We start from the raw sequence: 456,840 nt of genomic DNA on the forward strand, positions 1-456,840 counted from the left end.
GCAGGCCGTTCAGCCGCTCGATACCAGCTTCCTGATCGGCGATCCGCGCCTTCAACTCATTGAGACTTTCACTCGTCGTCCGATCGGCAAACGTCTGCAAACCACTGCGCAACGCCTGGAAATCAGAGAGATTGTTGATGGTCTCGCGCGTGACCGTCATGTGGCCGTTCAGCGTGCTGGCCGTGAAATAGCCGACGAGACCTATACCCGCGATCAGGGCGACGAGGGGCACGACAAACAGCAGGACCTTTGTAACGATGCGCAGACGCTGCAGCGAACGATCGATCAGGGACATTCCAAACTCCATCTTTGGCAAACCGGACATTCCCGCCGGCCGCGTCAAGGACGGGCCTTGCGACCGATGCACGGGCGGGTGCGCGGTCTTTCTCGTGAGCAACGTCGGGGAAGTCGACTAACCCTACGTCAACCAGAATCGCATCATGCGACACCAAAGCGGAGTACCGCGACGATAGGTGTTGATACTTAATATTGTCTCAATAAAACCGGGACCTTAACCGCGAAAGTACAGGGCTTTCAAAGCAATGGTTCTTGGTTCTGTAGTCAAATCAGCAGCCTAAACTTTCACCTGTCTGCCTCGAAATGAAACAGGGTAGAATTCGCGGTTGCACAAAACGGATGCCGGTGCTTTACAGATATGCAACGTCGCCGCGTGCAAGCATCGGCCATGTAGTCCACAAGCAGCTCAGCGGATGCCGGCAGTGCCGGCCAGGAATTGGAAATGCAATCTTCGGCGAATTTGCGCGGCGCAATTTTCATGTGCCTCGCCATGGCTGGCTTTACCGTCAACGATGCCCTGGTGAAATCGGTTACCGGCGTCATGAATGCGGGCCAGATCATGCTCGTGCGGGGCGCGATGACCTCCGTTCTGGTCCTCTTGCTGGCGCGCCATTTCGGCGCCTTCCGTTCCCTTCGCCTTCTGCTCAGCCCGATCATTGCGCTTCGCATCGTCGCGGAGGTGATTGCGTCCATCACCTATATTTCGGCGCTCGGCGAAATGCCGCTCGCCAATGCCTCGTCGATCCTGCAGGCGCTGCCCCTGGCCGTCACCTTGGGCGCCGCTCTTTTCCTGTCGGAGCCTGTCGGCTGGCGGCGCTGGCTCGCCATTCTCGCGGGCTTCGTCGGCGTCCTCATCATTCTGCGCCCAGGTCCTGAAGGTTTTACATCCGCAGCAGTCGCCGTCATCGCCTCGGTGGTCGCAGCTGCCACCCGTGACCTCTCCACTCGCCGCATCGCCGCCGACATCCCATCGCTCTTCATCTCCGCGACAACCGCGGTCATCATCACGCTCACCGGTGCAGTGCTTGTCCTGCCGCTTGGTGGCTGGCAGCCGATGACCGGGACCTCGGTGCTTCACCTTGCCGCCGCAAGCCTGCTGCTGCTCGTCGGATACCAGTGCATCGTGCTTGCCATGCGCCATGGCGAAATCGCCATCATCGCCCCGTTCCGCTATACCAGCCTGATCTGGTCGATCGGTATCGGCGTCCTGTTCTTTTCCGAATCCCCTGACATCTGGACGATGATCGGCGTCGGTATCATCATCGCCTCCGGCCTTTACGCCTTTGCCCGCGAAAACAGCCGCAGGCTTGCTGCGCGGCGCCTTTCGGGCGAATAAGCACGGGATCGCCGTAAGGATACCAATGCAGGAAGAAACCAGCCTCATCAAACCACCAGGCTTCATTCTCGCAGGCGGCCTCTCCTCCCGTATGGGAAGCCCCAAGGCGCTGGCCATCCTCGGCGGCGAAACGCTGCTCGCCCGCGCCGCCAACCGTCTGGCGCCACAGGTGAGCGCTCTGCACCTGAACTGGAACGGCCCGATCCCGGCGGAAGGCCTTTGCGGGTTCTCTCCAGTCCCCGACGAGATCGGCGGCCATGCCGGCCCGCTCGCCGGCATCCTCACGGCGATGAGGCACATAGCGCGCATCGATCCGGCCACGTCCCACGTCGTCACCGTTCCGATCGACGCGCCGTTCTTCCCGCTGGACCTCGTGGCAAGGCTAAAGGCGGCTATACGCTCAGAGGAGGACATTGCCATCGCCTTTTCGGAAGGTAACATGCATCCTGTCTTCGGGCTCTGGCCCGTCGTGATCGCGGATGACCTTGAGAATTTCCTTGGTAACGACGACAAGCGGCGCGTACGGGCTTTCATTGCTCGACACCCCATGATCGCCGTAAACTTCGATCCGCCAGAAGAGACCGATAGCCCGCTCAGGCCGTTCCTCAATCTGAATACGCCGGAGGAACTGGCATGGGCAGGGCAGATGCTGCCAAACCAGGGATAGCGCCACGATGACGACACCAAAGATTTTCGGAATCGCCGGCTGGAAGAATTCCGGCAAGACCGGCCTTGCCGTCCGCCTCGTTACGGAACTCACCCGCCGTGGTTACCGCGTTTCGACCATCAAGCACGCCCATCACGATTTCGATATCGACAAGGTCGGCGCCGACAGCTACCGCCACCGTCAGGCCGGCGCCCATGAGGTAACTATCGTCTCCGGCACCCGCTATGCCATCATGCACGAACTGCGCGGCGCGCCCGAGCCGAGCTTTGCAGAAATCCTCGCCCGCCTCGCTCCTTGCGATCTCGTCTTGATCGAGGGCTACAAACGCGAGCCGATCCCCAAGATCGAAGCCCGCCGCCTGGAAGCCGCCAACCGCGAACCGCTGGCTCCCACCGACCCCCATATCCTCGCCATCGCTGCCGATCATAAGATCAGCGACACCAATCTCGAGATCTTCGATCTCGACGACACAGTGACCATCGCCGATTTCGTGGAGCGCGTGACCGGGCTTAAGTCGGCATAACCTGCCGAAGCGGTAAAAGGACGCGCAAACTCTTGGTCTATAGAGGAGACGCCCGCCGTCGCGATGAAATCCAACCAGCAACGCAATCAAATGCATCCCGTGGACTCTCACCCTTAACAGGATGCGGAAAAAGGCGCTTGCTGCGAGCGGACTGCCGTGATTCCATGCCCGAGTGATTGGCCGGCAGGAGCAGGACATGCGGGGCAGTGATATCCAGACGGCGGGTCTGTTTTCTTATGTGAGCTGCGAAGCACGCGTTCCGACAAGCCATCCGCTGCGGGCAATCCGCGCGATTGTCGACGAGGCACTGGAAGTTCTGTCGCCTGATTTCGAGGCGATGTATTCAGCGATCGGCCGCCCGTCGATCCCGCCGGAGAAGCTTCTGCGCGCCCTGTTGTTGCAGGCTTTCTACACGATCCGCTCGGAGCGCCAGCTCATGGAGCAGATGGACTACAATCTGTTGTTCCGATAGTTCGTCGGCTTGTCGATGGACGCGCCGATCTGGGACGTCACCGTGTTCACCAAGAACCGTGAGCGGCTCCTGGCTGGCGACATCGCCGCCAAGTTCCTGGCCGCATTGCTGAGCCAGCCGCGAGTTAAGGCTCTCTTGTCAGACGAGCACTTCTCGGTGGACGGCACCTTGATCGAAGCCTGGGCCAGCATGAAGAGCTTCAAGCCCAAGGACGAGACTGATGGTGACGGTGATGACAACAACGGCTCCGGCGCTGACGCGAACAAGCCCGCAAAGGCTACGGCACGCAACCCTGAGCGGGATTTCCACGGCGAGAAGCGCAGCAACGCAACTCACGCGTCGACCACCGACCCGGATGCCAGGCTTTACAAGAAGGCCCGTGGGCAGGCGGCCAAGCTTTGCCACATGGGCCACGTCACCCTGGAAAACCGCAACGGGCTGGTTGTCGACGCCACGCTGACCCATGCGACAGGAACCGCAGAGCGCGAGGCTGCACTGGATATGGTGGGCCGCATGGATGGTCGTCATCGCATCACATTGGCTGCAGACAAAGCCTACGATACGGCAGACTTCGTTGCCGCCTTGCGGGATATCAAGGTGACGCCACACGTTGCTCAGAACACGGCGAACCGACGCTCAACCATCGATGGTCGTACCACCCATCACCCCGGCTACGCTGTCAGTCAGCGCATCCGAAAACGCATCGAAGAGGTATTCGGCTGGGCCAAGACCAGCGGCGGAATGCGCAAGACCCGCCATCGCGGAAAGGATCGCGTCGGTTGGATGTTCACCCTGACAGCGACGGCTTATAATCTGGTGAGGCTGCCAAAGCTGCTGACGACGGCATAATCGCGCCCGCAATCCGCCGAGACAGGGCGGATGACGACAAAAGGACCGAAAAGGCCGCTGAAAAAGCCTCATCCCCGCTCGTCTTCGAACCGTCTAGCGAGGATCGGTAGAAAAATTAGCGCTATTTCCGCAACCTGTTAAGGCCGGTTAGGCTCCGCGAGATCGTATCCAGCGATGGTGGGAAAAATGGAACTCCTTGTTCGTCGCCTGAGCAGCCAGGACGTAGAGGTCTTTAAGGACCTCCGGCGAGAAGGTTTGATATTGGAGCCCGCAAATTTCGAATCTTCAGCGGAGGAAGAGGCCACTATTGATGACGAGGAATGGAGCGCCCGATTGTCACGCGGGGGTACTTTTGGTGTGTTCGATGCCGACGAGCTTGTTGGCATCGCCGGTTTCCGTGCCGAATCTGGTGCCAAGACTGCTCACCGCGGACACCTTTCCAGTGTCTACGTGCGGCCGAAGGCTCGCGGCAGCGGTGCCGCAGGGCTGCTGATGAAATCGGTGATCGAGGCAGCAAAGCGCGATGTCGCCTTCCTCTACCTGGTTGTCACTCAGAGCAATGCACGGGCAATTCGCTTCTACGAGAAGCATGGCTTCGCCGCATATGGTCGTGATCCCGGCGGCTTGCTTGTCGATGGAACGTTGTACGAAGACTGCCTGATGGTTTTGCAACTGCGCAACCCGATTTGCTGACGCAACAATCTCTCAATTCACCGTGCCGTCACTGCCGTCCTCGGTCGCATCATCGAGCTTGGCGAAGCTGTATCCCTTCGCCTTTAGTGCGAGAATGCCCCGCGCCACGCCCTGCCCTGCAGCATGGGTCGGCTGGTTGATATGGGCGATGATCACGTCGCCGTCGCGCGCTGATCGAAACCGCTTCTCTGCCCCGGCTGCGCCCAGCAGCGAACCATCGTCGCCATTGACGGAATAGCCGGCGATCCGAAAGCCGAGCATGCGGATTTCGGCGATGGAACTCAGCGTATATTTCGCCGTCGCGCCGCGGTACCAGTGCGGCTCCAGGCCGCGCTCGCGCATGGCCGCGGCCCCGCCCTCGACTTCGGCCGCAACAGCCTTCGGGCTGCCGCCAGCAGCGATACCATAGATCAACGCCGGCCGGTCCACCGGCGGAACATGCATGGCGCCGTGGTTCTCGATTTCGAACAGGTCCGGATGCGCCTTCATAACCGCCAGCGCCGCATCGTTTCGCCTCAGCCAGCGCGCCGTAACGAAGATCGTTGCCGGAATGGCATTGTCGACCAGCGTCTGCAGGATGCGCATGTCCGTCTGGCCGCTACAGGCATCGAAGGTGAGCGCAACCCGCGGCGCATGCCCTTTGCCTGAAGGCTGGATCTTCAGCGCAGGCTCCGACAGGCGGCTCGGTGCCGCAGCGGCGGGAAAAGCAGCCGCGAGGGCAACAAGCAGGACAAGCTGTTTCATAGCGGCGACACGGGCTCAGCGATGGAAGAAAAACAAAAACAGCCCGGCGAAAAAGCCGGGCTGCATCTGCCTATACCGTTCGGCCGTTTACGACCAGATCAATTCTGTGCAACCGGCCTGACAAGCGGGGTTACGCGACGAATTGTCACCCGGCGGTTCTGCTGCTCGGCACCGTCGGTGCGGATTTTCAGATACCGTTCGCCATACCCCTGGGTCACGAGGTTCTCCGGCGGAATGTCGTAAACCTCAGACAGCAGCGAGGCGACCGATTCGGCCCGCTCGTCCGAAAGCACGAGGTTGGAATCGTCCGAGCCGACCGCATCCGTATGCCCTTCGATGAAGAAGGTTTCGCCCGGATCCTTGTCGATGACTTCGAGCATGGCGTCGGCCACCTTGCGCAGGGTCTTGGCCTGCGACAACGGCACTTCGGCACTGCCCGTGGCAAAGGTGATCGTATCGAGATCAATACGGCGCACCTTGTCGCGGATACGGGCCGAGTTCTTCACCTCGTCGATCGTGTAGGTCCGCTCCACCTGTTCCACCGGCGGCTCGGCCAGGAAGTCGTAATAGTCACGATCCGGCTGGCTCGACGTGTCGATGATGTAGTCGCGAACCGGCACGCGCAGACGCATCGGCGGCAGATCGTCGCCCACGTCCACCATCGGCGGGCGCGGGCCTTCGTCGGCTTCCGGCGCGTAGATCATCAGGTACTCGCGCCCGTCCTGATCGATACGCGAACGCTGAACGATATCACCATAGCGGTTGTAGATCGTCACGACACGAACACCATCGCCACGCTCGATGACCTCGCGGGTGCGACCGCGCGGCAGCTCCTCGTAGTAGGTATCACGGGCATCACGGCGCAGGCGCGGGCGGTCATCGCTGCGCACGATCACCTGGTCACCGAAGTCGATGACCGTCCGGTTGTTGCGGCCTTCCTCGATACGCGGACGTTCGCGGTTGTTGCCCGTAAAGGCATCGATCAGGTCGGGCAGACCGAATTCCGGTACAGTGTCGATCCGGCGCCCCTTCTCGTTGATCGCTTCGCCAAGCTCCTCACGGGTCGGCCTGCGATCACGACGCTTGGACTGCGCTTCGGCGTCCGACTTCGGAACCTCGACCTTGTCCTCTTCCACACGGGTCTGTTCGCGCTGCTTTCTGCGGTGCTCACGGGCATCGTTGCCGCCCCGGTTATCGGCGTCCTTGTCGCTGTCGAGAACGGCTGCACCATTATCCGTCGGAAGCACGACCGTCTCGCTGGTCTTGGAGGGATCTTCGGCGATCTTTTCCTTTTCAGCTTCCGTGCGGGTGTCCTTCACCTCCGGCCGTGGCTTGCGCCGATCGCCGGGCTTGCGGCCCTCTGCATTCTCACCGTCGATCGCAGGGCGCAATTCGCCGTCGGTCGCGGGCTTTGCCTGGTCGCCCGTGGCCGGCTGCTCCTGATTCTGCTCGGCATCCTGAAGCTTGCGGCGCTCCTCGCGGGCACGCTTGCGTTCCTCGGCAGCCTTGGTCGCGTCGTCGATAGCGGGCTTGGCTTCGTCGGCCGGGGCCTGCTCCGTCGGCTTGGCGGTCGGAGCCTCCTGCTGCTGCTCTTCGGCTTTTTGACGCTTGAGCTTTTCCTCGCGCGCCTTTTTGCGCCGCTCCTGCGTGGCCTTGTCCGCACCATCGTTCTGCGCCGGCTCGGCCTGTGCGGGTTTTTCCTCGGCCGCAGGCTGCTGTTCCTGCTGCTCGGCATCGCGCTGCTTGCGACGCTTGTTTTCCTGCGGCTTTGCAGGCTGCTCTTCGGTGGGTTGGGCTTCCTTTGGCTGTTCGGCTGCCGGTTGTTCCGCGTCCTGTCGTTTCTTGTGCTTCTTTTCGCTCGGCGCCGGCTGCTCTTCGGCCGGCTGAGCTTCCTGCTGCTGTTCTGGCTGCGCTTCCGGCTGCGGCTCGGCATCGCGCTGCTTGCGACGGCGCGGCTTTTCCTGCGGTTCTTCGGCAGGCTGCTGCTCAGGCGCCGCCTGCTGCTGCTCCGGCTGGGCCTCCTGCGGCTGTTCTTCAACCTGCTCGCGCTTCTTGTGCTTCTTGCGCAAGAGCTCTTCAGGCGCCTGTTCGCCGTCCGGCGCCTGGATGCTTTCTTCCTGTGCGATTTCGAAAGGCTTTTTCAGGCTTTCGGCAAGCGCCGGTTCAAAAACAAGGGAGACAGACAGAACGGGAAAGGCCACCGTTGCAAAAAGTCTGGATCGCTTGATCATCGTGTTTCCTCCTGTGCGGCCGGCATCGATGGCAGAGGTCTGCCGATCCGACTCGTATTTCTGACGTCTTACTGCGGACGCCCGGTGGCTGATCCATGGCGCCAATCCCAGGCACTCGCATCGAACCGTCATCCGTTCTAGGGAAAACCGGATTAACTCGCGATGAATGCGCCGTTCATCGAGCCGTGAGATAGGCGCACCAACGCTTTCGGCCAGCACGCGCACGCCGTCTTTTAACGAAAATCGCTGGAATACCCCTGTTTTTCTGTTGATTTTTGTCTTTGAAGCGTAGGAATATCCAATGAGACCGGCCCAAGAGAGGCCGGGCTTATCGACATCCGAACAAGAGAAATAATCGGATGCTCGCCAACAGAGAGGATCAAAATGCGTATCTCCAAACGTTTCGCTGGCGCCGTTTCGGCAGCCGTTTTCGCGCTGATGGCCACCTCGGCCATGGCCGACGGCGAAAAGATCGTCATTGGTACGGAAGGCGCCTATCCGCCCTTCAACAACCTGGAAGCCGATGGAACGCTCACCGGTTTCGACATCGACATCGCCAAGGCGCTCTGCGAGCAGATGAAGGCTGATTGCACCTTCGTGACCCAGGATTGGGACGGCATCATCCCGGCTCTCATTTCCAAGAAGTTCGACGCGATCATCGCCTCCATGTCGATCACGCCGGAGCGCAAGGAAAAGGTCGACTTCACCAACAAGTACTACAACACCGGCCCGGCCATCGTGGTGCCGAAGGACTCGACGATCACCGAAGCCACCGAAGACGCGCTCGCCGGCAAGACGCTCGGCGCACAGGGGTCGACGACCCACGCCAACTATGCAGAGGCGCATATGTCGAAGTCCGAGCTGAAGCTCTACCCGACCTCGGAAGAGTATAAGCTCGACATCGCCAACGGCCGCATCGACGGCGTGATCGACGATATCGTCGTCCTCTCGGAATGGCTGAAGACCGAAGACGGCGCCTGCTGCAAGCTGCTCGGCGCGCTGCCGATCGATCCGGTGATCAACGGCGAAGGCGCCGGCATTGCCGTTCGCAAGGGCGACGACGCGCTGCGCGAAAAGTTCAATGCGGCCATCGACGCCATCCGCGCCAACGGCAAGTACAAGGAAATCAACGACAAGTACTTCGGCTTCGACGTTTACGGCGGCTGATTATACGCACAGCCACGGCGAACCTTCGACAAAGCCGTGCAAGGCGCAGAAAATGCAACGGCGGGAGGCTTGTCCTCCCGCCGTTTTTGTTTGACAACAGCTAGATAAGAAGAAGCTCAAAGACTTCTCAAGCATGCGCGCAAAAGTGTGAAGCGGTTTTGCGAAAACAGCATGCGAAAAACAAAAAACCAAAGCGCGCACGCGCTTAGGGGGCTTCGAAGGGGAATAATCTGGTATGAGCGGAATTTTTACCGCCATTTTTTCAGCCGTATCCTGGCTCGGATCGCTGATAAATCCGCTGTGTGGTCCAATCGGTATATTCCGCCTGTTTGGTTCGGATAGTCTTCTCGCCTGCAGCGATGTTGGCTGGGGCGACGAGATCGCCTATGGCTTTGGAATAACCGCGTCGCTTGCAATATGCACGCTGCCGGTCGGCCTGTTCTTCGGTTTCTTCATCGCGCTTGCGAAGCAATCCGGGGAGAAGTCGCTGCGGCTGGCGGCCAATATCTACACCACCATCTTCCGGGGTCTTCCGGAGCTCCTGACACTGTTCATCGTCTATTACGGCCTGCAGATCCTCGTGCAACGGTTGCTTGCCTCGGTCGGCTATGAAGGACCGGTGGAGATCAATGCCTTCTTCGCAGGAATGATCGCGCTCGGCGTCGTCTTTTCAGCCTATTGCTCGGAAGTGCTGATGTCGGCCTTCAAGGCGATCCCCCACGGCCAATATGAAGCCGGCGACGCGCTTGGCTTTCACCGCGGCAAGACGATGCGCCTCATCGTCCTGCCGCAACTTATCCGCATTGCGCTGCCGGGCCTTGGCAATCTGTGGATGGCCCTGCTCAAGGATACAGCACTCGTCTCCGTTATCGGCCTGCCGGATATCCTGCGCCAGACGGGGGTCGCGGCCCGTGTCAGCAAGCAGGCCTTTGAATTCTTCGGTGTCGCCTGCCTGCTGTTCCTCATTCTGGCCATGGCGTCGTCCTTCGTCTTTTCGGCGCTGGAACGCTGGGCCAAGCGGTCGGAGGTTGCCCGATGAGCGTGATCGAAACCATGATCCCCCCGCAGCCCGCCCCGCCGGAGGCCATGAAGGCCTATACCGTCCAACGCTTCTTCGGGCGTGCACTCCTCGGCGTCTGGCTTGCCGCCTCGGTCGGCGTTTTCATGATCGTCGTTGATGGCTGGGACCCGGCAAAATTCACGAAATACGGACCGAGCTTCGTCTCCGGTCTCGGCGTCACCCTTCTTCTCGTGTTCTGCTCCGTGTCGCTCGGTGCACTGATCTCGCTGCCGCTCGCGTTTGCGCGCATGTCGAAGAACAGGGTTCTGTCGTGGTTCGCCTACGGCTACGTTTACTTTTTCCGTGGCACGCCACTGATCACTCAGCTGTTCCTCGTCTATTACGGGCTTGGCAGCTTCCGCCCGGAGCTTCAGTCGATCGGCATGTGGTGGTTCTTCCGCGAGGCGTGGAACTGCGCTCTGCTCACTTTCACGCTCAACACCGCAGCCTATCAGGCAGAGATCCTGCGGGGCGCAATCGAAAGCGTACCGCGCGGCCAGCGTGAGGGTGCCGCAGCGCTCGGATTGCCCGGCAGCATTGCCTTCTTTAAGGTCATTCTGCCGCAGGCGATGATCGTGGCGCTTCGCCCCTATGGCAACGAGATCATCCTGATGATCAAGGGCTCGGCGATCGTCGCCATCGTCACGGTCTTCGACCTGATGGGTGAAACCCGGCGCGCCTTTTCCCGGACGTTCGACTACCAGATGTATATCTGGGCAGCGATCCTCTACCTCATCATGGTCGAGCTTCTGCGAAACCTCTGGGCATGGCTGGAAGCGCGCCTGACACGGCATTTGAAGCGATGAAGCCACACAAAGACTTGGCAGCACTCCACAGTGATGACTGCCAAGTCTTTGGGATAAAAGAATTTTTTCATCCCACTCCATAACATTAGCAATAGATTAACCGCTTCAGTCGTTCTCTTATAGGGACCATCACTCCGCAGGATGAGAGGTCACATGGCAAACGACTTGGAAATGCAGATGAAGGGATACGGCCTCACCACGGCCGAAATCCTCTACCGCATGCCGGATCATCAGAAACTGCTGCAGAGCTTCGTCTGGCAGCACTATGACCTGGCCCCGGACTTTCCGGAGATGAAAAGCTTCCTGAAATTCTGGCGCGAAACCCTGGACGGTCCGCTGCACTCGGTGCGCTTCGTTCACCGCCAGCTGATTTCAGCGTCGGACTGGCGCGCACTTCAGGGCGAGTTCATCATCAACTGACAGACCGCGCGCCCCCGCATGGCGATCAGACATGCACCTCGCCATGGGCAAGCTCGCCCTCTCCCGGCTCGCGATGAAACGCGCCATAGGTGAGAACGGCGTAGAAGCAGAAGACCAGCCCAAGGACCGGCCATCCCGGGATGGGTCCGAGGCTGGCATTGGCGGCGACGTCGCTTAAGCCCTCGATGAAGCGGGTCGGGCTTCCATCCGGTTGCAGCGTCGGCGAGGTAATCTTCAATCCCCAGGCCAGGGCGAGGATGATGTACATCCAGTAGTAATTGCGCCGCAGACGCCGACAGATCGCTTCGCGGTAGCTCATGAGAAACGCCGGCCGGCGCAGGCTGGCAGCAATCGGGGCCGCCCAGTTGATGGAACCGGTGCCTTGCGGCGACAATATCTGCGCGAAATACCCCCGCTCCAGCTGCCGCACCCGGGCGCGATAGACGTCGAAGAACCGGTAGCGTCGCGCTTCGATATAGAGAAGCAGCGAAACGAGAAGCATCGCGAACAAGAGCACGCCATGATGGGACGAGGGTGTCGAGAGCGAGACCGAAAGAAGCGCGGCAACCACGGTGATCGCCCAGTTCGAGGTCCGGTCGATCCGGTCGCGCCAGCCTGCCATGCGCGCCATCTCGCCGCGATAGTAGTGCACGACCGCCGTCAGCGTCTCGGAGGAATTCGCCGGCAGGGACGGACTTTTCGGCTCCGCACCATCCTTGATCAGCCCAAGCGGGCTCAGCTCCATGGCCATGGCATCTCCTCCCGATACTATTGTTTTCCGCATCATGCGCTCGTTTGGGGCATCAATAAACGCCTTTCTGCGGTGGTTTTCGCCGCAAATCCGGCTTTTGGATTGCCAAATGCGACCGGGAGCCGTAAACACCGGCCATGCAGAAGATTGACGAAGAAGCCCTCGCCGAAGCCTACAACCGCGCGCTCGCCCTGGAGAAATCCGGCGACGTCGAAGCGGCAGTCAAGGCTTACGCGGAAGTCCTGGCCATCGACCCCGAGGACCATGGCGGCGCTGCCGTGCGCATCGCCTCGATGGGACGTGGCGAAACGCCCGACAAGGCCCCGGACGCCTACGTTGCGACCCTGTTCGATCAGCATGCCGAAGTGTTCGAGGATGTGCTCGTCGAACAGCTGCAATATCATGTGCCGATGATGGTGCGCCAAAGGCTGCAGGCCATGAGCCTCGGCCCCTTCGAAAAGGCGCTCGACCTCGGCTGCGGCACAGGCCTCACCGGCGGCGTCCTGCGCGACATGGCTGACGATATCACCGGCGTCGATCTCTCCGAAAACATGGTCGAGATCGCCCATGACAAGGATGTCTACGACACGCTCTATGTCGCCGAAGTCGTCGATTACCTCGAAGACAATGAAGACGGCCCCTTCGACCTGATCACCGCCACCGACGTTCTGCCCTATCTCGGCGGCCTTGAAGGCCTGTTCTTCGGCATTGCCGAAAACCTCAATGCCGGCGGTCTCGTCATCTTCTCGAGCGAAACCTTGCCCGAAGAAGCGCTCGCAGGCCGCAATTTCATGGTCGGTCCGCATCAGCGTTTTGCCCATTCCCGTGCCTACGTCGAAAAACGGCTTGGCGAAATCGGTTTCAATATCCTCGAAGTTGCCGATATCACCGTGCGTCTCGAAGAAGGCGAACCGATCGGCGGCCACCTTGTGATCGCGCGCTTCCTCGGCGAAAAGGCCTGATCGACCTTAGAGGGTCGATCTGCCCCCTGAGCGACGGCGTGCTCTTTCTTCTCCCCGGCGGGGAGAAGTTGGCCCAAAGGGCCGGATGAGGGGGCGGCTGGCTCGGAATATCAGGCGAATACCCCTGCTCCACTGCTTTCGAAGTTCCGCTGCGGCAAGACTTTCGCGCCGACCTGCCCCCGTCTTTTACCCTCGCATCTTCCTTGCTCTGCCCGCATCGGCTAAAGCGATAGCCAGCAAGCATGCAGTCTCGGGAGAATTGGAATGGCGAAAGTTGCGTTTATTGGTCTTGGCGTGATGGGTTATCCCATGGCCGGTCACTTGAAAGTCAAGGGCGGCCATGATGTCACGGTCTATAACCGCACATCAGCCAAGGCGGAAAAATGGGTCGCTCAATTCGGTGGAAAATCTGCGCAAACGCCTGCCGCGGCTGCCGATGGTGCCGATTTCGTCTTCTGCTGCGTCGGCAATGACGACGACCTGCGCTCCGTCACGATAGCCAGGGATGGTGCCTTCGAGACTCTGAAGGCAGGCGCTGTCTTCATCGACAACACCACCGCTTCGGCCGAGGTAGCCCGTGAACTCGACACCGCCGCAACCGCCCGCGGTGCCCATTTCATCGACGCCCCGGTCTCCGGCGGCCAGGCCGGCGCAGAAAACGGTCTTTTGACGGTAATGTGCGGCGCTACCCCCGAAACCTTCGATCGAGCACGCCCGATCATCGATGCCTACGCCCGCATGGTCGGCCTGATGGGTCCCGCCGGTTCCGGCCAGCTCTCCAAGATGGTCAACCAGATCTGCATCGCCGGCCTCGTCCAGGGCCTTGCCGAAGGCATCCACTTCGCCAGGAAGGCAGGCCTTGACGTCGAAGGTCTCGTTGACGTCATCTCCAAGGGTGCCGCAGGCTCCTGGCAGATGGAAAACCGCCACAAGACCATGAACGCCGGAAAATACGATTTCGGCTTCGCCGTCGACTGGATGCGCAAGGATCTGGATATCGTGCTGACCGAGGCCCGCCGCAACGGCGCCAAGCTGCCGGTAACCGCACTGGTCGATCAGTTCTACGGCGACGTCCAGGCCCTCGGAGGAAACCGCTGGGACACGTCCTCACTGCTGGCACGGTTGGAGAAATAAAGAGACAGGAAGCCTGTTTAACAGCTTCGGTTAATCCAGGCATCGCCGGGATCAATATCCAGCGCCGATGAGACACAAGCGTGAAATTGGTGGTCGAGCGGATGGGTGGGATCAAGCCCGGTAAAGACTATATCGCGATCGACCAGTTCGAGCTTCTTTGCCGGCTCTTCTCCACTGTTGTCGTAAGGCAATACGGCATCGCAAAGAGGGATTGCTCGTCCAAGATTGTGGAAACATCGGCTGTAACGGCGGCGAATGACATCTTCAGGGATGTCATGACCACCGAGTTGAACACGTTGACGAACGCGGAGAACATGCAGATCGATGGTAGCCAGTGCGATAAAGACGAGAAGGATACGGTATCCTCTCTCCTTTGCGCCCATAATTATCTTCAACGAGCTTTCACTGCTAAAGGTCTCACGATCGTGGAAAAGAGAAGTGATCCGACGCAAGACTTCCCTACCAGCCGGTAGCGAAACACGTTCAGGCTGATCGGGATCGATCTTGCGAGCGTTCAGATCAGCATTGATGAAAACACCAGGAAAGAGAAAGATATCCTGAAAGCTGGATTTCCCGCCGCCATTAGGCCCCGCCAGCACGACGAGTTCAGGCGTGTCGCTCGCCATTCTTGCCGCCGTCAACTGGTGATTTCATATGGCGCAATTTCTGTCCATCCGGCCGAAGCTCAACCACACCCGCATTGCATCGAGCATCATTGATGTAAAACACCGACACATCTCCCTCCCGTGCGGCACGACGCGCCTCGGCTGAAATAATCAACAAGCTTTCGCGGTGGTGAAGTCTTTCGATGGCGTTCATGGTGGTCATGTTCTTGGAGACTTTCGCGGGACTACGAGCTTATATCTTCATATGCCCGCGAAAGGTCAAAGTTAAGAGCTCATATGAACCTGTACGGCGATCCGGCTATCGTCTCAATCCTCCGCAGACTTCGCCTGTTCGAGGATCATGTAGTCCAGCGGCAGCTGTGTCGTGTACTTGATCTGCTCCATCGCAAAGGCGGAGGAGACGTCGCGGATTTCGATCTTGGCGATCAGCCGCTTGTAGAAGGCGTCATAGGCGGCGATATCCGGCACGACGACGCGCAACAGGTAATCGACGTCGCCGCTCATGCGGTAGAACTCGACCACTTCCGGAAATTCCCCGATAACCTCGGAAAAGCGCTTCAGCCACTCGATCGAATGGGCGTTGGTGCGGATCGAAACGAAGACGGTGACCTTGGTGTTGATCTTGACCGGATCGAGCAGCGCGACGCGCCCGCGGATCACGCCTTCCTCTTCCATCTTCTGGATACGGCGCCAGCAGGGCGTAGTGGAAAGACCGACCTTCTTGGCAAGATCGGCTACGGCGAGTGTGGAATCCTCCTGCAGAAGACGCAGGATTTTGCGATCGAGACGATCCATCGGTGAAGCCCCCTTCGAATATTATTCCTTTCATAACGGGAATTTTCCCAAATGGAAGAATTTTTTTTCAAGCCGGCGATGATTTCACGCGCTTACGGAGTTCAGGCAGGAGATCCCTCTCGAACCAGGGATGCTTCTTCAACCACGCCGTGTTGCGCCAGCTCGGATGCGGCATCGGCAGCACGACAGGGCCTTGATTGACGCCAAGGAATGCCCGCCAGTTCTCCACCGTCTCCGTCATGGACTTGCGGCGACGATCGCCCAGATGCCACCTCTGGGCATATTGCCCGATTGCCAGGATCAGCTCGATCTGCGGCATCGCCTCCATGACGTGGCTCCGCCATGTCGGTGCACATTCGCGCCGCGGCGGCAGGTCGCTGCCGTGGGCGTCGTATCCGGGGAAACAAAAGCCCATCGGCACTATGGCAAACCGGTCTGGATCGTAGAACTCCTCGCGCGCCACATCCAGCCATTGCCGCAGACGATCGCCCGAAGCATCATTGAACGGCAGGCCGGTATTGTTGACGCGCAGCCCGGGCGCCTGCCCTGCAATCAGGACCCTTGCCTTGTCAGAGATCACCGCCACCGGCCTTGGCTCATGCGGCAGCTGGTTCTGCGGACCGCCCCACGGGGCGTCGCGACAGAGCCGGCAGGCGGCGATGGACTGGCGAAGCTCGGAAATGGACCCGCTCTCGGTCATTCTGTTTTCCTCTTGCGGGCTCAATGTCCGTCAGATGCCGCCGACCAGCGCAAACATGCGCTCGATCAGCCGCGACAGGATATTGCTCACCATATGGGGTGCCTCCTCCATTCCGCCATGCTGCCTGCGCCAATTCTGCGGTGGGTCGAATGTGCCGGCCCAAAGGCCCGGCGCTCGGCCTGCGCAATGCGCTCTTCATCCTTGTAGCCACCGTAGCCAATTGCTTGGCCGGCACGCACCATCGCTGCATTAAGTTCCCGCCCACCGGCAACGCAAACCGCCAGCAACCGGTTATATTTGTCTTTCGCATGGCCGGAGCATTCAACCGGTCCCTGAGCCACCATTTCGACAAGTTGCGCTCTGGATTCCTGCCCGCAATGGCGGGGCGTCTCACCGTCGAGGCAGATCTGCTGCAGTTCCGGCGCATCAATGCCGAGGAGCCGGATGCGTTCCTCACCCATCACCAATGTATCGCCATCGACCACGCGGGTGCTGCCGGAAAGGAAGATCCGGTTGGCTTCATCAATACGCGCCACAACAAGAGCCATCAGGCCGAGCAGCACCGCAGTCAGCAGCACATCCCGCAAAAGGCCACCGCGTCGTTCCCTCAGCCGTATCATTTTCATCTCGTTATTTGCTCAAGGAATCGCCGATTCCACGAGCGGCAGCAACTTCTTAAGAATTTGCTCTTATCGTTGATAGGATTTCATTAATGCCGTTTGAGACCATGAATCAGGGCGTCAGCACCTCGACCGACAAGATCATTGTCGACAAGTCGCGCAGTCACCGCAACAAAGCGGTGTCCAAAGCCGTGCGCGCAAGTCGCGAACGCCTGCAGATCGGTCCGTCCAACATGTCGGGCTTCGACAAGGACATGATAGCCCTGCACATCGATTCGATGCTGCATGGCGCGATTGCCATGCCGGTCTTCATCGCCTTCATCACCGGCATTGGCGTCTACCTGTCCCAGAGCCTGCACCTGATTACCTGGGGCGTGTTGACGCTGTGCGTCCATGCCCTCGGCATCATGCTTGCCCGCAAGGCCAAATCCAGGGAAATGCCGGCGGAGAAGGTCGCCACATGGCGGCGGCGCCTGTTTGTGTTCCAGGCGCTGTTCGGCGCGTGCTGGGCCGTCTTCCTGCTGCAGGAATGCGATGAATGCGGCGCCGTTACGTTCGGGTTCTACAAGGGCGCAGCCCTGCTGATCGCGCTTGCTGCAACGGCGATGGGCACCTTCCTGCTGCGCAATGCGCTGGTCATCACCTTCGCTCCCGTGGTGATCACCTTGGCCGCCCTGTCGCTGCTCAGCGGTTCGCCTTCGACCATGGCACTGACGGCGGTGATCTGCACCTCGCTCGTCTTCCTGGTGTTCATGACCAACCGCATGCATCGGGCGAACCTTCACATCCTTTCCGTCCAGTCGGAAAAGGACGATCTGATCGCCGAACTCGAGGTCGCAAAATCCATGTCGGACGAAGCGCGCCGTCGGGCTGAAGAGGCAAATCTTGCGAAGTCGCGCTTCCTCGCCTCGATGTCGCACGAGCTGCGCACCCCCCTCAACGCCATCCTCGGCTTTTCCGAAGTCATGGCAACCGAGGTGCTGGGGCCGCTCAACAACCCGATCTACAAGGAATATACCGGCGACATCCACCGCTCCGGAAAACACCTGCTCGATCTCATCAACGAAATCCTCGACCTGTCGCGCATCGAGGCCGGCAAATACGACCTCAGCGAGGAAGCGATCCATCTCGTCGAGATCACCGAGGATTGCATCGGCATGGTGCAACTGAAGGCCCGCGCCAAGAACATCACCATCTCCGACCAGTTCGAACGCGCCATGCCGGCCGTCTGGGTGGATGAGAAGGCCATGCGCCAGGTCGTTCTCAACCTGCTCTCCAACGCTGTGAAGTTCACGCCGTCCGGGGGAGAAATCAGCGTCAAGGTCGGCTGGACGGCGGGTGGAGGGCAATATCTGTCTATCAAGGACAACGGCCCCGGCATTCCGGAAGACGAAATCCCCATCGTACTCTCCGCCTTCGGACAGGGTTCGATCGCGATCAAGAGCGCCGAACAGGGTACCGGCCTCGGGCTGCCGATCGTTCAGGCCATCCTTGCCAAGCACAATGGCGAATTCATCCTGCGCTCTCGCCTGCGTGAAGGCACGGAAGCCATCGCCATCCTGCCTTCAAAGCGCGTGCTGCAGAGTGTCCCTGCAGTCGAGAATGCGCCGGAAATCGAACGCCGCCGCAAGAGCTTCGCCTGATTGGTTCAGCCGGCCAGCACCTTCGCGAGAAACACGACATAGAACGCGTAACCCGCATTGGCGACGATCACGCAGAGGCAGGCAAGCGACCCCAGGTCCTTGGCATGTTTGCCCATGTCGGAAATTTCCGGCGAGACACGATCGACGATTTCCTCGATCGCCGTGTTGATCGCTTCGAACGCGACCATCATCAGGAACAGCAGGAACATCGCCAGATACTGGAAGAAGGTCGCGCCAACGATCACGAACGCGATCATGGCCACGACAAAAGCCCCAAGCTCGTGACGGAAGGCCGCCTCCCCCAGCAGCCGCTTGGCCCCGCCGAACGAATAGGTGGCAGCCGCGATGAAATGCGAGATGCCCGTCAATTTTTCAAACGGCTTCGTCATTCAGCCTTCGTCTCCAACATCAGGCGCAACGGGCGGGTATCGGCACGATGCCGAACACTCCGGCATCCAGGGGGCGCCGAATTCTTTATCGCATCCGAATAGGTGAGAAGGCGTGCCCGTTCAACCCCGGTTTGACCGCAACTTATGCCAATGTCGGTCACGAGTTGCGGTGAAACGGCTATTCGCGGTTGCTGACGCCAGCCTGAACAAAGGTCGCCATGCCCGAATGGCATGCAGCCGCCGCCTTGACGATGCCGGCCGCAAGGGCTGCCCCCGTGCCTTCGCCAAGCCGCATGCCGAGCGCCAGAAGCGGCGTCTTGCCCAGCTTCTCGATCGCCCTGATATGGCCGGGTTCACCCGAAACATGACCAATCAGGCAATGGTCGAGCGCCGCCGGATTGGCCGCGCGCAGGATCGCGCCTGCCGCAGTCGCCACATAGCCGTCGAGGATGACCGGGATCTTCTGCATGCGCGCCGCAAGGATCGCGCCCGCCATTGCGGCAATCTCGCGACCGCCAAGCCGGCGCATCAGCTCCAGCGGGTCATTGAGATGGTCCTGATGCAGCGCCACGGCCTTTTCGACAGCAGCGATCTTGCGCGCCAGAACCTCGCCCTGCGAGCCCGTACCCGGCCCAACCCAGTCTTCGGCTTTTCCGCCGTAGAGCGCGAGGTTGATCGCAGCGGCAATCGTCGTGTTGCCGATGCCCATCTCGCCAATGCACAGAAGGTCGGTGCCACCGGCGATCGCTTCCATGCCAAACGCCATGGTCGCCGCGCAGTCGCGCTCGGAAAGGGCGGCTTCCTCGGTGATATCGCCGGTCGGATAATCCAGCGCCAGGTCGAAAACCTTGAGCCCGAGATCATGCGTCACGCAGATCTGGTTGATCGCAGCGCCGCCGGCCGCGAAGTTCTCGACCATCTGCGCCGTGACCGAAGGCGGAAACGGCGTCACGCCTTGCTTTGTCACGCCATGATTGCCGGCAAAAATCGCCACAAGCGGACGATTGACCGCGGGCGCACGACCGGTCCAAGCGGCGAGCCAGAAGGCGATCTCTTCCAGACGACCCAGCGCACCGGCCGGCTTCGTCAGCTGTGCATCCCGTTCACGTGCGGTAACGAGAGCTGCCCCGTCCGGCCCCGGCAGGTCGCGCAGCAGAGTACGGAAATCGTCGAAAGGCAGGCCGCTGGCACTCATTGGGTATGTCCTCGCATCGTCGTTAAAGCGGAACCGGCCCGCCTGGATGCTCTCTCATAATGTGCGCGGCACGTTGGAGCAACGGCATTTGCGCCACCGGCTGTCGCCGTCGCATGATCGTGCAGAAGAACCGATTCGCGGGGCGCGAAACGGCGGGGAGGAAAGCATGTTCAACGTCAGCGATTTCATCGACGACACCGCCCGGTCCGTGGCCTTCTTGAGCCGCATCCACATGCCGCAGCGGCATTTCATCGGCTTCGACGGACGCTTGAGCCGTGCCGTGCGCGCATTTCCCCTCGCTGGCCTGTTGATCGTCCTGCCGGCCGCCGCCGTGGCCTCCATCTTTTCAGCCGTGCATGCCGACCCGCTGTTTACCGCTTTCACAGTCGTCGCCATCCAGTCCCTGATCACCGGCGCGCTGCATGAGGATGGGCTGGCCGATACCGCCGATGGGCTTGGCGGCGGGCGTGACCGGGAAAGCGCTCTCGTGATCATGAAGGACAGCCGCATCGGCTCTTTTGGAGCGATCGCGCTGGTGCTCTCGCTCGGCCTGCGGGTTTCTGCCCTGGCTGCCATCCTGCCGCAGCTGAGCCCGACCGGCGGTGGCCTTGCCATCCTCGCCGTCGCAGCCCTCAGCCGCACCGCAATGGTCTGGCACTGGTCGCGTCTTCCCCCCGCCCGCACGGATGGCGTCGCCGTCTCCGCAGGTGAACCAGCACCCGGCGCCGTACAGTTTGCCATCGCCTTCGGCATCATCTCGGCAGCAGTGCTGATGCTCTTCGCGGGCGTGCCGATGCTCGCCGCCATCCTGGCGCTTGCGGCCTTTGGAGCAGCCGTCCCCGCCTTCGGTCAAATCATCGTGCGCAAGATCGGAGGCCATACAGGTGACACAATCGGAGCCACACAACAGCTGGTCGAGATCGCCGTGCTCGCGGCCCTTGCACTGGCGGTATGAAACGCTGATATATCTCCGGAATACATCGCCGAACCTGCCCGGCGAAGAGAAATGAAGCCCAGTGGGTCACCTGCGCATTTGGCCATGGTGGTTCGATTTTATGCCTCTCTTGGACGTTTAATGGAATCGCCCTGCATCCTCGTTTGTTCGATCGACATGAACACCGGCTACTGCTTCGGCTGCGGCCGAACACGCGACGAGATCGGCGCGTGGACGCTATACACGTCTGAGGAACGCCGACAGATCATGGAGACGCTTCCCGCACGACTGGAAGCCGTCGAGCGCAAGCCGCGCCGGGAAACGCGTCGCGCCCGCATGGCGCGGGAGCGCCTCGCCGAATGAAACCTCTCTATCTGCTGCTCGGCATCCTGGCCGCAGGCCTCATCCTTCTCATCGTCAACCACGATAGCGGCCGCACGCTCGGCATCGAGAACAACGATTTCGGACGCCTCGTTTCCCTTTCCGCCATTGCTGCCATGCTGGCTGCCGGCTTTCTGCACAGCCGGGTCAATTTCGGCGAGACGTTGCGCCAGATCGCCATCTGGCTGGTCATCATTCTCGCCCTCGTCTCGGCCTACCTCTATCGCAACGATCTCGTGAGTTTCGGCGACAGGCTGGCCGGTGGCCTGATCCCCGGCCGCATCAGTGTCTTCACGGACAGCGAGGGCCAGCAGGAAGTCGTGCTCCACAAGGTCCTGAATGGACATTTCGAGACACCGGTGACGATCAACGGCGAAACCGTACGCATGCTCGTCGATACCGGCGCCAGCACCGTCGCAATCTCCTGGTCCGATGCCGAAAAGCTTGGTCTGAAACCGGAAACGCTCGATTTCACCCAAATGGTGACGACCGCCAACGGTCAGGCCCGCGCAGCACCGGTCAACCTTGCCGAAGTCGCCATCGGCCCGATCGTTCGAAACGACATCCGCGCCAGCGTCGCCGAGAAAGGCAAGCTCGACCAGAGCCTGCTCGGCATGAGCTTTCTCTCGACCCTCGACTTCCTGCAGATGCAGACGGACGAGCTGAGGTTGCGGGACTAACGAACAGCGAATACGTTGCGAAGCGACGTCGGCGGCGCAACAACTATTCGCTACCCCTATTCGTTATTCGCCCATTTCAGTTGCGCAGCCGGTAGCCCGTCCTGAAGATCCAGGTCAGCAAGCCCATCAGCACCGCCAGGAAGCCGATGATGATCGTCAGGCTGATCCACGGATTGACGTCGGCGATCTCGAAGAAGCTCCAGCGGAAACCGCTGATCAGGTAGAGCACCGGATTGGCATGGCTCACCGCCTGCCAGAACGGCGGCAGCATGTTGACCGAATAGAAGCTGCCGCCGAGAAACACCAGCGGCGGGATCACCAGCATGGGGATCAGGTTCAGCTGCTCGAAATCCTTGGCCCAGATACCGATGATGAAACCGAACAGGCTGAACGTCACGGCGGTCAGCACGAAGAACAAGAGCATCACCAGTGGATGCGCGATCGTCACATGAACGAACAGCGAGGCCGTCGCCAGAATGATCAGCCCGATCATCATGCCCTTGGTCGCCGCCGCCCCGACATAACCGAGCACGATCTCCGTCATCGAGACGGGTGACGATAGAAGCTCGTAGATCGTGCCGGTAAACTTCGGAAAATAGATCCCGAACGACCCGTTGCCGATACACTGCGTCAGAAGCGTCAGCATGATCAGGCCCGGCGTGATGAAGGCGCCATAGGATACGCCCTCGATCTCCTGGATGCGCGAACCGACGGCCGCCCCGAAGACGATGAAATAGAGCGATGTGGAAATCACCGGCGAGACGACGCTCTGCAGCAGCGTGCGGCGTGTCCGCGCCATCTCGAAGAAATAGATGGATTTGACGGCTTCGAAGTTCATGCGCGTGCTCCCACGAGTTCGACAAAGATGTCTTCCAGCGAACTCTGCCGTGTCGAAAGGTCTTTGAGCCGGATGCCGGCCTCTGCGAGTGCGGTCAGCAGCGTCGTGATCCCCGTGCGCTCCCCACTGACATCGTATTCGTAAATCAGGCTGTGGCCATCGTCCTCGATGCTGAGCTGATAGCCGGAAAGCGCTTCCGGCAGGGTGGAAAGCGGCTCGACAAGCTCGATGCGCAACTGCTTGCGGCCGAGCTTCTTCATAAGTTCCTTCTTCTCCTCGATCAGCAGGATCTTGCCGCCATTGATCACACCCACGCGGTCGGCGATCTCCTCCGCCTCTTCGATGTAGTGTGTGGTCAGGATAATGGTCACGCCCTTTTCCCGCAGCCGCTTCACCACTTCCCACATGTCCTTGCGCAGGTTGACGTCAACGCCCGCCGTCGGCTCGTCGAGAAACAGAACACGCGGCTCGTGCGACAGCGCCTTGGCGATCAGCACCCGCCGCTTCATGCCGCCGGAAAGCTCGCGCAGCATGTTGTCCTTCTTGTCATAGAGCGACAGGTCCTTCAGCACCTTCTCGATATGCGTCGGGTTCGGCTTCTTGCCATGCAGCCCGCGGGAAAAGGACACCGTGTTCCAGACGGTCTCGAACTGGTCCGTCGTCAGCTCCTGCGGCACCAACCCGATCATCGAGCGGGTCTGGCGAAAATCGCGCACCACATCATGGCCGCCAACCGTCACCTTGCCGCCGCTCGGATTGACGATGCCGCAGATGATCGAGATCAACGTCGTCTTGCCGGCCCCGTTCGGCCCCAGCAGCGCCAGGATCTCGCCTTCCTCGATCTCGAGGCTGACATCCTTGAGCGCCTGAAAACCGGACGCATAGGTCTTGACGAGATTGGAAACGGAAACGATGGAAGGCATGAAAGGTCCCGGAATCGGAGGGCGCGGAGAACGCTGTCCTATATGGGGTGGATCGCACAAAATTTCAGCCCAAAAATCACCGGTGATGCGAAAACACCCGCATTATTCCGGCGATGGCCGCAAGCACGCTCCCACGCCCCCCCATCAGGTTGAAAGCGCGGCAGAAATTCCTTGCATCCCCCGCCAAGTCTCATGGTAGCAATATTCGAAACCAGACAAGCGTAAACCTGCTCAACGGAAGGAAACGGCATGAGATACGGACTTCTGCTCATCGCATTGCTCGCCCTAAGCCCCGCGACATCCGCTTTCGCCGACGACTGCGACAATGCCCTGGATCAGGCCAGCATGAATGAATGCGCCGGCGCGGCCTACAAGAAATCGGATACCGAACTCAATTCCCTCTACAAGCAGATTCAAGGGCGTCTGAAGAACGATCCCGACACGCTGAAACTGCTCGTTGCCGCCCAACGCAGCTGGATCGCCTTTCGCGACGCCGAATGCACCTTTTCCGATTCGAGTGCGGCCGAGGGCAGCGTCTATCCGATGATCTACGCCCAGTGCCTGGACGGGATGACGCAGACACGGACGGAAAGCCTGAAGGGTTACCTGAACTGCGAAGAGGGTGACATGAGCTGCCCGGTCCCCGCCGCCGATTGAACGCGAAAGTTTTCCCCTTCCGCTGTCATCAAACCGTGATGATTTTCAATCATTTTCCGGCCGTGCAACGCACACCATTCGACTGATTTGCAGAACCGCCGGCAGTCCCCTCTACGGCACGGTTCATTTTCAAGGCCGGTCTTTTTGCCGGCCTTCTTTTTTCCCCGGTTACCCGCACCTTCGCACAACGATACTCCGTCTTGCCGGATCGCCGTCTTGGCTGTAAATAAGTCAACATTCGATGCGTGAAAAATCCGCACACAACAGAAAGGAGGGTCACGTGCACAATTTCTATTTCCGGTTCTACCGGCAGCGTGGCCCCGTCAACGCCCTGCAAATGCGTTTGCAGGGCTGACCAGAGACCGTTTCTCAAGCGATCCCTTCTTCCTGGTCTGCCCTTCGTGGCCTGCAGTCCTCCAAGCCTTGCGGTTTGGTGCGCCTGCATTTCCTATCCCCCGTTGACGATATGTCGATCATGACCGGCTGATTGCCCCTGATCGCCCGTCGCGCGGAAAGACCAGAGACGAACATGACCTCAATCAATATCCGCAATCTCGGCATCACCCTGTCGCAACAGCTGTTTTCGAAGCTCAACCTCGTTGTCAACGCCGGAGACCGCATCGGCCTCGTCGCCGCCAACGGCCGTGGGAAATCCACGCTCTTCCGCGCAATCGCCGGCACGCTGGAAGCGACCGAAGGCGAGATCACCCGCGCCCGCGGCCTGACCGTCGGCTATGTCGAGCAGAACGTACCCCCGGCTCTCTTCGATCGCACCTTCTACGAAGCCGTCCTCGATGCCCTCCCGGCCGAACAGGCAGAAACAGAAAGCTGGCGCGTCGATGTCACCATGGAGTCGCTGGAGGTCCCCGAGGAGTTCCGCACACGGCAGATGAAGGCGCTCTCCGGCGGCTGGCAGCGGCTGGCGCTGCTTGCTCGTGTCTGGGTCACAGAACCGGACGTGTTGATGCTCGACGAGCCCACCAACCATCTCGATCTCGGCAAGATCGCCGCCCTTGAGGAATGGCTGAACGCACTCCCCCGCGACGTGCCGGTCATCCTCGCCAGCCACGACCGCGCCTTCCTCGACGCCGTCACCAACCGCACCCTCTTCCTGCGCCCGGAGCAATCGCAGGTCTTCGCCCTGCCCTATTCCCGTGCACGTGTGGCGCTGGACGAGGTCGATGCCGCCGATAGCCGCCGCTACGAGCGTGACATGAAGACGGCAGACCAGCTGCGCAAGCAGGCCGCCAAGCTCAAGAACATCGGCATCAACTCCGGCAGTGACCTGCTGGTGGTCAAGACCAGGCAGTTGAAAGAGCGCGCCGAAAAGTTGGAGGATGCCGCCAAGCCGGCCCATCTCGAACGCTCCGCCGGCGCCATCCGCCTTGCAAACCGCGGCACCCACGCCAAGGTGCTGGTGACGCTCGATGACGCCGAAGTCCGCACGCCGGATGGCACGCTGCTGTTCAAGACCGGCAAGCAGTTCATCTGCCAGGGCGATCGCATCGTGCTTCTCGGCCTCAACGGCACGGGCAAGACGCGGCTGATCCATCGGCTGCGCAATGCCATCGCCAATCCGGAAACGGCCCACGACGGCATAAAGGCGACGCCCTCACTGGTGCTCGGTTACGGCGATCAGGCGCTTGCGGATCTGAAGGGCGCTGACACGCCGATGCAGACGGTCACCCGCCGCTTCGATGTCGGCGACCAGCGCGCCCGCTCGTTGCTTGCCGGCGCCGGCATGAGCATCGACATGCAGGGCAAGCCCATCGACCGCCTCTCCGGCGGCCAGAAGGCGCGCCTCGGCATGCTGATGCTCCGGCTCGCGAACCCGAACTTTTACCTGCTGGACGAACCGACCAACCATCTCGACATCGAGGGTCAGGAAACGCTGGAAACCGAGCTGATGGCCCATCAGGCAAGCTGCCTGCTCGTCTCCCACGACCGCAGCTTCGTCCGCGCCATCGGCAACCGCTTCTGGCTGATCGAACGCAAGAAGCTGGTGGAAGTGGAAAGCCCGGAAGCCTTCTTTGCGGATGCGGCGCTTGTCAGGTGACGGATGTGTCCCTCCCTCAAGGGTCCACACGTCAGCGGCTTGCCGTAACGCGTTGCGGCTCCCTGCCTCTTCTCCCCCGCGGGGAGAAGGTGGCCCGAAGGGCCGGATGAGGGGGCCGCCGGCTCGGAATTCGCGGCGCTGTCGTCCGCCCGAAATGTCGCACATGATGTCATGTGGTCCCTTCGCACCTTGAAGACGAAACCGTCCTTGCCGGTGGCGCCGTCAAGATCGCCAGCGCCACTGGAGAGAGCGAGGCCTCAGCTGCAGTGCCGATACCCTGATTTTCGCTCGCGCAAATCGAAGTGGAAATGATCCTTGTGGTGCGGATCGCTGCCGGGGCCAAGCACCGTGCTGAAATACTTGCAGCTGTCGCTGCGCACCGCCTTCAGCAGTCCCTTCTCGCGGAAGGAGAAGAAGCCGGGCTTGCGCACGTCGATCTCCTTGCCGCTCTTCAGCACGAACTTGCCGACGTCGATGGCATTGCCGTGGGCATGTTCGGACATCGGGTTGCCGCGTTGCGAATTCATCGTCCGGCAGGAATAACCGCCCAGCGGCCTGATCGTCTTGACGCCCGAGAGATAACGAGCGCGCGATGAAGGTACCAGCTCGTTCTTCACCCATTTGGCGAAAGCTTCCGTCACCTGGCAGTTGAGCTTCACCGAGGGCTTGACGTCGATGCCGCCGGCAAGGCCGGTGAGCTCGATCGGATAGTCGATGCCGCAGGAGCGCCCCTTGGCGATCCGCTCCACGTCGCGAAACTCGACGCCGAGCTTGGCCAGTCGTTGGCGGCAGGCAATTTCCGATGACGGCATCTGCCCGGTGAAATCCGGTTCCTCCATCGGATTGTTCGCTCGCGGAATGAAGGCGACCTGCCGCTCGAGCCCCGTTGCCTGGGGCTGCATCGTCACCCGCTGCTGTTGTTCGAGAAACTGTGCCTTGCGACGCTCCTCAGCCGCGATCTTTTCCGGGCTGAGCGGTGGCAGGTCCGGGTCGTAGCCGGTATCGACCGGGGCCGCCATAGCCACCTGCTGTCCCTGCCCCTGCCCGATGGCATGAACCTCGCCGCCAATCCCGGCAACCACGGGCTGCGCCGTGTTCCCCTCGGCGATCTCGCGGCTCTGCTCCTCGGCAAGTCCCACCACCTGGGGCTGGCCGGAGACACCGAGCATCGCATCCATGTTGACGCCCTCGGGCGGAACCATCGCTGCCGGCGCCGCATCCATCGCGCTGCCGCCGTTCGCCGCTTCGCTGTCGATCATCGGAAGTCCCGTGCCGGCGCTCTGCTGCATCCCGCCGCCTGCGGGTTGTCGGTTGTGGGCAGACGTCATCGGCATGTCGGCTGAAGGATAGGCGGCAGAAACGGGCTCGCCACGAAGTGGCTGTATGGCGCCGACGCGTGTTCCCGTATCGATCCGGGCGGAGGGTTCCAGTGCATCGTCCGTGGTACAGGTCGCAAGGCTTGCCGAGATAAGCAGCAGCGCAACCGACCTGCGAAATAGGCAACCATACGCCATACATCCACCCCTCATCCGCAACGGTACGCAAAACCAGATCCGTTCGGACGGTAGAGGCTGCCGATCACCTGTGTCGGAACGCAGGCAAGCGCGTTTCCTCGCCGGAAAACGAGGTCACTTTAGGCAATCATGGTAAACGAAAGCTTTCGAACCGGGGGCGGGTTTTAGGGGTTGAAGAAGTAAAAACCCGCGCCTGACGGTGGCCAAAGCGCCGACGCTGTGCAGGTCGACAGACCCGCTGAACAAGTCGATAGATGGAAACCGACCCGCCTCAACGGCAGGCGTTGTTGTCGATCACCCGGAAGCCTTCGGCATCCGCCATGCAGCTGTTGGGGAAGGTCTGCGTGCGGTTGCCACGCCGGCCGCAGACGGGCGCATATTCGCGGGTGCAGACGCCGGGGCGACTTTCCGGACGCTCGCCCGGCATGCCGATGTCACCGCCGGGACGCTCGTTGCTGCGGCATTCGCCGCGTCCGATCACCCGGAAACCATCTGATTCCGCCATGCAGGAGTTGGAGAATGTCTGGGTGCGATTGCCACGGCGCGCGCAAACCGGGTTATATTCCCGTGTGCAGATCTGTGGGCGATCGTCGGGTCGCTCCGGCCGCCCTTCATCCCGGCATTCACCCCGGCCGATGACGTCGAAACCCCGCGCCCGCGCCTGGCAGGAGTTGGAGAAGGTCTCCCGCTGACGCCCGCGCACACCGCAGACCGGCGCATATTCCATGGTGCACATCTGTGGCGGACGCGGCATGGGCTCCGGTCGTGGACCCGGATATTCCTCTACGGTGCAGCCGGCAAGAACGGACAGCGCAAGCGCTGCGATGATCCTGGCAGTCCGCAGGGTGAAGTGGGCCACGGGCAGTTCCTCCATTTCGACGCCGCTTGTCTGCGACGCATAAGGCTTTGATTTGCGTCCCATTCTCACGGCAAAGGCGACGAGGTCAACCCAAACGCAGAAAGGCCCGCGTCTTTCGATCCGGGCCCTTCGCTTCCTTCAGAGATGATTAGGCTGCCCGCTCGTAGCGCTCGCGCCCGGACGAGGAACCAAGCCGGAAGCGCTGCAACAGCGTCTTCAGCTCGCTGCTCTCCTGCGCCAGCGTCTGGCTGGCCGCCGTGGTCTCCTCGACCATCGCCGCGTTCTGCTGCGTCATCTGGTCCATGCTGTTGACGGCGGTGTTGACCTCCTGCAGGCCGGTCGCCTGCTCGCGCGCAGCCGTGGCGATTGATGCCACATGATCGTTGACGCGGTTGACCAGCGCCTCGATCTCGACAAGCGCTTCGCCAGTCGCCTTGACCAGCGACACGCCCGTCTGCACTTCCCCGGCAGATGCGCTGATCAGCGTCTTGATCTCCTTGGCCGCATTGGCCGAGCGCTGGGCAAGCTCGCGCACTTCCTGCGCCACGACCGCAAAACCGCGACCCGCTTCTCCCGCACGTGCCGCCTCGACACCGGCGTTCAGCGCCAGAAGGTTGGTCTGGAAGGCAATCTCGTCGATGACGCCGATGATCTGGCCGATCTGGCTGGAAGACCCCTCGATGCGCCCCATGGCGGTGATCGCATTGCGAACGATACCACCGGACTTGGCAGCACTCGCCTTGGTCTCGGTGACCATCTCGCGCGCCTCTGCGGCCCGCTCCGAAGCGCTCTTGACGGTCGAGGTGATCTCGTCGAGCGCTGCTGCCGTTTCCTCAAGAGCCGCCGCCTGCTGTTCGGTGCGGCGCGACAGGTTGTTGGCCGCCTGCGAAATATCGCCGGCGCTGCCGTTGACCACATCCGTCGAGTGGGAGATCGAACCGATGACGTCGCGAAGGGCAGCCACCGCCGTGTTGAAGTCGTCCCGCAGCTTGCCGTATTCCGGCGAGATCTTGCCGATCTCCGCCGTCAGGTCGCCGGTGGCCAGCTTCTCCAGCGCCCCGCCGACCGTCGCCATGGCGTCCGCCTGGCTTTCGGCACTGGCGCGGTTGCGCTGTTCGTTGCCGCAACGCTCGCCGTCAAGCTGCGACTGCCGCTCGATCTCGCGCCCACGCAGGTCGATGCGCTCCTTCACGGAGTTGCGCAGTTCAACAAGCACCAGGGCCATCTGGCCGATTTCGTCACCGCGGTCGGTTTCGGGAACCTCATGCTCGACCTTCTCGTCGGCGATATCGCGCATCGCGATCTTCAGCCGCTCGACAGGCTTGACGACGCTGCGCACGATACCGAAGGCAGCCAGGAGAATGACGATCGCCGCAAGCCCACAGATCATGGCGACCTGGATCAGCCGTTCACGGAACATGGCGGCAAGGTCGTCCGCATAGACGCCGGTTCCAACGATCCAGCCCCAGGGCGCAAAGCCGGCCACATGCGAATATTTCAGCACTGGCTCGTCGGCGCCCGGCTTCGGCCAATAGTAATCGACGAAGCCCTGACCGTTGGCCTGCACCGTCTTGACGAATTCAACGAACAGATGCTTGCCGTTCGGGTCCTTGTTTTCCGTCAGGTCCTTGCCGTTCATTTCCGGCTTCACCGGATGCATGATCATCGTCGGATGCATGTCATTGATCCAGAGATAGCCGCTGCCCTGATAGCGCATCGCGCTGATCGCCTCGATCGAGCGCTTCTGGGCCTCTTCCTTGGTCAGCGTCCCGGCCTCTTCAAGCTTGTGGTAGGCAGCAAACACCGAAACGGCATTTTCGTTCATTGCCGAGAGCATCGCCTTGCGTTCCGCAACGAGCTTGTCCTGTGCCTGGAACAGGCCATAGGTCATGGCCGCAGCCATGGTCAAAATCGCTAGTCCGACAAGTGCGTAAAGTCGCACCGAAATGCGGAAATGTTTCATGCGTAAAATCCCCTACCTCTGCAGGGGTGCAGGATAGCGTCCGCCATTTTCAAACTTCCTAACAAAGCATCGTTAGAAATGAGGCTATAATTTTCATCCCCCGTTAACCCGACCAAGCCGCCTTCCCGCCCCCCTCGTCATCGGCTAGGGTCCACCAATCGAAGACACGCGGGGAGTTACCCATGACCAAGCCGACCGGCGAGCTGACGCTACGAACCCTGGCCATGCCGGCCGATGCCAATGCGGCCGGCGATATCTTCGGCGGCTGGGTCATGGCGCAGATGGACTTGTCCTGCGGCATTCGCGCTGCAGAGCGTGCCCGTGGCCGCGTCGTCACCGCCGCCGTCAAGGAAATGGCCTTCGCGCTGCCGGTCAAGATCGGCGATACGCTCTGCATCTATACCGATATCGTCACCGTCGGCCGCACCTCGATCACGCTCAATGTCGAGGCCTGGGCCCAGCGCTACCTGTCGGACCGCATGGAGCGCGTCACCGACGCCCGCTTCGTCATGGTCGCGCTGGATAAGGACGGCAAGCCGACCCCGGTCCCGCCGGAGACCTGAGACGATGGAGCACGCGGCCACCCCTGAGCTCTTCTCCCATATCCGCGTCGTCATGGGCATGGTCGTCAGCCTCAGCATGGCGCGGCTGCTCACCGGGCTCGCCGTCTTCGTCCAGCATCCACACCGAAACCGCCTGTCCTTCCTCCATCTCGGCTGGACGCTGTTCCTGTTCCTCTTCCTCATCCATTTCTGGTGGTGGGAATTCAGGCTGCATGATCTGGCGACGATCGATTTCGGCGTCTATGTCTTCGTCATCGCCTTTTGCTGCGTCTTCTTCTTCCTCTGCGTGCTGCTGTTTCCGGCCTCCATCGAGGAATATGCCGGCTATGAGGCCTACTTCCTCTCCCGCCGCGCCTGGTTCTTCGGTTTCCTCGCGCTTGCCTATGGCCTCGATCTCGTCGACACCGCCCTCAAGGGACGCCAGTATTTCGGCTCCTTCGGTCTGGAATACCCGCTACGCAATGCATTCTATATGGCCGGCTGCCTGATCGCCGCATTCACCATCAACCGCCGCTTCCACGTCGCCTTCCTCGTCACCGCCATTCTCTACCAGGCCATATGGATCTACCGCGTGTTCGACATGCTGGGCTGAAGGCGCATGCTCTTCCGAAAGAACGTCCGGGAAGGAAAAGCTTTTCAGCCAAGAATTCGTCCTACCTGTATTTCAGTTTAACCACCCTGAATGCGGACGAACACACGACTTCAATAAAAAGCCGCACCTACCTGGATTACAAATGAAACGCGATTTCACTTTGTTCTATGTGGCTTGCCAAACTATATTTCCATCAGTGTCGGCTTCTTTACGAACGTCTCCGGCGAATACCGGTTGCGACTGTACAAACGGACGTGCCGCAGCGACTGGGAAACGGCTTCGCTGGCATCGCCCGGCGTGAATTGAGCGAGCTTTGTGTAGCAAAGGACGTGAGACTGATGGCTGATCATCCGGAAGACGAGAACCACCAGGAGGAGCGGTCGATCGAGAAAAATCGCCCCACCCTCGACAATCTGCCGCCTGAGGTTCGCGCATACATCATGGAGCAGGCCATGAACGTGGAACCAAACCGTTATGCTCAAGCGGACGCCGTCCATACAGTGCACGCCTTGAGTCAAACCACCCGAAATTATCGGGCGGCTCTGGTGGACAACCCGTCAACGCTTGGGGCAAAGTTTGTGCAGTTTGCCCACAATACCGCTGCGATACGGTCGGGTGGTGCAATCGACGCTGTTGGTGGCCCAGGGAAAGAGCGAGAGGCCGATAACGTCATTGCTCGATACGGTCCGTTGCCCCACGCATCTGCCGAACACGTGCGAAAAACGGGAGCTACACGTGACGTGTTTGAACATGGAGCCAGTGCTCCAGATGGTCTCACACGTCACGGGGTTACGAATCCGGAAGACGCTGCCGCTCTGCGACGGTCAGCAGCCACACGCGACGTGCAAGACCATGATGCCAGTGCTCCAGATGCCATCAGGCGTCACGAAGTTGTGAATCCGGAAGATGCTGACCACGTGCGAAACGTAGGAATGATACGCGATGTACTTACACGCGGAGGTAGTGCGTCAGACGCCATTGCGCTTCACGAAGTTGAGAGCCCGGAAGCTCAAGCGAGGGCTCGCGCCATTGAAGTCCGTCGCTCGCCAAAAGCCAGGGAGGATAGAGGGTTCGATGAACATCCCCGTGGAGGGCTTGAGCGGTAACGGTTTCCAGAGATCGGCCAAGGTGTCCCGGCCCTTCGGACATGCCTGAACCTTTGGCCAGGCCGGCTCCCCGCCCGACGTGAATTGAACAAGTTTCGTTTAGCAAAGGACGTGAGACTGATGGCTGATCATCCGGAGAACCAGAATCGACAGAAGCCGTCGATCGAGAAAAATCCCACCACCCTTGACAATCTGCCGCCTGAAGTTCGCATGAACATCATGCAGCAGGCCATGAACGTGGGACCAACCCGTTACGCTCAAGCGGAGGCCGTCCATACAGTGAACGCCTTGAGTCAAACCACCCGGAATTATCGGTCTACTCTGGTGGACAACCCGTCAACGCTCGGGGCGGATGCGGGCGGGGCGAGCACGGCAGGCGGTTGGTGGCCAAGGGGAAGAGCGAAAGGCCGATAACGTCATTGGGCGATACGGTCCGTTCCCCCATGAAACGGCTCAAGACTTGCGAAGAACAGGAGCCTCACGCGACGTGTTTAACGATGGAGAAAGTGCTTCAGATGCCATTGCGCATCACGGGGTTACGGATCCAGGATATCAAGAGAGGGTTCACCGCATGGAAGCCCTTCGCGAGGGAAAAGCCACTACGAGCAGAGGGCTCGATGACCATCCCCGTGGAGGGCGTGAGCGGTAACGGTTTCCAAAGATCGCCCAAGGTGTCCCGGCCCTTCGGACATGCCTGAACCTTTGGCCAGACCGGCTCCCGCCTCGCCTGCCCCAACCTCACCCCTTGAACACGAAAGCCGCGCCACCGGCGATCAGGCAGAAGCCGATTGCATGGTTCCAGGTCAGCGATTCCTTCAGCCAGAACACCGAGAAGGCGGCGAAGACGACAAGCGTGATGACTTCCTGCATGGTCTTCAGCTGTGCTGCCGAATAGACCGTGTGGCCAATGCGGTTGGCCGGCACCGCCAGGCAATATTCGAAGAAGGCAATGCCCCAGCTGGCCACGATCGCCATATAAAGCGGCGAGGACGTGTATTTCAGATGGCCGTACCACGCGAATGTCATGAAGACGTTGGAAAGCAGCAGCAGCACGATCGGCCAGACGGCGGCAGGATTGATGGAAAACGGCATGGCGAATCCTTTTAAGGCGATGGATTACCAGCCGGGTTAAATCGACCCTCCGATATGTCAAGCGGAAGCCTCCTTCGGCAACGCATAACACGTCCATGAGGCCGCCCAGCAGCGCAGCCGCCGGAGGGCGACAAGCGCGCGGCCACCTCCGGCATGATCTCTGCCTCGACCAACGCCTTCGTCCCCATCAGCCGATGCCAACACGGCGGGAGGGTGAACTGTTGCCTTTTTGTACTCATTCCCCCTTTTCTTCCGGCCGGACTCTCTCCATATTCCCCGGATGTCAAAAGCGCCGAAAAAACCCGTCCGTCCCGCCACCGGTTTCGAAGAAGCCCCACAGGCCGAATTCAAGGGGGCGCCGCTCTCCTCCAACGTCGCCGATTGGGCCGAAGAGCTGCAGCGCATGGCGGAAGCCGAGGGCATCGAGACCCGCCATGACGTCGCCTCGCGCGCCGGCAAGCACCGCAAGAAGGTCGAGAACGAAGCGCGGAAACACGCCGAGAAAACCTCGACCCAGAAGACATCACGCGGCGTCTCCATCGGCGCCTCCTCCGATCCGAAGACCCGCGCCGCCGCAGGCCTCAATCCGGTCTCCGGCCTCGATATTTCGCTGGAAGATGCCGACAAGCTGGACGCCGGTTCCGGTGTGACCGCCACCGTCGAGGCGCTGTCGGCGCTGATCGAGAGCGGCAATCCCCTCTTCAAGGACGGCCAGCTCTGGACGCCGCACCGCCCTGCCCGGCCGGCCAAATCCGAAGGCGGTCTCTCGATCGTCATGAAATCCGACTTCGAGCCCGCCGGCGACCAGCCCACCGCCATCAAGGATCTCGTCGAAGGCCTCTCCAACGGTGACCGCTCCCAGGTCCTGCTCGGCGTCACCGGTTCCGGCAAGACCTTTACGATGGCCAAGGTGATCGAGGCCACCCAGCGCCCCGCCGTCATCCTCGCGCCCAACAAGACGCTGGCCGCGCAGCTCTATTCCGAGTTCAAGAACTTCTTCCCCAACAACGCGGTGGAATATTTCGTCTCCTACTACGACTATTACCAGCCGGAAGCCTACGTGCCGCGCTCGGATACCTTCATCGAAAAGGAATCGTCGATCAACGAGCAGATCGACCGCATGCGCCACTCCGCCACCCGCTCGCTGCTGGAGCGTGACGACGTCATCATCGTCGCCTCCGTCTCCTGCATCTACGGTATCGGCTCGGTCGAGACCTACACGGCCATGACCTTCCAGATGGAAGTCGGTGACCGGCTCGACCAGCGGCAATTGCTCGCCGATCTCGTGGCCCAGCAATACAAGCGCCGCGACATGGACTTTCAACGCGGCTCTTTTCGCGTCCGCGGCGACACCATCGAAATCTTCCCCGCCCACCTTGAAGATGCCGCCTGGCGCATCAGCATGTTCGGCGACGAAATCGACAGCATCACCGAGTTCGACCCGCTGACGGGCCAGAAGACCGGCGACCTCAAATCGGTCAAGATCTACGCCAACTCCCACTACGTCACCCCCCGCCCAACCCTGAACGGCGCCATCAAGTCGATCAAGGAAGAGCTGAAACTGCGCCTCGCCGAGCTCGAAAAGGGCGGCCGCCTCTTGGAAGCCCAGCGGCTGGAGCAGCGCACCCGCTACGATATCGAGATGCTGGAGGCCACCGGCTCCTGCGCCGGCATCGAGAACTATTCGCGCTACCTCACTGGACGCCGCCCCGGCGAGCCGCCGCCGACCCTGTTCGAATATATCCCCGATAACGCCCTCTTGTTCATCGACGAAAGCCACGTCTCCGTCAGCCAGATCGGCGGCATGTACCGGGGCGACTTCAGGCGAAAAGCGACGCTGGCGGAATACGGCTTCCGCCTGCCCTCCTGCATGGACAACCGCCCGCTGCGTTTCGAGGAATGGGACGCCATGCGCCCGGACACCATCGCCGTCTCGGCGACCCCGGCGGCGTGGGAAATGGAACAGGCCGGCGGCGTCTTTGCCGAACAGGTCATCCGCCCCACAGGCCTCATCGATCCCCCGGTCGAGGTCCGCCCGGCAAAATCCCAGGTCGACGACGTGCTCGGCGAAATCCGCGAGACCGCGCAGGCCGGCTACCGCACCCTCGTCACCGTGCTCACCAAGCGCATGGCCGAGGACCTGACGGAATACCTGCACGAACAGGGCGTCCGCGTCCGCTACATGCACTCCGACATCGACACGCTGGAGCGCATCGAGATCATCCGCGATTTGCGCCTCGGCGCCTTCGACGTCCTCGTCGGCATCAACCTTTTGCGCGAAGGCCTCGACATCCCCGAATGTGGCTTCGTCGCCATCCTCGATGCCGACAAGGAAGGCTTTTTGCGCTCGGAAACGTCGCTCGTACAGACCATCGGCCGTGCGGCGCGAAACGTCGATGGCAAGGTCATCCTCTATGCCGACCAGATCACCGGCTCGATGCAGCGCGCCATGGAGGAAACCTCCCGCCGCCGCGAAAAGCAGGTGGCCTACAACGAAGCCAACGGCATCACCCCGGAATCGGTAAAGGCAAAGATTTCCGACATCCTGGATTCGGTCTACGAGCGGGATCATGTCCGCGCCGATATCGGCATCAAGGGCGTCAAGGGCGGGGTCAACGAGTTGGTGGGCGGCAACATGCAGGCCCATCTCGATGCGCTGGAAAAGCAGATGCGCAACGCCGCCGCCGACCTCGACTTCGAAACCGCCGCCCGCATCCGCGACGAAATCAAGCGCCTCAAGGCCGCCGAACTCGCCGTCATGGACGATCCGATGGCCCGCGAAGAAGCTCGCGCCATGGAAGGCTCGTCCAAAAAGAAAAAAGGCACGGCATCCTCGGCCCCAATCTCCCCCCCTGCGGGGGAGATGTCGGCAGAGCCGACAGAGGGGGGTGGTTCCCCACGCTCCGAATCAACCTCCTACTTCGCCAAACCCTCACTCGACGACATGGGCCCAGGCACCGACACCGCCCGCCCGCTGTTCCGCAAACCCCACCTCGACGAAATGGGCCGCGACGTTGCCGAACCCGTGAAGAAGGGCCTGTTCCGCAAGAACGACCTCGACGAAATGACCGTCGGCCGCACCGAAAAGCCGGTCAAGGGCCATCTGCCCGAAAAGCCGGCCTCCGCCAAAGCCACCAAACGCGTCTCGCCTTTGCTGGAAGGCCAGCCCGAACCCGCCGACCCCTCCTCCTCTCCGTCATCCCCGTCCTCGGGCCTGCCCCGAGGATCTGCCGAAGACGCCCGCCCGCTCGTGCGCGGCAAGGTCGGTGCGGGAAGTTATGAGGATGCCGGGGATGCCAAGCGGCAGAAGAGGACAAAGGGGAAAACGGGGCGGCCGGGGCGGTAAGAAAATAGCCAGCCTGCGACCGACTAAGAATCGGCGCCGGAATTAGGCGACGGCAAACAAATATTCCTTCGGAGGATTGTTACTGAGCCCCTCACCGACACCCCACCCAATTGTCCTCCTCGATAAACGGCCCTTCGTTACAAATATCGCGGCTCTCCAGAATATCCTGATATACATCCCGTGCCGCGCAACCGGCGAGTGTTCGAGCATCGGAGGGGTAACCGCGGCACTCGTCCCCGGCCTCCATTGCCAGCCTCTTCAATTCCTCCGTTGGAGTGGTGACACCGGCCATTTCGTCTGCGGAAAGGGTGGCGGCGAGAAAGATGAGGGCAGCGAGCATGGATATTCCCTGTTGAGCATGGCGCACGACCTTGCGAACGAAGACTGACGCATGGCTCCTGCAACGGCAAGCGCTCGGCCGTCGATACGCCCTAAAATGAGCGATCGAGATCGCCACCCGCCACATAGTCATGCCAGCCCCGCTCGGTTAGAGTTTGTCAGAGAAAAGTGGGAACCGGTTTTCCCGAAAAGACAAACGGAAACAAAAGAATCTGGAGGATGTCTGGTTCAATCTGAACCAGACATCCTCTAGGCTCGCCCCACCCGAAACCCGCCGAGTTCAGCCATGCGCCTCACCCTCCTCGTCCTCCTCACCTCGCTCATCGCCACCCCAAGCCTCGCCGCCGGCCCCTACAAGACACCGCAGGCCCTGCTGCAGGCGCTCTACAGCGGCGAAGATCTGGATGAGGACCCCAATGCCGCCACGACCTACACGAACTTTTTCTCCGATGCCCTGAACCAGCGATTCGAGAACGACTGGAACAACACGCCGGACGGCGAGGTCGGCGCCATCGATTTCGATCCGGTCATCGCCGGACAGGATGGCGAGGCGACAGATGTCGAAGTCGGCCAGCCTGTTATAATCGACAGGACGGCTGAGGTCGAAGTGACCTTCACCAATTTCGAGCCGGTGACGCTTTATTACACGCTGGTTTACGAGCATGGCGGCTGGAAGGTCGATGATATCGCCAACCAGCAGGGCGAATATCCGTGGAGCCTTGTCGCGCTGTTTGAAGCGGCACGCTAAGGGCGGCAACGGGCCTCGGTTGTCATGCTAGCTTGAAGTACACGGCCGGCAGCGAATGTCGCCGCAGCTTCCCTCTTCTCCCCAACGGGGAGAAGATGCCCGAAGGGCAGATGAGGGGGCTTCGCCTCAAATTCTGCTGAGCCAGCCGCCCCCCATCCGGCGCTGCGCGCTACCTTCTCCCCGTTGGGGAGAAGAGGGAGAATGCCATTCTCCCTGGTCCTTGACGGAAGCCCCCCAAAGCCCCATCAAAAAGTCATCCCCCAAAATCCCCGCCCAGATCCCCTGCCCCATACTGGCCTCGTTCCGCCAGAGGATAGGCCACCAGGCGTGGGGGCGAGGCGGGACCGGCGCCGGGTGGTTGGGATGGACGCAAACCCTTCCCTTCGGGGTCCGCAGAAAATGTTCCCCTTCCGGAGACGGCGGGGCCGGTGTCGAGCCGGTTCCGGTTCTCGCTCCGGGCGTGCCTGTGCGGCACACAACGCCCTTCTTCAGGGAAGGGAAGCAGAGGGAACCAGGTTGCAGGCATAAACCGCTGAACGGGGCGCTGGCGAGAGCCACACTACCAAACACATCAGAGGCTCTTTCCAGTGCCCCGTCCGAATTACAAGCCACCCCCCGCACCCGGCGGGATCGGAAACGCATGTCAGGAACACCGTCATGGCCGAGGATTTCAGCCGCATTCCACATCAACTCGATAGCGTCATTCAACGGCGCACGGCCGAGATGCTGGCTCTGCCCCTTCTCGTCTGCGCCCGCCGCGAATGCCGGCAAAGGCGAAAATGCCTCTATATCTCTCGCAAAGGATGCCCCCTGGTGCCTGCATCTGCTCGACAAGGAACAGTTGGCGCTCTACGCCACCCTGCGCGATCTTGTCCGTCAATGGGCGCTTTGGCTCTGCCCGGGCTGCTTCCCGCGCCATGGAGCGGAAACGGCGGGTTTGAGCCCGCTCGCCCAGGCAGCCGTAGAAATCATCGCGGCAAGCCTGCCGCGTACACATGGGCTTTATCGCGAGGCCCGCCTGTGGCGACGGGCCCTGTATAGTTGCGGGACGTCCAAAACCGGTACGAAGACCCATATGAAACAGCAAGCCCCTGAAAACTAAAGGGTTATGACAGATGCAACGTCTATTTTCTGGATTTGGTCTCTTGCCTTTTGAAAAGAAAACTGCCAACTATTTGACCGTTCGGGCGTTTTCAATCCCGGAGACTGGACTGGCTGTATGGTCCCGGCGCAATCCGGGCGTGTCGTTTGAAGACGGCGCTGTAGACGTTCTTTCCCCGTTATCGTGACTTCTCGACTGGCTTTCCTTTCGCTCCGGCAATCGGAAAGAAAAAATGTCTCCACCCTCCGAGGGGTGAGGACAATCGTTTTAGGGAAAAAAGGACTTCTCCCATGGCCACCAAGGGCATCGTAAAATTCTTCAACCAGGACAAGGGTTTTGGTTTCATCACGCCGGACGGCGGCGCCAAGGACGTTTTCGTCCACATCTCCGCTGTTCAGGCCGCTGGCCTGCAGACCCTGAAGGACGGCCAGCAGGTCACCTTCGACACCGAGCCGGATCGCATGGGCAAGGGCCCGAAGGCCGTCAACATCCAGGCCTAAAGCATGTCGCGCAAAAGTGCGCAGCGGTTTTGCGACAACGACATGCGTAGAAACAGACACTTAAAGCACCAGGAGCGAATATGAAAGATCGCGACGCGCTTTAAGCCTGATTTGACATCGGATACGAAAACGGCGCCTTCGGGCGCCGTTTTTGCGTTAAACTGTTGGTCGGCTTTTCACTCAGCCGCCTGCGCGTGTCCCGCCGCTGACAGCAGCGTGTCGAATGCAGCCTCGATGACCTCAGGTCCGGCCCCGGCCCGCGTCGCCTCGGTCGACAGGATCTGCCGGTAGCGCCGCGCGCCCGGCCAACCCTGGAACAGCCCCACCATGTGCCGGGTGACATGATTGAGCCGCCCGCCCCCGGCGATATGTTCCGCCGCATGCGCCATCATCGCATCCCGCACGCCGAGCCAGAACTCCGGCGAAACCCGCTGCCCTTGCGCATTGAAGTCTTCGGGCGAATGCAGAGCCGGCAAAGCCCCCGTCACCGGATGCGGAAAATATCCATCCACGGCCGTCAGCATGGCACTATCATGATAAGCGCCACGTCCAAGCATGACACCATCGAGGGGTATATCGTGATTCATTTCCTCAACGGCCTGATTCAAACTTTGAAGACCGCCATTGATGCCAATGAAAAGATTCTCGTTTTCCCCCTTCAACCGATGCACGATCGCGTAGTCGAGCGGCGGGATGTCACGGTTCTCTTTCGGCGACAGCCCTTGCAGCCAGGCCTTTCGCGCATGAACCCAGACGGCATCCGTTCCCGCGTCGACAACCCGCGCCACAAGATCGCGCAAGGCAATCTCCGGATCCTGGTCATCGACGCCGATCCGGCATTTGACCGTAACGGGGATCGACACCGCCGCCTTCATCGCCGCCACGCATTCGGCAACCAGCGCCGGTTCGCGCATCAGGCAGGCGCCAAACGTGCCGGACTGAACCCGGTCGGACGGACAGCCGACATTCATATTGATCTCGGCATAGCCAAAGGCTTCGCCAATCCGCGCCGCCTCCGCCATCTTGGCCGGGTCATTGCCCCCCAGCTGCAACGCCACTGGCTGCTCGGCCGCATCATGTCCCAGCAACCGTTGGCGATCACCGCGAAGAATCGCATCGGCAACAATCATCTCGGTATAGAGCAGCGCATGCCCCGACAGCAGCCGCGCAAGCCGTCTGTAGTGCGTATCGGTCCAGTCGATCATCGGCGCCACGGCAAAGACCGGGCGCTGAAAATAGCGGCGCGATATGGATGTCGGAGATTGCTCTTTCTGGGGCTGCATAGGCTCGGTCTTCGGTTTCGTGCCTGCCCTATACAGCCGAATGCCCGAAAAAGCGAGACAACGGTCGAAAGACGCCATTCCACGGCGGGCTTCGCACTCGCCGCGTCAAATAATTCAAGACCGGCATCGCCAATGCAATGCAAAGGCAATGATCCAGGCGCGTCGGTCGCCATACCAGGCCTTCAGTGCGCCGCCAGGTTTGCTTCCTGCGCAGCGGAGATGAAGACTTCGCGCGCCTCTTCCGCAGAACGCCGCCCATCAATGGCTGCGCGGCAAAGGCTACGGGCTGCGACATACTGGGGACCACGCAGGTCGGGCCACGTATCCATCAGGCATATCAACGCGTCGAATGGGCCTTGCACGGTCATAAGACCGATTTTTTCCGAGCCCACCTCTACAGGATTTTCCCATTTCGTATGCGGCATCAATACCTCCTCCGAATATTCCGCCAGCACGCAAACGCATGATAGCCGATTTCGTTCCCGATGGGCAGAGGGTGACATACAAATGAAAAAGCCTGCCGCGGGAGGAGGTGCGGCAGGCTTTCAAGAAGGACCGACGGCTGGGAGGAGGATAGCCATCGATAACATCGCGAGCATCTGGGAGGAGGAGTGATACTCACGACGATTCATATTATAATGTTGCAGCGCAAAATTTACAAGACCCGACTGGGTGCGTCGCAATATTACCAGAAACGGGTACGCGGCGGCGGCGCAGATGAAGAGCCCATCAGATAGCCCGCCAGAAAAGCAGCCGCCCCGACCAGCAGCACCGCGGTGCCCGTTGCGGAGGGATGGCCCTGCACGCCGCGTGCCACGGCATTCGCTTCGTTTCGGACGTAGCTTGCAGCTTCCTTTGCCCTGTGAGCCACGCTGTCCTTGTCGGCAAGTTCCCCGGTAAACCCGGTACGGATGTTTCGTACATTCGCCATAACCGTCTCCTTTCTGAGTTGAAGAAACAGACAGCGGACGCAAATGTTCCACGCGATTCGCGTAGAAACCCTGATCTATCGGCTATTTACCTCATGAAATGCGTCGCCGGGAGGCGATCTCGGTTGGTTCAAAAATCAGATTCACGCAGCTGTCGCAATTGACTGATATTGTTACAGCGAAGCGATTTGAAAGGACTGTTTCAATCGCAGCAACTGTGGCATCCTCTCAAACCAGACGCCTCATAAAAAACAATTTCGCAGGCGCTACTGCGAGCATAAGAAGACAACAGGGAGAGAAACAATGCACGCGGACAATATGAACCGCATTGTCGAGGTAAGCCTGAAGCGTGGCAGTGTGCGGCGCGACGTTGGTATCATGACTGTGCGGCAGGCTCTCGAGCTGCCAGACGTACCGAGCCTCGAATATACGCACCCTGACCAAAATTCACGTCCGGGCAGCAGGCTCCTGACACGCGATCAACTGCAAGCCTATATCTGCAGCTGAAGTTTTTTTACCCGACCGACCGCGCGGTGCTAATCTGAAGCGTCGCCACAGTCTGTCAGGATTCGCATGTCTACGATTTTCGCCCTTCCCCGCCCTACCCTCCTGCCCGTCGCTGAAACGGCAGACCTCTTTCCGGTTCGCCGTGTCTATTGTGTCGGTCGCAACTATGCCGCCCATGCGGTCGAGATGGGACACGACCCTGCCCGCGAGCCGCCCTTCTTCTTCCAGAAGAACCCTGAAAACCTCCTGTTCAATAGCGATATTTTCCCCTATCCCCCGCTCTCCTCCGACGTGCACTACGAGGTGGAACTGGCCGTTGCCCTGAAGGCCGGTGGAAGCGACATCGCGATCGAGGATGCCGTTGAGTGCGTCTATGGCTACGGTGTGGCGATCGACTTTACCCGGCGCGACCTGCAGGCGGAGGCCAAGGCGGCCGGGCGTCCCTGGGCTGCGGCCAAGGCCTTCGAACATTCCGCTCCTATTTCCCCGCTCTTCCCCGTCGAACGCATCGGACATCCCGAAAACGGCCGCATCTGGCTGAACGTCAACGGCGTGATCAAGCAGGAGGGCGACCTCAACCAGATGATCTGGAAGGTTCCGGAGGTGATTGCCGAACTCTCACGGCTGTTCGAACTCGCCGCGGGCGACGTGATCCTGACGGGAACGCCCGCCGGCGTCGGCGCCATTCACCGCGGCGACCGGATAAATTGCGGCGTGGATGGCGTCTCGACGCTCTCTCTCACCGTCGCGTAAAATTCGACAGCGTCCCGGCAAGGACCAGACAGAAACGGAATTTTCCATGCCTCTTTATGCCCTCGGCCCGAAACGCCCCGAAACTCCGCAAAAGGGCGGCTATTGGCTGGCACCGGATGCACATGTCATTGGAGACGTAATCCTGGGTGAGGACGTCGGCATCTGGTTCGGTGCCGTGCTGCGGGGCGATAACGAGCCGATCACGGTTGGTGCGCGCAGCAATATTCAGGAAGGTGCGGTGGTGCACGTTGACCCCGGTTTTCCGGTAACGATCGGGGAAGGCTGTACTATCGGTCATCGCGCCATCGTGCACGGTTGCACCATCGGCAGCAACACGCTGGTTGGCATGGGCGCCACCGTGCTGAACGGCGCTGTCATCGGCAACAACTGCCTCATAGGCGCCAATGCGCTGGTAACGGAAGGTAAGGTGTTCCCGGACAACTCCCTCATCGTCGGTGCGCCGGCAAAAGCCATCCGCCTGCTCGACGATGCAGCAGTAGAAGGCCTGAAGAAGTCTGCCGAAAACTATGTTCGCAACTGGCAGCGTTTTTCGGTCAGTCTCGAAATCCTTGACCGTGAATAAACCTGCCAAAAACCAGCATAACGATGGATAACCAGCGAGAGGTTCGAGATGGCTGAACTCCTGACGGCAGCCGGCGTATTCGTTCTTCTCGCGGCAGCATCGCTCCTGTCGCTGAAATATTCGCCGCGCCTCGCCAGCCGCCATCGCAGCGATGAAACCAACAATGTCGTGCGGCTCGTTGCGAATATCTTCGTCGTCATGACTTCGCTCGTTTTCGGCCTGCTGATCAATTCGTCGAAAAACACCTATGAGAGTATCGACAGCAATGTGCACGCCTATGCGACCAGCCTTATTCTTCTGGACCGTACATTGCGCGATGTCGGATATGTGGGACGCGATGCGCGTAGCCATCTGAGCGATTATGTCACTGCTGCGATTATTCGCCCTGCCCGCTCAGAAGACACCGCGCGTAACGACAAGACTGCGGAAAATGCGCTGCGCAGCCTCGGGGCCGCTATTGAGGCCATCACACCATTGACCGCGCCTCAAACCGGTATTCTTGCCGAAATTCGCCAGCAGTATTTCCAGATTGTGGAGCAACGGTGGAAGATCATCGAGCAATCGGAGGGCGTGATACCCAGGCCGCTGATTACAATGCTCGTCGCATGGCTGACCGTGATCTTTGCCAGCTTCGGCTATCGTGCACCGCACAACATGGTGGTGGTCAGCACGCTCATCATCTCCGCACTGCTGATCTCGGCATCGCTCTATCTGGTTTTGGATATGGATATACCGTTCACGGGGATCATCCAGATTTCCGACGCCCCGTTGCAGCGGGTCATGCAAGAACTGCAAGGTTCCTGATGAGTTCAGGCCGCACAGCATGTCTGGCAATGACCACGAATCTCGATCGTCGTCTTTTCGGTCTTGAACTGCTGGCGCGCCGTCAGGAAGGACAGGCGCTCTTCGATCCCGTCATCGCAGATTTCGGTAACGTTACCGCAATCCTCGCAGATCGTGAAAGCCGTCACACCGTGATTGTGGTCGTGATCATGGGGATGAGCGCAGGCAACAAAGGCGTTGATACTTTCCAGCCGGTGCACCAGGCCGAATTCCAGCAGCTTCTCCAGGGCGCGGTAGACCTGCAGCGGCGCACGAAAACCGTCGTCACGAAGCTTGTCGAGGATGGTATAGGCGCTGAGCGGGGCCTCGGCATGGGTCAACGCATCGAAAACGAGCGACTGGTTGCGTGTCAGTTGGTGGTCGGCCATCAGTGATGTCCTCCATGCGTGGAATGAATGGCGGTTTCCGTCGTGCGGCCCCGCCGGAAGGGGATGAGGCTCAGGACGAAGAGCCCGAGCGCTGCGACCACGATCGACGGCCCGGACGGCGTATCGAAATGCAGCGAGCCGAAAAGCCCGCCGGTGACAGCAAGAGCGCCGATCACAGAGGCGAGAACCGCCATGATCTCGGGCGACGTGGCAAAACGCCGGGCGGTGGCCGCCGGAATGATGAGCAGCGAGGTGATGAGCAGGATGCCGACGATCTTCATGGCGATGGCGATCACCAGTGCCATCAGCAGCATGAAGTAGAGTTTCGCCCGCTCCGGTTGCAACCCTTCAGCCTCCGCAAGCTCGGCATTGACGGTGGACGCCAGCAGCGGCCGCCACAGATAGACGATGGCAAACAGCACGAGGATACCGCCACCCCAGACGAGATCGATATCGGCTTCGGAGACAGCAAGAATATCGCCGAACAGAAAGCCAACGAGATCGATGCGCACCCAGGTCATGAACGCGACCATGACAAGGCCGATCGACAGGGCGGAATGAGAAAGGATACCCAGAAGCGCATCTGTCGAAAGCGCTCCACGTCGCTGCAAGAGCAGAAGCAGCAGCGACACGGCAGCCGCAACGATAAAGACCGAGAGCATCAGGTTGAGATCGAAGAGCAGCGACAGCGCGACACCGAGAAGTGCCGAATGGGCCATCGTATCCCCGAAATAGGCCATGCGCCGCCAGATGACGAAGCAGCCAAGCGGCCCGACGGTAATCGCCAGGCCGATACCGGCAATCAGCGCGCGGGTGAAGAAATCGTCAAACACGACCGCTTTCCTTATGCTCGTAGCCGCTCAGGCGGCTATGATGGCCGCAACCGCAATCCGGCTCATGGGAGTGCGCATCAACCTCCTCGCCTTCGGTGTGGTGGTGGTGTCCGTCATCCGGGTGGCAATGCTCCGTCACAGTGCCATCGGCGTGCTGGACGCGGCCGTCGGGCAAATGCGTATGATCGTGATGATGGCTGTAGACCGCGAGTGTCTGGGCGGCACGGTCGCCGAAGAGCTTTCTGTATTCCGGGCTGCGGCTGACATCCTGCGGCGTGCCCCGGCAGCAGACATGACCATTGAGGCAGACGACGATATCGGTTTCCGCCATGACCACATGCAGGTCATGGGAGATCAGAAGAATGCCGCAGCCGGTGCGATTGCGGATTTGCTTGATCAGATCATAGAGCGCAATTTCGCCAGAGAAATCGACCCCCTGAACAGGCTCATCGAGAACAAGGAGATCAGGTTTGCGGGCAATCGCACGGGCAAGCAAAGCTCTTTGGAACTCCCCGCCCGATAGATGCTGCACTTCCGCGCGGGCGAGATGGGCAATGCCGGTTGAATGGAGAGCGGTATCGATTTCGGTACGCGACAGGGAGCCTGTCAACGTCATCAGGCGCTCGACGGTAAGCGGCAGGGTCCAGTCGATCGAAAGCTTCTGCGGAACATACCCCACCTTGAGGCCGGCAAGGCGCGACACCTGGCCTTCATCGGGTTTCAACACGCCGATCGCGGTCTTGGCTGTAGTCGATTTTCCCGAGCCGTTCGGGCCGATCAGCGTAACGATCTCACCCCTGTTGATCGAAAACTCGACGCCACGCACCAGCCATCGGCCATTGCGGCGTACGCCGGCATTGGTCAGCGTCACCAATGGCGCGGTCTCGGAAGGATGAATATTCAACATGGAAAAATTCCGGCGTTGGTGTTGCCAGTCGCTATGCCACACGTTATAGCATAACGCAATTGATGTAATAACATTACGTTGATTTACAAGACAGGAACCGCCTATGTCCCAGAACTCCCCCTCGTCCCGTATTCTCCCCGTTTTTTCCCGTCCGGCATCCCCAAGACTGCTTATCGCACCTGCACTTTTCGCATCGGCTATGCTGCTTTCCGCCACGACGGCCCTTGCGGAACCACCCAAGGTAGTCGTCTCGATCAAGCCGGTCCATTCGCTGGTTGCCTCGATCATGCAGGGCGTCGACGAACCATCGCTGATCGTCGAAGGTGCGGCCTCGCCCCACACCTACAGCATGAAGCCGTCCAACGCTGCCGCACTCGAATCCGCTGATATCGTCTTCTGGGTTGGTCATGGCCTGGAAGCCTTTCTGGAAAAACCACTCGAATCGCTGGGCGGCGACGCCAAGATCGTCGAACTGGATGAAGCGCCTGGCCTGGAAAAGCTGAAGTTCCGGGAGGGCGGCGCCTTCGAAGCCCATGATGATGGCGACGAGGAAGCCGAAGGTGATCATCACCATCACGAGGAAGGCGAGTTCGACATGCATCTTTGGCTCGATCCGGCCAATGCAAAAGCGATGGCGGCCGAAATCGAAACGACGCTGGCCACCGCAGATCCCCACAACGCTGCCCGCTACAAGGTCAATCTCGATACGCTGAATATGCGTCTCGATGCGCTCAACAAGAGCCTCGGCGCGCAGATCGCCCCGATCAAGGACAAGCCCTTCATCGTCTTTCACGACGCCTACCAATATTTCGAACACCGCTATGGCGTAAAGGTTGCCGGCTCGATTACCGTCAGTCCCGAAACCCTACCCGGTGCCGAACGCCTGTCTGATATCCACGACAAGATCGCCACGCTCGGCGCGACATGCGTTTTCGCCGAACCACAGTTCGAGCCGAAATTGATCAACGTGGTGATCGAAGGCACACAGGCGAAATCCGGCACGCTCGACCCTGAGGCCGGAACGCTGGAAGCGGGACCCGATCTCTATTTCCAGATGATGGAAAACATCGGCTCCTCTCTGGCGTCATGCCTCGGTGACCGCAAATGATCCCAACCAGACTGGACTGACGATCGGCTGCCCTGCTTCGCGCAAGCAAGGCGGGGCAGATTGCATGTGGGCGACCTGAACCGGAGGGGCGCCGGCAGGAGCACGAGACATGACCATTCAAGGCTTTGCGGCGGCAACGGCAGCCTTCGAGCGCGCCGACTATATGGAGGCCCTGACAATCCTGAGCGGAGCGCTCGACGGCGAACGATCGTCCGCGTTGCTCGCCCTTTTAGGCTCGACACTCCAGAAGCTCGGACTTCCGGCGGAAGCGGCCGACGCCTTCGAGCAGGCGGCGCACCTCTGCGAGGGCGATCCGGGCTCTCTTCTGAAGCTGGCTGCGGAAGCCCATTTCCAGGCCGGCAACGATGAGGCCGCCCAGCTGATCGGCATAAGGCTTCAGGACGCCACGCCCGAGGATGCCGACCTTGCCTTCATCCTGACGCGCTCCTTCCTGCGCACCGGAGATACCGCCCTCGCCTCGACACAGGCCCCCCGCCTTGCCGGAAGTGACCGACGGGAACATGTCGAACTGGCCGCGAAGCTCGTAACCGACGACGAGCGCAGCCCAATCCAGCTGACCCTGTTTTCAAAACTCGCGGCGCTCGACCCGGACGACCCCTACGCCCAGTTCAAATATCTTTCGGTCGCTCGCAATTTCTGCGACTTCGAGGCAATCGAGGCGATCGAACGGACATTCCTGCCGCGCGCCATAGAGGCAGGCGCGGCATTGCTGCAGGGGGAGACCGGCTATTCCAATCTCCTGCACTGCGCCGACGAACGCCTGAACCGGCTCGCGACCAACAACCCCGCGACATCGGGCACGGATATTGCCAGCCTCGCCCGGCAGCGACGCATGCGGCCCCATCGATGGACTGACAAGATCCGCATCGGCTATCTCTCGAATGATCTCTGGGACGACCACGCCACGATGCGCCTCTTCCAGAGCGTGTTGACCGCCCACGATCCCGACCGCTTCGACATCACGCTTTATTGCTACACGCCGGAACGCTTCGTCGATTTCGACGGCGGCAACCGCAAGAACTGGGGCCGTATTGTAGCGATCAGGAAAATGAGTGACGCCGAAGCAGCGGACGCCATCCGCCGCGATGGCATCGACATCCTGGTCGATCTCAAGGGCCACACCGGGGGCTCGCGCTCGGCGATCCTCAATCGCATGGTGGCGCCAATTCAGGTTGCCTGGCTCGGCTTTCCCGGTAGCGGCGCCGAGATCGATTGCGATTATGCCATCGGCGACCATATCGTGCTGCCCGATACATCAAAGCCCCACTATCACGAGAAATTCTGCCGACTACCGGAGAGCTACCAGCCGAACGACCCCGTCCACCGCACGTTGCCTGCGGCCAAATCACGGGCGGAACTCGGCTTGCCGGAAGACAAGGTGGTGCTGGCGGCCTTCAACACGGCCCGCAAGATCACCCTGCCCGTTCTCGACTGCTGGGCCACAATCCTTGTTTCCGCACCGCAAACGGTGTTGTGGGCGATGATCGATGGCGAGCTTGCCCGAAGCAATTTCCTGAAGGCGATGGAAAAACGCGGCGTTTCTGCCGAGCAGATCATCTTTACGCCGAAAACCGACTATGCGAGCCATATCGCCCGGCTGCAGGCAGCCGATCTTGGGCTCGACACCTTTCCCTATAACGGCCACACCACGACGTCGGACCAACTCTGGGCCGGGCTGCCGGTCGTGACCAAACGCGGTAGCAATTTTGCCTCACGTGTATCGGAAAGTCTTCTGATGGCACTTGGCGTGCCGGAACTGGTTGCCGATGGTCGGGATGGGTTTGTGGAACTCGCCGTGCGGCTCTCGGGTTCAGCAGAGGAACGCGCCCTTCTGAAGCAGACGATAGCCAACAACCGCTTCTTGGCACCGCTCTTCGATGCTGAGCGCTTCTGCCGGCATCTGGAAACTGCCTATGAGGCGATGGCCGCGCGAGGGCGAAATCGCTTGCCGCCCGAGCATTTCGATGTGCCCGCTTTGCCGGCGCGCACATCGTCTTTTCGTTGATTGAGCTTAGTTGGTGACAACGATTCCGGCAATGACGCCGGTGGCGACGCTGATCAGCAGGAAGTCGTTATCCACCCGCACCCACTGTTGGCCGCGCGGCGGCTGGTGCAGCCTGTAGCGACGATAGTCATTGACCTCTTGGATGCGGCGGCGTTCGGCCGGCGAGAGGCGATGGCCGCGCGCCCAGCGGTTTTTTTTCACCACGACCTTCTTTTCGATGATCCTGGTGTTCCCGTGCTTGTAGACGTTGCGCTCGACATGCCGCTCCTTGGCCTGAGTAACCTCGAACGAGGCCGACGCAGGCTGTGCGAAAGCCGTAGGCGCAACGAGGAAAGAGCTTGCGACCAGAGCAATGAACAGACGTTTCATCGGGGGTGTCCTTTCGTGTTTGACACCCCGAAACTAGTGGTCGAAAGATGAATAGAAACTGAAGGATACCATTAAATATCTGTAATTATATCCAATACTTATAAGATTTAACTCATAAATCAGTAAAGGATATTGCAGTCTTTACAAGACCTCGTAGGAGAAGCGATCAAAATCTGCCTCTTTCCCCCGGCCGGATGTATCGAAGGCAAACATACCGGCAAAGGCGCCGGTAAACGACCCATGCTCGCCGCGCCCGCCTTCGTCGGAGACGACGCCCGCATCCAGCACAGGACCAAGCGGCCGCCAGACGCGGTAACCATCTGCATGCCAGAAGAACTGCAAGTCGTTTTCGCGGATTTCCATGGCGAGATGAACACGGCCAACGGGGACAGACTCACCGCTCTGCACCGGAAAGCTAAGGCGACCGTGGGGGAAATCTCCATTGCAGGAAAAGATTGTTACAACCCGACCGAGTTTTTCATGCAACGTGACGCAAACGGCATGAAACTTGTGGCGATTGTAATAGTGGGTCAATCCGGCGACCTGCTGGTAGGTGTCGGGTTCGAAATCGACGACGGTTTCTGCCCGAAAAGCATGGTGTTCCTGTCGGCGCGCAACCAGCGACTGCTCGAACCAGCTGCCGATGCTTTCACGGCCAAAAAGCCTGAGATAACCGGGGCGCGTCGCAAGGGAGAACAGGCGCTCAGGAACAGGCGTGCGCAGCCATTGGAATTCGAAAGGCAGCTCAACGCTGTCGAAATCGGTTTCCACCTTCGAGGGCTTTTTGATCTCAGCGACATCGGCGGGTGCAGGCACCTCCACAGCCGGCACGACACCTCCATGCTCAAGATACAGCCAGCCATCGTCCTGCCAGACGCATTTCTGAAGGGCCGTTTCGCGGCCGAGCGTGCACCGGCGATGCGGCGCTAGCGGACGACCGGTCAGGTGGGTGTGGTAGAATTGCCCGTCCGGCGTTTCGATGTACTGGCCATGTCCGGCGCGCTGAAGCGGGACATCCGGGTGATCTTTCGAGGTGATGAGGTGGACCTGCGGGTGCATCTCGTAAGGCCCCTCGATCGAGCGCGACCTCGCCATGGTGACAACATGATCATAGCCAGTGCCGCCCTCGGCGGTTGTCAGGTAGTACCAGCCGTTTCGCTTGAAGAGATGCGGCCCCTCGACCAGTCCCTGCTCGCTGCCGGCGAAGATATTGCGGACGGGGCCGATGAGCGACTTCGAGACCGGATTCCATTCCTGCATGAGAATTCCGTCGAAGGCGGGTGTCTTCGGAGCGCCGCCATAGCTTTCGGTTCGGTGGTTCCACTGCATGTTGAGGAACCAATTTTTCCCGTCATCGTCATGAAACAGCGAGGGATCGAAGCCGGAGGAATTGATGTAGATCGGCTCGGACCATTCGCCGTCGATCGTCGGCGAGGTCACGATGTAATTATGGGCATCCTTGAAGTTGCCATCGAAGCGCTTGACGTCGGTATAGACAAGCCAAAACAAGCCATCCGCATAGGACAGGCACGGGGCCCAGACACCGCAGCTATCCGGGTTTCCCCGCATATCGAGCTGGCTCGCCCTCTCTAGCGGCCGGCGCACCAGCGTCCAGTTCACGAGATCGCGCGAGTGATGGATCTGTACACCGGGATACCACTCGAAGGTGGAGGTGGCGATGTAATAATCATCGCCGACCCTGCAGATGGATGGGTCCGGATTGAAGCCGGGCAGGATGGGATTATGGATCGTGGCGCGCATGATGTTCGTACCTCAGAAATGGTGTGGGCATCCAGCCTCAAACTCGGCGCAGTTTCAACCCCGACCTTGCGATGACGTCAGAACTGCCAGCGAATCCTTGCCCCGTTTGTGAAAAAACGCAGTATCCAAAGGCGAGGTACCGCTTGCGTATTCAAGGTTTCCCACAGCTTCTGCCTAACATTTGCGCAATATCAGCATGTGCGTATGCGACTTTGGTATGACGCGGACGGATCTTACCCGAAAATCCCCCGACAGACTTGAAACAAGGCTTGAAATCGGCACTGTTGGCGTGCTTGGCAAAAAAAGAAAACAGCTTGGCGGGGAGGAAAACACATGACCGCACTGCTCGGGATCAGCAGACTCATCGATCGAATTACTGAAATCATCGGCAAATCAGTCTCCTGGCTGATCCTCGTGGCCGTACTGGTCAGCGCCGGCAATGCTATCATCCGGAAAACCTTCAATATGTCGTCGAACGCCTGGCTCGAGGCACAATGGTATCTGTTCGGCGCTGCCTTCATGGGCGCTGCCGCCTATACGCTCAGCCAGAACGAGCATATCCGCATCGACGTCGTCTACGCGAAGTTCTCTCGCCGCACGCAGCATTGGATCGACCTTCTCGGTCATATCCTCTTCCTGATGCCCTTCGTGCTTTTGATGATCTATTACTTCATTCCCTATACCAGGATGGCCTACGTTTCGGGCGAAATGTCGTCGAGCGCCGGCGGTCTTATCATCTGGCCAGCCCGTGCCATCCTGCTCGCAGGCTTCATCCTGCTGGGGCTCCAAGGCGTATCAGAGATCATCAAGAAGATCGCGATCATGAGCGGCAATATGGACGATCCGGCCCCCTATATACCGACCCATGCACCTCTCGACGATGTCGTGACGCCGGAGGCACGCCCATGATCGAATTCATCGCTGAAAATCTGGCGCCGATCATGTTCCTGTCGCTGATCGTGTTCCTGCTTCTAGGCTACCCGGTTGCGTTCTCGCTCGCGGCCAACGGCCTGCTGTTCTTCATCATCGGCGTGGAACTAGCGCCGCTCTCCGATTCGATCAATCTTTCCTGGCCGTTGCTCAACGCGCTGCCGGACCGGATATGGGGGGTGATGTCGAACGACACTCTGCTTGCCATCCCCTTCTTTACTTTCATGGGGATCGTGCTGGAAAAATCCGGCATGGCGGAAGATCTGCTCGATACGATCGGCCAGCTTTTCGGACCGATCCGCGGCGGCCTCGCCTATGCGGTGATTTTCGTCGGCGCCCTGCTTGCAGCAACCACCGGTGTCGTCGCCGCGTCGGTCATTGCAATGGGCCTGATCTCGCTGCCGATCATGCTGCGCTATGGCTATGACAGAAGGGTCGCTTCAGGCGTCATCGCCGCCTCCGGCACCCTTGCCCAGATCATCCCGCCGTCGCTGGTGCTGATCGTGCTTGCCGACCAGCTCGGCCGCTCCGTCGGCGACATGTATGCCGGCGCGCTTATTCCAGGCCTGGTTCTGACCGGGCTCTACATGCTCTACATCCTGATCATGACCTTCGTCCGGCGCGATTCGATGCCGGCCCTGCCGCTTGAGGCCAGAACACTCGGCTCAGGCGTAACGTCTCTTTTCATCGCGCTCGTCGTTGCAGCGGTCATCGCTTACGCCGCCCATGTCTATCTGTCGCCGACTCATGGCGAAAACGCCGACATTCTCGGTGCCACCGTCGGCGTTGCCTTCATCTACGTCGTGGCACTTGCTGACCGTGGCCTGAAGATCAACGCCATGTCGCGGCTCGCCCAGCAGGTCATAATCGTGCTGATCCCGCCGCTGGCACTGATCTTCCTCGTGCTCGGCACCATCTTCCTCGGCATTGCCACGCCGACGGAAGGCGGCGCGATGGGCGCAGTCGGCGCGCTGGTGATGGCGGCCGCCAAAGGCCGGCTTTCGATGGAAGTCATGCGCTCGGCGCTGGCAGCAACAACCCGGCTGTCAGCTTTCGTGCTGTTCATCCTGATCGGTGCCCGCGTGTTTTCGCTGACCTTCTACGGCGTCAACGGTCATATCTGGGTCGAGCACCTGCTGGTTGCCATGCCCGGCGGCGAGACGGGCTTCCTCATCACCGTCAACCTGCTCGTCTTCTTCCTGGCTTTCTTCCTCGATTTCTTCGAGCTGGCCTTCATCATCGTGCCGCTTTTGGCGCCGGCGGCCGACAAGCTGGGGATCGACCTTATCTGGTTCGGTGTCCTGCTTGGCATCAACATGCAGACGAGCTTCATGCATCCGCCCTTCGGATTCGCGCTCTTCTATCTGCGCTCCGTTGCCGCCAAGGTTCCCTATCTCGACAGGGTAACAGGCAAGATGACCCAGCCGGTAACGACGGGGCAGATTTACTGGGGCGCCGTGCCTTTCGTCTGCATCCAGGTCGTCATGGTCGGTCTGACCATCATGTTTCCGCAGATGGTCATGCACTACAAGGGCGACGCGGCGGTCGTCGATCCCGCCACAATCAAGATCGAGGTTCCGGGCTTCGGCGGTGGCGGCGCTCTGGGACTACCAGGGGGGCTCCAACTCCCCGGCGGCAGCCCACTCGATGCCCCCGGCCAGCAGCCCGCGGATCCAAATGGCGGAGCAGCTAAGCCCGAGCAGCAGAAGCCAGCAAACGACCTCAGCGCGCCACCGTCGTTCAACTAATAGCAAAAGGGCCGGTTTGGCGCCGGCCCTGCTTTTCAGACATCACCAATAGAAAAACCCCGGAGCGGCGCTCCGGGGTTTCTCGTTTGAAAGATCGTTCTTGCTTAGAGCTTTCCGCCCCGCTGCTGGATCATCATGAAGGTATCGTAGTTGTATTCGGCGATCTGGGCGTTGAGGTAGTATTCGCCGCGGAAGGCCTTGATCGATTCCCAGATCTTCTTGAAGGTCGGGTTCGTGGCTTCCATCTCCGCATAGACCTCGTTGGCCTTGTCGAAGCAGGCGGACAGGATTTCCGGGCTGAACGGGCTGAGCTTGGCACCGGCGCCGACGAGACGCTTGATTGCCGAAGGGTTCAGGTAGTCGTACTTCTGCAGCATGTTGGCGTCGGTTGCCTGGCAGGCTGTGCGCAGCAGCGACTGGTAATTCTTCGGCAGGCCGTCGAAAGCCGCCTTGTTGAACATCGCATGCACCGTCGGGCCACCTTCCCACCAGCCGGGATAGTAGTAGTACGGCGCGACCTTGTAGAAGCCGAGCTTCTCGTCGTCGTAGGGACCAACCCATTCGGCAGCGTCGATCGTGCCCTTTTCAAGAGCCGGATAGATGTCACCGCCGGCAATCTGCTGCGGCACGACGCCGAGCTTTTCCACGACCTTGCCGGCAAAACCGCCGATCCGCATCTTCAGACCCTGCATGTCGGCAACGGTCTTGATTTCCTTGCGGAACCAGCCGCCCATCTGAACGCCGGTGTTGCCGCCAGGATAGCCGACGAGGCCCTGCGTTGCCAGAAACTCATTGAACATCTCAATGCCGCCGCCATGGTACTGCCATGCATTGTGGCCGCGGGCATTGAGTGCGAAAGGAACGGCGGCGCCAAGCGCCCAGACCGGATCCTTACCCCAGTAATAATAGGAAACCGTGTGGCAGGCTTCGACTGTACCCGCAGCTGCGGCATCGGCAGCCTGAAGACCGGGTACGATTTCGCCGGCGGCAAAGACCTGAATCTGGAAATTGCCATCGGTCGCTTCAGATACGTATTTCGACAGCACCTCCGCACCGCCGTAGATAGTATCCAGCGATTTCGGAAACGACGACGCAAGCCGCCAGTTGATCTTCGGGGCGGTCTGCGCGATGGCAGGCGCTGCAAGCGTCGTCGCGGCTGCGGCACCGATGCCACCGAGACCTGCACGCTTGATGAATAAACGACGATCCATGTGTTCTCCTCTCCGTTTTTTTGCGGACAGCCTCGCCATTCGAGACTGCTCCTCCCCGCGGGTACCCTTTGCGGAGCCCTTGGCTCCCTTCGCCGGGATGCAGATTAAACGTCTTCGCAACCCTGTGACGCACCCCGTTCATCGTGGCTCCGCGCGCCAGATTACACGCTCGACCCCGCCTGTCTAGTCACGGGGAAATCCACTATCTTCGACTTTTGTCTAAGATGCGAATTCAATGTTTGCAGGGGCTTACGAAGATGGTCTTCCAGGACGACCTCAAGCCATTGCGCAAGCTCTACCTCTAGGATTGCTACTTTAGATAGATGTAATGGAAAGACTTGCGCGTCAGGCGTTTCTCAGCATCGTTGAAATGAGGCAATTTTTTCCTCAGTCACGGCCGGCGACAGACGCGAGATTTCTCGGATTGAATGGCCGGCTCGCGTGATCTACGCATCGAAAGCACCTCGGAGAATTGCTTCATGAAACGCCTGCTGCTCATTGGTGTCGCACTCGCGGCATTGACGGTTCCTGCCGCCGCCGCCAAGCTACTCAATACCTCTTCGATATTTCGCGCGAGCTGTTCGAACACGTCAAATACAACGTGATACTTGTAGTCCCAGGTCGCGTGCGAAAGCGATTGTTCATCGCTCCTCGAGCGAAGTCTTGACCACGCCAATGCTTCAAGTGGGAGGTCTCGCAGCTACTTTGTAGAAATCCGGTTTTCCACCGTGGTGGAGGTTTACTTGTGACACAACAAAAACGCCCGGAGCTCTGCCCCGGGCGTTTGTTTCTGCAGAAGTAGAATTCCTATTCGAGTTCGGCCGACTTGGTCCAGAGATTGATATCGGCTTCCCTGGCATAAACGTCGATTTCCGCCAGTTCAGCATCGGTAAACGCGTCGTTTTCCAATGCCTTGACGCAGTCGATGATCTGCGATGAGCGGCTGGCACCGATCAGTGCCGAGGTGATGCGACCGCCGCGCAGCGTCCAGGCGATCGCCATTTGCGCCAGCGTCTGACCGCGCTTTTCGGCAATGCCGTTCAGCTTGACGATGTTTTCGATGATCGACGGGCGGATGAAGTCCTTCTTGAGGAAGTGGTTCTGCGCCGCACGGCTGTCTTCCGGGATACCCTTGAGGTACTTGGTCGTCAGCATGCCCTGGGCTAGTGGCGAAAACACGATCGAGCCGACACCGAGATCTTCCAGCGTATCCTTCAGGCCATCGTCTTCAACCCAGCGATTGAGCATGGAATAGCTTGGCTGATGGATGAGGAGTGGCGTGCCGAGCGACTTCAGGATCGCGGCCGCCTCGCGGGTGCGCTGCGAATTGTAGGACGAGATGCCGACGTAAAGCGCCCGGCCCGAGCGGACGATATGATCGAGCGCAGCGCAGGTTTCTTCGAGCGGCGTATCCGGATCGAAGCGGTGTGAATAGAAGATGTCGACATAATCGAGACCCATGCGCTTCAGGCTCTGGTCGCAGGAGGCGATCATGTACTTGCGGCTGCCCCATTCGCCATAAGGACCCGGCCACATGTCGTAGCCGGCCTTGGAGGAGATGATCAGCTCATCGCGCAGACCGGAAAATTCCGTGCGCAAGATTTCGCCGAAAGCGGTTTCGGCAGACCCCGGAGGCGGGCCGTAATTGTTGGCTAGGTCGAAATGGGTGATGCCGAGATCGAAAGCGGTGCGGCACATGTCGAGCTTGCGGTCATGCGGTGTGTCGTGGCCGAAATTGTGCCACAGGCCGAGCGAAACGGCCGGAAGCTTCAGGCCGGACTTGCGGACACGATTATATTTCATCTTTTCATAGCGGTTTTCAGCCGGTTGCCAGCTCATGTCGGATACCTCTTCCCACTGTGTTCAATCGTTTGAACTCGCAGACGGTATGGCATGCCCCGCTTGGTCGAAACAAGGGGCAGCCTGCGATTACCCAGCGCAATAGACGCTGATTGTTAAGGAGATTTTGCGACCTTCTGGACTGAAGAGATCAATGAAAGATGACCACCCGGATTCACCGCGGCTATTTCTTCAGAAAGGTGAATATGGCTCTGACCGGCCTGACAAAAATCGACAAGGAGGATTTCTTTTCGAAGACCGCGGCATTTCTCAAACAATGGGAAAATGCCGGTCTCATCGGCAAGACGGCCCCCTCCATTGCGGGTGGTATTCACGACGACAGCAGGCAGATCCCGACGGTCGGTTACGGGCTGAACCTCAAGGCCACGAGCCTGACCGAAATCGACAAGGCATTCCGGTTGGCGCTCACCGGGAAGGTGGACGGCAAGCTCTCCAAGCTGCAGGAAAGCGGTCTCGATATCATGCAGGCGTGGAAGGCGGACAAGACACCGACGACAGCGGAAGACGTCGCGCTGATCAACAAATCACAGGGCAAGGCAGGCACGACCGCGGGGAAGAAGGCGCTGCAATCCCTGTGGCTGACGGATGCCCAGGCGAACCGGCTGCTCGAAGCCAAGCTCAAGGGGTATTCGGGGCTGTTTCCCTCCGTGGAAAAGGGGATGATCATGGCACTGGCGAAATACAATGTTTCACCACCTGCACAATCCGAGGAGCGGCTTGTTCTTCTATCCCTCTACTACAACGCACCCTCGCTGATCGGACCCGGCATCGCCAAGGCGATCGCGACCGATAATCACGCGCATTTCTGGTATGAAGTACGCTTCAATCACGCCAACTATGCCTCACGCGGCCTGCAGAACCGGCGCGAGTCGGAATCCAACAAGATCGGCATCCTGGCACAGGAGGACCGGAAGGATGCGGCAATCGTGCTCAAGGCCATGGACTTCCTGTTCGACCGCACCGGCGGGGCAACGAGCGTCTACGAGAAGATCGCCGCGCGCGATAAAATCATCCTGGCAAGCGAACTCGACAACAAGAACAAGACCACGGACAGCATCACCGAGGCGCGCAAGCAGACGCTCGAAGCGCAGATTTCCAGCTATATGAAGGTTCTTTCCGACAAGTATGCTGGAGGCGAAAAACTCCATTTCGTGCAGGTCGGTGGCTCGGGCAACGATACGTTCACGGCCGGTATCGCAGACTATGCGGCGCTCGATTCCAAGACCTGGCGCAACGAGACAAACACCAACGATCTTGTGATCGCGGGCGATGGCAACAACACGGTCAAAACCGGCGGCGGCAATGACTGGGTCACGTCCGGCAAGGGAAAGGACACGATCGATCTTGGCGATGGCAACGATCATGTTTCGGCCGGATCGGGCAATGACGTCATAGATGGTGGCAAGGGTGCCGATGTCATGGACGGCGGCAAGGGTTACGACACCTATATGGTCGACAACAGCGGCGACCGCGTTCTGGACAGCGACGGCGGCAGGATCAAAACCGGGATTTCGTTGAAAAACCTGACGAAGAATATCGACACCTATACAAACCTGAAATCGGGCTTGACGCACACGCTGAAAATCGATGATGCGAAACTGCCAGCAAACACCGATGGCGTTACCTTCGAGGGCAGCGGCGGCAATGATGCCTACCGCCTCTCGCTCAGCGACGATGATCTGACGCTGCGTTTCACGACGGGTTCGGGATCCGACGGGATCGTGCTGACGGCACGCGAAAATCCGGATATCGGACTGACGGTTATCATCGCAAACGATGCCACAAGCACGGATCGGTTTGATCTATCGGCCTTCGGTGCTATGTCCTTTGAAGCATTCAGCGGCAAGGCGGATGACGCCGGCCACTTCTACTACAAGCTCACGAGCCAGAGCGGAGCCAGTATGATGGCGCTTTTCCATGGCGACAGCAATGCGGATGGAATTGTCACGCTCCATCAGAGCGTATCGATTTCATCCAGTCTCGGCCTGACGGACGGAATGTTTGTCGTCTGAGATTTGTACATAACCACCTCATAAATCCGCCTACGGATAGGTTCGTAGACTCTCTTCCGTCATGGTCGGGCTCGACCCGACCATCCATCAGCCTCTCCATTCGACGAGAGGCTGATGGATCCTCGGCTCGAGGCCGAGGATGACGCAGGGGCATGCTGTTCAGTTCTATCGATCATCCGAACCTTACCGCAGAAGCGCTTTGGCTTCCTCGATGCCAAGCGCCGCCGGCTGGGTGCAGGTCGTCGTCAGCTCGACGAACTGGCCGGTTTCACCCGACTGCAGGATCGAGACCATGACGTCGACGCCGTGCAGCGCGCGTTCCAGCGAGCAACGGGCATCGCGGCCTTCAAGGATGGCGATCGCCATGTCGGCGAGGCCAGCCGTGCGGTAGTTCGCCATGGGCCCCTGCGAATGCTCCTGGTTCGGAACAGCGAAGGGATGGTCCCACATTTCGAGCGGCTGGATATCCTTGTCGCGACCACTGGCCGAAACCGTACCGCCAAAGAAGTTCGGATCGGGTACGAACAACGAGCCCTCGGTGCCGTAGAGTTCCATGTTGGCGTGGCGGTGCGACCAGACATCCCAGCTTGCGGACAGCGTGATCGTCGCCCCGTTCTGGAATTCGAGCAGCGCGTGAATGTTGGTCGGGGTCTTTACCGGAATGACCTCACCTTTGCGCGGCTCGCTGGTGATAGTGCGGGTGGGGCTGGCCATGGAGGTGAGCGCCGCAACACGCTTCACCGGGCCGATCAGGTTGATCAGGTTGGCGATGTAATAGGGGCCGAGATCCAGGATCGGACCACCACCGGGCAGGAAGAAGAAGTCCGGGTTCGGATGCCACATCTCCATACCGGGGCTCATGACGTGGCAGGTGCCGGACGTGACGCGGCCGATCTTGCCCTGGTCGACGTAGTCACGCGCCAGTTGGTGGGCGCCGCCGAGGAAGGTATCCGGCGCGCAGCCGACCTTCAGGTTGCTGGCCGTGGCAATGCCGCGCAGTTGCTCACCCTGCTCGAGCGACAGCACCAGCGGCTTTTCCGAATAGACGTGCTTGCCAGCCTCGAGGATCATCTTCGAAACCGGAAAATGCGCATCTGGAATGGTGAGGTTGACGACAATGTCGACTTCAGGATTGGCAAGCAGCTGTTCGATGCTCTGGGCCGTAACGCCGTATTCGGAGGCGCGAACCTCGGCGGCGGCAGGATTGATATCCGCGCAGGCAACGACCTTGATGCCCTTGAACAGCGGCGAAAGCTTGAAATAGGTGGTTGAGATATTGCCGCATCCGATGATGCCGACGCCAAGTTCTCGTGTCATGGACATATCTTTCTATCAATAGGTCTTGATCGAAGCGATCGAGCGCTCGGCCGTCGCCTTGTAATCCTTCGGATTGTCGTGCTCGACGACATAGTATTTCGCTGAAGTCTTGGAGAGCGCCTCGAAAAGCTTCTTCCAGTCGACGGTGCCATGGCCGACGTCGGCCCAGCCGTCCTGATCCTTGTTTTCGCCGGCAGCGGCGATGTCCTTGACGTGAACGGCGGTGATGCGCTTGCCGTATTTCTCGATCCAGGCGAAGGGATCAGCACCGCCGCGGATGATCCAGGCGATATCGGCCTCCCACGAGAGATCGGGACCACCGGCAAAGATGTGATCCTGCGGAACCGAGCCGTCGGCCAAGGCGATGAACTCGAAGTCATGGTTGTGCCAGCCAAAATCGAGGCCCGCCTTGCGGAAGGGCTCGCCGGCCTTCTGCAAGCGTTCGCCGAAGGCACGCCAACCGGCGGCATCGGTTGGACGCTGATCGGGCATCAGGTAGGGGCAATAGATCGCGCGGATACCGAGCGTCTTGGCGATGGCAATTGCGCGCTCCGGATCACTTTCCAGCAGATCGAGACCGAAATGGGCGGATGGCATGGTGACGCCGGCTGCATCCATGTCAGATTTCAGCGCGGCGAGCGCGGTGTCGTCGAGAGCCGCGTAAAGGGCGCCGTAGCCTTCTACCTGGGTGTAGCCGAGCGAACCGGCCGTCTTCAGCACATCGCCCAGTGGTGGGAAATTGCGGGCGCTGTAAAGCTGGAAGCTGACATCTTTCATGGGTATTCCTCCTCGTGTTCTATCTAACCCAGGTGTCGTAATCCGACACCAGAAGGTGGTTGGGAGCGGTATCTTCCTGAATGGTCGAAAAGCGGCCGACGGGCTCGCGGAAGTAATTGTCTGTGAGATCGTCGTTGACGGTAGAAACCTCGCCGATCAGCACGTCTGCCCCCTCGGCCCAGAAGGCATGCCAGTTGCCAGGCAGCAGCGTCACGCTTTCGCCGGGCGCGAGCTTTAGGAGCCCGCCGGGAGAGAACCTGCGCAGGCGTGCGTCAGTTGCGACGACGACCTCGCTTTCCTCGTCGACGGTGCCATCGGCGAGCGAATTGTACATCTGCAGCACCAGCATTCCGCCGCCGCGATTGATGATGTCCTCGGTTTTAACTGCGTGACGATGCAGAGGGTTCGTCTGATCCTTTGCAGTGATCATCAGCTTTTCGGCATAGATCATGCCATGGCCGCTGGAAAGCGCACCAGAGGTGCCGTTGCGCAGCGTGAACAGAACCAGGCCATAGCTGCCAAAACGGCCCTTACCGAAATCGGTGATGTCCCAGCCGAGGCGGGCATCGCGGATCGACGGGCTATCGGTTGCGGCGCGCTGCTTCAGTTCCTCCGGCCCCCAATAGGCAAAGGGTGGCAGCACGAAGCCGAAGCTGCGCATGAAGGCATCGCTCTTGTCGATGATCGCATTGACTTCACTGCGCAGCATGGGGTTCTCCTCAACCGTTGCCCTGACAGGATTGCAGATCGTAGCTGGTGAAGATCGGTGCGCCGCCGGCAGGTGCCTTTTTCGGCGTGAAGCGGATAGTGCGGGTCTCACCGGCCGTCAGATCGAATGCATTGTCGGAATAGCGACCCTCGATTTCAGCTTCGATCATGACATGGAGTGCGAGGCCGGTTGCAGAAACGGCGATCTCGACGCTGCCGTCGCCGAACGGACGGGAGGCAAGCGACAGGCCGGAGGGCTGAAGATCGAGCGCCTTGTAAGTGCCGGTCACGTGATGGCCCTCGCCACGCATGCCGTTGGATGCCTCGAAGGACCAGAACAGCAGGTGGTTGGCGGGCACGTCCGCCGTCGGGATCGTAAGCAAGGTCGCGGCGCGATCCGGGCTGCAGGTTCCGCCGGCGGCGGTGAGCGGCGTCTTCGTGCCATCTAGGGAGACGAGGAAGGTCTGCAACTCTACGATCACCGGTTCGGCGGTGTCGTTGACCATGGAGAAGGCGATCTCCCTGCCATCCGCAGACGGAATTGCGGCCACAGCAACCGGCTGGAAGAAGCGGCGGACCATATAGTGCATGGCCTTCCAGTTGCCGCCGTAGTCGAGGCTTGCCCAGGAAGCGACCGGCCAGGTGTCGTTGAGCTGCCAGTAAAGCGTGCCCATGCAATGGGGCTTCAGCGAGCGCCAGTAATCGACGGCGGTCTTGATCGCGAGGCCCTGCTGCACCTGGCTCAGATAGACGAAGTTGGCGAAATCCTTCGGGAAGCGGAAATAGCGGAACATGGTGCCGGCGATACGCTCGTTGCCGCCGGCATTCTTCTGGTGCGCCTCCATGACGGGCGATGCAACGTTGAGGTCTTTCGCTTCGGCGAACTGCCGCACGACCGGCATGGAGGTGTAGGACTGGAAGCCGAATTCCGAGCAGAAGCGGGGCTTGACCGTGCGGTAGTTGTCGAAGCTCTTGTTCTCGTGCCAGACGGACCAGTAGTGCATGTCGCCGGAGCCGTCAGCATGCCAGGCATCGCCGAAATTCAGCACGCCGACAGACGGGCTCGACGGCCACCAGAGGAGATGCGGCGCAGCTTTCTTCAACGCCGTTTCGACCGTTCGGTTGAGGCGATCATAGGAGACGAGATAGCGGTCGCGATCCTTGCGGCTTTCCTCGAACCAGGTGAGCGCACCGACCAGCTCGTTATCGCCGCACCAAAGCGCGATCGACGGATGGGATGCGAGACGCTTGACCTGATAATCGACCTCGGCCGCGACGTTTTCGAGGAAATCCGGGGTCGATGGATAGAGGTTGCAGGCGAACATGAAATCCTGCCAGACCAGCAGGCCAAGGCGGTCGCAGAGGTCGTAGAACCAATCCGGCTCATAGAAGCCGCCGCCCCAGACGCGGATCATGTTCATGTTGGCATCGACCGCCGATCGCAGAAGGTCTCCAACGCCCTCGGGGCTGACGCGCGATATCAGGGCATCGGCAGGAATCCAGTTCGCCCCGCGGCAGAAGATCTCGCGGCCGTTGATACGGAAGGCAAAGCGATTGCCGGCCTCGTCCTTGTCGGTGATGAGTTCGACTGTGCGAAAGCCGATCTGTCGGACAACACTGTTGCTGGGAACAGAGAGGACCAGTTGGCTCAGCGCCTGCTCACCGCTGCCAGCCGGCCACCAGAGGCGAGGCTTTTCCACGGAGAAGACATGGGTGACGACCGTCTCGCCCTCGTTGACGGCGCAATCGAGGTGGTCTTTCTGGTCGTCCAACGACAGATCTAGGGAGACGATGCCGGGCTCGGCTGCGTGCAGCGTGACGGTGACCTGCAGATGGATCGCGCCATTCGCCTGCGGAACCTGTTTGGTCACCACATGCTCGATGCGAGCCGCCGCCATCTTGCGCAGGGCGATGACGCCGTAGATGCCGAGCGGCGCAATGGCGATGTTCCAGTCCCAGCCGAAATGGCATTGCGGCTTGCGCAGCATGTTGCCATTGGGAATCGGGGAATTGCCTGTTGAATAGGGGATGTAGAACGGCTGTTTTTCCTGAAGCTCGGCGCCGGCCGCGATGGATGAGCGGAGAGTGACGCGAAGATGGTTTTCTCCAGCCTTCAACGCCGAGGAGACGTCTGGTCGATAACGGCGGAAGCAATTGTCGGATTGCAGGACGAGCATGTCGTTGACATGGACTTCAGCGACCGTATCGAGGCTTTCGATATCGAGATACCAGCTGCCGCCGAGATCGGTACTGTCGAGGGTGAAGGATCGCTCCAGAACCCAATCCTTGTTGGCCACCCATTGCACATCGTCCTCATTGCGGCCTGCATAGGGGTCAGCGATGACGCCAGCTGCCTGCAGTGCGCTATGGACATCGCCGGGGATGGCAATAGCAAGCGTGTGGGACTGGTCGGCGCTTGCGAGCTGCCAGTTGCCGGAAAGATCGAGGTTGATGGTGGATACGGTCATGGCCAGAGAATTCCAGAATCGAGGCATAAGGGACGGTTGAGTGGGCGCAGATTTACCCCCCTCTGTCACTCCGCAACACCTCCCCCTCAAGGGGAGAGATCACCGTGAAACCTGTGCTTTCACGGGAAAATGACAATCTCCCCCCTTGAGGGGGAGGTGTCGGCAAAGCCGACAGAGGGGGGTGAAGCCGCGACATGCTCAGACCCGGTTTTCCGTTGTCGCATCGAACACAGACGCCATCGACATATCGAAACTGAGCTTGACCGCCGTGCCCGGCGCATAACGGCGGCTTCCGGCGATGCGGACCGACATCGTCTGTCCGGCAAGCTTCAGCCAGAGCAGGTTGTCAGCGCCCATCGGCTCCTCGATATCGACGACCGCATCGTGAAACTCGCCACCCGGAATGGCTTCGTCGACTTTCACATGCTCGGGGCGGACACCGAGTACAATCTTGCGCCCTGCATCAAGCGGCGTGCGGGCCGGATAAGCGTCCAGGCCAAAATCGACGCCATTGATACGCGCGAACTTATGGCCTTCGCGATCGACGATCTCACCGCGGAAGAAGTTCATCGACGGAGAACCGATGAAGCCCGCTACGAAAAGGTTTTCCGGAATGTTGTAGATCGTCATCGGATCGGCAAGCTGCTGGATGACACCGCTCTTCATGACGGCGATACGGTCAGCGAGCGTCAGGGCCTCGATCTGGTCGTGGGTGACGTAGATCATCGTATTCTCCAGCGACTGGTGCAGCCGCTTGATTTCCACGCGCAGTTCCGAGCGCAGCTTGGCATCGAGGTTCGACAGCGGCTCGTCGAAGAGGAACACATCGACATCACGCACCAGAGCACGGCCGATCGCGACCCGCTGCCGCTGGCCGCCGGAAAGTTCCGCCGGCTTGCGCTTCAAGAGCGGCTGAATCTGCAGAATCTCGGCAGCGCGAGCCACTCGCTTGTCGATTTCCGTCTGCGGCAGCTTGGCGACCTTGAGGCCGAAAGAGAGGTTCTTCTCCACCGTCATCTGTGGATAGAGCGCGTAGGACTGGAACACCATGCCGATGCCGCGGTCCTTGGGCTCCTCCCAGGTGACGTTCTTGCCTTTGATGAAAATCTGGCCTTCCGAGATATCGAGCAGGCCGGCGATACAATTGAGCAGGGTCGACTTGCCGCAGCCGGATGAACCGAGAAGGACAAGGAACTCGCCGTCGCGGATTTCCAGATTGAGGTTCTCGAGCACGTTGACCGAGCCGAAGCTCAAAGACAGGTCCTTGATGGATACACTTGAATTCATTGGGGATCAGCCTTTCACAGCACCGGCGGCGATGCCGCGGACGAAGAGACGTCCAGAGACGAAGTAGACGATAAGCGGAACGGCACCCGTCAGGATCGTTGCCGCCATGTTGACGTTGTATTCCTTCACGCCCTGCACCGAGTTGACGATGTTGTTGAGCTGCACCGTCATCGGGTAATATTCCGGGCGGGTGAAGACGACGCCGAAGAGGAAGTCGTTCCAGATGCCGGTGACCTGCAGGATCATCGCCACGACGAAGATCGGCAGCGACATCGGCGCCATGATCCGGAAATAGATCGCCCAGAACCCCGCCCCGTCGATGCGGGCAGCCTTGAACAGTTCCTCCGGTAGCGAGGCGAAGTAGTTGCGGAACAGCAGCGTCAGGATCGGCATACCAAAGATGCTGTGCACGAGGATCAGGCCCGTCAGCGTGCCATAGATACCCATTTCACGCAGCACGATGACGATCGGATAGATCATCACCTGATAGGGAATGAAAGCGCCGACGACGAGGATCGAGAAGAACAATTCCGCGCCTTTGAACCGCCAGTTGGCAAGCGCATAGCCGTTGACGGAAGCAATGGCGATTGAGACAATCACCGACGGAACGGTGATCCGCACTGAATTCCAGAACCCGCGTGACAGCCCATCACAGTTGAGGCCTGTGCAGGCGCTGGACCATGCCTTGACCCAGGGCTCGAAGGTGATCTCCACCGGCGGCGAGAAGATGTTGCCGAGGCGAATTTCCGGCATGCCTTTCAAGGAGGTCACGACCATCACATAAAGCGGCAGCAGGTAATAGGCGGCTGCGACGAACAGCGTGCCGTAGATGATGATGTTGCGCGGTGACAGCAGCGGGCGCGGTTTACGGCCGGCGGGGCCGGAAAGCGTCGCCTTGGTCCCGGTCGGTGCAGTTTGAATGGCGATATCAGGCACGCTTGCGCCCTCCCCCGAATTCCAGATAGGCCCAAGGCACAATGATGATGGCGACGGTGATCAGCATCATGGTCGAGGCGGCGAAACCCTGCCCCAGGTTCTGCGCCTGGAACATGTAGTCGTAGACGTATTTCGCCGGCACTTCCGAGGCGATGCCGGGACCGCCTGATGTCTGGGCGACGACGAGGTCATAGACCTTAACGATACCTGACGCGATGATGACCAGGGTGGTGATGAAGACAGGCCGCATCATCGGGATGATGATCAGCAGATAGGTCTTCCACATCGGAATGCCATCGACGCGCGATGCCTTCCAGATGTCCTCGTCGATACCGCGAAGACCTGCCAGCATCAGGCACATGACGAGACCCGTGCCCTGCCAGAGGGCGGCGATGAGAATGCCGTAGATGACGATGCTCGGCGTATAGAGCGGATCGAAGACGAAGGTCGTCCAGCCCAGTGACCGCACGACGGACTGAACGCCGAATTCCGGGTTCAAAATCCATTGCCAGACGAGGCCGGTTACGATGAAGGACAGCGCGAATGGGTAGAGGAAGATCGTCCGAAACGTATTTTCAAAACGGATCTTCTGGTCCATCAGCGCCGCCAGAAGAAAGCCGATGACGAGACTGAAAATCAGCGAGAAAAAACCATAGATGGCGAGATTCTCGATCGAGACGACCCATCTTGGAGCGGCCCACAGGCGCTCATATTGATCAAGGCCGACGAACTTCAGCCGTGGCAGAAGCTTCGAGTTGGTAAAGGAATAGAGGACCGTCCAGAGTGTGCCGCCAAGGAAGATGACGACGGCCGTCAGGATCATCGGGATAGAGGCAATCTTTGCATTCAGATTGCGGAAAAGTTGGTTTGGTCGGCCGGTTTTAGCGTGTCCCGCCATTATGATTTTCCTCCGGTATCGCAAGCGCTTCCACAATCAGGAGCCGGAACGCGGAACGCGCGCGGCATCCTTCCGGTTATCCCGTCGCGCATGGCCATCTTCAGGCGACCTTGTTTGCGGACAGAGAGATGCCATCACATCCTCGACACACCGCTCAAGCGAGCCGGCCAGGTCTTAGAGGGGAACACCGGCCCCGCTTTCGCGGAGCCGGATAAGTGACGACGAGCCTTGCGATCAATCGGCAGATGCGATGATCTCGGCGAAGCGCTTCTGCGCGTCTTCCGGCGTGATCGACGGATTGGCGAAGAATTCGGAGAACAGGTCTTCCTTCTGCTTCTGGCTGTCGGCTGAAAGCAGCTGGTCGGTGCCCTGGATCACGTTGCCCTTGGCGAGGATTTCCAGACCCTTCTTCATGCAGTCGTTGGCAGCGGTAAGATCGACGTCACCGCGAACCGGCAGCGAGCCTTTCTTCAGGTTGAAGGCAACCTGCGTTGCCGGAGCAAGCAGCGTTTCCGCCAGCACGTCCTGCGCCTTCGACTTTTCCTCATCCTTCAGGACCGGGAAGTAGAAAGCGTCACCGCCGGTGGAGATGACCTCGTTGACACCAAGGCCTGGAAGGCAGGTGTAATCCGTGCCGGCCTTCTGGCCAGCAAGCTGGAATTCACCCTGCGCCCAGTCACCCATGATCTGGCCGCCGGCCTTGCCGGTGATGACCAGGTTGGTCGCCTGGTTCCAATCCTGGACATTGCTACCCTTGGACATGCGGCGAGCATCATCGGCTGCCTTGAAGACCTTGGCGATTTCCGGACCTGCGGCAACGTCCGCATCCTTGTCGCCGAAGACCTTCTGGTAGGTGTCCTTGCCGGCGATAGCGACCATCAGCACGTCAAAGGCGCCAGCGGCTTGCCATGGCTGACCACCGACGGCGAGCGGAACAATGCCGGCCTTTTCGAGAGCCGGACCAGCTGCGACGAATTCATCCCAGTTCTTCGGAACTTCGACACCAGCCTGCTTGAAGGCGGCATTCGAAAGCCACAGCCACTGCCATGAGTGGATATTGACAGGCGCGCAATATATCTTGCCTTCGATCGTGCAGCTGTCGAGCAGGCTCGACGGCTTGATGACGTCTTTCCAATGACCCTTGGTCGCGACATCAGTCAGATCGCGCATCAGACCGGCCTGAACCAGTTCCTCGGCCTGACGGCCATGGTTGAACTGGGTGGCGCCCATCGGGTCGCCGCCGGTGATACGGCTGATCATGATCGGGCGGGCGGTACCGCCGGAACCGGCGATGGCGCCGTCGACCCAATGATTACCGGTCGCATCGAATGCCTTGGCGAGCTCGGCCACGGCCGCAGCCTCACCGCCGGACGTCCACCAATGGGTGACTTCGAGATCGGTCGCGTTAGCCGCACCGAATGGAAGCACCACAGTTGCCGCCAATGCAGCAGCCAACAAACGCAATTTCATGAGTTTTCCTCCCTCACTGTAACGTTACCGTAAAAACTTAGAACAACTGTTTTTCAGACGCAACAGCCAAACGAAAAAAACCAGAGAAGAATATTTTATACAATTTAAAGTTTATTTTTTAATCAAAAAAAACGAAAGATCCCTGCCTTATCGCGATGCATTATGCCCACATATTCGGCATTTTATCCCGATATTTCGGCCGGATATCCGCTCATTCAAGTGGCGAGCATGCTTCTGTTTCGTCGCAGCGCACAATTCATCCAGCCGCAGCGCAACATTCTACTTCGCGTTTAACGAGAGAAATTTATGAAGAAAAATCTCTCGACAGCACGACTGTATCGTTACAGATTTTATCAAAGTTGATAGGCGGGGTCATGACAGTACCCCACTGTCACAAATCGTATATAAGCGTGCTGAAAGGCTTTCAGACTCGATCGCGCGGCCAGGAATGGCCCTGCTGATCCCGTCAATCGGATAAGCCTCTGATCTGGAAGGCAATGACGGGGCATGGACGAAAAGAGCAAACCGAGACACACGCCCGCGCCCCCCGGTACCGGTGACCGGCCTACCCTGAAAACCATCGCTTTCATGACGGGGCTTGGTATTACGACGGTCTCACGTGCCTTGAAGGATGCTCCGGATATCGGTGCCGAGACGAAGGAGCGAGTGCGGCTTGTGGCGCGCCAGGTCGGCTATCAGCCCAACCGCGCCGGGGTAAGGCTCAGAACCGGAAAAACCAACGTTATCAGCCTCGTCCTCTCCCTCGAAGAAGAGGTCATGGGTCTGTCGAGCCCTATTGTGATCGGCATTTCCGAAGTTCTGGCCGACACGCCTTACCACCTCGTCGTCACGCCCTACAGCTCATCCAAGGATGCGCTGGCGCCGGTGCGATACGTGCTCGACACGGGCGCAGCCGACGGCGTGATCATCTCGCGCACGGAGCCGAAGGACCCCCGCGTGGCGCTGATGATGGAGCGGAACTTCCCCTTTGCGACCCATGGGCGCACGGACATGGGGCTCGTCCACCCGTATCACGATTTCGACAATGAGGGCTTTGCCTACGAGGCGGTGCGACGCCTCGCAGAACTTGGCCGCAAACGGATCGTTTTGCTGCAACCGCCCCCTCACCTCGCCTTCCACCGCCATATGCGGCGTGGTTTCGAGCGCGGTATCCATGACTTCGGCGGCGAGGCCGTCCCGTTCAATACCGTCGATATCGACAACAGCCTCGTCGAGATCCGCGCCGCCTTCGAAACCCTTATGCGGGGAGGCGATGCGCCCGACGGGATCGTTTCGGGGAGCGGATCGAGTTCGATTGCGCTGATTGCAGCCCTTGAGACCGTGGGCAAGCGGCTGAAGCACGACGTCGATATGGTGTCGAAGGTGCCGAGCGCGGTCTTGAGCTGGCTGCGGCCGGAGGTCATCACCATGCGCGAGGACATCCGCCTTGCCGGCCGAGAGCTCGCCAAAGCAGTCCTCGGTCGTATTGCGGGCCGGCCGGCTGAAGAATTGCAAAGCCTCAGCGAGCCTCTCTGAGAGAGCGCCTAACCCCAAAGCTTGTCGCAATCTTTCAAATTCGCTTCCCACGCTTTGTTCCTTTGTTCTTGAGCATGTCGTTATCGCAAAACCGCTGCACACTTTTTGCGCGACATGCTTTAAATGCGAAAGCCGCGCGGATCGCTCCGCGCGGCTTTCCTGTTCAAACAGGCTTGTCTCAGGCGTTGAGGCCGCTGCCCCACGGGCCGTGATGCGCGGCCTTGCCATCAACGCGATCAAAGCCATGGGCGCCGAAGAAGTCGCGCTGAGCCTGGATGACATTGGCTGTGCCGCGGCCGCGACGGTAGCTGTCGAAATAGCCGAGGGCCGATGCCAGCGCTGGAACCGGCAGGCCAGCGAGCACGGCGGCAGAAACCACGCGGCGCAGCGCGCCATCGGTTTCCTTGACCATGGTAGCGAAGGCCGGGGTGACGATCAGGTTGGCGACATCCGGGTCCTTGGTGAAAGCCGTGGTGATCTCGTCGAGGAACTGCGAGCGGATGATGCAGCCAGCGCGCCAGATGCGGGCGATAGTCGGCATCGGTAGATTCCAGCCGAATTCCTTCGATGCCGCAGACATGACGGCGAAGCCCTGCGCATAAGCGCCGATCTTCGAAGCGAGAAGCGCACTTTCCAGATCCTTGAGGAAGGCAGCCTTGTCGGCAATTTTCAGTTCGCCGTCAGGTAGGCCAAGCACTTTCTCGGCCGCTTCGCGCTCTTCCTTCATCGACGAGATGCTACGGGCAGCAACGGCGGCTTCGATGCCGGTTGCCGGCACGCCCATGTTCTGCGCCTCGATTGCCGACCATTTGCCGGTGCCCTTCTGGCCCGCCTTGTCGAGGATCAGATCGACAATCGGTCCGCCGGTGATCGGATCGGCGGCCTTCAGGACCTTCTCGGTGATTTCGATCAGGTAGGAGTTGAGGCGACCCTTGTTCCAGGTACCGAAGACTTCACTGATCTCGGTGGCGCTCATCTTCAGGCCATCGCGCAGGATGCCGTAGATCTCGGCGATCATCTGCATGTCGGCATATTCGATGCCGTTGTGGATAGTCTTGACGAAGTGACCTGCGCCATTTTCGCCGAGCCATGCAACGCACGGATCATCGTTGTACTTGGCGGCAATCGACGTCAGGACCTTTTCGACGCGCTTCCACGAATCTTCCGTGCCGCCGACCATGATCGAAGGACCGTGGCGGGCACCTTCTTCACCGCCGGAAACACCCATGCCGATAAACGTCAGGCCGCTGTCCTTGAGGTTGTCGAAACGGCGCATCGTGTCGCGGAAGTTCGCATTGCCGGCATCGATCATGATATCGTTCTTTTCGAGATAGGGCTTCAACAGCTCCATCTGCTGATCGACGGGATCACCCGCCTTGATCATGATGATGATGGGGCGCGGCGGACGAATGGCGGCCACGAACTCTTCGATGGTCTCGCAGGGAACGATCTGCCCCTGCAGATCGCCAGCCTCGGCATAGAACTTGCGCGTCGCCTCGACCGTACGGTTGAAAACCGCGATCTTGTTACCTTTTTCAGCGATGTTGAGCGCCAGGTTCGATCCCATGACGCCAAGACCGATAAGGCCGATTTCCGCTTGTGCCACTGTGTGTCTCCGTTGGACGGGGAGCTTGCTTGCCCGAACGAGCATCGCGGACAGCTCCGCTTTTTCGAAACGCGCGCACGATGATGACGACAGGGAACAAGCCCCGGTCCACCGTGCGTCTGCTGACGGAGTTTTGGCACTCAAATCGATTAACGACAAGCGATTGTTGTCGATCCCGAGACTTTTCCGGGCTGGCAAGTCCCGCCACTATTTGCCCGATACGCCGGAATTGTTGCGAAGCCTGATTATCAAGTCGATTCAATCGCGTTGCGCTGGCTTTACGGAGGATTTCAAGGGCTATTGAATTCCTGCCCACAGCGCGCATATCCGGCCTATCACCGCGCGTACACAGGCCAGAGCCAACTCCAGCCGCCACTACCGAACCGGAGGAATTCAAATGAGCGTGATGACCGCCAGAATTGTCCACACCAGCATCTCGAAGCCGTGGAAAGAGGTCTATGATTTCGCTTCCAATCCCGAAAACATTCCTCGCTGGGCCTCCGGCCTCAGCGAGGGACTTGAACGGGATGGGGAGGATTGGCTGACCGGTGGGCCGCTCGGCACAGCGCATGTCCGCTTTTCACCGCCAAACGATTTCGGCGTCATTGACCATCTCGTGACAATGGCGGATGGCACACAGGTTCACAATGCACTGCGCGTGGTGCCCAACGGCGATGGTGCGGAAGTGATGTTTACGCTGCTGAAACTGGCGGCAATGAGCAATGAAGATTTTGAACGTGACGCAAGATGGGTCACAAAGGACCTGCAGACGTTGAAGAACCTGATCGAGGGAGAAGAACATGGGCCAAAAGGGTAACGACCGCCAGATCGACAACATCGAATTCGTGGTCTCGGATATTCCGCGGTCAAGGGCGTTTTACGGCGCAGCATTCGGCTGGTCGTTCACGGACTACGGCCCCGAATATTGCGAGTTCACGGATGGCCGACTGACGGGTGGTCTGACCACCATGGGCGAGATCCGGACGGGAGGCCCGCTCGTCATCCTGTACGCCGATGACCTCTCCGAAACCCAGGCGAGGCTTGAAGCGGCCGGCGCCGCCATCGTGAAACCGGTTTTCGCCTTCCCGGGAGGTCGTCGCTTCCAGTTTCTCGACCCCGATGGATATGAACTGGCTGTCTGGTCGGACAAATAACTCTCTCAGGCCGCGATCGAACGCCGCCTGTCGGCAATTTCCTGAAGAATGAGAATTGCGCCGATAATCTTGCCCGTGCTGGAGCGGCATGGCGTCATGCGGCAGCGCACGACAACAGTGCGCCCATCGGCATCCTTGGCGAAGGTGTAGTCCACGGGCTCGCCTGAAAAACACCGGTCGAGATTGGGCTTCACCCGCTTTTCGAAGCGCTGCAGCCCAACGAACTCCACGACATGCCGTCCGACAAGGTCCATCGGACGTTCATCAAGGCGGGCAGCATTGATGGGGTTGGTGTAGAGATAACGGTAGTCCCTGGTGATCACAGCAATTCTGTCGGGCATGCAATCGAGAATGGCTTCGTTCAGGAAGCCCTCATCCATGCGCGCCTTGCGAATCGATGGAATGCCGATCGGATCAGCCTTTGTCGATGAATAACCAGCTTCACCGAAATAACGATCGGCGAGCGTCTCCAGCGCGCCGCGCTGACGAAGAACACTGGAAAGGTCGTCTGCTTCCTTCTGTAGAAGATCGAGCACGAACTGGAATTGAAGTCTCGCCTCGGCAACGTTGGAAGCAACTTCCTCATAGATTGCTAATAGGACCGGATCAATTTCTTGTCCCAGAATTTCCATCAGCAGGTCATCACCTGCCCGTGCAGCCTGCTGCAGCTGCGCATATTTGAACCAAAAAAGCTCTATCAGTGCCTTCAATTGCCCACCCCACTGCCGCCCCGATCGAAATCATCGTCCCCGGCGGTATTTCAATACTATTATTCTTGCCCCAACCTGTCGCGGAGCTTTTTGTAACTGTGTTCTTAATTACTGCAGTTTACACGCACAGAAGGTGCGTTCAACTGTGACGCCCTAACCTGAAACGTTGCCGTAGAAATATTTTAGACGAAAACAATGTATCGAAACTGAAAAACCCAAAACCGCTGCGCCGTGCGCATCAGGAAGAATCAAAACTAATCGCGGGGAAATTGAACGTCTGCCCTCTACAAGGCAAGCCCATTTACAAGGCAAAACGACGCGTCTGCGTGCGGATCAGCCCCGCAGCTTTTTCTTGATGCGCCAGCGGTCATGATACCAGAGCCATTGCCCCGGATATTCACGAACCCAGCGCTCTACCGTATCGTTCAACAGCTGCGCCGTGCCGCCGACATCCACGGCGCCATCTTCGCGTCGAGGGATTTCGATCGCAGGTTCCAGCTCAAGGCGATAGCGGTTGCCGGGAAGCCGTATGCAGCGGGCGGGATAGACATCGCAATTGAACTGCCGAACCAGCTTGGCGACAAGCGGATTAGTCTTGACGTCCCGTCCGAAGAACTGGGTGCTCAGGCCCTTCTTGAATTTCTGGTCGACCAGAACACCCACCGCCTTGCCCCGCTCCAGCTGGCGCGCAAGCGTAAAGGATGAGCCTGCATGTGATGGCACCAGATTACCCATGCGCGCGCGCCGGAACTCGAACACCTTGTCGGCGACGTAAGGATTGTTCGGCGGTCGGAAGAGGACGGTGACCTCCAGACCGAAGGCGGCGCCCGCGACCGGCAGCATCTCAAAATTACCGCTGTGGGCGGTGAATACGATGAAAGGCCGGGGATTGTCACGCAATTCGACGAACAGTGGAATGCCCGAGACTTCGACACGCCCGGGCTCGGAACTTTCCGGATCGAAATCGAACAGCTGGTCGAGGAACACGTATTCGGCGGCCATTCGGCCCATGCCCCCCCAGCTTTCCATGGCGATACCGAGGATTTCCGCCTCGCCTTTCTCCGGAAAGGCATTACGCAGATTGGTCAGCATCAACCGGTGGCGGAAGGTCTTTGGACCGACAAAACGAGCGAAGCGGTCCGCAAAGTTTATCGCCCCATCCACCGGAAAAAGCTTCAGAATCTGAAGCGGTACGAAAGCAAGCTGCGCCAGCAGCCACTGCTGCGTGCGGCGTGCGGCAAGCACCAGCCGGGTGATCAGCATCTTCAAGGGATCAATCCACCCGCAGAATAATCTTGCCGAAGACCTGGCGCGATTCCATGCGCTCCAGCGCCCGGTCGATGTCGGAAAAGCCGACTTCGGTATCAATTACCGGATGCACGAGACCGCGCGCCATCTTCTGCAAGGCATCAGCCATGTTTTCCATGCGGCAGCCGAACGAGCCGAGCAGCTTCAACTGCTGCTGAAACAGCATCATCAGGTTCAGGTCGGTCGAAACACCGGAGGTCGAGCCGCAGGTGACGAGGCGTCCGCCGCGTTTCATGCACAGCATGGAACCTGCCCAGGTATCCTTGCCGACATGTTCGAAGACGACATCGACACCCTTCTTCTTGGTGAGCTTGCGCACCACGCCCTCGAAACGGTCGGTGCGGTAGTTGATGACGTGATCGGCACCAAGCGCCTTGGCGCGCTCGATCTTGTCGTCGGACCCGACCGTGGTGATGACAGTGCAGCCGATCTTCTTGGCAAGCTGGATCGCCGCCGTGCCAATGCCGGAGCCGCCCGCATGGACGAGGATGGTTTCGCCGGGCTCGAGTTTGGCATTGTCGAACAGCATGTGCTCGACGGTACCGAAGGTGACTGGGGCAAGGGCCGCTGCGACCGCATCGATGCCCGGAGGGGCCGGAACGAGCAGGCGGGCCGGCAGATTGACCTTCTCCTGGGCAAAGCCATCGAGATGGAAGCCATGCACGCCACCAACGTGTTCGCAGAGATTGTCGCGACCTTCGCGGCACGGACGGCAGAGGCCGCAGGTGCGCGCGCCGTAGATCGAGACGAGCTGACCCGGCAGGACGTTGGCAACGCCGGGGCCGATTTGGTCGACCACGCCAGAAGCTTCCGCGCCAATGACGAGCGGCATCTTGCGCTTGGCAAAGGCCATGCCGCGCCAGCCCCAGACGTCAATATGATTAAGGGCGACGGCCTTGACCCGGAGCGTCACCTCGCCCGGACCGGGGGCTTCGGGCTCCGGCAGATCGGTGATTTCAAGCTTGCGGTCATCGAGCAGTTGCAGCGCGCGCATGGGATATCCTTTGCCGTGACGGCATGAATTTCAAAGATTTCGGGCCGACTTATGCCGGTTCCGCGGTCATGACAAGGCTGGCGTTCTGGCCGCCAAAGCCGAAAGAGTTCGACAGAACGGCCGAAACCTGTGCATCGCGCTTCACGTTCGGCACGACATCGAGAACGATGGCCGGGTCGGGGTTCTGGTAGTTGATGGTCGGCGGCAGTGTGCCGGTCAGCATGGTCTGCAGCGAGAACACCGCCTCGACAGCGCCCGCCGCCGTCAGCGTATGGCCGATCATCGACTTGTTGGACGAAACCGGGATCGACGGCAACTTTTCGCCGAAGACGGCCGACATGGAGAGATACTCCATCTTGTCGTTTTCCGGGGTCGAGGTGCCGTGGGCATTGATATAGCCGATACCCGCTTCATCGATGCCAGCATCAGCAAGGGCTGCGCGGATCGTCGCGATCGCCGGGCCACCGTCCGGCGACGAGCGGGTGCGGTGGAAGAGATCGGCCTTTTCGCCGCAGCCCTTCAGGATGCCATAGACGCGGGCGCCGCGGGCGACGGCCGCTTCCAGCGACTCAAGGACGAGCGTTGCAGCGCCTTCGGCGATAACAAAGCCGTCACGATCCTTGGTGAAAGGCTTCGAGGCCTTTTCCGGCGGATCGTTCTGGGTCGAAAGGGCCGAGAGCAGCGCAAAACGGATCAGCGCCTCGGCACTGACGGAGCCATCGGTGGCGACTGTCAGCGCCCGGTCGGTGCGGCCCTGACGGATCGCCTCGACGCCGAGCTGGATGGCGGTTGCGCCGGAAGCGCAGGCCGTCGAGAGCGTCACCGGCAGGCCGCGCGTGCCAAAACGATCCGACAAACGCTCGGAGATGGAACCGAACATTACCGCTTCGTGGAAGACCGGATCGGGGCGAACGCGCATGGCCGCAAGGAAGCGGTTATAGGCATCGCCGGGCCTTTCGGAGGGGGCGGAGCGATCGGCGAGTTCGAAGCGGGCGCTCCATTCGGGCTCGATCGGGGGTGCGGCGAGAAACAGCGGGCCGTTGAAATCGCCGGAGATACCAGCCTGAGCCAGGGCTTCCAGCGTCGTTTCGCGGGCCATGGCATAGGAACGCTCGACAGCGTTTTCTGCCGGGATATCGATGAAGTCCACGGTGCCGGAAATCCGTGTGGAGAGACCTTCCGTCGGGAAGCGGGTAATCTTGTGGATGCCAGACTTACCCGATGTCAGGGCGGACCAGTTGTCCGTGACCCCCTGCCCCAGCGAGGTCATGACACCCATACCGGTAACGGCGATGATCGGGCGACCGAGATGATCCTTGTAGGCGTCGCTCATGGCAATCGCTCCTTATTCCGCAGAAAGCACGGCGACACCTTCGCCGCGTGCATGGCCGATGGTGGTGACGACAGCCGTCTTCGGCTGGGTCGCGAGCGGCTTTTCGGCCGGATCGAAAGGCGGAACGTGGGCACCGGAACCCAGCGTCAACGCCGCAAAGGCAAGGCCGAGCGGAAACTGGGCTTCAAGACCATGACCGACAAGCCCGCTATAGCCACGCAACGCCGCTTTCGGCAGCGTCTTTTCGACGAAAGCCTTTTCACGCGCGGCAAGATCGGGGAAACCGGTGGTGCCGGAGAAGACGATGGTATCCGTCTCGTTGGCTCCCTTGGCGGCGAGCGTTTCCAGGCGCGCTTCGAGCTTGCCCTCATCCCGCTTGCCACGATCGCCGCCAATGTCATCGATCGTCGCATAGATGCGTGCGCCCCGGGCCTCGGCGTGTTCACGTGATTCCAGTACCAGGAAAGCGCCGACTGAACCGAGAATCATGCCACCGCTCTCGGGGCGCGACCAGATCGGGCTCCAGCCGCCGAGTGCATGCCCCTGGATCGCTTCGATCAGGAGAATCATGTCCAGCCGTTCGGCCGCGAACGCACCGCCGACCAGCGTGTGTGTCGACTGTCCGGCCTTGATGCGGGCAAAGGCGGTTTCGATTGCCGAGATGCCGGCTGCTTCCTCGCCCATGAAGGTCCGCGACGAGCCGGTGACCTTGTGAACAATCGAGATGTTGCCGGCCAACAGGTTGGAAAGCTGGGCGAGAAACAGCGTCGGGCGCAGCTCCGTCGTCAGCTTTTCGTTCAGGAGCTGTTCGCGGTCGTTGCGCTTCAGGGCTTCGTCAACGATGAGCGAATCGACATTGATGTCGCGCTCGCCGCCACCGGCGGCCACGATCATGTCCATGCTGCCGCAGGCGTCGAGATCATCCTTGAGGCCAGCATCATCGAGCGCGAGGCCGGCCGAGAAGACGCCGAGGCGCTGCCAGTTTTCCATCTGGCGCTGGTCGCCGCGCTTGGCGATCTGCTCCGACCAGTCGATGACCGGCAGCGGATGAATCGGATAAGGCGCGAAACGCTCGGTTTCAACGATGGCGGCCGGAGCCTTGTCAGCACTCAAAAGCGCGAGATGCGGCTCGATGCCGACACCCTGGCTGGTGACGATGCCGACACCCGTGATCACTACGTCATTGGCAGATTTCTGCTTACCCGAGGACATGGCTACTCCTGTGGCCGTGCGGACAGGGCTTCAAACAGCCCTACCTCGCCCGCGCGCTTCTTGACGATCGGCCCGAGCGGCACCTGATCGAAAGGTATGGTGCGCAGTTTCAGCTGCGCATCGCAAATTTTCTTGCCGGCAGAGGTGATCTTCGCCTTCACGACTGCAAAGCCCGAACCGTCATGTTCAAGGAACGCCTCGATATCGAGCACGGCTTCCGGCTCGACGAAGGTGCGCATCTTGGCGCCATCGACGGACATCAGAAGCGGCATCGCGGCAAAATCGGTAACAGCGAGCACGAGGAAGCCGCAAGCCTGCGCCATGGTCTCGATCAGAAGTACGCCGGGAACAATGGGATAACCGGGGAAATGGCCATCGAAAACAGGGCTCTTGGCCGGCACGACCGAGCGGGCGGTCAGGGTTCGGGATGAAAGATCGACCGTTTCGACGCGGTCGATCATCTGGAAATATTCAAGAAGCATCTAGGTCCAACTTGATAGGGCCAACCGCTGCAACGGCCTGACCGACGGTAGCTTTTTCAAAAGCATAGTTTGCGCCGATGGCGCGCGATCACTGCCGTCAAGTAAAAACGCAAATGCCGCCTGTCAAGCGTAAGACGCGACAGACGGCACAGGTGCTGCCAAAACAGACCTTGAGCGAAATCAGCCCTTGGCGGCCTTCAGGTCGTCGATCTTGGCACAGAGGTTCTTCAGGACGAAGTATTCCTCGGTGGAGGCCTTGCCTTCGTTGACTTCCTGCGTCCACTGCTCAAGCGGGATCTTGATGCCGAATTCCTTGTCGATCGCAAAGACGATGTCGAGGAAATCGAGGCTGTCGATGCCGAGGTCATCAATCGTGTGGCTTTCCGGCGTGATCGTCTCGCGATCGATCTCGCTGGTCTCTGCGATGATGTCGGCAACCTTGTCGAATGTAGCTGTCACGCCCATAACCTCTTTCGAATTCGTGTTTGGGCGAACCTATAGGTAAATGACGGACAAAAGCCAATGGGCTGAAGCCCAAGAGTTTCCGTTTTGACAACGGTGTTGCCAAAACGACCAACTCCCAGACGTCTTAGCGGGCGATGACGATGCGGGTATTCTGAAGTCCGGCTTCGCGGGTGAGCGCAAAGAACTCGGCGGCGTTTTCCGGATGCAGGCGTACGCAACCATGAGAAGCCGGACGGCCGAGACGCTTCAGATCAAAGGTGGCATGAACCGCATAACCGCCGTTGAAGAACACGGCATAGGGCATCGGCGCATTGTCATACTTGCGCGAGTGGTGATTCTTGGAAAGCCATTTGGCACTCCAGCTGCCCTCCGGCGTAACGTAACCCTTGCGCGCCGTTGAAACCTTCCAGCGGTAGCGGACAACACCGTTCTCGCTGACGGTCATCTCCTGCTGCGTCAGGCTGATCTTGGCGACAAGGTTGGCCGCGGAGGCAGTGGCGGAATAAAACGGAAGAAATAAAACGACCAGAGCGGCCAATACAACGCTGCGCATTCCAGGTCCCTCTCCTATGCTGCGCTCCGAAAACGGAACAGTATAGTCGAGACCTATACAGTAGTCAGAATGACAGAGACTTAAGCCGAATGGAAAACGACCTATTAATTCGCACGGAATGCCGATCGTTAAAATACGGCTATCAACGAAGCCGTGACAAGCACGATCGCCAACATCGCGCTGCAGGCACCACCGAAGACCTGCACCCCATCCTCTATGTCTAATGCAGTTGCGGTCGACCGTCCGGAACCATTGATCATCGGCTCGTCAACCCGAGATCCGCTGTAGATACGCGGGCCTGCCAGCTGGATATCGAGGGCCGCGGCCATGGCTGCCTCCGGCCAGCCGGAATTGGGCGAACGATGAAGCCCGTGATCACGTAGCGTCGTCGCCACGGCATCGCGCGCCCTAATCCTGCCAAAACGCATCCAGGCACCGATCGCAACCAAAAAAGCAGAAAGGCGCGCTGCCGGCAGATTGGCAACATCATCCAGCCTTGCGGATGCCCATCCGAAAGCGAGATATTTCGGGCTTTTATGGCCAATCATCGAATCGGCAGTATTGAGCATTTTGTAGGCGAGCAATCCCGGCAGGCCGAGAAGCGCGTACCAAAAAACGGGCGCCACGACACCATCGGAGAAATTCTCCGCGAGACTTTCGATTGCCGCGCGGCAGACGGCTGGCTCGTCCAGCGTCTCCGGATCACGGCCAACGATCATTGAAACCGCACGCCTGCCGCCGGCAAGGCCGTCATTTCGCAAGCCCTGGGCGACTCGAAGAACATGATCGGAAAGGCTCTTTTGCGCCAGGAAAACAGCGACCAGCAGCGCCTCCAGCAACCAGCCAAAGACACCGAGGCAGAGAAACAGCCGGTGAAGGGCTGCACCGATCAGAAGACTGGCGCCGAGCAGCAACAGGATCGTCGCGACCCCAGCCGCGCGGCGGGCATTGTCGCTATAGCGCTTGCGATTCAAGGTGGCATCGAACCAGCCGATGGCATGGCCGAACAAGACGACAGGATGCGGAAACCGGCGCCACAGCCAGTCGGGATCGCCGATCCTTCGGTCGATGATGATTCCGGCCGCAAGAACAAGGAGCAACATCATCGTCAATGTCCGCTCGCTCCCACATGGGGCGCCCAAGCGAACTCGTGCAGCGCATGGGCCAGACGCACATCACCTTTGACATCCGGGGAAAGCCCGATTCTCAGCCATGTCGGCGCGTAGTCAAAGCGACGGGTCAGTATCCGGGATTGGCAAAGCGCTGTGTGCAGCGAACCGGCGCGAGGATGATCGACAAGAGTGAAAAGCGGCGTGCCGCCCACAATCGGTAGTCCCGCGGCCAACAGGATGTCATCCAGCCTCTGCTTGCGCTCGGCTATGGCAGCGGCAATGGTCGTCGTCTCGCGGCCCATCAGGTCAGCCGCGATCACCAGCGCCGGACCGGAAACGGCCCAAGGACCCAGCCATTCGCGAAACGATACAGTGACCGCATCCGGGGCGATGACGAAGCCGAGCCGCAGGCCGGCAAGGCCGAAGAATTTCCCGAACGACCGAAGGACGACAAGCCTCCCCGCAGGGTCAACCATGGATGCGACACTTGCTTCGGGCTGGGTGTCGCCAAAGGCCTCGTCAACCAGAAGCATGCCATCATGACCCTCCACACGCAGAAGGATCGACAACAGGACATCAGCATCGAACATCCGCCCCGTTGGATTGTTCGGATTGACGACGATGACCAGCGCATGCTCCGGCGATATCCCAGCACAATCCACAATTTCGTCGACGGGATATCCGGCAGCGCGCAGGACCCGGCCGTACTCCCCGTAGGTCGGTCCGAAAATCGCCGCTCGCCGCCCCGCTGAAAGCAACCGCGGCAGCAGCTGGATGACGGATTGCGTTCCGGGCACGGCAAGCGGCGTGACGACGCTACGGTAATAATGGCGGGCAGCACCCGTCGCTGCCTCGGTCAGATGACGGTCCGGCAATCCATGCCAAGCATTCATTGGGATATCCGGCAAACCGACCGGATTGGGATTGATGCCCGTCGAAAGGTCGAGCCAGTCTTCAACGCGCCCGCCGAACCTCGCAGCAGCCTCAGCTATGCCACCGCCGTGGACGATCGGCGCGGTACTCATGGTTCGGGCCGATCGATCAGGTGCAGGAACGAGCCCGCGACTGCGCCACGGCAAAGGCCAACCTCTCCTAGCGCGTTACCGGCAGCATCGGTGGCGGCAAACAGGCGATCAGCGGCACCTTCGGAAACAATCGTTGCATAGTGAAATTCATGCGTCATCAGGGGGCTCTGAAAAAATCGGTTGTCGAGCGGCTGCGCGCGCCGGTAGCCGAGGTGGCGCCGTGGCGTGAGAAAGCTGGTTTCCAACGGCAGAAAACCGAGCATTTCGTAACGTTCACCATCGGCGGCGACAAGCCCCTCGCCGAGAGCCATATATCCACCGCATTCGCCAAAGATCAGAGCGCCGCCTCCGCGCGCCGCCTCCATGCCTGCGCGAAAGCCGGAAGCGGTTGACAGTTGCCCCGCATGAAGCTCCGGATAACCGCCCGGAAGATAAATTGCATCGGCATCGTTCGCAGGCGTCTCATCGGAGAGCGGGGAAAAGAAGGTGAGCTCAGCGCCCTGCCGCCGCCACCCGTCCAGCAGATGCGGATAAAGGAAAGAAAATGCGACATCGCGGGCAATGGCGATCCTTTGACCAAGCGGCGCAAGTCCCGTCGTCTCGACGCCGGTGCCTCGGTGGGCTGTTCCGGCTATTTCCAGGATAACATCAACATCAACCCCGGCGCGGACCAGTGCCGCCGCACCATCGATGAAAGTGTCCAAGCTTGCATGCTCTTGCGCCTGCACCAGGCCCAGATGCCGCTCGGGCATGGTCAGCCTGTCATCGCGAGGCAGAACACCAAGGACCGGCATGCCGATCGCCTTAAGAGCGCCACGCAACATCGCCTCATGACGCTCGCTTCCGACCTTGTTCAAGATGACGCCTGCGACATCGATATCGGTTCGATGCAGCGCATATCCCCGAACCATGGCCGCAACAGAGTGGGCCATCTTCGAGCAATCAATCACCATGATCACCGGCAGGCCAAGGGTGGCCGCAAGATCGGCCGGTGCGCCGCGGCCGTCCATCGCTGCGTCGTGGAGCCCCATCATCGCCTCGACGAGAAGAAGCTTTCCATCTGCCATTCCAGCCTCAGCCTGCGAAAGAAGCAGGTTCGGACGCATCGCCCAGGGATCATAATTGGTGCATGCCTCTCCGGAAGCGGCCGCGTGAAAAGCAGGATCAATGTAGTCAGGCCCTGCCTTCGCCGGGGAAAGCGAAATGCCAAGATCGCGCAAGACCCTCAGAAGGCCAAGCGTCACTGTCGTCTTGCCGGAACCTGAAGATGGCGCAGCGATAAGGACGCCGCTCATGCGGGATCCTTGAGCAAACGGTTCGGCAAATCGCGATTGCTGAGTATCCGCCCTTCCAATGCGCCCAGCCAATCCATGGCAGAGCGAAGCCGGACAACCTCGCCGACGACCACGATTGCAGGCGGCTCGATGCCCGCCGCGAGAGCATCGGCGTGAGCGCTGCCGAGCGTCGTCTCCAGAACCGTCTGCTGCGCCGTGGCGGCATTGCAGACGAAGGCCACGGGTTCATCCGCACGGCGGCCAGCGCCCATCAGGTTGCGCGCGATCTGGTCGATGTGCTTCATCGCCATGTACATGACGATCACGGGAGAGCCCCTGGCCACGCCTTCCCAATCGATCCGATCCGGCACCAGACCGGAAGAATCATGGCCCGTCAGGAACGTGACGGCATGATTGACCTCCCGATGGGTCACCGGAATGCCCGCATAGGCGAGCCCGCCGATACCCGCGGTGATACCGGGCACGATACGGAACGGAATACCGTGCTCGACCAGTGTCAGCGCTTCCTCGCCGCCGCGTCCGAAGACGAATGGATCACCGCCCTTCAGCCGCAGCACGCGCTTGCCCTGACGCGCCAGATCCACCAGACGCAGCGAGATATCGCGCTGCTTCGGCGACGGCTTGCCGCCGCGCTTGCCGGCAAATTCCAGCGTGGTACCACGGCGAGCAAACTTCAGGCAGTCCTCGTTGACGAGTGCATCATGGACGATGACATCAGCATGGGAGAGCGCATGGGCGGCATGCAGCGTCAGCAGCCCCGGATCTCCCGGGCCGGCGCCGACCAGCCAGACGCTGCCCTTTTCGATGATCGGCAGGGATTTGAACAGACTCTCCATCAGCATGCTCCTTCGAGGAGCATCGCGGATAAGCCAGCCGCTTGTTCCCTTGACCGCATGTCGTTTGGAAGGGATGGCGCACCTGAATCACTTTGTGAGATAGTCGATTCGATCTCTGAGCCGGCGGCAACAACACTCTGGGAAGATTCGGCAATCGCGATTGTCGCCTGATGCGATTTCAGCTTGGGAACGACAAGCCTCGCCACCTCGCCGCCGCCAGCGAGCGCCGCCGCCTCGGCAACGCCATGGCAAGCCGTATAGGCAAAGACGAGAGCCGAGGGATTGGCCAGACGCGGGGTCAGAGCCTCGAGCACCGCTGCGGAAAAGAACCGTAACGGTACGCCAAAATGTCGAGCAGCCGCGATGATCGCCGGCTCGGATGCGCGGGTGTCAATCGAGGCGACGAGCATGACGTCCCGCGCCGGGCGTCCGCACCGATCGAGCGCCGACTTTGCAAGGGAAATAATCTCAGCAGGGTCGGCGCCCCGTTCGCAGCCGATCCCGAGCACAAGCTCCGGCGACGGTACCATTCGGGCATCACTATGCTCAGCCATTTGCGCGCTCCCAAGAAAACCCGCATGCGAAGCGTCCGCTTTATGCTGATGACCGCCTCGACAGCCCTGATAGCGAGCCCCTCCTACAAGGTCGGCCACATCAGGCATCTTTCCGGTCCGCCAAGCGGACGCTATCGCATGTGTTCCGGTTCTACCGTCTCGACCATGACGGGTCAAACTTGATTGCGTCATATGCCACAGTATCAACGGCATGGCTGACGATTTACCGCGAGCGGCCTTATCCCAGCAGAAGCGGAACTGGGCCACCCGATTTTCTTGCCGGACAAAGAAAACCGGGTGTGAGCGCTTTGCATCTTTGCTATTTATCTGCCAAAGCACGAGTACAGATCATTCCTCGCACTGCCGGCAGACCCGCTCTTGTTCGAACTGACCTATCACGTCATTCTTTTTCTTTTCATCGCCGCCTTTCTTGCCGGCTTCATCGATTCCATTGCGGGCGGCGGGGGAATGATCACCATTCCGGCCATGCTTCTCGCCGGCATCCCGCCGCTGGAGACGCTCGGCACCAACAAGCTGCAGTCGCTTTTCGGATCGGGCTCGGCAAGCATCGCCTATGCGCGCGGTGGCCATGTCAATCTGCGTGGCCAATTGCCGATGGTGTTCATGTCCGCACTGGGCTCGGCCTTCGGCGCGCTGCTTGCGACGGTGGTTCCGGGCGATGTGCTGAAGGCGGTCCTGCCCTTCCTGCTTGCGGCCATCGCCCTGTATTTCGCCTTCAAGCCAAGCATCAGCGACATTGACCGGCACAGCCGGATGACACCCTTCCTGTTTTCGATGACGCTTGCGCCGGCAATCGGCTTCTACGACGGCGTCTTTGGTCCGGGCACGGGCTCGTTTTTCATGCTCGCCTTCGTGTCACTTGCCGGATACGGCGTGCTGAAGGCCACCGCGCATACCAAGTTCCTGAATTTCGGTTCGAATTTTGGCGCCTTCTGCGTCTTCCTCGCCTATGGCGTCGTGCTTTGGAAAGTGGGCATCATCATGGGGATCGGCCAGTTCCTGGGCGCCCAGGTCGGCTCGCGCTTCGCAATGAGGATCGGGGCGCGCATCATCAAGCCGCTACTGGTGATTACGTCGCTGGCGCTTGCCGTTCGCCTGCTGGCTGACCCGAGCCATCCCGTACGGATCTGGCTCGGGGTTTAAAAGGTACGCGCGTCAGAATTCGACGCCCTTCTGCCCCTTAATGCCCGAGCGGAAGGGATGCTTGATCAGCTCCATCTCGGTCACGAGATCTGCAACCTCGATCAGCTCTTCCTTGGCATTGCGCCCGGTCAGCACGACATGGGTCATGTACGGCTTTTCCTCCTTCAGGAAGCGCACCACCTCGGTAACGTCGATGTAATCGTAGCGCAGCGCGATGTTGATCTCGTCGAGCAGGACCATGGAGTTCCGTTCGTCGAGGATCAGCTCCTTGGCCTTGTCCCAGGCCTTGTGCGCCATCGTGACATCGCGGGCTCGGTCCTGGGTTTCCCAGGTGAAGCCCTCGCCCAACGTGTAGAACTGGCAGACATCGCTGAAATGCTTTTCGATCAAATCGCGCTCGCCAGTTTCCCAGGCGCCCTTGATGAATTGCACGACTGCACAAGGCATGCCATGGGCGATATGGCGGAAGATCATGCCGAAGCCGGCCGTCGACTTGCCCTTGCCCTTGCCGGTGTTGACGATGATCAGGCCCTTCCCGTCAGTCTTGGTCGCCATGATCTTGTCGCGGGCAGATTTCTTCTTCGCCATCTTCATCGCGTGACGCGCGTCGTCATGCACGACTTCGGTTTCCTGGCTCTGTTCGTCGCTCATCGTCGTCTCCCTCAATTCTTCAATTGCTTATCAATTCCGGAGTGGCGCCGGACAAGCTTGCCAGATCGAAACGCGCCGAATTGGAGCGTGGCGACCAGAAGCCCCTGTCGATGGCCCCGAGAAGCCGTGCGCTCATTTCGCGCAACGCCGCGGGGTTCTTGTCTTCCATGAAGCCGCGAACGCGCTCATCCGCCACGAATGCTTGATAGACGGCCTCGAAATGCTGGCTGCGCACCGCGCCGGTGGTGGCCGCGAAGGCGAAGAGATAATCCACCGTCGCGGCGATTTCGAATGCCCCCTTATAGCCGTGGCGCATGACGCCCTCGATCCATTTCGGGTTGACGACCCTACCGCGCAGCACGCGGCCAATCTCTTCTTCCAGCGAGCGAATGACCGGCTTTTCCGGCCGCGAATGATCGTTGTGATAGATCGTCGGACGGCTGCCACCAAGTTTCTCGACGGCGGCGCTCATCCCGCCCTCGAACTGATAATAATCGTCGCTGTCGAGAAGATCGTGCTCGCGATTGTCCTGGTTCTGGACGACGGCCTCAATTGAGCCGAGCCGCGTCTCGAAGAGACCGCGCTCCGCACGCCCGTCCTCGCCCGCGCCGTAAGCGTAACTGCCCCAGGTGAGATAGGCCTCGGCAAAATCGGATCGATCCTTCCAACCATCCTCGTCCATCAGGGCTTGAAGGCCTGCGCCATAGGAACCGGGCTTGGTGCCGAAGACGCGGTAGGAGGCGCTGCGGGCCGCCTCCTTCTCTGCCATGCCGCCTGCCACAAAGCTCGCCGCATCCGCGCGCATGCGCGCGGCGATCATGTTGTCGGCATCATCCTCTTCTAGGGCGCCGATGGCGCGTACGGCGCTGTCGAACAGGGCGATCTGCTCCGGGAAGGCATCGCGGAAAAAACCGGAGATGCGCAAGGTTACGTCAACGCGCGGGCGGCCGAGCAACGCCAGCGGAATGATCTCGTAGCCGGTGACGCGGCGCGACATCATATCCCAAAGCGGCTTTGCGCCGATCAGCGCCAGCGCCTGGGCAATATCGTCGCCGCCGGTGCGCATATTCGAGGTGCCCCAGGCCGAGAGGCCGAGGGACGTCGGCCATTCGCCATGATCCTGCAGATAACGTCGTATCAGGAGTTCGGCAGACTTCTTGCCGAGTTCGTAAGCCGCAGGTGTTGGCACGGCGCGGCTGTCGACGGAATAGAAGTTGCGACCAGTCGGCAAAACATCCGGCCGACCACGCGTTGGCGCACCTGATGGCCCCGGTGCGACGAAGCGACCGTCAAGACCTTGTAACAGCGCTTCCATCTCGGCAGCGCCACAACGAGCAATGGAGGGCATGATGCGTTCATGCACCTCGCCCAGAACGGTGTTGGTGTCCTGCCATTCCACGGGGCAAGCAACCGTGCCGCCCACCAACTCTATCGCCAGCAGTTCGATGCGCTCTACCGTATCGCCGACGGTACGCCAGGGCGCGTCAGAAACCGCCTGAAGCAGCGGATGGCGATCACCGGTCCATAGTGAAGCCATTGCGCAATCGAGCGGATCGAAGGCGGTGTCGCCGTTTCGTGGGCAAGCATTGGTGGCTATTGCCCGTTGCAGGCTCTGCTCCCGCCCCTCGCCTTGACCCCGCGGCACGCGTGCCAAAGCAACGGCGAGATCGGCAAGAAGCCGCCCCTCTGGCGCGATGCCGAAGATATGCAGGCCATCGCGGATCTGCATTTCCTTCAGGTCGCAAAGATAGGCATCGAGCTTTTCCAGCGCCTTGTCCTCCGTGTCACCGGCGGAAATACCAGCATCGGCGTCGAGGCCTATATCGCGGACGAGATCGAGGATCTGGCGGCTGAGCAAGCGCAGCCGGCGCGGGTCGCTGCCGGAGGCGTCGTAATATTCATCGACCAGCACTTCGAGGTCCTTGAGCGGGCCGTAGGTTTCGGCGCGGGTCAACGGCGGCGTTAGGTGGTCGATGATGACGGCGGCGGTGCGGCGCTTGGCCTGCGTGCCCTCGCCCGGATCGTTGACGATGAATGGGTAGAGATGCGGCGTCGGCCCGAAAATCGCCTCGGGATAGCAAGTTTCCGACAGGGCCAGCGCCTTGCCCGGCAGCCATTCGAGGTTGCCATGCTTGCCCATATGGATGATCGCATCGGCGCCGAAGCTCTGGCGCAGGAAGGCATAGAAGGCGATATAGCCATGCGGCGGCACGAGGTCCGGCGCATGATAGGTTTCCTTCGGGTCGATATTGTAGCCGCGCGCCGGCTGGATGCCGACCAGCGTTTCGCCAAAGCGTGAGAGCGGCAGGGCGAAGATATCACCGAGGACGAAGGGATCGTCTTCCGGCCTGCCCCAGCGGGCGGTCACTTCTGCTTGAATCTGCTCCGGAAGCGACCCGAAGAACGCTTTGTAATCGCTTAAAGAATAAGTCTCGCGAATCTCGCGGGTCTTGTCTGCTGAATTGGTCGGCCCGGCCATCAGGTGGCGCATCAGCGCATCACCGTCTTCGGGAACATCAACAACGGAATACCCGGCCGAGGACATGGCCCGCAACGTTTCGATGGTGCCGGCCGGCGTATCGAGGCCCACGCCGTTGCCAAGACGCCCGTCACGATTGGGATAGTTCGCCATGACGATGGCGATGCGCCGCTCTGCCGGCGTACAGCGACGAAGCCTCGCCCAGTTGGCTGCAAGTCGTGCGGAAAAGCGGACACGATCATCGAGCGGCTCGTGGCCGACAATATTGGCTTCGACCGCTTCATCATAGATGGCGGCGGCCTTGAAAGAGACAGCACGAGAGAGAATGCGGCCATCGACCTCCGGCAGCGCGACATTCATCGCCAGATCGCGCGCCATCAGTCCCTGCGGGGATGCCTCCCAGGCGGCGCGCGACGAGCCGGAAAAGACAACCTGCAGGACGGGCGCGCCAGAAGCCTCCAACACTGTTGGCTTGCGATCGGCGCCGGGCGCGGAGACGGCAAAGCCGGTGGCGTTCATCACCACATCCGGCGGCGCATCCGCAAAGATCGATTCGAGCGTGCCGACCGAGACAGAATCCTTCAGGCTCGCGACGAAGACCGGTAGCACTCGCATGCCCTCGGCTTCGAGAGCCGCGATCAGGGCTTCGACCGGGCGGGTTTCACCGCCCTGGACGAGGGCGCGGTAGAAGCAGATGGCGACGAGCGGACGGTCTGAGTTCGCGGAAGGTTTACCCCCCTCTGCCCTGCCGGGCATCTCCCCCTCAAGGGGGGAGAACGGCAGGACGCGACCACTCGGCCCATTCTCCCCCCTTGAGGGGGAGATGCCCGGCAGGGCAGAGGGGGGCGGACGCCGCATACGCATAAGCCACTTCCAGACCTCCACGCCGATCACGCCCTCACCGGGCCACCAGATGCCGGCCTTCAGCAGTGGCGCCGCGGGCTCAGGCTTCTCGCCTCGGGATACCAGTGCCTCGGCATAGGCGAGGAAGCGGGCCATGTTGTCGGTGCCACCTTCGGTGAAATAGGCCCAGAGCGCATCGCGATCCGTCAATGCAATCATCGAGAATTGCTCGATCCCAGGATCTGGCTTGTCGTAACCCGGCAGCACCACGATCTGAAAACGATAGGTGACGGCAGCGGCGTGCAATGCTTCCAGCATATATTGAAAGTAGCTCGCCCCACCGAGCGCCCGCACCACGATCAGTTTGGCATGCCGGGCGGTGCGTTGCACGTAGGTGTCGACAGACATCGGGTGCTTTAGGCTGAGAAGGCTCGCGACGCGAAGGCTCGATCCGCCATGACGTCCCCGGAAGGCCGCAGCGACGGCGGCAAGCTCGGTATCGGCAGCAGACAGGAAAAGGATATCGCCCGGCGACTGGCCGAGATCGATCGCCTCCTCGCCATCGGCTATGGTGCCTTTCTGGGCTAGGAGGAGATGCATTGCATTCTCCGGGGATGCTGCGCCATTGCCCATGAAGCAAGGACGGCGACCGCAATTTCCCTCTTCTCGCCTGCGGGGAGAAGGGCTGAGCCCATGCGAGGCGATGAGGGGGTGGTGTGGCACATTCCGAGCCCGAGGCTCTCCCTCATCCAGTGCAGTGCGCCACCTTCTCCCCTCTCGGGAGAAGGGGGAGCAAGCCCCACGTCCTGCGATAACCCTGCCCGGGGAGGGAGAGATGGGCGCGAGGATAAAGGGAGGGACGCGCTGCGCATCAGATCAAACCGCAGCAGCGATCGCCCCACGCACGGCTTGCTCGTCCATGTCGTGCAGTCCGATGACGACCAGGCGTGTGCCGCGGGTTTCGCTCGATCCCCAGGCGCGATCGAAATACTGGTCGATGCGGCTGCCGACACCCTGGATCAGCAGGCGCATCGGCTTGCCGGGAACATCGGCAAAGCCCTTGAGGCGCAGGATGTCGTACGTGGTGATGATGTCCTTCAGGCGACCGATAAACGCGGCCGGATCAGTGATCGCGCCAAGCTCGACGACGAAGCTGTCGAACTCGTCGTGATCGTGTTCCTCACCGTTTTCATGTTCCATCTCGTGATGGGACTTGCGGTTGGCTATGTCGTTTTCAGTACCGACGCCGAGGCCGAGCAGGATGGCGGCGGAAACCTCACCGTTTTTCGCCTCGATCATTGTCGGCTTGCGGCTGGTGCGCGATTCCACTTCCCTGCGGACGAAGGCAAGACCGGTGGAATCGAGAAGGTCGGTCTTGTTGAGGACAATCAGGTCGGCAGCTGTGAGCTGGTCCTCGAACAGTTCCTCGATGGGGCTTTCGTGGTCGAGCTTGTCGTCTTCAACGCGCAGCGCATCGACCTTGTCATGATCATCGGCAAAACGACCGGCGGCAACGGCAGCGCTATCGACCACGGTGATCACCCCATCGACAGTGACCTGCGTGCGGATATCCGGCCAGTTGAAGGCGGCGATCAGCGGCTGTGGCAGCGCCAGGCCGGAGGTCTCGATGACGATATGGTCCGGGCGACCCTCGCGCTCAAGCAGCTTCGTCATGGTCGGGATGAAATCGTCCGCGACGGTGCAGCAGATGCAGCCGTTGGTGAGCTCGATGATGTCGTCTTCACTGCAGGCTTCAGCACCGCAGCCTTTCAGCACGTCGCCATCGACGCCGAGGTCGCCGAACTCGTTGATGATGAGAGCGATGCGGCGTCCCTGCGCGTTTTCGAGGATGTTGCGGATTATCGTCGTCTTGCCGGCGCCGAGGAAGCCGGTGATGACCGTTGCGGGGATCTTGCCGTGGGCGGCAGATGGCGTGGATTTGGAAGTCATGATCAACCCTTCATCTTCAGCGGCAATCCGGCCGCGATAAAATACACCTCGACGCAACGCGCCGCGACAGATTGGTGAAGCCGTCCGGCATGGTCGCGAAAGTCGCGCGCCATGCGATTTTCCGGCACGATGCCGAGACCGACTTCATTGGAAACGAAAACAACGCGCGCCTCGAGACACGACAGCAGATCGACCAGACGCGCAAATTCCACTGGGATATCGCGCTCATCGAGCATCAGGTTGGTAACCCACAGCGTCAGGCAATCAACGAGAACGACACAGCCCGGCGCGTCAATTTCCGCAAGCCGACCGACGAGATCCAGCGGCTCCTCATGCGTTGTCCAGCCCTCGCCGCGCTGGGTGCGATGGGCGGCGATACGCTCGCGCATCTCGTCATCCCAAGCGCGTCCGGTCGCGATGTAATGGCGTTCAAGCCCGCTTTCCGCGACCAGATCCTCAGCGAAGGCGGATTTGCCGGAACGCGCACCGCCGAGCACCAGGACGGCGCCGGTTGCCTTGGAGGTCATGAGCGATCCTCAGCCCCGCGCCGTCGGCGAACGGCGTGACGCATTCCTGCTCACAACGCGAAAAAACACAGAGCGCGGGTGCGCAAAAATCTCAAGAGCCATGACAACCTCCGTGCTGGCGTCGGGAGCGGCGCTCCCTATCGTCGGGCCAAAGCCCTTTAGGACGGCAGGTCTCCTGGCTCACGGCTCGATGCGCCAAAAGACGCAAACGGGTCCACCTCACCTTCCCGGAGAAATCTGCTTGCGAAAAGGCGGACGATTCGTAGAAAAAGAGGCGTCCCACCCCGGCTGATCGCGACAGTCTCCAGTGGCTTTTCCGGAAAGGATTGAAAAAACGACGACCGCACCATGCGGCCTCATCGTTAGTGCCGTCCTTGCCGGATGGCGGACCCTGACCGTTCTACAGTCGCGGGGTCGGCTGCGATGAGGATGCCCGGCTTGGGTCCATCCCTTCACATTCCCATTTACTCCCGAAACACCAAGGCGTTTCGGGAACCATCCATGGCTGATGATTAGGCTTTCGGCAAAAGCGAGTCAATGACGAGAGCGCTGGTGTGACTGGTCCTACCCCATCAGGCCATCGAGCCAACGGGGATCGAGAACGGCTTCGAGTTCCGCTGCCACATCATCCAATGCCGCATCCACGGATTGGCGATAGTTCGAGCCACCGCCCTCGATGCCGAAGCTGCGCAGCAACGCGGCCCGATAGGCATCGCTTGAAAACAGGCCATGCAGATACGTGCCGGAAATGCGCCCGTCAGCAGAGACGGCCCCATCCGGCCGGCCGTCGATCAGCACGGCGGGGCGTTCGGTATCGATGCCGGTGGTCAGGCCGAGGTGGATTTCATAGCCGCTCAGCGCTACGTCATGGACTGTCGACCACGCATGGGAATTGCGAACGGTCTTTTCCGGCGCCATCTCGGTCTCGACGGACAGCAGGCCAAGGCCCGCGACCTCGCGCACCTGCCCCTCAATGCCATGGGGATCGGTGACACGATCGCCCAGCATCTGATAGCCACCGCAAATGCCGATAACGTGACCGCCGTGACGGACATGGGCGTTGAGGTCGAGGTCCCAACCTTGGGTGCGAAAATCCGCGAGATCGGCGATCGTCGCCTTGGAACCGGGGATGACGACCAACCCGGCATCGGCAGGCAATCGTTTGCCCGGGCGCACGAAGACAAGATCGACATCTGGCTCCGCGGCCAACGGATCAAGATCGTCGAAGTTGGCGATGCGGGCGAGAACCGGCACGGCAATTTTCAAGGCCGCTCCCTTCCCTCTTGCCAGCCTTTCCAGAACGACAGAATCCTCGGCCGGTAGTCGCGCAGCCGCCTTCAGCCACGGAACGACGCCGAAGGATGGCCAGCCGGTGAAGCGTTCGATTGCGATAAGCCCGCTGTCGAAAAGCGACACGTCGCCACGGAACTTGTTGATCAGATAGCCGCTGATCATGCGCCGGTCTTCCTCCGGCAGAATGGCATGGGTGCCGACCAGCGAGGCGATCACCCCGCCCCTGTCGATGTCGCCCACAAGCACCACCGGCACATTGGCTTTGACGGCAAAACCCATATTGGCAATATCGCCGGCGCGCAAATTGATCTCTGCCGGCGAACCCGCCCCTTCGACGATGACGAGATCGGCGCCGGCACTCACTGTCTCGAAGCTCTCCATGACCGCGCCCATCAGCTGCGGCTTCAATGCCTGATAGTCGCGTCCCTTGGCGGCACCTGCCACCTTCCCCTGGACGACGATCTGGCTGCCGGTCTCCGATTGCGGCTTCAACAATACCGGATTCATGTGCACCGAGGACGGGATGCGCGCGGCCATGGACTGCAGCCACTGCGCCCGTCCGATTTCGCCGCCGTCGTCGGACACGGCCGCGTTGTTCGACATGTTTTGCGGCTTGAACGGAGCGACCTTCAGGCCGCGATTGGAAGCGAGCCGGCAGAGCCCGGCGACGAGTACCGTTTTTCCGACATCGGAGCCGGTCCCCTGGAGCATGATCGATCTGGTCATGACTATTTTCCTAGCACCCATGCATATCCGTGAAAAGTCATATTCTGCCGCAATTTAGCCACCATATCTAACATCCGATGCCGCAAAATCAGGCACCTCAATCACCGCGCCATGCAATGTTTGCATAGTATTCAAAAAACGACATTTTGCGGCGAATTTGATCTTTGTTTTCGGTATAGGCGAGCGTATATGCACGCCATCGAAATCACGAGGCGCAATCGCCCTCACCCAAGGTCAAACTGCCATGCTGTTCATTTTCTCCAAGCCGAACTTCGTCCAGATCGCCTGGAACTCCTGCGTACCGACAAGCCAGTCGCGCGTTCGCAACACCGAGATGTCTGCGCCGCTCGGCCCGCTCGGCTTCGTGCGTACACGCAGTGTTGGCTAAGCATTTTTCGTAAGAGCAATTCGTGCCGCGTCCAGGCCCCAGCGTGGCCTTTTTGCGCCTGTCGACGAACAACGCTCGTTGATGAATATGACGGCGCTAAAATGCGAAAACCGCACGTCCGGACTGGGAAGCGTGCGGTCTGCCAAAAAACGCATGGCGTGACGACACTGTCGTCAACACACCGCCCGGGACGCAATACCTGATCCGGTCGGGCAGCGAGTGTCCCCCGCCGCAGAACGACAATTAGCCCCACAGGGTTACCGGATCGTTATTAAGAGCACCCCCGGTCAAGAATTTTTCGATTTTTTCAGATTTTTTTCTGCCACGTAAAAAATCATGCCGGGGCGCATACGGGACACTATCTGCCTGCATTGAAACAGGCCTTCCCGCAACATTATGAGCCAGCCCTAAAATTGCGCCCGAAAGCCGGGCTTTTGCCCAAAAAAATTGCTATAGCGTTATAATTCAACAACTTGCACGCGCTGTTTTACCGATGCCTTCGATCCATCATGCGGAAGGCGGAACTGCGCGGTGGTTGATTTCTGCTGTGGAATACTTACGCTGCCGTCAACGGCAAGAAGAGAAAAGGTCTGCGGCTGAGTGCAGCGACCAGAAAACAATATCTCCAGTGTCGTCGCAGGCGATGAACAGCCGCGCATCCGCCGGTTTTTATCCATCTGCAACAGCCTTTGCGACTGGATGACCGGGACGTGCAGTATCCCGGATGATCCTTTGATCGATGACTGCATTAAGACTGGGAGGTCTTAAACATGAAGAAGCTTCTTGCTTCCACTTTCCTCGCCGCTGGTCTCTATGCCCTTGCCGGATCGGCACAGGCCGCGGAATGTGGTGACGTCAGCATTGCGGAAATGAACTGGGCGTCGGCAGGCGTGGCAGCGCAGGTCGACAAGTTCGTTCTCGAAAACGGCTACGGCTGCACGGTCACGTTGGTGACCGGCGACACCATGCCAACCTTCACCTCCATGAACGAAAAGGCCGAGCCGGACGTTGCTCCGGAATTCTGGGTCAACTCCGTTCGCACCGCGCTCGACGCGGCAATTGCCGAAGGCCGGTTGATCCAGGCTGCTCCGCTGCTTTCCGAAGGCGGCGTTGAAGGCTGGTGGATTCCGAAATTCCTCGCCGACGCGCATCCTGACATCAAGACTGTTCAGGACGCCCTGAAGCATCCGGAACTCTTCCCCGCACCGGAAGACGCGTCAAAGGGCGCCGTCCACAACTGCCCATCGGGCTGGAATTGCCAGGTTTCGACCGCCAATCTCTACAAGGCGACCGAAGCGGAAAAGGCCGGCTTCACGCTGGTCGATACCGGTTCGGCAGCAGGTCTCGACGGCTCGATTGCTAACGCCTTCGAAAAGAAGCAGGGCTGGCTTGGCTACTACTGGGCGCCAACCGCCATCCTCGGCAAGTACGAGATGACGAAGCTCTCCTTCGGCGTCGAGCACAACAAGGCCGAGTGGGACGCCTGCACCGCTGTTCCGGATTGCCCGGCACCAAAGGTCAACTCCTATCCGGTATCTGACGTTTACACCGTCGTCACCAAGGCGTTCTCCGAAAAGGCCGGCGTCGCCATGGACTACATGAAGACCCGTCAGTGGGATAACGGCACGGTCGGCAAGGTTCTCGCCTGGATGGGCGACAACCAGGGCACCAACGAAGATGCCGCCAAATATTTCCTCCAGACCTATCCGGACATGTGGACCAAGTGGGTCGCTCCTGATGTCGCCGAGAAGATCAAGGCTGCTCTCTAATACAACCGAACCCGGTCGGGCCAACCCGACCGGGACTTTCCGCGGCATCAGGAAAAGCGCTGCAGGGCATTTTTACCCTGTCAAAAACGCAAACGTCGCAAACCGAGCATGATCAGGCTGCTCATCATGCCAGAAAGTAATTGCACGAAGGGAAACCAGAGAAGCTTCCCAGTGCTGTCGGATGCAGGAGAGGTCAAACGGCCGGGAGCCGCACGGATCGATGCAACCGGCCAATAAACTTCCGGTGTAATTAAAGGGGACAGGAATGGCACTGTGCGACGTACTGCCAGGCTTCATATGTAAATTTCCGGCCATCAGCGACACATCGATCCGTATGGCTCGTAAGAGCATTGATGACGGCTTCAAGGCACTCGTCCGAAGCTATATCGATATAATCGACGCAATGGTGCAGCCGTTGCAGTGGTTTTTGAACTACCTTGAGCGGCTTTTCGTCAGCTCACCCTGGCCGATCATCCTTCTGGTCATGGTGGCAATCGTCTATTTCGGCAGTCGCAATATCAGGATCACCATCGGGACTGCTGTCTCCATGTTCGTCATCGGGCTGCTTGGCCTGTGGAACGATACGATGGTGACGCTCGCAATGGTCACCGTCTGTACGTTGATTGCCATTCTCATCGGTATTCCCATCGGCATCCTTATGGCGCGCTCCGATAGAGTGCAATCCATCATCAACCCGATCCTCGATGTGATGCAGACGATGCCGAGCTTCGTCTACCTCATTCCCGTCGTCATGATCTTCGGCATCGGCAAGGTGCCGGGCCTGATCGCAGTCGTCATCTACGCAGTGCCACCGATGATCCGCCTCACCAATCTGGGTATCCGGCTGGTCGACAAGGAAGTGCTGGAAGCGGCGGACGCCTTCGGCTCCTCCGGCTGGCAGAAGCTGAAGAACGTACAGATGCCGCTTGCGCTTCCCACCATCATGGCCGGCATCAACCAGACCATCATGATGTCGCTGGCGATGGTCGTCGTCGCCTCGATGGTCGGCGTCGGCGGGCTTGGCAAGAACGTGCTGCAGGCGATCAACAACCAGTTCTTCACTGTCGGCTTCCTGAACGGCTTCGCACTCGTCGCGATCGCCATCATTTTCGACCGTACCAGCCAGGCCTATGGCCGCCGGCTGCAGAAGCATTCGGAGATCATTCATGGCTAGTCACGCGATCGAGGTAAAGAAGCTCTACAAGATCTTCGGCCCGAACGGCAAAGCCTATGTCGATGCCGTGAAGAACGGCTTGGGCAAGGCGGAACTCAATGAAAAGCATGGGCACGTGCTTGGCCTCCAGGACATCAACATCTCGATGCCGGCAGGCGGTGTCATGGTCGTCATGGGCCTTTCCGGCTCAGGCAAGTCGACGCTGATCCGCCATATCAACCGGTTGATCGACCCGACGGCCGGCGAGGTCCTCTATGATGGCGTCGACGTCTGCAAGATGAACGAGAACGACCTGCGTGAATTCCGTCGCCACAAGACGGCGATGGTGTTCCAGAAGTTCGCGCTCCTGCCCCATCGGACAGTCATCGAAAACACCATATACGGCTTGGAAATTCAGGGCGTTTCAGATGGAGAAAGCCGTAAGCGGGCACAAGGCTGGATCGAGCGTGTTGGCTTGCAGGGCTTCGAGAACCATTACCCGAACCAGCTTTCCGGTGGTATGCAACAGCGCGTCGGCCTTGCCCGGGCTCTGACCAATGATGCCGACATCCTGCTCATGGACGAAGCCTATTCGGCACTTGACCCGCTGATCCGCGTCGATATGCAGACCGTGCTTCTCGACCTGCAGAAGGAACTGAAGAAGACGGTCGTGTTCATTACACACGATCTCGACGAGGCGCTGCGCCTTGGCGACAAGATCGCCATCCTGCGCGACGGCAAGGTGGTGCAGCAGGGGACCGGCCAGGAGATCGTGCTCAACCCGGCGGATGAATACATCACAGCCTTCGTTAAGGAAGTGAACCGCGGGCGCGTGATCAATGTCGAAACCATCATGATGCCCCTGACTTCGGCCCCTCAAGGCGTTGCGCTCCAGCTTGGAACACCGCTCGAGAGCGCGGCCCGCGCCATGACCTTTGCCAAAACGTCCTCGGCTCATGTCGTGGATGCCGACGGCAAGCCGCTTGGCTTTCTCGATCTTGCCACCATCATCGCTTCGATGGTGACCCCGGTCAGCCACGAGCAGAAGGCGGCCTGAGGGCTGCCGTCAACGCTTTGAACGTCAACAAGCCCGCCCTGGCAATCACCCCGAGGGCGGGTTTTCTTTTGACCGGCATTCTCGCTTCCAGGAGTGCCAGGAACAACCTTCAGCATTGATTAACCAAGTTCTTTCATTGTCTGAGCATCAATCGTCCTGTGATTCCTGCACCATGGCGGAGACGGACGCGAACAGCACCGGAAGCCCTCCGGCACCTATCGGCGATCCAATGGCGCAAATTCTCGCAACAACATCGACCGGCTACATCGCCCATTCCGTTCCCTCCGACACGGGTGACACTGCACGCGAACGCCTGATCAATGCCGCAACCGCCTGCCTGTCCGCCTTCGGCCTTTTCGTTATTCTGCTGACGCTTACCCCGTTCCAGGGCGCGAGCTTTGCAGAGACAACGCCAAGCGCAGACGGCAATATCGTCAATCAGGTCGGGTATCTCTCCCTGGGGGCGATCTATCTCTTTTCCATGCTCGCTTTTGTCGACAGGCGGGTGCTGATCAGCGCCATCTCACCGAGCTGGTTCATCATCATCGCCATCGCCTTCTGGGCCGCGCAGCGCGCCTACTTGCCGGATGCGGCCACTCGCGGCGTTCTCCTGACCCTGATTGCGACCATTCCGGTTGCCGGCGTCGTGCTGCTGCCGCGCCGCGAGCGGGATTTCGTCAATGCCGCGGCCAATGCCGTGCTGCTGCTGATCCTCATCGACTATGCGGCACTCGTCATCATACCCGACGCAGCTATCCATACCGCAGCCGGCGGCGAACCCTGGCACGCAGGTTCCTGGCGTGGACACCTGATGCACAAGAACTACGCCGCACCGATTTTTTCGGTGCTGGCGATGTTCGGCATCTATTGCTGGCGTAGCGGCCTTCGCTGGCGCGGCCCCGCGATCACGCTGCTTGCTATCATTTTCGTGCTCCACACCCAATCAAAGACAACGATCGGCTTTCTTCCGCTTGCCATCATGACGGTGTTTCTGACCCGTGCGACAGGGCGACCATTGTTCACCGTTGCGGTGCATATGCTGCTCTTCATGGCAATCGGAATGCTCACCATCGGCACCGTCATCTTTCCGAGGATGGTGCCGATTACCAAAGCGATTATCGAAGATTCCACCTTCACCGGTCGTGACGAAATCTGGATCTTCGGCATCCAGAACCTGATGAAGCAACCATGGACCGGCTTTGGCACTTTCAGCTTCTGGCTGACACCGGTCGTGGCGCGGCAGGAGCCGAACTATGAAGCCAGCTGGGACGTGCGCGGTATCGTCTCGGGCCACAACTCATATCTCGATGCGTTTCTCTATTTCGGAATCCCGGCTGGACTCGTGGTCATCCTGATCCTGACCCTCAAGCCAATGCGCGACTACTGCCGCGCCTACAAGCACCCTGAGAATCGGCACCTTGCCGACTTCTTCATGATGGTCGTGGTCCTGATGACCTATGTCGGCATGCTGGAGGCCTTCATTCTCGCGCGCGCCGACCCGCTCTGGATGATGTTTGTCCTGGGGGTCTTCGGTCTCAGCATGCTTTCCCGCAGAACAGTGCGCAACTGAGCAAGCCTGGTCGCGGCTCCTCGATCCCGAGTCTTGCAATCACATAAAGATATCTTTATATGATCTGCATCTTCTTTGTATCGGGAAAACATCGTCATGCCTCAGTCCAATCCGCTTTCCGACCTCCTCGCGGCCAGAGGCGTCCTGCTGGCTGATGGCGCCACCGGCACGTCGCTCTTCGCCATGGGTCTCGAGGCCGGCGAGGCACCGGAATTGTGGAACGAGGCCAAGCCCGAGAACATCACCAAGCTGCATCAGGACTTCGTGGACGCCGGCGCGGACATTATCCTGACGAACTCCTTTGGTGGAACGCGCCAGCGCCTCAAGCTGCACAAGGCCGAGGACCGTGTTCATGAGCTCAATCGTCGGGCAGCGGAAATCGCCCGTGCCGTTGCCGACAACGCGCCCCGCAAGGTCATCACCGCGGGTTCCGTCGGCCCGACCGGCGAGCTGCTCATTCCGCTCGGTGCCATGAGTTATGAGGATGCGGTTGCAGCCTTCGTCGAACAGATCGAAGGTTTGAAGGCCGGTGGAGCCGAAGTCGCCTGGATTGAAACCATGTCGTCGCCGGATGAAATTCGCGCTGCCGCCGAGGCCGCCACCAAGGTCGGCCTGCCCTACGTCTATACCGGCTCCTTCGATACCGCCGGCAAGACGATGATGGGCCTGCACCCCAAGGATATTCATGGTGTTGCCAAGGATATCGGCGAAGGCCCTGTTGCCGTCGGTGCCAATTGCGGCGTCGGCGCTTCCGACATCCTGTCGTCGTTGCTCGACATGACTGGCGCCGATCCGGACGCCATCGTCGTGGTTAAAGGCAATTGCGGCATTCCGGAATTCCGCGGCTCGGAGATCCATTATTCCGGTACGCCGCCGCTGATGGCTGACTATGCCCGCCTCGCCCGCGACGCGGGAGCGAGCATCATCGGGGGGTGCTGCGGCACGTCCTGCGAACATCTGGCCGCGATGCGCGGTGCGCTGGACAACTACGAGGCGGGAACTCGGCCGACGCTGGACGTGATCATCGAGCGGATCGGTCCGCTGCGCAACAAGTCCGCCAATGAGGCTCCCCCGGCACCTGCGCGCGAGCGTGGCAGCCGTCGCCGCAGCTAAGCTGGCTCGATAGCTTATTTGAGCCCGATCTTCTTTCAGGCGGAAATTGCCGCCTGAAAGAATCGAACATAGCCATCTTTCAGGCCTGGTCTGATACAGTCGGTCAGATAGCCTGCAAGCTGGGAGGTGGTGTCGAGCTGCTGCTCCTGCGCGATCATATCAACGTGCCGGCGCTGCCGCGCACCGCTCCCTTCCGCACCGACGAGACTGCAGGCGAACTGACGAGGAAACGTGCATGAACGCCCTGCCCGATCGCGATACCGTTGCCGGAAAGCTGGCAGCACTTGCCGAACCGGACCGGTCCTATATCGAGCTGTTGATGCAGAATCCACTGCAGGACGATCCTCTGCTGGAAGGACTTTATCGCCATCTCGACATTGCTTCCGCCGGTCGCTTCCTCAATTCGCTGAAGCTCGAAAAGCTGGGCGAGTGGCTGGGCACAACCGCCCCTGCCCGCCTGCAGATTCGGCTTATGGAAGTCGCCCACTCCGGCCAACATGCAGCCTACCAGGCCTTCCGCAATGGCCACGTGCGCTCTGGTGGGCTGCAGCGGGCTTATCCGGAAGCGTGAGACCATAAGTTAGTGCGGTGCGCCAGGCATTCTGCGGGTGACGGCGATGATCGGCCCCATGGGGTGCGCATTGTCGTAGCGATTCAAAGCCGGCGCATAGAGGCTTGAAATCGAGCCATCTAGAAAGAGCGCGTTCGGGCAGCTGAGCGTGTCTCGAAACAATGTCGCGAAATCGTGGAAGCGTACTGGCTCCAGCGAGATGGAAAGCAGCACATCGCCCTTGGCATCGACGCCGACGCCGTTGCGAATCTGCAGGCTGTCGCTTTGCGGCAGGAAGGCGGGATGCAGCTTGTCGTCGATCACCAGCATAGGCCCGGACTGGGTGGCGAAATCCGGCCTGAGGCCTGCTGACAGGTATGTTTCCGTTTCCTGCACCCCGGCCTTCTTGCCTTCGATGAAAAAGACGCCGTTCGGCTTCAGGTAAAAATTCCCCCAGCCATTGCCCCGCGCCGCCGATTTGCGCTCGACGCCATTGGTGACCAGCAGGCCAACCGAACTCAGATCGGCTTCGTACATGCCGCCGTTCATCGCAAAGACCGGATAATCATGCTCGCGGCGCAAATCCTCGACCAAGGGAACGAAGCCGCCATAGGGCTTGCCGTCCCGCCCCCGAAGGAAGATGCGGAGATTGTCTTTCGCCGGATCGAAACGGCAGACGGCGTAGGGCTGGCCGAGGTGAACGACCGTCTCGCAGGCCGCGTGAGCAATGTCGGTGGCGGCGAGAACGGCCATGGCAAATCCGAGACTCAGGAGGCGAATCATGTCGATGCCCTGTTGCTGGAGTATCGACCATGGGAAAGGAAGACAGCAAAAGCTAGGCGTATCAACGATCGAGTGCAGCCATGTGAAATCTGAGTTGTTCCGGCGGATAACGATAGGCGGCACCGACAGGACAGGCCTCGCGCGCAAGGCAGCCGGACTGCATGCAGCCGGCCTCCCCGGCCGGGCTTCTAAGATGCGTGCGGCACGGCCGAAGCTGGAAGCCCACCGTGGTTATCGCATGGGCGGGACAGTGCGACAGGCAGGGCTTTTCAAAGCAGCTGTCGCAAGGGTGACCCGTCGTCTCAGCGATGTCCCCGATCGAACGATCGAAACCGAAGGCACCGCGATAGCCATGCCAAAGGCCGTAGACGGGATGGATGAGGATACCGAGCGGCGAAGGCTTCAATCCCTCGGCTTGCATCCCCCAGCGCTGGAATGGTTGCCAGGGCGGATCGGAGGGAAAATAGGCGGTTGCTCCGAAGCGAAGAGACACCGGGGTCAGCACCGCCTTGGACCAGGTGTCCAGCGGATGCTCTCCGCCGTTGCCCGTCTGTTTTCCCAACCATGCCTCGAACGGCGGCCAAAGCGAGCCGCCGATATTGCCGATCAAAACGACACTCGTTGCCCGCTTGCCGCTTTCGAGCAACGGCACAGGATCGCCATCCTCCACATCAAGCACACCGCGCAAAAAAAGACCGTGCGGTTTGAGCGCCGCACGGAGATTTTCGAGGTCGTCATGAAGGGTGTCCGGGCCGGTCATTTCGGCTTCGGTCCCTGTGTGTGATAATGCGGTCGCCAGACTTCTTTCTGAATGAAATCAGCTACCTGCGCCGCTCCGCCTTGCTCCCTGGCTTGTTCGGGCTCTCTTCAAGTGAAAGCGTCGGGCATCGAGTTCTTCCGCTGGGCGATGTAGTCGAGCAGCGCCTGATCAATCGCCACATCGAGCGGCGGTGCCTCATAGTGGTCAAGCCAACTGCGGGCGAGCGCATTAGCCCGCTGCTCGACCCGCTTTTCGCCTTCGATTTCCCACTGCTCGAACGAATTGTTGTCGGCGAGGGCCGAACGGTAGAAGGCGGTCTGGAAGTTGGCCTGGGTGTGGGCGCAGCCGAGATAATGGCTGCCGGGGCCGACTTCGCGGATAGCATCAAGCGCCTGCGCATCTTCGGAAAGATCGACGCCCTCCGCCATCTTCTGCATCATGCCGAGCTGGTCCTGGTCGATCATGAACTTCTCATAGGAAGAAACGAGACCGCCTTCGAGCCAGCCCGCGGCATGCAGCACGAAGTTCGTGCCGGCCAGCAGCGTCATGTTGAGCGTATTGGCCGATTCATGGGCCGCTTGCGCATCCGGAACCTTCGAGCCACAGAGGGAGCCGCCGGTACGGAAGGGAAGGCCAAGACGGCGAGCGAGCTGGGCTGCGCCATAGGACACCAGCGACGGCTCCGGTGTACCGAAGGTCGGCGCACCCGACTGCATCGAGATCGAGGCGGCGAAGGTGCCGAACAACACCGGCGAACCCTTGCGGATCAGCTGGGTGAAGGAAGCGCCGGCCAGCACCTCCGCCAGAATCTGTGTCAGCGTGCCGGTCACCGTCACCGGGCTCATCGCCCCGGAGAGGATGAAGGGTGAGACGACGCTGGCCTGATTGTGGCGAGCGTAGACCTTGAGTGCGCCCACCATGGTCTCGTCGAAGACCATCGGCGAGTTGGCGTTGATCAGGTTCAGCGTCACACAATTGTTTTCCACGAAATCATCGCCGAACACGAGCTTTGCCATGGCAATCGTGTCTTCCGCACGCTCCGGTGCTGTAACCGAGCCCATGAACGGCTTGTCGGAATATTTGATATGGCTGTAGATCATATCAAGGTGGCGCTTGTTGACGGGCACATCCACCGGCTCGCAGACGGTACCGCCGGATGAATGCATCGACGGCGCCATATAGGCAAGCTTCACGAAATTGCGAAAATCCTCGATCGTCGCGTAGCGACGCACTCCTTCGAGGTCACGCACGAAGGGAGGGCCGTAGACAGGTGCAAAGACGGTCGCCTTGCCGCCAATATGGACGTTGCGCTCGGGATTGCGCGCATGCCACGTGAATTCCTTTGGCGCGCTCTTGAGCAATTCGCGGCAGAGACCCCTGGGGAAATGCACGCGCTGGCCGCGCACATCGGCGCCGGCCTGCTTCCAGAGTTCCAGCGCTTCGGCATCATCGCGGAACTCGATGCCGATCTCTTCCAGAATGAGGTCGGCATTGCGCTCGATCAGTGCCAGACCTTCCTCATCCAGCACTTCGTATTCGCGAATCTTGCGTGTGATATAGGGAAGAGAAGGCCCCGGACCGCCGCCGGTGCGCGAGGCGCGCCTTGCCGCTGCTCCACGTCCCTCACCGCGCGAGCGGCGACCGCCCGCATCCGCTGTCTGTTCCGTCACGTCGCTCATTCTCAAATCCTCTCCCACGCATTGGATGCGCTTGAATGAAGTCTTATGCTACCAAGGCGCCCGGGCTGGGCGGTTCTCAATGCGCCGCCGGATGGCGCAAGCCCGACAGACCACGAAACGCAATTGCGACATGCCGTCTGGCAATGTCGTTTTCGGGCGCGCCTGATTAAAATATTGTTTTCCCATGCACAAAGCCCATGACATTCGACACATTGAGAAAGCTTCGTCGCTTTTCATCGCATGCGACGTCGCAATCGAAAAGAGCTTTTGCGGCGCAGAAAGCTAAGTATAGTGCCTGTGTCGGGTGATATCCCGCCGGGAACCGAGGAAACCTATCATGGCAGATGACGATATCATTCTCGAGGAGCTTTCCGACGAGGAACTCGTGCAGCAGATGCACGACGATCTCTATGACGGATTGAAGGAGGAGATCGAGGAAGGCACGCACATCCTGCTGAAACGGGGCTGGGTGCCTTACGACGTATTGACCCAGGCGCTTGTCGAAGGCATGCGCATCGTCGGCATCGACTTCCGCGACGGCATCCTCTTCGTTCCCGAAGTTCTGCTCTCTGCCAATGCCATGAAGGCCGGCATGACCATCCTTCGTCCGCTGCTCGCCGCCACCGGCGCGCCGAAGCAGGGCAAGATGGTGATCGGCACCGTCAAGGGCGACATCCACGATATCGGCAAGAACCTTGTCGGCATGATGATGGAAGGCGCAGGCTTCGACGTCATCGACCTCGGCATCAACAATCCAGTCGAAAACTATCTGGAAGCGATGGAACGAGAAAAGCCTGACATCGTCGGCATGTCGGCCCTTTTGACCACCACCATGCCCTACATGAAGGTCGTGATCGACACGATGAAAGAGAAAGGCCTGCGCGACGATTACGTCGTTCTGGTCGGCGGTGCGCCGCTTAACGAGGAATTCGGCAAGGCCGTCGGTGCCGACGCCTATTGCCGCGATGCGGCCGTTGCCGTCGAAACCGCCAAGGAATTCATGAAGCGCAAGCACAACCAGCTTTCGGGCGCCTGATCGGCACGCATACAGCAAGAAAGCCGGCCACACCGATGAAAGGCGTGGCCGGCTTTCCTATATTCGCCGGTGACGGGAAAGGGCGAACTGCCGCATCAAACGGTCAATTAATTGTCGTAACCGCAAAACCACTACGCACTTTTGCGCGACATGCTCTACTTGGCGGCCTTCTCGACGCTCCGGCCCGCATCCTGGGTGGCATCGACGGCGTTTGCGGTATCCCGGCCCACGCCACGGATCGTATTGCCGCAAGCGCTGAGCGTCGTGATCGAGAAAAGAACGAGGCCAATGGTGGCGATGGTTTTTGCAGTCATGGTAGGGTTCCTTACGGCTTAAGACAGGACACGGGAGAGACAAATTGGTGTCGATCGCAGAACGCACGAAACGCGAAAAAGTTCACGTCATAGGTTGTGGCGCGATCGCGCGCGAAATTCTGACCGTCTGCGAGATGAACGGTCTCGACCATATCGACCTTACCTGTCTTCCGGCCATCTGGCACAATACACCCGACAAGATCACCCCCGGCCTCAAGGAAGCAATCGACAAGGCCCGGGCCAGAGGCTTCGAACGCATCTTCGTCGCCTATGCCGATTGCGGCACCGGCGGCGATCTCGACCGGCTGTGCGAGGCCGAAGGCGTGGAGCGCATTTCAGGCCCGCACTGTTTCTCCTTCTTCGCCGGCAATGCCGATTTCGATGCGCGCTGGGACGACGATTTCACCTCTTTCTTCCTGACCGATTTCCTCGCCCGCCAGTTCGAAGCTTTTGTCATCGAGCCGCTCGGCCTCGACCGGCATCCCGAGCTGCGCGACATGTATTTCGGTCATTACAGGAAGCTCATCTATCTCTCGCAGGTGGAAGACGAAGCCTTGAAGAGAAAGGCCGAGCAGGCCGCCGAACGGCTGGGCTTGGCCTACGAATATCGTTTCACCGGCTATGGCGATCTCACCGGCGCGTTGAAGACCGCCTGAAACCCTTCGTTAGGCCTATGGCGAACTAGCCTGCGCCCCGGTTCGTACCTTAATTCCCTTGTAATCGCCCTCCCCCATTCTGTGTTCACAACAACAAAAGGGGCGATGGGGATGACAGATATTTTTCTCGGTGCACAAGCCGGTGCGCAAAAGGCCAGCAAGAAGATTTCTCCGGCGAAAGCAGGACACGCGGCCGAACACAAGCAGCTTTCCGACATCCTGAACGACCTCGCCGCCACCGCCGGCCCGAAAATCACACTGCGCGATCTCTCCATCGCCATGCAGGACCGTTCCTTCGGCGCATTCCTCGTCGTCTTCGCTCTTCCGAACCTCATTCCACTGCCGCCGGGCGCAACCCTCATCCTCGGTTTGCCGCTGATCTTCATCGCCTGGCAGATGGTCACCGCGCGCGACAATCGTATCCACCTGCCAAAGCGCATGGGCGATTACGCCTTCGACAGAAGCTCGTTCCAGACGCTGGTCGAAAGGATCACGCCCTGGCTGAAACGTGCCGAAACACTGGTAAAGCCCCGTGCCTGGTTTATCGGCGGCCGATTTGCCGAGCGGCTGATCGGCGTCCTCGCTCTGATCCTCGCCACCGTCATCTTCCTGCCGATCCCCTTCGGCAACTGGCTGCCGGCCTTTGCCCTGGCCATCATGGGCTTTGCCCTGACGGAACGCGACGGTCTTGGACTTGCAACGGGCCTCGCGATCGGTGCTGCCTCCCTCCTTCTCGCCGGCACGGTAATCCTTGCCGCCGGTGCACTGCTCAGCCTGATCTTCTGAGAGGTCGCTTTTGAACACGCCGCGCGTCGTGCCAAGATGCGCCCGGATGCGTGGAGTTGCGCATTGTCGGGCAAGAGGAGATTTTGGGCGCATGGCTGATCGCATTATCGTTTATTGGCGCGATATTCCCGCGCAGGTCATCATCAAGCAGGGCCGCAAGAACGCCAAGCGCGAGCTGTCGCTGCGTTTCACCGAGGCGATCGACATGGCGGCGATGCGCACGGGCGCTGCCGAAAGTGGCGAGTACCTCGCCGAATGGCGCAAGGCTGATCCCACGCCTGTTTCCGACGATCTCGAAGCCGAGGCCGACAAGGCCGTGACGGAGATTGAGGCTGCCTACGACCGGGAGCGTCTCGTCGCGCTCGTCAAGGCGGGCGGAAAAGACGATGTCTGACCTGAAGCCTGCCGAAAACCCTGTCAAAGGCAATGCCGCACCGGCAAAGAAGGCCGCGACTGGCGCCTACACCCCCTCCGGCGTATCCCCCAATCGGCGCGCCCGGCGCAGCTACACGATCCGTCTCTGGGCGGTTCGGCATTCGCGATTTCTCGAATGGTTCTACCACCGCTTCGCCGATCTCTTCCTGCTGCTCCATCCGCTGTGGAAGGCGATCGGCTACAACAGGGTCGAAACCCCGATCACCTTCGTCGAGCGCAACGTCAAGGGCCTGCTCTTCGACTGTCGCATGTGCGGCCAATGTGTGCTGTCGGCCACCGGCATGTCTTGCCCGATGAACTGCCCCAAGCAGCTTCGCAACGGTCCCTGCGGCGGCGTGCGCGCCAACGGCAATTGCGAGGTCGAGCCGGACATGCCCTGCGTCTGGGTCAAAGCCTGGGAAGGTTCAAGGAACATGGTCAAGGGCGATGCGATCCTGAACGTGCAAAAGCCGGTCAATCAGTCGCTGCGGGAGACATCCTCCTGGCTGCGTGTCACGGCGCAGGCTGCCGAGGCAAAAGAAGCGGCAAAGGAAGCCTGATGGCGCATATCGACGAAAACCCGCTTGGCCGCCATCTGCCGCTTGATCCGTTGCCCGGCCATTCTTCGCGCGGCCGTCTCGAACGTGTGCTCCGGCGCGGCGAATTTGCCGTCACCGCCGAACTCAATCCGCCGGACAGCGCCAATCCGGAAGACGTCTACGAGCGCGCTGCGATCTTCGAAGGCTGGGTGGATGGCATCAACGCCGTCGATGCCTCCGGCGCCAACTGCCATATGTCGTCCGTCGGCATCTGCGCGCTGCTGACCCGCATGGGCTACGCCCCGATCATGCAGATCGCCTGCCGCGACAAGAACCGCATCGCCATTCAGGGCGACGTGCTGGGTGCTGCCGCCATGGGCGTGGCCAACATCATGTGCCTGACTGGCGACGGCGTGCAGGCCGGCGACCAGCCAGGCGCCAAGCCGGTGTTCGATCTCGACTGCATGTCGCTGCTCGAAACCGTGCGCATCATGCGCGACAATTCGAAATTCCTCTCGGGCCGCAAGCTCACCTCGCCGCCGCAGGTTTTTCTGGGTGCTGCCATCAATCCCTTCGCCCCGCCTTACGACTTCCGCCCCTATCGCCTTGCCAAGAAGATCGAAGCCGGCGCGCAGTTCGTGCAGAGCCAGTATTGCTTCGATATCCCGATGTTCCGGGACTACATGAACAAGGTCCGCGATCTCGGCCTTGACGAAAAATGCTACATCCTCGTCGGCGTTGGCCCGATGGCGTCTGCCAAGACCGCCAACTGGATCCGCAACAATGTGCCGGGCATCCACATTCCCGACGCTGTCATCAAGCGGCTGGAGGGCGCACAGGACCAGAAGAAGGAAGGCAAGCAGCTCTGCATCGACATCATCAACGAGGTGAAGGAGATCAAGGGCGTTTCCGGCGTGCATGTCATGGCCTACCGGCAGGAGGAATATGTCGCGGAGATCGTGCATGACTCCGGTGTCCTGAAGGGCCGCACCCCCTGGACCCGCGAGCGCAACCTTGGCGACAACGCGGTCGAGCAGCGGATCGAAGCGCTGAAGGACGGCAAGACGGAAAACCAGGAGCAGATGGCCGAAACCGCCGCCCATCATCCGCACTGATCGAACAAGCAGACATTTGAACAATCGGGCGCACTCCGGGAGAGAAGCGCCCCCGACAGAGGATCAGACATGACGCGTACCATCGTTGCCTCCGCCACCCGCGAGATCATCATCGGTTTCGACCAGCCCTTCTGCGTCATCGGTGAGCGTATCAACCCGACGGGCCGCAAGAAGCTCGCCGCCGAGATGATCGAGGGCAATTTCGACACCGTCATCAAGGATGCGCTAGAGCAGGTCGCAGCGGGCGCGACGATGCTCGACGTCAATGCCGGCGTCACCTCTGTCAATCCAAACGAGACCGAGCCTGGCCTTCTGGTGAAGACCATGGAAATCGTCCAGGGTCTCGTTGATGTGCCGCTGTCGATCGACAGTTCCGTCACGGCCGCCATCGAGGCAGCCCTGAAGGTCGCCAAGGGTCGCCCGCTGGTCAACTCGGTCACCGGCGAGGAAGAGAAACTCGAAGCCATCCTGCCGCTCTGCAAGAAATACGACGTCCCGGTTGTCGCGATCTCCAACGACGAAACCGGCATTTCCATGGACCCGGACGTTCGTTTCGCGGTTGCGAAGAAAATTGTCGAGCGCGCCATGGATTATGGTATCAAGCCGCACGATATCGTCGTCGATCCGCTGGTCATGCCCATCGGTGCACTGGGCGATGCCGGCCGTCAGGTCTTCCAGCTGCTCTACCGGCTGCGCAACGAACTGAAGGTCAATACCACCTGCGGCCTGTCGAACATCTCCTTTGGCCTGCCGCATCGCCACGGCATCAACGCCGGCTTCATTCCGATGGTCATCGGCGCCGGCATGACGTCCGCCATCATGAACCCCTGCCGCCCGCAGGAAATGGAAGCCGTTCGCGCCGCCAATGTCCTGAACGGCACCGATCCGAACTGCGGCAACTGGATCATGACCTATCGTGATCATAAACCGGCTGAAGGTGGCGCTGTTGCCACCGCAGCCTCCCCGGCAGGCGCCGGCGGCGGTCGCCGTGGCGGCCGCGCAGGCCGCGCGGGTGCCGGTGCAAGGGCGGAATAATCCGCCCGGAAAGAGTACCAATGTTTTTCAGTGCAGATCTGCTCGACGAATTCGCAAGCCTCTGGTTCCAGGCGCCGCTGGTCATCTCGTCGCGCATGCAGGACTTCGCAGCCGCCGGCATGGCTGGCACACCCGGCAGCGTCGCGGAAGCGAGCCGCATGTTCACCGAAAAGCTCTCGGCAGCTGCCGAGAGCCTGATGGCGCTCAATACAGCCATGGTCAATGAGGGGATGATCGCCGCAACGGCCGCGGCGACGGGCACCTGTTCCAACTTTACCGACGCCTCCGATCGCCTTGCGGTGGCAGCCTTAAAGCCCTACGGCAAACGAATCCGCGCCAACGCCCTGCGGCTTGCAAAATAAGCGGTCTGGCGAAATAGAAGGAACCCATCGTGTCGCCCAAGGAAAATCGCAGCGATCCCCTCGTGCTCTTCATGCCGTCCGGCAAGCGCGGCCGTTTTCCGGTTGGCACGCCTGTCCTGGATGCTGCGCGATCGCTCGGGGTCTATGTCGAAAGCGTCTGTGGCGGACGAGCGACATGCGGGCGCTGTCAGATCACGGTACAGGAAGGCAGTTTTGCCAAGCACCAGATCGTTTCAAAAAACGAAAACCTGTCTCCGAAGGGACCGAAAGAAGAGCGCTACGAGCAGATTCGCGGGCTTCCAGAAGGCCGCCGCCTCTCCTGTTCCTCGCAGATCCTCGGTGATCTCGTCGTCGATGTGCCCCAGGATACGGTCATCAATGCGCAGGTGGTGCGCAAGGCCGCAACCGATCGCATCATCGAACGTAATGCCGCAGTCCAGCTCTGCTATGTCGAGGTTGAAGAACCCGATATGCACAAGCCACTCGGCGATCTCGACCGGCTGAAGGCCGTGCTGCAGAAGGACTGGGGCTGGAAAGACCTGCTGATCGCCCCTCACCTCATCCCGCAGCTTCAGGGCATCCTGCGCAAGGGTAATTGGGCGGTGACGGCCGCGATCCATCGCGACATGGACAGTTCGCGTCCCTTCATCGTCGGCCTCTGGCCGGGCCTGAAGAACGAGGCTTACGGCATCGCCTGCGACATCGGCTCGACGACCATCGCAATGCACCTCGTTTCGCTGCTGTCCGGCCGTATCGCCGCCTCCTCGGGCACGTCTAACCCGCAGATCCGCTTTGGTGAAGACCTGATGAGCCGCGTCTCCTATGTGATGATGAACCCGGACGGGCGCGAGGCGATGACCAAGGCCGTGCGTGAAGCCATCAACGGTCTGATCGGCAAGGTCTGCGAGGAAGGCAATGTCGATCGCCACGACATTCTCGACGCCGTTTTCGTCGCCAACCCGATCATGCACCACCTGTTTCTCGGCATCGATCCGACCGAACTCGGCCAGGCCCCCTTCGCACTCGCCGTTTCCGGCGCGCTGCAATATTGGGCGCATGAGATCGAGATCGACGTCAACCGCGGTGCGCGCGTCTATCTGCTGCCCTGCATCGCCGGCCATGTCGGCGCGGATGCTGCCGGCGCCACGCTTGCTGAAGGACCCTACCGGCAGGACCGGATGATGCTGCTCGTCGATGTCGGCACCAATGCCGAAATCGTGCTCGGCAACCGCCAGCGTGTTGTCGCCGCGTCCTCACCCACCGGCCCCGCTTTCGAGGGCGCGGAAATCTCGTCCGGCCAGCGTGCGGCGCCCGGCGCAATCGAGCGCGTGCGTATCGATCCGGTGACACTGGAGCCGAAGTTCCGAGTGATCGGCGTCGATGCATGGTCTGATGAAGCCGGTTTCAGCGAGGCGGCAGCCGCCGTCGGCGTTACCGGTATCTGCGGCTCGGCGATCATTGAGGTCGTCGCCGAAATGTACCTCTCGGGCATCATCTCGGAAGATGGCGTCGTCGATGGCGGCATGGCGGAGCGCAGCCCACGCATTATCCCCAACGGCCGCACCTTCTCCTACCTGCTGCATGACGGCGAACAACGGATCACGGTCACCCAGAACGACGTACGCGCCATCCAGCTCGCCAAGGCCGCACTTTACGCCGGCATCAAGCTCTTGATGGAAAAGCAGGGTGTCGAGCATGTCGATACCATCCGCTTCGCCGGCGCCTTCGGCTCGTTCATCGATCCTAAATACGCGATGGTGCTGGGCCTGATCCCGGATTGCGATCTGGACGAGGTGAAGGCCGTCGGCAACGCCGCCGGCACCGGCGCGCTGATGGCGCTCCTCAATCGCGGCCACCGCCGCGAGATCGAGGAAACAGTCAAGAAAATCGAGAAGATAGAGACCGCGCTTGAATCAAAATTTCAAGAGCATTTCGTCTACGCGATGGCGCTGCCGAACAAGGTCGATCGATTCCCGAAGCTTTCAGCCGTCGTGACGCTGCCGGAGCGCAAGGTGCTGTCCGACGATGGTGGCGAAGGTGGCGGACGACGACGCAGGCGCAGCCGCGAATAGGCGGACAACGTCAGACCAGATTCTTGCGTTTCTGCCGGAACTTCGGAAGGCCTCTGCGAGTTTTGGCGACACTGTGGATCAAGTTGTCAAACTCACGGCCAAGCCTCCATCAACGTCAGCAATCGCGGACGCAGCCGCAGCCGTTTCCGAACTCGTCTATCTGGAGCGTCTTGAGCACGGCATCAGCCGCAAACCGGGCAAGCGCGGCTTCCTCTACCACGACGCCGATGGCAAACGCATCATCGACCCCGTAGAGCTCGATCGCATCGCCGCCCTGGCCATCCCGCCCGCCTATACCGACGTGCTGATCTCACCCGATCCGCTCAGCCATCTTCAGGCAACAGGCTACGATCAACGGGGACGCAAACAGTACCGCTATCATCCGCAATGGTCGCAGGAACGCGGGCGCGACAAGTTTGCCATGCTCCCCGCCTTTGCCGCAACGCTTCCGCGCATCCGTGAGAAGGTCGATGCCGACCTGCGCCGCCGCAAGCCGGACATGGAAAAGGCACTCGCAACCGTCGTCTTCCTGCTCGACCGCCTGTTCATTCGCATCGGCAACCAGACCTATGCGGAGGAAAACGGTTCGTTCGGACTGACGACGCTGCGCAACAGACACGTCAAGGTGAACGGCTCCAGCGTCCTATTCAACTTCAAGGGAAAATCTGGAAAGGAATGGCGGCTGAAGCACAGCGACCGGCGCATCACCCGCGCCATCCGCTCGCTGCAGGAGCTGCCCGGCCAGCAGCTCTTCCAATACCTCGACCAAGACGGGAATCGGCATCAGATCCGCTCCCAGGACGTCAACGCCTACATCCGGGAAGCTGCAGGTGCCGATTTCAGCTCACGCCAGTTTCGCACCTGGGGCGCCACGCATATGGCGGCAACCGCCCTCGCCGCTCTTGAGCCACCGCAGACACAGAGAGCTTTGAAACTGCAGCTAAACGCCGTCATCGACCAGGTGGCCGGACGACTGGTCAATACCCGTGCCGTTTGCCGCTCGTCGTATATTCACCCGCAGGTGTTTGCGGATTTCGAGAGTGGTGCCCTCACTGAACTCGCCCGCATGAGGGCGAGCCGCAGCACGTCGCTTTCACGTTGGATGGAAGACGACGAAATCCGCGTGATGCGCTGGCTCAAGCAGGCGTCGAAAGACGCCGGCTGACAGGTTCCGCTCACCCCAGGGCGATAAAGGCTGCGCGCACATGCTCTGCGACAGCAAGCACGGGAGCCGTCGCATTGTCGATCACCTTGAGGCCGATATTGTAGCGACCAAGTTCCGGCAGCCCTTCAGCCTCGCCCAGTTCCACAAGCTCGCCCTGCACCAGATAACGCGGCAGGGGCGCGATCGCCAGATCGGCCTGGATCGCAGCCCGCTGGCCTGTCGTATGGGCGCTGAGGAAGGCAACGCGGAAACGACGGCCGGATCGCGTCAGCCGCTCGACCGCGTCGGCTCGCCAGACGCAGCCGTCTTCCCACATTGAGACCGGCAGCGGATCGCGCGTGTGGGCCGTGCCGCAACGAATGCCGGCCCAGACCAGCTTCTCCTGCACCAGAAGCTCCTCGGCGCTGCTCTCGTCGTCATAGAAGCTGTTGTAGATGACAATATCCATGCGGTGTTCGTCGACGCGCTTGCGCATGACATTGCTCGTGCCGATCGTCACATCCACCGTCACGTTCGGATAGGATTCGGCAAAGCGCTTCAACACCTCCGGCAGGATGCGCTCTCCGATGTCCTCCGGTGCGCCGACCCGCACGATGCCGTTCATGTCTGGGAGCAGGAAGCGTGAGACGGCTTCGTTGTTGAGCGCCAGCATGCGCCGGGCGAACCCCAGAAGCACTTCGCCCTTGGGTGTCAATGAGACAGAGCGCGCGTCGCGCAGGAACAGGACACAGCCCAGCGTTTCCTCAAGCTTCTTGATCTGCATCGAGACCGCCGACGGCGTCCGATAGACGGTTTCGGCGGCCGTCGTGAAGTTGCCGGTCTCTGCAATCGCCACGAAGGTCTTCAAAACGTCGAGTTCGAGAAGCGGCAGCACGTGCCGGAGCATCATATTCATGGCGACCTCATCAATCAGTTTTTCTGAAAGATAACATGATTTCATTTCGTTTGATTGAACCTCAGATGAGGACGATAGTCAAGGCATACCGATGAGCCTTGAAGGAGCTGATCATGCAAAACACCGCCCTGAAAGTTCCGGCAGCCACGTTGCCGCTGGAAGACAGGCTGCATTTGCTCATCTCATGGGCGAGCCGAAAGATGTCTGAACGGCGCATCGAGACAACGCGCAGATTGACCCAGCAGGAGATCGCAAACCTGCCGGAAAACCTGCGAATCGACATCGGAACAAGACATCAAGAGATGTGATGCATCGCATCAAATATATTCGCTTGAATGATGAATGAGGTTGCGGCATTACCATCCCATGGTCGCGACCTTTTGACGTAAAACCCTCTCAAAAGGAACCAGTACAATGGCATTCCACAGTCTTGAAACACCCACCAGCTCGTCCAGCCGGATCGAAACCGTCCTTCATGGCGTAAGCGGTCTTGGCCATCGCGCACTTGCCTCCTGGCGCCGCCATCAAGCCGAGCGTGCGTTGGAAGGTCTCTCCTTCGACACATTGAAGGACATCGGCTTCCCCTCCGCTGACGACCTCGGCAAGAATGATGCGACTGCGATGGACACGCCGGCACGATGACATCGACGACCGAGGCATCCGACAAAAATCCTCCCGCCGAAATTGATTGTTGAAAAGGGCATTCCACTCAAAACGGGATGCCCTTTTTGCATGGCCCAGACAGTCGCGATGACGTCACAGAACCGGCATGCGGTACTTGCCTGTTTCCGACAGCCCGTCTTTTCTCTCCTGTACCTGCTTCCCCACAACCAATATTGCCCTCTCCGCCACATCCATGAGAGACAAGAACCAAAGGCGACATTTTTGTCGCTACAGCGCAATAATCAGGCATGGCAGCGACAGGATGGCGTCATTTTAGGCAACCCAGTCGCTTGCGCCCACATTAAATTCTTTGCAGTCGCAGCCATCCATGCCAATGTCGCAATCAGGAAAGCCAGATATCTGCCTTTCCCTTGAACTAGCGTATCCGTAGCGCATGGAACTCGCCGATGAACAAGCCACTGACCAAGAAGCGTTCCCTAGTTTTTTTCCTCGTGCCGAATTTTTCCATGCTGCCCTTTTCCGCAGCCATAGAAACGCTTCGGATTGCCAACCGCATGCTTGGCTATGAGGCCTATACATGGCGTCTCTCCTCCACCGACGGCATGCAGGTTCTGTCATCCAGCGGCATCGGCCTGGAGGTCAACACCTCGCTTGCCGACGAGCGCAAGTTGCTCGGCAACGAAAACCGTCCATCGATGGTTCTGGTCTGTTCCGGCATCTATGTGGAAGATTTCCAGAACAAGTCCGTCAATGCGTGGCTGCGCGAAGTCTACAATCGGGGCGTTTCCGTCGGCAGCCTCTGTACGGGCGCGCATGTGCTGGCGTCGGCAGGATTGCTGACCGGCAAGCGCTGCGCGATCCACTGGGAAAATCTGCCGGGTTTCGCGGAAACATTCCCGCAGGTGGATGTGTATGCCGACCTCTACGAGATCGACAGCAATATCTACACCTGCGCCGGGGGCACCGCCTCGCTCGACATGATGCTGAACCTGATCGACCAGGACTTTGGCGAAAATCTCGTCAATCGTGTTTGCGAGCAGGCCCTGACGGACCGTGTCCGTGGACCGCATGACCGCCAGCGCCTGCCGTTGCGCGCCCGCCTCGGCGTCCAGAATTCCAAGGTGCTTTCGATCATCGAGTTGATGGAAGGCAATCTGTCCGAGCCTCTGTCGCTTCTGGAGATCGCTGACAGCGCGGATCTTTCGCGCCGGCAAATCGAACGGCTGTTCCGTCAGGAAATGGGCCGCTCTCCTGCTCGCTACTACCTTGAAATCCGTCTGGACCGCGCGCGCCACCTGCTCGTGCAGTCGGCTATGCCGGTGGTAGAGGTTGCCGTCGCCTGCGGCTTCGTATCCGCCTCACACTTCTCCAAGTGTTATCGCGAACTCTACAACCGCTCGCCCCAACAGGAGCGCGCTGAGCGCAAACTGACCCTTCAGGCTGCGCGATAGCGCAGCCTGAAGGCCATCCCTAAAAATGACACCCAATTTGCGCGCGAAGAGGGCTTAAGCCGTCATCGATTGGAGCAGCGTGAGCTCCGATACGATGCGGTTACGGCCATTGTACTTGGCCATGTAGAGGAACTGGTCGGCGGCGTTGAGGTAGTTGTCGAAGGATTCGAGCGTTTCGATGGTTGCAAGACCGATCGAGACCGTCACGGACAGTTCTTCGTCATCGGCCACCACCTTCGTTTTCGCCAGCTCTTCACGCAGCATCTCGCAGAAGGAATTGGCTTCCCCGACGGGCAGGCTGTTGAAGAGAACGCCAAACTCCTCGCCACCGAGACGAGCAAGCAGGTGGTTTTCACCGACAAGCGTCCGCAATCGCCCGGCAACCGCCTTGAGCACAAGATCGCCGACCTCGTGCCCGTATGTGTCATTGAGCCGTTTGAAATGATCGATATCGAGAATGGCGATCGACGTCGTTTGCCCGCGTCGCAGACATTGATCGACCAGCCGCGGACCATGCTGGAAAAAGTACCGACGATTGTAGATGTCGGTGAGGTAATCCCGCGCGGCAATGTTGTGCAGCATCTGGATGCGACGCCGGATATTGGCGACGTGAAAAATGCGACTGTTGAATTCGTCGACCAGGAACGGCTTCGGAATGAATTCCGTACCGCCATTCTGCAGGAAGCGCGCAGCCTGCCGGCGATCTTCACTTGCGGCAAGAGCGATGACGCCCACGCCGTCGTCGCCGTGCCGCTGACGGATCTCGGCCAGGAGCACATGGGCGCTCATATCCGACAGGGAAAGATCCGTTACGACGAGCTCGATCATCTCCGAGCCATCCAGTGCCGCCAAAGCCCCGGCGCCATCAACCGCTTGCGAAACCTGAAACTGCTGCTGACGCAGCAAGGTAAGCAGCTCGGCGCGCGATTCCTTCTTCGAATCCACCAGCAACACATGCGTCGAGGCATTGGTCAGAACCCGGTCGACGACCGAAATGACGTGGCTGATCGAATCCGGCTGGTTCTTGATCACGCAATCGACGACGCCACGCGCCAGGACGTGACCTCTCGTCTCGTCATTGAAGCTGCCGGTAAAGACGACCGCAGCGATCCCGTTGGCGATCACGTAGTCAAGCGCTTCGCAGTTTGGGCCGTCTGGAAGATTGAGATCGAGCACCGCAAGCGCAAACTCGCCGGGATTGCCCTTCACCGCATCCTGTGCAGCAGCAAAGGTCGCGCAATGGGTCACGGACAGACCGTGTATGGTCTCCAGACCGTGCTTCAGCACGGTTGAAAACATGCGGGAATCCTCGATGAGAAGCATGCGCTTGTTGGCATGCTTCTGCACGTTGGTATCCCGCCCCGTCCCTCTGCGAAAGCTCACGTTCCCGCCAATCTGAAGTGAGCCAATGCGTTACCCCAGAGGAACGTCAGCTCTCGATTATCTCTTTTTTGCAAAAGACTGCGCTGGTTTCCCCTCGTACAGCCGTTCGATTCTCCTTGCAGCAATCAAAGCGGTCCCGGATTGCCAATTGGTTAAAGACCCCCGGAAAATTAGGGATTTCCCGGGAAGATTCTCAAATTTGTTACAATGCCCTCGCAGAAGCGGTCAGGCCCTCTTTGCAACCTTCGCTCCAAGCGTCTGAATCTTGGTCAGAGTATCGAGGTTCTGGTTCACCCGGCAGTAAAATTCCTCATTGATGAACGGCCGCATCATGAAGTCGTTGCCGCCTGCCTTGAGGAATCGAGCCGACAGAAGCCGGTTGGCCGAAGAAGACACGCCAATGATACGCAACTGATGCGGCCCATAGCTGCTGCGAATGCGGCGCGTCAGTTCGAATCCGTCGATATCCGGCATGTTGTAGTCGGTGATGACGAGGGCGATGTCCGGGCTTTTCTTGAGAACCTCAAGCGCTGCGGCGCCGTTTTCGGCGGAACTCGTACGGAAATTATAGCGCTTGAGCTGGCTTGTCAGTAGCGCGCGCGCCGTTGGGCTGTCATCGACGATCAGCACATGATGGCGATGGTTCGTCAGGAAGCGGCAGACGGATTCTGCCAGCATATCGACAGCAAAGATGTTGTCCTTGATGACGTAGTCGACAATCTCCTTTGCCAGCAGCGCCTCGCGGGTGGTCTCCTGGTAGGTGCCGGTAAAGACGATCGTCGGCACGCTCATATCGATCAGATACGAGAGCGCCTCGCCATTCTCGGCTCCCGGCAAATTGATGTTGGAAATGGCGAGCGTTGCGGGAAACGTCGCATTCTCGACTGCAAACTGCAGGTCGTCATAGTCCTTGCAAACGATGACATCGATATCGAAAAGCTCTTTGAGCCGCTTCGACACCATGGCCGAGAAGAGATTGGAGTCTTCAGCAAGCACGATACGGTGCTGCTGCAAGGATTCACCGGAATAATACATCCCGGACACGCCGAAAAATGACATCGATTGCCCATCTGAAAGGATTGTCCCCTCAGTGAGGCTACGCGGAAAGGTTTTCTCAGTCGTTAATCAGTCCCTGAAATAAGCCGGCAAGTTTTTACCCCTGATTTTGCCGTCAACGCACATCAGCAACCTGGAAAATCGGCGGCATTTTTGCGCCACACCACAGCAAGACCTGCGGCCAGCAAGAGCCGCGCACACAGTGGAAATAACGGAAGAAGGGTCGAAAAAAGCTTCAGTGCACGACTGCCGAGCCATTAACGATATCCACATTCTCGCTGCCGTCGAGACCGATGCGATCTCCACTGGGCGTGGTGATGAAACAGCCGTTCGGGCAAAGCGCCTCCGTGCTGCCGGCAGCAATCGCAACTTCCACGCGGCTGTCACCCTCGACGATCACCAGGACGGCCGCTTCGGCATCCTTGTTGGTGATATTCGCCGAAAGGGCGGGCTGCACCATTGCAGCGACGAGCAAGCATGCACTGAAAAATCGCTTCATTGCCTATCGACGCCTCTGGCGCCGCCCCTTGAATGCGTCCTGTCCTTTTCTAAGGACGAGAACGCCAGCCACCCCGTAGGCACAGCATAAGCGCTGCCCCTTGAGAATGCCTAGAGGTATAATGCCCGGCTGCTGAATGAAGGCTGAATAATGGCGTCAGGCCTCCGACGGTTCCGACGACGGTCCGACGATGCGACGGGGACGGCGCGTCGTCACGCCCCGGGCCGCCGCTTGCTCCGCGGGACGCTGCACCGTGTCTTCCGGCTCGGCCTCATCAGTAACATCGTCCTCAGCAATGGCAGGCAGCTCGTCAGGTGCCACCTCCGGCAAATTGAACGGTTTGCCCAGCCCCTCCTGCTGAAACCGCTCGAAGATGGCCAATCGCAGATCGTTGCGCACGCCCGTTCCGTTGACGATATCAGCGAGATAGACCCGTAGTTCGAAGGTCATGGTCGCGTCACCAAAGGCGGAAAAAACGGCCAGGGGTTGCGGGTTCTTCAAGACGAGCGGATGCGCCTCGGCAATCTCCAGCAGCAGATCCATGATCCGCCGGGGTGCCGCTTCATAACTCACGACGACGGGAATATCCGTGCGGCCCAGCTTGTTGCGGTGGGTCCAGTTGCCGACCGACGCGTTGATGAACAGGGAATTCGGCACCATGATCGTCTGGCGCTGGAAGGTCTCGATCTCCGTCGCGCGAACGGAAATACGCTTCACGAAACCTTCCGTCGTCCCCGTCACCACCCAGTCGCCCACCTTGAACGGCCGTTCGACGAGCAGGATCAGCCCGGAGACGAAGTTGGAAACGATATTCTGGAGACCGAAGCCGACGCCCAACGAGAGGGCACCGGCAACGAGCGCGAGGTTGGACAGGTCAAGTCCGGCCGCGGAGATACCCACAAGCCCCGCAAGCCCGACGCCGAGATAGCCCACACCCGTCTTGATCGAGTTGCGCACGCCGGCATCGACGCGGCTGCGGGCCATGACGCTGCCATCCAGCCAACGCTGGAATGCACGCGTCGCAAAATACCCGGCCGCAAACAGACAAAGTCCGGCAGCAATTCCGATGATCGAGATGGTGATGCTGCCGATGCGGATATCCGTAAAGAAACGGTACGCCCAGGATTCGACGTCGGCGAGCTTGAACCCCCATTGAAACAGGATTAGCGGCACGAAGAACAGCGCGACCAACCCATAGATCGCCAGTCCCAGCGCGAGCCCCGCCTGATCGAGTGCGACCTGCTCGAGCTTGTATCTGCTTTCGAGATATTGACCGACCACAGTTTGGCCCAGCGCGTTCTGCTTGGCGATCGCCTTGCCGCTCAAAATCCCGATATACATCGTCACGAAAATTGCGCCGGTCATGACGATCTGATTGGAAATGAAACGGCCAAGTCCGACATAGCCGGATAGGGCAGCCAGGATAAGCACGGCACCCGTGAGCACGAAAGCCAGGGAAATGGCCCGCGGCCACGGCCTACCCAGACTTTCCGGCTCATCTTGCCCGGGAACCATCGGATGGATGAGCGCCATCAGCATCAAAACGATACCGATCACGATCGTCGCGATGAAACTCTTCGCAACAGTCAGCAGCACCGGAGAGCTCAGAACCTCGCTGATCGTGCCGAACAGGTAGTCGAGACCGTTCACGACCGCCATCACGACGATTGCTTGAAACAGCAGGGATGCTCCACGGTCCGAGACGTTCACCAACCGCCAGGCAGGCTTGCGCGGCGCCAGCACGGCTCGCGCCAGGCGTAGAACAAATGTCAGCGCCACGCCCAGCGCCAGAACGGTCGAGACCAGCGGCGCGATATCAGGCCGAAGGACATTGAACGTGTTCAGGAAAAAATAGCTGGATGCCGCAAACACGGCAGCAACCAAAGTCGGCACCATCGTTGACCAGAAAGCGGCCGTCAGGCGGGTGATGTAGCCCGGAGGCTCCAGCGCGAACCGCTGCCGGGTCAGCGGATTGAGGACACGCCTGGTACCCGAGACAAGGACCAGGGCGGCGCAAAGTGAGAGGAAGATCGAGGCCAGCAATGCGAAGCGCTTGTAGCTCCAGGCGAAGGACAGCCAACTTCCGACATTGCGGCGAAGCGCCTGTCCCTCGGTGACCAACGACGCCGAGGCATCGCGAAACAGGTCCCACGATATCTCGCTGTGCTTCAATACCGCGTTGGTGAACAGGTCGCGCCGCATGGAAGTTACAGAGTTCGACAGCTTGGTTGCTCGAATCGACAGGTTTTCCGCCGTTCCCGTCAACGCGTTGATCGCCCCCCGTTCGGCTGTGAGACGCTTGCGCTCCTCGGTCACGACATCCGCCTCGGCTGGAGAACCTTCAGCTGGCGGATCGCCAAGTTCGGCCAATCGCGCCTTGATTTCGTCAAGCCGCGGGCGGGTCGCGACAGAAATCGCGATAATGCGCTTTCCAAGCGCATCGACCTCGACCTTCAGTTCCGCAAGCCGATTGTCGTCACCACTGGCTTTCTGTATGGCTTCCGCCAGCCGCGCGAGCTCCTTCGCGGCCTGATCCAGCTGTTCCGTTGCCTGGGTGGAGGCGGCAGGCGCAGCCTGATCCGCGGCAGGTTGCGATTTCTGCGCCGGCTGTTGCGGAATAGCTTGCTGCTGCGCGTGCCCGGTCGCAAGGAAGACAAAAGAGAAGGCAGCGATCAAGCTGGCGCGAATTCGAAGCGTCATCGGCAATCAAAAATCCTCATTCAGGGCACTGCACATTCCCACGTGCGAGAATCGGCGCCGGAAGTGGCTTGCATAAAGTTTCTCAGGCCGCGATGCAAAAAACGGTATGGTCAGAAGCTTGATCCCGGCTGGTCCAGGAACGCAAGCTCGGCTTCGGTCGAAACCCGTCCGAGTATCGCATTGCGATGCGGGAATCGTCCGAACTGCCGGATGACCTCGCAATGTCTGATGGCAAAATCGAGGTAATTCGGGTCAGCAAGGTCGGAAAACAACCGAACCGAGTCTGTCTGGTCCTTTAGATTTTCGGAATGCTCGAAGGGAAGATAGAAGAAGGCACGCTGGTCGACCGACATGCCAAGATCCGCTCCCGCATCGACCGCCATCCTTGCCTCACGTAGAGCAAGGCCATCCGTTGCGAAGGCAAGCGGTGATCCCCTGAAGACATTCCGCGATATCTGGTCGAGAAGGAGGATCGTGGCGAGACGCGCGGATGGCGTTGCTCGCCAGGCGTCTTCGACATGCCGCGAGACAGCCAGATGGGTAAGACGGAACCGACGATCGCATTGCGCGTCCAGCGATGCATCCGCAGTGAACCACGCGTTGGGCGAAAGTTCGTCGAACCAGAAGCTCAAGACCTCCTGGGGGCTGCAAATGGCGGTCGCGTCAGACATAGCTGCTTCTCCCATAGAAACTCGATGCCGGAACACATAGCACCATCAGCCACCGTTTCCACGCCACCGACCACGAATGCTACCAGCTCCCGGTATTGCGAAACGCTGGCAAATCCGCAGCGCTGCTCTATATCCAACGTGCAGGAGAATATGGACCCGTTCGTAGGCAGAGGAGCCGCATCATGAGAACCGTCGTCGCGATGGCGCTTGCCGCCCTGCTTCTCACGTCCTGCGTTGCCCAGGAGCTCGAACCTATTCCCGGCAGCATCACCTATAGCGGCCAGCCAAGGACCAAGCTGACGAAATCTCCGGTCGGCAGCACGCTCAACCACTATTTCTATGGCCCATTTGGCGAGCGCATCCAGGAAACCTATGTCATCCAGCCGGACCGGTCGCTGAAACTCGTTGCACGAGAGCGGCAGGATATCTTTTCGGCGCTGTACGATTGACGGAGAGGGTTGTCGTCCGGCGACGGCGTAGCGGACCGATCGCAGCATATCGCCGTTTTTAACCGGAACGCTTCCTGCTATTATAGGCGAACGGGGCGAGGCCCCACAATCACATAGTCACGGCTGGGCAAATTGTTTTCCCCATCCTGACCAAGGCGAGGCACGACTTTCTCATCTACGGATCGAGAACAAAAAGTTCTGCGTTATAATATCCTATCTAATGAATAGAGTATGCCTGCTAACAACGGAGGTGGACATGCGAGCGACTTCACTTACACGGGTTTTTACGGCGGCCCTTTTGGCGACCGGGCTTCAGCTCGGCAGCCTGAGCATGGCTTTTGCCGATACGACGCTTCTCAATGTCTCCTATGACCCGACCCGCGAACTCTACAAGGATTTCAACGCGGCGTTTGCGGAAAAATGGAAGGCCGATACGGGCGAGACGGTCACGATCCAGACGTCCCACGGCGGGTCTGGCAAGCAGGCGCGCTCCGTCATTGACGGTCTCGAAGCGGACGTGGTGACACTGGCGCTTGAGGCGGATATCGATGCGATAGCCAAGGAAACCGGCAAGATCCCGGCGGACTGGAAGACGAAATTCGAAAACAACAGCGCGCCTTACACGTCAACGATCGTCTTTCTGGTGCGCAAGGGCAATCCGAAGGGCATCAAGGATTGGGGTGATCTCGTCAAGGACGACATTCAGGTCATAACGCCAAACCCCAAGACATCCGGCGGTGCCCGCTGGAACTTCCTGGCAGCCTGGGCCTGGGCCCGCGCTGCAAATGGTGGTGACGATGCCAAGGCACAGGAATATGTGACCGAACTCTTCAAGCACGTTCCGGTTCTCGATACCGGCGCACGTGGCGCAACGACAACCTTCGTCCAGCGCGGCCTCGGCGACGTGCTCCTTGCCTGGGAAAACGAAGCCTATCTTTCCCTGGAAGAGCTTGGCCCGGACAATTTCGACATCGTAACGCCATCCATTTCCATCAAGGCGGAACCGCCGGTGGCGCTGGTTGACGGCAATGTCGATGCCAAGGGCACTCGCAAGGTGGCGGAAGCTTACCTTCAGTACCTCTATTCCGACGTCGGCCAGAAAATTGCGGCGAAGCACTACTACCGCCCCTTCAAGCCGGAAGTTGCCGATCCAGCTGACATCAAGCGATTTGCGGATGTGAAGCTCGTCACTATTGACGAATTCGGTGGATGGAAGGAAGCTCAGCCAAAATATTTCGGGGATGGCGGGCTCTTTGACCAGATCTACAAGCCGGGGCAATAATTCTTAATGACCGCAAGCACAGCTAGGCGGTGGCAATTCAGACAGCCGAGCGTCATTCCGGGTTTCGGATTGGCGCTCGGCGTTACTTTGTCATGGCTCATACTCATTGTTCTCATTCCTCTTTACGGTCTCGTCTGGCGTTCAAGCGCGCTTGGTTGGCCAAAATTCTGGTCGCTGGCAACTGACGAACGCACGCTCAATGCATTGCGCATCAGCTTCGGCACGGCCTTTGCCGCCGCCGCCGTCAATGTCGTTTTCGGCGTGATCCTTGCCTGGGTACTGGTGCGCTACCGGTTTCCGGGCAAGCGCATCATTGATGCCGTCGTCGACTTGCCTTTCGCCTTGCCAACAGCCGTCGCCGGCATCGCGCTGACAACCATCTACGCGCCGAATGGCTGGATCGGCAGCCTGCTTGCTCCTCTCGGAATCAAGGTTGCCTTCACACCGATCGGCATCGTCATTGCCCTCATCTTTGTCGGTCTGCCCTTCGTCGTCAGGACGGTTCAGCCGATCATGGAGGAAATCGACAAGGAGGTGGAGGAAGCGGCTGCAACGCTTGGTGCGACCCGTTTCCAGACTATCAGCCGCGTGCTGCTGCCCGGCCTCGCACCGGCGGTTCTGACCGGCTTTGCCCTCGCCTTCGCCCGGGGCGTCGGAGAATACGGCTCGGTGATCTTCATCGCCGGCAACCTTCCCTACGTCTCGGAAATCGCGCCGCTCCTGATCGTCATCCGTCTTGAGGAATTCAACTATCCGGCAGCCACCGCGATCGCGGCGGTCATGCTGATAATTTCCTTTGCCATGCTTCTGATCATCAATCTCATCCAGGCCTGGAGCAGACGGAGGTACGGCTATGGCGCATGAGGATACCGCCATCTCCCACTACACCCACACCAGTGAGCTGGTGCGCACCGCCACGTCGGAAAGCCGTTTTGCCCGTTACGGGCTAATTGCAGTGGCGCTCTGTTTTATCGGCTTGTTCCTGCTCCTGCCGCTTGCGGCCGTCTTCACCGAAGCGTTCCGCAACGGTCCGGGCGAGTTTTTGACGGTTCTGCAGGACCCCGAGACCTTCTCCGCAATCAAGCTGACCCTCCTCGTCGCGGGCATCGCGGTGCCGCTCAACCTGGTTTTCGGCGTTGCCGCCGCCTGGGCGATCGCCAAGTACGAGTTCAAGGGCAAGGCTTTCCTGACAACCCTGATCGACCTGCCCTTCTCGGTGTCTCCGGTCATTTCAGGTCTTGTCTTCGTCCTGCTCTTCGGTTCGCACAGTCTCATCGGGCCTTGGCTGCAAAGCCACGGCATCCAGATCCTGTTTGCCGTTCCCGGCATCGTCCTGGCGACGGTTTTCGTCACCTTCCCCTTCGTTGCCCGTGAACTGATCCCGCTGATGCAGGAGCAGGGAACAGCCGATGAAGAAGCCGCCCTTTCGCTTGGTGCAAGTGGCTGGCAGACTTTCTGGTACGTGACGCTGCCCAACATCAAATGGGGCCTGCTTTACGGTGTGCTGCTCTGCAACGCCCGCGCCATGGGCGAGTTCGGCGCCGTCTCCGTGGTCTCCGGCCATATCCGCGGCCTGACCAATACGATGCCGCTGCAGGTCGAAATCCTCTATAATGAATACAGTTTCGTTGCCGCCTTTGCGGTCGCGACGCTGCTGGCGCTGCTGGCGCTCGTCACTCTCATCCTGAAGTCGCTGCTCGAAATGAAGTTCAGCGCTCAGATCGCCGCCAGCCGCCGGCACTGAAAGGTCAATCGCATATGGAAGTTCGCGTACAAAACATACGTAAGGAGTTCGGCCGTTTTCCAGCGCTGAATGACGTGTCGCTCGATATCCGCTCGGGCGAACTGATTGCGCTGCTTGGACCTTCCGGCTCAGGCAAGACGACACTGCTGCGCCTGATCGCCGGCCTTGAAAGCCCGACCGAAGGCACCGTTTATTTCGGCGACGAGGACGCTTCGAAGAAGACAGTTCAGCAGCGCAATATCGGCTTCGTGTTCCAGCACTACGCCCTCTTCAGGCACATGACCGTGCTCGACAACGTCGCCTTCGGTCTGAAAGTGCGCCCGTCCAGCCGACGTCCCCCGGCAGTCGAAATCCGCGCCCGCGCCCTGGAATTGCTCGATCTCGTGCAACTCGGCGGTCTGGAGAAGCGCTATCCGGCCCAGCTTTCCGGCGGCCAACGCCAGCGTGTCGCCCTTGCCCGCGCCATGGCCGTTGAGCCGAACGTGCTTTTGCTCGATGAACCCTTCGGCGCGCTGGACGCACAGGTGCGCAAGGAACTGCGTCGCTGGCTGCGGGAAATTCATGACCGCACCGGCCATACCACCGTCTTCGTCACCCACGATCAGGACGAGGCTCTGGAGCTCGCCGACCGCGTTGTCGTCATGAGCAAGGGCAAGATCGAACAGATCGGCACACCCGACGAAATCTACGATACCCCAAACTCGCCCTTCGTCTTCGGTTTCATCGGCCAGTCCAATATCGTCCCCGTCCGGGTCGAAAACGGACAGCTCTGGATCGAGGATCGCTCGATCGGCGTCAGTGCCGCCGGCGAACCGGATGGACCGGCCCAGCTGTACTTCCGGCCCCATGACATAGAATTGCTGGATGGATGCGGCGGATGCATTGCCGGCATCGTCACCGTCAGCCGCCGTGTCGCCGGTACCCGCCATGTCGAACTCGACATCGGTGCCGCCAACTGCAAGGTCGAGATCGAACTGCCGCCCGAAAAGGCTGCAACCGACCGGTCTCGGATCGCCTTCCGACCGACGCGCTGGCGTCTTTTCAGGGACGAAACCCAGATGCAGCGAACCACAGCCGCTCCAGCCGAGGTGTGACTTTAGGCGGCTTGGGCACGTCTTTGCATGATAGAGAAGTGCCCAACCGCTCGGTTGCTTCGACGACGGCGTCATCGCATTTCGGTTGCGTTGACGGAATCGACTTTCTGCTGCTCTATGGCGCCGAAGGTATCAATGCCGCTTCGAGTGCAGGGCCGATATGCAGTACAGACGAGAGATCGACGGGCTCAGAGCCGTCGCCGTGGTTCCGGTCATCCTGTTCCACGCAGGCCTTGAGTATTTCAGTGGCGGCTTTATCGGCGTCGATATCTTCTTCGTCATCAGTGGCTACCTGATCACCTCGATCATCATCTCCGAGCAGGAAAAGGGCGGCTTCTCGATCCTGCGCTTCTATGAACGCCGCGCCCGGCGCATCGTCCCCGTGCTGTCCTTCGTTCTTCTTTGCTGCCTGCCTTTTGCCTGGGCCTGGATGCTTCCGGCACAGATGGAAAGTTTTGGCGCAAGCCTGATCGCCGTCAGCCTTTTCGCCTCCAACGTGCTCTTCTGGCAGGAGGCGGGTTATTTCGCCCCCTCGGCAGAATTGCAGCCCCTCCTTCACACCTGGAGCCTTGCTGTCGAGGAACAATATTATGTGGTTTTTCCGCTTGCGGTGATGCTGCTGTGGCGTTTCGGACGCCCTCTGGTCATTGCGGTAATCGCAGCCGTTGCGCTTCTGAGCCTCGGGCTTGCACAATACGGCTCGGAAAACTTCGCGACAGCCAATTTCTACCTGCCGACAAGCCGCGCCTGGGAGCTGCTGACGGGCTCGCTCTGCGCCTTCCTGGTCTCGGCGGGCTACGTCCGCAACAGCAATATTCTGTCCGTCGCCGGGCTTGTCCTGATCTGCATCGGCATTTTCGCCTATGACGCAGCCACCCCCTATCCGTCCTTCTACACTGCCGTTCCCGTTATCGGTACGGCCTTCATCATCCTCTTCGGTTGGCAGGGAACATGGACGGCGACGTTGCTCTCCACACGGCCTTTCGTTGGCATCGGGCTTATCAGCTACAGCCTCTATCTCTGGCATCAGCCAATCTTCGCCTTTGCCCGTATCCGCGCCCTGACCGAACCTTCACAGACTCTCCTGATCGGATTGGCGATCCTGGCCTTTCCGCTTGCCTATTTGTCGTGGCGCTTCGTGGAGGCGCCTTTCCGCAAGGGGCCACTGCCGTTCCTGCCATCCTCTATGCACATCCTGGGAGCAACAGGTCTCCTTGCGGCGCTTTTCATCGGCGTGGGATTGGCCACGACACGCGACAACGGTCTTCAGTTTCGTCTCCCGCCCGAGGCGTTGACAGCTCTTGCGTCGCAGGAGCATCCCAATCCGATCATGGTCCGCTGCCTCTACGACAAGGGCGAAGCGAAGCTCGATCACCCCGTCAAGGACTGCCTGACGCCCGGCGCCAAGATCGTCGATACGATCCTGATCGGCGATTCCCACGCTGCTGCGATGGCGGGTGAGACCATGCGGGTTTTCGAGCATGCCGGTGCCGATCTGTACGTCATGACCCATTCCGCCTGCGTCGGCTTCTCCGGCTTCTATGTCTTCGACGCCAAGTACAAGCTGCGCTGCAACGCATTCTTCTCCGGCATCGAGGACTACATTCGCAACAGCAACGTGAAGACGGTGGTGATGCTAAGCCGTTGGACGCTCTATGTGGAGGGAACTCCGTTCGACAACGGCGAGGGAGGAATAGAGCAGCTCAAGCCCCTTTACGTCGATCTATACGACCGCCGCAATGCGCCGGCAGGCCGGGATGACCCGGAGCGCAAGGAACGCGTTCTCAAGCAATATGTCGCTGATATCGAAGACTATCTCAAACGCGGCTTCAATGTCGTGCTTGTGTATCCGATACCGGAAGCAGGCTGGGATGTTCCGGGCATCGTGGCCAAGGCGGCGCTCACCCGCTCGCCGCTCCAATTCAGCACAAGTCTAGAGCGCTATCGTCAACGCAATGAGAAAGTCATCACCGCCTTCGATGGCCTCTCTCACCCCAATCTCCGCAAGATCAAGCCTTCCGACAATCTCTGCGACAAGCCGCTGGCCGGGCGGTGCATCAACAGCCTCGACGCCGACACGATCTATTATTTCGATGACGACCATCTCTCGGACGCGGGGGCGGCTTTGATCGCACCGGCAATTCTTGATGCGGTTCAATCCTTCGGCCAGGGAGAAACGCGAGCCGACAAGCTCGCTGTGAAGTAACTACTGCGTCTTCTCCGCCGCGTTTTCTGGCGTGACAACCAAGGGATCCGGCGGATGCGTGCTGCGCGAACCACCATCCTGATCAAAATGCTGGACCACAAGGATGCTCAGGATCGAGCCGACCACGATCCCGAACACTCCGAACATAAGAATACGCGTCGTCACAGCCTGGCACTCCATCCATCCGATGACTATTCGTAGACGTAGACGACGCGGCGTGTCTGCGGATCGACCAGAACCGGACGATCATTCAGGCGCACATAGCTGTAGCGATAGTTCGGCACCTGAGCGACGGTAATGCCGTTCGGCAACGTCGTGCCGACAACCAGATCACCATCATAGGGAACGGTCGCGACCGGCGTGGTATCGATATATGTGCGAACCTCGGCGGGCGGTGCGATGATCGCGCCATCTTCCACACGGCCGATCAATTCATCGCCGGGTGCAGGCGTCGCGATGCTGCCGGTCTGCTCATAGCTCACGACAGGTACCGAGAGATCGGAGCGATGCTGCTCCACGGCAACCGGTGCGCCGTTGTAATCCATCATCAACTGCTCGGCATAGACCCAGCCGCGCATTCCGTTGACGTCGATACGGCACCAGTTTTCACCTTGGAGACATCCGTCAAGCGCTCCTGAACTACCGCGCGTCGCAATGCCGACGGCCGGGTATTCCGAACCGGGGCCGGAATAGACCGTGATGTCCGTTGCGGTGGTGGCGAGCATCTCGGCTTGGGCGAGCCCTGCCGTCAGGCCAAGCGCGGCTGCGGCAAGGATCGGTTTGAGGAGGCGGTTCATGGGTCTTCTCCTGTTGTCGTGCAATTCACGCACTCCTAACGCACGGCGGAAGCCCAAGTTCCTGCCTTTAGAGGGAGAACGCCTTGCCCGCCCTTCCCACGCAACATCGATTGCCTCCGTTAAACCTCCGTTTCGTCTGTCGTTTCGTTCATCCGTTTGCGTGCCTGCGCCATCTCGCTGACGGCTGCCCGCAGGGCCGGATGCCGGGACATGAAGACGTTGAAATCGCGGCGATCGAGGAGGAAGAGCTCGCAGAAATCGACCGCCACGACATCCGCCGTCCGCCGCCCACCAGTCAAAAGTGCCATCTCACCAAAGAAGGAACCTGCTCCCAAGCGTATTTCGCCCTTCGAGATTTGCACTTCGACCGACCCGGAGGCAATGAAATACATCGAGTCCCCCCGGTCTCCCGCCCGCAATATCCGGTCACCCGGCGAGGCCGAGTGCGGGCGGAACATCAGGAGAAGCTCTTCATGCGACGCCTCGTCGATCGACGAGAACAGCGGGAAGGTTTCGACGATGTGCTGGATTTTCATATGATGCTGGCGATCCCGCGCTTCCTGCTGCGCCTGAATGACGGCAAGCTCCGATGTGAGCGCCTCGAACCGCTTCTTCCCATGACGCGCCGACCAGACAGGAAGGGCCACCCGCAGCCGTGTCTTCATCTCCCCCGTGATCCAGAACAACAGCGGGTTGATGGTGATCGACAATATTGCTCCTGCCAGGATGAGGCTCTGACCTTCGGGCGACAGCAGGCCCAGGGAAATACCGAGGCCAGCCAGAATGAATGAAAACTCGCCGATCTGCGCAAGCCCCGCCCCGATTGCCAGCGCCATTCCGAGCGGGTAGCGCAGGAGCAACACCACAGCGACCGAAACGACATATTTGCCTATGATAACCAGTGCCAGCGTCGCCAGCACCTCAAGCGGCTCTCGAAGGATGATCGTCGGATCGAACAACATGCCGACGGAGACGAAAAATAGCACCGAAAACGCATTCTGCAGCGGCAAAGAGTCCGCTGCGGCCCTGTGACTGAGATGGCTCTCACTCATGATCACGCCGGCAAAGAAGGCTCCCAGCGCAAAAGACACGCCGAACAGCATTGCCGAGCCGAAGGCAATGCCGAGCGCGATGGCAAGTACCGACAGCGTGAAGAGTTCACGCGAGCCGGTGCGCGCAACCTGCGTCAGCATCCACGGCACGGTTTTCGGTCCCAGCACGACTGCAAGCACCGTAAAGCCGCTGACCTTGGCAAGCGTGACGATGATGTTGACGGTAATTGTCGTTGCATCGGCAGGCACCGCGTGATCGCCCGCATGACCTGCCACCTGTCCGCCGATGACCTCCGCGAGCAAGGGCAACAGAACCAGCACCAGCACCATCACAAGGTCTTCAACGATGAGCCAGCCGATCGCCACACGCCCGGCGGCGCTGTTGACGAGATTTCGTTCCTCCAGTGCTTTCAGCAGCACGACGGTGCTGGCAACCGAGAGACAAAGACCGAAGACGAGCCCGGTGCCTGGGCTACGGCCGAAAAGCGATGCGAGGCCCATGCCGAGAAGGGTCACCAGCACAATTTGCAAGACAGCTCCCGGCACCGCGAGAGCCCGAACGGCCTTGAGATCTGACGCAGAAAAATGAAGGCCGACGCCGAACATCAGAAGAATAACACCGAGTTCCGCCAGCTGCGAAGCAATGTCGCCATTCGCTGTGAACCCGGGCGAAAATGGGCCAATCAAAATGCCAGCCGCCAGATATCCGACGAGAGGCGGCAGACGCATCCTGTCGGCGATGTATCCAAGAATGGCTGCCGAAACGAACCCGACAGCGATCGTGGCAATCAATGCAATGTCGTGATGCACGCCCTTCCCCAACAAAATCAACTAAATGAACGATCCGACATTTGCGGATATGCCTGAGCTTGGCAAGGGGACGTGTTCCCTCTGGAACGGCGCATCAAACCGCTGGTGGGGACAAATGTCCAGAAAACAACCGCAGCACCTCAAATGCAGAAAAATTAGGCAATGACAGACAAGTTTTGCGCAGAAATTTTTATCATTCGATAAATTTTTGACCTTTTGATAAATATTTTAAACCGGTTACACGCTAAGCTACTGAATAAAAAGAGCATCCGGAAACTGGCACGCTTCCTGCTTTTACTCTCCCATCAACATCCTGCTGCTTTGGCGGCTGAAACGAGGAGAACAGGCTCATGGAAATCGGTGTCTTCATCCCGATCGGAAACAATGGCTGGCTGCTGTCGGAAAACGCGCCGCAGTACAAGCCGAGCTTCGAACTCAACAAGGAAATCACCCTCAAGGCTGAGAAATACGGGCTCGATTTCGTGCTCTCGATGATCAAGCTGCGCGGCTTCGGTGGCAAGACAGAGTTCTGGGACCACAATCTGGAATCCTTCACGCTGATGTCGGGCCTTGCAGCCGTCACCACGCGGATCAAGCTCTTCGCCACAGCAGCAACCCTCGTCATGCCGCCGGCCATCGTCGCACGCATGGCGTCGACGATCGACAGCATTTCCAACGGCCGCTTCGGCCTCAACCTCGTCACCGGCTGGCAGCGCCCCGAATATTCGCAGATGGGCATGTGGCCGGGCGATGAATATTTCTCCAAGCGCTACGACTACCTTGGCGAATACGCGACCGTGTTGCGGGAGCTCTGGGAAACCGGAAAAAGCGACCTGAAGGGTGAATATTTCCAGATGGACGATTGCAAGCTTTCGCCGCGTCCGCAGGCAGACATGAAGGTCATCTGCGCCGGGTCCTCCAATGCCGGCATGGAATTTTCCGCCAAATATGCCGACTATAACTTCTGCTTCGGCGTCGGCGTCAACACGCCCACCGCCTTTGCGCCCGCTGCCGAACGCCTGATTGCCGCCACGGAAAAGACCGGCCGGGAGGTCTCCTCCTTCGTGCTCTTCATGATCATTGCCGACGAAACGGATGAAGCCGCCCGCGCCAAGTGGGACAGCTACAAGGAAGGCGCCGACCAGGAGGCGATCGCATGGCTTGGCCTGCAGGGCGCAGCCGATACCAAGTCCGGCGCAAACACCAATGTCCGCCAGATGGCCGATCCGGTCTCTGCCGTGAACATCAACATGGGAACGCTGGTCGGCTCTTATGAGACGGTAGCAAGGCTCTTGGACGAAGTACCGACCGTACCCGGCACCGGTGGCGTACTCCTGACCTTCGACGACTTCGTGAAGGGCGTCGAGGACTTCGGCACGAAGATCCAGCCCCTGATGAAGTGCCGCCAGCACATCAAGCCCATGCTGGAGGCCGCAGAATGACAGCGACAGCAACTGCCGGCTACCAGCCGCCGCCGGAACGCTCCCACAGCGTGACGCTGCCCGCCCGCCCCGAACCGATCACGCTGAAGCCTAGCGAAACCGCCGTCGTCGTCGTCGATATGCAGAACGCCTATTCGACCGAAGGCGGCTATGTCGATCTTGCCGGCTTCGATATCACCGGCGCCAAAGGCACGATCGACAACATCAGGAAGACGCTCGACGCCGCCCGCGCCGCCGGCGTTCAGGTTATCTATTTTCAGAACGGCTGGGACAAGGACTATGTCGAGGCCGGGGGTCCGGGCTCGCCCAACTGGCACAAGTCCAACGCATTGAAGCACATGCGCGCGAATCCTGAACTACAGGGCCAGCTCCTCGCCAAGGGTACCTGGGACTATGCGATCGTCGACGAACTGCAGCCACAGCCGGGCGATATCCTCGTGCGGAAGACACGCTATTCCGGCTTTTTCAACACCAACATGGACAGCGTGCTGCGCGCCCGCGGCATCCGCAACCTCGTCTTCGTCGGCATTGCCACCAATGTCTGCGTCGAAAGCTCGCTGCGTGACGCCTTCCACCTCGAATATTTCGGCGTGATGCTGGAGGACGCGACCCATCACCTGGGACCGGACTTCATCCAGCAGGCGACCGTCTACAATGTCGAAAAATTCTTCGGCTGGGTCGCGACCGTCCACGACTTCTGCGGCGTCATCAGCCAAGCCGCCCCCGCAAACGATAAAATATAAGATCCAAAGAGGAGAACTGCATGCCCAAGTCCATCATCGTTCCCGAAGGCACTCAGAAACCGATCGCGCCCTATTCGCCCGGCACGCTGGCTGACGGTATCGTCTATGTTTCCGGCACCCTGCCCTTCGACAAGAACAATGACGTCGTGCATGTCGGCGATGCCGGCGCCCAGACCCGCCATGTGCTCGAAACCATCAAGTCGGTCATCGAGACCGCGGGCGGCACGATGGAAGACGTGACCATGAACCACATCTTCGTCACCGACTGGGCTAACTACCAGGCCGTCAACAAGGTCTATGCGGAGTATTTCCCGGGCGACAAACCGGCGCGCTACTGCGTGCAGTGCGGCCTCGTGAAACCCGACGCGCTGGTCGAGATCGCGACCGTCGCCCATATCGGCAAGAAGTAGGCCCATGCACTTCGACGTTCACGGACGGCAGGACCCGGATGCCAGGACAATCATCCTGTCGTCCGGCCTCGGCGGCTCCGGCGCCTATTGGGCGCCGCAGCTGCCGGCGCTCGCCGAGCATTTTCGCGTTGTCACCTACGACCATCGCGGCACGGGGCGCACGGGCGGCGAAGCCCCCGAAAACGGCGGCATCGCCGCGATGGCCGATGACGTCATGGAAATCATTGCGACGCTCGACCTAAAGCATTTCGATTTCATGGGCCACGCGCTCGGCGGCCTGATCGGCCTTGAGCTTGCAAAGCGCCATCCGGGATTGATCGAGCACCTGGTTCTGGTCAATGCCTGGAGCAAGGCCGACCTGCATTCAGGCCGCTGCTTCGACGCGCGCATTTCGCTTCTGGAAAACTCCGGCGTCGGGGCCTTCGTGAAAGCCCAGCCGCTGTTTCTCTATCCGGCCGTCTGGATGTCGGAAAATGCCGAGCGCATGGCAACCGACGAAGCCCACGGCATCGCCCATTTTCAGGGCCGCGACAATGTCTTGCGCCGCATCGCCGCGCTGCGCGCTTTCGATATCGAGGCAGACCTGCGGGGGCTCGATGTCGAAACGCTGGTGGTGGCGACGAAGGATGACCTGCTGGTTCCCTACACGCGGTCCCTGCGGCTTGTGGAGATCATTCCCAGGGCAAAACTCGCTCTCTACGATTTCGGCGCCCATGCCGTTAACATCGTCTACCCCGAGCTGTTCAATGAGGCCGTGCTCGGCTTTCTCATGCAACAGGACGCATCACCGGAGCGTCAATCATGACAACGCTCTCTCCAACGATGGAGCTTCCCATGCAGATATCAGCCGCGGCCTTTGGCAACCTCGTCGAGGATCGAAGGACCGAGTTTCGCAGCGCCATGTCCAGGCTCGGGGCAGCGGTCAACATCGTTACAACGGATGGTCCGGGTGGTCTCGCAGGCTTTGCCGCAACGGCGGTTTGCAGCGTCACCGATAGCCCACCGACCCTGCTCGTCTGCCTTAACCGCACCTCCTCCGCCCACCCGGCGGTCGATGCCAACCGTGTGCTTTGCGTCAACATTCTTGAGCGCGGCCATGAGGATTTGAGCCGGCTTTTCGGCGGCAAGACGCCGGTTTCGCAGCGCTTTGCCGGAGCGCAATGGTCGACCCTCGAAACGGGTGCGCCGGTTCTCGACGACGCACTCGTCTCGCTCGATTGCCGCGTGAAAACCATCTCTGATGGCGGCACGCATGATATCCTGATCTGCGACGTGGTGGCCATCCGGGAAAACGAAGGCGGACAGGCGCTCATCTATTTCGACCGCCGTTATCACACGCTGTAGGTTTTCACGATCCCGCGAGTTCATCGGCATTGGAGGCGAGTTTTTGCGCCGGCATCTGGTGCCGCATCACGCTTTCGCGTATGGACGGTTGCGAGGGAGCGTCGTGAATTTCGGTGCTTTAGCGGTGGAGTTGTTGATGAAACGTCAGGCATTGCATGTAGGAAGCAGGCTCGCATCGGTTGGAATGCTTTTGGGAACGGCAATGTTTGCCGCCGGATTTGCAGCCTTGTCCACGCCGGCCATGGCCGCGCAATGCGCGGGCTCGCCGGCCGCCGGCGTGGACTGGCAGGACTGCAACAAGAAGAATGTCGAGATGCAGTCGAGCGACCTGCAGGGTGCAAACCTCTCCAACTCGGATTTTTCCCAGACTGATTTCAGCGGCTCAAATCTCAGTGGCGCCAATCTTGAGAAGGCAGCGCTGGTTCGCACCTGGCTCGAAGGCGCAACCGCGGTGAAGACGAATTTCTCCCGCATCGAAGCCTATCGCTCGAGCTTTGCCAAGGTCACCGCCGAGGACACGAGCTTTGCCGGAGCGGAACTCCAGCGGGCAAGCTTCGTCGAAGCACAGTTGAAGAATGTCGATTTCGAAAAAGCGGAACTCGGTCGCGTGGATTTCAACAAGGCGGTGCTTGCCGGCGCCCGCTTCTCCTATGCCAATCTCTCGCGGGCCAATTTCAGTGGCGCGACAATTGACGGACCATTGGCGTTCGACGACGCATTCATGTTTCTGACGCGGATCGAGGGTGCCGATCTATCCGCCGCTACCGGCTTGGAGCAGCCGCAAGTCGATATGACCTGCGGCGACGAGAACACCAAACTACCCGCGGGCCTGACGGCTCCCACGACTTGGCCCTGCCCCTCCGACTGACGCAACAGAGTGCGAACGCTCTCATCCACTCAGCCAGGATAGTTCAGCGATATAGTGCCGTCGCCATGGCGACGACAAGCGGCCCCATCAATGGCAGCAGCACATTCGAAAAGGCATAGGTGACGGTATAGCCGATTACCGGCGTGCCGTTGCCTGCCTGTGAGACCAGAGCGCTGATAGTCGGCGTGCTGCAATGCTGGCCGGCGATGGCGCCGAGCAGGATCGGTGGCTCGATCTTCATCAGCTTCCACCCGACCAGAAGCGAAATCAGCGCGGGCACGAACGACACCAACAGCCCGATCACCGGCAGAACCAATCCATATTCCATCAACAGCGCAACCGCGGAAGGACCGGCGGAAAGCCCTACCGCAGCAATAAACGTCGCCAGTCCGAAGTCCTTGACGAACTCGGCTGCCGCCACCGGAAGCGTCCCATGCCTCGGAAAGTGCATGTGGAGCCAGCCAAAGACCAGGCCGGCGACAAGCGCGCCGCCGCCCATGCCGAGCGAGATATCGAGCGCACCGATCTTCAGATCGAATTTTCCCAGGGCCAGACCGCAGACAATACCAAGCCCCAGAAAGATGAAATCGGTCTTGTCTGTTCCGGTCAGGGTTGTTCCGAGCGCCGACGCAGCCTCCGTCACCTCGGTCTCGCCGCCGTTCAACGTCAGAACGTCTCCCTTTTGAAGCACGGTTTTCGGAAGCGCCGGTATCATCTGATCCAGCCGCCGGATGCGGGTGATCACCACACCCCGCCCGATGCGACGGCCCTCATTGCTGCGACGCAGATCCCGCATCTGCCGGCCATGGGCATCCTTGCGGCTGAGAATGACGTCACGTTCGATCATCGGCATGACGATATCAGCGGGAACGGCAACCTCTTCACCCAGGCGGTCTGCCACGGCAATCACCGCATTGCGCCGCCCGCGCACCAGGAGAATGTCGTTTTCCTGCAACAAGAGGTCCTCGACAACGTCGCGTATCTCATCCGCACGCCGGACCTTGAGAACGGTGATCGTGCCATTGCGGCTCCGCTCGAAATCACCCACCGTCATGCCGGCGGCCGGCCCTGCGCGAAAGGCTCGGCCGACAATAGATGTGAAACCATGCGTCGGACCGCTATCGGCAGCATCGCCGTCTTCGGAACCAAGGTTCTCTGCAAGCGCCTGCGCCGACTTGCGCAAGTCCACACCCAGAATGAGAGGGGCGATCTGCGAGGTGAAGATGACGATCGCAACAAGACCGAACAGGTAAGTGACGCTGTAGGCCGTGGCGACATTTGCCTGAAGCGTGGCGATCTCGACCGCAGGCAGATCAAGACGGGCCAGCGCTTCGCTCGCGGTGCCGATCACCGCCGATTCGGTTGCCGATCCCGCAAACAGCCCGGCGGTGGTGCCCGGATCGAGATCAAGAACGATGACCGCAATCGCCAGCATCGCAAGTACGGAAACGACCTCGATGATCGAGAATATCCCGTACCGCCAGCCGGATTTGATGTTTGCAAAGAACTGCGGACCAGCGGTAAAGCCCAACGCGAAAATGAACAGTGCAAACGCCGTGTTCTTCAGGTCCTCATCGATTGTGACGTTCAACTGTCCGATCAGAAGCGCCACGAACAACGTGCCGCATATGCCGCCAAGCGCTATAGGCCCGACGCGGAGTTTTCCGATGAGATGTCCAAACGCCAGGGACAGAAAGAGAGCGACAACCGGATCCTTCAGGAATTCCATCTCAAGCCCCGCAAAGCGATTTTCCGATCCTTACAACCGGCTCAGCATGCTGCTCCGGAATTTCACTCTATCGGGGGTTTTTGCCTGGCGGAAGATGTGTTTTCGCACCCTTGCAACCAGTTCAGATTTGTTTTCACACCTCCCTGGTCGATCATCATGGGCTTGAATGAAGCGACCACATCATCTACCTGCGCTCGGTCAAGGCAAAGAATGGGATTGATGATGGCAGCGCGCGACCGATACTCACGAAAACTTGAATGCGCTCGCTGCCGCAATGAAGGCTATGCCGAGGTCTCGGAGGCCGACCGCAGCAAACGCGCCGACCCCGATTTCAAGGTCGACTCCCTGCCGACGGGGTTCTCTACCGAACGTGCCTCACGCGATCCGGCAAAGCATACGATCCGCTGCCGCTGTGGCCATGTCTTTTCCTTCAAACAGAAAAGTTACTACCCCCCGGGTGGAGAACCACGGCTCTGATTGGGCAATAGCCGATACCAATTGTAGGGGGTGCGTTTAAGCTTTTAGGCCGCCCCCTTGAGCGAAATGATATTTGCCGTGAAGACGAGCAGTTCCGCGCGACGCTTCCCGCAGAACCAACTCCGCATTACAATACGTTCATCGGACTTCGAGAGATCATAATCTTCCCAGCCTGATGGAACTAATCAGCAGCTGCCGTGTTGTTTTGCAGTTGGAAACGGGAGTGTCTCACATGCTCGCTAAATTTTCCTATCTTGCTTTTGGATTCATTATTGGCGCTGGTCTGCTCATGGCAGTCACCAGCTTTTCCACGAACAACGCCACACTTCAGAAAACCGGACGACTCACCGGTGTCGATGCGCCGATCGGTTTCCAGATGGAACGTTTCGGCTGACAGTCAGACTTGCTGCTGTCCGATTGTGAGATTCGCGTGCGCGGCCACGGTACACCTGCCGTGGCCGTTCATCTGTGTTGAGATAAAGCTGAAATGGCGCAGCCGCGTGAAGCCAGCTAGCGTAGCGTCGGTTTGCGTTGCGCATTCATCAGCAACTCCTGCTGATTGGCGAAATCGCCCAGCAAGCGCCGAAGCCGATTTTCCTCGATACTGTCGAGGCGAAAGCGGCGACAGAAATCAGAGACGTTCCACACCTTCTGGACCACCATCTCCTCGACATCGTGTTGATCGACGAGTTGCATGCAGTCCTCCCCTGTTGGCTGTTGCTGGATAGAGCCAACCATCAACGCTGAGCGAGGCGCATTGTTCCACCGGTTTTTTGAAAAACATACGAGCGAACGGCGTGGCTCAGCCCTGCTTTCGGGATCGTTCGGGGGCTGGTGATTTCAAGCTTACAATGGTCGTTGCAACCCTCGAAGCAGCCTTGTGATGACGCACGACCGGCACCCCCTTCCACCAGAGGCGAAGAGCTTCCCAATGGATTCCCGCCGTCACCTTGAGCGTCATCAGTGGATATTCGAAGAATATTCGCAGAAGCGAGCGATCGTTGAACGCACGCCGTTTGCCGGCAAAGCTCGCAAAAAGCAGCGCACCCTCCGCGTCGCTCTCGTCGATCGCAACCAGCGTCGTCTCGCCCGGCGGCACGATGCGAAAATCGTAGCGGCAGGCCATCGGCACAAAGGGGGAGACATAGAGGTTCTTGGCGCAGCTCTGCCGGATCGAACCGGCCTGTCCGTCTTCGACAGGGATCACATAAGTATGCCGTTCGTGAAACGTGTTGCTGACCTCGTAGAGCACGGCACGCAACGATCCTCCCCCGTCATGGCAGAAATAGACCGTGAGGGGATTGAACACATAGCCGAGAATGCGTGGGTAGCAGAGCACCCGGACCTGAAGGTTTTCGAAGCTTAGCCCCGCTTCAATAAGCTGTGCAGCGATCCACGGCTTCAGCTCGCCCACCTCTCCATTTCCGTGGTCCTCGTCCCAGAAGCTGAAGAGCGCCGCGCGGTTATGGCCGAAAAAACGCATACTGCGGCTTTGTTGCGCAAGCTCGTCCAGATCCAGCAGCAAGGAGAACACATCATAGCTCAGCTTGTGTTGGCGCGGCCGATGCCGCACATGCACAACCCTGCCCGCGTAGATGGCTGCATTTCCGAGACCGCCATTAAACTGCATGCTGCGCCGCCTCTTCTGCGTTGGTCGCAAGGTCGTGCGCCACGCTTTTCGTTATATTACGCAAGCATGCAGCTTTCGGATCGTTGCACGTCATAAAAATTTCGCGATTCCAAAAAATCTGTGCTGGCAAGCGGCGGCCTGTGATCTATTTTTGTCTCCATGGCGTAGTTGCGGGGTATGAAAATTGCGGTTCCCATCCTGGCTTCGCCATGCCACAACCAGAAAGTCGCGCCGAGGCAACAGGCTGTTGCTTCGGCAGGCGGCTTGCAAGGCATGCGAAGACGAATGCGCGACACCAAAGATGAGATGAGGAAGGAAGAGATGGCGGAGCTCTTGCTCGCCATCGGGCGCGACCGTGACATCCAGGCCTTCGAATTGCTTTTCAAATATTATGCACCCCGCGTGAAAGCTTATCTGGCCCGCCTTGAGCGCGACAATCAGGCAGCAGAAGAACTGATGCAGGAAACCATGATCGCCGTGTGGAACAAATCGGCGCAGTTCGAGACCGCACGCGGCAATGTCTCCACCTGGATCTTCACGATCGCCCGCAATCTGCGCATTGATGCCTATCGCAAGAACCGCAGGCCTGATTTCGATCCCGACGATCCTGCCTTCGTGCCAGATCCGGTTCCCTCTGCAGACTCTTTGGTCCAGGAACTGCAGGAGGCCGAGCGGCTTCGCGGCGCGATGGAAACGTTGCCTGAGCAACAGCTGCAACTGCTTCGGCTCGCCTTCTTCAGCGAGCGCACCCACAGCGACATAGCCGATGCGCTCAATATACCGATCGGGACTGTGAAATCGCGCATCCGCCTTGCCTTTTCGAAGCTTCGCGCTGCTCTGGAGGAACGTTCATGACGGTCCGCCACGAGGTCAGCGACGAACTTCTGGCGAGCTATGCGGCCGGCACGCTGGCCGAAGGCTGGCGTCTGGCCGTTGCAACCCACCTAGCGCTCGCACCGCACGCGCGACGCAGGCTTGCCCTCTTCGAAAAGACCGCCGGGCAGATGCTGGAAGATATCCAACCGGAAGCCCCGGCTGGCGATGTCTGGGTAAAGATAAGGGCAAAGATCGATAACCAGCAACCGTCGCCCGTCTCCACAATGCCCAGGGCGGCACCAGAAAAACCATCACTGGCGCCTGCGCCGGTCTTGCCGGAGCCGTTGCGGTCCTATCTCGGCGGCGACGTCATGGATTTGAAATGGCGCACGCTCGGACGAGGCGCCTACCATATTCCGATCAGGACCGAGGATGGGGAAACGAATGTGCGGCTGCTGCGCATACCCGCCGGAAAGCCGGTGCCGGAACACAGCCATGGCGGACGCGAACTAACCCTCGTGCTAAGCGGCAGTTTTCAGGATAGTGGAGAGCTCTTTGCTCGCGGTGATATAGAGGAAGCCGACGCAACCCTGACACATCAACCGATCGCAACACCCGGGGAAGATTGCATCTGCCTGGCAGTAACCGACGCACCGCTGCGCTTCAAGAGCATGCTGCTGCGGCTGGTGCAGCCGCTTCTCGGCATATGATCAGGAAAATTGGCTGACAACGAACGCCGTCGGTTTCCACAGCAGCCGGTTGGAGGCAGGCTACGGGCCTAAAGCGGGTCGCGATCTTTCAGATTCGCTTGCTACGCCTTAGCTCTTTGTTTTAGCGCATATCGTTACCGCAAAACCGCTGCGCACTTCTGCGCGACATGCTCTAGGCTGCGTCCATAGCTTCGACAAGCGAAACCTCGTCACGCGCACCCCGCTGGAAATGGGCGATAAGCTGCGCCGCCATCGACTCGCCCTTCGCGGACTGGACGTCAACGGACTTGTCACGGCAGATCGAGCGCAACAGCCCATGCAGCATTTCAAGTTCGCCGGGCGTGATGGCCGCGTCACGATGGACTGAATCAAGCATTCCGACCCTCCTTCAAAGGGATCGACGTCTCTCGCGCGATCTCTCGGCGGCAAGGCCCGTCTGCACATCCAATGATAGGCCATACTTCGTGACAATCGTGTCACCGGTAAGCCATGGCTCATCACGTTATTGCGACTGACTTGTGGACGGATCCTACAGTCAAAGATTGTCCGGATATTCGGAACCGGGGCAAAACGGCTGCGTTTTCAGGAACTTTGCGGAGAAAGATACGCGTTGATCTGCTCCGCCCCTTGTTCGTTGCAGATGGCGCCTCTACCGTGACCCGTCTTCTTCCACACAAAGGATCATTCATGGCAACAGGCCTGATCGCCCTTCTCGACGATGTCGCCGCCATTGCCAAGCTGGCGGCCGCCTCCCTTGATGATGTCGCGGCACAGACCGCCAAGGCGGGGGCGAAGGCAGCCGGCGTCGTGATCGACGATGCCGCCGTGACGCCACGCTACGTGGTCGGCCTTTCGCCGGCGCGGGAGTTGCCGATCATCGGCCGCATTGCGCTGGGCTCGTTAAAGAACAAGCTCATCTTCCTGCTACCGATCGGGCTGCTGCTTTCCTATTTCGCCCCCTTTATCGTCACGCCGCTGCTGATGCTGGGTGGCGTCTATCTCTGCTACGAAGGTGCCGAAAAGCTCTATGAAGCTGTGTTTCCGCATGCCGCCCACGAGCATGAGCAGGAGGTCTCCGACGCGCCGGTAGACGCGGCCCAACTCGAAAAACAGAAGATCTCCGGCGCGATCAGAACCGACTTCATCCTGTCGGCGGAAATCATGGCGCTGACGCTCGCCAATGTCTCCACGTCCAACATCTATGCCCAGGCCGCAGTCCTCGCAGCCGTCGGCATCCTGATCACGGTTGCCGTGTATGGCGTCGTCGGGTTGATCGTGAAGGCGGACGATGTCGGCCTTTATCTGGTGAAGTCATCGGTGGCACCCGTCAGGATTCTGGGCCGCGGCCTCGTGGTCGGCATGCCGGTTTTCCTGAAAATCCTCGCCACCATCGGCACCGCCGCCATGCTCTGGGTCGGGGGAAGCATCCTGATCCACGGGCTTGCGCAACTCGGATATGACGACCCGGAACACGTCATTCACGACATCGCGCTGCAGGCTTCAGGTCTCGTCAATATTGCCCACACCCTTGTCGAATGGGTCGCAACATCCACGATCCAGGCCATTATCGGCATTATTGTCGGGGGAATGACGATCGTATTCCTGAGCTTCATCGTCGCGCCGCTGCGCCGCAGCATAAGCAGTGCGAGCCATTAACAATCCGAAGCGTGCGACGGCCGAGGGCTGGCCTGCAACGCCAGCCCGGCACAAGGCGCTGTTTCTAAAGTGGCTCTAACCGAAATGAATTCGGTGGAAGAGGACAATGACATGTCGACCACGCAAGACCTTCCCGCTTCCCCCGGCACCGATCGTGTCTTCTATCTCAGCGAAGAACAGATCGAAGAGCTGACAGATGCCCTGGTCGCCGCCCTCGACGATACCCTGCGCTTTCTGAAGGATAGCAACCCGGGCGTGCCGAAGCACTGATCGCGGCAAACTTCACGACGGCTCTTACTCAGCGGCGTTTCGAAGTTCTGATTCGATGACATAGGAATAGCCTTCGAGCATGCTGTAGGCCTTCTCGATCGCCTCGATCTGCCCCTCGGCCTTGGTGATCGCATCGCCTATGGAATCACAGCGCGACCGCAGCATGCTGCCGAGAACATCGGCGCCGTTCCGGCGTCCGATCCGGTCCATATGATTGCGCACGCGGCTGCGATGGCGCTCCATTTCGAGAATGTGGAACCGGGCGCTGACGATCTCGTCGGAAAGCTTGCGCCGCATGGCGGCCACGGGATCGAAACTGCCTGGCTCGCGCTCGTCGAGCAGCACCTCGTTGACCAGCGTTTCGAGAACCAGAAGCCCCTTGCGATCGACGGCGTCAGCGAGCGCCGGGTCATAGCCGGTATCGTCATAAACCTTGCGTCTGATAGGGTCGAGAAGCAGCTCATAGGCCGTTTTCAGCCTGTCGAACCGCTCGACATCACCGCCCCCATCCGGATGAAGGCTCTTGGCGCGGCGGCGATAGGCGCTTTTGACGGTCGCGGTATCCGCACTCCGCTCAACACCGACAATCTCGTAGGGATCGATCAAAGCTTCACCTGTCTCACAACACACCATGGACCGCGATCTGTCGTAATCGCGGGCGGCCGGGACCGCAACCCTCGTTGCGATCTCATACCCGATTCACGCGCGCGACGTCGCCGGGAGATTCGGTCATCCCATGCAAAACAGGTTCAAATCGTGGCAGGCGCCCTATTTTCACAAGCCAGTGCGAGCGTGGGGGAATCGCCCTGCTCACATGCCGCCGAACTGCGCCTTGTAAAGCCGGCTATATTGCTTGCCCGCCGCCAGCAACTGCCCGTGCCGCCCCTGCTCGGCGATACCAGAGGTATCAACCACGACGATCCGGTCTGCCTCCCGGATGGTCGCCAGCCGATGGGCGATGATCAGCGTGGTACGCCCCTCGGCAAGCTCGGCCAGCGAGCGCTGGATCGCCTTTTCGGTTTCCGTATCGAGCGCCGAGGTCGCTTCATCAAGGATCAGGATCGGCGGGTTCTTCAGGAACATGCGGGCGATGGCGAGGCGCTGCTTCTGCCCACCGGAAAGTTTTACCCCACGCTCGCCGATCACAGTGTCGAGGCCATCAGGCATATTGGCGATCACGCCGTCGAGTTCGGCGCGGCGGGCCGCTTCGCGGATTTCGGCTTCCGTCGCGCCGAGTCGTCCGTATGCGATGTTTTCGCGGATCGTACCGGCAAACAGAAAAACATCCTGCTGCACGATACCGATCTGCTGGCGCAAGGATGTCAGCGTCATGTCTCTGATGTCGATGCCATCGATGCTGATCGACCCGCTGGTCGCCTCGTAGAATCGCGGCAGCAGCGAGCAGATGGTCGTCTTGCCCGCGCCCGAAGGACCGACAAAGGCGATGGTCTCACCGGCCTTGATGGACAGATCGATATCAACAAGCACCGGCTTGTCGGGTGAATAGCCGAAGGAAACGCCGCGATAGACGATATCACCCTTCAGGTGATCGACGGCGATGGCGTTTTCGGCATCAGCGATATCCGGCGCGACATCGAGCAACTCCCGGAAACGGCGGAATCCGGCAATACCCTTGGGATAGGTCTCGATCACGGAGTTGATCTTTTCCACCGGACGGAAAAACACAGTGACCAACAGCAGGAAGCCGACGAAGCCGCCGGCACTCAGTTCGCCTGCCAGCACGAAATAAGCGCCGGAGATCAGCACGATCATCTGCGTCAGCCGCATGCTCATGTAGCTGAGCGAGGTGCTGGCCGCCATGATGCGGTAGGCATCGAGCTTGGTGCGGCGGTAGTTCTGGTTGTCCTTCTCGAACAAGGCGCGCTCGTGATCCTCGTTGGCGAAGGCCTGCACCACGCGCATGCCCCCGACATTTTCCTCGATACGCGCATTGAAATCGCCGACGCGGCCGTAGAGCGCACGGAAATTTCTGGTCATTCGGCTGCCGTAGCGGCTGGTGACCCAGGCGGTGAGCGGCACGACGAAGGCAGTGATCAGCGCCAGCTTCCAGTTGACGGACATCATCAGCGCGAGGGCACCGGCGAAGGTCATGAGCGCGATGAACAGATCTTCGGGACCATGATGGGCAACCTCGCCAATCTCCTCGAGGTCCTTGGTCAGGCGGCCGACAAGATGACCGGTCTTCTGGTTGTCGAAATAGGCGAAGGAGAGCTTCTGCAGGTGGTCGAAAGCGACCCGGCGCATGTCGGTTTCGATATTGATGCCAAGCATATGCCCCCAATAGGTAACAATCGCCATCAACCCGGTGTTGACCACATAGACCGCCAGCAGCACCGCCGACGCGACTGCGATCAGCACCCATTCCTGGCTCAGAAGCAGCCGGTCCACGAACAGCTTCACTGCCATCGGGAAACCGAGCTCAAGCAAACCGGAGAGGATCGCACAGCCGAAATCGAGAAGGAACAGCCCGCGATAAGGGCGATAATAGGCGAAAAATTCACGCAACATGGGAAATCGGTTCACTCAGGGCGCGACGGCACGAATTGTGCAAAGCGCATGGGATCGAAAAACAGGACTTCGTCTCTCATATTTCTCGAGCCAAGCCAAGAGCGGTGCTGGTCGCTCACAAAACGATGCGGAAGCTGGGGCAAAGCCGAAAACAAGTATGGCGCCGGTCAAATCCCTGACCGACGCCATCCGTTGATTGAATTTACATGCACAAAATCACGAAGCCGCCTTCTGCGCCTCCTGCCGAACCGGAAGTCTCCAGTTCGGGCGGATGAAGTGGCAGGTGTAGCCGTTGGGGATGCGCTCCAGATAATCCTGATGCTCCGGTTCGGCTTCCCAGAAGTCACCGACGGGGCTTAGTTCCGTCACCACCTTGCCCGGCCAGAGGCCGGAGGCATCGACATCGGCAATCGTGGCTTCGGCGATGCGCTTCTGTTCGTCGTTCTCATAGAAGATCGCCGAACGATAGCTCACGCCGCGATCGTTGCCCTGACGGTTTTCCGTCGAGGGATCGTGGATCTGGAAGAAGAATTCCAGGATGCGGCGATAGCTGGTCTTTGCCGGATCGAAAACGATCTCGATCGCCTCGGCATGGGTGCCATGGTTGCGATAGGTGGCATTTGGCACATCGCCGCCCGAATAGCCCACCCGGGTGGACACCACGCCGTCAAAGCGACGTATGAGGTCCTGCATGCCCCAGAAGCAACCGCCGGCCAGTACAGCACGTTCAGTGGTCATTAGATGTCCTCCACCTGGTTGATATAGGCTTCATAACCTTCCGCAGCCATCTGGTCGCGGGGAACGAAGCGCAGGGATGCAGAATTGATGCAGTAACGCAGGCCGCCGCGGTCGATGGGACCATCGGGGAACACATGTCCCAGGTGGCTGTCGCCATGGCTGGAGCGAACCTCGGTGCGGACCATGCCGTGCGTGACGTCGCGCAGTTCACTGACATAAGCCGGCTCGATCGGCTTGGTGAAGCTCGGCCAGCCGCAGCCTGATTCGTATTTGTCGGACGATGCAAACAGCGGCTCACCCGAGACGATATCGACGTAGATGCCGGCATCCTTGTTGTAAAGATACTCGCCGGTTCCGGGGCGCTCCGTCCCGCTTTCCTGCGTCACGCGATACTGCTCGGGAGAAAGCTTCGAGATCGCATCCCGGTTCTTGGTGTAAGCTGTCATTGGGCACTCTCCTGAGTGTCTTTGTGAGAGAACATGATCCTTTTCGGTCGAGCCATATGTAGGTTTGGAGCCATAAACTTGCAACGTGGCCAAGCCGTCGATGCCGTATCTGTGAACATCAGCTATCGGTAGACGATTGTACGATCGCCATGGCAAGCTTCAGATGCGGACGATCCAGCATGCGTCCATCGACTTGGATCGTCCCCGCCTCCGGATTTGCCGCAAAGGCCCCGATGATGCGCTCGGCACGTAAAATTTCCTCCGCGCTCGGCGTAAAGGCACGGTTGATGACCTCCACCTGCGCCGGATGGACCGCCAGCATACCGGTGAAACCATCGCGCCGCCCGCGCCGTGCATAGGCTACCAGGCCAGCGATATCGCGGATATCGGGGTAAACGGTCTCGATCGCTGGAACGCCTGCAGCATGGGCAGCAAAGAGCGCCAGCGAGCGCACCATGCGATAGGGCTCGGTGTAGCCGCCATCCGCCTCCCGCGCCGCAGTCGCACCGATGGCCGCCGGCAGGTCTTCCGCACCCCAGGTCAAGCCGCAGATTTCGGAGCCGACCTGCGCATAGCTGCCGAGCTGGAAAATCGCAGCCGGAGTCTCCGTCGCGATCGGCAGGATGGGAATGCTGACGCCAGCCTGCTCACTGACGCGGACGGAGAGCGCCCGGACGAAGGCTGCCCCTTCCGCCTTCGGCAAGACCAGAGCATCGGGAAGGCCAGAACCGAAAATGGAGAGGTCCTTTTCCAGATCGTCGGTGTCCAAAGGATTGACGCGGACGAAGATGGCGCAATTGGGGGTGCGTCGCGAAAGGAACTCCGCGATAAACTCCCGCGCCCTGCCCTTCGCGGCAGATACGACGGAATCCTCCAGATCGAGAATGATCGCATCTGCGCCCGAAGCCATTGCCTTCTCGAACCGTTCGGGTCGATCGCCGGGGACGAAGAGCAACGAGCGCAGCCTCATGCCGGTCGCCTTTGCAGAAGCGCAGTGCGCAGCATCTTGCAGACGGTCTCGCCCCGCTGGTTCAGCGTCGTGTGTTCGAAGGTGACGATGCCTGCATCCGGCCGCGATCCTGAGGGCCGAAGCGCCGTCACCTCCGTCTCCACCCTCAGCGTATCGCCGACAAAGACCGGCTTCGGCATCACCACCTTGTCATAGCCGAGATTGGCGACGAGCACGCCGAGCGTCGTATCGCCCACAGACAAGCCCACCGTCAGCGCAAAGGTGAACGTGCCGTTGACGACGATGCAGCCGAATTCGGTGCCGGCGGCATAGTCCGCATCCAGATGCAGCGGCTGCGGATTGTGAGTGAGCGTGGTGATCAGCAGGTTGTCGGTCTCCGTCACCGTGCGGCGGATATCGTGGGTGATCCGGTCGCCGACAGCCCATTCATCGAAGAAACGTCCAGCCATCACGCCTCATCCTTCACGACGGTCGCCATCAGCTGGCTTTCGCTGACACTAATGCCGACGCTGGCGCGCAGACCCTGCACCGTACCGTCGAACGGCGCCCTCAGGCTATGCTCCATTTTCATCGCCTCGATCGTCATCAGAAGGTCTCCCTTCCTCACTCTTGCGCCTTCCGACGTTTCTACAACGGTCACAAGTCCTGGCATCGGCGAGAGAACCGCGCCATCCCCGCCACCATCGGCGGTCTCCACCCGGCTTGCACTTGGAAGACCGATCAGCCAGGCAGCGCCCTTGTCGAACAGCACGGTCTCCTCTCCAATCGCGACCGCCCTTGCAGCGCTGGTAGGATTGATATGCCCCAAATATGGCTTCGCGCCCACCACCACATTCACCCGCAAATCCGGCTCAGTGGCAATCCGAAACCCCGTCAACGCCGCCCACGGGTCCGGCGAACTGCGCCGCGAAAGGCTCGTCGCCGCGGCGTCGATCACCGCCTGCTCCGGTTCCTCGGCAACAAGCTCCCCGCCCTTGCGATCGAGGAAACCGGTATCGACGGCACCGGCGCGAAAATCGGTGTCCCCGGCAATCCGGCAAAGCAGGTTGGCATTGGATTTCACCGGCCAGATCTCGATGTCGCCGCAGGCCCGTGTCAGCCGGTCCAGCGCCGCGTTGCGGTCCCGACCATGCGCGATGATCTTGGCGATCATCGGATCGTAGAAGCTGGTGATCTCGTTTCCCGCTTCCACGCCGCTATCGACGCGCGCACCCGTCGGCAGCCTCAGATGCTGCAGCACGCCCGTCGAGGGCAAATAGCCGGTCTGCGGATTTTCAGCATAGAGTCGCGCCTCAACCGCCCAGCCGCGCATGACGATCTGCTCTTGCGTTTTCGGCAAGGGTTCGCCCGCAGCCGCCTTCAGCTGCCACAGAACCAGATCATCCCCGGTGATCGCCTCGGTCACCGGATGCTCGACCTGTAGGCGCGTGTTCATCTCCATGAACCAGATGCGATCGGCACGCAGCCCTTCGGATGCATCCGCGATGAACTCGATTGTGCCCGCCCCGATATAATCCACCGTCCGCGCCGCCTTCACTGCCGCTTCGCAGATCGCCTGCCGCGTAGCCACATCCATGCCCGGCGCCGGCGCTTCCTCGATGATCTTCTGGTGGCGGCGCTGCACCGAGCAATCGCGCTCGAACAAATGCACGGCATTGCCAAGGCTGTCGGCGAAGACCTGCACCTCGATATGGCGCGGGTTGAGAATGTATTTTTCGATCAGCACGCGCTCATCGCCAAAGGAAGAGGCCGCCTCGCGCCGGCAGGAGGCAAGCGCTGCTGCAAAATCCGCAGCGTCATCCACCCGCCGCATGCCCTTGCCGCCACCGCCGGCAACGGCCTTGATGAGAACGGGATAGCCGATCGCATTCGCCTCGCGGGCGAGCCGCGCTTCGGACTGATCCTCCCCCATATAACCCGGAGTCACGGGAACCCCGGCCTGCTGCATCAGGGCCTTCGCCGCATCCTTGAGCCCCATGGCACGGATGGCCGAAGGCGGCGCGCCGACCCAGGCCATGCCGGCGGCCTGTACAGCCTCAGCAAATTCGGCATTTTCCGAGAGGAAACCGTAGCCGGGATGAACAGCCGCAGCGCCGGTCTTTGCAGCCGCGTCCAAAAGGCGCGGAATCGAGAGATAACTTTCACGCGCCGGCGCCGGGCCGATTTCCACTGCCTCGCTTGCTTCCCGCACATGAGGCAATCCGGCATCGGCCTCCGAATAGACGGCGATGGTGCGGATGCCGAGACCGTTTGCGGTGCGGATGATGCGGCGGGCGATTTCGCCGCGATTGGCAATCAGCAGGCTTTCGAACATGGCTTCCTCACATCCTGAAGACGCCGAAGCGTGGCGATTGCGGGATCGGCGCATTCAGCACCGCGGAAAAGGCAAGGCCCAGGACATCGCGCGTCTGCATCGGGTCGATAATGCCATCGTCCCAGAGCCGCGCCGTCGCATAATAGGGGCTGCCTTCCCGCTCATAGCCCTCCCTGACGGTACTTCGGAATTCATCCTCCGCCTGCACCGGCCAGTCTTCACCCCGCGCTTCCATGCCGTCGCGCCGGATGGTGGCCAGCACCGATGCCGCCTGCTCACCGCCCATGACGCTGATGCGGCTGTTGGGCCAGGTAAACAGGAAGCGCGGCCGATAGGCCCGTCCGGCCATGCCGTAATTGCCGGCCCCGAAACTGCCGCCGATCAGCACGGTCACCTTCGGCACGCTCGCGGTCGCAACGGCGGCGACGAGCTTCGCCCCGTCCTTGGCGATGCCGCCCGCCTCGTATTTTCCGCCGACCATGAAGCCGGAGATATTCTGCAGGAACAGCAGCGGTGTGCGCCGCTGGCAGGCAAGCTCGATGAAATGCGCCCCCTTCAGCGCGCTTTCGGAGAACAGCACGCCATTGTTGGCAATGACCGCCACCGGCATGCCCCAGATGCGGGCAAAGCCGCAGACCAGCGTCGTGCCGTAAAGCTGCTTGAACTCATGCAATTCGGAACCATCGACGATCCGCCCGATGACCTCGCGCACATCGTAGGGAATGCGCACATCCTGCGGGATGATACCGTAGAGATCGGCCGGATCGAGTTTTGGCGCACGGGGTTCCGCAAGCTCGATATCGACAGTCTTCAGCCGGTTCAGCCGGGAGACGATATCGCGCACGATCATCAGCGCATGGGTGTCATTCTCGGCGACATGATCGACCACGCCCGAACGCCGGCCGTGGGTCTCGGCACCGCCAAGCTCCTCCGCCGAAATCACCTCTCCCGTCGCCGCCTTTACGAGCGGCGGGCCGGCGAGAAAGATCGTACCCTGATTGCGCACGATCACAGTCTCATCCGACATCGCCGGCACATAGGCGCCGCCAGCCGTGCAGCTTCCCATCACGCAGGCGATCTGGGCGATGCCCTCGGCCGACATCTGCGCCTGATTGTAGAAGATCGCGCCGAAATGATCGCGGTCGGGAAAGACTTCCGCCTGATGCGGCAGGTTGGCCCCGCCACTGTCGACGAGGTAGATGCAGGGCAGCCGGTTTTCCAGCGCCACTTCCTGCGCCCGCAGGTGCTTCTTCACCGTCATCGGAAAATAGGCGCCTCCTTTGACGGTCGCGTCATTGGCGACGATCATCACCTCGCGTCCGCTGACCCGGCCGATGCCGGTGACGATCCCCGCCCCCGGCGCGTCGCGGTCATACATGCCGTTTGCCGCCAACGTTCCAAGCTCCAGAAACGGGCTGCCCGCATCGAGCAGCGTCGAAATGCGGTCGCGCGCCAAAAGCTTGCCCTTGGACGTATGGCGCTCGCGGGCACGCGCCGGACCGCCCTGCCGCTGAAGCTCGGCCTGCCGGCGAAGCTCGTCGACAAGACCTGAATTGATGTCCCGGTTCGAGCGGAAGAGATCGCTGTCGCGATCGACAGCGGTGGAGAGAATGGTCATGAACCGACAAGCTCCCGGCCGATCAGGTAACGACGGATTTCATTGGTGCCCGCGCCGATATCGTAGAGCTTGGCATCCCGCAGATACCGCTCCACCGGCCATTCGCGTGTGTAGCCCGCGCCGCCCAGTGCCTGGATCGCCTCCAGCGACACTTTCACGACATTTTCACTGGCAAGCAGGATGGCGGCTGCAGCATCCGAACGGGTGGCGCGTCCGGCATCGCAGGCTCGCGCCACGGAATAGACGTAAGCCCGCGCCGAATTCAGCGCCACATACATGTCCGCGACCTTGGCCTGCATCAGCTGGAACTCGCCGATCGGCTTGCCGAACTGTTTTCTCTCCCGCACATAGGGCAGCACGACATCCAGGCAGGCCTGCATGATGCCGAGCGGCCCGCCGGCCAGCACCGCCCGCTCATAGTCGAGACCGGACATCAATATCTTCACCCCATCGCCTTCACGGCCGATCAGCGCCTCTTCGGGCACCTCGCAATCGCTGAACACCAGTTCCGCCGTATCGCTGCCCCGCATGCCGAATTTATCGAGCTTGGGAGAAACACTGAAACCGGCCATGCCCCGCTCAATGAGGAAGGCCGAAATACCCTTCGGCCCGGCGGCCGGGTCAGTCTTGGCGTAGACCACGAGCACATCGGCATGGGGCGCATTGGTGATCCAGAATTTCGTGCCGTTCAGCACGTAGCGATCCCCCCTCTTCTCCGCCTTCAACTGCATCGACACGACATCGGAACCCGCGCCCGCCTCGGACATCGCCAGCGACCCTACATGCTCGCCGGAAATCAGCTTCGGCAGAGTGCGGCTCTTCTGCTCGCGGGTCGCCCAACGGCGGATCTGGTTGATGCAGAGATTGGAGTGGGCACCGTAGCTCAGGCCCACGGATGCCGAGGCGCGGGACACTTCCTCCATCGCCACGACATGTTCGAGATAACCGAGACCGATCCCCCCGAACTCCTCCTCCACCGTGATCCCGTGTAGCCCGAGCGCGCCCATCTCGGGCCAGAGCTCGCGCGGAAAATTGTTGTTTCTGTCGATATCAGCCGCAATCGGCGCGATCCTGTCGGCGGCAAACCGCGCCGTTGTCTCGCGAATGGCATCTGCCGTCTCGCCGAGTGAAAAATCAAACATATGTCTCCTCCCCCCGAAACGCTCTCCCAACGCAACGGGTATCAGTCATTAGATATGAAGGATCGCATCGAAGTCCATCGGGCTCCCGCCCATTTCTGTTGAAACAGACCCAGGTCGCCACCGGCTTCATCCTCGCACAGCTAGTACTTTTGATGTGTTGTATGGCCCCTCAAGCGCCTTTAGAAAAAGCTGCCGGGCCTTCATCTCGGGCTCGTCGCCGCAGTCACTCCGCAACCCATAGCCGAAGATGGTCTCATGTCCGAACTTGATCTCGCATCGCTCGAAAATGCCGTCCGTTCCCTGCCAAACCGCTACAAGGGGCCTGGAGGCGTCGTTGGAGTGGTCAAGGATGGCAAGGTCATCCTGAAACAGGCCTGGGGCTATGCCGATCTTGAAAACCGGAGGCCGATGGACGCCGGGACATTGATGCCGATTTGCTCGATCAGCAAACAGTTCACCTGCGCCATCCTGCTTGATCTTGTCGGCGACCCGGCAAAGCTCGACCACAGGCTTGCCGAGTTTCTGCCCAACCTGAAAGACAGGCGCCCGACAGTCGCGGATCTCTGCAACAACCAATCGGGCCTGCGCGACTACTGGGCGATGACGGTGCTGCACGGCGCGGCCGCCGATGGCGTCTTCCGCCGTGAGGATGCCCTGCCCCTGCTGGCGCGGATGACCCACACGCACTTCGCGCCGGGCAGCCACTATTCCTATTCCAACGGCAATTTCCGTATCCTGCTGGACCTGATCGAAACGGAATCGGGTCGCCCGCTCGCCGAACTCTATCGCGAGAAGTTGTTTGGGCCTGCCGGCATGAAGACAGCCGTGCTCGCGGCCGATACCAGCGCGCCGCTCAATGGCGTCATCGGCTACGAGGGCAGCGATACGGTCGGTTTCTTTCCCGCCGCCAATCGCATTTTCTGGAGCGGCGATGCCGGCATTGCCGCGACGCTGGATGATATGCTTGCCTGGGAGATCTTCATCGACAGCACCCGGGACGAGGCCAACGGCATCTACAACCGCATCTCGACGCCGCAGCCTTTCTCCGATGGAACGCCGTCCCGCTACGGATATGGCATCGCTCGCGAGGATGTCGGCGGCATCGATGTAACCGGTCATGGCGGCGCGCTCCGCGGTTTCCGCGCCCGTAGACTGCATTCGGCGTCAGAGAGAGTGTCTGTCGTCGTGATGTTCAACCATGATGCCGATGCCCACGCCGCGGCACTTTCGGTGATGAAGGCGGCACTTGGGCAGTCTGACGAGCAACCGAAGGGCTCAACAACCGATGCTGGCTGGAGCGGCAGCTATCTCGATCCCGCAAGCGGGCTCGTGGTGCAGGTCACGGCAGGGCCCGAAAAGATCGAGGCAAGCTTTGCCGGCGGACCGGAAACGCTCACGCTCGGTGAGGATGGTATTGCCCGTTCCTCCTCCATGACGCTTGCCCGTGATAGCGATGCGATCCGCATGGAGCGCGCGGGTGAAAACCTGAAGACTGTTGCGGTTCGCATAACCGGTGCGGTGCGGGAGGATATTGCCGGGCATTTCGTCAGCGACGAACTTGGCGCTTCGCTCGATATCGTCGCAGCCGGAAACGCCTTCTGCGGCAGCTTTGACGGTTTTCTCGGCAAGGGCGCCATGCACCCCATCTATGCCGTCGGGGAAGACGTCTGGGTGCTGGCCTGCCGGCGTTCCATGGATGCGCCCGCTCCCGGAGACTGGACGATCCGGATCCATCGTGACGACAAGGATCAGGTCAAGGGCCTGACGATCGGTTGCTGGCTCGCCCGCCATGTCGATTACCGCAAGGCGGTTTGAATACGATTCGTTGACGCCTTCATGACAGGCGAACGACAAACGGCCGCGTCTTTCGATGCGGCCGTCTTTCCGTTGTGGGCCGCTTTCGCGCGGCCCAGTCCAACTCAATTCTTGACGGTATCTTCCAGGAAGAAGCGCCCGAGCGGGTTCTGATCGAAGTGCTCGATGTTCTTGCGCGAGACATTGATGTAGGGGCTATAGTACAGATCGATCCAGTGGGCATCGGCCTTGGCCAGCTTCTGGATTTCGACATACATCGCTTCGCGCTTGGCCGGATCCATCTCCACGCGGGCAGCCGCCACGAGGTCCTTCACCTTGTCGTTCTTGTAGCGGGTGAAATAGTTCAGGTTGCTGTCGTGACCGAGAACAAAGGTCGTTTTCTGGTCCGGATCGAGAATGTCGTTGGTCCAGTAGTTGACAGTGATGTCGTAATCACCGGCGACGCTCATGTCCCAGCTCTGGCTCGGGTCGACCTTCTGCAGATTGGCGGTAATTCCCGCCTTGGCAAGCTGCTGCTGCAGGAGAACGGCGATCTGTTCGTCCACTTCGTTGCCCGCATTGACGATGTAGTTCAGCGTCAGATCCGACGCACCGGCGTCGGCCAGCATCTGCTTTGCCTTTTCAGGGTCATAGGGGCGCTGCAGGTTGTCGTCGTAGTGATAAAGCGCGCCCTTCGGAATATAGGAATTGGCGACCTGACCGAGACCGAAAGTGACGGTGTCGACGATTGCCTGCTTGTCGATCGCCATGTCCAGCGCCTCGCGCACTTCCTTCTTGGCGAGCGGGCCGTGTTCGTGGTTGATCAGGAGATGATCTTCGCGGGTCGAGGGATCGAGATGCACGATCAGGTTCTCGTCCTTCTTCAGCTCCGCCACACGCGAGAACGGCGCCATGATGATGGCATCCAGCTCGCCGGCCTGTACGTTGAGCACCAGCGTGTTGTCGTCAGGAATGGCGATCCATTCGACACCGTCGAGCTTGACGCGATCGGCCTCCCAGAAGTTCGGGTTCTTCTCAAGGATGACGCGGTCGCCGCGGCGCCATTCCTTGACGCTGAAGGCGCCAGAAGCGATCGGAGCCTCGGCGTAAGCCTCCTCGCCCATCGATTCCATGCCAGCCTTGGAAATGATCGAAGCACCCGGCATGGCGAGCGTCGAGAGGAACGGTGCCGAAGGCGTCTTCAGCTTGATCACGAGCGTATGATCGTCCGTCGCTTCCGCAGTGTCGATGACCTTGTAGCCATCGCTCCAGAGCGAGCCCTCGTTATCGCGGATGCGCAGCAGGCTGTAGGCAGCATCCGTCGCCGTGATCGGCGAGCCGTCGGAGAACTTGGCATCGCGGATCTTGAACGTGTAGGTCACGCCGTCGTCGGCGACGCTCCAGCTCTCAGCCAGACCCGGCTCCAGCTTGGTGCCGGTCTTGTCGACGCGGATCAGCACGTCGTAGACGTTGGAAAACACCCAGAAGTCGATGTTCTGCGTCGTCTTGATCGGGTCGAAGGTGGAGGAATCCACGCGCCGGCCGATGGTCAGAACGCCGGCGGCCTCCGCAAGCCCCGCGCCGAAGGAAAGGCTGGTCATCGCCGTGACCATGCCGATCTTCATCCATTTGTTCATCATAGTTGTTCCCTCTTTTCGTTGTTGAACTTACGATGCCTGCCTGACGATCCCCGCGTCCATCCTCTGTGCGGCAATGCCCGACAACAGCGGTTTTTCGGGATCGATATCGGGAATGGCGCTGATCAGGGCCGCGGTGTAGGGATGCTGCGGCCGGTTGAAGACCGCCTCGCACGGCCCTTCCTCGACGATCTCGCCACGATACATGACAACGACCCGTTCGCAGAGATTGCGCACGATCGCCAGGTCATGGGCAATAAACAGCAGGGTCAGGTTCATGCGCGCCGTCAACTCGCGAAACAGCGCCACGATCTGCGCCTGGATGGTCACGTCAAGCGCCGCCACGCATTCATCCGCGATGATCAGCTTCGGATCGACCGCAAGCGCCCGTGCGATACCTGCGCGCTGGCACTGGCCACCACTCATGCTCCGCGGCTTCCGACGGGCGAATTCCCGTTCGAGACCAACAAGATCCAGCAGTTCGTTGATGCGCAATGGGATGTCGGCAGTGGCAACCTTACCCTGCACCCGCAGCACCTCCCCCAGCATCTCGCCGATCGTGAGCCGTGGGTTGAGGGCATTGTACGGATCCTGGAAGACCATCGCCGCCTCGTGCCGCAGGCGGTAAAGCGCGGTCTTGCGCTGCAGGGTGAGCGCGGTGCCGTCGAAGGTGACATGGCCAGCGGAAATCGGAGTGAGGCCGAGCATGGCGCGGGCAAGCGTGCTCTTGCCGGAACCGCTTTCGCCGACGATGCCCACGGTTTCGCCCCGCATGACCTGCAGGCTGACGCCCTTTACCGCGCTGATTGTCCTTGCCCGTCCCGAAAAAAGCCCGCCACCGACCGGAAAGCGCACATGCAGGTCGTCGATTTCGAGCAAGGGCTGCCTTGGCCGTTCATCATCGATCTCTTCCGTCGGCATGAGTGATGTGGTGTCGGCCGGCAAGGACGGATGACTGCCGATCAGCTGCACGGTGTAAGGGTGCTGCGGCGCGGCGAGCAAGGTCCGTTTCAGGCCCTGCTCCACGAGCTTGCCGGCGCGCATCACGGCGATGCGGTCGCAGGTCTGGGCAACGACGCCGAGATCGTGGGTGATGAGAATGATGGACAGACCGCGGCTGTCACGCAGGTCCATCAGCAGGCGCAATATCTGCGCCTGGATCGTCACGTCGAGCGCCGTCGTCGGCTCGTCGGCAATCAGTATCTTGGGATTGCAGGACAAGGCCACGGCAATCATCGCGCGTTGGCGCATGCCGCCCGAAAACTCATGCGGATAGCGCGCATATTGCCGTGCCGGATCCGGGAACCCGACCTGACCGAGAATTTCGATCGCCGTCGCGCGCGCCGCCTTGTGGCCCAGGCCCTGGTGGTAGCGAATGCCCTCGACGATCTGGTCGCCGACACACATCACGGGATCGAGGTGACTGGTCGGATTCTGGAAGATCATGCCGATCTCACCGCCCCGCACCTCCAGCATCTCGGCCTCGTCTGCCGTAACGAGATTGCGGCCTTCCAAAAGGATATCGCCACCCTCGATCGTCAGGGTCGAGGACGGAAGCAGTCTTACCAGCGACCGGCAGAGAAGGCTCTTTCCCGAGCCGCTTTCTCCGACAAGACCCAACACCTCCCCCCTGGCGAGATCCAGAGAAACGCCATCGATGAGCGTCCGGCTGTCATCGCCGATGCGGACCTTCACTGTCAGATCACGAACGGAGAGGATGGCGTCGCTCATTCGTGAACTCCGAGAAGATCGCCAAGAGCGTCGCCAAGAAGGCTGAAGCCAAAGGCAAGAAGCACGATCGCAAAGCCCGGAAATACCGTGACCCACCAGGCCGTGGTCAGGAACGACTGCCCCTCCGCGACCATGACGCCCCATTCGGCGAGCGGCGGCTGAACGCCAAGCCCGAGATAGCTGATGGACGCCCCGCTGAGCAGCACCAGAACTGCGTCGGACATGACGAACACCAGGGAGCCCGCGACCGCATTGGGCAGGAGGTGACGGAACATGATGCGGGTGCGGCTGAACCCCAGGCTGACAGCCGCCATCGCATAATCGCTGTTCTTCAGAACAAGGATCTGCGCCCTGATGAGCCGGGCATAGGAAACCCAGCCAACGATCGCCATGGCGATATAGAAACTGCTGAGGCCCGGCCCCAGAATGGCGATGATCGACAGCATCAGAACAAGGAAGGGAAAGGCAAGGATTATGTCGATGATCCGCATGAAGATCGCATCCACCACGCCCCCGAAAAAGCCGGCGATCGTGCCGATGAACGTGCCGATCAGGAAGGGAAAGAGCACACCGATCACGGCGATCTGCAGGTCGATGCGGGTTCCCCACATGACCCGCGAAAGCATGTCGCGGCCGAAATTGTCGGTGCCGAACGGATGTGCAAGGCTTGGCGGGGCAAGTCGCATGTCGGCATTCTGAAAAATGGGATCGTAGGGTGCAAGCACCGGCGAAAGCACCGCCATCAGAAGAAAGAACAGGAGCAATGCGCAGCCCGCAACCAGTGTCGGACGCGCACCGAACAGGCGTTTCCAGGCAAAGGCCCCCGCGGGCAAGATGCCGGCCGTCATAGCTTGATCCTCGGATCGACGGCCACGGTGGCAATGTCGGCGATGAAATTGACGAGAACCGTGGCGCAGGCGAACATCATGGCCACCCCCTGCACGACCATGTAATCGCGCGAAAGGATGCCGCGCACCAGAAGCTGGCCCATTCCAGGCAGGGCAAAAACGCTTTCGACGACCACCGTACCGCCGATCAGCCAACCGATATTGACCGCCAGGAGGTTGATGGTCGGCACGAGAGAATTGGGCAACACATGGCGCCAGAACACGATATTTTCCGGCATGCCGCGTGCCCGCGCGGCCGTCGCGACATCGGATTTTAGCGCCTGTACCATGGCAGCCCGCAGGCTGCGCGTCAGCACGGTCGAGAGCGATAGCGCCACCGTCAGGCTCGGCAGGATAAGGTGCACCGCCTTGTCTGGCAGGCTGTTGCCGTAGCCGGAAACCGGCACAAGGCCGAGTTCGACACTGAAGAAGATGATGAGCATCAGACCCAGCCAGAAAGGCGGAAATCCGATACCGAAGGTGGAGACGATCCGCACGATGTGATCAGGCAGACGTCCCTGGTTTCTCGCCGCCAACGCCGCCATCGGCACGGCAATCAGGATCGACAGGACCACACTGCACAGAACGAGCATCAGCGTCGGCTCGATGCGCGTGACGATCAGCTTCAGCACGTCGATCTTGTAGAGGATGGATTTGCCCATCTCGCCCTGGCCGAGATTGCGCAGGAAATAGAGATACTGGGCCCAGAGTGGTTCGTCGAGACCGTATTGCGCCCGGATCTTGGCAATGGCCGTCGGGGTGGCACGGGTGCCGAGCAGGACGCGCGCCGGATCGCCGGGAATGAGACGCACGAGAATGAAGGTAATGATGCTGATGCCAAAAAGGACCGGCAGGAACTGCAAAGGCCTGAAGAGGACGAATTTATAGCGGTGCATGGCGACAGAAAACATTCATGGGATGCGGACCTGCGACCTCTTCTCTATGTCTGAACTGCCAGACGGACGGCAAAACGCAAATGTCGTGCCGACATGGCTAGGCAAAATGCCCACCGGTGACCAATGCATTGTTTTGCAGAGACTATGCATTTTTTTCCTAAGAATCCCATGGCGGCAAAGCCCAGCGTCGGTTAGCATTCCCCGCAAGAATGATTAACATTTGAGCATGGCTAATTTTTAGCGGAATGCCGGGTCTACGCCAGCTATAAGAAGTGATAGGATCAGCGTTGAGGGAAATTTTCCGGAGCGAACATGCTTGACGCGATAGAAAGCATCAGGGAGCGCTTTTCCGCCGCCGAAACGCTCGATGGCAGGATCGATCAGGTTTTCGATACCATGCAGCAGCTGGGTTTTGAGGCGCTGGTCTACGACTATACCCCCGTCCCCTTCGATCTGGACGGCGAGTTGATGGTTCCCTCGCTTCTGAAGCTCCGCAACATCGACAGCGACATGCCGGAATACTGGTTTGACCGCGGCTATTTTCGCATCGACCCGGTACAGCGTCTCGCGGCGCGGACATCGGCGCCTTTCTTCTGGAATTACGACGCCAATGCCGACACGATGATCCGCCGCTTCATGACCGAGGAGACCGAACCGGTGGCGCGCTATCTTCGGGCTCGGGACATGGCAAGCGGCGTCACCATACCGGTCCACACGCCGCGCGGCGACTACGCGACCGTCACCGGTATCCGCCCCTGGCGCAAGTCGGCAACGGCGCCCTCGGACGTCGCGCGCACCATCGCCGAGTTCGGCCTCGTCGCGCACATTTTCCACGAAAGCGCGTTTGAACTCTTCGACCGGGAGACCCGGTCCGCCAGCTCGCTGCATTTGACCGAGCGCGAGCGGGAATGCCTGCGATATTCCGCGCAAGGCCTGTCTGCCAAGGAAATCTCGCGGGCGATCGATCGCTCCGTTCCCACGGTGGTAATGCATCTGAATGCCGCCGCCCGCAAGCTTGGGGCGAAGAACCGCACCCAGGCCGTTGTTCTCGCAACCCATTATCGCCTGCTCGACCGCATCCTATAACTTCTGATAGCTGCCGCAGCTGAACTGCCCGCTTTATGGTTCCGCCCTTCATGGATGGAATGAAGGAGAGCCAAGTGGCTGCGGCAGGATCGATCGAAGGCTATGTGCCATTTGGTGAATACCGGACCTGGTACCGGATAACCGGTTCACTCGAGTCACCTCGCCTGCCACTGGTCGTTGCCCATGGAGGCCCGGGCTGCACCCATGACTATGTCGATTCCTTCAAGGAGATCGCCGACCTGGATGGCCGTGCCGTCATCCACTATGACCAGTTGGGCAACGGAAAATCGACCCGCCTGCCGGACAAGGGGCCGGATTTCTGGACGATCGAACTCTTCCTCGAAGAGCTGGACACACTGCTTTCCCATCTGGGTATCAAGGACCGTTACGCCTATCTCGGCCAGTCATGGGGCGGGATGCTGGGTTCGGAACATGCCGTGCGTCGCCCCGCCGGCCTTAAAGCCTTCGTCATCGCCAACTCGCCAGCCAATATGCGGACATGGGTTAGAGAGGCAAACCGCCTGCGGCTCGATCTTCCCCAGGAAGTGCAGGATACGCTCCTCAGCCACGAGCAAGCAGGCACCCTCACCCATCCGGATTACATCGCCGCCTCGCGCGTGTTCTACCATCGCCACGTCTGCCGCGTCGTACCCTGGCCGCCCGAAGTCGCCCGCACGTTTGCAGCGATGGACGAGGACAACACCGTCTATCGCCACATGAACGGACCAACGGAGTTCCATGTCATCGGCACTTTGCAGGATTGGACTGTGGAGGGGCGCCTTCCGAACATCAACGCCCCGACCCTTCTGATCTCCGGCCGATATGACGAAGCGACCCCGGAAGTCGTGCGTCCTTATGTGGAGAACGTGACGGGTATTCGCTGGGTGATCTTCGAACAGTCAAGCCACATGCCCCATGTGGAGGAAAAGGACGCCTGCCTGAAGACGGTGTCCGACTTCCTGAAGGCATACGACTCCTGATCCGGTGCATGCCGGCGTGAAGCTCAAGCAGGCAGTGCCAGGACAATCACGCCATAGGGCTCAAGCGTCACGGAGGCCGAGTCCCGGAACTCTAAAGCGCGGAGATCGACGACCTTCCGCTCCCTGCCGGTATTGATCAGTACTATCTGCGCGCCCGTCTCGATGGCCATGACGCGAAACGCCAGAACACTTGTCGGATCGCTGGATCGGCAAGCCTGCCACCGGCTGCCGGCAAAACCGGCCAGTCTTTCGACGGCGTTGAAAAGGGGGCGCCTGCCACCAGCCGGCGTCGGCTCGCCGTCATCGGCAAAAAGACCGAACGGCCCCGTCAGTGCCGAGAGGGTCAGACATTCAAGCCCGGCATCCAGCACCTGCGCCGCATAAGCCATCGCGAAGGCTTCAGCGAAGTCTCCATTATGTCGCGGATCGCGGTTCGCCATCGGGATGCGACCGCCGTCAGGATTGTCCATGGTCCGGCTGCCATAGGGGTTCTGTCGCATCGGGATTGTCGAGGGGCCGATCCGATAGGACTTGTCACCATAGATCGCCCGCACGGACCTGGTGACGAAGGGCAGCGCCTCCAGGGTCTGCATGACGCTGATATCGTCTGCAGCATGCACGATCGGGTTCGTGCAGTGGCTGATGAACGAGAGCCTGTCGCCCGGCACCCGCTTGCGGTTCAGCTCGGTAAAATAGGAGAGCATGCCGCCGCCGAGCCGGATGCCGGGGAAAGCTTTCCTGGCCGCCGCATAGACATCTTCCAGCGGCGGGCAATCCGGCCATTTGCTGCCGGGCGGCGTCGACTGCCGATCGATGGCAGGGCAGACCATGACGGCATCAGGCGCAAAACCAGCCGCCCGCATTGCCGACGCAATCTCCTGCAGTTCGTCATCCAGGGAACGCTGGCAAGGCACGGCGATTTCAAGGCTCGTGGTTCCCTGATGGACGCGCGCAATCGCTGCAAAATCCACGAATGCCTCCGGACCGTGACCTGCCAGCGGATCGAAATGAAACAGCAGCTCCTGAACCTTGATGGCGTCCGGCCGCGAAAGCACTTCCAAACTCGCCCTGGCCTCTTCGGGCGTGATGATCAGGCCTATTGCGGGTACCACGCCCTCACATTCGCCCGGCTCGATGCGAATGAAGATCTCCCCCTTGGCATCTGCGCTTGCAGCAGATCCCTCTCGGCGGTCGGTGATACCAAGCGTGACCTGCTGAACGACGGGCTCGTTGGCCGCTATCGTGTAAGGCCAAGGCAACGCGAGCGGCCGAACGTAGGTCTTGTACGATGCATCCGACCAGTTGCGCTGATCTTCCATTTCAAACGTATCGCCTTCCATCCGGCATTCGACGGAAACACCCGGAAGTGCCGTGTGGGTAATGGCGCGCATGCCCTTGAACGGCTGCCACGGGTCGATCAGATCCGGCAGCGTCGTGTCCTCGATGCTGCCATCGACATGCTCGACCTGAACGGCGGTCCCGGCCACGCCGACGATCGGATGGAGAATGCACAAACCACAACGATTGGTCTCGAAACCCGTGGTCGAACGCGCCTCACCTCGGAAGGTCAGCCGCCCGGCTGCATCGGCTTCGATTCTGGCTGAAATATCGAGAACAGTCTCGTCAGGCCCCTGACAGCGAGCGGAGTAGGAGACAACAAAACCACCGTCCCGCTCTTCAACCGCCAACCCGGAGATTTCAGGGTCATAGGTGCCCCAGTCGCGATCACGGACAAGGTAGGAGACCGCACGCAGCACTTCGACGCCATCATAGGAGATCATCCGCAGATTGCCGCCCGCAAGCTGCACCGAAAGCTTCCCAGCCTTCAGGATACGCGGTTCCGCTTCGCGCCTCGTGGTCCCGAAAAGCGCGAAGGCAAGCTTATCGTCTATCATGCCAGCAGTTTCCCGATATCCACCGTCGCCTTGGTCGCAGCACTTTCATAGGCCGCCTCGACAAGAGCGAACGTCTTCAGGTTGTCCGCCCCGGAGGTCGATGTTTCCTTGCCGCTCTCCAGGCTGTCGGCCCAATGCTGCTGGATGGCGTAGACACTTTCCTGAATATTGTGCCACGGACGCGACGCCCAGGAGAGCAGCGTTGGCGCGACATCCGTGTTGGTCGTGCCTTCCGCATTCGTTACCTGAAGCTCATACCCTTGAGTCAACCGGATGGAGCCTTCCGTACCGTCAAGCTCGATCAGCGTTTCCGGGAACGGCTCGACCGACTGCAGGGTGGCGTAGCTGACATCGACGACCGAGGTCGCACCGTTCTCGTGATCGAGCAGGATGGTGGCGACGTCCTCGCCGTTGATCTTCGGATTGACCCGCTTGGTGCGCGCCGAAAGGCTCGTCACATCACCCAGGATGAAACGGGCGATATCGAGCGTGTGGATACCCAGATCCTCGATGATGAAGCGCTTGCCCTCAGCGAGATAGGGCTGTCCAGAAAACACGTCATAGGCCGAACGGAAGGAAAAACGCGCCCAGAACGGCGTGCCGATCGCGCCGCTGTCGAGCGCCTTGCGCACCGCCTGGATCGGCGTCTGCCAGCGAAAATTCTCATGGATCATCAGCGGCACGCCCGCTGCGCTGCAAGCGGCAACCATCGCCTTGGCGTCGGCAAGCGTCGGCGCAAAGGGCTTCTGGCAGATCACCGGAACCGTGTGCGACGCCGCCATCTCGACCAGCGCACGGTGGCTGTTGACGGTCGTTGCGATATCCACGAAATCGAAGCCACCATCGGCAAACATCTTGGCTGCATCGCTATAGCGACGCTCGATGCCGAACTGGTCGCCAACGATCTTCAGCCGCTCCGGATCGCGGTCACAGATGGCGACGATATCAGCGCCCTTGACATCCTTCCAGCCGTGCATCTGGTTGACGGCGAAAAAGCCGCAACCGATGAGAGCACCTTTAAGATCGGTCATTTCAATCTACTCCCGGGGGTTACCCCTCACCAACTCCGGCCAACGGCTCGCCTTGCTCGCCCGGCCTTCGTATCCTCTCCCGCAAGGGGAGAGGTAAACCCGTAGCACCCACCTTGCCTTAAGCGAGCGTGGTCTTCGTGGCACCCCAACCTCTCCCTTTGAGGGAGAGGATAGCAAGTCCGTGAGAGGCGCAAGCCGATCACTGGACGCGCTTGGTGAGGGGTGAAATCTGCAATCAGCCCTTCTTCGCCAGCTGCATCAGCGTCACCTGCTGCTGCAGGCGGCGCTGGGCCTGATCGACGACCACGGCGACGATGATGACGATACCCTTGATCACCATCTGCCAGAAGGAGGAAACACCCATCATGACAAGACCATCAGACAGAATGCCGATGACGAAGGCGCCGATGATCGTGCCCCCGATCGTGCCGTGACCACCCGACATGGAGGTACCGCCGAGAACCGCTGCCGCAATGGCATTGAGCTCGAAGGAGTTGCCGGTCGCCGGATGCGAGGCCATCAGCTCGGACGAGATGACGATGCCGACGATACCAGCGCAGAAGCCGGAGAACATATAGACGAACATCTTGACGCGATCGACGCGGATACCCGACATGCGCGCCGCCCGCTCGTTGCCGCCGACGGCAAAGATCTGGCGGCCGATCGGCGTGTATTTCGCGAGATAGGCGGCGGCGAGTGCCACGACGATCAGGATCCAGATCGACACCGGCAGGCCGATGATACGGCCGGAACCAAGGAAACCGAAGCCGGTGGTCGAAAGCTCCTCCTTGCCGATCAGGTTCGGGAAGGTCTGCCCGTCCGAAGAAAGCAGCGCGAAACCCCGCGCCACATAAAGCGTACCGAGCGTCGCGATGAACGGCGCCACATTCAGCTTGGTGATCAGCAGACCGTTGACGGCACCAATGACGACACCGACCGCGAGCGTGATCAGGCAGACTTCGACCACATTGAAATACATCGTGTAGCCGAACTGCAGGTCGATGCCGTGCAGGATCAGGCCGCCCGCCACCATGCCGCAGAGACCCACAATTGAACCGACCGACAGGTCGATACCGCCGGTGATGATAACGAAGGTCATGCCCATGGCCAGAAACGCATTGAGCGCGACGTGCTTGGACATCAGGATGATATTCGCCGTCGACAGGAAGTTCGGCGCAAAGATCGAGAAGAACACGATGACGGCGAAGAGCGCGATGAACGTGCGCGCCTTCATCAATGTCAGCAGGACGGAGCCGCTATCGGCTGCCGGGGCCTTCCCCGTGGCGGTTGCAGTGGTCATGGAGCCGTTTCCTCTAAGAATTTGTTGCCGGCCGACTTGTGCCCTTCGGAGGCGGCCTTGACGATACGCTCTTCCGTTGCCTCCGAACGGTCGAGGATCGTCGTGATCTTGCCATTGCTCATGACGGCGACCCGATCCGACAGGGCCATGACCTCTTCGAGATCGGACGTCGAAAACAGGATGGCCAGCCCCTCGCCTGCGAGCTTGCGCATGGTGCGGAACACATCCGCCTTGGCGCCGACATCGATACCGCGGCTGGGCTCGTCCATGAGCAGCACCTTGGGATTGGTCATCAGCGCCTTGCCGATGACAACCTTCTGCTGGTTGCCGCCCGACATGGAGGTGACGTCGAAATCCGGGTTCGGAGCCTTGATCGCCAGATTGCCTATTGCTTCCTTGATGGCGGACTGCTCACGGTCGCCGGAAATGTGGAAGCCAAGCTTCACGAATTTCTCAAGGCTCGCCAGCGTCAGGTTGGCGGCGATGGAGAGAACCTGCACCAGCCCTTCCCGCTGCCGGTCCTCTGGAATGAGCGCCAGCCCCTTCTTGATGCGGGTCGAAGTATCCTTGGCGACAATCTCTTCGCCAGCGACAAAAATCTTGCCCGTCGAATGGGCGTGCGCACCGATGACGCATTCGAAGAACTCGCTGCGTCCTGCCCCCATCAACCCGTAAATGCCGAGTACCTCACCGGCGCGAACCGAGATCGAGAGATGATCGACGGCAAGGCCGCCGGTCCTGCGCGGCAGGCAGATATCCTCGGCGCGAAACGCTTCCGCTCCGAGCTTGTGATCCACCGACTTTGAAAAATCCTTGGCATCCGAACCGATCATCGAGCGGACGATCCACTTGGTATCGATATCCCGGACAACAGCCTGACCGGTGATCTGCCCATCGCGCAGAACCGTGATGTAATCGCCGATGCGCATCAGCTCTTCCAGCCGGTGCGAGATATAGACGATGGCAACGCCGTGCGCCTTAAGCTCGCCGATGACCTTGAACAGGATATCGACTTCGGCGGCCGAAAGCGCCGATGTCGGCTCGTCCAGGATCAGAATGCGGGTATCGAGCGAAATCGCCTTGGCTATTTCGACCAGCTGCTGCTGGCCGATCGGCAGGTCCTCGACCATGGTCTCGGCGCTGATGCCGGCATCCAGCTTGTCGAGGAAGTGATTGGCCTGTTCGACCTGCGCCTTGTGGTCGATGCCGCGCAACCCGCGGGTGATTTCGCGGGTCGCAAAGATGTTCTCGGCGACCGACAGGTTGCCGAACAGGTTCAGTTCCTGAAACACCATGCCGATGCCATGCTTCTGCGCATCGGCGGGCGAGTTGAACTCGACTTCCTTGCCATCCAGCAGGATGCGGCCGAGCGACGGCTTCTCGACACCGGCGATCATGCGCATCAGCGTCGATTTTCCCGCACCGTTCTCACCGACGAGAACGTTGACCGCGCCCTTCTTCAGTTCAAGGGTCGCGTGCTTGACGGCGACAATGCCCGAATAGACCTTCGTGACATCGTCGAGGATCAGGATCGTTTCGTGGTTCTCCGCCATCTCAGCCGCCGATCGTCAGCGTCGCGGGCGTCAGCAGAGCCGGCTGGCCGGTGGATGGCAGCGGATAGGCGCCGAGCGCCTCGACTTTCTTGCCCTCAAGGCCTTCGCGCGAAAGTTTTTCCAGCGTCAGGCCATAGACGTGGGTGTTGAAGGCCTTGCCGAATTCGGCCCACTGGATCTGGTTCTTGAATTCGTTGAAATTGACGAAATCCAGGCTGTCGCGGATCGCCGTGCCCTTGATGACCGGGCCGATCTGGATGCGGACATCACCCTTGCCGTCGCCATCGACATCGGCATCGAGATAGGCCGCGCGGGATTTCGTTTCCGCCTTGACGATGATGCCGGAGACTTTCGCCGCGAAGGTCCAGGGCGCAGTACCGTCCTTTTCCTTATGGCCATATTTCGCAGCTGCGGCATTAAGGTCGGACTGGGAAAGCGCAGAGACCTCCTGAAAGGTTCCGGCACGCTGCTGAAGGAACGGGATGACCTTGGCATCCCAGATGTCCGCCACCTGCTTGTCGGGCGCGAAACCGCCGCTCGCCTCGGCAGCGGCCTCTTCAGCGGTCGGCGTCTTGATGATCTTGCAGCCGGGCAACACAAGCGTAATGGCAAGCGAGATTGCAGCAGCGGCCCGGAAATTCGGCATATACGTCACTCCGTACAAAGCATTTCCGTTTTCTTCGAAAGACGGAAACGCTCTATCTCCTCTTTGCGCAATTCCGGACGGAAAACCGCTCCGCACTTTTCCTGGAATTGCTCTTGGCACTTCTAAAAGGCAAAAAACGCGCAGGGCGGAGACCATCCGCCCTGCGCGCATCCTTTGGGAGGATCAATCCCTGAGCGCGAAGGTCTCGAGCTTGGCAGCATTGTCGGCGTTGATGAGAACGCAATCCATCAGCTGCTTTTCTTCAGCCGGACCCTTGCCCGTCTTGATGAAGGCATCGGCCTGCACGACGGCATTTTGCGCCTGCGCATAAGCCGGCTGCAGGACGGTTGCCTTGATGCCGCCCGAAGTGATCGAGTCACGGACGTCGTTCGAACCGTCGAAGCCGACGACGATCACGTCCTTGCGGCCGGCAGCCTGAAGCGCTGCGATCGCGCCCATCGCCATCGTGTCGTTGCCGGAGATAACGCCCTTGATGTCAGGGTTTGCCTGCAGGATGGTCTCCATCTTGGAATAACCTTCCGTCTGGCTCCAGTTGGCCGACTGCTGGGCGACCATCTTCAGCTCCGGATATTCGTCGATGATGTCGTGATAGCCCTTGGAACGGATGCCGGCGTTGAGGTCAGCTTCGCGGCCGAGCAGTTCGACATAATTGCCGCTTTCGCCCATCAGCTTGACGAACTCTTCGGCACCGAGCTGCGCGCCCTGGTAGTTGTTGGAAACGATCTGGGAAACGGCAACGCCGGTGGCGTTGATTTCGCGGTCGATCAGGAACGAGGGAACACCAGCGTCCTTGGCCTTCTGAACGGCGGCGATCGAAGCTTCCGAACCGGCGTTGTCGAGGATGATCGCCTTGGCGCCACGGCCGATGGCCGTATCGATCAGCTGCGACTGCTTGTTGGCATCGTCATCATGAACGAGAACGAGGGTCTCGTAGCCGAGTTCCTTGGCCTTGGCTTCGGCACCGACAGCTTCCGCCTTGAAGAACGGGTTGTCGTGCGACGGGGTGATGATGGCGATGAGATCGGCGGCGAAGGCCGGCATTGCGACGCCAAGTGCAAGAGTGCCAGCGAAAGCCGCGAGCGTCAGTCTGCGTGTCAGTTTCATGTAGTCCTCCCAAGTGAAATGAACGGCCCCGTTCCCAGCGGGGCCGAAGGGGTTTGCGGGCGCGAAGCCCTGACGTCAGGTGATGCGCCGAATGCTTTCAGCGATCTCCTCGGGTTCAAAAACTTTCTTCCAGTCGTCCTTCATCAGGACCGGGATGCCGAATTCGATGGCCTTGTTGCAGGCATCGGAAAACACACCCGGCGTCTCTTCGAAGATGACCGCGCCGAGCACGTTCATGTGGCCGAGCAGGAAGTCGCGGGCAGCCTCCTTCGGCACGCCGCGGGCAACGCACTCATCCATGGCCTGGCGCATGACGACCAGAAGCGAGGCGCAGACGGTCTCGGACAGGCCCGGCTCAAGCAGGGCGATCTGCTCGACGGTGACGCGGTGCGAACGCATGACCGGCGCCCATATGACTTTGGCGACTTCTTCACCGAGTGCAAAATGCTCTTCCGGACCCTGCATCAGGGCAGAAACGATATGCTGCTTGGCGGCGACGCCACCGAAGAAATCGCGCTTGGCCGTTGGGTCGGTCTCGTCGTTGAAGATCGGCGGATGGCAGGGATGGGTGACGAAATAGGTGAGATCGTCACGAACGGGGAGATGGCCGGCAGCAGGGGCGGCCGCATCGAGCACGACAACGATGGTGCCGGCGACGAGCTTGTCGACGATACCGGCCGCGACCTTGCCGATCAGCGTATCCGGGACGGCAAGCACGACAACCTCGGCACCAGCAAGAGCGGTGTCGGCATCCACGCAGGACACGCCGAGATCGGTCTGCAGGCGCGCCTTGCCAGCTTCGCTCACCTCGATATGGCGCACGTCGAAACGCGAGCCCTTCAGGTTCTTGGCGAGGCGGTAGCCCATTTTTCCGCCGGCGCCGAACAGTGCGATAGAAGTCATGTTGTCCTCACAAAAGAATTGGCAGGGTTTTAACGTCACTGGTATGATGAGTCAATCACCACATCATCAAACCTGAAATTATTTCATTCACCGCGCCCGTCGCGAAGCTGGGCGAAGTAGCCATCCGTCCCGATCTGGCCGCCCTTCAGCGCGATCTGCAGGCCATTGGTCGGCGTATGGTCACCGTAAGCCGTGCACAGCGGCGAACCGGGCGTCTGCGGCAGCGGAAAGCGCATGGTCAGCACCTCTACACGCAGTTCCTTCAGGGCATGGCTGGACGTATCACCCCCGGCAATCACCGCCCGTGGCAGCGCTTCAGCCTCCACAAGCCGGCGCAGGATCGTTCCGAGTGCACGGCCGAGACGGTGGCGGGCATCGGGAATGCGATCGATATCCGTTCCCTGATCCGCGCCCGGCCCCAAGGCCGTGTAAAGGATGGCGCTGCGGCCGGATTTCAGGATATCGATCCCGCGGACAACCGCCGCATCCACCGTCCGTTCACCATCCTCGCCCACGAGAGCCAGCGGATCGAGAGAGACGCCGTCAAAGCCGTTTTCCAGCGCATTGCGGATCTGCCGTTCGGTGGTCGGCGAGACGCTGCCGGAGACGACGGCAAGGCGGTCCACCTTTCCGGGCGACGTAAATTCGGGGCGCTGACCGATCAGCCTCTCCGCACGCCAGGCATCCAAAAGCGCATATTCGACGCCGGAAGACCCCGCGACAAAGGCAGCGGATTGCCTCAGGCGCCACAGCTGGCGACCGGCCGCGGCCTGCGATGTGGCGCTGTCCACATCGAGCAACACAATACCCGGCGCCTTCGCCGCGAGCTGATCCACAACCGCATCCGCACCTGCCGATGCAAGCGCCGCAAGATCCGCGACCGATACAGGCAGCGTGGTTTGTTTCGAAAGATGCACGGCAAGATCGGCCTCATCCATCGGCGTGACGGGATGCCGGCTCATGACAGGGTGGCGGTCGATGCGGTAGACCTGTCCCTGATAGGCAGCGAACAGATGGCCGAACGCTGTATAGCGCTTGAGCGGCGGCGCACCGACTATCACCGGAACGAAGGACTGATCAAACAGCGCCTTGCCGATCTCGATGGCCTTCCCGATGTTCCCGACCTTCGGGCTGGAATCGAATGTCGAGCAGACCTTGTAGTGGCAGACATCTGCATCGAGACTTTTCAGCCATTCGAAGGCAGGCCCGAGATTGGCCTCCATCCATGCCGGCGTCTCGCTGCGGCTGGTGCCGGCGATCCCGATGGCGCGACACGTCTTGAAGCGCTCCCGCATGGCATCACTGGGAACACCGAGGAGGAGCGCCGTTTCGACACCATTCGAAGCCAGCGCCTCCATCACATCCGTCGAGCCCGTAAAATCGTCCCCGTAATAGCTTAGAAGAAGCTTTCCCAAGGTCACGCTCCCTTGCCGTCAGCGAATTTTTCAATCGATGCAGCAAGTTCCGGATGGTCTCGTGCATAATCCTCCAGCGGAATGTCAGCGACCGCCGCTTCCCAAGCCTGCTGCACGGCGCGAACGCCGGCTGCCGGACCATCGGGATGGCTGACAATGCCGCCGCCGCAGAGATAGAGCAGATCGGTCGTACGCCCGGTGCGCCGGTACGTATCCGGCGCCTGCCCGCCCCACTGCCCCGAACCAACCACCGGCAACGGGCAATCGGAGGCATCGAACAACGGCGCGCTGACGGCCTTGAACGATTCGACGAAGCTGTCGTCCGGCTCCCAATACTTGATGCGGATGCCGTTGATCTGGAACTGGTCGACCCCAAGCAGCCGCCAGAACTGCTGGTAGACCTTGAAATCCATGCCCGCGCCGGGATCGCGGGTCAGGATATCCCAGCCATTGCGATGGGCATGCAGCACGAGGCCCGAGCGCTTGCGCAGGAAACTCATGCCGCCGAAGCCGATGGAGTTGATGTTGATGACAGCGCAATTGCCGCCGGCTTCCAGCACCATGTCGTGATTGCGCATCATCTGGTCCGGGTCGGCATGGGAAATGCCGAAGGCATACATTACCTTCTTGCCGGTCTTCTGCTCGTGATCGAGAATGCGCGGCATGATCGCCTTCACGCGCTCCTCCAGCGGCGAATAGGCCGGGCTCATCAGCTTCTCATCGTCCTTGATGAAATCGACGCCGGATTCGAGCAGTTCGCCAACAAGCGCCGCCGTCTCATGCGGGCGAAGCCCCAAAGCAGGCTTGACAATCGTGCCGATGATTGGCCGTCCCTCGACCCCCGTCAGCCGTTTCGTACCGGGAATGCCGAATTGCGGCCCCGGATACGCCCCGCGAAACTCTTTCGGCAGCTTCAGATCGACGATGCGGATGCCGGTCATGCCGCGGATCGAATAGACCCCACCAATGGCAATCGTCATCAGCGCCGAAAGATCGGTGCCAACAGCATCCATCGGAAAGACAATGTCCACATCCGCCCGCCGGATCGGGCGTTTGTCCGAACCCGGTTCCTGCCATGTCGGCCGCTCCGCATCCTCAAGCGGCCGAATGGCCAGCACGCGCGCCGCAACCCGCGCCTTCAGTTCCTCCGTCTCCCCCGGCACCGGCACGAAGGTTCCAGTCGATTGATCGCTCGCGATCTTGGTTGCCATCGCCTCCACGCTGCCGGGCGTTTCGATGCGGTATGTCACGATAATCGACATGGGAAAATCTGCTCCTCTTGCTCCGCGACTTTGGCGTAGCATCAACGCGCAAACTGGTATAATGAGTACATCATCTGCGCAACAAATTTTTTCCCCGACTCTCAAACCCCCGTGTAAATGCTATTCAAGCGATGCGTGCGCTGAAGGAGACAGACGTGAGCCAGAGAACCGCCCAACCGGCAGAACCGATCGTGCGCCGCAAGCTTTCGGACGAAATTTTCGACCGGCTGGAACGCATGATCACCTCTGGCGAACTGAAGCCCGGCGACGAAATGCCATCGGAGCGGGAGTTGATGGAGCGTTTTGGCGTCGGCCGCCCCGCCATCCGCGAGGCCATGCAGTCGCTTGCCAATATGGGCCTCGTCGCCATCTCCCACGGCGAGCGTGCCAAGGTTCTGCAGCTGACGGCCAAGTCTCTGTTTCATCAGGTCGATCTGACCGCGAAGATCTTTCTATCCCAATCCTCGGATTCGCTGGAAAACCTGAAAAGCGCGCGCATCTTCTTCGAACGCGGCATGGCCCGCGAAGCCGCCCTGCGCGCCACGCGACAAGATACCGCCGATCTTCGCGATATCATCGAGACCCAGCGTGAATCGCTCGGTGATGCCGAGGCCTTCATTGCCGCCGATATGCAGTTCCACATCCGCATCGCCCAGATTTCCGGCAACCCGATCTTCGCCGGCGTCAGCGAAGCGATGCTTGCCTGGCTGAAGGCCTATCATACGGACATGCTAATCTGGACCGGCAAGGAAAAGTTCACTCTCGCGGAACACGAGGAAATCGTCGATCGCCTCGAAGCAAAAGACAGCGCCGGCGCCGAAGCCGCCATGCTCAAGCATCTGGAGCGCTCTCGCGCACTCTATAAGCGTGAACACGGCGAATTGGTTAGCTAACGGTTAGCCTACGGTTGGCTCCAAACCCTTCATTAAATCATTGATATTGAATGTTATTTAGCTAACCGTATGCCAACGGTTATCTAACCTCACTAGCGCTTGTTTCCCTTCTGAGTTAGCTTATGTCTTAGCCTAAGTTAGCCCAAGGAGAGACGAAATTGGCGGCAGATGACAACGACATTACCTCGAAGAAAGCGCGGTCGAAACTGGCGGCGCAAAACACAATTTACTGGAAGACACTGAAGCCGGGGCTGTACCTCGGCTACGCCAAGCGCAAATCCGGGGAGGCCGGTATATGGATTATGCGGACCTATCTCGGCACCGAAGTGACCGGAACGGCCAGCCCCTACCAGAAACAGAATCTCGGCAAGGCTGACGATTTTGCCAGCAACGACTGTCTGTCCTTTGCGCAGGCGCAGGCAAAAGCATTCGAGCTACAGGTTGTCCGCGAGAAGCAGAAGAAGGCCGGGGTGAAAACCGGCCCGATGACGGTGGCCGAAGCGCTGGAGGATTACCTCGCCAATTTGAAGGCCGAGGGTAAAGCCACGGTTGTCGATGCCAGACGCCGAATTGACACCCACTTTTTGCCAACGATTGGCAAAATCCGCATCGAAGACCTGACGACGGACAAGCTGATAAAGCTGCGTAACACCATGGCGACGGAGCCGGTCCGGTTGCGGACGGCGAAAGGCCAGCCACAGAAATGGGCGGCGGCTCCCGTTACCCCGGACGAGCAACGCGCCCGCCGCTCCACCGTGAACAGAACCTTTGCGATTTTGAAGCGGGCGCTGAATCGCGCTTACAAAAACGGAAGGGTGCATGACGCCACGGCATGGCAGCGCGTCGAGCGCTTTCGGGGCGTGGACGCGCCTCGCGAACGTATCCTGACTGTCGAAGAATGCCAGCGGCTGGTTAATGCCGCCGACGCGGCGTCCGGCCTCCGCGACCTAATCCACGGAGCGCTTCTGACCGGTTGCCGATACGGCGAACTTTGCCGCCTGAAGGTTGCCGACTTCCAGAACGGTCGCCTGGCGATCCATAAGTCGAAATCCGGCAAGCCCCGCGACGTCCGTTTGACGGCAGAAGGCAGGGCATTTTTCGCCCAGATTACGGCTGGAAGGAAACCGACCGCTTGGATGTTCAGTAAGCAGGACGGTCGCCCATGGGGCGACTCCCAGCAAGGCCGTCCGACCACGGCGGCTTGCTTGGCGGCGGGTATCGAGCCGACCAACTTCCACCAACTACGGCACACCTATGCGTCCTTGGCGATTATGAACGGCACACCCCTTATGGTCGTCGCCCAGAACCTCGGACACAAGGACACCTCGATGGTGCAAAAGTTCTACGGGCACCTGACAGTTGATTACCAAGACGACGAAATCGAGCGGGGAGCACCAAAGTTTGGCATAGTCCGGGAGACCAACGTTGTCCCATTTAAGGAGAAAGCAATATGACCAAGAAGACCAAAATTATCTCGCTCCCGGATGACGAGTATGCTGAAATTCCGCAAGAGGTGATTGACGCAATGTTCGCGCCGGAGGAACCGCCATTGAACGATCTGCCGGACCCACCTGCACCTTATCCGGGTAGCGAGAGATTCGGCGACTGGACGTTGAGCAATCTCATTCCCTTGGAACCCGGCGTGGCCCTTGTGAACGACGACCCTGAAGGTGATCCTCACAAATTCGCCCAGCATGGGCGTTATACGCCGCCGAAGCCCCCTACCGAGTAAACACGAACGCCTGGACGCGCCTGACCGTCGCCGTGGAGCGGCGGCAGTCGGGCTGGGGGTTAGGTCGGCCCGCCCTCCCCGCCCGCCTACGGGCTCCCGGTTATTACCCAAAGCATTACCCGTTTCCGGGTAATGCTTTCTTTGTATATATTCCAGATTTACTGCAAAGACTAAAGACTATAGGCTAACCTATACTCTAAATTAGGGAGCATTGCATGACGCCCGGAATATCCAAACAGCAAGTTGAAGTCTTACGGGTAATCGAAGATTGGACCGGTCGGACGACAACCATGCCGCAAGCGGTTGCTTGGCGCGATATCCTCGACAAGATGGATCACGCCTATGGCGGTGCAGGCGCCACAAACATCCCGAGCAATGCGTGGAATAAGGAACAAGCCGTCCGTCGCGCTCTGCGTTCTCTGGAAAATCGCGGTGTGGTCGAGCTGCGACGGTATCGCTATTACTGGGTAGATGGCCGCACAGTGGGGAATAAATATGTCCAAGGCAGTTGGCATATTCTCGATGACGATCAGTATTATTATCCCGGCGAAGATCGGACGATGATTGGCGCTGTGCTGACGGAAGCCGGTTGGGCGCTGATGGACCGTATAAACAACGAGCCCTTGGAATCCCCAGCCTAGCGGGACCCCGCCCCAACCAACCGAGCGGCTACGAGCACCCTAAAAAAATTAGCACCGTGAAATATTGCACTCGCTCGCGAAGTATGTGCATAACTTTGATTGAGAGGGTCGCGGATTACGGCTCGGCCCTCTGAATTGCTTACCAGAACCTCGGCCATCGAGGTCTCCGTAGTCCACCGCTCCGTTAATCGGGTTCGGAGCAGCGTGTATCATACCCGGTAATTCTTAGAAGTAACCAAACACAGTCGTTCGCTCATCCGAGCCACGACAACCCGCGTCTGCCGTTGAGCCGCGCCGTTGCTGGCGCGAGAGCGATGGCGTGCGCCCAAACGGAGAAAATAACCATGACAACCGACTACACCAAGATGATGTTTGCCGACTACAGACTCCAAATGGAAGCGGCGTTCAAACGAGACGCAAACACTCCTCCCCGCTACCCCAAGGCGGACAAGCCGCAGGTGCCCACTGATCGCGAACGCCTCGAAGCGCAGCTTCAAAAGATCCGCGACGCACGGGACGGGCATCTCTATCGCCTGTCGCAAGCGCAGGACATGCTTCGGAAGGCTGGCTATGTGCTGGTGACGACCGAGAGCGGCGAAGAGAAATGGGTGCTGCTGGAAGCCGAGGGGAGGAAATGAGCATGGAAGCTACGAGAAGACCTACTGCCGACGAACCGATAACTGACGCCGAACGGCGGGACGCCATGATGCTGATGACCGTGGGATTGTTGGCGGCCGCCTGTCATATCGAGGACCCTATTCAGGAAGGACCTCTCAGGCTGTCCAGGTTCGAAGACTTGATACAATTGCTCTGCCGATCAGAATTACTCTGGCACCTCGAAAACAGCAAATTTGAAGTAACGTTCGAGGCGCAAAACCTCAATATTAAATTCATATAAGACATTTATTCCCCGGCTATAGCATAAAAATAGCCGGGGCTTTACCTTAGACTACGCGGAGACTATAGTTGGAGTATAGTTGCTTAATAAAGGAGTTTTCAGATCAATGGCTGAAGAAGAGATACAACAATTTCCAGAGAAGTACTGGCTAAAACTGAAGGAGTTCGGGCTCCGCAATGGTGGGATATCTGAGATCCACGTGCGGAAACTTATCAAGGAGGGTGACGGTCCACGGACCACTTACATCGGCAACCGGGTGTTTATTGCCCTTGATGATGAGGCCGAATGGCGCGAGCGGAAGCGCAATCCCCGGGGTAAAGCCGCCGAAAAGGCGCTGGCCGTTGCCACGATGCTGTCCGAACGGGCGCGACACGCAAAACAGGGGGAGATGCAGAAATGAGCAAGCCGACCGGAGAGACCAAACAGTTCGTATGCCAAGGCTGCAACAACGAAGTCGGCGCTTACCTGATACGAACGGAAATATTTGAAAGAGAAGAAGATGCAAAGACCGGGACATACGTCGATATTATGATGGAAGACGGCTGCGTCTTTCATACCACAGATACCTCTTCAGTTATTGTAGATAATAAGTCTCCACTTGGAAATAACCCAAGCAAACGAAGGAATGGTCTGAGAATACATTTTGGATGCGAATATTGCGATGAGACATCTATTCTCAGTATCGCATCGCATAAAGGAAACATACTGTACAAGTTTGGAACTGATACTGTGGAAACACTTCAATTTTCCTGAGGGGGGATCGCGTGATGGCTGACCAAGAACACGACCGTTATCCGGTTATCGAGGGCGTCGCCTTCCGGGAGTACCTGGAGGTCCATCTGAAGGGGTATGGCATGGTCCGCATTTCGGTTGATGAGGCCCAAACCTACGACGATTTCTGTGTGGCCTGTATGGAACAGCGTTCCGCCGTTTTTGAGCCGATGAGCGATACCTCGTGGGCCGTACGGCTTGCGACGGCAATCCACAAAGGGAACGAAGAATGAGCGCGTGGGCCTGTCTGTGCGATGTTTGTTAGGCCGTGGGGACCTTTCTGCATTATCCGTGAGCGCCTCGATTGTCCTTTGGGTTTGCCGCTGCCGCAGTTTCGGCGCGCGTGGCTCGACTTCCACCCCCATGACAAAAGGCTCTATACGATCCTGCTTGTCGGCTACGACAAGCCGGTAACGATGAGCGAATTCGAACTCGCGAAACTGCGGCGCTTCTGCAGGCGGTGCGAATCCGTGCTCGGCCGGGAGTTCCCGAAGCAGTATTCGTTCTGGAAAGAGACGCCAGATGGCTTCTTCCGGCCGAGTCGCAAGGTGTGGGCTCTACACATTGCGCAACAGATGAAGATCGGCGACCAGCTCCATTCGGAATGGGAATACGATAAGCACGAAATCCACACCGTTTGGCGTGAAGCCACGGTGAAGGAACAGATGTGGTCCCACCTCGAAGGATTAGGAGCGGGCGAGGAACGCGCCCGAGAGGAAAGGGAACTAGACGAACGCTTTGCGCGCCTCCGCTCCGAGGTCCGCCTACGCAACTGGTCTGGCAAGGGTCTACAGGCCCGCTACCTGAGAGAGAAGGCCGCGATGGAAGCGCGGTGGGTGGTGAAGCTTGATTTAATCGCGAAGAAATTTGAGGCCCAGACAGCTAGACCAACAGAAGCGTATCGTCGGGCGATGGCGGATCTTGAGGCGCGGCTGGAAGTGAAGCGTCTGGAACTGAATGCGATGCTGCCACCGGAGCGACCACGCCCGGTTAAAGTCCCCGAAAGGCGACCGGGGAGACCCCCTGCCAAGCGTGATCGTGCGACCGAATTGATCCTGTCTATGGATGGGTGTCGCGTGGCCGAACTGAAGGACGCTGCTGAGGCCAATGGTGTCGGGTGGAAAGCGATGGTAGCGGCTGCAAAAACGCTCGGCGTGGACAAGACCGGGAGACGCTGGCGGACCATAAAACTACCCCTAAACTAAAAACTCTAGTGTACGCGTGGATTTAGTTTTTTTTCCAAGCGTATAGTGGGGTCATAGGTGGTAATAATAATAATAGTTTAATAAGGCCAGAGTAAAAAGTTAGTGTTTACAGTAGCTTATAGCCGCTATTACGGGGGTATTAGTATTTATGCCTGTAATAATTTTTACCTGTAAAGCGAGAATTATTTATCTATCGCAACCCCCTCGGCCAAAAATGGGTCCATTAGTATAGATGTTTTCCCTCACGTAGGTATTAGAGGTCGTATGTATTGAAAGGTTTTAGCTCCAGTTTGGAGTTTAGGGGTAGTTTTATGGGGTCGTGGTTTAGAGCCCCCGGATGCCTCCCCAGCCACAGCCCCGGCCCCGGTAAACGCCGCCCCGCCCCGGCCCCGTAAATAGCGCTGCTGGACCCGCCTGACGACCGCCCTGGAGCGTTTAGGGGGTGGCCGACCCGGTAGGCCCGACGGTCCTAAAAACTCCCCTACGGCCTCCTACGGCTCGCGACATAATTTAAGGTTGATCTAAAGCATGCGAATACACGGTATGCGCTTACCTAGGGCGCAAACCTGACTGGGAATAAATCCAAGAAGACTAGTGTTTACAACGGGTTGAGCGTATAGTTATGAGTATAGGCTAACATAGGGGGCTAACAGTGACCCGCGCAGCACGCAAAAACCAAGCACTTGGACTGCCGGAACCACCGGCAAGGACTTCTGCGTTTGATGCCCAGGAGTGGTACGTCCGAACTCTGCAATTACACGAGAACAACTTGCGCAGATTAGGCGTCCACGCAGACGATCGCATTCACATTCTCAAGCCGCTCGGCCACGAAATCTTCGAGGAAGGCTCCACGGTCTATGCCCACATCCAAAGAGCCCAGACCCATTCCTGCCGCGCCGTTGTAGTTTCTGAACTCGACGCCTGCATTGTCAACGGCGGAGCAAAAGCAGGCCAGTGCGGCGGAGTAAAACCAGGCCAGCGGCAGGGCTGTGTTGCCGACATGGAAATGGCCCCGATCGGGGCCATTTCCATGTCGGCGGCGGTGATTTCGATCAGGGTGTGAGGATTTCGCCGGTATCGGGGTCGACGGTTTGGGTGGCCTGGTTTTGCTCCGCCCCTGATGACGGATTGCGGCGGCGGGCGGCGGACTGTTTCAGCCGGTAGCTGTCACCATTCATGGTTAGGATGCTGACGTGGTGGGTCAGCCTGTCGAGCAACGCACCGGTCAGCCGCTCGGACCCTAGCACCGACGTCCAGTCCTCAAACGGCAGATTGGACGTGACGATCGTCGAGCCGCGTTCGTAGCGTTGCGAGAAGGTCTCGAACAACAGCTCCGCTCCGGTCGATGACAAGGGGACATAGCCGAGTTCATCGATGATCAGCAGTTTTACCGAAGCCAGATCGCGCTGCAGCTTGAGAAGCCGCCGCTCGTCACGCGCCTCCAGGAGCTGACTGACCAACGAGGCTGCAGTGGTGAACGTGACGGTGAAGCCTTTCTGGCAGGCGGCGAGGCCCAGAGCGAGCGCGACATGGGTCTTGCCGGTGCCACTGTTGCCGAGAGCGATGATGTTGTCGCGCCGCAGGATGTATTCGCAACGGGCAAGCTCCAGGACAAGCATCTTGTTCAAGCCGGGTATGGCCGTGAAGTCGAAGGTGTCGAAGCTTTTGACCGCCGGGAAGCGAGCCGCGCGAATGCGCCGTTCGACTGTCCGGCGTTCCCGGTCGATCAGTTCCAATTCAATCAGGCGCAACAGATAGCGGGGATGGTCGACGCCGCTCTCGGCGCATTCCCGTGCTACCTTCTCATACTCGCGCAACACCGTCGGCAGTTTTAATTGCTTGAGATGGTGGGACAGAAGGATTTGCGGGGTTCCACCCGTTGTGCCTGATGGCATCGTGTCGCTTGCTGTGCGGGTCATGCTGCCAACACCGAATAGTCTGCCGCCAAGGTAATCTTCACATCCATCTTCGGCAGATGCGGATAGGCAGCAAGATCAAGTCGGGCTGGACGACGTTCGATACGTGCCAGTGCAATCAGTTTGACCGCATCGAAGCCGGCTGCGCCCAGATGGATCGCTTCGGTCACAGCAAAGGTGACGACGTCCTTTGGCATTGCCTCCAGAAGCCGCAGCACCTGGATGAACTCACGCTTACCCCGATTGCCCATTCGCGCTTCCAGCAAATGGCGCAGATGCTGGAACACCTCCGGCAGGTCCCACCCCTGCAAGGCGGCTGCCTGGTCGAGCGCATTGGGCTTCATCTCGATCAGCGCCAGATAATGCAGCGGATTGGAGACGAATACGCCTTCGCCATAGGACCGTGGGTGGCGTGCGATCTCCTGGCCTCTACACAGGATGACGACCTCCTCGACAAAGCCCTTCACCACAATATCCTGGAAGCCGTAGGCGGTCGGCACTGAGTAGTCGTTGGTGCGATAGCGCACCAACGACATTGATGAGACACGACCGGCACGCTTCTCGCAGGGTTCAAGCGGCACGGCCGGGAGGCGGCGCAGTGCCGCGGTATCGGCCACCAGACGTTCACCAATGGTCTCGGTGTGCCGACCGGCGCATTCACTCTGGCGGCCCCGACAACGGTCTTCGAGCATTGCGTTCAACGCCTCGAAGCTTGCCACCTGCGGGATCGGCACCATGAAGTTGGCACGCGAGAACTTCACCAGCCCCTCGACCTTGCCCTTGTCGTTGCCCTTGGCCGGTCGCCCGAACCGGTCCCGGAACAGGTAGTGACTGACGAGTTCGGTGAAGGCACGGGTTCGATCGCGTTTGCCGTCGCCGCAGATTTTGGCCACCGCGATCTTGAGGTTGTCGTAGAGGATCGAAAGCGGCACGCCGCCAAAGAATGCAAAGGCCGAGACATGCCCATCGAGGAATGCCTCCGTCGTCTCGCGCGGATAGGCCTTCACGAAACACGCATCCGACTGCGGGATATCCATGCAGAAGAAATGTATCTTCTGGCGCACACCGCCGATGATGGCGATCGCCTCGCCAAAGTCGACCTGTGCATGTCCCGGCGGATGCGATAGCGGCACGAACGTCTCTCGACCCTTGGATCGGCAAATCCTGACGTAGTCCTTCACCACCGTGTAGCCACCGCCAAAGCCATGTTCGTCACGCAACCGTTCGAATATCCGCTTGGCACTGTGTCGTTGCTTCACCGGCCCGGCCTGATCCGACTGCAAAATCTCATCGATGACTGGAAGCAACATTCCAAGCTTTGGCTTGCCTACAGGCTTCGTGCGCGTATAGCCCGGTGGAAGCGAGAATCGGCACATCTTCGAAACCGTCTCACGGCTTAAACCGAAGACCCGAGAGGCCTCGCGGCGGCTGTGACCCTCAACGAAAACAAACCGGCGAACGGCGGCGTAACTCTCCACGACAAACATCCCCGGCCGCCCTCAAAAAGAGGACAGCCTACCACTGGCTGGATTTTACTCCGCCCCGCCAGGCAATATGCCGGCGTTCACTGGTAGACTTTGTCACCGCCCTGCCCAGTAGATGCGCCGTGGCTGACAATACCGACCGCGCTTTCAGAAATACAGGATATGTTGAACGAGCCGATCTCAAAGGAGGATCGCGAAGCTCTAAACCGCCTTACAGAATATCTCACCATCTCCCTTGGTATGAAGCCCGCCGCCTGACGGCGAAACAGTTAAGCTACACGATCCCCCACGCCCGAAACCTCCCCCTGCCCGTCATCTCCCGCAGACCCAGCTCCAAAACAATCCGCCGCGCCGCCTGCGGCGTCACATCAAGCGTTTTCGCCACCATCCCGGCTGACACCAGCGGTCGCGCTATCACCAGCTCTACCAATTCCGGCAGCTTTGACGAGGTCCGGCGCCTCTCCAGCTTCCGCTCCATCAGCGTTCTGGCCAGCAGCAGCCGGTCCTGCTCTTTCATGCCGATCTCGGCCGCCGCCAAAAACCCGTGGGCGATGGCGAGCAGCCGGGTTCCCCGATCGCGATGCCGGCGCCGATCGACGGGGATGGTTTTCAGGCCGAGGTTGATGGCGGCGAGATGGGCGCCGGTGGTGATGCCGACCTGACGCAGGATAGAGGCGCAAAACAGCCGGCCGAGCCAGGGGGCGTGCCGAAGGACGGAAAGCTCGTTCCAGGCATCGAGGACGACGATAACCTGCAGCGCTGCCGGCAGGTTTTCTGCCTGCCGCAGCACGCCGCGCCATTCGTCGAGCCTGGAATCCTCGTCCCAGTCGAGATCATAGACGAGAGAGTCTCGTTCGCGGGTATCGGCGCGCCCGAGCCGCTTTGCCTGCTCAATCGCGGCTTCCGACCGAGCGAGCACCGCATCGATGGCGGCATAGAGCATCGGGCGATTAATGTGCAACGCATCCAGCTTGTCGGAAATAGTTCCAGCATTCCTGTGGGGTGAACAGGTCGCAGACTTTTCCGACGACTTTCCAGAGATCGTCGTAGGTCCTGGCCTTCATTTTTCGCAGCAGTGTCTTGAGCTTGGAAAAGGCCATTTCAATCGGATTGTTGTCTGGCGAATATCGCGGCAGGAAGAGTATCCATGCCTTTCTTTCGGCGATGGCAGCGGCCGCTCTGGGGCTTTTGTGGACGTTGAGGTTGTCCCAGATCACCACGTCGCCCGGCTCAAGCGTCGGTGCGAGTTGGGTTCGCACGTAGGTGTCGAACTTGTCTCCATCCATGGCTCCATCGACGACAAAGGGGGCGGTGATGGCATCGCAGCGCAGACCGGCGATAAAGGTCTGGGTGTGCCATTTGCCAAAAGGGGCGTCCGCTTGCAGACGCTTGCCCCTTTTGCTCCTGCCGCGCAGCGGCGTCATGTTGGTTTTGACCGAAGTCTCGTCCACAAAGACGAGACGTCCGGGGCACTTTTGCATAGCGGGTCGACGATGTTCACGCCACTTATCGCGTTCCCGGCGCACGTCGGCGCGTTCGCGTTCCGATGCCAGCAGTGTTTTTTTTATAGGTGAAGCCAGCCCGGCAGAGCAGCTTTGACAGGTTCGAAGGATCAGCCTTCATACCATGATGCTCTTCCAGCCACGTCGCCAAGTCAGGCATGGTTATATCCGGTTGCGCCTCTACCTTGGCGATAATGGCGTCCTGGTAAGGACCCAATTTGCCGCCACCGCCGGGCCGTCCTCGCCGGGACGGCTCGACTGAACCCGTTCGATCCGCCCGCTGCTTGAGCCGAACAGCCGTGGCGGGCGAAACTTTGAAAGCAGCAGCTGCTGCTCGGCGCGTTTCGCCCTGCGTTATCGCATCAACAATCCGCTGGCGAAGGTCCGAAGAATAGGCGCGAGACATGGCAAGTCCTCCTGCCATGTTGAATCACAGAACCGATGCAGAGGGAACCGCAGTATTCATAAAAGCCGCCCGACGCTCTAGTCAACGCCGGGCAGGTTTTCGATGTCGTCGATATCTTCCCCCTCCCCTTCCGGATCGGTTGCGACCGCCGGCCGAATAACTCCGGCCGTCGTCGCCTCGTCCCCGCCGCCCGACCCGATCTCCGAGGTTTTCCGCAGCGAGCGGATGCCGTCGGCGGACAGCGCCCATTCCGGTGACTGGGCAGCGACGCGCCGACGGGTTCGCAGCACGTCCCGGGCGATTGTCAGTTCGTGGGTGGGTGTGCGAATATCTCTGATATCGTCGTGGAGGACGAGGTCTTCGAGATGGACGAGTTCGCCGTCGATCCACAAGGAGGCGCAAGCGTCGGTGAAGTGGGAGCGCTCAATCCATCCCTGACCGACCGGTGAGCGGGCGATGCGCTCGTCGAGGCGTGTGAGCGCGATTGCCGCGTCGAAAGCCGGCCGCATCAAGGTCGTCATGCTGATTTTCGCGAGATCGTAAGCCATTGAAATCATGGTAAATGATTTCTTAAAGGAACTCTATCCGAATATTACAGTTCCTCACATGGTATGGCTGCGGGATGACCTTATAACCATCGATAAGTATCGCTTATCGTTTGTCATGTATATCTGGAATTTTTTATGCCATCTAGACAAATTTATACGCTCACTGTTTTAGAGAGATGAAAAATCTAACACAATTTTCGCATTCCCCATTTCGATTTGCTATCGAAAGACTATGGAAATCTTAAATTTTGGAACCCGCCCAACAGAGACGTGCAGTCATCTCCGACATTCAGCCGAGCACCTTTTCCACCGTTCGATGCTGTTTTGTTCCAAGCTGAGCCCGGCAGCACATGGTTCTCTCCACGCGTCAATCAGACCGTCAAGGACGACGAGGAAACAATCGATGGTCCGATTTTTGCTGTGCGGGCTTGAAGGTCCGCAAAACACAGTTTTGCCTAGGCTGCGAAATGGCAGGGAAGCGGAAAGTCCTCCATCATTGGTAATTCCAGTTGACCAGCCTGCCAAATCCGCTCGTTCTTGATGAGTGCCTTTTTAACCCGAACCAAAATCATCTTTTGGTCGAGAGACAGATGAGCACCGCGAGCCTTGCACGCGCTGTGCTCTACCACGGTTTGGACCAGGCGCGCCCTCTCCGGGTTTGCGTCCAGCCAAGCCTCAAGTATGCTCGCAACTCTGCAAATTTTGGATCGAGACAGAAGTCCGTCTCGATGCATATGCCCGCCAATTCTTCGGACCTCGCCATGTTTGTAATAATATTCCCTAGCGTACTCCCAATTTTTTTTAATTAATACTTCAAAATCGAGCACTCTTTTAGCCTGATAATCATACGACCTACTAATATTCCTTACTTCTATTCCCGCAGTCATTATTCACCCCCCGCTTGCCGTGCCAACATTGTGATGGTGGGGTCATTTTCATCTAGGTTCAACCCCTGTGTCTCAAACAGCTCAGAAAGTCAGATCTCGCCAATCCCGCTCTCGCTTCGCCGTCGGTCAGAAACGTCGAGGACAAGCGGACCGCAGGTAACCGCCTGATGGCCCTGAGGAGATTTCGCTTTTGGTGCCAGCGATATGCTGTTCGTCATCAACGAAGCAGTCGAGGAAATTGCTCCATTCCTGAGTGGTGCGGCCGGCGTGGGAAAGCTCTGTTCCAGTTCCTCCATGCCGTCGTCTGTCAGCGCGGTGGTGGAGTTGTCCTCCCCGGTACAGATATTGATGACGCTGCAGTAGGCCGTCCAAACCGCAGAATAAGGGTATTCCCCCCACCTAGGTCCTCGTCGATCGCCCCGGCCGCCAGCAATCCGTTTTGCTTCCGGAATAAACCGGGCAGCCAGTCAATCACCACCAAGGGACGGAAGGTTCGCCCATGCGACCCGTTCAGCATTCAAAAACCTCTCTGACGACCGCATCATTTGTCGATTTCAGCCGCCGGCGGCACCATCTCCCAGACTTAAAAGGAGATCGTCATGAAGAAATTTTGGGAGCCTTGGAAATGGTTTGAGCTTGCCATGTCCAAGGTGTTGGGAATCCTGTTAGGACTATGGCAAGCGTTACTGAGCCTGGTCGGAATCCATCCGAAAGCCCCTCGCGGGACGCACCAGGATATTAAGTCAGTCGACGTCGCAGACGCTTATCTCGACGAAGCCGAGCATCAGGCTGGGACCGATGCCGCTCTGTCGGGATTGCAGGAAGCACCCGACGTCGTTCTTGCGTATGCGCGTGCATCTGTCACGGAACGGGTTTCAATGGATCTGGGCAAGCTCTCGGCGACGGAGCAGGACTGGCTGCTGAGACTGACGGATCGCGATCTGATCTTGCTGTCAGCGTCTGGACGCGCGGCATGCGCAAGGTCGCTCCAGTACATGATAGTCATTCCGTCTTTGCCGAGAGCGAAACGAGAAAAGTTGCCCGAGGAACTTCCGACAGTTTTGCACGTGCCCACGGACGAAGATCACGTCCGCGAGCGGTTCATGATGTCAGTGCGCAGCGGTGGGCACGCGCTTGCGCTCAAGCCGCATTGATACGCCCGCAGTTCTGATGCGAGTGGCCGATTGCGAGATCGGCCGCCGCGACAATTCAGAAAGTCGGATCGCATCTGCCAGACCTGCAATTTCCCAAACATCGCTGCCGAAGCGATCGTATAGCTCTTCATCCGACAAGCCACTCATTTTGCACCGCGGGCACGATCAATGTGGGCTTGGCGCTGGTCGAGGGCGACGCGTAGACGTCGAACTTCGGCTTCAAGCGATGCAACGTGACGGACGGCGCGAATAGCTACGCGCCCGAGGTCGTCAGCACGGCCGCGGGCGGCTTCAAGCTCGCAAGCGTATTTGTAAGCTGCGCGACGTTCACGCCCTTCAGCGACGGCTTGTGCGCCAGCAGCCATGCAACTCTCCAGCGTCGATGCGATGCCCAGAGATAGGATCGCAAGTTCGCCTGCAGCGCGTCCAGCGGGATCACGGCTTGTGTAGATCGACATTCGCAGCACTCCTTGTTCAACTGCCGATACCCATACAGGGATCTGGCGTCGTTGAGAGCCCGTCGTTGTTTGGCAGCGTTAATTCTTCGCGATCGACGATCCCGGTCAGAATTTTGTCACCCAGTCATCGACATGATCCTTGCGGGTCAAGTATGGATACGGCAGGATGGCTTCCGATACGGACTGGGTGACAGGCACAGCGTCCCCACTCCGGCTACTCACGAGTAGCTTAAGCGCAGCGGTGGTGCGTCACTTGCGCGCTTCAGAATCCCCATGACATCGTCAGGACGACTGGAATGTTGCTTGCTCACAAACCAGGATGTCCACGGGTGTCCGGGATGGGGCGAACGCAAATTTCGAAACGCATATGTCGGATTTGAAGATAGGTGCCGCTAGGTTCACTAGCGGCATGTTTGGCCAATGCTCGGAGCCGTCCGACAACAAATTATCCACAGGAAAAATGGAGGCCTAAACTGGCCTTGTCAACGACGTTGCCGTGATCTTTTCGAAGAGCCTTTGTGATCTCAGCGTGATCTTTTCGATCTGTTGTGATCTTCTAGCTGACGGATATCCGATTGAAACAATTGAAGATGTTTGGTGGGTGATGTAGGGTTCGAACCTACGACCCGCTGATTAAGAGTCAGCTGCTCTACCAACTGAGCTAATCACCCATCCGCACCCCGTTTGCCGCGGTGTGACTGGGCGTATAAAGGGCTTGCCGTGGCTTGTCTAGTTCGGAAACTCATTTTCTTTGCCGAAACCTCAAAAAAAAATGCGACACCGAGCTAATCCCATGTTTTTTAAAGATAAAGTTCTCCACTTGCGAGTTTGATCGCCTCGCCGCCAATCCGCGCGGTGGCAATCTCGCCCTTGTGGACATCGAGATGGAGGTGGATGAGCGACGGGCGACCCATCTCGACCCCCTGCTCGATGAGGATCGGATGATGTCCGTCTATCAGCTGGTCGAAGCGGTGGATCGTGCCCGAGAGCGCTGCCACAGCCGACCCGGTTGCGGGGTCCTCGATAACGCCCAGCCCGGGGCCGAACATGCGCGTGTGGAACCGCGCCGTATGGTTGACCCCGCCGCGACAATAGAGATAGGCGCTGGCCAGCGCACCGTCCGCCATCGGCGCCAACTGTTCCCAGGCCGCCGGATCGAAATCGACAGCCGCCGCCGCTGCCAGGTCATGGATCGGCACCATGACGAAGGGAACCCCGGCGCTCCAGAGTGACGGCACGTGGTTTTCAAAACCGATCTGGGTGCTCTTCAGGCTGAAGGCATCCGCCAGCGCCTGCCTGTCGAAACGTGCGCCGATCTCGACGGATTTGCGCGGCAGGTCGAATTCGGCAAACGTCGTGCCTCCCGGCCGCACGCGAATAGCGCAGCGCACCGGCCCGACATTCTCCTCCAGCACATGGACGATGTCCTGGCTTGCCTCGTCTAGTCCGTTCTTTCGTTCGGCAAGCGCAATCGCAGCACCAACCGTGGGGTGGCCGGCAAAGGGCAGCTCACGGGCGGGCGTGAAAATCTTCAATCGCGCCGCATGGCCGGCCTTCTCGGGCGCCAATACGAACACCGTCTCGGAAAGATTGAATTCCGCAGCGATCGCCTGCATGGAGCGTTCATCGATGCCGTCGGCATCGAACACGACCGCCAGGGGGTTGCCCCTGAGTTTCTCCGAGGTGAAGACATCGTAGATCGCATAGGGTCTGCCCACGGAATTCTCCTTTTTCATCTGCCTGTCAGCCTTCGCCGTTGTCGAGCATATGCTGAAGGATTTTGTGCGTCACCCTTGGCTTTCGAAAATCCAGGAGAGAATTTTCGGCATGAAGGGGGGATAGTCGTGCAGGTCGGGATCGGCGCTGCGAATGGCGAGCACGGCGTCGATTTCCGGATCGGGATCGGTGGAAATATGCGTCTCAACTGCCGCGACCAGCTCTTGCGCCGTCAGGGGAAAACGATAGAGGCGAAACAGCGTGATCACCTCGTTATTGTGCAGCGCCCAGAAGCCACTGTCGGCTTGAGCCATATCAAGATCGAGCCCCGTCTCCTCTTTCACCTCGCGTCGCATGTTGCCATCGACATCGCAGCGCCCATCGAGGAGATCGCCGTCGTCGAGCGATCCCGCCGCGCAGTAGACACGGCCGGGATTGGCCGTTCTGGCCGCCATGCGGATCGCGATGACGGCACCATCGGATGAGAGAATGACCGGCAATCCGAAGAGATGCAGGGCCGCATCTCTCGGCCTGGTCTTTCTCCACCACAGGAAGGTGGCATAGTCGATGAGATGCGCCTCTCCCCTGATCGCCCCCTGCTCGATGCTGACGGCGCGCTGCAGCATCATGCGCCCGTTGAAGAGCGCCGGGTTGCGGGCACTCTCCTCTTTCCAGTTGGAAGCCGCGCTGGTGCTTTCGGAAAGCTCATAGGGATGGGGCGTATCGAGCACCGCAAGCTCAAGCGCCGACACACGAAAGATTTCGCCCGGCACGGGCCATTCATCAAAATTACTTTTGAGCATCATCAAACATCCATGGAAACAACAACCGGGCAATGATCGGACGCTTTTGGCCGGTCCCATCCCGTGCGCGGATAGCGCTCCACGTCCTGCCCCTTGGGGAAGATGGTGCGGTAGGGTTGCCCGCCGCGGATTATCTCCGGCACCGCTGTCGGGTTCTTCGCCGCCAAGGCCGGCGACAGCCAGATATAGTCGAGCTGGCAGAGGTGCCGCTCCTGGGGTCCGCGACTGTGAAACAGCGTCCAGCGATCGAGTTCGGGACGCCGGCGCATGACGTTTTCGGCAAAACCGTCACCGCTGAAGACATCAAGAGCGCTCTCCGCTTCCCTGACGGGATTGAACGCATATCCCGTCCGCCGATCGCCAAGGATATCAACACGTTCCTGGTAATCGTTCATGTCGCCGCAGATCGCCCATGCCGCCTCTGAAACGCCCTCGCGCCCGAAACGCTGCTCGACGATCCGGCGGACGGCAAGCGCCTCGGCACGACGAACCGGCATGGTCGCCGTGCGGCCATCGAGCCCGTCGCGAGCCGGCCCCATGGATTTGAAATGAACGACGAAAAGCGTGAACGGATGACCGCCGATGCGAAATTCGAGCTCCAGACAATCCCGGCGAAAAATCCGGTCGCCCGGCACTTGGCTGCCGGCGAGTGCGTCGGTGTAAAGGCCAAAGTCCGAATAGGTGACACCCGCGTGGGATTTGACGTCGATGCATTCGATCCGCTGGCCGTCACGGGTCTCCTCGCGCACCAGCACCGCAACGTCGATGCCGCGCTTGTCATTGCCTTCGATCAGGTACTTCTGGCGGTAGCCGTTGCCAACCATCCTGAACAGATAGCCGTATTCGAACGCCTGCACCGCCGCCATGTTGTCGGCTTCCTGCAGGCACAGGATATCGGCGTCGCAATCGGCGATCGCCAGCGCCGACATCTGCCGGGTGTCATCGGTGTGAGCGATGGTGCGCGCTTCTTCCAGCCGCTGATATTCAGCCTCGCTGTGCACCTCGAAAAGCCGGAGAACCCGATCCTGCTTTAGCTGGTTGCGATAGCCGGAATAGTCGAAGCGGCTCATCAGGTTTTCGATATTGAAGGTCGCAAGGCGAAGAGGCATCAGGCATGTCCATAACGAATCCGATACGTCCCGAAGGCGCGCCGCGACTGTAACCATTCGCGGCGAAATGTCGAATGCACCCCCGTCCGAGCGCACGCATCACCGAATGCGCCATGGAATGTTAACGCGCCCCTTGAGAAACCGCGGGAAAGTATCCGCATTTCAGACGGCCTTAATTGATTGAAATTACAATGCACTTCGATTGCCGGGATCGATATGCATCCTGGGGGACAAAACCGGTCGGGGGAACAGACGATGAGCAGTAATCCGGGGTGGCGCGCGCGCCTCCGCTATGAGTTCGACAAGAGCATGGCGGCAGGGCCGATTGCCCTGATTGGCTGGCTTGCGGTGATCTCGCTGATCGTGATCGTCCTTGCCGGCCTGTTTCTTGCGCTGACCCGGATCGCTCCTGAAGGCGGCGAGCCTGTCGGCTTCCTCGAAGGCGCCTGGGAATCGCTGATGCGCACCATGGACGCAGGCGCCATGGGCGGCGACATGGGCTGGGGTTTCCGCGGCGTGTCGCTCTTTGTCACCATCGCCGGCATCTTCGTATTTTCCGCCCTGATCGGCGTCCTCAGTTCCGGCCTGGAAAACAAGCTCGATGAACTGCGCAAGGGCCGCTCCGTCGTCCTCGAGCAGGACCAGACCATCATCCTCAACTGGTCGCCCTCGATCTTCGATGTGATCTCCGAGCTTGTGATCGCCAATACCAGCCGCAAGAAACCGCGCATCGTCATCATGGCCAACAAGGACAAGGTGGAGATGGAGGACGAAATCGCCGCCAAGGTTGCCGATCTGCGCAACACCCGCGTCATCTGCCGCAGCGGCGACCCGACCGATCTCTACGATCTCTCGATCGTCAACCCGCAGACCTCCCGTTCGGTCATCGTGCTTTCCCCTGATGGAGACGACCCGGATTCGCAGGTCGTCAAGAGCGTGCTTGCCCTGGTCAACGACCCGAACCGCAGGCAGAAGCCCTATCGGATTGCGGCAGAAATCCGTGACAGCAAGAATGCCGACGTCGCTCGCATCGTCGGCGGCAGCGAGCTGCAGCTCGTCCTGGCAGACGGCCTGATTTCGAGGATCGTCGTGCATTCCAGCCGTCAGGCGGGATTGAGCGCTGTCTACTCCGAACTCCTGGATTTCGACGGCTGCGAAATCTACACCGTCGAACAGCCGGGACTGACGGGAAAGTCCTTTGCCGCCGCCGTCATGGCCTATGAGGCTTCGACACTGATCGGCGTGCGTGACGAAGCCGGCGCGGTCCATATCAATCCGGCCGCAAACCGGGTTTTCCTGCCCAACGAGAGGGCGATCATCATTGCCGAAGATGACGATGCGATCAAATCGGGCGATGCCAATCTCAACGTCGACAAGGATGCGATCGTGGCCGCCGTGCCAAGGGTCTCCGGTCCGGAACGCACCCTTATCCTCGGCTGGAACCGCCGCGGCCCGATCATCACTTTCGAACTATCGCGCTATGTTGCGCCCGGCTCCCTCCTGACCATCGCCGCCGACACGCCCGAACTCGAGGCCGATATCGCCGCCCTCAAGGTCGCCAACGATCACATGGCAGTCGAATACAGCATCATCGACACCGGCAACCGCACCGCCCTGGAAGCGCTCGATATCCCCAACTACGACCACGTGCTGGTCCTCGGCTACAGCGACCACATGGCGCCGCAACCGGCGGACACCCGCACGCTGGTGACACTGCTTCAGCTGCGCAAGATCGCCGAAGAGGCCGGCCAGCACATCGGCGTCGTCAGCGAGATGACCGACGTGCGCAACCGGGAACTCGCGGAAGTCACCCGGGCGGACGATTTCGTCGTCAGCAACAAGTTGGTCAGCCTGATGCTGGCGCAGGCGTCCGAAAACGAATCCATGGCTGCCATCTTCGACGAACTGCTCGACGAGGAAGGCTCCGAGATCTACATGCGCCCCGTCTCGGATTACGTCTCAATCGATCAGCCGGTGAATTTCTACACGATCTGCCTGTCCGCCCTGCGTCGCGGCGAGATCGCCATCGGTTACCGACGCCAGCGGGAGGACGATCCCGATCATCGCAACCTCGGCGGTGTCGTCGTCAATCCGGTGAAATCCGAAAAGCTGCTCTACAGCGCGCGAGACCGTGTGATCGTGCTGGCCCACGACTGACGACAAACCGGTGCAACAATCGTCTGCACCATGAATTCGACCTTGAAGCACGCCCCCAGCGATGGATAAACCGGACAGGCGCCATTGCCGGGGGGAGACCATATGACCGAGTCGATCAAGACAGCCGCCCTGCCCCGTGCCGGGCAGCTTTCCGTCGAGATGACCCGCTGGCCAAGCGTCACCGGCAGCGAGGGCGAGGCCGCCTTCTCCGCGCGGCTTGTAGCGCTTCTGCGCGATCTCCCGGCATTCCGTGATACGCCGGAAAACATCGTCACCTTCGACAGCCACGGCGATTCCGCCCGTCAGAATGTCGTCGCGCTCGTTCGCGGAACGGGCCGGAACTGCCTGGTGCTGGCCGGCCATTTCGATACCGTCTCGATCGCCAATTACACCACCCTGACATCGCTCGCCTGCGAGCCGGAAGCCTTGACGCAGGCCTTGATTGAGGAGCTGTCCTCCAAGGAGCGCAATGCCGTCGAGGAAAAGGCGTTGGCCGATCTCCTGACCGGCGACTTTCTGGCGGGGCGCGGCCTGCTCGACATGAAAAGCGGGCTTGCTGCGGGCATCGTCGCGCTCGAACGTTACGCCGATCTCAAGGAACGTCCCGGCAATATCCTCTTCGTCGCCACCCCGGACGAGGAGAACCGCTCCCGTGGCATGCGCAGTCTTCGCGATCACCTGCCGGAAATCGCCCGCCGCTTCGACCTCGATATCGTCGGCGGCATCAATCTCGACGCCAGCGGTGACGATGGCGATGGTGCGCACGGGCGTGCAGTCTATCTCGGCTCAGTCGGCAAATTCTCGCCCTTCGCCTTCGTCGCGGGTCGCCCTACCCATGCCGGCTACGCCTATGACGGCGTCAGCGCTCACCTCATCGCGGCCGAAATCATGAGGGCGATGGAATTCAACAGTTTGCTTTGCGACGAGGCCCACGGCGAAGTTTCGCCCGCCCCGGTCTGCCTGGAAGCCAAGGACATCCGCCACGGCTATGAGGTGACGACCCCCGCCCATGTCTGGCTGTCGTTCAACTGGCTGACGCACCGCCGTACACCGACAGATATCCTCGATGAATTTTCAACGATCGTGGCCAGGGCGATGGATCAGGCCCTGCAATCGCAGACACGAAACGCCGACGCCTTTTTCAGCCGCCAGGGGATCGATCGCAACACCAGGCTCGAAGGCCGGGTGCTGTCCTACGCCGCGTTGAGACAACTTGCCGAGCGGCAGGCCAGCAAAGAGGCGCTGCGCCATATCGCAGCGCTGGAGCAGGACTTCGCCACCAGCGACGAGCCGCTGTCAGCCAGTCGCACGCTCGTTTCCGAGATGCTCGTCGCCACAGGTCTCGAAGGACCGCTCGTCGTCGTCGGTTTCTCGACGCTGCATTATCCCCGAGTGCATGTCGACAGCCTTGGCCAGTCCGGCAGCGACTTCACGCAACGTCTCCAAGGTACTGCTGCGTTGATCGAGAAGCGCCATGGGCAGAGGATCTGCTTTCGGCAATTCTTCGCCGGCATCTCCGACGTGAGCTTCTTCGGGCATCGCCCGGAAGTACGACAGGCCGACACGCTTGCCGAAAACACACCCGTTCCCGCCTTCGTAGACAGGCCACCGGCAGAAGCGCTTTCCTACCCGGTCGTCAACATCGGCCCCTGGGGACGCGACTACCATCAGAAATGGGAACGGGTGCACATGGACTATGCATTCGAGGTGCTACCGGACCTGATCTACGAATGCGCGTTGTCGGTTCTTTCCGGGGAAAGCCCGAGCCTTTGAAATATTTTGCTCAAAACTGCTCGGCGGTGTAAATTCCCGAAGAAGGCTTATCTGCCTACATCGCAGGGCAGTCACCGCGATCTCCCCCGCGGGGAGAAGATGCCCGAAGGGCAGATGAGGGGGTCTTCACTGCAAACTCGGAGCCAACCGTCCCCATCCGGAGCTGCGCGCCACCTTCTCCCCGCTGGGGAGAAGAGGGAGCACGCCGAGTATTCCGAGAGGTTGCTAGAACCCTGTTCCGGCTATCAGCCAGCAGTCTCGCTACGGATAAGCGTGCCGAGACGGGAGATACCCTGTTCGATCATGTCATCATTGGCGCAGGAGAAGCTCATCCGCAGCGTATTGGCGCCCGAACCGTCAGCGAAGAAAGCCTTGCCGGGAACGAAGGCAACCTTGGCTGTTTCAAGCGATTTCGCCAGAAGTGCCGCACCATCCATGCCCGTCGGCAGCGTCAGCCAGATGAACATGCCGCCTTCCGGCTTGGTCCAGCTCACGCCCTCGGGCATGTATTTTTCGAGCGCCGCCAGCATGCAATCGCGGCGGCGGCTGTAGACGGCCTTGATCTTGCCGACCTGGGCGTCGAAGCCGCGCTCGGCCACAAGGCAGATCGCCATCTGGTTGATCGTCGAGGAATGCAGATCGGCCGCCTGCTTCATCAGGACCAGCTTGCGGATGACCTGGGCGTTGCCGACCATGAAACCGACGCGCAGACCAGGAGCAAGCGTCTTGGAAAAACTGCCGCAATAGATCGTGCGGGTCTTGTCGATGTCGCCGCCATTGCGCTCCAGTTCCAGGGCCAGGATCGGCGGGATCGCCTCGCCGTCATAGCGCAGCGACTGGTACGCGGCATCCTCGATGATCGCGATATCGAGTTCGCTCGCCAGATCGAGAAGCTTCTCGCGTCCTGCCCGGTCGACGGTCTCGCCGGTCGGGTTGGAGAAGTCGGCAGAAAGATAGGCAAATTTTACAGCGCCGCCGGCCTCTGCCGCCGCTTCGCGGTAGGTCTCGGGCGTGCGGTTGCCGCCCGGGGTCAGCTGGTCATATTTCGGCTCATAGGCGTTGAATGCCTGAAGCGCGCCGAGATAGGTCGGCCAGGTCACCAGCGCCGTGTCGTTCGGAGACAGGAAAAGCTTGCCGAGATAGTCCAGCCCCTGCTGGGAGCCGGAGGTGATGAAGATGTTTTCCGGCTCGGCAGCGATGCCGATCTTCGCCATCTCGCCGGCAAGCCAGCGGCGCAGCGGCAGATAGCCTTCGCTGACGGAATACTGGAGTGCAGCACTGACCGTCGGGCCGCTGAAGATTTCGGAATAGACCGACTGGAATTCTTCGTTTGGAAACAACGCAGGATCGGGAATGCCGCCGGCAAAGGAGATGATGTCCGGCCGATCGAGCAGCTTCAAGAGCTCGCGGATTTCCGAAGCGCGCATACGGGAAGAGCGCGTGGCAAAGATTTTTTCCCAATCCAGCATGGAAGTTTCCTCAAGATTATATTTTGGGAAACAAGACCACGCCGAGGGATTTAAGTCAATGTTACTGACCTAAATAGACCCGTTCGAGAATAGGCAAATTCTTGCCTTCTATCATCCAGCCTGAAAGGGAGACATTCGGCGCAATGCGTACCAGCTGATGCAACCGGACAGCGCCGCACCTTCCTCCACATCAAACCGCCAGATCACGTTTCGCCGGTATCTTCGCCCGTATACAGGCTTAGCAGCACGAGCACGCCGATAGTGCACAGTATAACGGCATCGAACCACGCAAAATAGTTCATAATGGTCGTCATCACACCATCCTCCCGGTTGTGGAACGAGACACGACCCGAGCTTGTTCCTCCTGCGTTGATTTTACAACTTAATTCTTTAAACAAATCAACAATCTATACTGCATCGCAACAATCGTGACGTCTAAAATAATTTTTCTTGCCGCAGTTTAACGAACCTTCCGGCTGGGAAAGGACAACGCATCTGCAGCAAGGAAACATTGGGTGGCACACCCCCAGCCACGAACGCGCCCAAAAACGCGAAAAGCCGGGGACGAGCCCCGGCTTCCGTAGTTCGTCCTGGGAGACGAAGATTAGTTCTTGGCCTTGTCGACCAGCTTGTTCTTGCCGATCCACGGCATCATGCCGCGCAGCTTGGCGCCGACTTCTTCGATCTGGTGGTTGTCGTTCATGCGACGGATACCCTTGAAGCGGGCAGCACCCGAGCGGTATTCCTGCATCCAGTCGGAGGTGAACTTGCCGGTCTGGATGTCGGTGAGAACGCGCTTCATTTCAGCCTTCGTTTCGGCCGTGATGATGCGCGGACCCGAGACGTATTCGCCCCATTCCGCCGTGTTGGAGATCGAGTAGTTCATATTGGCGATGCCGCCTTCATAGATCAGGTCGACGATCAGCTTCACTTCGTGCAGGCACTCGAAATAGGCCATTTCCGGGGCATAGCCGCCTTCGACCAGCGTTTCGAAGCCGGCGCGGATCAGCTCGACCAGACCGCCGCAGAGAACGACCTGTTCGCCGAAGAGGTCGGTTTCGCACTCTTCCTTGAAGTTTGTCTCGATGATGCCCGAACGGCCGCCACCAACGCCGCAGGCGTAGGAGAGAGCGAGGTCAAGCGCGTTGCCGGAAGCGTTCTTCTCGACGGCAACGAGGCAGGGCACGCCGCCGCCCTTCTGGTATTCACCGCGAACCGTGTGGCCCGGGCCTTTCGGCGCGATCATGACGACGTCGAGCGTGTCCTTCGGCTCGATGAGGCCGAAGTGTACGTTAAGGCCGTGTGCAAAGGCGATGGCAGCGCCGTCGCGGATGTTGTCAGCGATCTCGGCCTTGTAGATATCGGCCTGCAGTTCGTCCGGGGTTGCCATCATCAGAAGGTCGCCCCACTTGGCGGCCTCAGCAACGGTCATGACCTTGAAGCCATCGGCTTCGGCCTTCTTGATCGTGGCCGAGCCGGCCTTGAGCGCGATAACGACGTTACCGGCGCCCGAGTCCTTCAGGTTCAGCGCGTGGGCGCGACCCTGGGAGCCGTAGCCGACGATGACGACGTTCTTGGACTTGATGAGATTGAGATCGGCATCACGATCGTAATAGACGCGCATTGTAGTGTTCCTTCCCGTTTGAGTCTTGAATGGTTTGTTGTCTTCCCGGCCTTGTCCCTCAGGACGCCGCCGTATTCTCGCTCGTGCCGTAGAGCCGGAGAAAGGCATCGATCGCCCTCTCCGCCCGCCGGTCGAAATTCCTGTCCTTCTCGGTGATCGGCTCACCGAGCAGCATGCGCAGGTGCAGGTCGGAAACGACCAGCCCATAGAGCGTGCCATAGGCCTCTTCCGCATCGTCAAAGCGCACCAGCCGTGCGCGGCGCGCCGCTTCGAGAAGCGCACCTGCCCGCTTGCCGATCTGGCGTCGGCCCCGCTCCTGCAGCATGTGACCAAGCTTCGAGCCATCGCGGCTCGCCTGACCGATTGCCAGACGATTGAGCGCCAGCGAAACATCGCCGGAGAGAACCTCCAGCAGATCGCGGGCAAAGGTCACCAGCAGTTCGTGCAGCTTGCCAACATCAAGACGTCCGGCATGAGCTTCGAAAGTACGGACCTTGCTCGCCTGAAAACCGATCATCGCCGACAGCAACCCGTCGCGATCACCGAACCACTTGTAGAGGCTTTCCTTCGAGCAATTGGCAGCGCGCGCAACACCCGCCGTCGTCAATGCCTTTTCGCCACCATCGACAAGCAGCCGCAACGCGCTGTCCAGAACGGCGTTCTGGCGCGGCGAATAATCCGGCTGGCTGGGTTGGACGGCGATCTGCAAAACAAGCTCCTCAATCAGTACCGTACGGTACGGTTCGTAGCTTATGGCCTAAAGTTTTCGACCCGTCAAGCAGGTTCCACCCAGCTTTGACAAACTGCTCTGTCCTTGACTTTTATTCCCGGCGAATTACCCCGAAATGGACGCATCCGGTAGGTTTCGCCACCTTCCGTTTCGCTGCCCGCTCCGATACGCTGGACACCAGCCGCAGCATCCCGGAGCCATTCATGCAGCATCGCTTTACCCGCGCCGCAACCCGTATTGCCTTCGCCTTTGTGGCAGCAACAGTGAGTATTCCCGGCGCGGCTTGCGCCCAATCCGAGGGCGAGGTCTATAGCCGCATCGAGCAGTTGCATGGCAATGCCGAGGCCTTTTCCGGACCGTTCCAGAACCTCACGGATGCCATGCGCGACGGAGATGCGGAAACCGTTGCCGACCTCGCCGAATATCCGCTCGAGATCCATGCAAATGGCGAAACCTACGACATCCTGAGCGCCCAGGATTTCATCGACAATTTCGATACGCTGATCACGGAAGAGACCCGAAACGCCGTCGCGGATCAAAGCTATGACGCGCTTTTCGTCAACAGCGATGGCGTGATGTTTGCCAATGGCGAAGTCTGGATGGGAGCGATCTGCGACGACGACGACTGCGCGATCACCCATTGGGCAATCACGGCCATCAACAACTAGCCAGGTTGGCCTCAAAAAACGTTCGAAAACAAATTCTTGGAATACAGAACCTGAATCTTTTTCGCATGTTGATGTCTGCATAGCAGAGGGGGGATATCGCCATAAAAAGCCTGCTGGCCGCCTTAGCGGTCCTTGTTGCCAACACCATCCCCGCAGCAGCGGCGGACGATACGCCTTATGTCGGCACCTGGGACTGCGAAGTCTCAACCTTCACCTTCACCGCCGATACCTATGACCCCGGCGAAGGGCCGCTGAAAATCCGGAAGGTGGAGAAAGATGGCGGCAACTACATTCTCACCCTGCCGGACAACTACCAGATCGGCCTTTCCAGCGTCACCGCGACATCGATGGAGTGGATGTCGATGGCATCCGGCGACATGTTCCACTGCACGAAAGCAAAGCCATGACGTCAGCGACAACGACACTCGCCGCCCTTCTGATCGCCCTCATCGCATCCACACCCGTTCTCGCAGCAGAGACCCGGTGCGGCTGGCTGCAGAACCCGACGCCCGCCAACTGGTGGCTCGACGATGCCGATGGCAGCTGGACGATCATGAGCCAGGGTGCCGGCGAAGGTCCTCCCGGAATGGACCTGATCCCCGACATCTCCGAGCGCGATTACGTCCGCACCAACGGCAACTACGGCTATGCCTGCGCCTGCCTGTCGGTGGAGACGCATGACGGCGAAGGCAGCATCACCGAGATCCTCTCGGTCCGCCAGCTGGCCTTGTCGAAATGCCAGAACGACAAGAACCTCTCATCCCCGGAATAGAGCCGAAATCGATGATTGCCGACTGCTTGTCAATGGTCGCGAGGCTGTCCTGATAGCGGCATGTTTCCCAGTCGGGCACGCCGCATTTAGCTTGCGAAACCAACTCCTTACCGCGCATACTCCACCGGCACGCCAGTTCCGCTCTTCAGCACCTCCATAGAGATCGAGGCGGAGACGTCGAACAGCTCCACCTTGCGCACGATCTGCTTGTAGATCACATCATAGTGCTCGACGCGCGGCAGCACGACCTTGAGGATGTAATCGTAATTGCCCGTCAGCCGGTGCGCCTCAACGATCTCCGGTATCTCGCCGATCACTTTGCGGAAGATGTCGATCCAGTCGTCGGCATGATGCGTCGTCTTCACCAGCGCAAACACGGTGGTAGGCACGCCCATTCTTTCCCGGTCCAGCACGACGATCCGCCGCGCGATATAGCCGGTCTCTTCAAGCCGCTGTATCCGGCGCGAGCAGGCCGAGACCGACAGATGAACACGTTCCGCCAGCGTGCTGACCGCGAGGCTCGCATCTTCCTGCAGCAAGGTAAGAATTCTACGATCTCTTTCGTCCAGCACGCTCTGATTCCCCGTCAACACTCTGTCTCTAGCAAATAATTTGCGCCAAATTAAAAAAACACGCAAACCATACGCGCAAACCGCGTCCTCGTCACGCAACAACGCGCGGACTTTTCATCGAAACCCCGGCACACTAAGCTCCATTGAAATCGGAGAACGGATATGCGCAAGATCGGTCTTATCGGCGGAATGAGCTTCGAAAGCTCGGTTGTCTACTACAAGCTGATCAACGAAATGGTCCGCGAACGGCTGGGCGACCTGCATTCGGCCGAAGTGCTGCTGCATTCCGTGGATTTCCAGACGATCGTCGATATGCAGAAGGCCGGCCGCTGGGATGACGCCGCCAAACATCTCGCCGACGTCGCATCCAGCCTCGAGGCCGCCGGTGCCGCCTGCACGCTGATCTGCACCAACACGATGCATCTGATCGCCCCGGAAGTCCAAGCCGCCACCTCGATCCCGCTGATCGACATCATCGACGAAACCGCGGCTGCTATTCGCAACGCCGGCCGATCGCGCCCGCTGCTGCTCGCCACCCGCTATACGATGGAACACGGCTTCTACACCGACCGCATGGCCGGCCACGGCATCGACGTCATGGTACCCGATGCGGATGACCGCACCCTCGTTCACAACATCATCTTCAACGAACTTTGCGCCGGTAAAGTGTTGGACGCATCGCGAGACGCCCTCTTCGGCGTCATCGAACGCGCCGTTGCCAATGGCGCCGACAGCATCATCCTCGGCTGCACCGAAATCTGCCTGATCCTCGATCCCGAAAACCTGCCCCTCCCCGGCTTCGATTCAACCCGAATCCACGCCTGCGCAGCGGTGAGGTTTGCGCTTGCCGAAGAGGCGGGTGAAGAGCGCGACGCGGCGTAAGCAGATTTGTAGCTCCTCCCTCAGATGAGGTGGAGAGGAACCTTCGGCGCTCACCAAAAACGAATAAAATTCCTATCGCGCCAACAAACGCGCATACTGGTTGGTCGCTGCCATTTCACGGGTACCAGCGCTTGGAAGATCATTGTGCTTTCACCCGATACAGGAGTGATTGCCATGTCCTTTTACGGACAATCAATTGGCGACGAAGCGCTGGTGATGATGAAACGGGTCCTCGATGAAGAATGCGCGCGCAGGGAAATTGACCCTGACGCAGGGCAAGGCCAGGACCTTGCCCTTGTTGTTATGCATGCTTTCCGCAGCGGGATGACGGATGAGAAGGAACTTGTCGTCTTGGTCCGAAACCTGGCGGACGAGGTTTGTTGAACGAAGCGGAGTTCCGCCAAACTAGACCCCAGCTATGCAGCGTTCTATGATACCGATACACCGTCATCAGCCCTTCAGGAGCCCTGACGCCTAAGAGATGCGTGTGCTCTCGCTCCACTGGAGACGAAAGCATGCTGGACAAACCATCCCTTGGCGAAAAGCCCGTCATCCGTGTTGCGATCAAGGAATATCGAGCAGCTTGGGTAACGTCGATTATCAGTCACGGGTTTTGCGAGCATCAAAGCTTCGTCACGGAGCGGGACGCCAAAGCATATGCGGCGAACCGCGCCCGGCTTTTGCTGAACTAGTCCTCCATCCCAATTTTGGGACAGCAAGAAAATTGCCCCCGCATCGAAGCGGGGGCTAAGTATCCGATAGTCCACATGACACATCGCGAATATACGTGATTCGGCAGTTCTCGCGATACCCACACTTGATGAAAGGGTGTGAGGTAGCGAAGCTTGCTACAGTCCACACCTTACAACACACCCTCGTCATAAACCTTCCGCGCAGCCCTGATCCGTTCATGATTGTCCGTGGACCACGCCACGACCGGCAGCACGATGGCCAGGAACGATTGCCCGAGATCCGTCAGTTCATATTCCACGCTCGGCGGCTGTGTCGGAAACACCGTGCGCTTCAGGTAGCCATCGCGTTGAAGATCGCGCAGCGTCTGGGTCAGCATGCGCTGCGAAATGTCGGGGATCATCCGGCGCAGCGCGGAAAAACGCACCGGGCCATCAGCAAGTCCCTGAATGATCAGCGTATTCCATTTGCCGCCGATATTGTCGAGCACGTCGCGTACCGGGCAATTGGCCATGGTGTAGGCAACACCGCCGATCACCATCACTTTCTCGGCGGCCGCTGTCCTGGTGATCTGGTTCATAGTCATGTCCTTCCCTGCCCGCTGCCTCGGTTACCTCGACGTAACTATGGCAGAAAAAACTGCCACCTTTACATCTACGGGCGTATAACCAAATAAGATATGGTCTCAAAAGGGAACCATATCTCAAAGCGGAACTTTCAGCAAGAAAGACACCGGCTTTCGGGAAAACCAAGGAAAGCGATCATGTCCGAAACCCTTCTCGTTACCGGCGCCTCTGGCCAGCTTGGCCGCCTCGTGCTCAATGCCCTGCTCACCTCCGGCAAGGTTGCGCCGGCAGACATCATCGCCACATCGCGCGATCCGTCCAAGCTTTCGGCCTATGCCGAAAAGGGCGTACAGACCCGCAAGGCCGATTTCGACGATGCCGCATCGCTTGCAACCGCCTTTGCCGGTGCAGACCGTGTTCTGGTCGTTTCCACCGACGCGCTCGATGCGCCGGGCAAGCGCCTCGTCCAGCACACCGCCGCCATCAACGCCGCCAAGGTCGCTGGCGCCAAGCATATCCTCTACACCTCGATGCCGAACCCGGAGAATTCCGCCGTCATCTTCGCCCCTGAGCATCTGGGCAGCGAAGCAGCCGTCAAGGCGACGGGCCTTCCCTACACGATCCTGCGCAATGGCTGGTACATGGAAAACCTGTTCATGGGTCTGCCGCACGCCTTCTCCGAGGGCAAATGGTATACCTCGGCCGGTGAAGGCAAGATCGCCCATATCGCCCGTGCCGACATCGCCGCCGCAATCGCCGACGCTTTGACCTCGGGTTCAACGGAAAGCAAGACGTATACGCTGACCGGCACTGTCGCGCGCACTTCTTCGGAAATCGCTGAAATCGCATCGAAAATCGTCGGAAAGCCGCTCGATGTGGTGACGATCACCGACGAACAGCTGACCGGCGGCCTTCAGGCGGCCGGTCTTCCGCCCTTCCTGATCCCCGTGGTGGTGTCCTTCGACACCAACACCCGCGAAGGCAAGATCGCCATGGTCACCGACGATGCCAAAACGCTTTCCGGCAAGCCACTGACGTCGATCGAAACCTTCTTCGAGACAAACAAGGCCGCTTTTGCGGGCTAGACGCCGACGCCACGCGGCCGGATCGTCAGACGGTCTGGCCGCACGCCCTGCGGAAGCGCCGGACGGTTTCCGCCATGCCAAACTCAAGCGCATCCGCCGTCAACCCATGGCCGATGGAGACTTCGTCCAGCATCGGAATATGCTTTGCCAGCAGCGGCATGTTGGCGACGGTCAGATCGTGCCCGGCATTGACCCCAAGGCCCAGTTCATGGCCGATTTTCGCAGTTTTCCCGAGCTCGATGGCGATCATTGCTGCCTTTTGCTCATCATCAAAACAGCCGCCATAAGGGCCGGTATAGAGCTCGATACGATCGGCGCCGGTTTCCCGCGCGATCGTCAGCGCCTCTCTGTCCGGCGTACCGTCGGCGAAGACAGAGACCCTGAGGCCGTTCTTCTTCAGCCGCGCCGTCACGTCGGCAAGCAGTTCAGCATTGGCGCGAAAATCCCAACCGTGATCGGATGTCGCCTGCGCGGGATCGTCCGGCACGAGTGTCACCTGCTCGGGCTGGTGGCGCTCCACAAGCTCCAGGAATTCGGCGTTCGGATAGCCTTCCATGTTGAATTCGGCATCCGGAAACTCGTCGTCGATCAGATTACGAATCGGCGCCAGATCGGAAAAACGGATATGCCGCTGGTCCGGCCGCGGATGAACCGTCAGGCCGCTTGCGCCCGCCTGCAGCGCAATTCTGCCGAGCGCAGTAACCGAAGGCCAGGGAAGATCGCGGCGATTTCTCAGCATCGCGACAGCGTTCATGTTCACGGAGAGTTTCGCAGCCATTTCAGCACTTTCGAACAGTTGGCGGTTGCAGGCAGCCTCTTCTATCGCGTCCGCATGCCGCTCGCAATCGATCGCGTGTTTGAAGGGTGCGCGTCGAAAGGCCTCATCAGTTATTTCACATCCAATGAAAATTTAATGGAACAAGGCCCTGACAAGTCGGGCAAATTCCGATTTAATGCAAAGCCATCTCCCGACGTGCCTAGCAAGCGCCCGAGATGCTTTTCCAGGAAGGACCTAAACCAGACGATGATTCGTTTTGCTCGTCATATCGAACCATTTTTTGCAGGATCCTGCCGCCGTGTGGCGCGGCAGCGTGGGGTCTGCATCTGATGAGCACAGAAGGCTCCGAAAGACGCCAGCCAGCAGCGGCACTCCTGCGGCAGGCATTGCAGCGGGTGCTTGAGAGCAAGACGTTTGCACGCTCCGAACGCCTGCGTTCGTTCCTGAGATATGTCGTCGAGACAGAGTTGGGCGGCGCCGGCGCCCAGCTCAAAGGCTATACGATCGCCATTGATGTCTTCGGCAGGCCGATGGCCTTCGATGCCGATGGAGACCCGCTCGTGCGCGTCCATGCCGGCAAGCTTCGTAAATTGCTGGATACCTATTACGCAACGGAGGGGTCCGGCGAGGAATGGCGCATCGCCATTCCCAAGGGCAGCTATGTTCCGGAATACCGGCAGCACCACGTCGAAGCTACCCCCGCGGAAACCACGGTGCCTGCCTCGGTCCAGACAAGACGGGCGGAGATGTCCGTTGCCGCCAAAGAGACGACCGGTCCCTCGCCGGTCTCGATCCGGCCATCGGCAAGCCGCACGCGCCGCTCCTGGCTGCCGGCGCCCCTCTCCTCGCATTTCGCTCTTCTTTCGGTTCTGCCGTTGCTGATCGTCGCTCCCCTTGCAACGCCGGCCATGAGTATCAGCAGCAGCCTTGGCATGAATGGCCCCCAGGCCTTGAGCGGCCTGCGCTTCGAACGCGCGCAGGATCTGCCGCAAGTCACGATCACGGGCCAATGGCCGCGTCAGAGCCTGCCCGCTCGCTTCGCCGATACGATGCGCGCCGCAGCCTCGCATTTTCGCACGGTAACGACCATCAGCACGCGGCTTCGCACCACCCAGCTCGCCTTTACCATCACCGTTGCAGACGACGAGGAGAGCGGAGGCGTCAAGGTCAGCGTCACCAACGACGCGACCGCCGACAGTGTCTTCACCGCGCTCATTGAGGGCGACCGCCTCGAAGACGAGAGCGACATGCTGTTTGAAAGCGTGTCTCTGGCAACGCGGGTACTGGCACTCGACGGCGAGATCTATCGCTACGCCACGGATCACAGCCTCGATAGCGCGCTGATGACCTGCATGACGCTGACGGACACCTATCGCCGTGAGCAGACCAAAGATGCATTCCACGACGCCCGCAAGTGCCAGGATGACCTTTCCAGTGATCGTCGCAACACGCTACGGTTCATCGTGAGCGCTGGTGCCCTACCTGCCAGCATCGACTTCTAATTCCGCAAAAAACATCAAAATTCGCCGATTGTCGGCCAATTTTCGTGATCAGAGCGCCGAAAGCGATCGTTTTCGACATCATTTCGCGCATTTTATCCCTAATATTGCTAATTGTTTCGCTTCTCGCATCGAGTGTATGCGTAGGCTGGGAAGTGGAGAAGCCTGATTGCTCATCAGGTCAGCACAGTGTCTGTAGTAGCCATCTCGGTGGCGTGCAAAGCGTAGAAGAGCAGGCTTGGATGAAGGCCGCGTGACCCCGTGGAACCGAACTCCGAACCGTCATTTCCGCAAGGTTCGACGACTGTGGAGACTATCGAGCGCATGCCTGAAGACCTGAAAAACAATGCTTCTGCGATGCTTGCGCGCCCGGAAAGCTGCTTTATGCCGATCTTGCCCCTGCCCGGAACGATCCCGGAAAATCAGGTGGCGATCGCCGACATGGCAGATGCCTTCGGCGTCACCCATCGCACCCTGCATTTCTACGAGGAAAAGGGCCTGCTGACAGCCGAGCGCATGGGGCCGATGCGCGTCTATGGGCTGGAAGACATCCGCCGCATGGCAGTCATCAACGCCTGCCGCGAAATCGATATGCCCATCATCGCCATTCAGGAAATGATGGCCGACCTCCTCGCTGCCGGCTCTCGCGAAGACGCTGCCCAGATTTTCCGTGACGCCCTGCATGGCCACAAACGCGAGCTTGCCGCCCAGCAATCCATTTTGCGCCGCCAGATGCAGCGGGTCAGCGAACTGCTCGAATCGGCCGATGAAGGCAACAGCCCGCGGCCCCAGCCTCAGACAATCCATCTGTCCCCCATCGAGATCAAATGCCTGGGCTGCATGGCGGAAGGCTACCCCGCAACGCGCATCGCGACGTTGATGGACATGGATATGACCGCCGTGCTGACGCTGGAATCGGACATCATCCGCAAGTTCAATGGCCACAATCGCTTTCAGGCGGTCGCAAAAGCTGTCCTGATGGGCTTCGTCTCGGCCGATTGAGCCGAGTTATCGCACGATCGTCAGCGTCTCGGCCGCACGGGTAATCGCCGTATACAGCCAGCGTTCGCGCGTATCGCGAAAAGCCCAGCTTTCGTCGAACAGCACGACATTGTTCCACTGCGAACCCTGCGCCTTGTGGACGGTCAGCGCGTAACCATAATCGAACTCGTCGTACCGCTTGCGCGTCGACCACGGGATTTCACCCTCGACATCCTCGAAAGCCTGCTTCAGCAGTTTGATCTTGGCAGCACCGCGATCCATGTCGTCGTCTTCCGGCCGGATCATCAGGTTGATGCCCGGTTTGACCGTCTCTCTCGACGACGTCATCACCTGCCAGAGGGAGCCGTTGAGCAGTCCCTTGGCGGGATCGTTGCGCAGGCACACCAGTTTGTCGCCGGATTGCGGATATTCGGTGGTGAACCCCTTGAGCTCCCGCAGCCGCATATTGTAGCGCCGCCGCGTTTTGTTGGTCCCGACCAGCACCTGGTCGGCGTCCAAGACCAGATCCTGCGTCACCTCATGCTTGGAAATCACCTGCGCGGTGCCATAGTCGCCATGCATGATTTCCTTGCCTTCACGCACCTGCATGGCGAGCTTGATGATCGGATTGTCGCGCGCCTGACGGTGGATGTCGGTCAGCAGAAAATCCGGCTCGTCATTGGTGAAGTAGCCACCACCTGTGACCGGCGGCAACTGGCCGGGATCACCCAGCACGAGGATCGGCGTGCCGAAGCTCATCAGGTCGCGGCCGAGCGCCTCGTCCACCATCGAGCATTCGTCGACGATGATCAGCGCCGCCTTGGCAACCGGCGATTGCCGGTTGATTGAAAACATCGGCGCAATCGAGGTCTTGCCGGTTTCCTCGTTGGAAACCTCCTCCTCGCCACGCGGCCGGTAGATCAGCGAATGAATAGTCTTGGCGTTGCTCGCGCCCTTCGAGCGCAGCACCTGCGCCGCCTTGCCGGTAAACGCTGCGAAAAGCACCTCGCCATCCACATGCTCGGCAAAGTGTCGCGCCAGCGTCGTCTTGCCGGTGCCGGCATAGCCGAACAGCCGGAAAAGCGGCTTGCGCCCTTCCTTCAGCCATTGCGACACGGCTTTCAGCGCTTCATCCTGTTGCGGTGCAAATTCCATGGAGCGAAGTGGCAGGATTCGGGGCCAGGATGCAAGCCTTACCCCTTGAGTGGGTGACACATCATCGGGCTCGAGGAGGACTGATCGACGCAGCGGTGGAACAACAAGCTCCGCAAACCGTTCGCTCCTTCGTTGAACTCATTTGCATCCCGGAGGAAAACTGCCGTGTTGAAAATCATGACTCTCGCCGCCGCCGCAACCATCGCATTATCGAGTGCGGGCTACGCACAGACCTTGCCGATGACCTGCGATGCGACGAACATGGAAAATCTGAAGGCCGACGTCAAAAAGGCACCAAGTGACGCCCAGAAATCCGCAGCGCAGGCTGCAATCGGCGATGCGACGATGGCCATGCAGGCCGGCAAGGTCGATGATTGCGTCATGGCAATGCAGAAGGCCAGAATGGCAATCGACACGCCATAACGATAACGACAATTCAACGGCGCAGCCCGCGACACCCGTCGCGGGCTTTGTTGTTTTTAAAGGGGGATCGAGCGACCGCAACACCCCGCAGACAATTCCCGGTAATCGCTCTTCCCGGTGGCTCCAACCTGACTTTCCGACTCATTCGCGCGCCTCTACTGTCAGGCGAACAATTAAATCTGCCAAAGAGGATTCGATGAGCGACGCATTCGGTTTCATGTTCGGCTTTTACGGCCTGTTGCTCGGCCTGGCCGTTGCCGAGGTCGTGTCCGGTTTCTCGCGCGCCTATGACGAACGCCACAGCCGCAGGATAGGCGTCGTCGCCCCCCTGTTCGGCGCCCTCCTGCTCGTCGATCTGATCACCTTCTGGATGAACGCCTGGGCGTATCGCGACCTCGAGAAAGTCAGCTATCCGATAGCGCTCGCAGTGGCGCTGGTCGCGTTGCTCTACTATTTCGCAGCCACGCAGGTTTTCCCGAAAGCCACGGAAAATGACACGCTGGACAGACACATCATGGAACACCGGCGCGTGGTGATCTTCTGCGTGCTCGCCAGCAACCTGATCACTCAGGTTCCGCCGGCAATCATCGCCTTCAAGACGCCGTGGCCCCCCTCGGACATCGCGCTCTGGGCTGCTCTCAACCTGATCTACTACATCCTCCTTGGCACCGCCGCGCTGGCCAGGAGCAAGAAGATCGTCAGCAGCGTCGTCGCCGTCGCCATTCTCTATGTCACCGGCGCAACGGCGATCTTTGCCTGAAGTCGGAGCGAGGGATCGGTTTTCCGCCCCCGCGCCTCGCAGGATCTTTCCGACTGTGTGGCAATATTTCGCATCCGCGGCACGCGCGCCTTGGAAATCCCCGGTGATGCCGTTATCACGACGGCGCAAAGGACATCAGCGTGACAGAACCGGATTATCCTCTCATCCCTCCCGAAAAATCGGGACCGCCAGAGCCTCGGGGCGAAATGCGATCCGAGGAGAGCAAGCCGCTTCGCTCAGGGATGGGCCGCTGGCATCCTGCCCCGCAATGGGCCATCCTTCTTGTTCTTTCTCTTTTCCTCGCCGTCCTGCTGGAGCTTGTCGGCATCCCCGCTGCCCTGCTGATGGGTCCGATGGTCGCCGCCGCGGTCTGCGGCATCAATGGCGCCACGATCCGTCTGCCGCGCCCGCTCTATTACTGCGCCCAGGCGCTGATCGGCACGATGATCGCCGAGTCCATCACGCCCGGTATCCTCGGCAACCTGCTCGCCAATGCCCCGCTGTTCCTCGCCATCATCGGTTCCGTCATCGCGATGAGTACGCTGTCCGGCTATGCGATCAGCCGGCTCGGCATCCTGCCCGGCACCACCGCCATCTGGGGCTCGTCTGCTGGCGCTGCCACCACGATGCTGGTCATGGCCGATGCCTATGGCGCCGATGTCAGGCTCGTCGCCTTCATGCAATACTTGCGCGTCGTCTTCGTTGCCGCCGCAGCCTCGCTCGTCGCACGCTACTGGGCGGGTATCGATGGTGCTGCGCCTGCGATCGTCTGGTTCGGGCCGATCGATCCCATCGCCTTTGCCGAAACGCTGGCGCTTGCCGCCATCGCCGGTTTCCTCGGCAACACGCTGCGCATTCCCGCCGGCATTTTCCTGTTTCCATTCCTGATCGGTTCGGCGCTGAGCATGAGTGGCCTCATGGTCATCGAGATCCCCGAATGGTTGCTGGCGATCAGCTATGCCCTGCTCGGCTGGAACATCGGCCTCGGCTTTACCCGCCCAATCATCGCCCATGCGGGACGCGCCCTTTTGCCGACAGTCCTGTCGATCCTCGTCCTGATCGGCTTTTCCGGCATACTCGCCTTCATTCTCACCCGCACGCTCGGCATCGATCCGCTGACGGCCTATCTTGCCACCAGCCCCGGCGGCATGGATTCCATCGCCATCATCGCCGCATCGAGCAATGTCGACATCGCCTTCGTCATGTCGCTGCAGACCACGCGCCTGCTGCTCATCATGGCAATCGGCCCGAGCCTGGCGCGTTTCGTGGCGGCAAAGCCGGGAGCAAAACCAAAGCGCTGAGAAAACTATTTCGAGAAACACGGGAATAAAACCCGGCCCTCGTCAGTCCTAGCTTCGTGTCGCATGAAACGGCACGGAGGAAACACCAGCTAGGATATTTCCATGAAAACCATTCTGTCTCTCGCAGCCGGCTTTTCGCTTCTGGCAGTCCTGCCAGCCATGGCTGCCCCGCCCGTCCAGACGGTCAAGTCCGACAAGGGTGATGTGATTGCTGCTGAAAACGGCATGACGCTCTACACCTTCAAGAAGGATGAAAGCGGCAAGTCCAATTGCTATGATGAATGCGCCAAGAATTGGCCGCCTTACTTCGCTGGCGCTTCAGCCATGGCGGAAGGCGACTATACGCTGGTCGAGCGCAAGGATGGCAAGAAGCAATGGGCACTCAAGGGCATGCCTCTCTATTTCTGGGTGAAGGACGCGAAACAGGGCGACGCTACCGGCGACGGCGTGAAGGACGTTTGGGATGCCGCGCGTCCCTGATGATCTCTCTCGCGATACGGACAGGCCGGGCATGAAGACCGAACCCTTCGAGGAACAGGTCCTCTCGCTCATCCCGCTCCTTCGTCGCTATTCCCGCAGCCTCGCCCGTTCGGATGCCGATGGCGAGGACCTGCTGCAGGATTGCGTCGAGAAAGTGCTCGTCCGCCGTGCCCAATGGCGCGGCGGCAGCCTGCGCTCCTGGGCCTTCACGATCATGACCAATCTCTATCGCGACGGCTATCGCCGGGCACGACTGCATCCACCCGTCGAACTCAGCGACGAAACGACACCGCTGCCCCAGCAGGACCAGTCGGAAGCGCCGCTGGGCGACCCGCTGGAAAAGCAAAGGCTCAATCAGGCGATCAACGCGCTTTCACCCGATTATCGCGCCGTGCTGATGCTCGTCGTCGTCGAGGGCTACAGCTATCAGGAGGTGGCCGACACGCTTTCCGTGCCGATCGGCACTGTGATGTCGCGGCTCTCCCGCGCGCGCCGGCAGATGACGGAACACCTGGCGCTGAGCAATATCGTTCCCCTGCGGAGACCGAAATGAACACCGAAAACAACACGGTCACCGAAGACGACCTGCACGCTTATGTCGATGGCTTCCTGAACGAAAGCGAACGACAGGCCGTCGAAGCCTGGCTTGCAAACAATCCGGATGCCGCCGAGGATATCCGGCAATGGCAGAGCCAGGCTGAGGGCCTGCGTATAGCTTTCAGCGATTATGCACGCACCGATGATCAGGATCGCCGTTTCGTCGCCAATGTTGCCCCAGTTCCTCGTGGCCTGCCTCGCTGGCTATCGGCCGCCGCTGCGGGCCTGCTGCTGTTTCTCGCCGGCACAGCAACCGGCATCTATGGCAACAGGCTGCTTGCCACCGCACCTCCGCAGCAGATTGCCTCAGCGCTGGACGACCTGCCCGCACAGGCCAACTCGGCCTATCTTATCTATACAAAAGAGGTTCGCCATCCCGTGGAAGTCGGCGCTGATCAGGAGGCTCATCTTGTTGCCTGGCTTGGCAAACGGCTGGATTACAAGCTGCGCGCGCCCGACCTCACGAAAGACGGATTCCATCTCGTTGGAGGCCGTCTGCTTCCTGTCAGCGGCAAGGCGGGGGCCATGCTGATGTATGAGGACGGCAACGGCAAACGCCTCACCGTCCTGCTCGGTCGCAACCCCGTCAACGAAGAAACGAGTTTCCGCTTCGCCAGCAACGGCGCGCTGGAAACCTTCTACTGGATCGATGGAGAGATCGGCTACGCCGTGACCGGCGAGCTCACCCGCGCCCGCCTGCAGCAGATTGCCGAAGAATGCTATCGGCAATTCGAAAGCTGACACCGTGACGGCAACGCGCCTGCCATCTCGGACAGGCGGCGCCATCAATCCCGATTTCGGAGGTGTCTTCAAACCGTTTCGGCTGCCATGTCCGGCAGTATCCGCTCCAGGCGATCATAACCTGCGGCGACACCGCTCTCCATCGGCGATTTCAGAACTGCATCACGCGCGCCAGTCGAAGAATAAAGGATGGTCGTGGTAACAGTCGTACGGCCATCCTGAGGCACGAACAACGTCGTCACCCGCGTTTCTCCGCAGGTCCAGTCCATTTCGAAAACCTCGGTATGGACGATCCGCCGGGGTGCCTCGAGTTCCCTGTAGACACCGCCCATGCTCATCTCAGTGCCATCGGCGTCTTTACGCCAGACGTAGCGGAAAGCACCTCCAACCTTGAGGTCGATCTCACAGACCTTGAGCGACCAGCCATCCGGTCCGAAGAACCATCGTTTCAGCAGTTTCGGCTCGGTGAAGGCCGCAAAGACCAGTGGCTGCTCGGCATTGAAGACCCGGCTCATGACGATTTCGCAGTCGTTCATCGCGGAAATTTTAAGGGCATTATCGACCATGTCTCATTCTCCCTCTTTTGGGCCGCCCGTTTGCGGCGTTGCTTTCATTTCCTCCAGCAGCACGTCGAGACGCTGGAAATGCACTTCCCAGAAACGGCGATAGGCATCGATCCAGTCACCCGCTTGAGAAAGGGGTGCCGCCTCGAGGCGACAGGGCCGGCGCTGGGCGTCACGGCCGCGCGAGATCAGGCCGGCCCCCTCCAGCACTTTCAGGTGCTTGGAAATCGCCGGCTGGCTCATCGCAAAAGGTTCGGCAAGCTCGTTAACCGACGCCTCCCCCAGCGCCAGCCGCGCGAGGATCGCGCGCCGGGTGGGGTCGGCAAGCGCGGCAAATGTCGCATCCAGTTGACTGATGGACTGCATTTCATAACCAATCATTTCTAAAACCAATTGGTTATATAAAGCATAAGTTTCGAACAGGCGCAAGCCCGTCGAAAATTATCGGTGATGATTAGGCTGCGCCCTTGCCGATAGGGTCGTTTTCCAGAAGGATCGGCTTGCCATGCGGCGTGGCCTCTGCCGCCCGCTGCCACGCAGCGGTCAGGTGGTCGAGATCGTCGCCACGCACGATCGATAGTTCGGCGAGAATGCGCGAGAGCGCCGCCACCCAGCATTCGTAATAGTCGCTGCCATCGGCGCACCGTCCGGGCCGGTAAAGCTCCTGTGACAGAACCTCTGCCCATTCGCTCCAGGAGAACACGCCGCGCTCGTGAAGCCGCACGGTCATGGCAAAGGCCTCCGCCTGCCACGGCTCGGCAAAGACAGGCGCCCCATCGCCGCCAACAGGCAACTCCGGCATGCCGGAAAGCGAGTTCGAAAGATCAGGCGCGCTCAAGATAGCTCTCCCAGGCGTCGATCGACACCGTCAGCCCCGGCTCGGCCCCCTCGCCCCAGACTTCCCGGCCATCGAAGACAACCGTATAGACCCATTGCGGATTCTCGCCCCAGCCGTGGGCATTGTCGTCGGGAAACACGAAGGAGCCTCGCACCGCCTCAATGGTGCCAACGCGACCGCGGGCATAACGCGGCAGCCGCGTATGGGTCTCGGGATTGAAATTGTGGGTACGGACGCGGTCACCCGGCCCAAAGATGGCCGCCGTCGAAGCCGGCCTGTCGCACGGCCCGCCCTTGGCAAGCACGCCCGCGACCATATCAGCCTTCAGTACCCGCTTTGGGGGCGCACCGGGCTCGGTCATCACACCGCTGTCGATCTCTTCCGCCGTGGCAAAGCCATGGCGCTCCAGCAGCGTTTCCAGCGCCCGGATCCAGATCTCGTAATAACTCGCTGAAAGATAAGTGGCAGGGGGGATGTTTTCCCGCGCATGCCGGCTTTCGTCAATATTCCAGGCACCGAAGGCACCGCACGAAAGCGTCAGCCCCAGCGCCCGCTTTTCCCATTCGGCATGGAAAATGGGCTCGTTCTTTTCCGGTGCGACAGCTCCGAAACCATGCTGGCCGCCAAGATCGTGAGGGCCGTTCATCAGACAGCCTCCGGCACACGAACAATTGCCGTGCCGATCAGGGCGTCGCGGCTGACGAGGTCCGCAAGCTGCTCCTCGCTCAAACCATCCGTATTCGCGGGTCGCTCGGGGATGACGAGATACCGAAGCTCGGCCGTCGAATCCCACACTCGGATTGCCTGTCCCTTCGGCAGCGTCAACCCGAATTCAGAAAGCACGCCCCGCGGATCCATGACCGCGCGCGAGCGATAGGCCGGCGCCTTGTACCAGACCGGCGGCAGCCCGAGCACGGACCACGGGTAACAGGAGCAGAGTGTGCAGACGACGAGATTGTGGGTTTCCGGCGTGTTGAACACGGCGCGCATATGCTCGCCCTGCCGGCCGGTATAGCCGAGGCTGCCAATCGCCGCCGTGGCATCATCCTTCAGCCATTGCGCAAATTCGAGATCCGCCCAGGCTTTCGCCACCACACGCGCGCCATTGCGCGGCCCGATCTTCGTTTCATAGGTCTCGACAATCGCGTCGATCGCCTTCGGATCGATCAACCCCTTGGCGGTCAGCACCGTCTCCAGGGCCTTCACCCGCGCCTGCATGTCGGAGAAGTGGTTGTCGTGATCGTGGTAATGGTCGTCGTCGTGATCGTGCATGACACACTCGCTGACTGTTTTCGAAACGATTCCGGATGCTATTTCAGCATCGGCCAAAGGCTGACGACGAGCAAGACCGCCATGGTGATATTGAACCATTTGAGCCGGACCGGATCCGACAGCCACTCGCGAAGCGCAGAGCCAAAGCCCGCCCAGGTGGAGACGCTCGGCACGTTGACGATGGCAAAGATCAGCCCGACGATGACAACGCTCGTCAGGTAGCTTTGCTCATTCGTATAGGTCGCCATCGCCGAAACCGCCATGACCCAGGCCTTCGGATTGACCCATTGAAACGCCGATGCTTGCAAGAAGCTCATCGGCTCTGCTCCCGCGCTTCCTTCGGACAGGCTGCGCGAGGTTGCAATCTTCCATGCGATCCAGATCAGATAAGCACCACCGGCAAATTTCAGGATCGTGTAGAAAAGCGGCACCGAGTGCAACAATGCACCGAGCCCGAGGCCAACGGCAATCAGCAGCGACAGGAAGCCCGCACCGATCCCGAACATATGAGGGATCGTCCGCACGAAACCGAAATTCACCCCCGAGGCAAACAGCATCATGTTGTTCGGACCCGGCGTGATCGATGTCGTGAAGGCGAAGAGAAACAACGCCAGAAGCGTGTCGGCATGCATGATCGTAACCTCCCCAACTTTTAGGTCAACGTAACTGACCTATCAGCTGTAGCCACCCGAAACTTGTCATGGTGACAAAAAGACGAGATCCCCTTGGCTGCGCGCGCTTCCTTCACTGGAGACTCAATCCCGGAGAGGAGCCTTCGCACGACATAAAAATTAGCAAGGGGGCGCTGAAGAAGCCCACGGAATGCGATACCTTCTCCGGCAGCAGCCCGATCTCACGAGCACACCGCATCAGCCCGAGGACGTTTGCATGACATCCGCCATTCCAACGACCACCTTTCCATCAGCCGCTCAGGTACCCGTTCTCGGCCAGGGAACATGGCACATGGGCGAGCGTGCCGACCGTGCGAAAGAAGAGGCGGCAAGCCTGCGGCATGGCCTCGATCTTGGCATGACGCTCATCGATACGGCTGAGATGTACGCCAATGGCGGCGCCGAAACCGTCGTCGGCGAAGCGATCAAAGGCCGCCGCCGCGATGCCTTCATCGTTTCGAAAGTCCTGCCATCCAATGCCAGCACTACTGGCACCATCCGCGCCTGCGAGGCCAGCCTCAAGCGCCTGGGTATGGAAACAATCGACCTTTACCTTCTCCACTGGCGCGGGAGTTACGGCCTCGACGAAACGCTGGAAGGTTTCGAACGCCTGCAACAGGCCGGAAAGATCAAAACCTGGGGTGTCTCCAATTTTGATGTCGACGACATGGAAGAGATCAGCGCCCTGCCCGGCGGCAAGCAGGTCGCCACCAATCAGGTGCTGTACAATCTTACGCGTCGCGGTATCGAATACGATCTCCAGCCTTGGTGTGCGGATCGCGGCATCCCGATCATGGCCTATTCGCCTTTGGATGAAGGACGGCTTCTCAATCACCCGGAACTCGTCCACATCGCCAAGGCCCATCAGGCGACACCGGCGCAGGTGGCGCTGGCCTTCGTCATCAGCCGCCCCGGCGTCATCGCCATTCCGAAGACCAGCTCTCGCCAAAGGGTCGAAGAAAATCGCGCCTCCGCCGACATCCACCTGACACTGGAGAACCTGAGCGCCCTCGACGCAGCCTTCGCACCGCCGAAACGAAAGAAGCCGCTCGAAATGATCTGAGCGGCTTCAGGTCAGGTAACAACCGATCGATTCAACCGGTTGTTTAGACTCACCGTCACATGCCCTGCGGCCCGCGGTTCATCGCGGCAACGCCCGTGCGGCAGACCTCGATCAGCCCGAGCGGCTTCATCACGGCCACGAACTGGTCGATCTTCGACGACTTGCCGGTGATCTCCAGAATGAAATGCTCGACGGTCGCATCGACGACCTTCGCATGGAAGGCATCGGCAAGACGCAGCGTCTCGGCGCGGTGGTCGCCTTCGCCGACGACCTTCACCAGCGCCACTTCGCGCTCGATCGGCCGGTCGTGGCCAAGTTCGGCGGCACGAACCGTCAGGTCGATGACCCGGTGCACCGGAACGATTCGTTCCAGCTGGGCCTTGATCTGCTCCAGCACATGCGGCGTGCCGCGGGTGACGATGGTGATGCGCGACAGGTGCGCTTCATGCTCCGTTTCGGAAACCGTCAGGCTTTCGATGTTGTAGCCGCGGCCGGAAAACAGGCCGATGACCCGGGCGAGAACGCCCGGCTCGTTATCGACGAGGACCGACAGCGTGTGCTTTTCGACCTTCTGGGTTTCCTTGGCGATGAAGTAGGCAGAGCCTGTCGGCTGAAGATGTGCATTCATGTGGCTAATCCTGTCCTTGTCTCATCAAACCAGCTGGCGGCCCTTGGCGTCGATCGCGTTGGCGACCACTTCGTCCGTGGCCTCGTCCGGCAACAGCATCTCGTTGTGCGCCTTGCCCGAAGGGATCATCGGGAAGCAGTTGGCGAGATTGGCGACGCGGCAATCGAAAATGACCGGTGCCGGGCTGTCGATCATGCGGATGATCGCATCGTCCAGGTCACCCGGCTTTTCGCAGCGGATACCGACGCCGCCATAAGCCTCGGCGAGCTTGACGAAGTCCGGCATCGCCTCGGTGTAGGAGTTCGACAGGCGGTTGCCGTGCAACAGCTGCTGCCACTGGCGCACCATGCCCATGTACTGGTTGTTGAGGATGAATATCTTGACCGGCAGGCTGTACTGCACCGCGCAGGACATTTCCTGGATGCACATCTGGATGGAGGCATCGCCGGCGATATCGATGACGAGGCTGTCAGGATGCGCAACCTGGACGCCGATGGCCGCCGGGAAACCATAACCCATGGTGCCGAGGCCGCCCGATGTCATCCAGCGGTTCGGTTCCTCGAAGCCGAAGAACTGCGCCGCCCACATCTGGTGCTGGCCAACTTCCGTCGTGATGTAGGTGTCGCGATCCTTGGTCAGGTCGAACAGCCGCTGCAGCGCATATTGCGGCATGATCACGTCGTCGTTCGGCTTGTAGGCGAGCGAATTGCGGGCACGCCAGCGGGCGATGCTCTGCCACCAGTCGTCCATGCGCGCCTTGTCGACGCCGCCGGCCTTCGCCCGCCACAGCCGAACCATGTCTTCCAGAACCCTGCCGACGTCGCCGACGATCGGGATATCGACGCGCACGGTCTTGTTGATCGACGACGGATCGATGTCGATGTGGATCTTCTTCGAATTCGGCGAAAAGGCATTGAGCCGGCCGGTGATGCGGTCGTCGAAACGCGCGCCGATGCAGACCATGACGTCACAGTCATGCATCGCAAGGTTCGCTTCATACGTGCCGTGCATGCCGAGCATGCCGAGCCAGTTCTTGCCCGAGGCCGGATAAGCCCCGAGACCCATCAGTGTCGAGGTAATGGGGAAGCCGGTGAGCTGGACGAGCTCGCGCAGCAGCTGCGAGGCTTCCTTGCCCGAATTGATGACGCCGCCGCCGGAATAGATGACCGGACGACGCGCCGTCATCATCAGCGCGACAGCTTCCTCGATCTGCTTCAGGTCTCCCTGAACCTTCGGCTGGTAGCTCTTCTGGATCTTCGCGGCAGACGGCGGGATGTAGGTGCCGGTCGCGAACTGAACGTCCTTCGGAATATCGACGACGACCGGACCCGGACGGCCGGATTGTGCAACCCGGAACGCCTCGTGGATGATGCCGGCGAGCTCGTTGACGTCCTTGACCAGCCAGTTGTGCTTGGTGCAAGGCCGCGTGATACCGACGGTATCGCATTCCTGGAAGGCGTCCGAGCCGATCAGCGATGTTGGAACCTGACCGGACAGGCAGACGAGCGGGATGCTGTCCATCAGCGCGTCCTGCAGCGGCGTAACCGCGTTGGTCGCGCCCGGCCCGGAGGTGACGAGCATGACGCCAACCTTGCCGGTCGAGCGGGCATACCCTTCGGCCATGTGGCCGGCGCCCTGCTCGTGGCGAACGAGGATGTGCTGGATATCGTCCTGCTGGTGGATTTCGTCATAGATCGGAAGCACGGCGCCGCCGGGGTAGCCGAAGATATGCTCCACGCCATTGTCTCTCAGCGCCTGAAGAACAATCTCCGCACCCGTCATCTGGGTGCCTGCTGCCTGGGTGCTTGGCGTCTTTGTCTCTGTACCGCTCATTGGCCTGTTTCCGTCCCTATCCCGCGTTTCGGCTGTGAGTATCGTGTTTGAAGGCATAAAAAAAGGCCCCGTCAGGAGCCTCGTCTAGCGCATGGGTGGCTATCGCCGGATGGTTACACCATCCTGCCCATGCGCCGTCCCACCACAAGAATTGCAAAGAAATTTTTCATGGGGCGAAGCATTAACGGCAAAGTCCCGCTCCGTCAACGCCTTTTGCAGCGATCAAAATGGCACAGCAGCGTGCCGCGGCGCGAAACAACTTGTTAAAACCATCGCGTTAGGATGAAGCATTCATGACTATAGGTGTGTTTTGCTGAACAGCGACCTCCATTCTTCGATCAGTGCAGGCGAGCAGGAGCGGCGTGATACCCTGAAAAGGGGCAACCGTTTCCTGGGCCGGGTCGTCGCATGCAGTGGTTCGCGCGCAACGATCGCTGCCATCGCCGAAAAAGGAGAGACGTCGCTTACGGAACTCTGGTCCGTAGGCCGGCTGATCTCGATCACCGTCGGCGAAAACCGCGTCGTCGCCCTTGTCTATTCGATGCAGACCGCCACCAACGAATGGGGCGAAGAGGTCGACAACACGTTCCGTATCGAAGTGGAACTGATGGGCGAAGTCCATGTCGGCCCTTCAGGCAAGGAAGAGTTTTCCGCCGGTATCAGCCAGTATCCCTATCTCGGTTCCGTCGCCCACCGCATCCGCTCTGCCGACCTGGCGCGCATTTATGATACCGGCAAGGACGAGACCTGTGTTATCGGCACCCTGACGCAGGATGAAAGCCTCGATGCCGCCATCCACGTGCCCTCCATGCTCGCCAAGCACTTCGCCATCGTCGGCACAACCGGCGTCGGCAAGTCCACCGCCGTCACCCTCCTCTTGCACAAGGCGATCCAGTCCGACCCGAAGCTGCGTGTGCTGATTCTCGATCCGCACAACGAATTTGCCGCCGCCTTCCCCAACCATGCCGTGGTCATCGATACCGATACGCTCGACCTGCCGTTCTGGCTGATGAAGCTTGAAGAGTTCGCCGAAGTCATCTTCCGCGGCCGGCCGGCGGTGCCGGAAGAACTCGATATCCTGCGCGACGTGATCCCGGAGGCAAAGAGAGCTTTCAAGGGTGAAGGCGGGCTGATGCGCCGCCAGACGGAGAAAAGCTCGATCACCGCCGATACGCCGGTGCCCTACCGCATGGCCGACCTGCTGGCGATGATCGACGAGCGCATTGGCCGCCTTGAAGGCCGCAACGACAAGCCGCATCTGCGCTCGCTCAAGGTCAAGGTCGTCGGCGCGATCAACGATCCGCGCTACAACTTCATGTTCTCCTCGAACACGATCACCGACACGATCCTCGAGACTATCGCCAAGATTTTCCGTATTCCCGGTGACGGTCGCCCCGTGACCACCTTCCAGCTTGCCGGCATTCCCTCGGAAGTCGTCAACTCGGTCGCCTCCGTCCTCTGCCGCATGGCGTTCGAAATCGCACTGTGGAGCAATGGCGGCGTGCATATGCTGGTCGTCTGCGAAGAGGCGCATCGTTATGTGCCCTCCGATCCGTCCCTTGGTTTCGTTCCGACACGCCAGGCCATTGCCCGCATCGCCAAGGAAGGCCGTAAATACGGCGTCTCGCTCGGCATCATCACCCAGCGCCCCGGCGAACTCGATCCGACGATCCTGTCGCAGTGTTCAACGGTCTTCGCCATGCGCCTGTCGAACGACCGGGACCAGGATATCATCCGCTCGGCCATTCCGAACTCGTCGATCTCGACGACAAGCTTCATTTCCTCCATCGGCAACGGTGAGGCCATCGCCTTCGGGGAGGCCGTCGCCGTGCCCATGCGCATGCGCTTCACCCGCGTCGAGGAGAGGAACCTGCCCAAGGCCAACGGCGTCACCGCCCAGGTCTCCGATGAAGATCCCTCGACCATCGATCTGCGCACCGTCGTTGCCCGCATGCGCGCCGTGAGCGGTCCTGACATTTCGAATTTCCAGCAGAGCTACATGGCCAGCATGGGGCCTGACGACGACACAGGTTTCGGTGAAGACCCGCGCAGCCTGACGCCCGCTCCGGCTTATCAGCCGCCGCCGCAGGGCTATACTCCACCACCGCCAGCACCGCGCGAGGAAGTGGTCCTCGAGCCCTATAACCCGGCGATGCTGCCACGAGCTGAACAGGCGAACCCGCAGCTTGAGCGTTTCAACCAGATCCGCAGCCAGCTTCTTGCCGAGGACGCACCGGCTCCTGTCCCGGAAATCCGCCGTGCGGAACTGCGCACGCCGTCCTACCCGCCCTCGGCCTCATCTCCTCCCCCAGCCGGTGATCAGCCCCGGCAATCCCTGCGGGAAAGCCTCCTGAAGAAGCCGCTGAGCAGCATCATCCGAAAGTAGAACATTCTGCTCGGGAATCTGCATTGCGCTCATCCGTACCTATGCGAAGGAATGGCCTGTTGATCCGTTGTCACTGATCCGGCCAATCGGCAAACTGACACCCTTTCACACATGATGTTGTGACCAAAGGGAATTTTGCCATGACCAAATACACGGGCACGTCCGGCGACGACAATCCCACTCTCCCGAAGAACGATCGCAATCAGATCTACGGCTACGGCGGCAATGATGTCCTGAACGGCGGCGACCTCAGGGACGAGATCTATGGTGGCATCGGCAATGACCTGCTTTCCGGCCTCGACGGATCGGACCTGCTCATCGGCGACGCCGGCAGGGACACGATCTATGGGGGTGCGGGAGCAGATGATATCGACGGCGGAGCGGGCGGCGATTATCTCTGGGGTGGCGACGGCAGCGACGTCCTCTCCGGCGCAAGCGGGGACGACTCGCTCAACGGCGAACAGGGGGATGATCGCATCGACACCGGCGCCGGCAATGACAGCGTCGATGGTGGAGCAGGCAACGACACCATCACCCTGTCCACTGGCGTCGCAGGCGACAAGAAGACGGTTCTGGGTGGCACGGGGGACGACGTCGTCTTTGCCGGCCTTGGTGCGGACAGCATCGACGGTGGTTCCGGTCAGGATCTCGTGAGCTACATGTATGCGGCCGCGGCCGTCACTGTGGACCTGCAGACGGGAAAGGGTGGCGGAGCAGCAGCCGGCGATACCTTCAACCGGCTCGAGGATGTGAGCGGCTCCAGCCACAGCGACAAGCTCTACGGCAACGGCGCCTTCAACGAGATCCTGGGCTTGGCGGGAAACGATACAATTCGGGGCGGCGCCGGTGGGGACTATCTCGACGGCGGCGTGGGTATCGACACGCTTGACTATCGCACATCCGACGCCCGTGTGAAGATCGACCTTGCCACCAACTCCGCATCCGGCGGCGATGCGCAGGGCGATCAGATCTTCAACTTCGAATCCGTGCTGGGTTCGAATTTTTCGGACTTTCTCTACGGCAGCAAGGTGGCCAATACCTTGCGGGGCGGAAACGGAAACGACCTGCTCTCCGGTCGCGATGGCAACGACACGCTTTATGGCGACGATGGAAACGACACCCTCCAGGGAGGAAACGGCCAGGACAAGCTGCAGGGAGGCGCCGGCAAGGACCTGCTCGCTGGCGACGCCGGCTCGGACACGTTGACTGGCGGGTCCGGAGCCGACACGTTCATCTATCGCGCAATCGGGGATTCAACCAATACGATAACCGACCGCGATACCATCCTCGACTTCGATCATGGACAGGGAGACAAGATCGACCTGACTCTGATCGATGCAAACACGAAAATCGCCGGCAACCAGTCATTTTCCTTCAAGGGAACCGGCGATTTCAGCGGAAGCGCGGGCCAGCTGCGCTACGTCAAGCAGGGCAGCGATGCCTATATTTATGGCGACGTGAACGGCGACAAGAAAATCGATTTTGCCATCCATCTTGATGACTCAATCACGTTGGTAGCGGGCGATTTCATCCTGTAAAGCACGTCGCGCAAAAGTGTGCCACGGTTTTGCGATAACGACATGCGCAAAAACAGCGAGCCGGGCGCTGGCTTCAACCCCGGGCCAATGGATCGAGACGCTGCCAGCTTTCGTGGAGCTGATTGCGAAACCACGTCATCTGCCGCTTGGCATATTGCCGGGTCGCTGCTGCGCCCTTTTCGATGACCTCGGCCTCGCTCATCTCCCCCTTCAGCATCGCCGATATCTGGGACACCCCGATCGCTTTCATGACAGGCAGTTCCGCAGGCAGATCCTGTGCCAGCAGCGCCCCTACCTCTTCGACCGCACCGGTTTCCAGCATAATGGCGAACCGCCTGTTGATCCGCTCCCGCAGAACCTGCCGCTCGGGCAGCACGACGATCTTCAGGGCTCGTTCGGGATCAATGACGACGGGTCCGCTACCCGTCTGAAAATGCCTGATTGATCGATCGGTCGCCGCCAGAACTTCCAGCGCCCGCACGATGCGCTGCCCGTCCCCGGGCTTCAATATTTCGGCGGTCTCCGCGTCGTTCAGTGCGAGCTCGGCGTGCAGGGCCTCGGCTCCCTCCTCCCCGAGCCTTGCCCGCATGCGCTCCCGGATTTCGGCAGGAATCTTCGGCATGTCGGAAAGCCCACCGGTCAGGGCCTTGAAATAAAGCCCGGTGCCGCCAACAAAGACCGGTATCTTTCCCTCACCCCGCAGCCGGTCGACGAGAAGCGTGGCCTCGCGCATCCATTCTCCGGTGGAATAGGGCTTTGCCGCCGGTACGTGACCATAGAGATGGTGCGGGACCCCTCCCATATCCGCCTCGGAGGGGCGCGCCGTCAGCACATCAAGGGTATCGTAGACCTGCATGCTGTCGGCGTTGATGACCACGCCGCCATGTCGAGCGGCAAGCTCAACCGCAAGTGCGGACTTGCCGCTGGCGGTCGGCCCGGTTATCAGGATCGCGTCCTGTCCATTCTCAAGGTTTTTCATCATGGCTTTCGTTGCCACGCTTGTAGCCAATCCGTCAAATCCCGTGCTGACACCCCGCCTTGCGGAAACAGCAGCGGACAGCCTGTCAGCATCGGGTCTCTACTGGCTCGCCGATGGCATAGCCTGCGATATCGTGCTCAGGGACGGGACCGATCCCGTCGCCGCCGAAACGCAGTTGCGCGCGCTCATCGGCCAGGAACCGATCGACGTCATTGTTCAGGACGCGGAAACCCGCCGCAAGAAGCTGCTGATCGCCGACATGGATTCCACCATGATCGGTCAGGAATGCATTGACGAACTGGCAGCCGAAGTCGGCCTCAAGGACAAGGTCGCAACCATTACGGCGCGGGCCATGAACGGCGAAATCGCCTTCGAGCCCGCCCTTATCGAACGTGTCGCCCTGTTGAAGGGCCTTCCGCTCAGTGTCGTCGGCGACGTGATCGAAAAGCGCATCACGCTGACGTCAGGCGGGCTCGAACTCGTCGCCACCATGAAGGCAAAGGGCCACCACACCGCCCTCGTCTCCGGCGGCTTCACAGTCTTCACCAATCCGATCGCAGCCCGGATCGGCTTCCACGAAAACCGCGCCAACATTCTGCTGGAACAGGACGGCGTGCTCAGCGGCACGGTCGCCGAACCGATCCTCGGCAAGCAGGCGAAAGTCGATGCCCTCATCGATATCTGCAAGACCCTCGGGTTCGACCCGTCCGAGGCGATGGCCGTCGGTGACGGCGCCAACGACCTCGGCATGCTGCATCTGGCAGGCGCGGGCGTCGCACTCCACGCCAAGCCAGCCGTTGCGGCAGAAGCGAAAATCCGCATCGACCACGGCGACCTCACGGCACTTCTCTACATTCAGGGCTATCGCAAGACGGACTTCGTGATGTGATTGCCGAAACCGAACGCCTTCTCATCCGCAATTGGCGAGATACGCCGCAGGATCGGGCGCTGTTCCATGAGATCAATTCCGATCCGGAGGTGATGGCTTTCTTCCCCCGGCAGCGAACACGAGCCGAATGCGGTCCGCTGCTGGAAGAGGCGCGCCGCCGCATCGAGGAAACCGGCCTTGGTTTCTTCGCCCTGGCTCTGCGTGAAGGAGATCAGCCAATCGGCTTCTGCGGACTCAATCAGCCGGATCGTGAGCCGATCCTGCCGGCCGGTACAGTCGAAATCGGCTGGCGTCTCGCCCGGCCCCATTGGGGAAAGGGTTATATGACAGAAGCTGGCAACGCCTTGCTGCGTCACGGCTTTCTGGAACTTGGCCTTCCGGAGATCGTATCCTTCGCCGTCGCACAGAACGAGCGATCAACCGCAGTCATGCGGCGTCTGGGCATGCACCATGACACTGCAAGGGATTTCGATCACCCCCGCGTCCCGGACACCTCGCCGGACCTGAAGCGGCATGTCCTCTATGCGCTGACGGCGAACGAATGGCGCACGCAACAGCTGCGCGCGCGATGATCACTCCATCCGCACGGTAACGAAGCGAAGCTCGCCCGTCTTGTTGGCGATCATCAGAAGAGCGTTCCGCCGCCCATCCGCTTTCAACTCCTCGACCCGCGCAGAAACATCCTCGGGCGCCCGCATGGCTTCCTGGCCGATCTCGACAATGACATCACCCGCCACGATCCGGCGTTCCGCAGCCGCAGAGTCTGCCGCGACATCGGTGATCACGACCCCCTCGACATCCTCGGCAATCCCGTAAGTCTTGCGGCTTTCGGCATCGAGCGCGGCAAGCTTCATGCCCAGAACCTCGTCAGCCACCGGAAGATCCGCAGCCGGCGGCTCGGCCTGATCCGTGCCTTCCTGAGCGCCCTGCGTATCTTCTGCGACCGCCGCTTCCGCCTCTTCACCGTCCTCAAGACGACCGAGCGTGACCTTCACGGTCATTTCCTTGCCGTCGCGGATGATCACCACATCGACGGCCTTGCCCACCGGGCTTTCCGCCACGACCCGCGGCAGGTCGCGCATCTCGACGACATCCCGGCCATCGAACTTGATGATCACGTCGCCGGTCTTGATCTCACCGCCATCGACGGGGCCGCCGCTGACAATACCGGCAACGAGTGCACCTTTCGGCGTCTCCATCTTCAGGCTTTCGGCGATATCCGCCGTCACGGGCTGGATACGCACGCCCAGCCAGCCACGGCGCGTCTCGCCGAATTCCCGCAACTGCTTGACGACATTTTCGGCAAGCTCCGTCGGCACGGAAAAGCCGATACCGATCGAGCCGCCGCTCGGCGAAATGATCGCCGTGTTGATGCCGATGACCTCGCCCCTCATATTGAACAGCGGGCCGCCGGAATTGCCCCGGTTGATCGCCGCGTCCGTCTGGATGAAATTGTCGTAAGGGCCGGCATTGATGTTGCGTCCGCGCGCCGAGATGATGCCCACCGTCACTGTGCCGCCGAGGCCGAACGGATTGCCGATCGCCATCACCCAGTCACCGATCCGCATGGTCTTGCTGTCACCGAAGGGAACGGATGTCAGCGGCTTCTTGGGCTCGACCTTCAGCAGCGCCAGATCGGTCTTGGTATCCGTACCGATCAGCTTGGCCTGCAGCTTGCTCCCATTGGCGAAGTTCACCTCGATATCGTCGGCGCCCTCGATCACATGGTTGTTGGTGACGATATAGCCGGCGGGATCGATGACGAAACCCGATCCGAGCGAGCTGACTGTGCGCTGGCGATCACCCGGAGCGCCCTGCCCCTTGAAGAATTCATCGAAGAAATCCTGGAACGGAGAGCCTTCCGGCACCTGCGGCATCGGCGCGTTGTCGTCGTTCTTGACGTTCTGCGAGGTCGAGATATTGACCACCGCATCCAGCAGGCCGGCAGCGAGGTCGGCAACAGATTCCGGTCCATGTCCGGCCAGCGCCGATTTTCCGGGCACCACCTGCATCGGCACCGTCGCCGCAGGCGTCGTCGTCTGGGCGTGCACCAAGGTCGCAGGCAGGGCAGTCACGAGGGCCAGGGCCGTTACGGTCGATCGGAAGAAAACAGAACGGATGGGCAAGGCCATGGGGTCCTCTCGATTTCAGGTTTCGGCCCGCCCGCCGGCACACGGCCCGTCGGATAGGTGCGACCGTCAGTGTAGCCGAAGATAAGGCGGTTTTGGGAAGCGTCCAGTCATCTTTTCGTTACGGCAGACAACCGGCGCCACACCGGTTATCTGCCTATAAGATTTTGAATTCTGGCATGATTTTTGAAGAATACGCAACCACGCGCTGGGGCTGATGCTCAGCTCATGATCTCGTGGCCATGGGCCTTCAGCGCTTCCACGGCCGTGTCGAGGCTGGAACCGCTGATGAAGATATAGTCTGTGCTGAAGGTCGAATTGGCAAAAATGCCGACGCCGGCTGCAGCCAGCGGGGTCAGCACCGATTCGAGTACGCCCGGTACGTCGAAGGCGAAATGCTGCTCGATGCGCAGGCAACGCCACCCCAGCGAAGACTGCACGCTCGAAGGGATACGCGCCGCTCGGCAGACCAGTGTCATTTCTTCGCGCGAACTGGACACGGCCCAGAAGCCGGCACCCGGCAGCCAGTCCGGCAGTTGAGAACCGATAGTAAGCCGCGTGATCGCATACTCGGCGTCCACAAGGCGAATGAGCAATTTCCGTGACATTCTCTATCCTCGCATGATCCATACGACCCCCACGCCGGCTGCAACCGACACAAGGCCGAACAGCCGAAGCTGCTGCTCCGGTATATGCGACAAACGCTTCGCCATTTCCACCAAAACAAGAGGGGCCAGTGCGTACACCAGCCCCTCAATGATCAGAAAGAACGCGATTCCCATAAGAAAATCGGTCATGACCTCTTTCAGTTCCCGGTCGCAGCCGCAGGTGCGGGTGCCACCGTCATCGCTGTCGGGGAACCTTCCGAGCTATTGAAATAGCGGAAGAACTCCGAATCGGGCGACAGGACCAGCGTCGTGTCCGGGCTGCCGATCGCCGCCTGATAGGCGTTCATCGACCGGTAGAACTCGAAGAACTGCGGATCGCGGGCAAAAGCATCGGCAAACACCTTGGTCCGCTCGGCTTCGCCTTCACCGCGTAGGATTTCCGAATCACGCTGCGCTTCCGCCACGAACTCGACAACCTGACGGTCGGCGATAGCGCGACGGCGCTGGCTTTCTTCCTTACCGCGGGCGCGGATCAGTTCAGCCTCGGCAAGACGCTCGGCCTTCATGCGGTCGAAGGTCTGTTGCGAAACTTCCTGCGTCAGGTCGGTGCGGCGAATGCGAACGTCCTCGATATTGAGGCCGAGCGATTCAGCGTCGGTCTTCAGGTCGGCGCGCACTTCGCGCATCATCGAGGCACGTTCTTCCGAGAGAGCCGATTCAAACCCACGCAAACCGTAAACGCGGCGCAGCGAGGCATCGAGACGAGTGCGAAGGCGTGATTCTGCCGATTCGCGATCGCCCGAGACCGTTTCGCGGAAGCGGCGGGCATCGGCGATCCGATAAACGACGAAAGCGTCGACTTCGTAGAACTTGCCGCCGGAAACCTGCACGCGGATGTTATCCAGATCGAAGCGCAGGGCCTGCTTCTCGACATACTGGACACGGTCGGCATCCATGAAGGCAAAAGGCAGCTTGAAGTACAGGCCTGGCTCGGCCTTGACGTCCTTGATCTGACCGAAGCGAACAACGATTGCCTGCTGGCGTGCATTGACCACGAAGATCGAGGAATAGGCAACCATCAGCAGAACAGCGAGGCCGATGAGAATATAGGGAAGGCGATTGGTCATTACTGTGCCCCTCCCGTCGGCGCAGGCCTGTTGATCTCATTCAGCGGAAGGTAGGGCAGCACGCCCTGGCCATTCTTCTCATCGAGAATGACCTTCTTGGACTTGCCAAGCACATCCTGCATCGCTTCGAGATAGAGCCGCTTGCGGGTAACTTCGGGCGACTGCGCATAGGCATCGTAGACCGAGATGAAGCGCTGTGCCTCACCCTGGGCTTCCTTGACGACGCGGTCCTTGTAGGCGGCCGCTTCTTCGCGGATCTGCGCTGCCTGACCACGAGCCTGGCCAAGGACCTGGTTCGAATACTGGTTGGATTCTTCGACGAAACGGTCTTCGTCCTGCTCTGCACGCTGCACTTCGTCGAACGCGTCTGCGACTTCGCGCGGCGGAGCCGCATCCTCGATCGCAACCGTGTTGACCGAAATGCCGGCGCCGTAGGTATCCATCGTCGCCTGAATCGTGGTTTTCACGTCGGCTGCGATTGCCTGACGATTGTCACGGAAAATGTCCTGGGCCGGACGGCGGCCAACGACTTCGCGCATGGCGCTTTCGGAAACCTGCTGCAGCGTTTCAGCCGGATTTTCAACGTTGAAAAGGAAAGCCTTCGGATCAGTAACCGAGAAGAGAACCGAGAACTGCACGTTGACGATGTTCTGGTCGCCCGACAGCATCAGGCCGGATCCAGCCTGGTCGCCGACACCCGAACGGCTGCCGATGTTCTGCTGCTGCTCGGTGATCTTGACCATTTCGACCGTTTCAAACGGCCAGAAATGATAGTGCAGACCCGGCATCGAGATTTCGTCTTTCGGCTTGCCGAAACGCATTTCGACGCCGCGTTCGTCCGGCTGCACGGTATAGATCGAATTGATAAGGAAGAAGCCGACGATCAGCAGGCCGATGATGACGGCCACGCCGCCATTGAAGCCACCGGGCACGACGCCCTTCAGCTGATCCTGCCCGCGCCTGAACATCTCTTCAAGGTCCGGCGGACCGCCATTGCCGCGGCCACCGCCGCCGCCACGGGGGCGGTTCGGCCCCTGGCCCCAAGGCCCCTTGTTGCCGCCGCCGCCGCCGCCCCAAGGGCCTCCGCCGCCGCCATTCTGATTGCTCCAGGGCATCAATACCTCTTCCGTTGAAACTGCCATGCCGTCGCGCCCGCAGGATTGCCTGCAGGGCGAGGTTTTCCCGTTATAGGTATCTGAAGAACCGCTTTCAACGCGGCGTCTCCAAGTTCACCGTAAAACGCCGAAAATAGTTAGCGGAGAGCGCTCTTTCGCTGCCAGACGACCAGATTCATTGCGTGACTGTCCTTTTCGCCCTGCGGAATCGGCTCCTCGGAGACTTTCTCGAACAGTTCGGGATCGATATCAGGAAAGCGCGTGTCGCCGTCGACTTCGGCCGCAACCTCCGTCACGTAAAGCGTATCCGTTCGGTCGATCGTCTGCCGGTAGATCTCGCCACCGCCGATGATCGACACCGCCGATACGCCCGTTTCCCGTGCCAGCTCCTGAGCCGTCGCCAAGGCCGCATCCACGGTGTTGACGACAATGGCACCTTCCGCTGTAAAAGCCGCGTCACGGGTCACAACGATGTTCGGACGTCCCGGCAACGGACGGCCAAGCGAAACCCAGGTCTTGCGCCCCATGACGATCGGCTTTCCCATCGTCAGCGTCTTGAAGCGCTTCAGGTCGGTTGGCAACCGCCACGGCAGATCGCCCTCGTGACCGATGACCCCGTTCTCTGCCACAGCAACGACGATCTCGACCGGCACATCGCGAATAACATCAGTCATGAAACCCATCCGGCTTGCTATCGATTTCGCGGGCACGGGCCAGCGCCGGCCGCGCATTGACGGTCGCCGCGTAGCGATCGATCGCTTCGTTTTCCGGGAGCAACCGCCGCATCCAGCCAAGCGCGCTGCCAAGCAGAATATCAGCAGCACTTATATGGTCGCCCAGCAGATAGGGTTGCTGCGTCAGCGTACCGATGACATGGAAGCACATGTCCTCATACCCCTGGGCAAGGTGGGGGTTCGAGGCGGTAAGCCCCGTAAAATTCATCGTCGCCATCGGTTCGATGACACCCGAATAATAGGCAAGCCAGGAGAGATACGGTCCGCGCTCGGCATGTCCGATCGGGCGCCCGAGCGGAGATTCCGTAAAAAGATCGGTCAGATAGAGCGCGATCGCGGACGACTCCGTAATCAGCGTCTTGTCATGCAGCAGCGCCGGCACCTGTTTGTGCGGATGCGGATTGGCCTCATCCGGCCCACCCGATCCATCACGGCGGCGGATGCTCACATACTGCACCTCATACTCGGCCCCAAGCTCCTCCAGCAGCCAGAGCATGCGCGACGAGCGCGACATCGGCGCGTGAAACAATGTCAGCATGTTTCCTCCCTTCGATAGCCGGGGCCATCATTGAAATTGCGGCCTGTTGCCTCTTCTCCCCAACGGGGAGAAGGTGGCGCGGAGCGCCGGATGAGGGGGCTTCCGGCTCCGGGTTCGCGGGTACCCTCCAGCCCGTAGGCCGGCTTGTCAGCCGCCGCCGCCCCTCAAACCGCAATCGGTGCCTTGATCGTTGAATCAGCTTCATAGCCGACCAGCTTAAAGTCCTCGAAAACAAAGGAAAAGAGGTCCTTCACATTCGGATTGATTTCCATCTTCGGCAAGGCCTTCGGCGTGCGCGTCAGCTGCAGCTCGGCCTGCTCGAAATGGTTCTTGTAGATATGCGCATCCGCCAGCGTATGCACGAAATCACCCGGTACCAGATCGCAAACCTGCGCCACCATCATCGTCAGCAGCGCGTAGGACGCAATATTAAAGGGCACGCCGAGGAAGATATCGGCCGAGCGCTGGTAGAGCTGGCAGGATAGCTTGCCATCGGCGACGTAAAACTGGAACAGGCAGTGACATGGCGGCAGCGCCATCTCGTCGACCAGCGCCGGGTTCCAGGCGGTGACGATATGCCGGCGCGAAGTCGGGTTGCGGCGAATGCTGTCAACGAGCGCCGCGATCTGGTCGAGATGACGCCCGTCCGGAGTTGGCCATGAGCGCCATTGATAGCCATAGACCGGCCCGAGCTCGCCGTTCTCATCGGCCCACTCGTCCCAGATGGTCACGCCATGGTCCTTCAGGTAGCCGATATTGGTGTCACCCTTCAGGAACCAGAGAAGTTCATGGATGATCGAGCGCAGGTGCAGCTTCTTGGTCGTCGTCACCGGAAAGCCCTTCGAAAGATCGAAGCGCATCTGGTAGCCGAAGACCGAGCGCGTGCCGGTGCCCGTCCGGTCGCCGCGGTCGGAACCGTGCTCCATCACATGGCTGAGAAGGTCGAGATATTGTTTCATGAGGTCCGCCGTCGATTCCTTGAACGCGCTAAAATAGGCGTAACGCTCGTCAGAACCAATCATAAAGGATGGCCATCCCCAGAAGCCGTTCCGGAGATGACCGCGGCGCCTTAAAGCGTGGCCAGCTTGTCGAGATGCTTGGCCACAAGATAGTAGAAGGTCACGCGGGACTTCGAGCTGTCGCCGGCCATGGCCTTGGCAACGGCGTCAACGGCAGCATCTGCATCGGGTCCGGTAACGCCCAGCTTCTTGCCGCACCAGCTTTCCTTGACGCGGTCGAGTTCTTTCTGGTCTGACGCAGAAACGAGTGAGGAGTCACGGTTGCGGAGTGCGATGCCGAGATGCTTCACGATCTTTCCGACCACCGCTTCATCGGCGCCGCTGTCATATTTCTGAACGTCTGCGAGATAATCGGTCATGGTGTTTCCTCACTCTCTTTGACTTGTTCGACCAGTATCCCTGCCTTGATGCAGGGCGCACCTTGCGTTTTTTCACGCTTTACGAGCAAGTCAAGGTGAAAACCGCCGATGGCAGTGGCCTTGAAAATTCGGCCGCTTTTTCGCTTACGCCCCTTTCCTCGAAGGTCGGAAGGACCTATATGACAGATGCCGTCTTCGGGCGGCTATGGCAATAAACGGTCGGTGAAATAAGCCTATTGGACCCGGGGGCGTTATACAGACAACCCGCGCCAGTTAGTCGATGAGCCAACTCTTCCTCAGAATAAAGCATGCGTGCAGATCGCCCCTAGGCGATCGAACAGCACGCATTCCGCTTAGAAGACAAGGCCGAGGAGCGGAGCCCAACTTCGCAGCGGACGAGGTCTTGTCGTCAAAAAGAACTTAAGAAGCCGGCCGATAGGCCGTCATTTGCGGCGAAGCCGACTTGGACCCCGACCGAAGGAAGGGGCTTTGAGCGCCCGACCTCAGCAACACTGGCAGTCGATCACTCTGGCCGTTCATCATCATAACATCCGGCTACAAAGCTGGCACGGATACCCCAGCCTTCCGTCCCACTAGGCGCGAGAAAGATCACGCCGCGCTTGCCGTAGTGGCGGACCAGTTTTTCAACGCTTGCGATCCCGGCTGCCCCCTTTTCGATCATGTAGATCGTGCGTGGACTGATGCCGGAATCCTCAGCCACCTCGGCCTGAGTTTGACCAAGGACAAGTCGAGCGACAGCAAGCATTCGTGATGGCGGCCTCATGCTGCCTTGGTGTCATCAAAAGCCCCGGTTCGCAAACAAATGTTGACAATAGCGATAGAATCGCGAAAAGTAGCGATATATTCGCTAATAGAAGCGACAAAGCCGCTAATTTTTCGTGGTTCTTGGAAGCCGCGAATCAACATGAGAGGGCAATCCCATGAAGTTCGCCTATTTGAGCGCAGAAGATGCACAGAGATTGTCCGCCGATTTACGCTCGGTTGAGGCTGGAATCACCCACACACTGTCACTCCACACCGCTCCCATCCTCGAAGCCCATCAGATGTATTCACGCAGGACGGCCTGCCTCTCGGGATACGTCTTTGGACATCCATCTCTGGGAGACAGTCGTGAAATCATGACCAGTCAGCTCATTTACATGGACACGGAGGTCGGCATCGCGCGTACGATCAACCGTTGGTACCGCCTGGGGCGTCCGGCCGAAACTGGAAAAGCATGAAGCCGGGCCGAGAGCGGCCACGACTTCGCACCAATGCTTGACTAGGATTCAAATAGGTGTCCCGTGACAGATAAACTGCCACCACAAGATCGCCACTTCCAACGTCGGCAGCAGGCGGCAATCGCCGGATTGCACTTACCGACCGCCGAGGAGCTGCTCCTAGGGATGGCCTTCTTCCGCGAAGACTTGGCCGAAGACATCCGCGAATATTCCGAACGTCTGTCGGGTCTACTTAAAAAGCGGAAGCGGACTAGGCTTGCGCTCCTCGCCACCGGCCTGGATGAGCTAGCATTGCACCCCAGTAGCGACGCCGTGCTTGCGGTGGAGGCCGCTCTCGATCTCATCGATGATGCCCATGGATTGCCGTTCGATGAGTGCCGCCTGCGATGCAGATTCTACCGGGCGTTCTTCGGGGATGGCCAAGCTACGGCGTTGATCGCCGGGGAGATCGCCCATCTAGCTTCTGAGAAGCTCACTGCTGCGGAGAGTCTCCACCTACTGTGGCGTTCGCTCAGTTGGGCAGCACAATCCCGTGCACTCCACGCGCGGCAACGGGCGGGTGTCTCTATTCAGCGTTCCGCAGAGTGGTTTGAGATGGAAGTGCGGACCTACGAGGACCACTTCAAGAATGCGATCACGTCAACAATGTTCGATGGGTCTGAACCCAAGGATTCAAGTGATGCCGGCTTTTCAATCCCGACCTGGGAAGAAGAGCCCTTAGAGCACCGGACGCGACCGACTAACGGTGTCGTCGTTATCAACGGCGTCGGTAATGATACGACGGCCGAAGGGAAGCGAGTAGCCAAGGAATTCGAAAAGTTCAAACAGCGTGCGTTGCCTTTGCCCGGCATGCCTCAATTGAGCGAAGTTCGCGCGCGGCTGATCGCGGAATTTCCCTATGCAGTGACGGTTATTGACAATGTGCTGGAGGGCCTTGATGGCCGGGCCAATGTCTACCTGAGACCAATGATCCTGCTTGGTGCGCCCGGAAGCGGCAAGACTGAGTTTGCCAAACGATTGAGTAAGGAACTCGGCGCGCCCTTTGAAGTCATATCTTGTGGCGGCCTGAGCGATAGCGCCATCGGCGGGACCGCCCGGAGGTGGTCATCGGGCGAACCAAGCCTCGCGATCATGGCCGTGCGTCGCCACCGGTGCGCCGGACCGATTATAATTCTCGACGAGATCGATAAGATCGGCACCAGTCGCAACAATGGCAATGTGCACGACGTGTTGATCGGCCTGTACGAACCGGTGACATCGCGCTGCTGGCATGATCCCTACATTCAGGCCCCATGCGATCTGTCGCACGTGTCTTGGATGATGACCGCGAACTCGATTGAGCCGATCCCGGGAGCCTTGCGCGACAGGTGCCGAATCCTTCGCTTTCCCACCCCGGGAGCCGATCAATTGCCGACGCTCGCCCCGCGTATACTGGAGCGGTTGTACATCGATGCGGGTTACGATCCGCGCTGGGCCAAGCCACTCGAAGGATTCGAATTGGACGCCTTGGCGAAAGTCTGGACCGGTGGTTCGATCCGAAGGTTGGAACGGGTTGTCGAGGGATTGCGAAAGGCGCGCGAGCAAGCAAGGCGGCAACAATGAGCTTTCCCGATGCCGCTTCGCGTGCAGGTATCTCCTAGCCTGGGCCAACGGCCGTGCTTCACGTGTCTAACGACTGCTCGAAATGGAGCCCGGCATGCCACGAGGCGGTAAAGATAAAACCACCGAAACCGACGACGTCGGGCCGCTTGAAGAAGCGCCGGACGGCCACGAGACTTTTGGCCAGGCACTATCACGTGTGGGCTTCGAGCCGGCAAAGGTCGGGCGCAGGATTGTGTCCCAGGGGAGACGCAGGGAGACGCTCAAGAACCGTGCTTCCGAGGATGCGGACAAGTAGAGCTTTGGATTGGGGCATTCGCATCCTCCGGAGCCTCAAGGAGGCGAGATCATCCAAGTATCTGGGAGCGAACTCACCTCGGAATGATGGGTCGGCTTGATCGGAATGGGCACTTTAAAGGACGAGTGGTCGTCGATATTACCATCCGAAACGGCCGCAGCGCGAGCTACCGAATTGGCCGCGAGCCCCTGCCCTCTGGCCCACAATGGCCAAAGAGCTTTCAAATTCCGTTTCTTATCCGCTCAATCGCGGTATTCCGGAGCCTGCCGATCGAGTACCCGCCGGATGCTTTCCAGATGCAACCGGGCGCTTTCCGGGTCGCCTTCCCGCATCTGCCTTGCCGCTGCGGCCGCGACTTCCGGCAAAACCGGCACGAGCCTGCGGCCGGAACCCATCGCCTTCAACTGAACTTCGGCCGCACGTTCGAGATAGTAGAGATCGTCCCAGGCTTCGGCAATGTTGGGTGCACAGACCATGACGCCATGGTTCTTCATGAACAGGATATCCTTGTCCCCGAGGACGGAGGCGATCCTGTCGCCCTCGCTCTCGTCGAGCGCGAGACCGTTGTAGTTTTCATCCACCGCGACACGACCGTAGAACTTGAGCGCCGTCTGCCCTGCCCAGACCAGTGGCTCGCCTTCCACCATGCTAAGCGCTGTCGCATTCGGCATATGGGTATGAAAGGCAGCGCCCACCCGCGGCGACATCTTGTGCAGCCGCGCATGAATGTAGAAGGCGGTCGCCTCCGGCACGCCATCGCCTGCGACCACGTTGCCTTGGAAGTCGCAGATCAGCAGTGATGAAGCGGTAGCCTCCTGAAACGCCCAGCCGAGGCGGTTGACGATGAAGAGGTCGGGGTAGCCGGGCACAACGGCCGAGAAATGATTGCAGATTCCCTCTTCAAGGCCCAGGCGAGCAGCCATGCGAAGGCAGGCAGCAAGATCGACCCTTGCCTGCCATATCTCGTCGCTATCGAGCGGGAGATTGTGACGAGGAGTGTGGCTCGCCTTCTGGATATTCAGCTCATGCGCCATTCGTGTCTCCTTGGGTTTACATCCAGCCTGCCGCAGAAAGGATGGAGGGCACCTTGTCGAGCGTCGGGACGATTGCATTCGGCTTGTAGTCAGAGAGTGGTTTGCGGCCCGTGCCACGGTCAACCCAAACGGTGCGAAATCCAAGCTCACGCGCTGCGGCGAGATCCAGGTGGGGGCTGGCGCAGATGTGCACCAGATCTTTCATCTCAACACCGAGGCTTTTCCAGGCATGATGAAAAGTCTGGCTCGAGGGCTTGTAGGCACCAGCCTGCTCAGCCGTGATGACGCGGTCGATTGAACTGCCAAGCTGGGCGACATTTCCCGCGATGATGGCGTCGTCCGTATTCGAGATGATGGCGAGGCGGAAACCCGCAGCCTTCAGCTTTTCCAATGTTGCCACGACCTCCGGAAACGGCGGCATCTTGCCAATGGATGACGTCAGGATCTCGGCATCAGCGATGTCAAACGGAAGACCGAATTCGACCATCGCCCTTTCCAGAGCAAGGGCGCTCACTTCGGCAAAGGTTCGGTGAGGACGCTCCTCTTCCAGTGCATGTTCATGTCGGTCGTAGACTGCGATGAAGGTTTGCTGATCGATATCGCCGCCCTTCGCGGACAGTATCCTGTCCATCGCCGCTATCAGCCCTTCGTCCCACTGGATCAGGGTTCCATAGCAATCAAAGGTCAGCCATGTCGGTTTAGTGCCAGACAATGTCATGTCTCATCTCCTGTGTTTCCCACATCTTGACAACTATGCGGATCATTGGAAAATTAAATCTCATCATGTCATCAATCGAGAACGCAAATGAGCTTTGGCTTCGATCTGGAACTATTGAAAACCTTTGCCGCGGTCGTCGATTGCGGCGGCTTCACCAAGGCAGCCGAGCGGGTGCACCTGACGCAATCGACGGTGAGCCAGCAGATCAAGAAGCTTGAGCTCAACATCGGTTCTGTGCTGCTGCGTCGTGACAAATCGTCCGGAACCGTCGAGACGACTGAGGCCGGGGAATTGCTGCTGAGCTATGCCCGCAGGATACTCGCGACCGCCGCGGAAGCCGCCGAAGTCATGCGGAAACCTTTGGCGCCCCGAACCGTGCGCCTTGGAGTGCCGGAGGATTTTGCCGGGCGACGCCTGATTGATCTCTTGTCGGGATTTTCTGCGGCATCGCCCCATATCAGACTCGACACCGTCAGCGGCTGGAGCACAGAGCTTCGACGTCAATTGGACGCGGGCGAAATTGACCTCGCGCTGATCAAGCGCGAGCCGGGTAACGGGCAATGTCTCGCCAGTTGGAAGGAAAAACTGGTTTGGGTACAATGCGCCACGCGTTCCCTCGAGGCCGATCCCGTGCCGCTTGCGGTGTTCCCCTTGGGATGCATCTATCGGGATCGGGCCATCCGCGCGATCGAGCAAAGCGGTCGCCGTTGGAGGATCGCCTATACGAGCCAAGGCTTGATGGGTGTGCAGGCAGCGGTCGCTTCGGGCCTTGGGATCAGTCTGCTGCCATCCGATGCGGTGCTTTCCGAACATCGTCAACTAGGCCCCGAGGATGGCTTCGACGATCAGCCGGCGTCTGAAATGGCACTGGTGAAAGGTCGGGCAAGTTTGACCAAGGAGGCAAAATCGCTCGGAGGTTTTCTGGCGGATAATTTGGGGTAGTCGCTCTAAGAATCGAGCGCACATATCCGACGCACTGGTCTATCGAATAACGAGTGAGCTGAATTCGCCATATCGCCGCTGCATCGTTTGTGCTTGTTCACCAACAAACTGAGTAAGGGCTCGTAGCCGCGGTAGTCGTCGAAGATCCTGGTGATATCCCAACCAGGTGTCCCTTCCCGGAGGAGGATTCGGCACTTCAACCCGTTTCAAGACGTCCATCGAGTCACCCAACGGCCTAGGAAGAACCGCCATCCCTGCACCACTCGCGCATAACCTTGCCTGAACGTCCCGATTGTTGCTTCGCATAGATATCTTCGCATCCGGGAACCGGTCCTTGAGCCAGGCGACGTCGGGCATGCCACCAAAAGCCTCGTCCATGATGACCATACTGAATCCTTTTCCAGTGCCAGGCGAAGGGTCGTCCGATCCTTTGGCTACATACAGGCCATAGGGAATGTGAAGCAACTTGCGCGAGATGACTTCCGGCTCCGTGAAGGGCTTGATGCGGAAGACCAGATCCGCTTCGCGACGCGCAAGGTTCAGAAGCCTGGAATCCGTGAGAACCTCGACGATTACGTTGGTATGCACACGCCTGAAATCTGCAAGGATGGGGGCGAGAATATGAATGCCGAACCAGTCAGAGCACGAGATCCGCAAGGATCCGGACAACGTGTTCTCGGTGCCTGCAAGCTGGCGCTGTAGTGCCAGCGCCTCCTCCTCCATCCGTTCCGCGTGCCCCATCACGACGGTGCCCTCATCTGTCAGCACAAAACCGTCCGGTGTGCGCTGGAACAGCACGTGGCCGACTGCGGCCTCAAGGGTCTTTAGTCGTCTTCCCATTGTTGGCTGCGTCAGGCCCAACTTCCTCGCGGCCGCACCCAACGTTCCCTCCCTCGCGATCGCAAGAAAAAGACGGATGTCGCTCCATTCCATCATGACGCAAACCCCATTCAAAAATGCATGATCAGCATACAATCTATATGATTTTCATGCGCAAAATTCCATATCAAAGTGCTGACATCAACTGAAAGGGATCAATCCTATGACCACGATGAAAGCATTAGTTCTCGAAAATCACGGCACCGAATTCCGAGTCGCGCAGATCGCACGACCAACTGCGGCCGAAGGTCAGGTGCTCGTCCGCGTAAAGGCGAGCGGCGTGAATCCCCTGGACACGAAAATCCGGGCAGGAGCAGCCGCTCATGCCCGGCACCCGCTCCCCGCTATCCTTGGTATCGACCTGGCTGGGGTCGTCGAGGAAGTCGGCGCAGGCGTGACCGGATTTCGCCGCGGTGACGAGGTCTACGGCATGACAGGCGGAGTGGGCGGCGTTCAAGGTTCGCTGGCAGAATTTGCGGCCGTCGATGCACGGTTGCTGGCTATCAAGCCATCTCACCTTTCCATGCGTGAGGCGGCCGCTCTACCCCTCATCTTCATCACTGCGTGGGAAGGCCTTGTGGATCGCGTCGGCATCCGGTCTGGCCAGAAGGTACTCGTTCTCGGTGGCGGCGGCGGGGTCGGACACGTAGCAGTCCAGATTGCCAAATCGTTTGGCGCGGATGTCTATGCTGTCGATGGCGCGCGCAAGGCTGACTACATCAAGAGCCTCGATGCGACGCCGATCGATTACGCCACGGAGACCGTCGAGGATTATGTCGCCAAGTACACGCAGGGACGAGGTTTCGACGTCGTCTACGACACCATTGGCGGCGCTGGACTGGACACCGCGTTCAAGGCGGTCGCCCGCTTCGGGCACGTCGTGAGCTGCCTCGGCTGGGGCACGCACGCTCTCGCCCCGCTCTCATTCAAGGCCGCGACATACTCCGGAGTATTCACGCTGATACCGCTCCTCACTGGCGAAGGCCGCGAACATCACGGGGATATCATGAGGGAAGCGACGCGCCTTGCGGAAAATGGTCAGTTGATGCCGCGTCTCGATGGTCGGTCCTTCACCCTCGAGAATGTGATGGCGGCTCACGAGTTGATTGAAGGTGGCAAGGTTGACGGAAAGCTCGTCGTCGACATCGCGTAAAAGCCAGGGTCCCGCGTTCATGCGCGGGACCCGCTTCACTGAAGCCCGTCCTTTCCGCATGGCCAGACGCAAGGATTGCGGCGAGAAGAAACGACACACCATTTGTCCCCCTTGATCAGTTGGTCTGAAAATTTCGATCGACTAGCTCGCATCAGATCACGCACTCCTCGGTGAAAAGGAAGATACGATGAAGGACCTTACCCACTGTGTCGTTACACCAAGCGTAAAAACCGAGGGATTCGTACCGCTGGGGATCGGAGTGCACCGTGCGTCGACGATCGCCTTCCAGACGGCGGAGGACTACGCTGACCGAGGAAAACGGGGACCTGACGGCTACAGCTACGGTCTCTACGGGACGCCGACAACCAGAACACTCGAGGCAAAACTGACAGCTCTCGAGAAGGGCGCTAGAACTTTCCTTGTACCCTCTGGACAGGCGGCCAACACGATTGCGATGCTTCCATTTCTCAAGGCTGGCGACAAGGTCCTCATTGCAGATTCCGTGTACCCTCCGGTGCGCGATTTCGCCAACATGGAACTGGTCCGCTTCGGCATTGAGGTTGTCTACTACGATCCTGTCGACCCATCTGATCTCGAGGCCAAAATCAACGCCAGAACCAAGATCGTCTGGTGCGAATCTCCAGGTTCTACGACAATGGAAATCCAGGACCTTCCCACTATCACGGACATAGCTCATCGGCATGGAGCACTGGTTGGCTGCGACAACACCTGGGCGACACCGCTGAACTACAAGCCTCTGACGCTTGGAGCAGACATCGTCACAGAGGGCCTAACCAAATACATCTCGGGTCATTCCGACGTACTGCTGGGATCGTTGACGGTCCGTGATGAGAAGCTAACGGCTCCAATACGATCAGTGCTCGGGCGGATGGGTATCTCAGTGTCTCCGGACGACGCCTCGCTGGTACTGAGAGGATTCGAAACACTGGGCGTCCGCATGAATCATGCAAGTCAAGGCGCGCTTCAGTTGATCGAGAGAATGCAGGCAGCGGATATCGTGGAACGCGTAATCCATCCAGCGCTGCCGACCGATCCCGGATACTCCGTTTGGAAGAGGGACTTTCATGGGGCATCAGGTGTCTTTGGCGTCGTTTTCAAACAAGGCCTGTCCGATCGGGTCTCACCTGCTCTCAATGTGCTCAAGACATTTGCGATAGGAGCATCGTGGGGCGGGACACGCAGTCTCGTCGCACCAATGCCCGTCAAGGCGTACCGGACGGTGCGGAGATGGGATGCAGACGATCTCGTCTTGCGCATAAGCGTCGGCCTTGAAGATCATCAGGACCTTGTCGATGATATCGAAGCGCTTCTGGCAGAGATTTCCAGATAGCTCAGTTCCCCACCTGGCAACGTGACCCCCCTGCTCGCCCGGGCCGTCCGCATGCCCGCGATCTATTCCGGCGGGTCCGGATAGGGTTCGTCTTGGCAGACGGTCGATGGTGGAGATCCTGCATTCGAGAGTCCGATCATCGGGAAGAAGCGGGTCATCGTCGTTGGTTGCGATCGCGCAGGAACGAAACTAAGGCCCGCATGGAGGCACTGAGATGTCGGTGTCTTGGGTAATAGAGATGGAGGCCTGGATAAGGTGGCGTCCATTCTCCCAGCAGTTCGACCAAGGCGCCAGCTTCAAGAGCGGCGGAGGCCATCCACTTCGTCAAGTAAGCCAGGCCGTAACCGTGGACTGCCGCCGCCAGAATGAGCCTTGAATTGTCTAGGACTAGGCCGCCGTTCGTCTCGACGACGAGTGCCTCTCCCCGCCTTTCGAACTCCCAGCGGTACAGGCTGCCTCCCGGCATACGAAGCTGGATGCAACGATGGCCCCTCAACTCGGCCGGCGATCGCAATGGAGGACGGCCTGCAACATACGACGGTGCGGCGACGACGATATGCTGCTGCATCGGCCCGACCGGGATTGCCACCATGTCCTCCGAGATAATCTCGCTGGAACGGATGCCGCAATCGAACCCGTTTTCGGCGATGTCCACGAGTCGGCGCTCGCTGACGATTTCGACGCGCACGTCGGGAAACGCGGCCATGAATTCGAGCACCAATGGTGCCAGCACCTGCTCTGCAGCCGTTGCATCCGCGTTGATCCGCAACGTCCCGGAAGGCTTGGAAGTGAATTCACCCAGCTCGTCCGCGGCGTCGGCGATCTCAACGAGTGCCGGGCGAAGTCTGGCGAAGAAATGCTTGCCTGCGTCGGTGAGCGATACGTTGCGGGTGGAGCGATGGAAGAGCTGCACATTGAGGCGGCTCTCCAAGCTCGCGACACTGTGGCTGAGAGCCGAAGGACTGAGGCCGCTGCGTCGAGCGGCCGCCCGGAATCCACCGTACTCGGCAACCGCTGCGAAAGCCGCCAACTCCGCTGGCGACAGCGCGCCCACCGTTCGAATTCTCTCAGCATGCCGTTCTGTGTTGTCCATCTAATCAGCACAATGAAGAACTGCTACTTCAAACGCAACCCATTAGGAAAGGAACTACGATGTCCCAGCAAATCCCATTCGGCTTTACCTCGACCGCATCGGAGGTTCTCGCCGGTGTCGACCTGACCGGCAAGACCATGATCGTAACCGGCGGGGCCAGCGGCATCGGCATCGAAACGGTAAAGAGCCTGGCCGCCGCCGGTGCGTCCGTAACCATTGCTGCGAGGCGCGTTGACGCCTCGGAAGAAGTCGCAAAGGGCTTGAGGGCGGAGACCGGAAATTCGAAGATTGAAGTCCGCCCACTCGATGTCGCTGACTTGAATTCTGTACAGAAGTTCGCCGACGACTGGGACAAACCGATCCACGCCCTTGTCAACAATGCTGGCATCATGATGGTGCCGGAGCTGGAACGAACCGCAGAAGGCTGCGAGCTGCAGTTCGGAACGAACTTCCTCGGCCACTTCGCGTTGACGATGGGGCTGCGTCGCCAGCTTGCCGCCGCCAATGGAGCACGCGTGGTATCCGTCAGTTCGACAGGCAGCCTCTTCGGCCCGGTCATTTGGGACGATCCCCATTTTCATTTCACCCAGTACAACCCGCTTCTGGGTTATGCCCAGTCGAAGACTGCCTGCATACTGCTGTCGGTTGGCATCAAGGAGCGCTGGGCATCTGACGGCATCGTCTCGAATGCCCTCAATCCCGGGGCCATCGCGACAAACCTCCAGCGACACACGGGCGGACTCAAGACGCCCGAGCATCTTCGCAAGAACCCTCAGCAAGGCGCCGCGACATCCGTCCTGCTAGCCGCCTCGCCGCTTGTCGAGGGCGTCAACGGTCGATATTTCGACAACTGCCAGGAAGCGCCGCTGATCGCGCGCCGACCGGAGGGAAGGCTCGAAGGTGTTGCGCCTTACGCGCTCGACAGCGCCAATGCGGACCGGCTTTGGGAGATGGCATTGCGGATCATGGGAGAGCCAAAATGAGCGACCCCCTTCGCGTAGGATTCATCGGCCTCGGCGACCAGGGTGCGCCGATGGCTGCTGCGATCGCTGCCAAGTTCGATTTACACGTCTGGGCGAGACGTGCAGTCTCGTTCGAGGCTCTTGGCAACGCTCGGCACGTAAGAGAGAAAGACCCTGTCGAACTTGCTGCAAACGTCGACCTGCTATGCCTCTGCCTGCGTGGCGATAGCGATTTGCATGACCTCTTAACTGACCGTTCGTTGCTCCAGGCGTTGGGCAAAGGGGCGACCATCGTGAACCATGCAACCGGCGATCCCGCTGAAACCGAGACCTTTGAACGTATCACTGAGGAGCTCGGCGTGCACTTTCTCGATGCGCCCGTCAGTGGTGGGCGACCTGGTGCGGAAGCGCGGTCGCTAACCTGCTTTGTCGGAGGGCGCGCTGAGGCACTTGACGCAAGCCGACCTGTTATCGAGTGCCATAGCACTCATATCTTCTCAATGGGTCCGGTCGGTTCAGGCCAAATGGCGAAGCTCTGTAACAACGCTCTTACAGTTTCGAACCTGCGTAACATCGTCGAGGTGTTCGCGATGGCGGAGAAGCTGGGCGTCTCCTTGGAGGGCCTCCGCGACGCGTTCGAGCACAGCAGCGGCGGAAGCTTCATCCTGCAGGCTCTGGGTACCAAGGTGACGGCGGGCAACGCAGCACATATAGCCGAGTTGAACCGGACGGACGTCGACGAATTCGCAGCAGCGATGCGCCGGAAAGGCGTGGATCCGACGGCGGTCCTGGAATGGGCGATCAAAGGCCCCGACGGATTGGAGGCGCTGGTCCAGCGTCTGCAGTAAGAGATCGTGGCCGGAGAGCGGGACATCCGTCCGTTTCGCCTGAGAGCCCATCGCGTTCCGATGTCATGATTCGCCGGACCGGCCGCGCAACTCACATCGACGCAGATCATCATCGTGCCCGGAGGCCGCAAGGCGGCCTCCGGGCGTGCCTGAGCTTGGACGGTGTCCCTAATCCAACTGCATTTCCTGGCGACCCTAGATGTTCCGCCAGCGATCATGAAGTCTTTGACTTGACAGCATCCATCACCCGCGTGGAATAAACGAGCCCTGCGCCAGCGTTGACACCAATCGCCGTCCCGAGCGCTTCGGCGATCTCTTCACGCGTGGCGCCCGCCTTGAGCGCGGCCTCGGTGTGCACAACGATGCAGCCATCGCAGCGCAACGAGACCGCAGCCGCCAGAGCGATCAGTTCGTTGACCTTGGTACCCAGCAGATTGGTTTTGCGCGCCGCGCCGCCGATCGCCTGATAACCCCTGATCACATCCGGACTCAGTGCGGCTAGTTCGGCTACTCCTGCAAGCACCTGCTGGTGATAAGAATTCCAATCGATCATAGACATCACATATCCTCACGATTTTAGGACCTTAGACTCGGTAGTAAAATGCAGCGGGTGAAGGGAGGCCCCGCGTACTCAAGCAACCGAAGGGCATTACCCCAGCTCCCTCTCGGTCGATCGTCAGAAGCCTCTGGTATCGACTTGGTGCAGAGCCGACCTTCTCCGAACGAGGGAATCAAATTTTCAACACCACTCGCCCCAAGGTTTCTCCGGCCTCCAGTGCCCTCTGGGCTTCGCCCACCCCCTCGAATGAGACAACCCGGTCGATATGGGCACGAAGCGTGCCCTGGTCGGCCCTTTCGGATATCTCGTTGAGAACGCGGACTTGTCTCAGTCTACGCTGATGGTCGCGGGCGACCTGCGGCAGGCCGATATTGACGAACGAGATGTCCAGGTTTCGCCATTCCGCGAACCCGTTTCCGCCGCTCGGCCAATTGGAGACCACGGTGTTCACCAGGCGGCCATATGGCGCGACGTGGCCGAAGCTTCGCGCGAAGTTGTCATGTCCGACAAAGTCGAACACGACATCGGCGCCGTCCTTGCCACTCCAGGACTTCAGTGCCGAGCCGACGTCTTCCGTCCGATAAAGGATTGCCAGGTCGGCACCCAGCTTCAGCGCGAGGGCGGCTTTTGCCTCACTTGAAACAGTAGTAGCCGTCCGCGCCCCGATGGCCGAAAGGTACTGTATGGCGATGTGGCCAAGGCCGCCCGCTCCACCGTGCACCAGCACGTGATCGCCCGGATTGACCCTCCCCTTGTCGAAGACGGCTTCCCACGCGGTCAGGCCGACCACAGGGAGCGCGGCAGCCTGGACGAAATCGAGGTTCTTCGGCTTTCGCGAAACGTACCCACCATGGATCACCTTGTACTCCGCGTAGCTGCCCGGGTTGCCGGGATAGCCGCCGTCGATGTACCAGACTTCGTCCCCGATCGCGACATTCTCGACAGCGTCGCCGATATCCTCAACAACGCCAACGCCGTCGATGCCTAGGATTGTCGGCGATCCCGCGTCTGCATCGGGATCCGGCCTCTGTCCACTCTTTCGATTCTGCCAATCGGCCGGATTAATCCCGGCTGCGGCCACCTTGATGAGAACTTCCTGTGGTCTCTCGATTCTCGGCTTGGGTATGTCCCGCACCTGCAGGACTTCAGGTCCGCCTGGGGTATCCAGGACCAACGCACGCATCTTCTCAGACATCGCGCCACCTCCCTCCGCTCTGTTCGACCGCGTTTATCAGACGATGCAGCTTCACCGCGCTGTCGAACGTCGGTGCTTCGCGCGCGCCGGACAGTTTGTCGGAGGCAAAGAGTTCGTAGAGCTTCTTGACGTTGCCGATCAGGACATTCTCATCCGGCCCGAAGTCGCCTGGGACGGGTATTGGATGAAGGTTCTCGCCCGCTTGCGCACCAGAAAGGATGAACCCGCCAACGCCCACGTAGCCGACGGGGCTGGTCAGGAGCAAGTCTCCCTTGCTTCCGTTGATCTCCATATGGAAATTCGTCGCGCGCGACAGGCCGCCGCGGAAATGGCTTGTCACAAGGGCGCCCGATCCAAGCCTGCCGTTAAAGGCGACCTGGTCTGCGACAGTAAGCGGAACAACCTCGCGGCTCTCCACCATTCTGATCGTGGGCCGCCGGGTTGCGAGCGTCCCTGAAACGCTGAGGAACTCAGAGCCCAGCGCGAACCCGAGGGCGTCCATTGTGTGCCCGAACGGCACGTGCAGCATGCTCGCCCCATTGGATGGGTTCAGGGTGTACCGGAAGGCGTCCTCGAGTTCTTCCCCCCATGTGATTCCGGAACCGATAACCGAGGCCGACAGGACCTCGCCAACATACCCCTCGCCGATGAGCTTCCGGATGTGCCTGATGGCCGGATTGGCTCTGGTCTGGAGACCGATCATCGTTGAGACACCCTTGGCGCCGGCAAGCTCGCTCATGGCTTCCGCATCCCGGAGGTTCATGCCGAGAGGCCATTCGGAGAACACCGATTTTCCGGCCTCCAGGGCGGCGGTCACGAGCTGGAGGTGCTCCGGGACCCTAACTGTAACGACGACGAGGTCCACGTCGGGATGGTTCACGAGCTCCTCGGTTGATGAGACAGCGTGGTCGAACCCGAACTTCTGGGCCGCTGTCTGTGCGGCTTCAATCCGGCTGTGGCTTAGCACCGAAAGCCGGAACTGCGGCAGTTCCTGAAGAGCGGGGACATGGGCGGTAGATGCCCAGCCACGGTCGGGGTGTACCCCGATGATGCCAACTCTGATTGGTGCTTGGGTCATTGAACGCGCTCCTTGGGCTTGATTTCGAGAATGGTGCGATGGAGGGCGAGCTTCGCAATGCGCCACTGTCCATCCGCCAGCTCCCACGTTTCGTGGTAGTGTCCGTAGCCGTGCATGCTGTCCGGACGCGTTTCGTCGTCCGCCGGGAAGACTAGGTAATCCTCCATGGACCAGATCGCCGTGACCTGGTGGGCGGACATTCGTTCCAGCTCGGCGTTGTGGACCTGGTGGATCGTACGGGCGCCCTCAAGGTAGCGGGCGGTCACCGCGACGAAATCGGCGACAGAATTGAACGCGCCGACTATGTTTCCTTCAGGATCCATGAAACGCACTTCTGGTTCGGCCGAGAACAGCTTCCCGAACTCATCCCAGCGCTTGGTATCGATGTATCGGCAGTACCGGGCCTTCTGGAACCCGATCGCTTCGAATGCTTCTATGTCGCTCTGCATTTGAAATCTCCGTTAGGGTGCCTACATAAGTCGCCCGCTCCGGACGTTTGAGTTCTGCTTGTCTCGAATTGTTGTCGGATCGTCCAACTCCGCGAGGCGACATGGACGCGCTTTCAAAAATCTTCACGGCCCCCCGCATTAGAGACGCGAAGTTCACCCGCCTGGAGGCCAGCGCACCCTGGGGAATAGTCTCTCCCGGCGAGCAAGTGGTGAAGTTCGTGCATGTCGTAAGCGGCTCAGCCGTATTGACCACGCCCGGCCAGGCCGCGCCCACACGGTTGGAAGCCGGTGACGTCTTCATCCTGCTGGCCGATGCTGCGTATAGGATTTTCGACGACGAACGTTCCGTGCTCATCGACTGCGTCGACGTCGAGCGCGCTCGCGTGGGCAACGGTATCAAGTTCGGCGGCGGCGGAGCCACGACGACATTCATCAGCGGATCCTTCGAGATGGAACCGCTCGGGCGCAACTACGTCTGCGATGTGCTTCCGCCGTTCCTGCATCTTACGAAAGGCGCTGGCCGGACGGAGGGCTTCGCGACCATCCTGAACATGCTTGCACTTGAGACCTCCGTTTCCGGTCTGGGCGCAGACGCAGCGGTGATCCGGCTGTTCGAGCTTCTGTTTATCCATGCGCTCAGAGCCTACGTTGGTGACGACAGGCACCAGAAGCGCGGTTGGTTGGCCGCCGCATCGGATAGCCGTCTGAAATCCGCTATGGAGGCAATCCATGAGGATCCCGGGAAGGACTGGACCATCGGTTCCCTTGCCAGAATGGCGGGCATGTCTCGGTCCGCTTTCGCGGCTCGTTTCAAAGATGTTCTCGGCCAGACTCCGCTGGAATACATGACCTCCTGGCGAGTCTACTGCGCTTCGACGCTTCTTCTTACATCCCAAGCGCCGATATCGGAGATCGCCCACAAGGCGGGATATTCATCCGATGCGGCATTCAACAAGGTTTTCAAGCGAGTGACCGGACAAACGCCAGGCATGTTCAAGCGAGTGAACGAACCTGCGAGCCGCGCTGAATAGCGACCGCAGCGGGGTCGCCGGGGCGGCTGGAGTTGCCGTGGATTCCGTTCCCTTTCCGCTTGCGCTGCTAGTCATGATCAGCGTCCTTCCATGGAGATCAACGCCCTCAGGACCTCTGGGACCATCGAGCGACACCTAGATGGCACTCGACGCGCGACACTCTTCTTGAGCATCCGGCTCTCCGCAGGACATGGAGCCGGATGGTCACTCGGTGATCTTGACGAATCCTTGCTGGACGAGCTGAATCGTACGCGCCATCGCGTCGAGATTGATCTTGATGCGGGGTAGAAGATCCGCGTTGCCCCATCCGTTCACCTTGGCAGTTGCTCCGCAAAGCTCGACCTTGACGCCGATGTCGATGAGGTCCGCGACCAGCTTTTTGTATGGGTTGCCAGTGGCAATGTTCCGCGACGCATTGTAGGCCTCATCGCCAAGCGTGGCGTGACCTGCGTTGGTGTGGAACACCACGATCACTTCAGAAGCCGCCTTCCAGTTCGCGATGTCCGTCGTGAGCAACTGAAGATGGAAGAGAGCCGCAGGCAAGTCACCCTCGAACACCAACCCTCCGATGCTGTGGACTGACTTCACTTCTCGCAGCTCGACGGGGATATCGATTACGAGCTCGCTTTTTTCATCCGTCATGTTCGTCTCCTTCGAGTTGTTACGAATGGATCCGGGACGCCAAAGCGGCGCCCCGGCGGCGCGCGTGGGAGCGGTGGGAGGAGCGCGCCGAAAGGTTTGTCAGATCGGCGCGCCTAGACGCCGGCGTAGACGAGCCTCGTGAAGAAGGCCGGATCAATCACGAACTGGCCCCACTTCCCGTCGAACGCGGCGGTGGGCTTTGCTTCAACCGTCTCGTCGAGGGAACGGCCCTGACGTTTGAGCTTGGCCACGTTCTCGCGTATGGCGACCAGCATGTCACGGAACTCACGCAACTCGGCGCGATTGCTGACCGGGTTTCCATGTCCGGGAATGATGATGGTCTTGTCGTTGGACGCGGCGAGGTTCAATTCAGCGGCAGCGATCATTCCGTCGATGCTTCCGCCTGTCGAGTGATCGATGAACGGATATATGCCGTTCCAGTACGTGTCGCCCGCATGCAGGACGTCCGCCTCGCCGAACATCACGTAGATGTCGCCATCCGTGTGGGCCGGGCCGTAATATTTCAGATCGAGTGTGTTACCGTTGAGCTTGAGCGTATGCTCCTTCGAGAACACATGCTGGGGGACGCCGCTCCGCGCCAGCGGTAGGAAATTGTAGTCCCAGTCCTCCACCCGTTGGACCTGCGAAAGGTGCTTGCGGGTGTTTTCATGGGCGATGATCTTCGCGCCGTCGGAGCCGATCCAGGGATTTCCATCCGCGTGGTCAAAATGCCAATGGGTGTTGATCAGGTGGGACACGGGATCCGGCGAGATGTCGGATAGCACCTTGGCCATCTGCTTCTGCGAGACACTGATTCCGGCGTCCACCATGACGAGGCCGTCCTTGCCGCCCAACACCGCGATGTTTCCACCCGAACCTTCAAGGATGGTGATGCCGTTCCTCAGCTTGTGGGTGGTGATGGCCGACTTCGCGGCACTGTCCTTTATGAGGCTCACCAGGCCCCGAGCCTCCGCATAGGCCTCGCGGGGGCTCAGCCATCCTCCCGTGGCGGCAAATCCCGCCGCACCGATGCAGCAGAGGCAAAATCCACGGCGCGAGAGCATGTGTTCGTTTTTCATGGCATACCTTTCCGCAGCCGGATCAGACGAGCCGACGGCTTTCGAACTGTAGTTGGAGAGGTCAGGCGGGCCCTGCGGCCCCGCCTTGCGTCAAGCCTTGATGAAGGCCAAGAGATCGGCGTTGATCACGTCGGCGTTCGTGGCGAACATCCCATGCGGGTAGCCATCGTAGACCTTCAGCGTCCCGTTCTTGAGAAGCTTCACCGACAGCTCCGCGGAGTCTGCGATGGGGACCACCTGGTCGTCGCTGCCGTGCATCACGAGCACGGGTACGTCGATGACCTTGAGATCTTCGGTGAAGTCGGTCTCCGAGAAGACCTTGATGCATTCGTAGTGTGCATTCGCGCCGCCCATCATTCCCTGCCGCCACCAGTTGCGGATGGTTCCTTCCGAAATGGTCGCCCCGGGGCGGTTGAAGCCGTAGAACGGCCCGCTTGCGATATCGAGGTAGAGCTGCGCGCGGTTGGCGGCCAGCGCCGCCCGGTAGCCGTCGAACACCTCGATCGGCAGCCCGCCAGGGTTTTTGTCGGACTTGACCATGACCGGGGGGATCGCGGCAATCAGAACCGCTTTTGCGACCCTGCCCTTGCCATGTTTGGCCACATACCTGGTGACTTCACCACCACCGGTCGAATGGCCGATGTGAACGGCGTCTCGAAGGTCGAGCGCCTCCGCCAGGGCCGCGACGTCGGCCGCGTACGTGTCCATGTCGTTGCCACCGGATGTCTGGCTCGAGCGGCCATGGCCCCTACGGTCATGCGCAATGACGCGGAACCCCTTGCTCAGGAAAAACAGCATCTGGTTGTCCCAGTCGTCGGCACTGAGAGGCCAGCCGTGGTGGAATACGATCGGCTGACCGGAACCCCAGTCCTTGTAGAAAATCTGCGCGCCGTCTTTCGTCGTGATGCTGCTCATGATCTCACTCCCGGTTTCGATGTTTGCATTGGATGGGTTCGAAGCCGCGCTTGCCGCGAGTGCCTTCAGTGGCAGGGCGGCGACTGCCGTGGCGGCGGTCCCTATCAGTACCTCCCGCCTTGTCGCGGCAGGCATCGGAAAACTTTCTCTGGATGTCATAGTCCTGTACCTTCTTTGGCCGGATGGCTTCGCAGGCGCGAAAGCTTTGCGTCGGCTTTCGATCTCGCCCCTGTCCAGGTTGCGATGGCGTCAGCCGAGGACGGGCGCGGCCTCGGACCACTCCTTGCGTGTCGTCGGATGGCCGTCGATGGTCTCGACGATGTCCTTCGATTTCGAAAGCGTGGTCATCAAGGACTTCGGACCCTCGAACGGTCGGCCACCGATGTGCCAGCCATCCGTGTGCAGTTCCTCAATCAAGACCCAGACGACCTCGCGGAAGGCTTCAGAGCCTTCGAACTTGACCATGACATCGGTCAGCGCCTTGGCCATGGCGTGTTTTTCCTCTGGCGTGAAAACGCCGTCGACGAGCTTCACGTTCACGAATGGCATTGTCTTCTCCTTGGTTCTGGTGACAGGATCCGCTTACTCGGCAACGTCGATGACGATCTTTCCGCTGGCGGTCCGATTTTCGACCTCGGCATAGGCTGCCGAGACAGTCTCGAAGCTGAACCGACGCGGGTCCAGAAGTGGTGTGATCTTTCCGGCTTCGACCAGCCGCTTCGCCTCCCGCAGGATTTCCCCGTGATGAAGGCGACCTTCGCCGGTCAGCATCGGCAGGAGCGTGAAGACACCCGAGTAGCTTGCAGCGCGGAAGGACAGCGGTCCGAGCGAATGGGTTCCCCACCCGAGGCAACTGACGACATGACCGAACCTTCTGACGGCGTTGAACGCCGCGTCTATCCCGGCCCCGCCGACAGTGTCATAGACCACGTCGAAGCCGCGTCCGCCCGTATGGTCCTTGACGTATTCCTCGACGGTGGTCCGATGGCGGTCGATTGCCGTCGCGCACAATTCTTCGATCTGCCTGTGCTTCGACGCCTTGTCCACGGCGAAGACCTGAGCTCCGAAGGCGCGTGCGATTTGGATTGCCACATGACCCACACCGCCAGCACCGATTACGAGCACCTTTTGCCGTGCCTGGATTTGAGCGCGATCGACCAGCCCTTCCCAGGCCGTGATGAACACCAGCGGCAGTGCGGCGGCCTCGCGCATGGTGAGGTTGGTTGGCTTGGGCGCCAGCAGATCGGCATCGACAGAGACGAGGGTCGCCAGTGAGCCCTGCAGGCCGCCAACGCCGCCGGTCAACCCGAAGACTTCATCCTGCGGTCTGAAGGACGTAACGCCCGGGCCGACTGCCTCGACGACTCCAGCCAGGTCCATTCCGAGAACTGCGGGCAACGGATGGCGGGCGTGCGGGGCCTGTCCACTCTTGATCTTGAGATCGAGCGGGTTGACGCTGCTCGCCTTGACGCGGACGAGAACCTTTCCCGCCGCGGGAGCCGGACACGTCATACGGGAACGGACAAAGTCAGAGTTCGTCTCGGTGAGGACGAGTGCATCCATGTCGGTAGGCGTGTTGTTCGTCATCGGTCTGCCCTTCATGCGCTGCCGTCTATCCGGCGATGGGCACAAGATGGCAGAGCACCACTGTCACGAGCCAGTGAATCGCGGTGAATTCTTGTGTGACGGTCAAGCGCGGCCGCTGACCGTCAACTCCGGATCAGGAAAGTTCGGCCAGAAACGCCTTCGCTGCGCGGAGATCTGCGGTATCGAGACCTTCACTGAAACGTCCATACACGGTGGCGAGAAGCTCGCGTGCTCCAGCTCGGTCGCCGCGCCCCGCGACCGATTGAGAAAGGCTCATCGCCGATCTCAATTCCAAGGAAAGTGCGTCCTGCTGCCGAGCCAGTTCCAGCGAATGGAGATAGCACTGCTCGGCTTCGTCGCCCTGTTCGCATTGAGCAAGGATCTCACCTTTCAAACGACAGAGCTCTGTGATGTACCATAGCTCGCCCTTGTCCTCGCTAGCGGCAATGGCTGCCTCCACCAGGGTCTTTGCTTCGGCATACTCGCCGAGCGAGGCGAGACCCTCGGCCAGGAAGCAGACAAATCTCACATTGTAGAGGTTGAAAAGCTTGACCTGCCGCAGTTCCGCCAGCCCGTTGCGGAGTAGCGGAACTCCCCTTTGCGGAAGGCCCCGCTGGATCAGCAGGGCCGCTTTCCAACAACGGCCGAATACCTCCCACGGACCGAGGCCGTTCAGTCTGGCCAGATCGAGCAGCTCCGTGACAGCGGATTCGGCCGCTTCAAGGTCCCCGACATGAACCAAGATTGGACATGACCATCGGGCCAACGCTTCGCACAGCGAAATGGCGTGGCCGGAGCTGCGCGCCGCCTCCACAGCGGCATCGGCTGCGCGCACGGCCTGGTCCGGGAAGCCCTGCATCCACAGGAGTTGAGCGGGCTGTATTCGCGCCGATACGGACTGACCAAATTTGAACCGGACAAACCCGCCAGGGGGAAGCTCGGTCGAGACGTCGTGCTCCAGCATGCGATCCGCGTGGTGACGCGCGCGCCGGAGATCTCCCATGCAGAAGAGCGTCATGCTCAGCATTCGGTCGCCGATGAACCTGTCGAGGCTGCTGCGAGCGAGGCTGACAAAGCGGTCTGCATTCTCCCGCGATGCCCGGTATTCGCCCATCCCCACCTGCGCGATCCACAATCCCCACAGGGCTTCCGCCTGCGCGTCGGCGTCGCCCAGCTCTTCGGCAATCTCCAGTGCCTTTGCGAACGCCGCGGGAGCCTGTGGCGCGAACCCGACCTTGAAGGCCTGCGAGAGACCGAGCGCTCTATAAAGCTGCATGACCTGACGGGCGCGCCCATCCCGCTTTTCCCCTGGGTCGATCGCGTTCAACGCGCGGTGAACGCACGTCAGGCACTCGTCGACCAGCGACAGTTGATACCAGAGCGGAATGGCTGAAACAGTTACCGCAACCCCCAGATCGGAGTCGCCGTTGTCGGAGAACGCCCAGTCGAGAACGTAGCGGACATCGTTGATCTGCGACCCGTACTTGAGCAGCCATTCCTGGCTTGAAAGGGTTTCCATCTCCTCCACCGAATGCCCGAGGGTCTCGCAAAGATATCTCGCCAGGCGCTGGACGACGAGGCTAGCCTCCCCTGCTTCGTGCAACTTGCTTGAAGCGAAGGCTCGCGTCGTATCCAGCAATCGGTATCGTGCCGCCTTGGCGCGCGTATCAGCAGTTAAGAGAGACTTTGCCACAAGTTGCGCAAGTTGCCCCGGCACATCGCGCTCGTTTGCTTGTGCATCGAAAGCAACAGCTTCCGCTGCCTCGCGCCCGAATTCACCAGCGAACACGGAAAGGCCCCGAAGTACTGCCTGCTCCTCGCGCGAAAGTGCACCGTAGCTCCAGTCGATCATGGCAGCCAGCGTCTGATGACGTGGAAGCGCGGTGCGCCTGCCACCCGTAAGAAGTCGTAGACGGTCGTTCAAAAGCTCCGCTATTCCTCGAGTGCCAAACGCCTCCACCCGACCGGCAGCCAGCTCGATTGCCAGGGCGATTCCGTCGAGCTGGCGGCATATGTGGGTGACGATCGGAGCTTCGTCGTCATCGAACGTGAACTCACCTCCGGACGAAGTTGCGCGGTCCACAAAAAGTCGGATGGCGGGAAACCTCAGCGCATCGACCGCTGTTAGGCCCGAGCCAAGCGGGGGCATATCGAGGGCGGGAAGCCTGTAGACGCTCTCCCCCTCCACCCGCAATGCCTCTCGGCTGGTAGCGAGAATCCCGATGCTCGGAGCTTCCCGGAGCAGTATCTCCGCCAGTCCTGCAGTGGCGTCGAGAACGAGCTCGCAACTATCGAACACGAGAAGCATCCGCTTGTCGCGCAGGTGCGCGGTCAGCAGGGACACGGTATCGCCCGTGATTTCCGGGAGCCGAAGTTGTGACGCCAGGACGGACGGAAGCGAGGAAGGATCCCGGAGCGGTGCCAGATCTAGGAAACACACGCCATGCTCATACGATGAAGATAGCTCTTCTGCAACGCGAATGCCGACCGTTGTCTTTCCGATGCCGCCAGGGCCGACAATGGACACAAGACGAGAGCGTTGAACCCTTCCTTCAAGGATCTCAATCGCCTCCTCCCGTCCGATCGGTCGAGTCAGAGACCTTGGAAGATTATTCAGCGCTGCATCCGCGGCAGCTCTGTTTGAAGGTTCCGAGCGGGAAATTGGCGCGATGAACCGATATCCCCGCGCCGGGACAGCGGCGATGTAGCGGGGCGTCGATTGGTCTTCGCTGAGCGCCCTTCGAAGCACAGCGATCTGCGCTCTGAGGTTCGATTCCTCGACTATTGTGTTCGGCCAGGCGCGCGCAATCAGTTCGTCTTTCGTCAGTAGTTCGCCAGGCCTTTCCGTCAGCGCGATGAGAATGTCGAGCGCCCGCGAGCCGATCGGTACCGGCTCCTCGTCTCTGACCAGGAGGTGACGTTCCGGATACAGCCGGAAATCGCCGAAGGATGTCGAAACATCCGCCGTCCCTGTTGCGTTTGGTGGTGCCTGCCCGTCCATCCTGATCGGCCCTGATAGCTAAGCGGTGTCAGATCACAGCCAGTAAAGCCGCGCATCATAATCGATCGTCTCGGGTCGGAGAACGACAACCACATAGATTCCTAACTTATGGAGCGTTGGCAACAACTAGCAGGCCGCCCATCTTCTCCTGAGGAGATCAGTCGTATCGTGACGTCAGCGGTCGCCGAAAGGCGTCAGGAGAGACACGATCACGCTTCAGTTTATTTCAATATCCAAACCTGTCATCATGGCGGTCCTTCGCCACAACCTTTCGGCCCTCGCCGGGTCAATCGCGTAAGGGCGCACCCCGAAGGGACTTTCGGTCTCGACAGATGCGATATCGCAGTTCTCGCAGTATACTCCTCCCAGAGAATTCAAAAGTGGGGAGGTTGCGCACCAGACCGTTGTAGCTGCCCCCTGCCCGGGTGTTTTCTTGTCCGCAGCCGGATCGATCACCGGAGACCCGTCTGGCTCGAGCGCGCCGACGGCGTCGAACTCGGCTCTGCTCAAGTGGCGAATACCGGGCGTGACGATCATTCCCGGATGAACGGAAAAGGCGCGAATCCCATTCGCCTGACCGCGCCTGTCAAGCGCCACCGCGAAAAGAGCGTTCGCGGTCTTGGATTGAGCGTAGGCGATCCATTTGTTATAGGGCCGCCGATCGAAATCAATATCCTCGAAGTCGACATCAGACATCTGGTGGGCTCGGGACGACATGACGATCACTCGCGATGTTCCGGCCGCAACCAATGCTGGCCACAGCAGCATCGTGAGCTGATAGTGTCCCAGGAAGTTGATTGAGAAATGGCCCTCATGGCCACGCGTATCTCGAAAAAGCGGCTGAGCCATTATGCCAGCATTGAGAACGAGAATGTCGATCCGACCGTGACCGTCGAGGAAAGCGTGCGCGAAAGCTTTGCCTGACGCCTCCTCCGCAAGATCAAGGGCACACACATCGACATTTTCGATTCCGCTCAACGCCGTGCGGGCGGCGACAGGGTCGAGAGCGGGAACATGTACACTTGCACCCGACGATGCGAGCGCGCGGACCGTCTCAAGCCCTAGTCCCGACGAACCGCCAGTCACTACTGCGATCCGACCTGTCAGGTCGACGTCGCGTGCTACCTCCATAGCCAACATGGCAGGACAGAGCCCGGTCAGCAGTGGTTCTTGAACTACTCGCACTTTTACCCCCAAGGTTTTATCGCCGCTTAGTTCGGCACTCGGGGATGATATATAATTCGCTGCCTACTGTCGCTGCAGCTCGCTCACGCGGGGTCAAGCGTAATCTTTGATGCGTTCCGCGGAGTCGACAAAGATGCGTGCCATCCACGGACTTTCGCATCTCGGATCCGAGGTCGACGCGTTCCTCCAGCGTATCTTGGTTGTGCCAACGGCGGGCGGACGAGGACAGCAGCACGGCAATCTCAATCTAGCGAAGGCCGTGGGAAAGAGTGTCGCGGAGATCATCTGCTCAGTCCTAGCTGGTGAGATGACTGTCGCAAATCTTGACCGTCGTCGGACGGGGATCGGTCGTTGGCGCTGTGAGGCCGTCGCCCATAAGAAGGCGTTTCGTCAGCGGGTGCCGTCATGTGGATGGGGGGACAGAATTGCCTCAGGGATGACCATTGCAATCTTCTTCGGGCGACTGCAAACATGCGCCCGGAGGACTTGTTCACTGCTCGCCTGCATGTTCAGCCTAGCTGCAGCCGCCGCCGCGCTCGCCGCGGACTACCCCACGACCGGCATGCTCTATAACCAGCAGGAAGATTCCTCGCTGACGTATAACTGCACGCTTCAGGGGAGTCAGCAACGCCTCCGGTGCGAGTTCATCCAGACAGCCGTTCGCAAGAAGGCGAAGGCAGCCGATCTGGAAAAGAAGCTCGATGAAGCCCGCAAGAACTATCCGAGTGCTGTGAAGGAATTCTCCGATCCCAAGGAATTTAATATGGTCGGCGCGTGGCTCGGCATGGCCACGGGTCAGATTTCCATCGATGCCGCCCTTGCCCGCAATCCTGGAATCGCGACGGATGCTGCGAAGTCCAAGGAAGGCATGATCCGTCTGCAAGAGGACGCGAAGACGAACCCCAGTGTGCTCGCCACGTTTCGCGCTCTCGCCGGCATGTGCGATCATCCGACCGAGGAGAACTTCCTGAAGATCACAAAGGCCGACCACGACAAGGATCTTCGGACCTGCCAGGTCAGTTCGAACCCGTTCGCGCAGGAATTCGTCTGGGTCTCCGACTTCGGCAATGGCGGCGCGTGGGTGGTGTCATCGCAGCCCGAGGGTCCATGTGGCGTCGTCCAGCTTTCGCGGTTCGAGAAGGACCAGTCCGACACCTCCAATCTGTTCTGGCGGTACATTGCCAGGAAAGCAGCCACCAATCCGTCGGGCACTGTGTTGCCGGGATTGACCTGCTCAGCAGTCGATCAGGCCGAATGCGCCTACGACTGGAAGAAGACCAGATCTGACCATCTGCAGTGCGAGTTCGTGGAGTTCAGTCCTATCTGATCCGCAACCCTGGCGTACTGAGCAGAAGGTGAAGAGCTCCCGCTGTGCGCGCCATCCTCGAGCAGCGGTTGCTGTTCCTGAACGAGTTTTGCCAACAAAAAAGGCCGGGGCGAAATCGCACCGACCTTCCTGATCATCGTCCTAATCACCAGTGTCAGTACATCCGTGGTCAATAGCTATGGACGATGCGGCATCGCGAGCGGCGAAATCATCTCAGCGATCATCAGCCATGCCGATGGAGCGGTTCTATCTGACGAATGCGTTCGCACCATGTCGGCAGAAGCCTATGCGCCAGGCCAGTCGTTCGCTGGCTCTTCGATGGCGGCGGAATCATCCACCGGATCGGGATCCTCCTCGTAGGCCACCTTCATCTCCTCAAGCTCCCGCGTCATGATTTTGATCACATCGGGGGCCTTTCCTCCCTTCACAACGAAGCGATCGACCAGTTGTTCGAGCAGAAGCCGAATTTCACCGGAGACATCCTCTGACACGGTTTCCCCTCAGTGCTTCGGATGGTGATCGCCCCGGTCGCTTCGCCGGGCTTCGCATCATGGTTGGCCTTTCGGCCCTTGTCGGCTGACAGGGAGCGGCCAACGTCAACGCTCTCCTTGAACTGCCCCTTTTCATCCCGACGGACATAGCGCTTGTCGGTACCGGTATCGATAAGCTCTCGCTTGGACATGTCTCTCTCCTCTGATCGTTTCGAATGTGAGAACGCATGAGATTCCAAAAAGATGCGTCCTCCGTCACCGGGGCGCGGCGGCTGTGCCGCAGCGTGCCGGAATCGGATTCCGAAGAAGCTTCCCTAAGCCATTGAAAAATGATTCGTTTCGAGTCGGAACGAATCACTCCCGCACGTCTTTGAGTCGCACCAAGTGATTCGGAGTAAGCGTCATGGCGACGGGACATCGCGCCCAATGGAAGGGCTTTCTGAAGTTTGGTGAGGTGAGCTGCGGCGTCGCTCTTTACACCGCAGCGTCAACCAGCGAGCGCATAACCTTCAACACGATCAACAAGGCATCCGGCAATCGGGTCAACCGCGTCTTCATCGACAGCGAGACCGAGGATCCTGTCCCGAAGGAGAACCAGACCAAGGGCTTCGAGATCGACAACGGCCAGTACATCATCATCGATCCAGAGGAGGTGGCAGCGACGATCCCGGAGAGCAACAAGACGCTCGATATCCAGGCCTTCATCCCCTGCGCCGAAGTCGATGACGTCTACTTCGACAAGCCCTACTACCTGACACCAGACAGGATGGGTGGCGATGCGTTCGTCGCCCTGCGTGACGGCATGAAGAAGTCGAACGTCGCGGCGATCGCGCGCGCGGTCCTGTTCCGCCGCGTTCGAACAGTCCTGATACGGCCCCATGGCAAGGGTCTGATCGCCACCACCATGAACTACGACTACGAGGTTCGCTCGTCGAAGAAGGCCTTCGAGGCAATGCCGAAGCTGAAGATCGAGGGAGAGATGCTTGATCTCGCCAAGCACATCATAGCCACGAAGAAGGGCGAGTTCGACCCGGCAACCTTCGATGATCGCTACGAAGCCGCACTCGCCGAGCTGGTGAAGGCGAAGATGGAGGGCAAGTCCCTCCCGAAGCCGAAGAAGGTGGAAGTCTCCAAGCCGAGCGACCTGCTCGCAGCACTTCGGGAAAGCGCAGGCCTCGTGAAGGCGGGGGCTGCCACGGACAGCAAGCCGAAGCGCACCGCCGCGAACGCCAATCAGGGCGCGACACGCCAGCGCGCCACGCGAGGGGCAGCTTCGAAGGCGGCTCCCTCATCGAGATCCGCGCCGCACCGCAAGGCCAGCTAGGGAGATAGATCAATGGCACCGCGCTATTATTGGAAGGGCTATCTGAAGCTCTCGCTGGTCACCTGCAAGGATCTCCTGTACCCGGTCTTTCAGCCGTTTCTTCTCTTTTCCCAACTTTGCCATTCGATCTCTCCCGTGAACGGGAAACGATCACCAGCGGCTTTGAACGGGGACAACTGGGTACCACCAGCCATCATGTCGCCGCCTCTCTCTTGTAGGCCGGCTTCATGTCACTCGACCTTCAGGCAACCGCAGGAGTCCGTCGCCGGATGCAACGCACCGCTCGCCAGGATAATCCCTTCGAACGGGCTGTCCGCTGTCTTCTGCATGCTCGCGGACTGCGATATCGTATCCACTACCAGATCCCAGGATTGAAGCGGACGACGTGCGACATCGCGTTTCCGGGATTGAAGATCGCGGTGTTCCTCGACGGCTGCTTCTGGCATGGCTGTGTCATCCATCCGCCGTCGGTTAAGAAGAACACCGACTTCTGGCTGGAGAAGATCGAACGCAACCGGGTGCGGGATGCTCGCGCGACGGCGCACCTCGCAGAAATCGGCTGGACGGTGCTGCGGTTCTGGGAGCATGAGACCGCGGAAGACATTGCCGGAGCAATCTCTTCCGCGGTCAGTAACGCTAAGGCTGCGTCACCAGGACTTCGACGCCCGCTGAAGGACGTTGAGCGGCCTTCTGGCGAGCTCGAAGCTATCGATGGCGACGTATCGGTGATCGAGGCCGAGCTTCGCGAATAGCCGCTCCTGGTTCCAGAGCGGATGAACGACGACACCCCAATGGTTCTGGCGGTTGTCCAGCGTGAACATGGGGATGTCCGGCCTGCCCTTGACCGTGGACACCTGATTACCCGGAATGAACGTCGTCGTCTGCTCCGCCAGTCTCTTGGCGTTCGCCTCCCAGTCCCTGATTTCAAATGCCTCATACTTCTCATTGAAACCGCACTCGTATACGGGATCGACTATTGCACGGAGGTACGCAAGACCGAGTCTCCAGTCGAGCAAGCCGTGGAAGTTGCGGTTGTTATACCGCTGCAGGCACTTGTAGCAGGAGGTCTCGCAGCGCTTGGGATGGTCCTCGGCCGCCACAGCCTTCCGCGGCCACTTCCCCTCATCGTCGAGGATGCTTCTGATGAGCTTCGTCACGGGCGCCTTCTCGCTCGAAAGATGTCGGCAGAACCCCGAGCCGTTCGGAAGCGCATCGGCTATCTGAAGGTACGGCAGAGGATTGCCTTCCGCCGATTTCAGGATGTTCGGCGCGAGGTTGTCGAACTCCTCGGGGGCGATATCGAGTTCAAGTGCCGCCCGCTGCACGATAAGCTCGGTGGCCGAAATGGCCGCGGCACGAACGCTGGTGCGTGAAGGATCACGCTTGTTCATGGAGACGTCCATGTCCAGTAGACGCAGGTTCGGGTTCAGCTTCCGAGGACCGATCTGAAGCGAGTTCGTGATCTTTGGCGAGGCGAGCCACGCTTTGGTGACCTCGTCACCGCCACGCCAGCGCATAGCGTCCTCTTCGATCATGGTCGGATCGATGGCCTGCCCCTTCAGCTTGAGCCTCGGAGCATTCTTGAACCAGTGGATCACCTTCGCCGCACCGTCGTCGACGTCCTGAACGGTGTAGCCCTCGAAGCCGGACGGGTCCTCGTCGGTACGCGATCCAGGATTGACCAGGTAGATCTCCGAATTCTCAGCGAAGTTCACCCGCAGGTTCTCGTATTCTACCGAATTGAGCGGTTCCCCGAGGCTTGCTAGGGTGATGAGCTGCCCGACCTTAGACGCGATGGCCTCGTCCTTCGGCCTGAAGTCGGTTCGATAGGCCGCGGGAGTTACGCAGTGGATAGGCGTGTCCGTCAGCTTCCCACCGCATGCGCAGTGCTCCGTGTGTTCGGTTCCCTTCGACCACTTGCCGCATGCATCGCAGAAGCGGAGATGGAAATCGTCCTTCTTCCAGCTCTTGGTGTAAGGCTCCTGCGCAGCGTTGAAGTCGTCCTTGTGCTCGTCGGGCACCCTGAGTACGCCCGTGAACCCGACGCACCGATGGCGGAGCTTCTCGCGGGTTCGGACGTTGCCCGGAGCGAAGTCGAAGATCGCCATGTCCTGATCGCGGTCGATCGTGTCCCAGTCGGCCTCACGCTCTCCCGTCTTCTTGACGAGATCGACGTAGAGGTTTCGAGACCGCGTCGGCATGCCATAGAGGGGCACCAGACCGCCTTCGGCGAGGGCCGCCGCGATGCCTACCGCCTGCTCTCCAAAGTCCTTTTTCAGGTCATCGATCTGTTGGAGCACAATGTCGACGGTCACCCGCTCCTCGATCTGCGGCAGCGGGCAGTTCGAAACCTCCGACAGGATCGTCGCAATCGCCTTCCGTCTTTCCGTGGTACGCTCCAGCGACGATTTCAGCTTCTCGCACCAGCCAGCACCCTCGCGGAAGTATTCGTTGCAGTAGAGAAACTCGCCGTGGATGTCGCCGGGCACCATAGCATCGCCTGCCCAGTCGTCTCCGCTTTCCTTCCGGAGAAGGTCGAAGGCCTCGACAAGCCAGAACTTCCGCAGGAGTCGTGAAGGAATGTCCACGAGGCCCGTCGTGATGAAGGGCGGCGGCGGAGCGGCACCTGTGATCTCGATGGGGTTATGAAAGTAGTGGATGTCGTGGCTCTTGCTCCGGCAGACTGTAAGCACCGTCGAGAACGCCTGTCCGCGACGGCCTGCACGACCGACGCGCTGTTGGTAGTTGAAGCGCTGCGGAGGCATGTTGCCTTGGTACACCGCCTGCAGCGATCCGATGTCGACACCGACTTCCATCGTGGTCGTGACCGATAGCAGATCTGCGGTGTCGAAGCGCTGGCGCCCCTCAAAGTCCTCGTCCTTCTCGTTCTCCTCGCGGACGAACACGCCCTTGAACTGCTGTAGCCGCTGGGCAGGATCGCGCGTCTGACCCGTCAGCTCCTCGCACTTCAAACGGAAGAGCGGCTCGTCCTTGTCGATAGCGCGCATGACGCGACGGCCAAGGAAATTGCTGCGGGCGACCTTGTCTGCCGTCAGCTCGCCGTCCCATGCCAACTTCTCGCCGCAACGCGTGCAGCGGCCAAATCCAGCATGAAGATGGACGCGACCGCACTTCATGCAACGGATAGCCTTGTCGGGCGGTCGGGCAGCGCGGAAATGTAGCCTCGTGATGTCGATCGAGCCGTCACCGCGAGTCTGATGAAGGTCGTCTGCCAATGCCTTCAAGAAGCGATCGCCTTCCGCCACCGGATCGTTGAAGATCTGCTCCAACAGCGTCTTCAGGCGGTTCTTTCGCTTTCCGATCATTTCGAGCGCCGAGTTCCATGGCGACGGCGCCTCTTCCTTGTACTGGTTGGGCGTGATCCGGTACGCGTCAGAGAAAATGCGTAGCCACGCATCGTTACGCGAACACTCTTCCGTGTATTCGACGGCCCCGTAAAAGCTCGGCCAGCCGAGGCCAGTCTCTTCGAGCGCGAAATAGGTCTTGCTGAAGAGAAGGTCGGTCGCCTCCGGAGGTTGCTCCTTCTGGACTCTTTGGCGGGCGCGGCCGAGGGTCTGTAGATTGTCGTCGCTTTCCGTGTCCTCGGATTTCCACGAGATCGGTTTGTCCTTCTCCATGACGAAGAAGTTGTACCAGGGCTTGTTGTTGATGCGCGTGAACTTTGTGTCGGCGCCGTCGATGGGCGTCGATCCAAGTTTCAGAAGCTCTTGTAGGATAGGTCGGACAACGTCGCCGGATTCACCGCGCTTGAACTCGAAAAGGTCCTGCAGCGGAATGCTCGCCGGGAAGTCGACCGCGGCCCTACGTGCTTCCAGCTCGTCTAGGACCATGGTGACCGACATTGCCTCCTTGCGCTTTTTCGCCAAGGTCAATTCGGCCAACTGCGCTTCGAGTTCTTCGATCTTGGCCTGATCGTCGGCCGTGAAGCTCCGCCGTTCTCCAAGCTTCGCCGCTGCGGTCATGAGGATCTCGCGACGGAGATCTCTGAGGTGCTGGACTTCAACGTCGAGCGCGAGAGTTGCGGCATCCTCTCGGCTGTCGGAGAAAGCAACAAGCTTTCCATCGCCCCCTTGCGACTTGAGCGACGCGACGAGCTCTGTGGCCAGAAGTTGGGAAGTCTTGGCAAAACCTGTCCGGAAGCTACGGATCGGAGATTTGCGTCCCTCGCGCTTCAGGGAGTTCGGCGCTCTGAACCTTCCGGAATAGTCGGTGCCACACTTCGCACAGCAGTAAGGCACCGCAGTGCCCTCCTCGTCGGAGCCGCGGGAATGGAAATCCTTCGGATGCGACTTCGGCCAGTCGAGGAGGTAGCCGGGGACGTCGCCCGGACTTCCTGTCTCGTCGACGACGCCCGTGTAGGGGCTCAGGAAGCTCCGGCGCCAAGCGAACGGCGACCCATCCTTGATTTCGCGCTGGGGTTCGCCGAGTGCGGGCCAGAAGAGCGCGAAGTCCCGGTGACTTGCGTCCTCGAACCGGGTGGAGATGGCACTCTCGGGTAGCTTCTCGAGTTCCTGCGGCGCGGGAAGCAGCGACACCCTCCTCGATGAGCCTCCGTTAACGGCGGAGCCGCGCTTTCCGCCGACATAGAGGTCGCCGCAAGCTTCACAATACAGCATCTCGAAGAGCCGCTTTTTCTGCCCGCCTTCGGTTTTCTCTTCGTGGTCTTCGCCCCGCTCGATGCTGGGTCCGCCCCACGTCAGTTTGCCCTCGCGATCGAGACCGACGGATGCGAACAAACCTTCGATATTGCGTACGAAGCAATGCATCCTGAAGCCCGGCAGATGGCCGACAGCCTCGCGTTCGGGTCGCAGCGATACCGGTAATATTTCCTTGGGGAGATCGGGAATGGCTCGCAGTGCCAGAAGACCCCTGATCGTGCGAACGTCGCTCTCCGGATAGAGCCGCTTCTGAAGATTCGATGCGGTTCGGGGACTCCGGCCGCCGGGAGCACCAGCCTCCTGCATGGCGTAGTCGAGCATGGCGGCGGCAACGGACGTGGCGTTTTTCAAGATGCCCTTATCGTCCAGCTTCTCGGAACCCGAAATGCTTCTGGCGGCCGCCATGAAGGCCTCGAAGAGGGCTTCCCCGTCCCGCCTGTAGTCGGAAGTCGAAAGTGCGTCGGCCAGCGCGATCAGGCTTTCGGACGTTGGCATTTCATTTGGTTCGTCCACGACGAACGGGTCGCCCCTGACGACGCTGTCCTTCCATATCTGGTCTACGGTGTCGGGCGCTGCCCCGGCGGTCCCGGCAGAACCGAACATGTTGCGCAGATAGCCGATGCTGGCTGGGGCGTTCTCGTCGTCCATCGGGAGTGATGCCGACGATGCCAGGATGCGAAGCTTGTGAGCATGTTCGGGCTGGAGAAGCCCGAGGCGTTCCAGCAGGATCTTCAGAAGGCCAGCCATTTCCGCCCCGGCCGAACCACGAATTAGGTGGAGTTCGTCGAGGACGAGATAGAAGCAGGCGTCGGCATCGTTCATCAGCCAGTCGCGGGTCTGCTGGAGGATCGGAGCATCGACCTCGCGTACGAGCATGGCGTTCAGGATCGACTGGTTGGTAACGAGGATATCAGGAGGCGTAGCCTGCATGTCCCAGCGCGATATCAACTCGCCGCCATCGGTCGACGGAAAGACGTATCTGAGTTCTTCCGCTCTGCCCTCGTCTACGAGACGGCGCTGGATCGCCCGGTAGCGCTTCATTTCCTTCTTGAGCTTCGTACGGGAGCGCTCTGCGCGATCTTTCCAGACACGGTTGTCAGCAAGACGCGGATGCCTGCGGAACCCTGTAACCGGAGACTTCCCGGTGTAGCGGCCAAAGAAGATGCGATTGCCATTGAAGTAACGGTCCATAACCTCGCGAGCTTCTGGGGAGTCGACGGCTTTTCGCAGCCGCACCATCTGATCCTCAACGAGTGCGTTGAGCGGGTAGAGCACGAGCGCGCGGACTGCCTTCGGTCGATCCTTATGCTCGTTGCGGCGATGGAGCTGGAAGGATTTGTTCGGATCCAGCCAGTCGTCGTCATAAGACCTGTTGGGCGCTGGCCAGGTCGTTGCCTCCTTTGCAAGTTGGGCAAGGATCGGCAGCATGAACGATTCCGTCTTGCCGGAACCCGTACCAGAGGTGACGATCCCCGGCGTTCCGATGCCGACCCCCTTCTGCAGCATCTGGATCTGATGGCGGTAAGGCTTGTAAGCACCTTTGGTTTCCGTGGCGTCCTCGTCGCGGTCGAACAGGCCGGAGAGCGCTAGCTCGACGAAGGCTCTGCGTTGTCCGTCATCGAAGCCCTTCAGTATCTTCCCCTTGTCAGCGAGAAGCGCTTCAAGCCCGTGATCCCAAGTCACGTAGCGCGGCACAGCCTCGAAGATGGGATCGAGCGCAAGCTGCTCGGGCTTTGACAGCAGCGCGCGGCGCATCTCGGCGACGCCAGGGTCGCCGATCCGGTAGGCGGTATCGAGATAGGCCTGAAACTGGTCGATCATCCTGTCGAAGCCACCGATCGGATCAAACATGGTCTCTAGTTCCCCAAGTTCTGAAAATGCTGGATGAGATCGTGATCGGCCCCGTCACGCCAGGCAGCGATCCACTTCTGTTCGCTAAGAAGGGCGTTCGCGATCTCGACCTGCTCCTCGGCCATGGCCATTGGCACGCGAGCGAGAAGGTCGGCGATCTGACTGATCAAAACAGGGTCGATCGACTTGCTTCTCAGTATCCTGATGGCGTTCTGGATCAGCGCCGCGTCAGTGGTGAAAGGCTTCCACGAGCCGACGTAATCGACCTTTGCTGCGACTTCGCTACGCGCAGCAGCGAGCGGAAACAGGTAGCGAAGCAGAGATTTTGGCACAGAGACCCGGAGACCATCGGTGCCTGCGCTGGCGATTAGCGCGAGGTTCGAAGGCACTCGGCCGATCCGGCGCATTTCGACGAGCTGCGGTAGCCAGTATTCGCAGGGGCCGTTCGTCAGGCCGCACAACGCGACTGGGACGATAACGTCTGGATTTTCCTTCGCAGCTTCGATCGCGCGTCCCAAGCCGGCGGCCTCGTCCCGCAGAAGGTCGCCGAAGGATACATGCGTGGGGTCACAGAAGACGATGGCGGCTGTATCCCCACCGATGGCGATCGCAATGTCTGCCACGATCCCTGCAGATCCATCACCTACGAGAACTGGGACGTCTGCGGTCGAGTGAAGAAGTACGGCAACGAGATCGGCGAGCGGTAGTCCGGTCGAGGATGCAAGCTCGCGGAGTACATGCACGCGCTCCTTCTCGGTCACGACGGGCGGCAGCCGAACTGCTATGGAAGGTGCGGCGGGGGTCTCCTCGTGGGCCGGACTGCTAGATACGTCTTCCTTAGGCAACGACTTCTTCGTCTCCTCAAGTTCCTCGCGTAGCTGCGCAACCTGCTGCAGCAGTCTATCGGTTGCATCGAGCGACGCTCCGCTAACAGCACGGGCCGCGTCCTCGATCCTTTCCTTCACGCGCGCATCGTGCTGCTCGGTCTCGTTCCGAAGCAGCACCTCCCGATGCGCGAGCGTAGCCAGCCGCCCCTCGGCATCGAGTATCTGTTCGCGCAGCTCGGCAAGGCGCGACGACTCGTGCTCCGCCTGTTCGGCGAGCCGCGCCTTTATCTCAGTCCGGAGCCGATCCTGCTCAGTATGCTCGAACTGTTGGAGGCGGGCACGCCAATCTTCGGCTCGCGTCATCAGCTTCGGTAGCAGTTCGAGCAGCTCCGAGCGGCCTGATAGCACGCGAAGTGCGGACTCCAGATCTTCCCTCTCTTCAGCGACCACTGACGCGGCGGCCAAAGACTTCAGAAGGTCGGCGGGGCTTTCCGATCTGTTGCCATCGGACAGCGATGCCGCGGTTTGAAGGCGGCCCAGCCAGCTTTCGGCCGAAGCGAGGATCTCGTCTTCGGAACGCAGATCAGTTTCCGTTTCGGAGGTCCATTTGGGCTGCGCGCCGAAGACGATAATGCCCGACGAAAGACGTGTCGTCTCGATCTTGCCGGCGATGGTTACAGTCGGCACTGCGCGAAGGCTTGCGCCTGCTGCCAAAGCATATTGGCCATTGGATTGCCGGACAAACCCGGAAATCATGAAGACGTTTGGCCTGACCTCGATCGCATCGACAGTGGTCCTGATATCGACGGCGAGCTTCCCTTCCCTGAGGTCAGAAACGACATCCTCGTGCGTTCTGCTGCCAGGGCCAATCGCGACTGGAACCCTGATAGCCGTTCCGAACGAAAGGCCTTCCATCTTGGCGCTCTTGGCGAGTCCGCTGAACGGCGCCGTAAAATCGATGCCACTGCCACCCTTCATGCGCCCGATCAGTGACGACGTGGCGGAAGCCGAAGGAAACGGAGCAGGCGCAGCCTCCTCCTTCGACGGCGAAAACGTCCTTCCCGTCTTCACGTCCGTCGCAAGCCAGAACGAGTCGACACCGCCAAGCCGAACCTTCGCATTCCGGACTACCTTGGGATGCGCGTAGCCGGCCACGCTTCCAGCGTCTTCGGAGACCTCGGTGACGACGGCAGCGTCGTTGCCCACAAGCTGGCGGACACGATAAATGGACTTCGATGATCCTGACATCAGATGCTCTTCCCGAGGGCGGAACCTGCCCTGCGTATTTTTCCGGCCCGGCCGTCGAATATGGCTCTGCCGCTGTTAGATGCTGAAGCCGCAAACCTGTCGATCCACGGCGTGCCGTTCCCGTCGCTCCGACCGATGGAGATCATCCCGGACAGGAGCGAAACTTCTTCGGATCCGAGCGGATAGGCGTAGACCCAGGTTCCGCCGCGCAGCATTGCGCCTGCGTTGCAGACCGTCCTACCCGAAGCCCATCGCGCCCAACTGGATGGCAGCGAGACACGCGACGCGGAGGCGATCATGACCTTGCCGTCGTACCGGAAGAGCTGGTGCCGCATCCTCGCGTGATGAGCAAGAATGGCGATGGATGGAGAAACGAAGTTCTCCACTCTCCTACCCGCGACGACCGATCGATAAAGGAAAGGCCTCTTCCCTTCGTTTCGTTCAAGGCGGTACAGCCCCTGCGGCATCTCATTGTCGAAGTTCGAGGCAAAGAAACCGCGCTGGTCATCGAAGCGTGCAACCACGTGATAGCCGTGGGCGTCGTGCTCGTCGCCTTTCCTCGGCGCCGCCTTGGCCTTCGCTTCCTCTTCCGCGAAACCGATGCGCTCGACAAAATCCCGTTGACGGTTCCGGTCGCCTGTCCGTACGAGAAGGCGTGGAAGCGACCACTGTGAAACGCCGTTTTGGATCTCGACTATCCCGCCCGCTGCCGAGGCGGCGGCTTCGATGCGCTCGACAAGCGCGATTGGTGTTGGCCCATCGATCACAACGGTGTCGGTGCCGATCACCCGCACTGTAGGCGCACGCTGGAGAAGCTTTCGCGCAGGGAAGTTGCGCACGAGTGTCAGGTCGAACCATCCCGCATCCGCGAACGCACGGAGGATGTCCCATTCCCTCGGTGCCGATGCCGTCTGCGGGAGGCCGCGCCTGATTATTTCGAGCGCGTCGACGAAGGCCAGTCCACGGGCGGTCCGCGCATACAGCGCCTCGCCGATGTTCGTCATCTCGTCGCAGGTGGGCACTCGCTCGCCGGGCCATAGATTGAGGACGTTGTCCAAGGTCGGCGCGGTGTCGCGATAGAACTGGTCTTCTCCGATGTCGCGGAAGCGGTCGAACGTCAGCCTGCGGTTCTGCGGTGTTTCGACAGCCTTCGGGACCAAAAGGGTATTGAGGACTTGTCCATTGGCCTGCGCGGTCGCGGTGCCTGAATAGGTTCCCCACGGGAACGCGACACCGTTCGGCACAGCCTCCATCGCGACCTCGTTACCACCTAGGGAGACCTTACCTGCGACATCCGCAGGGAGAGACAGGATGGGTGTGAATGGAGTACGGCCAAGGTAGGCTCCGCCGACCTTAATCCCGTCTCGCCACCCGATCGTGCGCCTTGCGGACGGTGTCGGAGCGTCGGGAGCTGCCCGGTTCCTGAAGTTCGTAAGCACCCATCCCGTATTGATGTTGTCGTAGGAGACGATGGTTCCCTCGTCGCATTCGGCGAGACGCGATCTACGTAGCAGGATCAGATTGGATTCGTGCGCGCTGGTCGCCCGCGAACGACCCCAGCCGAGATCCTCCATCAGCACCACGCCACTGCGGATGGCTTTGGCGATGGGTTCGGGAACGAATTTCTGGGCTTCTTCGGGTCCGCGGAGCGCCTTGCGCTCGCCCGACGGCGAGACCCTGAACAATTCGTGGTCGCCGAAGTCTCCACGGACGATCTCAAGTTCTTCGAGCGCCGTGTATTCTGCAACGAAGGCGTACCATGCCTTCCAAAACGTCGTCTCCACATACTCGCGTCCACCGCGTTTCCACGATCGGTCGAATAACCTTAAGTTGTAAGAAAACGACGGCATCGTTTCGGTTATCAGATCGCGAGTCGTATTGACCGCGCGGGACAACTCGACTGGATCGAGCAGCTTCTGCGCACCGATCGTCTGCCGCAGCCGCTTGAAGGCCGTCTTGTCGCGCAACGTTGGAAAAGCAATGCGGAGCGTGCGCCCGATCTGGGAATGTGGGTGGATCCCCGGAAGATCGAGCTCGATCCCGTGCTCCTTGGCCAGATATGTCTGCAGGTGCTCCCACATCGGGTTGAGGCCGCGCATCAGCGTGCCTTCGAAATTTATGCCCGTGTGTCTGCCCAGCATCTCGCGAAAGTCTGTGTCGTCCTCCTCGCGTACCTTCGAAGTTTGCATCCAACAGACGAACATCAGTATGCGCAGGTAGTCTGGCGGACGTCCCGAAAACGGCGGATACTCGCCTGCGAGGAGCGCCTTCAACCTTGAGATCTTCAAGAGCGTCCCGACGAAGCGCTGCTGCACGTCGGCAAGGTCGGTGGCGCCGAAAATCTCGACGAGCACGTCGTCGTCCACCGACACGCTGCCGATCGTTCCCTCGCTGCCCGGCTCGAGAAAGAACTTCTCGAGGAATATCCCCTCCAATTCCGACAATCGTTCCCCCAGAAAACTGCCGCGTCGCCCGCTATTTAAAGTGGAGTTTCATTCACCTTCGCGCAACCCTGGTCACCCGGCCGCCACGCGGTTCTTCGCGCCGTCCACATTTTCTTCTGGGAGTTTCGAAGCAACCTGCAGGACGAGATGCGGGCCGCGGTTGTCGGATCCTGTAATCAGACCGGACTCCTCGAAGACAAGGCGGGCGAAACGGACGCGCGAACCTCCGCTGCCGAACCGCACAATCTCGTCATCTTCCAGCGACTGAATCGCAGGAAGCCGTGGAGCATTGCTCTCGACCAGCTTCTCGTGCAGCAGCTTGATTCGCGCACGGAGATATCGGACCGGAACGTCGACGTCGAAAGCACCACCTTCCGCCGACAGAGTCGCGATGATCTGGACGACAGCCCGGTCGATGGCGTCGACCTTGCCTTCCTTAAGGAGAGGAACCGCGACCACTGGTCCGAAGCCTGCAGCCGCGAGCTGCTCTTCATAAACCTTCACGATGTCCTGATCGTGGAATTGGTCGCGGCTGACGCGCCATTCATCGCGGCGGCGATAGCGTAGCGGAATATCGTTCAAGCGGTAGCCGTTTGCGGCGACGGCATCCGCAGCGATCGGTTCGCCCCAGCCAGCGGGCCAGTAGGTTCCTCCGCCGTAGCCGTCGCGGGCGCGTTCGGAGTCGTTCTTCTTTCCAGTGAAGCGCTTGACCATGGGAGGCAACTTCTTGCCGTCAGCCAGCGCGTCCATGGTGATTCTGGCCTTCACGCCCTCGGTGCCATTCAGCAGGTGGGGGATGAGCTTCGTCATAAAGAACGGGGGAACGGCATTGCCGACCTGCCTGTACTGCATCCCGCGCGGCCCACTGAATTCGAAGCTGTCAGGGAAGCCCTGCAGCCGTGCGCCCTCCCTCACCGACAGCGGCCTGTCCTGAAGCGGATGCGTGAAGCAGCCCGAGGTGACGTTCCCAAACCCGGCCGAGATGGTGTAAGCGGGCGAAGCCTCGTGGAGCCGTCCATAGAGGGTCGCGTAGTCGGTCAGGCGGACGCGTCGGAAACGGTCTGGAAGCAATTCCGGCGTAATGTCCTTCCACGATCCGCCCTGCGGGACCTTGGAGATGCGCTTCCGGTTGAGGTCGGTAAGCGTGTTGCACCAGTGGTTCTCGATCTCGCCGTTCGTGTCGGCCACGAAACGCTGGAACTCTGTCGGCGCTGCGGGAAGCGCAGTCGACGCCTTCCCGTCCCGGCTGACCGGAGCCGACAAATCCCCGATTGCCTCGGCAACGGTCACGTATCGCGGCAGCCCACGTCCAGCTTCTGCCGCATGCGTCGGCTTTGGGAAGGTAGCTCGAACGGGATCGACCGTGGCGATGAGGATGAACCTGTTGCGGAGTTGCGGAAGCCCGTAGTCGGCCATGTTCACGACATCGGCGAAGACATGGTATCCGCGATCCTCGAAGAGCTTGAACAACTCCTTCACGATTATGAGGTTCTTGCCGTAGACGACGCCGGGCACGTTCTCCATGACGACCCGCTGCGGTCGACGTCCGGCAGCCGTGAAGCCGTCGAGCAATCGTATGAAGTGGACGAAAAGCGCGTTGCGCGGGTCATCGAGGTGGAAGACGCCCATCGTGCTGACTGCCTGACACGTCGGTCCTGCGAAGAACCAGTCGATCTTCTCGATCCCTGCCCGTTCGATAACGTCGGTGGCGGAGACGAGGGAGACGTCGCAGCAGTCAACGAGGCCTTCAGGATGGGCCTTCTTGAAAGTCGTGGTTGCGTTCCGGTCGATGTCGAGCGCCCACTTGATCTCCAGATCGGGAATGGCAATGGCCGCACCAGCCGACATGCCGCCGCAGCCGGAGTAGAGATCGATCGCAGTCTGCCGCATGATTCCCCCAGACAATTCAAGCCACACTACCAAGTCCGGAGGCGATCTTCGATAGCATTTCCGGGATCGTCCCAACTTTGTCGCGTGTCTTCTACAGGAAGAATGGTCCTCCTGGGGCCACCGCGCGGACATTCCCGCAGCAGTAGCACGTGATATTTGATCGAAGACGCTTAACGTCGCCTTTAACGGCGCGCGATGAAATCTTGCTGTGCTGTCCAAGCGACCTCGTGCGCAACCCGCGTCATTCGGACTCCCGAACTAAAAAAATGATATCGCGACATCATTTTTGTTTGCTTTTGAAAATTGATGCTGGCATATCATTTTTTTGAAAGGGAGTGCGCCGATGCGAGAACTTCTGCCGTGGTTGGATCACATCAGGGACATGCGCCTCGCGATGCTTCTTGTCGCTGATGGCATGATGAACATGCTTGGGTCCACGCCGAACGCGACCAAGGCTGCCGAGGCGTTCCTTGGGGTCAAAATCCCCTCGTCCGCCTCCGGCTTCCTCGTCAGCATGGTCAACGATTTTTGGGACGAGACGGACGAATTCCTGAATTCGGTTGCAGTCGAGGGAACGCACCTTCATCGGACGGTTCGCCGAGGCCACGGACTGCTGACCGAGCTTCGTCCGATCCATGAAGTCGACTACCAGGACGAACGCGACGAGTCGCTCGACTGGATCGGCTACTTTCTCACGGCGGTGCCGACGGATTCCTACGGGACCGGTGGCGACTTTTCCGACATTGTGCAGAATCCGGACAGACCACTGCCCTTTCTTTATCGAGCAGGAACCGCCTATCTCGATCTCATCGAGTTCGTCCATCGAACGGTTGGCTCGCACCCGGCATGGGGCGACAGCAGCGACATGATCGTGTTCACCGCGGACGATCTCGCACTTCTGGCCGATGTCGACATTCGGAGTGTGCGGAATGCAATGGGACCGACAGGGAGCAAACCCATCAGGTCGTTTAAGGCGTTGCCGAGCGACGCCCACGACGAGCGCGCATACGCCGACCCAATCGACGCCCTCGACTGGCTAAGCGGCCGTCGCGGCTTCAAATGCGGACAGCTCGATGCAGACTGGTTGAACGCCGGAATCTCATCGACCGGATCCCTCGCCGCACTCGGTGCACTCGCTGGCATGATGTTCTGGCTCAATGGCCAGACGACCGAGAAGATGGCCGAGAAAATCGGCTGGGGCGTCGAACAGACACGCGCGTGGACGCGCGGCGAGGGAATGGACGCCTTCGCCGCCAAGCGCGTCGCCGAAGCGGCGGGCCTGGATCCGACAATTTATTCAAGACAGATCGCAAAGCTACTGAAGGAGAACTGATATGAAGCGCATTCACCCGACCACTGGAGAAGTCTTCGTTCCACACCGGTATGGTGATGGCACCTTCCAGCTCGCGGATCCTCGGCTCGGCCGCGTGAAGCACCATGCGAGTAACGCCATTCGCGTCACGTCGGAAACGGAAGCCGCGAACTACGTGCGCTGCGGCTTCTCTCTGCGGATGCGTGGCCGGGACACCAACAAGATAAACTTGATCGCCGCCGAGAATATCACGCTGTAAAGAACGCCATGGTTCCGAAGTAGTGATGCTTCGGAACCCCATCTTTCTACTCCAGGCGCAGGTGACATCGTTACACTGAGCTGAATCGCTCTCGATGCCGCGCAACGTATTCGGGGTGAGGCCAGAGCCGGGCGTCAGCAGGCAGGTGGATCCGATCCATCTGCTTTGCGAACAGCGTCCTCAACTCTGAAGGCACCTTGTTGTGTGAAACAAGGATCCGGTAATCGTCGGTCAACGAGATCAGATGCCTGTCGAAGAGCCAGTGCACGGTTGCCGACAGCGCGATGCCGTTCTGCACGACATCCGGTCCGCCCTCGGCGACCGACCATATATGCGCCGCCTGGGCCTCGGACTTGCCGCCGCCATTGACGATTCGCAGCCCTGTGATCGCACAACGGTTGTCGTAGGCATCACAGACCTTCCGGCGAAAGCCGGCCTCCCGGATTTTGCGGTTCATGAGGATCTGCTCGATGCGACGTTCCTGCTCTTGGATTGGGAGGTCGAGCAGCTCTTGTGTGCGATCATCGACATGTTTCGGATCGAGTTCCAGCCGGATCGCGTTGTCTGCCGCCAAAGTCTCCGAAAGACCCGCACGCACGATGGCTCCGAAGTCGCTTTCTGGAATTGTGCGGATGGATTTCCCTTGGAGGAAGGCGCCAACACGGCTTGGATCAGGAACCAACAGCAACGCTGTCTCCCAGTATCGGCCGTCCTGGGAGAATGGCACAGGCTCATCGAATTCCTGGTATTCGGCCACGACGGCGTAGGCGTAGCCGGGTCTGCTGGGATCGTCTTGGACAGCGACGACCTTTGCCGTTGCCACATATGCCCGGCGCCCGCCGTTCCGCTGCGGCTCCCGATAGATGATCCGGTCGCCGACCAGGGTTTCAGCGACCGCACGGTATTGCTTTGGGAAATGATATCGGACGGCGATTTCGTCGTCGTAGCCGGAGTTTCGCTTGGTATCGAAGATTCCCTTCATATGCCCTGCCCCGGTCTGTCGAATCTTGTGCGTTTGGGGCAAGCGTAGACAGAGTGGGACCGACGAGCAACGGATCACCGTCCGGACGGTTGATTTCATACTGGAGAGGAGGTTTGCGTCGACGACGCTAGGCGGCCCTCGCCAACCAGTTCGAGGAGTCGTTCGAATTCAGTGATTTGGGAAGTAAGCGGTGCGCAGGCTGTAGCGCCCTTCTTCGACGTCACTATCGATTTCGTCACGATCAAAGGACAACGGAAATTGCTCCTGGCCTACTCTGAAATTAGGACGCGCTGAGGAGCGTGACGCTTCAGCCGTTGAGAATGTCGTTGCCAAGTCGCCATGGCAGATATCCGATGAAGCCTTATCGCAAGGCCACCGCGTGTGGCAGGGTGGGATGACCCCGCCAGTCAGGGAAGCGCTTGCGCGCAAGATTGAGCAGCGGCTGCAGGGTGTCCGACATGGCCGCCGCGAAGCTAGCGTTTTCGGCCAACACCTCCGGCGATACCCCCAGGTCATCGAGATACTCCTCGCGCAACTCGTGCGCCCATTTCTCCGGGGAATGCTGCCGGACTGCTACGATGGCGTCGAAATGCACCCGCGCCATGGCCGGGATCAGGTTCGCATCCGGCACGCCCACACCCTTACTGAGATTGATTTCCGGAAGCGACGGGACAAGGTTCCATATCCGATCATGGGCGACAAAACGCCGAGGGATGAAGTGGTCGAGATGGAACTTCTCCGGATCGAGCGGCCGCCCGGTGTAAAAGCACGCGCGAGGCACATGCTGCATCGCCTGCTTCCAGAAGCGGCGCTGGATTGCGAGGCTCGGGCGATCCAGCTCGCGCAGTTTCATCGGAATTGCAGGGACGTTCGGATTTCGCCGCTGCAGATAGTCAACGAGACACATGTCGGTCCAGCCCTCGAGCAGTGCCATGTTCCCGGCAACATAGTCTATGAAGGCCGAATCCAGTCTCAGTCCGTTGGCTTCGATGTCGTACGGGAGGTAGATGCCGGAATCGGCTGCGCGGATCGCCTCACTGCCCGGCCTGACGCTCTTCTTGTGCTGCACGCTCGCTGCCTTGAACCACGGCGTGAGAAATACGGCCAGCGGATAGCGGAGGATGGTGTCCTGAGCCGCCCGGCCCATGTCGAGATGCGAGAGCGCGGTCTGGAAGGTGCCGTAGAGGCGGATGTCTTCCGGAACCGAATCCAAAAACCGCGCGAGTTGATCGGAATGGCCGAGCGTCAGGCGGAACCGGGCGACCGGGATCCAGATAGTTTCAATCATGCCGCGGAGTATGGAATCGAAGGAAAGAAACGCCCCACCACCGCCGCGGACATGCGCAATGATCGTCTTCATCAGGGTGATTTTGTAGGTGGCAGTCGTCGAATCGAGCGCCTCTCCAAGCAGTTTTCCGTGGACAGGTTCTTTGTCAGGTAATCTCAACGAATGCTCCTGGGATAATTGTAAGCCGTACTCGTCGGCGGATACCGAAGAACGACGTTCCTTGAGCGCGGAGCCGACAAGCAATGGGGAATGCACTTATCCGGCTCCGTTGAAGGACTTTCATCCCGACGCCATTGCGCTTCGCACGCTTCCAGCATTTCTCAGCAGGATCGAGTATCTTACCCAACCTCTCCACGCAGTAAATTGCAATCTTAAAGCGCCAACTTCTATCAAAACGATATCGTCGTTGCCTATCGGTCCCGAATGAACATCGCCGCCTGTTTCGAGGGGGCCTTACCAAGAAACAAGCCTCCACCCTGGATGTCGTGACTTTATAGGGCTGCATCGGTTCGAAACCCTCGGCACGCTCCTGTGCACAGGTTGATGAAGACACTTGAGGTTTTCGCGCGCGAAGATAGAAGCGGTAGAGAAAATGCAACTCACAACGAGAAGTCGCTATAAGCATGGATGAAGATGACGTAGACGCCCTATACGATCAGCTAGTGACGATCCTGACCTCGCGGCGAGATGAAGACGAGCTTCAGGGGCGCGACGACTATCTGACCCCGATATTGGCTGAAATCGAAGCCGGAAAGGCCGTCCAAATCAAGCTCAAGGTGCCCGGCGAGCGAGAAATCGTTGATCCCGTTGCTGGTCGCCGAACAGCCAGCTCATCGAGCGCGGATTTTATCCAGAGACAAGATTTCTCCGGCCGCGAGAAACTTGAGATCCTGCTTCGCGGCATTGAGACGTCTGTCGTCGCTCCTGCGCGGATGGCGGTCGAGATCAACAGATCACTCGAGGAGCTGGACGTAGATGAATTCGATGGCACTCTGCATTTCGGCAATGACGTCGCAAACGCTCCGACCCGGACGGTGACACCTGCCGAGCTACTCGCTACCTCGATGGACGCATCAAAGTTGGAATCGCTCATCAGCGAGATCCGAACGGAGCTGGCCCAACCGCGCGAGGCCACTGTCTAATGCCGTTACGCCCCAATCTATTGACTGAGATAGACGCCGCGCTGGCGGGTCTTCCGAAAGCCAATCTGAATAGCGCATCTGCCGGATACGACCTCTACGAGGCGTACATCTGGGCTCTAGTGCTGAGAGCTGCGCGTAATGAAGGCGCGACAATCAGGTTCCGAGACAGACACGGCAACCATCCGGCCAACTTCTGGTTCAGAACGTCGCCGTCCAACATATTCTCGCCAGCTCACGACTACTGCCACGCCGAAATCGATTTCCCCGGGCGGCCTTTATTGGAAGCGCACGTCGGGATCTTCGTCGCGGGTCGCTCTCATATCGCGCACGAATGCGATGTTGCCGTGCTATACAAAAGCGAGGCCGACATCTGCCGCACTTCCAACGTCGAACCCCGGAGTAGCAAGCTCGTGCTCGCCGTCGAGTGCAAATACTACCTGAATTCCGGGATCGGGATCGGCCTGGGACGCTCGTTTCTTGGACTGCTGAACGATGTCTACAAGGGTGACCGCTACTTCGTCGGAACTGCAGAGTCCCCAAGTGTTAAGACCCTGTTTGCCGCGCATCGGAAGAACAACGAGCTGGGCCTTACCCCCCTGAATACAAGACGCGAGGCACGGCTCGTCAGCAGGTTCGAAACTACGTTCGATCATTTCAAGTCCTCACGACCTTAGGCGTCGACGAACGGGCGAACGCTTGGGGTTCGGTGACGCGCTCCTCTTGTTGGTCAAAGTCTTGCTGATGGCATTGTTTACAACGCTAATGCTCCGGAGACCGGCTCAGTGCGCAAGTGTGGACCATTGGGTGCGTGCGGTTAGGTTACGGGCTCTGCCAGGATTTTACTGGCGAGCCAATGACCTTCGAATTCGAATCCGTCCGGATATGGCAAACCTAGGCCAATGAAGGCAATCAGCCGCCGGAACCGGATGACATGGACGAGAAATGTGGTTGCGCGTTCGATATCCTTCTTGCTGAAGGAGTGAATTGCGTTCCTCTGCCCTTGAATGAAGGCGACCGCTGACAGATCCTTTGGCGGCAGCAGATCCTTTTTGGCGAAATACTGTCTCATCTTCTCGAGCGAGATTTCGGTCGGATCATGAATCGTCCCCTTGTTTTCGCCCTTCTTGTGCACGGCATCTAGGCTCTTGACCGTCTCGTGGTCGGCAAGGAAATCATTGAGATCGACGGCGAGGAAGAGCCGAAGCGAACTTTCCATGAGGTTGCCCAGATTCGCCCAGGCAAGGATCAATTCCCCGTCCGTCATCGTGGTTTCTGGCGTCCACTTGTGCAGCGCGGCTGCGAGCGATGGCATGAGCTCGAGCCTCGCCGATGCAAGCATTGCTGCGGCTCCGTCGGGAGCCCAGCCATGTGCGTCCTCCAAGAATTTACCGAGACCCGTCTGAATCGTGACGATGTCATCGACCGCAGCAGAATAGCTGTGCATGGAGGCCTTCCACTCGCCGATTTACTTTAAAAACCCAGCACTTCCGGTTGCGGAGACTTGCCGCCACTATAGGCTCAAATCACACGAATCTGATTCTGTTGGCGACTTCAATGGATTTGACGATTAATTTCGCACCGATCTCCTTGGAAGGTAATTGCAGCGTTCTTGTCGGGCGTCAGAACTACGACAAGGAACGCCTTGCTGAGCTGCGCGCCGACTTCAGGGATACTCATGTCTTCCGGCGCGACGGAGCTGAAAGCATCGTCGACATTCCGATCGCGCCTGGCGCAGTCCCGCTTGGACATGTCCAAGAAACGATTGATCTGAGACAGCACCAGATCTTCTGGCCGATGCTCTTGCAGGAATCGCTTATCCAGCTTCTGGGCAAGCGGCCTATCCTGTCGAACAATCCCTTGAAGTTCCTCGGTGCGCGCGTTCCGCTGATCGAACATGCCAATCTGCCGGACTGGCTCCAGCGGCTGTCGGTCACCGAGATCCATACCCGGCATATCACCGTCGACCGCAGGAGGATCCATGGCGTCGTATGCAATGTCCGAGCAAAGTCCTTCATCTCCGCGACTTGCGACGTGCTCATCTCCGCCGGGGTGCACATCGTCGGCCGATACGTCCAGGTCGAGCTGCCTCTGATCGATGACCGGATCATGCCCAAGCGGAAGCTTGTCGGCCGGGTCCGCAGCATCGACGGCGAAGAGCTCCTTCTGGAGGATTGCGAGCCGGGTTACGAAAAAGTCGCTGCGAAACTGGCCTTCCTGGAACCGCGTAAGGAAAACTTCGAGGAATGTGTGCGCAAGGTTCTCGGGCGCGATGCCGAGCGCGTGCTTGAGCAATCCCAGCGGGCCTCGCAGCACCTCGCGTCCGGCCCGGGCAAGCTGGAGCACATCGACAGCATCGTGAAGTACCTGAGGGATAAGAAGCCCGCCGCAGTTCCTGGGGCCAATTTTGCCGTCGATGCCCCACTGAATACCAAGGGACGTCTGTTCCCACCCGGGGAAATCATCGAGAAGCCTTTCCTGCTGTTCGATCCGAGCGGCAGCCGGAAGGACGACTGGGCGGAGCGAGGGCTGAAGGATCATGGCCCCTACGACGAGCAGGTCTTCAGTCCGAAGGGACTGAACATCGCCGTTGTGTGTCAGGCGCGCCTCGAAGGGCGCGTTGACGAGTTCGTGGCGAAATTCCTGAATGGAATGCCGAAGGTCCTTCAGCAGGGAAAGAACTTCGCGCGCTATGGGGACGGCTTCATCAAACGCTTCCGCCTCAACAAGCCTACGGTCCACTATTTCCTCGCCGACGGCACATCGGACGAAGCCTACGCAATCGCCAGTCGCGAGGCGCTGGACAAGGCCCGCGACGGAGGTTTCGAGTGGGATCTTGCGATCGTCCAGATCGAAGAGGAGTTCAAGTCGCTCGCCGACAGCTCGAACCCTTACTACACCACGAAGTCTATCTTCCTCAGGCGGGACGTTCCGGTTCAGAGCGTACGTTTGGAGACGATGTCGTTCTCGGACAACGATCTCGTGTTTCCGATGAACCATCTCAGCCTAGCGACATACGCGAAGCTCGGGGGCACGCCATGGCTGCTAGCATCTAGTCAGACGGTCGCCCATGAGCTTGTCATCGGCTTGGGTTCGAGCACCAGTTCTGAAAGCCGGCTTGGCCCTCAGATGCGGCATGTCGGGATAACAACGGTGTTTTCCAGCGATGGAAGTTATCTGCTCAGCGACCGAACCGCTGCGGTTCCGTACGACCATTATCCCGAGGAACTGCGCAAAACGCTGAAGCGGACGATCGAGGCCGTCCGGACCGAGGATAACTGGAGGAGCACAGACAAGGTCCGGCTCGTTTTCCACTCGTTCAAACCTTTCAAGGAGTCGGAGGTCGAGGCGATCGACGCTCTGACGGGCGAGCTGGGCCTGGGCGATGTCAAGGCGGCGTACCTGCATATTGCCCCGGACCATCCATTTCTGGTGTTCGATCACGCGCAGAAGGGCATCGCGGCGAGAGGCGGGAAGAAAGGTGTCCTTGGCCCGGCGCGACAGCTTCATATCCGTCTCAGCGACTACGAGTCCCTGGTTGTTTTCGCGGGAGCCTCCGAACTGAAGCAGGTGACTGACGGGATGCCGCAGCCTGCCCTCATTAAGCTCCATCAAAGGTCGACGTTCAAGGACATGACCTATCTCTCTCGCCAGGCGTTTGCATTCTCCGCCCACTCCTGGCGGATGCTCTCACCCGAGCCATTCCCCATAACAATTCGCTATTCCGATCTCATCGCCGAGCGGCTTGCAGGTCTGGCTTCGGTGAAAGGCTGGGATCCGGACGCCGTGACCTTCGGAGCGATTGGTCATAAGCCTTGGTTCCTCTAACGATGATCGATCTGAGCACGATACGTCAGGAACTTGTACGCGCCGTCGCCGCCACCGACGCGGCGGTACATGTGCGGGCATTCAGCGCTTGGATTCTCGGTGACGTTGACCGCCTGTCACAGGAGGTTTCGCACGCGTCGGCTGCCTCGGAGAACAATATGCTTCCCGAGCAAGTCGCAGCTCTAGGCTACGGCAAGGCCTGCGATCTCCTCACCGATGCCCAGAACACCCTGCTTCTGAACGAAATCCAGCAGTTCTCAGGGCGGAAATTCTTCAGCGCAGGCAGGCCACTGCGTGTGGAAATCGATGGGATTGCATTGCTCGGTATTGCGCTCGTCGTCAGGGAGTTTCCCGCCCGAACCTGGCTGAGCGACCTGCTGTCCCGCTCTTCCAAGGAGGTTGGCGAAAACGCCTGGACTCTGGGCCTCGTCTCGGCGGCAAGGGATCTCCTTGGAACCGGACCCACGCTGCAGGCCCCGCCCGAACTTGCATTCGCCCTGGCACTTCGTGGCATCGGAAATGCAGACGACGGTTTGGCAACGAGCGCCTGGCAGAGTGCTTCACAGCTTCCATCAAGTCCCAACCTAGGCCTCGAGAGGCTCTCGGTTCGCCTCTCAGCGTTTGATGGCGTCGTCGCAAGAAGCTCGCATGTACGGATTGCCAGCCCCGGATTGGATGATCTGCTGCTGGCTCTTCGGGGCGTTCCTCGGGCAATGAAACACTGGACATTCGAAACGAAGCCCCGCACCCCTCGATCAGAAATAGCGGTCTGGCACGTCGAGAACGAGTATCATGTGCAAGCGCTTCTTTGGACGATCCTCGCACCGATCTTTCCAGATCTCGAAGACGAGGAAAACCTTCCTTCGGTCGGCCATAAACGGCCCAGAGTGGATCTTGCGGTGCCTTCGATCAGGACTCTGATCGAAGTGAAGTACATGCGGGGAGGCGCGCAGTCGGATTTCGCGAAAGTCACCGATGAAGTCGCCGCCGACGCCTCTCTCTATCTCAGCACCACGAAGGCATTCGACAAGATCGTCGCGTTCGTGTGGGACGACTCGGCTCATTCAGAACAGCATCACGAACTGCAGTCCGGCCTCGAGAAAATCAAGGGAGTCGAGGCCGCCGTGGTGGTGTCGCGACCAGGTCGAATGGGCAGACGAAGCTGACCGACGCCCCTTCCTCGGCTGTAGCCGGCGGCGAATTAGTAGGCACGCTCGGCCTGATGACTTCTCCGGGGTCTAGGATGTGATGTGACCCACGTAGGCAGGAAGGCCAAGCCTAGTGTGCCGTCACAGGTGAGTTTCCCAGAACCGGATGCTCCCGGGATCGGATTTCTCGCCGCGCGCATTCAGTGTCGTGGCGATATCGGCATTCATTGCGAAAAGATGCGTTACGCTGTCCACGATATCGCGGAGTCGGTCTACTTCAGGGTGACTATCGACCCATCGGACACCCTCCGGATCGTACACTCCAAGCTCGACTGCGCGGTCCAACTGTTCACCAAAGGCGTTGCCGTCCGGCCGCATGAACCGATTGATACGCTCGACGATGATCAGCCGTGCAATCTCCGGGCCTCCGAGCTCCCAGTAAAGGTTGCGAATTTCATCGAAGGCAGCTTCGAGCTCTTCCTCCCAGGACGAGTCGTCGAATTCCTTTGAGATCCTTGCGACGTCGGCCGGATCCTTCGCCTTCTCCAGCGCCTTGATATGTGCTTCAGCTCTCGACAGCGCTTCTTCAGCGGAATCGCGCTCCTCGATCGCTTTGTCTCGAGCTTTCACAACGTCGTCATGGATCTCGGTAGCAATCCTCTGCGCACCTTTGAGCTTAGACGACAAATCGGGCCAGCCGCGCATGAACTCCCGCATTGCTCGGCTTCTTACGGCCGTCGCGGGTAGCTGCACACCCACATACTCGCTGACTTCCTCGAACATCTGTCCCAGCGCATCGTCGTTGTCGAGCTTCACCCCGACGATACCAAGCAGAGTCGCGTCCATGACTTGGAATGTATTGGGCGGCACAACGATCGGGAACCGGTGGGTGTTCAAAGCCCAGGCAGCGCCAAGCTCCGCCATGCAAAATGCACTATCAAGGTATGCGGGTGTGATCAGCGCGACGACCGCTTTCGCTACGACAGCCTTATCGCGGATGCTGTCAACGAAACTCGCGCCCTTCGGCACTCCTTGTCCCTCAAGGCTCGAGCAGAATATGTCCTTCGAAAGGATGCCAACGGACTTGGACAGAAGCGTTTCGAAAGACTCGACAAGCTCTTTGTCTGCGGCGGCATGGCTTAAAAAGATGATCGGGTCGCTTTTCGGCATACGTAATCTCCCCTCGGTTTTTGCGGGAGCTGATAGGGAGATGCTCGCAAAATAGCAAGCAGATATCGAAACTATCCGCAGCCGCGCCAGAGCTGATCGCCGGCTGGCTCTCGAGCAAAGTCCGCAGCGCAAGTCCGGCCACCCATCCCGTCACTTCCCCACTCGCTCGGCCCTTCACCTCCGTCGCCACTCCAGGGATCAGCAGACGGGACAGCTAGGCACGATCAAAACAAGAATTGAATCCTTAACAAAAGCGGAAACCGATACGGTGAAGGATTCAGCCTCGAATCCTTATTAATTGTTGACAACAACATATTGTTTATAAATGCTTTTTCCGATTTACATACATGCGCAGTTAATGTAGGAAAGCTTCATTGCATCGCATGCCGAACGGATAGCGGAGAACCACACCTCACCACGAGTGCGACCCTGAAGGGAAATCAGATGGCGTTCGTTCATTGGCCGACAGAAGTGCATATGAAGCGAATGAGTGTCCTGAAGGTTGGGCACCCGTTCATCATGGAAGCCAGCGGCAGCTATCCCGACGGTGTAAACTGGTACCTCTTCGAACGTTGCCGAGGAAGAATAGACCCTTCGGATCTGACGAAACCTCGGACGGCACCGGACGAGCCCTCTCACAACAGCGTTGAGTCGATTGTCTACGCAATCGCCAATGTATTGACCTGGGGAGAGACGCTCGAAGCGCACCCCTCGTGTGGCGTTCTTCGATGGCATCAACTGAAACTATGGCACGTCACCGAACTCTATTCGGACGCCCTCGCCCGCGGTTACTGGACGCAACGATATTGGGAAACCGGAATCCCTTCGCCGTTACATCCCGCGTCGACGATACAGCCTCGTCTCAATGAGATCCTTCTGTGTTGGCAATGGATGGAACGATATGGCCTTATCGCGAAATTCGATGAACCGTCGCCGCTCCGCGCTATCGGCGCAGCAATCAAAAAGGCGAACCAATCGTATGCCGCGCGGAGCGCGGCACAGAACGAGACAGGCGCGAAGAAAACGCACTTCCGTCGAAATCGAACAAAGCCGGGCAACGGAGTTATGCCCGGGATGGACCACCTGCTGGACTGGATTGAACGCATTCCATCGGAGACGCCGCGCAAGGCAGTGCTTCACATCCTCGATCGGGGTTTACGGATCGATGAAAACGAAGAGAACACACTTCTTCCGGGGATCATACACGCGCGCGACCTGAGCCACATTCGACGCGATGTACGACATTATTCATGGACGGACGAGCCGAGACTACTGAAGTACAGTCTGACCGATGACCACATGATCGGCGTTCTCCCCGACCGCAAGACAGCGTTTTCCAGCGACAGCCTAATTAGCCAGCGGATCATCGGCAAGGGAAAGAAGATCAGGCTGGCTCACATGACCCGTGGCTGCGCCCAGGCGTTGTGGCACTACGCAGACGGAACCCGGAGAGCCATCCTGCAAAAGAATGGCATCATCCCCTCAAGTGCGCCCGCGCATCTGTTCCTGAATCGAGATGGTCGCCCGCTTAAAGCGGCAGCACTTGCCAAGGCCATAAGCAGGGCGAACGAGGATATGAACGCCCCATTCCGCATAACGGGACATGTGCTGCGCCACCTCTTCGCCTGCTTCTTCCTGAAGAACGCAATAGAGGGCCATGCAGCACGCGAGGGGTTGACGGTCGCACAACTCACTTACCAGCAGATCGAAGCGGTCGCCGAGAACCCAGCGCGGGTTCTGCAATTGCACCTCGGGCATGCTTTTTTTGAGGATACTGCCGGCTACATCAAGCTTCTCATCGATTGGTGGCTGACACCGATGTACTTCGACATGTGGAACGAGTTCCTGGATGGCCAGCGTGCCTAGGGGACCGCGTATTGGATCGACAGTTAGTCAGGCAATAGATCGGGCATTTCCGACGCTCGTCGCGCCTCATCCAAATAAGACTGAAGATGCTCGAGAACGTGAGTTCAATTTTGAAGAGTTTGCCGACTGCCCGCTCATCTACCGGAACGTTCACGCGATCCGAGAGGAATTCATAAGCGGGAAGAAGACAACGAAACATCAAATCACGATGCTAAGAACAATTAGAGCTTACATCTTACACTACGAGGATAAATTCAACTGTGTCATCGCTTCATCTGAAGATGTTTCCGTTTCATTTTGTGTAGAATTTATAATTTACTGCACAAATAGACTAAAGACAGGAGCGCATCTAGTCAGATACTGTTGGCGCTTTCTCAAAATCATTGGTGTTCCGACTGACGTCATCCCTCCTAACCCGCTCACTGAGCCTATTTCTGAACCTCGTGAGGAACTCGATGAACGAAAGGCCCGACATTTCCTCAACAGGGCAAAGCAGGATGCTAGGGTCATCATCGAACGCTTCCAGCAGGCGGAAGAGTTGGCGTCCAAGGGACGCGACCCGCGCCGTCTGGCAGGGGGCAGAAATGGCGACTGGGATGAAATTGAGAACCGACTCTGGATTTGCCGGGAAGTCCTAGGGCTTCAGGCAAGAACCGAGAGAGATCTCATCGCGCTCGGGTACCGGACCATTATTGCAGGGCTCGAGGCGCGTCCTGGTGCATTCACAATCGACCCGAAACTTGGTGCCACGCAACAGAATGGTCTCTTTGCGCACCTGCGTTTTTTTCATCCAAGCGTGGGTGATCTCGCACCATTCATCGCGCTTCTGATGATCAGAACCAAGGTCAACCTGCAATGTGTCGCGGACATTAAGGCTTGGTCTGAGTGGGCAGAACCGTATTCGCGAGCATTCTCCCACGACGAGGAATCTGAACGATGGGTGTGGATAGTAATGCCAAAATTGCGAGGCGCCCAAGGGAGTAAACGCGAGCGCTTCGATCGGAAGAAAAACCCAAAAGTCGCGAAGCCACCCGCAAGGATCAGAATCCCGAGTTTAAAAACACCATGGTCGCACCCCTACCAGGTTCTCAGCTTCGTTCAGAAGTTGACACACCCCCTCCGAGAAGAAATCAAGCGGAGAATTAAAGAACTTTCCTCAAAGTCAAGCATCTGCCAAGAGGAAAAGATAGAGTTATACAGGCTTCAGTTTATAAAAGACGATATGTTTGTATTCAGAACCAGAAACATTATTACTTCCCTCAACCTTCAAACACGGAGTTCTCAACAAACACCGAAACCCCTTCTTGAAATATTCCAAAGGTACGGCTTGACCGCAGGAGTACGACAGCTCCGCGATGCAGGGCTTCAATTCGGCTTCCGGACATCAGGACATAACCTGCTCATACTTCACTTGCTGGCACGGCACTCAAATCCTGGGACAGCCGCCGCCTACGCGCGCCGCCGGGACTTTTTTCGCCGAAGCGAAGAGCTGTTCGTTGCGATCTTCGACAAGTCGATAGCATTGGTCCGATCGTCCAACTACACAATCGCGAATTTGAGAAAGGAACTGAAATCCTCAGGTCTTGAAGACTGGCAGATCACCAACATTCTCGATCCGAACACCCGAAGCCGCTATGGCAACCGATGTGGTGGACCAACGTCGCCACCAGAGCCCTTCAACAATGGCACGCCACCGGGTCAGCTTTGCCGTAGCCAAGATTGCATCGATGGCTGTCCGCTGGCTCGGTTCCTACCGGATGCACTCCCGTTTCTGGTGAGGCAATGGATTTCGATCAAGCAGCAGCTTGGGAGCGTCGGCGTTGCTGCAGTGTTTGAGAATTCGCTTCAGCACCGTCTAAACAGGCTGGAGAGGATTCTCGATAAGTACCCCCCCTCGGCCGTTCTTGCGGAAAGGGAAAAACTGCAAAAATGATGGAGGCATGAACACGTGACAAATCCCGTAGCCGACACCTATTCCCTTCTCGAAGAGACTGAGGGAAGCCTATGGCTCGCACTTTCGCGATCAATTAATGCCCTGCGGCCGCCCTATTTACCTGCGATGCAGGTCACGCCCAAGTCAGTATTTGCCCAGCACCGCTGGCTGCTACCAACCACCTGGTTTCCAGCGGGATCCCACCATAAGGCAAACCTCAATTTCCTCGCATCGGCGTACTTATCGGACGGGCAAACGCGCCAGCTCGACCCCGGTTCGCTTCTGATGCAGCAGTTGAAAGAAATTACTTACGCACTGCTTCACATCATCCACATCTTCTCCGACGCACGGACGCCTTCAACAATATTCAACACCTTCGTAACGGTGCGAAAGTTACTGATCGCGACGGCCCACGTGGGATGCAGAAGCCTTGCCGATATTACGCCGGCCAACGCACAGTCGATTATTGATCTGTCCGCGAGCGCACGTATCCGAACAAGGCTCGTTACTTGGTTGGAAAATCTCGCGGAGTTGACGCGAAGAGGTTATATCACTGAAGGTGTCCAGAACTACGACTTTGAAATCGAAATCGTTCGCCCCAATAAGGATACGTCCGTACCAAAGGGGAAGCAGCCACTCAATGACAATGAGCGAGCGCTTCTACTGACCAAGCTCTTGAAGGTTCTGGAACATCAAGACGAGTTCATTCGCTGGACGGAGGATTGCCTCGCAACACCCAGCGCAAGCAGCCATGCGCGGGAATGGCTATCAACCCTCTTTCCAAACGCTGCCGAGAAAGACTATCGCTTTCCTGATATCCTAATACACCTGTATCAGGCAGCGACAGGTTTGTTGGTCGGCGAAGCGCTTGGCCCCCGACCATCCGAGCTGTTGTCGATCGAAAGGGGGTTCATTCACCGCCACGGCCCGAACGCGTTTGTCTCGCTCGACCATTTCACCTTGGATTCCGTCACAACCAAGTCGATAAGGAAAATCGGCGGAATGCAGAGACGCCTGCGCATTCCGGAGCTCGTTTACAAAGCAGCCGTTGGACTGGAGGAGATCCACGCTATGTTGGGTCGGAGGACGCCAAGACTTTTTTCTGGCGTTTCCGAAGAGCTAGAATACAGCACCAACAGATGGAACTGGATCCTTAAGAAGTTCTGTGAGGTCACTGAACTTCCCTTTCGAGTGACTCAGTACACCGCTCGAAAGACGCTGATCTCCAACGTGGCGCGAACCGTTACCAACGGCCTATCCGCTGCGCAGGTCGTGATGGATCACGAGGATCGCGGGACGACTGCAGGGTACGGCCTCTCGAACCCCTTCGTTCGCGAAGAGATATACGCAGAGTGCCTCGACGCCTTTCGAAATGGGACAAGAACACTCCTCGAGACCACCGCAGCCGCAGGAGGCCCAGGCCTCGGCGGAAAAGGCGGAGCCCGACTTGAAGCGAGCGTCGCATCCCTTGCAGGCGATGATGGCGTCGTTGTGCCCGAGGCGATCGAAACGTATGTCGAAGAACTGCTGCAACAGGACTTCGTCCCGGTGCCCGTCGCGCGCGGAGTCCTCTGTTTTAAACAGGCCACCGTTAAGGGCGAATGCGGAGATATCGTTCCTGACATTGGGGGCTGCAAATCCTCCTGCCCCGCACAGGTTCAAGAACAGAATAGGCGCGACCTGATGCTCTGGGAGTTCGAGATCGCGCGCTCAGGTGGCTTGGACGAGGTTTCCCCGCTTCAAAAGGCATTCTGGGTGAACGAGATCGGAAGCCAGTTGGCAGCGTGGCCAGATTTGCGGCCTGATTTTGAGGCAATTTTGACGACCGTACCGGCACTGAAAGGAATCCGATGACATCGAAGAAGTCCACCCCCAACAAAAGAAAGGCCTCAGATGACCTCAAGTGCGCAGCTTATTCGCGAACCGAAGACGCGCTTCGGAAAATCCAGTCTGGCATGGCCCTCGTGGAGGAAGAGCTTCAGAGCCGAGCGCTCTGGGACAGGATGGCGCGCGACGACAAAGTGGAGCTTGAACAGGGAGACTTTATGGTCCTATGCGGACTAGGGTGGAATTTTCTCAATGGTCCGAAGCACAAGGAAACAACGAAACCCGACGTGGTCGAATTCCTTGCAGGCGTGAATCGAAAGCTGCGCGAGCAACTTGCCGATCATCCAGATGTCGAGATCGGGAGGTCTCCTACCAAGGCGTACCTCCAGCTTCAGGCCCGCTATGAACGACTGAAGAATGAACGGGACGAACTGCGCGACTATCTCAATCGCGTGCTCACCCGCACCCATGAATGGCATTTGGAACGCCTCCAGGCCCTTCGCATGGTGCGAGAACTCAAGGAGGCTGCGGGTGTGTCAGTTGTACATCTTCACCGTCGATAGCCCCCATTGAAAGTCATGTGAAAATACACTATCTCAAAGGTGCCTTCGCAAGAAGGCTATGGCGCTAAACCGTTTGTGCAATAGATGTGCAGGACGCGGCTTCGAAGCCGCCGCCTCCACCACAAGCAGCCGCAGTAGCGACTGTTTGTGATGGGGGCGACATGGGATCGACTGGCATTGAAAGACAAAAACTGTGCTCGGCATGATACCGCCGTTATCGGGTCAAAATAGTAGTTGCAAACGACAACTATGCGGAAGCTCGTCTCGCTGCTTAATCGCAGTGTGACACTTCAAATCAAGTCCTAGGGGGTCGCACTCTTAGGCGGGGTTCGGAGGTACCTGGCAACAGAAACCTCCACTTAATCCCGACCGTCAGTTAGTCCACGTCAAGATGCGTTTAAAAGACTGATTTTCCTCAATACTTACGTCGACTAACTTCACTTTTTGTCTTTATAAGGTTCGGTACCCGGCGCCTCCACCAAAAACCGGTCGGTCACGATGACCGGCTTTTGATGGGGGCGAAATAGGATCGACAAGGGTGTAAAGATCGAACTTTTGCTCGGCATGATACCGCCGTTATCGGGTCAAAATAGTAGTTGCAAACGACAACTATGCGGAAGCTCGTCTCGCTGCTTAATCGCAGTGTGACACTTCAAATCAAGTCCTAAGGGGTCGCACTCTTAGGCGGGGTTCGGAGGTACCTGGCAACAGAAACCTCCACTTTCCCCCTTTGCTTGCCCCTGTCGGCCATCGCTTACGCTATTCGAGCACCTGCCTGCGCGCTTCAACTTCTCCAATGCCTTGAAATGGTCTATAGCTGTTTTAGATGACTCGGCTTCGGTGTATGATCGGTGCCACGCCATCGGTACGACGCGTAATAGAGTTGCAATGAAGGAACAGGAACCTGATGGGCCAAGATCATATTCGCTACGACATTCTCGCCCAGGACGCCCTGCGTGGTGTTATCCGCAAGGTCCTGACCGAAGTCGCAGCAACCGGCCACCTGCCGGGTGATCATCACTTCTTCATCACCTTCCTCACCGGCGCCCCTGGCGTGCGTATTTCCCAGCATCTGAAGGCCAAGTATGCCGAGCAGATGACGATTGTCGTGCAGCACCAGTTCTGGGATCTCAAGGTGACGGAAAGCCTGTTCGAGATCGGCCTTTCCTTCTCCGACACACCGGAAAAGCTGGTCATTCCGTTCAACGCAATCCGTGGCTTCTATGATCCTTCGGTAAACTTCGAGCTCGAGTTCGACGTTGCTGCCATCGAGGACGAGGAAGAAGGCGAAGGCGCCGAGATCACGGCCTATCCGGTTGCTCCGGTCGAAAGAGTTGTCGAGACCGACGCGGATGCAAATCCTGCCGACGACGGCAGCAAGGCTGGCGCCTCGGTCGTTTCCCTCGACAGCTTCCGCAAGAAGAACTGAGCCGCCATCGTTTGCGGCCCTTCAAGGCAGGCGTGACATGACAGGCGATGTCGTCAATCTGAGACAGTTCCGCAAGACCAGGGCGCGCGACGAGAAGGAAAAGCGTGCCGAGCAGAACCGTATCTCATTCGGCCGAACCAAAGCCGAAAAGACCCTGACGCGTGCGTTAAACGAGAAGTCCACGCGCGCGCACGAAGCCGGGAAACGCGAACCGCCGGACGACCCCCCCGGTTCGTAGCCTGCGCCTCCGGCAGCTTTCCGCCGATGAATAAAGGCGACGTCTTTCAATAACTTGCCTTCGTATCCGGAATCATTTTCCGACAGACTTGAATCACTTTGCGAGGCTCGACCGTGATCCGGAAACATTCGGCAACCCTGCACGGCCATCGCACCAGCTTTTCCCTGGAAGAACCCTTCTGGCAGGAGTTGAAGGCGATCGCCGAAACCCGCGACATGCCGATCGCCCGCCTGATCGCGGAGATCGACGATGCCCGCGAAGCCGAAAGCAACCTGTCCTCTGCGCTCCGGGTCCATGTGCTGGAATGGCTGAAGCGTTTTGGGACCACATCTCCCTGAAACATCTCGCCGCGATGGCAGCGCAGGCTCCTATTGCTGAACGCCGACACCGGGAAGCGTGTTGAAATCGAGCGGTTGCGATGGCGTGACCGTGCCGGGCTGCACAGCAGGCGTATCCGGCGTTGTCCCGTCCGCATTCGGCAAGGCCCCGCCGCGCTCGACCTCTTGCCCGGGCTCCACGGGTATCTTGAAGGGTGCAATGCCGGATGGGTCCTGCTGCTGCGCTCTGGCTGCATCCTCGGCGGCTTTTGCCGCAGCCTCTGCCGCGGCCTTCTCCGCCGCAGCGCGCGCTTCGGCTTCCGCCTTCTGCTTGGCCGCCAGCTCGGCCGCCAATACACGACGACGGACTTCCTCTTCCGCCCGCAACTTCTCTGCCGCCCGCTCGGCTGCCTTCGCCTTGTACAGCGCGACTTCGCGGCGCAGCCGTTGCTTCTCGAGCACATTTGCCTGCAGCGTCTCGACACGCCGCCGCTCGCGCTCGAACGCACGAAGCGACAGGAAATTCGAAAGGTCGGTGACGTCCATCGTCACACCCGGCGCCTCCAGCACCCCCTGGTAGTCGAGTCGCACCTGCGGCTCGGCGCCGGCCAGCGCTGCGTCGCCGGCATCGAACTTGACGGTCGCGGAACCCGTCATGCGGTCCTCCGGGAAGGAAAGCTCGGCGTCGGCCGATATGCTGGCGCCCTCGTTGGCCGCCGTGACGTTCTGCGCCCTGAGCCTGCCGCCGGCAATGTTGAACGGCACGGTCACGGCGCCGATCGCCGACTCTCCCGCCAGAATGGCCCGTTGCGCATCCTTCTCGATCGTCGATGGCGAAATCTCGCCCTGTACGGCGTCGGCAGCGGCGATCACGGCCGGCAGGGAGCCGGTATCGATCCCCTTGACCACCACATCACGCAAGGTTGCCGTTCCCGATCCGCTCATGCCTTCCGCCATGGCACGAACGGAGGTACCGGAGGTCTCCATACCCATCGTCAGATCGAAGCGGCCGGACGCGACTGCCGCACCCGATTTTTTCCAAACGGCCGATGCAAGGTCGCCGTCGGTGACCCCTATCTTCGTCTGCAGGAAGCCGGAACCATCTCCGCTGCCGATCAGGATGCGGCCTTCCGCCTTGCCGCCGAGCCAGCCGCCGGAAATATCCGCGAGCTCGACCTGGTCACCCTTCCAGAGCATCTTGCCGGACATATCAGACACGGCCCCGTAGACACCCGGCCAGAACGCCTTTGCCTTGATACCGAGAGCGACATCAAACCCGCTCCAGCCGGAAAGGGCCACCGGCGTCTGCGAAAGACCACCCTCCACGATGTTGTCGACCGGCCCCAGCATTGCCTCTCCGAGCCAGCCGAGATCGATGGTGTCAAAGGCAAGGTCGCCCGCTGCCTTGCCGGGCACGGTGCGGTCGAAAGAAACCGCGCCGTTGAATGCATTGCCATCGGCACGCCCCTCGATGCCCGAAACCGCGACCGCATCCTTCGAGCTTTCCACATTCGCCTTGAGCGAGATCGGAAGCCCCGTCCCCATCTGCGGCAGACCGATGCCCTTCAGCATAAGAAAGGGCTCGATGTCCTGGCTCTCAAGCGTCAGGGAACCGCGACCATCGAGGAAATTGTCACGCGCAAGATCAACCTCGCCATTGGCCGAGAACGAACTGTGTTCCGAGGTAAAGCTCAAGGTGCCGTTGGCACGGCTGCCATCGGTGCCCTGCAGCTTCAGCGACAGCACACCATTGGCCTCTGCATCGAAAGGCAGCGGATCGAGGCCAGCCTGCCCAAGAAGCAGCGGCGTCGAGGGGTTTTCGAGCGTGGCTTCCAGCATGATGCCGTCGCCGGAAAGCGCCTGGGCGATGCTGGGTGCCTGATAGTTGGCGGCAATCTTGGAGCCGTTGGACGTGCCGACAACGCCGAAAGCGGCCGGCGCCTTGCCCTCCTGCCCGCCGGCCGTCAGCGTAAAGTCAAGCGCGGCATCGGTGTAATATGGGCCGGCCACGATCATCCGGTCCAGGATCGGATGCGCCGGCGCATGCCGTGCAATCATCGCCAGAAACGGTGTCAGGTCTGGTGAAGCAAGCTTCATCTTGGCCGAGACGACCGGCGACGACATGTCGCCACTCATGCGGCCCGAGAGCGCCAGCCGCGCGCCGGCAAGATCACCGATCGAGACGCGCTCGGCCTGCAGCTGGCCATTCTTCAGCGTGACAACCAGCTGAACATCCCGCGCATCCTCCCCGAAGGCCGAAAACTTTTCGGCCGAAAGGTCAGCGGCAATCGTATGGGCCAGAACGGTTTCATTCGAGGAATCTCCCGCAACAAGCCCCGTCAGTGCGCGTAGCGCATCGAGATCGATCTGGTTTCCCTGCAGCTTCAGCGAAAGGCTGGGCGGCACGCCGTCCAACGCCTGCCGTTCGATCCGGCCATGAAGAACTGCTGGTCCGGCGGCAATCTCCAGCCGCTCGAACTGCTGCAGCGTATCCGTCAGATTGACGGTGGCAGAAAAACCCGCCGTCTTCAGCGTCCTCAGCGCCGGATCGACTGAGCCGGCGAGCCACGCCGCGAGACCGGATGGTTGGTTGGAGGCGATCAGCAGGTTGCCCCGGAAGGCACGCGTCCCCTTGAGGTCGAGCCGCCCCTTGGCCTCCAGCTGCGTGCGCCCCGGCAGTTGCGCCACGGCGTTATCGATGATCCAGCCGCTACCATCGGGGCGCAGATCGAGCCGAACTTCGCGAACGGTGGTATCGCCGATCACGATGGCCGGCAGCTTGAGGCTCGCCCGTCCCGGCACGGACGGGATCGGAATGTCTGCTGCGATCGCCAGGGCGGCGGACAGGCGCTGGCGCACGGAAATCGCCGGATCGCGCCCGGTCTTGCCAGCTTCGCCAGTGTTGCCAATGCGGCTGACGTCGATCTGCTGACCATCCGCCAAAAGCAGGAATTCCGGCTCCTTGCCGGTATCCAGCGTCGCTTCGCCGGTCACCAGATAGGGATCGTCCTTCGATCCGATCTCAAGCCGGTAGTCCGGCACGCGGATGCGCTCGTTGGTGAGTTCGAACTCGCCGTTCACCCGAAGTGCTGCAGCATCGTCCGCCTTCTGGGCTTCGGCGGAACGGTTCTCCGTCAGCGTGAACTTGCCCTGATAGACCGGCCTGAAATCGACGATCTTCAGATTGCCGTCAAGCTCGACGCCGAAAGGACGTTTGTCAGGCACGAGCTTTGCGCGCAAGCCAAGCTCGCCTTTCTCGTCGATTTCGCTGCTGGAAAACAGGAAGCTTCCCGCCTCCCCGTCCAGCGCCGCCCGACCCTCCACCTTCCACGGCCCCGCCAGCGAGCGGGCGGAAAGATCCGCATTCAGGTCGGTGATGCGGCGTGTCCGGCCCGTCTGTTCGTCAATGAAATCGATCTGGCCGTTGCTGATCTCGACATTTTCCAGAACCACGATCTTGGCCGGAATGGCAGCCCTACGGCCCCGCGCCCAGTCGAGCGTACCATCAGGCAGAAGCTTGATCTTTGCCTTTGGCGTGTCCAGCCGCATGTCGAAGATGAGCGCCTCGCCGCTCAGGAACGGCGCGAGTTCCGCATCCATCGAAAAATGCGCGACCTGGATGAGCGGCTCACCAGCCTCGTTCTCGCCAACACGCACATCATTCAGGGTCACGGAAGGAAAGGGAAGAAGCCGCGCATCGACACTGCCATGGACGACGACCGGCCGCCCCATGATCCGGCTCGCCTCGCGCTGGAACTCCTGGCGAAAATCGGTCCAGTCAATGAATAGCGGTGCGATCAGAGCCGCAAAAAGCGCCGCCACCAGGAGACTGCCAACGAAAACCAGAATTCGCGAAAGCACCAGCTCTAAAACCCTACCCTATATTCAGGACCTTCACCCATCGGGCGACAAGGCCGTGTTCCTGCAACGAGCGCACTCCCGCCACCATGATGCACAACGCTTCAAAGAGGGGAAAGATACGCGACGGCGCCACCGGGACGCTATCCCTCACTCCTTAGCATCAGCGATGCGTTTTCACATGGCAAAAATCTTGCCCGGATTGAAGATATTGTCCGGATCAAGCCCATGCTTGATCTGCCGCATCAGATCGAGCGCATCACCAAGCTCCTTCTCTAGGAAAGGCATCTTGCCCTGGCCGATGCCGTGTTCGCCCGTGCAGGTTCCGTCCATTGAAAGCGCCCGGTCGTTCAGCCGCGCAACGAAGGCCTCCGCCTTGGCAATATCCGCCGGATCCTTGTCGTCGAAGAGCAGGCCGACATGAAAATTGCCGTCGCCCGCATGGCCGACGATCGGCGCCAGAAGGCCATGGGCGCGAATATCTTCCTGGGTGGCCTCAACGCAATCGGCCAGCCGCGATATCGGCACGCAGACATCCGTCGAGATGATCCCGCCGCCCGGCATCAGGCTCTTCTGCGCCCAATAGGCATTGTGCCGCGCCTTCCACAGCTGGTTGCGCTCTTCGAGATTGGCAGTGGAGCGAAACTCGGTGCCGCCAAACTCCGCCGCAATCTCCGCAAACTGGCGCGACTGCAATGCCACCGTCTCCGGATTACCGTGGAATTCGACGAACAATGTCGGCTGTTCGGGGAATGTAAGCCCGGAATAGGCGTTGCTCGCCCGCATCTGCGTCTCGTCGAGAAGCTCGATACGCGCCACCGGAATTCCCGACTGTATGGTCAGGATCACGGTGTTGCAGGCGTCAGCTGTCGTCGGAAACGAGCAGACGCCGCCGGCAATCGTTTCCGGGATGCCCTGCAGCCTCAGCGTGATCGAGGTGATGATGCCAAGCGTGCCCTCGGCCCCAACGAAGAGCCGGGTCAGGTCATAGCCGGTCGATGATTTCTTCGCCCGGTGCGCCGTGCGAATTTCCTTAGCCCCCGCTGTCACCACCGTCAGCGCCAGAACATTGTCCTTCATCGTGCCGTAACGAACCGCATTGGTGCCCGACGCCCGCGTCGAGGCCATGCCGCCAATCGAGGCATTGGCCCCCGGATCGATCGGGAAGAACAGGCCGGTATCGCGCAGGTAGGTGTTCAGCGCCTCGCGGGTAATACCGGGCTCCACGGTACAGTCGAAATCGCTGGCGTTGACCTCGAGAACCCGGTCCATCCGGCCCATATCGACGCTGATGCCGCCAAAGGGTGCGTTGATGTGGCCCTCAAGCGAAGAGCCGGTGCCGAAGGCAATCAGCGGAACCTTGTGCTCGCTGGCAAGCGCAACGATCGCCTGCACCTCTTCGGAGCTTTGCGGAAAGACAACCGCATCGGGCAACTGCCCAGGAATATAGGTCGTGGTGTGCGCATGCTGGGCCCGCACCGCTTCACCCGTCTGCAGCCGCTCGCCGAAGCGCTCGGACAGCGCCGCGATAACGGCCGCAATTCCGCTCTCATTGCGTCTTCCGGTCTTGATTGCGCTCAGTGCCATGCCCGCTTGCTCCCTCCCCCCGCAGCACACGGCTGCGAAGCTCCTTTTCCCGAACATCACAAGGAAAAGGAAATATCCGCTCTTTTCAAGGCGGTACTGTGCAAATCGGAATCATTTTGTCCAGCACTTCACCCGCAACTTCATGCGGGTTCAGCGCTTTCTTGGCAAGGTGCGGCCACGCGGTCACAAACCGCGGTCGGATGGCCCGTCGCCCCCTTTTCTCGTACGTGGCCAGACTATCGGACGTCCGGTTTGCTTCCTCTTCTCCCCAGCGGGGAGAAAGTGGCCCGAAGGGTCGGATGAGGGGGCGACTGGCTTGGAATGTGCCGCGACGCCCTGCATCAACCTACTCCGCAGGCGCCACCGGCATCTGCTCTGCAGCCTCCATCTCGCGCTGCAAACGCCGTTCCTCGTCCACCTGCGGCTTGGTGAAGCGCGCGATGACCAGATAGGCGACCGGCGTCAGATAGAGCGTGACAACAGTTGCAAGGCCGAGCCCCCCCACCAGCACCCAGCCGAGCGCGACGCGGGCTTCCGCCCCTGCCCCGCTTGCCATCACCAGCGGCAGGGCGCCGACGATGGTCGCGATCATCGTCATCATCACGGGCCGCAGGCGGATATTGGCGGCATTCTCGATGGCCGAGCGCAGGTCCTGCCCGCGGTCCCGAAGTTGATTGGCGAATTCGACGATCAGGATGCCGTTCTTCGCCATGATACCGACAAGCAGCACCAGCCCGATCTGGCTGTAGATGTTCAGCGTGTTGCCCGTCATCAGCATGGCAAAGACAGCACAGGCAAGGCCAAGCGGCACCGTCACCATGATGATCACGCCGCTGATCAGGCTCTCGAACTGCGCGGCCAGCACCAGGAAGATGATGACCAGTGCAAAGCCGAAGGTCACAAGCAGCCCGCTCGAATTTTCATTGAGCGTCGCGGCCTCCGCGAGCGGCACGATCCGTGATCCCGGCGGCAGGAGCGGCTCGGCCATCTGCTGCACCATCGTCAGAGCGTCGCCAAGCGCAAGATCGTCGCTCAAGCTCGCAGAAAGCGACACCGCACGCAGCTGCGATTCGCGCGACAGCTGCGGCGCGATCGCCCGCTCCTCGATCGTTGCAATGGATGACATCGGCACGATGCGCCCGTCGCCCGTCTTCAGGAAGATGTTCTGCAGGTCCGTCGGGTCATTCACCGGATTGGTGGTCGACAGCAGCTTCACCGGATAGGAGTCGCCGTTGACATAGACATCAAGCACGCTGTTGCCATCGAGCATCGCCTGCATGCCCGCTGACAATCCGACGATATCGATGCCGAGGTCGGACGCCCGCTCGCGATCGATCGTCACGGAAAGCTGCGCCTGGTTCGGGTCGTAGTTCAGCCGCACGTTCTGGAAATGGCCGCTGTCCTCCATCTGGCGCACCAGCTTGTTGGCGGCATCGCCGAGCTTGGCATAGTCATTGCCGACCAGCGCGACCTGCAGCCCGTTGCCCGCGCCGCGGATACCCAGGCTGTTCGGCTGCATCGGGAAGACCCGCACCGAAGGGATGCCATTTGCCAGCTTGGTGATGTCGGCAGCGATCTGCTGCTGGGTGCGCTCCCGCCCATCCCAGGGTGCAAGGGTCAGCACCATGAAGCCGGTATTGACCGAGCCGCCCTGACCGGAGACGGAAAAGACATTGTCGATCTCGCCATTGTCCATCATCGGCTTCAGGCCATCTTCCAGCTTGCGCATCTGGGCCTGCGTATATTCAAGCGACACGCCCTGCGGCGCCTGTACCCGCATCATGATGCGTGCCCGGTCTTCCGTCGGCGTGAGTTCCGACTTCAGCAGCGTGAAGGCGCCCGCACCCGCAGCCGTGACCATGCCCGCCACCATGAAGACCACGAGTGGCGTGTTCAGGCAGGCGCGCAGCGTCCGGCGATAGAAGCCGGCAGCAAAGGCACCGACCTTGCCCATGAAGCCGGAGTGCTGATGGTCGTCGCTATGGGCCGTCAGCATGCGCGATGCCAGCATCGGGCAGAGCGTCAACGCCACGAAGGCCGACAGAAGGATCGCAAAGGCCAGCACGAAGCCGAATTCCCGGAAGAGGGCACCGGTCTGGCCGGGCAGGAACGACAGCGGCACGAACACCGCCGCCAGCGTCGCCGTCGTGGCGATAACCGCAAAGAACACTTCCAGCGTACCGAGCACGGCCGCTGCCCGCGGCCCGAGCCCTTCGGATCGCCGTCGCACGATATTCTCCAGCACCACGATCGCGTCATCGACCACAAGGCCGGTCGCCAGCACGATCGCCAGCAGCGTCAGGATGTTGATCGAGAACCCGGCAAGATAGATCGCCGCGCAGGTACCAACCAGCGCGATCGGCATGGTCAGCACTGGAATGAGCGTCGCCCGCCAATCGAGCAGGAACATGTAGATGACGAGCGTCACGATCACGACCGAAGCGAAGAGCGCAATCTCGACCTCATGGATCGCCCCGTCGATGAACACCGCGTCGTCGCTGGTAACCGCCAGTTGCGTGCCCTCAGGCAAGATCTGCGCAATGGTCGCAACCGCCTTCTTCACGCCTTCGGATATATCGAGCGTGTTGGACTGCGCCTGACGAATGATGCCGAGGCCGATGCCCTGGCGGCCGTTCGAGCGCAGCGATGATGTACCGACGTCAGGCCCGAGCGTGACGGTGGCGATATCGCCAAGCCGGATATTGTCTCCAAGCACCAGTTGCTCGAACTGCTCCGGCGTCTGCAGGTCGGCCGTCGCCCGCACCGAGATATCCTGGTTGGCGCTTGTCAGCGATCCCGCCGGTACGTCGAGTGAGGCCGTCGCCAGCGCCGTCCGCAGGTTGGCGATCGTCAGCCCGCGCCCGGCAAGCTTCGACTGGTTGACGTCGATGCGGAAGATCTTCTCCTGCTCGCCATTGATCTGGACATCAGCGACGCCCTCGACGGCGGCAAGCCGGTCGGTGATCTCGTTTTCGGCAAGCAGCGTCAGGTCTTCCATCGACAGCGTGTCGGAGGTGAGCGCCAGCCGCATGATCGGCTGGCTGTCGGAATCGGCCTTGACGATGGTCGGTTCGTCCGCATCGTCGGGAAGCTGGCCGGAGATACGGCCGACAGCATCGCGCACGTCGTTGGAGGCCTGCCCGATATCCGTCGTGTTGGAAAACTGCAGGGTCACCCGGCTCTGGGCATATTGCGAGGTCGAGGAGATGTTCTTGATCCCCTGCACGCGTGAAACCGCGCCCTCGATAACCGAGGTAATTTCCTGATCCACAGTTTCCGGAGCGGCCCCATCGAATGTCGTGTTGATCGAGACGACCGGCTGGTCGACCTGGGGGAGTTCGCGGATCTCGATGCCGTTCAGCGCCGCAAGGCCAGCCACGACGATCAGCGTATTGACGACCAGCGCAAAGATCGGCCGGCGGATGAAAAGTGCTGTGAAGCCGGCGGTTCCGCCCTTTTTCGGGCCCCCGCTCACTTTACCACCTCGGCTTCCGAGACCTTCTGCTCGCCGTCGCCGCTACTTTGCTTCTTCTGCCGCTGCTGGCCCTCGCCCTGCTTCAGCAGCTTCACCTCACCGCCGTCGCGCAGGCGCTGCACGCCTTCCATCACCACGTCCTGGCCCTTGGAAAGCTCCGCTTCGACCAATACCTTGTCGGAATTGCGCTGGATGATCTTGACCGGAACCCGCTGCGATTTCCCATCCTCGACACGCCAGACATAGGAGCCATCGGCACTCCACTGGACCGAGAGCGGATTGACTGTCGGGAAGGTATCTCCGGGGAAACGGGCAATGACCGAGAACGACATGCCAGCGCGCAGCGTATCATCCGGATTTTCGATGCGGGCACGCACGCGCAGCGTCCGGCTGGCCTGATCGACACGGTTGTCGATCGCATAGATGGCGCCCGACAGCTCGGATGCCGGAATGGCGATCGCGGAGGCCGAGATTTCCTGGCCGACCGAAATCTTGTTGGAGAAACGCTCCGGCACCCAGAAATCGACAAGAATCTGCGACCGATCATCAATGACGGCAATCGGCGTCGAGGTCGTGACGTAATCGCCCGGATTGACCGTGATGATGCCCGCAATGCCCTGCGAGGGCGCCACGATATCGCGGCGCTTCAGATCAAGCTCCGCCTTCTGCAGGTCAAGCTGGGCTGCCTGCTCGGCAAATTCCGCTTCACGCAGAATGGCAACGGACACCGCATTTCCAAGCTTGCGGTTGCGATCGACCTTTTCCTGGGCACTTGCCACGGCCACGCGCGCCTGTTCCGTCGCAACCTTCTGGTCGTCGCTGTCGAGGCGGGCGATGACCTGCCCCTTCTCGACCCTGTCGCCGGACTTGACGAGAACCTCGGTCAGATTGCCGGTCGAAAGCGGCGTCACCGTCACGGAGAGGATGGCATCGCCATTGCCGATCGCCGAAAGCCGGTCGTTGACGACAGCTTCGCCCACCGGCTCCGTCACCACGAGCGGTGGGGCATTGGCAAAACCGCCGCCGTTGCGCCGGTTTCCGCCGTTACCGCCCTCGCCCTTGGCTTCAGGCTTTGCCACCAGTGCGACCACGCTTTCGGGAACACCAAGGCCGGTCAGCTTGGCTGCAGCTCCCGGCACAAAATGGACCCAGGCAGCCAGCCCGACGACGAGCACGAATGCACAGATCAACAGCTGTTTCCAAAGCCGCATGAATATCTCCAGATCGGAATTTCGATCCTGGCCATTTCGCACCAGACAGGCGCGATGCGCAGGACATGAATTGTTTTCGTTGAACTATCGGCTTTTGCGGCGCAGCAGGCAATCCCGGAATGCCATCATTACGCAATTGTAATAAAAGCAGATTTCATCAAATTGAGGGCGGAAAGGCATGCCTGACCGATATCGATCGGCATCTGTGGGAGGCAGTCGGCAATAGGCAGTAGGCAATAGCGAAGAGATAGTCCGATGACCGCGCCGCGCCTTCAGGCCAGTGCGCTCCTACTGCCTATTGCCAACCACCTGCTGCCTCCCCAACCCCTCCCTTCAGAATAAAAGCAGAACGCAATTCTGGCCTTTCGCCCCCGAATCACTACATTGAGCCGCATGAGTAACGGTTTTGACGACATTCCCTTCTTCGACGAGGAGCCGGCACCGCGCGATCAGCGCCAGTCCGCGGCATCTCCACCTGCCGCACAAGGCGGTATCGCCGCCCGCGCCATGGCCGCGCGTGATGGCGCCCGCCCGGCTGCCGCCTATCTCTCCGGCCTGAACGCGGAACAGCGCGAAGCGGTCGAGACCATCGAAGGCCCGGTCCTCGTGCTCGCGGGCGCCGGCACCGGCAAGACCCGCGTGCTCACCACCCGCATCGCCCATATCCTCGCGTCAAACCGCGCCTTCCCCAGCCAGATCCTCGCCGTCACCTTCACCAACAAGGCGGCCCGCGAGATGAAGGAGCGCGTCGGCGTGCTCGTCGGCGGCGCGGTCGAGGGCATGCCCTGGATGGGCACCTTCCACTCCATCGGCGTCAAGCTGCTCCGCCGCCACGCCGAACTCGTCGGCCTGCGCTCGGATTTCACCATCCTCGATACTGATGACGTCGTGCGCCTCATCAAGCAGCTGATCCAGGCCGAAGGCCTCGACGACAAGCGCTGGCCGGCAAAAACCTTCTCGCAGCTGATCGACGGTTGGAAAAACAAGGGCCTCGGCCCCGCCGATATCCCCGAAGGCGACGCCCGCGCCTTTGCCAATGGCAAGGGCCGCGAGCTCTATACCGCCTACCAGGCCCGCCTGAAGACGCTGAACGCCTGCGATTTCGGCGACCTGCTTCTCCACCCCATCCGCATGTTCCGCGCCTATCCGGATGTGCTGAAGGAATACCACGCCAAGTTCCGCTACATCCTCGTCGACGAGTATCAGGACACCAACACCGCCCAGTATATGTGGCTGCGCCTTCTCGCCCAGCGCCCCAAGGGCGAGCCGCAGAATGTCTCCTGCGTCGGTGATGACGACCAGTCGATCTATGGCTGGCGCGGCGCGGAGGTGGACAACATCCTGCGCTTCGAAAAGGACTTCCCCGGCGCCAAGGTCATCAAGCTCGAGCGCAACTACCGCTCGACAGCCCATATCCTGGGTGCTGCCGGCCACCTGATCGCCCATAACGAAGGCCGCCTCGGCAAGACCCTGTTCACCGATCGCCACGACCCGGACGACGAGAAGGTGCAGGTCCACGCCGCGTGGGATTCGGAAGAGGAAGCCCGCGCCGTCGGCGAGGAGATCGAACAGCTCCAGCGCAAGCAACACAAGCTCAACGACATGTCGATCCTGGTGCGCGCCTCCTTCCAGATGCGCGAGTTCGAAGATCGTTTCGTCACGCTCGGCCTCAATTACCGTGTCGTCGGCGGCCCGCGCTTTTACGAGCGCATGGAAATCCGCGATGCGATGGCTTTCTTCCGCCTCGTTTGCCAGCCGGCCGACGATCTTGCCTTCGAGCGCATCATCAACACCCCCAAGCGCGGCCTCGGCGATACCTCCGTCCGCGCCCTTCATGATTACGCCCGCGCCCGCGATATCCCGATGCTGGCGGCCGCCACCGATCTCATCGAAACCGACGAGATGAAGGCCAAGGCCCGCAAGTCGCTGTTCGATGTCGTCACCATGTTCAAGCGCTGGCAGGGCCTGCTTGAAACCACGCCTCACACCGAGCTTGCCGAAACCATCCTGGAGGAATCCGGCTATACCGACATGTGGAAGGCCGACAAATCGGCCGAAGCCCCGGGCCGGCTGGAAAACCTCAAGGAACTCATCCGCTCGATGGAAAGCTTCGAATCCATGCGCGGCTTCCTCGAACACGTCGCGCTCGTCATGGACGCCGAGCAGAACGAAAACCTCGATGCCGTCAACATCATGACGCTGCATTCGGCAAAAGGCCTGGAGTTCGAAACCGTCTTCCTGCCCGGCTGGGAAGAAGGCCTGTTCCCCCACCAGCGCGCGCTGGACGAAGGCGGCCGCTCAGGCCTGGAGGAAGAACGCCGCCTCGCCTATGTCGGCCTGACGCGCGCAAAGCGCCGCTGCCACATCTGGTTCGTCTCGAACCGCCGCATCCACGGCCTGTGGCAATCGACGCTCCCCTCCCGCTTCCTCGATGAGCTGCCGGTCACCCATGTCGATGTCGCCGAAACGGAACAGTCCTATGGCGGCTACAACCGCGGCGGCTACGGCCAGTCGCGCTTCGACAAGCAGGAGCCCTTTGCCAACAGCTACTCCACCCCCGGCTGGAAACGCGCCCAGGCAAACCGCACGGACGCCACCCGCGACAACTGGGGCACCCGCTCCGGCGTCTCGATCGAGCGCATCGGCTACGGCGAAAGCGGCCCCAAGGCCCGCACCATCGACGGCGAACTCGTCGCCAAATCGACGGTCGACACCCCCTCGAAATTCAACCTCGGCGACCGCGTCTTCCACATAAAATTCGGCAACGGCAACATCGCCGGTATCGAAGGCAACAAGCTGACGATCGACTTTGATCGCGCCGGGCAAAAGCGGGTGCTGGATGGGTTTGTGGAGCGGGTTTGAGGGGTAGAAAACTTCGAATGTCTCGATGACCTCGTGCTTGTTATCCTTATCCTCGGGGCCGCTTGGACCGCCACCCTGCCGCAGTGGAGGATAATCCACCTGACTCGAATTCCCCATCTGGAGTTCCTATGGCTGGAAACAACCGAAGCGGAGGTTCGATCTTCAGAATTACGGCAGAAGCGATGGGCGTGGCGTAAGGGCGGTGGCTTTTGCGCCAATGGCGACTGTTGCAGGTCTCTGGTCAGTTCCACCAAACAACGAGAAAACAGGGTGAGATATGGTTGAAAATAACTTCCCAAATGATGAAAACGGGGCCGTGCTCAACCGAATGCAAGGCGAGGGTCACAACCTGTCCGCCCCACGGGATATTGATTTTTCGATTGTTTTTCCAAACGAAGATTCAGCACAATTCTTTGCTGCTCAAATTAATCAGCATTTCGATAAGGTTGTGTATTTGGAAACGGAAACCGCCCGGGCTTTGAAATGGGAGGTAACAGCAACCCGATATATGGTTCCCACCCATCAGGATATTGCAAAAACGGAAGAACTGCTAGCCAGCATTGCTGCGCCGTTAATACCAACCGTCATTGATCAGAACTCTTGCGCCCATTTGCGTCGGCCGATCGACATGATGTTCCATGGTCGGTCCTGCAGTGTTTTCCAGGCGTAGCAACAGTGGTCGACGATATCCTCGTAGGACTTGAAGACGCGGTTTGAGAGCCAGTTGTCCCTCATGAACTGCCAGATGTTTTCGACAGGGTTCAACTCGGGCGATTTGGGTGGCAGCGGCAGGATGGTGATGTTTTCCGGGACGAGGAGATTGTTGGACATATGCCATCCGGCCTGGTCCATGATGAGGACGGCGTGTGCGTTATCGGCGACATTGCGGGATATCTCGATCAGGTGCTGGTTCATGGCATGGGTGTCGCACGACGGCATGACGAGCGCAGCAGCCTTGCCCTGCTTCGGGCAGATGGCACCGAAGATATAGGCCGATCGGGTTCGCTGGTCGTGTGGCGCGGACGGCCTTGTTCCCCGCTTGGCCCAACGACGCGTAATCTTGTTCTTCTGGCCTATACGAGCCTCGTCCTGAAACCAGATTTCGATCACTTTGCCCTTGGCGGGGCCGGCGGCGATTTCTGCCACAGCGGCGGGGAAGTTATGGAATGGCTCGCCCCTCCGTCCCGCGTCATGCATTTTGCATGAAGGGATTTAACAAGGAGCAGAGCAATGCAGATAGCAGTGTTAGGTATCGATCTTGGAAAGAACAGCTGTAGCGTTGTCGGACTGGACGAGCGCGGCCAAGTCGTGCTTCGGCGGCGGTTGCGCCGTGAGGGTGTTGTCAAACTCGGCTCAACCCTGCCGTCCTGCATAATGGCAATGGAAGCATGCTGTGGTGCCCATCATGTTGGTCGGCAGTTGCGGTCTCAGGGGCATGACGTTCGGCTTATGTCACCCGAATATGTTCGTCCGTACGTGAAGGCTCAGAAGAACGATGATCGCGACGCGGAGGGAATAGCAGAGGCAGCCACGCGTCCGACCATGCGTTTCGTTGACATCAAGGAAGAAGAGCAGTTGGACATGCAGACCCTCCATCGAGCGCGTGACCGTCTAGTCGGAGAACGAACTGCTTTGATCAATCAATTGCGAGCGATCCTTTTGGAGCGCGGCATTACCGTTCCACAAGGTCGTCGTAAGCTGGAGATCTGGCTGGACTTGGACGCTGACGAAGAGAGGCTTTCGCTCAGCCGCCGCACGGTGGCCCTCATCGCAGATATGCGGGCACAGTGGAGTGAGATGGATCGCCGCATTGCCGCTTTTGACCAAGAATTCAAAGCCTATGCCCGATCTGATCAACCATGCCGCCTACTGGGCACCATCCCCGGCATCGGGCCTCTCAATGCGACTGCGTTGGTAGCGACAGTGGGGGATGCGCGGGCCTTCGGACGCGGCAGAGACCTGGCAGCCTGGCTAGGCCTTGTGCCGCGGCAGATAACAACCGGGGGCAAACCGAAATTGCTCGGCATCACGAAACGGGGAAATGGATATCTGAGAAAGATGCTCATTCATGGTGCCCGAGCCGCGCTTCCCGTGCTTTCCAAATCCGCCACACCTCTTGGCGAATGGTTGCGGGCGCTAGTTGGTCGCGCCCACAAGAATAAAGCAATCGTTGCACTTGCTGCGAAGTTAGCGCGGATCGTCTGGGCTGTTTTACAGAGCGGCCGTCCCTACAACAATAACGGCTTGGAACCTGTGGTCCAAGCATAGCGGCAACGAGCGCTGCCGGCGAGCGCTGCTGAAGATATCTGCATGTGGTTGTGAAGATGGCCTGACTGTCGATCGGTATTCCGAAATCCTGGTTAAAAAAATGGCGCTAGCCGCCGAGGAAGTTATGAGGATCGGAATGCGCGGAGCTCCATCTTGGCCAGGGATTTGCCCTGAGACCGGATACGTTGGCGCAGACTGTTTAGACATCTATCAAAACACTTGCAGACGGGGCGAGCCATACGTTTTTTAAATGCCTCAGCCACCTCGGCATCTTGCGCATGATGTCTTGGGCGAGCCGAAAGCTTGCGGTAGCCCATGGCCCGCACTTCGCGACCCAGGGTCTCCTCGCTCACCGAGATGCGGAACTCTTCCCAAATCCATTGTGCCAGGTCACACAGACGCCAACGAACGACTCCATCCAGATACGGGGTCGGTCCGCGCTCGATGGCTTGCGCCAAGGCCGTTCGCTGTTCGTCGTTCAGGAGACAAGGCTTGCCCGGAGCCTTACCGTTGATCAGCCCGTCGGGACCACGACCATTGAAGCGAACCACCCAATCGCGCACGATCTGAACTGTAACGCTGCCAAGCCGGGCAGCATCAGCGCGCGAGCCGCCATCATAGATCAATGCGAGCGCCAGAAGCCGCCGCGCCTGATCGGCATCGCGTGTCTGGCGAGCCAAACGCCGTAACCTGGCCCCATCGAAATCCGACCGCAATGAAAGCGCTGAACCCATAGCAAACCTCCTGTTTGCGCAAGAGATTCAGATGGGGTGGTTGCCGCCCTCCCTAGACGGCATCGCAATGTGCCAAGATGTGGTGTTGTGACCACTGAGCGGAAAGGACGGCAACCGTTATGAACGATACGATGATTGGCGTGGATTTGGCAAAGAATGTCTTTCAACTGCACGGTGCTTCGATGAGCGGGCAAGTCAGGTTTCGAAAGAAGCTGTCACGGCAGAACTTTTCCAAGTTCATGGCGGAACACCCACCGGCATTGGTGGTGATGGAGGCCTGTGGCAGCGCGCATTACTGGGCACATGAGATGGTTAGGCTTGGCCACGAAGTGAAGCTGATCGCGGCGCAATATGTACGGCCGTTCGTCAAGCGGCAGAAAAACGATGCGACAGACGCGGAAGCTATCGTAATTGCGGCCCAGCGACCGGAAATGCGCTTCGTGGAGCCAAAATCCGCGGATCAGCAGAGCCGGGCGATCTTGTTTCGGGCTCGAGAACGACTCGTCCATCAGCGCACAGAACTGGTCAACGCGCTGAGAGCCTGCCTTTATGAATATGGCCATGTTGTTCCGCAAGGTCGTAACCATTTCAAGCGTATTGAAGAGATTTTGGACGGGCTAAACAGCGACTTGCCTGCGTTGATGCTTGAAGAATGCCGCGACTTGTTGAAACAGATCGCTGAGAAGACGGCTCGCATCGACGAGCGGACCGCAAAGATCAAGGCATTGTCGGCTGAAGCTGACACGGCGCGGCGCTTGCAGACCATTCCTGGCGTTGGCCCATTGACAGCCTTGGCGATCGAAGCCTTTGCCCATCGCTCAATTGCTTCATCTGGCCGTTGTAGGTGTTGGCCTGAACCGGCTTGGCACCTGAACTAAGCTTATCCCAAAGGGAATTTAGCTGCGTTTCATTTTTGATGTTGAAAGCTTGCCCGCTTTTACCAAAGGGAGTTGCACCACTTTCTCGGACTGCAGCACGTGCATCATGCTTATCTTTTACAGAGTGTTTGTCCTTATCCTCATCCTCAGGGCCACCTAGACCGCCAGCTCCTTCCGCAGCGGAGGATGCCCCACCAGAGCTGAAATTCTTATCACCGTTCCTCCCGGCCTCGTTATCCTCCATCATGTCGCCGTGAACACCCAGCACACCACCGACGACTGCTCCCCCCATCACTCCGTCGTAAACGCCGGCAGCGCCTCCAGCGACAGCCCCTGCAGGTCCCCCGGCGACAAAACCACAACCGGCGCCAAGGAGTCCTCCTAGGAGGCCTCCCCAAAAGCCCCCTTGCGCAACCCCCTCAACTGTCTTGTCAGGCTGGCCTGCGATATGTCCATTTGGATCACTTTTGTTGATCGGATCGTTCTGAGAATAAGCATAGCGATTGGTGCCTACACCGGGTACCGTTGGGTCCCACGTATCCGGGGAAATAAAGCGCGCACTCGCCGCTGATCCAAACGATACAGATAGTATGCAGCATACGAGCAGCAGGCTCAAAAAACGAGCCGGATGCCCACCAGAAAAGAAATTCATGGATCAGCCTCACATCCCAAAAAACGCACAGCCAAGCCCGAATGATTCATCCAGAACACAACCTTTGGTTATTTAAAAAAGACCGTCAATGAGGTTGTCATTAAAATTCACAACCGCTGATATTATAAAATTCCCTCTCTAACCAATACCTTTCAAAGGGCGAGTTCTTTCTGATCCACGCTTAAATAAGAATCGCAATACGCATCCAAATGTGCCGGGCTGAGCGCGCAAACAATCATTCAGGAGCCGCACCGCCATCGCATTCTTCCCCATCAATCCCCGCCCTATCCACCCGTGCCACACTCGCCCTCGTCCTGCCATCGGATACACCGGAAAGCGTTGCCGGCGAGGTGGGGCCGGTGCCTTTGGTCTGGGTTTGAAACGCAGGCGCGGCCAAGGGGGCTTGCAGAAAATGGTTTCCCTCTCGCTTGAAAGAGAGCGGGGCGTGCCTGTGAGGCACACAAGCAGACGGCTGGTGGCGCAAATGCCTCCTGACTTCGGTCCCACCGCAAGGGGTACCGTCTTTGCAGAGGAACCGGAGTTGCAGGTAAAAACCACCGAGACGGGGCACATCGTGTGTCATCTATTACTTACCAATCAGGCACCCGATGTGCCCCGGCCGAGTTCTCATCCCAAACCACGGGCGAAACATGCCGCGTGAAGGCGCACCCGTGTCTGTTTGAACAGGCCCCTTCTGCCCCAAAGCGATACATAGATTAAATAGCATTGACTAATCAATTAGCATCCGCTATTCATTTCTCCATGATCCAGGCTGAAACCATCACCGCCGTCATGCGCGCCCTTGCCGATCCCACGCGGCGGGCGGTGTTCGAGCGCATTGTCAATTCCGACGAGATCACCGTCGTCGAGCTCACCCGCGGCAGCAATGTCACGCAGGGCGCCATCTCCCAGCATCTGAAGTCGCTGAAACAGGCGGGCCTTGTCAGCGAGCGGCCCGAGGGTCGCAATGTCTATTATCGCGCCCAGCCCGGTGGGCTGGATCCCCTGGCCCACTGGATGAGCCATTATGGCGTCTTCTGGCGCGAACGCTTCGCCGATCTCAGAACCCTGCTGAAGGAAATCGACCCATGAACCAGACCGTGAAACCGGATACGCAGGCCATCATGATCGACGAGGTCTTCCCGCATGCGGTTGATGTCATCTGGAAAGCCCTGACCTCAGGCGACCTCATCAGCCGCTGGCTGATGGCGCCAAAGGGCTTCGAAGCCGTGGTCGGAAGCCGTTTTACCTTCCAGACCAACCCGGCCGGCGCATGGGACGGCACAATTCATTGTGAGGTGCTGGAGGTCGTGGCGAATGAGCGCCTGTCCTACGCCTGGAGGGGCGGCCATGAGGGCAATGAAGGCTATGGCTCGAAACTGGAGACGGTGGTCACCTTCGTCCTCTCGAAGGCCGAGACGGGAACCCGCCTGCGCCTCACCCATTCCGGCTTCGTCCTTCCCAGGAACGACACCGCCTACCGCAACATGAGCGAGGGCTGGAAGAAGGTGGTCCAGCGGCTCGACACCGTGGTCACCGAGGAAGCGTCTTCGCAAACACTGCATTGAAGCAACAGGAGGAGAACGACATGAGCACGTCCTATACCGGTGGCTGCGCCTGCGGCGCGATCCGTTACGAGATTTCAGGCGAACCGGCCGTCATGCTCGACTGCCAGTGCCGGCAATGCCAGCGAGACAGCGGCACCGGGCATCAATCGCACCTGACCTTTGTTGCGGCCGAAGTGAAGATCGACGGAGACCTGTCGCACTGGCAGACCGTCGGCGATGACGGCACCGTGAAGCAGCGCGGCTTCTGCCCGACATGCGGCTCGCCCGTCTCACTGACATTTCCCGATATGCCAGCCGTGTTCATCGTCACGCCGGCAAGCCTCGATGATCCGGGCCGCTACCAGCCGCAGCTGGTCTCCTGGACCGCAGCCGGACACCCCTGGGATCACCTCGATCCGGCCCTCCCGAAATTCGACAGGATGCCGCCGAGATGAAAAAGAACTGCAAAACAGAGACATGCGCCCAGTTTCCGGCGCCTGATGTGTTATGATAAAGCTGGAAAATAATTCGCTGAAATAGTCGTATTTTCAGTCGCTTCGCATCGAATTGAGAGACGCCCGAAAAAGTTTTATTCGGTTCTTGCCATTGCTTATCCGAGGAATATGTCTATATAGACCCTATCGAATATTGCTTGCGACCTTTGCGAAAGCGCTTTTGCGCGACGTCAGATATCCTCTCAACATCGATAGAAACCGGAAAATAGTTTACCCGGTGGTACGAACGATTGAAAGGAAATCGTTATGAATACAGGTACAGTCAAGTGGTTCAACGGAACCAAGGGTTTTGGCTTCATCCAGCCGGAAGACGGCTCGACGGACGTTTTCGTTCATATCTCGGCTGTTGAGCGCGCTGGCATGCGCGGCCTCAACGAAGGCCAGAAGATCACCTACGATCTCGTTCGCGACAAGAAGTCCGGCAAGAATTCTGCCGACAACCTGCGCGACGCATAATTGTCATTCGCGATAGCTGACCACGGATGTACTGGCAGCAAACGCTGAGTGATTTGGAAGAGGTCGGGGAAGCCCGGCCTTTTTTGTTTCTTTGACCGGGTGGTCTTCGGGCCTGTTGGGAGGACGTCTCGTGCCTGCACCGAAGTACAAGCCGGGCGATACGCTGGTCATGCGATCCGGCCTGACCCACAGCTCCATGGCCGACCGAACCTGCACTGTCGTCGGCGTCTTGCCGAGCGATTACGGCCGGTTCCAGTACCGGGTGCGCTTCGAGCACGAGAATTTCGAACGCCGGGTGGTGGAGGCAGACGTCGACATAGACGAAACACCCACGACCTCGCGCGGCGGCCAGCCCCGCGAAAAGACTGCCGCGCCGATGGGCAAGTCGTGGCTGAAGCCGCTGACGACGAAGCCCGGCAAATAATTGCGCGATCCCACGCGTGGATCGCATGTCACCCATTGGGCCTCTTTAAGGCCGCCAACGAAAGGATATCGTTTTGCAAGTTCTCGTCAGAGACAACAATGTCGATCAGGCCCTGCGCGTGTTGAAAAAGAAGATGCAGCGCGAAGGTGTGTTCCGGGAAATGAAGGCGCGCAGCGCCTATGAAAAGCCGTCGGAAAAGCGGGTCCGCGAAAAGGCCGAAGCCATTCGCCGCCAGCGCAAGCTCACCCGCAAGAAGCTGCAGCGCGAAGGCCTGCTGCCGATGCCGAAGAAGGCTGTTCCCACGGCCCGCTAAGCGCGTCCCAAGACAAGAGGCGCCGCGCAAACCATGCGGCGCCCGCTGACCACCACTATATGACGGGAAGGAGAGTACCTTGACAGAAACCAAGGACGAAGGGACGGCCCTCAAGAAGGACCCGCTCACCCCGGCAAAACTTTCGGCCCGCGACAAGGCCGCCGCAACCGACGAGATGGCCCGCGCCATCATCGCAGCGGAATCCTCTGCCCGTGACAACAAGACCGAGAAACTGCGGGCCTTGCGCCTGCAGCAGGAACTCGCCGAAGCCGAAGCCCCGCCTCCTCCGGCAAAGCGTGCAAGCGCACCGAAGCGCCGCGCGGCAAAATCCTGAACCTTGAGCTCAGCCAGCTCGCCGCAACACACATCTGACAGCTGATCCCCTACTAGCCACCCTCGCCCGAACTATCAGGCTTCACCAGAGCAAGCTCAGCGCCATAGGCATCGCGAAACGCGCCGCCCTGCCCCTCCTGTCGGTCGGCCGCCTGATGCAGCAGGGTCGACGTATAACCGCGCTCCCCCGTCCCCTCGATCAAGGTGACATCGGCATTTCCGGGATTATCGGACCGCTCGAACCAATCGACAGTGTGGTTCAGGAAATTCATTTCAAACGCCCGATTAGTAACCCCGTGACCGACGATCGCGATGGTGTCGCGGCCTTTCTCGACATCATGCATGACAGTCGAAAGAAACAGCCTGACCCGCTGCGCCACATCCGCCCGGCTCTCGCCGTCCGGTGGCCGGGCGTAGAATTTGCCGCTGTTGCTGCGCAGCCTCGCCCATTTCTCGAATTCCTCGGGAAACTTCTCACTCTGCTCGGCTCGGTCATAAATCTCCGTGAACAGCCCGAAATCTTGTTCCCGCAACAGATAGTCTTCCCTGACATCACCGACGAATTCGCCGGGAAGAGCGTCGAGAAGGGCATCCTTGCTCTGCCGTGTCCTTAAGAAAGGCGAATACCAGATATCCAGCTTCCGATAGCCCCCGCTCGAAGTGGCTTGCAGATGGGCCGCGATAGCGCCCCCCGCATCCATGGCCTGCCGGTGACCCCACTGCGTCAGCGGAACGTTGTGATCCCCGAACTGACGGTAGGCCCGCCCGTCGATATTGCCGAGGGATTCGCCGTGGCGAACAAGAAAGATACGCATCTGCCATCCCCGGATACGGAACCGCTCATAGAATGAACACCAGGGCGAGCGTTGTAGAACATCCCGGATTGTGTGAAGTTTTCATAGAGAAACCATTTTAAAGCATCGACCGGCTGAGACCGCCGTCAATGGGGATTGCAACACCAGTGATGTAACCCGCCTGCACGCTGGCAAGAAAGGCTGCCGCAGCCCCAAATTCGGCTGGCGTTCCATAGCGGCCGATCGGAATGTCCGCCTGGCTGCGCGCGGCAACCGCATCGTAACTCAGCCCCTCGGCTGCCGCGTCCATACGGTCGAAACTCAGCGTTCGATCCGTCGCCAGCCGGCCGGGCAGCAGCATGTTCACGGTCACGCCATCAGGCGCAACTTCGGTCGCCAATGTCTTCATCCATCCGGCAACGGCGCTTCTCAGCGCATTGGAGGCGGTAAGGCCGGGAATGGGTTCGCGAATACTGGTCGATGCGACTGCCATGATACGACCCCAGCGATTTTGCCGCATCGTCGGAAGAAGTCGGTTGGTGATGCGCATCCCCGCAACGACCATCGTATCGAATTGTGCCCGCCAGAATTGCGGGTCAATATCAGAGGCGAGACTTTGGGGCGGCCCGCCGCCGTTCAGGACCAGGATATCGATCTCACCGAATTCGGAAATGATAAGGTCCAGAAACGGATCCACCGCGCTCTGGTCGCCAAGGTCGAGGGCAAAGCCCTTTGCAGATGGCGCGATCTCGGCGGCGGCTTTCTCCGCATTCACCGCATTTCTCCCTGTGATGGCGACATCGGCGCCCTCGGTCGCCAGAGCCGTCGCTATTCCGCGCCCGAGCCCCTTGCTGCCGCCAAGCACCAGTGCGCGTTTGCCCTTGATTCCGAGATCCATGTTCCGTTCCCCTTGCACATCCGCAATCGACGCAGCTTCAAACCACGTATCCCAACTGCGCTTCGAGCAAAACCCGTGCAGATACGAAAAAGCCGCAGCTTCGATGAAGCCGCGGCCGGAATAAAGACCCGTATCTATTTCAGATCGGCCTTACGAATCCCGAGAGAACAGGGATGCCAGGGTCTTCTTCGGTGCGGAGAAACCGCCCTTCATGCTTTCAACGATGACCATGTGGGTGATTTCCCCACGCTTGAAGGCCTTCAGGAACTTCGGGTAATTGGCAAAGGCGACACAGCCGTGGCTGTCGCCGCGGTTGCGCAACAGGTAGCTGTGCGCCAGCAGGCCGACGCGGCCATGCGGTGCCACGCCATTGGTCGGCGTCAGGCGTACGGCTTCGACGCCATGAAACAGGGTTTCGCGCAGCGTCACCTTGTAGGTGCCGGGCGGCGTCGGGCCTCTCATCTTGATGTGGACGAAGTCCGGATTGTCACGCATCTTGCCGATGCCGGAATGGGCCTCGAGCCGCTCGCCGTTCGGCATGTAAACGACACCGGCGGAGATATCGTAGTACGCGGTACCCCTGCGGCCGCGGAAGTTCGGCTTCGCGTCGTTTTCGTCGTCGTCTTCAAAGACCTTCATGTCCGGCTTTGCGTAGGCGAGTTCCTTCACCTTGGCGGGACGGTTACCGACGGCCTTGTCATCCATTTCCTTGGCTGCAAGGCTCTTCGGCAGGTCGCCCGGCCGTTTCAGCGGCATAGGACCTTCGCCCGGCAGGCCTCGATGCATCGCCTGATCCTCGTCACTCATGACGAGGTTGAAGGGCTTGGTAAGACCACCCGGTTCGATCTTGGCGGGCTCAAGCAGCGCCGTCGCCATGCTGGCCGGCTTGCCATCGACGGTGGTCGGGATCGAGCCGGTGGTCAGGCTCTCGGCCCTCGCCACCACTATCATGGAGCGTGTCAGCGCCTTGGTGAGTGCTGCGACTTCCAGCTTTGCGCCTGCCGTCGCCACGACCGCCTTGACAGGGGCCGCAGACGCAATCGCATCAAGCTCCAGCTTCAGCCCGGGCAGCCGAGAGAATTTTGCAAGTTGCACATTGCGCATCTGCGGTGCCGAACGGTCGATAGCCTTCAGGCCAAGCGACGTCTCGAAGTGGGCAGAACCGGGAGACGAGTGCGCCATGCCCTGCATGGTGGCAAATGTCGCGATAGCCCAGGCCGACGCGGCAACGACCATTCCGAGGGCGGCTGCGCCGCCGATGAACTGCCGAGACCCGCGGGTGCCGGCAGCCGACTTGCCGGCTATGCCGGCACGAGAGGAGGTATGAACCGCTGACGCCATGATACTGGTACCCGAAAACGCGTTACTCGTTCCGGCAAGACCAACACACGCGTCATCACCGGTACCGAGGACGAACTTCGGCGAGCCCTGACGGACATCGCCGCGAAACCCCGGCTTTCGGGAAGAATGACAAATTATGGTAAGCAATTCCTTTACGTCGTCTCCCTGTCTTGGGGGTGGGCAAAATTAGCGCTGAAAAGGATATGGGCGCTTAAGCCTGCGCATCGCGGAGAAATTAAGGCCATGCTAAGAAAACGGCTCCCTAGAATTAACTAGAATGGCAATCATATCCTGCGGCTGCGAAGGAATTGGCGCGTTTCTGTGATGTGAAGAGTTTAACGCTTCCACCAGCGACATTTTCCCAGATCTCGATTAAGCGACCCGCCCTGAGCAAGAACGCCTTGAGCTTGGACAAAATGCCAGGAGGAGGTTGACGTCAGGACCCTTTGCAGCACCGACAATATTATTAAATATAAAATCCATTCCATGAATTTAAACAAAAAAAATATTAATATAAAAAATTACTCTGATATAAAACTAAGATATTTGCGGTATACAGCAAATATAAACGCATTAATTCTAACAATCAATTTGTTTTGAATTACAATTGTAAAAATCGGAACATTTCCGGATGTCCGAGGCTTGAGACAGTCGGCAGTGATCATTCCGGAGGCGGCTTTTCACCTCAGTGGTGGAAATTGAACCTTTGCGAACGGATCGGTTAAAATTGAAACGAATTTTCGCAGACAAAATTAAAGCCGCCTGAATACCAATCGCACGTACCCGCAAAGCAGATCGGGTCAGAACAACCGATTCCGTCAGGAACAGCATTCATGGATATTCTTCTCACCATAGCGGCCATGTCGCTGGCCGTGATGCTGCCCGTTCTCGTCTCGTTGCGCACGAGCGGCGCGCCGGGAGTGCTCTCCTTTGGCCTTGGCTGCCTGTTTGCCCTCTTGTTCATTTCAAGCGCGCTGCTTGCCGACATCCTCCCGAACGTGATGAACATGCCACTTGGAACCATGATGATGGTGGCGTCATGCCTGATGATTCTGTCTGGAATACGGGAGTTTCTGGGACGCCCTGCCCTGCGTCCGGTTCACGTCGCGTCGGTTCTGGTCACCATCGCCGCGCTTATCGTGCTCGCTGCCCATGAGACGCATATCGCCTCCTCCGTGCTCGCATCGGCGACCGCCTGTGGCCTCTTCCTGTTGGTTGGGGTGACCCTGGTGCTTCGATGGCGCAAGGAACGCGCCATTGCGCCATATCTGGTCTTTTCCGCACTGACGATCTTTGCCATTGCCGCACTGAATGGCCTCAGGGTCGCAGCCCTGGTCGGCGGGAACGAACATCTTCTGCAGGGCATCAATCCGCAGGAGTTGGCCCATCAGCTACAGACCGCCTGCATGCTGGGACTGCCGATCTTCTTTCTGGGCCTCATCCTTATGCAACATGGCTGGATGATCGCCAATCTGCGCAATCTCGTCGCCCATGACGATCTGACCGGCGCCTTGTCTCGACGCGCATTTCTGGAGCAGGCGGAGGCGCTGTTTTCCAATGCAACCACCGTCGGCGCCCCGATGGCGTTCATGCTGCTCGATATCGATCGATTCAAGCAGATCAACGATTATCATGGTCACGCAGGAGGAGATCGTGCGCTGGCGCATTTTACCGGCGTCATCCAGTCCTGCCTGCGGCAAAGGGGAATTCTCGGTCGTCTGGGTGGTGAAGAGTTTGGGGTCGTGCTGAATTCAGTCGGCCGGATCGAGGTATCGGAGCTTGCCGCGTCGATCTGCCGGGCGGTTCGGGAAAACCCGGCGTCTCTCGATGACGGCACGAAGATTGCCCTTTCTGTCAGCATCGGCATCGCCATTTCTGAACCGCGCCGATCGCTCAACGAGATCATATCCCACGCCGACATGGCGCTCTATGAGGCGAAGGCGACAGGTCGTGACCGTTTCTGCACCGCCGACAGTTTTCCCGCGCCGGCCAGCGCCAGTGCTCGAGCCCTCGCAGGCGCTGCAGCCCAACTGCGCGCTGCTGCCAAAGGGCCTTACATCCCGCCTTTGTCGGAAACCGGTTAGACCCTTGCACCCGCCTCCGGACCGCCTATCTGAAGGTGAGAACCCTGGAGGCTTGTCTATGAAATTTCCCACCCGCGTCTTCGCAGCCGGCCTTGTCGCTTCTACTCTTTCAATGCCGGCGCAGGCAGAGAATGTCGGTGAAGTCGGGGTGGATTGGCTTGGCAACGACATCACAATCGATGCCGTGACAGATCCTGAAGTGCAGGGCATCACCTGCCACGTCACCTATTTCGATCGCAGCGTGATCGACCGGCTGAAGAACGGCAACTGGTTCGAAGATCCATCCAACAATTCGATCGCCTGCCAGCAGACCGGACCGGTCACGATCGGCGATATCGACCTCTCCAAGGGCGGAGAGGAAGTGTTTCGCGAGGGTCTCTCGCTGATCTGGAAGAAACTCGTGGTGACACGGATCTACGACAAGGCGAACAACACGCTGATTTACCTTGCCCACTCTCGCGAGTTAACGGACGGCTCGGCGAAGATGTCGATCTCCACCGTGCCCCTCTTCAATCAACCGGTTACTTGGAAGAACGGCCCGCCGAAGTAACCGTGCGGACCTCTCCATCAGCCTCAGCGAGCACGTCAGCGCTGTTGACGACAACGACACCGGCGCGAACCATCTCATCGATAGCCTGCTTCACGCCATCAGGTGTTATGCCGCGGCTGGCATCTTCGATGAAGCGCACTTTGACATCCGGCAGCATTTCCCGGGCGTCCAGCGCGGAGAATTTCACGCAATAGTCCGTCGCAAGCCCGGCTATATCGAGCCTGTCGATCTTTTGCTTTGCAAGAAAGTCGGAAAGACCCGTCAAGGCCATGTGGTCATTGTCGCGGAAGGCCGAATAGCTATCGACCGCGACATTCATGCCCTTGCGCTGGATATGGTCGAAACCGGACGTGTCCAGATCCGGATGGAACTCCGCATCGACGGTTCCCTGCATGCAGTGGTCCGGCCACATCATCTGCGGCTTGCCACCGAGCGTTCCCACCTCGAAAGGTGCGCTGCCCGGATGCTGGGAAGCAAAGCTCCCGTGATCGGCCGGGTGCCAATCCTGCGAGGCCACGATGAGATCATAGCCACCTTCCGCCGTCAGCTGGTTGGCAATCTCGACGACCTCCTCACCACCTGGCACTGCAAGGTTGCCACCGGAGCAAAAACCGTTCTGGATATCGACAAGCAGCAAACATTTCACGGGGCGCAAATCCTCAGCGATGAATACACCCGTAACATAGGCAGGAAACGCCACGCGTCAAACACGACAAAACGCCGCCCACAGGAGGCGGCGTTGATGGACTATTCTCTGGGTCCATAGAGACTTAAGCAGCCTGTGCCAGCTCGTCGGCAATGACCGTGTCGAGGTTGAGGAAGCAGACCATGGTCTTTTCGAGAGCGACGATACCGCGGCAGAAGGCGCGCTGGGTTTCCGGAATGATTTCCGGAGCAGGCTGCAGGTCTTCGCTCTTGATTGTCATCATGTCGGAAACCTGCTCGACCAGCAGACCGACTAGCTTGCCGGCGATGTCAGTGACGATGATCGCCGAGCGTTCCGATGGTTCCGTCATCTTCATGCCGAGACGGCAGGCCATGTCGATGACCGGGATAACGGCGCCACGCAGGTTGATCAGGCCAAGAACATAAGGCGGCGTATGCGGCATCGGCGTGACCGGTGCCCAGCCGCGGATTTCGCGGATGGCCATGATATCGATGCAGAATTCCTGATCACCGAGGTGAAAGGAGACGATTTCGAGGTAGGCGCCGGACTGTTTGATAGCGTTGGACATGATCAAAATTCTTCCCAGTTTTCTGCGGAGCCCGATGCCATCGGCACCGAGGATGGTTTGAAGGCGCCTGCAAGCTTGCCCATCAGGGCTTTTGCGGGAGATGGAACAGGGCGCGACGTCACTGCGGTAGCGGCACGGACCGGCGCGCGAACGGTGGCAGGTGCGGAGGCACCGGCTCCGAGCTTGAACTGGCCAATGAGTCCGCTGAGATTTTCGGCGTCCTGGGCCAGGGTATGACTTGCAGCGTTCGTCTCCTCGACCATGGCCGCATTCTGCTGCGTCATCTGGTCGAGTTGGCCGACGGCGGTGTTGATTTCCTGCAGGCCGGTCGATTGTTCGCGGGCGGCGGAGACGATCGAGGCCATGTGCTCGTTGATGCGCAGGACCTCCGAAGCGATGCGACCGAGCGCCTCGCCGGTCGCCTCGACCAGCTTCACGCCCGTCCCAACTTCCGTGCTGGAGCGGGTCACGAGCGCCTTGATGTCCTTGGCTGCACCAGCGGCGCGCTGTGCAAGTTCGCGTACCTCCTGGGCAACGACGGCGAAGCCTTTGCCGGCTTCTCCGGCACGCGCGGCCTCGACACCGGCGTTGAGTGCCAGAAGATTGGTCTGGAAGGCGATCTCGTCGATAACGTTGATGATCTTGCCGATCTCGCTGGAGGCATTCTCGATGCGGCTCATCGCCTGCATCGCTTCACCGACGATCCGGCTGGATTCCGCAGCATTGGCGCGGGTCGAGTCGACCATATGGCTTGCTTCTTCGGCCCGCTGGGTAGCGGTTCGCACCGTGACTGTGATTTGATCCAGCGCCGCAGATGTTTCCTCCAGCGAAGCGGCCTGCTGTTCGGTACGGCGGGCAAGATCGTCGGCGGCACCGCGCATCTGGCGGCCGCTGGCATCGATGGAGATGGAGTTTTCGCGAACATTCAAAAGCGCTTGCTGCAGCTTCTCAACCGTCTGGTTGAAGCTCAGACGCAGCGATTCGAGGTCAGGCCGGAACTGTTCAAGAATGGCAGTGGAAAGATCCCCTTCGGAAAGGCGACGTAGCCCTTCGCCGATATGAGTGACCGCATAGTCGATTTCGCGTGCCTCGGCATTGCGGGCTGCCTCGCGCTCTGCGCGGTCAACTTCGCTTTGTGTACGGTTTTCAGCAGCAGCGGCCTCCAGTGCCTGCTTTTCGACCGCAGCAAGCCGAAAGGCTTCGACGCCGCGCGCCATTTCGCCAATCTCGTCACCGCGCGAGACACCGGACACAGTCGTCTTGTAGTCGCCGTTCAGAATGGACCGCATATTGTCGCGCGCCGCAAAGATGCCACGCCGCAGCACATTACCGTGGAAGACAAGGATGCTGAGCAGCGAGATCATAGCCAGAAGGCCCAGTCCGATCTGCAAGGCGATGGAACGAGCAGAGTCTTCATTCGCTTCATGGACGCGGGCGGACAACATTTCCGCGGCAACACCCGTAAGCTGACCCAGCGTTGTCGTGAAGCGGTCGCCCGCTCCATCGATCACATCATCAATAGCGTCGAATGCTTCGGCGGGTGCGCGCGTCTCGACGAGGTTTTTGAGATCGACCGAGATGCCCTTCTTAAGCTCTGCGAGATCGGCATCATAGCTGGTCATGAGTTCCGGCTTGGCGGCCGCTGTTGCGATGGCGAGCATGTCGTTCCGCCCGGTTTCAAGCGTCGCAACAGATTCAGAAATGACCTTTACGCGCTCGGGTGCAACAGCACCGTCTCCCCGATCGACGATCGTGTCCATGGCCGCCAGAACGAGTTGAACACTGGTCAGGCGAAGATCGCTCGCCTTGGCAATCGAAGCCTGTGCGACTTCGGCCTTGTCGAGCGCATCTGCCACGGCACTGCTCTCGTACCAGCCGACCGAGATCATTGATCCGAAGCCAAGAAGAGCAGCTGCGCCGAGCGTCGCGAAGCGGCTGTTGACTGAGAGTTTTCTGTCGAATTTGGGTGACGTCGTCATGCGCGGTCCGTTCTGCTGAGCGCCCACTGGCGCTTTTCCGGTAACTTGAGCATTGGGCAGCGCCGGCCCGCGACGTCATGTCGATAGAGGGACTTGTAATGACTTGCCCCTCCTCGCGCCGTTTCAAACTCTCAGGAACAAATTAAACATTTGCTAAAATATTAGCCGAATTCTAACGAGCTGGATCCGACACCCATCGCCTGTTCAGATGCCCGCCAATGCATTATCATAACGATATGCAGGATATGGCTCGCCACTCGGTTGTTGTCTCGATCTTCGGCACCGCGCTTGTTGCCGGGGGCGTCGCCATTCTTGGCGTCGCCCTGTTCGGCTGGGCCACGCAGGGCGCGGAAATCGTCCGTGCGCTTGGCAGCGCGGGCATGTCCTGGTGTCTTTGACGACCTTCGTCGGCTGCCGCCGGTGCATCGATTTGCCGCTCATCTCTCTGCTTGTCCTGCCACTCCGCGGCATTGCGCTCCCCGGACCGAAGGACTATCTGATGCAGATCTTTTGATCGCAGACCAGGGCCTATTCCCATGAAAACGCTTCGCATCATTCTCTGGGCGGCTGTTGCCGTCGTCGCAGCCATTCTCGGCTGGTTCACCTATGAGATGACGGCTCCGAAGACCGACATGGCGTCCGGCCCCTTCGGCGTCCCCTTCACACTGGTCTCGCAGAGCGGCCAGCCGATCACTGAAAAAGCCTTTACCGGCAAACCGACGGCGGTATTCTTCGGATTTACCCATTGCCCGGAAGTCTGCCCGACGACCCTCTTCGAACTGAACGGCTGGCTGGAAAAGGTCGATCCGACGGGCACAAAGCTCCAGGCCTATTTCGTCTCCGTCGATCCGGAACGGGACACACCGGAAATCCTTGGGCAGTATGTCTCCAACGTCTCCAAGCGCATCACCGGCATTTCCGGCCCGGCGGATGCCGTGATGGAAATGGTCAAGGGCTTCCGCGTCTATGCCCGGAAAATTCCGCTGGACGAAAGCAAGCCGGATGGCGACTATACGATGGATCACACAGCATCCGTTTTTCTGCTTGATGCCAACGGCCGCTTCACCGGCACCATTGCCTACGGTGAAAATCCGGACATTGCCGTCAAGAAACTGGAAAATCTGCTGAAGGGATAATGCAGCCACGGCGGGGGCTTGATGGAAGCACGACCGGAAACGTCCATTCTGATTGCCGGGGCCGGCCCGGTCGGTCTTGCTCTGGCACTGGAGCTCGTCAGGCGCGGCATGCGCCCTCGCCTTGTTGCAAAAGCAGCTGGGCCGACGCCAGCCAACGAGAGCCGGGCACTCGGGGTCAATGCCCGCACATTGACGCTGCTCGAAGAATGCGGCGCGACGGCCCTCATCCTCCACAAGGCTCGCCGGATCAACCGGTTTCGCGTTGCCTCCCGCGGCAAGACGCTGCTCACGGTTGACACGGCGCGGCTGCGCGGCCGTTACTCGCCGCTCTACGCCCTGCCCCAAGGCGAAACAGAAAATATTCTCATCAACTTGCTGGCACAGCACCATATCACGCCGGAATGGCAGACCGCTGTCGCGCATGTGGAAGGCGGGATAGACAAGCCTCAGGTCCTGCTGCGCCATGCCGACGGCACCAGCGAGACAGTCTCACCGAATATTCTCGTCGGCGCCGATGGTGCTCATTCGGTTGTACGGGAAAATTGCGGCTTTACCTTTCCCGGCAGCAGTATCGACATGCCGTTCCACCTGGCCGACTACCGCTATACCCGTCCCATCGAGACAAACTACGCGGAAGGAAATTTCCTGAACCCCGGCGTGCTTGCCCGTATCCCCGTGCGGGAAGACACGATCCGCTACATCTCCACGCGCGAGGATTTCGAGACCATCATCGAGCATCCCGCCGAAGTTCGGGACAAGCCGTGGGTTTCCTCGTTTCGCATCAGCTTTCGCCATGTCGAAAGCATGCGGCGCGGCCGGGTTTTCCTCGCTGGCGATGCCGCCCATGTCCACTCGCCGATCGGCGCCCGTGGCATGAATCTCGGTATCGAGGATGCCTGCTGGCTGGCGTGGCTAATTTCAGAACGGCGGGAAGAGGAATATTCCGAGTTGCGCATGCCGGCCATCGAAACCGTAATCAAGGCAACGCGGCGCAATACGGCATTCGTGACGCTGAGCAATCCGGTCCTCACAGGACTTCGCCGCCTGCTTCTGCCGTGGCTGTCACTGTTTCCAGCTTCCACCCGGGCCGTGTTGCGCACCATTTCCGGTCGCGACACGCCAGCACCGCCCTGGATCCCCGGCGCAAAATAGCCGCCGCTTCTTTGCGTTCCGCAAACGACCATGGTAGAGCCCGCGCAACCTCATCCTACCATGATGCAAAGGACAGCGCCGTGGCCGATATTCGCCTCTTCATCAGCACGACCGAAAAGCAGGCGGACGTCATCCTGGGACATATGACAGATGCCTTCGAAGACGAGGGCTATGCGATCGCCACCATGGAGATCGACGAAAAGAACGACATCTGGGAAGCCTCCCTCTATCTGCTTCTGGACGAAGAAGAGGAGATGCAGCCCCGCTTTGCCGAACTTATCGAGGCGCATATGCCCGGCACGGACATCCAGCGGGAGGTCATTCCGGATATCGACTGGATTGCCAAATCGCTCGAAGGCTTGTCACCCGTTCGGGCCGGGCGTTTCATCGTCCATGGCTCGCACGACCGCGACAAGGTAAAGGAAAACGATCTTTCCATCGAAATCGATGCGGGACAGGCTTTCGGCACCGGTCACCACGGTACGACGGCAGGCTGCCTGGAAGTGATCGACAGGATTGTTCGCGCACGCCGCGTTACCAATGTGCTTGATCTCGGCACCGGCAGTGGCGTGCTCGCGATCGCGGTGCGCAAACTCAAGCATGTGCCGGTTCTGGCAACGGATATCGACCCGATCGCAACCCGTGTTGCCGCCGATAATGTGCGCCGCAACGGCATCGTCACGGGCATCCGGACTATCACCGCGGCAGGCTTCCACTCCCCCGCCTTCGATACCTATGGCCCCTTCGACCTGATCATCGCAAACATCCTAGCCCGTCCGCTGATTTCGATGGCACCGCAACTTGCCAACCACCTTGCACCGGCGGGCTCCGTCATTCTTTCGGGAATTCTCGCTTCGCAGCGCTGGAAGGTGCTCTCGGCCTACAACGCCCAGCACTTGCGTCATGTACGCACCATCTGGCGCAATGGCTGGGTAACGATCCATCTCGATCGCGCCTAAGAGCCTGTCCCGTCTTTCAAACAGACGGGATTTTCGATTTTCACAGAACCCGGAAATTGAAAAAGCCGCCTGCCATCATGGCAAGCGGCTTTTCAAAACAAAGGCGATGCCGAAGCATCGCCCGCTGACCGGCAAGCCGGCCATGTCCGCGAGCTTGAGGAGGAGGAGCGCTCAAGCGGACTCTCCATGGCTCAAAATCGATTATCCGGAGGGAGGAGGAGAAGGATAACCGACTATGTTTGAACCATGCAGTGCGTTGCCTTTCGGCATTTGCGGGAACCAAGTGCGTGCCTCAGTTCGTTGAGCGGGTTTATAGACTATTTTTCCGAATGCGATAGAGGCTTGTCGGCATAGGTGCCATGCGTCAGGCGCATAAGTATGATAATTTCGGACGGCCTGCGCACCATCGTCAGCGCGAGCTCCCCGGAAAATTATCAGGGATTGAGGCGGCCCGGCGCTGTTGTAAGACGCTGTTTCGGCTAAAGTGCACCAACTTTGAGCCCCTGCGCTTCGCGCTGGGCTTGAGACCATCCGTTCAATGTAGCAGGCAATCTGATGTTCCAGTCTTTCGAAGTCACCTCCACCCCGCAATTCGGCAAGGAGCGCACAGACGCCTTGCGCGCGGCCCTCGCAGCGCTTGAGGTCGATGGTTTCCTCGTTCCTCGCGCCGATGAATTCCAGGGCGAATACGTGCCGGCAAGTGCCGAGCGCCTCGCGTGGCTGACGGGTTTCACCGGGTCCGCCGGCGTTGCCTTGCTGACGCCGAGCAAGGCTGTTGTCTTTGTGGATGGCCGCTACGTGACCCAGCTTGCCGAGCAGGTGGACGGCAGCGTCTTTACCGGCGGGGATCTGGTCGGCGAGCCGCCACATGTCTGGCTGGAAAAGCATGGATCAAAGGGATTCCGCCTGGGTATCGATCCCTGGCTGCACACCGGCGCGGAAGTTCGCAAGCTTGAAAAGGCACTTGAGAAGATGGGCGGCACACTCGTCTTCCTCGAACATAACCCGCTCGACCGCCTCTGGGCGAACCGCCCCGATGCACCGCTTGGCCGGGTGAAAATCCAGAGCAACGAGAATGCCGGCGAGCTCGCCAGGGACAAGATCGCCCGTATGGCCGCGGATACAGTCAAGGCCGGCGCTGCAGCCGTCGTGCTGACCGACCCCTCCTCCATTGCCTGGACCTTCAATATCCGTGGCAGTGACGTGCCGCACACGCCGCATCCCCTCGCCCGTGGCATCATCCACGCCGACGGCAGCGCCGAAATCTTCCTCGACAAGCGCAAGACGGGGATCGAGGAGGAAGCCTATCTGACGCAGCTCGCCCGGATCGAACCGCCCACAAGCTTCCTCGACCGGATATCAGCGCTGGCGGCCGGCGGTGTCTCCATCATGATCGACCCGGATCACGCCCCCTTTGCGCTTGCGGAATGCATCCGCGTAAGCGGCGGCACGGTGGTTGAGGCGGCCGATCCGGCACGCCTGCCTCGCGCCTGCAAGAACAAGGCGGAAATCGAGGGTTCGCTGAAGGCGCACCTGCAGGATGGCGCAGCCATGGTAGAATTCCTGGCCTGGCTCGACTCGACCACAGCCGGAACGGTGACGGAAATCGCAGCGACGGAGAAGCTTGAGAGCTGCCGCAAGGTTGTCGGCGAGCGGATGCAGAACCCGCTCAAGGATATCTCCTTCGACACAATCGCCGGTGCGGGCAGCCATGCCGCCATCATGCATTACCGTGTCACGACCGATACGGACCTCACGATTGCCGATGGCAGCATGTTCCTGATCGACTCGGGCGGACAGTACATCAACGGCACGACCGACATTACCCGCACGGTTGCGATCGGCAATGTGCCACACGAACAGAGACGCTTCTTCACGCTGGTGCTCAAGGGCATGATCGCGATTTCCACGGCGCGCTTCCCCAAGGCATCGCGCGGCGTTGATCTCGATCCGCTCGCGCGTATCGCGCTGTGGAAGGCCGGCGCGGACTTCGCCCACGGCACCGGCCACGGTGTCGGCTCCTATCTTTCGGTGCATGAAGGACCGCAGCGCATCTCGCGGGCGGCGATGCAGGAGCTGCTCCCGGGCATGATCCTCTCCAATGAGCCCGGTTACTATCGCCCCGGCGCCTTCGGCATCCGCATCGAAAACCTCGTATATGTGCTGCCGGCGGATACGATCGAGGGCGGCGACCTGCCGATGCTCGGTTTTGAGACGATGACCTTCTGCCCGATCGACCGGCGGCTGGTGGTGGCGGGGCTGCTGACGGCGGAAGAGCTGGACTGGCTCAACGCCTATCATGCCGAAACCTGCGAGAAGCTTCTCCCGCTTTTGGATGACGACAAGACGCGCGACTGGCTGAAGGCTGCAACGGCGGCCATTGCTGTGAAGTAATCAACGGGTGTTTCGCTCGCCCAGTGTTCTCCGCTCACTCCCCTCTGCCCTGCCGGGCATCTCCCCCTCAAGGGGGGAGCGGCAAATTCCAAATTGTGCCGCAGCCTCAGAACCCGCCGAAATGCCGCAGCGCCATCACCACGAGCCAACCGACAAGCAGCATCCAGAGCGAATTGAAACGCAGGCCCACGAGGAAGGCGACGGCCATCGAGGTTGTCACGTCCCAGCCGCCGTAAACGAAAGCCGGCGCGACCAGCGTGGTGAGTACGGCGGCGGGAACCGCATTGAGCGCGGCTTCCATGCGCGGCGGGATGCGCTTCATCTGGGTCATCATCACGTAACCGCCGATACGGGTGATGAAGGTCGCAACCGCGGCAGCGAGGATGATATAGACGAGGTGCATATGATCGGAACTTCCCATCATCCTAGACCTCATGCTCCAGCGTCACCGGCTCTTCCGGCGGGGTACGCAGCGGCAGGCAGGCGGCGAGAATCACACCGGCAAGCGCGCCGATGCTGACATGCCAGGGCGAACCCACGAAATGCATTGCGCCAACGGAAACGACGGCGCTGACAGCCACGACCGGCAACCAGTTGTCACGCCTGCGAAAGCCCAGAACCAGACCCATGAAATAAATGGGAAGCAGCACATCGAGGCCGATGGCCTTCGGATCGCCGATCATCTGGCCAAAGATCGCGCCGATCAGCGTCATGATCTGCCAAGGCAGATAGATGATCATGCCGAAACCGAGGTACCAGATGAAGCTTACGGTCTCGCCGCTCTCGCCCTTCTTTTCCGATTCGGCATATTGCGGGTCTGTCAGCAGGAAGAAGGCGACAAGCTTCTGTAGCGGGCTGAAATGGCCGATATAGCGGGCGAGTGACGCCGAATAGAGAATGTGGCGGAAGTTGACGGCAAAGACCGAAAGCACGATCAGCCATGGCTGGACGTTGTGATTGAAGAGTTCGATGCCGACCATCTGGCTCGCGCCCGCGTAGACGGTCACGCTCATGAACACGGCATCGAAGATTGAAAAACCATTGTCGATGGCAAGCGCTCCGAAGAGCGCGCCGAACGGCGACGCAGCAAGCATGATGGGAAAGCCGCGGCGCACGCCTTGCCAGAACTCGTCGTTGATCATGAGCATGCCTTTGGGGGCGGCAGACGCACAGCTTCTGCCTTACGAAATGAAAGCCTGAAATAGGCCGGCAAAGGCGGTGCGACAATTGAATAAGTTTGATGAAGCGATCCGTTTTGCTGATGCAGAGGTCACTCATCCCGGATGGCGAAAAGAGACGCGATCTTCCCCTCTCCCCGCCTGCGGAGAGTGGGCCAGGGTGAGGGACAAAACTCTCCTCCCCCCGAGAATGTCGAGATTCAGCCCCTCATCCGCCCTTCGGGCACCTTCTCCCCGAAGACGGGGAGAAGGGAAAACCATATAAATCAACGCTTGAGCTGGAACGTATGCTCAGGGCCTGGGAAGCTGCGCGCCTTCACCTCGGCAGCATAGGTCGCGAAGGCTTCGCTCATGAGAGGTGCAAGATTGGCGAAATGCTTGACGAAGCGCGGCTTGAAATCCGTGAAGATGCCGAGCACGTCATCTACGACGAGAACCTGCCCGTCGCAGGCCGGCGACGCGCCAATGCCGATGGTTGGCACATTGACTTGCGATGTGATCTCACGCGCAACCGGCTCGACCGTGCCTTCGATGACGATCGCAAAAGCGCCGGCTTCTTCGATGGCTGCGGCATCGCGGCGGATCTTCTCCACTTCCTTGTCGTTGCGGCCAAGCGAGCGATAACCGCCCGTGGTGTTGATGAGCTGCGGCATAAGGCCCACATGGCCGAGCACCGGAATGCCGCGCTCGGTGAGGAAACGGACCGTTTCAGCCATTTCACCACCTCCTTCGAGCTTGACGGCAGAACAGCCAGTTTCCTTCAGAACGCGGGCGGCCGTCTCGAAGGCCTGCTCCTTCGACATCTGATAGGAGCCGAACGGCAGGTCGACGACGACGCAGGCATTGGACGAGCCGCGCATGACGGCCTGACCATGGGCGATCATCATCTCAATGGTCACGCCGACAGTCGAATCGAGACCATAAAGCACCATGCCGAGGCTATCGCCGACCAGCATGAAATCCACGTGCGGATCGAGCAGCTTGGCGACTGGCGTCGTGTAGGCGGTGAGGCTTACGATTGGGCGCTCGCCCTTGAGTGCCTTGATGTCGGCCGGCGCCAGGCGCCGTTTCGCTGTATGTACACTCATTCAAGCCACCTTTGCGAATTTCACGTTTTTGGGGTCGATGACCCTGTTATCGAGCAGTTTCGTGCTCCCGAAGCGGATAAAAAGCAACAGAAGAACCGGTTTTTCACCGATTTCGCTGACAATTCGCAAGGTTTCGGGATCGCGGATCGCGATCACTTCCGGCTTTGCCAGCGGCTCAGTGTCGATGAATTCACTGATCGCCAGCTCGAGCGCGCCGACATCGGTGACGCCTTCGGCCACCAGCCGCGAGGCCTCGTCAAGCGCCTTTGGCACGATCGCGGCAGCGGCTCGTTCCTCAGGCGTAAGATAGACATTGCGTGACGAACAGGCGAGCCCATCGGCTTCGCGCACCGTCGGCACGCCGATGACCTCGACCGGCTGCGCCAGATCGGCGACCATGCGCCGGATCAACTGCAGCTGCTGAAAATCCTTTTCGCCAAAGAAGGCGCGATCCGGCTGAATGATGTTGAAAAGTTTGGTCACGACGGTGGCGACACCCGCGAAATGGCCGGGACGAACGGAGCCTTCAAGCTCGCTGCCCAGCGTCGGCACATCCACGACGGCTTCCATCGGACGCGGATACATATCCTTGACGCCCGGAGCGAAGAGGAAATCGACGCCGCCTTCCACGAGCATGGCCTCATCCCGCTCGAGATTGCGCGGATATTTGGCAAGATCCTCGTTGGCGCCGAACTGCAGTGGGTTCACGAACAGGCTGACGACAACGATGTCGCTTGACGCCCGGGCGCGCGCCACAAGTTCCATATGTCCTACATGCAAATAACCCATGGTCGGAACAAGACCGATGGACTTTCCGGCAAGCCGGTGCGGTGCAAGGCGGGCGCGAAGCTCCGCGATTGTCGTGATGGTTTCCATAACCGGATCCTCCAATCCGTCAGGTCGGCAGAAGGCCGACGCGCCGGTGCCGGGATACGCAAGCAGAGCGCTGGCAACGGGCGCGCCTTCCTAGCGCGTGCAGTGCAAAAAAACAATTCAGGAATTAGAAGGTGGACAACACATGGGACTGACTGTCCACCTCTCCTCGTGGAAGGTGAAGAATTCAGCCCGCCGAAGCAGTCTTCCGTTCAATCGCGCCGAATATCGAGTGGCCGGTGCGATCATTGCTCTCCAGGCGAAATGTGTCTCCTGCGCGCACAGTCGTCTGGACACCGTCCAGACCGGTGATCACGATACTGCCGGCACCAAGGGAGCGGTTCGGCGCCGGTATGGCAATATCATCAATGGAGCTGCCTGCGCCGCTTTTCGAACTGTCGGAAACAGGGTTTCCGTTGATGGTGAGATGCAGCGAAAGATTTTCAAGCTCATCGCGCGTGACGGCAACCGGTGAAAAGGCAGTATCGCCGCCATTGGCCGAAACGGTCGCCGCAAGCATGACCAGCGCGACTTGAGGGCCGTTGGACGAGGCATCCGCATCGGTCAAGAAATCATCGAGAATAACAACGGCACGGGCTTCCACCTGCGCTTCACCAGATGAAATGTTCAGGGGATCGCGCGGCGCCGAGAAATAGCCACCAAGACTGGATGCAAAGGCGCGCGGCAGCGGAGACGCCGCATCATGTTCGTGAAACCGTATGGTCGGCTGTGCACCGGTTTCGACACCCTCTGCCACCCTCTCCAGCCGGGGACCGACATAGGCCCAATCGTCCAGCGCAGCCTGCAGGGTGCGGGCGATGTGTCCGACCTCCGAGCAACGGGTAAGATCCTTTGACACGACAACCAGTCGCCCGTCACGAGTCGAATCCTTCAAGGTAGCAAGCTTCATGAATGTTTTCCTCGGTTGGCGGCGCCTCTGCGGGCACCTGCCACCATACTGACATCATGAAACGCCTCTGTCCTCAGCGATTTTCGCGAAAATCGCGACGATCAGAATAGCGAGACGATGAAATAGGTCAGCGCCGAGATGACAGCCGCCGCCGGCAGCGTCAGGAACCACGCGATGACGATATTGCCAGCAAGCCCCCAGCGCACGGCCGAAACGCGGCGGGCAGCACCCACGCCGATGATGGCGCCGGTGATGGTATGGGTCGTGGACACCGGGATACCGAGCCAGGTGGCGCCGAATAACGTCAAGGCACCACCCGTTTCGGCGCAGAACCCCTGCATCGGGTTGAGCCGCGTGATCTTCGAGCCCATCGTATGCACGATGCGCCAGCCGCCAAAGAGCGTGCCGAGCGCCATGGCCGACTGGCAGGTGATGACCACCCAGAAGGGTACGTAGAAGGTCGAGCCGAGATAACCCTGCGAGAACAGCAGAACGGCAATTATGCCCATAGTCTTCTGCGCATCGTTGCCGCCGTGACCGAGCGAATAGAGTGACGCGGAAATGAACTGCAGGCCACGGAAACTGCGATCGACGGCAAAGGGTGTCTGGCGAATGCAGATCCAGGACACGATCAGGACGAGGAAGAGCGCAAGCACAAAGCCGATCATCGGCGACATGAAGATCGCGGCGACCGTCTTGGCAAGGCCGGCAAGCACGATCGCATCGCCGCCCGTCGAGGCAAGCCCTGCCCCGACAAGACCGCCGATCAACGCGTGCGACGAACTCGACGGAATGCCGAAGATCCAGGTGACGATGTTCCAGACGATCGCGCCCGTCAGGGCCGCAAAGATAACGGCAGGCGTGACGATCTTCGGATCGATGATGCCGGTGCCGAGCGTTTCGGCCACATGCAGACCGAAGAACAGGAAGGCAATGAAATTGAAGAAGGCCGCCCACATGACCGCATATTGCGGCCGCAGCACCCGCGTCGAGACGATGGTCGCGATCGAATTTGCTGCGTCGTGCAGGCCGTTCAGAAAGTCGAAGAACAGCGCGACGCCGATGAGCGCGACGAGCAGCGGAAAGGCCAGCGTGGCATCCATCAGACGTTCTCGATCACGATGCCGCTGATTTCATTGGCGACGTCCTCGAAGCGATCGACGACCTTTTCCAGCTCGCCATAAATCTCGCTGCCGATGATATAGGCCATCGGGTTGGACTGACCGTGGCGCTTGAAGAGATCCTTCAGGCCTTCGTCGTGCAGCTCGTCAGAGCGGCCCTCGACACGGGTGATCTCTTCGGCGATGGCGCTCAGACGCTGGGCGTTCGGACCCATGCGATCGAGCAGCGGAATGGCCTCCGCGATCAGGCGCGCGGCATCGACGACGAGAACGCCCATTTCGCGCATGCCGGGATCAAACGTCTTCTGTTCGAACAGGCGGATAGTCTTGACCGTCTTGTGCATCATGTCGATGGCGTCATCCATCGACTGGATCAGATCCTTGATGTCGCCACGGTCAAACGGGGTGATGAAGCTGCGGCGAACGGCCAGCATCACCTCGCGGGTGATGTTATCGGCCTGGTCTTCCAGCGCGACGATGCGGTTGCAGTTGGCATCGTGATCGCCCTCGCCTGCGAGCAGCGCCTTCAAGGCATCGGCTGCGCCGACCACCGTGCGCGAATGCGCCTCGAAAAGCTCGAAGAACTTGTCTTCGCGCGGCATCAGCTTACGGAACCAGCCCAGCATTATCCAACCTATCTGTGTTTTCCAGCGTCACGGAACAGTCATAAAACTGTCATAAATCTGGCAGCCCTCATAGAGAAGGCAAGGCAAGAAGGAAAGCTTTTGCGGAATTTCTTGGCCGGTTACCCACCGATCAGGGTAAACCAGCCGTCTTCATCCGTTGTTTCGACGCCTAATTCGCGAGCTTTTTCGAGCTTGGAGCCAGCGCCGGGACCGGCCACCAGCAGGTCCGTCTTCTTCGAAACCGAGCCTGCGACCTTGGCGCCGAGCCTTTCGGCCATCGCCTTTGCCTCGTCGCGGGTCATCTTTTCCAGCGAGCCGGTAAACACGACAGTCTTTCCCGCGACGGGACTGGAACTCGCGACCGGGGCTTCTGCATCGATGGGTGTCACCTCGCTCAAAAGCCGCGAGACGACGTCCATATTGCGCTCTTCCTTGAAGAACTCGACGATGGCACGGGCGACGACTTCTCCGATGCCGTCAATCGTATTGAGGTCGCTCCAGGCTTCGGACGTCAGATCGCCGGCCGCAACCATCGCTTCGGCGAAGGCGGCGTAGCTGCTATAGGAGCGCGCCAAAAGCTTCGCCGTCGTTTCGCCGACATGGCGGATGCCGAGCGCATAGATCAGACGATGCAGAGCGACCGCGCGGCGATCGTTGATCGCGTCGAAGAGTTTTCGCACGCTGACCTTGCCGAAGCCGTCGATGTTTTCCAGCTTGGTCAGCGTCGAGGCCTCCTGCCGGCGCTGCAAAGTGAAGATATCGGGCGCCGTCTTGATCGACAGCGACGGGTCTTCCGCCTCGAAGAAGAAATCGATCTGCTTGGAGCCCAATCCCTCGATATCGAAGGCATTGCGGGAGACGAAGTGCTTCAGGTGCTCGACGGCCTGTGCCCGGCAGACGAAACCGCCGGTGCAGCGGGTGACAGAATCGAGCTTGCCGGTCTTCTCGTTGCGCTCGCGCACCGCATGGCTGCCGCAGACCGGGCAGACCCTCGGGAACTCGTAGCGCACCGCATTAGCGGGGCGTTTTTCCATGACCACATCAAGAACCTGCGGAATGACGTCGCCCGCGCGCTGAACGATCACGGTATCCCCGATGCGGATATCATGGTCCAACTCGCGGATGCGTTCGCCGCTGTTGCCGATGCCCTCGATATAATCGGCATTGTGCAGCGTTGCATTGGTGACGACGACGCCGCCGACAGTGACGGGCGTCAGGCGGGCAACGGGCGTCAGTGCGCCGGTGCGACCGACCTGGATGTCGATGTTCTCGACCGTGGTGAAAGCCTGCTCGGCCGGGAACTTGTGGGCTGTCGCCCAACGCGGCGAGCGCGAGCGGAAGCCGAGGCGCTGCTGCAGGTCGAGCTGGTCGACCTTGTAGACGACGCCGTCGATATCGTAGTCGAGATCCTGGCGCTTCAGGCCGATCTCGTTGTAATGCTCAATGATCGCTTCGACGGAGGAAAGCCGCTTCATCAGCGGGTTGACCGGGAAGCCCCAGCTTTTGAAGACCTCTACCATGCCGAGCTGCGTGTCGGCCGGCATTTCTGAAATTTCACCCCAGGCATAGGCGAAGAATTTCAGCTTGCGGCTGGCTGTGATCGTGGGATCGAGCTGGCGCAGCGACCCGGCGGCCGTGTTGCGCGGATTGACATAGGTCTGCTTGCCTTCGGCTTCCATCTGGGCGTTCAGCGCCAAAAAGTCGCTTTTCGCCATATAGACTTCGCCGCGCACTTCGACGATGGCGGGTACGCTGGTCGGAAGCGTCTGCGGGATCTCCTTGATGGTGCGAATGTTGGCAGTGACATTCTCGCCGGCCGTGCCGTCGCCGCGGGTGGCAGCGCTGACGAGCTTGCCGTTTTCGTACCGCAGCGACATGGAGAGACCGTCGATCTTCGGCTCGGCGGTAAAGGCGATCGAATTGTCCGGCAAGCGACCGAGGAAGCGATAGACGCTGTTGATAAAGTCGCGCACGTCTTCATCCGAAAAGACGTTGTCGAGCGAGAGCATCGGTCGGGCATGGACAATCTGCTGAAAGATGCCTGAGGGTGCCGCGCCGACCTTCCTTGATGGGCTGTCGGCGCGCACGAGTTCCGGGAAGCGCGCCTCGATCTCCTCGTTGCGGCGCTTCAGCGCGTCGTAGTCTGCATCCGATATCTCCGGCGCGTCCTTGCCGTGGTAAAGCGCGTCGTGATCGGCAAGCTCGCCCGCCAGCCGATCAAGCTCGGCAGCGGCGTCTTCCAGGGTGAGATTTTCAACGGCGACGGATGCGGTCGACATGACAGTAACTCCTCGAATGCGGGGAACGTTTTAGAGCAAATCGGCGCGATGGGAAGAGGTTTGGACCGCAGTGACCGCGGATCAATCACAGGCAGGCTATTCCGTGCTATCGAATAAACCGCATCTTATCAAAAGCAAATGACTCGGTTGGACATTCCGGCTAAAACGATCAGATCATGCGCAATACGGACGTCGAAATGAACGATACCGACAGAGACGTCCAACTCATAGGCCGGATGGCCGATGTGCCGACGATTCTTGAAGTGGTCTGCCGAACCACCGGCATGGGTTTCGCGGCCGTCGCGCGTGTGACCGATAAAAAGTGGGTCGCGTGCTCGGTTCTCGACAATATCCACTTTGGTCTCAAGCCCGGTGGCGAACTTCAACTCGAATCGACCATCTGTCACGAAATCCGCCAGAGCCACCAGCTCGTCGTCATCGACCACGTCGATGAAGATCCGCATTTTCGAACCCATCACACGCCCCTGACCTACGGCTTCCAGAGCTACATCTCGGTGCCAATCATCCGGCGTGACGGGACGTTCTTCGGAACGTTGTGCGCAATCGATCCGGCCCCTGCCAAGGTGCAGAATCCCGAGACGATCGGCATGTTTACGCTTTTTGCCAAACTCATTGCCAGCAATCTGGACAGCAATCAGGATCTTGTCGAGGCGCGGGCTCATCTCGCCGAAGAGCGGGAGCTTTCCGAGGTGCGCGAGCAGTTCATCGCCGTTCTGGGTCATGACCTTCGCAATCCGCTGGCCGCGCTGATGGCGGGTATCCGCCGCCTGTCGCGCGTCGGTGTTGGCGACGGCGGGCAGGACGTGCTTGCCGCTATGCAGTCGAGCGCCGTCCGAATGCGCGACCTCGTGGACAATGTGATGGACTTTGCGCGCGCCCGCCTGGGTGATGGTCTCAAGCTCGAAACGGCTGCGAAAGCCCCTCTTCGACCGGTTCTGGAGCATATTGTTGACGAGATCCGCACGATCTACCCACAGCGCGAGATCAAGACCGACTTCCAGCTCGATCAGGATGTGCACTGCGACCACCCGCGGATATCGCAACTGCTTTCCAATCTGCTCGGCAACGCCGTAACCCACGGCGATCCGGCTATCCCGATCGAGGTTGGTGGAAAAACCACCGGTAGCGAACTTCAGTTGTGGGTCACGAATGGTGGCGCGCCCATCTCGAAAAAGGCCATGGAAACGCTGTTTCGTCCCTTCTTCCGCGGAGAGGTTCGTGGCAGCCAGCAAGGCCTGGGTCTCGGGCTCTTCATCGCCAGCGAGATCGCCCGCGTTCACGACGGAAGAATATCAGTGATTTCCACCCCGGATGAGACCCGGTTTACGTTCACGATGCCGCTATAGAGCGCTGCCTACCCGTTTCCCGCTAACAATCGTGCCGCCGCAGCCCTCGCCTCTTCCGTAACTGATGCGCCGGCGAGCATGCGAGCGATTTCCTCGGTACGGGCCTTGTTGTCCATGCGGGCGACGCGGGTGGCGATGGTCTCGGCCTTTTCGGTCGAAGGACCTTTCGAGATCAGCAGATGGGTTGCTGCGCGGGCAGCGACCTGTGGCGCATGGGTTACGGACAGTACCTGAACCTTGTCCGACAGACGCTTCAACCGCTGGCCGATCGCATCGGCCACTGCACCACCGACGCCCGTGTCGATTTCGTCGAAGACGAGGGTCGGTGCCGAGCCGCGATCAGCAAGCGCGACCTTCAGCGCCAGCAGGAAGCGCGAAAGTTCGCCGCCGGATGCCACCTTCATGATCGGACCCGGGCGGGTGCCGGGATTGGTCTGGACGTGGAATTCAACGATGTCGATACCTTCGGCGGCAGCGTTCTGCGGATCGCTCGAAACCTCGACCATGAAGCGCGCGCGTTCCAGTTTCAACGCCGGCAATTCCGCCATGACGGCCCCGGAAAGAGCCGTTGCGGTATTCTGGCGTTTCTCTGAAAGCAGGATAGCCGCTGAATCGTAAGTAGACTTGGTCAGCGTCAGCTGGCCTTGCAGCTGCTTCAGCTTCTCCTCGCCGGCATCGAGATCAGCAAGGTCGGAGATCATCTTCACGGCGAGTGCCGGCAGGCCGGTGACCGGAACAGAATATTTGCGGGCGGCGGCGCGTAACGCAAACAGGCGCTCCTCGACACGCTCCAGTTCCTTCGGGTCATATTCCGTCTTGCGCAAGGCTGCCTCGACCGCCATCTGAGCATCCGACAGATGGTTGAGAGCGGTGTCGAGAAAGGTGACGGTCTCTTCCAGAAGCCCCGGCGCCTCATGGCTCTTGCGCTCCAGCCGGCGCACGAGCGAGGCGATCAGCGGCACGGGCGACCCATTGCCGTTGAGGAATTCGCTGGCCTCGTTGATGTCAACGGCAATGCGCTCGGCCTTCATCATGCGCGAGCGACGTTCGGCAAGTTCTTCTTCCTCGCCGTCCTGTGGCGACAAGGTTTCGAGTTCTTCAACTGACGAACGCAAATAGTCGGCCTCCCGCGCGGCAGCCTCGACCTTTTCGCGATGCTTACGCAGGGTGCGCTCGGCATCTTTCCAGACGCGGTAAAGCTCCGAGACGCCGATCGCCTCGTCCGCAAGACCGCCGAAGGCATCGAGAAGCGTGCGATGCGCGTGAGTATCGACAAGGGCACGGTCATCGTGCTGGCCGTGAATTTCGACGAGCAGTTGGCCGGCCTGCCGCATCAGCTGCACGGACACGGGCTGATCGTTGACATAGGCCTTGGTGCGCCCGTCAGCATTCTGCACCCGGCGGAAGATCAGGTCGCCGTCGTCGTCGATGCCGTTTTCGCGAACGAGAAGGCGGGCGGGATGGTTGCCGACGACGTCGAAGACCGCGGTCACCTGCCCCTTGTCGCTGCCGTGGCGCACCAGAGACCCGTCACCACGGCCGCCGAGCGCCAAAGACAGACTGTCGAGAAGGATGGATTTGCCCGCGCCGGTTTCACCGGTCAGCACTGAAAGGCCGGTCTCGAAGGAAAGATCAAGCCGTTCGATCAGGACGATATCGCGGATCGAGAGCTGTGAAAGCATCCGGTTTCGATTCTCCCAGGGTCGGGTCCGTCAAGCGGCCCGCTTGGAAACAGAGCCATCTGCGGCCCGCAAACTGCCGTAGCCGAGGCCGATTCGCAACATGGTAGCAGTCTGCTGAACCTTAAACGCCAAGCAGCCGTTTGCCAGCGCGCGAAATCCACGAGCCATTGTTTTCGCGCGGCTCAAGCCCACCGGACTGCAGAAGCTTGTAGCTGTCGGCATACCACTGGCTATCCGGATAGTTATGACCAAGAACGGCGGCAGCCGTCTGCGCTTCGCTCACGACACCCATCGCGAAATACGTCTCGACGAGACGCGCCAGAGCTTCCTCAACCTGATTGGTCGTCGGATATTTCTCGACCACGTTGCGGAAGCGCGTCGCAGCGGCAAGATATTCCTTGCGCTCCAGATAATAACGGCCGACCTGCATCTCCTTGCCGGCAATCTGGTCCTTGGCGAAGCGAATCTTGGCCTGCGCATCCTCGACATATTCTGAATCAGGATAGTTATCGATGACCTTCTGCATCGCATCGATAGTATTCTGGGCAGGCTTCTGGTCCTGTGTTACCGAGGGGATCTGCTTGGAATAGGCAAGGCCGACGATGTACTGGGCGTAGGCGGCGTCTTCAGACTGCGGATAGAGATTGAGGTAACGCGTCGCTGCGTTGATCGCATCCTGGCTCTGGCCGTTGCGATAGGCAACGAAGGCCTTCATAACCAGAGCTTTACGGGCATACTCGGAAAACGGATGCTGCTGATCGATGGCGTCGAACTTGCGCGCTGCTTCGGTCGTCTTGCCGGCCTGGAGGTTGGCGAGACCCTGATTATAGAGCATCTCCGGCGGATCGGTCTCGGCTGTCAGCTTGGTAATGTCGATATCGGGATCGTTCTGGCACGACGTCAGCAAGAGGCCGGTTACCGATGCGGTAAGCGCGATATAGACAACGCGCACCATCTTCTTCATGTCAACCTGGCCTGCAAATACCATTAGAAAATCCCACTCACGCGCCGGTAAGGCAACCGCCGCCTATGAACCGCGTTTTAAATCAAGATGCAACACGCCCGCAACGTCATGATGAGCGAATAACGCAATTTTGTGGCAGCCATCTCGCGAAAAAGCCGGCCCAAAAGCCGGCTTTCAAGACTAAATCAACTCTGAGCATTCAATCCCATCGAAGACGCTCACTGCGCGCTGGCAGCAATCGCTTCGCGCACGGCAGGACGCTGACGCGACGGCGTGCTTTCGACAATCTCGTAGGCGCTCGGATCGCTCATCAGCGCCTTCAGCGCGTTCGCGTTCATCTTGTGACCACCACGATAGGAGCGGTAGCAGCCGAGGAACGGCATGCCGGCAAGTGCCAGGTCGCCAACGGCATCAAGCGTCTTGTGGCGCACGAACTCGTCCTTGGCGTAGCGCAGGCCTTCGACGTTGATAACCGTGTTGTCGTCGGAGATGACAACCGAGTTTTCAAGCGAAGAGCCCAGGCCACGACCTGCAGCCCACATCTTTTCGACATCCCGCATAAAACCGAAGGTGCGCGCACGCGAAAGTTCGCTCTTGAAGGTCGACGGGTTAATATCGCCCTTCCAGGACTGGCGACCGATCAGCGGGCAATCGAAATCGATATCCACTTCGAAGCGCATCCCTCCTTCGTAGGGCAGGAATTCCGACCAGGACGCACCCGATTCGATGCGGACCGGCTTCAGGATGCGGATATAGCGGCGCTTGGTGGCCAGGGCGCGAACGCCGGCCTGCTCGATCGCCTCGACGAAGGGAGCGGAGCTACCGTCCATGATCGGCATTTCGGCACCGTGAACTTCAATCAGCAGATTATCGAGGCCAAGCGAGTAGATCGCGGCCATGACATGCTCGATGGTGGCGATGAAGGTAGCAGGCGAAAAGCCGAGAACCGTGCAGAGATCAGTATTGCCGACCTGCGAAGACACGGCCTTATATTCGCTGACGACGGTTTCCCCGTTCATACGCTGGAAGACGATACCGCTATCGGCTTCGGCTGGATGGAAAGTGATGGAAACTTCACTGCCCGAATGTACGCCGGTACCCGACAACGTGACGGCGCTTGCGATCGTCGTCTGAAAACCAAGCTGCCCAATTCCAAGTACCATGCTCTTTGCCTTATATATGCCGGCGATACAGCTATGAGAACGCCGATAGAAACTCTTCGGAACCGAAGTCTTGGTCACAAAGCGACGCACGATCAGCGACGCCCCACGCCACCAGTCGGATCAACTTCAAGCCAGCGATGTATGGTATCGCGTGTGCCCCTTCAGTCCCGACTCTCAACATAATAGTGTAGGCGCGCCATTCCAAATCACTGTTTCTTTCGGTTTGTTACGCGTCACGGCAGCTTATATTAGACAATGAAAACATTGATAAAATCATAAAAAATGCCCGGGCGTTAACCCGGGCATTCGGCAAGGTGGAAGGTGGGTAGAAAATCAGTTCGATTGGCGGCGCAGGAACGCCGGGATTTCGAGCTGATCGTCCTCGTGAGCACGCGGCTGCGGAGTGAGCCGGGCGCGATCGTCGAGAGATGGCCGACGCGGTGCATAGACGCTGGCTTCCGGCGACAGCGGACGACGCTGCTGGGAAGCTGCCGACGGTGCACCGGCGGTCATATCCGCGGCAACGGCGTGACCTTCCTCGTCACGACGTCCCAGCGAATTGGTGATCCGCTTCAACAAACCCATCGGACCGCGGTCTTCCTGAGCGACAGGCTGCGCCCGATGCTCAGCCTCGGCCTTCACCATCGGCGGAAAATCTTCGACCTTCGGCATGCGAACCTGTTCGGCCTGCTGGCGAATGACCGGAGCTGCGGGCTCCTGGCGAGCCACGACCGGTTCCTGGCGGGCGACGGGCTGCTGGGCAGCCGGAGCAGCCTGATAGGCAGGCATATCAAGCTGCCGCTGAGCAACCGGAGCCGACTGCGGAACGACCTGTTCGACGGGAGCAGCGCCGGCAAAAAGGCGGCTCTGCGGGCGGAATTCTTCCTGTGGCTGGGCAACGGGAGCAGACGGACGCGCGGCTGTCTGGAGGAACAGCTCGCGTTCCAGTTCGGCTTCACGAATGGCCTTGGCGATTGCGTCGGCCTGCGAGGCAACCTGCTGGACCGGCTGAGGGGCCGGCTGCTGGGCGACCGGAGCCGGCTGAGCCTGGGCGATCGTCGGTTGCTGAACCGGCGCTGCCGGGATAGCCACAGACGGACGAACGATCGGCTTGGCTGCTACCGGGCGAAAGCTGGCGTTGCGATCCGCCACCTCCGCGGCCGTGCGGTCGATACCGGTTGCAACAACAGAAACACGGATCAGGCCTTCGAGTTCTTCATCGAAGGTTGCGCCGAGAATGATGTTGGCGTCTGGATCGACTTCTTCACGGATGCGGGTAGCAGCTTCGTCAACTTCAAAGAGGGTCAGGTCACGGCCGCCGGTGATCGAGATCAGCAGGCCCTGGGCGCCCTTCATCGAGGTTTCGTCAAGCAGCGGGTTGGCGATCGCGGCTTCGGCAGCGGCCATTGCGCGGCCTTCGCCAGACGCTTCGCCGGTGCCCATCATGGCGCGACCCATCTCGCGCATCACCGAACGGACGTCGGCGAAGTCGAGGTTGATGAGGCCTTCCTTGACCATCAGGTCGGTGATGCAGGCAACACCCGAATAGAGAACCTGGTCGGCCATCGCGAAGGCGTCCGCGAACGTCGTCTTGTCGTTGGCGATCCGGAAAAGGTTCTGGTTCGGGATGACGATCAGGGTATCGACCGACTTCTGCAGTTCGGCGATGCCCATGTCGGCGAGCCGCATGCGGCGCGCACCTTCGAAGTGGAATGGCTTGGTAACGACGCCGACTGTCAGGATGCCCTTGTTGCGGGCAGCCTGGGCAACGACCGGAGCCGCACCCGTGCCGGTGCCGCCGCCCATGCCGGCGGTGACGAAGCACATGTGGGTGCCCTGCAGGTGATCGATGATCTCATCGATGCACTCTTCAGCGGCCGCACGGCCGACTTCCGGCTGGGAGCCTGCGCCAAGACCTTCGGTGACCGCGACACCCATCTGGATGATGCGTTCGGCCTTGGTCATGGTCAGCGCCTGGGCGTCCGTGTTGGCGACGACGAAATCGACGCCCTGGAGGCCCGCAGTGATCATGTTGTTGACGGCATTGCCGCCACCGCCGCCGACGCCGAAGACGGTGATGCGGGGCTTAAGCTCGGTGATATCCGGCTTTTGCAAGTTGATGGTCATTGTACCCGTTCCTTCCTGGTTTCTGGCCGCCTTGCCGAGCCGGCCAAATCTTAGAATTTCTTACTCGTAATCGGCCCGCCTTACCTGAGCGGACCGTGAGACCTTAAAAGCTTTCCTTGAGCCACTGCCCGACGCGAGCTATGCGACCCTGTCCACCCGAGAGCGAGGAGAGCAGACCGCCCTGCGACGCGTGGGTTTCCATCTCTGCGACCTGCGGATAGATCATCAGACCGACCGCGGTAGAAAATGCCGGCCCCTTGGCTGCCGCCGGAAGACCGGAGACACCGAGCGGACGACCGATGCGAACATTGCGGGCCAGGATGCGGCGCGCCGCTTCCGGCAGGCCAGTCAGCTGGCTCGCACCGCCGGTCAGAACGACACGCTTGCCGACGATCGGGGAGAAGCCCGAGCGCTGGATGCGATCACGGATCAACTCCAGCGTTTCCTCGATGCGGGCGCGGACGATGCGCGAAACGAGGGCGCGCGGCACATGGGTCGGCTGGTCGCGGTCATCCTCGCCGATTGGCGGAACCGTAACGATATCGCGCTCGTCGGCGCTGGCCGGCAACGCAGAACCGTGAACGACCTTCAGACGTTCCGCATCCTCGATGCGGGTGGAAAGACCGCGCGCCAGATCGGTGGTGACGTGATGGCCGCCAAGCGAGACCGCATCGGCATGCACCAGCTTGCCTTCGGCAAAGACCGAGATCGTCGTCGTGCCACCGCCCATGTCGATGGCGGCGCAGCCGAGTTCGACTTCATCATCCACCAGGGCAGCGAGACCGCTGGCATAGGGAGTAGCGACAATGCCCTCGACCGAAAGATGAGCGCGGTTAATGCAGAGCTCGAGGTTCTTCAGCGCGGCGCGTTCCGCCGTCAGCATGTGCATGTCAACGCCGAGCTGGTCACCGAACATCGCCAGCGGATCGCGAATGCCGCGCTCGCCATCGAGCGAATAGCCGGCCGGTAGCGAATGCAGGACGACGCGGTCCTGGCGCTGGGACTGATGGGCGGCGGCCGCAAGAACCTTCTTGAGGTCAGCTTCTTCGACTTCCTGGCCACCGAGATCTATGGAGGCCGTGTAAATGTCGCTCTGCAGGCGGCCGGCAGAGATATTGACGATGAGGCTGTCGATGGTGAGGCCGGCCATGCGTTCGGCAGCATCGACGGCGAGACGGACAACGCTTTCGGTGGCGTCGAGATCGGCGATCACGCCGTTCTTGATGCCGCGGGATTTGTGGTGACCAATGCCGATCACCTCGATCGAATGGGTGCGGCCCGGCAGGATCTGGCTTTCAGCCTTCGGCGTCAGCCGGCCGATCATGCAGACGACCTTCGTGGAGCCGATGTCGAGAACCGAAACGATATGCGACCGCTTGGACGAAAGCGGCTTCAGACGTGGCAGGCCAAAATGCGAAGAACCAAAAAGGCTCATGTACGGTTCTCCTGCTCCAGCTTCTTGAGCTGCTTTGTACGGGCGTCAACAGCCACTTGACGACGAGCTGCTGCCTCGGCCGTCAGGCGGATGGTGGTACGGTCTTCCAGACGGAGATCGACAGCGGCGATATCGCGCTCGAGCAGTTGCTGCCCCTCTTCCATCGTCGACAGAACCTGCATGGCACGATCGAGATCATGTTCGGGCAACTTGATGACAACACCGTTTTCGAGCTGAAGATCCCAGCGACGGCCCGAAACACGGACGTAAGCCTTCACGCGATCACGAATCTCAGGCCAGGCAGAGAACTGCTCGTAGAAATCCGCGGCAGCAGTCTCGGCATCCCGGCCGACGAACAGCGGCAGGGCCGAAAACTTGTTGTCGCGCAGCGGCGCAATCACGCTGCCGCTCTTTTCGATCAGGGAAAGATCCGACCCGTGCTGCCAGATACCGAAAGCCTTGCGCTCTTTCAGAGCCACTTCGATCGTACCTGGATAGACCTTGCGAACGGAAACATCCTCAACCCATGGCAGTTCGCTGATCAGCTTGCGCGCCTCGGCGACATCGAGCGCAACCAGCGATGTCGTACCATCGAGGCCCAGCTGCTGGAGGATATCTATTTCAGAGGTCTGGTCGTTGCCGGAAACCTTGACGTCCTCGATCGCAAAACCGACCGCAGTCGTCGTGGTCTGGGCGAAGCCCTGCGCATGACCACCGAGCGACATGCCGTAGAAGCCGGTCGCGGCAAGAAATGCCAGCGCAGACACCGTACCGGTATGCGGCGCAAAATGAATGCGGCCTGTGCCCAGGCAGACAAGAAAACGCACGACGCGACGAAGCGGACGCGGCAGCACGAACTGACCATCGAGATCAGCCGCCTCCAGCGGTGCGCGCACCCTGTCCTGCTTCCTGCCTCTCAACGCAAACACGATGCGTCCTCCACGATCCACTTGAGGAATTCACCAAACGAATAGCCGGCATGGACGGCCATTTCGGGCACCAGGGAGGTTGGAGTCATGCCAGGCTGGGTATTGATCTCCAGCCAGATAAGCTCTCCTTCTTCGGAGAAACGATCGTCGAAGCGGAAGTCGGAGCGGCTTACGCCGCGGCAGCCAATCGCCTGATGCGCCTTGACCGCCAGTGTTTGTATTTTTTGGTAAATATTTGGTGAAATTTCCGCCGGAATGACGTGTTTCGAGCCACCTTTTACATATTTGGAATCATAGTCGTAAAAAGCGTGGCCCAGCGGGATGATTTCGGTAACGCCTAGGGCGACATCGCCCATGACGCCGCAGGTCAGCTCGCGCCCGTGGATGTAACGCTCCGCCATGACGCGATCGCCATACCGCCACTCGGAAGAACCGAGGATCTGCGGCGGATGGGATTGGTCTTCCTGAACCATGACGACGCCGAAGCTTGAGCCTTCCGACACCGGCTTCACGACGTAAGGCGGCTTCAACGGATGCTCGCTACCGAAGTCGTGGCGGTTCATGATGCGCGCCTCGGCAACCGGGATGCCGGCGGCGGCGGCGACATATTTCGCCTGCGCCTTGTCCATGGCGAGCGCGGAAGCGAGAACGCCGGAATGGGTATAGGGGATATCGAGATATTCGAGGATGCCCTGAATGGTGCCGTCCTCGCCATAGGGGCCGTGGAGGGCGTTGAAGGCAACATCCGGGCGCAAGCTCGCAAGCGTCGCCGCCACCTCGCGGTCGACGTCGACGCGCGTCACGCGATAACCTTCCGCCTCAAGGGCATCCGCGCAGGCAGTCCCCGAAGAAAGGCTCACAGGCCTCTCCGAGGAAAATCCACCCATCAGGACGGCCACATGCTTGGCACTCATCAAATTCTCCGACATCAACACCTGCCTCTATGAAATTGCGCTTGCGCAGAGCTTGTAGGGACCGCGATTCGCGAATTTCAGGCACAGCCCCACTAGAACGGCATTATGGTTAATGAACCGTTTACTTTGGTTAACCCCTTTGGGGATGCAGCGGGTAAAATCGGCGAAAGAATCAAATCGCCGCCCCGATTAAACTCTTAGAATCAGAGTGTTGGCTGAAGCGCAAGCTTGAGAAGACGGCGAACTCGGATGAAGGGGAAACGCAAAAGGCCGCGCCGCCGTGGCGAGGCCTTCTGAACTTGGAACGATGTCAGTTCCGTTTTTAGTCGTCTTCGCCGACGACCTTCCAGACGATGGCGCCGAGCGCGCCGCCGACGAGCGGAGCCAGCCAGAACAACCAGAGCTGCTGAAGCGCCCAGCCACCGACAAAGAGCGCCTGCCCCGTCGAGCGAGCCGGATTGACGGAGGTATTGGTAACGGGAATCGAGATCAGGTGGATAAGGGTGAGCGCCAGGCCGATGGCGATGGGGGCAAAACCGACGGGCACACGACCATGAGTCGAACCGAGGATAATGAAGAGGAAGAAGGCCGTCAGAAGGACTTCGATGACGAGCGCCGAGGTCAGCGAATAGCCGCCGGGAGAATGCTCGCCATAGCCGTTTGCCGCAAAGCCCCCGAGATCAACCCCGGCTTTTCCGCTGGCGACGATGTAAAGTGCGGCGGCTGCCAGGATGGCCCCTGCGACCTGGGCAATGATATAAGCAGGCAGCGACGAGGCCGGAAACTTCCCGGCGACGGTAAGGCCAACGGATACGGCCGGATTGAAATGCCCGCCCGATATGCCGCCCACCGCATAGGCCATGGTGAGAACGGTCAGACCGAAAGCGAACGAGACACCAAGCAGGCCAATGCCGACATCCGGGAAAGCAGCAGCCAGCACCGCGCTACCGCAGCCGCCGAAAACGAGCCAGAATGTTCCTAAAAATTCCGCAGAAAGCTTCTTGAACATGGGTTCCCCTTCAATGGAGCAATGCTCCGAGGGCCTGGTGCGCATCACCTGCATTTCCGCCAGCCCTGGAAGAAAACACACGCGCATTTCAGCCAGTTTGCCGCGCTCAAAGGTGGAGCGCACGATCCAGAATTTTCCACAATTCGATTCTGGTCAAGGATTGAGCACGACTTATAGGGAATATGACGCCTTTTTCATCACTTCGTAGAGATGTGACACCATCGTTCGAACGGGGATTTAGCGACACTTTTGCGACGAAAACACCCCTAAATCTTGCCATTTCTTGCGCCTCAAGGGTTTTATTGCCGGTTCGACTGCGTTATGGCACCGCCATCCGCCTCCCAAGACGGCACAAACATCCCTGTACGGAAGACACACAATGACTGACGCGACATCCTCCCCGTCGCCGCGTGTCGCTCAATCGAAGACAGCCCCGGCCAATTCGCCGGCGCATGTCCTGTTTGCGAGCCTCGTCGGCACGACCATCGAATTCTTCGACTTCTACGTCTACGCCACCGCCGCCGTTCTGGTGTTCCCGGCGCTGTTCTTCCCCAACAGCGATCCGACCACTGCGCTGCTCGCCTCGTTTGCCACCTTCTCCATCGCCTTCTTCGCCCGTCCGCTCGGTGCAATCGTCTTCGGTCACTTCGGTGACCGCGTTGGGCGCAAGACGACGCTCGTTGCCGCGCTCCTGACCATGGGCGTTTCGACTGTTATCATCGGCCTTCTACCCTCCTACGAGAGCATTGGCGTCCTTGCGCCGCTGCTGCTGGCCCTTTGCCGCTTTGGCCAGGGTTTCGGCCTCGGCGGCGAATGGGGCGGCGCAGTGCTGCTCGCAACGGAAAATGCCCCGGAAGGCAAGCGCAGCTGGTACGGCATGTTCCCGCAGCTCGGGGCGCCCGTCGGCCTGTTCCTGTCATCCGGTATCTTCTGGGTCCTCCTGCACTTCATGTCGCAGGAAGCGCTCCTGAGCTGGGGCTGGCGCGTCCCGTTCATTGCCTCGATCCTGCTGATCGCCGTCGGTCTCTGGGTTCGCCTTTCGATCACCGAGACCCCGGACTTCCAGAAGGCAATCGAGAAGCATGAGCGCGTCGAAGTGCCGGTTGCAGAACTCTTCCGCAACCACAAGCGCAGCCTCGTGCTCGGTACCTTTGTCGCACTCGCAACGTTCGTGCTGTTCTACATCGGCTCGGCGTACCTGCTCTCCTACAACGTCAAGGTTCTGAAAATCCCGTTCCTGGAAGCGCTGGAAGTGCAGATCCTCGGCTCGGTGCTATTCGGCATCTTCATTCCGATCGCCGGCAAGCTCGCCGAGCGTTTCGGCCGCCGCGAGGTGCTGATCGCGACTACGGTGCTGATTGGCGTGTTCTCGTTCTTCCTGCCCGGCCTGATGACATCAGGCGAAACAGGCATCTTCGTCTTCGTGATCCTCGCGATGGCGCTGATGGGCATGACCTATGGCCTGATCGGCACGGCGCTTGCCGCACCCTTCCCGACCAACGTGCGCTATACGGGTTCCTCGATCACCTTCAACTTCGCCGGCATCTTCGGCGCTTCGCTTGCGCCTTACATCGCGACCTATCTGCAGGCCAATTACGGCATGACCTATGTCGGCTACTATCTCGGCATTTCCGCCGTGATCACGCTCGCTTGCATCCTGCTTTCGGGCAAAGATGAGGTCTGAGTTCAAGCTGAATCAGAACTGACGAAGGAGCCGCGAAATCGCTGATTTCGCGGCTCTTTTCTATTCCGGGGTGACTTTGTGAACGCTCACGTCTAATTTTCCCGCAGGAGGTTGGATGCAATGATCGATCGACGGCATTTCCTGAAAGGCGGGCTTTCGATGGGCCTGCTGCTTTCCCTCGGCAGCCGCAGCAGCTTGGCGGCAATCCCTGCCACCGACGCAACTTTCCTGATTATCAACGACGTGCATTCCTGCCGCATGGGATCGGGCCTCAGCGCCAATTGCGCGGCGGAAGGCAAGACGGATGCAGCCCTTTTGCGGCACATCAGGGCGCTCAACAGCATTATCGAGCAGACTTGGCCGCTGGAGATCAACGGCAAGGCGACGGGCCTCGCCAGCGCCGGAGAGCCGATTGCAAGGCCACTCGGCATCGTCGTCAGCGGCGACGTCACCGATGACGGCGGCGGACAGACAGCGGAGCTTGGCGAAGGCGCGCAACTCCTGCAATTTTCCCATCGCTACCAGGAGGGCAACGGACTCGATCGCGTCCACTTCCCCGTCTATGTCGGCCTTGGCAACCATGATCTCGATCAGGACGGGCGCCCGCCACACCCGAACTGGTATCGCGACGAACTGCGCGATTATGTGCGGCTCAATCACAAGCCGAGCGCCTTCTTCAAACCACCGTATCCGGCCGACAACTATGACGAAGGCTCAGACTGCTATTCCTGGAACTGGGGCGGGCTGCACCTGATCATGGCGCAGCGCTTTGCCGGGGATACCAACAAGGGCGCTGCCAGCGCACTCGGGTGGTTGAAGAACGATCTCGCCATGTTTGCCGCCGATGGCCGGCCGGTGGTGATTTTCCAGCACTATGGTTGGGACCCCTTCTCCCTCGAACGCTGGGATCCGGAAAAGAAAACCTTCGACGATCAGGGAAGCGGTGCCCCACACTGGTGGTCGGATGCTGACCGGCGGGCGTTTCTCGATATTCTGAAGGGATACAACATCGCGGCAATCGTACATGGCCACGAGCATGACAGTGCCATGATCTACCAGCGCGCCGGCTTCGACATCATCAAGCCGACCGCTGCCTACAAGGGTGGATTCGGGGTGATCAGGATTACGGACAAGGTGATGGATGTGGTTCTGGGAGAAGCCGCTGGCGACAATGGCGGCGTGCAGTTTCTTGCAGCGTTCAGCAAGGGTTTTGGATAGCATCGTTCAACAGGAGGACATCGCGTTTACCCCCCTCTGTCACTTCGTGACATCTCCCCCTCAGGAGGAAGATCAAGGGCGGCAAACTCTCCCGCCTCTCTCAGGAACGGCACCCGCGGATGGTGCGGCTGATTTCGGAAAATGACGCTCGGCCCCATCTCCCCCCTTGAGGGGAGATGTCAGCGAAGCTGACAGAGGGGTGTCCCTCTAATCAGGCTAACGCCTTGCCGAGAAATTCCTTGACCTCGTAGCCGGACATGAAATTGCCGACGCGCTTGATTTCCCATTGCAGCGCGATGCCGGAATTCTCCATGACCCGCTGGCGCACGGTCTCGCCGAGATACTCGAGCTCGTAGCCGCTCGCCTGCCCGGTGTTGATCATGAAGTTGCAGTGCATCGGCGACATCTGGGCGCTGCCGATCATCATGCCGCGGCAGCCGGCTTCGTCGATCAGCATCCAGGCGGAATGGCCCTCGGGGTTCTTGAAGGTCGAGCCGCCGGTCTTTTCGCGGATCGGCTGCACGGTTTCGCGGTGCTGGCGCACCGCATCCATGTCGGCACGGATTTTCGCCTTGTCTTCCGGATAGCCTTCGAAGACGGCATGGGTAAAGATCAGGTCCTTCGATGCCGACGAATGCCGGTAGCTATAGCCCATGTCGGCATTGGAGAGCACATGCTTGTTGCCCTTGCGGTCAACGGCATGAACCTCGACAACGCGTTCGCGCGTCTCGCCACCATTGGCGCCGGCATTCATGCGCAGCGCGCCGCCGACCGTGCCGGGGATGCCGTAATAGAAGGCAAAGCCGCCGATGCCGTGGTCGAGCGTCATCGCGGCAAGATTCTTGTCCGGGCAGATGGCGCCGGCCATGACGCGGTTTTCACCGACAAGCTCGATATCGCCAAAACCCTTGGCGGAGAGACGGATCACCACGCCCTCAATGCCACCGTCACGCACGAGAAGGTTGGAGCCGACGCCGGCGACCATGACCGGAACATCTTCCGGCAGAAGCTGGAGGAAGGTCACGAGGTCTTCGCTATCATGCGGCTGGAACATCAGCTCGGCGAGGCCGCCGGCCCGGAACCAGGTGACACGGTCCATCGGTGCATCCGGCGTCAGGCGTCCGCGCAATGCGTTCACGCCCTCCCCGAGAGAAGCCAGAAGTTTGGTGCCGTTTACCTGTTTCATGCGGAATTTCCTGAAATGCCTGCGAGTTCCTTCGGGAGGGCGGCAGCCCAGTAGGTGATGCTGCCAGCCCCCAAGAGAACCACAAAATCTCCCGGTTGCGCAATGCCTGCGACAATAGGTGCTATGGCGTCAGGGCCTTCGATGTAGCGGGCGTCACGATGACCACCGGCCTTCATACGCGAAACGAGCTCCGGGGAGTTCACGCCTTCGATGGGTTCTTCGCCTGCGGAATAAACCGGCGCGATCATGATCGTATCGGCATCGTTGAAGCAGGCGGCGAAATCGGAGAACAGGCTTTCGAGACGCGAATACCGGTGCGGCTGGTGCACGGCGATGATTCGGCCCTGGCAGGCCTCGCGGGCTGCGCGCAGTACGGCCTTGATCTCGACGGGGTGGTGGCCGTAGTCGTCGTAGACGCGGACATTGTTCCATTCGCCGGTGAAGGTGAAACGCCGCTTGACGCCGCTGAACCCGGCGAGACCACGGGCGATGGCTTCGGGCGAGATGCCGAGGCGCTGGGCAACCGCGATGGCGGCCGTCGCGTTCGATACGTTATGGCGACCAGGCATCGGCAGGCGCAGGTCAGTCATCGAGATCACCTGGCCAGTGCGACGGCGGCGGATTTCGATGTCGAAGATCGACGTCGCGCCATCCATGCGGATGTTGAAGAAGCGCACGTCGGCCTGCGGGTTCTCACCGTAGGTGATGACTTTGCGGTCCTCGATCTTCGAGACCATTGTCTGCACTTCGGGGTGATCCAGGCACATCACGCCGAAACCGTAGAAAGGCACGTTCTCGACGAACTGGCGGAAGGCCGCACGCACGGCATCGAAATTGCCGTAATGGTCCAGATGTTCCGGATCGATATTGGTGACGACAGCGACGTCGGCGGGCAGCTTCAGGAAGGTGCCGTCCGATTCGTCGGCTTCCACCACCATCCACTCGCCCTCACCCATGCGGGCATTGGTGCCGTAGGCATTGATGATGCCTCCGTTAATGACGGTCGGATCGAGATTGCCTGCTTCGAGCAGGGCCGCCACCATCGAGGTCGTGGTCGTCTTGCCATGGGTCCCGCCGATGGCGATGGCGTTGCGGAAGCGCATGAGCTCGGCCAGCATTTCAGCGCGGCGCACGACCGGCAGCAGCTTTTCGCGGGCGGCTATCAGTTCCGGGTTGGTCTTCTTGATCGCGGTAGAGACAACCACGACTTCGGCCTCACCGATGTTCTCGGCCTTGTGGCCGACGAAGACCTCGATGCCCTTGTCGCGCAGGCGCTGGACGTTGGCGCTGTCGGACTGGTCGGAGCCCTGGACCTTGTGGCCGAGATTGTGCAGCACCTCGGCGATACCGCTCATGCCGATGCCGCCAATCCCGATGAAGTGGACGAGACCGATGCTCTGCGGCATTTTCATGGGCGTGATTCCTTGAATTTCGCGATCGTTAAACCGCCTGCAATAGCTTCAACCATGGTGGCAAGCAAGCGCGCGGCATCCGGCTTGCCGGCACGTTTTGCGTTTTCCGCCATTTGCACCAGCGACTCCGGGTTGGTCATCGCATTGGTGAGGATGCGGCTGAGCTTTTCCGCCGAAAGATCGGCCTGGGCGATGACCTTGGCGCCACCGGTCGCGGCAAGTGCTGCGGCATTGGCCGCCTGATCGTGGTCGAGTGCGTAAGGGTAAGGCACGAGGATCGCCGGGCGGCCGATCACCGAAATTTCGGAGACAGTGGATGCGCCGGAACGGCAGATGACGAGATGGGCCTTGCCAATGCGCTCAGCCATGTCGGTGAAGAAAGGGGCAATATCCGCTTTGAGATCAAGCCGTGCAGAACAAGCCGAAACCATCTCCATATCTTCCAGCCGGGCCTGCTGGGTGAGCCGCAGACGTTTCTGCAGATCGGCGTCGAGCAGACTGATCGCCGTCGGCACGCTCTTCGAAAAATACTGCGCGCCCTGGCTGCCGCCGAAAACAACGAGGCGGAAGTCTTCACCCGCACCGGACGGCTGGTAGGCAACCTTCGCTGCTTCGAGAACGGCCGGGCGAACGGGGTTGCCGGTCGTCACGGTCTTTGCAGCATAAGGACCATTGGTTTCCGGCAGGAATCCGCCGGCGATGGCTTTTACCTTGTTGGCCAACGCCTTGTTGGCGCGGCCCATCACAGCGTTCTGCTCGTGGATAACAGACGGAATGCCCATGCCGGTGGCGGCGAGCAGCGGTGGAACGGTCGGATAGCCACCGAAGCCGACAACGACGGCAGGTCGCACCTTCGCCATCAACCGCTTTGCCGCACGGATGCCGCTCCAGAGTGTCCAGAGCGAACGGGCTACCTTGACCGGGTTCTTCGAACCGATCGTGGCCGAGGGTACGACATGGATTTCGTCTGCCGGGAACTTGCCGGCGAAACGCTCGGCACGGCTGTCGGTCACCAGATGAACGGACCAGCCGAGCGCCTTCAGCTCATGGGCGAGCGCTTCTGCCGGAAAAAGATGTCCGCCGGTTCCCCCGGCGGCCAACATGATGATGCCTTTGGTCATGGGTACTTTTCTCCTGCCTCAGGGAAAGCGAGGCGTCACTCCGCCGGCACGCCAACGCCGGAGCGGAACAGGCTGCGTTCGACGGCGCGCTTTTCGGGCCGATGACGGGTCAAGGCCAGGATGAAGCCGGCCGTGACGCAGATCGCCACCATGGACGAACCACCATAGGAAATCAGCGGCAGGGTCATGCCCTTGGCCGGCAGCAGTTCGAGATTGACGCCGACATTGATCATCGACTGGATGCCGATCTGCAGCACAAGACCGGCAACGGCGAAGCGGGTGAAATCATTGCGTTCGCGGAACGCGTGGCTCAGGCCGCGCATGACGAGGAAAGCAAAGATCGCAACGATCACCATACAGAAGATAATGCCGAATTCCTCCGCTGCAACGGAGAAGATGAAGTCAGTGTGGCTGTCCGGGATGATGCGCTTGATGATGCCCTCGCCCGGCCCCTGGCCGAACCAGTCGCCGCGAATGATGGCTTCACGGGCAGTATCCACCTGGAAGGTATCGCCCTCCCCGGTCATGAAGCGATCGATACGGCCTGCGACGTGCGGCAACAGCGTATAGGCGACGACGAGGCCGCCGACACCGGCGCCGCCGAGCAGGATGATCCAGATCCACGGCATGCCGGCCATGAAAAACATGCCGCCCCACACGGTGGTCGTCAGGATGGTCTGGCCAAGGTCGGGCTGGGCGACGAGCAGCGCCGCGACCATGCCATAAAGCAGGATCGCGAAAAGGTTTCCGGGGATTTCCGGCTGGCGGGCATGTTCGGAAAACAGCCAGGCGCAGACGACAACGAAGGCCGGCTTCATGAATTCCGAGGGCTGGATCGACAGGCTGCCGATGGAAATCCAGCGCCGAGAGCCCTTGACCTCGGCGCCAAAGAACAACGCCAGCAGCATCATGGCGATGGAGACGATGAGCAGGATGATCGCCGCCCGGCGCACCTGCCGTGGCGTCAGGAAGGAGATGCCGATCATGATCGCCAGCGACGGCAGCAGGAAGGCCGCGTGACGCTTGACGAAGTGGAAGCTGTCGAGGTTGAGGCGCTCGGCAACAGCGGGGCTTGCCGCGAAGGACAGCATGAAGCCGATCCCCATCAACAGAATGAAGGTCGCCAGGAAGAACCTGTCGATCGTCCAGAACCAGTCGGCCAACGGGCCTCTTTCGGCGCGGCTTACCATGTCTTCGTCCCCTTCAAGCGAGCGCGACGCGCCCGAAATACTTGCTCTCGCCGCGCGTTGTCTAAAGGACGCGCAGCTCAAATCGTCAGATCAGCATCGTCACGCCGTCGATTGCCCGGACATGATCGACGAATGCTTCGCCCCTGACTTCAAAGTTCTTGTACTGATCGAAGCTTGCGCAAGCCGGGGAAAGCATCACGGCCGCGGCCATGCCATCGCGCCCCGCATCCTCGGCCGCATGGGCCACCGCCTTGTCGAGCGTCTGCGAAATTTCGTAAGGCACCGCTTCTCCGAGCGTCGCTGCAAAGGCGGGCGCGGCTTCACCGATCAGATAGGCCTTGACGATCTTGCCGAAGACGGGCTCAAGCGTCGTGATGCCGCCTTCCTTTGGCAAACCACCCGCAATCCAGTAGATGCGATCGTAGCTCGACAGGGCTGGCGCTGCTGCCTCGGCATTCGTCGCCTTGCTATCATTGACGAAGACGACATCACCCTTGCGGCCGACCGGCTGCATGCGGTGTTTCAGGCCCGGGAAGGACTTGAGGCCTTCATGGATTTCAGCTTCCGATACGCCGACGACAAGGCAGGCGGCAGTCGCTGCCGCCGCATTCTGGGCATTGTGATTGCCGCGCAGGGTCGAGATACCGTCAAGATCGACAAAGGCCTCGGACAAGCCGCCCTCGGCGCGCATGATGCGGGCGCCATCGGCATAAAAGCCTTCGCCCAATGCACGATGACGGGCGATGCGGATCACCTTGCGGCCCGCGAGTGCGGCGCGGTCGGCGATCGCTTCCGTATAGGTGTCATCGACGCCGACAATGGCCGTACCGCTGCCGACGGTCAGGCGCTCCTTGATCTCGGCATAGTTCTCCATGCTACCATGGCGATCGAGATGGTCGGGCGTGAGATTCAGTAGAATACCGGCCGTCGGGTTGATGCTGGGCGCGAGATCAATCTGGTAGGACGAGCACTCGACCACGTAGAAGCGGTCGGCGGCCGGTGGATCGAGGGTGAGGACCGCCGTGCCGATATTGCCGCCAAGCTGCACATCGCGGCCGCCAGTCTTCAAGATGTGAGCAATCAGTGCCGTCGTGGTCGATTTGCCGTTGGTGCCGGTGATGGCGATGAAGGGGCAATCCGGTGCGCGCGCCGCGCGTTCGCGCACGAAAAGCTCGACATCGCCAATGATCTCGACGCCGGCGGCGTGGGCAAGATCGACGGTCCAATGGGGCTTCGGATGGGTGAGCGGCACGCCGGGTGACAGGACGAAGCTCGTGAAAGTCGACCAGTCCGCTTCGTGCAGATTACCGGTGCCAATGCCTTCCGACTTTGCCCTGGCCACGCTTTCCGGATTGTCGTCCCACGCAGTCACCTCGGCGCCGCCAGCAACCAGCGCCTGGGCAGTCGCAAGACCCGAGCCGCCGAGCCCGAAGAGCGCGACCTTCTTATCCTTGAATGTGGTGACGGGGATCATCTGATCTCACCGCAGCTTCAGGGTGGAGAGGCCGATCATCGCGAGGATGACGGCAACGATCCAGAAGCGAATGACGACCTGGCTTTCGGTCCAGCCCTTCTTTTCGAAATGGTGGTGGATAGGCGCCATCAGGAAGACGCGGCGGCCGGTGCGCTTGAACCAGAAGACCTGGATGATGACCGACAGGGTTTCAATGACGAACAGGCCACCGATGATGACCATGACGATCTCGTGCTTGGTGGCGACGGCAACGGTGCCAATCAGGCCACCCAGTGCCAGCGAACCGGTGTCGCCCATGAAGATGGCGGCGGGTGGCGCATTGAACCAGAGGAAGCCGAGGCCGGCGCCGATGACGGCGCCGAGGATGACGGCAAGCTCCCCGGTGCCGGGCACGAAATGGATCTGCAGATAGTTTGCAAAGACCGCGTTACCGGCGAGATAGGCGATGATGCCGAAGGAAGCGGCCGCAATCATCACGGGCACGATCGCAAGGCCATCGAGGCCGTCCGTCAGGTTTACGGCATTGCCCGCGCCGACGATGACGAAACCGCCGAAGAGGATGAAGAAATAGCCGAGATTGAGCGTGAAATCCTTGAGGAACGGGAAGGTGATCGACGAGCCGAAGGTCGAGCCGGCCACGCCTGCCGAAAGGGCGGCGCGCATCATGAAAAAGACGGCGATGGCTGCAATCAGGAATTCGATGCCGAGGCGCGCCTTGCCGGAAAAGCCTTTATCGGACTGCTTGGTAACCTTGAGATAGTCGTCATAGAAGCCGATGGCGCCGAAACCGAGCGTGACGAGCAGTGTTGCAACGACATAGACACTCGAAAGGTCGGCCCAGAGAAGCGAGCTGCCGACAATGCCGGCAAGGATCATCAGGCCACCCATGGTCGGTGTGCCAGCCTTCTTGAAATGGGTCTGCGGACCGTCTGCGCGGATCGGCTGGCCCTTGCCCTGGCGAACCCGAAGCGACGAAATCATCTTCGGTCCGAAGAGGAAAACGATCAGGGCAGACGTGAACAGAGCGGCGCCGGTCCGGAAGGTGATGTACCGGAACAGATTGAAAAATTGCAGATGGTCCGCCAGTTCGACAAGCCAGATGAGCATGAGGGACCTTTCCCCAAAGGTTCGTTTCAGATTCCGTCCATCAGAATCACCTGAAGGAAGGATAGCCTTGCGGCTGTAAAAGTGTAACGGCGCACGCGTAAAGCAGGCACGCTATTCGGCGGCACCCGTGTCTTCAAATGCCGGATACTTCTCAAGCAGCGCCGCGACGATCCGCCCGCAGCCGGTGCCCTTTGACGACTTGATCATGACGACATCGCCGGTCGCGATTGCGTCGATGGCAAACGCCTTCAGGTCATTGACGTTCTCGCGGTATTCGACATGAACCGTCTCCGGCAGCACGTCCCGCAGGTGCGCCATTTCAGGCCCTGCGAGCCAGACATACTGGATGCCGGCGTCTTTCAGCAGCACGGAAAGCGCGGCATGGACCTTGGCGGAAAACTCGCCCATTTCCAGCATGTCGCCGAGGATGGCGATGCGACGCCCGCCCTCGCCCGGTTCGGCATCTCCGAGAAGCGCAATGGCAGCCCGCATGGACGCTGGATTGGCATTGTAGCTTTCATCGATCAGCGCAAAGCTTCCGCCATCGACCGCCAGCCGATGGCGTTCGCCACGGCCTTTCTCAGGCACCAGCGTGAACAGCGACGCGGCCGCCTTATCGAGATCGGCGCCGACAAGGCTCGCAGCACCAAGGACAGCGAGTGCGTTTTCGGCGATGTGGCGGCCGGGTGCTCCGATCGGGATTTCCAGGGTGCGACCCTCAATGCCAGCCCAGAGCACACTGCTTTCCGAGCCACCAGCAAACTCCACCAGCCGGAAATCCGAGCGCGGATTGGCGCCGAAGCTGTGGATATGGGCAACACCCAGGTCGTTGGCCTGCCTTTCAAGGAAAGCGTACTGGTCGTTGTCGCGGTTGAGAATAACATGGCCACCACTGACCAGGCCTTCCATGATCTCCGCCTTCGCAGCAGCGATCTCGGCTAAGTCCTTGAAATTACCGAGATGGGCAGCGGCAACGGTGGTGATGATGGCCACATGCGGGCGCACCATCTTCACCAACGGTCGGATCTCGTCGGCATGGTTCATACCGATTTCAAAGATGCCGAAATCGGTCGCCTCCGGCATGCGGGCAAGCGTCAACGGCACGCCCCAGTGATTGTTGAACGAGGCGACAGAGGCATGAACCCTGCCCTGCGGCAGGAGCACATGGCGCAGCATCTCCTTGGTCGTCGTCTTGCCGACGGAGCCGGTCACCGCGATGATCTTGGCCGCACTACGATCGCGGGCGGCGCAGCCGAGACGGATCATTGCTTCCAATACATCGTCCACGACAACCATCGGTGCGATCAGTCGCCCCAGCGCCGGAAGCTTGCCTTCGCTGACGACCAGCAATGCCGCGCCATTGGCGATCGCAACGCCGGCATAGTCATGCCCGTCGACACGATCGCCCTTGATGGCGAAGAAGGCCTCTCCCTTACCAAGGGAGCGGCTGTCGATCGAGATTCCGTTGATGCCTTCCGGCAGGTTGCCCAGCGGGCGACCCTGCATGGCGGCAAGAAGATCGGCAGTGGTCCAAAGAAAGCTCAAATCATCGACCTCCCGCGTCTGTCTCAAGAGACTTTCTCAGCTCGGCATGGTCCGAGAAAGGCAATGTGACGGTGCCTACCGTCTGGCCTTCCTCATGGCCCTTGCCGGCAACGATCAGCGTATCACCGGATTTCAGCATGGCGACAGCAGCCGTGATTGCTTCAGCACGATCGCCGATCTCTGTTGCACCCCAGGCGGCCGCCATGATCTCGCTGCGGATGACGGCCGGAACCTCGGAGCGCGGATTGTCATCGGTGACGATCACCACGTCCGCTAACCGCGTGGCGATCTCGCCCATGATCGGCCGCTTGCCTTTGTCGCGGTCACCACCGCAACCAAAGACGACGATGACGCGGCCGGTGGTGAAGGGCCGAACGGACGTCAGCACGTTTTCGAGAGCATCGGGCTTATGGGCATAATCAACATAGGCAAGCGCGCCGTCAGGCGTATGACCGACGAGTTCAAGACGACCGGAGGCGCCCGTCAGTCTGTCGAGGGCCGCCATTGCGACCTTGGCGGAAACGCCAGTGGAGATGGCAAGACCCGCAGCCACCAGCGCATTGGAAATCTGGAAATCACCGGCAAGTGGCAGGTGGACTTCGAAGATTTCGTCCCCGACGTGAACTTCGGCAATCTGCTTGTGACGGAAATGCTCGACGCGCTTCAGCGTCAGGAAGTCACCCTTGCGACCGACGGTGCGGACATCCTGTCCTGCCTTCGCCGCCGCTTCGATCGCCTTCGCGGACCATTCGCCATCAGCAAAGATCACGGCGGGGGAGCCTTTCGGCATCAGCGTGTCGAAGAGGCGCATCTTGGCGGCCATGTAATCTTCAACGGTTGGATGATAATCCATATGGTCGCGGCCGAGATTGGTGAAGCCAGCCGCAGCAAGCTTCACGCCGTCGAGGCGCGACTGGTCGAGACCATGGCTGGAAGCTTCCATCGCCGCATGGGTCACGCCCTCATAAGCAAGTTCGGCCAGGAGCTTGTGAAGGGAAACCGGATCCGGGGTCGTCAGCGAGCCGTATTCCGTACGGCCCGGCGCGATAACGCCGGTCGTGCCGATCATCGCGGCCTCATAGCCCGCATGCGCCCAGATCTGGCGAGTGAAAGAAGCAACGGAGGTCTTGCCGGCGGTGCCGGTCACGGCAACCATGGTTTCCGGCTGGCGGCCGTAGAAGCGCGCGGCGGAAAGCGCCAATGCACGACGGGGTGTCGAAGCCTCAAGGACAGGAACGGCCGCACCAGACGCCGAAACATGCCCGGAAACCACCGCCGCGGCACCCTTGGAAATCGCATCCGCAATAAAGGAAGCCCCATCGGCCTTGCTGCCGGAAAGGGCAACGAAGAGCGAGCCCGGCTCGACCTTGCGGCTATCTGCGGTAATGCCGGTAATATCAATATCACCGCGCCCCTCAAGCTGCGCGGCGATCTCGGGGAAATCCTTTCCAAGGAGGTCATTGAGCTTCATGGATGCACTTTCAAACAAATCGACGCGCCCCCTGGCGAATCCCTCGGATTGTCATTCCACGGTCAATAAGACACCAGCAAGGCAGAACCATCCTGCCCGAACTTGGGCTCCACACCTAAAAGCGGGGCCGAACGGCTGATGATGTTGCGCACGATCGGAGCCGCGTTGCCGGCGGCCGTACGGATGCCCTTTTCGCCCGTCTTCGGCGCATCAATGAAGGACAAAACGACATATTGCGGATTGTCGATCGGGAAGCCCGCGAGGAAGGCGTTGAAGTTGAGGTCATGGGAATAGCGGCCGTTAACGACCTTGTCAGCTGTACCTGTCTTGCCGCCGACATTGTAGCCAGGCACGAGTGCGTTCTTACCCGAGCCGTAAATAGCGTTGTAGCGGAACAGATAGCGCATGTCGTCGCTGGTGCTCTTTTTGATCACCCGAATGGCAATGGCATCAGCCTGTTCGACGGTGCGCGGCAGGAAGGTCGGCTCGATCAGCTTGCCGCCATTCATGAGCGCTGCACCGGCAACCGCGGTCTGCAGCGGGGTGGTGGAGACGCCATGGCCGAAGGAGATGGTGATCGAGTTGATCTTCTTCCAGACGCGCGGCTGGCTCGGCATTTTCACTTCCGGCAGCTCGGTCTGCATCTTCGAGAGCAGACCCATCCTGGTCAAAAATTCCTTATGAGCATCGATTCCGACGAGATCGGCCATCTTGGCCGTGCCGATGTTGGACGAATACTGGAAGATTTCCGGCACGCTCAGAACGCGGTGCTTACCGTGGAAGTCCTTGATGGTGAAGCCGCCGATGCGAATCGGGAAACGTGCGTCGAACGTATCCTTGAGCGTAACCTTGCCGGAATCGAGCGCCATGGCGGTCGTGAACGACTTGAAGGTCGAGCCCATTTCGAACGTACCGTTCGACATGCGGTTCATCCAGCCATCCTGGGCACCGCCTGCGGGATTGTTCGGGTCGTAGTCCGGCACGGAAGCCATGCCAAGGATCTCGCCGGTATGAACGTCCATGACGACGGCGCCTGCGGCGATCGCCTGATATTCGATCATCGCCTGCAGCACGGAATCGCGAACGATGTTCTGGACGCGCAGATCGATGGAGAGCTTCACGGGCTCCAGCTTGGCGTCGCTGGTCATGCCGATCGCCGCAAGGTCAGCAAGACCCTGATTGTCGATGTACCGTTCCATTCCGGCGATGCCGCGATTGTCGACATTGACGTGACCGACAACGTGGGCGGCCGTGGTGCCGCCCGGATAGAAGCGCCGCTTTTCAGGACGGAAGCCGATGCCGGGAATACCAAGCGCCAGGATTTCGCTCTGCTGCTTCGGCGTCAGCTGGCGGCGCAGCCACTGGAATCGTGAGGGGGATTTCAGCTTGTTGTAGATATCAGCCACGTTGAGGTTAGGCAGAACGGTCGACAGCTGCTCCACCGCTTCGTCGGCATCAACAATCTTGTTGGGCTCGGCATAGAGCGAAACAGTACGGATGTCCGTGGCGAGAATTTCGCCGTTGCGGTCAAGGATATCGGGTCGCGAGGCCATCAGATTATCGGCGCGACCGATGCTCGACACCGTGTCCGGTTGGACAAGGCCATACTGCACGAGGCGACCGCCGATAATGCAATAGACCGTGGTGAAGCCGACAATCATGATTGCGACGCGGCTGCGCGCCTGACTGCCGCTCTTCTTGCGGGTGCCTACGAAGGAATTGAGGTCACCCGGGCGATTGCTGCCACCGGCAGAGAAATGCGCCTTGCTCTTGACGACCATGATACGCGACAAAAAGGACATCAGCGCGCCACCGAACCTGTTGCAATAGTGTCTGTCTTCTGCGTTGCCGCAGTCTTGGCGGCAGGCTTGCCGTCCTTACCCTTGGCGACTTCATCCGGTACCGGCACATCGGCCTTCATCATCGGCAACTCCTGCGGCCGAGCAAGCTGCGTCGGCGCGGTCTGAACGAGTTGAAGATCCTGCTGGTAGACCCCGACAAGCTTTTCCAGCCGGCTCGGCTGGGTCAGAAGCGACCAGTCGGCACGGAGAAGGTCAATCGTGTCTTCCTCAAGCTTGATCCCGGCTTCGAGTTTGCGAACCTCTTCAAGCTTGTTTTCTGCCTGGTGCTTGATCGTATAGGTGACCGTGGCAGCTGCCGTCATGACGACGATCAGGACAATGTCCAAGGTACGCAACATGTCTCAGGCCCCCATCTTTCCAAGGCTTGCAAGGTTCGGCAAATCGAAGATGGACACATCATCGGCCTCGGGAGGGGCTTCCGTGCGAAGTCCAACCCGCATCTTCGCGGAGCGGGCACGCGGATTGCGCAACGCCTCTTCTTCGCTGGCAGCGACCATAGGTTTTCCAACTGGTGCGAAAGTTGCCGCACGCTCATGCACGACAGGCATGTGCCGCGACCCCGAAGCCTTGCCCGAGCGATCCTGAAAAAACTTCTTCACGATGCGGTCTTCCAGTGAATGGAACGTAACAACTGTCAATCTTCCACCGGGTTTCAGCACCCTCTCGGCAGCGAACAATGCCTGCGCGAGTTCGCCGAGCTCATCGTTGACGAAGATGCGCAGCGCCTGAAAGACACGGGTTGCCGGATGGATCTTGTCCTTGGCCTTGCGTGGGGTAACAATTTCGATCAGGCCTGCGAGATCGCGGGTCGTGACGAAAGGCTCCTCGGCACGGCGTTTTTCGATTGCGCGGGCGATACGCCCGGACTGCGGCTCCTCGCCGAGAAAGCCGAAGATGCGGGTGAGATCGGAAACCTTGGCGCGGTTGACAACATCAGCAGCGGAAACTCCGTCAGCCGACATGCGCATGTCGAGAGGGCCTTTCTTCTGGAAAGAAAATCCGCGATCGGCTTCATCGATCTGCATGGAGGAAACGCCGATATCAAGCACCACGCCATCGAGCCCCTCGTCTGGAGCATGACGGGCAAGTTCCGAAAATCGCGAATGGATAAGGGTGAGATGGCCTCCGCTCGATGCAACCAGCGCCTGGCCGCCGGCAATCGCCTGCGGATCGCGGTCAAGACCGATGACATCGGCACCCGCCGCCAGAATGGCCGAGGAATAACCGCCGGCACCGAAGGTGCCATCGAGGATGACCTTGCCGGGTGCAAGATCGAGACTTGCAAGAACCTCGGGAAGAAGAACCGGAATGTGGCGGACCGGTCCGCCATCGGCTTCAGTAGAACCTCCGCCTTGATCCGCCACCATTCCGTCTCTCCACGCTAAGGGGACCGCAGACCTCGCAACCTGCGCTCTTCGCGCGCATCCGCCTGCGCCTGAAGGAACGCCTGCGGTGCCCACAACTGAAAATGATCCGCCCGTCCAACAAAGGTCACCTCCGACGTGATGCCGGTGAAATCGCGGATGAAATCCGTGACTGCGAGGCGCCCTTCCTGATCGAGCTTCATGAAGACCCCGCCCCCGTGAACCAGGAGCGACATCTGATTGGCCTGCGCTGAAAGAGGATCCTCCAGCACGATCTGCCTTTCGAAACGATCCAGCAATTCCGAACCGCCGGCGCTGATAGCCGGAAAGACGAAATCCTGAAAGCAGTATAGCTCCCGAATATCCAATGCCGACATCACCGAGCGGAACGCTGACGGCACGGAAACCCTGCCTTTCGCATCGATACGCTGTGTCGCATGGGACAGAAAACGGTTCATGACGCGATACGGAAACCCTTGACGCCCCAGCCGGACGAAGCCGCCCGAACGCAATCCCAAAAATACACGCGACAGGCTGTCGCCGGGCGACATACCCGGTCGATCGCTCCGTCAGGAGCACTCGCAAAACGCTCGATGATTGGGCCTCAAAAAGCCCGTGTGCAGTGCATGATTGGGATAACATGGGACCATATGGGCGTCAATGGGATGAAACCTTCTTCAGCTCGCATCCCGACGGCACAGGACAGGATCGCCCGCTGGCGCAGCACGGCCCAAAAGCCCTTTTCCGCCCGGACCGGACCCGAACAAAAACAGTTTCTTAAATCTAAATTCGAATGGTTAAGGTGAAGTTAAGATGCAAGGGCAAGGCACTGGCACAGCGATTTGTATTTCCCTCACCAGCGACACGATTTTTGCCAAGGCGGCGAATCTGTTCGCGGATGCCTCCAGGACGATTCGGCAACGTCAGGATAATCGCGTCGGAAAGAGCCGGCCTGCATAAAATCCCAAGCCGTTGGCAAAGCTCGGAAAGATAGGAAAATTCGCCAGTTGGCCTGTAAGCCGGGTTCTGTAAGGCTCCGGCCGAAACCGGAACGTGGCAGCCATTCATCTGGGACAGCGCTTGCGCGATGCCTCTTGCAACCCACCCGGATAACTAGCCCGGAAAAAGGCCGGAGCGCTTGCGCGCTCCACGTTATCCCTATTCGGTTTTGCTCCCGGTGGGGTTTACCGTGCCGTTCATGTCGCCATGACCGCGGTGGGCTCTTACCCCACCCTTTCACCCTTACCGCCCGAAGGCGGCGGTTTGCTTTCTGTGGCACTTTCCCTAGGGTCGCCCCCGCCGGACGTTATCCGGCACCGTCTTTCCGTGGAGCCCGGACTTTCCTCCCCCCGCAACCTTTCGGTCCTAGCGGAGAGCGGCTGCCCGGCCAACTGGCAGGCGGTGCTTAACCGAGGCGACCGGCAATTGCCAGAGGCAATCGCATGTTTGAAGCTATTCCCGGAAGGAGACGGCAAAATCCGTCTCATATTCCGGTGCATGAAGGACACCATTCACGATCAACGAGGCGCCAAGCCGGCCAATCTCGTCAGAGCTTTTAGCGGCGGCACCATTGCCGCCGGTCAGCACGGCAATGCGATTGCTGTCGGTAAAGCCGATGAAGGGGTACCCATGCGGCGTGTAGGTGGTGACACACGGCGCCCACATTGTGGAAACCGGCTTGAAATCCGGCATCGTCCCCGCAAGCAGTTTTGCCATGTGGTCGGCAGCGGGACGATGACCCTCGCCGCGGAACCATGATCTCGCCGCTGCCTCATCCTCCATGCGGATATCGGTCGGATCACCGCCGATCTTGATGTAGTGGCGACCATCCGGGTAACGCAACGGCGGCAGGAGATAGAAGCTCTCGTCTTCTGTCTTTCCCTTGGTAATCAGGGAGGGCATATCGACAAAACGCTGCAGTTCGGTTTCCGAAACTTCGGCGAACAGCACAGTGCGCCCCAGGACCACGAGATCCAGCGGGCGCGCAAAGAGCTTTCGCGAGATCGAAAACCCGCCGGCCGAGATGAGAACGCGACCAGCCTTCAGTATCGAACCATCGTGGGTTTCGACGCGGACACCGTCGGCTTCCTCTGAAATGGAGACGACCTCCTGCGCGATAACACGAACACCCGCCTTTTCGGCAGCATTCACCTGAGCCTTCACCAAGGCGCGCGGATTGATATGACCAGCCCCTCTGGCTTCGAATATGCCGCCATAGGCGGCAGGGAAATGGAAATACGGGAAATGCCCATCGAGCGCATCGGCTTCGATATAGCGAGCCTCGACCTGAAGATGGTCGCGTGCGGCGATGACATCGCCGAGATAGCGGCATTCGCCGCCTGGAGCCTGCGCCGCAATCAGGCAGCCCACTTCGCTGTAGAAATCGATGCCGCCCTGCTCTGCAATCTCGCCGTATCGTTCTATGGAGCGATGGGCGAGCCGAGCCCAGACGGGATCGGGGTCGATGGTGCGAGTGATGCGGCCGTTGTCGTAGTGACTGGCAAAGACGCCATCATGACCTGCCCAATCCGTGGGCTCATCGGGACCGACTACTGCGATCCGCGCTCCGGTCAATGCAAGGTGGCGGGCGGCCGCGGCCCCCATCATGCCCTTGCCGACAACAATGAAATCAAACTCTTCCGCCATGCCATCCGCTCCAACTGCTGAAGCTTGGGGATAGCATGACTGGCGGGAAAAGCGCAAAGCGCCGGTACGCGAAAACCTGAGCCGGCATTTGCAGGGGCCGAACGAAATGTTCGCCCCGAGTGGACCGCATCAGCCGAGGATGCTCTGGACCTTGCCGCAATAGCGGCGCGAGACCGGGTTCATGCGTGTGGCACCATGCCCGGCATTGTAACGCAACACCGTACCGCAGGTGTAGCCGCCCGACAGCTGATGGGCCATGGCGAGATACTTCATGCCGAACTTGATGTTGGTCTCTGGATCGAAAAGACCGTTGCGGCCTCCCCTGTATCCCATCATTCTTGCCGTCGCCGGCTTGATCTGCATCAGCCCGATCTCGCCAGCACTGCCGCGAGCCTTCGGGTTGAAATTGCTTTCGACCTTGATGATCGCATGGGCGAGATCGACGGGAACGCCGTACTCTTCCGCATAATCCTCGATGAGATTACTGTAGGTCGAAGGCTGAACCGCCATATCCGCCTTGGGATAACCGGTCGTGCGTTCAACCGAGGGAATGCTCTCTGTCTTGATGATTTCCTCTTGTATGCCCCCAGCATAGGACGTCGTCGCGCTGGAAACGAGCATGCAGAAGCATGCCGCAACCGCAGCACCTTTTGTAATTCGCATCTAGTTTGAAGTCTCCATTATCCGGGAGGCGGCCCACCGGACGCACCCCGTCCTCCCGCTCATGTCCCGATCTTCATCGTCATAGGCAGGAAAGGGGTGTCAAACCCCTGCATCTCCTGCGCTTCGGTACGGCGCAGAAAAGACCGGCGCATCGTGGTCAACATATGGCAGCGCACAAAATTAGTGATATGCGGCCAAGAAAGCGGCGAGAAGAATGCCCTTGAGAGGCAGGCTCAGGCGCTGAATTTCGGCAGGGTCGATAGTAGTCGATGCAGCGTGTCGAGGGTAGAAATATCAGCGATGCCATCCACCTGGGCCTGGCGAAAATGCCTCTGGAATGCCGCAACCGCGCCTTCCGTCTTGTCGCAAAAAACGCCTGTGACTTCAATTCCGTAGCCGTAGAGCCCCAGCATCGTCTGGACCGCCTCAACCGGCTGCCCCTCATCGCCCCGTTGGAAGAACCTTCCACCCGAGACGGGCGCCGGTGGAACCCAATGCCCCACGCCTCCCGCAAAGAGCGCATTCCACGGAAAATTTTCCCCTGGATCAACCTTGCGGATGGGAGCGATATCGCTGTGCGCGAGCACCCTTTCACGGGTGATTGACCAGCGTTCGCCACAGTTTAGACACAGTTCGACGACCGCCTGGATCTGTTTTTCCGGAAAATCAGGGAGCGTCGGATGGCCGGGATTCGCGATCTCTATGCCGATCGAGCGCGAATTGATGTCGCTCTCACCCTGCCAGAAACTCTTGCCGGCATGCCAGGCACGGCGACTTTCGGCCACCAGCTGATCGACGCGGCCATCCTCATGCACGAAATAGTGGCTGGAAACCTGGCTCTCTTCCCGACAGAGCCAGTCCAGCGCGCCCTCGGCCGTCGGCATGCCGGTATAGTGCAGGACGATCATGTCCGGAGCATCAATGCCGACGCGTTCGCCATGATTGGGCGACGGCGCAACATGCGCCTTGGCATAATCGGCGATGAAGGGGGCAGTCATGCGGCGCGGCGTTCTTTCTCGATAGCCTCATAGGCAGCATTGAGCGCCGCCATGCGATCGTTGGCAATCGCGTGAAACTCCTGCGGCACGCCGCGGGCAACCAGCTTGTCAGGATGGTTTTCTGTCACCAGCACGCGGTAACGGCTGCGGATCGTTGAAAAATCGTCCTTGGGCGAAACGCCAAGCACCTTATAGGGGTCGACGCCATCGGCGTGGACGTGGCGCGCCATGATTTCCTCAAAGCGGGCGTCCTTCATGCGGAATATCTCGGCCACGCGACGCAGGAACGTCAGTTCCTTCTCATGCACTGCACCATCGGACTTGGCGATATGGAACAGGCCGTCGATAATATCCTCGAGAACCGGGCAATTCTGTTCGCAGGATACGCACAGCGAGGCGAGCTTTTCGGCGTAAGCCTCATAGCCGGCGACGTCCTGGCGTGCGAGATTATAGAGGCGCGCGACATTCTGCGCCTCTTGATCGGGAAACTTGAAGATATCGCGAAATGCCGCAACTTCAGCCTCGGTCACGATGCCATCCGCCTTGGCCATCTTGGCCGACAGGGCAATCATTGCGACGGAGAATGCCACCTGGCGGCGGGTTTCGGGATCACCCTCGAACAATGTTCGGATCGCCTCGACCACGCCGGCAAGCGCGTTGCCCGTCGCGGCGACGAAACCGACGAGATTGTCCCAGAAAGTCATAGGTACGTTCTTTCCCATAGCGCCGGTTCCGATCGTGTGAAAACAAGGGCAGTGATCACGCACGAGAGACGGAGACGCCGCGGTTTCAAACTTGCCGCGGCGAGGGAATACCATGAACAGATATAGCGCCGGAATGCAAGGGATGCAGCGGGTTACAACGCCCTTATGACGACTTTGTGATGGCCCTCATCATTTCACAAAATGAGAGCCCGCAATATTTCATTTCGATCTTTTTACTTTTTAATTCATTTACTTACAAATCTTCTCTCGTTTTGAAGGCATGCGCTGGACGATAGGCTGCCATTCATTCACACGAGCGGTCGCCCCTCTACGAATGTCTATGACAAGGTAAGAAGAAACGCGATCCTGCAATTGCCTTATGCGTGCCACGTCGCTGTCATTTCCCTTCCATAGGAATTGCGCTAGACAAGCAGCCGGACAGCAGGGGCACGTTCCCACAGCCGATACCGAGGAGAAATCATGGCCAAGAAGAAAGTCGCAATGCTCACCGCCGGTGGGCTCGCACCGTGTCTCTCATCCGCCGTTGGCGGCCTGATCGAGCGCTATACCGACGTCGCTCCCGACATTGAGCTCGTTGCCTACCGCTCCGGATACCAGGGCCTGCTGCTCGCCGACCGAATCGAAATCACGCGCGAGATGCGCGACAAGGCAGCCATCCTGCATCGCCATGGCGGCTCGCCGATCGGCAACAGCCGCGTGAAGCTGACCAATGCGGCCGATTGCGTGAAGCGCGGCCTCGTCCAGGAAGGTGAAAACCCCCTCCGTGTCGCAGCAGAACGGCTTGCATCCGACGGCGTGACCATCCTCCATACGATTGGTGGTGACGACACGAACACGACAGCCGCCGATCTTGCTGCCTATCTCGGCGCCAACGGCTATGACCTGACAGTCGTCGGCTTGCCCAAGACCGTCGACAACGACGTCGTTCCCATCCGCCAGTCGCTCGGCGCCTGGACGGCCGCTGAGTATGGCGCTCGCTTCTTCGACAATGTCAGCAATGAACAAAGTGCGGCACCCAAGACACTGGTGGTGCATGAGGTCATGGGCCGCCACAGCGGCTGGCTGACAGCTGCGACGGCGCGCTCCTATATCAAGATAGCCAGTGAGAAGGAATTTGTCGGCGGCTTCATGATGAATGCCCAGATGAAGAACATCGACGGTCTCTACCTGCCCGAAATGGCTTTTGACCTCGAAGCGGAAGCGGAGCGGCTTCGCGGCGTCATGGCCAAGGCCGGTTCTGTGACGCTGTTCGTCAGTGAGGGTGCATGCCTCGATGCCATCGTTGCCGAACGCGAAGCCGCGGGCGAGACGATCAAGCGCGATGCCTTCGGCCACGTGAAGATCGACACCATCAATGTGGGCAACTGGTTCTCGAAGCAGTTCGCAAACCTGCTCGGCGCCGAACGCTCGATGGTGCAGAAATCCGGTTACTATGCCCGCTCCGCGCCCGCCAATGCCGATGACCTGCGCCTTATCCAGGGCATGGTCGATCTTGCCGTGGAAAGCGCCCTCAACAAGGTTTCCGGCGTGACCGGACATGACGAGGACCAAAACGGCAAGCTGCGCACCATTGAATTCCCCCGCATCAAGGGCGGCAAGCATTTCGATACGTCCGCCAAGTGGTTTGGCGAGGTCATGGACAACATCGGTCAGTCCTGGAGCGCGGTGGGCTGAAACTTCCGGCAGCACAAAACCTCCCGCGGCGGGCTTGACCCCTTCCCCGCCGCGTGGCTTGCTCGTCCGAAAGGCGCCGACGCGCCGTTCGGAGGATGGCATGCGCGACGTTGTGCATGCCGGTGTTACAAGGGCTCCATGATGATATCGATAGAACACTGGCTCGCTTTTGCAGCGGCCTCCGCCGTCATGCTGGCCATCCCCGGGCCAACTATTCTCCTGGTCATTTCCTATGCCCTCAGCCACGGTCGCAAGACGACCCGCGCCATCGTCGCAGGCGTCGCGCTTGGCGACTTCACAGCAATGACAGCCTCTATGCTTGGGCTCGGCGCACTGCTTGCGACATCGGCCGGGATCTTCACCGTGCTCAAATGGGTGGGGGCGGCCTATCTTGTCTGGCTCGGCATAAAGCTGTGGCGAGCGCCGGTCGTGCCGCCGCAGGAAACCGAAGGTGACGCAACGACGACCGAGCGGCCGATCCGCATTTTCCTTCACACCTATGTGGTGACGGCGCTCAATCCCAAAAGCATCGTTTTCTTCGTCGCCTTTCTTCCGCAGTTTCTCGACGCGACCCTGCCGCTGCTGCCGCAGATGATGATCTTCGAGACGACTTTCCTGGTGCTCGCGACCCTGAATGCAACGACATACGCATTGATGGCTTCGGCCGCGCGCAAGACGATCCGTAAGCCGAACATTCAGCGAATCGTCAATCGCACGGGCGGCACTCTGCTTATCGGCGCCGGGTTTCTGACTGCCGGCTTGCGCCGCGCGGCGGGCTAGGAATCCTCGCGACTTGCGGTCGACTGCCCTATGCGTTAATAAAGTTCTACATCTGGCGGCTTTCGGCTGCTGATTTGCGGGGAAGCTGAAAAGCTTGACAGCAGGAAACGACAGAATGGCTAGAATCGGTTTTTCCATCTCAAATCAGGTGCTTACGGCATGCGCAATCGCATCCGCAACCCTGATGGCGGGTTGCTCGAGCGTCGATAACACATCGACCAAACAGTTATCGGCGATTCAGACACCAAAACCTCAGCCTTCTGCCACTACGCAAACAGCTGCTTACGCAGTTCCCGCCCAGAACGGCACCACGCCAACACCCACCGCCTACGCCACGCCTGGCACAACGCTCACTCCCGCCCAGCAGGCTGCCGCGCAACTCGGCGCGATGACAAGCCAGCAGACGGCGGCAGCAACGACAACGCCAGCCACGACCGCAGTCCCCGCCGCATCAGCTACGGCCAGCGCCGCCGCTGTAGATGCCGACACCCCGCCCCCGGTTGATCTCGCTGCTGCAGCCGCCGCAACCACTTTTGTCGTGCCCGGCATGCCCGCCCTGCCCACGCCGCGCCCCGATATTCCGCAGACTGCCGCAGTCGCCGCCGCAACCCCGGTTGCAGCCTCGCCGGTCCAGATCGCTTCTGCCGTTCCGCAGCAGGAACCGCTTCCCGAAGCTGCAGCCGCGATGGTTCAAACGGCCTCCTTTGGTACCTCTCCGCAGATTCCACAGGGCATGTATGCCATGGCCGCTATGGAATCGGATTTCGATACCGGTGAACCGATGGGCCTCGAAAACCTGGTCGCCAGGGAAATGATCGTGCCGATGCCGCGCCCCGGTTCCGCCGTGGGCTATGCCGCGGCAAGCGCCATGCCGGCCTCGCTGACGACAGCACTGGCTGCAAAGCCAACCAGCTCGCGGCCCGAACTTGACCGCCTGATCAGCTTCTATGCCAAGCTGAACGGCATTCCTGAAGAGCTCGTTCACCGAGTCGTCAAGCGCGAGAGCACCTACAATCCGCGCGCCTATCACAATGGCAACTACGGCCTCATGCAGATCCGCTACAACACGGCCAAGGGTCTCGGCTATGAGGGTCCGGCCGAAGGTCTTTTCGACGCCGAAACCAATCTGAAATATGCGACGAAGTATCTGCGCGGCGCATGGGTCGTTGCCGACAGCCAGCACGACAGCGCCGTAAAGCTCTATGCCAGCGGCTATTACTACACGGCCAAGCGCAAGGGTCTGCTCGACGACCTCGACATGCGCTGATCGCTCAACCGATCACCATCCGGTTTTATCTGAAGGCGATTATCGGATCGCCTTTATGATTTCTGCATCCAGCGTACGCACGTCATAACCAAGCGAAGACGGTGTCAGACCGAGCCGCACCACGGCGAGATCCAGCGACGGCACGATCATGACCGTCTGCCCGTCATGCCCCTGCATCCAGTAGGCATCACCCGGCAAATCGATGGCCTTGTTACCCGGCCCCTCCGTCCACACTTGCCCTTCGCCATAGGCGCCCTTGGACGCTGATGTCGGCGTGCGCATGAAATCGACATAGCCTTCCGGCAATATCTGCTGATCGTTCCAACGACCGCCGCGCAACAGGAACAGGGCAAAGCGCGCCCAGTCGCGCGCTGTCGCATACATGTAAGACGAGCCGACGAACGTGCCGTGCGCATCCGGCTCCAGGACCGCGCTGTTCATGCCAAGCGGACGAAACAGCGTGACACGCGGAAAGACCAGGGCTTCGCGCGTGCTATCGAAAGTCTGCATCCAGAGATGCGAAAGCAGCGTACTGGTGCCGCTGGAGTAGCTGAAATTTTTGCCCGGCGCGGCCACAAGCGGTTTGTCGGCGGCAAAGCCGGCCATGTCGCCCTCTAGGAACAGCATGCGCGTGACATCCGTCACGGAACCATAATCCTCGTTGAACTCCAGTCCGCTCTGCATGCCCATGAGATCAGAGAGCTTGATGCTGTTGCGTGGATCGTTACGCCATTGCGGCATGAGTTCCGTGCGATCGAGCGCCATGCGTCCGTCGCGGATGCGCAAGCCGATCAGCGCGGCGGTCACTGTTTTCGTCATCGACCAGCCGAGGAGCGGCGTATTTCGATTGAAACCTTCGCCATATCTTTCAGCAACGATCCTGCCGTTCCTGACGACCACGAGCCCACGAATACCTGGACCGGCAAGAGTATCGTTCTGGACGACGGACTGGAGTGCCGGCTCGGGTACGACCCCGTCCCCCTCAGGCCAAGGCTTGGTCTCATCTCCGGGACCGCTCCGGCGACGCAACTGACGATTGCCGGGAAAGGCGGAAAAGTCTCCATCGGCAACGGTGGTGCAGCCCAATCCTTCGCGATAGATCGCATGGCCGGGGGCCGCAAAACCGAAAATCCGCGCGGTCACCGACTTGCGGGCATCATCTACGGAAACACGTATGAAGCGTAGAAGCGGGTTTCCCGGCGCCTGAACATCCTCGGACAAAACCTGCGAAGCGTTGCGGCCTGCCAGGAAAACGTTCGAGCAGACAATCTTGGCGGCATAGGCATCGCCGATTCGCAGCAGTTCCGGCGGAGACACGGCGAGCCATGCAGCAGCTGACGCTATGAGGGCGATCGCCGAGCCTGCGAGCCATTTCAAAACCTTACGCATCAACTCCGCCTCTGCCTCGCCCGAAGATCGATCGCGACCCATCCTCAAATCAAAAGAGCACGGTCAGGAAAACAGGATTCAGCCCATTTAGGAAGAGCATGCGGCAATCAATTCGCCGCTACTGGTCTATTCCATTGAATAGATAAGACAAATATCGAAGCGCATCAGGCGAGACGCCCCTCGCCCTTGAGGAGATCGCGGTCGAGAATGCCCATGACATCCTCGGCGCCGACCGGACGGGAAATCAGGAAGCCCTGAGCTTCGGAGGCTCCGAGCGCACGGACAAATTCCATCTGTCCCTCCGTCTCGATTCCTTCGATGGTCGTCGAGACCTGGAACGTGTTGCCGAGCTGGAGAATGATATCGACAAGTTCGGCATCGCGGCTGTTGGCAAGCATGGCGCGGGTAAAGGAGCGATCTACCTTGAGTTGATCGAGCGGAAAACGGCGAAGATTGTTGATCGAGGAGAAGCCGACACCAAAATCGTCGAGTGCAATGCGCACGCCATGAGACCGCAGCTCCGCCAAGCTCTCGCAGATGACGGCGGCATCGACGGAGAAGATCGATTCGGTCACTTCGATCGTCAGACGCCCCGGCGCCAGTCCGGCATCGGCAAGGCATTGCTTGACATAGGGGACGAAGGAACGGTCCTTGAACTGATCACCGGCCACATTGACGGCCACACCCGTCGGCGACGGCCAATGCGAGGCTTCCTGGCAGGCGGTGCGCATCACCCAGTTGCCGATCGGCAGGATCATGCCCGTCTTTTCAGCGGCTCCGATAAAAACATCGGGCTGAATGATGCCCTTCTGGGGATGGTGCCAGCGGATGAGCGCCTCAAAGGAACGCACCGCACGGCTCTCCACGCCGACGATCGGCTGATATTGAAGAAAGAATTCGCCAGCCGCCAGCGCACGGGAAAGATCGTGCTCGATCTCCAGTTTGCGGCAGGCTTCCTGCGCCATTTCCAGGCTGTAGTAGACATGGCTGTTGCCGGGAATTTCCTTCGCCTTGTAAAGCGCCAGATCAGCCTGCTTCAGGAGTTCAGTCATCGAGCCGTCGCTATCCTGTGCCAGCGCAACGCCGATGCTGGCGCATGTCCAGAACTTGCCGGCGTCGAGTTCAAACGGTTCGGTAAAGAGTGCCTCCACGGCGCTAATAATGTCCTGGACTTTACCTTCGGAAGGCGCCCCGGAGATGAGAACGACAAATTCGTCGCCACCGAGCCGATAGACACCGGCAATGCCATTGAGCGTTCCGGTCAGGCGACGGCTGAGTGTGATGAGGAGCTGGTCTCCGGCGTCATGTCCCATGGTATCATTGACGAACTTGAAACGATCGAGGTCGAGAAGCAGCAGCGCCCCATAACCATTTTCCCCGTCTGTCTCGGGGGACTGCATATTCATGTCGCGCTCGAGGGCGAAACGATTTGCCACGCCTGTGAGCTGATCGGTGTGAACGGCACGGGAGAGTTGCTGCTCAGTTTCACGACGACGCTCAAGCTCCTCAACGAGGCGAGCGCGCGAGCGGCTCCATTGAAAGATCAGCGCACCGCTCATCAGCGGCAGCACGATAGCGCTGAACAGCGCCGTAGCACCGAAGGAAAGAAACGATCCACCGCCGAAGATGCCGTGACCATAAAGCAGAGCAGTGGGCAAAAGTGCTCCTGCCACCATGCCTACGATGGCATTTCTGAGTTCGGAGCTGAGCGGAAACACCTTAAACATCATGTTCATCCTGACAGACTGATTCTGCTGCGACTGACTTCGGCAATATTGGGCACCGGAAGAAATATGCGGTCCTCACTAAAATTGACCAGAATGTATAAACGATTTCGCTACCAAATCGTGAATGCACCGAAACAACTGGCGAGTGCGAACATCCATGTTTAACAAATATTTGATGTCGATCGCCCATCTCGCGGTCGCCAGCAAGCTTTTCAAGGCGAGGACGGGCGCGCTTTGTGACGTCATCAAACTGTAGCCGACTCGACATACAAGCGGCCAACCGAAAAAACGGATGGCGCGCAATGACTGATCTCGCTCCCGATGCCGGCTACAGCCGGAAGAACGACAAGCTTAAAACCGCTCTTATTCAGCATGATGCGCTGAGCTTTGCCGGCCTGTCCGAGCGATTGTTCGGCCTGCTCTTTTCCGGTCTCGTCTACCCGCAGATATGGGAAGACCCTGATGTCGATATGGAGGCGATGCAGCTTACGAGCGCGCATCGGATCGTGACCATCGGCTCCGGCGGTTGCAACATGCTGGCCTATCTTTCGGCTGGCCCAAACCAGATCGATGTGGTCGATCTCAACCGTCACCACGTCGCCCTCAACCGTTTGAAACTCTCGGCTTTTCTCCATCTTCCCAGTCACGGTGATGTCAGTCGCTTCTTCGGAGAAGCAGGGCTTGCCAGCAATGTTCAGGCCTATGACCTTTTCATCGCGCCGAAACTCGACAAGGCGGCCCGCGACTATTGGAACGGCCGCGACCTGATCGGCCGTCGGCGCATCAGCGTCTTTTCGCGCAACATCTACCGCACCGGGTTGCTTGGTCGCTTCATTGGCCTTGGTCACCTTGTTGCCCGCCTGCACGGCGTTGATCCAAGCGAACTGGTTCAGGCGAGATCCATCCGCGAGCAGCGGCAGTTTTTCGATAAACGACTGGCGCCCCTCTTCGATCGTCCGTTCGTCCGCTGGATCACGGCACGCAAGAGTTCGCTCTTCGGCCTCGGCATTCCGCCGCAGCAGTTCGACGAGCTGGCTCGCCTCAGCGAAGAACGCTCTCTGTCCGGCGTACTGCGCGGCCGATTGGAAAAACTCGTCTGCCACTTCCCGCTCAAGGAAAACTATTTCGCCTGGCAGGCCTTTGCCCGACGTTATCCTCAGCCCCATGAAGGCGAACTGCCTCTCTATCTGCAGGAAGGTTCGCGCGACGCCATTCGCGACGGTGCCGAGCGCGTCACGGTTCACCACGCGAACTTTACCGAGCTTCTTGCCGGCAAGCCCGCAGCTTCGGTCGATCGCTACGTGCTCCTGGATGCCCAGGACTGGATGAACGACGAGCAACTGAACAACCTCTGGACCGAGATTTCCCGCACGGCCGCACCGGGCGCGATTGTCATTTTCCGCACCGCCGCCGAATCCAGTATCCTTGATGGTCGTCTGTCCGACACGTTGCTTGGGCAGTGGGAGTATGACGCTGCCCGCTCGCAGGAGCTGTGCCGCAAGGACCGCTCGGCAATCTACGGCGGCTTCCACATCTACCGGAAAAAACCGTGACCCTGACGCGGACCTTCGACAGCCATGCGGACCGGATGGATCGCATGTATCGCTACCAGCGCCACATCTACGACCTGACCCGCAAATACTATCTCTTCGGTCGTGACACGATGATCCGGGAGCTGGGCGTGCCGGTTGGTGGAACCGTGCTGGAAGTCGGTTGCGGCACCGGGCGAAACCTCGCCCTCATCGCCAAACGGTTTCCCGGTGCCCGACTGTTCGGGCTGGATATTTCCGCCGAGATGCTGTCCAGCGCTCAGGCCAAGCTGGCGTCCCTCGGAGAGTGTGGAGCACATACGGACCTTCCGGTCCTGCGGGTCGCCGATGCAACGGATTTTTCTCCCGAGCAATTCGACGCCAGCGGCTTCGACCGCATCGTCATCTCCTATGCTCTCTCGATGATTCCCGACTGGGAAAAGGCGATCGATGCCGCGATTGCGGCACTCAACCCGGGCGGTTCGCTGCATATCGCTGATTTTGGCCAACAGGAGCGCCTGCCCCGATTCGCTGGCAACACCCTGAAAGCCTGGCTTCGCCGCTTCCATGTCACGCCCCGCCCCTTGCTGCGGCAAGCGCTGCAACAGCGGGCGGATGCCACGGGAGCCACGCTCGAATTTCGGGCGCTCGGACGCGGATATGCCTGGCTCGCGATCTATCAGCAGGCCCATTGAAGCAGTCAGTCGCTGCGACCTCAGGTATCGACGCTTGTGCGAACCATACCGAATGCGGCATTTTCGTCGCGCTTTAGCAATTGCGGCTTGAAAATAACCCAATTTTTACCATGATGTGGTGAGGATGAGGTTCACGCCTCCCGGGGGATCGTCACATCATGGACATGATCGGATGAGGTTGGATCGTCGATCTTTTCGAAACGGGAACCTCATGCGCCGGCATCTTCTGGCCCTCTTGCCCATCCTGACGCTTCTGTCCGCCTGCACCTATGCGGACTACGATCTCGTCTCGACATCCTCCATCTCCCCGCGGTTCCAGGACAAGGACCCGCAGAATTTCGGCGAGCGCACGCCGCATCACCACGCGATCCACGGCATCGACGTTTCGAAATGGAATGGCGACGTTGACTGGCCGCAGGTCCGAAAATCCGGCGTTTCCTTCGTCTTTATAAAGGCAACCGAGGGCAAGGACAGGATCGATAGCCGCTTCAACGATTACTGGCAGGGCGCGCGCGCGGCAGGCCTCGCCTATGCCCCCTATCATTTCTATTATTTCTGCTCCACCGCGGACGAGCAGGCCGACTGGTTCATTGCCAACGTGCCGAAAAGCGCCGTACACCTGCCGCCGGTTCTGGACGTGGAGTGGAACAACGAATCCAAGACCTGCCGTTTCAGGCCTTCGGCGCTGACCGTGCAGGCGGAAATGAAGCGCTTCATGGACCGCCTTGAAGCCTATTACGGCAAGCGGCCGATCATCTACACCTCGGTGGATTTCCACCGCGACAATCTCGTCGGCCAGTTCAACGACCACCATTACTGGGTGCGCTCGGTGGCCAAACACCCGACCGAAATCTACACGGACCGCCGCTGGGCCTTCTGGCAATATACCAGCACCGGCGTGATACCGGGCATCAAAGGCGACACCGACATCAACGTTTTTGCCGGCTCAGCCAAGAACTGGAAGAACTGGGTTGAAGCCGTTTCGAAGCCTCAACAGGTGGCCCGGAACTGAGAGCCGTCAGCTTTCTTGTTTCGGCCCCATTGCCATGCGATGGGCACACATACGCCTTACCCAATCCCAGCCTCCGCCCCCGCCCGACCCGTTGGCGGCGCGGACAAATATTGAAGGATCTGCGATGTCCCGCGGCTTTCGGCCTCTGCTTCTCTCCACCCTTGTTTCCCTTTTCGCCTCCTCCGCGATGGCCCAGCAGGCACCGGCCTGCGGTGGTGACCTTGCGACCTTCCTGGTAGGCGTCAAAACCGAGGCTGTCGCCAAGGGAGTGCCTGCCGATGTCGTGGATCGCGCGCTTGCAGGCGCTGTCATCGACCAGAAGGTGCTGAGCCGCGACCGCGCGCAGGGCGTGTTCAAGCAGAGCTTCACCGAATTTTCCCAACGTACCGTCAGCAAGGCGCGTCTCGATATCGGCGCCAAGAAGATGAAGGAATATGCCGCTGTCTTTGACCGGGCAGAGAAGGAATTCGGCGTGCCGGCCGCGATCATCACCGCCTTCTGGGCGCTTGAGACCGATTTCGGCGCGGTTCAGGGTGATTTCAACACCCGTAACGCGCTGGTCACCCTCGCCCACGACTGCCGCCGTCCAGAAATGTTTCGCCCGCAGCTGATCGCCGCCATCGAGATGGTCCAGCACGGCGACCTCGACCCGGCGACAACGACCGGCGCGTGGGCCGGTGAAATTGGCCAGGTCCAGATGCTACCGGAGGACATTATCGCGCAAGGCGTCGATGGAGACGGCGACGGACATGTGAAGCTCAAGGACAGCAGCCCGGACGCAATCATGACAGCGGCGAAGTTCATTGCCAGCCTTGGCTTCAAAGCCGGCGAACCCTGGATCCAGGAAGTTATCCTTCCAGAAAACCTCCCTTGGGAAAAAACCGGCCTGCAGCCGGGCATGACTGCCGGCGACTGGTTTGCGCTTGGCGTGAAGCCGCGCGACGGAAACACAGCCTTTCCGCAGCTGGCAGCCTCGGTGGTCATTCCGCAGGGACGTCACGGCGTCGCCTTCATGACCTACCCGAACTTCAACATCTATCTCGAATGGAACCAGTCGTTCATCTACACGACTTCGGCCGCCTATTTCGCCACCCGTCTCAACGGTGCACCGCCCTATGACGGACGCAACCCGGAAAAAGGCCTGAGCGACGACGGCATGAAGGCGCTGCAAACCAAGCTGCAGGGCATGGGCCACGATGTCGGCAAGATCGACGGCATCCTTGGCTCCGGCACGCGTGCAGCCCTGCAGAAGGAGCAGCTGCGCCTTGGCCTGCCTGCCGATGGCTGGGCTACTGACGCGGTTCTCAACGCGCTGTAATAGCTTCTTGGCGACTCAGTTGCCGGTACAGCAACACAGCACTCTTCAGGGCCGGTTTTCCGGCCCTTTTTGCTGCGCGCGCCGCAGTTTGCGATGATGTCGCGCGAGCCGGAATGCACGATAGCGCAAGCGGATCGACCAACGTGCACCGGCGAACGCCTGACCGTGCCGCGACAGCTCACGAAGCTCACGCGCATAGGCGACCGCGAAGGCCTCGCGATAATCGTGCAGTTCTTCCGACGCAATATTCTCCAGCCGATGCATGACGTTGACCCAGACGGGTGAGACCAGCAGCGAAATGGCCGTTACCGTGATTGCCAGCCGGTACGTATCAAGCCGAAGCACGCCAGCGCTGAACCCGGCCGCAGCCAGAACGAACGAAAACTCGCCGATCTGCGCCATCGAGAGACCCGCGATCAGAGCAATCTGCGGCGAAGATCCCGTTCTGCGCAGAAGGAAGATGTTGAGCACTGTCTTTGCGGCAATGACCAGAACAGCAGCACCCAGCAGAACCACGACGTGATCGAAGACGAAGGACAGGTCGATCAACAGCCCGATGGAGAGGAAGAAAACCACCAGCAACACGCTCTGGATCGGCTCGATCACCGGGATGATGCGACTGCGCAATGTCGAATTTCCGAGCACAATACCGGCAAGAAAAGCGCCATAGGCTGGTGACATCCCCGCAAGACCGGAAACGGCGGCCGCGGAAAAACAAAGAGCCAGCGCACCGAGCGCCAGGATCTCGACCTTGTCCTCCATCGTCTCGCTGAACGGTATCTTCAGCTTGCCATGATTGCCGAACCACCACAGAAGGCCCGCCAGGAGGCCGATGGCAAGCACCATCTTGAGAGCGATGGAGGGGATATCCAGCTCGCCGCCGCCAAGGCTCGATACGAGGATCAGCATCGGCACCACGGCGACGTCCTGCGCAATCAGGACACCGATCGCGATGCGGCCGGTCTCGCTGCGCAGCTCGCCCATATCCTCCAGCATCTTCATGGCAACGACCGTGGAGGACATCGCCGCGACAAAGCCGAGGATCATGCCTTCAGCAAGGCTTGCCCCCGTCAACAGCTCGATAAGAACCGCAACCGCAAGCGCCACGGAAACCTGCCCGCCGGCAACCAGCAGTGCCTGGCGCAGGCTGAGAGTGAACGCCTTGACCGACAGTTCCATTCCAATAAAAAACAGCAGGACAACAACGCCCATCTCGGCAAGAAGCGTGACATTCCCGCTGGAGGAAATGAGGCCGAAGCCGGTGGGACCGAGCGCGATCCCCGCAAGGATGAAACCCACGAGTGGAGGCTGGCGAAGACGCAGGAAACCAAGGCCGAGCAGCGCCGCAACAGCAACCACGACCGCTATTGAGACAAGGCCCTGATCGCCGTGGGACGCGGTTTGCGCAGCGGCATCTAACGGTTCCAGCGCAAGCTCCTCGAATGAACGATACTCTGCGACACGAATCGGGTGGCAAAATCGCCCCTGACCCCGTATCTCCGCCCCATGTTTCAAATCACGCGCCGGAAGGTCAAGGCATATGCAGGAAATTCGAAGCGGGCAACAAAACAACACATCCGCTTCCCCGGCCCCTTCCCTGGACCATCGCATGGCGCTTTCCACCTGGGGAATGCTGTGCCTGCTCGGCCTCATATGGGGTGGTTCGTTCTTCTTCGCCCGCATCGCCGTAACGGCGGTACCACCGTTCACGCTGGTCTTCCTGCGGGTCGCACTCGCCGCACTGGCCTTGCAGATATATATCGCGGGCCGATACGGCATCTACCGTGAGTTGGCCAACCGCTGGCCGCAGTTCCTGCTTCTGGGCCTGATCAACAACGCCATACCGCACACCCTGATCTTTCTTGGCCAGACACAGATCGGCGCGGGCCTCGCGGCGATCCTCAATGCAACGACGCCGGTCTGGACCGTGCTGATCGCCAACGTCGTAACGTCGGATGAGAGATTGACGGCGAGAAAGATCAGCGGCTGTCTGCTCGGACTTGTAGGGACCGCCGTGCTGATCGGGCCGAGTGCCTTCAGCGGGTTTTCATCGACAGCCGGCCTCCCCCTCTGGCCGCTTCTGCTGCCGGTCGCGGCAGCCGTCAGCTACGGCTTTGCGGGCATCTATGGGAAGCGATTCAAGGGCGTTGTCCCGCCGGTGACGGCAGCCGGCCAGCTGACGGCATCGACCGTGATCATGCTGCCGGCCTCGCTCGCCATCGACCATCCATGGACCCTCGATATGCCCGGCACGTCGGTTCTGCTTGCAATCCTCGCGCTCGCGCTGATCTCGACGGCCTATGGCTACATTCTCTATTTCCGCATCCTTGATCGCGCAGGCGCCACCAACACCTCGCTGGTCACGCTGCTGGTGCCGCCGAGCGCCGTGCTTCTGGGATTTCTCTTCCTCGGAGAAACGCTTCATCCAATCGACTTTGTCGGCATGGCCTTCATCGCACTCGGTCTCCTCGTCCTTGATGGACGCATCCTCCGTCATCTCCGGAAAGGTTAATGGAATCGCCGCAATTGTGCCAAATCCGCCACTCACGGCATATTTCAGCCGGTGACATTAAGGAAGCAGGCTGGATTGTGAAAAAAATGTGGCGGACGAAAATCGATTTAAGAACAGGAATTTAACCCTGTGTATAACGGTTTTTGGAGAGGTCGATATCGCAACGCAGCATAGTTTCCGCTTTGAGGTGTGACATTTTCACCCTATGTTTCAGGCGTTAACGCAAGGAGGGCCGATTATGGGAATTACACATTCGCTGAATGTCCTCATGATAAGTGCAGCGTTCGTCTTCGTCGCAACCATGCTTTTCATTTGAGCGCCAGGAGACAGCAAGAGCGGATCTAGAATCCGAAATGCCATTGCAGCCATCCAGCATCTAAAGCGCAGAATGCGCATGCTGAACATAGCCTGCCTGATTTCACAAAAATCCCTGCCGGTTCTCCGACAGGGATTTTTCTTTGACACCAATCATCAGCTTTGGTCTTCGCGACAATCTCAGGCGGCCGCACCCTCGCGGCGTGCCGGCGCTGCCTTTTGCGCACGCTCGAAGCCGACGAGATCGCATACGGCGGCCACCAGCGGCGACCGGTTCATCGTATAGAGGTGGAAATCGCGCACGCCCCGACGGGCAAGATCGACAATCTGCTCTGCGGCTATGTGGGTTGCCTCTTTAAAACGCTCCTCAGGGGCTTCATCGAGATGGATGAGCCGCGTGATGATTGCATCCGGCACACTGGCGCCGCAGAGCCCCGCGAATTTGCGTGTCTGGGCGAGGTTGTTGATCGGCAGGATGCCCGGAACAACCGGAATATTGATGCCAGCGCGGCGAACGCGCTCCAGATAGCGCTCGAAATCATTGTTGTCGAAGAAGAACTGGGTGAGCGCGCGGGTTGCGCCGTTGTCTACCTTGCGCTTCAGCATATCGATATCGGCAGTGACGTCGGCGCTTTCCGGGTGTTTTTCCGGATAGGCCGAAACGGAAATCTCGAAATCCCCCTTGGCACGGATGCCAGCAACCAGGGCCGCAGCATTCTCGTAGCCACCCGCCGTGGGCTCGTACCGGGCGCCGATACCGCCCTGGGGATCCCCACGCAGGGCAACGAAATGGCGCACGCCGCATGTGGTGAACTCGTTGACGACGGCATCGACGTCAGCCTTCGTCGCACCGACGCAGGTGAGATGCGCCGCGGTGTTCACGAGACCGGTGTCCTTGATCATCCGACAGACGGTCGTCAGCGAACGAGACTTGGTCGAGCCGCCGGCACCATAGGTAACCGTCACGAAGGCCGGGGAGAATGCAGAAAGCGCCTCAACGGTCTCAAAAAGCTGCACCTCCATCTCATCGGATTTTGGTGGAAAATATTCAAAGGAGAGCCGCAGGTTGCCGCGCTCGGCCGGGTAAAGCGTGTGGATGGCCATCGTCAAGTTCTCCCCGCATGGGCATAGCGGGCGCCTTCGGCCCCCGCAGCAATTGCTGCATCGCGTCCCTCACCCGCTGAGGGGGTGGCGACACGACGGTCGCGTGCGAGCCAGATCGTCACTGTCAGCTGCCGATCGCTTTCAGGCTCCAAGTCCACTGCCTTCTCCACGGAAAGCCCTGCCCGCTCCAGCCATTCCGCCATCGTCCCATGGGAGAAACCGAGGCGCACATGGGCGTGCTCGTCGCGCAGGTGTTCGAGGGTATGGGGCGCCAGATCGATGATCACCAGACGCCCGCCGGGCGCCAACATACGGGCAGCCTCGGTAATCGCCGCCTCAGGCTGTTCCAGGAAGTGCAGGACCTGATGGATCGTCACAAGGTCGAAGAACTGGCCATCCAGCGGCAGGTTGAAAATATCACCATGGCGGATCGTAGCCTTGCTGGTGCCGCTGCGGTCGAGGTTGGCGCGCGCAACGGCCAGCATGTCGCGGCTGGCATCGATGCCGATGCCGCGGCGATAAAGTCCTTCGAACAGTTGGAGAATACGGCCCGTGCCGGTACCCAGATCGAGCAGCGCATCGACGGGCGCATCACCGACGACTGTCTTCAGTGCGTCTTCGACATCCGCTTCGCTGACATGAAGTCGCCTTAGGGCATCCCACTCGCCGGCGTTGCGGCTGAAATAGGCCTGTGCCTTCTCGGATCTTGCCCGTTTCAAAGCCTCCAGACGTTCGCTATCGCGACCAAGGACCGCATCGGAACCGGAAGCGGTCGCCAGCATGTCCTGTACCAGACGGACTTGAACCCCTTCGTTCTTCATCCGGAAATAGGCCCAGGCGCCCTCCTGGTAGCGATCGATCAACGCGACCTCCGAGAGCAGTTTCAGATGACGGGAAATGCGGGGCTGGGACTGGCCGAGAATTTCTGTAAGATCGGTAACGGTCAGATCGCCGGCCGAAAGCAAGGCCAGAAGACGCATCCGCGTCGGCTCTCCCGCCGCCTTCAGGACGTCGACCAGCGCATCCAAACCCAAGCCTCGTGCGTCTGCCATCGACCACCCCATCAACACATAAAGATATCTTTATGTGATTTCGCGTGGTCGCGCAATAAAGAAAAACTCGGGGCACGCAAACAATGCCTTGGCGAGGTAATTACAGGTTCAAAAATCGAGGACTGGACGAGAAAAGGCGGCCCGAAGGCCGCCTTTTGCGTCGTCAAACTGAAATATCCCAAAGCGTGGGGACGGCGATTGCCGTTTACCCGGTCGTCTCGATCTCAGCGCGTCAGGCGCTTGTAGCTGACGCGGCTTGGGTTGACCGATTCCGGGCCGAGACGACGGATCTTGTCGGCTTCGTAATCCTCAAAGTTGCCTTCGAACCACTCGACATGGCTGTCCCCTTCGAAGGCGAGGATGTGCGTGGCCAAACGGTCGAGGAACATGCGATCGTGACTGATGATAACAGCGCAACCGGCGAAGTTTTCGAGCGCAATTTCCAGCGCCGCCAGCGTTTCCGTGTCAAGGTCGTTGGTCGGCTCGTCGAGGAGCAGGACGTTGCCGCCGGCCTTCAGCATCTTGGCGAGGTGGACGCGATTGCGCTGGCCACCCGAGAGATTGCCAACCTTCTGCTGCTGGTCGCCGCCCTTGAAGTTGAAGGCGCCGCAATAGGCGCGCGAGTTCATGTCGAACTTGCCGAGCTTGATGATTTCAGCACCGCCGGAAATTTCTTCCCAAACAGTTTTGTCGCCGTTCAATGCATCGCGGCTTTGGTCGACATAACCGAGCTGGACGGAATCACCGATGCGGAAATCGCCCTCATCCGGGGTTTCCTGGCCGGTGATCATGCGGAACAGTGTGGTCTTGCCGGCACCGTTCGGGCCGATGACACCGACGATGCCGCCCGGAGGCAGCTTGAACGACAGGTTGTCGATCAGCAGACGGTCGCCATAGCTCTTGGAAATTCCGGTCGCCTCAATGACCACCTGGCCAAGACGCTCGCTAACCGGAATGATGATCTGCGCATCGCCGGGACGCTGCTTGTCCGCTGCTTCGACCAATTCGTCATAGGCGCGGATACGGGCTTTGGACTTTGCCTGGCGAGCCTTGGGGCTGGAAGCGATCCACTCCTGTTCACGGCTGATGGCCTTCTGACGCGAGGCATCCTCACGGTTTTCCTGCTGCATGCGCTTGGCCTTGGACAGAAGATAGGCCGAATAATTGCCTTCGTAGGGAATGCTGCGGCCGCGGTCGAGTTCGAGAATCCATCCGGTGACGTTGTCGAGAAAGTAGCGGTCGTGGGTGATCATCAGCACAGAGCCGGCATACATGCGCAGGTGATTTTCCAGCCATCCGATCGTCTCGGCGTCAAGGTGGTTGGTCGGTTCGTCGAGGAGGAGAAGGTCTGGCTTGGACAGCAACAGCTTGCAGAGCGCGAGACGACGACGTTCACCACCCGAAAGCGACGTGACGTCGGCATCACCTGGCGGGCAGCGCAGTGCATCCATGGCCATTTCGACCTGGCTTTCCAGATCCCAGAGGTTCTGGCCGTCGATGATGTCCTGTAGCCTGGCGCCTTCCTCGGCGGTCTCGTCGGAATAGTTCATCATCAGTTCGTTGTAGCGCTCGAGGATCGCCGTCTTGTCGGCAACGCCTTCCATGACGTTTTCAAGCGCCGTCTTGTTCGGGTCGAGCTGTGGCTCCTGGGCCAGATAGCCGACGGTCGCGCCTTCGGCGACCCAGGCTTCGCCGGTATATTCCTTGTCGAGGCCTGCCATGATGCGCAGCACGGTCGACTTACCGGCGCCGTTCGGGCCGAGGATACCGATCTTGGCGTCCGGGTAGAAGGACAGGCTCACATTATCGAGAACCTTCTTCGCGCCGTAGGACTTGCTCAGTCCGGACATGTGATAAATGAATTGACGTGCCATGAAGCTGCTCCGACGGAATAGGATTTTGCCCGCTATGTAGGCGAATTATCCCTGCGGAGCAATGTCGAAACCGGCAGAGAACGCTGCTTTACGGGCGACCTGCACGATAGACGATGCCGCTCGTGCATTTGCCATGGGTAGCGTCGGCCGCAAGGATCAGACGTGACAGCTCCGCACGCGTGTCGGTAGCGTTCGTAACCGCAGTTCCGCCAGCCGCATCGACCGCGACGGGTTTTTCGCCATCACCAAGCCCGAAGGTGAGGCCGGTTACCACTGTTGTTTCTCCGGCCTTTGCACACTGCATGCGCACACGCGCTCCAGCCCCTGGCCCGAAAGCCACGTCGACAGCCTGTCGAACCTCCTGCTCCGTTATCCGCTCACCCAGCTTCTCGTTGAAAAGCACCCCTACAGCCGAGCTGTTCAAGACCTCAAGATAGCGCAGCTGCACATCGAAATAGGCCTCGGCCGTCGAGGTATAGCATTGACCGCTGCGAACCCATTGATGCCTGTCAAAACCCGGCTGGACACCCGGCATTACCCGCGCGAGCGTAACCGCCGTCTTTTCCGCAAGCTCGAGTTTCGGCAACTCCAGCCATTTCTTCTTCCCATCCTGCGCCCTGACGGCAGCATCGACGCCGCAATAGGTTTTTCCGACCGGCCAGAGCCCGTGAAGCGTGAAATGCGTGGCATCGAAGCGGTCAGGCGTCTGCCCCTTGCATTCGGGCCGCTCTGGCTGGGTATCGCAAAATCCCGGCAGCCAGCTGACCGCGAAGACGACCTTCGTTCGGCCGGCAGAATTTTCTTTTTCCACCGGTTGCGCCGCCAATACCGCCGAAGCGCCCAAAAACAGGGCAAGAACCGGCATAAGACGCACCAATACCTTCAAAACCACCATCATCGCTTCCCCTCGCATACATGAACAAAACGTGATCATTAACCAACATAAGCGGGAAAAATACAACCCTGAATCGATATAACCGCACAAATTTTCTGAGGTGATGCGCAACAGTCAACAACAGGGCATTGCTTTCGCCCGGCAAATCTCTTTGATATCGATGACAAGATTTGCCGGCGCGATTGCATTGCAGCCGGAAGAATGCGGGGGGCTTGATGTTTCAGGAGGTGAAGGCGCTGCAAAGCCCGACGGGCGCAACGCTTGCCTGGCGATCCGAGCCCGCTGTGGGTCCGGAAATGAGCATCCTCCAGATCAGCCATGGCCTTGCAGAGCATTCCGCACGCTACGGCCGGTTCGCGCATTTCATGAGCCAGCGAGGCTTCCACGTCTACGCCCACGATCACCGCGGCCATGGCGTGACCCAATCTTCCGATGCGCCCTTTGGTCGCTATGCCGGGAGCGGCGGCCCGGAAAAGGTGGTCGAAGATGTCCGCGCGGTAACCGAGATGGCCAAGGCATTGCATCCGGGTCTTCCGGTGATTCTCTTCGGCCACTCAATGGGCGGGCTTATCGCGCTCAATGCTGCCGAAACGCATCCGACACTCTATGACGGACTGGCTGTCTGGAATTCGAACTTCAACCCAGGCCTCGCCGGCCGCGCAGGCCAGTTCATATTGAAGGTCGAGCGGATGCTGAAGGGATCGGACGTGCCAAGCGCGATCCTGCCACCCCTCACCTTTTCCACCTGGGCAAAGGCCATTCCCAACCACAAAACCCAATCCGACTGGCTATCGCGGGATGATCGGGAAGTTGCCGCCTATATTGCCGATCCGCTCTGCGGCTTCGACACCAGTGTCTCCCTGTGGATCGACCTGTTTGCGTTGACCTATGGCGGCGCCAGCAGCGAGCGCCTGCGGCGCCTGCCGAGCGCCCTCCCTATCCATCTCGTCGGCGGTGGCCAGGACCCCGCAACCAACGGCGCGCGCGAAACCAGCTGGTTCGCGCAACGTATGAAGCGCTATGGTCTTACCAATGTGACGACACGCATTTATCCGGAAATGCGCCACGAAACCCTCAATGAGATCGGCCGCGAGGTTCCGATGCGGGATTTTGCGAACTGGAGCACCGCCGTTGTCGATACCCGGCGCAAGGCATAGGCGGATCATGGGGAAGCCTATATCCGGCAGCGCTGCCGATAACAGCGACGTTTCGTTCGGCCTGACCTTGATGGCGATCGCGGTGCTCATCGCCCCGTTGATCGACATCTTCTCCAAGCTCGCCATCGCAACGATACCCTCGGGTCAGATCACCGCGATCCGTTTTACCCTGCAGGTGCTGTTCATCCTGCCGGTCGTCGCCCTGCGCGGCGCCTTGTTCGACCTCACCTGGAAGAAGACGGCGCTTCACGCGCTCCGCGGCGTACTTCTGGTCGCAACCATGCTGTCGTTCATCACGACACTGAAAGTCATGGAGGTGGCGGACGCCATCGCCATCTTCTTCGTCGAACCGATCATCCTGACCATTCTCGGCAGCATTTTCTTGAAGGAAACCATCGGCTGGCGTCGCTACACCGCCTGCGGCGTCGGCTTCTTCGGCGCCATGCTGGTCGTCCAGCCAAGCATGCAGGAAGTCGGGCTGATCGCGCTGCTGCCGATCGTCTCCGCCTTCACGCTGGCCGTCTTCCTGCTGGTGACAAGACTTGTGGCGCAGAGTGAAGACCCATGGTCGATGCAGTTTCATGCCGGCATTTGGGGCGCGCTGTTCTCTGCCGCCCTGCTCTATTTCGGCGAAGGAACAGGCTCAGACGTATTCGACCCCGTCGTTCCGGATGCCCTTTCCCTTGTCTACGTGCTGGGTGTCGGCGTCGCAGCGACGATCTCGGGCGTATTGGGTGTCTATGCCTATCGCGCAGCGCCGGCCTCCGTACTGGCGCCGTTGCAATATCTGGAGATCGTCTCGGCAACCCTCTTCGGCTGGCTGGTCTTCAATGACCTGCCGGACGCGCTGAAATGGCTGGGCATCTCGATCATCATCACCTCCGGCCTCTATATCATCTGGCGGGAGCACAGACTCAACAAGACGGCCGGCACAGCGCCGGTCTCGCCGGCCATTTAGACACCGGCACACAGGCTTTGGGAGGAGCTGACATGAAAACCGGAGGACAACTGATCGTCGATGCCTTGAAGGCAAACGGCGTGAAGCGCATTTCCTGCGTACCGGGCGAAAGCTATCTGGCGGTTCTGGATGCGCTGCATGACAGCGAAATCGACGTCCTCGTCTGCCGTCAGGAAGGCGGCGCAGCGATGATGGCCGATGCCTGGGGCAGGCTCACCGGCGAGCCCGGCATCTGCATGGTGACGCGCGGCCCAGGCGCCATGAACGCCTCGGCCGGCCTGCATATCTCGCGACAGGATTCCGTGCCGGTCATCCTGTTCATCGGACAGGTGCAGAGCGATGCGCGCGAGCGCGAAGCCTTCCAGGAGGTCGAATATCGCCGGGCCTTTACCGAGATCGCCAAGTGGGTGGGGGAGATCGATGATCCCGCCCGCATTCCGGAATTCGTAACCCGCGCCTTCGCCGTCGCAACCTCCGGCCGTCCCGGCCCGGTGGTACTGTCGCTTCCGGAGGACATGCTGACGAAAGCGGTGGAAACCGTTGCCGCGCGCGCCTATGAGCCAGTCGAAAGCCACCCTGGCCCAAGCCAGATCGCGAAGATGGAGGCGCTGCTCGCCAAAGCGAAGCGGCCGATTGCCATTCTCGGCGGCAGCCGCTGGAGCGAAGGCTCGGTCGCAGCCTTCCAGAGCTTTGCCGAACGGTGGAACCTGCCTGTCGGATGCTCCTTCCGCCGCCAGATGCTGTTCGATCACCTGCACCCGAGCTATGCCGGCGATGTCGGCATCGGCATCAATCCGGCGCTATCGAAGGAAATCCGCGAGGCAGATCTGGTGCTGCTGATCGGCGGGCGCATGTCGGAAATGCCGTCGTCGGGCTACACGCTGCTTGACGTGCCCTATCCGAAACAGACGCTCGTTCATGTCCATCCTGACCCGAGCGAGCTTGGCCGTGTCTATCGCCCCGACCTTGCAATCGTCGCGGCATCCGATGATTTCGTTGCGGCTCTTGCTTCATCCGCTCCGGGGGAAGCGCCTGCTTGGGGGCAAAGGACACAGCAGATGCACGCGGCCTATCTCGCATGGTCGACGCCGCCCAAAACAGGTCCGGGCGCGGTGCACATGGGACCGATCATGGAGTGGATCGAAGCCAATACGCCGCAGGATGCGATCTTCACCAATGGCGCCGGCAATTATGCCACGTGGCTGCACCGCTTCCACCGTTTCCGGCGTTTCGCCACGCAGGCTGCACCGACATCCGGCTCGATGGGATATGGCCTGCCGGCGGCAGTCGCTGCGAAGCGGCTGTTTCCAGAGCGCGAAGTGGTCTGCTTTGCCGGCGACGGCTGCTTCATGATGCACGGCCAGGAATTTGCGACCGCCGTGCGCTACAAGCTGCCGATCATCACTCTCGTCATCAACAACGGCATCTACGGCACGATCCGCATGCATCAGGAGCGTGAATATCCGGGTCGCGTCAGCGCGACCGACCTCACCAATCCGGATTTTGCAGCCTTGGCGGTTGCCTATGGCGGACATGGGGAGACGGTGGAAAAGACGGAGGATTTTGCCGGCGCCTATGAGCGCGCCCGGGCAAGCGGCAAGCCTTCGATCATCGAGATCAGGCTCGATCCCGAAGCGATCACGCCGACACGCACGCTGAGCCAGATCCGCGCGGGTTGATACCGGCGGAAACACGAACGGCGCGACGGGGCGCCGTTCAGTATGGATGGTCCCCATAACGGGAATGCCAGAAGCTCAGTTCCGGATATGCTGCGTCTGCTGATAGACGGCCGTGGAACGGGCACCGGAGCGGCAATAGCCGAGCATCGGGCGCTGGAACGAGTCGAGCGCATCAACCATCTCCCGCACTGCATCGGCCGTCACACCCATTGGGCCGACCGGAATGTGGGTGATATCCAGCCCCAGATCCTTGGCATGGGCAGCGATGGTCGCGAACTCCGGCTGGTCCGGGCTTTCATGATCCGGACGGTGGCAGACGATGGATTTGAAACCCATTGTCTTGATCGCATCGAGATCCTCGACGGAAATCTGTCCGGTGACCGAGTATTCATCGTTGATCTGGCGAATGTCCATGGCGTAGCCCTTTCTCGGAAATGTCGGCATTGATGTAAGACCGCCGCAGGCGGGCGTCAATCGTAAAGCGGAGAGTACGCGCGAGCTCTAGGCGACGCGAAAAGCCAGTTCGTATTCAATGGTTGCCGATGGCATCAACGGCACCAGTTCCCCGCCCTCGGCAAGATCGGGTCGTTTGGCAATGCGGTGCGACACCGGCTCGATGCTGATGACATCGGCGTCACCCCGCTGGCAGCGCCACATCTGTAGAAACGGCAAGGTCGCGGTCGCGAAACGAACATGCAGCGATCGGCCCGACAGGGCATGAAACGGCCCGAGTGCTATCGCGCTCCAGCCCTCGCTATCGACACCCGCCGGCAGGCAGAAATGCGCACTCTCGCCATCGCCAAAGCGCCAGGGCCACGTTTGTCCTCCCAGCGCATCCGCCGTAATCTCCGTGTCCTCGGCAAGCAGCCAGCCACCGATGTTGATGTGATACATTATCATCGGCGGAAACGGTTGGTCGCCGATGTTCGTCAGACGATCATGAAGATGCACGTCTCCACGGTCGGCATTGATTGACCAACACCGTTCGAGCCTCGCTCTGCCACCGCCGGCGAGATCGAGTTCGATCACGGCAGAACAGCCCGGCGCGTGCTCCGCACCGGACATTTCCGAGTTCAGGACCAGGGTGCCGGACAGCGAGCCGTGCAGCGGATAGAGACCGTCGCCGCTCTCCATCGGCTCCGGGTGGCGGATATGTTCAAGCCCGCAGGTGAACAGGAAGCCCCTCAAGGAATGATCGATACGCGGATCGCCGTCCGAGGGGATGGCTTCTCCCGGCGACAGGTCGATGCCATCGACAACGAAAGCCGCGATGTCGAGCGCCGATTGCCGGTCGAGAAGAATGTGGAAGTTTCCCTCGCCTCCCTGGCCAGCGATGCGGATCGGCATGATCGTCTCCCTGCTAATAACCGTGAAACCAAACCCGGCCTTCAAACGTTTGATGTAGGCGCTGGTTCGTTTCCCTTGAAACGGCCAAGTTACCGAATTACATCGCCTTTAACGAGATGTTCATAATGAATTCAGATTTTTCATATTACCGTCCCAATTGATTTGTACTCGCCGAGATCAACCGGAAGACAACAGGTTTCAAAGTGACGCGCCGTATCAGGACCACCATCGCCCTTTTTGCCGCCGCAAGCGCCTTCAGCCTTTGCGCTGGAGCCACTTTGGCCCAGGACTTCGGTCGCCTTCCACCGGATGCCGTACTCGTCACTCCACAAGGCGAAATCCTCGACTACATCCCCGAATCAAGCGAAGTCTCGGTGATGCGCGATCGCCGCGGGCGCACGGTGCTGGTCGACAACTGGGGCAATATCGTTGCCACCGTCATGGGTTCGGGCCGCCAGCGCACTGCACCGGACGGATTTGGCCGACGCGAGGCGAGCCGGGATGACAATCAGGGCTATGGATACAGCGTCCGCCGTTATGGCGACACGGTCTACAGCTCCGCGCCCGATTATCGCGATCCCGCCTTCCGGCAACCCGGCGACATAACCGGTTCTATTCCCGATGATGGCGACAGCATGCAAGGCATCCAGCGCCAGCCGTTGCCGGACGCATCCGCGCCCGACGAAAACGACAGTGCCGCCTTGCCGCCACTGGAGGAAAGCCCACGCGGCCCGACATTGCCGCCTGCCGCCGCTATCGGAAAGAAATCGAGCGCCGAAATCACCGCGCTTCAGGTGTTTCTGGATCGCGAAGGCTTCTCGCCGGGCGTGATCGACGGCAAGAAGGGCTCCAACGTCACCAAGGCGATCGAAGCCTGGCAGCAGGCAACCGGCGAAACGCTCGATCCCAACAACACCGACGACATTCTCGAACGCCTGCGTCTGAGCGGCGGCCTGCCGATCACCAGTTATGAGATATCAGCAGCCGACGCGGCTGGCCCCTACGTCGCCTCGATCCCGGAAGACTACGCCCACAAGGCGGCGCTTCCGCATCTCTCCTACACCTCGACCACCGAGATGCTGGGCGAGAAATTCCACATGGATGAAAACTATCTGCGTGAACTCAACCCCGGCGTCGATTTCACTGTTCCCGGCACGATCATCAAGGTCATTTCACCCGGCGAGAAGAAGACCGGCAAGGTCGCGCGCGTGATTGCCGACAAGGCCCGCAAGCAGATCCTCGCCTACGACGACGCCGGCACGCTGATCGCAGCCTATCCGGCCTCTATCGGCTCTTCCGACACGCCTTCTCCTTCAGGTACGGTGCAGGTTGACCGCATCGCGCTTGAACCCGGCTATACCTACAATCCGAAGATCAACTTCCAGCAGGGTGCAAACGACAAGGTTCTGAATATCCCGCCAGGTCCGAACGGCCCGGTCGGTACCGTCTGGATCGCGCTTTCCAAGCCCACTTACGGCATTCACGGTACGCCGGAACCCTCCAAGATCGGCAAGACCCAGAGCCACGGCTGCATCCGCCTCACCAACTGGGACGCGACCGAACTCGCCAAGATGGTAAGCGTGGGAACCACCGTCGAGTTCGTCGACTGAGGGCTCTCCCCTCATAGAGCCCCTTCATGACTTCATGAGATGTTGTCATGAAACAGGGGCCTCGCATTGTTCTATCTGTTGGGAAGCTCATTTTCCCGACCGACCAAGGACAATCCCGATGGCTGCCGAACGCGCTCTTCCCAATCTCTGGCACGCGACCGCACCTGCGGCCCCGGAAACCACAACCCTCGCCGGCGACATCGTCGCCGATGTTGCGATCGTCGGTGGCGGTTTCACCGGCCTCTCGGCTGCCCTTCATCTGGCTGACAAGGGGCTGAAAGCCGTTGTGATCGAGGCCCGTATGATCGGTTTCGGCGGCTCCGGCCGAAACGTCGGTCTTGTCAATGCCGGCATGTGGACCAAGCCCGACGACCTGATTGCAACGCTCGGCAAGAGCATCGGCGAACGGCTGCTGACAGAGCTTGGCGACGGCCCTTCCCTCGTCTACTCGCTTGTCGAGAAACACGGCATGGACTGCGAAGCCGTCCGCAACGGCACGCTGCATCTGGCCGTGGGCGAGGACGGCGTGAAGGAAGTTGCGGAACGCCAGGCCCAATGGAAGAAATTCGGCGCACCGGTCGAAGTGCTCGATGCTGAACAGACCCGCAGGCTTACGGGGGCCAAGGGCTTCACCGGCGCCCTGCTTGATCGTCGCGCCGGCACCATCCAGCCTATGGCCTATGCCCGTGGGCTTGCGCGCGCAGCTCTCGCCGCCGGAGCGCATATCTACACAAGCACGCCGCTTGAGAGTGCCGAACGCAAGGGTGACGCATGGAAGCTCAACGTCCCCGGCGGTAGCGTTACCGCGAGGAACGTCATCCTGGCTACCAATGCCTACGGCACGCTGATCGGCAAGACACCCTGGACGGCCCACACCGAAGAGCTGACCATCCTGCCCTACTTCCAGTTTGCGACCAATCCGCTACCCGACCACGTCGCGGCAAAGATCCTACCTGAACGTCAGGGGTGCTGGGATACGGGTCTGGTCATGACATCGTTCCGCACCGACAAGCAGAACCGGATGATCTTCGGCAGCATCGGCAGGCTCGATGCAATGGCGCAGGGTACGCACCGCGCCTTTGCGAAGCGCTCGGTACGCAAGATTTTCCCTGAGATCGGTGATTTCAGCTTCGAATACTGGTGGGACGGCCGCATCGGCATGACCACCAACAACTTGCCCCAGACACACCAGCTTGCACCGAACGTCTATTCCGTCAGCGGCTACAATGGTCGCGGCATCGCGCCCGGCACGGTTTTCGGCCGCGCGCTCGCCCATCGCGTCATGGGCGAGGAACACGCGATACCGATCGCCGAGACGCCAGTGACCCCCGATCCGTGGCGGACACCGAAATCAGCTTTCTATCATGTCGGCGCCCAGGCCAAGCATCTCGTCGATCATCGGTTTTAAATGCGAAAACCCCGCTGGATTTGGCGGGGCTTGTTTTTGCTTGGTGTCAGGCGGCCCGGCGGGCTGATGTCGTCGCGCGCAGCGGCACAAGATGACGGACTTCATCGCCAAAGGCACGAGCGTTTTCGCGGGCCTTGTCGAGGTTGCTGACGCGCTCCGGATCCATGGTCTGGAGCGTGCCGCCACAGTCGAAGATGTCACGGAAGGCGGCGCGCTCAATGATGGGCGTGTTCAGCACCGGCACGTTGCGCTGGGAGAGCAGGGTCTTGACGACCTGCAGTGCGCGTGTTGTGACGAGCGAATTGACGCGGGTCAGCACGACCGAATGGGCAATGCTGATGCCGGCCTTTTCCTTGAGATAGCCGAGCAATTCCAGCACCTGTGCACCACCCTTGGCGTCCATCGCACAGCCCTGGATCGGGATCATGACATGGTCCGACATACCGATGGCGGTTGCCATCAGCGTGTTGCGTGCGCCTGCAAGGTCGATGATGAAGTAGTCGGTATTGGCGCGGTTTTCGGTGATGTGCGTCTGAATGTTGGCCATGCTGACATAGGAAATGACCTGCACATTCGGCACGGACACGGAAATTTCGTGCCAATGGGTGATCCAGTGCTGCGGATCGCAGTCGAGAATGGTGATGCGGGCACCCGTGCGCGCAAGTTCCTGTGCCAGGATCAATGCGGCGGTCGTTTTGCCCGCGCCGCCCTTGGTATTGGCAAATGTGATGACTGGCATGTTAGTCCCCGTCTGATAGATGGCTCGAGCCCCGGCATGGCTCCCGTAAAGCGTCCGTTTCCATCGCGCTTCGGTTACTCAAGCCTTTCAGAACGTGGTTAACAAACTCTGAAGACGCCCCTCCCGAGAATTAACTAGTCACCCCAACGAAAGCTGTTGTTGCATAAAAAAAGCCCGGAAACACAATGGTTTCCGGGCTTGTCTGTCCAAGCCGTTTACGGGCCTAAAGGTTAAATGCATTCCTTGAAGAGCTGCTTTGCCGCTTCCAGAGTCAGCTCGACCGGATTGCCGCCAGCGGTCGGATCGACGATCGCCATTTCGGACATCTCATCGATTCGATCTGTGCCGACGCCGAGCGCCGAAAGCTTGTCAGGCACGCCGAGTTCCTCGCGCAGCTTCAGCACGTAGTCGTAGAAGCCGTCGAAACCGCCGGAGATGCCGAGATAAGCGGCCGCATTGGCGATCCTGTCTTCGATTGCCGGGCGGTTGAAGCGCAGCACCGGCGGCATCACAACGGCATTGGTCATGCCGTGATGGGTGTTGTAAATCGCACCGACGGGATGGGAGAGCGAGTGGATGGCGCCCAAACCCTTCTGGAAGGCGACCGCACCCATCGCAGCAGCCGACATCATGTTGGCGCGGGCCTTGATGTCAGTGCCATCCTTATAGGCGCGCGGCAGGTATTCCTTGACGAGCCGCAGGCCTTCCAGCGCGATACCCTGGGACATCGGATGGTAGAAGGGCGAGGAATAGGCTTCCAGGCAATGGGCAAAGGCATCCATGCCGGTGCCGGCGGTGATCACCTTCGGCATGCCGACCGTCAGTTCCGGGTCGCAGATCGTGACCGCCGGCAGGAACTTCGGATGGAAGATGACCTTCTTGGTGTGGGTCTCGGAATTGGTAATGACCGAGGCGCGGCCGACTTCCGAGCCGGTGCCGGCCGTCGTCGGCACGGCGATGATCGGGGCGATGCCCGCAACGCTCGCACGCGTCCACCAGTCGCCAATATCCTCGAAATCCCAGACGGGGCGCGTCTGGCCGGCCATGAAGGCGACCGCCTTGCCGAGATCGAGGCCGGAGCCGCCGCCGAACGCGACGACACCATCATGACCGCCGTCCTTGAAGGCCTTGACGCCGGCTTCGAGGTTCTTGTCATTCGGGTTCGGATCGACATCGGCAAACATGGCGCGGCCGAGGCCTGCGGCTTCGAGAACATCGAGTGCCTTCTGCGTGATCGGCATCGGGGCAAGACCCCGGTCGGTGATCAACAGCGGCTTCTTCATACCGACGGCCTTGCAGTGGTCAGCAAGTTCGCTGATACGCCCTGCCCCGAACTTGATGGCGGTCGGGTAGCTCCAGTTGGCGGTGATGGTCATGCGGTGACTTTCTTCAGGTGGTAGGATTTCGGGCGGGTGAGGTTCTGGAAGCCGATGACGGAAAGCGAGCCGCCGCGGCCTGTTTCCTTGACGCCGGTCCAGCAGAGCGCCGGGTCGAGATAATCAGCGCGGTTCATGAAGACGGTGCCCGTCTCGATCTCGCGGCCGATACGGCCAGCGCGCTCGGCATCCTTGGTCCAGAGCGAGGCGGTCAGGCCGTACTTGCTGTCGTTCATCAGCGAGAGCGCTTCCTCATCGCTCTTCACCTTCATGATGCCGACGGCGGGACCGAAAGTTTCCTCGCGCATGAACTCCATCGAATGATCGACATCGACGAGAACCTGTGGCGCGACATAGGCGCCGCCATCATCGGCCGGGAAAAGCTTGGGATTGACCAAAGCCTTGGCGCCCTTGGCAACGGCATCGGCGATTTGCGCACGCACGGTTGCGGCAAAGCGCTTGTGCGCCATCGGGCCAAGCGTCGTTTCCGTGTCGAGCGGATTGCCGAGCTTGTAGTTGGACACCCAGGCGACGGACTTCTCGACGAACGCGTCATAGAGGCTTTCGTGCACATAGATGCGCTCGATACCGCAGCAGCATTGTCCGGAATTGAAGGTGGCGCCATCCATCAGCGTATCGACGGCAGCATCGAGATCGGCGTCTTCCATGACATAGCCGGGGTCTTTGCCGCCAAGTTCAAGCCCGAGCGGCGTAAAGGTGCCGGCAGCAGCCCGTTCGATCGAACGTCCACCCTCGACGGAACCGGTGAAATTGATGAAATCGAAGCTTTTTTTGGCGATCAGCGCCGAGGTGGTGGCATGGTCGAGGAAGATGTTCTGAAAGACGTCTTCCGGCACGCCGGCCTCGCTGAAGGCGCGGACCATGCGTTCGCCGACAAGAATCGTCTGGCTCGCATGTTTGATGATGACGGTGTTGCCGGCCATCAGCGCCGGGGCAATCGTGTTGATCGCGGTCATATAGGGATAGTTCCACGGCGCGATGACGAAGACGACGCCATGGGCCTCGCGCTCGATACGGCGCTCGAAGCTGCCGCTCTCTTCGATGATCAGCGGCGCCAACGCGTCGGCGGCGATGGTCGCGACATAGTTGGAGCGCTCGTTGAAGCCGCGAAATTCGCCGCCATAGCGCACCGGCCGGCCCATCTGCCAAGCCAGTTCCGGTACGACCTCATCGACCATTTCGTTGAGCCGCGCGACACCCTTGAGAACGAGTTGCACGCGCTCTTCCAGCGGCCGCTTGGCCCAGCTCTTCTGCGCCTTTTTCGCCCGCGCAACGACGTCACGCGCCGCATCCAGCGGCAGGGCCGGCCGCTCGGCAAAGACCGAGCCGTCAATGGGTGAAATGCATTGGATAACAGTCATTCCGTTTTTCTCCTTCGGCTGCAGGATCGATGCCTAGCAAGCCAGTACCTTCACATGACCCGCAGCGCCATAGGCCAGAATGGCGCGGTCGCGGGTGATAACAGTCAAATCATGCTCGCGCGCCGTGGCGATCAGGATGCGGTCGGCAGGGTCGGCATGTAGCGGCTGCGGCAGGAACGACGAAGCGACGAGGATGTCCGGTGTCGCTTCCAGCACCGACAGCTCGTGTTCACTTGCAAAGCTTCGAAACCAGGGCAACGGTGCCTGCGTGAGGCTCAATCGCCCTTTCGAGACGAGCATGCCGATCTCCCACGCCGAAAACGCGCTCAGAAACAGCGTATCTTGCTGATTGCTCGCCTCCGTCAACACCTGCTCGGCTTTCGACGTCAAAGCCTCGCGGCGAGCAAGATACAAGATCAGGCAAGTATCAAAGAGATATCGGGTAGTCATCGTCATAGACACGCGCCCAATCCGGATCTGCCGGCTCAGTCAGATCGACCCCGGGTGCCACAGTGATGGTTCCCGCCATCCGGCCGCGAATTCGATCAAGAAAGTTATCGGCGCCGTGAGTATCGCCGTTCCCGCGTTTTCCTTGAGCGCTCACCTTATCGTCTCTTATCAACGGTTCCTGCCCCCTTTCCGCTAAACCCAAAGCCTTGCCTCGACGCCGGGCGGCGACTTCCACCATCGGAACATCGAGATATTCCGCGATCCCGTCCTGCTCATCCGCCGTCATCTTTCGTTCACCGCGCAGCATGCGCGAAACGGCGCTCGGATCGAGCCCCAATGTCCGCGCCATGCCGCGCAGCGAACGGCCGTCTTTTTCCAGCTGTTGATAGAACCACGCGCTGTCAATCATGAAGCACCTCCTAATCGTTGTGATTTTACCATCGCGTTGTCGTCATATCAACAGACAGGTGACATCAAGCTCTTTCGAAACCGCGCGCCACCTCCCAGTCGGTCACACGGCGATCATACTCTTCCTGCTCCCACTGGGCCGCGCGGGTGTAATGATCGATGACATCGTCGCCAAAGGCCTCGCGCAGCATCTTCGAGCCGGCCATGAAGCCCGTCGCATCGCGGAGCGTCTTGGGGATTTCGCGCACGCCGTTGCCGCCATAGGCGTCGCCGACGAAGGCGGGCTCGAGTTCCAGCTTGCCTTCAATCCCGGCAATGCCTGCTGCGAGCAATGCAGCCATCGCTATGTAAGGGTTGAGGTCGGAGCCGCCGACGCGGCATTCGATGCGGATCGCCTTGCCGCCTTCGCCGCAGAGACGATAACCGGCGGTGCGATTGTCCTTGCTCCAGACGGCCTTGGTCGGGGCGAAGGTGCCGGCCATGTAGCGCTTGTAGGAGTTGATGTAGGGCGCGAGGAAATAGGTGATTTCGCTGGCGTGGTTCAGAAGACCGGCAACGTAGTGGCGCATCATCTCCGACATGCCGTATTTGCCGTCCTTGTCGAAGAAATGCGACGTCTTGCCGTCGAGGCTCCAGAGCGACTGGTGAATGTGCGAGGACGAGCCGGCCGCCGCATAGTGCCATTTGGCGAGGAAGGTGATCGCCTTGCCACGGCTCCAGGCGATCTCCTTGCAGCCGTTCTTGATGATGACGTGGCGGTCGGCCATGGTCAGCGCATCGGCATAGCGCACGTTGATCTCTTCCTGGCCGGCGGAAGCTTCGCCCTTGGAATTCTCGACCGGAATGCCGGCGCCCTGCAGGCCCTTTCGGATCGCCCGCATCACGTCCTCTTCCTTGGTGGTCTGGAAGATGTGGTAGTCTTCGTTATAGCCGCTGACGAGCTTCAGATCGCGGTAGCCGCTTTCGCGCGCGTCGTCGTAGCTCTGGTCGAAGAGGAAAAATTCGAGTTCGCTCGCCATGTAGGCCTTGAGGCCCATGGCTTCGAGACGCTTTACCTGCTTCTTCAGGATGGCGCGTGGCGAATGCGGCACTTCTTCATGGGTATGATGGTCGAGCATGTCGCAGAGCACCAGCGCCGTGCCTTCGAGCCAGGGAATGCGACGTAATGTCGAAAGGTCGGGCTTCATCGTGTAGTCGCCGTAGCCGGCTTCCCAGCTGGTGGACTTGTAGCCGGAGACAGTGTCCATCTCCATGTCGGTGGCCAGCAGGTAGTTGCAGCTATGGGTTTCCTCATAGGCGCTTTCGACGAAATACTCCGCCTGGAAGCGCTTGCCCATCAGGCGTCCCTGCATATCGACCTGGCAGGCCAGAACCGTGTCGATGCGGCCTTCGGCTACATCCTTCTTCAACTCGTCGAACGAATAGGTGACGCTCATGGTCTCGATCCCGTATTGGAAAGCGGGCAACAATGGCGCCGCTGAGAAATGAAAAACGGAGGCCGCGAGGGGCGGCCTCCGTTGACCGACGTAGCAATCAATGCTGGCCGACCGCCTTTTCGGCAGCAGCGATCTCCGCCTGGCGGCGGGCAACTTCTTCGCCGATCGGCGGGCCACGGAAGCGGCGCTTCTCGAAGCCGAACCAGACGATGCCGGTCAGGATGAGGAAACCGACCGTGACGTAGAGGGCCGGGCCGTTCGGCGGCTGGATGCCGAGCACGAAGATCAGGATCATCGCAAGCACGGTCAGGACGGCAAACAGCTTGAACATGCCCTCGCCGAGGTTCCACGGACCCATCTTGTCCCACTTCGACGTACCCCAGGCAAAAAGGCCGAGCGTGATCGGGATCGCGAAGGAGAAGAACAGGAAGATGACCGTGCAGGAGACGACGATCGTGTAGACCGGCGTTTCGCCGATGGTGACGAGCGACGAGCCCCAGACGAACAGCACCGACAGGATCGAACCGGTCCAGATCGCAGCAACTGGCGTACGATAGGTCGGGCTAACCTTGGCAAGCGCCTTGGAGGCCGGCAGGCCACCGTCACGCGAGAAGGCGAAGATCATGCGGGACACGGACGTGACCGTTGCCAGGCCGCACAGCCACTGGCTGACGAGGATGGCGAGGTAGAGGATATCCTTCACCACGGAATTGACCTGCGTGTCCATCGCCCAGAAGAACACGTTCCAGCCCTGCTTGGCGGCTTCGTCCATGTTCGGGAGCATCAGCACGAAGGAGCACAGCATGATGTAGCCGAACAGCGCTGACCACAGGACTGACGCGATCATGCCCTTCGGAACAGACGTTGCAGCCTTAACGGTTTCTTCCGAGGTATGTGCCGAGGCATCATAGCCGGTGATCGTGTAGATCGGCAGCAGCAGGCCGAGCAGGAACACCCATGTGCCCGAGGTTTCCGGCCAGACATTGCCGCCCGCTTCGCCCGAGTAGTTCGAGAATGTGAAGAGACGACCGATCTCGAAGGTATCGACAGCCGCAAGGCATACAATCGACAGAGCAATCGCGGTCGCAAAGATCAGATAACCGGAAAAGTCGGTGAGCTTTGCAGTCAGGCCGATGCCCATGTGATTGACGATAGCCTGAAGGCCGGTGATGACCAACAGGAACAGGATGCGCACCGTGGTTGTATCTTCAAGGCCGAAGTAGGAAGCCCCGAAGGAGCCCATGAAGAAGTAGTAGGTGCCGACGTTGATGGCGCCGAGAACGGTGACGAGACCGAGCAGGTTGAACCATGCGGTGACCCAGCCGGTGAAGCGGTTGCCGAGGATCGAACCCCAGTGATAAAGGCCGCCCGCCGTTGGATAGGCCGAAGAAATCTGCGCCATCGCGACCGCGAAGACCAGCGAAACGAAGCAGCCGACCGGCCAGCCGATGCCGATTGCAGCGCCACCTGCTCCCGACGTCGCCTGTGCCAGCGAATTGATACCGCCGGACAGAATGCAAATGATCGAGAAGGACACGGCGAAGTTCGAGAACGAACTCATGCGCCGTTCAAGTTCCTGCGCGTAGCCCATGGAATGCAGAACCTGCATATCCGCTTTTTTATCTACGTCCGAATAATCTGACATTGTTTTCCCCTGTATCGAAGGGGCCTTCGGCGGAATTGCCGAAAGCCGCAAACGCCCTGTTCCATGGCGAACCATGGGCCATTCTCCGCGGACATGCCGCTCCCCGGGTCTTTTTAGTTTTTCGGCTGAAGCTGCAGGCTTTCGCGCAGCAGCCCCGCCAGATAATCAGCCATGACCCTTTGGCTGGTCTCATTGGCGATGAGGTCATTTCTGACCTCGATCATGACATTGGGCAGACCATTGGCCAGTCCATGCAATTTCAAAGTATGCGTGACGCCGTCCTGCGGGCCATAGGGCTCGTTACGGCGCACATCATATCGTTTCGTACGTTCTGCAGCCGCAAGCATGCCATCCGCCAAGCGGGCGTCTGCGTCATGAAGCATGCCGATTTCGACGGCTCTCCGCTTGCCGAAATAGACGGGTGTAAAACTATGAACCGTGACGAGGACCGGCGCTCGGCCGTCCGAAAGATGCTCTTGGAGCAGGGTCTCTATACGGCGATGAAACGGGAAATAGAGCGCCTCTACCCGGGCAGCGCGCGCCTCCCGTGACAATGCCACATTGCCGGGAATGCTGTAGATTTCACTGGTCTCCGGCATGGCACCGGGCGATTCCGGGGGCCGGTTGCAATCATAGGCAAGCCGGGAAAAGCGCTGGCAGACCAGAACAGCGTCAAGCGCCTGCGCAAGAAAATGCGAGACAGCAAGCGCGCCAGGATCCCAGGCAATGTGGCTTTCCAAAGCATCTTCGGAAAGACCGAGGTTACCGAGACTTTCGGGCATGCGTCGCGACGCGTGCTCGCAGACGACAACGACAGGGCTTGAACCTTCGGCGTTCTCGACGGCGACCGGATCGCCTTCCTCTGCGCTCAACAAAGCAACCAAGCCGCATCCCCTCGATTGGCTAAACAATCGTTAATGAAGAGAATTCTTCAGGAAATAGCCAGTGTCAACGGGGGAATGAAAAAATCTCTTCAAAAAAACATTTGACTCGAATTGTGACAGCGATGTTTAATTTTCCCACAGGCTGGCGAAGACCGCCTAGGGGGAATTTCAGATTTGAACCAGGCATCGACCGTTTCGGACGTGATTGCCGCCCATTTCGACGCGTTGACCCGTGCCGAAAAGCAGTTGGCAACATCGCTTCTCGACAACTACCCGGTCTCGGGACTGGGTAGCATCACGACCGTTGCAGAAAATGCCGGCGTCTCGACGCCGACCGTCGCCCGCATGGTGCAGAAAATCGGGTTTCGCGGATTTCCCGATTTTCAGGCCAGCCTCCATCACGAGTTGGAAGCCACGCTCTCGAACCCGATTGCCAAGCACGATCGCTGGGCGGCGAATGCGCCGGGAACACATATTCTCAATCGCTTTGCCGATGCGATTATGAACAATATGCGCGACACGCTCTCGCAGATCGAGACGGCCGATTTCGATGGCGCGGCCGCCCTGGTCGCCGATCGCAAGCGCGACGTCTATGTCGTCGGCGGCCGCATCACCAAGGCGCTTGCAGACTATCTGTTCACCCACCTGCAGGTCGTCCGCCCCGGTGTTACCCAGATTGCCGCCAACGCAAGCGCGTGGCCCCACTACGTGCTCAACATGAAGGCCGGTGACGTCCTCGTTCTTTTCGATATACGCCGTTACGAGCAGGAGATGGAAGCGCTCGCCCGCACCGCCCGCCAGGGCGGCGTGGAGATCATCCTCTTCACTGACCAGTGGGCCTCCCCGGTCGCCAAGCTCGCCACCCGCATTTTCCGCGTTCACATCGAGGCACCCTCCGCCTGGGATTCCTCCGTCGTGACGCTGTTTATCGTCGAAGCCCTGATCGAGGCCGTTCAAAGCTCCGGATGGGCGCAGACCCGAGATCGAATGAAGGCACTGGAAGGCCTCTTCGAGGAAAGCCGGCTCTTCCGAAAACCACGTTAGACGGATCGTGGCCCAGGAAAAGCTTCAGAGCGAAAAACTGAAGGAAAACTGTCACATAAACTTCACCTGCCACCAGTATCAGCTTCGCCGAAGTTGACTGACACACAAAAGGAGAACACCCGTGATGTCACATACGAGACGCCTGCTTTCGCTCACCACGGCCATGGTCGTGGCCTCGTCCGCTCTCGCCTATGCAGAGCCGAGCGCAGAACTGATCGCAGCAGCCAAGGGTGAAGGCAAGCTCACCACCATCGCCCTTCCCCACAGCTGGTGCGGCTACGGCGATGTCATCACCGGATTCAAGGCCAAGTATCCGGAAATCCAGATCAACGAACTGAACCCGGACGCTGGCTCGGGCGACGAAATCGAAGCCATCAAGGCCAACAAGGGCAACACCGGCGACCAGGCACCCGACGTCATCGACGTCGGTCTCTCCTTCGGCCCGTCTGCAAAGACTGAAGGCCTGATCCAGCCTTACAAGGTCTCGACCTGGGATTCGATCCCGGATAGCGCCAAGGATGCCGAAGGTTACTGGTACGGCGATTACTACGGCGTTCTCTCGTTCCTCGTGAACAAGGACCTCGTGAAGGAATCCCCGAAGGATTGGGCTGACCTGCAGAAGGCCGACTATGCCAACGCCGTCGCTCTCGCCGGCGATCCGCGCAGCGCCAACCAGGCCGTTCAGGGTGTCTTCGCAGCTGGTCTCGCGACCAATGGCGGCGACGTTTCCAAGGCGGGCGAAGCCGGCCTCAAGTTCTTCAAGGAACTGAACGACAAGGGCAATTTCGTACCGGTCGTCGGCAAGGCTGCTCCGTTCGCCCAAGGGTCCACGCCGATCATCGTCGCCTGGGACTACAACGCTCTCTCCTGGGGTGAAAGCCTGAACGGCAACCCGCCCTTCGAAGTTGTCGTTCCGGCATCCGGCGTTGTTGCAGGTGTCTACGTGCAGGCAATTTCTGCCTTCGCACCGCATCCGAACGCTGCCAAGCTCTGGATGGAATATCTCTATTCCGACGAAGGCCAACTCCTGTGGCTGAAGGGTTACTGCCACCCGATCCGCTTCAACGATCTCGCCAAGGCCGGCAAGATCCCGCAGGAACTGCTCGACAAGCTGCCGCCGGCTGCTGCCTATGAAAAGGCTCTCTTCCCGACGCTCGAAGAGCAGTCTGCCAACAAGGCAGTGATCAGCGGTCAGTGGGACAGCGTCGTCGGTGCCAATGTCCAGTAATACCGCTTTCGAACGCCTATGCCCTCCCGCGAATAGCGGGAGGGTTTTCCATTTATATTCAGGTGCATACGTTGCGCTTATTTCATTTGTGACTAAACTTCTTTCATTGCCTCGAGCAAGGATGACGACCGCTTCATGAGCACCCTGATAGACCGCCGAAAAGTCGTCGATTGGCTCGGCATCGCGCCGTTCATGATCTTCGCCGTGATGTTTTTGATCCTGCCGACGCTGTATCTCGTAACAGGCGCATTCTTCACGCCGGATGGCCAATTCACATTCAAGAACGTCGCAGATCTCGCGCACCCCTCGATCCTCAGCGCGTATTGGATCAGCATCAAGGTCTCTGTCGCCTCCTCGATTGGCGGGGCTGTCATCGGCTTCTTCCTCGCCTGGGCGATCACGCTCGGCGGGCTGCCATCGTGGATACGCTCGGGCCTTCTGACCTTTTCCGGCGTGGCCTCTAACTTCGCAGGCGTACCGCTGGCCTTCGCCTTCATCGCAACGCTCGGCCGCACCGGTCTCGTGACGGTGCTTCTGCGCGACATCTTCGGCTTCAATCTCTACTCGACCGGCTTCAACCTGTTGTCGTTCTTCGGTCTCACCATAACCTACATGTTCTTCCAGATCCCGCTGATGGTGCTGATCCTGACGCCGGCGCTGGATGGCATGAAGAAAGAATGGCGTGAAGCCTCCGAAATCCTCGGCGCTTCCAACTGGCAATATTGGCGCATGGTTGCCCTGCCCATCCTGTGGCCGAGTGTCATGGGCACGACCCTGCTGCTCTTCGCCAATGCCTTCGGCGCCATCGCCACGGCTTACGCCTTGACCGGTGCCTCGCTCAACATCGTGCCGATCCTGCTCTATGCCCAGATCCGTGGCGACGTGCTGCACAATCCAAACCTGGGTTATGCGCTGGCGCTCGGCATGATCGTGATCACCGGCGCGTCTAACGTTCTCTATATCTGGCTGCGCTCGCGCGCCGAACGGTGGCAGAAATGAAGACCAACCGCCTCCTCGCCTGGATCGCGCTTGCCATCGGCGTCATCTATTTCGTTGTGCCGCTGCTCGGCACCTTCGAATTCTCGTTGCGCATGCGCCGTGGCGAATATTCGTTCGATGCCTATCAATCGGTCTTCTCCGACATGCAGTTCCGCGAAACCTTCGGCTATTCGATGATGATGGCGCTGCTGACTATCATCTTCGGCATGCTGCTGATCGTACCGACCGCCTATTGGGTGCGCCTGCGCCTGCCGCAGATACGGCCCGTCATCGAATTCATCACGCTCTTGCCGCTGGTCATTCCGGCCATCGTCATCGTGTTCGGCTATCTCAGGCTCTACAATTCCTCCTCCTGGCTGCCGCTCACCAACTCGACGAGCGGCACCAACGCGCTGCTGATGCTGTCCTATGTCACGCTGGCACTTCCCTATATGTACCGTGCCGTCGATACCGCCATGCGCGCCATCGACGTTGCGACGCTGACGGAGGCCGCCGAAAGCCTCGGCGCCAAGTGGCCGACCATCATGTTCCGCTGCATCTTTCCGAACGTTATGAGCGGCGTGCTGTCCGGCGCCTTCATCACCTTTGCGATCGTCATGGGCGAGTTCACCATGGCAGCGCTCCTCAATCGCCCGGCCTTCGGCCCCTATCTGCAGCTTGTCGGCGCCAACAAGGCCTATGAGCCATCGGCGCTTGCCATCATCGCCTTCGCCATCACCTGGATCAGCATGGGCCTGCTCCAACTCGTCAGCCGTTTTTCAAAAACCGCCCCCCGCAAGGCCTAGGGATATTTTTCATATGTCTTTTCTTACACTGAGCAATATCCAGAAGTCCTTCGGCCCCGTGCAAGTGGTCAAGGACTTCAATATGACCATCGACAAGGGCGAATTCGTCTCCTTTCTCGGGCCGTCCGGCTGCGGCAAGACCACGATCCTGCGCATGATCGCCGGCTTCGAGGCGCCGAGCGGCGGCTCGATCACGATCGGCGGCAAGAGCCAGACGAACCTGAAACCCAACCAGCGCAATATCGGCATGGTGTTCCAGGCCTACGCGCTGTTCCCGAACATGAATGTCGCCGACAACGTCGCGTTCGGCCTGAAGGTTGCCGGCAAGCCTGCCGCGGAGATCGAGGCGCGCGTCAAGGAAATGCTCGGCCTCATCAAGCTCGACCATCTGGCCGAGCGCTATCCCTACCAGATGTCTGGCGGCCAGCAGCAGCGCGTGGCGCTTGCCCGCGCGCTGGCCCCGAAGCCGCAGGTTCTGCTGCTCGACGAACCGCTGTCGGCACTCGATGCCAAGATCCGCGTGTCGCTGCGCGAAGAAATCCGCATGATCCAGCAGCAACTCGGCATTACCACGGTGTTCGTCACCCACGATCAGGAAGAGGCACTGTCGATCTCCGACCGCATCGTCGTCATGAATGCCGGCCGCGCCGACCAGATCGGCACGCCGTTCGAAATCTACAACAAGCCCGCCACCCGCTTCGTCGCCTCCTTCGTCGGCACCCTGAACCTGATCGAGGCGAAGGTGGTGGACACCGCCGCCAACCGTATCTCGATCGGCGATCAGGGCATCACCCTGCGCGAACCCCTCGGGGCCGTGAAAGCTGGAGATACCGTCTCGCTGGCGCTGCGCCCGGAAGCCGGCTCGATCGCCGAAGGCGCCAAGGGTGATACAGCGCTGACCGGCACGGTCATCGCCAGCAACTTCCTCGGTTCCGTCATCCGCACGCGCATGAAGGTCGGCGACGCCGTGATTTCATTCGATATGTTCAACGGTCCCGGCCTGGTGCCGCCGGCTGTCGGGGAAACCGTGACGCTGCGCTTCACCGCCAGCGATCTGCTGATCATCCGAGAATAAGAAAGCTTTTTCCCGCCTCTTGTGCATTGCAGGAAAAATCTGTCGCCAAACCCGCTTTCGACGTCGCAAGCGGGTTTGATCTTTTTCGTCAGCTGCTTATAGTTTGAAGCGTAGTTCTCAGGGCGGGGTGAAACTCCCCACCGGCGGTAACGGACAGCAATGCCCGGAGCCCGCGAGCGCTTCCGGCCTGTCAGGCAGGAAGGTCAGCAGATCCGGTTGAATTCCGGAGCCGACGGTTAAAGTCCGGATGGAAGAGAGCAAGCAGGGTGGAAACCTCTCCGGAGGAGGCCAAGCCTGTGCGTTCGCCCAAGGGACCATTGAAGAATGGCACAACCCTTGAAAGGCCAAGACTTATGACGATTGCCTCCCACCCCTCGCAGAAGATCGCCGTCATCCGTGCCCGCTGGCACGCCGATATCGTCGATCAATGCGTCAATTCCTTCGTTTCCCATTGGGAAGAACTTGGCGGCGATGCCACCGACATCGAGATCTTCGACGTGCCCGGCGCACTCGAAATCCCGCTGCATGCCCAGACGCTGGCCAAGACCGGCCGCTTCTCCGCGATCCTCTGCACGGCCTTCGTGGTCGACGGCGGCATCTACCGCCACGACTTCGTCGCCGGCACCGTACTCGACGGCATGATGAGGGTACAGCTGGACACTGGCGTTCCCGTGCTCTCGACCGTGCTGACGCCGCATCACTTCCAGGAATCGGAAACCCATATCCGATTCTTCAAAGACCATTTCGTGGTGAAGGGCGCGGAAGCTGCCAATGCATGCCGGCAGATTCTGGCGGCGCGGGCCGAGCTTGTTCTGGTTAATGCTTGATCGAATGGGGCGGTCTTCGGGCCGCCCTTACTATATCTGCCGAAGACCGCGCTGCACCAACACCGGTCATTGTTAAGCAGAAGCGGGGCAACCTTTATCAGGCAACGTCTGCAATCGGGCCGGATCTGGGCAATAGCTTGAAGCTGTTCTTGCCAGTCGCTTTCACCGCATACAAGGCCCTGTCCGCCTCGGCAAAGATATCCTTGGCAGGACTCCCCTGCAGTATCATCGCAGCGCCAATGGAGGCGCTTACCTTGAGTTTGTTCGCAGACGTTCCAACCCACCATTCGAGCTTGTTGACGACGCGCCGACAGACGTCCTCGACACTGTTCGCCGCCCCGCAGTCATGGATGACTGCAAACTCATCGCCCCCGAGGCGGGCGATCAGAGTTGCATCCGGCACCGCCTGTGAAATCCGTCGGGCAGCTTCCCGCAAGCATTCATCCCCCGCCTGATGTCCCAACCTGTCGTTGACAGCCTTGAAGTTATCCAGATCGATCAGCAGCAACGCCTTTTGTTCTGATTGACTAGAAGCCGCGACCTCGTCCAGCATGCTTTCGAACTTGGTCCGGGACGCAAGCCCGGTAACCACGTCTGTTTCCGCCAGGTGGCGAAGCTGCTCGAACAGTGTCTTTTCGGCAGTTATATCCTGCTTCATTCCGAACAGGCGGACCGGGATGCCATCCTGCCTTTCGACGATCGCGGTAATTCTGATCCATCTGCGGTCGCCCTTGGCGGTAATGATCTCGGCGTCAAGGGTGAAACCCTCACCATCCCTGATCGCAGCGCTACGGATTTCCGTCAGTTTTTTACGGGATTCTGGAGCGTAAAGCGCAACAGTCGCCCCCCTGGTCAGCGGGGACCGCGGTTCCAGACCGAACAGTTCGTAAACGGTATCCGTCCATGTGATCGTCTCCTCGGGTAAGGTGCATTCCCATATGCCGACGCGAGCAGCCTTGAAGGACTTGTCGAACAACTCCTGAAGCCGATTGAACTGTTCCGAATTTTCGGGCGCAGGTGGGCGAGGCCCGTCGGCATCCAGCGTCGTCGTGTTTCGAGGGGGTTCGCAATGATATTGCAAACTGTTCGGCATAAACCCTCTCCTACATTCCGATTTCATATCGACGCTTGGCCGGTCTCAGCATGCAGCAGGAATCGTTTCATTTCTGTTTCTAGCGGTGATCGTTGCCACGCCCGGGCTCATGAATGAACATTCGCGGGAAAAAGCAATTCGACAGGCGACAAGCCTTTGGACGACTGCGGCGCTTCCCCCGGAACAGAAGTGGAAACGTGCCACCCACTCCACAGCACACACGCTAACCAAGCGGAATATACCCAATCCCCTTGGCCGCAATTTCCTCAAACGACTCCTCATAACCCGCATCCGCATAGCGGATGACGCCGAGCGCCGTATCATTGGTCAGCGCATGGGAAAGCCGCTCATCCGCAGCCTCAGTGCCATCCGCCACGACCGTCACGCCGCAGCTGGTCATGTAACCAGCATAACCGCCGCCGCCGGAGTGGACGACGACGAGGTCGGCCATCGATGAACAAAGCAGCATGGCGTCGAGCAGCGGCCAGTCGGCGATGGCATCAGAGCCGTCCTTCATCCGTTCCGTCATGATGTTCGGATGCGCCATGGCCCCGGCATCGAGGTGATCGCGGGAGAAGGCGATCGGGCCTTTCAATTCGCCGGAGCGAACGAGCGCATTGACCGCAACGGCAAGATCAGTGCGCTCGCCATGGCCGAGCCAGGCGATGCGGGCCGGCAGGCCTTCGAAGGGGATATGCTGGCGGGCAAGCTTAATCCAGTTGGTGACGATCTTGTTGTCCGGGAACATCTCCAGCAGCAGATCGTCGATGCGGGCGATATCGCTTTCCTCGCCGGAAAGCGCCATCCAGCGGAAGGGGCCGATGGCGCGGGCAAACAGCGGGCGCAGATAGGCTTCCGTGAAGATGCGGATATCGAAGGCGTTGGTAACGCCGCCTTCGCGCGCCTGCGTGCGAATGAGGTTGCCGTTGTCGAAGACCTCCGAGCCCCGTTCTTGAAACTCCAGCATGGCGCGGACATGATCGGCGATCGAGGCGCGGCTGGCGGCCATCAGTTGCCCTTGCCCGTCTTCCCGCAGGTGCTTCACCTCATCGAGGCTCATGCCCTTCGGCACGTATCCATAGAGGAGATCATGCGCCGATGTCTGGTCGGTAACGATATCCGGCACAATGCCGCGCCGGGCGATTTCCGGGTAAATCACAGCGGCATTGCCGACGAGGCCGATCGAGGTGGCGCGTTTTTCCTTCACCGCCGCGTCGATCATCGCCAGCGCCGTGTCGAGATCGGGGGCGATATGTTCGAGATAGCCGATCGCCCTGCGCTTTTCGGCCCGCTCCGCATCGATATCGATGCAGAGGATGGCAGCGCCCGCCATGCGGCCGGCGAGCGGCTGCGCCCCGCCCATGCCGCCGAGGCCCGCCGTCAGGATGAAGCGGCCGGCAAGTTCGCCGCCGAAACGGTTTTCGGCGATGCGCATGAAGATTTCATAGGTGCCCTGGATGACGCCCTGGCTGCCGATATATTGCCATGCACCGGCCGTCAGCCCGCCCCAGCAGATCAGCCCCTTACGTTCCAGCTCGTAGAAGATCTCGGCCTTGGCCCATTGGCCGACGATGTTGCAATTGGCCATGATCACCAATGGCGCCTTAGGATGAGTCTTCAAGAGAGCGACCGGCTTGCCCGACTGGATGACCAGCGTCTGGTCCTCGTCCATCTCGATCAGTGTCTTGACGATCGCCTTGTGGGACGCCCAGTTGCGCGCGGCCTTACCGAGCGCCGCATAGACGATCAGCTTTTCCGGGGCTTCACCGACCGAGAGCACGTTTTCGAGCAGCCGCAACAAGGCCTCCTGCCGCCAGCCCTTGGCGCGAAGCTCCGGGCCGCCGGGGATCGGGAAATCGGGATGACGGGGATTGGGCTTCGGCATTGTCGTCTCCTGTTTGACCTATGGAGAGCGCGATACCCCCCTCTGTCCCTACGGGACATCTCCCTCTCAAGGGGTGAGATTGTTCTTTTTCAATCGCCGCACTCGCGGTTCCCTCTTCTCCCCAGCGGGGAGAAGTGCCGAGCGAAGGCGAGGCGGCGATGAGGGGCGGCACGGCAAATTACGAGAGCCGCCCCCTCATCCGGCACTGCGCGCCACCTTCTCCCCGCTGGGGAGAAGAGGGAGTGCGCCGCTAATCCTCTCTTGGCAATGTCCCCACGAACGCATCGCATCATTCAGCAATTTTCGCCGCAACTCATCATCCCCATAGGCATCCGGGCCGGCGCGCACCCATCCGGGCATCCTGCGGCTCGACATCATTTCCTCGATATCCGGCAAGGCCAGCGCCCAGCCTTCATTGCCCCTGCCGAGCCGGATCATCAGGCCGCGATCGCTGGCGCCGCAGAGCAGATGTCCATCCAGCATCCAGCAAAGTCCGCCGAACATGCGCTTGCGCACAAGCCCGTGCAGGTCCTCGAGTTCGGCCTCGATCAGCTCTTCCAGTCCCTCGTCGCGCGCCATGACCGTCAGCCTTTCACGCCATCGAGGGCGTATTTCGCAAGCTCGATGCCCATCGCCTTTTCCACCGACGGATAGACGGAGGGATCGAGCACGCTGGAGGCGAGCGGGATGACGGTCTTGGGCACATGCAGCACGAAGATTTTCATGCCGACTTTCAGCTGGCCGACGCTCAAGGGCTCACCCTCCGGCGAAAGCGTGGTGATGACGTCGGGGAAGGTCGCGAGCCGTTTGCCCCCTGCATTCTCCACCGCCATGTATTCGTTCATGACGTGGAGTACCGTGAGGCCATCCCCCTTCCCCAGAGTCACCGTGCCGATATCGAAGGCTTCTTTGGTATAGACCACCGATTTGTCGGTGATTTCGCCCTCGGCAAGGATGGCGCCACTGGTGGTCCGCACGATGGCATCGATGATCGCATGGCCGCCCCTGGCTTCCGCCGCGATGATCGCCTCCCCGAGAGTCAACGCGAGCGTGATGCCGCCGAGCGCGGCGTTGGCCTTGACGTAAGAGGCGCGGACCGGATTGCGGCAGGAGGCGATGAAGCCACCGGACATATCGGAGGCCGTGCGCAGGATCGGCGAGACCTTGGCCGTCGCGCCGCGCACGACAAGCTCGATATAGCGGTTCTCCTCGCGATTGCCGCCGACGGCGGTCTGGATCATCGGCTCGGGCGAGCCGGCAAGGCCGATCGAGCCCATGTCGCCGGTCGGATGCGCGCGGATATCGCCGACGGCGTCGACAACCTTGGGGCCGAGAATGGCTGATGGCAGCCAGCCGTTCAACGTCGAGGATTTGCCGTTCTGACCGACGATAAGGCCCGAAAGCTTTTCGCCCAATGCCTCCTGCAGCATCTCGACTGCCTTTACGTAATCGACGCCGCGCATCTCCCAGGGCGTGGTCGAGGCCGGGGCGCCGATGGCGGCGGCGGTCGCCACCCAGTCGTTCGCATCGAGCTCATCAATGGAGACCAGTTCCGGCTTGCCGATAGAGACCGCGGCGTAGCCGAGCATGCGGCCGTGATCGGCCCAGCCCCCGCCGCCGGCGGCATAAACGGAGCCACCCTTCACCGCCGCCTCGACATCCTTTTCCTTCAAGATGCGTCCCATTATGTCTGCTCCTGTAGCTCGGTATCGAGGCGGCGCACGGCGCCGACAAGCACGGCTGCGCCCAGCGTGATATCGTCGTTTTCGGCCCATTCGTCCGGCGTGTGGGACCGGCCCTCGCGGCAGGGAACGAAGATCATGGCGGAGCGCGAAATCCGCGCCATCCAGGCCGCGTCATGACCCGCGCCGGAGGCCATGCGGCGGAAAAGGGCGCCGGCATTTTCGGCCGCAGCCTCAAGCGCCGCCATCACCGTGATATCCGCAGGCGTCGGCATATTGTCGGAAACGATCTTGGGCGAGGATACCGTGACGCCGCGATCGCGCTGCAGCTCGACAGCCATGCGATCAACCTCGGTGATGAAACGCTCCATATCCTCACGCCGCTCGGCGCGGGCATCGATCAGCAGCCGGGCGCGCGAGGGCACGACATTGGCGGCATTCGGTTCGATTTCGAATTCGCCGACCGTCGCGGTGAAATGCCACTCGCCTTCGGAGAGCCGAAGCGCGACACGTTCGACATCGGCCACCAGCGCCGCACCCGCGACCAGCGCATCGCGCCGCGCGCCCACCGGTGTCGTCCCGGCGTGATCGGCCTGGCCCTCGATGAAAATCTCGATGCGGGTGATGCCGGCGATCGCGGTGACGATGCCGATGTCGCGGCGTTCGTTTTCCAGAACCGGCCCCTGCTCGATATGCAGTTCCAGAAAGGCGCTGATATCGGTGCGCTTAAGCTGGGCGATCCTTGATGGGTCCCCGCCCGCATCGACGATGCCCTGACGCAGAGTCAAATCCCCCTCGCTACGGCTCAGCCATCCATCCGGGATCAGCCCGGCCATGCCGCGGCTGCCGATACAGGAGACGCCGAAGATCGAGACTTCCTCCGCGAGGAAATCGACGATCTCCAGATCATGATCGAGGCGGATGCCGGCATCATCCAGCGCGCGCGCCACTTCAAGAGCGGCGGCAACACCGGCGATACCATCGAAGCGGCCGCCTTCCGGCACTGTATCGGAATGCGAGCCGAGCATGATGGTGCCGAGGCCGGATTTGCGGCCCTTGCGTTTTCCGATCAGGTTGCCGCTGGCATCGATACGGGTCTCAAGACCGGCGGCCTTGAACTGGCGATCGAGGAAGGCGCGGCCTTCGAGAAACATCGGCGTGAAGGCGCGGCGGGTGTAGGGCCTGTCGGGCTCGGTGATCCGCGCCAGCCCCTTGATGACGTCGGCAATGCGCGTCGCATCAACCGGCAGATTGGTCTGCGATGCCTTCATCCGATCGCCCCCGCAAGCGGCAGGCTTGCCGGCGGCCGCACGAAGCGGCCGTCGCCGGGGGCGGCCAGCACCTTGCCGTCTTCATAGATCTTGCGACCGCGATTGTAGGTCGCCGCCACGCGCCATGGCAGGCGGATGCCGTTGTAAGGCGACCAGCCAACGACATTGTTGCCGCTCTCGGCAGCGTCGTAGACATAAGCCTCGGGCGTCAGCACCGCGATATCGGCATGCTTTCCGACTTCCAGCGCGCCCTTCTCGTGATCGAGGCGGAAGTGTCGCGCCGGGTTCAGCGCCATCAACTCGGCCGCGCGGGTGAGCGGAACGCCACGCTCCAGCGCGCTCTTGATAAACAACGGCACCATCACCTCCAGCCCCGGTACGCCGGAGGAATTGGCGAGCATATCCGGATTGGTCTTGCGGTTTTCCGACCAGCTGACGTGATCGGTCGAAACCAGTGTGATATTGCCCTCGGCTACATGCCGCCAGAGTTTTTCCACCTCGGCGCGCGGGCGGATCGGCGGGTTGATCTTGGCCTTGCCGCCGAGACGGCGCACGTCGTTTTCCTCGTCCAGTACCAGATAGTGGATGCAGCATTCAATTGTCGCGCGAAAACCTTGTGCCCGATAGCTGCGGGCGATGTCGTAGCCACGTCCTACCGAGCAATGAACCACATGAGCCGGGCAGCCGGTGGCGGCGCCGGTCTCATAAATCTGGTTGGTGGCGAGCAGTTCCGTCAGCGGCGGGCGCGACAGGCCATGGGCGCGGTAATCGGTGATGCCGGCGGCCTTGACCTTCTCGATTGCAGCGCGGACGGCCTCGTCATCCTCGTTGTGGACACCTGCCGTCAGCCCTGTCGGGGCGATAGCGGCAAAGCAATCTGCCAGCAATGCGGCCGGGATACGCGGAAACCGCTTCGGGTCGGTGCCGAAGGTCGAGAACTTGAAGGCCGCGACGCCTGCCTCGACCATTTCGGGAATACGTGCCGACCCTTCCTCGGGATCGATCGTGCCGTAAAGCGCGAAATCGATACGGGCCTGCGCCCCGGCATGGGCAATCTTGCGGCGCACGGCATCGCCCGAGCAGACGAGATCGCCCTCGTCATAGGGCATATCGACAATGGTGGTGACGCCGCCGGCTGCCGCCGAGCGCGTCGACCAGATGAAATCCTCCTGATCCTTCTGGCTCAGCGAATGCACCTGCGCATCGATCGCACCGGGCAGGATCAGCGCCTTGCCGAGATCATGGCTTTCTCGCGCAGAGGGCATCGCGCCCTGGCCGAGAACGGCGATGCGCTCGCCGATGACGCCGATATGGCCGTCCTCGACGATCCTGTCGGGCAGAACCAGCGTTCCCTTCAAGACGAGATCGAAATCGGCCATGCCCGGTTCCCTTCAAATCGCGAGAGCAAAGAAATCGTCGAATTCCGGCATCGGCGCCGCCGAGACGAAACTGCGGCGCAGATCGGGGCAGGAAAACGCCCTCCGCAGCGCCTCGATCTCTTCCGAGAGCGGCCGGTCCTGCAGGTACATCGGGCTAATGTCACGCACCCGGTCATAGGCAAGCTTGGCGGTCGCCTGCGGTTTGTCGCCGAGCAGATCGACGGCCTGCGCCGACAGCAGCGCCTCGATGGCGCCCATCTGGCAGAGATCACGCACCTGCGCCTCCATGCGCTCGACGATCAGCGGCAGGAAGGTTGCCTCCTCCTCAAGTCCGCCGGCAACGACGATGGATTGCGCCGACAGCGGCACGGCATTGGACTGGACGCGCATGTAGAGTTCGACGGCGAGCTTCATCAGCGGGCCGAGGCCGCTTGCGACTTCGCCGGGCGCGACGAGATTGATCGGCAGGTTGCGCCGAACGCCGTTGGAGAGGAGAACGCAGCGATTGAGCACGTTGCGGGCGACATGGGAGAAGGCGATCTGTGCCGTCTCAATATAGAGCGTCGTCGTCAGCGGCAGCGAGGCACCGGAAGAATGCACCTGTCCGCCCAGCACCACCGGATTGTCATCGGAGAGATAGGTCGCATCGAGCAACCGCTCGGCCGCAACCACGAGCGTATCAGCTGCTGCACCGAAGACCTGCGCCGTCATGCGCAGGCTCAAGGGATCGTGGATCGCCGTCGGCAGCGGCCAGTCGACCATATCCGACTGGCCATAAAGCCAGGAACCGACCAGCGCCTCGCCACGCGTGCCAAGCGTCGCAGCCACCCGCCAGGGATCGGCGGACGCACCGAGCGCCAGCGACGACATGAGCCCCGTCACCATCAGAACCCGCACACCTGATGCGGCCTCGCGAATGACTTCGGCCGCGGCAGCATAGGCCGTGGCGTTGACGCTGAGGGCCGCCAGTGCATCCCGCGGCTGCATGCCGAACGGCGTTATACCCGCGCGTATCAAAGCTTCGCTCGCATCGAGAAGCTCGCCGCCATAAAAGGCCTTGCCGACCCCCGTGAGCACCGAGGCAACCTGCCCCATCAGCCCGATATCGGCGCATCCGATCGAGCCGTGGCGGTGCACCGCAGGCACCACGTCATGCTCCAGAAGGGCCAGAAACGCATTGACCAGCTCGACGCTGCATCCGGTATGGCCGCCCAGCGCTGTATTGACCCGGATCGCCATCGCTTTCCTGACGACGGACGAGGAGAAGAGTGGCCCGGTGCCGAAATGATGGGCTTTGACCAGCGAGGCATTGAACTGATCCAAATCGCCGGCAGTCCAGAGTTTGTCTTTCATCGAACCGACGCCGGTATTGGCGCCGTAGACAGGAAGGCCCAGAGCGATGCGATCGGTGATGACAGTGCGGGCGCTGCGTACTCTGTCCATGGCTAGATCGGACACGACAGTGCTGTGCTCGCCGCTGCCGATTCTCTCCAGAGTCGAGAAGCTGAGCGGTTGCCCTGTCAAAACAATGGTTTTCGTCGCCGCCTGCATGCCTGTCTGTCCTTGCCTGTCACCATGCTATGCGCATTGGACGGCCTTGTGGTATATCCCAAAGACGAAACGGGAGATGCGTCAATCCGAACACACGGCAACGTCTTCAAACACCAACCGGACAGATTGTTTCATGGATATCGCCACCCTTGCGCTGGTTCACGCCGTCCTGGTCGAGCGCGGCATCCGGCGCGCGGCGAGAGTGACGGGCCGTCCTCCCGCCAGCGTCACGGCCGCGCTGAAGCGGATGGAGGCGGCAATCGCCGTGCCGCTCGTGCGCCGCGAGGGCGGTAATCTTGTCCCAACACTCGAGGCGCAGCGACGATTCGGTGATTTTGCAGCAGCAAGACTGAAGATCGAGGCGCTGCTTGCTCCGGCAAACCGGGAAACGGTGGCGGTGCCCGCCATTGGTATCAGCGCGCTCGAAAGGTTTCTGACCGTTGCCCGCAGCGGCAGCATCCGCAGCGCTGCCCAGCAGATCGGCGTCGGGCAGCCGCAGTTGACGCGCCAGATCGCCGACATGGAACGCACGTTGGGCTACGCTCTCCTCACCCGCTCCGCCGCTGGCGTCGCCTGTACCGCGCAGGGGCTTGATGCCATGCCTGTGGCAGAAGCGCTGAGCGAAATCTGGGCGAGATTGTCGCGCGCCTCGGCCGATCGTTTCCGTAGGACCGCGGCGACGTGGCGGCTCGGCTCCGTCATGCCGCTCGGCCCGGAAAGCGAGATCGCCCGCATGCTGGCGTCGCTGACCGCGCGCTGGCATCAGGCACGGCCGCGCCAACCGCTGTTCCTTTCCAGCACCACCGCAGACGAACTGATAGCCGGGCTGAAGAGCCGCCGCTTCGACGCTGTGCTGCTCGACATTGCCGATTTTCCCAGCGAGTTCGAAGGGCGGCTGGTATCACAGGCACCGCTTGCGCTTGCCGGACAAGCCGAGTTTTTCGCGCAAGGTCGTCCGCTCGCCGATATCCTCACGTCTCACCCCATCGTCGTTCCCAGCCTGCGCAGCGGCCTTCGCCAGCAGGCGGCCCGCTTTCTCGAAAACACATTGAACGACGTGGAACGCCAGCGGCTGACGATAGCCGAAGTTGATTCCATCCCCGTGATCATCAACCTCGTTCTGAACCACGGATATCTGTCGGTGCTGCCGCAAAGCTCGCTGTCGCGGGTTCGCAATGCACCGGCGATGATCCGGCTGGATGCGAGCTACGCACAGTCGCTTTCGCTCGTCTGGCCGAAGAACGCGCTCTCCCGCCAACTGGGAGAAACGATGCTGGCGATGATGCGCGCTGACGAGAACGGTATGACCGAAGCGGAATCAGTTTCGCCACATCCGGCACGAACCATCTGATTGGATTCAGCAAATCCCGCCTGTTGAATCAGCGTATTAAAAACCTGAATCAACTCTTGAGCTTCAGCCGCCGGCGCGTCTCGCTCGGGCTTTCGCGGTAGTGGGCGCGATAGCTACGGGAGAAGGCGGATGATGAGTTGAAGCCGGTGGCGGCCGCGATATCGGCGAAATCGGCGCGGCTTTCGATGACCTTGCGGCGGGCGGCATTGAGCCGGAGCGCGAGATAATGGACATGGGGGGCGACGCCCATCGTCTCCTGAAACAGCGTCTGCAGATGGCGGGCACTCACCCCGAGGCGACGGGCGAGACGAGTAAGCGTCAAGGGTGCCTCCACCGTCTCCTCCATCAGCTTTACCGCAGCACCCACCCTGTTGTCGGAGATGCGCATATTGCCGATCGTCGGCACCTGCAGCAGGTCGCCGCGGGTGCGCTCCTGCTCGTAGATGAACAGGCGCGAGACTTCGAGCGCCAGCGAATAGCTGTGCTGGCGGCGGATCAGCTCCAGCATCAGATCGAGCGTCGGCAGCGAACCGCCTGTGGTGATGCGCTTGCCGTCGATGACGAAGCGCTCTCGCACCATCGTCACCTGCGGATAGGCCGCCGTGAAATCCTCGAAATCCTCCCAGTGGTTGGTGGCGGAGAAATTGTCGAGAAGGCTGGTCTCGGCCAGAAACCACGACCCGGCCTCGATCCCCGCCATCAGTTCGCGATGCCGGGCGGTGCGCGACAGGAGCATCTTCAGTTGCGTCGTCGCATAGGCCCGCCAGTTGTAGCTCGACAGAACGAACAGCGGCGACGTTTCATTCTGTGGTCGAAAAGGGCCTGAAACCGGGATCGGGATGCCGCTCTTGGTCTCGATCGCATTGCCGTCCGGGCTGAAAATCTGCCAGTCGTAAAGCACCTTTCCGGCGATGCGATTAGCCGCGCGAAGCGGCTCGATGACCGACGCGACGAGGATAAGATTGGTCTCCGGCAAGACCAGCAGGTCGATATGCTGGGTCTCATCCTGCGGAACGAGCATTCGTATGTCTCCAGCCACTCATTCCGAAAATGTATAGCACGCATCCGAGAAAGGAAAGCAGATCGCTTTGTCTTGCCTCGTAATGGACGTCAAGAACAAGGGGAGGCTTTTATGCCACTAAGCATGAATCGCGACGTTTTCATCACCTGTGCCGTTACCGGCTCCGGCGACACCGCCGGCAAATCACCGCATGTGCCGAGATCGCCAAAGGACATCGCAGCATCGGCCATCGACGCCGCGAAAGCAGGGGCGGCCATCGTCCACTGCCATGTGCGCGACCCGGAAACCGGCGTGCCGAGCCGTCGTAACGACCTTTATAAGGAGGTCACTGATCTCATTCGCTCCGCCGATGTCGATGTCGTGCTGAACCTCACGGCCGGCATGGGCGGCGACATGATTTTCGGCAATGTCGAAAACCCGCTGCCCCTCAACCCTGATGGCACCGACATGGCAGGCGCGACCGAACGCGTATCGCATGTGGCCGAATGCCTGCCGGAAATATGCACGCTCGATTGCGGCACGATGAACTTCTCGCTCGGCGACTACGTCATGACCAACACGCCGTCGATGCTGCGTGCCATGGCCAAGATGATGACCGATCTCGGCGTGCGCCCGGAAATCGAAGCCTTCGATACCGGCCATCTCTGGTTTGCCAAGCAACTCGTCGAGGAAGGCCTGATCGAGGACCCGGTCCTCATCCAGCTCTGCATGGGCATTCCGTGGGGCGCGCCGGATGACCTCAACACCTTCATGGCGATGGTCAACAACGTGCCGAAAAACTGGACCTTCTCCGCGTTTTCCATTGGCCGCAACGCGCTTGCCTATCCGGCAGCCGCCGTGCTTGCCGGCGGCAATGTCCGCGTCGGGCTTGAAGACAATCTCTATGTCGGCAAGGGCCAGCTCGCGACCAACGCGCAACTTGTCGAAAAGGCGGTTGGAGTCATCGAAGGCATGGGCGCCAGGATCATTGGACCGGCCGAAGTGCGCGAAAAGCTGAAGCTGACGAAGCGGTAAAAACTTGCAGTCTAGGCAAGATTACCCCTCACCAAGTTCGTCCAGCCGATCGGCTGCGCCTCTCGGGGACGAACTATCCTCTCCCACAAGGGGAGAGGAAGCCTGCCGCAAGTTCACCTCGATTTCAAAAGCAAGGGTGTCGCGCGGTTCTTACCTCTCCCCTTGCGGGAGAGGATAGCAAGCCCGCACGAAGCAAAGCTGAGTGCCTGGGCGCGCTTGGTGAGGGGGAAATCACCGCCCGATGACAGACCGAATTATTGAAGAGGTAAAACACCAATGACCAAGATCACCAAGGCGGCCTGTATCGGCGGCGGCGTTATCGGCGGGGCCTGGGCGGCACGCTTCATTCTCGGTGGCATCGATGTCGCCATGTTCGATCCGCATCCGGAGGCGGAGCGCATTGTTGGCGAAGTCATGGCAAACGCCGAGCGCGCCTATGGCATGCTGACCATGGCGCCGCTGCCTCCGAAGGGCAAGCTCACCTTCGTCAAGAGCATTGAAGAGGCCGTGCAAGGCGCTGACTGGATTCAGGAAAGCGTGCCTGAACGGGTCGATCTCAAGCGCAGTGTCATCACGCAGATCGACGCAGCCGCCGATCCGAAGGCGCTGATCGGTTCCTCGACATCCGGCATCATGCCGACCGAGCTGCAGCGCGACATGAAGCATCCCGAGCGCATGTTCGTCGCCCATCCCTACAATCCTGTCTATCTCCTGCCGCTTGCCGAACTCGTCGGCGGCGAAAAGACCAGCAAAGCCACCCTTGATGACGCTAAGGCAAAGCTTGCGCCGATCGGCATGAAGGGCGTCATCATCAACAAGGAGATCGAGGCCTTCGTCGGCGACCGTCTTCTCGAAGCCGTCTGGCGCGAAGGCCTGTGGCTGATCAAGGACGACATCTGCGATACCGAAACGCTCGACGATGTGATCCGCTATTCGTTCGGCATGCGCTGGGCGCAGATGGGCATGTTCGAGACCTATCGTATCGCCGGCGGTGAAGCCGGCATGCGCCACTTCCTCGCCCAGTTCGGCCCCTGCCTGTCCTGGCCCTGGACCAAACTGATGGATGTCGTCGATCTCGATGACGAACTGGTCGACAAGATCGCCGGCCAGTCCGATGCGCAATCCGGCGCCCGGGGCATCCGCGACCTGGAACGTATCCGCGACGAAAACCTCGTCGGCATCATGCATGCACTGAAGAGTGGCGATGGCGGCAAGGGCTGGGGTGCGGGCAAGCTGCTTGCCGATTTCGAGCAGGGCCTCTGGGCCAATGCCGAAAAGCCCAAGACAGATCTCGGCCAGGCTCAACCGATCCGCATCCTCGAAACCAAGGTCAATGCCGCCTGGGTCGATTACAACGGCCACATGACCGAACATCGCTACCTGCAGGTGTTCGGTGATACCTCCGACGGTCTGCTGCGCCTCATCGGCGTCGATCTCGACTACGTCAAGAACGGCCACAGCTACTACACGGTGGAAACCCATATCCGGAACCTCGGCGAAGCCAAGCTCGGCGATGCGCTCTACTCGACCTGCCAGATCCTGTCGCATGACGAAAAGCGCCTGCACATCTTCTCGACCATCTACAATGCGGACAGCAATGCGCCGGTCGCGACGGCCGAGCAGATGCTGCTGCATGTGGACAGCAAGGCTAGCAAGGCCGTACCCGCACTGCCGGAGGTGATCGCCAAGGTGACGGCGATTGCGGAAGCTCATGCCTCGCTGCCGGCGCCAGAAGGCGTTGGGCGGGCTGTGGGGCAGAAGCGGTAGTCTGAAGTCGCCGCTTTTACCCCCTCTGTCTCTTCGGGACATCTCCCCCTCAAGGGGGGATGGGGAGCAAACGGCAAGCTCGGAAACCCAAAGTGCCGGCGATGAGGAACGTGGGCAGTGAGGGAAAAGAACGATCTTTCCCCTTGAGGGGGAGATGTCGGCAACGCCGACAGAGGGGGGTGAGAGCGACAAACGCCGGCCTCCCGATAAACAGATACGAGGGAGAACGACCATGAATTTCGCACTGACAGACGAACAGCAGATGATCGTCAATACCGTGCGCGGCTTCGTCGAGACGGAGATCTATCCGCATGAGAACGAGGTCGAGCGCACCGGCTTCGTGCCGCCGGAACTCGGCCAGGACATTGCCCGCAAATGCAAGGAGCTCGGCTTCTTCGGTTGCAACATGCCGGAATCGGTCGGCGGCGCCGGGCTTGACCACCAGACCTTCACGCTGGTCGAGCGCGAGCTTGGCCGCGGCTCCATGGCGCTCACCGTGTTCTTCGGCCGCCCCTCGGGCATCCTGATGGCCTGCAACGACGAGCAGAAGGAAAAATACCTGCTGCCGGCCGTTTCCGGCGAGAAATTCGATGCACTCGCCATGACCGAGCCCGATGCCGGCTCGGACGTGCGCGGCATGAAGTGCTTTGCGAGGCAGGATGGCGACGACTGGGTCGTCAACGGCACCAAGCATTTCATCAGCCATGCCAACATCGCCGATTTCGTCATCGTCTTCATCGCCACCGGCGAAGAGCAGACCCCGCGCGGGCCGAAGAAACTCATTACTTGCTTCCTCGTCGATCGCGGCACGCCGGGCTTCGAAATCCGCGACGGCTATAGTTCCGTGTCACATCGTGGCTACAAGAATTGCATCCTCACCTTCGACGAATGCCGCCTGCCCTCGGCGCAGATTCTGGGTGAGGTGCACAAGGGTTTCGACATCGCCAATGACTGGCTGTATGCGACCCGCCTGACGGTTGCTGCAACCTCCGTCGGCCGCGCCCGCCGGGCCTTCGATTATGCGTTGTCCTATGCGGCCGAGCGCAAGCAGTTCGGCAAACCGATCGGCGCCAACCAGGGTGTGTCCTTCAAGCTCGCCGACATGATCACCGAGATCGATGCCGCCGACCTGCTGACGCTCTCGGCCGCCTGGAGGCTCGATCAGGGCCTGCCGGCCAACCGCGAGATCGCTTCGGCCAAGGTTTATGCCACGGAAATGCTGGCCCGCGTGACGGATGAGGCGATCCAGATCTATGGCGGCATGGGCCTGATGGACGACCTGCCGCTCGCCCGCTTCTGGCGCGATGCCCGCGTGGAGCGGATCTGGGACGGCACGTCGGAAATCCAGCGGCACATCATCAGCCGCGAACTCTTGCGACCACTGGGGGCGTGATGGAGGCATCCCCCATGACCACATCCCCCCGTCCTCTCGATCGCCTGATCCGCCCGAAATCCATTGCCGTCTTTGGCGGCAAGGAAGCGCGGCGCGTGATCGAGCAATGCAACAAGATGGGCTTTGCCGGCGAAATCTGGCCGGTGCATCCGAAGCTTGACGACGTGCTCGGCCGCAAGTGCTATCGCTCCGTCGCGGAGCTGCCGGCCGCTCCTGATGCAGCCTTCGTCGGCGTCAACCGCCAGCTCACCATCGAGATCATTCGTGACCTTTCGGCGCGTGGCGCCGGCGGTGCGATCTGCTACGCCTCCGGCTTCCGCGAGGCGGTAAACGAGCTTTCCGACGGTAACGAGCTGCAATCCGCGCTCGTGGAAGCCGCCGGTGAGATGGCGATCGTCGGGCCGAACTGCTACGGCTTCATCAACATGCTCGACGGCGCGCTGCTCTGGCCCGACCAGCACGGCATGGTGCGTGTCGACAAGGGCGTCGCCGTGCTCACCCAGTCCTCCAACATTGCCTGCAATGTCTCGATGCAGATGCGCGGCCTGCCGCTCGCCTATCTCATGACCGCAGGAAATCAGGCGCAGACCGGACTGTCCGACCTCGCCTGCGCCGTCATCGAAGACCCGCGCGTGACCGCTGTCGGCCTGCATATCGAAGGTTTTGACAGCATCGAGGCGCTACAGCGGCTGGCCACGCGCGCCCGCGAACTCGGCAAGCCCGTCGTCACCCTGAAGGTCGGCAAATCGGAAGCGGCACAGCTGGCGACGGTCTCGCACACGGCCTCGCTTGCCGGCAACGACAAGGTCTCCTCGGCCCTGCTCGCCCGTCTCGGCATCGGCCGCGTCGATACCCTGCCCGAGCTTCTGGAAACGCTGAAGCTGCTCCACCTGAACGGCACGCTGAAGAGCTTCGACATCTCCTCGATGAGCTGTTCAGGCGGCGAGGCTTCGCTGATGGCGGATGCCGGGGTCGGGCGCAAGGTCATCTACCGGGCGCTGAAGGACGAACAGCGCCTGCCGTTGCGCGAAAGCCTTGGCGAGATGGTGACGATCTCCAATCCGCTGGATTACCACACCTTCGTCTGGGGCAACCGTGAGAAGCAGACGACGGCTTTCACGGCGATGATGAGGGGCGACTATGCTGTCAATCTCATCGTGCTCGACTTCCCCCGTCAGGATCGCTGCGATGCCGCCGATTGGGTCACCACCTGCGATGCTGTCATCGACGCTTCGAAAGCGACCGGCGCGGTTGCCGGCATTGTCGCAAGCCTCGGCGAAAACATGCCGGAAGACACGGCGCTTTCGCTGATGGCGCAGAATGTCGTGCCCTTCTTCGGCATCGACGAGGCACTGACAGCCTGCGAAGTCGCCGCAGAAATCCGCCGCCTCTGGGCCGAACCAGCCATGGAGCCACTGCTGCCCGTCTCGCCGAAGGCCGATGGCGAAAGCGTCACGCTCTCCGAACATGAGGCCAAGACGGAGCTTGCCGCCTTCGGCCTGAAGATCCCTGAAAGCCTGACCGCCACAACAGCCGAGGAAGCCGCCGACGCTGCGGGTAAACTCGGTTTCCCTGTCGTCCTCAAGGGTCAGGGCGTCGCCCACAAGACCGAGGCCGGAGCCGTCAAGCTCAACCTTGCCAGCCGCGAAGCAGTTCTTGAAGCGGCGAAAGCAATGGCAGGAGTCGCCTCCGGTTATCTCGTGGAGAAGATGGTCGCAAAGCCGGTTGCCGAGCTGATCATCGGCGCGATGCGCGATCCTGTCGCGGGGCCGGTGCTGACCGTTGGCGCGGGCGGAATCCTCGTGGAACTGCTGGAAGACTCGGCAATCCTGACGCTTCCCACCGCCGAAAAGGCGATCCGCGCGGCGCTTTCCGGCCTCAAGGTTGCAAAGCTGCTCGGCGGTTATCGCGGCCAGCCCAAGGGCGATATCGACGCCCTCGTGCAGGCCGTCGCATCAGTGGCATCCTATGTCGTTTCAAACGCTTCAATGATCGAAGAAGTAGATATCAATCCTATCATGGTGCTGCCCGAAGGTTCTGGAACCGTCGCGGCCGATGCCCTGATCAGGCGAAGGAAAGCGAGCGCATGACAGGACCGATCAAGACCCGCCGCGAAGGCGGCATTCTGGAAGTGACGATCGACCGGCCGAAGGCCAATGCGATCGATCTCGTCACCTCCCGGATCATGGGCGAAGTCTTCCGCGATTTCCGCGACGACGAGACCCTGCGTGTTGCGATCATCACCGGCGCCGGTGAAAAGTTCTTCTGTCCGGGATGGGACCTGAAGGCGGCAGCCGCAGGCGATGCCGTCGATGGTGACTATGGCGTCGGCGGCTTTGGTGGCATGCAGGAACTGCGCGACCTCAACAAGCCGATCATTGCGGCGATCAACGGCATCTGCTGCGGCGGCGGCTTTGAAATCGCTCTTTCCACCGACATGATCCTCGCGGCCGAACACGCGACCTTCGCGCTGCCCGAAATCCGCTCCGGCACCGTTGCCGATGCCGCCTCCATCAAGCTGCCAAAGCGCATTCCCTATCACATCGCCATGGACATGCTGTTTACAGGTCGCTGGCTGGATGTCACCGAGGCCCATCGCTGGGGTTTCGTCAACGAGATCCTGCCCGCCGATAAGCTGATGGACCGCGCCTGGGAACTGGCACGCCTGCTCGAAAGCGGGCCGCCGCTGGTCTATGCCGCCATAAAGGAAGTCGTGCGCGCTGCCGAAGGCGAGGCCTTCCAGACGACTATGAACAAGATCACCCGCCGCCAGCTGAAGACGGTGGATATTCTCTATTCCAGCGAGGATCAGCTCGAAGGCGCCCTCGCCTTCACCGAGAAGCGCGATCCCGTCTGGAAAGGGCGATAAAAGCAAACGGCGCGCGAGGAAACGCGCCGAAAGAGACGGCCGAGAGCATGCCACTTCGCATAAGCTATATTTATGCAGTGGAATGAATTTTCATGTGAATACAAAGGGAAATTTTGAAACTAGCCTGAACAGCAACGGGGATCGTTCATTCAACGAAAACCCCGCAATCAAAATTCGACAGCCGAAAAGGCTGCAAAAACACTGGTGGTTGGGGCCATTGCCATGCATGTTGCGCATAGCGAGATACCTCGTCGGACAAAACAAGATTGATCGGCTGAGCCGGCAAACAATAAAGGGAACAGGGGAATGAGCGACTACAAGAATTTTCTTAGCGGCCAAGTCACGCTTGGCAAAATGAACCGACGCGAATTCATGGGCCGCACCGCGGCTCTGGGCCTGACCGTCGCGGCGGCCGGCACGTTGTTTTCGCAGAGCGCCATGGCGCAGGAGCCCAAGCGCGGCGGTCACCTGAAGCTTGGCCTTGAAGGCGGCTCGGCCACCGATTCTAACGATCCGGCGAAATTCCTGTCGCAGGTCATGTTCTGCATCGGCCGCTGCTGGGGTGACATGCTGGTCGAATCCGAGCCCCTGACGGGCGCTCCGGTTCCGGCATTGGCCGAATCCTGGGAACCGTCGGCTGACGCTGCCACCTGGACCTTCAAGATCCGCAAGGGCGTCAAGTTCCACGACGGCAAGGACTTGACGATCGACGACGTCGTCAAGACCCTGCAGCGCCATACCGACGAGAAGTCGGAATCCGGCGCGCTCGGCGTCATGAAGTCGATCAAGGAAATCAAGGCCGACGGCGAAAACCTCGTTCTCGTGCTGACCGAAGGCAATGCCGACCTGCCGCTGCTTTTGACCGACTACCACCTCGTCATCCAGCCGGGCGGCGGCTACGAAAATCCGGGCGCCGGCATCGGCACTGGCCCCTACAAGCTCTCGAGCTTCGAGCCGGGCGTTCGCGCCACTTTCGAGAAGAACCCCGACGACTGGCGCACCGACCGCGGCTTCGTCGATTCGATCGAAATCATCGGTATGAACGACGCGACCGCCCGTATCGCGGCGCTGTCTTCCGGCCAGGTGCACTACATCAACCGCGTCGATCCGAAGACCGTGAACCTTCTGAAGAAGGCACCGAACGTCGAAATCCTCTCGACCTCGGGCCGCGGCCACTACGTCTTCATCATGCATTGCAACACTGCGCCGTTCGACAACAACGATCTGCGCATGGCGCTGAAATACGCCATGGACCGCGAAACCATGGTCGATAAAATCCTTGGCGGCTATGGCAAGGTCGGTAACGACTTCCCGATCAACTCGACCTACGCCCTCTTCCCCGAAGGCATCGAGCAGCGCGCCTACGACCCGGACAAGGCGGCCTTCCACTACAAGAAGTCCGGCCACAGCGGGTCGGTGCTGTTGCGCACCTCAGATGTCGCCTTCCCGGGTGCGGTCGATGCGGCCGTGCTCTATCAGGAAAGCGCCAAGAAGGCCGGCATCGAGATCGAAGTGAAGCGCGAACCCGGCGACGGCTACTGGTCGAACGTCTGGAACGTGCAGCCCTTCTCCACCTCCTACTGGGGTGGCCGTCCGACCCAGGACCAGATGTATTCCACCGCCTATCTTTCGACGGCCGACTGGAACGACACCCGCTTCCTGCGTCCGGACTTCGACAAGATCCTTCTCGAAGCCCGCTCGGAACTCGACGAAAACAAGCGCAAGGACATGTACCGCACCATGGCAACCATGGTGCGTGACGAAGGCGGCCTGATCCTGCCGATGTTCAACGACTTCGTGAACGCCTGCGGCAAGAACGTGAAGGGCTATGTCCACGATATCGGCAACGACATGTCGAACGGCTATGTCGCAACCCGCGTCTGGCTCGACGCATAATGGCGGCGCTCGGACCAGACAATGGTCCGGCACCGACGACTGAAACGCCTGCGGTTGGCTCCGACCAGCCGCAGGCCGCAGCCGTTGCCGGATCGGGCGTTGTCGCCACCATGACCCCCGGTGTCCTCCAGGGCACCTTCTGGCGCCGCTTCAGCCTGCGTCGGCCGATGGCAGCGCTCATCATTCAGCGGCTCGGCTTGAGCGTCGGTTTGCTCTTTGCCGTGTCGCTGATGATCTTCGGCGGCGTGGAAGCCCTGCCGGGCGATTTCGCCACGACCTATCTCGGCCAGTCGGCCACCCCGCAGGCGGTCGAGAACATCCGCAAGGACCTCGGCCTCGATCGGCCCGTGACCGAACGTTACTTCTCCTGGCTCGGCGGCGCGCTGCAGGGGGATTTTGGCACCTCCTGGGCAAGCCGAAACTCCGTCAGCGAACAGATCGGCAAACGGCTGGGCAACTCGCTGTTTCTCGCCTTCTTCGCCGCCATCATCTCCGTTCCGCTCGCCATTGGGCTGGGCATGATCGCGGTACAATTCCGAAACCGGCTTCCGGACAAGCTGATCAACATCGTATCGCTGGCCGCGATCTCGCTGCCCGAGTTCTTCGTCGGCTATATCCTGATCGTACTGTTCGCCGTCAAATTCGGCGTCGCGACCTTCCCGGCCACCGTTTATGACAGCATGGGCTTCCTGGAGCGCCTGTCAGCCATCGCGCTTCCGGTCGCAACCCTCGTTCTGGTCGTGCTCGCCCACATGATGCGCATGACGCGGGCGGCGATCCTCAACGTCATGTCCTCGGCCTATGTCGAGACCGCAGAACTCAAGGGTCTCGGCGCCTTCCGCATCATCGCCCGCCACGCCGCTCCCAACGCTGTGGCGCCGGTCATCAACGTTGTCGCTCTCAACCTCGCCTATCTCGTCGTCGGCGTCGTCGTCGTGGAAGTGGTCTTCGTCTATCCCGGCATGGGGCAATATATGGTGGATGCGGTGACCGTGCGCGACATGCCCGTCGTTCAGGCGTGCGGCCTGATCTTCGCCGCCTTCTACATCTTCCTCAACATGGCGGCCGATATCCTCGCCATTCTTGCCAATCCAAGACTGAGGCACCCGCGATGAACCTGAGATCCATTCCCATCAGCGCCTGGGTCGGTTTCGCCGGTATCGCGATCGCCCTCGTCTGCGCCCTCTTCGCACCCTTGATCGCCCCCTACGGCGAAAGCCAGGTGGTCGGCGATATCTGGCTGCCCGGCGGCGGCGATTTCCTCCTCGGCACCGACAATCTCGGCCGCGATCTCCTGTCCCGCCTGATCTACGGCGCCCGCACCACGATCTTCGTGGCGCTGGCCGCAACCATCATCTCGTTTTCGCTGGGCATGCTCTTGTCGTTCACCGCCGCCGTTACTGGTGGTTTCATCGACCAGCTGTTCTCGCGCTTCAACGACCTGATGATGGCGATCCCGACCTTGATCTTCGCCCTCGTCGTGCTCGCGGTCCTGCCGCAGCATCTCTGGATCCTGATCCTCGTCATGGCGGTGCTGGACTCAACCCGCGTCTTCCGCATCGGCCGCGCCGTTGCGCTCGATGTGGCAGTCATGGAGTTCGTCGAGGCAGCACGGCTGCGCGGCGAAGGCACGGGCTGGATCATCTTCCGCGAAATCCTACCCAACACGCTCTCGCCACTGCTCGCCGAATTCGGCCTGCGCTTCGCCTTCTCGATCCTGTTCCTCTCCACCCTCTCCTTCCTTGGCCTCGGCATCCAGCCGCCGGCAGCGGACTGGGGCGGCATGGTCAAGGACAACAAGGACGGCATCATCTTCGGTATCAACGCCGCGCTCATCCCGGGCGGGGCGATCGCCGTGCTTGCCATCTGCGTCAACCTCGTCGTCGACTGGCTGATGAAACGAACCTCCAGCCTGAAAGGAGGCCGTGGCGATGCCTGATCTTCTAACTGTCAAGAACCTGAAGATCGAAGCGACCAGCTATCCTCCGGGCGAACCGCCAAAGACGGTGACCTTGGTCGACAATGTCTCCTTCTCCGTCGAAAAGGGCAAGGTGCTCGGCCTCATCGGCGAATCTGGCGCCGGCAAATCGACCATCGGCCTCTCCGCTCTGGCCTATGGCCGCGGCGGCGCATCCATCGTCGGCGGCGAAGTGATGCTGAACGGCAAGGACATCCTGAAGCTTGGACGTGGCGGCATTCGCTCCGTGCGCGGCTGCAAGGTCTGTTATGTCGCCCAGTCTGCGGCAGCCGCCTTCAACCCCGCGCACAGACTTGGCGAACAGGTCATCGAGGCGTCGCTGCGCCACAAGATCATGACGCGGTCCGAAGCCGAAAAGCGGGCGCTGTATCTCTTCCGCGTTCTCGGCCTGCCAAACCCGGACACGTTTGGCGACCGTTATCCACATCAGGTCTCCGGCGGCCAGCTGCAGCGTGCCATGACCGCCATGGCGCTCTGCCCCAACCCGGAACTGATCGTCTTCGACGAGCCGACCACGGCGCTCGACGTCACCACCCAGATCGACGTGCTGGCGGCGATCAAGCACGCGATCGAGGAGACGCACACCGCGGCGCTCTACATCACCCATGACCTCGCTGTCGTCGCCCAGATCTCCGACGACATCATGGTGCTACGCCATGGCAAGACCGTCGAATACGGCACGACGAAACAGATCATCGAAGCCCCGGTGCAGGAATACACCAGAGCCTTGGTCAGTGTCCGCCAGACCAAGCGTGACGAAGCAGCCGATCAGTCCAACACGCTGCTCAACATCGAGAATATCAGCGCCGGTTATGCCAATGGCTTCAAGGTGCTGCATGACGTTTCGCTGCATCTGCCGAAGGGGCAGACGCTGGCGATCGTCGGGGAGAGCGGCTCGGGCAAGTCGACCCTCGCCCGCGTCATCACCGGCCTCCTGCCGCCGAGCGAAGGCCGCATCACCTTCGACGGCAAGCAACTGCCGCCGGCTTTGCGCGGCCGCAGCAAGGACGAGCTGCGCCGGGTGCAGATGATCTACCAGATGGCCGATACAGCGATGAACCCGCGCCAGACGGTGCGCGACATCGTCGGCCGTCCGATCTCCTTCTACTACGGCCTGCACGGGGCCAAGAAGACGGAGCGAGTGAAGGAACTGCTCGACCAGATCGAGATGGGTGATCGTTTCCTCGACCGCTACCCGGCCGAACTTTCCGGCGGCCAGAAACAGCGCGTCGCCATCGCTCGCGCTTTGGCAGCCAAGCCGGAACTCATCCTCTGCGACGAACCGACCTCGGCGCTCGACCCGCTGGTGGCGGAAGGCATCCTGAATCTTCTTCTGAAGCTTCAGGAGGAAACCGCTGTTTCCTATGTCTTTATCACCCACGACATCGCCATCGTCCGCGCCATCGCCGACAGCGTCGCCGTCATGCACCGGGGCAAGCTCGTCCGCTTCGGGCCGAAATCGAAGGTGCTCTCACCGCCGTTCGACGACTATACGGACCTGCTGTTGAAGTCGGTCCCGGAGATGGAAATCGGCTGGCTGGAGAAGGTGCTGACGACACGGCGGATGGAGAGCGCGGGGAACTGAGGCACGGCACACTCGGTCCCAATCTCCCCCTTGCGGGGGAGATGTCGGCAGAGCCGACAGAGGGGGTTGGATACCTCACACGCAAAGCCACTGATTCTGAATTCGGAGGCACCGCCCCTCTCTGTCACTTCGCGACATCTCCCCCCGCAAGGGGGGAGATTGGGACCGCGTCCTACTGCGTCTTACACGCCACATCCCCCAACCTGTTCGCAGCCTCCCCCTCCATCATCACGCTGCCCTCGCTCTTCGCCCCGCAACTCGTCTTGCCATCCGAACCGCCGCGGAAATGGACGACCGGCTGACCTTCGATCATGATGCTCGGCACGATCTCGTAAAGTTCGGGCGGGCATTTGGCGACGTCGGAGAGGCGTAGCGCCGGGGCGCCGCCGATCATGACGCTGACTGCGCCGGACAGGGCGCAAGGCGGGATGGTCGAAGTGGCGCCCTCTTCGGCAAATGCGGCGGCAGACGTGCCGGCCAGAAGCAAGCCGGTACAGGCTACGATCCTTGTTAACATGGCTTCCTCCTCCACAAGATCAACGACGACACAGTATCACGCCGCCGCATCCCTCAATAATCGGAGGGCAGTGTCAGCACCTCGGCCGCGGGGGTTTCCAGAAAATGTCGCACCGTCGTCGGCAGCTGCCGTGAATTCAGCGCCAACACGCCGCAGCGCGAAAGCATCTGCCTGAGGTCCGGCTCCTGGCCGATATGGCGCCAGATCATCCGTGACGCATAGGGCAGATTTTCCTTGCGCCACGACACGCCCATGGTCGTGCCGCGCAAATAGACGCGCTGGTGCACTTCGAACGGCATCAGGATCGTCTGAGACAGCATCGGCTGGCGACCGACGCTGCGCTCGGCGATGAAGATGCGGTTGCGCCAGAAGGTGACGAGGCCGACATACTTCGAAAACTGCACGATCTCGTTTGCGCTGTCGCGAATGCGCTCGATGGATTTGATGCGGATAGAGCCGTTGTCCTCGAAAATCCGTGCGCAGGAAGAGACGACCAGCCCCGGCCAGGACGGCGACAGATGGTAGGTCTGGTAGTATCCGACATGCCGCCGCAGCGCGCCGATATCGCCGGGGAAACCATCAAGCAGCAGCCCCGCCTGCGCACTGTCGCGATCCGGTCGCGTCATGCGCGTCTCGAAAATCTTCGGCGCCAGCTCGAAGTCCTGCGGCGACACGCCGAAAAAGGCGGCGATGCGCGTGATATTGTGCGCCGAGGGCCGCGCCTCGCCATTGATGTAGCGATTGAACTGCTGCCGGTTGATGCCGATCTCCCGGCAGATTTCGGAAATCGAACGTCTCGTGGCGCAGGCAAATCGCAGATTCTGGTGGAAGACCTCGCTGTCCGGCATGCCCGATTTCCCGTTGGATCATTATGAGCGTAAACCAGCGTAAATTCGCGTCAAGTCGCGAAATTGTGCAGCTGTGTACACGCGGTAGGTTTTCAGCAACAACATCACAAAGGGAACTTCCGCATGACCGACTTCACCAAGCGTCCCGACAGGCTCATCATCCCCGCCAGCATCAACCGTCGCGGCTTCCTCGCAGGCACGGCAGCCCTCGGTCTTGCCGCGACCTTTGGTGGCACGATGGCAGTCGGCGAAGCACGCGCGCAGGAACCGAAGCGTGGCGGCCATTTCAAGATGGGCCTAAAGGGAGGTGCTGCGACCGATACGCTCGATCCCGCGACCTACAGCGCTTCAGTACTCTTTGTCATCGGCCATCTCTGGGGCGATACGCTTGTAGAGACCGACCCCAAGACGGGCGCCGCCCTGCCCTCTATCGCCTCCTCCTGGGAACCCTCGGCGGATGCCTCGGTCTGGACCTTCAAGATCCGCAACGACATTTCCTTCCATGACGGCCGCAAGATGACCGTCGCCGACATCATCGCCACGCTGAAGCGCCATTCCGACGAAGGTTCGAAGTCCGGCGCGCTCGGCCTGATGCGCTCGATCAAGACCATCGAGGAAAAGGCCGGCGATCTCGTGCTGACGCTGACGGAAGGCAATGCCGACCTGCCGCTGCTGCTGACCGACTACCACCTGATCATCCAGCCGAACGGCGGTATCGACGACCCGGCTTCGCCGATCGGTACCGGCCCGTATAAGCTGACGAGCTATGAAGCCGGCGTGCGCTCCACCTTCGAAAAGAACGCCGAGGACTGGCGCTCCGATCGCGGCTTCGTGGACTCGGTCGAGATCATCGTCATGAACGATGCGACCGCACGCATCGCCGCCCTCTCCTCCGGTCAGGTACATTTCATCAACAACATCGACCCGAAGACCGTGCCGCTCCTGAAGCGGGCGCGCCGCGTCGAAATCCTGCGCAGCTCCGGCAAGGGCTTCTACAGCTTCCTCATGCACTGCGACACAGCGCCCTTCGATAACAACGACCTGCGGCTTGCCCTGAAATATTCGATCGACCGTCAGGCGATCCTCGATCGCGTGCTCGGTGGCTTCGGCACGCTCGGCAATGATTATCCGGTCAACGGCAACTATGCGCTGGCCCCCGAAGGCATCGAGCAGCGCGCCTATGATCCCGACAAGGCCGCCTTCCACTACAAGAAATCCGGCCACGAGCGGCCGATCCTGCTGCGCACGTCCGACGCCGCCTTCTCCGGCGCCGTCGATGCTGCCGTGCTCTATCAGGAAAGCGCCAAGGCAGCCGGCATCGAAATCGAGGTTCGCCGCGAGCCGGAAGACGGCTACTGGACCAATGTCTGGAACGTGCAGCCCTTCTGCGCCTCCTACTGGGGCGGCCGCCCGACGCAGGATTCGCGCTACTCGACCTCCTATCTCTCGACGGCAGAGTGGAACGACACGCACTTCAAGCGCGAGGACTTTGACAAGCTGCTGCTTCAGGCCCGCTCCGAACTGGACGACGCCAAGCGCAAGGAACTTTATCACACCATGGCAGTGATGGTACGCGACGAAGGCGGCCTGATCCTGCCGGTTTTCAACGACTACATCATGGCCGCTTCCGCCTCCGTGAAGGGTTTTGTCGACGATATCGGCAACGACATGTCGAACGGCTATATCGGCAGCCGTGTCTGGCTCGACGCGTAAGGATCGGTGATCTCAATGACGAAACGCAATTTCACCGTCATCGAAAACGAATGGATCATGCTGAAGGATGGCACGCGGCTCGCCGCGCGCATCTGGATGCCGGAGGGTACCGATCAGGCGCCCGTTCCCGCCGTCTTCGAATACCTGCCCTACCGCAAGCGTGACGGCACCTGCCTGCGCGATGAATCGACCTATCCGGTCTTTGCCGAAGCCGGCATTGCCGGCATACGCGTCGATATCAGAGGCTCGGGCGAAAGCGACGGCGTGATCGACGGCGAATATACGCCACGCGAACTGGCCGATGGCTGCGAACTGATCGAATGGATCGCCGCCCAGTCTTGGTCCAATGGCAACGTCGGCATGATGGGCATCTCCTGGGGCGGATTCAACTGCCTGCAGGTCGCAGCGCTCAAACCACCGGCGCTGAAGGCGGTGATCTCGATCGCCTCCACCGTCGATCGCTACAACGACGACATCCACTACAAGAACGGCACGCACCTTTCCGCCCAGCTCTCCTGGGCAGCGACCATGCTCGCCTACCAGTCGCGTGCACCAGACCCGGCGCTGGTCGGCGACAGGTGGAAGGAGATGTGGCTGGAGCGGCTGGAAAACGAGCCGTTCTTCATGGAGGAATGGCTGGAGCACCAGCGCCGCGACGAATTCTGGAAACACGGCTCCATATCAGAGGATTTCGGCGATTTCCCCGTGCCGGCGCTGGTGATCGCCGGCTGGGCGGATGGCTATCGCAACACGCCGATCAAGGCGATCGAAGGTCTGGGCGACAAGGCCAAGGCGATGATCGGTCCCTGGGTGCACAAATATCCGCATTTCGCCTGGCCGAAACCACGCGCCGATTTCCACGGCGAGGCGATCGCCTGGTGGAACAAGTGGCTGCGCGATGAAGACACCGGCGCTGAAAAGTTGCCGCAGATGCGCGCCTATATCCAGGACGGTCCGAAGCCCTCGCTGCGGCGCGAATTCGACCCCGGCTTCTGGATTGCCAAGGACGAGTGGCAGCAGCCGGAGATGCAGAGCTATTACATCGACCAGTTCGGCGGCCTTGCCGAAGGCATGCCGATCGCGGGCGCGACGGATCAGGACGTTTATCTGAAGTCACCGCTCGATACCGGCACTGCCTCCGGCGAATGGTTTACGCTGAAGCCGGATGCCGAGATGGCCGGCGACCAGCGCGTCGATGATGCTGGATCGCTGGTCTTCGAAACGCTGCCGCTTGAGAAAGCCATAACCGCCCTCGGCCAGCCGGTGCTGACCGTCGAAGTGGCCTGCGACGAAGACTGGGCCAACCTGATCGCCCGCATCGTCGACATCCATGCGGACGGCACGGCGACCCGCGTTACCTTTGGCGTGCTCAACCTCGCCCACCGCGACGGCAATGCCGAACCCAAGGCGATGGAGAAGGGCAAGAAAACGCAGATCCGACTGGTGCTCGATGCGCTCGGCTATAATTTCCGGGAAGGTCACCGCATCCGCCTGTCGCTATCGACGGCCTATTGGCCAATGGTTCTGCCGGCACCGGGCGATCCGGGCCTGACAATCGACCGCGCCTCGATCGGGCTGGCCCTGCCGCTTCTCGGCGAGCACCAGCGCATCAGCGTTCCGGAGCCGGAGAACCCCGATCCGCTGCCCAAGTATATCGATCTCGAACCGGGCGAAACCGCCCGCAATGTCGTACGCGACCTGACCAACGGCGTGACCGACTATACGATCTACGAGGATACCGGGCTGAGCCAGCATCCTGATACGGGGCTTTCCACGCGCCAGATTCGCGACGAAATCTGGTCCATCGTGGATGGTGATCCGCTGTCGATGAGCGGAACCTCGACCTGGACCTGCGACATGCAGCGGGACAATATCAACCTGCGGACGATCTCGGTCGCCACCATCGCCTGTACGAGGGACGAATGGCTGATCTCGGCGTCCGTGAACGCCTTCGAGGGGGATGAGGAAATCTTCGAGAAGAGCTTCGACAAGCGCATCCCACGCGACTTCATGTAAGACTTCAGACGGGCGCTGCTTCCTTCAGGGCAAGCAGCGCCCGTTCAGCATCGCCTGCAGGCACGAAGATGTGATCGTGATGATAGGCGGCGACGACATTGGCGCTGATGCCATGACGCGTGAGAGCGACCGAGACCGCCGCCGTCAGTCCCACCGCTTCCAGCGCGGAATGAACCGTCAGCATGATGCAGCACATGACCGGACCGTAAGCGAGGTTTGCCGCATCGGCCAGCGAACGCTCGAGGATCAGCGTGACGCCTTCTTGCTCGCGAAACATGGCAAGTGCCTGGGCGAAATAATTGACCGCCTCTTCAGGTGCCGCAAGACAGTAGACGTATTCTTTGTCCTGCAGAACCGGACGCATTTCCCTCAACAGCGCATCGAGATCCGTAATTGCCGCCATCGTCATTCCTTTTGCGCCGTAAGTGCACTCTTCGACTTTTTCGCGAGGTATAGATGCCGACAGAGCGTTGGCGAGACAAGGCGAAACCCGCTTATACAGCAGCTTGTCACACACGCGTGACACACGCGATTGCGATTTGACCGAATGATCGCTTGGGAGGATGCTCCGGCAACATCGAAGCAGAGACAGTGGGAGATATCCAATGCGCATGACGCAATCATCTTTTCCGGGCAAATTGAAAAGCTTGGCCATGGCCCTCGTTGCAGGTGTTGCCCTGCATGTCGGCGGCGCGACAACAGTGTTCGCGGCAGAAGACGCCGTCGTCATCCCCGCCCCTGCCGTCGATGAGGTTGCCAAATCCGGCACCGAAAAGGCGATCTTTGCCGGTGGCTGTTTCTGGGGCGTGCAGGGTGTGTTCCAGCATGTGAAGGGCGTCAAGAACGCCGTCTCCGGCTATGCTGGCGGAGCCAAGGACACGGCCGTCTACGAGACCGTCAGTTCCGGCACGACGGGCCACGCCGAATCCGTCGAAGTGACCTTCGATCCCAAAACGGTCACCTATGGCCAGCTTTTGCAGGTGTTCTTCTCGGTCGCCCACAACCCGACCCAGCTCAACTATCAAGGCCCCGACCAAGGCACGCAATATCGTTCCGCCATCTTCACACTAACGGACGAGCAGAAGAAGGTTGCGGAAAGCTATATTGCGCAGCTCGGAAAGGCTTCCGTCTTCCCCGAACCGATCGTCACGAAGATTTCGTCGTCCGAGGGCTTCTATCCGGCGGAGGGATATCATCAGGATTTCCTGACGGCCAACCCGACCCACCCCTACATCGTCTACAATGATATGCCGAAGATCGAGAATCTGAAGGCGCTTTTCCCGACCCGCTTCTCGGAAAAACCGGTGCTGGTTGCCAACGTCAAGAGTTGATCGAGAGGACCGTTAGCCCTTTGCCAGCTGCCTGACAGCTGCGCAGAGGGTCGCAAACCCGGTCTTCGCTCCTTCGCTCATGAAGCGCGCGCGCAACCACGCATGGATCATCTGCGGCTCTTCCCGGAATGTGACATTGACACCAGCGCTGGCAAGGCGCGCAGCATAGCGCCGCGCGTCATCGCAAAGCGGATCGAAATGCGCGGCGGTGATGAAAGCGGCAGGAAGGCCGGAAAAATCCTTCGCAGCCAGCGGAAAAGCGTATGAATTGCCCGCCGGCGCCTGAAGCACGTCGCGATAATAGGCGACATCCGCCGTGGAGAGACCGGGCGCTTCCGCCATTTCGATGTAAGAGCCAGAGACCAGATCACCGCCAAGGCCGGGGTAGATCAGCGCCTGCCCGATGATGCCGGAACGCCCCTCATCCCGCGCCTTCATGGCAATGCCCGCCGCCAGATTACCGCCAGCGCTGTCGCCAATAACGACCAGAGGATGGCCATCTTTCAACACATGAGAGAGAACAGCCCAGCAATCCTCGAAAGCGGCGGGCCAAACATGCTCCGGCGCAAGCCGATAGTCCACGGCCACCAGTTCCGCCCCCACGGCATCGGAAATTTCGGCGCAGATCGCATCATGACTTTCCAGCGACCCAACTACAAAACCGCCGCCATGGATGTAAAACAGCCGTGTCTGCGTTGCGATGCGCTTCGGTCGATATCGACCCACACGAATGCGGTCGCAAATCAATTCATATTCTTGCACCAATCCGAGCGGCGGCGGCGCATCAAATTCAGCGCAAAGCGCATCGTACCAAGCGCGCTGCTGCGCTATTGGCGCGTCGACGGCGTCCTCCGGATAAAAAGCAGAGCACTGCCTGTGGAATTCAAGGATCGCGTCTTCCGTGGGCATTGCGCTCGTCATTATCGCTACCATAAATAGAAATTCGATTCATTAAGTAAATGCTATTTATAAGAGCAAATGCAAGAGGTTATCCGTGGGTAGAACTAGGAAGTATTTCTGGATATTAGCAATTTCTCTGTCGGTCGTTTTCCTCGGCCCGCCACTTCTCTTCACCGGATTTATCGCATTGGGAGGCGCGCCCTTGCTCGCGCGAACCTTCTGGATTCAGCCATTCTCAATTTCCAGCGGCACCATGTATCCAACCCTTTGGGTTGACGATTACATCTTTACCAGCAATTCCGCATACGGGTTCAGAAGCCCCTACTTCGCGGGCTCCGATGGAAGAGCGCGACTGGAGGTCAAACCGCAGCAAGGCGACGTGGTCGCCTTTATCAACCCAAACAATCCTGCAAGTGCAATTGTCAGCCGAATCATCGGCATGCCGGATGACCGCGTTCGCCTGACGGAAGGGCGCCTTTATTTAAACGATGTACTCGTACCACGCATGGCAGCAGCCCCCTTCCTGGAACCTGGCGAGTATGGAGAGCAAATTCCCGCCTACACCGAAATGCTTCCAAACGGTCTGCTTCATAACATCCTTGAAGCTTCCGACGACAGAATGGGCGATAACATGGATGAAATCACCGTTCCCCAGGAGAGTTATTTCATGATGGGTGACAACCGGGATAACAGCAACGACAGCCGGTTCGATCTGGGTTTCGTGCCAGAAGACTATATTATCGGTAAAGCCAGCCTTGTTCTCTTCAACAGGCAGGCTCTGATGCGTCACCAATGGATTGAATGAACAGGCCTGATGAAGTCAGTTGCTGTTCCCGTGGTCTCCGTCTAACGATAGCCCAATGGCCTTCACTCTCCGACAACTCCAGTATTTCATCGCCGTTGCCGAGCAGGGCTCGGTGACGCGGGCGGCGCAAAATCTTTCGATCTCGCAATCCTCGATCACAGAAGCGGTAAAGGAGCTGGAGACAGATCTCGGCGTCGAGCTTTTCGAGCGCCATCCGCGCGGCCTGCACATCACCCACAACGGCCACCAGTTCCTCCGTCATGCCACCAAAATTCTCGCTGGCGTCTCCGATGCGCGGCGCTCCTTCTCACAAGAAAAAGAATCGCGCACCGGCGGCAAGCTCAATCTCGGCGTCACATCGCTGGTCGCCGGTTATGTGCTCTCCGACCTGCTCGCCCGTTATCGCCGCGCCTGCCCCGGCGTCGAGGTCAGCGCCATCGAGGACAACGGCTCCTATCTCGAACACCTGCTGATCGGCGGTGAGCTGGATGTCGCCGTCATGGTCATCTCCAACCTGCGCGATCGCATGGCGCTGCAGGCCGAGATCATCGAAACCTCGCCTTATCGCCTCTGGTTGCCCCTCGGGCATCCTCTGGTATCGGCCGATATCATCTCGGTTGCCGATATCGCCAAGGAGCCGTTGATCATGCTCACGGTCGATGAAATCGAGGAAAACACCGGCAAGCTCTTGAGCGCGCTCGGCGCCCGCCCCCATGTCGCCTTCCGAACCCGCTCGGTGGAAGCCGTGCGCAGTCTCGTCGCCACCGGTGCCGGTATCGCGCTGCTACCCGATCTCGTCTACCGCCCCTGGTCGCTGGAAGGCGACCGGATCGAAAGCCGCGATGTCTCCGGCGCTCTGCCGGTCGTGCAGGTTGGCATGGTCTGGCGCAAAGGCTCCGGACTGCCGCAATCGGCGAAGGATTTCATCGGGGTTGCCGAGGCGTTGAGGAGCGGAAGAAACCGGTAAATTCGACTGATATCGGAAATTCCGATATCACCTTTCTGATTAATGAATTTGCGAATGCGCCAAAACCAAGGCACCTTTTCATCCGGGAACAATACCGCCTTGAAGCGGACAAACCGGGAGACTGAAAATGAAGCGTCACCTTCATTCGTGCACTGCGCTTGCCCTGTCCTTCACCTTTACCGCCCATGCCTTTGCCCAGGAGCCGCTGAAAGAGATCGGCGCTGGAGAAGGCGAAGTTTCGATCGTTGCCTGGGCCGGTTACATCGAGCGCGGCGAAACTGACAAGAACTACGACTGGGTCACTTCCTTCGAGAAGGAAACCGGCTGCAAGGTCAGCGTGAAGACGGCCGCCACCTCGGATGAAATGGTCGCTTTGATGAACGAAGGCGGCTTCGATCTGGTCACCGCCTCAGGTGACGCATCGCTGCGCCTGATTGCCGGCAAGCGCGTCCAGCCGATCAACACTGACCTGATCCCGAGCTTCAAGACCGTTGATGAGCGCCTGCAGAGCGCGCCCTGGAACACCGTCAAAGGCGTGCATTACGGCGTCCCCTATCTCTGGGGGCCGAACGTCCTGATGTATAACACCGAAGCCTTCAAGGGCGAAGCGCCCAAGAGCTGGAACGTCGTCTTCGAAGAAATGACCCTGCCGGACGGTAAGTCCAACAAGGGCCGCATCCAGGCCTATGACGGCCCGATCCACGTCGCCGACGCCGCCCTCTACCTCAAGGCCCACAAGCCGGAACTCGGCATCAAGGACCCCTACGAGCTGAACGAAGACCAGTACAAGGCAGCCCTCGATCTGCTCCGTGTCCAGCGCACGCTCGTCGGCCGCTACTGGCACGATGCCATGATCCAGATCGACGACTTCAAGAACGAAGGCGTCGTCGCCTCCGGCTCCTGGCCCTTCCAGGTCAACCTGATGCAGGCCGAAAAGCTGCCGATCGCCTCGACCTTCCCGGAAGAGGGCGTCACCGGCTGGTCGGATACGACCATGCTGCATGCCGAAAGCGCCCATCCAAACTGCGCCTACAAATGGATGGAGCATTCGCTCTCGGCCAAGGTGCAAGGCGACGCTGCTGCCTGGTTCGGCGCGGTTCCATCCGTCCCTGCTGCCTGCAAGGGCAATGAACTGCTGACCGACGCAGGTTGCTCCACCAACGGCTTCGACAACTTCGACAAGATCAGCTTCTGGAAGACCCCGACGTCGAAGTGCGAAAGCCAGGGCGAGTGCGTGCCCTATCACCGTTGGGTTTCGGACTATATCGGCGTGATCGGCGGCCGGTAAGTCCGGTAGCTTTTAAACCTGAAAGAATGCCCTCACCCTAACCCTCTCCCCCAAAACGAGGAGAGGGGACGACAGAGTATGCCGCTTGTCCCTTCTCCCCGTTTACGGGGAGAAGGTGCCCGCCCTTCTTCTCTAAAAGGAGGGCGGATGAAGGGCAACAAACCGAATTCCGGAGCACCCATGACCGCCGCCGTTCTCTTCCAGAAAGTATCCCGACACTTCGGCAGCGTGCGTGCCGTCGATGGTGTCGATCTTTCGGTCTCCGAGGGTGAATTCTTTGCCATGCTCGGCCCCTCTGGCTCAGGCAAGACCACGTGCCTGCGGCTAATGGCCGGCTTCGAGCAGCCGACGGATGGCCATATCGAAATCTTCGGCGAGACGGCCGAGGGCGTGCCGCCCTATCGCCGCAACGTCAACACCGTATTTCAGGACTATGCCCTTTTCCCGCATCTCTCGATCCTCGACAACGTCGCCTACGGACTGATGGTCAAGGGCGTCGGACGCGAGGAACGGCGCAAGGCGGCGGAAGATGCGCTCGCCATGGTCAAGCTGCCGGGTTACGGCGTGCGCAAACCCGGCCAGCTTTCCGGCGGCCAGCGGCAGCGCGTGGCGCTCGCCCGCGCGCTCGTCAACCGTCCGAAAGTGCTGCTGCTCGACGAACCGCTCGGTGCGCTCGACCTGAAGCTGCGTGAGCAGATGCAGGAAGAGCTGAAAAGCCTGCAGAAATCCCTCGGCATCACCTTCGTCTTCGTCACCCACGACCAGGGCGAGGCGCTGTCGATGGCCGACCGCATCGCCGTCTTCAACGACGGCAAGATCCAGCAGCTCGGCACGCCCGAAGATATCTACAAGCGCCCGCAGACCCGCTTCGTTGCTGATTTCGTCGGCTCGTCCAATGTGCTTTCTGCCCCTACCTGCGCCCGGCTCGGCATCGCCGCTCAGGCCGCCAGCCTGCGTCCCGAGGCGATCCAGATCGGCACCTCCTGGGCCGAACAGCTGACGCTTTCCGGCACCGTCGTCGCCTGCAGCTTTCTCGGCGCGGTCAACCGCATCACCGTCGATTGCGACGGTCAGCGCATCATCGTCTCCGCCCCGGCCGCGATGCCGGTGCCCGATCAGGGCGCCAGCGTCGCGCTCGCTTTCTCCCGCAACGACCTGCATGTGATGGAGGAAGCATGAGCGCCGCAGCCCATCAATCCATCCTGCCGGAACGATCAGGTTTTACCCGGCGTCTCTCGGATTTTCTCTGGCGGCATCCGCATGTTCTGCTCGCCATCCTGCTCGGGCCGCCAGTCCTCTGGCTCGGCATCATCTATCTCGGTTCGCTGTTTGCCCTGCTCCTGCAGAGCTTCTTCTCGATCGATGATTTCTCGGGCCTCATCAACTACGAGTTCACGCTCGCGACCTACAAGCAACTGCTGATCCCGGCCAATTTCGACATCATCCTGCGCACCGTCGTCATGGCGGCGCTGGTGACGCTCGCTTCCGCTATCATCGCCTTCCCGATCGCTTATTACGCCGCGCGTTATGCCAGGGGAAAATGGAAGGCGATCTTCTATCTCGGTGTCATGCTGCCGCTATGGTCGAGCTATCTGGTCAAGATCTATGCCTGGAAGCTGATCCTCGCCAAGGAAGGCATCGTCACCTGGGCGCTCGCCAAGCTGCATCTGCTCTGGGTTCTCGACGCCTGGCTTTCGCTTCCGATCGTCGGCGGCAACTCGCTGTCGATCAGCTACACCGGCACCTTCATCGTCTTCATCTATGTCTGGATGCCCTTCATGATCCTGCCGATCCAGGCGTCGCTGGAGCGCGTACCCGGCAACCTCATCGAAGCTTCCGCCGATCTCGGCGGCAATCCGGCCCAGACTTTCCGCCATGTGCTGTTTCCACTGGCGCTGCCGGGCATCGTCGCCGGCTCAATCTTCACCTTCTCGCTGACGCTTGGCGATTACATCATCCCGCAGGTCATCGGCTCTTCTCGACTGTTCATCGGCCAGGCGGTCTATGCCCAGCAGGGCACGGCCGGCAACATCCCGCTCGCCGCCGCCTTCACCGTCGTCCCGATCGTCATCATGGGGCTTTACCTCTGGATGGCAAAACGCATGGGGGCCTTCGATGCGCTCTGACCGCTCCTCCGCTCCGCTCGCCCTGAAGATCGCCGCCGGTGCCGGCCTCGCCTTCCTGCATGTGCCGATCCTGCTCATCTTCCTCTATGCCTTCACGACGGAGGAAAAGAGCTACCAGTTCCCGCCGCCGGGCCTGACGCTGCAATGGTTTGCCGTCACCTGGAACCGGCCGGATGTCTGGGCTGCCCTCTCGCTCTCGGTGAAGGTCGCCAGCATCGCGACCGCCATCGCGCTGGTGCTCGGCACGCTCTGCGCCGCCGCCGTCAGCCAGACGCGCTTCTTCGGCCGCGAAACGATCTCGCTGCTCGTCATCCTGCCAATCGCGCTGCCCGGCATCATCACCGGCATTGCGCTGCGATCGGCCTTCTCGATGGCCGATATCCCGTTTTCGTTCTGGACCATCGTCCTCGGCCACGCCACCTTCTGCGTCGTCGTTGTCTACAACAATGCCGTCGCCCGCTTCCGCCGCGTCTCCGGCTCGCTGATCGAAGCTTCGATGGATCTCGGCGCCGATGGCTTCCAGACCTTCCGCCACATCATCCTGCCGAATATCGGCACGGCCCTCTTGGCCGGCGGCATGCTCGCCTTCGCGCTATCCTTCGACGAGGTCATCGTCACGACCTTCACCGGCGGTCAGCAATCCACCCTGCCGATCTGGATGCTCGAAGAGCTGATCCGCCCGCGCCAGCGCCCCGTGACGAACGTGGTCGCCATGGTGGTCGTGCTCGTCACCTTCCTGCCGATCCTGGCGGCCTATTACCTCACCCGCGACGGCGACCAGATCGCCGGCGCCGGCAAATAACCAAGGGAGACACACATGGATACCGAACTCCTGATCGGCTCGCGCTTCGAAGCAGGCACCGAAGCCGAGGAACAGATCCTCAACCCGCGCACCGGCGGCAAGATCATCGATCTGCCGGAGGCATCATACGCGCAGATCGAAGCGGCGGTTGCCGCAGCCGAGAAAGCCTTCGACAGCTGGGCGACGACCACGCCGGCCGAACGCTCCGGCTACCTCCTGAAGATCGCCGACGCCATCGAAAGCGAAGCCGATGCCTTCGCAGCGCTCGAGGCGCTCAACTGTGGCAAGCCGATCAACGCCGTGCGCAATGACGAGCTGCCGGCGATCGTCGACTGCTGGCGCTTCTTCGCGGGCGCCATCCGCTCCATGCACGCGCCGGTCGCGGGCGAATATCTCGCAGGCCATACCTCGATGATCCGCCGCGATCCGGTCGGCATCATCGGCTCGATCGCGCCGTGGAACTATCCGCTGATGATGATGGCCTGGAAGCTGGCGCCCGCGATTGCCGGCGGCAACACGGTCGTCTTCAAGCCCTCCGAACAGACGCCGCTTACCGCCTTGAAGATGGCGAAGCTGCTTGCAGGCATCCTGCCGGAAGGCGTCGTCAACATCATCCTCGGCCGTGGCGAGACTGTCGGCAATGCCCTGATCAACCATCCGAAGATCGGGATGGTCTCGATCACCGGCGACATCGCCACCGGCAAGAAGGTGCTTGCCGCCGCCGCGAAGACGGTAAAGCGCACCCATCTCGAACTCGGCGGCAAGGCTCCGGTCATCGTCTATGACGACGCCGACCTCGAAGCCGTGGTCGCCGGCATCCGCACCTTCGGCTATTACAATGCCGGTCAGGACTGCACCGCCGCCTGCCGCATCTACGCGCAGGATGGCATCTACGAGAAGCTGGTCGCCGACCTCTCCTCCGCTGTCTCGACCATCAAGTACAACCTCGCCGACGACACCGAAAACGAGATCGGCCCGCTGATCTCCAAGCGCCAGCGCGACCGTGTCGCAAGCTTCGTCGAGCGCGCCACCGAGCAGAAGCACATCGAGATCGCCACCGGCGGCGCGCTAGGCAGCAAGGACGGCTTCTACTTCCAGCCGACCGTGGTTGCCGGCGCGACCCAGGACGACGAGATCGTTCGCCGGGAAGTCTTCGGGCCGGTCGTCTCCGTCACCCGTTTCAAGGAAGATGGCGAAGCCGTCCGCTGGGCGAACGACAGCGACTACGGCCTTGCCTCTTCCGTCTGGACCAAGGACATCTCCAAGGCGATGAAGGCGGCTTCCCGCCTGCAATATGGCTGCACCTGGATCAACACCCACTTCATGCTGACCAACGAGATGCCCCATGGCGGCGTCAAGCAATCCGGCTACGGCAAGGACATGTCGATCTACGCGCTGGAGGACTACACCGCCGTTCGCCACATCATGATCAATCACGGCTGATGGTTTTGATCCCCCGGGCGACGGTTTCGGGGATTTTTCTGAGGATGCCCTGCTTACTCCCTCTTCTCCCAGTCGGCAGAAGAGGGAGGCCAGCGGCCCAACGCCACCGGAAACGAAACGGATTGATTTCGCCCCTGAATTCTTGATAAAGGCAATCATCTTTTTATCTCGAACGAACAGCTGACCGCAGGCGGCAGCTGTTCGAATCCGGTGGCGCAGTGAGCATCGCTTCTTCACACGACATGAAAAACGCATTCGGGCCGTCCAGCCTGAAGGCGGTTTTTGCTGGCGAGCACGCCTGGTGCGGCGAGAAGATGATGCTCTCGGAGGAGCTGGAAGGCGCGACGACGCTGACAGAATTCTTCTCCTCCGGGGCATTTACAAAAGCGCTGGACGCCTATGCCGCCGACAAGGATGGCGCAGACCGCCGCGCCATTGCTTCTATGTGGTCGCTCTACTATTTCTCGGCACTCACCATTCCCTATATCGTCGCCCGCCGCTTCCATCAGGAACTGCCCGTCGATATGGCAGCCATGTCGATCGCGCTTGGCGAGGATGGATTGCCCCGCGCCTTTGGTCTGCCCGGTGAAGGTTCATGGCACGAAGGAAGCGATGATGATCTCCTGTCCTTCGTCGCCCCGTTGGTGCGCGATCATCTGACCGTGATCGTCCAGCATTTGAAGGCCCATTGCGGCATCGCTCCGAGACTTGCCTGGAACAATGCCGCCGTTTACATCGACTACGCCTTCAATGCCACGGCGCGCGGCGAAGCTTCTGACGCGAGCAAGTGGGCCTCAAAGGCGCTTTTCGAAGAGCAATTCCTTCCAGACGGAACGCTTAATCCCTTCCGTAATTGTTTGCGCCATGAAGCTCATGGCGAACAGACGATCTGCCGTCGGAAGGTTTGCTGCCTGCGCTACAGGCTGCCGGGCATTCCGAGCTGCGGCGAGCTGTGCGCTCTTCCCGAACAAAGAAAGCAGTAAGGTGATCCGTTTCCTCGTTGTCTTCGTCGCCCTTCTCCTGGGGTTTGCATCGCCATCGCTCGCTGACGGTCGATGGCCGCTGACCGTAACCGATGCCATGGGCCGAAGCGTGACCATCAAGGCCAAGCCCAAGGCAATCCTGCTGGGCAGTGGCTTCAATCTGATCGCCCTGTCGTTGATCGATCCCGATCCCGTGAGCCTGCTTGCTGGCTGGTCCGGCGACATGAAGGGCGACAACCCGGAGATCTACACGGATTTCGTCGAAAAATTTCCGAAGCTCGCGGATGTGCCGATCATCGGTAACGGCACCGGCGAAGGGCTTTCGATGGAAACCATCCTGACGCTGAACGCCGATCTCGCGATCATGGCCAACTGGCAGGCCGAGACCGAGCTTGGCAAGCGCGCGATGGAATATATGGAAAGCACCGGCGTACCCGTCGTCGTCGTCGACTTCAACAGCGACGCACTAAGGAACACGCCAGACAATATGCGCCTTCTCGGCCGTATCCTTGAGCGCGACGAGCAGGCCAATGCGTTTGCCGATTTCTACGAGCAGCATCTGAAGACGATAACAGACCGCGTGGCCGCCCATCCCGAGCCCGGCCCCACCGTGCTGATGGACGCCTTCCCGAACCCGGATCGCTGCTGCTACGCCTATGGCGTCGGCGGCCTCGGCGAATTCATCGCCATCACCGGCAGCCGCAACATCGCCGACAAGAACCTGCCACGCCAGGGTGGCACTGTCAGCAGCGAATTCCTGATCGGCGCTGATCCGGAAGTCTATATCGCGACGGCCTCGCCAGGCGGTACCTACAGCGTGTTCTCGGTCGGCCCGGGGGTCGATCCGGAAGAAGCTCGCCGTACGTTGGGAGAGGCGGTGAAGAACCCCATCCTCGCCAATCTCAAGGGCGTGCAAGAAGGCCGCGTGCACGGGCTGTGGAATTTCTTCAACGCAGTTCCGCTAAACATCCTCGCGGCCGAGGCCTTTGCCCATTGGCTGCGACCGGACATTTTCGCCGATGTCGATCCGGATGACAGCTTGAAAGAAATCAACGAGCGCTTTGCCGCGGTTCCTTTTCGCGGCGCTTATTGGATCAGCCTGAAGTGAATGCAAAAAGGCGACCGGGAAACCCGATCGCCCATTGTTGCGCCCACACACCGAGGTGGCGGAGGCACATACAGGTCAAGCGGCCTTCTTGAGGGCCGTTGCGTTGACCGATGTTTCTGCAAGCGCCGTCAGATCATGGTCGGTCTTGCCTTCCTGCTGCAGAGTTTCGTCAAGCAGCTTGACCGCGTCGTTGAGGCCAAGCATTGCAGCCCACGTCTTCAGCGTGCCATAGCGGGCCATCTCGTAGTGCTCGACAGCCTGAGCCGTGGCCAAGAGACCGGCGTCGATTGCCGGCGAGCCTGCGAATTCTTCCAGGATTTCCTCGCCTTCCTCGACAATGCCGTCGATAGCGGGACATGTCTTGCCGACCGCGCGCTTGCCGA

At 60.0% G+C, this 456,840-nt stretch carries 425 protein-coding genes, 1 tRNA gene, 3 other RNA genes, 7 pseudogenes and 2 riboswitches (2 of these 438 cut by a window edge); of the genes and pseudogenes, 202 read left to right on the forward strand and 234 right to left on the reverse strand.

From position 1 onward, the window contains the following. Positions 1–295: the 5' end (the start) of a methyl-accepting chemotaxis protein gene (locus QO002_RS13525; RefSeq protein ID WP_307230470.1), read on the reverse strand. The gene continues 2,243 nt to the left of window position 1, outside the view; 295 of the gene's 2,538 nt are visible here — the first part of the coding sequence; its start codon is at positions 293–295; its stop codon lies beyond the left edge, outside the window. Positions 296–739: 444 nt separating this feature from the next. Here QO002_RS13525 and QO002_RS13530 point away from each other — a divergent pair, with 444 nt between their 5' ends. The 5 genes and pseudogenes from QO002_RS13530 to QO002_RS13550 all read left to right on the forward strand — a co-directional run bounded on the left by QO002_RS13530 (position 740) and on the right by QO002_RS13550 (position 4,837). Continuing rightward, the gene (locus QO002_RS13530; RefSeq protein ID WP_307230472.1) at positions 740–1,633 is read left to right on the forward strand and encodes a DMT family transporter; all 894 of its coding nucleotides are present in this window, start codon (positions 740–742) and stop codon (positions 1,631–1,633) included. 25 nt (positions 1,634–1,658) lie between these two features. Next, positions 1,659–2,300 (forward strand): molybdenum cofactor guanylyltransferase MobA, encoded by a 642-nt coding sequence (gene mobA, locus QO002_RS13535; protein ID WP_307230474.1) that lies wholly within the window; start codon positions 1,659–1,661, stop codon positions 2,298–2,300. A 7-nt stretch (positions 2,301–2,307) separates the two neighbouring features. Further along, positions 2,308–2,823 carry a molybdopterin-guanine dinucleotide biosynthesis protein B gene (gene mobB, locus QO002_RS13540; protein WP_307230476.1) on the forward strand — a complete coding sequence of 172 codons (516 nt, stop codon included), beginning with the start codon at positions 2,308–2,310 and terminating at the stop codon, positions 2,821–2,823. Positions 2,824–3,019: 196 nt separating this feature from the next. Next, positions 3,020–4,144: pseudogene (locus tag QO002_RS13545) on the forward strand (IS5 family transposase). Between the two features lie 186 nt (positions 4,145–4,330). Then, positions 4,331–4,837: a GNAT family N-acetyltransferase gene (locus QO002_RS13550; protein ID WP_307230478.1), complete on the forward strand. Its 507-nt coding sequence runs from the start codon at positions 4,331–4,333 to the stop codon at positions 4,835–4,837. Positions 4,838–4,849: 12 nt separating this feature from the next. On the opposite strand, the gene QO002_RS13555 is transcribed toward QO002_RS13550, so the two are convergent. Together QO002_RS13555 and QO002_RS13560 are read right to left on the reverse strand one after the other, a co-directional pair. Beyond that, positions 4,850–5,581: a polysaccharide deacetylase family protein gene (locus tag QO002_RS13555; protein ID WP_307230480.1), complete on the reverse strand. Its 732-nt coding sequence runs from the start codon at positions 5,579–5,581 to the stop codon at positions 4,850–4,852. A 98-nt stretch (positions 5,582–5,679) separates the two neighbouring features. Continuing rightward, entirely contained in the window at positions 5,680–7,812 is a 2,133-nt protein-coding gene (locus QO002_RS13560) for an OmpA family protein (protein WP_307230482.1), read from the reverse strand. A 384-nt stretch (positions 7,813–8,196) separates the two neighbouring features. Here QO002_RS13560 and QO002_RS13565 point away from each other — a divergent pair, with 384 nt between their 5' ends. The 4 genes from QO002_RS13565 (at position 8,197) to QO002_RS13580 (ending at position 11,265) form a co-directional block, all read left to right on the forward strand. Then, a complete protein-coding gene (locus QO002_RS13565) occupies positions 8,197–8,979 on the forward strand; it encodes an ABC transporter substrate-binding protein (protein ID WP_307230489.1) in 783 nt (260 codons plus the stop codon). Between the two features lie 235 nt (positions 8,980–9,214). Next, positions 9,215–10,018 (forward strand): ABC transporter permease, encoded by an 804-nt coding sequence (locus QO002_RS13570; RefSeq protein ID WP_307230490.1) that lies wholly within the window; start codon positions 9,215–9,217, stop codon positions 10,016–10,018. Continuing rightward, the gene (locus QO002_RS13575) at positions 10,015–10,845 is read left to right on the forward strand and encodes an ABC transporter permease (protein WP_307230495.1); all 831 of its coding nucleotides are present in this window, start codon (positions 10,015–10,017) and stop codon (positions 10,843–10,845) included. Before QO002_RS13570 ends, QO002_RS13575 begins: the two co-directional genes overlap by 4 nt. A 153-nt stretch (positions 10,846–10,998) precedes the next feature. Beyond that, positions 10,999–11,265 carry an usg protein gene (locus tag QO002_RS13580; protein WP_307230497.1) on the forward strand — a complete coding sequence of 89 codons (267 nt, stop codon included), beginning with the start codon at positions 10,999–11,001 and terminating at the stop codon, positions 11,263–11,265. Between the two features lie 25 nt (positions 11,266–11,290). Here the strand turns inward: QO002_RS13580 and QO002_RS13585 are convergent, their stop codons facing one another. After that, a complete protein-coding gene (locus QO002_RS13585) occupies positions 11,291–12,016 on the reverse strand; it encodes a DUF2270 domain-containing protein (protein WP_307230499.1) in 726 nt (241 codons plus the stop codon). A 137-nt stretch (positions 12,017–12,153) separates the two neighbouring features. On the opposite strand from QO002_RS13585, the gene QO002_RS13590 reads away from it, so the two are divergent. Continuing rightward, positions 12,154–12,978 (forward strand): class I SAM-dependent methyltransferase, encoded by an 825-nt coding sequence (locus tag QO002_RS13590; RefSeq protein WP_307230501.1) that lies wholly within the window; start codon positions 12,154–12,156, stop codon positions 12,976–12,978. A 264-nt stretch (positions 12,979–13,242) separates the two neighbouring features. Continuing rightward, positions 13,243–14,112, forward strand: coding sequence for an NAD(P)-dependent oxidoreductase (locus tag QO002_RS13595; protein ID WP_307230504.1), 870 nt, complete (start codon positions 13,243–13,245; stop codon positions 14,110–14,112). 17 nt (positions 14,113–14,129) lie between these two features. Here QO002_RS13595 and QO002_RS13600 read toward each other — a convergent pair whose 3' ends face one another. From QO002_RS13600 to QO002_RS13620, 5 genes are all read right to left on the reverse strand, one after another. Further along, positions 14,130–14,738, reverse strand: coding sequence for an ATPase (locus tag QO002_RS13600; RefSeq protein WP_307230506.1), 609 nt, complete (start codon positions 14,736–14,738; stop codon positions 14,130–14,132). After that, positions 14,719–14,940, reverse strand: a complete 222-nt coding sequence (locus tag QO002_RS13605; protein ID WP_307230508.1) for a hypothetical protein — start codon at positions 14,938–14,940, stop codon at positions 14,719–14,721. Before QO002_RS13605 ends, QO002_RS13600 begins: the two co-directional genes overlap by 20 nt. A gap of 104 nt (positions 14,941–15,044) precedes the next feature. Further along, a complete protein-coding gene (locus QO002_RS13610) occupies positions 15,045–15,533 on the reverse strand; it encodes an Lrp/AsnC family transcriptional regulator (RefSeq protein ID WP_307230510.1) in 489 nt (162 codons plus the stop codon). A 67-nt stretch (positions 15,534–15,600) separates the two neighbouring features. Further along, positions 15,601–16,233, reverse strand: coding sequence for a uracil-DNA glycosylase family protein (locus QO002_RS13615; RefSeq protein ID WP_307230512.1), 633 nt, complete (start codon positions 16,231–16,233; stop codon positions 15,601–15,603). A gap of 86 nt (positions 16,234–16,319) precedes the next feature. Then, entirely contained in the window at positions 16,320–16,853 is a 534-nt protein-coding gene (locus QO002_RS13620) for a thermonuclease family protein (RefSeq protein WP_307230514.1), read from the reverse strand. Between the two features lie 107 nt (positions 16,854–16,960). Here QO002_RS13620 and QO002_RS13625 point away from each other — a divergent pair, with 107 nt between their 5' ends. Beyond that, positions 16,961–18,496 (forward strand): sensor histidine kinase, encoded by a 1,536-nt coding sequence (locus QO002_RS13625; protein WP_307233379.1) that lies wholly within the window; start codon positions 16,961–16,963, stop codon positions 18,494–18,496. 5 nt (positions 18,497–18,501) lie between these two features. On the opposite strand, the gene QO002_RS13630 is transcribed toward QO002_RS13625, so the two are convergent. Both QO002_RS13630 and cobT read right to left on the reverse strand, forming a co-directional pair. Next, entirely contained in the window at positions 18,502–18,885 is a 384-nt protein-coding gene (locus QO002_RS13630; protein WP_307230516.1) for a diacylglycerol kinase, read from the reverse strand. A 178-nt stretch (positions 18,886–19,063) separates the two neighbouring features. After that, entirely contained in the window at positions 19,064–20,080 is a 1,017-nt protein-coding gene (gene cobT, locus QO002_RS13635; protein WP_307230518.1) for a nicotinate-nucleotide--dimethylbenzimidazole phosphoribosyltransferase, read from the reverse strand. Positions 20,081–20,246: 166 nt separating this feature from the next. On the opposite strand from cobT, the gene QO002_RS13640 reads away from it, so the two are divergent. From QO002_RS13640 to QO002_RS13650, 3 genes are all read left to right on the forward strand, one after another. Further along, positions 20,247–21,035, forward strand: a complete 789-nt coding sequence (locus tag QO002_RS13640; RefSeq protein WP_307230520.1) for an adenosylcobinamide-GDP ribazoletransferase — start codon at positions 20,247–20,249, stop codon at positions 21,033–21,035. A gap of 120 nt (positions 21,036–21,155) precedes the next feature. Then, on the forward strand, positions 21,156–21,377 hold the full coding sequence (locus tag QO002_RS13645; RefSeq protein ID WP_307230522.1) for a DUF1289 domain-containing protein: 222 nt from the start codon (positions 21,156–21,158) through the stop codon (positions 21,375–21,377). After that, on the forward strand, positions 21,374–22,075 hold the full coding sequence (locus tag QO002_RS13650; RefSeq protein ID WP_307230524.1) for a retropepsin-like aspartic protease family protein: 702 nt from the start codon (positions 21,374–21,376) through the stop codon (positions 22,073–22,075). The genes QO002_RS13645 and QO002_RS13650 overlap by 4 nt, the downstream gene beginning before the upstream one ends. A gap of 76 nt (positions 22,076–22,151) precedes the next feature. Here the strand turns inward: QO002_RS13650 and QO002_RS13655 are convergent, their stop codons facing one another. Together QO002_RS13655 and QO002_RS13660 are read right to left on the reverse strand one after the other, a co-directional pair. Beyond that, complete coding sequence (locus tag QO002_RS13655; RefSeq protein WP_307230526.1) at positions 22,152–22,913, reverse strand: ABC transporter permease; 762 nt, start codon at positions 22,911–22,913, stop codon at positions 22,152–22,154. Further along, positions 22,910–23,836, reverse strand: a complete 927-nt coding sequence (locus QO002_RS13660; RefSeq protein WP_307230528.1) for an ABC transporter ATP-binding protein — start codon at positions 23,834–23,836, stop codon at positions 22,910–22,912. Before QO002_RS13660 ends, QO002_RS13655 begins: the two co-directional genes overlap by 4 nt. 249 nt (positions 23,837–24,085) lie before the next feature. Here QO002_RS13660 and QO002_RS13665 point away from each other — a divergent pair, with 249 nt between their 5' ends. Both QO002_RS13665 and QO002_RS13670 read left to right on the forward strand, forming a co-directional pair. Continuing rightward, on the forward strand, positions 24,086–24,493 hold the full coding sequence (locus QO002_RS13665) for a lysozyme inhibitor LprI family protein (RefSeq protein ID WP_307230529.1): 408 nt from the start codon (positions 24,086–24,088) through the stop codon (positions 24,491–24,493). 529 nt (positions 24,494–25,022) lie between these two features. Continuing rightward, positions 25,023–26,549, forward strand: coding sequence for an ABC-F family ATP-binding cassette domain-containing protein (locus tag QO002_RS13670; RefSeq protein WP_307230531.1), 1,527 nt, complete (start codon positions 25,023–25,025; stop codon positions 26,547–26,549). Between the two features lie 257 nt (positions 26,550–26,806). Here QO002_RS13670 and QO002_RS13675 read toward each other — a convergent pair whose 3' ends face one another. The 3 genes from QO002_RS13675 to QO002_RS13685 form a co-directional block, all read right to left on the reverse strand. Beyond that, positions 26,807–28,063, reverse strand: a complete 1,257-nt coding sequence (locus QO002_RS13675) for an extensin-like domain-containing protein (RefSeq protein ID WP_307230533.1) — start codon at positions 28,061–28,063, stop codon at positions 26,807–26,809. A gap of 271 nt (positions 28,064–28,334) precedes the next feature. Then, the gene (locus QO002_RS13680; protein ID WP_307233381.1) at positions 28,335–28,937 is read right to left on the reverse strand and encodes a Kazal-type serine protease inhibitor domain-containing protein; all 603 of its coding nucleotides are present in this window, start codon (positions 28,935–28,937) and stop codon (positions 28,335–28,337) included. 133 nt (positions 28,938–29,070) lie between these two features. Further along, on the reverse strand, positions 29,071–30,885 hold the full coding sequence (locus tag QO002_RS13685; protein WP_307230535.1) for a methyl-accepting chemotaxis protein: 1,815 nt from the start codon (positions 30,883–30,885) through the stop codon (positions 29,071–29,073). Positions 30,886–31,067: 182 nt separating this feature from the next. On the opposite strand from QO002_RS13685, the gene QO002_RS13690 reads away from it, so the two are divergent. The 3 genes from QO002_RS13690 (at position 31,068) to QO002_RS13700 (ending at position 33,560) form a co-directional block, all read left to right on the forward strand. Further along, complete coding sequence (locus QO002_RS13690; RefSeq protein WP_307230537.1) at positions 31,068–31,448, forward strand: acyl-CoA thioesterase; 381 nt, start codon at positions 31,068–31,070, stop codon at positions 31,446–31,448. Between the two features lie 4 nt (positions 31,449–31,452). Continuing rightward, positions 31,453–32,040, forward strand: coding sequence for a hypothetical protein (locus QO002_RS13695; protein WP_307230539.1), 588 nt, complete (start codon positions 31,453–31,455; stop codon positions 32,038–32,040). Between the two features lie 1,226 nt (positions 32,041–33,266). Continuing rightward, entirely contained in the window at positions 33,267–33,560 is a 294-nt protein-coding gene (locus QO002_RS13700; protein WP_307230541.1) for a hypothetical protein, read from the forward strand. 324 nt (positions 33,561–33,884) lie between these two features. Here QO002_RS13700 and QO002_RS13705 read toward each other — a convergent pair whose 3' ends face one another. Beyond that, the gene (locus QO002_RS13705; protein WP_307230543.1) at positions 33,885–34,238 is read right to left on the reverse strand and encodes a DMT family protein; all 354 of its coding nucleotides are present in this window, start codon (positions 34,236–34,238) and stop codon (positions 33,885–33,887) included. Between the two features lie 280 nt (positions 34,239–34,518). On the opposite strand from QO002_RS13705, the gene uvrB reads away from it, so the two are divergent. Continuing rightward, positions 34,519–37,584, forward strand: coding sequence for an excinuclease ABC subunit UvrB (gene uvrB, locus QO002_RS13710; protein ID WP_307230545.1), 3,066 nt, complete (start codon positions 34,519–34,521; stop codon positions 37,582–37,584). Between the two features lie 91 nt (positions 37,585–37,675). On the opposite strand, the gene QO002_RS13715 is transcribed toward uvrB, so the two are convergent. After that, positions 37,676–37,924 carry a hypothetical protein gene (locus tag QO002_RS13715; protein ID WP_307230547.1) on the reverse strand — a complete coding sequence of 83 codons (249 nt, stop codon included), beginning with the start codon at positions 37,922–37,924 and terminating at the stop codon, positions 37,676–37,678. Between the two features lie 285 nt (positions 37,925–38,209). Between QO002_RS13715 and QO002_RS13720 the strand changes: the two genes are divergently transcribed. From QO002_RS13720 to QO002_RS13730, 3 genes are all read left to right on the forward strand, one after another. After that, the gene (locus QO002_RS13720; protein WP_307230549.1) at positions 38,210–38,671 is read left to right on the forward strand and encodes a DUF3828 domain-containing protein; all 462 of its coding nucleotides are present in this window, start codon (positions 38,210–38,212) and stop codon (positions 38,669–38,671) included. Positions 38,672–39,311: 640 nt separating this feature from the next. Continuing rightward, the gene (locus QO002_RS13725) at positions 39,312–39,773 is read left to right on the forward strand and encodes a hypothetical protein (protein ID WP_307230550.1); all 462 of its coding nucleotides are present in this window, start codon (positions 39,312–39,314) and stop codon (positions 39,771–39,773) included. Between the two features lie 290 nt (positions 39,774–40,063). Next, positions 40,064–40,273 carry a cold-shock protein gene (locus tag QO002_RS13730; RefSeq protein WP_307230552.1) on the forward strand — a complete coding sequence of 70 codons (210 nt, stop codon included), beginning with the start codon at positions 40,064–40,066 and terminating at the stop codon, positions 40,271–40,273. Positions 40,274–40,449: 176 nt separating this feature from the next. On the opposite strand, the gene dusA is transcribed toward QO002_RS13730, so the two are convergent. From dusA to QO002_RS13745, 3 genes are all read right to left on the reverse strand, one after another. Beyond that, positions 40,450–41,556 (reverse strand): tRNA dihydrouridine(20/20a) synthase DusA, encoded by a 1,107-nt coding sequence (gene dusA / locus QO002_RS13735; RefSeq protein ID WP_307230554.1) that lies wholly within the window; start codon positions 41,554–41,556, stop codon positions 40,450–40,452. A gap of 182 nt (positions 41,557–41,738) precedes the next feature. Then, complete coding sequence (locus QO002_RS13740) at positions 41,739–41,981, reverse strand: DUF982 domain-containing protein (protein WP_307230556.1); 243 nt, start codon at positions 41,979–41,981, stop codon at positions 41,739–41,741. Positions 41,982–42,241: 260 nt separating this feature from the next. After that, positions 42,242–42,487, reverse strand: a complete 246-nt coding sequence (locus QO002_RS13745) for a hypothetical protein (RefSeq protein ID WP_307230558.1) — start codon at positions 42,485–42,487, stop codon at positions 42,242–42,244. A gap of 301 nt (positions 42,488–42,788) precedes the next feature. Here QO002_RS13745 and QO002_RS13750 point away from each other — a divergent pair, with 301 nt between their 5' ends. From QO002_RS13750 to QO002_RS13765, 4 genes are all read left to right on the forward strand, one after another. Next, entirely contained in the window at positions 42,789–42,992 is a 204-nt protein-coding gene (locus tag QO002_RS13750) for a hypothetical protein (RefSeq protein WP_307230559.1), read from the forward strand. A 66-nt stretch (positions 42,993–43,058) separates the two neighbouring features. Beyond that, positions 43,059–43,745: a fumarylacetoacetate hydrolase family protein gene (locus QO002_RS13755; protein WP_307230562.1), complete on the forward strand. Its 687-nt coding sequence runs from the start codon at positions 43,059–43,061 to the stop codon at positions 43,743–43,745. 46 nt (positions 43,746–43,791) lie between these two features. Next, positions 43,792–44,328: a gamma carbonic anhydrase family protein gene (locus QO002_RS13760; protein ID WP_307230564.1), complete on the forward strand. Its 537-nt coding sequence runs from the start codon at positions 43,792–43,794 to the stop codon at positions 44,326–44,328. A gap of 48 nt (positions 44,329–44,376) precedes the next feature. Then, a complete protein-coding gene (locus QO002_RS13765; protein WP_307230566.1) occupies positions 44,377–45,132 on the forward strand; it encodes a bestrophin-like domain in 756 nt (251 codons plus the stop codon). 5 nt (positions 45,133–45,137) lie between these two features. On the opposite strand, the gene QO002_RS13770 is transcribed toward QO002_RS13765, so the two are convergent. The 3 genes from QO002_RS13770 to QO002_RS13780 are packed head-to-tail and all read right to left on the reverse strand — an operon-like array spanning position 45,138 to position 47,279. Next, positions 45,138–45,539 carry a Fur family transcriptional regulator gene (locus tag QO002_RS13770; RefSeq protein WP_307230568.1) on the reverse strand — a complete coding sequence of 134 codons (402 nt, stop codon included), beginning with the start codon at positions 45,537–45,539 and terminating at the stop codon, positions 45,138–45,140. Beyond that, positions 45,539–46,372, reverse strand: coding sequence for a metal ABC transporter permease (locus QO002_RS13775; protein ID WP_307230570.1), 834 nt, complete (start codon positions 46,370–46,372; stop codon positions 45,539–45,541). Before QO002_RS13775 ends, QO002_RS13770 begins: the two co-directional genes overlap by 1 nt. After that, positions 46,365–47,279, reverse strand: coding sequence for an ATP-binding cassette domain-containing protein (locus tag QO002_RS13780; protein WP_307230572.1), 915 nt, complete (start codon positions 47,277–47,279; stop codon positions 46,365–46,367). Before QO002_RS13780 ends, QO002_RS13775 begins: the two co-directional genes overlap by 8 nt. A 199-nt stretch (positions 47,280–47,478) precedes the next feature. Here QO002_RS13780 and QO002_RS13785 point away from each other — a divergent pair, with 199 nt between their 5' ends. Continuing rightward, on the forward strand, positions 47,479–48,387 hold the full coding sequence (locus QO002_RS13785) for a zinc ABC transporter substrate-binding protein (protein WP_307233384.1): 909 nt from the start codon (positions 47,479–47,481) through the stop codon (positions 48,385–48,387). Between the two features lie 109 nt (positions 48,388–48,496). Beyond that, positions 48,497–50,413, forward strand: a complete 1,917-nt coding sequence (locus QO002_RS13790; RefSeq protein WP_307230574.1) for an O-linked N-acetylglucosamine transferase, SPINDLY family protein — start codon at positions 48,497–48,499, stop codon at positions 50,411–50,413. 6 nt (positions 50,414–50,419) lie between these two features. Here the strand turns inward: QO002_RS13790 and QO002_RS13795 are convergent, their stop codons facing one another. Next, positions 50,420–50,782 (reverse strand): RcnB family protein, encoded by a 363-nt coding sequence (locus QO002_RS13795; RefSeq protein WP_307230576.1) that lies wholly within the window; start codon positions 50,780–50,782, stop codon positions 50,420–50,422. 141 nt (positions 50,783–50,923) lie between these two features. Continuing rightward, positions 50,924–52,543 (reverse strand): glycoside hydrolase family 43 protein, encoded by a 1,620-nt coding sequence (locus QO002_RS13800; protein ID WP_307230578.1) that lies wholly within the window; start codon positions 52,541–52,543, stop codon positions 50,924–50,926. 333 nt (positions 52,544–52,876) lie between these two features. On the opposite strand from QO002_RS13800, the gene QO002_RS13805 reads away from it, so the two are divergent. After that, entirely contained in the window at positions 52,877–53,452 is a 576-nt protein-coding gene (locus QO002_RS13805; protein WP_307230580.1) for a TRAP transporter small permease subunit, read from the forward strand. Next, entirely contained in the window at positions 53,449–55,221 is a 1,773-nt protein-coding gene (locus tag QO002_RS13810; protein WP_307230582.1) for a TRAP transporter large permease, read from the forward strand. Before QO002_RS13805 ends, QO002_RS13810 begins: the two co-directional genes overlap by 4 nt. A gap of 104 nt (positions 55,222–55,325) precedes the next feature. On the opposite strand, the gene QO002_RS13815 is transcribed toward QO002_RS13810, so the two are convergent. Beyond that, positions 55,326–56,432 carry a TRAP transporter substrate-binding protein gene (locus QO002_RS13815; RefSeq protein WP_307230584.1) on the reverse strand — a complete coding sequence of 369 codons (1,107 nt, stop codon included), beginning with the start codon at positions 56,430–56,432 and terminating at the stop codon, positions 55,326–55,328. Between the two features lie 479 nt (positions 56,433–56,911). On the opposite strand from QO002_RS13815, the gene QO002_RS13820 reads away from it, so the two are divergent. After that, positions 56,912–57,037: a hypothetical protein gene (locus QO002_RS13820; RefSeq protein ID WP_307230586.1), complete on the forward strand. Its 126-nt coding sequence runs from the start codon at positions 56,912–56,914 to the stop codon at positions 57,035–57,037. Between the two features lie 202 nt (positions 57,038–57,239). Here the strand turns inward: QO002_RS13820 and mgrA are convergent, their stop codons facing one another. After that, positions 57,240–58,271 carry an L-glyceraldehyde 3-phosphate reductase gene (mgrA, locus tag QO002_RS13825; RefSeq protein ID WP_307230588.1) on the reverse strand — a complete coding sequence of 344 codons (1,032 nt, stop codon included), beginning with the start codon at positions 58,269–58,271 and terminating at the stop codon, positions 57,240–57,242. A gap of 161 nt (positions 58,272–58,432) precedes the next feature. Between mgrA and QO002_RS13830 the strand changes: the two genes are divergently transcribed. Continuing rightward, the gene (locus QO002_RS13830; RefSeq protein WP_307230590.1) at positions 58,433–60,304 is read left to right on the forward strand and encodes a calcium-binding protein; all 1,872 of its coding nucleotides are present in this window, start codon (positions 58,433–58,435) and stop codon (positions 60,302–60,304) included. Between the two features lie 183 nt (positions 60,305–60,487). On the opposite strand, the gene QO002_RS13835 is transcribed toward QO002_RS13830, so the two are convergent. From QO002_RS13835 to QO002_RS13870, 8 genes are all read right to left on the reverse strand, one after another. Next, positions 60,488–61,621: a Gfo/Idh/MocA family protein gene (locus tag QO002_RS13835; protein ID WP_307230592.1), complete on the reverse strand. Its 1,134-nt coding sequence runs from the start codon at positions 61,619–61,621 to the stop codon at positions 60,488–60,490. 15 nt (positions 61,622–61,636) lie between these two features. After that, a complete protein-coding gene (locus QO002_RS13840) occupies positions 61,637–62,398 on the reverse strand; it encodes a sugar phosphate isomerase/epimerase family protein (protein ID WP_307230594.1) in 762 nt (253 codons plus the stop codon). Between the two features lie 19 nt (positions 62,399–62,417). Next, positions 62,418–63,107, reverse strand: a complete 690-nt coding sequence (locus tag QO002_RS13845) for a D-lyxose/D-mannose family sugar isomerase (protein WP_307230596.1) — start codon at positions 63,105–63,107, stop codon at positions 62,418–62,420. A 10-nt stretch (positions 63,108–63,117) separates the two neighbouring features. Next, complete coding sequence (locus QO002_RS13850; protein WP_307230598.1) at positions 63,118–65,574, reverse strand: beta-mannosidase; 2,457 nt, start codon at positions 65,572–65,574, stop codon at positions 63,118–63,120. Between the two features lie 198 nt (positions 65,575–65,772). After that, on the reverse strand, positions 65,773–66,861 hold the full coding sequence (locus tag QO002_RS13855) for an ABC transporter ATP-binding protein (protein ID WP_307230600.1): 1,089 nt from the start codon (positions 66,859–66,861) through the stop codon (positions 65,773–65,775). Positions 66,862–66,867: 6 nt separating this feature from the next. After that, positions 66,868–67,797, reverse strand: coding sequence for a carbohydrate ABC transporter permease (locus QO002_RS13860; protein ID WP_307230602.1), 930 nt, complete (start codon positions 67,795–67,797; stop codon positions 66,868–66,870). Further along, positions 67,790–68,695, reverse strand: a complete 906-nt coding sequence (locus QO002_RS13865; protein WP_307230604.1) for a carbohydrate ABC transporter permease — start codon at positions 68,693–68,695, stop codon at positions 67,790–67,792. Before QO002_RS13865 ends, QO002_RS13860 begins: the two co-directional genes overlap by 8 nt. 234 nt (positions 68,696–68,929) lie before the next feature. Then, positions 68,930–70,165, reverse strand: coding sequence for an ABC transporter substrate-binding protein (locus tag QO002_RS13870; protein ID WP_307230606.1), 1,236 nt, complete (start codon positions 70,163–70,165; stop codon positions 68,930–68,932). 507 nt (positions 70,166–70,672) lie between these two features. On the opposite strand from QO002_RS13870, the gene QO002_RS13875 reads away from it, so the two are divergent. Then, positions 70,673–71,701: a LacI family transcriptional regulator gene (locus QO002_RS13875; RefSeq protein ID WP_307230608.1), complete on the forward strand. Its 1,029-nt coding sequence runs from the start codon at positions 70,673–70,675 to the stop codon at positions 71,699–71,701. Between the two features lie 178 nt (positions 71,702–71,879). On the opposite strand, the gene gnd is transcribed toward QO002_RS13875, so the two are convergent. Continuing rightward, positions 71,880–73,307, reverse strand: a complete 1,428-nt coding sequence (gene gnd / locus QO002_RS13880; protein ID WP_307230610.1) for an NADP-dependent phosphogluconate dehydrogenase — start codon at positions 73,305–73,307, stop codon at positions 71,880–71,882. Between the two features lie 397 nt (positions 73,308–73,704). On the opposite strand from gnd, the gene QO002_RS13885 reads away from it, so the two are divergent. Together QO002_RS13885 and QO002_RS13890 are read left to right on the forward strand one after the other, a co-directional pair. Beyond that, positions 73,705–74,124: an SRPBCC family protein gene (locus QO002_RS13885; RefSeq protein WP_307230612.1), complete on the forward strand. Its 420-nt coding sequence runs from the start codon at positions 73,705–73,707 to the stop codon at positions 74,122–74,124. Next, entirely contained in the window at positions 74,108–74,461 is a 354-nt protein-coding gene (locus tag QO002_RS13890) for a VOC family protein (protein WP_307230613.1), read from the forward strand. Before QO002_RS13885 ends, QO002_RS13890 begins: the two co-directional genes overlap by 17 nt. 5 nt (positions 74,462–74,466) lie before the next feature. Here QO002_RS13890 and QO002_RS13895 read toward each other — a convergent pair whose 3' ends face one another. The 13 genes from QO002_RS13895 to QO002_RS13955 all read right to left on the reverse strand — a co-directional run bounded on the left by QO002_RS13895 (position 74,467) and on the right by QO002_RS13955 (position 86,340). Next, positions 74,467–75,171 (reverse strand): PAS domain-containing protein, encoded by a 705-nt coding sequence (locus QO002_RS13895; RefSeq protein ID WP_307230615.1) that lies wholly within the window; start codon positions 75,169–75,171, stop codon positions 74,467–74,469. A 333-nt stretch (positions 75,172–75,504) separates the two neighbouring features. Next, a complete protein-coding gene (locus QO002_RS13900; protein ID WP_307233386.1) occupies positions 75,505–76,434 on the reverse strand; it encodes a lipid A biosynthesis lauroyl acyltransferase in 930 nt (309 codons plus the stop codon). A 10-nt stretch (positions 76,435–76,444) separates the two neighbouring features. Then, on the reverse strand, positions 76,445–77,473 hold the full coding sequence (locus tag QO002_RS13905) for a zinc-binding dehydrogenase (protein WP_307230616.1): 1,029 nt from the start codon (positions 77,471–77,473) through the stop codon (positions 76,445–76,447). A gap of 49 nt (positions 77,474–77,522) precedes the next feature. Next, positions 77,523–78,806, reverse strand: coding sequence for a beta-ketoacyl-ACP synthase (locus QO002_RS13910; protein ID WP_307230618.1), 1,284 nt, complete (start codon positions 78,804–78,806; stop codon positions 77,523–77,525). 12 nt (positions 78,807–78,818) lie between these two features. Further along, on the reverse strand, positions 78,819–80,018 hold the full coding sequence (locus QO002_RS13915; RefSeq protein WP_307230620.1) for a beta-ketoacyl-ACP synthase: 1,200 nt from the start codon (positions 80,016–80,018) through the stop codon (positions 78,819–78,821). 2 nt (positions 80,019–80,020) lie between these two features. Then, entirely contained in the window at positions 80,021–80,500 is a 480-nt protein-coding gene (locus QO002_RS13920) for a 3-hydroxyacyl-ACP dehydratase FabZ family protein (RefSeq protein ID WP_307230622.1), read from the reverse strand. A 180-nt stretch (positions 80,501–80,680) separates the two neighbouring features. Next, entirely contained in the window at positions 80,681–80,965 is a 285-nt protein-coding gene (locus QO002_RS13925; protein WP_307230624.1) for an acyl carrier protein, read from the reverse strand. A 124-nt stretch (positions 80,966–81,089) separates the two neighbouring features. After that, entirely contained in the window at positions 81,090–81,518 is a 429-nt protein-coding gene (locus QO002_RS13930) for a L,D-transpeptidase (protein WP_307230627.1), read from the reverse strand. Between the two features lie 128 nt (positions 81,519–81,646). Next, complete coding sequence (gene cbiB, locus QO002_RS13935; RefSeq protein ID WP_307230629.1) at positions 81,647–82,630, reverse strand: adenosylcobinamide-phosphate synthase CbiB; 984 nt, start codon at positions 82,628–82,630, stop codon at positions 81,647–81,649. Continuing rightward, positions 82,627–83,655 (reverse strand): threonine-phosphate decarboxylase CobD, encoded by a 1,029-nt coding sequence (cobD, locus tag QO002_RS13940; protein WP_307230631.1) that lies wholly within the window; start codon positions 83,653–83,655, stop codon positions 82,627–82,629. Before cobD ends, cbiB begins: the two co-directional genes overlap by 4 nt. Further along, positions 83,652–84,950, reverse strand: coding sequence for a cobyrinic acid a,c-diamide synthase CobB (locus QO002_RS13945; protein ID WP_307230633.1), 1,299 nt, complete (start codon positions 84,948–84,950; stop codon positions 83,652–83,654). Before QO002_RS13945 ends, cobD begins: the two co-directional genes overlap by 4 nt. Continuing rightward, a complete protein-coding gene (gene cobA / locus QO002_RS13950) occupies positions 84,947–85,786 on the reverse strand; it encodes a uroporphyrinogen-III C-methyltransferase (RefSeq protein ID WP_307230635.1) in 840 nt (279 codons plus the stop codon). The genes QO002_RS13945 and cobA overlap by 4 nt, the downstream gene beginning before the upstream one ends. After that, positions 85,786–86,340: a cobalamin biosynthesis protein gene (locus tag QO002_RS13955; protein WP_370878490.1), complete on the reverse strand. Its 555-nt coding sequence runs from the start codon at positions 86,338–86,340 to the stop codon at positions 85,786–85,788. The genes cobA and QO002_RS13955 overlap by 1 nt, the downstream gene beginning before the upstream one ends. 378 nt (positions 86,341–86,718) lie before the next feature. Here QO002_RS13955 and QO002_RS13960 point away from each other — a divergent pair, with 378 nt between their 5' ends. Next, positions 86,719–87,504, forward strand: coding sequence for a TSUP family transporter (locus QO002_RS13960; RefSeq protein ID WP_307230637.1), 786 nt, complete (start codon positions 86,719–86,721; stop codon positions 87,502–87,504). 12 nt (positions 87,505–87,516) lie between these two features. Here the strand turns inward: QO002_RS13960 and cobO are convergent, their stop codons facing one another. From cobO to QO002_RS13985, 5 genes are all read right to left on the reverse strand, one after another. Further along, on the reverse strand, positions 87,517–88,155 hold the full coding sequence (cobO, locus tag QO002_RS13965) for a cob(I)yrinic acid a,c-diamide adenosyltransferase (protein WP_307230640.1): 639 nt from the start codon (positions 88,153–88,155) through the stop codon (positions 87,517–87,519). Between the two features lie 19 nt (positions 88,156–88,174). After that, complete coding sequence (gene cobN, locus QO002_RS13970) at positions 88,175–92,077, reverse strand: cobaltochelatase subunit CobN (protein WP_307230642.1); 3,903 nt, start codon at positions 92,075–92,077, stop codon at positions 88,175–88,177. Between the two features lie 276 nt (positions 92,078–92,353). After that, the gene (gene cobW / locus QO002_RS13975) at positions 92,354–93,427 is read right to left on the reverse strand and encodes a cobalamin biosynthesis protein CobW (protein ID WP_307230644.1); all 1,074 of its coding nucleotides are present in this window, start codon (positions 93,425–93,427) and stop codon (positions 92,354–92,356) included. Between the two features lie 2 nt (positions 93,428–93,429). Beyond that, on the reverse strand, positions 93,430–93,954 hold the full coding sequence (cobU, locus tag QO002_RS13980; protein ID WP_307230646.1) for a bifunctional adenosylcobinamide kinase/adenosylcobinamide-phosphate guanylyltransferase: 525 nt from the start codon (positions 93,952–93,954) through the stop codon (positions 93,430–93,432). Positions 93,955–94,102: 148 nt separating this feature from the next. After that, positions 94,103–94,469, reverse strand: a riboswitch (cobalamin riboswitch). Between the two features lie 49 nt (positions 94,470–94,518). Continuing rightward, positions 94,519–95,973, reverse strand: coding sequence for a cobyric acid synthase (locus tag QO002_RS13985; RefSeq protein ID WP_307230648.1), 1,455 nt, complete (start codon positions 95,971–95,973; stop codon positions 94,519–94,521). Positions 95,974–96,217: 244 nt separating this feature from the next. Here QO002_RS13985 and QO002_RS13990 point away from each other — a divergent pair, with 244 nt between their 5' ends. Next, positions 96,218–96,361 carry a hypothetical protein gene (locus QO002_RS13990; RefSeq protein WP_307230650.1) on the forward strand — a complete coding sequence of 48 codons (144 nt, stop codon included), beginning with the start codon at positions 96,218–96,220 and terminating at the stop codon, positions 96,359–96,361. Between the two features lie 458 nt (positions 96,362–96,819). Here the strand turns inward: QO002_RS13990 and QO002_RS13995 are convergent, their stop codons facing one another. After that, positions 96,820–97,110: a hypothetical protein gene (locus QO002_RS13995; RefSeq protein WP_307230652.1), complete on the reverse strand. Its 291-nt coding sequence runs from the start codon at positions 97,108–97,110 to the stop codon at positions 96,820–96,822. A 21-nt stretch (positions 97,111–97,131) separates the two neighbouring features. Between QO002_RS13995 and QO002_RS14000 the strand changes: the two genes are divergently transcribed. The 5 genes from QO002_RS14000 (at position 97,132) to bmt (ending at position 103,023) form a co-directional block, all read left to right on the forward strand. Then, positions 97,132–98,130, forward strand: coding sequence for an ABC transporter substrate-binding protein (locus QO002_RS14000; protein WP_307230654.1), 999 nt, complete (start codon positions 97,132–97,134; stop codon positions 98,128–98,130). Positions 98,131–98,395: 265 nt separating this feature from the next. Beyond that, on the forward strand, positions 98,396–99,304 hold the full coding sequence (locus QO002_RS14005; RefSeq protein ID WP_307230656.1) for an ABC transporter permease: 909 nt from the start codon (positions 98,396–98,398) through the stop codon (positions 99,302–99,304). Beyond that, positions 99,297–100,340 (forward strand): quaternary amine ABC transporter ATP-binding protein, encoded by a 1,044-nt coding sequence (locus QO002_RS14010; RefSeq protein ID WP_307230658.1) that lies wholly within the window; start codon positions 99,297–99,299, stop codon positions 100,338–100,340. Before QO002_RS14005 ends, QO002_RS14010 begins: the two co-directional genes overlap by 8 nt. A gap of 229 nt (positions 100,341–100,569) precedes the next feature. Next, positions 100,570–101,910, forward strand: coding sequence for an O-antigen ligase family protein (locus QO002_RS14015; RefSeq protein ID WP_307230661.1), 1,341 nt, complete (start codon positions 100,570–100,572; stop codon positions 101,908–101,910). 96 nt (positions 101,911–102,006) lie between these two features. Beyond that, the gene (gene bmt / locus QO002_RS14020) at positions 102,007–103,023 is read left to right on the forward strand and encodes a betaine--homocysteine S-methyltransferase (protein ID WP_307230663.1); all 1,017 of its coding nucleotides are present in this window, start codon (positions 102,007–102,009) and stop codon (positions 103,021–103,023) included. 35 nt (positions 103,024–103,058) lie between these two features. On the opposite strand, the gene QO002_RS14025 is transcribed toward bmt, so the two are convergent. Then, complete coding sequence (locus tag QO002_RS14025; protein WP_307230666.1) at positions 103,059–103,181, reverse strand: hypothetical protein; 123 nt, start codon at positions 103,179–103,181, stop codon at positions 103,059–103,061. A gap of 77 nt (positions 103,182–103,258) precedes the next feature. Here QO002_RS14025 and QO002_RS14030 point away from each other — a divergent pair, with 77 nt between their 5' ends. Beyond that, positions 103,259–103,594 (forward strand): hypothetical protein, encoded by a 336-nt coding sequence (locus tag QO002_RS14030; protein WP_307230668.1) that lies wholly within the window; start codon positions 103,259–103,261, stop codon positions 103,592–103,594. A 9-nt stretch (positions 103,595–103,603) separates the two neighbouring features. Here the strand turns inward: QO002_RS14030 and QO002_RS14035 are convergent, their stop codons facing one another. The 3 genes from QO002_RS14035 to QO002_RS14045 all read right to left on the reverse strand — a co-directional run bounded on the left by QO002_RS14035 (position 103,604) and on the right by QO002_RS14045 (position 106,795). Continuing rightward, the gene (locus QO002_RS14035) at positions 103,604–104,356 is read right to left on the reverse strand and encodes a phosphodiester glycosidase family protein (RefSeq protein WP_307230670.1); all 753 of its coding nucleotides are present in this window, start codon (positions 104,354–104,356) and stop codon (positions 103,604–103,606) included. Between the two features lie 61 nt (positions 104,357–104,417). Beyond that, positions 104,418–105,116 carry a ferredoxin gene (locus tag QO002_RS14040; RefSeq protein ID WP_307230672.1) on the reverse strand — a complete coding sequence of 233 codons (699 nt, stop codon included), beginning with the start codon at positions 105,114–105,116 and terminating at the stop codon, positions 104,418–104,420. 107 nt (positions 105,117–105,223) lie between these two features. Beyond that, positions 105,224–106,795 (reverse strand): trimethylamine methyltransferase family protein, encoded by a 1,572-nt coding sequence (locus QO002_RS14045; RefSeq protein WP_307230674.1) that lies wholly within the window; start codon positions 106,793–106,795, stop codon positions 105,224–105,226. 337 nt (positions 106,796–107,132) lie between these two features. Here QO002_RS14045 and QO002_RS14050 point away from each other — a divergent pair, with 337 nt between their 5' ends. Next, entirely contained in the window at positions 107,133–107,831 is a 699-nt protein-coding gene (locus tag QO002_RS14050) for a cobalamin B12-binding domain-containing protein (RefSeq protein WP_307230676.1), read from the forward strand. Positions 107,832–107,986: 155 nt separating this feature from the next. Here the strand turns inward: QO002_RS14050 and QO002_RS14055 are convergent, their stop codons facing one another. After that, a complete protein-coding gene (locus QO002_RS14055; protein WP_307230678.1) occupies positions 107,987–108,145 on the reverse strand; it encodes an entericidin domain-containing protein in 159 nt (52 codons plus the stop codon). 47 nt (positions 108,146–108,192) lie between these two features. Here QO002_RS14055 and QO002_RS14060 point away from each other — a divergent pair, with 47 nt between their 5' ends. The 9 genes from QO002_RS14060 (at position 108,193) to QO002_RS14100 (ending at position 116,289) form a co-directional block, all read left to right on the forward strand. Continuing rightward, on the forward strand, positions 108,193–108,801 hold the full coding sequence (locus QO002_RS14060) for a DUF1638 domain-containing protein (RefSeq protein WP_307230680.1): 609 nt from the start codon (positions 108,193–108,195) through the stop codon (positions 108,799–108,801). Positions 108,802–108,912: 111 nt separating this feature from the next. Next, positions 108,913–109,587 carry an exopolysaccharide biosynthesis protein gene (locus QO002_RS14065; RefSeq protein WP_307230682.1) on the forward strand — a complete coding sequence of 225 codons (675 nt, stop codon included), beginning with the start codon at positions 108,913–108,915 and terminating at the stop codon, positions 109,585–109,587. Between the two features lie 91 nt (positions 109,588–109,678). Beyond that, complete coding sequence (locus QO002_RS14070) at positions 109,679–109,981, forward strand: virulence factor (RefSeq protein WP_307230684.1); 303 nt, start codon at positions 109,679–109,681, stop codon at positions 109,979–109,981. Next, positions 109,974–110,561 carry a methylenetetrahydrofolate reductase C-terminal domain-containing protein gene (locus QO002_RS14075; protein ID WP_307230685.1) on the forward strand — a complete coding sequence of 196 codons (588 nt, stop codon included), beginning with the start codon at positions 109,974–109,976 and terminating at the stop codon, positions 110,559–110,561. Before QO002_RS14070 ends, QO002_RS14075 begins: the two co-directional genes overlap by 8 nt. After that, positions 110,561–111,655 carry a methylenetetrahydrofolate reductase gene (locus QO002_RS14080; protein WP_307230687.1) on the forward strand — a complete coding sequence of 365 codons (1,095 nt, stop codon included), beginning with the start codon at positions 110,561–110,563 and terminating at the stop codon, positions 111,653–111,655. Before QO002_RS14075 ends, QO002_RS14080 begins: the two co-directional genes overlap by 1 nt. 69 nt (positions 111,656–111,724) lie before the next feature. Next, entirely contained in the window at positions 111,725–112,690 is a 966-nt protein-coding gene (locus QO002_RS14085; protein WP_307230689.1) for a methyltetrahydrofolate cobalamin methyltransferase, read from the forward strand. 20 nt (positions 112,691–112,710) lie between these two features. Further along, positions 112,711–113,052: a hypothetical protein gene (locus QO002_RS14090; protein ID WP_307230691.1), complete on the forward strand. Its 342-nt coding sequence runs from the start codon at positions 112,711–112,713 to the stop codon at positions 113,050–113,052. Positions 113,053–113,123: 71 nt separating this feature from the next. Then, positions 113,124–115,124: an ASKHA domain-containing protein gene (locus QO002_RS14095; RefSeq protein WP_307233388.1), complete on the forward strand. Its 2,001-nt coding sequence runs from the start codon at positions 113,124–113,126 to the stop codon at positions 115,122–115,124. A 73-nt stretch (positions 115,125–115,197) separates the two neighbouring features. Further along, positions 115,198–116,289, forward strand: a complete 1,092-nt coding sequence (locus QO002_RS14100) for a DNA topoisomerase IB (RefSeq protein ID WP_370878491.1) — start codon at positions 115,198–115,200, stop codon at positions 116,287–116,289. Positions 116,290–116,299: 10 nt separating this feature from the next. Here the strand turns inward: QO002_RS14100 and QO002_RS14105 are convergent, their stop codons facing one another. Next, positions 116,300–117,184: a LysR substrate-binding domain-containing protein gene (locus tag QO002_RS14105; protein WP_307230694.1), complete on the reverse strand. Its 885-nt coding sequence runs from the start codon at positions 117,182–117,184 to the stop codon at positions 116,300–116,302. A 98-nt stretch (positions 117,185–117,282) separates the two neighbouring features. Here QO002_RS14105 and QO002_RS14110 point away from each other — a divergent pair, with 98 nt between their 5' ends. From QO002_RS14110 to QO002_RS14120, 3 genes are all read left to right on the forward strand, one after another. After that, positions 117,283–117,492, forward strand: a complete 210-nt coding sequence (locus QO002_RS14110) for a hypothetical protein (RefSeq protein ID WP_307230696.1) — start codon at positions 117,283–117,285, stop codon at positions 117,490–117,492. Between the two features lie 106 nt (positions 117,493–117,598). After that, a complete protein-coding gene (locus QO002_RS14115; protein WP_307230698.1) occupies positions 117,599–117,826 on the forward strand; it encodes a hypothetical protein in 228 nt (75 codons plus the stop codon). A 428-nt stretch (positions 117,827–118,254) separates the two neighbouring features. Continuing rightward, positions 118,255–119,259, forward strand: a complete 1,005-nt coding sequence (locus tag QO002_RS14120; protein WP_307230700.1) for a GlxA family transcriptional regulator — start codon at positions 118,255–118,257, stop codon at positions 119,257–119,259. Between the two features lie 54 nt (positions 119,260–119,313). On the opposite strand, the gene QO002_RS14125 is transcribed toward QO002_RS14120, so the two are convergent. From QO002_RS14125 to QO002_RS14145, 5 genes are all read right to left on the reverse strand, one after another. Next, the gene (locus QO002_RS14125; RefSeq protein WP_307230702.1) at positions 119,314–120,606 is read right to left on the reverse strand and encodes a GGDEF domain-containing response regulator; all 1,293 of its coding nucleotides are present in this window, start codon (positions 120,604–120,606) and stop codon (positions 119,314–119,316) included. A gap of 261 nt (positions 120,607–120,867) precedes the next feature. Beyond that, positions 120,868–121,701: a response regulator gene (locus tag QO002_RS14130; protein ID WP_307230706.1), complete on the reverse strand. Its 834-nt coding sequence runs from the start codon at positions 121,699–121,701 to the stop codon at positions 120,868–120,870. A 232-nt stretch (positions 121,702–121,933) separates the two neighbouring features. Then, on the reverse strand, positions 121,934–122,197 hold the full coding sequence (locus QO002_RS14135) for a hypothetical protein (RefSeq protein ID WP_307230708.1): 264 nt from the start codon (positions 122,195–122,197) through the stop codon (positions 121,934–121,936). Between the two features lie 156 nt (positions 122,198–122,353). Continuing rightward, positions 122,354–124,897, reverse strand: coding sequence for a mechanosensitive ion channel family protein (locus QO002_RS14140; protein ID WP_307230710.1), 2,544 nt, complete (start codon positions 124,895–124,897; stop codon positions 122,354–122,356). 110 nt (positions 124,898–125,007) lie between these two features. Further along, the gene (locus tag QO002_RS14145) at positions 125,008–125,568 is read right to left on the reverse strand and encodes a DUF924 family protein (protein ID WP_307230713.1); all 561 of its coding nucleotides are present in this window, start codon (positions 125,566–125,568) and stop codon (positions 125,008–125,010) included. A gap of 182 nt (positions 125,569–125,750) precedes the next feature. Here QO002_RS14145 and QO002_RS14150 point away from each other — a divergent pair, with 182 nt between their 5' ends. The 6 genes from QO002_RS14150 (at position 125,751) to QO002_RS14175 (ending at position 132,343) form a co-directional block, all read left to right on the forward strand. Further along, positions 125,751–126,017, forward strand: a complete 267-nt coding sequence (locus QO002_RS14150) for a hypothetical protein (RefSeq protein WP_370878492.1) — start codon at positions 125,751–125,753, stop codon at positions 126,015–126,017. A gap of 256 nt (positions 126,018–126,273) precedes the next feature. Beyond that, complete coding sequence (locus QO002_RS14155) at positions 126,274–127,299, forward strand: sulfate ABC transporter substrate-binding protein (RefSeq protein ID WP_307230715.1); 1,026 nt, start codon at positions 126,274–126,276, stop codon at positions 127,297–127,299. A gap of 6 nt (positions 127,300–127,305) precedes the next feature. Then, on the forward strand, positions 127,306–128,163 hold the full coding sequence (gene cysT / locus QO002_RS14160; RefSeq protein WP_307230717.1) for a sulfate ABC transporter permease subunit CysT: 858 nt from the start codon (positions 127,306–127,308) through the stop codon (positions 128,161–128,163). Next, the gene (gene cysW / locus QO002_RS14165) at positions 128,153–129,043 is read left to right on the forward strand and encodes a sulfate ABC transporter permease subunit CysW (protein WP_307230719.1); all 891 of its coding nucleotides are present in this window, start codon (positions 128,153–128,155) and stop codon (positions 129,041–129,043) included. The genes cysT and cysW overlap by 11 nt, the downstream gene beginning before the upstream one ends. Before the next feature lie 14 nt (positions 129,044–129,057). Beyond that, positions 129,058–130,137: a sulfate/molybdate ABC transporter ATP-binding protein gene (locus QO002_RS14170; RefSeq protein WP_307230721.1), complete on the forward strand. Its 1,080-nt coding sequence runs from the start codon at positions 129,058–129,060 to the stop codon at positions 130,135–130,137. Positions 130,138–130,297: 160 nt separating this feature from the next. Continuing rightward, a complete protein-coding gene (locus QO002_RS14175) occupies positions 130,298–132,343 on the forward strand; it encodes an acyltransferase family protein (protein WP_307230723.1) in 2,046 nt (681 codons plus the stop codon). Here the strand turns inward: QO002_RS14175 and QO002_RS14180 are convergent, their stop codons facing one another. The 3 genes from QO002_RS14180 to QO002_RS14190 all read right to left on the reverse strand — a co-directional run bounded on the left by QO002_RS14180 (position 132,344) and on the right by QO002_RS14190 (position 135,002). Beyond that, a complete protein-coding gene (locus tag QO002_RS14180) occupies positions 132,344–132,508 on the reverse strand; it encodes a hypothetical protein (RefSeq protein ID WP_307230726.1) in 165 nt (54 codons plus the stop codon). Positions 132,509–132,534: 26 nt separating this feature from the next. After that, positions 132,535–133,140 carry a DUF1236 domain-containing protein gene (locus tag QO002_RS14185; RefSeq protein ID WP_307230727.1) on the reverse strand — a complete coding sequence of 202 codons (606 nt, stop codon included), beginning with the start codon at positions 133,138–133,140 and terminating at the stop codon, positions 132,535–132,537. Positions 133,141–133,259: 119 nt separating this feature from the next. Then, positions 133,260–135,002, reverse strand: coding sequence for a cation:proton antiporter domain-containing protein (locus QO002_RS14190; RefSeq protein WP_307230729.1), 1,743 nt, complete (start codon positions 135,000–135,002; stop codon positions 133,260–133,262). A gap of 350 nt (positions 135,003–135,352) precedes the next feature. On the opposite strand from QO002_RS14190, the gene rutA reads away from it, so the two are divergent. From rutA to QO002_RS14220, 6 genes are all read left to right on the forward strand, one after another. Continuing rightward, positions 135,353–136,444 carry a pyrimidine utilization protein A gene (gene rutA, locus QO002_RS14195; RefSeq protein ID WP_307230732.1) on the forward strand — a complete coding sequence of 364 codons (1,092 nt, stop codon included), beginning with the start codon at positions 135,353–135,355 and terminating at the stop codon, positions 136,442–136,444. Then, positions 136,441–137,187: a pyrimidine utilization protein B gene (gene rutB / locus QO002_RS14200; RefSeq protein ID WP_307230734.1), complete on the forward strand. Its 747-nt coding sequence runs from the start codon at positions 136,441–136,443 to the stop codon at positions 137,185–137,187. Before rutA ends, rutB begins: the two co-directional genes overlap by 4 nt. A 20-nt stretch (positions 137,188–137,207) precedes the next feature. Continuing rightward, complete coding sequence (rutC, locus tag QO002_RS14205) at positions 137,208–137,597, forward strand: pyrimidine utilization protein C (RefSeq protein ID WP_307230736.1); 390 nt, start codon at positions 137,208–137,210, stop codon at positions 137,595–137,597. Between the two features lie 4 nt (positions 137,598–137,601). Continuing rightward, positions 137,602–138,402: a pyrimidine utilization protein D gene (rutD, locus tag QO002_RS14210; RefSeq protein WP_307230738.1), complete on the forward strand. Its 801-nt coding sequence runs from the start codon at positions 137,602–137,604 to the stop codon at positions 138,400–138,402. A gap of 17 nt (positions 138,403–138,419) precedes the next feature. Continuing rightward, positions 138,420–138,941 (forward strand): flavin reductase, encoded by a 522-nt coding sequence (locus tag QO002_RS14215; protein ID WP_370878549.1) that lies wholly within the window; start codon positions 138,420–138,422, stop codon positions 138,939–138,941. 184 nt (positions 138,942–139,125) lie between these two features. Then, complete coding sequence (locus QO002_RS14220) at positions 139,126–139,809, forward strand: pentapeptide repeat-containing protein (RefSeq protein ID WP_307233396.1); 684 nt, start codon at positions 139,126–139,128, stop codon at positions 139,807–139,809. A gap of 43 nt (positions 139,810–139,852) precedes the next feature. Here QO002_RS14220 and aspT read toward each other — a convergent pair whose 3' ends face one another. Next, entirely contained in the window at positions 139,853–141,538 is a 1,686-nt protein-coding gene (aspT, locus tag QO002_RS14225) for an aspartate-alanine antiporter (protein ID WP_307230740.1), read from the reverse strand. Between the two features lie 709 nt (positions 141,539–142,247). On the opposite strand from aspT, the gene QO002_RS14235 reads away from it, so the two are divergent. Beyond that, positions 142,248–142,409, forward strand: coding sequence for a hypothetical protein (locus QO002_RS14235; protein WP_307230742.1), 162 nt, complete (start codon positions 142,248–142,250; stop codon positions 142,407–142,409). Between the two features lie 116 nt (positions 142,410–142,525). Here QO002_RS14235 and QO002_RS14240 read toward each other — a convergent pair whose 3' ends face one another. Both QO002_RS14240 and QO002_RS14245 read right to left on the reverse strand, forming a co-directional pair. After that, the gene (locus QO002_RS14240) at positions 142,526–142,711 is read right to left on the reverse strand and encodes a hypothetical protein (protein WP_307230744.1); all 186 of its coding nucleotides are present in this window, start codon (positions 142,709–142,711) and stop codon (positions 142,526–142,528) included. Between the two features lie 106 nt (positions 142,712–142,817). Then, positions 142,818–143,645: a DUF1365 domain-containing protein gene (locus tag QO002_RS14245; protein ID WP_307230746.1), complete on the reverse strand. Its 828-nt coding sequence runs from the start codon at positions 143,643–143,645 to the stop codon at positions 142,818–142,820. Positions 143,646–143,966: 321 nt separating this feature from the next. Between QO002_RS14245 and QO002_RS14250 the strand changes: the two genes are divergently transcribed. Together QO002_RS14250 and QO002_RS14255 are read left to right on the forward strand one after the other, a co-directional pair. Further along, positions 143,967–144,500, forward strand: coding sequence for a sigma-70 family RNA polymerase sigma factor (locus QO002_RS14250; protein WP_307230749.1), 534 nt, complete (start codon positions 143,967–143,969; stop codon positions 144,498–144,500). Next, entirely contained in the window at positions 144,497–145,171 is a 675-nt protein-coding gene (locus QO002_RS14255; protein ID WP_307230751.1) for a ChrR family anti-sigma-E factor, read from the forward strand. The genes QO002_RS14250 and QO002_RS14255 overlap by 4 nt, the downstream gene beginning before the upstream one ends. A gap of 172 nt (positions 145,172–145,343) precedes the next feature. On the opposite strand, the gene QO002_RS14260 is transcribed toward QO002_RS14255, so the two are convergent. Beyond that, on the reverse strand, positions 145,344–145,547 hold the full coding sequence (locus QO002_RS14260) for a hypothetical protein (protein ID WP_307230753.1): 204 nt from the start codon (positions 145,545–145,547) through the stop codon (positions 145,344–145,346). Positions 145,548–145,858: 311 nt separating this feature from the next. On the opposite strand from QO002_RS14260, the gene QO002_RS14265 reads away from it, so the two are divergent. Both QO002_RS14265 and QO002_RS14270 read left to right on the forward strand, forming a co-directional pair. Next, entirely contained in the window at positions 145,859–146,827 is a 969-nt protein-coding gene (locus QO002_RS14265; protein ID WP_307230755.1) for a DUF808 domain-containing protein, read from the forward strand. A 111-nt stretch (positions 146,828–146,938) separates the two neighbouring features. Then, positions 146,939–147,097, forward strand: a complete 159-nt coding sequence (locus QO002_RS14270) for a hypothetical protein (protein WP_307230757.1) — start codon at positions 146,939–146,941, stop codon at positions 147,095–147,097. Positions 147,098–147,121: 24 nt separating this feature from the next. Here the strand turns inward: QO002_RS14270 and QO002_RS14275 are convergent, their stop codons facing one another. From QO002_RS14275 to QO002_RS14315, 9 genes are all read right to left on the reverse strand, one after another. After that, entirely contained in the window at positions 147,122–147,703 is a 582-nt protein-coding gene (locus tag QO002_RS14275) for a J domain-containing protein (RefSeq protein WP_307230759.1), read from the reverse strand. Between the two features lie 204 nt (positions 147,704–147,907). Then, positions 147,908–149,626 carry an ABC transporter ATP-binding protein gene (locus QO002_RS14280; RefSeq protein ID WP_307230761.1) on the reverse strand — a complete coding sequence of 573 codons (1,719 nt, stop codon included), beginning with the start codon at positions 149,624–149,626 and terminating at the stop codon, positions 147,908–147,910. Between the two features lie 216 nt (positions 149,627–149,842). Continuing rightward, entirely contained in the window at positions 149,843–150,364 is a 522-nt protein-coding gene (gene msrA, locus QO002_RS14285) for a peptide-methionine (S)-S-oxide reductase MsrA (protein WP_307230763.1), read from the reverse strand. Then, a complete protein-coding gene (msrB, locus tag QO002_RS14290; RefSeq protein ID WP_307230765.1) occupies positions 150,364–150,810 on the reverse strand; it encodes a peptide-methionine (R)-S-oxide reductase MsrB in 447 nt (148 codons plus the stop codon). Before msrB ends, msrA (QO002_RS14285) begins: the two co-directional genes overlap by 1 nt. Positions 150,811–150,928: 118 nt before the next feature. Then, on the reverse strand, positions 150,929–151,780 hold the full coding sequence (locus tag QO002_RS14295; protein WP_307230767.1) for an HpcH/HpaI aldolase/citrate lyase family protein: 852 nt from the start codon (positions 151,778–151,780) through the stop codon (positions 150,929–150,931). Then, a complete protein-coding gene (locus tag QO002_RS14300; protein ID WP_307230769.1) occupies positions 151,777–152,229 on the reverse strand; it encodes a MaoC family dehydratase in 453 nt (150 codons plus the stop codon). The genes QO002_RS14295 and QO002_RS14300 overlap by 4 nt, the downstream gene beginning before the upstream one ends. Continuing rightward, positions 152,229–154,094: an ATP-binding protein gene (locus QO002_RS14305; RefSeq protein ID WP_307230772.1), complete on the reverse strand. Its 1,866-nt coding sequence runs from the start codon at positions 154,092–154,094 to the stop codon at positions 152,229–152,231. Before QO002_RS14305 ends, QO002_RS14300 begins: the two co-directional genes overlap by 1 nt. A gap of 7 nt (positions 154,095–154,101) precedes the next feature. Then, the gene (locus QO002_RS14310; protein WP_307230774.1) at positions 154,102–155,712 is read right to left on the reverse strand and encodes a carboxyl transferase domain-containing protein; all 1,611 of its coding nucleotides are present in this window, start codon (positions 155,710–155,712) and stop codon (positions 154,102–154,104) included. Continuing rightward, positions 155,709–156,854 (reverse strand): isovaleryl-CoA dehydrogenase, encoded by a 1,146-nt coding sequence (locus QO002_RS14315; protein ID WP_307230776.1) that lies wholly within the window; start codon positions 156,852–156,854, stop codon positions 155,709–155,711. The genes QO002_RS14310 and QO002_RS14315 overlap by 4 nt, the downstream gene beginning before the upstream one ends. Positions 156,855–157,109: 255 nt before the next feature. On the opposite strand from QO002_RS14315, the gene QO002_RS14320 reads away from it, so the two are divergent. Continuing rightward, positions 157,110–158,669, forward strand: coding sequence for a D-aminopeptidase (locus tag QO002_RS14320; protein ID WP_307230778.1), 1,560 nt, complete (start codon positions 157,110–157,112; stop codon positions 158,667–158,669). 104 nt (positions 158,670–158,773) lie between these two features. Here QO002_RS14320 and QO002_RS14325 read toward each other — a convergent pair whose 3' ends face one another. The 4 genes from QO002_RS14325 to QO002_RS14340 are packed head-to-tail and all read right to left on the reverse strand — an operon-like array spanning position 158,774 to position 163,799. Further along, on the reverse strand, positions 158,774–160,288 hold the full coding sequence (locus QO002_RS14325; RefSeq protein ID WP_307230780.1) for an ABC transporter substrate-binding protein: 1,515 nt from the start codon (positions 160,286–160,288) through the stop codon (positions 158,774–158,776). Between the two features lie 27 nt (positions 160,289–160,315). Then, a complete protein-coding gene (locus tag QO002_RS14330) occupies positions 160,316–162,016 on the reverse strand; it encodes a dipeptide ABC transporter ATP-binding protein (protein WP_307230782.1) in 1,701 nt (566 codons plus the stop codon). Continuing rightward, the gene (locus QO002_RS14335; protein ID WP_307230784.1) at positions 162,013–162,864 is read right to left on the reverse strand and encodes an ABC transporter permease; all 852 of its coding nucleotides are present in this window, start codon (positions 162,862–162,864) and stop codon (positions 162,013–162,015) included. The genes QO002_RS14330 and QO002_RS14335 overlap by 4 nt, the downstream gene beginning before the upstream one ends. After that, positions 162,861–163,799 carry an ABC transporter permease gene (locus QO002_RS14340; RefSeq protein ID WP_307233400.1) on the reverse strand — a complete coding sequence of 313 codons (939 nt, stop codon included), beginning with the start codon at positions 163,797–163,799 and terminating at the stop codon, positions 162,861–162,863. The genes QO002_RS14335 and QO002_RS14340 overlap by 4 nt, the downstream gene beginning before the upstream one ends. Before the next feature lie 312 nt (positions 163,800–164,111). On the opposite strand from QO002_RS14340, the gene QO002_RS14345 reads away from it, so the two are divergent. Together QO002_RS14345 and QO002_RS14350 are read left to right on the forward strand one after the other, a co-directional pair. Continuing rightward, on the forward strand, positions 164,112–164,885 hold the full coding sequence (locus QO002_RS14345; RefSeq protein ID WP_307230786.1) for a helix-turn-helix transcriptional regulator: 774 nt from the start codon (positions 164,112–164,114) through the stop codon (positions 164,883–164,885). A 59-nt stretch (positions 164,886–164,944) separates the two neighbouring features. Beyond that, the gene (locus QO002_RS14350) at positions 164,945–165,865 is read left to right on the forward strand and encodes a proline iminopeptidase-family hydrolase (protein WP_307230788.1); all 921 of its coding nucleotides are present in this window, start codon (positions 164,945–164,947) and stop codon (positions 165,863–165,865) included. 23 nt (positions 165,866–165,888) lie between these two features. Here the strand turns inward: QO002_RS14350 and apnL are convergent, their stop codons facing one another. The 9 genes from apnL to oiaX all read right to left on the reverse strand — a co-directional run bounded on the left by apnL (position 165,889) and on the right by oiaX (position 176,995). Continuing rightward, on the reverse strand, positions 165,889–167,760 hold the full coding sequence (gene apnL, locus QO002_RS14355) for a D-apionate lactonase (protein ID WP_307230790.1): 1,872 nt from the start codon (positions 167,758–167,760) through the stop codon (positions 165,889–165,891). After that, on the reverse strand, positions 167,757–168,791 hold the full coding sequence (locus tag QO002_RS14360; RefSeq protein WP_307230791.1) for a Gfo/Idh/MocA family protein: 1,035 nt from the start codon (positions 168,789–168,791) through the stop codon (positions 167,757–167,759). Before QO002_RS14360 ends, apnL begins: the two co-directional genes overlap by 4 nt. Positions 168,792–169,026: 235 nt before the next feature. Then, complete coding sequence (locus QO002_RS14365) at positions 169,027–170,091, reverse strand: ABC transporter permease (RefSeq protein ID WP_307230794.1); 1,065 nt, start codon at positions 170,089–170,091, stop codon at positions 169,027–169,029. Beyond that, complete coding sequence (locus QO002_RS14370; RefSeq protein ID WP_307230796.1) at positions 170,088–171,644, reverse strand: sugar ABC transporter ATP-binding protein; 1,557 nt, start codon at positions 171,642–171,644, stop codon at positions 170,088–170,090. Before QO002_RS14370 ends, QO002_RS14365 begins: the two co-directional genes overlap by 4 nt. A gap of 1 nt (position 171,645) precedes the next feature. Beyond that, positions 171,646–172,290: a DUF2291 family protein gene (locus tag QO002_RS14375; RefSeq protein WP_307230798.1), complete on the reverse strand. Its 645-nt coding sequence runs from the start codon at positions 172,288–172,290 to the stop codon at positions 171,646–171,648. Between the two features lie 183 nt (positions 172,291–172,473). Continuing rightward, positions 172,474–173,415, reverse strand: coding sequence for a D-ribose ABC transporter substrate-binding protein (locus QO002_RS14380; RefSeq protein ID WP_307230800.1), 942 nt, complete (start codon positions 173,413–173,415; stop codon positions 172,474–172,476). Positions 173,416–173,490: 75 nt separating this feature from the next. Then, positions 173,491–174,318, reverse strand: coding sequence for a phosphogluconate dehydrogenase C-terminal domain-containing protein (locus QO002_RS14385; protein ID WP_307230802.1), 828 nt, complete (start codon positions 174,316–174,318; stop codon positions 173,491–173,493). 83 nt (positions 174,319–174,401) lie between these two features. Further along, complete coding sequence (locus QO002_RS14390) at positions 174,402–175,733, reverse strand: four-carbon acid sugar kinase family protein (protein ID WP_307230804.1); 1,332 nt, start codon at positions 175,731–175,733, stop codon at positions 174,402–174,404. A 2-nt stretch (positions 175,734–175,735) separates the two neighbouring features. After that, a complete protein-coding gene (gene oiaX / locus QO002_RS14395) occupies positions 175,736–176,995 on the reverse strand; it encodes a 3-oxo-isoapionate-4-phosphate decarboxylase OiaX (RefSeq protein ID WP_307230807.1) in 1,260 nt (419 codons plus the stop codon). A gap of 155 nt (positions 176,996–177,150) precedes the next feature. On the opposite strand from oiaX, the gene QO002_RS14400 reads away from it, so the two are divergent. The 11 genes from QO002_RS14400 (at position 177,151) to QO002_RS14450 (ending at position 184,198) form a co-directional block, all read left to right on the forward strand. Beyond that, on the forward strand, positions 177,151–177,888 hold the full coding sequence (locus tag QO002_RS14400; protein ID WP_307230809.1) for a transcriptional regulator NanR: 738 nt from the start codon (positions 177,151–177,153) through the stop codon (positions 177,886–177,888). A 158-nt stretch (positions 177,889–178,046) separates the two neighbouring features. Continuing rightward, positions 178,047–179,342 (forward strand): tyrosine-type recombinase/integrase, encoded by a 1,296-nt coding sequence (locus tag QO002_RS14405; RefSeq protein ID WP_307230811.1) that lies wholly within the window; start codon positions 178,047–178,049, stop codon positions 179,340–179,342. Further along, positions 179,339–179,620: a hypothetical protein gene (locus tag QO002_RS14410; protein ID WP_307230813.1), complete on the forward strand. Its 282-nt coding sequence runs from the start codon at positions 179,339–179,341 to the stop codon at positions 179,618–179,620. Before QO002_RS14405 ends, QO002_RS14410 begins: the two co-directional genes overlap by 4 nt. A 215-nt stretch (positions 179,621–179,835) precedes the next feature. Beyond that, the gene (locus QO002_RS14415) at positions 179,836–180,261 is read left to right on the forward strand and encodes a hypothetical protein (protein ID WP_307230815.1); all 426 of its coding nucleotides are present in this window, start codon (positions 179,836–179,838) and stop codon (positions 180,259–180,261) included. A gap of 344 nt (positions 180,262–180,605) precedes the next feature. Then, positions 180,606–180,899, forward strand: a complete 294-nt coding sequence (locus tag QO002_RS14420; RefSeq protein WP_307230817.1) for a hypothetical protein — start codon at positions 180,606–180,608, stop codon at positions 180,897–180,899. Positions 180,900–180,901: 2 nt separating this feature from the next. After that, complete coding sequence (locus QO002_RS14425) at positions 180,902–181,159, forward strand: hypothetical protein (RefSeq protein WP_307230819.1); 258 nt, start codon at positions 180,902–180,904, stop codon at positions 181,157–181,159. Positions 181,160–181,265: 106 nt separating this feature from the next. Next, a complete protein-coding gene (locus QO002_RS14430) occupies positions 181,266–181,559 on the forward strand; it encodes a hypothetical protein (RefSeq protein ID WP_307230821.1) in 294 nt (97 codons plus the stop codon). Next, positions 181,556–181,912 carry a hypothetical protein gene (locus tag QO002_RS14435; RefSeq protein WP_307230824.1) on the forward strand — a complete coding sequence of 119 codons (357 nt, stop codon included), beginning with the start codon at positions 181,556–181,558 and terminating at the stop codon, positions 181,910–181,912. Before QO002_RS14430 ends, QO002_RS14435 begins: the two co-directional genes overlap by 4 nt. A 14-nt stretch (positions 181,913–181,926) precedes the next feature. Then, positions 181,927–182,163, forward strand: a complete 237-nt coding sequence (locus QO002_RS14440; protein WP_307230827.1) for a hypothetical protein — start codon at positions 181,927–181,929, stop codon at positions 182,161–182,163. A 78-nt stretch (positions 182,164–182,241) separates the two neighbouring features. Next, positions 182,242–183,135: a hypothetical protein gene (locus QO002_RS14445; RefSeq protein ID WP_307230829.1), complete on the forward strand. Its 894-nt coding sequence runs from the start codon at positions 182,242–182,244 to the stop codon at positions 183,133–183,135. 652 nt (positions 183,136–183,787) lie between these two features. Next, positions 183,788–184,198, forward strand: coding sequence for a hypothetical protein (locus tag QO002_RS14450; protein WP_307230831.1), 411 nt, complete (start codon positions 183,788–183,790; stop codon positions 184,196–184,198). Here QO002_RS14450 and istB read toward each other — a convergent pair. The 6 genes and pseudogenes from istB to QO002_RS14480 form a co-directional block, all read right to left on the reverse strand. Beyond that, positions 184,188–185,054, reverse strand: a complete 867-nt coding sequence (gene istB, locus QO002_RS14455) for an IS21-like element helper ATPase IstB (protein WP_307225648.1) — start codon at positions 185,052–185,054, stop codon at positions 184,188–184,190. The genes QO002_RS14450 and istB overlap by 11 nt on opposite strands. After that, positions 185,051–186,538, reverse strand: coding sequence for an IS21 family transposase (gene istA / locus QO002_RS14460; RefSeq protein ID WP_307230833.1), 1,488 nt, complete (start codon positions 186,536–186,538; stop codon positions 185,051–185,053). The genes istB and istA overlap by 4 nt, the downstream gene beginning before the upstream one ends. 271 nt (positions 186,539–186,809) lie before the next feature. Further along, positions 186,810–187,472, reverse strand: a pseudogene (locus QO002_RS14465) (RHE_PE00001 family protein); the annotation flags it as partial. A gap of 13 nt (positions 187,473–187,485) precedes the next feature. Next, positions 187,486–188,443 (reverse strand): IS630 family transposase gene (locus QO002_RS14470; RefSeq protein ID WP_307230834.1). Its coding sequence is split into 2 segments (ribosomal slippage): positions 187,486–188,100 and positions 188,102–188,443, totalling 957 coding nucleotides; the frame shifts between segments, so codons are not numbered across the junction. Between the two features lie 80 nt (positions 188,444–188,523). Next, positions 188,524–189,000: pseudogene (locus QO002_RS14475) on the reverse strand (RHE_PE00001 family protein); the annotation flags it as partial. 446 nt (positions 189,001–189,446) lie between these two features. Further along, entirely contained in the window at positions 189,447–189,878 is a 432-nt protein-coding gene (locus QO002_RS14480) for a hypothetical protein (protein WP_307230836.1), read from the reverse strand. Positions 189,879–190,082: 204 nt separating this feature from the next. On the opposite strand from QO002_RS14480, the gene QO002_RS14485 reads away from it, so the two are divergent. Continuing rightward, on the forward strand, positions 190,083–190,241 hold the full coding sequence (locus QO002_RS14485; protein WP_307230839.1) for a hypothetical protein: 159 nt from the start codon (positions 190,083–190,085) through the stop codon (positions 190,239–190,241). Between the two features lie 236 nt (positions 190,242–190,477). After that, entirely contained in the window at positions 190,478–191,032 is a 555-nt protein-coding gene (locus QO002_RS14490) for a hypothetical protein (protein WP_307230841.1), read from the forward strand. Positions 191,033–191,175: 143 nt separating this feature from the next. On the opposite strand, the gene QO002_RS14495 is transcribed toward QO002_RS14490, so the two are convergent. The 5 genes from QO002_RS14495 to QO002_RS14515 all read right to left on the reverse strand — a co-directional run bounded on the left by QO002_RS14495 (position 191,176) and on the right by QO002_RS14515 (position 195,118). Next, positions 191,176–191,490, reverse strand: coding sequence for a hypothetical protein (locus tag QO002_RS14495; protein ID WP_307230843.1), 315 nt, complete (start codon positions 191,488–191,490; stop codon positions 191,176–191,178). A gap of 595 nt (positions 191,491–192,085) precedes the next feature. Then, positions 192,086–192,161 (reverse strand) — tRNA-Lys (locus tag QO002_RS14500). A gap of 129 nt (positions 192,162–192,290) precedes the next feature. Beyond that, positions 192,291–193,208, reverse strand: a complete 918-nt coding sequence (locus QO002_RS14505) for a PhzF family phenazine biosynthesis protein (RefSeq protein ID WP_307230844.1) — start codon at positions 193,206–193,208, stop codon at positions 192,291–192,293. A gap of 69 nt (positions 193,209–193,277) precedes the next feature. Continuing rightward, on the reverse strand, positions 193,278–194,012 hold the full coding sequence (locus QO002_RS14510; RefSeq protein ID WP_307230846.1) for an NUDIX hydrolase: 735 nt from the start codon (positions 194,010–194,012) through the stop codon (positions 193,278–193,280). After that, positions 194,012–195,118 (reverse strand): endonuclease/exonuclease/phosphatase family protein, encoded by a 1,107-nt coding sequence (locus tag QO002_RS14515; RefSeq protein WP_307230848.1) that lies wholly within the window; start codon positions 195,116–195,118, stop codon positions 194,012–194,014. The genes QO002_RS14510 and QO002_RS14515 overlap by 1 nt, the downstream gene beginning before the upstream one ends. 255 nt (positions 195,119–195,373) lie before the next feature. Here QO002_RS14515 and QO002_RS14520 point away from each other — a divergent pair, with 255 nt between their 5' ends. Further along, a complete protein-coding gene (locus tag QO002_RS14520) occupies positions 195,374–197,275 on the forward strand; it encodes a CASTOR/POLLUX-related putative ion channel (protein WP_307230850.1) in 1,902 nt (633 codons plus the stop codon). A gap of 102 nt (positions 197,276–197,377) precedes the next feature. Further along, positions 197,378–199,048 (forward strand): M20/M25/M40 family metallo-hydrolase, encoded by a 1,671-nt coding sequence (locus tag QO002_RS14525; protein ID WP_307230852.1) that lies wholly within the window; start codon positions 197,378–197,380, stop codon positions 199,046–199,048. 245 nt (positions 199,049–199,293) lie between these two features. Here QO002_RS14525 and QO002_RS14530 read toward each other — a convergent pair whose 3' ends face one another. The 3 genes from QO002_RS14530 to QO002_RS14540 all read right to left on the reverse strand — a co-directional run bounded on the left by QO002_RS14530 (position 199,294) and on the right by QO002_RS14540 (position 202,850). Then, a complete protein-coding gene (locus QO002_RS14530; RefSeq protein WP_307230854.1) occupies positions 199,294–200,517 on the reverse strand; it encodes an aminotransferase-like domain-containing protein in 1,224 nt (407 codons plus the stop codon). A 604-nt stretch (positions 200,518–201,121) separates the two neighbouring features. Continuing rightward, a complete protein-coding gene (ilvC, locus tag QO002_RS14535) occupies positions 201,122–202,141 on the reverse strand; it encodes a ketol-acid reductoisomerase (protein WP_307230856.1) in 1,020 nt (339 codons plus the stop codon). 58 nt (positions 202,142–202,199) lie between these two features. Continuing rightward, positions 202,200–202,850, reverse strand: coding sequence for a TetR/AcrR family transcriptional regulator C-terminal domain-containing protein (locus tag QO002_RS14540; protein ID WP_370878493.1), 651 nt, complete (start codon positions 202,848–202,850; stop codon positions 202,200–202,202). 224 nt (positions 202,851–203,074) lie between these two features. Here QO002_RS14540 and QO002_RS14545 point away from each other — a divergent pair, with 224 nt between their 5' ends. The 3 genes from QO002_RS14545 to QO002_RS14555 all read left to right on the forward strand — a co-directional run bounded on the left by QO002_RS14545 (position 203,075) and on the right by QO002_RS14555 (position 204,311). Next, positions 203,075–203,539, forward strand: coding sequence for a hypothetical protein (locus QO002_RS14545; protein ID WP_307230860.1), 465 nt, complete (start codon positions 203,075–203,077; stop codon positions 203,537–203,539). A 266-nt stretch (positions 203,540–203,805) separates the two neighbouring features. Beyond that, positions 203,806–203,946: a hypothetical protein gene (locus QO002_RS14550; RefSeq protein ID WP_307230862.1), complete on the forward strand. Its 141-nt coding sequence runs from the start codon at positions 203,806–203,808 to the stop codon at positions 203,944–203,946. Then, positions 203,943–204,311 carry a DUF4087 domain-containing protein gene (locus QO002_RS14555; protein WP_307230865.1) on the forward strand — a complete coding sequence of 123 codons (369 nt, stop codon included), beginning with the start codon at positions 203,943–203,945 and terminating at the stop codon, positions 204,309–204,311. The genes QO002_RS14550 and QO002_RS14555 overlap by 4 nt, the downstream gene beginning before the upstream one ends. Before the next feature lie 107 nt (positions 204,312–204,418). Here QO002_RS14555 and QO002_RS14560 read toward each other — a convergent pair whose 3' ends face one another. Beyond that, on the reverse strand, positions 204,419–204,883 hold the full coding sequence (locus QO002_RS14560) for an Lrp/AsnC family transcriptional regulator (protein ID WP_307230867.1): 465 nt from the start codon (positions 204,881–204,883) through the stop codon (positions 204,419–204,421). Between the two features lie 162 nt (positions 204,884–205,045). Here QO002_RS14560 and QO002_RS14565 point away from each other — a divergent pair, with 162 nt between their 5' ends. The 3 genes from QO002_RS14565 to QO002_RS14575 all read left to right on the forward strand — a co-directional run bounded on the left by QO002_RS14565 (position 205,046) and on the right by QO002_RS14575 (position 206,457). Further along, the gene (locus tag QO002_RS14565; protein WP_307230869.1) at positions 205,046–205,765 is read left to right on the forward strand and encodes an aspartate/glutamate racemase family protein; all 720 of its coding nucleotides are present in this window, start codon (positions 205,046–205,048) and stop codon (positions 205,763–205,765) included. Positions 205,766–205,939: 174 nt separating this feature from the next. After that, positions 205,940–206,149: a hypothetical protein gene (locus QO002_RS14570; RefSeq protein ID WP_307230871.1), complete on the forward strand. Its 210-nt coding sequence runs from the start codon at positions 205,940–205,942 to the stop codon at positions 206,147–206,149. A gap of 131 nt (positions 206,150–206,280) precedes the next feature. Next, positions 206,281–206,457, forward strand: a complete 177-nt coding sequence (locus tag QO002_RS14575) for a hypothetical protein (RefSeq protein WP_307230873.1) — start codon at positions 206,281–206,283, stop codon at positions 206,455–206,457. 170 nt (positions 206,458–206,627) lie between these two features. Here the strand turns inward: QO002_RS14575 and QO002_RS14580 are convergent, their stop codons facing one another. Beyond that, entirely contained in the window at positions 206,628–207,035 is a 408-nt protein-coding gene (locus QO002_RS14580; protein WP_307230876.1) for a winged helix-turn-helix transcriptional regulator, read from the reverse strand. A gap of 183 nt (positions 207,036–207,218) precedes the next feature. Here QO002_RS14580 and QO002_RS14585 point away from each other — a divergent pair, with 183 nt between their 5' ends. Next, a complete protein-coding gene (locus QO002_RS14585; protein WP_307230878.1) occupies positions 207,219–208,106 on the forward strand; it encodes an SDR family oxidoreductase in 888 nt (295 codons plus the stop codon). A 25-nt stretch (positions 208,107–208,131) separates the two neighbouring features. On the opposite strand, the gene QO002_RS14590 is transcribed toward QO002_RS14585, so the two are convergent. Further along, positions 208,132–208,884 carry a pyridoxine 5'-phosphate synthase gene (locus QO002_RS14590; RefSeq protein WP_307230880.1) on the reverse strand — a complete coding sequence of 251 codons (753 nt, stop codon included), beginning with the start codon at positions 208,882–208,884 and terminating at the stop codon, positions 208,132–208,134. A 329-nt stretch (positions 208,885–209,213) separates the two neighbouring features. Here QO002_RS14590 and QO002_RS14595 point away from each other — a divergent pair, with 329 nt between their 5' ends. Both QO002_RS14595 and QO002_RS14600 read left to right on the forward strand, forming a co-directional pair. Then, a complete protein-coding gene (locus tag QO002_RS14595; RefSeq protein WP_307230882.1) occupies positions 209,214–210,386 on the forward strand; it encodes a hypothetical protein in 1,173 nt (390 codons plus the stop codon). A gap of 321 nt (positions 210,387–210,707) precedes the next feature. Continuing rightward, positions 210,708–211,385 carry a MerR family transcriptional regulator gene (locus QO002_RS14600; RefSeq protein ID WP_370878494.1) on the forward strand — a complete coding sequence of 226 codons (678 nt, stop codon included), beginning with the start codon at positions 210,708–210,710 and terminating at the stop codon, positions 211,383–211,385. Between the two features lie 6 nt (positions 211,386–211,391). Here the strand turns inward: QO002_RS14600 and QO002_RS14605 are convergent, their stop codons facing one another. Continuing rightward, entirely contained in the window at positions 211,392–212,519 is a 1,128-nt protein-coding gene (locus tag QO002_RS14605) for an ATP-dependent DNA helicase (protein WP_307230887.1), read from the reverse strand. 165 nt (positions 212,520–212,684) lie between these two features. Between QO002_RS14605 and QO002_RS14610 the strand changes: the two genes are divergently transcribed. The 6 genes from QO002_RS14610 to QO002_RS14635 all read left to right on the forward strand — a co-directional run bounded on the left by QO002_RS14610 (position 212,685) and on the right by QO002_RS14635 (position 216,821). After that, on the forward strand, positions 212,685–212,942 hold the full coding sequence (locus QO002_RS14610; protein WP_307230889.1) for a hypothetical protein: 258 nt from the start codon (positions 212,685–212,687) through the stop codon (positions 212,940–212,942). 196 nt (positions 212,943–213,138) lie between these two features. Then, a complete protein-coding gene (locus QO002_RS14615; protein ID WP_307230891.1) occupies positions 213,139–213,702 on the forward strand; it encodes a hypothetical protein in 564 nt (187 codons plus the stop codon). 206 nt (positions 213,703–213,908) lie between these two features. Then, positions 213,909–215,003, forward strand: coding sequence for an AbrB family transcriptional regulator (locus QO002_RS14620; RefSeq protein WP_307233404.1), 1,095 nt, complete (start codon positions 213,909–213,911; stop codon positions 215,001–215,003). 102 nt (positions 215,004–215,105) lie between these two features. Beyond that, positions 215,106–215,483, forward strand: coding sequence for a COG4315 family predicted lipoprotein (locus QO002_RS14625; protein WP_307230893.1), 378 nt, complete (start codon positions 215,106–215,108; stop codon positions 215,481–215,483). After that, entirely contained in the window at positions 215,467–216,036 is a 570-nt protein-coding gene (locus QO002_RS14630; RefSeq protein WP_370878495.1) for an RNA polymerase sigma factor, read from the forward strand. Before QO002_RS14625 ends, QO002_RS14630 begins: the two co-directional genes overlap by 17 nt. Then, positions 216,033–216,821 (forward strand): anti-sigma factor family protein, encoded by a 789-nt coding sequence (locus QO002_RS14635; protein ID WP_307230895.1) that lies wholly within the window; start codon positions 216,033–216,035, stop codon positions 216,819–216,821. Before QO002_RS14630 ends, QO002_RS14635 begins: the two co-directional genes overlap by 4 nt. A gap of 68 nt (positions 216,822–216,889) precedes the next feature. Here QO002_RS14635 and QO002_RS14640 read toward each other — a convergent pair whose 3' ends face one another. The 6 genes from QO002_RS14640 to QO002_RS14665 all read right to left on the reverse strand — a co-directional run bounded on the left by QO002_RS14640 (position 216,890) and on the right by QO002_RS14665 (position 220,126). Continuing rightward, positions 216,890–217,387: an SRPBCC family protein gene (locus QO002_RS14640; RefSeq protein ID WP_307230898.1), complete on the reverse strand. Its 498-nt coding sequence runs from the start codon at positions 217,385–217,387 to the stop codon at positions 216,890–216,892. Between the two features lie 3 nt (positions 217,388–217,390). Further along, positions 217,391–217,750 (reverse strand): ArsR/SmtB family transcription factor, encoded by a 360-nt coding sequence (locus tag QO002_RS14645; protein ID WP_370878550.1) that lies wholly within the window; start codon positions 217,748–217,750, stop codon positions 217,391–217,393. Between the two features lie 88 nt (positions 217,751–217,838). Beyond that, the gene (locus QO002_RS14650; protein ID WP_307233410.1) at positions 217,839–218,186 is read right to left on the reverse strand and encodes a nitrile hydratase accessory protein; all 348 of its coding nucleotides are present in this window, start codon (positions 218,184–218,186) and stop codon (positions 217,839–217,841) included. 22 nt (positions 218,187–218,208) lie between these two features. Beyond that, the gene (gene nthB / locus QO002_RS14655; RefSeq protein WP_307230900.1) at positions 218,209–218,868 is read right to left on the reverse strand and encodes a nitrile hydratase subunit beta; all 660 of its coding nucleotides are present in this window, start codon (positions 218,866–218,868) and stop codon (positions 218,209–218,211) included. Continuing rightward, on the reverse strand, positions 218,868–219,494 hold the full coding sequence (gene nthA / locus QO002_RS14660; RefSeq protein WP_307230902.1) for a nitrile hydratase subunit alpha: 627 nt from the start codon (positions 219,492–219,494) through the stop codon (positions 218,868–218,870). The genes nthB and nthA overlap by 1 nt, the downstream gene beginning before the upstream one ends. A gap of 38 nt (positions 219,495–219,532) precedes the next feature. Next, positions 219,533–220,126, reverse strand: coding sequence for a LysE family translocator (locus QO002_RS14665; protein WP_307230904.1), 594 nt, complete (start codon positions 220,124–220,126; stop codon positions 219,533–219,535). A 256-nt stretch (positions 220,127–220,382) separates the two neighbouring features. Here QO002_RS14665 and QO002_RS14670 point away from each other — a divergent pair, with 256 nt between their 5' ends. Next, a complete protein-coding gene (locus QO002_RS14670) occupies positions 220,383–221,228 on the forward strand; it encodes an aldo/keto reductase (RefSeq protein ID WP_307230906.1) in 846 nt (281 codons plus the stop codon). A gap of 55 nt (positions 221,229–221,283) precedes the next feature. Here QO002_RS14670 and ilvN read toward each other — a convergent pair whose 3' ends face one another. Further along, positions 221,284–221,856: an acetolactate synthase small subunit gene (gene ilvN / locus QO002_RS14675; protein ID WP_307230908.1), complete on the reverse strand. Its 573-nt coding sequence runs from the start codon at positions 221,854–221,856 to the stop codon at positions 221,284–221,286. 24 nt (positions 221,857–221,880) lie between these two features. Further along, complete coding sequence (locus QO002_RS14680) at positions 221,881–223,689, reverse strand: acetolactate synthase 3 large subunit (protein ID WP_307230910.1); 1,809 nt, start codon at positions 223,687–223,689, stop codon at positions 221,881–221,883. A gap of 310 nt (positions 223,690–223,999) precedes the next feature. On the opposite strand from QO002_RS14680, the gene QO002_RS14685 reads away from it, so the two are divergent. Further along, positions 224,000–226,075, forward strand: a complete 2,076-nt coding sequence (locus QO002_RS14685; RefSeq protein ID WP_307230912.1) for an ATP-binding protein — start codon at positions 224,000–224,002, stop codon at positions 226,073–226,075. A 140-nt stretch (positions 226,076–226,215) separates the two neighbouring features. Beyond that, positions 226,216–227,613 (forward strand): calcium-binding protein, encoded by a 1,398-nt coding sequence (locus tag QO002_RS14690; protein WP_307230914.1) that lies wholly within the window; start codon positions 226,216–226,218, stop codon positions 227,611–227,613. 73 nt (positions 227,614–227,686) lie between these two features. Here the strand turns inward: QO002_RS14690 and miaA are convergent, their stop codons facing one another. Then, positions 227,687–228,595: a tRNA (adenosine(37)-N6)-dimethylallyltransferase MiaA gene (gene miaA / locus QO002_RS14695; protein ID WP_307230916.1), complete on the reverse strand. Its 909-nt coding sequence runs from the start codon at positions 228,593–228,595 to the stop codon at positions 227,687–227,689. Between miaA and serB the strand changes: the two genes are divergently transcribed. Both serB and QO002_RS14705 read left to right on the forward strand, forming a co-directional pair. Next, a complete protein-coding gene (serB, locus tag QO002_RS14700) occupies positions 228,594–229,481 on the forward strand; it encodes a phosphoserine phosphatase SerB (protein WP_307230919.1) in 888 nt (295 codons plus the stop codon). The two genes, miaA and serB, sit on opposite strands and share 2 nt — an antisense overlap. Beyond that, entirely contained in the window at positions 229,478–230,053 is a 576-nt protein-coding gene (locus QO002_RS14705) for a GNAT family N-acetyltransferase (RefSeq protein WP_307230921.1), read from the forward strand. Before serB ends, QO002_RS14705 begins: the two co-directional genes overlap by 4 nt. Here the strand turns inward: QO002_RS14705 and QO002_RS14710 are convergent, their stop codons facing one another. The 10 genes from QO002_RS14710 to QO002_RS14755 all read right to left on the reverse strand — a co-directional run bounded on the left by QO002_RS14710 (position 230,054) and on the right by QO002_RS14755 (position 237,876). Then, entirely contained in the window at positions 230,054–231,613 is a 1,560-nt protein-coding gene (locus tag QO002_RS14710; RefSeq protein WP_370878496.1) for a DegQ family serine endoprotease, read from the reverse strand. Positions 231,614–231,831: 218 nt separating this feature from the next. After that, entirely contained in the window at positions 231,832–232,218 is a 387-nt protein-coding gene (locus QO002_RS14715) for an ACT domain-containing protein (protein WP_307230923.1), read from the reverse strand. A 3-nt stretch (positions 232,219–232,221) separates the two neighbouring features. Continuing rightward, entirely contained in the window at positions 232,222–232,407 is a 186-nt protein-coding gene (locus tag QO002_RS14720) for a DUF2065 domain-containing protein (RefSeq protein ID WP_307230925.1), read from the reverse strand. Between the two features lie 8 nt (positions 232,408–232,415). Then, positions 232,416–233,345, reverse strand: a complete 930-nt coding sequence (gene hflC / locus QO002_RS14725) for a protease modulator HflC (RefSeq protein WP_307230927.1) — start codon at positions 233,343–233,345, stop codon at positions 232,416–232,418. Beyond that, positions 233,345–234,460, reverse strand: a complete 1,116-nt coding sequence (gene hflK / locus QO002_RS14730; protein ID WP_307233414.1) for an FtsH protease activity modulator HflK — start codon at positions 234,458–234,460, stop codon at positions 233,345–233,347. The genes hflC and hflK overlap by 1 nt, the downstream gene beginning before the upstream one ends. Before the next feature lie 137 nt (positions 234,461–234,597). After that, complete coding sequence (locus QO002_RS14735) at positions 234,598–235,134, reverse strand: dihydrofolate reductase (protein ID WP_307230929.1); 537 nt, start codon at positions 235,132–235,134, stop codon at positions 234,598–234,600. Beyond that, entirely contained in the window at positions 235,127–235,732 is a 606-nt protein-coding gene (locus QO002_RS14740; protein WP_307230931.1) for a glutathione S-transferase family protein, read from the reverse strand. The genes QO002_RS14735 and QO002_RS14740 overlap by 8 nt, the downstream gene beginning before the upstream one ends. A 164-nt stretch (positions 235,733–235,896) precedes the next feature. Then, a complete protein-coding gene (locus QO002_RS14745; protein ID WP_307233416.1) occupies positions 235,897–236,691 on the reverse strand; it encodes a thymidylate synthase in 795 nt (264 codons plus the stop codon). Positions 236,692–236,801: 110 nt separating this feature from the next. Continuing rightward, positions 236,802–237,110 (reverse strand): DUF2853 family protein, encoded by a 309-nt coding sequence (locus tag QO002_RS14750; protein ID WP_307230933.1) that lies wholly within the window; start codon positions 237,108–237,110, stop codon positions 236,802–236,804. A gap of 523 nt (positions 237,111–237,633) precedes the next feature. Beyond that, positions 237,634–237,876: a helix-turn-helix transcriptional regulator gene (locus QO002_RS14755; RefSeq protein WP_307230935.1), complete on the reverse strand. Its 243-nt coding sequence runs from the start codon at positions 237,874–237,876 to the stop codon at positions 237,634–237,636. A gap of 175 nt (positions 237,877–238,051) precedes the next feature. On the opposite strand from QO002_RS14755, the gene QO002_RS14760 reads away from it, so the two are divergent. From QO002_RS14760 to QO002_RS14770, 3 genes are all read left to right on the forward strand, one after another. After that, positions 238,052–238,351 carry a DUF6634 family protein gene (locus tag QO002_RS14760; protein WP_307230937.1) on the forward strand — a complete coding sequence of 100 codons (300 nt, stop codon included), beginning with the start codon at positions 238,052–238,054 and terminating at the stop codon, positions 238,349–238,351. 63 nt (positions 238,352–238,414) lie between these two features. Further along, the gene (locus tag QO002_RS14765) at positions 238,415–239,953 is read left to right on the forward strand and encodes an AAA family ATPase (RefSeq protein ID WP_307230939.1); all 1,539 of its coding nucleotides are present in this window, start codon (positions 238,415–238,417) and stop codon (positions 239,951–239,953) included. Between the two features lie 94 nt (positions 239,954–240,047). Next, positions 240,048–240,248, forward strand: a complete 201-nt coding sequence (locus QO002_RS14770; protein WP_307230941.1) for a hypothetical protein — start codon at positions 240,048–240,050, stop codon at positions 240,246–240,248. Between the two features lie 242 nt (positions 240,249–240,490). Here the strand turns inward: QO002_RS14770 and QO002_RS14775 are convergent, their stop codons facing one another. Together QO002_RS14775 and QO002_RS14780 are read right to left on the reverse strand one after the other, a co-directional pair. Next, a complete protein-coding gene (locus QO002_RS14775) occupies positions 240,491–241,282 on the reverse strand; it encodes an aldolase (protein ID WP_307230944.1) in 792 nt (263 codons plus the stop codon). A gap of 16 nt (positions 241,283–241,298) precedes the next feature. Continuing rightward, positions 241,299–242,000 (reverse strand): haloacid dehalogenase type II, encoded by a 702-nt coding sequence (locus QO002_RS14780; protein ID WP_307230946.1) that lies wholly within the window; start codon positions 241,998–242,000, stop codon positions 241,299–241,301. 87 nt (positions 242,001–242,087) lie between these two features. Between QO002_RS14780 and QO002_RS14785 the strand changes: the two genes are divergently transcribed. Beyond that, complete coding sequence (locus QO002_RS14785; RefSeq protein WP_307230949.1) at positions 242,088–242,942, forward strand: LysR family transcriptional regulator; 855 nt, start codon at positions 242,088–242,090, stop codon at positions 242,940–242,942. Positions 242,943–242,981: 39 nt separating this feature from the next. Here QO002_RS14785 and QO002_RS14790 read toward each other — a convergent pair whose 3' ends face one another. Then, entirely contained in the window at positions 242,982–243,875 is an 894-nt protein-coding gene (locus QO002_RS14790; protein ID WP_307233418.1) for a LysR family transcriptional regulator, read from the reverse strand. A gap of 109 nt (positions 243,876–243,984) precedes the next feature. On the opposite strand from QO002_RS14790, the gene QO002_RS14795 reads away from it, so the two are divergent. Together QO002_RS14795 and QO002_RS14800 are read left to right on the forward strand one after the other, a co-directional pair. After that, positions 243,985–244,974: a zinc-dependent alcohol dehydrogenase family protein gene (locus QO002_RS14795; RefSeq protein ID WP_307230951.1), complete on the forward strand. Its 990-nt coding sequence runs from the start codon at positions 243,985–243,987 to the stop codon at positions 244,972–244,974. A 187-nt stretch (positions 244,975–245,161) separates the two neighbouring features. Continuing rightward, on the forward strand, positions 245,162–246,325 hold the full coding sequence (locus tag QO002_RS14800) for a trans-sulfuration enzyme family protein (RefSeq protein WP_307230953.1): 1,164 nt from the start codon (positions 245,162–245,164) through the stop codon (positions 246,323–246,325). Between the two features lie 154 nt (positions 246,326–246,479). Here QO002_RS14800 and QO002_RS14805 read toward each other — a convergent pair whose 3' ends face one another. Next, positions 246,480–247,379 (reverse strand): LysR family transcriptional regulator, encoded by a 900-nt coding sequence (locus QO002_RS14805; RefSeq protein ID WP_307230955.1) that lies wholly within the window; start codon positions 247,377–247,379, stop codon positions 246,480–246,482. Between the two features lie 98 nt (positions 247,380–247,477). Between QO002_RS14805 and QO002_RS14810 the strand changes: the two genes are divergently transcribed. Together QO002_RS14810 and QO002_RS14815 are read left to right on the forward strand one after the other, a co-directional pair. After that, the gene (locus QO002_RS14810) at positions 247,478–248,401 is read left to right on the forward strand and encodes an SDR family NAD(P)-dependent oxidoreductase (protein ID WP_307230957.1); all 924 of its coding nucleotides are present in this window, start codon (positions 247,478–247,480) and stop codon (positions 248,399–248,401) included. Further along, positions 248,398–249,228: an NAD(P)-dependent oxidoreductase gene (locus QO002_RS14815; protein ID WP_307230959.1), complete on the forward strand. Its 831-nt coding sequence runs from the start codon at positions 248,398–248,400 to the stop codon at positions 249,226–249,228. Before QO002_RS14810 ends, QO002_RS14815 begins: the two co-directional genes overlap by 4 nt. Before the next feature lie 214 nt (positions 249,229–249,442). On the opposite strand, the gene QO002_RS14820 is transcribed toward QO002_RS14815, so the two are convergent. The 4 genes from QO002_RS14820 to QO002_RS14835 form a co-directional block, all read right to left on the reverse strand. Then, complete coding sequence (locus QO002_RS14820; protein WP_148187829.1) at positions 249,443–249,787, reverse strand: carboxymuconolactone decarboxylase family protein; 345 nt, start codon at positions 249,785–249,787, stop codon at positions 249,443–249,445. Between the two features lie 172 nt (positions 249,788–249,959). Continuing rightward, entirely contained in the window at positions 249,960–250,982 is a 1,023-nt protein-coding gene (locus tag QO002_RS14825) for a quinone oxidoreductase family protein (protein WP_307230963.1), read from the reverse strand. Then, the gene (locus QO002_RS14830; RefSeq protein ID WP_307230965.1) at positions 250,975–252,060 is read right to left on the reverse strand and encodes a Gfo/Idh/MocA family protein; all 1,086 of its coding nucleotides are present in this window, start codon (positions 252,058–252,060) and stop codon (positions 250,975–250,977) included. The genes QO002_RS14825 and QO002_RS14830 overlap by 8 nt, the downstream gene beginning before the upstream one ends. Further along, positions 252,057–252,509, reverse strand: coding sequence for a nuclear transport factor 2 family protein (locus tag QO002_RS14835; protein WP_307230967.1), 453 nt, complete (start codon positions 252,507–252,509; stop codon positions 252,057–252,059). The genes QO002_RS14830 and QO002_RS14835 overlap by 4 nt, the downstream gene beginning before the upstream one ends. Before the next feature lie 101 nt (positions 252,510–252,610). On the opposite strand from QO002_RS14835, the gene QO002_RS14840 reads away from it, so the two are divergent. Then, positions 252,611–253,540, forward strand: coding sequence for an AraC family transcriptional regulator (locus tag QO002_RS14840; protein ID WP_307230969.1), 930 nt, complete (start codon positions 252,611–252,613; stop codon positions 253,538–253,540). A gap of 204 nt (positions 253,541–253,744) precedes the next feature. On the opposite strand, the gene QO002_RS14845 is transcribed toward QO002_RS14840, so the two are convergent. The 8 genes and pseudogenes from QO002_RS14845 to QO002_RS14880 form a co-directional block, all read right to left on the reverse strand. Then, positions 253,745–254,182, reverse strand: coding sequence for a DsrE family protein (locus QO002_RS14845; RefSeq protein WP_307230971.1), 438 nt, complete (start codon positions 254,180–254,182; stop codon positions 253,745–253,747). A 113-nt stretch (positions 254,183–254,295) separates the two neighbouring features. Beyond that, positions 254,296–255,261, reverse strand: coding sequence for an MBL fold metallo-hydrolase (locus QO002_RS14850; RefSeq protein ID WP_307230973.1), 966 nt, complete (start codon positions 255,259–255,261; stop codon positions 254,296–254,298). 90 nt (positions 255,262–255,351) lie between these two features. After that, on the reverse strand, positions 255,352–256,176 hold the full coding sequence (locus QO002_RS14855) for an alpha/beta fold hydrolase (RefSeq protein WP_370878497.1): 825 nt from the start codon (positions 256,174–256,176) through the stop codon (positions 255,352–255,354). Between the two features lie 249 nt (positions 256,177–256,425). Beyond that, positions 256,426–256,725, reverse strand: a complete 300-nt coding sequence (locus tag QO002_RS14860; RefSeq protein ID WP_112977044.1) for a tautomerase family protein — start codon at positions 256,723–256,725, stop codon at positions 256,426–256,428. A gap of 33 nt (positions 256,726–256,758) precedes the next feature. Continuing rightward, the gene (locus QO002_RS14865; RefSeq protein WP_307230978.1) at positions 256,759–257,763 is read right to left on the reverse strand and encodes a zinc-dependent alcohol dehydrogenase family protein; all 1,005 of its coding nucleotides are present in this window, start codon (positions 257,761–257,763) and stop codon (positions 256,759–256,761) included. Between the two features lie 133 nt (positions 257,764–257,896). Further along, positions 257,897–260,107, reverse strand: coding sequence for an ATP-binding protein (locus tag QO002_RS14870; RefSeq protein ID WP_307233568.1), 2,211 nt, complete (start codon positions 260,105–260,107; stop codon positions 257,897–257,899). A 339-nt stretch (positions 260,108–260,446) separates the two neighbouring features. After that, a pseudogene (locus QO002_RS14875) lies at positions 260,447–260,764 on the reverse strand (winged helix-turn-helix domain-containing protein); the annotation flags it as partial. A gap of 216 nt (positions 260,765–260,980) precedes the next feature. Further along, positions 260,981–261,904, reverse strand: coding sequence for an SDR family NAD(P)-dependent oxidoreductase (locus tag QO002_RS14880; RefSeq protein WP_307233420.1), 924 nt, complete (start codon positions 261,902–261,904; stop codon positions 260,981–260,983). Positions 261,905–262,082: 178 nt separating this feature from the next. Between QO002_RS14880 and QO002_RS14885 the strand changes: the two genes are divergently transcribed. Beyond that, a complete protein-coding gene (locus QO002_RS14885) occupies positions 262,083–263,276 on the forward strand; it encodes a hypothetical protein (RefSeq protein ID WP_307230980.1) in 1,194 nt (397 codons plus the stop codon). A gap of 284 nt (positions 263,277–263,560) precedes the next feature. On the opposite strand, the gene QO002_RS14890 is transcribed toward QO002_RS14885, so the two are convergent. Both QO002_RS14890 and QO002_RS14895 read right to left on the reverse strand, forming a co-directional pair. After that, a complete protein-coding gene (locus QO002_RS14890) occupies positions 263,561–263,767 on the reverse strand; it encodes a hypothetical protein (protein WP_307230982.1) in 207 nt (68 codons plus the stop codon). 9 nt (positions 263,768–263,776) lie between these two features. Then, a pseudogene (locus QO002_RS14895) lies at positions 263,777–263,958 on the reverse strand (hypothetical protein). Positions 263,959–264,170: 212 nt separating this feature from the next. Between QO002_RS14895 and ku the strand changes: the two are divergent. Together ku and QO002_RS14905 are read left to right on the forward strand one after the other, a co-directional pair. After that, the gene (gene ku / locus QO002_RS14900; RefSeq protein WP_307230984.1) at positions 264,171–265,091 is read left to right on the forward strand and encodes a non-homologous end joining protein Ku; all 921 of its coding nucleotides are present in this window, start codon (positions 264,171–264,173) and stop codon (positions 265,089–265,091) included. Between the two features lie 227 nt (positions 265,092–265,318). Next, positions 265,319–265,843, forward strand: a complete 525-nt coding sequence (locus tag QO002_RS14905; RefSeq protein WP_307230986.1) for a very short patch repair endonuclease — start codon at positions 265,319–265,321, stop codon at positions 265,841–265,843. Here QO002_RS14905 and QO002_RS14910 read toward each other — a convergent pair. From QO002_RS14910 to QO002_RS14925, 4 genes are all read right to left on the reverse strand, one after another. Continuing rightward, positions 265,739–271,621 carry a DEAD/DEAH box helicase gene (locus tag QO002_RS14910; RefSeq protein WP_307230988.1) on the reverse strand — a complete coding sequence of 1,961 codons (5,883 nt, stop codon included), beginning with the start codon at positions 271,619–271,621 and terminating at the stop codon, positions 265,739–265,741. The two genes, QO002_RS14905 and QO002_RS14910, sit on opposite strands and share 105 nt — an antisense overlap. Before the next feature lie 5 nt (positions 271,622–271,626). Further along, on the reverse strand, positions 271,627–273,696 hold the full coding sequence (locus tag QO002_RS14915) for a coiled-coil domain-containing protein (protein WP_307230990.1): 2,070 nt from the start codon (positions 273,694–273,696) through the stop codon (positions 271,627–271,629). Then, positions 273,696–276,140, reverse strand: a complete 2,445-nt coding sequence (locus tag QO002_RS14920; protein WP_307230993.1) for a hypothetical protein — start codon at positions 276,138–276,140, stop codon at positions 273,696–273,698. The genes QO002_RS14915 and QO002_RS14920 overlap by 1 nt, the downstream gene beginning before the upstream one ends. 72 nt (positions 276,141–276,212) lie before the next feature. Then, positions 276,213–278,030 carry a DNA cytosine methyltransferase gene (locus tag QO002_RS14925; RefSeq protein ID WP_307230995.1) on the reverse strand — a complete coding sequence of 606 codons (1,818 nt, stop codon included), beginning with the start codon at positions 278,028–278,030 and terminating at the stop codon, positions 276,213–276,215. A 343-nt stretch (positions 278,031–278,373) separates the two neighbouring features. On the opposite strand from QO002_RS14925, the gene QO002_RS14930 reads away from it, so the two are divergent. Next, positions 278,374–279,363: a hypothetical protein gene (locus QO002_RS14930; RefSeq protein ID WP_307230997.1), complete on the forward strand. Its 990-nt coding sequence runs from the start codon at positions 278,374–278,376 to the stop codon at positions 279,361–279,363. A gap of 1 nt (position 279,364) precedes the next feature. Next, complete coding sequence (locus tag QO002_RS14935) at positions 279,365–279,601, forward strand: hypothetical protein (RefSeq protein WP_307230999.1); 237 nt, start codon at positions 279,365–279,367, stop codon at positions 279,599–279,601. A 70-nt stretch (positions 279,602–279,671) separates the two neighbouring features. On the opposite strand, the gene QO002_RS14940 is transcribed toward QO002_RS14935, so the two are convergent. Continuing rightward, positions 279,672–280,583, reverse strand: a complete 912-nt coding sequence (locus QO002_RS14940) for an HNH endonuclease (RefSeq protein WP_307231001.1) — start codon at positions 280,581–280,583, stop codon at positions 279,672–279,674. 361 nt (positions 280,584–280,944) lie between these two features. Then, positions 280,945–282,126 (reverse strand): HNH endonuclease domain-containing protein, encoded by a 1,182-nt coding sequence (locus QO002_RS14945; protein ID WP_307231003.1) that lies wholly within the window; start codon positions 282,124–282,126, stop codon positions 280,945–280,947. A gap of 368 nt (positions 282,127–282,494) precedes the next feature. Between QO002_RS14945 and QO002_RS14950 the strand changes: the two genes are divergently transcribed. Next, positions 282,495–283,013 carry a hypothetical protein gene (locus QO002_RS14950; RefSeq protein ID WP_307231005.1) on the forward strand — a complete coding sequence of 173 codons (519 nt, stop codon included), beginning with the start codon at positions 282,495–282,497 and terminating at the stop codon, positions 283,011–283,013. After that, positions 283,013–283,687: a hypothetical protein gene (locus QO002_RS14955; protein WP_307231007.1), complete on the forward strand. Its 675-nt coding sequence runs from the start codon at positions 283,013–283,015 to the stop codon at positions 283,685–283,687. The genes QO002_RS14950 and QO002_RS14955 overlap by 1 nt, the downstream gene beginning before the upstream one ends. Before the next feature lie 140 nt (positions 283,688–283,827). Here QO002_RS14955 and QO002_RS14960 read toward each other — a convergent pair whose 3' ends face one another. After that, a complete protein-coding gene (locus QO002_RS14960; RefSeq protein WP_307231009.1) occupies positions 283,828–284,457 on the reverse strand; it encodes a hypothetical protein in 630 nt (209 codons plus the stop codon). Between the two features lie 110 nt (positions 284,458–284,567). Between QO002_RS14960 and QO002_RS14965 the strand changes: the two genes are divergently transcribed. Both QO002_RS14965 and QO002_RS14970 read left to right on the forward strand, forming a co-directional pair. Continuing rightward, positions 284,568–286,838 (forward strand): argonaute/piwi family protein, encoded by a 2,271-nt coding sequence (locus tag QO002_RS14965; protein ID WP_307231011.1) that lies wholly within the window; start codon positions 284,568–284,570, stop codon positions 286,836–286,838. A 2-nt stretch (positions 286,839–286,840) separates the two neighbouring features. Further along, a complete protein-coding gene (locus QO002_RS14970) occupies positions 286,841–288,004 on the forward strand; it encodes a PD-(D/E)XK nuclease domain-containing protein (RefSeq protein WP_307231013.1) in 1,164 nt (387 codons plus the stop codon). A 123-nt stretch (positions 288,005–288,127) separates the two neighbouring features. Here QO002_RS14970 and QO002_RS14975 read toward each other — a convergent pair whose 3' ends face one another. Next, positions 288,128–289,156: a TIR domain-containing protein gene (locus QO002_RS14975; protein WP_307231015.1), complete on the reverse strand. Its 1,029-nt coding sequence runs from the start codon at positions 289,154–289,156 to the stop codon at positions 288,128–288,130. Between the two features lie 444 nt (positions 289,157–289,600). Here QO002_RS14975 and QO002_RS14980 point away from each other — a divergent pair, with 444 nt between their 5' ends. The 9 genes from QO002_RS14980 (at position 289,601) to QO002_RS15020 (ending at position 297,350) form a co-directional block, all read left to right on the forward strand. Further along, entirely contained in the window at positions 289,601–291,022 is a 1,422-nt protein-coding gene (locus tag QO002_RS14980; RefSeq protein ID WP_307231017.1) for a site-specific integrase, read from the forward strand. After that, positions 291,006–292,955 carry a hypothetical protein gene (locus QO002_RS14985; protein WP_307231019.1) on the forward strand — a complete coding sequence of 650 codons (1,950 nt, stop codon included), beginning with the start codon at positions 291,006–291,008 and terminating at the stop codon, positions 292,953–292,955. The genes QO002_RS14980 and QO002_RS14985 overlap by 17 nt, the downstream gene beginning before the upstream one ends. Before the next feature lie 15 nt (positions 292,956–292,970). After that, positions 292,971–294,809 (forward strand): hypothetical protein, encoded by a 1,839-nt coding sequence (locus QO002_RS14990; RefSeq protein ID WP_307231021.1) that lies wholly within the window; start codon positions 292,971–292,973, stop codon positions 294,807–294,809. Continuing rightward, the gene (locus QO002_RS14995; RefSeq protein ID WP_307231023.1) at positions 294,806–295,345 is read left to right on the forward strand and encodes a hypothetical protein; all 540 of its coding nucleotides are present in this window, start codon (positions 294,806–294,808) and stop codon (positions 295,343–295,345) included. Before QO002_RS14990 ends, QO002_RS14995 begins: the two co-directional genes overlap by 4 nt. Before the next feature lie 2 nt (positions 295,346–295,347). After that, positions 295,348–295,705: a transfer-messenger RNA gene (gene ssrA / locus QO002_RS15000) on the forward strand. Between the two features lie 11 nt (positions 295,706–295,716). Further along, positions 295,717–296,067: a transfer-messenger RNA gene (gene ssrA, locus QO002_RS15005) on the forward strand. A gap of 185 nt (positions 296,068–296,252) precedes the next feature. After that, positions 296,253–296,774 (forward strand): SspB family protein, encoded by a 522-nt coding sequence (locus QO002_RS15010; RefSeq protein ID WP_307231025.1) that lies wholly within the window; start codon positions 296,253–296,255, stop codon positions 296,772–296,774. Positions 296,775–296,811: 37 nt separating this feature from the next. Next, on the forward strand, positions 296,812–297,012 hold the full coding sequence (locus QO002_RS15015) for a DUF4169 family protein (RefSeq protein ID WP_307231027.1): 201 nt from the start codon (positions 296,812–296,814) through the stop codon (positions 297,010–297,012). Between the two features lie 113 nt (positions 297,013–297,125). Continuing rightward, a complete protein-coding gene (locus tag QO002_RS15020) occupies positions 297,126–297,350 on the forward strand; it encodes a ribbon-helix-helix domain-containing protein (protein WP_307231029.1) in 225 nt (74 codons plus the stop codon). A gap of 30 nt (positions 297,351–297,380) precedes the next feature. Here the strand turns inward: QO002_RS15020 and QO002_RS15025 are convergent, their stop codons facing one another. The 4 genes from QO002_RS15025 to QO002_RS15040 form a co-directional block, all read right to left on the reverse strand. Next, a complete protein-coding gene (locus QO002_RS15025; protein WP_307231031.1) occupies positions 297,381–301,190 on the reverse strand; it encodes an AsmA family protein in 3,810 nt (1,269 codons plus the stop codon). A gap of 174 nt (positions 301,191–301,364) precedes the next feature. Then, positions 301,365–302,774 (reverse strand): FAD-binding oxidoreductase, encoded by a 1,410-nt coding sequence (locus QO002_RS15030; RefSeq protein ID WP_307231033.1) that lies wholly within the window; start codon positions 302,772–302,774, stop codon positions 301,365–301,367. Positions 302,775–303,120: 346 nt separating this feature from the next. Beyond that, positions 303,121–306,249, reverse strand: a complete 3,129-nt coding sequence (locus tag QO002_RS15035) for an efflux RND transporter permease subunit (protein WP_307231035.1) — start codon at positions 306,247–306,249, stop codon at positions 303,121–303,123. Continuing rightward, positions 306,246–307,460, reverse strand: a complete 1,215-nt coding sequence (locus tag QO002_RS15040) for an efflux RND transporter periplasmic adaptor subunit (protein WP_307231037.1) — start codon at positions 307,458–307,460, stop codon at positions 306,246–306,248. Before QO002_RS15040 ends, QO002_RS15035 begins: the two co-directional genes overlap by 4 nt. Positions 307,461–307,853: 393 nt before the next feature. Here QO002_RS15040 and QO002_RS15045 point away from each other — a divergent pair, with 393 nt between their 5' ends. Continuing rightward, positions 307,854–310,322, forward strand: coding sequence for an ATP-dependent helicase (locus tag QO002_RS15045; protein WP_307231039.1), 2,469 nt, complete (start codon positions 307,854–307,856; stop codon positions 310,320–310,322). 277 nt (positions 310,323–310,599) lie between these two features. Beyond that, positions 310,600–310,992, forward strand: coding sequence for a ribonuclease E inhibitor RraB (locus QO002_RS30895; protein WP_370878498.1), 393 nt, complete (start codon positions 310,600–310,602; stop codon positions 310,990–310,992). Here QO002_RS30895 and QO002_RS15050 read toward each other — a convergent pair. After that, positions 310,914–311,480: pseudogene (locus QO002_RS15050) on the reverse strand (IS630 family transposase); the annotation flags it as partial. The gene QO002_RS30895 and the pseudogene QO002_RS15050 sit on opposite strands and share 79 nt — an antisense overlap. Positions 311,481–311,552: 72 nt before the next feature. On the opposite strand from QO002_RS15050, the gene QO002_RS15055 reads away from it, so the two are divergent. After that, positions 311,553–312,590 (forward strand): IS110 family RNA-guided transposase, encoded by a 1,038-nt coding sequence (locus QO002_RS15055; RefSeq protein ID WP_307231041.1) that lies wholly within the window; start codon positions 311,553–311,555, stop codon positions 312,588–312,590. A 122-nt stretch (positions 312,591–312,712) separates the two neighbouring features. Here the strand turns inward: QO002_RS15055 and QO002_RS15060 are convergent, their stop codons facing one another. Continuing rightward, positions 312,713–313,324, reverse strand: coding sequence for a helix-turn-helix domain-containing protein (locus QO002_RS15060; RefSeq protein ID WP_370878499.1), 612 nt, complete (start codon positions 313,322–313,324; stop codon positions 312,713–312,715). 119 nt (positions 313,325–313,443) lie between these two features. On the opposite strand from QO002_RS15060, the gene QO002_RS15065 reads away from it, so the two are divergent. The 8 genes from QO002_RS15065 to QO002_RS15100 all read left to right on the forward strand — a co-directional run bounded on the left by QO002_RS15065 (position 313,444) and on the right by QO002_RS15100 (position 318,443). Continuing rightward, the gene (locus QO002_RS15065) at positions 313,444–314,202 is read left to right on the forward strand and encodes an IS110 family RNA-guided transposase (RefSeq protein ID WP_307231043.1); all 759 of its coding nucleotides are present in this window, start codon (positions 313,444–313,446) and stop codon (positions 314,200–314,202) included. Positions 314,203–315,616: 1,414 nt separating this feature from the next. Beyond that, entirely contained in the window at positions 315,617–315,946 is a 330-nt protein-coding gene (locus tag QO002_RS15070) for an ArsR/SmtB family transcription factor (RefSeq protein ID WP_307231045.1), read from the forward strand. Continuing rightward, positions 315,943–316,422, forward strand: coding sequence for an SRPBCC family protein (locus QO002_RS15075; RefSeq protein WP_307231047.1), 480 nt, complete (start codon positions 315,943–315,945; stop codon positions 316,420–316,422). The genes QO002_RS15070 and QO002_RS15075 overlap by 4 nt, the downstream gene beginning before the upstream one ends. A 20-nt stretch (positions 316,423–316,442) precedes the next feature. Next, on the forward strand, positions 316,443–316,856 hold the full coding sequence (locus QO002_RS15080; protein ID WP_307231049.1) for a GFA family protein: 414 nt from the start codon (positions 316,443–316,445) through the stop codon (positions 316,854–316,856). A gap of 306 nt (positions 316,857–317,162) precedes the next feature. Further along, positions 317,163–317,372, forward strand: a complete 210-nt coding sequence (locus QO002_RS15085; protein ID WP_307231051.1) for a cold-shock protein — start codon at positions 317,163–317,165, stop codon at positions 317,370–317,372. A gap of 130 nt (positions 317,373–317,502) precedes the next feature. After that, complete coding sequence (locus tag QO002_RS15090; RefSeq protein WP_307231053.1) at positions 317,503–317,796, forward strand: cold-shock protein; 294 nt, start codon at positions 317,503–317,505, stop codon at positions 317,794–317,796. Positions 317,797–317,869: 73 nt separating this feature from the next. Continuing rightward, positions 317,870–318,109, forward strand: a complete 240-nt coding sequence (gene rpsU / locus QO002_RS15095) for a 30S ribosomal protein S21 (RefSeq protein WP_307231055.1) — start codon at positions 317,870–317,872, stop codon at positions 318,107–318,109. Positions 318,110–318,188: 79 nt separating this feature from the next. Next, positions 318,189–318,443: a hypothetical protein gene (locus QO002_RS15100; RefSeq protein WP_307231057.1), complete on the forward strand. Its 255-nt coding sequence runs from the start codon at positions 318,189–318,191 to the stop codon at positions 318,441–318,443. Between the two features lie 52 nt (positions 318,444–318,495). On the opposite strand, the gene QO002_RS15105 is transcribed toward QO002_RS15100, so the two are convergent. From QO002_RS15105 to QO002_RS15115, 3 genes are all read right to left on the reverse strand, one after another. Continuing rightward, positions 318,496–319,257 carry a histidine phosphatase family protein gene (locus QO002_RS15105; RefSeq protein ID WP_307231059.1) on the reverse strand — a complete coding sequence of 254 codons (762 nt, stop codon included), beginning with the start codon at positions 319,255–319,257 and terminating at the stop codon, positions 318,496–318,498. 97 nt (positions 319,258–319,354) lie between these two features. Beyond that, entirely contained in the window at positions 319,355–320,134 is a 780-nt protein-coding gene (locus QO002_RS15110; RefSeq protein ID WP_307231061.1) for an SDR family oxidoreductase, read from the reverse strand. A 150-nt stretch (positions 320,135–320,284) separates the two neighbouring features. Beyond that, positions 320,285–321,475 carry a DUF2778 domain-containing protein gene (locus QO002_RS15115; protein WP_307231063.1) on the reverse strand — a complete coding sequence of 397 codons (1,191 nt, stop codon included), beginning with the start codon at positions 321,473–321,475 and terminating at the stop codon, positions 320,285–320,287. Positions 321,476–322,308: 833 nt separating this feature from the next. Here QO002_RS15115 and QO002_RS15120 point away from each other — a divergent pair. Continuing rightward, entirely contained in the window at positions 322,309–323,559 is a 1,251-nt protein-coding gene (locus QO002_RS15120; protein ID WP_307231065.1) for a GGDEF domain-containing protein, read from the forward strand. Positions 323,560–323,617: 58 nt separating this feature from the next. Then, positions 323,618–324,109 (forward strand): CreA family protein, encoded by a 492-nt coding sequence (locus QO002_RS15125; RefSeq protein ID WP_370878500.1) that lies wholly within the window; start codon positions 323,618–323,620, stop codon positions 324,107–324,109. Here the strand turns inward: QO002_RS15125 and pncA are convergent. The 3 genes from pncA to QO002_RS15140 form a co-directional block, all read right to left on the reverse strand. Beyond that, positions 324,081–324,755 (reverse strand): bifunctional nicotinamidase/pyrazinamidase, encoded by a 675-nt coding sequence (pncA, locus tag QO002_RS15130; RefSeq protein ID WP_307231068.1) that lies wholly within the window; start codon positions 324,753–324,755, stop codon positions 324,081–324,083. The genes QO002_RS15125 and pncA overlap by 29 nt on opposite strands. Positions 324,756–324,879: 124 nt before the next feature. Continuing rightward, positions 324,880–325,344, reverse strand: a complete 465-nt coding sequence (locus tag QO002_RS15135) for a chemotaxis protein CheW (protein WP_307231070.1) — start codon at positions 325,342–325,344, stop codon at positions 324,880–324,882. A 2-nt stretch (positions 325,345–325,346) separates the two neighbouring features. Then, a complete protein-coding gene (locus QO002_RS15140) occupies positions 325,347–327,323 on the reverse strand; it encodes a methyl-accepting chemotaxis protein (RefSeq protein WP_307231073.1) in 1,977 nt (658 codons plus the stop codon). Between the two features lie 245 nt (positions 327,324–327,568). Here QO002_RS15140 and QO002_RS15145 point away from each other — a divergent pair, with 245 nt between their 5' ends. The 5 genes from QO002_RS15145 to QO002_RS15165 all read left to right on the forward strand — a co-directional run bounded on the left by QO002_RS15145 (position 327,569) and on the right by QO002_RS15165 (position 332,964). Further along, a complete protein-coding gene (locus QO002_RS15145) occupies positions 327,569–327,721 on the forward strand; it encodes a hypothetical protein (protein ID WP_307231075.1) in 153 nt (50 codons plus the stop codon). Positions 327,722–327,859: 138 nt separating this feature from the next. Next, positions 327,860–328,459, forward strand: a complete 600-nt coding sequence (locus QO002_RS15150; protein WP_307231076.1) for an SCO family protein — start codon at positions 327,860–327,862, stop codon at positions 328,457–328,459. Positions 328,460–328,480: 21 nt separating this feature from the next. Then, positions 328,481–329,611: an FAD-dependent oxidoreductase gene (locus tag QO002_RS15155; RefSeq protein WP_307231079.1), complete on the forward strand. Its 1,131-nt coding sequence runs from the start codon at positions 328,481–328,483 to the stop codon at positions 329,609–329,611. Positions 329,612–329,691: 80 nt separating this feature from the next. Continuing rightward, positions 329,692–330,570 (forward strand): 50S ribosomal protein L11 methyltransferase, encoded by an 879-nt coding sequence (locus QO002_RS15160; RefSeq protein WP_307231081.1) that lies wholly within the window; start codon positions 329,692–329,694, stop codon positions 330,568–330,570. Positions 330,571–331,125: 555 nt separating this feature from the next. Beyond that, positions 331,126–332,964: an aminopeptidase P family protein gene (locus QO002_RS15165; RefSeq protein ID WP_307231083.1), complete on the forward strand. Its 1,839-nt coding sequence runs from the start codon at positions 331,126–331,128 to the stop codon at positions 332,962–332,964. Between the two features lie 106 nt (positions 332,965–333,070). On the opposite strand, the gene QO002_RS15170 is transcribed toward QO002_RS15165, so the two are convergent. The 8 genes from QO002_RS15170 to ligA all read right to left on the reverse strand — a co-directional run bounded on the left by QO002_RS15170 (position 333,071) and on the right by ligA (position 341,039). After that, the gene (locus tag QO002_RS15170; protein ID WP_307233425.1) at positions 333,071–333,385 is read right to left on the reverse strand and encodes an AzlD family protein; all 315 of its coding nucleotides are present in this window, start codon (positions 333,383–333,385) and stop codon (positions 333,071–333,073) included. Positions 333,386–333,389: 4 nt separating this feature from the next. After that, entirely contained in the window at positions 333,390–334,106 is a 717-nt protein-coding gene (locus QO002_RS15175; RefSeq protein ID WP_307231085.1) for an AzlC family ABC transporter permease, read from the reverse strand. Positions 334,107–334,408: 302 nt separating this feature from the next. Continuing rightward, positions 334,409–335,230 carry a 3-methyl-2-oxobutanoate hydroxymethyltransferase gene (gene panB / locus QO002_RS15180; protein ID WP_307231088.1) on the reverse strand — a complete coding sequence of 274 codons (822 nt, stop codon included), beginning with the start codon at positions 335,228–335,230 and terminating at the stop codon, positions 334,409–334,411. Then, entirely contained in the window at positions 335,231–336,106 is an 876-nt protein-coding gene (panC, locus tag QO002_RS15185) for a pantoate--beta-alanine ligase (protein WP_307231090.1), read from the reverse strand. A gap of 184 nt (positions 336,107–336,290) precedes the next feature. Further along, on the reverse strand, positions 336,291–337,013 hold the full coding sequence (locus QO002_RS15190) for a fumarylacetoacetate hydrolase family protein (RefSeq protein ID WP_307231092.1): 723 nt from the start codon (positions 337,011–337,013) through the stop codon (positions 336,291–336,293). Positions 337,014–337,114: 101 nt separating this feature from the next. Next, positions 337,115–338,116, reverse strand: a complete 1,002-nt coding sequence (locus tag QO002_RS15195) for an inorganic phosphate transporter (protein WP_307231094.1) — start codon at positions 338,114–338,116, stop codon at positions 337,115–337,117. Next, complete coding sequence (locus tag QO002_RS15200; RefSeq protein ID WP_307231096.1) at positions 338,116–338,760, reverse strand: DUF47 domain-containing protein; 645 nt, start codon at positions 338,758–338,760, stop codon at positions 338,116–338,118. The genes QO002_RS15195 and QO002_RS15200 overlap by 1 nt, the downstream gene beginning before the upstream one ends. A gap of 119 nt (positions 338,761–338,879) precedes the next feature. Then, positions 338,880–341,039, reverse strand: coding sequence for an NAD-dependent DNA ligase LigA (gene ligA / locus QO002_RS15205; protein WP_307231098.1), 2,160 nt, complete (start codon positions 341,037–341,039; stop codon positions 338,880–338,882). A 176-nt stretch (positions 341,040–341,215) separates the two neighbouring features. On the opposite strand from ligA, the gene QO002_RS15210 reads away from it, so the two are divergent. Next, positions 341,216–342,406 (forward strand): GAF domain-containing sensor histidine kinase, encoded by a 1,191-nt coding sequence (locus QO002_RS15210; protein ID WP_307231100.1) that lies wholly within the window; start codon positions 341,216–341,218, stop codon positions 342,404–342,406. An 8-nt stretch (positions 342,407–342,414) separates the two neighbouring features. On the opposite strand, the gene recN is transcribed toward QO002_RS15210, so the two are convergent. The 8 genes from recN to aqpZ form a co-directional block, all read right to left on the reverse strand. After that, positions 342,415–344,088, reverse strand: a complete 1,674-nt coding sequence (gene recN / locus QO002_RS15215; protein ID WP_307231102.1) for a DNA repair protein RecN — start codon at positions 344,086–344,088, stop codon at positions 342,415–342,417. Between the two features lie 121 nt (positions 344,089–344,209). Then, positions 344,210–345,076 carry an outer membrane protein assembly factor BamD gene (locus tag QO002_RS15220; protein WP_307231104.1) on the reverse strand — a complete coding sequence of 289 codons (867 nt, stop codon included), beginning with the start codon at positions 345,074–345,076 and terminating at the stop codon, positions 344,210–344,212. A 194-nt stretch (positions 345,077–345,270) separates the two neighbouring features. Beyond that, positions 345,271–346,215, reverse strand: a complete 945-nt coding sequence (gene lpxC / locus QO002_RS15225) for a UDP-3-O-acyl-N-acetylglucosamine deacetylase (RefSeq protein WP_307231106.1) — start codon at positions 346,213–346,215, stop codon at positions 345,271–345,273. 333 nt (positions 346,216–346,548) lie between these two features. Beyond that, positions 346,549–348,342 (reverse strand): cell division protein FtsZ, encoded by a 1,794-nt coding sequence (ftsZ, locus tag QO002_RS15230; RefSeq protein WP_307231108.1) that lies wholly within the window; start codon positions 348,340–348,342, stop codon positions 346,549–346,551. A 103-nt stretch (positions 348,343–348,445) separates the two neighbouring features. Then, positions 348,446–349,777, reverse strand: coding sequence for a cell division protein FtsA (ftsA, locus tag QO002_RS15235; protein WP_307231110.1), 1,332 nt, complete (start codon positions 349,775–349,777; stop codon positions 348,446–348,448). Further along, the gene (locus QO002_RS15240; protein ID WP_307231112.1) at positions 349,774–350,706 is read right to left on the reverse strand and encodes a cell division protein FtsQ/DivIB; all 933 of its coding nucleotides are present in this window, start codon (positions 350,704–350,706) and stop codon (positions 349,774–349,776) included. Before QO002_RS15240 ends, ftsA begins: the two co-directional genes overlap by 4 nt. Then, entirely contained in the window at positions 350,694–351,620 is a 927-nt protein-coding gene (locus tag QO002_RS15245; protein ID WP_307231114.1) for a D-alanine--D-alanine ligase, read from the reverse strand. The genes QO002_RS15240 and QO002_RS15245 overlap by 13 nt, the downstream gene beginning before the upstream one ends. Positions 351,621–351,942: 322 nt before the next feature. Continuing rightward, positions 351,943–352,629 carry an aquaporin Z gene (gene aqpZ, locus QO002_RS15250; protein ID WP_307231117.1) on the reverse strand — a complete coding sequence of 229 codons (687 nt, stop codon included), beginning with the start codon at positions 352,627–352,629 and terminating at the stop codon, positions 351,943–351,945. Positions 352,630–353,008: 379 nt separating this feature from the next. Between aqpZ and QO002_RS15255 the strand changes: the two genes are divergently transcribed. Together QO002_RS15255 and QO002_RS15260 are read left to right on the forward strand one after the other, a co-directional pair. Beyond that, complete coding sequence (locus tag QO002_RS15255) at positions 353,009–354,313, forward strand: MFS transporter (protein ID WP_307231119.1); 1,305 nt, start codon at positions 353,009–353,011, stop codon at positions 354,311–354,313. A gap of 120 nt (positions 354,314–354,433) precedes the next feature. Then, entirely contained in the window at positions 354,434–355,531 is a 1,098-nt protein-coding gene (locus QO002_RS15260) for a metallophosphoesterase (RefSeq protein WP_307231120.1), read from the forward strand. 211 nt (positions 355,532–355,742) lie between these two features. On the opposite strand, the gene murB is transcribed toward QO002_RS15260, so the two are convergent. The 17 genes from murB to QO002_RS15345 form a co-directional block, all read right to left on the reverse strand. Further along, positions 355,743–356,717 (reverse strand): UDP-N-acetylmuramate dehydrogenase, encoded by a 975-nt coding sequence (gene murB / locus QO002_RS15265; RefSeq protein WP_307231123.1) that lies wholly within the window; start codon positions 356,715–356,717, stop codon positions 355,743–355,745. Next, the gene (murC, locus tag QO002_RS15270; protein ID WP_307231125.1) at positions 356,714–358,129 is read right to left on the reverse strand and encodes a UDP-N-acetylmuramate--L-alanine ligase; all 1,416 of its coding nucleotides are present in this window, start codon (positions 358,127–358,129) and stop codon (positions 356,714–356,716) included. The genes murB and murC overlap by 4 nt, the downstream gene beginning before the upstream one ends. Then, positions 358,126–359,250, reverse strand: coding sequence for an undecaprenyldiphospho-muramoylpentapeptide beta-N-acetylglucosaminyltransferase (murG, locus tag QO002_RS15275; protein ID WP_307231128.1), 1,125 nt, complete (start codon positions 359,248–359,250; stop codon positions 358,126–358,128). The genes murC and murG overlap by 4 nt, the downstream gene beginning before the upstream one ends. 35 nt (positions 359,251–359,285) lie before the next feature. Then, on the reverse strand, positions 359,286–360,440 hold the full coding sequence (ftsW, locus tag QO002_RS15280) for a putative lipid II flippase FtsW (protein ID WP_307231130.1): 1,155 nt from the start codon (positions 360,438–360,440) through the stop codon (positions 359,286–359,288). Positions 360,441–360,525: 85 nt separating this feature from the next. After that, the gene (murD, locus tag QO002_RS15285) at positions 360,526–361,914 is read right to left on the reverse strand and encodes a UDP-N-acetylmuramoyl-L-alanine--D-glutamate ligase (protein ID WP_307231132.1); all 1,389 of its coding nucleotides are present in this window, start codon (positions 361,912–361,914) and stop codon (positions 360,526–360,528) included. A 6-nt stretch (positions 361,915–361,920) separates the two neighbouring features. Further along, positions 361,921–363,021 carry a phospho-N-acetylmuramoyl-pentapeptide-transferase gene (gene mraY / locus QO002_RS15290; RefSeq protein WP_307231134.1) on the reverse strand — a complete coding sequence of 367 codons (1,101 nt, stop codon included), beginning with the start codon at positions 363,019–363,021 and terminating at the stop codon, positions 361,921–361,923. A gap of 111 nt (positions 363,022–363,132) precedes the next feature. Beyond that, entirely contained in the window at positions 363,133–364,566 is a 1,434-nt protein-coding gene (locus tag QO002_RS15295) for a UDP-N-acetylmuramoylalanyl-D-glutamyl-2,6-diaminopimelate--D-alanyl-D-alanine ligase (protein WP_307231136.1), read from the reverse strand. Position 364,567: 1 nt separating this feature from the next. Beyond that, complete coding sequence (locus tag QO002_RS15300; protein WP_307231138.1) at positions 364,568–366,037, reverse strand: UDP-N-acetylmuramoyl-L-alanyl-D-glutamate--2,6-diaminopimelate ligase; 1,470 nt, start codon at positions 366,035–366,037, stop codon at positions 364,568–364,570. A gap of 62 nt (positions 366,038–366,099) precedes the next feature. After that, positions 366,100–367,839 (reverse strand): peptidoglycan D,D-transpeptidase FtsI family protein, encoded by a 1,740-nt coding sequence (locus tag QO002_RS15305; RefSeq protein ID WP_307231140.1) that lies wholly within the window; start codon positions 367,837–367,839, stop codon positions 366,100–366,102. Continuing rightward, the gene (ftsL, locus tag QO002_RS15310) at positions 367,839–368,237 is read right to left on the reverse strand and encodes a cell division protein FtsL (protein WP_307231142.1); all 399 of its coding nucleotides are present in this window, start codon (positions 368,235–368,237) and stop codon (positions 367,839–367,841) included. Before ftsL ends, QO002_RS15305 begins: the two co-directional genes overlap by 1 nt. A gap of 3 nt (positions 368,238–368,240) precedes the next feature. Next, positions 368,241–369,266, reverse strand: coding sequence for a 16S rRNA (cytosine(1402)-N(4))-methyltransferase RsmH (rsmH, locus tag QO002_RS15315; protein WP_307231144.1), 1,026 nt, complete (start codon positions 369,264–369,266; stop codon positions 368,241–368,243). A gap of 14 nt (positions 369,267–369,280) precedes the next feature. Then, positions 369,281–369,721: a division/cell wall cluster transcriptional repressor MraZ gene (mraZ, locus tag QO002_RS15320; protein WP_307231146.1), complete on the reverse strand. Its 441-nt coding sequence runs from the start codon at positions 369,719–369,721 to the stop codon at positions 369,281–369,283. Positions 369,722–370,262: 541 nt separating this feature from the next. Further along, an RNA gene (gene rnpB, locus QO002_RS15325) (RNase P RNA component class A) lies at positions 370,263–370,658 on the reverse strand. A gap of 57 nt (positions 370,659–370,715) precedes the next feature. Next, a complete protein-coding gene (locus QO002_RS15330; RefSeq protein WP_307231148.1) occupies positions 370,716–371,909 on the reverse strand; it encodes an NAD(P)/FAD-dependent oxidoreductase in 1,194 nt (397 codons plus the stop codon). Between the two features lie 129 nt (positions 371,910–372,038). Beyond that, on the reverse strand, positions 372,039–372,572 hold the full coding sequence (locus QO002_RS15335; protein WP_307231151.1) for a lytic transglycosylase domain-containing protein: 534 nt from the start codon (positions 372,570–372,572) through the stop codon (positions 372,039–372,041). A gap of 233 nt (positions 372,573–372,805) precedes the next feature. Continuing rightward, on the reverse strand, positions 372,806–373,570 hold the full coding sequence (locus QO002_RS15340; protein WP_307231153.1) for an N-acetylmuramoyl-L-alanine amidase: 765 nt from the start codon (positions 373,568–373,570) through the stop codon (positions 372,806–372,808). Continuing rightward, positions 373,567–374,274, reverse strand: coding sequence for a J domain-containing protein (locus QO002_RS15345; protein WP_307231155.1), 708 nt, complete (start codon positions 374,272–374,274; stop codon positions 373,567–373,569). The genes QO002_RS15340 and QO002_RS15345 overlap by 4 nt, the downstream gene beginning before the upstream one ends. Before the next feature lie 480 nt (positions 374,275–374,754). Between QO002_RS15345 and QO002_RS15350 the strand changes: the two genes are divergently transcribed. The 3 genes from QO002_RS15350 (at position 374,755) to QO002_RS15360 (ending at position 378,016) form a co-directional block, all read left to right on the forward strand. Then, the gene (locus QO002_RS15350) at positions 374,755–375,969 is read left to right on the forward strand and encodes a pyrophosphate--fructose-6-phosphate 1-phosphotransferase (protein ID WP_307231157.1); all 1,215 of its coding nucleotides are present in this window, start codon (positions 374,755–374,757) and stop codon (positions 375,967–375,969) included. 144 nt (positions 375,970–376,113) lie between these two features. Beyond that, on the forward strand, positions 376,114–376,749 hold the full coding sequence (locus tag QO002_RS15355; protein WP_307233427.1) for a LysE family translocator: 636 nt from the start codon (positions 376,114–376,116) through the stop codon (positions 376,747–376,749). Between the two features lie 115 nt (positions 376,750–376,864). After that, positions 376,865–378,016: a lytic transglycosylase domain-containing protein gene (locus tag QO002_RS15360; RefSeq protein WP_307231159.1), complete on the forward strand. Its 1,152-nt coding sequence runs from the start codon at positions 376,865–376,867 to the stop codon at positions 378,014–378,016. 39 nt (positions 378,017–378,055) lie between these two features. Here QO002_RS15360 and QO002_RS15365 read toward each other — a convergent pair whose 3' ends face one another. Then, entirely contained in the window at positions 378,056–379,405 is a 1,350-nt protein-coding gene (locus tag QO002_RS15365; RefSeq protein WP_307231162.1) for a serine hydrolase domain-containing protein, read from the reverse strand. Between the two features lie 164 nt (positions 379,406–379,569). After that, positions 379,570–381,135: a putative bifunctional diguanylate cyclase/phosphodiesterase gene (locus QO002_RS15370; protein WP_307231163.1), complete on the reverse strand. Its 1,566-nt coding sequence runs from the start codon at positions 381,133–381,135 to the stop codon at positions 379,570–379,572. A 299-nt stretch (positions 381,136–381,434) separates the two neighbouring features. Between QO002_RS15370 and QO002_RS15375 the strand changes: the two genes are divergently transcribed. The 4 genes from QO002_RS15375 (at position 381,435) to QO002_RS15390 (ending at position 385,686) form a co-directional block, all read left to right on the forward strand. After that, positions 381,435–382,685, forward strand: a complete 1,251-nt coding sequence (locus QO002_RS15375) for a BtaA family protein (protein WP_307231165.1) — start codon at positions 381,435–381,437, stop codon at positions 382,683–382,685. A gap of 35 nt (positions 382,686–382,720) precedes the next feature. Next, positions 382,721–383,356 carry a class I SAM-dependent methyltransferase gene (locus tag QO002_RS15380; protein WP_370878551.1) on the forward strand — a complete coding sequence of 212 codons (636 nt, stop codon included), beginning with the start codon at positions 382,721–382,723 and terminating at the stop codon, positions 383,354–383,356. A gap of 211 nt (positions 383,357–383,567) precedes the next feature. After that, complete coding sequence (locus QO002_RS15385) at positions 383,568–384,368, forward strand: glycoside hydrolase family 25 protein (protein ID WP_307231169.1); 801 nt, start codon at positions 383,568–383,570, stop codon at positions 384,366–384,368. 124 nt (positions 384,369–384,492) lie between these two features. After that, the gene (locus QO002_RS15390) at positions 384,493–385,686 is read left to right on the forward strand and encodes a lytic murein transglycosylase (RefSeq protein ID WP_307231172.1); all 1,194 of its coding nucleotides are present in this window, start codon (positions 384,493–384,495) and stop codon (positions 385,684–385,686) included. A 45-nt stretch (positions 385,687–385,731) separates the two neighbouring features. Here the strand turns inward: QO002_RS15390 and QO002_RS15395 are convergent, their stop codons facing one another. Beyond that, complete coding sequence (locus QO002_RS15395) at positions 385,732–387,045, reverse strand: cation:proton antiporter domain-containing protein (RefSeq protein WP_307231174.1); 1,314 nt, start codon at positions 387,043–387,045, stop codon at positions 385,732–385,734. 250 nt (positions 387,046–387,295) lie between these two features. Between QO002_RS15395 and QO002_RS15400 the strand changes: the two genes are divergently transcribed. Further along, a complete protein-coding gene (locus QO002_RS15400) occupies positions 387,296–388,198 on the forward strand; it encodes a DMT family transporter (RefSeq protein ID WP_307231176.1) in 903 nt (300 codons plus the stop codon). A 495-nt stretch (positions 388,199–388,693) separates the two neighbouring features. Here QO002_RS15400 and metF read toward each other — a convergent pair whose 3' ends face one another. From metF to QO002_RS15420, 4 genes are all read right to left on the reverse strand, one after another. Next, positions 388,694–389,617, reverse strand: coding sequence for a methylenetetrahydrofolate reductase [NAD(P)H] (metF, locus tag QO002_RS15405; protein WP_307231178.1), 924 nt, complete (start codon positions 389,615–389,617; stop codon positions 388,694–388,696). A 2-nt stretch (positions 389,618–389,619) separates the two neighbouring features. Beyond that, entirely contained in the window at positions 389,620–390,669 is a 1,050-nt protein-coding gene (locus tag QO002_RS15410) for an ArsR/SmtB family transcription factor (protein ID WP_307231180.1), read from the reverse strand. 224 nt (positions 390,670–390,893) lie between these two features. After that, the gene (gene ettA / locus QO002_RS15415; RefSeq protein WP_307231182.1) at positions 390,894–392,543 is read right to left on the reverse strand and encodes an energy-dependent translational throttle protein EttA; all 1,650 of its coding nucleotides are present in this window, start codon (positions 392,541–392,543) and stop codon (positions 390,894–390,896) included. Positions 392,544–392,631: 88 nt separating this feature from the next. After that, positions 392,632–393,441, reverse strand: a complete 810-nt coding sequence (locus QO002_RS15420) for a ribonuclease T2 family protein (RefSeq protein WP_307231184.1) — start codon at positions 393,439–393,441, stop codon at positions 392,632–392,634. Positions 393,442–393,653: 212 nt separating this feature from the next. Between QO002_RS15420 and QO002_RS15425 the strand changes: the two genes are divergently transcribed. The 3 genes from QO002_RS15425 to QO002_RS15435 are packed head-to-tail and all read left to right on the forward strand — an operon-like array spanning position 393,654 to position 397,232. After that, positions 393,654–394,595 carry an alpha/beta fold hydrolase gene (locus QO002_RS15425; protein ID WP_307231187.1) on the forward strand — a complete coding sequence of 314 codons (942 nt, stop codon included), beginning with the start codon at positions 393,654–393,656 and terminating at the stop codon, positions 394,593–394,595. Positions 394,596–394,602: 7 nt separating this feature from the next. Beyond that, entirely contained in the window at positions 394,603–395,553 is a 951-nt protein-coding gene (locus QO002_RS15430; RefSeq protein ID WP_307231188.1) for a DMT family transporter, read from the forward strand. 32 nt (positions 395,554–395,585) lie between these two features. Further along, the gene (locus tag QO002_RS15435) at positions 395,586–397,232 is read left to right on the forward strand and encodes a thiamine pyrophosphate-binding protein (RefSeq protein WP_307231191.1); all 1,647 of its coding nucleotides are present in this window, start codon (positions 395,586–395,588) and stop codon (positions 397,230–397,232) included. A 75-nt stretch (positions 397,233–397,307) separates the two neighbouring features. On the opposite strand, the gene QO002_RS15440 is transcribed toward QO002_RS15435, so the two are convergent. Together QO002_RS15440 and QO002_RS15445 are read right to left on the reverse strand one after the other, a co-directional pair. Continuing rightward, the gene (locus QO002_RS15440; RefSeq protein WP_307231193.1) at positions 397,308–397,646 is read right to left on the reverse strand and encodes a protein tyrosine phosphatase family protein; all 339 of its coding nucleotides are present in this window, start codon (positions 397,644–397,646) and stop codon (positions 397,308–397,310) included. 87 nt (positions 397,647–397,733) lie between these two features. Continuing rightward, positions 397,734–398,579: a DUF4432 family protein gene (locus tag QO002_RS15445; RefSeq protein WP_307231195.1), complete on the reverse strand. Its 846-nt coding sequence runs from the start codon at positions 398,577–398,579 to the stop codon at positions 397,734–397,736. Positions 398,580–398,782: 203 nt separating this feature from the next. Between QO002_RS15445 and QO002_RS15450 the strand changes: the two genes are divergently transcribed. Together QO002_RS15450 and QO002_RS15455 are read left to right on the forward strand one after the other, a co-directional pair. Further along, complete coding sequence (locus tag QO002_RS15450) at positions 398,783–400,189, forward strand: L,D-transpeptidase family protein (RefSeq protein WP_307231197.1); 1,407 nt, start codon at positions 398,783–398,785, stop codon at positions 400,187–400,189. Positions 400,190–400,307: 118 nt separating this feature from the next. Continuing rightward, positions 400,308–401,597 carry an NAD(P)/FAD-dependent oxidoreductase gene (locus QO002_RS15455; protein ID WP_307231199.1) on the forward strand — a complete coding sequence of 430 codons (1,290 nt, stop codon included), beginning with the start codon at positions 400,308–400,310 and terminating at the stop codon, positions 401,595–401,597. Between the two features lie 46 nt (positions 401,598–401,643). Here QO002_RS15455 and QO002_RS15460 read toward each other — a convergent pair whose 3' ends face one another. The 8 genes from QO002_RS15460 to QO002_RS15495 all read right to left on the reverse strand — a co-directional run bounded on the left by QO002_RS15460 (position 401,644) and on the right by QO002_RS15495 (position 409,917). Next, positions 401,644–402,336 (reverse strand): AAA family ATPase, encoded by a 693-nt coding sequence (locus QO002_RS15460; protein WP_307231201.1) that lies wholly within the window; start codon positions 402,334–402,336, stop codon positions 401,644–401,646. Positions 402,337–402,566: 230 nt separating this feature from the next. Further along, on the reverse strand, positions 402,567–403,712 hold the full coding sequence (locus QO002_RS15465; RefSeq protein WP_307231203.1) for an iron-containing alcohol dehydrogenase: 1,146 nt from the start codon (positions 403,710–403,712) through the stop codon (positions 402,567–402,569). Continuing rightward, on the reverse strand, positions 403,709–405,094 hold the full coding sequence (locus tag QO002_RS15470) for an aldehyde dehydrogenase family protein (RefSeq protein WP_307231206.1): 1,386 nt from the start codon (positions 405,092–405,094) through the stop codon (positions 403,709–403,711). Before QO002_RS15470 ends, QO002_RS15465 begins: the two co-directional genes overlap by 4 nt. 33 nt (positions 405,095–405,127) lie before the next feature. Beyond that, positions 405,128–405,550: a type II toxin-antitoxin system VapC family toxin gene (locus tag QO002_RS15475; protein ID WP_307231208.1), complete on the reverse strand. Its 423-nt coding sequence runs from the start codon at positions 405,548–405,550 to the stop codon at positions 405,128–405,130. Continuing rightward, entirely contained in the window at positions 405,522–405,953 is a 432-nt protein-coding gene (locus QO002_RS15480; RefSeq protein WP_307231210.1) for a helix-turn-helix domain-containing protein, read from the reverse strand. Before QO002_RS15480 ends, QO002_RS15475 begins: the two co-directional genes overlap by 29 nt. A 64-nt stretch (positions 405,954–406,017) precedes the next feature. After that, on the reverse strand, positions 406,018–407,388 hold the full coding sequence (locus QO002_RS15485) for a glutamine synthetase family protein (RefSeq protein ID WP_307231213.1): 1,371 nt from the start codon (positions 407,386–407,388) through the stop codon (positions 406,018–406,020). A 97-nt stretch (positions 407,389–407,485) separates the two neighbouring features. Next, complete coding sequence (locus QO002_RS15490) at positions 407,486–409,033, reverse strand: amino acid permease (protein ID WP_307231215.1); 1,548 nt, start codon at positions 409,031–409,033, stop codon at positions 407,486–407,488. A gap of 113 nt (positions 409,034–409,146) precedes the next feature. Continuing rightward, positions 409,147–409,917 carry an N-formylglutamate amidohydrolase gene (locus QO002_RS15495; protein ID WP_307231217.1) on the reverse strand — a complete coding sequence of 257 codons (771 nt, stop codon included), beginning with the start codon at positions 409,915–409,917 and terminating at the stop codon, positions 409,147–409,149. 174 nt (positions 409,918–410,091) lie between these two features. Between QO002_RS15495 and QO002_RS15500 the strand changes: the two genes are divergently transcribed. The 6 genes from QO002_RS15500 to QO002_RS15525 all read left to right on the forward strand — a co-directional run bounded on the left by QO002_RS15500 (position 410,092) and on the right by QO002_RS15525 (position 415,875). Then, positions 410,092–410,961, forward strand: a complete 870-nt coding sequence (locus tag QO002_RS15500) for a MurR/RpiR family transcriptional regulator (protein WP_307231219.1) — start codon at positions 410,092–410,094, stop codon at positions 410,959–410,961. Between the two features lie 124 nt (positions 410,962–411,085). Beyond that, a complete protein-coding gene (locus QO002_RS15505; RefSeq protein ID WP_370878501.1) occupies positions 411,086–412,189 on the forward strand; it encodes an ABC transporter substrate-binding protein in 1,104 nt (367 codons plus the stop codon). Between the two features lie 135 nt (positions 412,190–412,324). Beyond that, a complete protein-coding gene (locus QO002_RS15510) occupies positions 412,325–413,188 on the forward strand; it encodes an ABC transporter permease (RefSeq protein WP_307231224.1) in 864 nt (287 codons plus the stop codon). Then, on the forward strand, positions 413,185–413,973 hold the full coding sequence (locus QO002_RS15515; protein ID WP_307231226.1) for an ABC transporter permease: 789 nt from the start codon (positions 413,185–413,187) through the stop codon (positions 413,971–413,973). The genes QO002_RS15510 and QO002_RS15515 overlap by 4 nt, the downstream gene beginning before the upstream one ends. A gap of 13 nt (positions 413,974–413,986) precedes the next feature. Next, the gene (locus QO002_RS15520; RefSeq protein WP_307231227.1) at positions 413,987–415,048 is read left to right on the forward strand and encodes an ABC transporter ATP-binding protein; all 1,062 of its coding nucleotides are present in this window, start codon (positions 413,987–413,989) and stop codon (positions 415,046–415,048) included. A 109-nt stretch (positions 415,049–415,157) separates the two neighbouring features. Further along, positions 415,158–415,311: riboswitch (FMN riboswitch) on the forward strand. Between the two features lie 90 nt (positions 415,312–415,401). Continuing rightward, positions 415,402–415,875, forward strand: coding sequence for a 6,7-dimethyl-8-ribityllumazine synthase (locus tag QO002_RS15525; protein ID WP_307231228.1), 474 nt, complete (start codon positions 415,402–415,404; stop codon positions 415,873–415,875). 97 nt (positions 415,876–415,972) lie between these two features. On the opposite strand, the gene QO002_RS15530 is transcribed toward QO002_RS15525, so the two are convergent. The 7 genes and pseudogenes from QO002_RS15530 to QO002_RS15560 form a co-directional block, all read right to left on the reverse strand. Continuing rightward, on the reverse strand, positions 415,973–416,968 hold the full coding sequence (locus QO002_RS15530; RefSeq protein ID WP_307231229.1) for a sensor domain-containing diguanylate cyclase: 996 nt from the start codon (positions 416,966–416,968) through the stop codon (positions 415,973–415,975). A gap of 223 nt (positions 416,969–417,191) precedes the next feature. Next, positions 417,192–418,853, reverse strand: coding sequence for a thiourocanate hydratase (gene ertB / locus QO002_RS15535; RefSeq protein ID WP_307231231.1), 1,662 nt, complete (start codon positions 418,851–418,853; stop codon positions 417,192–417,194). A gap of 282 nt (positions 418,854–419,135) precedes the next feature. Continuing rightward, positions 419,136–419,432: pseudogene (locus QO002_RS15540) on the reverse strand (TfoX/Sxy family protein); the annotation flags it as partial. A gap of 5 nt (positions 419,433–419,437) precedes the next feature. Then, the gene (gene ertC / locus QO002_RS15545; RefSeq protein WP_307231232.1) at positions 419,438–420,538 is read right to left on the reverse strand and encodes a thiohydantoin desulfurase; all 1,101 of its coding nucleotides are present in this window, start codon (positions 420,536–420,538) and stop codon (positions 419,438–419,440) included. Further along, complete coding sequence (locus tag QO002_RS15550) at positions 420,538–421,806, reverse strand: Zn-dependent hydrolase (protein ID WP_307231234.1); 1,269 nt, start codon at positions 421,804–421,806, stop codon at positions 420,538–420,540. Before QO002_RS15550 ends, ertC begins: the two co-directional genes overlap by 1 nt. Next, positions 421,803–423,185 (reverse strand): hydantoin-5-propionate amidohydrolase, encoded by a 1,383-nt coding sequence (gene ertD, locus QO002_RS15555; RefSeq protein WP_307231237.1) that lies wholly within the window; start codon positions 423,183–423,185, stop codon positions 421,803–421,805. Before ertD ends, QO002_RS15550 begins: the two co-directional genes overlap by 4 nt. Before the next feature lie 12 nt (positions 423,186–423,197). Then, positions 423,198–424,736 carry an aromatic amino acid lyase gene (locus QO002_RS15560; RefSeq protein WP_307231239.1) on the reverse strand — a complete coding sequence of 513 codons (1,539 nt, stop codon included), beginning with the start codon at positions 424,734–424,736 and terminating at the stop codon, positions 423,198–423,200. Between the two features lie 133 nt (positions 424,737–424,869). Between QO002_RS15560 and QO002_RS15565 the strand changes: the two genes are divergently transcribed. Continuing rightward, positions 424,870–426,087, forward strand: coding sequence for a LysR family transcriptional regulator (locus QO002_RS15565; RefSeq protein WP_307231241.1), 1,218 nt, complete (start codon positions 424,870–424,872; stop codon positions 426,085–426,087). Positions 426,088–426,136: 49 nt separating this feature from the next. On the opposite strand, the gene QO002_RS15570 is transcribed toward QO002_RS15565, so the two are convergent. Continuing rightward, positions 426,137–427,108, reverse strand: coding sequence for a GlxA family transcriptional regulator (locus QO002_RS15570; protein WP_307231243.1), 972 nt, complete (start codon positions 427,106–427,108; stop codon positions 426,137–426,139). Positions 427,109–427,219: 111 nt separating this feature from the next. Here QO002_RS15570 and bcoG point away from each other — a divergent pair, with 111 nt between their 5' ends. From bcoG to QO002_RS15615, 9 genes are all read left to right on the forward strand, one after another. After that, the gene (gene bcoG, locus QO002_RS15575; RefSeq protein ID WP_307231246.1) at positions 427,220–428,122 is read left to right on the forward strand and encodes a 3-dehydrocarnitine:acetyl-CoA trimethylamine transferase BcoG; all 903 of its coding nucleotides are present in this window, start codon (positions 427,220–427,222) and stop codon (positions 428,120–428,122) included. A gap of 276 nt (positions 428,123–428,398) precedes the next feature. Beyond that, on the forward strand, positions 428,399–429,889 hold the full coding sequence (locus QO002_RS15580; protein WP_307231248.1) for a carnitine 3-dehydrogenase: 1,491 nt from the start codon (positions 428,399–428,401) through the stop codon (positions 429,887–429,889). Positions 429,890–430,121: 232 nt separating this feature from the next. Next, complete coding sequence (locus QO002_RS15585; protein ID WP_307231249.1) at positions 430,122–431,282, forward strand: acyl-CoA dehydrogenase family protein; 1,161 nt, start codon at positions 430,122–430,124, stop codon at positions 431,280–431,282. A 14-nt stretch (positions 431,283–431,296) separates the two neighbouring features. Then, positions 431,297–433,372 carry an acetate--CoA ligase family protein gene (locus QO002_RS15590; RefSeq protein WP_307231251.1) on the forward strand — a complete coding sequence of 692 codons (2,076 nt, stop codon included), beginning with the start codon at positions 431,297–431,299 and terminating at the stop codon, positions 433,370–433,372. Beyond that, positions 433,369–434,151, forward strand: coding sequence for a carnitinyl-CoA dehydratase (locus QO002_RS15595; protein WP_307231253.1), 783 nt, complete (start codon positions 433,369–433,371; stop codon positions 434,149–434,151). Before QO002_RS15590 ends, QO002_RS15595 begins: the two co-directional genes overlap by 4 nt. Before the next feature lie 306 nt (positions 434,152–434,457). After that, positions 434,458–436,047 (forward strand): ABC transporter substrate-binding protein, encoded by a 1,590-nt coding sequence (locus QO002_RS15600; protein WP_307231255.1) that lies wholly within the window; start codon positions 434,458–434,460, stop codon positions 436,045–436,047. 110 nt (positions 436,048–436,157) lie between these two features. Continuing rightward, on the forward strand, positions 436,158–437,162 hold the full coding sequence (locus QO002_RS15605; protein WP_307233429.1) for an ABC transporter permease: 1,005 nt from the start codon (positions 436,158–436,160) through the stop codon (positions 437,160–437,162). After that, positions 437,159–437,986: an ABC transporter permease gene (locus QO002_RS15610; protein WP_307231258.1), complete on the forward strand. Its 828-nt coding sequence runs from the start codon at positions 437,159–437,161 to the stop codon at positions 437,984–437,986. Before QO002_RS15605 ends, QO002_RS15610 begins: the two co-directional genes overlap by 4 nt. Next, positions 437,979–439,610: an ABC transporter ATP-binding protein gene (locus tag QO002_RS15615; RefSeq protein ID WP_307231260.1), complete on the forward strand. Its 1,632-nt coding sequence runs from the start codon at positions 437,979–437,981 to the stop codon at positions 439,608–439,610. The genes QO002_RS15610 and QO002_RS15615 overlap by 8 nt, the downstream gene beginning before the upstream one ends. A 172-nt stretch (positions 439,611–439,782) precedes the next feature. On the opposite strand, the gene QO002_RS15620 is transcribed toward QO002_RS15615, so the two are convergent. Both QO002_RS15620 and QO002_RS15625 read right to left on the reverse strand, forming a co-directional pair. Then, complete coding sequence (locus QO002_RS15620) at positions 439,783–440,127, reverse strand: PAAR domain-containing protein (protein ID WP_307231262.1); 345 nt, start codon at positions 440,125–440,127, stop codon at positions 439,783–439,785. Between the two features lie 53 nt (positions 440,128–440,180). Next, complete coding sequence (locus tag QO002_RS15625) at positions 440,181–440,975, reverse strand: helix-turn-helix domain-containing protein (protein WP_307231265.1); 795 nt, start codon at positions 440,973–440,975, stop codon at positions 440,181–440,183. 123 nt (positions 440,976–441,098) lie between these two features. On the opposite strand from QO002_RS15625, the gene QO002_RS15630 reads away from it, so the two are divergent. Further along, positions 441,099–442,688, forward strand: a complete 1,590-nt coding sequence (locus tag QO002_RS15630) for an ABC transporter substrate-binding protein (RefSeq protein ID WP_307231268.1) — start codon at positions 441,099–441,101, stop codon at positions 442,686–442,688. A 15-nt stretch (positions 442,689–442,703) separates the two neighbouring features. Next, positions 442,704–444,704, forward strand: a complete 2,001-nt coding sequence (locus QO002_RS15635; protein WP_307231270.1) for a CocE/NonD family hydrolase — start codon at positions 442,704–442,706, stop codon at positions 444,702–444,704. Between the two features lie 4 nt (positions 444,705–444,708). On the opposite strand, the gene QO002_RS15640 is transcribed toward QO002_RS15635, so the two are convergent. Beyond that, on the reverse strand, positions 444,709–445,107 hold the full coding sequence (locus tag QO002_RS15640; RefSeq protein WP_307231272.1) for an ACT domain-containing protein: 399 nt from the start codon (positions 445,105–445,107) through the stop codon (positions 444,709–444,711). A 250-nt stretch (positions 445,108–445,357) separates the two neighbouring features. On the opposite strand from QO002_RS15640, the gene msrA (QO002_RS15645) reads away from it, so the two are divergent. Beyond that, positions 445,358–446,035, forward strand: coding sequence for a peptide-methionine (S)-S-oxide reductase MsrA (gene msrA, locus QO002_RS15645; protein ID WP_307231274.1), 678 nt, complete (start codon positions 445,358–445,360; stop codon positions 446,033–446,035). Between the two features lie 12 nt (positions 446,036–446,047). On the opposite strand, the gene QO002_RS15650 is transcribed toward msrA (QO002_RS15645), so the two are convergent. Continuing rightward, positions 446,048–446,956, reverse strand: a complete 909-nt coding sequence (locus tag QO002_RS15650) for an alpha/beta hydrolase (RefSeq protein ID WP_370878502.1) — start codon at positions 446,954–446,956, stop codon at positions 446,048–446,050. Positions 446,957–447,029: 73 nt separating this feature from the next. Here QO002_RS15650 and lepB point away from each other — a divergent pair, with 73 nt between their 5' ends. The 9 genes from lepB (at position 447,030) to QO002_RS15695 (ending at position 456,457) form a co-directional block, all read left to right on the forward strand. After that, entirely contained in the window at positions 447,030–447,740 is a 711-nt protein-coding gene (gene lepB, locus QO002_RS15655; protein ID WP_307231278.1) for a signal peptidase I, read from the forward strand. Positions 447,741–447,795: 55 nt separating this feature from the next. Next, positions 447,796–448,707 carry a LysR family transcriptional regulator gene (locus QO002_RS15660; protein WP_307231280.1) on the forward strand — a complete coding sequence of 304 codons (912 nt, stop codon included), beginning with the start codon at positions 447,796–447,798 and terminating at the stop codon, positions 448,705–448,707. Positions 448,708–448,834: 127 nt separating this feature from the next. Then, positions 448,835–449,995, forward strand: coding sequence for an ABC transporter substrate-binding protein (locus tag QO002_RS15665; RefSeq protein WP_307231282.1), 1,161 nt, complete (start codon positions 448,835–448,837; stop codon positions 449,993–449,995). 180 nt (positions 449,996–450,175) lie between these two features. After that, on the forward strand, positions 450,176–451,174 hold the full coding sequence (locus QO002_RS15670) for an ABC transporter ATP-binding protein (protein WP_307233431.1): 999 nt from the start codon (positions 450,176–450,178) through the stop codon (positions 451,172–451,174). Then, positions 451,171–452,121 carry an ABC transporter permease gene (locus QO002_RS15675; RefSeq protein ID WP_307231284.1) on the forward strand — a complete coding sequence of 317 codons (951 nt, stop codon included), beginning with the start codon at positions 451,171–451,173 and terminating at the stop codon, positions 452,119–452,121. Before QO002_RS15670 ends, QO002_RS15675 begins: the two co-directional genes overlap by 4 nt. Next, complete coding sequence (locus QO002_RS15680; protein WP_307231286.1) at positions 452,111–452,923, forward strand: ABC transporter permease; 813 nt, start codon at positions 452,111–452,113, stop codon at positions 452,921–452,923. The genes QO002_RS15675 and QO002_RS15680 overlap by 11 nt, the downstream gene beginning before the upstream one ends. 15 nt (positions 452,924–452,938) lie before the next feature. Then, the gene (locus QO002_RS15685) at positions 452,939–454,366 is read left to right on the forward strand and encodes a gamma-aminobutyraldehyde dehydrogenase (protein ID WP_307231288.1); all 1,428 of its coding nucleotides are present in this window, start codon (positions 452,939–452,941) and stop codon (positions 454,364–454,366) included. A 242-nt stretch (positions 454,367–454,608) separates the two neighbouring features. Further along, a complete protein-coding gene (gene fhuF, locus QO002_RS15690) occupies positions 454,609–455,349 on the forward strand; it encodes a siderophore-iron reductase FhuF (RefSeq protein WP_307231290.1) in 741 nt (246 codons plus the stop codon). 1 nt (position 455,350) lies between these two features. Continuing rightward, entirely contained in the window at positions 455,351–456,457 is a 1,107-nt protein-coding gene (locus QO002_RS15695; protein WP_307231292.1) for an ABC transporter substrate-binding protein, read from the forward strand. 75 nt (positions 456,458–456,532) lie between these two features. On the opposite strand, the gene QO002_RS15700 is transcribed toward QO002_RS15695, so the two are convergent. Continuing rightward, positions 456,533–456,840, reverse strand: the 3' portion of a protein-coding gene (locus tag QO002_RS15700; RefSeq protein WP_307231294.1) for a YciE/YciF ferroxidase family protein. 193 nt of this gene lie beyond the right edge of the window; the window shows 308 of its 501 coding nt (coding positions 194–501); the start codon falls outside the window, past its right edge — the gene reads right to left on this strand; the stop codon is at positions 456,533–456,535.

This window comes from Pararhizobium capsulatum DSM 1112 (assembly GCF_030814475.1).
GTDB lineage: Bacteria > Pseudomonadota > Alphaproteobacteria > Rhizobiales > Rhizobiaceae > Pararhizobium > Pararhizobium capsulatum.

Excerpts from the sequence above, each read along its gene's own strand:
- QO002_RS13530 (WP_307230472.1), top strand. The coding sequence starts at position 740 with ATGCAATCTTCGGCGAATTTGCGCGGCGCAATTTTCATGTGCCTCGCC.
- mobA (WP_307230474.1), top strand. The coding sequence starts at position 1,659 with ATGCAGGAAGAAACCAGCCTCATCAAACCACCAGGCTTCATTCTCGCA.
- mobB (WP_307230476.1), top strand. The coding sequence starts at position 2,308 with ATGACGACACCAAAGATTTTCGGAATCGCCGGCTGGAAGAATTCCGGC.
- QO002_RS13550 (WP_307230478.1), top strand. The coding sequence starts at position 4,331 with ATGGAACTCCTTGTTCGTCGCCTGAGCAGCCAGGACGTAGAGGTCTTT.
- QO002_RS13555 (WP_307230480.1), bottom strand. The coding sequence starts at position 5,581 with ATGAAACAGCTTGTCCTGCTTGTTGCCCTCGCGGCTGCTTTTCCCGCC.
- QO002_RS13560 (WP_307230482.1), bottom strand. The coding sequence starts at position 7,812 with ATGATCAAGCGATCCAGACTTTTTGCAACGGTGGCCTTTCCCGTTCTG.
- QO002_RS13565 (WP_307230489.1), top strand. The coding sequence starts at position 8,197 with ATGCGTATCTCCAAACGTTTCGCTGGCGCCGTTTCGGCAGCCGTTTTC.
- QO002_RS13570 (WP_307230490.1), top strand. The coding sequence starts at position 9,215 with ATGAGCGGAATTTTTACCGCCATTTTTTCAGCCGTATCCTGGCTCGGA.
- QO002_RS13575 (WP_307230495.1), top strand. The coding sequence starts at position 10,015 with ATGAGCGTGATCGAAACCATGATCCCCCCGCAGCCCGCCCCGCCGGAG.
- QO002_RS13580 (WP_307230497.1), top strand. The coding sequence starts at position 10,999 with ATGGCAAACGACTTGGAAATGCAGATGAAGGGATACGGCCTCACCACG.
- QO002_RS13585 (WP_307230499.1), bottom strand. The coding sequence starts at position 12,016 with ATGGCCATGGAGCTGAGCCCGCTTGGGCTGATCAAGGATGGTGCGGAG.
- QO002_RS13590 (WP_307230501.1), top strand. The coding sequence starts at position 12,154 with ATGCAGAAGATTGACGAAGAAGCCCTCGCCGAAGCCTACAACCGCGCG.
- QO002_RS13595 (WP_307230504.1), top strand. The coding sequence starts at position 13,243 with ATGGCGAAAGTTGCGTTTATTGGTCTTGGCGTGATGGGTTATCCCATG.
- QO002_RS13600 (WP_307230506.1), bottom strand. The coding sequence starts at position 14,738 with ATGGCGAGCGACACGCCTGAACTCGTCGTGCTGGCGGGGCCTAATGGC.
- QO002_RS13605 (WP_307230508.1), bottom strand. The coding sequence starts at position 14,940 with ATGACCACCATGAACGCCATCGAAAGACTTCACCACCGCGAAAGCTTG.
- QO002_RS13610 (WP_307230510.1), bottom strand. The coding sequence starts at position 15,533 with ATGGATCGTCTCGATCGCAAAATCCTGCGTCTTCTGCAGGAGGATTCC.
- QO002_RS13615 (WP_307230512.1), bottom strand. The coding sequence starts at position 16,233 with ATGACCGAGAGCGGGTCCATTTCCGAGCTTCGCCAGTCCATCGCCGCC.
- QO002_RS13620 (WP_307230514.1), bottom strand. The coding sequence starts at position 16,853 with ATGATACGGCTGAGGGAACGACGCGGTGGCCTTTTGCGGGATGTGCTG.
- QO002_RS13625 (WP_307233379.1), top strand. The coding sequence starts at position 16,961 with ATGAATCAGGGCGTCAGCACCTCGACCGACAAGATCATTGTCGACAAG.
- QO002_RS13630 (WP_307230516.1), bottom strand. The coding sequence starts at position 18,885 with ATGACGAAGCCGTTTGAAAAATTGACGGGCATCTCGCATTTCATCGCG.
- cobT (WP_307230518.1), bottom strand. The coding sequence starts at position 20,080 with ATGAGTGCCAGCGGCCTGCCTTTCGACGATTTCCGTACTCTGCTGCGC.
- QO002_RS13640 (WP_307230520.1), top strand. The coding sequence starts at position 20,247 with ATGTTCAACGTCAGCGATTTCATCGACGACACCGCCCGGTCCGTGGCC.
- QO002_RS13645 (WP_307230522.1), top strand. The coding sequence starts at position 21,156 with ATGGAATCGCCCTGCATCCTCGTTTGTTCGATCGACATGAACACCGGC.
- QO002_RS13650 (WP_307230524.1), top strand. The coding sequence starts at position 21,374 with ATGAAACCTCTCTATCTGCTGCTCGGCATCCTGGCCGCAGGCCTCATC.
- QO002_RS13655 (WP_307230526.1), bottom strand. The coding sequence starts at position 22,913 with ATGAACTTCGAAGCCGTCAAATCCATCTATTTCTTCGAGATGGCGCGG.
- QO002_RS13660 (WP_307230528.1), bottom strand. The coding sequence starts at position 23,836 with ATGCCTTCCATCGTTTCCGTTTCCAATCTCGTCAAGACCTATGCGTCC.
- QO002_RS13665 (WP_307230529.1), top strand. The coding sequence starts at position 24,086 with ATGAGATACGGACTTCTGCTCATCGCATTGCTCGCCCTAAGCCCCGCG.
- QO002_RS13670 (WP_307230531.1), top strand. The coding sequence starts at position 25,023 with ATGACCTCAATCAATATCCGCAATCTCGGCATCACCCTGTCGCAACAG.
- QO002_RS13675 (WP_307230533.1), bottom strand. The coding sequence starts at position 28,063 with ATGGCGTATGGTTGCCTATTTCGCAGGTCGGTTGCGCTGCTGCTTATC.
- QO002_RS13680 (WP_307233381.1), bottom strand. The coding sequence starts at position 28,937 with ATGGAGGAACTGCCCGTGGCCCACTTCACCCTGCGGACTGCCAGGATC.
- QO002_RS13685 (WP_307230535.1), bottom strand. The coding sequence starts at position 30,885 with ATGAAACATTTCCGCATTTCGGTGCGACTTTACGCACTTGTCGGACTA.
- QO002_RS13690 (WP_307230537.1), top strand. The coding sequence starts at position 31,068 with ATGACCAAGCCGACCGGCGAGCTGACGCTACGAACCCTGGCCATGCCG.
- QO002_RS13695 (WP_307230539.1), top strand. The coding sequence starts at position 31,453 with ATGGAGCACGCGGCCACCCCTGAGCTCTTCTCCCATATCCGCGTCGTC.
- QO002_RS13700 (WP_307230541.1), top strand. The coding sequence starts at position 33,267 with ATGGCTGATCATCCGGAGAACCAGAATCGACAGAAGCCGTCGATCGAG.
- QO002_RS13705 (WP_307230543.1), bottom strand. The coding sequence starts at position 34,238 with ATGCCGTTTTCCATCAATCCTGCCGCCGTCTGGCCGATCGTGCTGCTG.
- uvrB (WP_307230545.1), top strand. The coding sequence starts at position 34,519 with ATGTCAAAAGCGCCGAAAAAACCCGTCCGTCCCGCCACCGGTTTCGAA.
- QO002_RS13715 (WP_307230547.1), bottom strand. The coding sequence starts at position 37,924 with ATGCTCGCTGCCCTCATCTTTCTCGCCGCCACCCTTTCCGCAGACGAA.
- QO002_RS13720 (WP_307230549.1), top strand. The coding sequence starts at position 38,210 with ATGCGCCTCACCCTCCTCGTCCTCCTCACCTCGCTCATCGCCACCCCA.
- QO002_RS13725 (WP_307230550.1), top strand. The coding sequence starts at position 39,312 with ATGTCAGGAACACCGTCATGGCCGAGGATTTCAGCCGCATTCCACATC.
- QO002_RS13730 (WP_307230552.1), top strand. The coding sequence starts at position 40,064 with ATGGCCACCAAGGGCATCGTAAAATTCTTCAACCAGGACAAGGGTTTT.
- dusA (WP_307230554.1), bottom strand. The coding sequence starts at position 41,556 with ATGCAGCCCCAGAAAGAGCAATCTCCGACATCCATATCGCGCCGCTAT.
- QO002_RS13740 (WP_307230556.1), bottom strand. The coding sequence starts at position 41,981 with ATGCCGCATACGAAATGGGAAAATCCTGTAGAGGTGGGCTCGGAAAAA.
- QO002_RS13745 (WP_307230558.1), bottom strand. The coding sequence starts at position 42,487 with ATGGCGAATGTACGAAACATCCGTACCGGGTTTACCGGGGAACTTGCC.
- QO002_RS13750 (WP_307230559.1), top strand. The coding sequence starts at position 42,789 with ATGCACGCGGACAATATGAACCGCATTGTCGAGGTAAGCCTGAAGCGT.
- QO002_RS13755 (WP_307230562.1), top strand. The coding sequence starts at position 43,059 with ATGTCTACGATTTTCGCCCTTCCCCGCCCTACCCTCCTGCCCGTCGCT.
- QO002_RS13760 (WP_307230564.1), top strand. The coding sequence starts at position 43,792 with ATGCCTCTTTATGCCCTCGGCCCGAAACGCCCCGAAACTCCGCAAAAG.
- QO002_RS13765 (WP_307230566.1), top strand. The coding sequence starts at position 44,377 with ATGGCTGAACTCCTGACGGCAGCCGGCGTATTCGTTCTTCTCGCGGCA.
- QO002_RS13770 (WP_307230568.1), bottom strand. The coding sequence starts at position 45,539 with ATGGCCGACCACCAACTGACACGCAACCAGTCGCTCGTTTTCGATGCG.
- QO002_RS13780 (WP_307230572.1), bottom strand. The coding sequence starts at position 47,279 with ATGTTGAATATTCATCCTTCCGAGACCGCGCCATTGGTGACGCTGACC.
- QO002_RS13785 (WP_307233384.1), top strand. The coding sequence starts at position 47,479 with ATGCTGCTTTCCGCCACGACGGCCCTTGCGGAACCACCCAAGGTAGTC.
- QO002_RS13790 (WP_307230574.1), top strand. The coding sequence starts at position 48,497 with ATGACCATTCAAGGCTTTGCGGCGGCAACGGCAGCCTTCGAGCGCGCC.
- QO002_RS13795 (WP_307230576.1), bottom strand. The coding sequence starts at position 50,782 with ATGAAACGTCTGTTCATTGCTCTGGTCGCAAGCTCTTTCCTCGTTGCG.
- QO002_RS13800 (WP_307230578.1), bottom strand. The coding sequence starts at position 52,543 with ATGCGCGCCACGATCCATAATCCCATCCTGCCCGGCTTCAATCCGGAC.
- QO002_RS13805 (WP_307230580.1), top strand. The coding sequence starts at position 52,877 with ATGACCGCACTGCTCGGGATCAGCAGACTCATCGATCGAATTACTGAA.
- QO002_RS13810 (WP_307230582.1), top strand. The coding sequence starts at position 53,449 with ATGATCGAATTCATCGCTGAAAATCTGGCGCCGATCATGTTCCTGTCG.
- QO002_RS13815 (WP_307230584.1), bottom strand. The coding sequence starts at position 56,432 with ATGGATCGTCGTTTATTCATCAAGCGTGCAGGTCTCGGTGGCATCGGT.
- QO002_RS13820 (WP_307230586.1), top strand. The coding sequence starts at position 56,912 with ATGAAACGCCTGCTGCTCATTGGTGTCGCACTCGCGGCATTGACGGTT.
- mgrA (WP_307230588.1), bottom strand. The coding sequence starts at position 58,271 with ATGAGCTGGCAACCGGCTGAAAACCGCTATGAAAAGATGAAATATAAT.
- QO002_RS13830 (WP_307230590.1), top strand. The coding sequence starts at position 58,433 with ATGACCACCCGGATTCACCGCGGCTATTTCTTCAGAAAGGTGAATATG.
- QO002_RS13835 (WP_307230592.1), bottom strand. The coding sequence starts at position 61,621 with ATGACACGAGAACTTGGCGTCGGCATCATCGGATGCGGCAATATCTCA.
- QO002_RS13840 (WP_307230594.1), bottom strand. The coding sequence starts at position 62,398 with ATGAAAGATGTCAGCTTCCAGCTTTACAGCGCCCGCAATTTCCCACCA.
- QO002_RS13845 (WP_307230596.1), bottom strand. The coding sequence starts at position 63,107 with ATGCTGCGCAGTGAAGTCAATGCGATCATCGACAAGAGCGATGCCTTC.
- QO002_RS13850 (WP_307230598.1), bottom strand. The coding sequence starts at position 65,574 with ATGACCGTATCCACCATCAACCTCGATCTTTCCGGCAACTGGCAGCTC.
- QO002_RS13855 (WP_307230600.1), bottom strand. The coding sequence starts at position 66,861 with ATGAATTCAAGTGTATCCATCAAGGACCTGTCTTTGAGCTTCGGCTCG.
- QO002_RS13865 (WP_307230604.1), bottom strand. The coding sequence starts at position 68,695 with ATGGCGGGACACGCTAAAACCGGCCGACCAAACCAACTTTTCCGCAAT.
- QO002_RS13870 (WP_307230606.1), bottom strand. The coding sequence starts at position 70,165 with ATGAAATTGCGTTTGTTGGCTGCTGCATTGGCGGCAACTGTGGTGCTT.
- QO002_RS13875 (WP_307230608.1), top strand. The coding sequence starts at position 70,673 with ATGGACGAAAAGAGCAAACCGAGACACACGCCCGCGCCCCCCGGTACC.
- QO002_RS13885 (WP_307230612.1), top strand. The coding sequence starts at position 73,705 with ATGAGCGTGATGACCGCCAGAATTGTCCACACCAGCATCTCGAAGCCG.
- QO002_RS13890 (WP_307230613.1), top strand. The coding sequence starts at position 74,108 with ATGGGCCAAAAGGGTAACGACCGCCAGATCGACAACATCGAATTCGTG.
- QO002_RS13900 (WP_307233386.1), bottom strand. The coding sequence starts at position 76,434 with ATGCTGATCACCCGGCTGGTGCTTGCCGCACGCCGCACGCAGCAGTGG.
- QO002_RS13905 (WP_307230616.1), bottom strand. The coding sequence starts at position 77,473 with ATGCGCGCGCTGCAACTGCTCGATGACCGCAAGCTTGAAATCACCGAT.
- QO002_RS13910 (WP_307230618.1), bottom strand. The coding sequence starts at position 78,806 with ATGAGCGACGCCTACAAGGATCATCTCGGTCGCCCGATCATCGCCGTT.
- QO002_RS13915 (WP_307230620.1), bottom strand. The coding sequence starts at position 80,018 with ATGTCCTCGGGTAAGCAGAAATCTGCCAATGACGTAGTGATCACGGGT.
- QO002_RS13920 (WP_307230622.1), bottom strand. The coding sequence starts at position 80,500 with ATGCTTCTTGAATATTTCCAGATGATCGACCGCGTCGAAACGGTCGAT.
- QO002_RS13925 (WP_307230624.1), bottom strand. The coding sequence starts at position 80,965 with ATGGGCGTGACAGCTACATTCGACAAGGTTGCCGACATCATCGCAGAG.
- QO002_RS13930 (WP_307230627.1), bottom strand. The coding sequence starts at position 81,518 with ATGCGCAGCGTTGTATTGGCCGCTCTGGTCGTTTTATTTCTTCCGTTT.
- cobD (WP_307230631.1), bottom strand. The coding sequence starts at position 83,655 with ATGAGTACCGCGCCGATCGTCCACGGCGGTGGCATAGCTGAGGCTGCT.
- QO002_RS13945 (WP_307230633.1), bottom strand. The coding sequence starts at position 84,950 with ATGAGCGGCGTCCTTATCGCTGCGCCATCTTCAGGTTCCGGCAAGACG.
- cobA (WP_307230635.1), bottom strand. The coding sequence starts at position 85,786 with ATGGAGAGTCTGTTCAAATCCCTGCCGATCATCGAAAAGGGCAGCGTC.
- QO002_RS13955 (WP_370878490.1), bottom strand. The coding sequence starts at position 86,340 with ATGGCTGAGCATAGTGATGCCCGAATGGTACCGTCGCCGGAGCTTGTG.
- cobO (WP_307230640.1), bottom strand. The coding sequence starts at position 88,155 with ATGAGCGACGAACAGAGCCAGGAAACCGAAGTCGTGCATGACGACGCG.
- cobN (WP_307230642.1), bottom strand. The coding sequence starts at position 92,077 with ATGCATCTCCTCCTAGCCCAGAAAGGCACCATAGCCGATGGCGAGGAG.
- cobW (WP_307230644.1), bottom strand. The coding sequence starts at position 93,427 with ATGACTTCCAAATCCACGCCATCTGCCGCCCACGGCAAGATCCCCGCA.
- cobU (WP_307230646.1), bottom strand. The coding sequence starts at position 93,954 with ATGACCTCCAAGGCAACCGGCGCCGTCCTGGTGCTCGGCGGTGCGCGT.
- QO002_RS13985 (WP_307230648.1), bottom strand. The coding sequence starts at position 95,973 with ATGACCAGATCGATCATGCTCCAGGGGACCGGCTCCGATGTCGGAAAA.
- QO002_RS13990 (WP_307230650.1), top strand. The coding sequence starts at position 96,218 with ATGCTGTTCATTTTCTCCAAGCCGAACTTCGTCCAGATCGCCTGGAAC.
- QO002_RS13995 (WP_307230652.1), bottom strand. The coding sequence starts at position 97,110 with ATGCAGTCATCGATCAAAGGATCATCCGGGATACTGCACGTCCCGGTC.
- QO002_RS14000 (WP_307230654.1), top strand. The coding sequence starts at position 97,132 with ATGAAGAAGCTTCTTGCTTCCACTTTCCTCGCCGCTGGTCTCTATGCC.
- QO002_RS14005 (WP_307230656.1), top strand. The coding sequence starts at position 98,396 with ATGGCACTGTGCGACGTACTGCCAGGCTTCATATGTAAATTTCCGGCC.
- QO002_RS14010 (WP_307230658.1), top strand. The coding sequence starts at position 99,297 with ATGGCTAGTCACGCGATCGAGGTAAAGAAGCTCTACAAGATCTTCGGC.
- QO002_RS14015 (WP_307230661.1), top strand. The coding sequence starts at position 100,570 with ATGGCGCAAATTCTCGCAACAACATCGACCGGCTACATCGCCCATTCC.
- bmt (WP_307230663.1), top strand. The coding sequence starts at position 102,007 with ATGCCTCAGTCCAATCCGCTTTCCGACCTCCTCGCGGCCAGAGGCGTC.
- QO002_RS14025 (WP_307230666.1), bottom strand. The coding sequence starts at position 103,181 with ATGATCGCGCAGGAGCAGCAGCTCGACACCACCTCCCAGCTTGCAGGC.
- QO002_RS14030 (WP_307230668.1), top strand. The coding sequence starts at position 103,259 with ATGAACGCCCTGCCCGATCGCGATACCGTTGCCGGAAAGCTGGCAGCA.
- QO002_RS14035 (WP_307230670.1), bottom strand. The coding sequence starts at position 104,356 with ATGATTCGCCTCCTGAGTCTCGGATTTGCCATGGCCGTTCTCGCCGCC.
- QO002_RS14040 (WP_307230672.1), bottom strand. The coding sequence starts at position 105,116 with ATGACCGGCCCGGACACCCTTCATGACGACCTCGAAAATCTCCGTGCG.
- QO002_RS14045 (WP_307230674.1), bottom strand. The coding sequence starts at position 106,795 with ATGAGCGACGTGACGGAACAGACAGCGGATGCGGGCGGTCGCCGCTCG.
- QO002_RS14050 (WP_307230676.1), top strand. The coding sequence starts at position 107,133 with ATGGCAGATGACGATATCATTCTCGAGGAGCTTTCCGACGAGGAACTC.
- QO002_RS14055 (WP_307230678.1), bottom strand. The coding sequence starts at position 108,145 with ATGACTGCAAAAACCATCGCCACCATTGGCCTCGTTCTTTTCTCGATC.
- QO002_RS14065 (WP_307230682.1), top strand. The coding sequence starts at position 108,913 with ATGACAGATATTTTTCTCGGTGCACAAGCCGGTGCGCAAAAGGCCAGC.
- QO002_RS14070 (WP_307230684.1), top strand. The coding sequence starts at position 109,679 with ATGGCTGATCGCATTATCGTTTATTGGCGCGATATTCCCGCGCAGGTC.
- QO002_RS14075 (WP_307230685.1), top strand. The coding sequence starts at position 109,974 with ATGTCTGACCTGAAGCCTGCCGAAAACCCTGTCAAAGGCAATGCCGCA.
- QO002_RS14080 (WP_307230687.1), top strand. The coding sequence starts at position 110,561 with ATGGCGCATATCGACGAAAACCCGCTTGGCCGCCATCTGCCGCTTGAT.
- QO002_RS14085 (WP_307230689.1), top strand. The coding sequence starts at position 111,725 with ATGACGCGTACCATCGTTGCCTCCGCCACCCGCGAGATCATCATCGGT.
- QO002_RS14090 (WP_307230691.1), top strand. The coding sequence starts at position 112,711 with ATGTTTTTCAGTGCAGATCTGCTCGACGAATTCGCAAGCCTCTGGTTC.
- QO002_RS14095 (WP_307233388.1), top strand. The coding sequence starts at position 113,124 with ATGCCGTCCGGCAAGCGCGGCCGTTTTCCGGTTGGCACGCCTGTCCTG.
- QO002_RS14105 (WP_307230694.1), bottom strand. The coding sequence starts at position 117,184 with ATGAATATGATGCTCCGGCACGTGCTGCCGCTTCTCGAACTCGACGTT.
- QO002_RS14115 (WP_307230698.1), top strand. The coding sequence starts at position 117,599 with ATGGCATTCCACAGTCTTGAAACACCCACCAGCTCGTCCAGCCGGATC.
- QO002_RS14120 (WP_307230700.1), top strand. The coding sequence starts at position 118,255 with ATGAACAAGCCACTGACCAAGAAGCGTTCCCTAGTTTTTTTCCTCGTG.
- QO002_RS14130 (WP_307230706.1), bottom strand. The coding sequence starts at position 121,701 with ATGTCATTTTTCGGCGTGTCCGGGATGTATTATTCCGGTGAATCCTTG.
- QO002_RS14135 (WP_307230708.1), bottom strand. The coding sequence starts at position 122,197 with ATGAAGCGATTTTTCAGTGCATGCTTGCTCGTCGCTGCAATGGTGCAG.
- QO002_RS14140 (WP_307230710.1), bottom strand. The coding sequence starts at position 124,897 with ATGACGCTTCGAATTCGCGCCAGCTTGATCGCTGCCTTCTCTTTTGTC.
- QO002_RS14145 (WP_307230713.1), bottom strand. The coding sequence starts at position 125,568 with ATGTCTGACGCGACCGCCATTTGCAGCCCCCAGGAGGTCTTGAGCTTC.
- QO002_RS14150 (WP_370878492.1), top strand. The coding sequence starts at position 125,751 with ATGAGAACCGTCGTCGCGATGGCGCTTGCCGCCCTGCTTCTCACGTCC.
- QO002_RS14155 (WP_307230715.1), top strand. The coding sequence starts at position 126,274 with ATGCGAGCGACTTCACTTACACGGGTTTTTACGGCGGCCCTTTTGGCG.
- cysT (WP_307230717.1), top strand. The coding sequence starts at position 127,306 with ATGACCGCAAGCACAGCTAGGCGGTGGCAATTCAGACAGCCGAGCGTC.
- cysW (WP_307230719.1), top strand. The coding sequence starts at position 128,153 with ATGGCGCATGAGGATACCGCCATCTCCCACTACACCCACACCAGTGAG.
- QO002_RS14170 (WP_307230721.1), top strand. The coding sequence starts at position 129,058 with ATGGAAGTTCGCGTACAAAACATACGTAAGGAGTTCGGCCGTTTTCCA.
- QO002_RS14175 (WP_307230723.1), top strand. The coding sequence starts at position 130,298 with ATGCAGTACAGACGAGAGATCGACGGGCTCAGAGCCGTCGCCGTGGTT.
- QO002_RS14185 (WP_307230727.1), bottom strand. The coding sequence starts at position 133,140 with ATGAACCGCCTCCTCAAACCGATCCTTGCCGCAGCCGCGCTTGGCCTG.
- rutA (WP_307230732.1), top strand. The coding sequence starts at position 135,353 with ATGGAAATCGGTGTCTTCATCCCGATCGGAAACAATGGCTGGCTGCTG.
- rutB (WP_307230734.1), top strand. The coding sequence starts at position 136,441 with ATGACAGCGACAGCAACTGCCGGCTACCAGCCGCCGCCGGAACGCTCC.
- rutC (WP_307230736.1), top strand. The coding sequence starts at position 137,208 with ATGCCCAAGTCCATCATCGTTCCCGAAGGCACTCAGAAACCGATCGCG.
- rutD (WP_307230738.1), top strand. The coding sequence starts at position 137,602 with ATGCACTTCGACGTTCACGGACGGCAGGACCCGGATGCCAGGACAATC.
- QO002_RS14215 (WP_370878549.1), top strand. The coding sequence starts at position 138,420 with ATGGAGCTTCCCATGCAGATATCAGCCGCGGCCTTTGGCAACCTCGTC.
- QO002_RS14220 (WP_307233396.1), top strand. The coding sequence starts at position 139,126 with ATGCTTTTGGGAACGGCAATGTTTGCCGCCGGATTTGCAGCCTTGTCC.
- aspT (WP_307230740.1), bottom strand. The coding sequence starts at position 141,538 with ATGGAATTCCTGAAGGATCCGGTTGTCGCTCTCTTTCTGTCCCTGGCG.
- QO002_RS14235 (WP_307230742.1), top strand. The coding sequence starts at position 142,248 with ATGCTCGCTAAATTTTCCTATCTTGCTTTTGGATTCATTATTGGCGCT.
- QO002_RS14240 (WP_307230744.1), bottom strand. The coding sequence starts at position 142,711 with ATGCAACTCGTCGATCAACACGATGTCGAGGAGATGGTGGTCCAGAAG.
- QO002_RS14245 (WP_307230746.1), bottom strand. The coding sequence starts at position 143,645 with ATGCAGTTTAATGGCGGTCTCGGAAATGCAGCCATCTACGCGGGCAGG.
- QO002_RS14250 (WP_307230749.1), top strand. The coding sequence starts at position 143,967 with ATGGCGGAGCTCTTGCTCGCCATCGGGCGCGACCGTGACATCCAGGCC.
- QO002_RS14255 (WP_307230751.1), top strand. The coding sequence starts at position 144,497 with ATGACGGTCCGCCACGAGGTCAGCGACGAACTTCTGGCGAGCTATGCG.
- QO002_RS14260 (WP_307230753.1), bottom strand. The coding sequence starts at position 145,547 with ATGCTTGATTCAGTCCATCGTGACGCGGCCATCACGCCCGGCGAACTT.
- QO002_RS14265 (WP_307230755.1), top strand. The coding sequence starts at position 145,859 with ATGGCAACAGGCCTGATCGCCCTTCTCGACGATGTCGCCGCCATTGCC.
- QO002_RS14270 (WP_307230757.1), top strand. The coding sequence starts at position 146,939 with ATGTCGACCACGCAAGACCTTCCCGCTTCCCCCGGCACCGATCGTGTC.
- QO002_RS14280 (WP_307230761.1), bottom strand. The coding sequence starts at position 149,626 with ATGTTGCGTGAATTTTTCGCCTATTATCGCCCTTATCGCGGGCTGTTC.
- msrA (WP_307230763.1), bottom strand. The coding sequence starts at position 150,364 with ATGACCACTGAACGTGCTGTACTGGCCGGCGGTTGCTTCTGGGGCATG.
- msrB (WP_307230765.1), bottom strand. The coding sequence starts at position 150,810 with ATGACAGCTTACACCAAGAACCGGGATGCGATCTCGAAGCTTTCTCCC.
- QO002_RS14295 (WP_307230767.1), bottom strand. The coding sequence starts at position 151,780 with ATGAGGCTGCGCTCGTTGCTCTTCGTCCCCGGCGATCGACCCGAACGG.
- QO002_RS14300 (WP_307230769.1), bottom strand. The coding sequence starts at position 152,229 with ATGGCTGGACGTTTCTTCGATGAATGGGCTGTCGGCGACCGGATCACC.
- QO002_RS14305 (WP_307230772.1), bottom strand. The coding sequence starts at position 154,094 with ATGTTCGAAAGCCTGCTGATTGCCAATCGCGGCGAAATCGCCCGCCGC.
- QO002_RS14310 (WP_307230774.1), bottom strand. The coding sequence starts at position 155,712 with ATGACCATTCTCTCCACCGCTGTCGATCGCGACAGCGATCTCTTCCGC.
- QO002_RS14315 (WP_307230776.1), bottom strand. The coding sequence starts at position 156,854 with ATGTTTGATTTTTCACTCGGCGAGACGGCAGATGCCATTCGCGAGACA.
- QO002_RS14320 (WP_307230778.1), top strand. The coding sequence starts at position 157,110 with ATGTCCGAACTTGATCTCGCATCGCTCGAAAATGCCGTCCGTTCCCTG.
- QO002_RS14325 (WP_307230780.1), bottom strand. The coding sequence starts at position 160,288 with ATGATGAACAAATGGATGAAGATCGGCATGGTCACGGCGATGACCAGC.
- QO002_RS14330 (WP_307230782.1), bottom strand. The coding sequence starts at position 162,016 with ATGAGCGACGCCATCCTCTCCGTTCGTGATCTGACAGTGAAGGTCCGC.
- QO002_RS14335 (WP_307230784.1), bottom strand. The coding sequence starts at position 162,864 with ATGACGGCCGGCATCTTGCCCGCGGGGGCCTTTGCCTGGAAACGCCTG.
- QO002_RS14340 (WP_307233400.1), bottom strand. The coding sequence starts at position 163,799 with ATGCACCGCTATAAATTCGTCCTCTTCAGGCCTTTGCAGTTCCTGCCG.
- QO002_RS14345 (WP_307230786.1), top strand. The coding sequence starts at position 164,112 with ATGCTTGACGCGATAGAAAGCATCAGGGAGCGCTTTTCCGCCGCCGAA.
- QO002_RS14350 (WP_307230788.1), top strand. The coding sequence starts at position 164,945 with ATGAAGGAGAGCCAAGTGGCTGCGGCAGGATCGATCGAAGGCTATGTG.
- apnL (WP_307230790.1), bottom strand. The coding sequence starts at position 167,760 with ATGATAGACGATAAGCTTGCCTTCGCGCTTTTCGGGACCACGAGGCGC.
- QO002_RS14360 (WP_307230791.1), bottom strand. The coding sequence starts at position 168,791 with ATGACCGATCTTAAAGGTGCTCTCATCGGTTGCGGCTTTTTCGCCGTC.
- QO002_RS14365 (WP_307230794.1), bottom strand. The coding sequence starts at position 170,091 with ATGACCACTGCAACCGCCACGGGGAAGGCCCCGGCAGCCGATAGCGGC.
- QO002_RS14370 (WP_307230796.1), bottom strand. The coding sequence starts at position 171,644 with ATGGCGGAGAACCACGAAACGATCCTGATCCTCGACGATGTCACGAAG.
- QO002_RS14375 (WP_307230798.1), bottom strand. The coding sequence starts at position 172,290 with ATGCCGAATTTCCGGGCCGCTGCTGCAATCTCGCTTGCCATTACGCTT.
- QO002_RS14380 (WP_307230800.1), bottom strand. The coding sequence starts at position 173,415 with ATGAAACTGACACGCAGACTGACGCTCGCGGCTTTCGCTGGCACTCTT.
- QO002_RS14385 (WP_307230802.1), bottom strand. The coding sequence starts at position 174,318 with ATGACTTCTATCGCACTGTTCGGCGCCGGCGGAAAAATGGGCTACCGC.
- oiaX (WP_307230807.1), bottom strand. The coding sequence starts at position 176,995 with ATGTCGATTATCGTGACATACCGCATCGAAACGCCCGGCAGCGTGGAG.
- QO002_RS14410 (WP_307230813.1), top strand. The coding sequence starts at position 179,339 with ATGACCAAGAAGACCAAAATTATCTCGCTCCCGGATGACGAGTATGCT.
- QO002_RS14415 (WP_307230815.1), top strand. The coding sequence starts at position 179,836 with ATGACGCCCGGAATATCCAAACAGCAAGTTGAAGTCTTACGGGTAATC.
- QO002_RS14420 (WP_307230817.1), top strand. The coding sequence starts at position 180,606 with ATGACAACCGACTACACCAAGATGATGTTTGCCGACTACAGACTCCAA.
- QO002_RS14425 (WP_307230819.1), top strand. The coding sequence starts at position 180,902 with ATGGAAGCTACGAGAAGACCTACTGCCGACGAACCGATAACTGACGCC.
- QO002_RS14430 (WP_307230821.1), top strand. The coding sequence starts at position 181,266 with ATGGCTGAAGAAGAGATACAACAATTTCCAGAGAAGTACTGGCTAAAA.
- QO002_RS14435 (WP_307230824.1), top strand. The coding sequence starts at position 181,556 with ATGAGCAAGCCGACCGGAGAGACCAAACAGTTCGTATGCCAAGGCTGC.
- QO002_RS14440 (WP_307230827.1), top strand. The coding sequence starts at position 181,927 with ATGGCTGACCAAGAACACGACCGTTATCCGGTTATCGAGGGCGTCGCC.
- istB (WP_307225648.1), bottom strand. The coding sequence starts at position 185,054 with ATGACCCGCACAGCAAGCGACACGATGCCATCAGGCACAACGGGTGGA.
- istA (WP_307230833.1), bottom strand. The coding sequence starts at position 186,538 with ATGTTTGTCGTGGAGAGTTACGCCGCCGTTCGCCGGTTTGTTTTCGTT.
- QO002_RS14480 (WP_307230836.1), bottom strand. The coding sequence starts at position 189,878 with ATGACTGCGGGAATAGAAGTAAGGAATATTAGTAGGTCGTATGATTAT.
- QO002_RS14485 (WP_307230839.1), top strand. The coding sequence starts at position 190,083 with ATGCTGTTCGTCATCAACGAAGCAGTCGAGGAAATTGCTCCATTCCTG.
- QO002_RS14490 (WP_307230841.1), top strand. The coding sequence starts at position 190,478 with ATGAAGAAATTTTGGGAGCCTTGGAAATGGTTTGAGCTTGCCATGTCC.
- QO002_RS14495 (WP_307230843.1), bottom strand. The coding sequence starts at position 191,490 with ATGTCGATCTACACAAGCCGTGATCCCGCTGGACGCGCTGCAGGCGAA.
- QO002_RS14510 (WP_307230846.1), bottom strand. The coding sequence starts at position 194,012 with ATGATGCTCAAAAGTAATTTTGATGAATGGCCCGTGCCGGGCGAAATC.
- QO002_RS14515 (WP_307230848.1), bottom strand. The coding sequence starts at position 195,118 with ATGCCTCTTCGCCTTGCGACCTTCAATATCGAAAACCTGATGAGCCGC.
- QO002_RS14520 (WP_307230850.1), top strand. The coding sequence starts at position 195,374 with ATGAGCAGTAATCCGGGGTGGCGCGCGCGCCTCCGCTATGAGTTCGAC.
- QO002_RS14525 (WP_307230852.1), top strand. The coding sequence starts at position 197,378 with ATGACCGAGTCGATCAAGACAGCCGCCCTGCCCCGTGCCGGGCAGCTT.
- QO002_RS14530 (WP_307230854.1), bottom strand. The coding sequence starts at position 200,517 with ATGCTGGATTGGGAAAAAATCTTTGCCACGCGCTCTTCCCGTATGCGC.
- ilvC (WP_307230856.1), bottom strand. The coding sequence starts at position 202,141 with ATGCGCGTCTATTACGATCGTGATGCCGATCTCAATCTCATCAAGTCC.
- QO002_RS14545 (WP_307230860.1), top strand. The coding sequence starts at position 203,075 with ATGCAGCATCGCTTTACCCGCGCCGCAACCCGTATTGCCTTCGCCTTT.
- QO002_RS14555 (WP_307230865.1), top strand. The coding sequence starts at position 203,943 with ATGACGTCAGCGACAACGACACTCGCCGCCCTTCTGATCGCCCTCATC.
- QO002_RS14565 (WP_307230869.1), top strand. The coding sequence starts at position 205,046 with ATGCGCAAGATCGGTCTTATCGGCGGAATGAGCTTCGAAAGCTCGGTT.
- QO002_RS14570 (WP_307230871.1), top strand. The coding sequence starts at position 205,940 with ATGTCCTTTTACGGACAATCAATTGGCGACGAAGCGCTGGTGATGATG.
- QO002_RS14575 (WP_307230873.1), top strand. The coding sequence starts at position 206,281 with ATGCTGGACAAACCATCCCTTGGCGAAAAGCCCGTCATCCGTGTTGCG.
- QO002_RS14580 (WP_307230876.1), bottom strand. The coding sequence starts at position 207,035 with ATGAACCAGATCACCAGGACAGCGGCCGCCGAGAAAGTGATGGTGATC.
- QO002_RS14585 (WP_307230878.1), top strand. The coding sequence starts at position 207,219 with ATGTCCGAAACCCTTCTCGTTACCGGCGCCTCTGGCCAGCTTGGCCGC.
- QO002_RS14590 (WP_307230880.1), bottom strand. The coding sequence starts at position 208,884 with ATGGCTGCGAAACTCTCCGTGAACATGAACGCTGTCGCGATGCTGAGA.
- QO002_RS14595 (WP_307230882.1), top strand. The coding sequence starts at position 209,214 with ATGAGCACAGAAGGCTCCGAAAGACGCCAGCCAGCAGCGGCACTCCTG.
- QO002_RS14600 (WP_370878494.1), top strand. The coding sequence starts at position 210,708 with ATGCCTGAAGACCTGAAAAACAATGCTTCTGCGATGCTTGCGCGCCCG.
- QO002_RS14605 (WP_307230887.1), bottom strand. The coding sequence starts at position 212,519 with ATGGAATTTGCACCGCAACAGGATGAAGCGCTGAAAGCCGTGTCGCAA.
- QO002_RS14615 (WP_307230891.1), top strand. The coding sequence starts at position 213,139 with ATGAGCGACGCATTCGGTTTCATGTTCGGCTTTTACGGCCTGTTGCTC.
- QO002_RS14620 (WP_307233404.1), top strand. The coding sequence starts at position 213,909 with ATGCGATCCGAGGAGAGCAAGCCGCTTCGCTCAGGGATGGGCCGCTGG.
- QO002_RS14625 (WP_307230893.1), top strand. The coding sequence starts at position 215,106 with ATGAAAACCATTCTGTCTCTCGCAGCCGGCTTTTCGCTTCTGGCAGTC.
- QO002_RS14630 (WP_370878495.1), top strand. The coding sequence starts at position 215,467 with ATGCCGCGCGTCCCTGATGATCTCTCTCGCGATACGGACAGGCCGGGC.
- QO002_RS14635 (WP_307230895.1), top strand. The coding sequence starts at position 216,033 with ATGAACACCGAAAACAACACGGTCACCGAAGACGACCTGCACGCTTAT.
- QO002_RS14640 (WP_307230898.1), bottom strand. The coding sequence starts at position 217,387 with ATGGTCGATAATGCCCTTAAAATTTCCGCGATGAACGACTGCGAAATC.
- QO002_RS14645 (WP_370878550.1), bottom strand. The coding sequence starts at position 217,750 with ATGCAGTCCATCAGTCAACTGGATGCGACATTTGCCGCGCTTGCCGAC.
- QO002_RS14650 (WP_307233410.1), bottom strand. The coding sequence starts at position 218,186 with ATGCCGGAGTTGCCTGTTGGCGGCGATGGGGCGCCTGTCTTTGCCGAG.
- nthB (WP_307230900.1), bottom strand. The coding sequence starts at position 218,868 with ATGAACGGCCCTCACGATCTTGGCGGCCAGCATGGTTTCGGAGCTGTC.
- nthA (WP_307230902.1), bottom strand. The coding sequence starts at position 219,494 with ATGCACGATCACGACGACGACCATTACCACGATCACGACAACCACTTC.
- QO002_RS14665 (WP_307230904.1), bottom strand. The coding sequence starts at position 220,126 with ATGCATGCCGACACGCTTCTGGCGTTGTTTCTCTTCGCCTTCACGACA.
- QO002_RS14670 (WP_307230906.1), top strand. The coding sequence starts at position 220,383 with ATGACATCCGCCATTCCAACGACCACCTTTCCATCAGCCGCTCAGGTA.
- ilvN (WP_307230908.1), bottom strand. The coding sequence starts at position 221,856 with ATGAATGCACATCTTCAGCCGACAGGCTCTGCCTACTTCATCGCCAAG.
- QO002_RS14680 (WP_307230910.1), bottom strand. The coding sequence starts at position 223,689 with ATGAGCGGTACAGAGACAAAGACGCCAAGCACCCAGGCAGCAGGCACC.
- QO002_RS14690 (WP_307230914.1), top strand. The coding sequence starts at position 226,216 with ATGACCAAATACACGGGCACGTCCGGCGACGACAATCCCACTCTCCCG.
- serB (WP_307230919.1), top strand. The coding sequence starts at position 228,594 with ATGGCTTTCGTTGCCACGCTTGTAGCCAATCCGTCAAATCCCGTGCTG.
- miaA (WP_307230916.1), bottom strand. The coding sequence starts at position 228,595 with ATGATGAAAAACCTTGAGAATGGACAGGACGCGATCCTGATAACCGGG.
- QO002_RS14710 (WP_370878496.1), bottom strand. The coding sequence starts at position 231,613 with ATGGCCTTGCCCATCCGTTCTGTTTTCTTCCGATCGACCGTAACGGCC.
- QO002_RS14715 (WP_307230923.1), bottom strand. The coding sequence starts at position 232,218 with ATGTCACGGAAATTGCTCATTCGCCTTGTGGACGCCGAGTATGCGATC.
- QO002_RS14720 (WP_307230925.1), bottom strand. The coding sequence starts at position 232,407 with ATGACCGATTTTCTTATGGGAATCGCGTTCTTTCTGATCATTGAGGGG.
- hflC (WP_307230927.1), bottom strand. The coding sequence starts at position 233,345 with ATGACCAATCGCCTTCCCTATATTCTCATCGGCCTCGCTGTTCTGCTG.
- hflK (WP_307233414.1), bottom strand. The coding sequence starts at position 234,460 with ATGCCCTGGAGCAATCAGAATGGCGGCGGCGGAGGCCCTTGGGGCGGC.
- QO002_RS14735 (WP_307230929.1), bottom strand. The coding sequence starts at position 235,134 with ATGACTGATGTTATTCGCGATGTGCCGGTCGAGATCGTCGTTGCTGTG.
- QO002_RS14740 (WP_307230931.1), bottom strand. The coding sequence starts at position 235,732 with ATGCTGACATTGTTTCACGCGCCGATGTCGCGCTCGTCGCGCATGCTC.
- QO002_RS14745 (WP_307233416.1), bottom strand. The coding sequence starts at position 236,691 with ATGAAACAATATCTCGACCTTCTCAGCCATGTGATGGAGCACGGTTCC.
- QO002_RS14750 (WP_307230933.1), bottom strand. The coding sequence starts at position 237,110 with ATGACCGATTATCTCGCAGACGTTCAGAAATATGACAGCGGCGCCGAT.
- QO002_RS14755 (WP_307230935.1), bottom strand. The coding sequence starts at position 237,876 with ATGCTTGCTGTCGCTCGACTTGTCCTTGGTCAAACTCAGGCCGAGGTG.
- QO002_RS14760 (WP_307230937.1), top strand. The coding sequence starts at position 238,052 with ATGAAGTTCGCCTATTTGAGCGCAGAAGATGCACAGAGATTGTCCGCC.
- QO002_RS14770 (WP_307230941.1), top strand. The coding sequence starts at position 240,048 with ATGCCACGAGGCGGTAAAGATAAAACCACCGAAACCGACGACGTCGGG.
- QO002_RS14775 (WP_307230944.1), bottom strand. The coding sequence starts at position 241,282 with ATGGCGCATGAGCTGAATATCCAGAAGGCGAGCCACACTCCTCGTCAC.
- QO002_RS14780 (WP_307230946.1), bottom strand. The coding sequence starts at position 242,000 with ATGACATTGTCTGGCACTAAACCGACATGGCTGACCTTTGATTGCTAT.
- QO002_RS14785 (WP_307230949.1), top strand. The coding sequence starts at position 242,088 with ATGAGCTTTGGCTTCGATCTGGAACTATTGAAAACCTTTGCCGCGGTC.
- QO002_RS14790 (WP_307233418.1), bottom strand. The coding sequence starts at position 243,875 with ATGGAATGGAGCGACATCCGTCTTTTTCTTGCGATCGCGAGGGAGGGA.
- QO002_RS14795 (WP_307230951.1), top strand. The coding sequence starts at position 243,985 with ATGACCACGATGAAAGCATTAGTTCTCGAAAATCACGGCACCGAATTC.
- QO002_RS14800 (WP_307230953.1), top strand. The coding sequence starts at position 245,162 with ATGAAGGACCTTACCCACTGTGTCGTTACACCAAGCGTAAAAACCGAG.
- QO002_RS14810 (WP_307230957.1), top strand. The coding sequence starts at position 247,478 with ATGTCCCAGCAAATCCCATTCGGCTTTACCTCGACCGCATCGGAGGTT.
- QO002_RS14815 (WP_307230959.1), top strand. The coding sequence starts at position 248,398 with ATGAGCGACCCCCTTCGCGTAGGATTCATCGGCCTCGGCGACCAGGGT.
- QO002_RS14820 (WP_148187829.1), bottom strand. The coding sequence starts at position 249,787 with ATGTCTATGATCGATTGGAATTCTTATCACCAGCAGGTGCTTGCAGGA.
- QO002_RS14825 (WP_307230963.1), bottom strand. The coding sequence starts at position 250,982 with ATGTCTGAGAAGATGCGTGCGTTGGTCCTGGATACCCCAGGCGGACCT.
- QO002_RS14830 (WP_307230965.1), bottom strand. The coding sequence starts at position 252,060 with ATGACCCAAGCACCAATCAGAGTTGGCATCATCGGGGTACACCCCGAC.
- QO002_RS14835 (WP_307230967.1), bottom strand. The coding sequence starts at position 252,509 with ATGCAGAGCGACATAGAAGCATTCGAAGCGATCGGGTTCCAGAAGGCC.
- QO002_RS14840 (WP_307230969.1), top strand. The coding sequence starts at position 252,611 with ATGGACGCGCTTTCAAAAATCTTCACGGCCCCCCGCATTAGAGACGCG.
- QO002_RS14845 (WP_307230971.1), bottom strand. The coding sequence starts at position 254,182 with ATGACGGATGAAAAAAGCGAGCTCGTAATCGATATCCCCGTCGAGCTG.
- QO002_RS14850 (WP_307230973.1), bottom strand. The coding sequence starts at position 255,261 with ATGAAAAACGAACACATGCTCTCGCGCCGTGGATTTTGCCTCTGCTGC.
- QO002_RS14855 (WP_370878497.1), bottom strand. The coding sequence starts at position 256,176 with ATGAGCAGCATCACGACGAAAGACGGCGCGCAGATTTTCTACAAGGAC.
- QO002_RS14860 (WP_112977044.1), bottom strand. The coding sequence starts at position 256,725 with ATGCCATTCGTGAACGTGAAGCTCGTCGACGGCGTTTTCACGCCAGAG.
- QO002_RS14865 (WP_307230978.1), bottom strand. The coding sequence starts at position 257,763 with ATGACGAACAACACGCCTACCGACATGGATGCACTCGTCCTCACCGAG.
- QO002_RS14880 (WP_307233420.1), bottom strand. The coding sequence starts at position 261,904 with ATGTTGGCTATGGAGGTAGCACGCGACGTCGACCTGACAGGTCGGATC.
- QO002_RS14885 (WP_307230980.1), top strand. The coding sequence starts at position 262,083 with ATGCGTGCCATCCACGGACTTTCGCATCTCGGATCCGAGGTCGACGCG.
- ku (WP_307230984.1), top strand. The coding sequence starts at position 264,171 with ATGGCGACGGGACATCGCGCCCAATGGAAGGGCTTTCTGAAGTTTGGT.
- QO002_RS14905 (WP_307230986.1), top strand. The coding sequence starts at position 265,319 with ATGTCACTCGACCTTCAGGCAACCGCAGGAGTCCGTCGCCGGATGCAA.
- QO002_RS14910 (WP_307230988.1), bottom strand. The coding sequence starts at position 271,621 with ATGTTTGATCCGATCGGTGGCTTCGACAGGATGATCGACCAGTTTCAG.
- QO002_RS14915 (WP_307230990.1), bottom strand. The coding sequence starts at position 273,696 with ATGTCAGGATCATCGAAGTCCATTTATCGTGTCCGCCAGCTTGTGGGC.
- QO002_RS14925 (WP_307230995.1), bottom strand. The coding sequence starts at position 278,030 with ATGCGGCAGACTGCGATCGATCTCTACTCCGGCTGCGGCGGCATGTCG.
- QO002_RS14930 (WP_307230997.1), top strand. The coding sequence starts at position 278,374 with ATGCGAGAACTTCTGCCGTGGTTGGATCACATCAGGGACATGCGCCTC.
- QO002_RS14935 (WP_307230999.1), top strand. The coding sequence starts at position 279,365 with ATGAAGCGCATTCACCCGACCACTGGAGAAGTCTTCGTTCCACACCGG.
- QO002_RS14940 (WP_307231001.1), bottom strand. The coding sequence starts at position 280,583 with ATGAAGGGAATCTTCGATACCAAGCGAAACTCCGGCTACGACGACGAA.
- QO002_RS14950 (WP_307231005.1), top strand. The coding sequence starts at position 282,495 with ATGGATGAAGATGACGTAGACGCCCTATACGATCAGCTAGTGACGATC.
- QO002_RS14955 (WP_307231007.1), top strand. The coding sequence starts at position 283,013 with ATGCCGTTACGCCCCAATCTATTGACTGAGATAGACGCCGCGCTGGCG.
- QO002_RS14960 (WP_307231009.1), bottom strand. The coding sequence starts at position 284,457 with ATGCACAGCTATTCTGCTGCGGTCGATGACATCGTCACGATTCAGACG.
- QO002_RS14965 (WP_307231011.1), top strand. The coding sequence starts at position 284,568 with ATGGATTTGACGATTAATTTCGCACCGATCTCCTTGGAAGGTAATTGC.
- QO002_RS14970 (WP_307231013.1), top strand. The coding sequence starts at position 286,841 with ATGATCGATCTGAGCACGATACGTCAGGAACTTGTACGCGCCGTCGCC.
- QO002_RS14975 (WP_307231015.1), bottom strand. The coding sequence starts at position 289,156 with ATGCCGAAAAGCGACCCGATCATCTTTTTAAGCCATGCCGCCGCAGAC.
- QO002_RS14980 (WP_307231017.1), top strand. The coding sequence starts at position 289,601 with ATGGCGTTCGTTCATTGGCCGACAGAAGTGCATATGAAGCGAATGAGT.
- QO002_RS14985 (WP_307231019.1), top strand. The coding sequence starts at position 291,006 with ATGGCCAGCGTGCCTAGGGGACCGCGTATTGGATCGACAGTTAGTCAG.
- QO002_RS14995 (WP_307231023.1), top strand. The coding sequence starts at position 294,806 with ATGACATCGAAGAAGTCCACCCCCAACAAAAGAAAGGCCTCAGATGAC.
- QO002_RS15010 (WP_307231025.1), top strand. The coding sequence starts at position 296,253 with ATGGGCCAAGATCATATTCGCTACGACATTCTCGCCCAGGACGCCCTG.
- QO002_RS15015 (WP_307231027.1), top strand. The coding sequence starts at position 296,812 with ATGACAGGCGATGTCGTCAATCTGAGACAGTTCCGCAAGACCAGGGCG.
- QO002_RS15030 (WP_307231033.1), bottom strand. The coding sequence starts at position 302,774 with ATGGCACTGAGCGCAATCAAGACCGGAAGACGCAATGAGAGCGGAATT.
- QO002_RS15040 (WP_307231037.1), bottom strand. The coding sequence starts at position 307,460 with ATGCGGCTTTGGAAACAGCTGTTGATCTGTGCATTCGTGCTCGTCGTC.
- QO002_RS15045 (WP_307231039.1), top strand. The coding sequence starts at position 307,854 with ATGAGTAACGGTTTTGACGACATTCCCTTCTTCGACGAGGAGCCGGCA.
- QO002_RS30895 (WP_370878498.1), top strand. The coding sequence starts at position 310,600 with ATGGTTGAAAATAACTTCCCAAATGATGAAAACGGGGCCGTGCTCAAC.
- QO002_RS15055 (WP_307231041.1), top strand. The coding sequence starts at position 311,553 with ATGCAGATAGCAGTGTTAGGTATCGATCTTGGAAAGAACAGCTGTAGC.
- QO002_RS15060 (WP_370878499.1), bottom strand. The coding sequence starts at position 313,324 with ATGGGTTCAGCGCTTTCATTGCGGTCGGATTTCGATGGGGCCAGGTTA.
- QO002_RS15065 (WP_307231043.1), top strand. The coding sequence starts at position 313,444 with ATGAACGATACGATGATTGGCGTGGATTTGGCAAAGAATGTCTTTCAA.
- QO002_RS15070 (WP_307231045.1), top strand. The coding sequence starts at position 315,617 with ATGATCCAGGCTGAAACCATCACCGCCGTCATGCGCGCCCTTGCCGAT.
- QO002_RS15075 (WP_307231047.1), top strand. The coding sequence starts at position 315,943 with ATGAACCAGACCGTGAAACCGGATACGCAGGCCATCATGATCGACGAG.
- QO002_RS15080 (WP_307231049.1), top strand. The coding sequence starts at position 316,443 with ATGAGCACGTCCTATACCGGTGGCTGCGCCTGCGGCGCGATCCGTTAC.
- QO002_RS15085 (WP_307231051.1), top strand. The coding sequence starts at position 317,163 with ATGAATACAGGTACAGTCAAGTGGTTCAACGGAACCAAGGGTTTTGGC.
- QO002_RS15105 (WP_307231059.1), bottom strand. The coding sequence starts at position 319,257 with ATGCGTATCTTTCTTGTTCGCCACGGCGAATCCCTCGGCAATATCGAC.
- QO002_RS15110 (WP_307231061.1), bottom strand. The coding sequence starts at position 320,134 with ATGGATCTCGGAATCAAGGGCAAACGCGCACTGGTGCTTGGCGGCAGC.
- QO002_RS15115 (WP_307231063.1), bottom strand. The coding sequence starts at position 321,475 with ATGGCGTCAGCGGTTCATACCTCCTCTCGTGCCGGCATAGCCGGCAAG.
- QO002_RS15120 (WP_307231065.1), top strand. The coding sequence starts at position 322,309 with ATGGATATTCTTCTCACCATAGCGGCCATGTCGCTGGCCGTGATGCTG.
- QO002_RS15125 (WP_370878500.1), top strand. The coding sequence starts at position 323,618 with ATGAAATTTCCCACCCGCGTCTTCGCAGCCGGCCTTGTCGCTTCTACT.
- QO002_RS15135 (WP_307231070.1), bottom strand. The coding sequence starts at position 325,344 with ATGTCCAACGCTATCAAACAGTCCGGCGCCTACCTCGAAATCGTCTCC.
- QO002_RS15140 (WP_307231073.1), bottom strand. The coding sequence starts at position 327,323 with ATGACGACGTCACCCAAATTCGACAGAAAACTCTCAGTCAACAGCCGC.
- QO002_RS15145 (WP_307231075.1), top strand. The coding sequence starts at position 327,569 with ATGGCTCGCCACTCGGTTGTTGTCTCGATCTTCGGCACCGCGCTTGTT.
- QO002_RS15150 (WP_307231076.1), top strand. The coding sequence starts at position 327,860 with ATGAAAACGCTTCGCATCATTCTCTGGGCGGCTGTTGCCGTCGTCGCA.
- QO002_RS15155 (WP_307231079.1), top strand. The coding sequence starts at position 328,481 with ATGGAAGCACGACCGGAAACGTCCATTCTGATTGCCGGGGCCGGCCCG.
- QO002_RS15165 (WP_307231083.1), top strand. The coding sequence starts at position 331,126 with ATGTTCCAGTCTTTCGAAGTCACCTCCACCCCGCAATTCGGCAAGGAG.
- QO002_RS15170 (WP_307233425.1), bottom strand. The coding sequence starts at position 333,385 with ATGGGAAGTTCCGATCATATGCACCTCGTCTATATCATCCTCGCTGCC.
- QO002_RS15175 (WP_307231085.1), bottom strand. The coding sequence starts at position 334,106 with ATGATCAACGACGAGTTCTGGCAAGGCGTGCGCCGCGGCTTTCCCATC.
- panB (WP_307231088.1), bottom strand. The coding sequence starts at position 335,230 with ATGAGTGTACATACAGCGAAACGGCGCCTGGCGCCGGCCGACATCAAG.
- panC (WP_307231090.1), bottom strand. The coding sequence starts at position 336,106 with ATGGAAACCATCACGACAATCGCGGAGCTTCGCGCCCGCCTTGCACCG.
- QO002_RS15190 (WP_307231092.1), bottom strand. The coding sequence starts at position 337,013 with ATGAAGCTTGCTACCTTGAAGGATTCGACTCGTGACGGGCGACTGGTT.
- QO002_RS15195 (WP_307231094.1), bottom strand. The coding sequence starts at position 338,116 with ATGGATGCCACGCTGGCCTTTCCGCTGCTCGTCGCGCTCATCGGCGTC.
- QO002_RS15200 (WP_307231096.1), bottom strand. The coding sequence starts at position 338,760 with ATGCTGGGCTGGTTCCGTAAGCTGATGCCGCGCGAAGACAAGTTCTTC.
- ligA (WP_307231098.1), bottom strand. The coding sequence starts at position 341,039 with ATGTCGACCGCATCCGTCGCCGTTGAAAATCTCACCCTGGAAGACGCC.
- QO002_RS15210 (WP_307231100.1), top strand. The coding sequence starts at position 341,216 with ATGCGCAATACGGACGTCGAAATGAACGATACCGACAGAGACGTCCAA.
- recN (WP_307231102.1), bottom strand. The coding sequence starts at position 344,088 with ATGCTTTCACAGCTCTCGATCCGCGATATCGTCCTGATCGAACGGCTT.
- QO002_RS15220 (WP_307231104.1), bottom strand. The coding sequence starts at position 345,076 with ATGGTATTTGCAGGCCAGGTTGACATGAAGAAGATGGTGCGCGTTGTC.
- lpxC (WP_307231106.1), bottom strand. The coding sequence starts at position 346,215 with ATGGTACTTGGAATTGGGCAGCTTGGTTTTCAGACGACGATCGCAAGC.
- ftsZ (WP_307231108.1), bottom strand. The coding sequence starts at position 348,342 with ATGACCATCAACTTGCAAAAGCCGGATATCACCGAGCTTAAGCCCCGC.
- ftsA (WP_307231110.1), bottom strand. The coding sequence starts at position 349,777 with ATGAGCCTTTTTGGTTCTTCGCATTTTGGCCTGCCACGTCTGAAGCCG.
- QO002_RS15245 (WP_307231114.1), bottom strand. The coding sequence starts at position 351,620 with ATGAGTGCCAAGCATGTGGCCGTCCTGATGGGTGGATTTTCCTCGGAG.
- aqpZ (WP_307231117.1), bottom strand. The coding sequence starts at position 352,629 with ATGTTCAAGAAGCTTTCTGCGGAATTTTTAGGAACATTCTGGCTCGTT.
- QO002_RS15255 (WP_307231119.1), top strand. The coding sequence starts at position 353,009 with ATGACTGACGCGACATCCTCCCCGTCGCCGCGTGTCGCTCAATCGAAG.
- QO002_RS15260 (WP_307231120.1), top strand. The coding sequence starts at position 354,434 with ATGATCGATCGACGGCATTTCCTGAAAGGCGGGCTTTCGATGGGCCTG.
- murB (WP_307231123.1), bottom strand. The coding sequence starts at position 356,717 with ATGAAACAGGTAAACGGCACCAAACTTCTGGCTTCTCTCGGGGAGGGC.
- murC (WP_307231125.1), bottom strand. The coding sequence starts at position 358,129 with ATGAAAATGCCGCAGAGCATCGGTCTCGTCCACTTCATCGGGATTGGC.
- murG (WP_307231128.1), bottom strand. The coding sequence starts at position 359,250 with ATGACCAAAGGCATCATCATGTTGGCCGCCGGGGGAACCGGCGGACAT.
- ftsW (WP_307231130.1), bottom strand. The coding sequence starts at position 360,440 with ATGGTAAGCCGCGCCGAAAGAGGCCCGTTGGCCGACTGGTTCTGGACG.
- murD (WP_307231132.1), bottom strand. The coding sequence starts at position 361,914 with ATGATCCCCGTCACCACATTCAAGGATAAGAAGGTCGCGCTCTTCGGG.
- mraY (WP_307231134.1), bottom strand. The coding sequence starts at position 363,021 with ATGCTCATCTGGCTTGTCGAACTGGCGGACCATCTGCAATTTTTCAAT.
- QO002_RS15300 (WP_307231138.1), bottom strand. The coding sequence starts at position 366,037 with ATGAAGCTCAATGACCTCCTTGGAAAGGATTTCCCCGAGATCGCCGCG.
- QO002_RS15305 (WP_307231140.1), bottom strand. The coding sequence starts at position 367,839 with ATGTCCTTTTTGTCGCGTATCATGGTCGTCAAGAGCAAGGCGCATTTC.
- ftsL (WP_307231142.1), bottom strand. The coding sequence starts at position 368,237 with ATGTTGCGTACCTTGGACATTGTCCTGATCGTCGTCATGACGGCAGCT.
- rsmH (WP_307231144.1), bottom strand. The coding sequence starts at position 369,266 with ATGGTGGCGGATCAAGGCGGAGGTTCTACTGAAGCCGATGGCGGACCG.
- mraZ (WP_307231146.1), bottom strand. The coding sequence starts at position 369,721 with ATGAACCGTTTTCTGTCCCATGCGACACAGCGTATCGATGCGAAAGGC.
- QO002_RS15330 (WP_307231148.1), bottom strand. The coding sequence starts at position 371,909 with ATGGCGGAAGAGTTTGATTTCATTGTTGTCGGCAAGGGCATGATGGGG.
- QO002_RS15335 (WP_307231151.1), bottom strand. The coding sequence starts at position 372,572 with ATGCGAATTACAAAAGGTGCTGCGGTTGCGGCATGCTTCTGCATGCTC.
- QO002_RS15340 (WP_307231153.1), bottom strand. The coding sequence starts at position 373,570 with ATGACTGCCCCCTTCATCGCCGATTATGCCAAGGCGCATGTTGCGCCG.
- QO002_RS15345 (WP_307231155.1), bottom strand. The coding sequence starts at position 374,274 with ATGACTTTCTGGGACAATCTCGTCGGTTTCGTCGCCGCGACGGGCAAC.
- QO002_RS15350 (WP_307231157.1), top strand. The coding sequence starts at position 374,755 with ATGGCCAAGAAGAAAGTCGCAATGCTCACCGCCGGTGGGCTCGCACCG.
- QO002_RS15360 (WP_307231159.1), top strand. The coding sequence starts at position 376,865 with ATGGCTAGAATCGGTTTTTCCATCTCAAATCAGGTGCTTACGGCATGC.
- QO002_RS15365 (WP_307231162.1), bottom strand. The coding sequence starts at position 379,405 with ATGCGTAAGGTTTTGAAATGGCTCGCAGGCTCGGCGATCGCCCTCATA.
- QO002_RS15370 (WP_307231163.1), bottom strand. The coding sequence starts at position 381,135 with ATGATGTTTAAGGTGTTTCCGCTCAGCTCCGAACTCAGAAATGCCATC.
- QO002_RS15375 (WP_307231165.1), top strand. The coding sequence starts at position 381,435 with ATGACTGATCTCGCTCCCGATGCCGGCTACAGCCGGAAGAACGACAAG.
- QO002_RS15380 (WP_370878551.1), top strand. The coding sequence starts at position 382,721 with ATGGATCGCATGTATCGCTACCAGCGCCACATCTACGACCTGACCCGC.
- QO002_RS15385 (WP_307231169.1), top strand. The coding sequence starts at position 383,568 with ATGCGCCGGCATCTTCTGGCCCTCTTGCCCATCCTGACGCTTCTGTCC.
- QO002_RS15390 (WP_307231172.1), top strand. The coding sequence starts at position 384,493 with ATGTCCCGCGGCTTTCGGCCTCTGCTTCTCTCCACCCTTGTTTCCCTT.
- QO002_RS15400 (WP_307231176.1), top strand. The coding sequence starts at position 387,296 with ATGGCGCTTTCCACCTGGGGAATGCTGTGCCTGCTCGGCCTCATATGG.
- metF (WP_307231178.1), bottom strand. The coding sequence starts at position 389,617 with ATGGCCATCCACACGCTTTACCCGGCCGAGCGCGGCAACCTGCGGCTC.
- QO002_RS15410 (WP_307231180.1), bottom strand. The coding sequence starts at position 390,669 with ATGGCAGACGCACGAGGCTTGGGTTTGGATGCGCTGGTCGACGTCCTG.
- ettA (WP_307231182.1), bottom strand. The coding sequence starts at position 392,543 with ATGGCACGTCAATTCATTTATCACATGTCCGGACTGAGCAAGTCCTAC.
- QO002_RS15420 (WP_307231184.1), bottom strand. The coding sequence starts at position 393,441 with ATGATGGTGGTTTTGAAGGTATTGGTGCGTCTTATGCCGGTTCTTGCC.
- QO002_RS15425 (WP_307231187.1), top strand. The coding sequence starts at position 393,654 with ATGTTTCAGGAGGTGAAGGCGCTGCAAAGCCCGACGGGCGCAACGCTT.
- QO002_RS15430 (WP_307231188.1), top strand. The coding sequence starts at position 394,603 with ATGGGGAAGCCTATATCCGGCAGCGCTGCCGATAACAGCGACGTTTCG.
- QO002_RS15435 (WP_307231191.1), top strand. The coding sequence starts at position 395,586 with ATGAAAACCGGAGGACAACTGATCGTCGATGCCTTGAAGGCAAACGGC.
- QO002_RS15440 (WP_307231193.1), bottom strand. The coding sequence starts at position 397,646 with ATGGACATTCGCCAGATCAACGATGAATACTCGGTCACCGGACAGATT.
- QO002_RS15445 (WP_307231195.1), bottom strand. The coding sequence starts at position 398,579 with ATGCCGATCCGCATCGCTGGCCAGGGAGGCGAGGGAAACTTCCACATT.
- QO002_RS15455 (WP_307231199.1), top strand. The coding sequence starts at position 400,308 with ATGGCTGCCGAACGCGCTCTTCCCAATCTCTGGCACGCGACCGCACCT.
- QO002_RS15460 (WP_307231201.1), bottom strand. The coding sequence starts at position 402,336 with ATGCCAGTCATCACATTTGCCAATACCAAGGGCGGCGCGGGCAAAACG.
- QO002_RS15465 (WP_307231203.1), bottom strand. The coding sequence starts at position 403,712 with ATGACCATCACCGCCAACTGGAGCTACCCGACCGCCATCAAGTTCGGG.
- QO002_RS15470 (WP_307231206.1), bottom strand. The coding sequence starts at position 405,094 with ATGACTGTTATCCAATGCATTTCACCCATTGACGGCTCGGTCTTTGCC.
- QO002_RS15475 (WP_307231208.1), bottom strand. The coding sequence starts at position 405,550 with ATGACGATGACTACCCGATATCTCTTTGATACTTGCCTGATCTTGTAT.
- QO002_RS15480 (WP_307231210.1), bottom strand. The coding sequence starts at position 405,953 with ATGATTGACAGCGCGTGGTTCTATCAACAGCTGGAAAAAGACGGCCGT.
- QO002_RS15485 (WP_307231213.1), bottom strand. The coding sequence starts at position 407,388 with ATGAGCGTCACCTATTCGTTCGACGAGTTGAAGAAGGATGTAGCCGAA.
- QO002_RS15490 (WP_307231215.1), bottom strand. The coding sequence starts at position 409,033 with ATGTCAGATTATTCGGACGTAGATAAAAAAGCGGATATGCAGGTTCTG.
- QO002_RS15505 (WP_370878501.1), top strand. The coding sequence starts at position 411,086 with ATGTCACATACGAGACGCCTGCTTTCGCTCACCACGGCCATGGTCGTG.
- QO002_RS15510 (WP_307231224.1), top strand. The coding sequence starts at position 412,325 with ATGAGCACCCTGATAGACCGCCGAAAAGTCGTCGATTGGCTCGGCATC.
- QO002_RS15515 (WP_307231226.1), top strand. The coding sequence starts at position 413,185 with ATGAAGACCAACCGCCTCCTCGCCTGGATCGCGCTTGCCATCGGCGTC.
- QO002_RS15520 (WP_307231227.1), top strand. The coding sequence starts at position 413,987 with ATGTCTTTTCTTACACTGAGCAATATCCAGAAGTCCTTCGGCCCCGTG.
- QO002_RS15525 (WP_307231228.1), top strand. The coding sequence starts at position 415,402 with ATGACGATTGCCTCCCACCCCTCGCAGAAGATCGCCGTCATCCGTGCC.
- QO002_RS15530 (WP_307231229.1), bottom strand. The coding sequence starts at position 416,968 with ATGCCGAACAGTTTGCAATATCATTGCGAACCCCCTCGAAACACGACG.
- ertB (WP_307231231.1), bottom strand. The coding sequence starts at position 418,853 with ATGCCGAAGCCCAATCCCCGTCATCCCGATTTCCCGATCCCCGGCGGC.
- ertC (WP_307231232.1), bottom strand. The coding sequence starts at position 420,538 with ATGGGACGCATCTTGAAGGAAAAGGATGTCGAGGCGGCGGTGAAGGGT.
- QO002_RS15550 (WP_307231234.1), bottom strand. The coding sequence starts at position 421,806 with ATGAAGGCATCGCAGACCAATCTGCCGGTTGATGCGACGCGCATTGCC.
- ertD (WP_307231237.1), bottom strand. The coding sequence starts at position 423,185 with ATGGCCGATTTCGATCTCGTCTTGAAGGGAACGCTGGTTCTGCCCGAC.
- QO002_RS15560 (WP_307231239.1), bottom strand. The coding sequence starts at position 424,736 with ATGCAGGCGGCGACGAAAACCATTGTTTTGACAGGGCAACCGCTCAGC.
- QO002_RS15565 (WP_307231241.1), top strand. The coding sequence starts at position 424,870 with ATGGATATCGCCACCCTTGCGCTGGTTCACGCCGTCCTGGTCGAGCGC.
- QO002_RS15570 (WP_307231243.1), bottom strand. The coding sequence starts at position 427,108 with ATGCTCGTTCCGCAGGATGAGACCCAGCATATCGACCTGCTGGTCTTG.
- bcoG (WP_307231246.1), top strand. The coding sequence starts at position 427,220 with ATGCCACTAAGCATGAATCGCGACGTTTTCATCACCTGTGCCGTTACC.
- QO002_RS15580 (WP_307231248.1), top strand. The coding sequence starts at position 428,399 with ATGACCAAGATCACCAAGGCGGCCTGTATCGGCGGCGGCGTTATCGGC.
- QO002_RS15585 (WP_307231249.1), top strand. The coding sequence starts at position 430,122 with ATGAATTTCGCACTGACAGACGAACAGCAGATGATCGTCAATACCGTG.
- QO002_RS15590 (WP_307231251.1), top strand. The coding sequence starts at position 431,297 with ATGACCACATCCCCCCGTCCTCTCGATCGCCTGATCCGCCCGAAATCC.
- QO002_RS15595 (WP_307231253.1), top strand. The coding sequence starts at position 433,369 with ATGACAGGACCGATCAAGACCCGCCGCGAAGGCGGCATTCTGGAAGTG.
- QO002_RS15600 (WP_307231255.1), top strand. The coding sequence starts at position 434,458 with ATGAGCGACTACAAGAATTTTCTTAGCGGCCAAGTCACGCTTGGCAAA.
- QO002_RS15605 (WP_307233429.1), top strand. The coding sequence starts at position 436,158 with ATGACCCCCGGTGTCCTCCAGGGCACCTTCTGGCGCCGCTTCAGCCTG.
- QO002_RS15610 (WP_307231258.1), top strand. The coding sequence starts at position 437,159 with ATGAACCTGAGATCCATTCCCATCAGCGCCTGGGTCGGTTTCGCCGGT.
- QO002_RS15615 (WP_307231260.1), top strand. The coding sequence starts at position 437,979 with ATGCCTGATCTTCTAACTGTCAAGAACCTGAAGATCGAAGCGACCAGC.
- QO002_RS15620 (WP_307231262.1), bottom strand. The coding sequence starts at position 440,127 with ATGTTAACAAGGATCGTAGCCTGTACCGGCTTGCTTCTGGCCGGCACG.
- QO002_RS15625 (WP_307231265.1), bottom strand. The coding sequence starts at position 440,975 with ATGCCGGACAGCGAGGTCTTCCACCAGAATCTGCGATTTGCCTGCGCC.
- QO002_RS15630 (WP_307231268.1), top strand. The coding sequence starts at position 441,099 with ATGACCGACTTCACCAAGCGTCCCGACAGGCTCATCATCCCCGCCAGC.
- QO002_RS15635 (WP_307231270.1), top strand. The coding sequence starts at position 442,704 with ATGACGAAACGCAATTTCACCGTCATCGAAAACGAATGGATCATGCTG.
- QO002_RS15640 (WP_307231272.1), bottom strand. The coding sequence starts at position 445,107 with ATGGCGGCAATTACGGATCTCGATGCGCTGTTGAGGGAAATGCGTCCG.
- msrA (WP_307231274.1), top strand. The coding sequence starts at position 445,358 with ATGGCCCTCGTTGCAGGTGTTGCCCTGCATGTCGGCGGCGCGACAACA.
- QO002_RS15650 (WP_370878502.1), bottom strand. The coding sequence starts at position 446,956 with ATGACGAGCGCAATGCCCACGGAAGACGCGATCCTTGAATTCCACAGG.
- QO002_RS15660 (WP_307231280.1), top strand. The coding sequence starts at position 447,796 with ATGGCCTTCACTCTCCGACAACTCCAGTATTTCATCGCCGTTGCCGAG.
- QO002_RS15665 (WP_307231282.1), top strand. The coding sequence starts at position 448,835 with ATGAAGCGTCACCTTCATTCGTGCACTGCGCTTGCCCTGTCCTTCACC.
- QO002_RS15670 (WP_307233431.1), top strand. The coding sequence starts at position 450,176 with ATGACCGCCGCCGTTCTCTTCCAGAAAGTATCCCGACACTTCGGCAGC.
- QO002_RS15675 (WP_307231284.1), top strand. The coding sequence starts at position 451,171 with ATGAGCGCCGCAGCCCATCAATCCATCCTGCCGGAACGATCAGGTTTT.
- QO002_RS15680 (WP_307231286.1), top strand. The coding sequence starts at position 452,111 with ATGCGCTCTGACCGCTCCTCCGCTCCGCTCGCCCTGAAGATCGCCGCC.
- QO002_RS15685 (WP_307231288.1), top strand. The coding sequence starts at position 452,939 with ATGGATACCGAACTCCTGATCGGCTCGCGCTTCGAAGCAGGCACCGAA.
- fhuF (WP_307231290.1), top strand. The coding sequence starts at position 454,609 with ATGAAAAACGCATTCGGGCCGTCCAGCCTGAAGGCGGTTTTTGCTGGC.